This is a genomic window from Clostridium sp. OS1-26 (genome assembly GCF_030915445.1).
Taxonomy (GTDB): Bacteria; Bacillota; Clostridia; order Clostridiales; family Clostridiaceae; genus Clostridium_AM.
Window position 1 is genome coordinate 4,380,656 of the sequence record NZ_CP133264.1, and the last position, 461,373, is coordinate 4,842,028.

427 protein-coding genes, 27 pseudogenes, 7 riboswitches and 6 other annotated features (1 of these 467 running past the window's edge) are annotated in these 461,373 nt (G+C 31.4%); of the genes and pseudogenes, 151 read left to right on the forward strand and 303 right to left on the reverse strand.

What is annotated here, in order from left to right; genetic code table 11:
* From RCG18_RS21675 to RCG18_RS21790, 25 genes and pseudogenes are all read left to right on the forward strand, one after another.
* On the forward strand, positions 1 to 9 hold the final stretch of the coding sequence (locus RCG18_RS21675) for an HNH endonuclease (protein WP_308042076.1). It extends 141 nt beyond the left edge of the window; 9 of the gene's 150 nt are visible here — the last part of the coding sequence; its start codon lies beyond the left edge, outside the window; the stop codon is at positions 7 to 9.
* A 28-nt stretch (positions 10 to 37) separates the two neighbouring features.
* Entirely contained in the window at positions 38 to 577 is a 540-nt protein-coding gene (locus tag RCG18_RS21680; RefSeq protein WP_308038082.1) for an SMI1/KNR4 family protein, read from the forward strand.
* A gap of 422 nt (positions 578 to 999) precedes the next feature.
* Positions 1,000 to 1,890 (forward strand): RHS repeat-associated core domain-containing protein, encoded by an 891-nt coding sequence (locus RCG18_RS21685; protein WP_374118954.1) that lies wholly within the window; start codon positions 1,000 to 1,002, stop codon positions 1,888 to 1,890.
* A 21-nt stretch (positions 1,891 to 1,911) separates the two neighbouring features.
* Entirely contained in the window at positions 1,912 to 2,358 is a 447-nt protein-coding gene (locus tag RCG18_RS21690) for an SMI1/KNR4 family protein (protein ID WP_308038083.1), read from the forward strand.
* Positions 2,359 to 2,656: 298 nt separating this feature from the next.
* Complete coding sequence (locus RCG18_RS21695; RefSeq protein WP_308038084.1) at positions 2,657 to 2,827, forward strand: hypothetical protein; 171 nt, start codon at positions 2,657 to 2,659, stop codon at positions 2,825 to 2,827.
* Positions 2,820 to 3,443, forward strand: coding sequence for a hypothetical protein (locus tag RCG18_RS21700; RefSeq protein ID WP_308038085.1), 624 nt, complete (start codon positions 2,820 to 2,822; stop codon positions 3,441 to 3,443). Before RCG18_RS21695 ends, RCG18_RS21700 begins: the two co-directional genes overlap by 8 nt.
* A 538-nt stretch (positions 3,444 to 3,981) precedes the next feature.
* Complete coding sequence (locus RCG18_RS21705; RefSeq protein ID WP_308038086.1) at positions 3,982 to 4,146, forward strand: hypothetical protein; 165 nt, start codon at positions 3,982 to 3,984, stop codon at positions 4,144 to 4,146.
* 51 nt (positions 4,147 to 4,197) lie between these two features.
* A complete protein-coding gene (locus RCG18_RS21710) occupies positions 4,198 to 5,511 on the forward strand; it encodes a tetratricopeptide repeat protein (RefSeq protein ID WP_308038087.1) in 1,314 nt (437 codons plus the stop codon).
* 218 nt (positions 5,512 to 5,729) lie between these two features.
* A pseudogene (locus tag RCG18_RS21715) lies at positions 5,730 to 5,990 on the forward strand (AHH domain-containing protein); the annotation flags it as partial.
* A 6-nt stretch (positions 5,991 to 5,996) separates the two neighbouring features.
* Positions 5,997 to 6,266 carry a hypothetical protein gene (locus tag RCG18_RS21720; protein ID WP_308038088.1) on the forward strand — a complete coding sequence of 90 codons (270 nt, stop codon included), beginning with the start codon at positions 5,997 to 5,999 and terminating at the stop codon, positions 6,264 to 6,266.
* A gap of 20 nt (positions 6,267 to 6,286) precedes the next feature.
* On the forward strand, positions 6,287 to 7,144 hold the full coding sequence (locus RCG18_RS21725) for a pentapeptide repeat-containing protein (protein WP_308038089.1): 858 nt from the start codon (positions 6,287 to 6,289) through the stop codon (positions 7,142 to 7,144).
* A gap of 312 nt (positions 7,145 to 7,456) precedes the next feature.
* A pseudogene (locus RCG18_RS21730) lies at positions 7,457 to 7,762 on the forward strand (hypothetical protein).
* Positions 7,759 to 8,193, forward strand: a complete 435-nt coding sequence (locus tag RCG18_RS21735) for an SMI1/KNR4 family protein (RefSeq protein ID WP_308038090.1) — start codon at positions 7,759 to 7,761, stop codon at positions 8,191 to 8,193. Before RCG18_RS21730 ends, RCG18_RS21735 begins: the two are co-directional and overlap by 4 nt.
* Positions 8,181 to 8,396: a hypothetical protein gene (locus RCG18_RS21740; protein ID WP_308038091.1), complete on the forward strand. Its 216-nt coding sequence runs from the start codon at positions 8,181 to 8,183 to the stop codon at positions 8,394 to 8,396. Before RCG18_RS21735 ends, RCG18_RS21740 begins: the two co-directional genes overlap by 13 nt.
* A gap of 484 nt (positions 8,397 to 8,880) precedes the next feature.
* Positions 8,881 to 9,066, forward strand: a complete 186-nt coding sequence (locus tag RCG18_RS21745) for a hypothetical protein (RefSeq protein ID WP_308038092.1) — start codon at positions 8,881 to 8,883, stop codon at positions 9,064 to 9,066.
* Between the two features lie 5 nt (positions 9,067 to 9,071).
* Positions 9,072 to 9,569, forward strand: a complete 498-nt coding sequence (locus RCG18_RS21750; protein WP_308038093.1) for a hypothetical protein — start codon at positions 9,072 to 9,074, stop codon at positions 9,567 to 9,569.
* 55 nt (positions 9,570 to 9,624) lie between these two features.
* The gene (locus RCG18_RS21755; RefSeq protein ID WP_308038094.1) at positions 9,625 to 9,864 is read left to right on the forward strand and encodes a hypothetical protein; all 240 of its coding nucleotides are present in this window, start codon (positions 9,625 to 9,627) and stop codon (positions 9,862 to 9,864) included.
* A 5-nt stretch (positions 9,865 to 9,869) separates the two neighbouring features.
* Positions 9,870 to 10,358, forward strand: a complete 489-nt coding sequence (locus RCG18_RS21760; RefSeq protein ID WP_308038095.1) for a hypothetical protein — start codon at positions 9,870 to 9,872, stop codon at positions 10,356 to 10,358.
* 151 nt (positions 10,359 to 10,509) lie between these two features.
* Positions 10,510 to 10,748: pseudogene (locus RCG18_RS29165) on the forward strand (RHS repeat-associated core domain-containing protein); the annotation flags it as partial.
* 18 nt (positions 10,749 to 10,766) lie between these two features.
* Complete coding sequence (locus RCG18_RS21765; protein ID WP_308038096.1) at positions 10,767 to 11,144, forward strand: hypothetical protein; 378 nt, start codon at positions 10,767 to 10,769, stop codon at positions 11,142 to 11,144.
* Between the two features lie 156 nt (positions 11,145 to 11,300).
* Positions 11,301 to 11,657 (forward strand): hypothetical protein, encoded by a 357-nt coding sequence (locus tag RCG18_RS21770; RefSeq protein WP_308038097.1) that lies wholly within the window; start codon positions 11,301 to 11,303, stop codon positions 11,655 to 11,657.
* Positions 11,658 to 11,792: 135 nt separating this feature from the next.
* On the forward strand, positions 11,793 to 11,960 hold the full coding sequence (locus RCG18_RS21775) for a hypothetical protein (protein WP_308038098.1): 168 nt from the start codon (positions 11,793 to 11,795) through the stop codon (positions 11,958 to 11,960).
* 623 nt (positions 11,961 to 12,583) lie between these two features.
* On the forward strand, positions 12,584 to 13,549 hold the full coding sequence (locus RCG18_RS21780; protein ID WP_308038099.1) for a DUF2167 domain-containing protein: 966 nt from the start codon (positions 12,584 to 12,586) through the stop codon (positions 13,547 to 13,549).
* A gap of 16 nt (positions 13,550 to 13,565) precedes the next feature.
* The gene (locus RCG18_RS21785) at positions 13,566 to 14,333 is read left to right on the forward strand and encodes a hypothetical protein (RefSeq protein ID WP_308038100.1); all 768 of its coding nucleotides are present in this window, start codon (positions 13,566 to 13,568) and stop codon (positions 14,331 to 14,333) included.
* Between the two features lie 81 nt (positions 14,334 to 14,414).
* The gene (locus RCG18_RS21790; protein WP_308038101.1) at positions 14,415 to 14,948 is read left to right on the forward strand and encodes a hypothetical protein; all 534 of its coding nucleotides are present in this window, start codon (positions 14,415 to 14,417) and stop codon (positions 14,946 to 14,948) included.
* 127 nt (positions 14,949 to 15,075) lie between these two features.
* On the opposite strand, the gene RCG18_RS21795 is transcribed toward RCG18_RS21790, so the two are convergent.
* Positions 15,076 to 15,450, reverse strand: coding sequence for a hypothetical protein (locus tag RCG18_RS21795; protein ID WP_308038102.1), 375 nt, complete (start codon positions 15,448 to 15,450; stop codon positions 15,076 to 15,078).
* Position 15,451: 1 nt separating this feature from the next.
* Positions 15,452 to 16,855: an AmmeMemoRadiSam system protein A gene (amrA, locus tag RCG18_RS21800; RefSeq protein WP_308038103.1), complete on the reverse strand. Its 1,404-nt coding sequence runs from the start codon at positions 16,853 to 16,855 to the stop codon at positions 15,452 to 15,454.
* A 250-nt stretch (positions 16,856 to 17,105) separates the two neighbouring features.
* Here amrA and RCG18_RS21805 point away from each other — a divergent pair, with 250 nt between their 5' ends.
* The 7 genes from RCG18_RS21805 to RCG18_RS21835 all read left to right on the forward strand — a co-directional run bounded on the left by RCG18_RS21805 (position 17,106) and on the right by RCG18_RS21835 (position 23,246).
* Positions 17,106 to 19,160 carry a methyl-accepting chemotaxis protein gene (locus RCG18_RS21805; RefSeq protein WP_308038104.1) on the forward strand — a complete coding sequence of 685 codons (2,055 nt, stop codon included), beginning with the start codon at positions 17,106 to 17,108 and terminating at the stop codon, positions 19,158 to 19,160.
* Between the two features lie 150 nt (positions 19,161 to 19,310).
* Entirely contained in the window at positions 19,311 to 19,679 is a 369-nt protein-coding gene (locus tag RCG18_RS21810) for a GntR family transcriptional regulator (protein WP_308038105.1), read from the forward strand.
* Positions 19,679 to 20,374, forward strand: a complete 696-nt coding sequence (locus RCG18_RS21815; RefSeq protein WP_308038106.1) for an ABC transporter ATP-binding protein — start codon at positions 19,679 to 19,681, stop codon at positions 20,372 to 20,374. The genes RCG18_RS21810 and RCG18_RS21815 overlap by 1 nt, the downstream gene beginning before the upstream one ends.
* Entirely contained in the window at positions 20,374 to 21,129 is a 756-nt protein-coding gene (locus RCG18_RS21820) for a hypothetical protein (RefSeq protein WP_308038107.1), read from the forward strand. The genes RCG18_RS21815 and RCG18_RS21820 overlap by 1 nt, the downstream gene beginning before the upstream one ends.
* A gap of 301 nt (positions 21,130 to 21,430) precedes the next feature.
* Positions 21,431 to 21,622, forward strand: coding sequence for a hypothetical protein (locus tag RCG18_RS21825; protein WP_308038108.1), 192 nt, complete (start codon positions 21,431 to 21,433; stop codon positions 21,620 to 21,622).
* Between the two features lie 317 nt (positions 21,623 to 21,939).
* The gene (locus tag RCG18_RS21830) at positions 21,940 to 22,791 is read left to right on the forward strand and encodes a DegV family protein (protein WP_308038109.1); all 852 of its coding nucleotides are present in this window, start codon (positions 21,940 to 21,942) and stop codon (positions 22,789 to 22,791) included.
* Positions 22,792 to 22,796: 5 nt separating this feature from the next.
* Positions 22,797 to 23,246, forward strand: a complete 450-nt coding sequence (locus RCG18_RS21835) for a PadR family transcriptional regulator (RefSeq protein ID WP_308038110.1) — start codon at positions 22,797 to 22,799, stop codon at positions 23,244 to 23,246.
* A gap of 72 nt (positions 23,247 to 23,318) precedes the next feature.
* Here the strand turns inward: RCG18_RS21835 and RCG18_RS21840 are convergent, their stop codons facing one another.
* Positions 23,319 to 24,035: a TerC family protein gene (locus RCG18_RS21840; protein WP_308038111.1), complete on the reverse strand. Its 717-nt coding sequence runs from the start codon at positions 24,033 to 24,035 to the stop codon at positions 23,319 to 23,321.
* A 213-nt stretch (positions 24,036 to 24,248) separates the two neighbouring features.
* Between RCG18_RS21840 and RCG18_RS21845 the strand changes: the two genes are divergently transcribed.
* The 5 genes from RCG18_RS21845 to RCG18_RS21865 all read left to right on the forward strand — a co-directional run bounded on the left by RCG18_RS21845 (position 24,249) and on the right by RCG18_RS21865 (position 28,250).
* Positions 24,249 to 25,313 carry an ABC transporter substrate-binding protein gene (locus RCG18_RS21845; RefSeq protein ID WP_308038112.1) on the forward strand — a complete coding sequence of 355 codons (1,065 nt, stop codon included), beginning with the start codon at positions 24,249 to 24,251 and terminating at the stop codon, positions 25,311 to 25,313.
* Positions 25,314 to 25,319: 6 nt separating this feature from the next.
* Positions 25,320 to 26,144, forward strand: a complete 825-nt coding sequence (locus tag RCG18_RS21850) for an ABC transporter permease (protein ID WP_308038113.1) — start codon at positions 25,320 to 25,322, stop codon at positions 26,142 to 26,144.
* Between the two features lie 14 nt (positions 26,145 to 26,158).
* Positions 26,159 to 26,962 (forward strand): ABC transporter ATP-binding protein, encoded by an 804-nt coding sequence (locus tag RCG18_RS21855; protein ID WP_308038114.1) that lies wholly within the window; start codon positions 26,159 to 26,161, stop codon positions 26,960 to 26,962.
* 281 nt (positions 26,963 to 27,243) lie between these two features.
* Positions 27,244 to 27,753 (forward strand): DUF2179 domain-containing protein, encoded by a 510-nt coding sequence (locus RCG18_RS21860; protein ID WP_374118960.1) that lies wholly within the window; start codon positions 27,244 to 27,246, stop codon positions 27,751 to 27,753.
* 125 nt (positions 27,754 to 27,878) lie between these two features.
* On the forward strand, positions 27,879 to 28,250 hold the full coding sequence (locus RCG18_RS21865; RefSeq protein ID WP_308038115.1) for a response regulator: 372 nt from the start codon (positions 27,879 to 27,881) through the stop codon (positions 28,248 to 28,250).
* A 12-nt stretch (positions 28,251 to 28,262) separates the two neighbouring features.
* Here RCG18_RS21865 and RCG18_RS21870 read toward each other — a convergent pair whose 3' ends face one another.
* Positions 28,263 to 28,940: a 5-methyltetrahydrofolate--homocysteine methyltransferase gene (locus tag RCG18_RS21870; protein WP_308038116.1), complete on the reverse strand. Its 678-nt coding sequence runs from the start codon at positions 28,938 to 28,940 to the stop codon at positions 28,263 to 28,265.
* A 309-nt stretch (positions 28,941 to 29,249) separates the two neighbouring features.
* Between RCG18_RS21870 and RCG18_RS21875 the strand changes: the two genes are divergently transcribed.
* Positions 29,250 to 30,188: an AEC family transporter gene (locus RCG18_RS21875; RefSeq protein WP_308042078.1), complete on the forward strand. Its 939-nt coding sequence runs from the start codon at positions 29,250 to 29,252 to the stop codon at positions 30,186 to 30,188.
* A gap of 69 nt (positions 30,189 to 30,257) precedes the next feature.
* On the opposite strand, the gene RCG18_RS21880 is transcribed toward RCG18_RS21875, so the two are convergent.
* The 4 genes from RCG18_RS21880 to RCG18_RS21895 all read right to left on the reverse strand — a co-directional run bounded on the left by RCG18_RS21880 (position 30,258) and on the right by RCG18_RS21895 (position 31,837).
* Positions 30,258 to 30,653 (reverse strand): hypothetical protein, encoded by a 396-nt coding sequence (locus tag RCG18_RS21880; RefSeq protein WP_308038117.1) that lies wholly within the window; start codon positions 30,651 to 30,653, stop codon positions 30,258 to 30,260.
* Positions 30,654 to 30,948: 295 nt separating this feature from the next.
* A complete protein-coding gene (locus tag RCG18_RS21885; RefSeq protein WP_308038118.1) occupies positions 30,949 to 31,101 on the reverse strand; it encodes a hypothetical protein in 153 nt (50 codons plus the stop codon).
* A 56-nt stretch (positions 31,102 to 31,157) separates the two neighbouring features.
* A complete protein-coding gene (locus RCG18_RS21890; RefSeq protein ID WP_308038119.1) occupies positions 31,158 to 31,529 on the reverse strand; it encodes a DUF421 domain-containing protein in 372 nt (123 codons plus the stop codon).
* A 17-nt stretch (positions 31,530 to 31,546) separates the two neighbouring features.
* Positions 31,547 to 31,837: a hypothetical protein gene (locus RCG18_RS21895; protein WP_308038120.1), complete on the reverse strand. Its 291-nt coding sequence runs from the start codon at positions 31,835 to 31,837 to the stop codon at positions 31,547 to 31,549.
* Positions 31,838 to 32,083: 246 nt separating this feature from the next.
* Here RCG18_RS21895 and RCG18_RS21900 point away from each other — a divergent pair, with 246 nt between their 5' ends.
* On the forward strand, positions 32,084 to 32,719 hold the full coding sequence (locus RCG18_RS21900) for a DTW domain-containing protein (RefSeq protein ID WP_308038121.1): 636 nt from the start codon (positions 32,084 to 32,086) through the stop codon (positions 32,717 to 32,719).
* A 31-nt stretch (positions 32,720 to 32,750) separates the two neighbouring features.
* On the opposite strand, the gene RCG18_RS21905 is transcribed toward RCG18_RS21900, so the two are convergent.
* On the reverse strand, positions 32,751 to 33,482 hold the full coding sequence (locus RCG18_RS21905; protein WP_308038122.1) for a DUF4163 domain-containing protein: 732 nt from the start codon (positions 33,480 to 33,482) through the stop codon (positions 32,751 to 32,753).
* 343 nt (positions 33,483 to 33,825) lie between these two features.
* Between RCG18_RS21905 and RCG18_RS21910 the strand changes: the two genes are divergently transcribed.
* The 10 genes from RCG18_RS21910 (at position 33,826) to def (ending at position 43,698) form a co-directional block, all read left to right on the forward strand.
* Positions 33,826 to 34,464 (forward strand): DUF2238 domain-containing protein, encoded by a 639-nt coding sequence (locus RCG18_RS21910; protein ID WP_308038123.1) that lies wholly within the window; start codon positions 33,826 to 33,828, stop codon positions 34,462 to 34,464.
* Positions 34,465 to 34,881: 417 nt separating this feature from the next.
* Positions 34,882 to 36,141: a beta-N-acetylhexosaminidase gene (nagZ, locus tag RCG18_RS21915; protein WP_308038124.1), complete on the forward strand. Its 1,260-nt coding sequence runs from the start codon at positions 34,882 to 34,884 to the stop codon at positions 36,139 to 36,141.
* Between the two features lie 261 nt (positions 36,142 to 36,402).
* Positions 36,403 to 37,002 (forward strand): peroxiredoxin, encoded by a 600-nt coding sequence (locus RCG18_RS21920; RefSeq protein ID WP_374119160.1) that lies wholly within the window; start codon positions 36,403 to 36,405, stop codon positions 37,000 to 37,002.
* 227 nt (positions 37,003 to 37,229) lie between these two features.
* Complete coding sequence (locus tag RCG18_RS21925) at positions 37,230 to 37,433, forward strand: hypothetical protein (RefSeq protein ID WP_308038126.1); 204 nt, start codon at positions 37,230 to 37,232, stop codon at positions 37,431 to 37,433.
* 168 nt (positions 37,434 to 37,601) lie between these two features.
* Positions 37,602 to 38,912 carry a hypothetical protein gene (locus tag RCG18_RS21930; RefSeq protein ID WP_308038127.1) on the forward strand — a complete coding sequence of 437 codons (1,311 nt, stop codon included), beginning with the start codon at positions 37,602 to 37,604 and terminating at the stop codon, positions 38,910 to 38,912.
* A gap of 42 nt (positions 38,913 to 38,954) precedes the next feature.
* Entirely contained in the window at positions 38,955 to 39,671 is a 717-nt protein-coding gene (locus RCG18_RS21935) for a zinc dependent phospholipase C family protein (protein WP_308038128.1), read from the forward strand.
* Between the two features lie 119 nt (positions 39,672 to 39,790).
* Entirely contained in the window at positions 39,791 to 40,348 is a 558-nt protein-coding gene (locus RCG18_RS21940) for a class I SAM-dependent methyltransferase (protein ID WP_374119161.1), read from the forward strand.
* A gap of 171 nt (positions 40,349 to 40,519) precedes the next feature.
* Positions 40,520 to 42,229 carry a DUF4080 domain-containing protein gene (locus RCG18_RS21945; protein ID WP_308038130.1) on the forward strand — a complete coding sequence of 570 codons (1,710 nt, stop codon included), beginning with the start codon at positions 40,520 to 40,522 and terminating at the stop codon, positions 42,227 to 42,229.
* Positions 42,230 to 42,274: 45 nt separating this feature from the next.
* Entirely contained in the window at positions 42,275 to 42,976 is a 702-nt protein-coding gene (locus tag RCG18_RS21950; RefSeq protein WP_308038131.1) for a TVP38/TMEM64 family protein, read from the forward strand.
* 248 nt (positions 42,977 to 43,224) lie between these two features.
* Entirely contained in the window at positions 43,225 to 43,698 is a 474-nt protein-coding gene (gene def / locus RCG18_RS21955) for a peptide deformylase (protein ID WP_308038132.1), read from the forward strand.
* 65 nt (positions 43,699 to 43,763) lie between these two features.
* Here the strand turns inward: def and RCG18_RS21960 are convergent, their stop codons facing one another.
* Positions 43,764 to 43,967, reverse strand: a complete 204-nt coding sequence (locus tag RCG18_RS21960) for a hypothetical protein (protein ID WP_308038133.1) — start codon at positions 43,965 to 43,967, stop codon at positions 43,764 to 43,766.
* Between the two features lie 365 nt (positions 43,968 to 44,332).
* Here RCG18_RS21960 and helD point away from each other — a divergent pair, with 365 nt between their 5' ends.
* From helD to RCG18_RS22000, 8 genes are all read left to right on the forward strand, one after another.
* Positions 44,333 to 46,624 carry an RNA polymerase recycling motor HelD gene (gene helD, locus RCG18_RS21965; RefSeq protein ID WP_308038134.1) on the forward strand — a complete coding sequence of 764 codons (2,292 nt, stop codon included), beginning with the start codon at positions 44,333 to 44,335 and terminating at the stop codon, positions 46,622 to 46,624.
* A 235-nt stretch (positions 46,625 to 46,859) separates the two neighbouring features.
* Positions 46,860 to 48,473, forward strand: a complete 1,614-nt coding sequence (locus RCG18_RS21970; protein ID WP_308038135.1) for a response regulator — start codon at positions 46,860 to 46,862, stop codon at positions 48,471 to 48,473.
* Between the two features lie 11 nt (positions 48,474 to 48,484).
* Positions 48,485 to 50,248, forward strand: coding sequence for a sensor histidine kinase (locus tag RCG18_RS21975; RefSeq protein ID WP_308038136.1), 1,764 nt, complete (start codon positions 48,485 to 48,487; stop codon positions 50,246 to 50,248).
* Positions 50,249 to 50,267: 19 nt separating this feature from the next.
* A complete protein-coding gene (locus tag RCG18_RS21980; protein WP_308038137.1) occupies positions 50,268 to 51,290 on the forward strand; it encodes a substrate-binding domain-containing protein in 1,023 nt (340 codons plus the stop codon).
* 116 nt (positions 51,291 to 51,406) lie between these two features.
* The gene (locus RCG18_RS21985) at positions 51,407 to 52,447 is read left to right on the forward strand and encodes a galactose ABC transporter substrate-binding protein (protein ID WP_308038138.1); all 1,041 of its coding nucleotides are present in this window, start codon (positions 51,407 to 51,409) and stop codon (positions 52,445 to 52,447) included.
* A gap of 88 nt (positions 52,448 to 52,535) precedes the next feature.
* Positions 52,536 to 54,053 (forward strand): sugar ABC transporter ATP-binding protein, encoded by a 1,518-nt coding sequence (locus RCG18_RS21990; protein WP_308038139.1) that lies wholly within the window; start codon positions 52,536 to 52,538, stop codon positions 54,051 to 54,053.
* Positions 54,054 to 54,069: 16 nt separating this feature from the next.
* Positions 54,070 to 55,074 carry a galactose/methyl galactoside ABC transporter permease MglC gene (mglC, locus tag RCG18_RS21995; protein ID WP_308038140.1) on the forward strand — a complete coding sequence of 335 codons (1,005 nt, stop codon included), beginning with the start codon at positions 54,070 to 54,072 and terminating at the stop codon, positions 55,072 to 55,074.
* Positions 55,075 to 55,313: 239 nt separating this feature from the next.
* Positions 55,314 to 56,486: an FprA family A-type flavoprotein gene (locus RCG18_RS22000; RefSeq protein WP_308038141.1), complete on the forward strand. Its 1,173-nt coding sequence runs from the start codon at positions 55,314 to 55,316 to the stop codon at positions 56,484 to 56,486.
* A gap of 64 nt (positions 56,487 to 56,550) precedes the next feature.
* Here the strand turns inward: RCG18_RS22000 and RCG18_RS22005 are convergent, their stop codons facing one another.
* Both RCG18_RS22005 and RCG18_RS29170 read right to left on the reverse strand, forming a co-directional pair.
* The gene (locus RCG18_RS22005) at positions 56,551 to 57,171 is read right to left on the reverse strand and encodes an arginase (protein ID WP_374119162.1); all 621 of its coding nucleotides are present in this window, start codon (positions 57,169 to 57,171) and stop codon (positions 56,551 to 56,553) included.
* Between the two features lie 62 nt (positions 57,172 to 57,233).
* Positions 57,234 to 57,452, reverse strand: coding sequence for an arginase family protein (locus tag RCG18_RS29170; protein ID WP_374118963.1), 219 nt, complete (start codon positions 57,450 to 57,452; stop codon positions 57,234 to 57,236).
* A gap of 745 nt (positions 57,453 to 58,197) precedes the next feature.
* On the opposite strand from RCG18_RS29170, the gene RCG18_RS22010 reads away from it, so the two are divergent.
* Positions 58,198 to 58,596: a hypothetical protein gene (locus RCG18_RS22010; protein ID WP_308038142.1), complete on the forward strand. Its 399-nt coding sequence runs from the start codon at positions 58,198 to 58,200 to the stop codon at positions 58,594 to 58,596.
* A 117-nt stretch (positions 58,597 to 58,713) separates the two neighbouring features.
* Here RCG18_RS22010 and RCG18_RS22015 read toward each other — a convergent pair whose 3' ends face one another.
* Complete coding sequence (locus tag RCG18_RS22015; RefSeq protein ID WP_308038143.1) at positions 58,714 to 58,893, reverse strand: aspartyl-phosphate phosphatase Spo0E family protein; 180 nt, start codon at positions 58,891 to 58,893, stop codon at positions 58,714 to 58,716.
* 615 nt (positions 58,894 to 59,508) lie between these two features.
* Here RCG18_RS22015 and glpX point away from each other — a divergent pair.
* The 10 genes and pseudogenes from glpX (at position 59,509) to RCG18_RS22065 (ending at position 67,667) form a co-directional block, all read left to right on the forward strand.
* Positions 59,509 to 60,483 (forward strand): class II fructose-bisphosphatase, encoded by a 975-nt coding sequence (glpX, locus tag RCG18_RS22020; protein WP_308038144.1) that lies wholly within the window; start codon positions 59,509 to 59,511, stop codon positions 60,481 to 60,483.
* Between the two features lie 180 nt (positions 60,484 to 60,663).
* Positions 60,664 to 61,338 carry a TIGR04283 family arsenosugar biosynthesis glycosyltransferase gene (locus RCG18_RS22025; protein WP_308042079.1) on the forward strand — a complete coding sequence of 225 codons (675 nt, stop codon included), beginning with the start codon at positions 60,664 to 60,666 and terminating at the stop codon, positions 61,336 to 61,338.
* Positions 61,338 to 62,039, forward strand: coding sequence for a TIGR04282 family arsenosugar biosynthesis glycosyltransferase (locus RCG18_RS22030; protein ID WP_308038145.1), 702 nt, complete (start codon positions 61,338 to 61,340; stop codon positions 62,037 to 62,039). The genes RCG18_RS22025 and RCG18_RS22030 overlap by 1 nt, the downstream gene beginning before the upstream one ends.
* Positions 62,040 to 62,116: 77 nt before the next feature.
* Positions 62,117 to 63,120, forward strand: a pseudogene (locus RCG18_RS22035) (phosphotransferase).
* 21 nt (positions 63,121 to 63,141) lie between these two features.
* On the forward strand, positions 63,142 to 64,290 hold the full coding sequence (locus tag RCG18_RS22040; RefSeq protein WP_308042080.1) for a (Fe-S)-binding protein: 1,149 nt from the start codon (positions 63,142 to 63,144) through the stop codon (positions 64,288 to 64,290).
* 13 nt (positions 64,291 to 64,303) lie between these two features.
* Positions 64,304 to 64,957: a TVP38/TMEM64 family protein gene (locus RCG18_RS22045; protein WP_374119163.1), complete on the forward strand. Its 654-nt coding sequence runs from the start codon at positions 64,304 to 64,306 to the stop codon at positions 64,955 to 64,957.
* A gap of 181 nt (positions 64,958 to 65,138) precedes the next feature.
* Positions 65,139 to 65,876: a phosphatase PAP2 family protein gene (locus tag RCG18_RS22050; protein WP_308038147.1), complete on the forward strand. Its 738-nt coding sequence runs from the start codon at positions 65,139 to 65,141 to the stop codon at positions 65,874 to 65,876.
* A 121-nt stretch (positions 65,877 to 65,997) separates the two neighbouring features.
* Positions 65,998 to 66,186, forward strand: coding sequence for a DUF896 domain-containing protein (locus tag RCG18_RS22055; protein ID WP_308038148.1), 189 nt, complete (start codon positions 65,998 to 66,000; stop codon positions 66,184 to 66,186).
* 13 nt (positions 66,187 to 66,199) lie between these two features.
* Entirely contained in the window at positions 66,200 to 67,141 is a 942-nt protein-coding gene (gene hprK / locus RCG18_RS22060) for an HPr(Ser) kinase/phosphatase (RefSeq protein WP_308038149.1), read from the forward strand.
* Positions 67,119 to 67,667: a 5-formyltetrahydrofolate cyclo-ligase gene (locus RCG18_RS22065; RefSeq protein ID WP_308038150.1), complete on the forward strand. Its 549-nt coding sequence runs from the start codon at positions 67,119 to 67,121 to the stop codon at positions 67,665 to 67,667. Before hprK ends, RCG18_RS22065 begins: the two co-directional genes overlap by 23 nt.
* Before the next feature lie 89 nt (positions 67,668 to 67,756).
* On the opposite strand, the gene RCG18_RS22070 is transcribed toward RCG18_RS22065, so the two are convergent.
* The 6 genes from RCG18_RS22070 to RCG18_RS22095 form a co-directional block, all read right to left on the reverse strand.
* Positions 67,757 to 68,596: a PHP domain-containing protein gene (locus tag RCG18_RS22070; protein WP_308038151.1), complete on the reverse strand. Its 840-nt coding sequence runs from the start codon at positions 68,594 to 68,596 to the stop codon at positions 67,757 to 67,759.
* Between the two features lie 38 nt (positions 68,597 to 68,634).
* Entirely contained in the window at positions 68,635 to 69,690 is a 1,056-nt protein-coding gene (locus RCG18_RS22075) for an NAD(P)H-dependent oxidoreductase (protein ID WP_308038152.1), read from the reverse strand.
* A 96-nt stretch (positions 69,691 to 69,786) separates the two neighbouring features.
* On the reverse strand, positions 69,787 to 71,052 hold the full coding sequence (locus RCG18_RS22080; RefSeq protein WP_308038154.1) for a lactate dehydrogenase: 1,266 nt from the start codon (positions 71,050 to 71,052) through the stop codon (positions 69,787 to 69,789).
* Positions 71,053 to 71,088: 36 nt separating this feature from the next.
* Positions 71,089 to 75,951, reverse strand: a complete 4,863-nt coding sequence (locus tag RCG18_RS22085; protein ID WP_308038155.1) for a cytidyltransferase — start codon at positions 75,949 to 75,951, stop codon at positions 71,089 to 71,091.
* A 391-nt stretch (positions 75,952 to 76,342) separates the two neighbouring features.
* Positions 76,343 to 76,777: a spore coat protein gene (locus tag RCG18_RS22090; RefSeq protein WP_308038156.1), complete on the reverse strand. Its 435-nt coding sequence runs from the start codon at positions 76,775 to 76,777 to the stop codon at positions 76,343 to 76,345.
* A 14-nt stretch (positions 76,778 to 76,791) separates the two neighbouring features.
* Positions 76,792 to 77,163: a hypothetical protein gene (locus RCG18_RS22095; protein WP_308038157.1), complete on the reverse strand. Its 372-nt coding sequence runs from the start codon at positions 77,161 to 77,163 to the stop codon at positions 76,792 to 76,794.
* Positions 77,164 to 77,498: 335 nt separating this feature from the next.
* On the opposite strand from RCG18_RS22095, the gene lepB reads away from it, so the two are divergent.
* The 15 genes and pseudogenes from lepB to asrC all read left to right on the forward strand — a co-directional run bounded on the left by lepB (position 77,499) and on the right by asrC (position 91,498).
* Positions 77,499 to 78,026 carry a signal peptidase I gene (lepB, locus tag RCG18_RS22100; protein ID WP_308038158.1) on the forward strand — a complete coding sequence of 176 codons (528 nt, stop codon included), beginning with the start codon at positions 77,499 to 77,501 and terminating at the stop codon, positions 78,024 to 78,026.
* A 376-nt stretch (positions 78,027 to 78,402) separates the two neighbouring features.
* Positions 78,403 to 78,600 carry an alpha/beta-type small acid-soluble spore protein gene (locus RCG18_RS22105; protein WP_178907624.1) on the forward strand — a complete coding sequence of 66 codons (198 nt, stop codon included), beginning with the start codon at positions 78,403 to 78,405 and terminating at the stop codon, positions 78,598 to 78,600.
* 293 nt (positions 78,601 to 78,893) lie between these two features.
* Positions 78,894 to 79,148: a hypothetical protein gene (locus tag RCG18_RS22110; RefSeq protein ID WP_308038159.1), complete on the forward strand. Its 255-nt coding sequence runs from the start codon at positions 78,894 to 78,896 to the stop codon at positions 79,146 to 79,148.
* 218 nt (positions 79,149 to 79,366) lie between these two features.
* Positions 79,367 to 79,546 (forward strand): hypothetical protein, encoded by a 180-nt coding sequence (locus tag RCG18_RS22115; RefSeq protein WP_308038160.1) that lies wholly within the window; start codon positions 79,367 to 79,369, stop codon positions 79,544 to 79,546.
* A gap of 421 nt (positions 79,547 to 79,967) precedes the next feature.
* Positions 79,968 to 81,485, forward strand: coding sequence for a glutamate/gamma-aminobutyrate family transporter YjeM (gene yjeM, locus RCG18_RS22120; protein ID WP_308038161.1), 1,518 nt, complete (start codon positions 79,968 to 79,970; stop codon positions 81,483 to 81,485).
* 193 nt (positions 81,486 to 81,678) lie between these two features.
* Positions 81,679 to 83,190 carry a S24 family peptidase gene (locus RCG18_RS22125; RefSeq protein ID WP_308038162.1) on the forward strand — a complete coding sequence of 504 codons (1,512 nt, stop codon included), beginning with the start codon at positions 81,679 to 81,681 and terminating at the stop codon, positions 83,188 to 83,190.
* Between the two features lie 226 nt (positions 83,191 to 83,416).
* Positions 83,417 to 83,716, forward strand: a complete 300-nt coding sequence (locus tag RCG18_RS22130; RefSeq protein WP_308038163.1) for an ATP-dependent Clp protease adaptor ClpS — start codon at positions 83,417 to 83,419, stop codon at positions 83,714 to 83,716.
* A gap of 2 nt (positions 83,717 to 83,718) precedes the next feature.
* A pseudogene (gene clpA / locus RCG18_RS22135) lies at positions 83,719 to 85,966 on the forward strand (ATP-dependent Clp protease ATP-binding subunit ClpA).
* A gap of 77 nt (positions 85,967 to 86,043) precedes the next feature.
* A complete protein-coding gene (locus RCG18_RS22140) occupies positions 86,044 to 86,733 on the forward strand; it encodes a Crp/Fnr family transcriptional regulator (RefSeq protein ID WP_308038164.1) in 690 nt (229 codons plus the stop codon).
* A 170-nt stretch (positions 86,734 to 86,903) separates the two neighbouring features.
* A complete protein-coding gene (locus RCG18_RS22145) occupies positions 86,904 to 87,236 on the forward strand; it encodes a L,D-transpeptidase (RefSeq protein ID WP_308038165.1) in 333 nt (110 codons plus the stop codon).
* Between the two features lie 140 nt (positions 87,237 to 87,376).
* Positions 87,377 to 87,766, forward strand: a complete 390-nt coding sequence (locus tag RCG18_RS22150) for a hypothetical protein (protein ID WP_308038166.1) — start codon at positions 87,377 to 87,379, stop codon at positions 87,764 to 87,766.
* A gap of 156 nt (positions 87,767 to 87,922) precedes the next feature.
* Positions 87,923 to 88,699, forward strand: coding sequence for a formate/nitrite transporter family protein (locus RCG18_RS22155; RefSeq protein ID WP_308042081.1), 777 nt, complete (start codon positions 87,923 to 87,925; stop codon positions 88,697 to 88,699).
* Between the two features lie 44 nt (positions 88,700 to 88,743).
* Positions 88,744 to 89,745 (forward strand): anaerobic sulfite reductase subunit AsrA, encoded by a 1,002-nt coding sequence (gene asrA / locus RCG18_RS22160; RefSeq protein ID WP_308038167.1) that lies wholly within the window; start codon positions 88,744 to 88,746, stop codon positions 89,743 to 89,745.
* Positions 89,746 to 90,537 (forward strand): anaerobic sulfite reductase subunit AsrB, encoded by a 792-nt coding sequence (gene asrB / locus RCG18_RS22165; RefSeq protein WP_308038168.1) that lies wholly within the window; start codon positions 89,746 to 89,748, stop codon positions 90,535 to 90,537. It abuts the gene before it with no gap.
* A 13-nt stretch (positions 90,538 to 90,550) separates the two neighbouring features.
* Positions 90,551 to 91,498 carry a sulfite reductase subunit C gene (gene asrC, locus RCG18_RS22170; RefSeq protein WP_308038169.1) on the forward strand — a complete coding sequence of 316 codons (948 nt, stop codon included), beginning with the start codon at positions 90,551 to 90,553 and terminating at the stop codon, positions 91,496 to 91,498.
* Between the two features lie 159 nt (positions 91,499 to 91,657).
* Here the strand turns inward: asrC and RCG18_RS22175 are convergent, their stop codons facing one another.
* Positions 91,658 to 92,119, reverse strand: a complete 462-nt coding sequence (locus RCG18_RS22175; RefSeq protein WP_308038170.1) for a ribonuclease H-like YkuK family protein — start codon at positions 92,117 to 92,119, stop codon at positions 91,658 to 91,660.
* A 430-nt stretch (positions 92,120 to 92,549) separates the two neighbouring features.
* Positions 92,550 to 92,861, reverse strand: coding sequence for a hypothetical protein (locus RCG18_RS22180; protein WP_308038171.1), 312 nt, complete (start codon positions 92,859 to 92,861; stop codon positions 92,550 to 92,552).
* A 310-nt stretch (positions 92,862 to 93,171) separates the two neighbouring features.
* Between RCG18_RS22180 and RCG18_RS22185 the strand changes: the two genes are divergently transcribed.
* Entirely contained in the window at positions 93,172 to 93,939 is a 768-nt protein-coding gene (locus tag RCG18_RS22185) for an epoxyqueuosine reductase (RefSeq protein WP_308038172.1), read from the forward strand.
* 206 nt (positions 93,940 to 94,145) lie between these two features.
* On the opposite strand, the gene RCG18_RS22190 is transcribed toward RCG18_RS22185, so the two are convergent.
* The 3 genes and pseudogenes from RCG18_RS22190 to RCG18_RS22200 form a co-directional block, all read right to left on the reverse strand.
* On the reverse strand, positions 94,146 to 95,108 hold the full coding sequence (locus tag RCG18_RS22190) for an acyl-CoA dehydratase activase (RefSeq protein ID WP_308038173.1): 963 nt from the start codon (positions 95,106 to 95,108) through the stop codon (positions 94,146 to 94,148).
* Positions 95,089 to 96,185: pseudogene (locus RCG18_RS22195) on the reverse strand (2-hydroxyglutaryl-CoA dehydratase). Before RCG18_RS22195 ends, RCG18_RS22190 begins: the two are co-directional and overlap by 20 nt.
* Positions 96,157 to 97,080: an acyl-CoA dehydratase activase-related protein gene (locus RCG18_RS22200; protein ID WP_308038174.1), complete on the reverse strand. Its 924-nt coding sequence runs from the start codon at positions 97,078 to 97,080 to the stop codon at positions 96,157 to 96,159. Before RCG18_RS22200 ends, RCG18_RS22195 begins: the two are co-directional and overlap by 29 nt.
* A 235-nt stretch (positions 97,081 to 97,315) precedes the next feature.
* Between RCG18_RS22200 and RCG18_RS22205 the strand changes: the two genes are divergently transcribed.
* Entirely contained in the window at positions 97,316 to 97,789 is a 474-nt protein-coding gene (locus RCG18_RS22205; protein ID WP_308038175.1) for a hypothetical protein, read from the forward strand.
* A gap of 720 nt (positions 97,790 to 98,509) precedes the next feature.
* Positions 98,510 to 99,499 (forward strand): tyrosine recombinase XerC, encoded by a 990-nt coding sequence (locus RCG18_RS22210; RefSeq protein ID WP_308038176.1) that lies wholly within the window; start codon positions 98,510 to 98,512, stop codon positions 99,497 to 99,499.
* A gap of 133 nt (positions 99,500 to 99,632) precedes the next feature.
* Here the strand turns inward: RCG18_RS22210 and RCG18_RS22215 are convergent, their stop codons facing one another.
* The 6 genes and pseudogenes from RCG18_RS22215 to RCG18_RS22240 all read right to left on the reverse strand — a co-directional run bounded on the left by RCG18_RS22215 (position 99,633) and on the right by RCG18_RS22240 (position 105,607).
* A complete protein-coding gene (locus tag RCG18_RS22215) occupies positions 99,633 to 99,869 on the reverse strand; it encodes a hypothetical protein (RefSeq protein WP_308038177.1) in 237 nt (78 codons plus the stop codon).
* Position 99,870: 1 nt separating this feature from the next.
* Positions 99,871 to 100,374: a peptide deformylase gene (locus RCG18_RS22220; protein ID WP_308038178.1), complete on the reverse strand. Its 504-nt coding sequence runs from the start codon at positions 100,372 to 100,374 to the stop codon at positions 99,871 to 99,873.
* A 143-nt stretch (positions 100,375 to 100,517) separates the two neighbouring features.
* Entirely contained in the window at positions 100,518 to 101,465 is a 948-nt protein-coding gene (locus tag RCG18_RS22225; RefSeq protein WP_308038179.1) for a D-aminoacyl-tRNA deacylase, read from the reverse strand.
* A gap of 426 nt (positions 101,466 to 101,891) precedes the next feature.
* On the reverse strand, positions 101,892 to 101,951 hold the full coding sequence (locus RCG18_RS22230) for a hypothetical protein (RefSeq protein ID WP_308042082.1): 60 nt from the start codon (positions 101,949 to 101,951) through the stop codon (positions 101,892 to 101,894).
* A complete protein-coding gene (locus RCG18_RS22235) occupies positions 101,942 to 103,630 on the reverse strand; it encodes a sigma 54-interacting transcriptional regulator (RefSeq protein ID WP_308038180.1) in 1,689 nt (562 codons plus the stop codon). Before RCG18_RS22235 ends, RCG18_RS22230 begins: the two co-directional genes overlap by 10 nt.
* A gap of 103 nt (positions 103,631 to 103,733) precedes the next feature.
* A pseudogene (locus tag RCG18_RS22240) lies at positions 103,734 to 105,607 on the reverse strand (type IA DNA topoisomerase).
* Between the two features lie 197 nt (positions 105,608 to 105,804).
* Between RCG18_RS22240 and gpmA the strand changes: the two are divergent.
* A complete protein-coding gene (gpmA, locus tag RCG18_RS22245; protein ID WP_308038181.1) occupies positions 105,805 to 106,554 on the forward strand; it encodes a 2,3-diphosphoglycerate-dependent phosphoglycerate mutase in 750 nt (249 codons plus the stop codon).
* A gap of 72 nt (positions 106,555 to 106,626) precedes the next feature.
* Here gpmA and RCG18_RS22250 read toward each other — a convergent pair whose 3' ends face one another.
* The 11 genes from RCG18_RS22250 to RCG18_RS22300 form a co-directional block, all read right to left on the reverse strand.
* Complete coding sequence (locus tag RCG18_RS22250) at positions 106,627 to 108,042, reverse strand: FAD-linked oxidase C-terminal domain-containing protein (RefSeq protein ID WP_308038182.1); 1,416 nt, start codon at positions 108,040 to 108,042, stop codon at positions 106,627 to 106,629.
* A 90-nt stretch (positions 108,043 to 108,132) separates the two neighbouring features.
* Positions 108,133 to 109,332 carry an electron transfer flavoprotein subunit alpha gene (locus tag RCG18_RS22255; protein ID WP_308038183.1) on the reverse strand — a complete coding sequence of 400 codons (1,200 nt, stop codon included), beginning with the start codon at positions 109,330 to 109,332 and terminating at the stop codon, positions 108,133 to 108,135.
* 100 nt (positions 109,333 to 109,432) lie between these two features.
* Positions 109,433 to 110,221 (reverse strand): electron transfer flavoprotein subunit beta/FixA family protein, encoded by a 789-nt coding sequence (locus RCG18_RS22260; protein WP_308038184.1) that lies wholly within the window; start codon positions 110,219 to 110,221, stop codon positions 109,433 to 109,435.
* 38 nt (positions 110,222 to 110,259) lie between these two features.
* On the reverse strand, positions 110,260 to 111,534 hold the full coding sequence (larA, locus tag RCG18_RS22265) for a nickel-dependent lactate racemase (protein ID WP_308038185.1): 1,275 nt from the start codon (positions 111,532 to 111,534) through the stop codon (positions 110,260 to 110,262).
* An 84-nt stretch (positions 111,535 to 111,618) separates the two neighbouring features.
* Positions 111,619 to 113,127: an L-lactate permease gene (locus RCG18_RS22270; protein WP_308038186.1), complete on the reverse strand. Its 1,509-nt coding sequence runs from the start codon at positions 113,125 to 113,127 to the stop codon at positions 111,619 to 111,621.
* A 600-nt stretch (positions 113,128 to 113,727) separates the two neighbouring features.
* Positions 113,728 to 114,423: a FadR/GntR family transcriptional regulator gene (locus tag RCG18_RS22275; RefSeq protein WP_308042083.1), complete on the reverse strand. Its 696-nt coding sequence runs from the start codon at positions 114,421 to 114,423 to the stop codon at positions 113,728 to 113,730.
* Between the two features lie 51 nt (positions 114,424 to 114,474).
* Positions 114,475 to 115,146, reverse strand: coding sequence for a ribonuclease H-like domain-containing protein (locus RCG18_RS22280; protein ID WP_374118965.1), 672 nt, complete (start codon positions 115,144 to 115,146; stop codon positions 114,475 to 114,477).
* Positions 115,147 to 115,238: 92 nt separating this feature from the next.
* Entirely contained in the window at positions 115,239 to 115,991 is a 753-nt protein-coding gene (locus RCG18_RS22285) for an HAD-IB family hydrolase (protein ID WP_308038187.1), read from the reverse strand.
* Positions 115,992 to 116,209: 218 nt separating this feature from the next.
* Positions 116,210 to 116,854 (reverse strand): methionine ABC transporter permease, encoded by a 645-nt coding sequence (locus tag RCG18_RS22290; RefSeq protein ID WP_308038188.1) that lies wholly within the window; start codon positions 116,852 to 116,854, stop codon positions 116,210 to 116,212.
* The gene (locus tag RCG18_RS22295; protein ID WP_308038189.1) at positions 116,855 to 117,811 is read right to left on the reverse strand and encodes a methionine ABC transporter ATP-binding protein; all 957 of its coding nucleotides are present in this window, start codon (positions 117,809 to 117,811) and stop codon (positions 116,855 to 116,857) included.
* A gap of 98 nt (positions 117,812 to 117,909) precedes the next feature.
* A riboswitch (SAM riboswitch) is annotated at positions 117,910 to 118,018 on the reverse strand.
* A 110-nt stretch (positions 118,019 to 118,128) separates the two neighbouring features.
* Complete coding sequence (locus tag RCG18_RS22300; protein ID WP_308038190.1) at positions 118,129 to 118,530, reverse strand: PilZ domain-containing protein; 402 nt, start codon at positions 118,528 to 118,530, stop codon at positions 118,129 to 118,131.
* 258 nt (positions 118,531 to 118,788) lie between these two features.
* Here RCG18_RS22300 and RCG18_RS22305 point away from each other — a divergent pair, with 258 nt between their 5' ends.
* From RCG18_RS22305 to RCG18_RS22315, 3 genes are read left to right on the forward strand one after another with little or no spacing between them, the layout of a single operon-like run.
* Positions 118,789 to 119,016: a ferrous iron transport protein A gene (locus tag RCG18_RS22305; RefSeq protein WP_178907587.1), complete on the forward strand. Its 228-nt coding sequence runs from the start codon at positions 118,789 to 118,791 to the stop codon at positions 119,014 to 119,016.
* Between the two features lie 26 nt (positions 119,017 to 119,042).
* The gene (gene feoB, locus RCG18_RS22310; protein WP_308038191.1) at positions 119,043 to 120,803 is read left to right on the forward strand and encodes a ferrous iron transport protein B; all 1,761 of its coding nucleotides are present in this window, start codon (positions 119,043 to 119,045) and stop codon (positions 120,801 to 120,803) included.
* Between the two features lie 30 nt (positions 120,804 to 120,833).
* Entirely contained in the window at positions 120,834 to 120,983 is a 150-nt protein-coding gene (locus RCG18_RS22315) for a FeoB-associated Cys-rich membrane protein (RefSeq protein ID WP_374118966.1), read from the forward strand.
* A gap of 91 nt (positions 120,984 to 121,074) precedes the next feature.
* Here RCG18_RS22315 and RCG18_RS22320 read toward each other — a convergent pair whose 3' ends face one another.
* The 14 genes and pseudogenes from RCG18_RS22320 to RCG18_RS22385 form a co-directional block, all read right to left on the reverse strand.
* Entirely contained in the window at positions 121,075 to 121,455 is a 381-nt protein-coding gene (locus tag RCG18_RS22320) for a CBS domain-containing protein (protein WP_308038192.1), read from the reverse strand.
* A gap of 71 nt (positions 121,456 to 121,526) precedes the next feature.
* On the reverse strand, positions 121,527 to 122,324 hold the full coding sequence (locus RCG18_RS22325; protein WP_308038193.1) for a ribonuclease H-like domain-containing protein: 798 nt from the start codon (positions 122,322 to 122,324) through the stop codon (positions 121,527 to 121,529).
* Between the two features lie 168 nt (positions 122,325 to 122,492).
* The gene (gene argS, locus RCG18_RS22330; protein ID WP_308038194.1) at positions 122,493 to 124,184 is read right to left on the reverse strand and encodes an arginine--tRNA ligase; all 1,692 of its coding nucleotides are present in this window, start codon (positions 124,182 to 124,184) and stop codon (positions 122,493 to 122,495) included.
* Between the two features lie 147 nt (positions 124,185 to 124,331).
* Positions 124,332 to 124,555: a binding site (T-box leader), on the reverse strand.
* A gap of 73 nt (positions 124,556 to 124,628) precedes the next feature.
* Positions 124,629 to 126,653, reverse strand: a complete 2,025-nt coding sequence (locus RCG18_RS22335) for a methyl-accepting chemotaxis protein (protein WP_308038195.1) — start codon at positions 126,651 to 126,653, stop codon at positions 124,629 to 124,631.
* A 222-nt stretch (positions 126,654 to 126,875) separates the two neighbouring features.
* The gene (locus tag RCG18_RS22340; RefSeq protein ID WP_308038196.1) at positions 126,876 to 128,510 is read right to left on the reverse strand and encodes a thioredoxin domain-containing protein; all 1,635 of its coding nucleotides are present in this window, start codon (positions 128,508 to 128,510) and stop codon (positions 126,876 to 126,878) included.
* 37 nt (positions 128,511 to 128,547) lie between these two features.
* Positions 128,548 to 128,712: a DUF255 domain-containing protein gene (locus tag RCG18_RS22345; RefSeq protein WP_308038197.1), complete on the reverse strand. Its 165-nt coding sequence runs from the start codon at positions 128,710 to 128,712 to the stop codon at positions 128,548 to 128,550.
* A gap of 90 nt (positions 128,713 to 128,802) precedes the next feature.
* Positions 128,803 to 128,958, reverse strand: coding sequence for a hypothetical protein (locus tag RCG18_RS22350; RefSeq protein ID WP_308038198.1), 156 nt, complete (start codon positions 128,956 to 128,958; stop codon positions 128,803 to 128,805).
* 114 nt (positions 128,959 to 129,072) lie between these two features.
* Positions 129,073 to 129,231: pseudogene (locus RCG18_RS22355) on the reverse strand (RNA polymerase sigma factor); the annotation flags it as partial.
* Between the two features lie 298 nt (positions 129,232 to 129,529).
* Positions 129,530 to 130,204 carry an HD domain-containing protein gene (locus RCG18_RS22360; protein WP_308038199.1) on the reverse strand — a complete coding sequence of 225 codons (675 nt, stop codon included), beginning with the start codon at positions 130,202 to 130,204 and terminating at the stop codon, positions 129,530 to 129,532.
* A gap of 811 nt (positions 130,205 to 131,015) precedes the next feature.
* Complete coding sequence (locus RCG18_RS22365; RefSeq protein ID WP_308038200.1) at positions 131,016 to 131,969, reverse strand: MerR family transcriptional regulator; 954 nt, start codon at positions 131,967 to 131,969, stop codon at positions 131,016 to 131,018.
* Between the two features lie 370 nt (positions 131,970 to 132,339).
* The gene (locus RCG18_RS22370) at positions 132,340 to 132,882 is read right to left on the reverse strand and encodes an HAD-IIIA family hydrolase (protein WP_308038201.1); all 543 of its coding nucleotides are present in this window, start codon (positions 132,880 to 132,882) and stop codon (positions 132,340 to 132,342) included.
* Positions 132,883 to 132,932: 50 nt separating this feature from the next.
* Complete coding sequence (locus tag RCG18_RS22375) at positions 132,933 to 133,370, reverse strand: GNAT family N-acetyltransferase (RefSeq protein WP_308038202.1); 438 nt, start codon at positions 133,368 to 133,370, stop codon at positions 132,933 to 132,935.
* A gap of 428 nt (positions 133,371 to 133,798) precedes the next feature.
* Complete coding sequence (locus RCG18_RS22380) at positions 133,799 to 134,953, reverse strand: amidohydrolase (protein ID WP_308038203.1); 1,155 nt, start codon at positions 134,951 to 134,953, stop codon at positions 133,799 to 133,801.
* Positions 134,954 to 135,390: 437 nt separating this feature from the next.
* Entirely contained in the window at positions 135,391 to 137,172 is a 1,782-nt protein-coding gene (locus RCG18_RS22385) for a stage V sporulation protein D (RefSeq protein WP_308038204.1), read from the reverse strand.
* A 255-nt stretch (positions 137,173 to 137,427) separates the two neighbouring features.
* Here RCG18_RS22385 and RCG18_RS22390 point away from each other — a divergent pair, with 255 nt between their 5' ends.
* The gene (locus tag RCG18_RS22390; RefSeq protein ID WP_308038205.1) at positions 137,428 to 138,324 is read left to right on the forward strand and encodes a multicopper oxidase domain-containing protein; all 897 of its coding nucleotides are present in this window, start codon (positions 137,428 to 137,430) and stop codon (positions 138,322 to 138,324) included.
* A gap of 141 nt (positions 138,325 to 138,465) precedes the next feature.
* On the opposite strand, the gene RCG18_RS22395 is transcribed toward RCG18_RS22390, so the two are convergent.
* From RCG18_RS22395 to RCG18_RS22425, 7 genes are all read right to left on the reverse strand, one after another.
* Complete coding sequence (locus tag RCG18_RS22395) at positions 138,466 to 138,837, reverse strand: hypothetical protein (protein ID WP_308038206.1); 372 nt, start codon at positions 138,835 to 138,837, stop codon at positions 138,466 to 138,468.
* Positions 138,838 to 138,950: 113 nt separating this feature from the next.
* Positions 138,951 to 139,997 (reverse strand): NlpC/P60 family protein, encoded by a 1,047-nt coding sequence (locus RCG18_RS22400; protein WP_308038207.1) that lies wholly within the window; start codon positions 139,995 to 139,997, stop codon positions 138,951 to 138,953.
* A gap of 404 nt (positions 139,998 to 140,401) precedes the next feature.
* Positions 140,402 to 140,695 carry a 4Fe-4S dicluster domain-containing protein gene (locus tag RCG18_RS22405; RefSeq protein WP_308038208.1) on the reverse strand — a complete coding sequence of 98 codons (294 nt, stop codon included), beginning with the start codon at positions 140,693 to 140,695 and terminating at the stop codon, positions 140,402 to 140,404.
* Positions 140,695 to 141,657 carry an FAD-dependent oxidoreductase gene (locus RCG18_RS22410; RefSeq protein ID WP_308038209.1) on the reverse strand — a complete coding sequence of 321 codons (963 nt, stop codon included), beginning with the start codon at positions 141,655 to 141,657 and terminating at the stop codon, positions 140,695 to 140,697. The genes RCG18_RS22405 and RCG18_RS22410 overlap by 1 nt, the downstream gene beginning before the upstream one ends.
* Positions 141,636 to 141,989, reverse strand: coding sequence for an FAD-dependent oxidoreductase (locus tag RCG18_RS22415; protein ID WP_308038210.1), 354 nt, complete (start codon positions 141,987 to 141,989; stop codon positions 141,636 to 141,638). Before RCG18_RS22415 ends, RCG18_RS22410 begins: the two co-directional genes overlap by 22 nt.
* Before the next feature lie 3 nt (positions 141,990 to 141,992).
* Positions 141,993 to 143,282, reverse strand: a complete 1,290-nt coding sequence (locus tag RCG18_RS22420) for an FAD-binding protein (protein ID WP_308038211.1) — start codon at positions 143,280 to 143,282, stop codon at positions 141,993 to 141,995.
* On the reverse strand, positions 143,270 to 144,079 hold the full coding sequence (locus RCG18_RS22425) for an electron transfer flavoprotein subunit beta/FixA family protein (RefSeq protein ID WP_308038212.1): 810 nt from the start codon (positions 144,077 to 144,079) through the stop codon (positions 143,270 to 143,272). The genes RCG18_RS22420 and RCG18_RS22425 overlap by 13 nt, the downstream gene beginning before the upstream one ends.
* Before the next feature lie 418 nt (positions 144,080 to 144,497).
* Here RCG18_RS22425 and RCG18_RS22430 point away from each other — a divergent pair, with 418 nt between their 5' ends.
* Positions 144,498 to 145,112, forward strand: coding sequence for a hypothetical protein (locus RCG18_RS22430; protein WP_308038214.1), 615 nt, complete (start codon positions 144,498 to 144,500; stop codon positions 145,110 to 145,112).
* Between the two features lie 320 nt (positions 145,113 to 145,432).
* Here RCG18_RS22430 and RCG18_RS22440 read toward each other — a convergent pair whose 3' ends face one another.
* The 14 genes from RCG18_RS22440 to RCG18_RS22500 all read right to left on the reverse strand — a co-directional run bounded on the left by RCG18_RS22440 (position 145,433) and on the right by RCG18_RS22500 (position 159,667).
* The gene (locus RCG18_RS22440) at positions 145,433 to 146,914 is read right to left on the reverse strand and encodes a multicopper oxidase domain-containing protein (RefSeq protein ID WP_308038215.1); all 1,482 of its coding nucleotides are present in this window, start codon (positions 146,912 to 146,914) and stop codon (positions 145,433 to 145,435) included.
* A 154-nt stretch (positions 146,915 to 147,068) separates the two neighbouring features.
* Positions 147,069 to 147,188 (reverse strand): response regulator, encoded by a 120-nt coding sequence (locus RCG18_RS29175; protein ID WP_374119164.1) that lies wholly within the window; start codon positions 147,186 to 147,188, stop codon positions 147,069 to 147,071.
* Between the two features lie 227 nt (positions 147,189 to 147,415).
* Positions 147,416 to 148,312 (reverse strand): prenyltransferase, encoded by an 897-nt coding sequence (locus RCG18_RS22445; protein ID WP_308038216.1) that lies wholly within the window; start codon positions 148,310 to 148,312, stop codon positions 147,416 to 147,418.
* A gap of 35 nt (positions 148,313 to 148,347) precedes the next feature.
* A complete protein-coding gene (locus RCG18_RS22450; RefSeq protein WP_308038217.1) occupies positions 148,348 to 148,725 on the reverse strand; it encodes a PaaI family thioesterase in 378 nt (125 codons plus the stop codon).
* A gap of 1 nt (position 148,726) precedes the next feature.
* On the reverse strand, positions 148,727 to 149,836 hold the full coding sequence (gene menC, locus RCG18_RS22455; protein ID WP_308038218.1) for an o-succinylbenzoate synthase: 1,110 nt from the start codon (positions 149,834 to 149,836) through the stop codon (positions 148,727 to 148,729).
* 40 nt (positions 149,837 to 149,876) lie between these two features.
* Positions 149,877 to 151,208: an o-succinylbenzoate--CoA ligase gene (menE, locus tag RCG18_RS22460; RefSeq protein ID WP_308038220.1), complete on the reverse strand. Its 1,332-nt coding sequence runs from the start codon at positions 151,206 to 151,208 to the stop codon at positions 149,877 to 149,879.
* A gap of 32 nt (positions 151,209 to 151,240) precedes the next feature.
* Complete coding sequence (menB, locus tag RCG18_RS22465) at positions 151,241 to 152,083, reverse strand: 1,4-dihydroxy-2-naphthoyl-CoA synthase (protein WP_308038221.1); 843 nt, start codon at positions 152,081 to 152,083, stop codon at positions 151,241 to 151,243.
* A gap of 87 nt (positions 152,084 to 152,170) precedes the next feature.
* Positions 152,171 to 153,019: a 2-succinyl-6-hydroxy-2,4-cyclohexadiene-1-carboxylate synthase gene (gene menH / locus RCG18_RS22470; protein WP_308038222.1), complete on the reverse strand. Its 849-nt coding sequence runs from the start codon at positions 153,017 to 153,019 to the stop codon at positions 152,171 to 152,173.
* Between the two features lie 9 nt (positions 153,020 to 153,028).
* The gene (gene menD, locus RCG18_RS22475; RefSeq protein ID WP_308038223.1) at positions 153,029 to 154,678 is read right to left on the reverse strand and encodes a 2-succinyl-5-enolpyruvyl-6-hydroxy-3-cyclohexene-1-carboxylic-acid synthase; all 1,650 of its coding nucleotides are present in this window, start codon (positions 154,676 to 154,678) and stop codon (positions 153,029 to 153,031) included.
* A 15-nt stretch (positions 154,679 to 154,693) separates the two neighbouring features.
* The gene (locus RCG18_RS22480; RefSeq protein ID WP_308038224.1) at positions 154,694 to 155,839 is read right to left on the reverse strand and encodes an isochorismate synthase; all 1,146 of its coding nucleotides are present in this window, start codon (positions 155,837 to 155,839) and stop codon (positions 154,694 to 154,696) included.
* Between the two features lie 459 nt (positions 155,840 to 156,298).
* A complete protein-coding gene (locus tag RCG18_RS22485) occupies positions 156,299 to 156,433 on the reverse strand; it encodes a FeoB-associated Cys-rich membrane protein (RefSeq protein ID WP_374118967.1) in 135 nt (44 codons plus the stop codon).
* Between the two features lie 24 nt (positions 156,434 to 156,457).
* Positions 156,458 to 157,837, reverse strand: coding sequence for a HAMP domain-containing sensor histidine kinase (locus RCG18_RS22490; protein ID WP_308038225.1), 1,380 nt, complete (start codon positions 157,835 to 157,837; stop codon positions 156,458 to 156,460).
* A complete protein-coding gene (locus tag RCG18_RS22495; RefSeq protein WP_308038226.1) occupies positions 157,837 to 158,520 on the reverse strand; it encodes a response regulator transcription factor in 684 nt (227 codons plus the stop codon). The genes RCG18_RS22490 and RCG18_RS22495 overlap by 1 nt, the downstream gene beginning before the upstream one ends.
* A gap of 31 nt (positions 158,521 to 158,551) precedes the next feature.
* On the reverse strand, positions 158,552 to 159,667 hold the full coding sequence (locus RCG18_RS22500) for a trypsin-like peptidase domain-containing protein (RefSeq protein WP_308038227.1): 1,116 nt from the start codon (positions 159,665 to 159,667) through the stop codon (positions 158,552 to 158,554).
* A gap of 284 nt (positions 159,668 to 159,951) precedes the next feature.
* On the opposite strand from RCG18_RS22500, the gene RCG18_RS22505 reads away from it, so the two are divergent.
* From RCG18_RS22505 to RCG18_RS22540, 8 genes and pseudogenes are all read left to right on the forward strand, one after another.
* Entirely contained in the window at positions 159,952 to 160,572 is a 621-nt protein-coding gene (locus tag RCG18_RS22505) for a type II CAAX endopeptidase family protein (RefSeq protein ID WP_308038228.1), read from the forward strand.
* A gap of 144 nt (positions 160,573 to 160,716) precedes the next feature.
* A complete protein-coding gene (locus RCG18_RS22510; protein ID WP_308038229.1) occupies positions 160,717 to 161,004 on the forward strand; it encodes a hypothetical protein in 288 nt (95 codons plus the stop codon).
* A gap of 114 nt (positions 161,005 to 161,118) precedes the next feature.
* Positions 161,119 to 161,822 (forward strand): annotated as a pseudogene (gene ubiE / locus RCG18_RS22515) (bifunctional demethylmenaquinone methyltransferase/2-methoxy-6-polyprenyl-1,4-benzoquinol methylase UbiE).
* A 107-nt stretch (positions 161,823 to 161,929) separates the two neighbouring features.
* Positions 161,930 to 162,085 carry a hypothetical protein gene (locus RCG18_RS22520; RefSeq protein WP_308038230.1) on the forward strand — a complete coding sequence of 52 codons (156 nt, stop codon included), beginning with the start codon at positions 161,930 to 161,932 and terminating at the stop codon, positions 162,083 to 162,085.
* Between the two features lie 204 nt (positions 162,086 to 162,289).
* A complete protein-coding gene (locus RCG18_RS22525) occupies positions 162,290 to 163,114 on the forward strand; it encodes a polyprenyl synthetase family protein (protein ID WP_308038231.1) in 825 nt (274 codons plus the stop codon).
* Between the two features lie 74 nt (positions 163,115 to 163,188).
* The gene (locus RCG18_RS22530) at positions 163,189 to 163,704 is read left to right on the forward strand and encodes a TQO small subunit DoxD (protein WP_308042087.1); all 516 of its coding nucleotides are present in this window, start codon (positions 163,189 to 163,191) and stop codon (positions 163,702 to 163,704) included.
* A gap of 64 nt (positions 163,705 to 163,768) precedes the next feature.
* Positions 163,769 to 164,308, forward strand: coding sequence for a FixH family protein (locus tag RCG18_RS22535; protein ID WP_308038232.1), 540 nt, complete (start codon positions 163,769 to 163,771; stop codon positions 164,306 to 164,308).
* 18 nt (positions 164,309 to 164,326) lie between these two features.
* Positions 164,327 to 165,721: a 4Fe-4S binding protein gene (locus RCG18_RS22540; RefSeq protein WP_308038233.1), complete on the forward strand. Its 1,395-nt coding sequence runs from the start codon at positions 164,327 to 164,329 to the stop codon at positions 165,719 to 165,721.
* A gap of 241 nt (positions 165,722 to 165,962) precedes the next feature.
* On the opposite strand, the pseudogene RCG18_RS22545 reads toward RCG18_RS22540, so the two are convergent.
* The 12 genes and pseudogenes from RCG18_RS22545 to RCG18_RS22600 form a co-directional block, all read right to left on the reverse strand.
* Positions 165,963 to 167,653: pseudogene (locus RCG18_RS22545) on the reverse strand ([FeFe] hydrogenase, group A).
* Between the two features lie 2 nt (positions 167,654 to 167,655).
* Positions 167,656 to 169,527: an NADH-quinone oxidoreductase subunit NuoF gene (locus tag RCG18_RS22550; protein ID WP_308038235.1), complete on the reverse strand. Its 1,872-nt coding sequence runs from the start codon at positions 169,525 to 169,527 to the stop codon at positions 167,656 to 167,658.
* On the reverse strand, positions 169,517 to 169,987 hold the full coding sequence (locus RCG18_RS22555; protein ID WP_308042088.1) for an NAD(P)H-dependent oxidoreductase subunit E: 471 nt from the start codon (positions 169,985 to 169,987) through the stop codon (positions 169,517 to 169,519). Before RCG18_RS22555 ends, RCG18_RS22550 begins: the two co-directional genes overlap by 11 nt.
* A 470-nt stretch (positions 169,988 to 170,457) precedes the next feature.
* The gene (locus RCG18_RS22560; RefSeq protein ID WP_308038236.1) at positions 170,458 to 170,667 is read right to left on the reverse strand and encodes a hypothetical protein; all 210 of its coding nucleotides are present in this window, start codon (positions 170,665 to 170,667) and stop codon (positions 170,458 to 170,460) included.
* 346 nt (positions 170,668 to 171,013) lie between these two features.
* Complete coding sequence (locus RCG18_RS22565) at positions 171,014 to 171,517, reverse strand: GGDEF domain-containing protein (RefSeq protein ID WP_308042089.1); 504 nt, start codon at positions 171,515 to 171,517, stop codon at positions 171,014 to 171,016.
* A gap of 272 nt (positions 171,518 to 171,789) precedes the next feature.
* On the reverse strand, positions 171,790 to 173,487 hold the full coding sequence (locus RCG18_RS22570; protein ID WP_308038237.1) for a methyl-accepting chemotaxis protein: 1,698 nt from the start codon (positions 173,485 to 173,487) through the stop codon (positions 171,790 to 171,792).
* A gap of 354 nt (positions 173,488 to 173,841) precedes the next feature.
* Positions 173,842 to 174,342 (reverse strand): hypothetical protein, encoded by a 501-nt coding sequence (locus RCG18_RS22575; RefSeq protein ID WP_308038238.1) that lies wholly within the window; start codon positions 174,340 to 174,342, stop codon positions 173,842 to 173,844.
* 158 nt (positions 174,343 to 174,500) lie between these two features.
* A complete protein-coding gene (locus tag RCG18_RS22580; RefSeq protein ID WP_308038239.1) occupies positions 174,501 to 176,162 on the reverse strand; it encodes a transporter in 1,662 nt (553 codons plus the stop codon).
* On the reverse strand, positions 176,155 to 176,880 hold the full coding sequence (locus RCG18_RS22585) for an ABC transporter ATP-binding protein (RefSeq protein WP_308038240.1): 726 nt from the start codon (positions 176,878 to 176,880) through the stop codon (positions 176,155 to 176,157). The genes RCG18_RS22580 and RCG18_RS22585 overlap by 8 nt, the downstream gene beginning before the upstream one ends.
* Before the next feature lie 351 nt (positions 176,881 to 177,231).
* A complete protein-coding gene (locus RCG18_RS22590; protein ID WP_308038241.1) occupies positions 177,232 to 178,335 on the reverse strand; it encodes an IS4 family transposase in 1,104 nt (367 codons plus the stop codon).
* Between the two features lie 154 nt (positions 178,336 to 178,489).
* Positions 178,490 to 180,928, reverse strand: coding sequence for a VIT and VWA domain-containing protein (locus RCG18_RS22595; RefSeq protein ID WP_308038242.1), 2,439 nt, complete (start codon positions 180,926 to 180,928; stop codon positions 178,490 to 178,492).
* A 126-nt stretch (positions 180,929 to 181,054) separates the two neighbouring features.
* Complete coding sequence (locus RCG18_RS22600; protein WP_308038243.1) at positions 181,055 to 181,483, reverse strand: bacteriohemerythrin; 429 nt, start codon at positions 181,481 to 181,483, stop codon at positions 181,055 to 181,057.
* Positions 181,484 to 181,719: 236 nt separating this feature from the next.
* Between RCG18_RS22600 and RCG18_RS22605 the strand changes: the two genes are divergently transcribed.
* Positions 181,720 to 182,178: a peroxiredoxin gene (locus tag RCG18_RS22605; RefSeq protein ID WP_308038244.1), complete on the forward strand. Its 459-nt coding sequence runs from the start codon at positions 181,720 to 181,722 to the stop codon at positions 182,176 to 182,178.
* 56 nt (positions 182,179 to 182,234) lie between these two features.
* On the opposite strand, the gene RCG18_RS22610 is transcribed toward RCG18_RS22605, so the two are convergent.
* The 11 genes and pseudogenes from RCG18_RS22610 to RCG18_RS22660 form a co-directional block, all read right to left on the reverse strand.
* On the reverse strand, positions 182,235 to 185,387 hold the full coding sequence (locus RCG18_RS22610) for an AAA family ATPase (protein ID WP_308038245.1): 3,153 nt from the start codon (positions 185,385 to 185,387) through the stop codon (positions 182,235 to 182,237).
* Between the two features lies 1 nt (position 185,388).
* Positions 185,389 to 186,546 carry an exonuclease SbcCD subunit D gene (locus tag RCG18_RS22615; protein ID WP_308038247.1) on the reverse strand — a complete coding sequence of 386 codons (1,158 nt, stop codon included), beginning with the start codon at positions 186,544 to 186,546 and terminating at the stop codon, positions 185,389 to 185,391.
* Between the two features lie 21 nt (positions 186,547 to 186,567).
* Positions 186,568 to 186,726 carry a hypothetical protein gene (locus RCG18_RS22620; protein WP_308038248.1) on the reverse strand — a complete coding sequence of 53 codons (159 nt, stop codon included), beginning with the start codon at positions 186,724 to 186,726 and terminating at the stop codon, positions 186,568 to 186,570.
* A 170-nt stretch (positions 186,727 to 186,896) separates the two neighbouring features.
* Positions 186,897 to 187,586: a DUF3786 domain-containing protein gene (locus tag RCG18_RS22625; RefSeq protein ID WP_308038249.1), complete on the reverse strand. Its 690-nt coding sequence runs from the start codon at positions 187,584 to 187,586 to the stop codon at positions 186,897 to 186,899.
* Positions 187,587 to 187,699: 113 nt separating this feature from the next.
* A complete protein-coding gene (locus RCG18_RS22630; protein ID WP_308038250.1) occupies positions 187,700 to 188,065 on the reverse strand; it encodes a DUF4363 family protein in 366 nt (121 codons plus the stop codon).
* Between the two features lie 16 nt (positions 188,066 to 188,081).
* Entirely contained in the window at positions 188,082 to 188,792 is a 711-nt protein-coding gene (locus RCG18_RS22635) for a DUF421 domain-containing protein (RefSeq protein ID WP_308038251.1), read from the reverse strand.
* Positions 188,793 to 188,923: 131 nt separating this feature from the next.
* Positions 188,924 to 189,127, reverse strand: a complete 204-nt coding sequence (locus tag RCG18_RS22640; RefSeq protein WP_308038252.1) for a DUF1657 domain-containing protein — start codon at positions 189,125 to 189,127, stop codon at positions 188,924 to 188,926.
* A gap of 23 nt (positions 189,128 to 189,150) precedes the next feature.
* The gene (spoVAD, locus tag RCG18_RS22645; RefSeq protein ID WP_308038253.1) at positions 189,151 to 190,152 is read right to left on the reverse strand and encodes a stage V sporulation protein AD; all 1,002 of its coding nucleotides are present in this window, start codon (positions 190,150 to 190,152) and stop codon (positions 189,151 to 189,153) included.
* Positions 190,153 to 190,598, reverse strand: a pseudogene (spoVAC, locus tag RCG18_RS22650) (stage V sporulation protein AC).
* A 44-nt stretch (positions 190,599 to 190,642) separates the two neighbouring features.
* The gene (locus RCG18_RS22655) at positions 190,643 to 191,503 is read right to left on the reverse strand and encodes a DUF421 domain-containing protein (protein ID WP_308038254.1); all 861 of its coding nucleotides are present in this window, start codon (positions 191,501 to 191,503) and stop codon (positions 190,643 to 190,645) included.
* A gap of 13 nt (positions 191,504 to 191,516) precedes the next feature.
* Positions 191,517 to 191,723 (reverse strand): DUF1657 domain-containing protein, encoded by a 207-nt coding sequence (locus tag RCG18_RS22660; RefSeq protein WP_308038255.1) that lies wholly within the window; start codon positions 191,721 to 191,723, stop codon positions 191,517 to 191,519.
* Positions 191,724 to 191,967: 244 nt separating this feature from the next.
* On the opposite strand from RCG18_RS22660, the gene RCG18_RS22665 reads away from it, so the two are divergent.
* Entirely contained in the window at positions 191,968 to 192,243 is a 276-nt protein-coding gene (locus RCG18_RS22665) for a DUF1657 domain-containing protein (RefSeq protein ID WP_308038256.1), read from the forward strand.
* A 92-nt stretch (positions 192,244 to 192,335) separates the two neighbouring features.
* On the opposite strand, the gene RCG18_RS22670 is transcribed toward RCG18_RS22665, so the two are convergent.
* From RCG18_RS22670 to recQ, 4 genes are all read right to left on the reverse strand, one after another.
* On the reverse strand, positions 192,336 to 193,145 hold the full coding sequence (locus RCG18_RS22670; RefSeq protein WP_308038257.1) for a DUF166 family protein: 810 nt from the start codon (positions 193,143 to 193,145) through the stop codon (positions 192,336 to 192,338).
* 90 nt (positions 193,146 to 193,235) lie between these two features.
* On the reverse strand, positions 193,236 to 194,573 hold the full coding sequence (locus tag RCG18_RS22675) for an MATE family efflux transporter (RefSeq protein WP_308038258.1): 1,338 nt from the start codon (positions 194,571 to 194,573) through the stop codon (positions 193,236 to 193,238).
* Positions 194,574 to 194,984: 411 nt separating this feature from the next.
* The gene (locus RCG18_RS22680) at positions 194,985 to 195,110 is read right to left on the reverse strand and encodes an HRDC domain-containing protein (RefSeq protein WP_308038259.1); all 126 of its coding nucleotides are present in this window, start codon (positions 195,108 to 195,110) and stop codon (positions 194,985 to 194,987) included.
* A 52-nt stretch (positions 195,111 to 195,162) separates the two neighbouring features.
* On the reverse strand, positions 195,163 to 196,761 hold the full coding sequence (gene recQ, locus RCG18_RS22685; RefSeq protein WP_308038260.1) for a DNA helicase RecQ: 1,599 nt from the start codon (positions 196,759 to 196,761) through the stop codon (positions 195,163 to 195,165).
* 306 nt (positions 196,762 to 197,067) lie between these two features.
* On the opposite strand from recQ, the gene RCG18_RS22690 reads away from it, so the two are divergent.
* The 3 genes and pseudogenes from RCG18_RS22690 to crcB (RCG18_RS22700) all read left to right on the forward strand — a co-directional run bounded on the left by RCG18_RS22690 (position 197,068) and on the right by crcB (RCG18_RS22700) (position 198,525).
* On the forward strand, positions 197,068 to 197,574 hold the full coding sequence (locus tag RCG18_RS22690; protein WP_308038261.1) for a hypothetical protein: 507 nt from the start codon (positions 197,068 to 197,070) through the stop codon (positions 197,572 to 197,574).
* Between the two features lie 39 nt (positions 197,575 to 197,613).
* Positions 197,614 to 197,672, forward strand: a riboswitch (Fluoride riboswitch).
* Positions 197,673 to 197,728: 56 nt separating this feature from the next.
* Positions 197,729 to 198,141: pseudogene (crcB, locus tag RCG18_RS22695) on the forward strand (fluoride efflux transporter CrcB).
* A 27-nt stretch (positions 198,142 to 198,168) separates the two neighbouring features.
* Positions 198,169 to 198,525: a fluoride efflux transporter CrcB gene (gene crcB, locus RCG18_RS22700; RefSeq protein WP_308038262.1), complete on the forward strand. Its 357-nt coding sequence runs from the start codon at positions 198,169 to 198,171 to the stop codon at positions 198,523 to 198,525.
* A gap of 71 nt (positions 198,526 to 198,596) precedes the next feature.
* Here crcB (RCG18_RS22700) and RCG18_RS22705 read toward each other — a convergent pair whose 3' ends face one another.
* The 3 genes from RCG18_RS22705 to RCG18_RS22715 all read right to left on the reverse strand — a co-directional run bounded on the left by RCG18_RS22705 (position 198,597) and on the right by RCG18_RS22715 (position 202,062).
* Positions 198,597 to 199,799, reverse strand: coding sequence for an MFS transporter (locus RCG18_RS22705; protein WP_308038263.1), 1,203 nt, complete (start codon positions 199,797 to 199,799; stop codon positions 198,597 to 198,599).
* 246 nt (positions 199,800 to 200,045) lie between these two features.
* On the reverse strand, positions 200,046 to 200,864 hold the full coding sequence (locus tag RCG18_RS22710) for a purine-nucleoside phosphorylase (protein ID WP_308038264.1): 819 nt from the start codon (positions 200,862 to 200,864) through the stop codon (positions 200,046 to 200,048).
* 25 nt (positions 200,865 to 200,889) lie between these two features.
* Positions 200,890 to 202,062 (reverse strand): phosphopentomutase, encoded by a 1,173-nt coding sequence (locus tag RCG18_RS22715; protein WP_308038265.1) that lies wholly within the window; start codon positions 202,060 to 202,062, stop codon positions 200,890 to 200,892.
* Between the two features lie 768 nt (positions 202,063 to 202,830).
* Here RCG18_RS22715 and RCG18_RS22720 point away from each other — a divergent pair.
* Both RCG18_RS22720 and RCG18_RS22725 read left to right on the forward strand, forming a co-directional pair.
* Positions 202,831 to 203,697, forward strand: coding sequence for a cation diffusion facilitator family transporter (locus tag RCG18_RS22720; RefSeq protein WP_308038266.1), 867 nt, complete (start codon positions 202,831 to 202,833; stop codon positions 203,695 to 203,697).
* A pseudogene (locus RCG18_RS22725) lies at positions 203,690 to 203,800 on the forward strand (asparagine synthase); the annotation flags it as partial. The gene RCG18_RS22720 and the pseudogene RCG18_RS22725, both read left to right, overlap by 8 nt.
* 64 nt (positions 203,801 to 203,864) lie before the next feature.
* On the opposite strand, the gene RCG18_RS22730 reads toward RCG18_RS22725, so the two are convergent.
* The 29 genes and pseudogenes from RCG18_RS22730 to RCG18_RS22870 all read right to left on the reverse strand — a co-directional run bounded on the left by RCG18_RS22730 (position 203,865) and on the right by RCG18_RS22870 (position 230,788).
* Positions 203,865 to 204,179: a phage integrase N-terminal SAM-like domain-containing protein gene (locus RCG18_RS22730; protein ID WP_308038267.1), complete on the reverse strand. Its 315-nt coding sequence runs from the start codon at positions 204,177 to 204,179 to the stop codon at positions 203,865 to 203,867.
* A 204-nt stretch (positions 204,180 to 204,383) separates the two neighbouring features.
* Positions 204,384 to 204,674 carry an ethanolamine utilization microcompartment protein EutM gene (eutM, locus tag RCG18_RS22735; protein ID WP_308038268.1) on the reverse strand — a complete coding sequence of 97 codons (291 nt, stop codon included), beginning with the start codon at positions 204,672 to 204,674 and terminating at the stop codon, positions 204,384 to 204,386.
* Between the two features lie 74 nt (positions 204,675 to 204,748).
* Complete coding sequence (locus RCG18_RS22740; protein WP_308038269.1) at positions 204,749 to 205,399, reverse strand: phosphate propanoyltransferase; 651 nt, start codon at positions 205,397 to 205,399, stop codon at positions 204,749 to 204,751.
* Positions 205,399 to 206,991 (reverse strand): acetaldehyde dehydrogenase (acetylating), encoded by a 1,593-nt coding sequence (locus RCG18_RS22745; RefSeq protein WP_308038270.1) that lies wholly within the window; start codon positions 206,989 to 206,991, stop codon positions 205,399 to 205,401. Before RCG18_RS22745 ends, RCG18_RS22740 begins: the two co-directional genes overlap by 1 nt.
* 34 nt (positions 206,992 to 207,025) lie before the next feature.
* Positions 207,026 to 207,736, reverse strand: a complete 711-nt coding sequence (locus tag RCG18_RS22750; protein WP_308038271.1) for a BMC domain-containing protein — start codon at positions 207,734 to 207,736, stop codon at positions 207,026 to 207,028.
* 190 nt (positions 207,737 to 207,926) lie between these two features.
* On the reverse strand, positions 207,927 to 208,598 hold the full coding sequence (locus RCG18_RS22755) for a cupin domain-containing protein (RefSeq protein WP_308038272.1): 672 nt from the start codon (positions 208,596 to 208,598) through the stop codon (positions 207,927 to 207,929).
* Between the two features lie 97 nt (positions 208,599 to 208,695).
* Entirely contained in the window at positions 208,696 to 209,244 is a 549-nt protein-coding gene (locus RCG18_RS22760) for a BMC domain-containing protein (RefSeq protein WP_308038273.1), read from the reverse strand.
* A 1-nt stretch (position 209,245) separates the two neighbouring features.
* Positions 209,246 to 210,574: a 4Fe-4S dicluster domain-containing protein gene (locus RCG18_RS22765; protein ID WP_308038274.1), complete on the reverse strand. Its 1,329-nt coding sequence runs from the start codon at positions 210,572 to 210,574 to the stop codon at positions 209,246 to 209,248.
* A gap of 62 nt (positions 210,575 to 210,636) precedes the next feature.
* The gene (locus RCG18_RS22770) at positions 210,637 to 210,900 is read right to left on the reverse strand and encodes a EutN/CcmL family microcompartment protein (protein WP_308038275.1); all 264 of its coding nucleotides are present in this window, start codon (positions 210,898 to 210,900) and stop codon (positions 210,637 to 210,639) included.
* Positions 210,897 to 211,199 (reverse strand): BMC domain-containing protein, encoded by a 303-nt coding sequence (locus tag RCG18_RS22775; protein WP_211140968.1) that lies wholly within the window; start codon positions 211,197 to 211,199, stop codon positions 210,897 to 210,899. The genes RCG18_RS22770 and RCG18_RS22775 overlap by 4 nt, the downstream gene beginning before the upstream one ends.
* 18 nt (positions 211,200 to 211,217) lie before the next feature.
* Positions 211,218 to 212,063 carry an ethanolamine utilization protein EutJ gene (eutJ, locus tag RCG18_RS22780; RefSeq protein WP_211140969.1) on the reverse strand — a complete coding sequence of 282 codons (846 nt, stop codon included), beginning with the start codon at positions 212,061 to 212,063 and terminating at the stop codon, positions 211,218 to 211,220.
* A complete protein-coding gene (locus tag RCG18_RS22785) occupies positions 212,045 to 212,731 on the reverse strand; it encodes a cobalamin adenosyltransferase (protein WP_308038276.1) in 687 nt (228 codons plus the stop codon). Before RCG18_RS22785 ends, eutJ begins: the two co-directional genes overlap by 19 nt.
* A 6-nt stretch (positions 212,732 to 212,737) precedes the next feature.
* Complete coding sequence (locus tag RCG18_RS22790) at positions 212,738 to 213,184, reverse strand: EutP/PduV family microcompartment system protein (RefSeq protein ID WP_308038277.1); 447 nt, start codon at positions 213,182 to 213,184, stop codon at positions 212,738 to 212,740.
* Positions 213,181 to 213,534 carry a BMC domain-containing protein gene (locus RCG18_RS22795; protein ID WP_308038278.1) on the reverse strand — a complete coding sequence of 118 codons (354 nt, stop codon included), beginning with the start codon at positions 213,532 to 213,534 and terminating at the stop codon, positions 213,181 to 213,183. The genes RCG18_RS22790 and RCG18_RS22795 overlap by 4 nt, the downstream gene beginning before the upstream one ends.
* A 162-nt stretch (positions 213,535 to 213,696) precedes the next feature.
* A complete protein-coding gene (gene cutD, locus RCG18_RS22800) occupies positions 213,697 to 214,650 on the reverse strand; it encodes a choline TMA-lyase-activating enzyme (protein ID WP_308038279.1) in 954 nt (317 codons plus the stop codon).
* Positions 214,651 to 214,771: 121 nt separating this feature from the next.
* A complete protein-coding gene (gene cutC / locus RCG18_RS22805; RefSeq protein ID WP_308038280.1) occupies positions 214,772 to 217,312 on the reverse strand; it encodes a choline trimethylamine-lyase in 2,541 nt (846 codons plus the stop codon).
* 105 nt (positions 217,313 to 217,417) lie between these two features.
* A pseudogene (locus tag RCG18_RS22810) lies at positions 217,418 to 218,886 on the reverse strand (acetaldehyde dehydrogenase (acetylating)).
* Positions 218,887 to 218,918: 32 nt separating this feature from the next.
* Entirely contained in the window at positions 218,919 to 219,227 is a 309-nt protein-coding gene (locus RCG18_RS22815) for a BMC domain-containing protein (RefSeq protein ID WP_211140976.1), read from the reverse strand.
* 25 nt (positions 219,228 to 219,252) lie between these two features.
* Positions 219,253 to 219,549, reverse strand: a complete 297-nt coding sequence (locus RCG18_RS22820) for a BMC domain-containing protein (protein WP_308038281.1) — start codon at positions 219,547 to 219,549, stop codon at positions 219,253 to 219,255.
* Positions 219,550 to 219,611: 62 nt separating this feature from the next.
* Positions 219,612 to 219,878, reverse strand: a complete 267-nt coding sequence (locus RCG18_RS22825) for a hypothetical protein (RefSeq protein WP_308038282.1) — start codon at positions 219,876 to 219,878, stop codon at positions 219,612 to 219,614.
* A complete protein-coding gene (locus RCG18_RS22830; RefSeq protein ID WP_374118970.1) occupies positions 219,865 to 220,866 on the reverse strand; it encodes a hypothetical protein in 1,002 nt (333 codons plus the stop codon). Before RCG18_RS22830 ends, RCG18_RS22825 begins: the two co-directional genes overlap by 14 nt.
* Positions 220,867 to 221,495: 629 nt before the next feature.
* On the reverse strand, positions 221,496 to 222,326 hold the full coding sequence (locus RCG18_RS22835; protein WP_308038284.1) for a MerR family transcriptional regulator: 831 nt from the start codon (positions 222,324 to 222,326) through the stop codon (positions 221,496 to 221,498).
* Positions 222,327 to 222,443: 117 nt separating this feature from the next.
* Positions 222,444 to 223,585, reverse strand: a pseudogene (locus tag RCG18_RS22840) (1-propanol dehydrogenase PduQ).
* Positions 223,586 to 223,836: 251 nt separating this feature from the next.
* The gene (locus RCG18_RS22845; RefSeq protein ID WP_308038285.1) at positions 223,837 to 224,922 is read right to left on the reverse strand and encodes a uroporphyrinogen decarboxylase family protein; all 1,086 of its coding nucleotides are present in this window, start codon (positions 224,920 to 224,922) and stop codon (positions 223,837 to 223,839) included.
* 3 nt (positions 224,923 to 224,925) lie between these two features.
* On the reverse strand, positions 224,926 to 225,633 hold the full coding sequence (locus RCG18_RS22850) for a corrinoid protein (RefSeq protein WP_308038286.1): 708 nt from the start codon (positions 225,631 to 225,633) through the stop codon (positions 224,926 to 224,928).
* Positions 225,634 to 225,750: 117 nt separating this feature from the next.
* Complete coding sequence (locus RCG18_RS22855; protein WP_308038288.1) at positions 225,751 to 227,475, reverse strand: ASKHA domain-containing protein; 1,725 nt, start codon at positions 227,473 to 227,475, stop codon at positions 225,751 to 225,753.
* Between the two features lie 249 nt (positions 227,476 to 227,724).
* Positions 227,725 to 228,872: pseudogene (locus tag RCG18_RS22860) on the reverse strand (double-cubane-cluster-containing anaerobic reductase).
* A gap of 232 nt (positions 228,873 to 229,104) precedes the next feature.
* Positions 229,105 to 229,398 (reverse strand): DUF2325 domain-containing protein, encoded by a 294-nt coding sequence (locus tag RCG18_RS22865; protein WP_308038289.1) that lies wholly within the window; start codon positions 229,396 to 229,398, stop codon positions 229,105 to 229,107.
* A 247-nt stretch (positions 229,399 to 229,645) separates the two neighbouring features.
* The gene (locus RCG18_RS22870) at positions 229,646 to 230,788 is read right to left on the reverse strand and encodes an aldo/keto reductase (RefSeq protein ID WP_308038291.1); all 1,143 of its coding nucleotides are present in this window, start codon (positions 230,786 to 230,788) and stop codon (positions 229,646 to 229,648) included.
* 229 nt (positions 230,789 to 231,017) lie between these two features.
* On the opposite strand from RCG18_RS22870, the gene RCG18_RS22875 reads away from it, so the two are divergent.
* Positions 231,018 to 231,785, forward strand: a complete 768-nt coding sequence (locus tag RCG18_RS22875) for a 3'-5' exonuclease (RefSeq protein ID WP_308038292.1) — start codon at positions 231,018 to 231,020, stop codon at positions 231,783 to 231,785.
* A gap of 44 nt (positions 231,786 to 231,829) precedes the next feature.
* A riboswitch (SAM riboswitch) is annotated at positions 231,830 to 231,936 on the reverse strand.
* A 60-nt stretch (positions 231,937 to 231,996) separates the two neighbouring features.
* Here the strand turns inward: RCG18_RS22875 and infC are convergent.
* From infC to RCG18_RS22915, 8 genes and pseudogenes are all read right to left on the reverse strand, one after another.
* On the reverse strand, positions 231,997 to 232,503 hold the full coding sequence (infC, locus tag RCG18_RS22880) for a translation initiation factor IF-3 (protein WP_308042091.1): 507 nt from the start codon (positions 232,501 to 232,503) through the stop codon (positions 231,997 to 231,999).
* 284 nt (positions 232,504 to 232,787) lie between these two features.
* Positions 232,788 to 234,788 (reverse strand): ABC transporter ATP-binding protein, encoded by a 2,001-nt coding sequence (locus RCG18_RS22885; protein ID WP_308038294.1) that lies wholly within the window; start codon positions 234,786 to 234,788, stop codon positions 232,788 to 232,790.
* An 84-nt stretch (positions 234,789 to 234,872) separates the two neighbouring features.
* Entirely contained in the window at positions 234,873 to 236,600 is a 1,728-nt protein-coding gene (locus tag RCG18_RS22890) for an ABC transporter ATP-binding protein (RefSeq protein WP_308042092.1), read from the reverse strand.
* Positions 236,601 to 236,630: 30 nt separating this feature from the next.
* Positions 236,631 to 237,083, reverse strand: a complete 453-nt coding sequence (locus RCG18_RS22895; protein WP_308038295.1) for a MarR family transcriptional regulator — start codon at positions 237,081 to 237,083, stop codon at positions 236,631 to 236,633.
* Positions 237,084 to 237,477: 394 nt separating this feature from the next.
* Positions 237,478 to 238,200: an EcsC family protein gene (locus RCG18_RS22900; RefSeq protein ID WP_308038296.1), complete on the reverse strand. Its 723-nt coding sequence runs from the start codon at positions 238,198 to 238,200 to the stop codon at positions 237,478 to 237,480.
* 243 nt (positions 238,201 to 238,443) lie between these two features.
* Positions 238,444 to 239,058 (reverse strand): annotated as a pseudogene (locus RCG18_RS22905) (ABC-2 transporter permease); the annotation flags it as partial.
* A gap of 27 nt (positions 239,059 to 239,085) precedes the next feature.
* Positions 239,086 to 239,952 carry an ABC transporter ATP-binding protein gene (locus RCG18_RS22910; protein ID WP_308038297.1) on the reverse strand — a complete coding sequence of 289 codons (867 nt, stop codon included), beginning with the start codon at positions 239,950 to 239,952 and terminating at the stop codon, positions 239,086 to 239,088.
* A gap of 3 nt (positions 239,953 to 239,955) precedes the next feature.
* A complete protein-coding gene (locus RCG18_RS22915) occupies positions 239,956 to 240,330 on the reverse strand; it encodes a GntR family transcriptional regulator (RefSeq protein WP_211140992.1) in 375 nt (124 codons plus the stop codon).
* A gap of 274 nt (positions 240,331 to 240,604) precedes the next feature.
* On the opposite strand from RCG18_RS22915, the gene nudC reads away from it, so the two are divergent.
* On the forward strand, positions 240,605 to 241,390 hold the full coding sequence (gene nudC, locus RCG18_RS22920; RefSeq protein WP_308038298.1) for an NAD(+) diphosphatase: 786 nt from the start codon (positions 240,605 to 240,607) through the stop codon (positions 241,388 to 241,390).
* 408 nt (positions 241,391 to 241,798) lie between these two features.
* On the opposite strand, the gene RCG18_RS22925 is transcribed toward nudC, so the two are convergent.
* The 3 genes from RCG18_RS22925 to hisS form a co-directional block, all read right to left on the reverse strand.
* Positions 241,799 to 244,276: an ABC transporter substrate-binding protein gene (locus RCG18_RS22925; protein WP_308038299.1), complete on the reverse strand. Its 2,478-nt coding sequence runs from the start codon at positions 244,274 to 244,276 to the stop codon at positions 241,799 to 241,801.
* A 259-nt stretch (positions 244,277 to 244,535) separates the two neighbouring features.
* Complete coding sequence (locus RCG18_RS22930; protein ID WP_308038300.1) at positions 244,536 to 245,840, reverse strand: hemolysin family protein; 1,305 nt, start codon at positions 245,838 to 245,840, stop codon at positions 244,536 to 244,538.
* Positions 245,841 to 246,089: 249 nt separating this feature from the next.
* On the reverse strand, positions 246,090 to 247,406 hold the full coding sequence (gene hisS, locus RCG18_RS22935) for a histidine--tRNA ligase (protein WP_308038301.1): 1,317 nt from the start codon (positions 247,404 to 247,406) through the stop codon (positions 246,090 to 246,092).
* A 439-nt stretch (positions 247,407 to 247,845) separates the two neighbouring features.
* Between hisS and RCG18_RS22940 the strand changes: the two genes are divergently transcribed.
* On the forward strand, positions 247,846 to 248,637 hold the full coding sequence (locus RCG18_RS22940) for a Cof-type HAD-IIB family hydrolase (protein WP_308038302.1): 792 nt from the start codon (positions 247,846 to 247,848) through the stop codon (positions 248,635 to 248,637).
* Between the two features lie 91 nt (positions 248,638 to 248,728).
* Here the strand turns inward: RCG18_RS22940 and RCG18_RS22945 are convergent, their stop codons facing one another.
* On the reverse strand, positions 248,729 to 249,595 hold the full coding sequence (locus RCG18_RS22945; RefSeq protein WP_308038303.1) for a LysR family transcriptional regulator: 867 nt from the start codon (positions 249,593 to 249,595) through the stop codon (positions 248,729 to 248,731).
* A 133-nt stretch (positions 249,596 to 249,728) separates the two neighbouring features.
* On the opposite strand from RCG18_RS22945, the gene RCG18_RS22950 reads away from it, so the two are divergent.
* Positions 249,729 to 250,565: a sulfite exporter TauE/SafE family protein gene (locus RCG18_RS22950; protein ID WP_308038304.1), complete on the forward strand. Its 837-nt coding sequence runs from the start codon at positions 249,729 to 249,731 to the stop codon at positions 250,563 to 250,565.
* Positions 250,565 to 250,924: a DUF1634 domain-containing protein gene (locus RCG18_RS22955; protein ID WP_308038305.1), complete on the forward strand. Its 360-nt coding sequence runs from the start codon at positions 250,565 to 250,567 to the stop codon at positions 250,922 to 250,924. The genes RCG18_RS22950 and RCG18_RS22955 overlap by 1 nt, the downstream gene beginning before the upstream one ends.
* A 197-nt stretch (positions 250,925 to 251,121) precedes the next feature.
* Here RCG18_RS22955 and RCG18_RS22960 read toward each other — a convergent pair whose 3' ends face one another.
* The 4 genes from RCG18_RS22960 to RCG18_RS22975 all read right to left on the reverse strand — a co-directional run bounded on the left by RCG18_RS22960 (position 251,122) and on the right by RCG18_RS22975 (position 256,521).
* Entirely contained in the window at positions 251,122 to 252,363 is a 1,242-nt protein-coding gene (locus RCG18_RS22960) for a HAMP domain-containing sensor histidine kinase (RefSeq protein ID WP_308038306.1), read from the reverse strand.
* Between the two features lie 6 nt (positions 252,364 to 252,369).
* Positions 252,370 to 253,065, reverse strand: a complete 696-nt coding sequence (locus RCG18_RS22965; RefSeq protein WP_308038307.1) for a response regulator transcription factor — start codon at positions 253,063 to 253,065, stop codon at positions 252,370 to 252,372.
* A 201-nt stretch (positions 253,066 to 253,266) separates the two neighbouring features.
* Positions 253,267 to 255,771, reverse strand: a complete 2,505-nt coding sequence (locus RCG18_RS22970) for an ABC transporter permease (RefSeq protein WP_308038308.1) — start codon at positions 255,769 to 255,771, stop codon at positions 253,267 to 253,269.
* A gap of 54 nt (positions 255,772 to 255,825) precedes the next feature.
* Entirely contained in the window at positions 255,826 to 256,521 is a 696-nt protein-coding gene (locus RCG18_RS22975; RefSeq protein ID WP_308038309.1) for an ABC transporter ATP-binding protein, read from the reverse strand.
* Between the two features lie 666 nt (positions 256,522 to 257,187).
* Between RCG18_RS22975 and RCG18_RS22980 the strand changes: the two genes are divergently transcribed.
* Positions 257,188 to 257,652, forward strand: coding sequence for an aminoacyl-tRNA deacylase (locus RCG18_RS22980; RefSeq protein WP_374118971.1), 465 nt, complete (start codon positions 257,188 to 257,190; stop codon positions 257,650 to 257,652).
* A gap of 117 nt (positions 257,653 to 257,769) precedes the next feature.
* Here RCG18_RS22980 and RCG18_RS22985 read toward each other — a convergent pair whose 3' ends face one another.
* Positions 257,770 to 257,934: a hypothetical protein gene (locus RCG18_RS22985; protein ID WP_308038311.1), complete on the reverse strand. Its 165-nt coding sequence runs from the start codon at positions 257,932 to 257,934 to the stop codon at positions 257,770 to 257,772.
* A 176-nt stretch (positions 257,935 to 258,110) separates the two neighbouring features.
* Here RCG18_RS22985 and RCG18_RS22990 point away from each other — a divergent pair, with 176 nt between their 5' ends.
* Complete coding sequence (locus RCG18_RS22990; RefSeq protein WP_308038312.1) at positions 258,111 to 258,554, forward strand: hypothetical protein; 444 nt, start codon at positions 258,111 to 258,113, stop codon at positions 258,552 to 258,554.
* A 990-nt stretch (positions 258,555 to 259,544) separates the two neighbouring features.
* Complete coding sequence (locus RCG18_RS22995) at positions 259,545 to 260,219, forward strand: DedA family protein (RefSeq protein WP_308038314.1); 675 nt, start codon at positions 259,545 to 259,547, stop codon at positions 260,217 to 260,219.
* 123 nt (positions 260,220 to 260,342) lie between these two features.
* Here RCG18_RS22995 and RCG18_RS23000 read toward each other — a convergent pair whose 3' ends face one another.
* The 10 genes from RCG18_RS23000 to RCG18_RS23045 form a co-directional block, all read right to left on the reverse strand.
* On the reverse strand, positions 260,343 to 261,026 hold the full coding sequence (locus tag RCG18_RS23000; RefSeq protein ID WP_308038315.1) for a GGDEF domain-containing protein: 684 nt from the start codon (positions 261,024 to 261,026) through the stop codon (positions 260,343 to 260,345).
* 184 nt (positions 261,027 to 261,210) lie between these two features.
* The gene (locus RCG18_RS23005) at positions 261,211 to 263,064 is read right to left on the reverse strand and encodes an EAL domain-containing protein (protein WP_308038316.1); all 1,854 of its coding nucleotides are present in this window, start codon (positions 263,062 to 263,064) and stop codon (positions 261,211 to 261,213) included.
* Positions 263,065 to 263,346: 282 nt separating this feature from the next.
* On the reverse strand, positions 263,347 to 264,459 hold the full coding sequence (locus RCG18_RS23010) for a DUF5009 domain-containing protein (protein WP_308038317.1): 1,113 nt from the start codon (positions 264,457 to 264,459) through the stop codon (positions 263,347 to 263,349).
* Positions 264,460 to 264,534: 75 nt separating this feature from the next.
* Positions 264,535 to 264,945 carry a 3-hydroxyacyl-ACP dehydratase FabZ family protein gene (locus RCG18_RS23015; RefSeq protein WP_308038318.1) on the reverse strand — a complete coding sequence of 137 codons (411 nt, stop codon included), beginning with the start codon at positions 264,943 to 264,945 and terminating at the stop codon, positions 264,535 to 264,537.
* Positions 264,946 to 265,076: 131 nt separating this feature from the next.
* A complete protein-coding gene (locus tag RCG18_RS23020; protein WP_308042093.1) occupies positions 265,077 to 266,192 on the reverse strand; it encodes a M20/M25/M40 family metallo-hydrolase in 1,116 nt (371 codons plus the stop codon).
* A gap of 185 nt (positions 266,193 to 266,377) precedes the next feature.
* Positions 266,378 to 267,544, reverse strand: coding sequence for an ABC transporter permease (locus tag RCG18_RS23025; RefSeq protein WP_308038319.1), 1,167 nt, complete (start codon positions 267,542 to 267,544; stop codon positions 266,378 to 266,380).
* A 12-nt stretch (positions 267,545 to 267,556) separates the two neighbouring features.
* Positions 267,557 to 268,219, reverse strand: coding sequence for an ABC transporter ATP-binding protein (locus tag RCG18_RS23030; protein ID WP_308038320.1), 663 nt, complete (start codon positions 268,217 to 268,219; stop codon positions 267,557 to 267,559).
* 40 nt (positions 268,220 to 268,259) lie between these two features.
* Positions 268,260 to 269,204 (reverse strand): efflux RND transporter periplasmic adaptor subunit, encoded by a 945-nt coding sequence (locus RCG18_RS23035; RefSeq protein ID WP_308038321.1) that lies wholly within the window; start codon positions 269,202 to 269,204, stop codon positions 268,260 to 268,262.
* Positions 269,205 to 269,383: 179 nt separating this feature from the next.
* Positions 269,384 to 270,676: a HAMP domain-containing sensor histidine kinase gene (locus RCG18_RS23040; RefSeq protein WP_308038322.1), complete on the reverse strand. Its 1,293-nt coding sequence runs from the start codon at positions 270,674 to 270,676 to the stop codon at positions 269,384 to 269,386.
* A complete protein-coding gene (locus RCG18_RS23045; protein WP_308038323.1) occupies positions 270,669 to 271,355 on the reverse strand; it encodes a response regulator transcription factor in 687 nt (228 codons plus the stop codon). The genes RCG18_RS23040 and RCG18_RS23045 overlap by 8 nt, the downstream gene beginning before the upstream one ends.
* A 286-nt stretch (positions 271,356 to 271,641) precedes the next feature.
* On the opposite strand from RCG18_RS23045, the gene RCG18_RS23050 reads away from it, so the two are divergent.
* From RCG18_RS23050 to RCG18_RS23060, 3 genes are all read left to right on the forward strand, one after another.
* Positions 271,642 to 271,989, forward strand: a complete 348-nt coding sequence (locus RCG18_RS23050; protein WP_308038324.1) for an EAL domain-containing protein — start codon at positions 271,642 to 271,644, stop codon at positions 271,987 to 271,989.
* Positions 271,990 to 272,029: 40 nt separating this feature from the next.
* Positions 272,030 to 272,344 carry an EAL domain-containing protein gene (locus RCG18_RS23055; protein ID WP_308042094.1) on the forward strand — a complete coding sequence of 105 codons (315 nt, stop codon included), beginning with the start codon at positions 272,030 to 272,032 and terminating at the stop codon, positions 272,342 to 272,344.
* 134 nt (positions 272,345 to 272,478) lie between these two features.
* Complete coding sequence (locus RCG18_RS23060; RefSeq protein WP_308038326.1) at positions 272,479 to 273,300, forward strand: CAP domain-containing protein; 822 nt, start codon at positions 272,479 to 272,481, stop codon at positions 273,298 to 273,300.
* Between the two features lie 105 nt (positions 273,301 to 273,405).
* On the opposite strand, the gene aspS is transcribed toward RCG18_RS23060, so the two are convergent.
* The 3 genes from aspS to RCG18_RS23075 all read right to left on the reverse strand — a co-directional run bounded on the left by aspS (position 273,406) and on the right by RCG18_RS23075 (position 276,887).
* Positions 273,406 to 274,695, reverse strand: coding sequence for an aspartate--tRNA(Asn) ligase (gene aspS / locus RCG18_RS23065; protein WP_308038327.1), 1,290 nt, complete (start codon positions 274,693 to 274,695; stop codon positions 273,406 to 273,408).
* Between the two features lie 238 nt (positions 274,696 to 274,933).
* Positions 274,934 to 275,150 (reverse strand) — a binding site (T-box leader).
* Positions 275,151 to 275,565: 415 nt separating this feature from the next.
* The gene (locus tag RCG18_RS23070; RefSeq protein ID WP_308038328.1) at positions 275,566 to 276,201 is read right to left on the reverse strand and encodes a LysE family translocator; all 636 of its coding nucleotides are present in this window, start codon (positions 276,199 to 276,201) and stop codon (positions 275,566 to 275,568) included.
* A 17-nt stretch (positions 276,202 to 276,218) separates the two neighbouring features.
* The gene (locus RCG18_RS23075; protein WP_308038330.1) at positions 276,219 to 276,887 is read right to left on the reverse strand and encodes a class I SAM-dependent methyltransferase; all 669 of its coding nucleotides are present in this window, start codon (positions 276,885 to 276,887) and stop codon (positions 276,219 to 276,221) included.
* A 256-nt stretch (positions 276,888 to 277,143) separates the two neighbouring features.
* On the opposite strand from RCG18_RS23075, the gene RCG18_RS23080 reads away from it, so the two are divergent.
* Entirely contained in the window at positions 277,144 to 277,623 is a 480-nt protein-coding gene (locus RCG18_RS23080; RefSeq protein ID WP_308038331.1) for a YbaK/EbsC family protein, read from the forward strand.
* A 55-nt stretch (positions 277,624 to 277,678) separates the two neighbouring features.
* Here the strand turns inward: RCG18_RS23080 and RCG18_RS23085 are convergent, their stop codons facing one another.
* The 5 genes from RCG18_RS23085 to fabF all read right to left on the reverse strand — a co-directional run bounded on the left by RCG18_RS23085 (position 277,679) and on the right by fabF (position 282,867).
* A complete protein-coding gene (locus RCG18_RS23085; RefSeq protein ID WP_308038332.1) occupies positions 277,679 to 278,212 on the reverse strand; it encodes a GNAT family protein in 534 nt (177 codons plus the stop codon).
* Positions 278,213 to 278,306: 94 nt separating this feature from the next.
* The gene (locus tag RCG18_RS23090) at positions 278,307 to 278,630 is read right to left on the reverse strand and encodes a methylated-DNA--[protein]-cysteine S-methyltransferase (protein WP_308038333.1); all 324 of its coding nucleotides are present in this window, start codon (positions 278,628 to 278,630) and stop codon (positions 278,307 to 278,309) included.
* A 582-nt stretch (positions 278,631 to 279,212) separates the two neighbouring features.
* The gene (locus tag RCG18_RS23095) at positions 279,213 to 279,464 is read right to left on the reverse strand and encodes an ATP-binding cassette domain-containing protein (RefSeq protein WP_308038334.1); all 252 of its coding nucleotides are present in this window, start codon (positions 279,462 to 279,464) and stop codon (positions 279,213 to 279,215) included.
* A gap of 16 nt (positions 279,465 to 279,480) precedes the next feature.
* Positions 279,481 to 281,136: a glutamine--tRNA ligase/YqeY domain fusion protein gene (locus RCG18_RS23100; RefSeq protein ID WP_308038335.1), complete on the reverse strand. Its 1,656-nt coding sequence runs from the start codon at positions 281,134 to 281,136 to the stop codon at positions 279,481 to 279,483.
* Positions 281,137 to 281,319: 183 nt separating this feature from the next.
* Positions 281,320 to 281,581, reverse strand: a binding site (T-box leader).
* 35 nt (positions 281,582 to 281,616) lie between these two features.
* Positions 281,617 to 282,867 carry a beta-ketoacyl-ACP synthase II gene (gene fabF / locus RCG18_RS23105; RefSeq protein WP_308038336.1) on the reverse strand — a complete coding sequence of 417 codons (1,251 nt, stop codon included), beginning with the start codon at positions 282,865 to 282,867 and terminating at the stop codon, positions 281,617 to 281,619.
* Positions 282,868 to 283,132: 265 nt separating this feature from the next.
* Between fabF and RCG18_RS23110 the strand changes: the two genes are divergently transcribed.
* A complete protein-coding gene (locus RCG18_RS23110; protein ID WP_308038337.1) occupies positions 283,133 to 284,041 on the forward strand; it encodes a helix-turn-helix domain-containing protein in 909 nt (302 codons plus the stop codon).
* 117 nt (positions 284,042 to 284,158) lie between these two features.
* On the opposite strand, the gene RCG18_RS23115 is transcribed toward RCG18_RS23110, so the two are convergent.
* From RCG18_RS23115 to RCG18_RS23130, 4 genes are all read right to left on the reverse strand, one after another.
* Positions 284,159 to 285,019, reverse strand: coding sequence for a GGDEF domain-containing protein (locus RCG18_RS23115; protein WP_308038338.1), 861 nt, complete (start codon positions 285,017 to 285,019; stop codon positions 284,159 to 284,161).
* Positions 285,016 to 285,366, reverse strand: a complete 351-nt coding sequence (locus tag RCG18_RS23120) for a hypothetical protein (RefSeq protein ID WP_308038339.1) — start codon at positions 285,364 to 285,366, stop codon at positions 285,016 to 285,018. The genes RCG18_RS23115 and RCG18_RS23120 overlap by 4 nt, the downstream gene beginning before the upstream one ends.
* A 193-nt stretch (positions 285,367 to 285,559) precedes the next feature.
* Complete coding sequence (locus RCG18_RS23125; RefSeq protein WP_308038340.1) at positions 285,560 to 286,246, reverse strand: HD-GYP domain-containing protein; 687 nt, start codon at positions 286,244 to 286,246, stop codon at positions 285,560 to 285,562.
* Between the two features lie 94 nt (positions 286,247 to 286,340).
* A riboswitch (cyclic di-GMP riboswitch) is annotated at positions 286,341 to 286,428 on the reverse strand.
* A gap of 131 nt (positions 286,429 to 286,559) precedes the next feature.
* Complete coding sequence (locus RCG18_RS23130; protein ID WP_308038341.1) at positions 286,560 to 287,072, reverse strand: DUF3267 domain-containing protein; 513 nt, start codon at positions 287,070 to 287,072, stop codon at positions 286,560 to 286,562.
* A gap of 215 nt (positions 287,073 to 287,287) precedes the next feature.
* Between RCG18_RS23130 and RCG18_RS23135 the strand changes: the two genes are divergently transcribed.
* On the forward strand, positions 287,288 to 287,944 hold the full coding sequence (locus RCG18_RS23135) for a 3D domain-containing protein (protein ID WP_308038342.1): 657 nt from the start codon (positions 287,288 to 287,290) through the stop codon (positions 287,942 to 287,944).
* 345 nt (positions 287,945 to 288,289) lie between these two features.
* Here the strand turns inward: RCG18_RS23135 and mnmA are convergent.
* Together mnmA and nifS are read right to left on the reverse strand one after the other, a co-directional pair.
* A pseudogene (gene mnmA / locus RCG18_RS23140) lies at positions 288,290 to 289,365 on the reverse strand (tRNA 2-thiouridine(34) synthase MnmA).
* Between the two features lie 24 nt (positions 289,366 to 289,389).
* The gene (gene nifS, locus RCG18_RS23145) at positions 289,390 to 290,541 is read right to left on the reverse strand and encodes a cysteine desulfurase NifS (RefSeq protein ID WP_308038343.1); all 1,152 of its coding nucleotides are present in this window, start codon (positions 290,539 to 290,541) and stop codon (positions 289,390 to 289,392) included.
* A 438-nt stretch (positions 290,542 to 290,979) separates the two neighbouring features.
* Here nifS and RCG18_RS23150 point away from each other — a divergent pair, with 438 nt between their 5' ends.
* Positions 290,980 to 291,708, forward strand: a complete 729-nt coding sequence (locus tag RCG18_RS23150; protein ID WP_308038344.1) for a hypothetical protein — start codon at positions 290,980 to 290,982, stop codon at positions 291,706 to 291,708.
* An 86-nt stretch (positions 291,709 to 291,794) separates the two neighbouring features.
* On the opposite strand, the gene RCG18_RS23155 is transcribed toward RCG18_RS23150, so the two are convergent.
* The 3 genes from RCG18_RS23155 to RCG18_RS23165 all read right to left on the reverse strand — a co-directional run bounded on the left by RCG18_RS23155 (position 291,795) and on the right by RCG18_RS23165 (position 296,034).
* A complete protein-coding gene (locus RCG18_RS23155; RefSeq protein ID WP_308038345.1) occupies positions 291,795 to 293,090 on the reverse strand; it encodes an APC family permease in 1,296 nt (431 codons plus the stop codon).
* A gap of 2 nt (positions 293,091 to 293,092) precedes the next feature.
* Entirely contained in the window at positions 293,093 to 293,821 is a 729-nt protein-coding gene (locus RCG18_RS23160; protein ID WP_308038346.1) for a gamma-glutamyl-gamma-aminobutyrate hydrolase family protein, read from the reverse strand.
* Positions 293,822 to 294,006: 185 nt separating this feature from the next.
* Positions 294,007 to 296,034, reverse strand: coding sequence for a sigma 54-interacting transcriptional regulator (locus RCG18_RS23165; RefSeq protein ID WP_308038347.1), 2,028 nt, complete (start codon positions 296,032 to 296,034; stop codon positions 294,007 to 294,009).
* Positions 296,035 to 296,189: 155 nt separating this feature from the next.
* On the opposite strand from RCG18_RS23165, the gene RCG18_RS23170 reads away from it, so the two are divergent.
* The gene (locus RCG18_RS23170; RefSeq protein ID WP_308038348.1) at positions 296,190 to 297,260 is read left to right on the forward strand and encodes a M20/M25/M40 family metallo-hydrolase; all 1,071 of its coding nucleotides are present in this window, start codon (positions 296,190 to 296,192) and stop codon (positions 297,258 to 297,260) included.
* A gap of 77 nt (positions 297,261 to 297,337) precedes the next feature.
* Here RCG18_RS23170 and RCG18_RS23175 read toward each other — a convergent pair whose 3' ends face one another.
* The 11 genes and pseudogenes from RCG18_RS23175 to RCG18_RS23225 all read right to left on the reverse strand — a co-directional run bounded on the left by RCG18_RS23175 (position 297,338) and on the right by RCG18_RS23225 (position 310,106).
* Entirely contained in the window at positions 297,338 to 297,781 is a 444-nt protein-coding gene (locus RCG18_RS23175; RefSeq protein WP_308038350.1) for a threonine/serine exporter family protein, read from the reverse strand.
* Entirely contained in the window at positions 297,778 to 298,536 is a 759-nt protein-coding gene (locus RCG18_RS23180) for a threonine/serine exporter family protein (RefSeq protein WP_308038351.1), read from the reverse strand. The genes RCG18_RS23175 and RCG18_RS23180 overlap by 4 nt, the downstream gene beginning before the upstream one ends.
* A 327-nt stretch (positions 298,537 to 298,863) precedes the next feature.
* Positions 298,864 to 300,314, reverse strand: a pseudogene (gene gcvPB / locus RCG18_RS23185) (aminomethyl-transferring glycine dehydrogenase subunit GcvPB).
* Positions 300,314 to 301,657 (reverse strand): aminomethyl-transferring glycine dehydrogenase subunit GcvPA, encoded by a 1,344-nt coding sequence (gene gcvPA / locus RCG18_RS23190; protein ID WP_308038352.1) that lies wholly within the window; start codon positions 301,655 to 301,657, stop codon positions 300,314 to 300,316. The pseudogene gcvPB and the gene gcvPA overlap by 1 nt, the downstream one beginning before the upstream one ends.
* A gap of 1 nt (position 301,658) precedes the next feature.
* On the reverse strand, positions 301,659 to 302,042 hold the full coding sequence (gene gcvH, locus RCG18_RS23195; RefSeq protein ID WP_308038353.1) for a glycine cleavage system protein GcvH: 384 nt from the start codon (positions 302,040 to 302,042) through the stop codon (positions 301,659 to 301,661).
* A gap of 38 nt (positions 302,043 to 302,080) precedes the next feature.
* Positions 302,081 to 303,187, reverse strand: coding sequence for a glycine cleavage system aminomethyltransferase GcvT (gene gcvT / locus RCG18_RS23200; RefSeq protein ID WP_308038354.1), 1,107 nt, complete (start codon positions 303,185 to 303,187; stop codon positions 302,081 to 302,083).
* A 70-nt stretch (positions 303,188 to 303,257) separates the two neighbouring features.
* Positions 303,258 to 303,355, reverse strand: a riboswitch (glycine riboswitch).
* 389 nt (positions 303,356 to 303,744) lie between these two features.
* Positions 303,745 to 304,434: a PilZ domain-containing protein gene (locus RCG18_RS23205; protein WP_308038355.1), complete on the reverse strand. Its 690-nt coding sequence runs from the start codon at positions 304,432 to 304,434 to the stop codon at positions 303,745 to 303,747.
* Positions 304,435 to 304,502: 68 nt separating this feature from the next.
* Complete coding sequence (gene purF, locus RCG18_RS23210; RefSeq protein WP_308038358.1) at positions 304,503 to 305,849, reverse strand: amidophosphoribosyltransferase; 1,347 nt, start codon at positions 305,847 to 305,849, stop codon at positions 304,503 to 304,505.
* A 131-nt stretch (positions 305,850 to 305,980) separates the two neighbouring features.
* A riboswitch (TPP riboswitch) is annotated at positions 305,981 to 306,092 on the reverse strand.
* Positions 306,093 to 306,197: 105 nt separating this feature from the next.
* Positions 306,198 to 308,357, reverse strand: a complete 2,160-nt coding sequence (locus tag RCG18_RS23215) for a DEAD/DEAH box helicase (RefSeq protein ID WP_308038359.1) — start codon at positions 308,355 to 308,357, stop codon at positions 306,198 to 306,200.
* Positions 308,354 to 309,331 (reverse strand): SNF2 helicase associated domain-containing protein, encoded by a 978-nt coding sequence (locus RCG18_RS23220; protein ID WP_308038360.1) that lies wholly within the window; start codon positions 309,329 to 309,331, stop codon positions 308,354 to 308,356. Before RCG18_RS23220 ends, RCG18_RS23215 begins: the two co-directional genes overlap by 4 nt.
* A gap of 220 nt (positions 309,332 to 309,551) precedes the next feature.
* Entirely contained in the window at positions 309,552 to 310,106 is a 555-nt protein-coding gene (locus RCG18_RS23225; protein WP_308038361.1) for a methyltransferase domain-containing protein, read from the reverse strand.
* A 767-nt stretch (positions 310,107 to 310,873) separates the two neighbouring features.
* On the opposite strand from RCG18_RS23225, the gene RCG18_RS23230 reads away from it, so the two are divergent.
* From RCG18_RS23230 to RCG18_RS23240, 3 genes are all read left to right on the forward strand, one after another.
* Positions 310,874 to 311,962, forward strand: coding sequence for a Xaa-Pro peptidase family protein (locus tag RCG18_RS23230; RefSeq protein WP_308038363.1), 1,089 nt, complete (start codon positions 310,874 to 310,876; stop codon positions 311,960 to 311,962).
* Positions 311,963 to 311,979: 17 nt separating this feature from the next.
* Entirely contained in the window at positions 311,980 to 312,861 is an 882-nt protein-coding gene (gene pepI, locus RCG18_RS23235; protein ID WP_308038364.1) for a proline iminopeptidase, read from the forward strand.
* Positions 312,862 to 313,427: 566 nt separating this feature from the next.
* Entirely contained in the window at positions 313,428 to 314,786 is a 1,359-nt protein-coding gene (locus RCG18_RS23240) for a peptide MFS transporter (protein WP_308038365.1), read from the forward strand.
* A 154-nt stretch (positions 314,787 to 314,940) separates the two neighbouring features.
* On the opposite strand, the gene RCG18_RS23245 is transcribed toward RCG18_RS23240, so the two are convergent.
* The 19 genes and pseudogenes from RCG18_RS23245 to RCG18_RS23335 all read right to left on the reverse strand — a co-directional run bounded on the left by RCG18_RS23245 (position 314,941) and on the right by RCG18_RS23335 (position 334,338).
* A complete protein-coding gene (locus RCG18_RS23245; RefSeq protein WP_308038366.1) occupies positions 314,941 to 315,249 on the reverse strand; it encodes a hypothetical protein in 309 nt (102 codons plus the stop codon).
* 219 nt (positions 315,250 to 315,468) lie between these two features.
* Positions 315,469 to 316,361: pseudogene (locus RCG18_RS23250) on the reverse strand (radical SAM protein).
* Positions 316,362 to 316,420: 59 nt separating this feature from the next.
* Complete coding sequence (locus RCG18_RS23255; RefSeq protein ID WP_308038367.1) at positions 316,421 to 317,332, reverse strand: YafY family protein; 912 nt, start codon at positions 317,330 to 317,332, stop codon at positions 316,421 to 316,423.
* 102 nt (positions 317,333 to 317,434) lie between these two features.
* A pseudogene (locus RCG18_RS23260) lies at positions 317,435 to 318,698 on the reverse strand (PTS ascorbate transporter subunit IIC).
* A 316-nt stretch (positions 318,699 to 319,014) separates the two neighbouring features.
* Positions 319,015 to 319,299 (reverse strand): PTS sugar transporter subunit IIB, encoded by a 285-nt coding sequence (locus RCG18_RS23265; RefSeq protein ID WP_308038368.1) that lies wholly within the window; start codon positions 319,297 to 319,299, stop codon positions 319,015 to 319,017.
* Positions 319,300 to 319,356: 57 nt separating this feature from the next.
* Complete coding sequence (locus RCG18_RS23270) at positions 319,357 to 319,812, reverse strand: PTS sugar transporter subunit IIA (RefSeq protein ID WP_308038369.1); 456 nt, start codon at positions 319,810 to 319,812, stop codon at positions 319,357 to 319,359.
* Between the two features lie 248 nt (positions 319,813 to 320,060).
* A complete protein-coding gene (locus RCG18_RS23275; RefSeq protein ID WP_308038370.1) occupies positions 320,061 to 321,005 on the reverse strand; it encodes a transketolase C-terminal domain-containing protein in 945 nt (314 codons plus the stop codon).
* 11 nt (positions 321,006 to 321,016) lie between these two features.
* Positions 321,017 to 321,838 (reverse strand): transketolase, encoded by an 822-nt coding sequence (locus RCG18_RS23280; RefSeq protein WP_308038371.1) that lies wholly within the window; start codon positions 321,836 to 321,838, stop codon positions 321,017 to 321,019.
* 33 nt (positions 321,839 to 321,871) lie between these two features.
* The gene (locus RCG18_RS23285) at positions 321,872 to 322,321 is read right to left on the reverse strand and encodes a PTS sugar transporter subunit IIA (RefSeq protein WP_308038372.1); all 450 of its coding nucleotides are present in this window, start codon (positions 322,319 to 322,321) and stop codon (positions 321,872 to 321,874) included.
* 308 nt (positions 322,322 to 322,629) lie between these two features.
* Entirely contained in the window at positions 322,630 to 324,771 is a 2,142-nt protein-coding gene (locus tag RCG18_RS23290; RefSeq protein ID WP_308038373.1) for a BglG family transcription antiterminator, read from the reverse strand.
* Positions 324,772 to 325,175: 404 nt separating this feature from the next.
* The gene (locus RCG18_RS23295) at positions 325,176 to 325,748 is read right to left on the reverse strand and encodes a xanthine phosphoribosyltransferase (RefSeq protein WP_308038374.1); all 573 of its coding nucleotides are present in this window, start codon (positions 325,746 to 325,748) and stop codon (positions 325,176 to 325,178) included.
* Positions 325,732 to 327,075, reverse strand: coding sequence for a nucleobase:cation symporter-2 family protein (locus RCG18_RS23300; protein WP_308042095.1), 1,344 nt, complete (start codon positions 327,073 to 327,075; stop codon positions 325,732 to 325,734). The genes RCG18_RS23295 and RCG18_RS23300 overlap by 17 nt, the downstream gene beginning before the upstream one ends.
* A 203-nt stretch (positions 327,076 to 327,278) precedes the next feature.
* Positions 327,279 to 327,380: riboswitch (purine riboswitch) on the reverse strand.
* Between the two features lie 79 nt (positions 327,381 to 327,459).
* Positions 327,460 to 328,317, reverse strand: a complete 858-nt coding sequence (locus RCG18_RS23305; protein ID WP_308038376.1) for a YitT family protein — start codon at positions 328,315 to 328,317, stop codon at positions 327,460 to 327,462.
* 160 nt (positions 328,318 to 328,477) lie between these two features.
* Positions 328,478 to 328,762 (reverse strand): metalloregulator ArsR/SmtB family transcription factor, encoded by a 285-nt coding sequence (locus tag RCG18_RS23310; protein WP_308038377.1) that lies wholly within the window; start codon positions 328,760 to 328,762, stop codon positions 328,478 to 328,480.
* A gap of 98 nt (positions 328,763 to 328,860) precedes the next feature.
* Positions 328,861 to 329,340, reverse strand: a complete 480-nt coding sequence (locus tag RCG18_RS23315; protein ID WP_308042096.1) for a PTS glucose transporter subunit IIA — start codon at positions 329,338 to 329,340, stop codon at positions 328,861 to 328,863.
* A 112-nt stretch (positions 329,341 to 329,452) separates the two neighbouring features.
* Positions 329,453 to 330,649, reverse strand: coding sequence for an N-acetylglucosamine-6-phosphate deacetylase (gene nagA / locus RCG18_RS23320; RefSeq protein WP_308038378.1), 1,197 nt, complete (start codon positions 330,647 to 330,649; stop codon positions 329,453 to 329,455).
* 11 nt (positions 330,650 to 330,660) lie between these two features.
* On the reverse strand, positions 330,661 to 331,989 hold the full coding sequence (locus RCG18_RS23325; protein ID WP_308038379.1) for a 6-phospho-alpha-glucosidase: 1,329 nt from the start codon (positions 331,987 to 331,989) through the stop codon (positions 330,661 to 330,663).
* 5 nt (positions 331,990 to 331,994) lie between these two features.
* Positions 331,995 to 332,750 carry a MurR/RpiR family transcriptional regulator gene (locus tag RCG18_RS23330; protein ID WP_308038380.1) on the reverse strand — a complete coding sequence of 252 codons (756 nt, stop codon included), beginning with the start codon at positions 332,748 to 332,750 and terminating at the stop codon, positions 331,995 to 331,997.
* 7 nt (positions 332,751 to 332,757) lie between these two features.
* Entirely contained in the window at positions 332,758 to 334,338 is a 1,581-nt protein-coding gene (locus RCG18_RS23335; protein ID WP_308038381.1) for a PTS transporter subunit EIIC, read from the reverse strand.
* Positions 334,339 to 334,915: 577 nt separating this feature from the next.
* Here RCG18_RS23335 and RCG18_RS23340 point away from each other — a divergent pair.
* On the forward strand, positions 334,916 to 335,521 hold the full coding sequence (locus RCG18_RS23340; RefSeq protein ID WP_308038382.1) for a hypothetical protein: 606 nt from the start codon (positions 334,916 to 334,918) through the stop codon (positions 335,519 to 335,521).
* 58 nt (positions 335,522 to 335,579) lie between these two features.
* Here RCG18_RS23340 and RCG18_RS23345 read toward each other — a convergent pair whose 3' ends face one another.
* The 3 genes from RCG18_RS23345 to RCG18_RS23355 all read right to left on the reverse strand — a co-directional run bounded on the left by RCG18_RS23345 (position 335,580) and on the right by RCG18_RS23355 (position 337,989).
* Entirely contained in the window at positions 335,580 to 336,203 is a 624-nt protein-coding gene (locus RCG18_RS23345; protein ID WP_308038383.1) for an MtnX-like HAD-IB family phosphatase, read from the reverse strand.
* A gap of 183 nt (positions 336,204 to 336,386) precedes the next feature.
* Positions 336,387 to 337,541 carry an amidohydrolase gene (locus RCG18_RS23350; RefSeq protein WP_308038385.1) on the reverse strand — a complete coding sequence of 385 codons (1,155 nt, stop codon included), beginning with the start codon at positions 337,539 to 337,541 and terminating at the stop codon, positions 336,387 to 336,389.
* A 10-nt stretch (positions 337,542 to 337,551) separates the two neighbouring features.
* The gene (locus RCG18_RS23355; protein ID WP_308038386.1) at positions 337,552 to 337,989 is read right to left on the reverse strand and encodes a DMT family transporter; all 438 of its coding nucleotides are present in this window, start codon (positions 337,987 to 337,989) and stop codon (positions 337,552 to 337,554) included.
* A 194-nt stretch (positions 337,990 to 338,183) separates the two neighbouring features.
* Between RCG18_RS23355 and RCG18_RS23360 the strand changes: the two genes are divergently transcribed.
* The 4 genes from RCG18_RS23360 (at position 338,184) to RCG18_RS23375 (ending at position 341,661) form a co-directional block, all read left to right on the forward strand.
* Positions 338,184 to 338,603 (forward strand): HutP family protein, encoded by a 420-nt coding sequence (locus tag RCG18_RS23360; protein WP_308038387.1) that lies wholly within the window; start codon positions 338,184 to 338,186, stop codon positions 338,601 to 338,603.
* 376 nt (positions 338,604 to 338,979) lie between these two features.
* Positions 338,980 to 339,990 carry an ABC transporter substrate-binding protein gene (locus RCG18_RS23365; RefSeq protein WP_308038388.1) on the forward strand — a complete coding sequence of 337 codons (1,011 nt, stop codon included), beginning with the start codon at positions 338,980 to 338,982 and terminating at the stop codon, positions 339,988 to 339,990.
* On the forward strand, positions 339,990 to 340,901 hold the full coding sequence (locus tag RCG18_RS23370; protein ID WP_308038389.1) for an ABC transporter permease: 912 nt from the start codon (positions 339,990 to 339,992) through the stop codon (positions 340,899 to 340,901). The genes RCG18_RS23365 and RCG18_RS23370 overlap by 1 nt, the downstream gene beginning before the upstream one ends.
* Complete coding sequence (locus tag RCG18_RS23375) at positions 340,867 to 341,661, forward strand: ATP-binding cassette domain-containing protein (RefSeq protein ID WP_308038390.1); 795 nt, start codon at positions 340,867 to 340,869, stop codon at positions 341,659 to 341,661. Before RCG18_RS23370 ends, RCG18_RS23375 begins: the two co-directional genes overlap by 35 nt.
* A gap of 96 nt (positions 341,662 to 341,757) precedes the next feature.
* Here RCG18_RS23375 and RCG18_RS23380 read toward each other — a convergent pair whose 3' ends face one another.
* The 7 genes from RCG18_RS23380 to RCG18_RS23410 form a co-directional block, all read right to left on the reverse strand.
* Positions 341,758 to 342,189: a hypothetical protein gene (locus RCG18_RS23380; RefSeq protein ID WP_308038391.1), complete on the reverse strand. Its 432-nt coding sequence runs from the start codon at positions 342,187 to 342,189 to the stop codon at positions 341,758 to 341,760.
* 115 nt (positions 342,190 to 342,304) lie between these two features.
* On the reverse strand, positions 342,305 to 343,090 hold the full coding sequence (locus RCG18_RS23385; protein ID WP_308042097.1) for a tetratricopeptide repeat protein: 786 nt from the start codon (positions 343,088 to 343,090) through the stop codon (positions 342,305 to 342,307).
* A 225-nt stretch (positions 343,091 to 343,315) separates the two neighbouring features.
* A complete protein-coding gene (locus RCG18_RS23390) occupies positions 343,316 to 344,092 on the reverse strand; it encodes a tetratricopeptide repeat protein (RefSeq protein ID WP_308038392.1) in 777 nt (258 codons plus the stop codon).
* Positions 344,093 to 344,153: 61 nt separating this feature from the next.
* Positions 344,154 to 344,957 carry a 4-hydroxy-tetrahydrodipicolinate reductase gene (gene dapB, locus RCG18_RS23395; RefSeq protein ID WP_308038393.1) on the reverse strand — a complete coding sequence of 268 codons (804 nt, stop codon included), beginning with the start codon at positions 344,955 to 344,957 and terminating at the stop codon, positions 344,154 to 344,156.
* A gap of 86 nt (positions 344,958 to 345,043) precedes the next feature.
* Positions 345,044 to 346,708: a biosynthetic-type acetolactate synthase large subunit gene (gene ilvB / locus RCG18_RS23400; protein ID WP_308038394.1), complete on the reverse strand. Its 1,665-nt coding sequence runs from the start codon at positions 346,706 to 346,708 to the stop codon at positions 345,044 to 345,046.
* Positions 346,709 to 346,738: 30 nt separating this feature from the next.
* Positions 346,739 to 347,740, reverse strand: a complete 1,002-nt coding sequence (ilvC, locus tag RCG18_RS23405; protein WP_308038395.1) for a ketol-acid reductoisomerase — start codon at positions 347,738 to 347,740, stop codon at positions 346,739 to 346,741.
* A gap of 130 nt (positions 347,741 to 347,870) precedes the next feature.
* Positions 347,871 to 349,067: a PLP-dependent aminotransferase family protein gene (locus RCG18_RS23410; protein ID WP_308038396.1), complete on the reverse strand. Its 1,197-nt coding sequence runs from the start codon at positions 349,065 to 349,067 to the stop codon at positions 347,871 to 347,873.
* An 84-nt stretch (positions 349,068 to 349,151) separates the two neighbouring features.
* Positions 349,152 to 349,350, reverse strand: a binding site (T-box leader).
* 388 nt (positions 349,351 to 349,738) lie between these two features.
* Positions 349,739 to 349,933, forward strand: a binding site (T-box leader).
* A gap of 47 nt (positions 349,934 to 349,980) precedes the next feature.
* On the opposite strand from RCG18_RS23410, the gene ilvD (RCG18_RS23415) reads away from it, so the two are divergent.
* Positions 349,981 to 351,666 carry a dihydroxy-acid dehydratase gene (gene ilvD, locus RCG18_RS23415; protein WP_308038397.1) on the forward strand — a complete coding sequence of 562 codons (1,686 nt, stop codon included), beginning with the start codon at positions 349,981 to 349,983 and terminating at the stop codon, positions 351,664 to 351,666.
* A 141-nt stretch (positions 351,667 to 351,807) separates the two neighbouring features.
* On the opposite strand, the gene RCG18_RS23420 is transcribed toward ilvD (RCG18_RS23415), so the two are convergent.
* From RCG18_RS23420 to RCG18_RS23445, 6 genes are all read right to left on the reverse strand, one after another.
* The gene (locus RCG18_RS23420; protein ID WP_308038398.1) at positions 351,808 to 352,359 is read right to left on the reverse strand and encodes a rhodanese-like domain-containing protein; all 552 of its coding nucleotides are present in this window, start codon (positions 352,357 to 352,359) and stop codon (positions 351,808 to 351,810) included.
* Positions 352,360 to 352,612: 253 nt separating this feature from the next.
* On the reverse strand, positions 352,613 to 353,518 hold the full coding sequence (locus RCG18_RS23425) for a RelA/SpoT domain-containing protein (protein WP_308038399.1): 906 nt from the start codon (positions 353,516 to 353,518) through the stop codon (positions 352,613 to 352,615).
* Positions 353,519 to 353,637: 119 nt separating this feature from the next.
* Positions 353,638 to 354,018, reverse strand: a complete 381-nt coding sequence (locus RCG18_RS23430) for a helix-turn-helix domain-containing protein (protein WP_308038400.1) — start codon at positions 354,016 to 354,018, stop codon at positions 353,638 to 353,640.
* Entirely contained in the window at positions 354,011 to 355,786 is a 1,776-nt protein-coding gene (locus RCG18_RS23435; protein WP_308038401.1) for a HAMP domain-containing sensor histidine kinase, read from the reverse strand. The genes RCG18_RS23430 and RCG18_RS23435 overlap by 8 nt, the downstream gene beginning before the upstream one ends.
* A complete protein-coding gene (locus tag RCG18_RS23440; protein ID WP_308038402.1) occupies positions 355,764 to 356,471 on the reverse strand; it encodes a response regulator transcription factor in 708 nt (235 codons plus the stop codon). The genes RCG18_RS23435 and RCG18_RS23440 overlap by 23 nt, the downstream gene beginning before the upstream one ends.
* 221 nt (positions 356,472 to 356,692) lie before the next feature.
* On the reverse strand, positions 356,693 to 357,613 hold the full coding sequence (locus tag RCG18_RS23445) for a DMT family transporter (protein ID WP_308038403.1): 921 nt from the start codon (positions 357,611 to 357,613) through the stop codon (positions 356,693 to 356,695).
* A 640-nt stretch (positions 357,614 to 358,253) separates the two neighbouring features.
* Between RCG18_RS23445 and RCG18_RS23450 the strand changes: the two genes are divergently transcribed.
* Positions 358,254 to 359,480 (forward strand): S8 family peptidase, encoded by a 1,227-nt coding sequence (locus RCG18_RS23450; protein ID WP_308038404.1) that lies wholly within the window; start codon positions 358,254 to 358,256, stop codon positions 359,478 to 359,480.
* Between the two features lie 159 nt (positions 359,481 to 359,639).
* On the opposite strand, the gene RCG18_RS23455 is transcribed toward RCG18_RS23450, so the two are convergent.
* Together RCG18_RS23455 and RCG18_RS23460 are read right to left on the reverse strand one after the other, a co-directional pair.
* Entirely contained in the window at positions 359,640 to 360,128 is a 489-nt protein-coding gene (locus tag RCG18_RS23455) for a prolyl-tRNA synthetase associated domain-containing protein (protein WP_308038405.1), read from the reverse strand.
* Between the two features lie 428 nt (positions 360,129 to 360,556).
* On the reverse strand, positions 360,557 to 361,189 hold the full coding sequence (locus RCG18_RS23460; protein ID WP_308038406.1) for a flavodoxin family protein: 633 nt from the start codon (positions 361,187 to 361,189) through the stop codon (positions 360,557 to 360,559).
* A gap of 304 nt (positions 361,190 to 361,493) precedes the next feature.
* On the opposite strand from RCG18_RS23460, the gene RCG18_RS23465 reads away from it, so the two are divergent.
* Positions 361,494 to 361,829 (forward strand): helix-turn-helix domain-containing protein, encoded by a 336-nt coding sequence (locus RCG18_RS23465; protein WP_308038407.1) that lies wholly within the window; start codon positions 361,494 to 361,496, stop codon positions 361,827 to 361,829.
* Between the two features lie 113 nt (positions 361,830 to 361,942).
* Here RCG18_RS23465 and nadE read toward each other — a convergent pair whose 3' ends face one another.
* The 5 genes from nadE to RCG18_RS23490 are packed head-to-tail and all read right to left on the reverse strand — an operon-like array spanning position 361,943 to position 366,475.
* Entirely contained in the window at positions 361,943 to 362,677 is a 735-nt protein-coding gene (nadE, locus tag RCG18_RS23470; protein ID WP_308038408.1) for an NAD(+) synthase, read from the reverse strand.
* 55 nt (positions 362,678 to 362,732) lie between these two features.
* The gene (locus RCG18_RS23475; protein WP_308038409.1) at positions 362,733 to 364,202 is read right to left on the reverse strand and encodes a nicotinate phosphoribosyltransferase; all 1,470 of its coding nucleotides are present in this window, start codon (positions 364,200 to 364,202) and stop codon (positions 362,733 to 362,735) included.
* A gap of 2 nt (positions 364,203 to 364,204) precedes the next feature.
* On the reverse strand, positions 364,205 to 364,753 hold the full coding sequence (locus tag RCG18_RS23480; RefSeq protein WP_308038410.1) for an isochorismatase family cysteine hydrolase: 549 nt from the start codon (positions 364,751 to 364,753) through the stop codon (positions 364,205 to 364,207).
* 12 nt (positions 364,754 to 364,765) lie between these two features.
* Positions 364,766 to 365,563, reverse strand: coding sequence for a ribose-phosphate pyrophosphokinase (locus RCG18_RS23485; protein ID WP_308038411.1), 798 nt, complete (start codon positions 365,561 to 365,563; stop codon positions 364,766 to 364,768).
* 21 nt (positions 365,564 to 365,584) lie between these two features.
* The gene (locus tag RCG18_RS23490) at positions 365,585 to 366,475 is read right to left on the reverse strand and encodes an NUDIX domain-containing protein (protein ID WP_308038412.1); all 891 of its coding nucleotides are present in this window, start codon (positions 366,473 to 366,475) and stop codon (positions 365,585 to 365,587) included.
* 658 nt (positions 366,476 to 367,133) lie between these two features.
* Between RCG18_RS23490 and RCG18_RS23495 the strand changes: the two genes are divergently transcribed.
* On the forward strand, positions 367,134 to 368,417 hold the full coding sequence (locus RCG18_RS23495; RefSeq protein ID WP_308038413.1) for a glycoside hydrolase family 18 protein: 1,284 nt from the start codon (positions 367,134 to 367,136) through the stop codon (positions 368,415 to 368,417).
* Between the two features lie 193 nt (positions 368,418 to 368,610).
* Here the strand turns inward: RCG18_RS23495 and RCG18_RS23500 are convergent, their stop codons facing one another.
* Entirely contained in the window at positions 368,611 to 369,048 is a 438-nt protein-coding gene (locus tag RCG18_RS23500; protein WP_308038414.1) for a hypothetical protein, read from the reverse strand.
* 175 nt (positions 369,049 to 369,223) lie between these two features.
* Entirely contained in the window at positions 369,224 to 369,826 is a 603-nt protein-coding gene (locus tag RCG18_RS23505) for an FMN-dependent NADH-azoreductase (protein ID WP_308038415.1), read from the reverse strand.
* A gap of 214 nt (positions 369,827 to 370,040) precedes the next feature.
* Between RCG18_RS23505 and RCG18_RS23510 the strand changes: the two genes are divergently transcribed.
* On the forward strand, positions 370,041 to 370,433 hold the full coding sequence (locus RCG18_RS23510; RefSeq protein WP_308038416.1) for a helix-turn-helix domain-containing protein: 393 nt from the start codon (positions 370,041 to 370,043) through the stop codon (positions 370,431 to 370,433).
* A 25-nt stretch (positions 370,434 to 370,458) separates the two neighbouring features.
* Here the strand turns inward: RCG18_RS23510 and RCG18_RS23515 are convergent, their stop codons facing one another.
* Positions 370,459 to 370,620 carry a hypothetical protein gene (locus RCG18_RS23515; RefSeq protein ID WP_308038417.1) on the reverse strand — a complete coding sequence of 54 codons (162 nt, stop codon included), beginning with the start codon at positions 370,618 to 370,620 and terminating at the stop codon, positions 370,459 to 370,461.
* Between the two features lie 254 nt (positions 370,621 to 370,874).
* On the opposite strand from RCG18_RS23515, the pseudogene RCG18_RS23520 reads away from it, so the two are divergent.
* The 3 genes and pseudogenes from RCG18_RS23520 to RCG18_RS23530 all read left to right on the forward strand — a co-directional run bounded on the left by RCG18_RS23520 (position 370,875) and on the right by RCG18_RS23530 (position 374,314).
* Positions 370,875 to 372,067, forward strand: a pseudogene (locus RCG18_RS23520) (phosphoenolpyruvate hydrolase family protein).
* A gap of 138 nt (positions 372,068 to 372,205) precedes the next feature.
* Complete coding sequence (locus RCG18_RS23525) at positions 372,206 to 373,414, forward strand: Tm-1-like ATP-binding domain-containing protein (protein WP_308042098.1); 1,209 nt, start codon at positions 372,206 to 372,208, stop codon at positions 373,412 to 373,414.
* A 69-nt stretch (positions 373,415 to 373,483) separates the two neighbouring features.
* Positions 373,484 to 374,314 (forward strand): phosphoenolpyruvate hydrolase family protein, encoded by an 831-nt coding sequence (locus RCG18_RS23530; RefSeq protein ID WP_308038418.1) that lies wholly within the window; start codon positions 373,484 to 373,486, stop codon positions 374,312 to 374,314.
* 244 nt (positions 374,315 to 374,558) lie between these two features.
* Here the strand turns inward: RCG18_RS23530 and RCG18_RS23535 are convergent, their stop codons facing one another.
* The 9 genes and pseudogenes from RCG18_RS23535 to RCG18_RS23575 form a co-directional block, all read right to left on the reverse strand.
* Complete coding sequence (locus tag RCG18_RS23535) at positions 374,559 to 375,152, reverse strand: hydrolase (RefSeq protein WP_308038419.1); 594 nt, start codon at positions 375,150 to 375,152, stop codon at positions 374,559 to 374,561.
* A gap of 47 nt (positions 375,153 to 375,199) precedes the next feature.
* A complete protein-coding gene (locus RCG18_RS23540; protein ID WP_308038420.1) occupies positions 375,200 to 376,384 on the reverse strand; it encodes a multidrug efflux MFS transporter in 1,185 nt (394 codons plus the stop codon).
* A gap of 103 nt (positions 376,385 to 376,487) precedes the next feature.
* Positions 376,488 to 377,318 carry an AraC family transcriptional regulator gene (locus RCG18_RS23545; protein ID WP_308038421.1) on the reverse strand — a complete coding sequence of 277 codons (831 nt, stop codon included), beginning with the start codon at positions 377,316 to 377,318 and terminating at the stop codon, positions 376,488 to 376,490.
* 159 nt (positions 377,319 to 377,477) lie between these two features.
* Positions 377,478 to 378,878, reverse strand: a complete 1,401-nt coding sequence (locus tag RCG18_RS23550; protein WP_308042099.1) for a peptidoglycan binding domain-containing protein — start codon at positions 378,876 to 378,878, stop codon at positions 377,478 to 377,480.
* A 58-nt stretch (positions 378,879 to 378,936) separates the two neighbouring features.
* On the reverse strand, positions 378,937 to 379,110 hold the full coding sequence (locus RCG18_RS23555; protein ID WP_308038422.1) for a hypothetical protein: 174 nt from the start codon (positions 379,108 to 379,110) through the stop codon (positions 378,937 to 378,939).
* A 140-nt stretch (positions 379,111 to 379,250) separates the two neighbouring features.
* Positions 379,251 to 380,345 carry an alpha/beta hydrolase gene (locus tag RCG18_RS23560; protein ID WP_308038424.1) on the reverse strand — a complete coding sequence of 365 codons (1,095 nt, stop codon included), beginning with the start codon at positions 380,343 to 380,345 and terminating at the stop codon, positions 379,251 to 379,253.
* Positions 380,346 to 380,610: 265 nt separating this feature from the next.
* Positions 380,611 to 380,823 (reverse strand): hypothetical protein, encoded by a 213-nt coding sequence (locus RCG18_RS23565; protein ID WP_308038425.1) that lies wholly within the window; start codon positions 380,821 to 380,823, stop codon positions 380,611 to 380,613.
* 43 nt (positions 380,824 to 380,866) lie between these two features.
* Positions 380,867 to 383,490: pseudogene (ppsA, locus tag RCG18_RS23570) on the reverse strand (phosphoenolpyruvate synthase).
* Complete coding sequence (locus RCG18_RS23575) at positions 383,487 to 384,101, reverse strand: TetR/AcrR family transcriptional regulator (protein WP_308038426.1); 615 nt, start codon at positions 384,099 to 384,101, stop codon at positions 383,487 to 383,489. The pseudogene ppsA (RCG18_RS23570) and the gene RCG18_RS23575 overlap by 4 nt, the downstream one beginning before the upstream one ends.
* 387 nt (positions 384,102 to 384,488) lie before the next feature.
* On the opposite strand from RCG18_RS23575, the gene RCG18_RS23580 reads away from it, so the two are divergent.
* Entirely contained in the window at positions 384,489 to 385,559 is a 1,071-nt protein-coding gene (locus tag RCG18_RS23580; RefSeq protein WP_308038427.1) for a diguanylate cyclase, read from the forward strand.
* A gap of 104 nt (positions 385,560 to 385,663) precedes the next feature.
* Here RCG18_RS23580 and RCG18_RS23585 read toward each other — a convergent pair whose 3' ends face one another.
* The 10 genes from RCG18_RS23585 to RCG18_RS23630 form a co-directional block, all read right to left on the reverse strand.
* Entirely contained in the window at positions 385,664 to 386,464 is an 801-nt protein-coding gene (locus RCG18_RS23585) for a helix-turn-helix domain-containing protein (protein WP_308038428.1), read from the reverse strand.
* A 159-nt stretch (positions 386,465 to 386,623) separates the two neighbouring features.
* Complete coding sequence (ilvD, locus tag RCG18_RS23590; protein ID WP_308038430.1) at positions 386,624 to 388,276, reverse strand: dihydroxy-acid dehydratase; 1,653 nt, start codon at positions 388,274 to 388,276, stop codon at positions 386,624 to 386,626.
* Positions 388,277 to 388,298: 22 nt separating this feature from the next.
* The gene (locus RCG18_RS23595; RefSeq protein ID WP_308038431.1) at positions 388,299 to 388,511 is read right to left on the reverse strand and encodes a tautomerase family protein; all 213 of its coding nucleotides are present in this window, start codon (positions 388,509 to 388,511) and stop codon (positions 388,299 to 388,301) included.
* Positions 388,512 to 388,534: 23 nt separating this feature from the next.
* Positions 388,535 to 389,521, reverse strand: a complete 987-nt coding sequence (locus RCG18_RS23600; protein ID WP_308038432.1) for an ornithine cyclodeaminase family protein — start codon at positions 389,519 to 389,521, stop codon at positions 388,535 to 388,537.
* Between the two features lie 784 nt (positions 389,522 to 390,305).
* Positions 390,306 to 390,830: a hypothetical protein gene (locus RCG18_RS23605; protein WP_308038433.1), complete on the reverse strand. Its 525-nt coding sequence runs from the start codon at positions 390,828 to 390,830 to the stop codon at positions 390,306 to 390,308.
* The gene (locus RCG18_RS23610) at positions 390,827 to 391,570 is read right to left on the reverse strand and encodes an ATP-binding cassette domain-containing protein (RefSeq protein WP_308038434.1); all 744 of its coding nucleotides are present in this window, start codon (positions 391,568 to 391,570) and stop codon (positions 390,827 to 390,829) included. The genes RCG18_RS23605 and RCG18_RS23610 overlap by 4 nt, the downstream gene beginning before the upstream one ends.
* Before the next feature lie 121 nt (positions 391,571 to 391,691).
* Entirely contained in the window at positions 391,692 to 392,957 is a 1,266-nt protein-coding gene (locus RCG18_RS23615; protein ID WP_308038435.1) for a glycosyltransferase family 39 protein, read from the reverse strand.
* A 74-nt stretch (positions 392,958 to 393,031) separates the two neighbouring features.
* Positions 393,032 to 393,922 carry a permease-like cell division protein FtsX gene (gene ftsX, locus RCG18_RS23620; RefSeq protein ID WP_308038436.1) on the reverse strand — a complete coding sequence of 297 codons (891 nt, stop codon included), beginning with the start codon at positions 393,920 to 393,922 and terminating at the stop codon, positions 393,032 to 393,034.
* Entirely contained in the window at positions 393,923 to 395,926 is a 2,004-nt protein-coding gene (locus RCG18_RS23625) for an FtsX-like permease family protein (RefSeq protein ID WP_308038437.1), read from the reverse strand.
* Positions 395,916 to 396,686, reverse strand: coding sequence for an ABC transporter ATP-binding protein (locus RCG18_RS23630; RefSeq protein WP_308038438.1), 771 nt, complete (start codon positions 396,684 to 396,686; stop codon positions 395,916 to 395,918). The genes RCG18_RS23625 and RCG18_RS23630 overlap by 11 nt, the downstream gene beginning before the upstream one ends.
* Before the next feature lie 316 nt (positions 396,687 to 397,002).
* Here RCG18_RS23630 and RCG18_RS23635 point away from each other — a divergent pair, with 316 nt between their 5' ends.
* Both RCG18_RS23635 and RCG18_RS23640 read left to right on the forward strand, forming a co-directional pair.
* Positions 397,003 to 397,320, forward strand: coding sequence for a hypothetical protein (locus RCG18_RS23635; protein WP_308038439.1), 318 nt, complete (start codon positions 397,003 to 397,005; stop codon positions 397,318 to 397,320).
* A 347-nt stretch (positions 397,321 to 397,667) separates the two neighbouring features.
* Complete coding sequence (locus RCG18_RS23640; protein ID WP_308038440.1) at positions 397,668 to 398,129, forward strand: GNAT family N-acetyltransferase; 462 nt, start codon at positions 397,668 to 397,670, stop codon at positions 398,127 to 398,129.
* Between the two features lie 70 nt (positions 398,130 to 398,199).
* On the opposite strand, the gene RCG18_RS23645 is transcribed toward RCG18_RS23640, so the two are convergent.
* The 20 genes and pseudogenes from RCG18_RS23645 to RCG18_RS23740 form a co-directional block, all read right to left on the reverse strand.
* Positions 398,200 to 399,072: a sulfite exporter TauE/SafE family protein gene (locus RCG18_RS23645; RefSeq protein ID WP_308038441.1), complete on the reverse strand. Its 873-nt coding sequence runs from the start codon at positions 399,070 to 399,072 to the stop codon at positions 398,200 to 398,202.
* Positions 399,073 to 399,371: 299 nt separating this feature from the next.
* Positions 399,372 to 400,382 carry a sensor histidine kinase gene (locus tag RCG18_RS23650; RefSeq protein WP_308038442.1) on the reverse strand — a complete coding sequence of 337 codons (1,011 nt, stop codon included), beginning with the start codon at positions 400,380 to 400,382 and terminating at the stop codon, positions 399,372 to 399,374.
* Positions 400,379 to 401,047, reverse strand: a complete 669-nt coding sequence (locus tag RCG18_RS23655; protein WP_308038443.1) for a response regulator transcription factor — start codon at positions 401,045 to 401,047, stop codon at positions 400,379 to 400,381. The genes RCG18_RS23650 and RCG18_RS23655 overlap by 4 nt, the downstream gene beginning before the upstream one ends.
* A gap of 245 nt (positions 401,048 to 401,292) precedes the next feature.
* Positions 401,293 to 402,825, reverse strand: coding sequence for an ATP-binding protein (locus RCG18_RS23660; RefSeq protein WP_308038444.1), 1,533 nt, complete (start codon positions 402,823 to 402,825; stop codon positions 401,293 to 401,295).
* The gene (locus RCG18_RS23665; protein WP_308038445.1) at positions 402,822 to 403,505 is read right to left on the reverse strand and encodes a response regulator transcription factor; all 684 of its coding nucleotides are present in this window, start codon (positions 403,503 to 403,505) and stop codon (positions 402,822 to 402,824) included. Before RCG18_RS23665 ends, RCG18_RS23660 begins: the two co-directional genes overlap by 4 nt.
* Before the next feature lie 507 nt (positions 403,506 to 404,012).
* Complete coding sequence (locus RCG18_RS23670; protein ID WP_308038446.1) at positions 404,013 to 404,975, reverse strand: D-2-hydroxyacid dehydrogenase; 963 nt, start codon at positions 404,973 to 404,975, stop codon at positions 404,013 to 404,015.
* 199 nt (positions 404,976 to 405,174) lie between these two features.
* A complete protein-coding gene (locus RCG18_RS23675; protein WP_308038447.1) occupies positions 405,175 to 406,014 on the reverse strand; it encodes an AraC family transcriptional regulator in 840 nt (279 codons plus the stop codon).
* A 499-nt stretch (positions 406,015 to 406,513) separates the two neighbouring features.
* Positions 406,514 to 408,175, reverse strand: a complete 1,662-nt coding sequence (gltX, locus tag RCG18_RS23680; RefSeq protein ID WP_308038448.1) for a glutamate--tRNA ligase — start codon at positions 408,173 to 408,175, stop codon at positions 406,514 to 406,516.
* A gap of 50 nt (positions 408,176 to 408,225) precedes the next feature.
* Positions 408,226 to 408,444 (reverse strand) — a binding site (T-box leader).
* Positions 408,445 to 408,634: 190 nt separating this feature from the next.
* A complete protein-coding gene (locus RCG18_RS23685; protein ID WP_308038449.1) occupies positions 408,635 to 408,976 on the reverse strand; it encodes a hydrogenase maturation nickel metallochaperone HypA in 342 nt (113 codons plus the stop codon).
* Between the two features lie 81 nt (positions 408,977 to 409,057).
* Complete coding sequence (locus RCG18_RS23690; protein ID WP_308038450.1) at positions 409,058 to 411,760, reverse strand: FAD-dependent oxidoreductase; 2,703 nt, start codon at positions 411,758 to 411,760, stop codon at positions 409,058 to 409,060.
* 35 nt (positions 411,761 to 411,795) lie between these two features.
* A complete protein-coding gene (gene hypB, locus RCG18_RS23695; protein WP_308038451.1) occupies positions 411,796 to 412,467 on the reverse strand; it encodes a hydrogenase nickel incorporation protein HypB in 672 nt (223 codons plus the stop codon).
* Between the two features lie 102 nt (positions 412,468 to 412,569).
* Positions 412,570 to 413,586, reverse strand: coding sequence for a DUF5692 family protein (locus RCG18_RS23700; RefSeq protein WP_308038452.1), 1,017 nt, complete (start codon positions 413,584 to 413,586; stop codon positions 412,570 to 412,572).
* 125 nt (positions 413,587 to 413,711) lie between these two features.
* Entirely contained in the window at positions 413,712 to 414,287 is a 576-nt protein-coding gene (locus RCG18_RS23705) for a TetR-like C-terminal domain-containing protein (RefSeq protein ID WP_308038453.1), read from the reverse strand.
* Between the two features lie 47 nt (positions 414,288 to 414,334).
* On the reverse strand, positions 414,335 to 415,081 hold the full coding sequence (larB, locus tag RCG18_RS23710; protein WP_308038454.1) for a nickel pincer cofactor biosynthesis protein LarB: 747 nt from the start codon (positions 415,079 to 415,081) through the stop codon (positions 414,335 to 414,337).
* Between the two features lie 83 nt (positions 415,082 to 415,164).
* Complete coding sequence (gene larE / locus RCG18_RS23715) at positions 415,165 to 415,977, reverse strand: ATP-dependent sacrificial sulfur transferase LarE (RefSeq protein ID WP_308038455.1); 813 nt, start codon at positions 415,975 to 415,977, stop codon at positions 415,165 to 415,167.
* Positions 415,973 to 416,860, reverse strand: a pseudogene (locus RCG18_RS23720) (LarC family nickel insertion protein); the annotation flags it as partial. The pseudogene RCG18_RS23720 and the gene larE, both read right to left, overlap by 5 nt.
* A 122-nt stretch (positions 416,861 to 416,982) precedes the next feature.
* Positions 416,983 to 417,369, reverse strand: a complete 387-nt coding sequence (locus RCG18_RS23725; protein ID WP_308038456.1) for a MerR family transcriptional regulator — start codon at positions 417,367 to 417,369, stop codon at positions 416,983 to 416,985.
* Between the two features lie 19 nt (positions 417,370 to 417,388).
* Positions 417,389 to 418,543 carry an aldo/keto reductase gene (locus RCG18_RS23730; RefSeq protein ID WP_308038457.1) on the reverse strand — a complete coding sequence of 385 codons (1,155 nt, stop codon included), beginning with the start codon at positions 418,541 to 418,543 and terminating at the stop codon, positions 417,389 to 417,391.
* A 79-nt stretch (positions 418,544 to 418,622) separates the two neighbouring features.
* The gene (locus RCG18_RS23735) at positions 418,623 to 419,762 is read right to left on the reverse strand and encodes an aldo/keto reductase (protein ID WP_308038458.1); all 1,140 of its coding nucleotides are present in this window, start codon (positions 419,760 to 419,762) and stop codon (positions 418,623 to 418,625) included.
* A 165-nt stretch (positions 419,763 to 419,927) separates the two neighbouring features.
* A complete protein-coding gene (locus RCG18_RS23740; protein WP_308038459.1) occupies positions 419,928 to 420,053 on the reverse strand; it encodes a hypothetical protein in 126 nt (41 codons plus the stop codon).
* Positions 420,054 to 420,100: 47 nt separating this feature from the next.
* Between RCG18_RS23740 and RCG18_RS23745 the strand changes: the two genes are divergently transcribed.
* The gene (locus tag RCG18_RS23745; RefSeq protein ID WP_308038460.1) at positions 420,101 to 420,628 is read left to right on the forward strand and encodes a hypothetical protein; all 528 of its coding nucleotides are present in this window, start codon (positions 420,101 to 420,103) and stop codon (positions 420,626 to 420,628) included.
* Positions 420,629 to 420,691: 63 nt separating this feature from the next.
* Here the strand turns inward: RCG18_RS23745 and abc-f are convergent.
* The 4 genes and pseudogenes from abc-f to RCG18_RS23765 all read right to left on the reverse strand — a co-directional run.
* A pseudogene (abc-f, locus tag RCG18_RS23750) lies at positions 420,692 to 421,987 on the reverse strand (ribosomal protection-like ABC-F family protein); the annotation flags it as partial.
* Between the two features lie 50 nt (positions 421,988 to 422,037).
* Complete coding sequence (locus RCG18_RS23755; protein WP_308038462.1) at positions 422,038 to 422,331, reverse strand: ATP-binding cassette domain-containing protein; 294 nt, start codon at positions 422,329 to 422,331, stop codon at positions 422,038 to 422,040.
* 114 nt (positions 422,332 to 422,445) lie between these two features.
* Positions 422,446 to 422,727, reverse strand: a complete 282-nt coding sequence (locus tag RCG18_RS23760) for a CD3324 family protein (protein WP_308038463.1) — start codon at positions 422,725 to 422,727, stop codon at positions 422,446 to 422,448.
* Between the two features lie 221 nt (positions 422,728 to 422,948).
* Positions 422,949 to 423,518, reverse strand: coding sequence for a CD3072 family TudS-related putative desulfidase (locus RCG18_RS23765; protein WP_308038464.1), 570 nt, complete (start codon positions 423,516 to 423,518; stop codon positions 422,949 to 422,951).
* 194 nt (positions 423,519 to 423,712) lie between these two features.
* Between RCG18_RS23765 and RCG18_RS23770 the strand changes: the two genes are divergently transcribed.
* Positions 423,713 to 424,282 carry a CD3073 family putative ECF transporter S component gene (locus RCG18_RS23770; RefSeq protein WP_308038465.1) on the forward strand — a complete coding sequence of 190 codons (570 nt, stop codon included), beginning with the start codon at positions 423,713 to 423,715 and terminating at the stop codon, positions 424,280 to 424,282.
* Between the two features lie 107 nt (positions 424,283 to 424,389).
* Here the strand turns inward: RCG18_RS23770 and RCG18_RS23775 are convergent, their stop codons facing one another.
* The 5 genes from RCG18_RS23775 to RCG18_RS23795 all read right to left on the reverse strand — a co-directional run bounded on the left by RCG18_RS23775 (position 424,390) and on the right by RCG18_RS23795 (position 433,186).
* Entirely contained in the window at positions 424,390 to 425,115 is a 726-nt protein-coding gene (locus RCG18_RS23775; protein ID WP_308038466.1) for a DUF1287 domain-containing protein, read from the reverse strand.
* 40 nt (positions 425,116 to 425,155) lie between these two features.
* Positions 425,156 to 427,531, reverse strand: a complete 2,376-nt coding sequence (locus tag RCG18_RS23780) for a cell wall-binding repeat-containing protein (RefSeq protein WP_308038467.1) — start codon at positions 427,529 to 427,531, stop codon at positions 425,156 to 425,158.
* A gap of 295 nt (positions 427,532 to 427,826) precedes the next feature.
* The gene (locus RCG18_RS23785) at positions 427,827 to 429,221 is read right to left on the reverse strand and encodes an amino acid permease (protein ID WP_308038468.1); all 1,395 of its coding nucleotides are present in this window, start codon (positions 429,219 to 429,221) and stop codon (positions 427,827 to 427,829) included.
* A 691-nt stretch (positions 429,222 to 429,912) separates the two neighbouring features.
* Entirely contained in the window at positions 429,913 to 432,912 is a 3,000-nt protein-coding gene (locus RCG18_RS23790; RefSeq protein ID WP_308038469.1) for a helicase C-terminal domain-containing protein, read from the reverse strand.
* 64 nt (positions 432,913 to 432,976) lie between these two features.
* The gene (locus tag RCG18_RS23795) at positions 432,977 to 433,186 is read right to left on the reverse strand and encodes a hypothetical protein (RefSeq protein WP_308038470.1); all 210 of its coding nucleotides are present in this window, start codon (positions 433,184 to 433,186) and stop codon (positions 432,977 to 432,979) included.
* Between the two features lie 158 nt (positions 433,187 to 433,344).
* Between RCG18_RS23795 and RCG18_RS23800 the strand changes: the two genes are divergently transcribed.
* Positions 433,345 to 435,552 carry a multicopper oxidase gene (locus tag RCG18_RS23800; protein ID WP_308038471.1) on the forward strand — a complete coding sequence of 736 codons (2,208 nt, stop codon included), beginning with the start codon at positions 433,345 to 433,347 and terminating at the stop codon, positions 435,550 to 435,552.
* A 284-nt stretch (positions 435,553 to 435,836) separates the two neighbouring features.
* Here the strand turns inward: RCG18_RS23800 and RCG18_RS23805 are convergent, their stop codons facing one another.
* The 4 genes from RCG18_RS23805 to RCG18_RS23820 form a co-directional block, all read right to left on the reverse strand.
* Complete coding sequence (locus tag RCG18_RS23805) at positions 435,837 to 436,289, reverse strand: GNAT family N-acetyltransferase (protein WP_308038472.1); 453 nt, start codon at positions 436,287 to 436,289, stop codon at positions 435,837 to 435,839.
* A gap of 294 nt (positions 436,290 to 436,583) precedes the next feature.
* Complete coding sequence (locus tag RCG18_RS23810; RefSeq protein ID WP_308038473.1) at positions 436,584 to 437,120, reverse strand: flavodoxin family protein; 537 nt, start codon at positions 437,118 to 437,120, stop codon at positions 436,584 to 436,586.
* A gap of 133 nt (positions 437,121 to 437,253) precedes the next feature.
* On the reverse strand, positions 437,254 to 438,165 hold the full coding sequence (locus RCG18_RS23815) for a PhzF family isomerase (protein WP_308038474.1): 912 nt from the start codon (positions 438,163 to 438,165) through the stop codon (positions 437,254 to 437,256).
* A gap of 142 nt (positions 438,166 to 438,307) precedes the next feature.
* Positions 438,308 to 439,786: a PLP-dependent aminotransferase family protein gene (locus RCG18_RS23820; protein ID WP_308038475.1), complete on the reverse strand. Its 1,479-nt coding sequence runs from the start codon at positions 439,784 to 439,786 to the stop codon at positions 438,308 to 438,310.
* 220 nt (positions 439,787 to 440,006) lie between these two features.
* Here RCG18_RS23820 and RCG18_RS23825 point away from each other — a divergent pair, with 220 nt between their 5' ends.
* The 3 genes from RCG18_RS23825 to RCG18_RS23835 all read left to right on the forward strand — a co-directional run bounded on the left by RCG18_RS23825 (position 440,007) and on the right by RCG18_RS23835 (position 442,976).
* On the forward strand, positions 440,007 to 440,396 hold the full coding sequence (locus tag RCG18_RS23825; protein WP_308038476.1) for a RidA family protein: 390 nt from the start codon (positions 440,007 to 440,009) through the stop codon (positions 440,394 to 440,396).
* 85 nt (positions 440,397 to 440,481) lie between these two features.
* Positions 440,482 to 440,739 carry a zinc ribbon domain-containing protein gene (locus tag RCG18_RS23830; RefSeq protein WP_308038477.1) on the forward strand — a complete coding sequence of 86 codons (258 nt, stop codon included), beginning with the start codon at positions 440,482 to 440,484 and terminating at the stop codon, positions 440,737 to 440,739.
* Between the two features lie 878 nt (positions 440,740 to 441,617).
* A complete protein-coding gene (locus RCG18_RS23835; protein WP_308038478.1) occupies positions 441,618 to 442,976 on the forward strand; it encodes an FAD-binding oxidoreductase in 1,359 nt (452 codons plus the stop codon).
* A gap of 418 nt (positions 442,977 to 443,394) precedes the next feature.
* Here the strand turns inward: RCG18_RS23835 and RCG18_RS23840 are convergent, their stop codons facing one another.
* From RCG18_RS23840 to RCG18_RS23875, 8 genes are all read right to left on the reverse strand, one after another.
* On the reverse strand, positions 443,395 to 443,985 hold the full coding sequence (locus tag RCG18_RS23840) for a TetR/AcrR family transcriptional regulator (protein ID WP_308038479.1): 591 nt from the start codon (positions 443,983 to 443,985) through the stop codon (positions 443,395 to 443,397).
* 367 nt (positions 443,986 to 444,352) lie between these two features.
* Positions 444,353 to 446,047 (reverse strand): oleate hydratase, encoded by a 1,695-nt coding sequence (locus tag RCG18_RS23845; protein ID WP_308038480.1) that lies wholly within the window; start codon positions 446,045 to 446,047, stop codon positions 444,353 to 444,355.
* A gap of 185 nt (positions 446,048 to 446,232) precedes the next feature.
* The gene (locus RCG18_RS23850; RefSeq protein ID WP_308038482.1) at positions 446,233 to 446,832 is read right to left on the reverse strand and encodes a TetR-like C-terminal domain-containing protein; all 600 of its coding nucleotides are present in this window, start codon (positions 446,830 to 446,832) and stop codon (positions 446,233 to 446,235) included.
* A gap of 130 nt (positions 446,833 to 446,962) precedes the next feature.
* On the reverse strand, positions 446,963 to 447,649 hold the full coding sequence (locus RCG18_RS23855) for an MATE family efflux transporter (RefSeq protein WP_308038483.1): 687 nt from the start codon (positions 447,647 to 447,649) through the stop codon (positions 446,963 to 446,965).
* 125 nt (positions 447,650 to 447,774) lie between these two features.
* Complete coding sequence (locus RCG18_RS23860) at positions 447,775 to 448,365, reverse strand: MATE family efflux transporter (RefSeq protein ID WP_308038484.1); 591 nt, start codon at positions 448,363 to 448,365, stop codon at positions 447,775 to 447,777.
* A gap of 256 nt (positions 448,366 to 448,621) precedes the next feature.
* A complete protein-coding gene (locus RCG18_RS23865) occupies positions 448,622 to 449,041 on the reverse strand; it encodes a hypothetical protein (protein WP_308038485.1) in 420 nt (139 codons plus the stop codon).
* A 574-nt stretch (positions 449,042 to 449,615) separates the two neighbouring features.
* Positions 449,616 to 450,485, reverse strand: a complete 870-nt coding sequence (locus tag RCG18_RS23870) for a PhzF family phenazine biosynthesis protein (protein ID WP_308038486.1) — start codon at positions 450,483 to 450,485, stop codon at positions 449,616 to 449,618.
* A 30-nt stretch (positions 450,486 to 450,515) separates the two neighbouring features.
* Complete coding sequence (locus RCG18_RS23875) at positions 450,516 to 451,562, reverse strand: ornithine cyclodeaminase family protein (RefSeq protein ID WP_308038487.1); 1,047 nt, start codon at positions 451,560 to 451,562, stop codon at positions 450,516 to 450,518.
* A 140-nt stretch (positions 451,563 to 451,702) separates the two neighbouring features.
* On the opposite strand from RCG18_RS23875, the gene RCG18_RS23880 reads away from it, so the two are divergent.
* Together RCG18_RS23880 and RCG18_RS23885 are read left to right on the forward strand one after the other, a co-directional pair.
* Entirely contained in the window at positions 451,703 to 452,632 is a 930-nt protein-coding gene (locus RCG18_RS23880) for a PLP-dependent aminotransferase family protein (protein WP_308038488.1), read from the forward strand.
* Entirely contained in the window at positions 452,566 to 453,153 is a 588-nt protein-coding gene (locus RCG18_RS23885) for a PLP-dependent aminotransferase family protein (RefSeq protein ID WP_308038489.1), read from the forward strand. The genes RCG18_RS23880 and RCG18_RS23885 overlap by 67 nt, the downstream gene beginning before the upstream one ends.
* Positions 453,154 to 453,566: 413 nt before the next feature.
* Here RCG18_RS23885 and RCG18_RS23890 read toward each other — a convergent pair whose 3' ends face one another.
* Positions 453,567 to 454,199 (reverse strand): hypothetical protein, encoded by a 633-nt coding sequence (locus tag RCG18_RS23890; RefSeq protein WP_308038491.1) that lies wholly within the window; start codon positions 454,197 to 454,199, stop codon positions 453,567 to 453,569.
* Positions 454,200 to 454,453: 254 nt separating this feature from the next.
* Between RCG18_RS23890 and RCG18_RS29180 the strand changes: the two are divergent.
* Positions 454,454 to 454,534: pseudogene (locus RCG18_RS29180) on the forward strand (IS3 family transposase); the annotation flags it as partial.
* A 108-nt stretch (positions 454,535 to 454,642) separates the two neighbouring features.
* Here RCG18_RS29180 and RCG18_RS23895 read toward each other — a convergent pair.
* The 7 genes and pseudogenes from RCG18_RS23895 to RCG18_RS23925 all read right to left on the reverse strand — a co-directional run bounded on the left by RCG18_RS23895 (position 454,643) and on the right by RCG18_RS23925 (position 461,288).
* Positions 454,643 to 455,518, reverse strand: a complete 876-nt coding sequence (locus RCG18_RS23895) for an AraC family transcriptional regulator (protein ID WP_308038492.1) — start codon at positions 455,516 to 455,518, stop codon at positions 454,643 to 454,645.
* Positions 455,519 to 455,630: 112 nt separating this feature from the next.
* Complete coding sequence (locus tag RCG18_RS23900; RefSeq protein ID WP_308038493.1) at positions 455,631 to 455,813, reverse strand: hypothetical protein; 183 nt, start codon at positions 455,811 to 455,813, stop codon at positions 455,631 to 455,633.
* A gap of 165 nt (positions 455,814 to 455,978) precedes the next feature.
* Positions 455,979 to 456,569, reverse strand: coding sequence for a TetR/AcrR family transcriptional regulator (locus tag RCG18_RS23905; protein ID WP_308038494.1), 591 nt, complete (start codon positions 456,567 to 456,569; stop codon positions 455,979 to 455,981).
* A 50-nt stretch (positions 456,570 to 456,619) separates the two neighbouring features.
* A complete protein-coding gene (locus RCG18_RS23910; RefSeq protein ID WP_308038495.1) occupies positions 456,620 to 457,006 on the reverse strand; it encodes a VOC family protein in 387 nt (128 codons plus the stop codon).
* A gap of 269 nt (positions 457,007 to 457,275) precedes the next feature.
* A pseudogene (locus RCG18_RS23915) lies at positions 457,276 to 457,614 on the reverse strand (DUF4256 domain-containing protein); the annotation flags it as partial.
* Between the two features lie 15 nt (positions 457,615 to 457,629).
* Complete coding sequence (gene ppsA, locus RCG18_RS23920; protein ID WP_308038496.1) at positions 457,630 to 460,242, reverse strand: phosphoenolpyruvate synthase; 2,613 nt, start codon at positions 460,240 to 460,242, stop codon at positions 457,630 to 457,632.
* 416 nt (positions 460,243 to 460,658) lie between these two features.
* The gene (locus RCG18_RS23925) at positions 460,659 to 461,288 is read right to left on the reverse strand and encodes a TetR/AcrR family transcriptional regulator C-terminal domain-containing protein (RefSeq protein ID WP_308038497.1); all 630 of its coding nucleotides are present in this window, start codon (positions 461,286 to 461,288) and stop codon (positions 460,659 to 460,661) included.
* Positions 461,289 to 461,373: the final 85 nt, after the last annotated feature.

Consider the following 461,373-nt stretch of genomic DNA (forward strand, 5'->3'; position numbering starts at 1 on the left):
AATAGATAAATATAATAATATATATGGAGATGATTAAATGAATGAAAGAATTAATTGGAAGATTTATGATGAACAGCCACTAGATCGATCAGTGATTGAGAATGCTGAAAAAAAAATAGGATTCAATTTTCCAGAGGAATATAGAGAATGTGTAATAAAATATCATGGGGCAAGACCAGTTCAAAATTTATTTGACGTTGAAAATATGCAAAGGGTTTTTGGTAAATTTTTTGGTTATGATGAGAGTGATAGTTGTTCGTTATTAAATTACTATTTTGATGAAACAGATGAGCAGTGTGGAATAATTCCTCCAGATGTAATACCTTTTGCAGATGATCCAAGTGGAAATTATATATGTTTTGATTATGGGGAGAACCGAGAAAGTCCTAAAATAGTATTTCTAAATCAAGATGATTGTGTATCATTAGAGATAATTGATGGTGATTGGCGAGAATCTGGGATAGATATTGATGAATATAAATCAGAAAAAGAGGCTATACAAGCATTGCAACGTAAAACTTTACAATTTGTAGCAAATTCTTTTGAAGAGTTTTTGGATATATTATATGAAGAATAAAGAGGAGATTATAATATGAACATAAAGTATGATGTTTTAGGATTTCCGATATTTAATGGAACTAATATTAAATTTATAATGTAAAGAACCAATTAAAAGAATTCCATGATAAAAATGGAATAAACTACTTTACTTATGATAAACAAGGCAATACAATAAAAGAAGAAACAAAAACTGGAAATAATATCTTTGAATACAATACTCTAAATCAACAAATTAAAGCTATAACTAAAGATGGAAATACTTTAGTAAGTAGATATGACACAGAAGGCTTAAGAGCAGAGATTGAAGAAAATGAAAAGTTAACTAAATTTATATTCCATAAGGATAATGTTTTAGTTGAAACTGATAAGGACTTTAATGTAGTTTCTAGATTTACTAGGGGATATGAGGTTGTTTCTGCTGATGTTATAGATGAAAATGTGGATTTAGGACAAAATGAAAATTCAAATTCACAACTTGAATCTAAATATAATAGATATTTCTATTCTGTTGATGAACAAGGAAGTACAGTATTTATAACTGATACTCACCAAAATATTAGAAATGAATATTATTACGATGCATTTGGTAATATTCTTGATTCCAAAGAAAAAGTTCATAATAGAATAACTTATACAGGTCAACAGTTTGATGGTATTACAGGTCAGTATTATTTAAGGGCTAGATTCTATAATCCTGTTATTGGTAGGTTTACTCAAGAGGATATTTATAGAGGCGATGGCTTAAATTTATATGCTTATTGTGCTAACAATCCTATTATTTATTATGATCCTAGTGGCTATGCAATTTGCCCAGAAAATAAGCAAAGAATATTTGATGAGTATAAGGATTTAAGAAATCAAGGTCTTTCTGCAACAGAAGCATATAATAAGATGAAGGCTAAGGGGGTAAGTAAAGCTAGTAGTAATAAAATTTTTTCATCAAACAAGATAGAATGGACAGCAACTAGGCCAAAAGGAACTCAACAGACTTATGAAATATATCAAAGGAATGATATAGATTGGGATATGATTAAAACTAGTGGGGATAAGAATTTTATTGGAAAGACAAATGCGGAAGCTGCAATAAGTAGAGGTCTTGCACCACAACTATCAGATGGGAACTTTGCGACATTGCATCATATAGGGCAAGATTCAAGAGGAGCATTAGCTGAAGCAAGTACTAGGTATCATGGTGTTGGTAAGTATGGTCAGGATATATTGCACAGTCAATATGGAAGAAGCATTCCTAACCCTAATTTTCCAATAGATAGAAGTAAATTTGGAGTTGATACTAGAGAATACTGGAAGTGGCGTGTAGGGAATAAATAGAAATGATGGAGGAATTGTATCATGGAAAGAATTAAAGAATTAAAGGAAAGATATTTAAACTTACAACAAAGTGATGGTGTTAACAATGCAGTATTATCTGAAATTGAAAAGACACTTAGTATAAAATTGCCAAGTGATTTTTGTGAAATTGCATCATTTTATAGTGGAGGGCATTTAGGTGGAATCAGTAATTATTCTTTCTCAAATAATAATGGTAGTACCAATATAATCGAAGAAACTATTAGGTTAAGAGATACTATAAATTTACCATTAAGGTATATAGTATTAGCAGAACCACCTGAAAGTATTATTGTAATGGACACTGAAAATATACCTTCAATAATTTGGTGCGATGCTGTAGAAGCTACAAAATTAAATGATAAATCATTCATATCAAAGCCTAATGAATGGAATAGTTATACTGAATATTTTGCTCAATTAATAGAAGATGAAGAAGATGATATTTAAAAGTAAATGCATAATTTTAGAATTACTAGCTGCATTAAATTTAAGTAGGCTGGTTCATCATTTTTTTAGTAGTTAACATATACAAGGAACTGATAGAGGATTTCGTAATACCTTTAGGAGTCAGTAAAACAAGGATAGAAGAGATGTGTAGCAAGCGTCTAATAAGAAAGTGGATGGAAAGCATTTAAAAAGTGTGAGATAATCTTCTAAAATAAGTTTTAAAGTCTTTAAAGTTAACTTGAAAAACCTTAAAAGGAGGTTTTAGATGGATACTCAAAAAGCAACTCAATAGCATAGAATGAGCCAATGGATTAAAATCATACGTGAATGCCACAACAGTGGAGGAAATGTAGCTTCCTGGTGCAGAAATAATGGCATAATTAATGAAACAGGAGTTGTTTCAAAAACAGGTACACAAACTAGAAAATTGTATCCATTTGATATTTTGGGAGGAAATAACAATGATTAATGTAGTTGATAAAAAATACAGTGAATTATGTGAATTGTTGGATAAAATAGATTTTAATAAAAAAAGAAATATGGCTATATATGGTATGTCTAGAACAGTTAAGTTAGTAGATATATTTCAGAAAACAGTTGATTTTAAAGAATTAACAATATTAGAACAGGTTTTATATCAAATATGTGAAGCAATAAAAAATAATGAATTTATTGATTTGAGTAAATATTGCGATTTATGCGAAAAACTCATTGAAACTTCAAATGAACAAAAAGAGTATAAAGATTTGTCAGAAATTGAGCAACTTTTATGTGATAGATCTTATATGTTCCTTGAATATTGGTTTTATTTTTTACAAATTAATTTTATTGCTGAAGAGACAGAAGAGAACGACTATGCAAGATTCATTCTTTTTCCAGCAGAAATTCTAAAAGAAGTACTGTCATCTTTAAATAATGAAAAAACATATGATGATATTCAAATGATAATTAACAACAATAAACAAATAAATAATGAATTGGAATTAATCGATGATGAATTAGCAAATACAGATAGTGAGTATGATGATTTTGAAAGGCATGTTAATGACTATATAAATTATAACATTATAAGAGACTTAGTGTAGGATAATTAATAGTTGGGAGCAAAATATATTCTGAACTTATGTCTCTAAATTAAATGGTGGTTATACAAATGGACATTTTTAATTAATAATATATATGTATAGAAGATAAATAATAAACCAACTTACATGTGCGACATGGGGACGGTTCTCTTGTTGCAAATCAATATTTTGTGACGAGGGGACATGCTTGTTGGCAGCACTTAAGGTGAACTTTTGATAGAGGGTGCCAAGAGTCAGAAGTAAAAGTGGAAGCTGAAGGAATATGGCTTATCTGTAAGGCAAATAGAGAGTAACAGGCATAATAGGGAAGATGTTGATGACAACAACTCCATCCCCTTGCGACCTCTTGCATTTTAGACACGATTGAATAAAGAAATTAAATTATTTTTTAATTAGGTCTTAATGGAGATATATTCTCTGCTGGGATCTTTTCTTTTTCAGCTACCAAAACAGTCCAGATAAATATAAACTAAACATTGTAAATCAAAGATTCAACTACAATCCAGATGGAACATTGAATAATGCTTACGCCGGAAATATGAGGTATAATTGCACATATAATAAGGAAGGAATTTTAGAATCTAAAAGTGCATCTGGAAAAACTTTAAGTGGATATGAATTAAAAGCAGATAACAAAATTAAAACCAAAAATGGAAATGGTATAACTACTCGGTGTCATGGTAAAGGTAAAAGCATGAGTTAATTAAAAGATGATGTTTTAATTAAGACAATATTAAATATAGGAGATAAGTATATGGATAGATTATTAAATGAAATAAATGAGTATACAGAAAAAATAAATCTAAATCCTACTAATAAGCAATTATATTTGGATAGAGCTGTTTTGTATAATAAAGTGGATAAATTTGAGTTAGCAATGAATGATTATGATGAAATAATAAAGATAGACTCAAAAGATGATTACGCATATTATGAAAGAGCGTGTGAATGGTACAATTGGAAAATTTATTATCTAGATGAGGTACCAAATGCTAAAGAAATTAAAAAAAATGCAATTGAATATTTAAGAAGGGCATTAAGTATTAAAGAAAATCCACAATATTATTATCGTATTGCAGAAATAGAGTTTAATCTTTTAAATGAAGAAGAAAAAGCTCTAGAAATGTGTAAGAAAGCTATAATATTAAAAGGGAAAACTTTAGAGTTTTGCAGGTTGCTAGGGGAAATACATAATGAGATGGGTCATTATAGGGAGGCAATTGAAAGTTTAAGTGAAGCAATAAAGGTACAAGAAGACTCAGATGCATACTTTTTTAGAGGCATAGCCTATTGCAATCTAGCAATAGAGATTGCGAATTCAAGTAAAGGATCGATGGAAGAGGTAGCAGATTTATATGAAAACGCAATAGATGATTATGATGAGGCTATAGAGTTAGATCCTAACAATGTTATTCTATATTTTAAAAGAGCTGAATTAGGATATGAGATATTTAGTGAAAGAGAAGAAGTAATTGAATATTATGAAAAAATAGTAGAATTAGAGCCTGAAAATGAGGACGCATATGTGAGAATGGCAGAAATATATGCTGAATTAGGTAATAGTAAAAAACAAGAGAAATATTATAAAGATGTATTAAATATTAATTCTAATAATTTAAAAGCAAATGTAGGATTAGCAGATTATTATTATGAACAAAATAAATATAAAAACGCACTAGCATATATAAATTTAGCAATTGAATTAAATTCTGATGAAGAATGGTTAAGGTTAGCACAAGGTGAATGTTATTGTGAATTAAAACAATATGATAAGGCACTACAAGTATATAATAATATACTTGAAAACAGCGAAAATGAGTCAGTTTATGATTATAGAGGAGATGTATATTTTTCATTAAAGCAATATGATAAATCAATTTCTGACTATCTAAAATTTATTGAATTAAAGCCAGAATCCAAAGGAGTATATTATAGGTTAGGGTTAGCTTATAAGGAAAATGGTGATTATAATAAAGCAATAGAAAGTCTTAATAAGGCAATAAAATTGTTACCTAACAATAAAGAACTATTAGATTTAATAGATGAAATAAAAAAGTTATCAAACTAGATTTACTTTAAATTGCACTTTATTAAGTAGGCAGATGAAAAATAAAAATTATAAAACTAAGGTCTAATTTCTATATTTAATTGGAGTCAGACCTTTTAATTAAATTTATTTTTCAAAATAATAAATTACCATTACCAACAGGTGAATCATCATCTGATAATTTAGCATAGGGGAGTTGATGAATCAAAAATTAGAGATTCAAAGACAAAAAGGGATCACATCAAGCACAACATTTAATTCCACAAGATGTTTTTGATAAGTCAAAGTTTTTACAAAATATAGGCTTTAAGGTAGATCATCATCAAAATGGTATATGGGATGTAAATAAAGATACTGATGAAGTAAATCTATATAATTTATTAAATGATAGTGATGTCTCACAAAGTACTATGGAAAGATATACTAGTGATGATACTCATCATCATGGATATCATAGATTGTATTCAAAAGAGGTAAGCAAAAAAGTTAAAGATATTTAACTCCAAATGAATGAATATAAAAATTCATTAGAAGCTAGTGGGGAATATACACCTGATCAAATAGAAAGAATGTATATGAGAAAATCTAGACAAGAAGTACACAATTTAACAGAAAATTTAAGAACTATAAATAAAAACGGAATAGATCTGTATGCTAATCATTGGAGCAATGAGGTTAATTGGAGCACATTCAGAAATAATAAACAAGAAAGATATGGAGAGTATTTTGATGGTAAGTTGGGTAGTTGTGGAGGTAAAGGAACAAGCATAAGGTAGGAATTAGGAGGGAAAATATAATGGAAATACTTCAGTTAGAAGAATTTAATGAATTGTTGATTAATAGTGAAGAAAGAAGTATAGAAAATAAAAAAATATGTAATGTAATGAAAAATAAAGAAGAAATTAATAATATGGAATTCTTAAAAAGTATTTTGGAACAGAATGAATGGAAAGAATGCAGTCTAACAGAGCTACGATTTGAGGAATGTAAATTAGTAAATATGGATTTAAGTAAAAGTTCTTTAAATTGGGTTAGGTGGAGAGATAGCATTATAAATAATGTTAAATTTGAACAATGTAAACTAGGAATAAATGATCAAAGTGAAAGTAAGGCTATATTTGAAAAGTGTAGTTTTAGAAAAGCTGTTTGCAATGGTGGGATGTCTTTTAGATATTCAAAGTTTTTAGAATGTGATTTTAGCTTTACAGTTTTAGAAAATGTAGAATTTACAGGCGCTAAATTTGAGAAAGTAATATTTAATAAGGCATCTATTGAAGAATGTGGGTTAGATTTGGCTAATTTTATAGAATGTAACTTTGAGGAGTGTTGTATTGAAAATTCTTCTTTAGAACAATCAAAATTATTGGATTGCAAAATGAAAAAGATAAAAATTCAACATATGGAGATATGTGAATGTGAATTAAACAATTCAAGTTTGGATGATTCTATTTTATGTGGAAATGAATTTTCAGAATGTAGTTTTCAGAATGTTAGTTTTAAAAATGCAGATTTACAGGAATGTGAGTTTACAGATTGTGATTTTCAAGGTGCAGATTTTACCAATGCAAAGTTTAAAGAGGTAAGATTTGAAGGATGTAATTTCAATGGAGCTATATTAACAGAAGAGCAAAAAAGGCAAATTGAAATATATTAGTTGGTAATAAGGTAAAGTGAAATATTATACTTATTATGAATAGTAACAACTTGGATTATTTAATTTTAGAAATGTCCATCTGTGCAAGTGAGAGTATAATTCATAGATATAAATTGAGTAAAAAATAGAAAGCAGATGAAAATAAATTCTTCATCTGTTTTTCTTACGTGAAAAAATAGCGATTTTAACCAGTTAAACGCAATGGCAAAGGCAGTATTAAGTTTGGAACAGATGGACAACCGATAAAATATGGAATACCATATAAGGTAACTATGAGCAAAGGATATAAACACACAAAAGAAGATGGTTTAAATAGAAGTACCTCATCCAATACAAGATGAGTGGGCAAGGCAATGGAAAAAGGCAACAGGGGAAAAATATAGTAGTCTTAAAGCACCAACAATATTATTAAGAGCTGGGAAAGGAGAAATACATTCTAAAATTTCAGTATTACAAAACGAAAGAAGGAGTATTGGCTGATTTAATACAAATATTGTACATGAATTTAGTATGGGATATAAAGAACTGATAAAAGCAGGTGTAAAGCCTAAAGATGCTAAAAAAGCCATAAGAGAAGCTTATAGATATTTTGATAGTATAGGAGGATTTAAAAAATGATTAAATTAAATAATTCAAAATATGTATTGAATAAACCAGCAAGAATAGATGAGATTGAAAAAGTAGAAATTGTATTAGAATATAAATTACCCAAAGTATATAAAACTTTATTACTGATGTCTAATGGGTTATCAGTAGACAATGGAATAGAAATTTTTGATACAGATCTTCTTGTAGAAATGAATACAGAATATCAAGTTAGTAAATATGCAAATGGATATGTAGCTATTGCAAGCAATGGAGGAGGAAAGTTTATTTTAATGCCTGCTGATGAAAGTGCTTTAGTAGTTTTGCAAGTAGAGTCCGGAGCATTAAATCCTAAATACTCAACTTTAGTTGATGAAAGCTTTATTGAATGGATAAATGATGGGGCAAAAATATTGATTGGGAAGAAGATGATGATGAATATGAGCATGAGTTGGGAAGATTAATACTAATTGAACCTCCTAAAAATGGGGCTAGGGATTTAAGAACAATTGAAGAAACTTTTGATATAACTAATAGGGCTTTTGAAATATTAAAAGGATATAAGAATGTGCCATTTGTATTAGCAGAAAATATTCAGCTAGATACAGTAGAAGAAAAAATCAAGTCACTTGGGGAATTAGGAAAATTATTAAAAATTGAAAGATAATAAATAAACCATATTTATATATCTTATTATTTACAGCCACTATGATTAATTTCAAGTGACTTTTTATAATAAAGAATTTAACTAATATAAAGATAAAATTATACATATGTGAATATATAATATTTTTGAGTACAATGCTCTAAATCAACAAGTAAAAGCTATAACTAAAGATGGAAATACTTTAGTTAATAGATATGACACAGAAGGATTAAGAGCAGAAATTGAAGAAAATGAAAAGTTAATTAAATTTATATTCCATAAGGATAATGCTTTAGTTGAAACAGATAAAGATTATAATGTAATTTCTAGATTTACTAGGGGTTATGAGGTTGTTGCTGCTGATATTGTAGAATTAGGTGATGGTTTAGAATCTAACTTAAATAGACACTACTATACTGTTGATGAGCAAGGCAGTACTATATTTATTACTGATCAAAATCAAAGTGTTCGAAATGAATATTATTATGATGCTTTTGGAAATATTTTGGACAGTAAAGAGGAAGTCCATAATAGGATAAGTTATACTAAACAACAGTTTGACGGACTCGACGAATTCGAAAATTTAGAAATGATAGATGGATTTACAAATAGAAGAATAGGTCAAAATTTAGAGGTGCAAATGCAAGATATTGCAGAAGGAACAAGAATTAAAATTATTATTGAAAGGTGATAGAAATGAAAGATAATATTCAAATAAAATTAAACAAATTACAAGAAGTATTGGATACAGATATTTCACTTTTAGTATTATTATCGTTAGAAAAGAAGGAAGAGGATGATAGCCTAATTAATGAGATTGGTAAAATTGATGAAAATTTAGCTATTATATATCAATATAGTGATATAAGATTTGGGGATGTTGAATTTTGGACGGAAGAAGAGTTGTTTGATGAAAAGCAATTTAATAAATTATTTTATGGGGTTCATAATCCAGATGAGTGGATTTGTATTGGAGAAGTACAACCATACCCTTTGTTAATTAATAAGAGAACAAGAAATGTAAGTTGTGTTATAAGTGAACCAGGGCTAGAGTGTGAAATGAAGGAATATGGAACTTTTGAACAATTTATGGATGAATTTGTATTAGGTGAAAAGTATTTAGAATTAGGCACAGATGAAGAATGGTATGACTTTATGAAACAACATAATATAATAATAGAATATTTTATTTGATTAGCAAATCAGAGCCTAGCGTAATCCAAATGTTACAATGGAGTATAAGCAATATATGAGAGATGCCTTAGTAGAAAAATATAAAGATAATTCTAAAGAGTTAAAAAAACTAATCAAAGAATTAGATAATATGTATCCTGATCATGTTTGGGAGTTGCAATTAAACGGCCCTGATAAATGGGGAAATTTAAAAATGGCTGATATATATACTAATAGAAAAATTGTTATAAACTTAGGAGCACAAATGAGAAGTGTACCTAAAAATGGAAGAGTAAAAATAAATGTAGAAAGGTGATAAATATGAATCAAGAAATAATTAAAAAACTTGAAATGATACAAGAAATTTTGGATAAGGATATTTCATATATTGTATTAGCACTAGTAGAAAAAAAGAATGATAATGAATGTACAAAAGTTGTTAAATCAATAGAAAGCATAGAAGAATTTTTATGGATAAAAAGTCAGTATGAATATATAAGATTTGGTGATGTTTTATTTTGGGTAGATGACAAAAAATTCAAAGAACATCAGAACGATATTATTATGTATGGAGTTCCCAATAAGAATCAATATATATGTATAGGACAAGTAGAGCCATATCCAATATTAATTAATAAAGAAAATGGAAATGTATATTGTGTAACTAGTGAATTGGGTGAGAAATGTCTTATAAAGCAATATAACAAATTTGAAGATTTTTTTAATCAATATGTAATTGGAGAGAAGTATCTAGAACTTGGAAGTAGTGAAAGATGGTATAATTTTATGAAACAACATAAGATAATATAACTATAAGCATCAAAGATTTGCAGTACAAAGTTACAAATATTAAATAATAAATCTAGTAGTGAGCAATTGGTGCTTTCTACTAGATTTTTAAATTTAATATTTTAGTAAGAAGTGCTTTTTATTTATGAGTAGGTACTGTTACTTCATTTAGAATGAATATTCTTACGATGCTTTTGGAAATGTGCTAGATAGTAGAGAAGAAGTCCATAGTAGAATAACTTATGCTGGTCAGCAGTTGATGGTATAACTAAGTAGTATTATTTAAGAGCTAGATTCTATAATTCTGTTATTGGCAGGTTTACACAAGAGGGTATTTATAGAGGTGATGGATTAAATCTTTATGCTTATTGCGTAAATAATCCAGTTAGGTATTATGACCCTAGTAGATATGTATTTTTAAATAATTTATTGTATGACTCTCTGGAAGATATCGCAATATGTACAAAGAAAGCACCGGGTGAAGAAGCAACGTATGGTTATTGGACAAGAGAAAGAGGCAATTCTAATTTTGTATTCACAAATACTGATAATAAGCCTTTTTATAAGAGTGTAGAAACATTAATGAACGCACATAATGCGACTTGTGTTCCATATAAAGGTGGGCAAGTAGATTTTGATCATTTTGTTGTATTTACAGTAGATGTAGAAGTTTCATCTAAAAGATCAATAACTCATCCAAATACTAATAAGGAAATTGCTAGAACGATTGTTGAACATAGTGGAGATTATAGTAAGATGTATAGTAAAAATGTAATGGGAATTGCCAGCGGTTTGCAAAGGTCTTAAGAGATGGCGAAAAGTATTATTGAAACAGCTAATAGATATGCTAATAGTGATATATTATCAGAAGATGAAAAAATTGAATATATAAATAAGTTATTAAAAGGCAAACAAAAAGAGTTTGGGTAAACTATTCATGAAGAAAATTTAGTAAAAGGAGATATGTACAATGGCAAAAAAACATTTAATAATGAAGTATACGGAAAAATGATTTATAAAGAGAATTTTTGGGAAATTAAGGAGCCGGTAAAGTTTAAAATATGTAATAGAGATATACAAATTAAATCGGAGGTTGGAATTTATAATATTATATATGAAGAATTTAATATGGGATTAATGAGTGAAAAAATAGAACAATTTCATAGAAATAATCCTGAATTACTTAATGCTGATGAAGCAGAAAAAATAAAAAATGAGCAAAAAGAATTTTATAAAAAGCATCTAATAGATAATATTGATAAAATTTGTGATAACATTGAAGAAGCTGCTTTGCGTAAAGTTGATTCAATGAATATTTAAAATAACATAACCATATAAATACCATGATTTTTGTGAATTATTGGTATTTGCATGACTTTTATTATATTAAAAATTAATTAGTTTCTATCAGAACAATATAATAAGAAAAAAAGCAAATCCTTTCAAAATGCTAACATGACATATGATGAGCTTATAGGAATAATTTTAAAGTTTGATGATGAACCAAAGAAAGACCAAAAGACAGAGAAGAAACAAGAGAAGTTGCTGGTAAGCTTTTTTGTATTTTTTTGCAAATTTATATCAAAAGTTGCTATTCGGTATCAAAATTACACTATTGAGTAAGGAAAAAAATAAAACTGAAAAAAATATGATATAATTTTGTCAAAAAGAGGCAAATGGTTTGTTAGGAGAGTTAGCGATGAAATAATAATATTTTATGAAGATTTACAAAAAAAGATGGAAGTATAGGCTTATACCAATGGTTATTTTAATGCTTATCGCTGTTGGCATGTTGTGCACGACATGGGTTACATATTAATCAATATGAGTGTATTTTATACAATATTGTTGAAAATGTATAAAATATGTGATAAAATGGAACCCAAGGCAGAATTTAATTAAATTTAAAAAAATATTAAATATATCAAAGGCCAAAGGTGTGTGCATAATTTAAATATCTAATCTATAGAATTAGTTATATAAATGCCCCTATATTCATAAGGATTTTATGAAAATAGAGGTTTGTTTATTGTGCAAAAAAGGGGGGGATATAGAAGTCAGCATAAAAAAGCAAATACCAATGGTTCCATATTCCGTAAGTGCTTTTACCTATAATAAAAAGGGAAAAATACTTATATATAGTTTAAAAAATATTTTGCCTTTAAAAATGATCTGTCAGAAGTTGATTTCTTTGATGGATTGAAGTAAGAAAGAACTTTAAATTATTAATAACGGGGGGACGCTTTATGTATAAAAAATTATCGTACTTATTATTAATATTAATTTCAATTGTATTTAATACACATCATGTATATGCAAATAATACTGCTAAACCAGATATAAAATGGATAGAAGGACCTAAGACTGTGGATGTTGGAAGCGATTTAGCAAAGCTAGATTTGCCTGATGAATATGTTTTTGCAAATGGAGAAGATGCAAAAAAATTGATGAAACAAATGGATAATTCCGTTACAGGAAGAGAACAAGGAATAGTTTTTTCAAAAGATACTAAACAAAACTGGTTTGTTTTATTTGAATTTGATCCAATAGGATATGTAAGGGACAATGATGCTAAAAAAATAAATGCAGATAAATTATTAGAAGAGATAAAAAAAGGAACAGAAAAAGACAATGAGAAAAGAAAACAAAAAGGTACTCCTACGCTAGATATAATTGGGTGGGATGAAAAACCACACTATGATGATAAGAGTCATAATTTAGTTTGGTCAGTTTTGAGTAACAGTGAAGGTGAAAAAATAGTAAATTATAATGTAAGAATTCTTGGACGTGGTGGAGTAACTGAAGTTACTTTAGTTGCAGGTAAAGATGAAATGGAAAAGGTAAAACCTCAATTAGATACTATAATTAGCAAATACTCTTATAAAGAGGGTAAAAAATATACGGACTATATAAAGGGAGATAAAGTTTCTGAATTGGGTCTGACAGCACTAATTGCAGGTGGTGCTGGAGCAGCGGCAGCAAAGACAGGGTTGCTTGCTAAACTATTGCTCATATTTAAGAAGATATGGATAGTAGTTATATTAGGCATAGGTGGACTTTTTAAGAAAATAATCAGCAAATTTAAAAAGAAATCTTCTGGTATTGAAGAAAATACTTCAAATATAGATGCTAATAATTTAATTAATTCTAATATGGAAACAGCAGAAGAAATATCTGCAACATCAAGTGATTTGGAAAAGAAAAAGGATTAAAAGAGAGGGCTATAAAATGAATCAAGATTTTAATAATAATTTAGCAAACACAGAAATAGAACCAAGCAATAAAAGAAGCAAAAGAAGGACAAGATTAACAACTATTGCTGGTATCCTTGTTATAATTGCAATGAGTATATATGGATTTAAAATAATAGAAGATCAGAAAGAAGAAGCAGCTCAAAAATATATAATGTCAATATCTCAAAAGTTAATAGATAACACTGCTGTTAAAACAAATCCTGCAGAAAAAAAGGACTATGGAAAGCTTGCTCCATTAGTAAACATTGCAAATGAGGATGTTGATAAAATTATTTCATTAGATAAGAACCTTAAAAAAGAATTAGATTCAAATATGTTTAAAAATAGCATGAGTACCAATGAATTTATAGGAAGTCCAGCTGCGATAGAGCAATCAAGAAAAAAAATAAGCAGTTTAAACAGTTCACTTGCTAAATATGAAACAGGTGTAAAAGAGAATAAAACTAATATTGATAAGAAACTAGGACAGTATAAGGGAATAGATACTGAATTTGAAAAAAAATTAATAAATGATTACAACGCTCTAAGAAAAGAAAATTATGATAAGGATATGAAAGAATTAAATTCAGCAAAATCTCTTGTAGCAGCAATGGATAAATATCTGGAATTTTTACAATCAAAAGAAGGCCAATATGTTATTTCAGGTGGTGTAATCAATTTCTATAGCCAAAGCGATGTAGAAGAGTGTAATAAATTAGCAGGTAATGTAACAGAATTAAGCAAACAATTTAAAACTAAATAAAAACCGAATAATAGGAATGACACTTTGTCTTGTAAATTGATAAGTTACATGCTTAAAAATTAAGAAGGAGAATGCTTTTTTATGACAGATTTACAACAGGTATTAACAAAATTTTGTATAGATAAATGTACAAAAAGTGCAATGAAGAGAAAAGCTAAAATAGATGAAAGTGGCAATTTAGTACTAAAAGAATCAAAAATAATAATTATTTTATCGATTATATTATTTATTATGATGTTACTTTCCATGGTTTTAGCTATATTAATAGATATGGATAGTGAAGCAAGAGATGCGATACTAGTATTTGGAGGGGTTTTTATTATTCCATTCATAGTTTTATTTATATACTTAGGGGTTTCAAAGAAAATTGTTACCCAAGATAGTGTAATTAGCTGTGGACTTTTAGGGAAAAAGCATATGAAATTTACTTTAATAGACAGTGTACAATATAAAAGAAACGGTAATAGATTGATTTTAAATGGAAATGGTAAGAAAATGATGATACCAATTATGCTAGATGGATTCAATGATTTTTTTGAAATTCTACAAAAAAAAGTTGGTGAAGAAAAATGTAGAGTTGCCAAGGTAGCGATAGATGCACTAATGCTAAAGTAATATTTTTAAAATAAAGATGGATGAACAAGGTTTCTTACGTTACCGCATAATTAAATGAGAATATAATAAAACCCTATGCCGCGCATAGGGTTTTTAAACAATCTTTTAAAGTATTTAAACAGCTACTTTAAAGAGTTATGTTAATATCGTACCCGCATACAGGGCAATTTTTAGCGTTTAACAACACCTCTGTATCAAACAAAGTACGTCTAATTAAAAGTTTACCACATTTAGGACAATAAGTATTTTTATCAGCCTCCTGAACATTTCCTATGTATACGTAATTAAGGTACTGTTTTGCTATATCTCTGCATAGATTCATTCTTTCTAAAGAAGTGGCTGGAGCTTCGAATTTATATGAAGGAAAATATCTTGATAAATGAAGAGGAATGTTAGGATTTAAATCTGCTATCCATTTGCATAATTTGCTAACTTCGTCTTCCGAATCGTTATAGCCTTCTATTAAAAGAGTAGTTATTTCAAGGTGACATTTGTTATGCATCTTATTTATGTCTTATAACCTCAAAACGTTCAATGCTGTAGTTTTCCAATGGATTTATACCTGCTTTTTTAAAAGTTATGTCTATTTGTTCATCAACAGTATCTACACCGCTTAAATCAGGTAATAAAAGTCCTGTTTTTCTTCCACTTCGAACAATAACACCATATTTTTTAGGATCTAGAGTCTCACGGGAAGCTTCTTCAGGAGGCATTAATACATCTACTGAATAGATTATATCATCCAGCTCTTCTTCTTCTACTGGTGAAAACCTAGGGTCTCTTTCGCCAGCTTCTATTGCATTTCTGATTATTTCCTCAGCAGTATTTTCATAAGCTGGGAAAATAGTTCCTATGCAGCCTCTAAGTTCACCATCTTTTTTTAGTGAGACAAACACACCTCTCTGTTCATTTAACATATCCTCTGTTACATAACCTGGCATATCTATTGTTTCACCGGTTTTAACGTGATGCTCAAGCGTTTCCCGTGCAAGTTTAACATATTTATCTTCATTGTCTCTTATTTTTTTCATAGAGTTTTTTCTTTTATCTATAATTTTTTCTAAGTAATTTTTATCCTCTACCTCATCTGTATTAAACCTCATAACTCCATAGCCTATGCCAAAAGGACCTTCATAAGACAGTATTTCACCACTGATCTTTCTTCCTTCCATGGTACCAAGTAAAATATCAAAAGATCTTAAACCGCATTCTCCAGCGGATTCAATCATATCTTTATCCATATAAAATACTCCCATTACATCTCCAGATTTAAGAAGTTCTAATATTTTTTCATCAAAGACTTTTCCATCTGGACTATAACCATAAGGAGCTTTATCATTGAGTTTATGGGATAAGTCACCAGAGGCTATTACCACAACATTAGTGTTAGATAGTTCAACAGCCTGCTTTATTGATATGCCAAATTTATACAAATCAGTTTCTGATAGAAGGCCATAAGTAATATGAACTAATTTATAATTGCTATATTCTTTATTTACAAAATATAGGGGTACCATTGCTCCATGGTCAAGTTCATGGCTGATATTGTATCTTCCTGCAATATCCTCATTTATAGCAATTGTAGGTACACCCATTCCATGAGCATAATTTTTTATATTTTCAGTTAAATTTAGATCTATTGTTATATCGAATTCTACATCTGGTGCATTAAAATTTCCGAAATCACCGGAAATGTGGTTGCTATCTGTTAATGCTATGGCATCTCTGAACATAGGACCATGGGGAGTTATAATTATTATCGTTTCAGGTTCTAATTTGCTTATTTCCTTTGCAACATTAAAGCATGCATCTATAGTTGAAGATGCATCTAACTCTTCTCCTTTACCAACTTCAGATACTAATATAGGTGGATGAGGCATAATAAAATGTCCTAATATTTTACCCATTATAAACCCTCCTGATAAATTAAATTTATTACAAATGAAGAACTTGTTGAAAACTATATTCTCACCTAAAGTTTAACACTTAAAATAAATTTAATACAAATTTTTAATATAAAAAATTCTGAAAAGTTAAGGAAAAGAATTATGATAAACAGAGTGCTCAGTTTTAATTGGATAAACATGAGAAAAAGGCGATAAAATTAATTTATAATTGTGCCATAATATATAAGCCTGTGTTATAATTATCTTACAAATGAAATTATATAAAAAATTAAATTCATTATTACATTCGGAAAAAGGAGAGAGCAACAATGGCAAAAAAAGAAGTATTAAGGGCGTCATTGTAGGTTTACTGTGTGCTTCTGCAGTTATACCACTTTTGATTGTCGGAATATTTAGTTATACTTCGCAAACGAAAACCTTTAAAGAGGATTTACATGTTTTACTTAAAAGTAATTTGTCAGAAATAATCAGTGTCATAGACAAGGAAACTAAGGGTAATATGGAAATGGTGGAGATGCTTGCTGCAAATCCAGATGCACAATCTATAATAAGAGATCCTCAGAGTGCTCAGAAGCTTTCAGTTACTTTAGATGGAATTGTTCAATCTCACAAAAGTATATGTAATGCATATATAGGAACTGTTAATGGAGTTTTCATGGTAATGCCAAAACAGGACATCCCTGCTGGGTTTGATCCAAGACAGAGGCCATGGTATAAGGATGCTATTAATAAACAAGGACAAGTTATACTTACAGATCCTTATGAAGATAGCTTAAAGAAGGGTACCTTTATGGTGACCTTTGCTAAGACGGTAAAAGACTCTTCAAGTGGGGAAATGGCAGGAGTATCAGCAATAGACATAAAACTTGATGATATTTCAAAAATGGTACAGGAAAAGAAAGTAGGAGAAAAAGGTTATATTGTTCTATTTGATAAGAATGGAACAATTATAGGAAGCAAAGATAAGAGCATTTTGAATAAGACTTCTAAGGAATTAAATTGGATACCAAAGGTTATATCAAATAAAGAGGACATGTATGAAGATACTATAAATGGGACAAGTTATCTTATATGTACAACTAAAGATAATTCAACTGGATGGATAGCTGCTGCATTTATACCAAAAATGGAGCTTACAAGTAGAGTTAACAGCGCAAGAAATATGATATTATTAATTTCGTTAGCATCTTTAATAGCTGCACTATTCATAGGTAATTTAATAGCTGGATTGATATCGAAGCCTGTAGTTAGCTTAGAGAAGACACTAGAAAAGATGAAAGATGGAGACTTTACAGAGAATATAAATAATAATATAGCTATCTATGAAATAGATAAAATTACTAAAGGAATTAATACCGTAAAAGATGAAATGGTGTTAATATTAAGCAGCATACATAAAGCATCAGATGATATAAAATCATCTTCAGGTACATTAAAAACCATAACTGAACAGTCTAATGCTGCTGGAGAAGAAATAGCTAAAGTAGTTCAGGAAATAGCTAGCGGTGCTGGAAAACAAGCAGAAGCTATGGAAGAAAGTCAAAATTTGATTGTTCAACTTGAAAGTGAAGTAGAAGAATCTATTGTTAGAGCACAAAATATGGTAGAAATATCAAAGGGAGTTAAAAAATCTACTGAAAATGGAACGAAGATAATTAAAGACTTAAGTGATAAGTTTGTTTTAACCTCGAAGTCTAGTAGGGAAGTTTCAGAGAAAATTAAAAATCTAGCTGAAAAATCTAATGAGATAAGTACTATCACTGAAACAATCACTGCCATAACGGAGCAAACTAACCTTTTAGCATTAAATGCAAGCATAGAGGCTGCAAGAGCTGGGGAGTTTGGAAAGGGATTTGCTGTAGTAGCTGGTGAAGTTAGAAAACTTGCAGAGCAATCAGCTGAATCTGCACTTCAGATAAATAAAGTAACTAATGAAATAAAGACGAGTATTTCAGATCTTTTATTAAAGGTTGAATATTCGATGTCACTAGATAAGGCTACTGGAGAAAGTGTTAATGTTACTGAAAAGGCATTTGATCATATTGCTGAATCTATTATAACATTAGAGGATAGCATTAAAATTGTAGATAAATCATTAAATGAAATAAATAATCATAAAGATTTAGTTATATCAAAAATACAGGAAGTTTCATCTGTATCTCAAGAAATAGCAGCTACTACGGAAGAGGTTAGTGCATCTACAGAAGAGCAATCCGCAGGACTTGAAGAGATAGTTGCAGCATCAGATATTTTAGAAGGTTTTTCTAGTGATTTAAATGTATTAGTTAAAAAATTTAAAATTTAAATTAATAAAAAGGTTTTGGGTAGATCCTAAAACCTTTTTATTTATATATAATTTGAAAATAATATATAAATCTATTGACATACATATTGTTTTAGTGTACTATTCATATAGAACACTAAAACAATACAACAATTAAATGGAGGTGTGAAGATGAGTCTAAACTTTGATCAAAAGGTTCCTATATATGTACAGATAATGAATTTGATTAAAAGGGACATAGTTACAAAAAGACTGAAACCAGGAGATAAGCTATCTTCTGTAAGGGATATGGCTGCAGAACTGAAGGTAAACCCCAATACTCTTCAAAGGGCTTATCAAGAGCTTGAAAGAGAAGGAATAACTTATACACAGAGAGGGATGGGGACTTTTGTTATGGAGGATGAAGGTATGATTAATGAATTAAAAAAAGAAATGTCCAAAGAGATTATAGATAATTTTTTAATGGGGATGAAAAATATCGGATTTAGCTCAGAGGAAATTTTAAAGATAGTTGAGGAGAAAGTTAAGGAGGATATGTAATGGATACTATATTAAAGGCTGTAAAGCTTGAAAAAGGTTACTTTAATAAAAAAGCTCTAGATGGATTGGATTTAGAAATAAAAAAAGGAAAAATTGTTGGACTTTTGGGGCCTAACGGGAGTGGTAAAACAACATTTTTAAAAATTGCTGCAGGACTTTTAAGGCCTACCGGCGGTGAAATACTGATAGATAACCATAAACCTGGTGTGCATACCAAATCAATAGTGTCATATTTACCAGATAAAGATTATCTATTTAAATGGATGAAAATAAAAGATGCTATACAATTCTTTAAAGACTTCTATGAGGATTTCGATGAAAAAAAAGCAAAAGAGTTGTTAGAATTTATGAATCTGGATATCAACAGCAAAATTCCTACATTGTCAAAAGGTATGAGCGAAAAGTTATATTTAACTTTAGTACTTTCAAGAAAAGCAAAGCTTTATATATTAGATGAACCTTTAGGAGGAGTAGATCCTACAACAAGAGAAAAAATACTTGATGCTATACTAAATAATTATAGTGAAGATAGTTCGATAATTATAACTACTCATTTGGTAAATGATATCGAAAGGTTATTTGACGACGTTGCATTTATTTCTGAGGGAAAGATTGTATTAAGTGGTAGCGCTGAAGAACTTAGAAATGAAAAGGAGATGTCTATAGACCAGTTATATAGGGAGGTATTTAAATAATGTTTAATTTGGTGAAATATGAATTAAAGGGATACTATAAGGATTTTATTATAATACTTGGTGCAATAGCTGCTCTCAATATACTTCTATTCACTAGAATAAATACATGGCCTGAAGGATCAATTACAGTTCTTTCATTATTAATAAGTTTTGCGGCGGCAGTAATAGTATTTATCTGGAATATAAGGTTATTCAGTAGAGATCTATATGAAGATAGTGGATATTTATTATTTTCACTTCCTCAATCTGGATATTCTATTTTAGGAGCAAAGCTTATAACATCTATAGTTCAAGGATTGATAGTATGGGCGGTAGCATTCCTCTTCAATTATATAAGTATTCAAGGTCATAGCAGCTTTAGTATTAATTTGGGGCTGATTATGAGAAATATAAGTCCAAAGTTTATCACAGAAAGCATTTTAAGCAGCTTATTTGAATATGTATATTTCCTCACTACAATCTATTTTTCAATAGCTTTAAGCAAGGTAGCGATTAAAAAGAAGAAGGTAGGAAAATTGGGCGGATTTATAATATTTATTATTATTTCAATTATAGTGGCTAAGATCACACAAATAGTAATTGGAATTTTTCCTCAAACTTTCAATTTAAATATACTGACAGCTCAATCACAATTATCAATGTATGGAGCACACGTTATTCCAGTAAATATAGCAGCAATGATTCTGAATGTTATACTATTCGTATTAATGTTTATAGCAACAGCGTATATTTTAGAGAATAAAATAGATTTCTAGTATAAATTATTGGAGTAAAGAGGAGATTACTTAAAGTTTATAATTTGTTTATAATTAGTTTATAAAAAGTAGAGGAATATCTTTTAAAATAGAATTATTGAAAGGCTTAAACTCTTTAAAAAGAATAGCTTTGAATTGTAATCATTTTGTAACCATTCTTCATCAATATTTAACTTTTGAAAAGGTAATTTCTATTATAATTAAAATGAGAATAAGGGTAGTAAATATTAAAGTATAGGTTAATTAACTATTAACTTGGTTATTAGAAAAGGAACATTTATGGTATAGAGGGGGGAAACTAGTGGAAGGTAATAATAAAGAAGAAAAAGGTACGGAATGTTTAGGAATGGCAATGGGGTTATGTACAGGTCTATTGGTAGGAGTTGTATTAGCTATGGTCACAAAAGATGCTAAAAGTATGATTATTATGATGACTTCCGCTGGTGGTATAATTGGGTATTTTATAGATGAATTTATAAGAGGGTATAAATAGATGAAAAGAACAGTGAGCTGCGAAAGCATCACTGTTCTTTATTGCATATTAAGCAAAAAAGGTAGAAGTATTTTAATTATGATATAACTAAATGAAAAACAACATAATATGCGGAATTGAATAAAGTTTAGAATTAAAACAGAAAATAAGATTAAAATATTATTAGTATATCAATACTGATGATTATCAATATAGATGATTATCAGTATTGATAATCATCTATATAATGGTATAATTGTTTATGTAAGGATTGTTTAAACTAAATAATATATAAATTGAATTTCATGATTAAATTAGAATTAGAGGAGGAAAAAGCTTTGAGCAAAATAGCTTTAATTACGGACACAACGAGCGATCTTAATGAGGAAATAATAAGAAAGTATAATATAAATGTACTTCCTTTCAGAATTATATACAAAGACAGAGAATATAAGGACAAGATTGAGATAACTCCTGAGCAAGTATATGAGAATTTAGATAAGGAAGTCCCTACATCATCCATGCCAGCCTTAGAGGATATGGAAAACCTATTCGAATCCTTAGAAAAAGAAGGATATACTCATGCTATAGCTATAGTATTATCTTCAGGATTATCGGGAGTTTATAATGGTATAAAGATAGCAAGTGAAAATCATCCTAATATTATCACGCACATATTTGATTCAAAATCAATATCATGGGGTGAAGGAGTAGTAGTGGAGGAATGCGGGAAGCTTATTGAGCAGGGAAAAAGCTTTGAAGAAATAGTTGAGGCTTTGCCTTCTATAAGAAAACGAGTTCATCTTTTCTTCGTAGTTGGAACATTAGAGTATCTAAAGAGAGGCGGTAGGATAGGAAAGGTTTCAGGAACTATTGGAGAACTTTTAAATATAAAACCTATTGTTTCAGTAGACATAAATGATGGAAAGTATTATACTCATGAAAAGGTCAGAGGAAGAAAACAATCTTTGAATAAAATTATGGAGCTTGTAAAGGCAATTTTAGACGAAAAGAAATGTAGATTTTATGCCTTACATGGATATGCCTTAGAAGATTCACAAAAGGCTTTTAATGAAATCTCAAAGCATCCAAATGTAACAGAAGCAATATTCGGAGGATGCATAAGCCCAGTATCAGGAGTTCATAGTGGCCCTGGTCTTGTAGGTTTAGTTTTGTTTGAGGAAGAGTAATACTTATGGGCAAATTTGGCATAGACGAAAGCATTAAAGAAGAAGAAAAAAGGCTTTATGCGGAATATAAAAGAAAACTGCTGGAGTTAAAAAAGGTTAAAAAAGAGAATGAAGCTGTAGGGCAGGTGTTTACAAAAGGATTATTACCAATTTATGTACTTTATGTGCTAAGTTTAGGTGCTACCAATGGAAATGATATTTCTCATAAAGTAGGTGAGAGAACTAAAGGAAGATGGATTCCAAGTACCGGAGGAATATATCCTATTTTAAAAAAGTTAGAAAAAGAAAAAATGGTAGTTGGGAAATGGGATGATTCAAAAAAGAAAATTCAAAAGATATATACTATAACTGAATTAGGTACTGAGGAACTCCAAAAACGAAAAGAACTTTTAAAGGAAAAAATTGAAGAGGCTTTAGAGGTGTTTAAAATAGTATACAAAGATTTGTACGAATAAAAAACTTACACTCTTTATCTTATAACTATAGTTTTTGGATAAAGAGTGTAGGTTTTTTATTCGTATTAAAAGCTATATTTTAAACTTTTTTTCTCTGTAATCTTTAAAACTGTAGGTTGTAGGCTTCTTAGACATACAGAAGCCATAAATAATTGTAAGTAGTGCTGCGCCATAAGGGAGAATTATATTTATCATACTAAAATTAAGTACAAAATTATGCAACAACTTGTCCTCTAAAAGCATTCTAAAAGAGGTATGAGCAAGAACTGCTCCTCCTATGTAAGTAACCATAGGATGCTTGTTCATTAGTTTTGCTACATATTGGCTTCCGAAAAATATAATTGGTATATTAAGTAGAAGTCCAAATATAATTAGCATAATATTTCCATGTGCAGCACCTGCAATTGCAAGTACGTTATCCAAACTCATAGTAACATCTGCTATGATAATGCTCCATATAGCACCCATAAATTTATTAGAAGAGTTTACACTACAATCTTCTTCTTCACAATCTGGTCTAATAAAATTCCATGTTATCTTTATAAGCAACAGTCCTCCTACTAACCTTATAGGAAGCCACTCTATCATTAAGATATAGGTTATAAGTGATGCGAATATAATTCTAAGTAAAACAGCAGCAAATACTCCTATAGCTGAAGCTTTCTTTGCAAGATGTGGAGGAAGTTTTCGAGTTGCAAGAGCAATTACCCCTATGTTATCTCCACTCAGAACTATATCTAAAAGTGTAATCTGAGCTGCGCCTATTAATGAAGGAATTAAACTATCCATATTATTCCCTCCTTATATAATTTGCTTTCATATATTATTCTAGCACACAAAATAAACTAAGCCAAATGGCAAGTTATCCTTATAATAAGTATATTATTATATTTTACTTTATATAACCTGGTTAGTAACACTTTATTAAGCCGTAGAATATATTAAAATAAGTTCTTAGTTTTTTATCAACTTAAAGAAAACCAATAATAGGAGTGGTTACTTTTGAAAAGGTTAAAAAAATTTCTATCCTTTTTCGTAACGGCACTGATGACAGTTTCTATTGCTGCTTGCGGTAATACTACTAATAAGTCAGATACGGGTGATGGAAATAAAGAACAGGTGGTTAAGGTAGCTTTTGATGATGCTCCGTCAGAGGCTGGGATAATACTGGCGGATAAACTAGGTTTTTTTGAAAAACAGGGAATAAAAATTCAATATGTAAAATTTAACTCTGGTGCAGACGAGCTCTCAGCGGTTGTATCAAATCAAGTTGATGTAAGCAGAGGAATAATAAACGCAGCTTTATTCAATGCATCGAATCAAGGTATAGGCATCAAATTGGTAGCAGATGGAGGACATAATGTTCCAGGTAAAGGGTATTTTCAAATTGCACTAAAAAAAGGATTAGGAGCAAAATATAAGACCTATCAGGATATGAAAGGAATGAGAATAGCTATTGCTTCCGTTGGTTCAATTAATGAGCTCTTTGTACAAAAAGCATTAGAAAAGGGTGGCTTGACAAAAAACGATGTCAAATTTGTAATAGTTGACTCTTTCCCAGATATGCTTACTGCTGTAGCAAATAATAATGCAGATGCTACAATGCAGATTGAACCATTAATTACTAAAGGTGTGGATGAAGGAATACTTGAGTGGTGGAAAGATCCAGATGAATATGCAAAAGGAGAAGAAATATCGGTACTTATGTATAGTCCTAATTTCTGCAAAGATAAAGAATTAGGAAACAAATTTATATTAGCTTATCTTCAAGGGGTTAGAGCTTACAATGATGCATTAGTGTACGGCGATAAAGATAGAGCTAAAATTGTAGATATTTTAACTAAAAATACCTTTGTAGACAAAGCAGATATTTTCCTAAGAATGAAACCACCTGGATTAGATTCTAATGGATATGTATTAAAACAAGGTGTTATAAATGACCAAAAGTGGTATATGCAAAGTGGTATTGTAAAAAAAGAAGCTGATGTAAATAAGTTGATTGACAATAGCTATGTAGAAAACGCTTTAAAACAGATAGGCGAATATAAATACACCAAGGGGGACTGATAAAGAATGCAAATTGTAGATGAAAAAATAGTTAGATTTGAAACAGAAAAAAAGCAGGAAAACAAAAGCAAGCTTAGTAATAAATCAAAAAATAGAATTTTAACTGTATTATCTCCACTTGGTTTACTGGTTATTTGGGAGATTCTTGTTAGGACACATGCACTTGACAGTAGATTTTTTCCGGCTCCTACGACAATTTTAGGTGCATTATGGGAAATGATAAAAACCGGTATACTTTTTTCAGATTTGAAAATAAGTTTATATAGAATCTTTGGTGGATTTTTGCTCGGAACAATACCTGGTCTCATTATTGGTCTGACTATGGGGTTGTTCCCTATAGTGAAGATTATACTGGACCCAATTGTTGCGGCGACTTATCCAATACCGAAACTAGCGTTGATGCCATTAATTATGATATTACTTGGATTAACAGAATTTGAAAAAATGGTGGTAATAGCTCTTGGAACTTTCTTTTTAGTTTTAATGAATACAGTTGCGGGAGTAGTTAATTTAGATAAGATATATATGGATGTGGCGAAAAACTACGGTGCAAGTAAAAAAGATTATTATTTGACTGTTGCACTTCCAGGTGCACTTCCTATGATATTTACTGGATTAAAGCTTGGTATGGGAATGGCGTTACTATTAATAGTTGCAGCAGAAATGAACGGAGCATCTGAAGGAATAGGATATCGTATATGGGAATCTTATTCAATATTTAATATCCCAGAGATGTTTGTCTCTTTTATCATGATGTCTCTTCTTGGATATATTTTTACAGTGGTTCTTGATGAAATAGAGAGAATAATAATTCCTTGGAAACAAGATTAAAGAGGATGATAAGTATGAATGGAATAAATTCATTGAGAAGCAAAACATATGATGATAAAGTGAAAATAAAAATGGAGAATTTAACTAAGAAGTTTAAAGTAAAAAAGGATGAAGTAGTTGCATTTCAAAATGTGGACTTAAAAATAAGTGAAGGAGAATTCTGGTGTTTCGTTGGTCCTAGTGGATGCGGGAAGACAACTCTGCTTAGAGTACTTGCAGGGCTTGAAATGCCAACATCAGGTGTATTAGAGATCGCTCACAATAATAAAAGTAACCCACTAAATTCTATGGTTTTTCAAGAACATGCGGTTTTCCCATGGATGAACGTTTGGGATAATATAGCCTATGGCTTAAAAAATAGAAGATTGCCATCAAATAAAATTAAGGAAGTAGTAGATGAATTCATAATAAAAACTGGGCTAGAGAAATTTACAAAGGCATTTCCGCATCAATTATCTGGCGGCATGAAACAGAGAGTAAGTATTGCTAGGGCTTTTGCCAATGATCCGGAGATACTGCTTATGGATGAGCCTTTTGCATCCTTAGATGAGCAAAATCGCATTATTTTACAACAAGAATTGCTTCAAATATGGGAAAGCAATAGAAAAACTGTTGTATTTATTACTCATAGCATAGATGAAGCAATTTTTTTATCTGACCATATTATGCTTATGTCTGGACATCCCGGCGGAGTAAAAGATGTATTTGAGGTAAATATACCTAGACCTAGGGATATGTCAGAAATGAGAAAAAAGCCAGAGTTTAATGAACTTTTTATAAAGATATGGTCACAGCTGAAAGATGAAGTAAAAAGGTAGAAAAGTCAATACTTAAGGGGACGTATTATATTCGCCCCCTTATTTAATTTCGCAAGAAAATCATGTATTAATAGTTAAGGTATTGAATAATATTTTAAATATACATTAATATTAAGAAATTCTTTATTTTGTTTATTGCAGAAAAGCTATATTTATGTTATAAACTATTAGTGGGTATTTAAATAAATAAAATTTTATTAAAGTAATGTCTTCATATTTTGAAGTCTTAATTTATAGAACTTTAGATAACGTATACATATTATCAAATTGGGGGGATGATTATGCTAATCTATATGTTTATTTTTTTTGCTAAAATTATTGAAGTTTCACTTATGACTATAAGAACTGTTCTTATAACAAGAGGAGAAAAACTTTATGGCTCACTGATAGGATTTATTGAAGTATCTATATGGCTTTATGTAATAGGCAAGGTGCTTGTAAATATTGATAAAGATCCTATTAAGATGGTAGTATATGCATTAGGTTTTACTTGTGGAAACTATATTGGATGTATACTGGAGGAAAAACTTGCATTAGGAATAGTAACTATAAATTTAATTTCCTCTGAAGAAGATGGTAAAAAGTTAGCAGAGCTGCTAAGGGATCAGCAGGTTGGTGTTACTGTGGTAGAAGCTGAAGGATTAAAAGAAGATAAAAAGATGCTTATAGCCCATGTTAAAAGAAAGAGAAAGAATGAAATTTTAAGAATTATAGAAAACTCTGATATAAAAGCTGTAATTTCAATAGTTGATACTAAAACTGTGTACGGAGGCTATGGAATTAAAAAATAATTTTAAAACAATTATAAAGTTTGTTAAAGTTTTACACGAAAACTATAATTAGTAATTTAACATAAGAATAATTAGTTTTAAAATTACTTTTATTTGAAACTATGATAAAGGAGAAATATCTTAACATGGGAGTATTAATAGTTGATGATTCCAAATTTATGAGGAATATAATAATAGGAATATTTAATAAGCATAATATAGAAATCGCAGGGGAAGCGGGAAATGGTAAGGAAGCAATAATTAAATATCAAAGTTTAATACCAGATGTAGTTACAATGGATCTAACTATGGCTGAAATGAATGGTTTAGAAGCTGTAAAGGAAATAATGAAAATAGATTCTAAAGCATATATAATTGTGTGTTCAGCTATGGGGCAGCAGGCAATTGTAAGGGAAGCAATTGATGCAGGGGCTAGAGGATTTATAGTAAAGCCTTTTGATGAAGATGATTTAGTAATTGAAGTAAAAAAAGCATTAAAAGCAAGAAATAAAAAATAAGAAGGCTGCGTATTATGCGCAGTCTTCATCATTAAAAAGCGGTTTTTGTGCTTTAAAATTTAAATTTCTCATTTTACAAAAAACATTATGACAATGTTCACAACTATGGTCTTTTTCATTGTATGCTATTTGTGAGTCAGCACCATATATATAAGACATTGATTTTGCAGGATACAACATACAATCATTAACAACTCTTATACTATGAATATCATCGTTTTTAAACATATCTACAATTTCTTTTTGATATTCTAAATCAATTTCACCGTCACCAGGAGCAATTTTACAGGTAAGCCCTAACCCAAGATCATGTGAATCTGCACATATTTCATTAAATAAGTCAGAACTCACGTGAAATAAGTATGAGCTTGCCATAGTATCTAATAGAATTGCTTCAAAAAATTTTCCTTCTTCGAAAAGACTTTCAACTTTTTTGCAAGATTCATCTCCTATTGTTACGAGACAAGATACTATATTATTGCATTTCTTTAAAGAATCTAAATCTAAGTTATTCGGTTTTTTATCTATTTTATACATTCCTAAAGGAGTAGAATTTTCTATAAGGTAGTAGAATAAATCATCATACATTTTGCTTAATTCCTCGTACGGAGGTGTCTGGCAGTAAGATTGAACTGTTTCTATAATCTTCTCTTTATTTAATTTTATTTTGAAATCAGATACTATTTTCATTGGCCCCACCTCGTATTTATACAAAATTTTATTTATAAATATATTATAATAGAACTTAAAGAAAATTGCAAGTTATATAGCTAATTATTTCAAAAAATATTAAAAAGTATTGGATTAAAAGCCATTTTTAGTGCCAATAAGGTTCAAAATGGACCTTATCTTGCAAAAATCATGATTTTAAAAGCTCTATGCCAATTGTAAAAATTCATAAGTATTCATAGTTGTAAAAGATTTTTGTATACAAAAATCTTTTATTTAGTTAGAAGATGTGCAATAATAGTTAGGGGGATTAATAAGGAGATGATAGACATGGTTATAGTAAATGCACTAGGAAGTGTTCTAAGTATTGTGGCTATGATTACTGTAGGATATATATTAACCTCAAAAGGTTGGTTGGATGAAAAAACATCAAAGGTCTTTTCAAAATTAGTATGTAATATATCCCTCCCGTGCCTTATGATATCTGATTTGATGGGAAACTTTGATAGAAACAAATTAAATAATTTAGGTAAAGGTTTGATTATTCCTTTCCTTTCCATAGCATTATGCTATTTGTTAGCAATAATTGTATCTAAAATTATTAAAGTTGATAAACATAAAGTTGGAACTTTTAGATCTATGTTTTTTGTATCTAATTCTATATTCATAGGGCTTCCTGTAAATCTTGCATTATTTGGATCCAAAAGTATTCCGTATGTTTTACTCTATTATATTGCTAACACCAGCTTTTTCTGGACAATTGGAGCTTATGGCATAAGTACGGATGGACAGTCTAAAAAAAGTAGTATATTTTCGAAAGAAACCTTTAAAAGAATAGTATCCCCACCGTTAATGGGCTTTGTGGTAGCCATAATGCTTATAATGTTAAATATTCAGATTCCAAAGTTCATTATGGATACTTGTAAATATTTTGGTAATTTAACAACACCTTTATCTATGCTATTTATTGGTATAACAATATACTCTGTAGATATAAGCGAAATAAAAATGGATATAGATATGATAGCTATACTTTTTGGAAGATTTCTTATATCACCTATATTGGTCTTTATTATGGCTCATTACTTCCCAATACCGGAGCTCATGAAGAAAGTTTTTGTTGTACAAGCTGCTATGCCTGTAATGACTAATACAGCAATAGTTGCAAGAACTTATGGTGCCGATCATAAATATGCAACAGTAATGACAGTAGTAACTACTGTATCAAGTTTAATATTTATACCAATATATATGGCACTATTAGGATAGTGCCAATTTTAAAAAGCTAATTCTAATTAAACTCATGGAAGAGTATAATTAGAATTAGCTTTTTCATGTTTATATATTTATTTGAATATTGTTAGAAATTACACTTTTAATTTTATTCTTTATGTACTGATTTCTATAAATAATGTCAGAATTGAATTTGCATTTATTAACTATTGCCATAAAGGTTATACTTTTATTTGATCTTAACAAACTAGCAACAGCTCTATCTATTTTTTGATTTATAACGTGTATTTCTTTATAATGTACCATTTTATGCAACATATAATTTCTTAACTCAGGATACTGTCTTATGACAAAACGTGTTATACCTGATTTTTCTGCAACCACGGCAAATACCAATCTTTCTTTATTATAAATCATATTTTGTATGACATTATCGATATCATTTTTATACTCATCTATATCTTTATAAAAGGTTTTCGTAGTATTTAAACAGTTTTCCATGTTTAATCTCCTTATTCGACGATATTTACACTATAATAATATAACATTATAGTAATATTGTAAATTTATATATTTTTGAAAATAGACATTTATGTCTAATTATGACAATTTACATATGTTATATCATATTAAAAAGGCTGGTAAGCCAGCCTTTTCAATATGATTCATTTCATTTTAGTTTGGAGTTTAATAAGATGATTTAATATATGCGACCTTTGTTCTGGAGTTAGCCTATCCATATATATAATACAGCGGAAGCATTTTCTATTGAGTTTATTTTTATATATAAATAGTTTTATTTTTCATCAACAATATTCTTGGCAGTTGAAGTCCATTGGTTATCGTTAGCAGTTTTATCTTTTTTATTTGTAGAGTTTGACTCTTCAAGAGATTTTTCTGGTAATGAAGTCCATTGGTTATCAGTGCTAGTTTTAGATTTTTTATCCATTATAAAATCCTCCTTTCATCTGCAACTATATTTTTGGCTAAATAAAGCAATTAATTCTATGAAATATTTTCATAATATATTTTGCCATTGGAAGATAATGCAGCAAAAGCCACTTTATTTATATTTCTAATTCCTTTTTTGTTTAGTTCATTATAGAGCCAATTCTCATCTTTATGAAGGTTTATTAGACTTTTTTTTATAATTTTACCGTCTAAAATGAGTTCAATTGCTAAACTTTCATAGCTAACCGGCATGCTAATATCCCGATGGGTTAGTGGACGGTTTTGTGGTTTTAGCTGAATACTTAGCTTACCGCTAGGTTCAAGGATAGCTAGTTTAACCTGATTTATATCAAAGATCTTTTCTTGTCTCAATTGCTGACTTAGATATTCATAAGAGAAATTTAAGCTGGCTAAATTATTTTCCAAAACCTTTCCATTTTTAATTAAAATAGTTGGCTCACCAGCAAAAAACTACGGATACACTTGTATTTAAAAGATAAATAAGATATTGCCATTACTATTAGTGGTATAAGTATCATACAAAGAATAAAATTTAAAATATGCACCTTTAAATTAAAAGCTAGGTTGCCTGCTACTGTTCCAAGAGTAGCTGCAGCAACATAATCAAAATATGTTAGTTTAGATAAAGTTCTTTTATTTAAAAATCTGGTAGAGCCTAGAAGCATTATTAGAGCTAAAAATACTCTCAAAATTATTTCAAAAGGTTCAAACAAGGAATGTCACCTCCAAAGCTGTGTTCTGTTTGTAAGGTATATGTAATTTACAAAGCATAAATTTTGTTCATGTTTCTATTATCTACTAGAAACTTAAATTTAATTCTTTCGCTAGTATGATTGTTTTCAGAATTACACTCAAATAATTCCATATATATTTATTTTTACTATAAAGGCTGTATTTTTAGATTTTTTAATGGTAACATGTAGGTTATAATTTATTTATGTTTGCAGGAGGAACTATAATTGAAGTCAGAATATGAAGTAAAGAGAGTAACAAAATTGTATGACAGCTGTGATAAGTGTGGTCTTCCAACAATAAATTGTATATGTAATAAAGTAACTAAGATAAAGTCTCAATCAAAAATTTTAGTTTTATCAACAGAAAGAGAATTTTATAGACCATCGAATACCGCAAGACTATTGAAGTTAATAAATCCAGATTCCACTGAAATTTTTCTTTGGGAGAGAACAAAAATTCCAGAAAGATTGATTGAATACATAAATGATGATAGGTATTCAACTTTTTTATTATTTCCAGCAGAAGATGAGGAATCAAAGAAAAGAAAAATAAAATATCTTGATACTGATAAAATTCCTGCTTTTATTATTATAGATGGAACATGGAAAGAGGCCAGAAAAATATTTAGAAAAAGTAACTATTTAAAAGAGCTGCCTATAATATCATTAGAGCTAAATTATAAATCTGAGTTCGATATAAGAAAAGGAGCTGATGAAGGGAATCTATGTACAGCAGAAACCGCTATAGAAGTACTTAGATTAAACGGAGAAACTGAAAATTCCTTGGCCATTAAAGATTTATATAAATTATTTTTAAGAAGCTTTAAAGCAGGCATAGGCGGACACAAACTAAGAGAATAAACTGGTAAATTTTTAAAGAGGAGGGAGTTTTCTACCCCCTCAAAAGTTGTGGTTTTAATATATTGCTTAACTCAGAGAATGGGATTCGCATAACTGGTATTTCCGATGCTACTGGAGCAATTTCATTAAATCTAAAGAATATAACTAAGTTATTATTATCTAAGTAATATGGTTGATCTTCTGCAATGCTCTTAAATTGTTTGGCGGAACCTGAAGGGTATAGTTGTTTATTTTCATTAATCTTTTGAATGATTAGTTTATTTAGTGTATCTTTGTAGTTTACACCTTGCTTAAATAAGCTTTTAAGAGGCATGGATTCTCCAGAGGTAAGATCATAATTATAAGTAGTTCTTATATGACTACTTCTCCCGTCAATATACTGCTGATAAATTATTGAAGTGCTTAAAATATTATTTTTATTATAGGTTACTAAATAAGTATTTGAAATCTCAAAAGGGGTAAAAGGTTTGCCTTGTTTTATCAAATTCTTACTATATTCATTTGCAGCAGCCTCCATCTGACTTTTAAATTCTAATATATCACTTTTTATATTGTCATTTATATGTTGAAGAACCCTAGGATTAATTTTACCTTGAAATACAGGTATTTGAAGGGACTCGTGTATATTGCTGGTTTCACTTGAGATATTCTTAGTGCTTACTGTTAAAGCATTTTCATTAGATGCAGTACGACTACTCACATAACAAGAACTATATTCTTGAAAAGGACAAAATGCATGATATGGCTTAAAAGGGCATAGCATAGTATATACCTCCTTCATATTCTATAGGGGTAAAGAATTGGAAATTAGCTTATATTCTTATATATAAGTTAACTTTCCAGCTAGTTTCCCTACACTTATTAGAATATGTTAGTATATTCAAAAAGTTACACTTATAGGATGATAGGAACCGTTTAGTTCTAGTAGGATCATATGCAGATTTATAGTATAACGTTGATATTGAATCAAAAGCAATATATGGATATAAAGACTATTGTTTTAATTTATATTACACATATAAATTCAGTAGTTGAGTACACTATCTATCTATAAGGACTTAATATAAAAGGCTATATAGAATAATATAGATTTGGAGTGTAAAAGCATGAATAGCTATAAAGAAAATAATAAATTGAACAGAGCACACATTATTTTACTAATAATATTTTTTGTAGCACTAATTTTATCTGCTATTAAGCCTAAAAGTTATTTTACATGGATTTTAGAGGCTTTTCCAATATTTATAGGAATTTTAATATTAATATTTACTTATAAAAAGTTCCAATTTACAACTTTTGTTTATGCACTCATTTTAATTCAAATAATCTTAATACTAATTGGAGCACATTACACTTATGGTGATGTACCATTGTTTAATTGGATAAAGAAAGCATATGGCTTAAATAGAAACCATTATGATAGGTTTGGACACTTTTTTCAAGGTTTTATAACTGCGTTTATTGTAAGAGAACTATTTATAAGAAAGCTGAAGCTTAAGAAAGGTATAATATTATCTATTTTAGTTGTTTGTATTTGCTTATCAATAAGTGCTTTTTATGAATTAATGGAATGGGGAATAGCTTTAATAGTAGGAGAAAGAGCTAATGATTTTTTAGGATTCCAAGGTGATATATGGGATACACAATGGGATATGTTTTGGGCGCTAATAGGTTCTATAATCTCTGTATCTAATTTTTATAAAATTCATGACAGGTATATAGATAGACTAGAAAAGCATTACTAGGGAAAACTCTGTTATCAATTAGGACGTTGAAAATCAGTTTCAATAATAAATTAATTAATAAATCTATTATTTTTGCAATAAAGGTTATGTTTTCATATTTGAAACGTAACCTTTTCTTATAATGCAAATTAATACTTTAATATAATTTTCAAATTAAAAATATAAAAGGTTTTAGAAATTCTATGTAGAATATTTAAATAACGTATGTTTATAATAATGCAACGTTTTAACTATTAATTCATTATCATGTTGTACTTTGCCGATTGCTACAGTGTTTATGGTTTGTATTTATAAATTTCAGTACGATAATGAATAATAAAACAGTTGACTTTGGGAAAACATGGTAATAAAATATGCTTATGAATCACTGCTTCGAAAAAACTATTACATTATGAATTCAGCACTGGAGGAAAGCAAATGTATAAAAAGTTTATATCCTATATGGTTCTATTGTTTGCTATATCATTTTTATCGGTATATATATTAATGAATTATACAATAGTTCAAAATGGCAATAGAAATACTATTTTAGATAGAATACTCCCAAAGCAAAAAGAGCAAGAGCGAGATACAAATCAAGAATTTGACCCATTAAAGGAACAAATTAATGCAATGACTTTAGATGAGAAGATCGGTCAGATGTTGATGGTTGGAGTAGATGGATATACTTTAGACAGCAATTCAAGAAAGATGATTGAGGAATATAAAGTTGGTGGATTTATTATACTAGGACAAAATGTTCAAAGTACTAATCAATTATTAAATCTTGTGAATTCCCTTAAAGCAGCTAATTTGAAAAATAAAATACCTATATTTGTATCTGTTGATGAAGAAGGTGGAAGAGTAGATCGAATGCCACAAGAATTAAGAAGATATCCAACTAATAGAGAAGTTGGCCAAATTAATAATAGCAATTTATCCTATAGTATAGGAAATGTGATGGCGGAAGAACTTAAATCCTTTGGTTTTAATATGAACTTTGCTCCGGTACTGGATATAAATAGTAATCCTAACAACTCGGTAATAGGAAACAGATCCTTTGGTTCAACATCCAAGATTGTAGGTAAGTTAGGAGTCGAAACAATGAAAGGCCTTCAATCAGGAAACGTTATATCAGTGGTAAAACACTTTCCAGGGCATGGAGACACATCAGTAGACTCTCATATTGAGTTACCTACAGTGTCTAATGATTTAAATAGACTTAAAAACTTTGAGTTTATTCCATTTGATGAGGCCATAAAAAATAAAGCTGATGCAGTAATGGTATCACATATTTTATTATCTAAAATAGATTCTTCAAATCCAGCTTCATTTTCAAAGGCTGTAATTACTGATATATTAAGAAAGCAGTTAAACTTTAATGGAGTAGTAATTACAGATGACATGGCAATGGGAGCAATAGTTAAAAATTATAATATAGGAGAAGTATCGGTGAAGTCTGTGGAAGCAGGAAGTGATATAATTTTAGTATCACATAGTTATGAGAATGAAGTTATGGTTATAAATGCCCTAAGGAATGCAGTGGGAAATGGGGTTATCACAAAAGAGAGAATTGATGAGAGCGTGTATAGAATATTAAAACTAAAGCAGAAATATGAATTAAAGGATAAAGCCATAAACTCGATAGATGTTGATAAAATAAATGAGAAAATTAATACAGTTTTAAATAATTACTAGTTAAGCATAATTATTTATGTTTAATCAGTAATTTATTAAGTTTAAAAAGTAACTGCTAGCAATTATTCGTAAGCTGGTAGTTACTTTTTAATTTACTATAAAAAAGTTCAAATAATAATTGTTTTACATACAAATAATAACACAGTAGACATTAAATAAATAATATTAGCTTACTATAAAGTAAAAATCCAAAAAAGATAAAAGGAGTGAAATTAAATGGCAGATAACTATTCCATAGCATTAGGATCTCCTGATGAGAAAATAAATCCATTTCATCCTGCATGGAATAAATATGGAGGATATTTTAGTCTAAATGATTTTGCTTTAGATTTTACATTAGAAGCCATAGTAAATAATCAGAAGAGCAAAGTGGCACTATCTGATTATAAAGGAAAATGGGTAATACTTTTCTTTTATAGCTCAAATTTTTCTTTTGTGTGACCTACTGAATTAGCGGCAGTTGCTGAACAACATGACAAATTTATAAATTTAAATTCAGAGGTTTTGGCTATAAGCACAGATAGCATCCTTTCTCATAAGATGTTTATTCAAACTTCACCTTCAGCAAGTAAGATAAACTATCCATTACTATCCGATAGAAATTTTGAGATATCCAAAAAATTTGGAGTTTTCGATGAAAATGGCGGTTATGCTTATAGGGCTACATTTATAATAGATACAGTGGGTGCAATAAAAAGCTATTTAGTATATCCGGATTCAGTAGGAAGAAATATTGACGAATTGCTAAGGCTTTTAGAAGGTCTTCAGTATAATCAAAAGACTAACTTAGGAGTACAGAGTGGATGGAAGCCTGGAGATGTAGGAATAGAAGTTGGATGGGAACATATTGGCAAGTATTAGTGATATTCATCGTTAAGTCAAAGACTTAGGATGCATATCCATAAAACATTAATAGTAAAATATTACCTGGGTAATGTTGTAATTAATTAATTAAATAGATTAAAAATTTTTAAGAAATTGCTGTAAAAACGTGATTAATTTACTTTATTAATTTTTTTAATTAAGTTACAATAGAAGTGGATTTAAGTAAGGTTTTGAAATCTAACAGAAAGAAAGGTGTTTATACTATGAAGTCTAATAAATTATTTCTAGATAATGAAAAAAACGAAGAGCAAGAGAAGCAAAGTTGGATTTCAAGAATAGCAAATGGCAAAAAAGCTACTAAAAAAACTAGCTACGGGCACTGTAATGCCTATTCTTCTGTAGTTTGCTTAAAATGTGATAAGTGCTGGGGATATAACAATAAGAGTTATCAGCAGTCAAATGAATAATAATTTTTCTTTGGTAATACAGAGAGATAAGAAGCAAGAGGATAAATATAACCTCTTGCTTTTTTATCTTATTTTCAAATTTTTAAAATACTGCACTCATAATATACATATACAACAAACTTTTAAAATATATATATCATAAAGAAATTGTAATTAAGGAGATGCAGTATGAAAAAAATTTTAAGTGTACTTATACCCTGTGCTATTGTTTTCTTAGCAGTTCTTTTGCTTAAAAAATATTATTATAATCAGCCAATAACCCAAAACATAATTGTTAAGAATGAAAACTTAAATTACAAAACGAGATATAAGGGATTAAAAGATGCCGTAGATTTTGCTATTGATCAAAATGGAAATTATTACATAGCTTATAGGGACAAGATTCAACTTATTAAAAATAGTGGACAAAGCTACGATGTTTTAAAAAAAACTGACTTTAATATATCTAGCATAGAGTATTTTGGAAATAAGCTATATTTTTCATCAGATACAAAACTATATTGTTATGATTTATTAAGCAAAAACTTGACAGAAGCAATAAAAGATCTTCCAAACTACGGAGATTATAGGAATAGTTTGATAAAAATTAAGGGAGATTATATGTATATAACAATTGGTGCTGTAACTAATTCAGGTGTAGTAGGAGAGGACAACAAATGGATAAAAGATGCCCCTTATATTCATGATATAACTCCTAAGGATATAACATTAAAAGGGTTAGATTTTGGCAAAGATAAAACAGGTGCATTTCAAAGTTACAGAACAAAAAGTATAAAGGGACAGATAATACCTGAGCACTTTCCAGGAAATGCATCCGTTATAATATATAATTTAAAAACTGGTAATAGTGAGACTTTTGCTTGGGGAATAAGAAATATAACAGGAATGGATTTCACAAATGAAGGAAAATTAATAGCAGCAGTAGGAGGAATAGAAAATAGAGGCTCTAGGCCAATTAAAGGCGATTGCGACTATTTGTATGAAATAAAAAAGGGTGTGTGGTATGGATGGCCGGACTACAGTGGAGGGGATCCTGTAACTTCGCCCAGATTTAAAGGAGGGGTAAATGGTCTCCAATTTATTCTTGAAAATCATCCGACAACAAATCCGCCAGCACCTATATATCAACATAAAAATTTAAGTTCTATGAACTCTGTTGCTATAGATTGTGCTGGTGTACTAGGAGAAAAAAATTGTATATATTTTTACGATAAGTTAAATAATGAATTATATGGATTTAATGGAACAGGATCTATAAAAGAAGAAGCGAAATTTAATGAAAGTACTAAAATTTCAAGCTTAAAATTTTCAGGAAAGAGCTTATTAGTTCTTGACGGAAGTTCTGGTTATTTATATAGTATAGAAAAAGGGATAGTTAACAAGGGTTTGAATATAAGTAATGAGTTTTATGCATATCTTTTATGCATAACTGTAGTTGGAATAGTAGCTGCTTTAAAATTAATGAAAAGTTCGAACTAAGGAAAATTATAAAGTAAAATTTACGAGGAGATAGATGTAAAAATGAGGAGAAAATTAGAACATACCTATGGAAAAACATTAAGAGGACTATTTTTCGCAGTAAATCCTCTTAAAAAGAAAATATTGAAAACTCATTGTACTGTTCATAAATTCATAATAATGCAGGCTGTTGAAATACTTAAAAATGATGGGTATGAAAAGCAGTATGATTTCTTTAAGCAGCATATAAATGCTTTAAATACTGGTGTAGCTTGGGCTGATCAGGATTTTAAAAGCTCCAATCATTTTTATCATGTAAGCAAAGGAAAAGGTTTATATGGTTTTTCAGATGCTTTAACAGAATGTAGAAACTATTATAATAAATCTATGGCTTATATGAATACAGGAGATGTTAATAGAGCTTTATTTTATTTTGGAGCCTCCTGTCATCTGGTTCAGGATGCCACAGTGCCACAACATGTAAATAATAAACTCTTAAAAAGTCATAGAAAGTTTGAATTATGGATTATAAGTAGACTTCTTACTGATTATTCTTTTATAGCTAAAGAAGGAGCTGTAATTTATGATACTATAGAAGAATTCATAAAAAATAATGCTATCATGGCAAACAGCACCTATATGAAAAATATATCTATTGAATCTCGTGATGAAAAGTACGGTAAAATAGCAACAATGATATTAAAAGAAGCTCAGCGCACTACTGCTGGTTTCATGGTTAGATATTATAATGAATTAAAAAATAATGAAATTCTTCCTTAAAATGGAGGAATTTCTTTTTTTATGAAGAAAATATATATTTATATATTCATGCTATTTTAAACAAAAGTATTAATAATAGAGGTAGGTGATACGTATTGAAAAAAGACATATTCATAAATATGGAGAGAGAGACATTTAGAGGGAATATATTAGATATTGGCCTAGAAAACCATGGTATATTTTATAATATATATAAGCAATATAATGATGATGTAAATGTAGAGTATCTTAGTGGAAAAGAAGGGAAGGAGAAGATAAGTGAAGATTTTTATGACAACTGTATACTATTCTTTTCTTTCAGCAGTATATGGTTTAAGAAAAGAAAGAAAAACTTTATATCTGATATACACAGATATTTAAATAAAGATGGGATGTTATATATATGGGATATTGATAAAGGCTATGGAAAACTGTTTAATGGGCGTTTAAAGGTTGTTATACCCGAAAGTAGAATGAGACAAATAAATGTGAAAGAGTTAAATATATTTAAAAATATTTCAAAGAAGAATACAATTAAGTTACTAGAAGGCTACTTTGATATACTAGATTCTAAATCTTCCGATGGCATATATTATATAAAGGCAAAGAAAAAAGTCCAATTAAAAAAGAAGGATAGTGACAAAACTACCGAAGAAGGTATTGATGTGAAAAATGAGAGTAGTGTTAACAGTGCTTAATTCTCAAGAGATACTTCAAGAAAATAATCATTGCATCTTTGACTTGTTATTTTCTTTCAGATGCCTAAAATAATTGATTTAAAGGCTTTCAATAATGTATACTATATAAAGTGCTTAAGGAACAATAATATTTCTAGAAAGCAAGGAAGGAAATCGAAAGGAAGTGCAGGAATGAAAGTAGTATTAACAGCGCTTGATTCAAAATTTATCCATAGTAATTTAGCGGTAAGGTATTTGAAAGCCTATACAAAAGATTTAAATTATGAGTGTGTTATAAAAGAATTTACTGTGAATGATAGGTTAGAAAAATTATTAGAAGAAATTATATCAGAACATCCCGATGTATTGGCTTTTTCTTGTTATATATGGAATATAGAAATGGTTAAGGCACTGGCAAGATTAGTGAAGCTTGTAAATCCTAAAATAGAAATACTCTATGGAGGACCTGAGGTTTCTTATGATAGTGAAAGCTTTTTAAGTGAAAATCCTGGTGAATATGTAATATGTGGAGAAGGTGAAGAAACATATTATGAATTCATAAACTGGCTGCTTTGGAAAAAGGAAAACAAAATATCTGAAGAGAAAGCAAATGATAAACTGAAAACCATAAAAGGATTAAGTTTTAAAATAGGTGAAAAGGTGCAATTTAATGGCGAAAGATCTCTAATGGATATAAGCAGAATAGTTTTCCCATATACATTAGAGGATAATCTTGAAAATAGAATAGTATATTTTGAATCTTCTCGTGGGTGTCCATTTAAGTGTAAATACTGCTTATCTTCAACAATACATAATGTTAGATTTTTGAATGTAGATAGAGTAAAGAAAGAGTTAAAATTCTTAGTAGATAAGGGAGCTAAGCTTATTAAATTTGTTGATAGAACTTTTAATTGCAATGCTAAATTTGCCACTGAAATATGGGAGTTTTTAATAAGCTTAGACACAGAGGCGACTTTTCATTTCGAAATTTCAGCAGATATACTAACGAGCGAGCAAATAAAGCTTTTAGCGACAGCACCAAAGGGAAGAATTCAGTTTGAGGTAGGAGTTCAGACTACAAATAATGAAGTTCTTAGAAATATAAATAGGTATGTAAATTTTGAGGATATAAAAGAAAAGGTTGATGAATTAGAAAAAATCAGAAATATAAAGCAACATCTTGATTTAATTGCAGGGCTTCCTGGAGAGGATTTTTATTCTTTTAAAAAGTCCTTTAATGATGTTTATTCTATTAATCCTGAAGAAATTCAGCTTGGATTTTTAAAGCTTCTAAAAGGATCAGACATGAGAGCTGAGGCTAAAAAATGGGGAATGGTATATTCACCTTACCCGCCTTATGAAATTTTAAGCACAAAAGATATAAGCTATGAAGAGCTGCTTATTTTAAAAAAAGTTGAAGAAGTAGTAGATAAATATTATAATTCTAGAAAATTCGATAATATATTAAAATACTTTATGCCTAAGTTTGCAAATGCTTTTGATTTTTATCAATCATTAGGGGAGTTCCTTCATAGTAAAGGATATTTAAATAGGAATATATCATCTGCAGATTATTATAAGGTATTCGTTGAATTCAATGAGGAAAAGTTCAATGAGAGCACTGAAAATCTAAAGGAAATAATAAAATATGACTATCTTAAATTTAATAAAAAGAAATGGATACCTGAATTTCTAAATAGAGAAAGAATTAAGGAAGAAGAGCGAAAAATTAAGGAATTAATCAAAAATGGAGAAATTAAAGCATCAGATAGTTATCATGCTGAAAAGTTTTTTATTGATGTAGAGTTGTTTATAAAAACTGGTGAACTAAGAGAAATTGAATGTTATGTGATATTTGATCCGAAAAATAATAATGAATTTAAGCAGATAACTAAGATATAGTCTTCTAATCTTGTATTTTTTCTATTCAATAATGAGGAGGCTGAAATGAAAAATATTTTTAAAGGAACTAAGGGAAAAATCATCTCTATTTTAATTATTATATGTTTATACTTTTTCATACCATTTATTAGAACTAATGTAAACCAGGCAATTTCTGTATTAAAAACTGTTGATGTTAACGCAGCTAGGGAATACATCCTTAGTTTTGGTATATGGGCTCCAGTGGTTTCCTTTTTATTAATGATACTACAATCAGTAGTTGCACCACTTCCAGCATTTATTATAACTTTTGCCAATGCAGGGCTTTTTGGATGGGTTAAGGGAGCAATATTATCATGGTCAAGCGCTATGGCTGGAGCCGCATTATGCTATTATATTGCAAGACTTTTAGGGAGAGATGTAGTGGAAAAACTTACAAGTAGAACGGCTTTAGAAAAGATTGATGAGTTTTTTGAAAGATACGGTAAATATGCAGTTTTAATTGCTAGGTTATTACCATTTATATCCTTTGATATAGTTAGCTATGCTGCAGGTTTGACATCTATGAGCTTTTGGTCATTTTTTATAGCTACTGGTGTTGGACAATTGCCAGCTACCATTGTTTATTCTTATATAGGCGGTATGTTGACAGGTACAGTAAAAACTTTTGTAATTGGTCTTTTAATGTTATTCGCTCTTAGTACCCTAATTGTTTTAATTAAAAAAATGTGGAATGATAAGAAAAAGAGTAATAAGATTAATATTTAATAAAAGCTTGAAAAATTCAGGAAAGTTATTTTCCTGGATTTTTTATATCCTTAACAAACCTCTTTAATATTCTTATTTCTATAAGAAAAGCATTTGTAATCTAACCTTGCTATGTTGTTGTGCTTGATGAATAAATAAAATGAATGTATAATTAATGGGTAAATATAGTTTAAAAGGAGGTAGTTTTAAAACCTGAGTTGCAAAATAATTTAGCTTTATAGACAATAAACAGGTTTTAAGAAATATTTATGGCAGTTAGAGAAATAATACAATTTGGAGATAAAACATTAACACGAGTAAGTAGAAGAATTGGAAAAATAGATGAAGAGGTATTAAGTCTTGCACAGGATTTAAAAGATACTTTATACAGTACCGATGGTGTAGGACTAGCTGCTCCTCAGATAGGCGTATTAAAGAGAGCTATACTTATAGATCTTAGGGATGGAAGTGAGCCTATAATACTATTAAATCCTAAAATAATTAAGAAGATAGGAAGAATAGAGGACATAGAGGGCTGTTTAAGTTATCCAGGATATGAGGGACCAGTAGTAAGACCTAGAAGAGTAATAGTTACAGGGGTAACGCTAAAGGGAGAAGAAGTAGAGTATACTGCTGATGGGTTCTTAGCAAGAGCCTTCTGTCATGAAATTGATCACTTAGATGGAATTATATATACAGACAAATGTAAGAAAGTATACAAAATCGAAGAAGCAGAAGAATAATTATAGGGCTGCAAGGCCGAAAGTTAACTTTCGGCCAAGTAACCCTATATTTTTTTATTCTCATACTAAAGGTATTTAACGGAAATACCTTTAGAACCGAGTACTGTTCCTACAAATGGAAGTTTTAGCTTTCTGTAAATTAATATATCTTCTTCTAATATAAGTCCTTTTTCTATGAATATATTTATACCTTCATACTCATAGCAATCGTAATTTTTAGTAGGTTCAAAACCTTTCAGAACCTCAATCCAGAGGCTTTTAATTGGCATTTCGCATCATCCACCAGATGCAGAAATAAGTTTAACTACAATACTTCCTTCCTTTTGCTTTGCATATTCAAGAGCTTTTTCCTCAATTGTAATCATAAAAACACCTCCATACCTATCTGGGGTATAACTGAATTCTAGTACATATACTATACTTTGTCAATATAAAAACTACATATAGATCTATAAATGTAAGTTATTTAAAAGATAGATGAATATATTTTAAATATGTGAGGTATGGTTATCATAATATAGGATAATCATGCCTTATTTATTTAAAATATAACTGCAGGTTATTTGGCAGAATTGACATATTTTTAGCTTAATTATACAATAAGGTTTTGATACAAGATTGGAGGGATTGTATTGTGTCTTTAAACTGTGAACAAATGGATCTAGAAAGAAGAGCCCTTAAAGAAACTAGAGAATGGATTAATGAAGAAATTGAAAAAATTCAACAGGATGATAAACAATTAAGAAGTAAAATAGATGATTTAAGAAAAGAATCAAAAGGGAAATATAGTGAGGAGCTGGAAACTAAAGAAAAACTTTATGCAATAACTCATAAAAATCTTCAAAAATATCACGAATCGCAAGATCAACCTTACTTTGGAAGGATAGACTTTAGGGAATATAGACGAGAAAAAGAAGCTTTTTACATAGGAAAGTTTGGATTAGGAGACTTAGAAAATGGAGAAGAGAAGGTAATAGATTGGAGATCGCCTATAGCAGATCTATATTATAGTGGTACCTTTGGAGAATCCTTCTATAGAGCGCCTATGGGAGTAATAAGTGGGGACCTCAGTCTGAAAAGAAAGTTTCTTGTAAAGAATTGTGAACTGATAGATGCCTTTGATGAAGGGATAAATGAAATAATTTTGAAGTCCTCCAACGAAGAAGGAAATGCATTAATAGATGAGTATTTGAGAATAAATTTGGAACAAAGTGTAAGCAGCAAATTGAAAGATGTTGTAGCTACAATACAGAAGGAGCAAAATGATATTATAAGAGCTGAAAAAAATAATGCTCTTATAGTTCAGGGTTCTGCTGGCTCAGGAAAAACTACAGTAGCACTACATCGACTAGCATATTTATTATATAAGTATAAGGAGAAACTTAGTGGTGAGGATATACTAGTCATAGCGCCAAATAAGTTATTTCTAGATTACATATCTGATGTGCTGCCTGACCTTGGGGTGGATAACGTAAAGCAGAATACTTTTGAAGGGATTGCTCTTGATGTGTTAGGAATAAAAAGCAAGGTATATTCTAAAGATAAAAAGCTTTCAGAAATACTCGAAGGAAAGAATGAGGAGGATTCCAAACTCATTATAAACAGCAGTAAATTAAGAGGTACCATTGACTTTAAAGGATTGATAGATAGATATATAGGATATATGGAAGCGAAGGATTTAGAAATAGAAGATATAAAAGTTGAACATTATACTTTATTCGAAAAGGAAGAAATACAGAGACTTTATGCAAAAGATATGATGCATTTGTCATTGAATAAGAGAAAAGATGAAATAAAGAGATATTTTAACTTAAAAATAGATGAGAAAATAAAGGCTATTCTTGATAAAATTGATTTTTCATATGAGTACCAAATATCTAGAGTAAAAAGAACTATGGAAGACAGTGCAGATAGACGAAAGAAACTTATCAAATTATACGATGAGAGAGATAATAAAAAAGATGAAATAAAAATAAAATCAAGAAAAGGCTTTGATGATTATTTTAACGAGTGGAAGCAAGTAGATACAAGAAAAATATATATAAATTTTTTAAATAATGAAGATGTTTTTAAAGAAGTATCAGCTGGAAAAATACCTGAAGCTTTAGCAAATAACATGAGAGAGGAACTAAACAACAATTATGAAAAAGGAATAATTGATAGTGACGATTTAGCTGCTATGCTGTACCTAAAAATTAAAATAGAAGGTGTCCCAGAAAAATTTAAATATAAGCACATAGTTATTGATGAAGCTCAAGATTACAGTATTTTTCAGATTACTGTACTAAAAGAGCTAGTGGAGAATAAATCTTTGACTATTGTTGGAGATGTAGGGCAAGGAATTTATTACTATAAAGGTATTGAGAATTGGGAAAAGCTCATAAATGAAGTCTTCAACGCTGAAGCTGCATACGTCCAGCTTACACAAAGTTATCGATCAACTGTAGAAATAATGGAGTTTGCAAATAAAGTGCTTTCAAAACAAAAAAACAAAATCAAACCTGCAATACCTGTGTTACGGCATGGTAAGGTTCCAGAAGTTATAGAATTTAAAACTAACAAAGAATTTTGTGAAAATATAGATGAGATAGTTAAGGAAGTAGAAAGTATTAATAAAAACAGCGTTGCAATCATAGGCAGAACTTATGAAGAGTGCAAGAAGATTAAGGAACATATGAAGAAATACAGCAAATTTGACTGGGATTTAATTAAAGATACGGATAAAAACTTGAAGCTTAAGAAAATAATAATACCATCTTATATGACTAAAGGACTAGAGTTTGATTGCAGTATACTGTATAATTGCAATGAAGAGAATTATAGTGATAAGGAATTAGACAAAAAGATATTATATGTAGCTTTAACGAGAGCTCTTCACTTAGAATACGTATTTTACAATGGTAAAAAGTCAAAACTAATAGAATAACATAGGCATATTGTTCATTAAAAGATACTTTTTCATACTAATTTAATAGAGAAGCCAATAGTTTAAAGAGCTGCAGGACAAATTAAGGTTTAAACTTTAATTTATTCTACAGCTTAAATACTATTTGAAGTATAATTTTATTAGGATAAATTATCCAAAGAAGTCACCGGATAAATATTTTATGACAAAGACATTGTTATCTTTTATATTGGTTAATAGCAAGGGAGATGTTATTATGTATAAAATCATACTTGTAGATGATGAGGAAGAGGTTAGACGCGGTGTACTTAATAAAATTCAATGGAATAGATATGGTTTTGAAATTATAGGAGAAGCTGAGAATGGGAAAGAGGCTCTTGAAATAGTAGAAAAAAGTACCCCAGATCTTGTAATTACAGACATAAGAATGCCTTTTATGGATGGAATGAAGCTTACTCAAATTCTCTATGAGAGATTTCCTACGATAAAAACTATAATACTAACAGGCTTTGACGAGTTTGAATATGCAAAAACGGCTATAAAATTAAATGTTATTGAATACGTTTTAAAGCCGATATCTTCAGAGGATATTATAGAGCTACTTATTAATGTGAAAGAGAAATTAGATAGAGAGTTTGAGGAGAAAAAGAATATTAAACTGTTAAAGGAGATCTATATTAAAAGTCTACCTATCCTAAGGGAAAAATTTTTAAGTTCCATTATACGAGGCAACATTAACATTGATGAAATCAGAGAAAAAGAAAAAAAATACAATATCAATCTCCAGGGAGAAGCTTTTCTTATCTCAATAATAGCAATCGATTACAACATAGAAAATATCAACAATAAGGATAAGGAGATTCTTATATTTCAAGTACTAAAGCTAATTGAAGAAATAATAAATAAGCATTCTATAGGATTAGCTTTTATTGAAGATGATAATATAATTATTTTAAATATATCACAAGACAGCGGCAAAAAACTAATACTGGAGAAGGCTGGTAAAGTACTTGAAGAAATAAGACAGTCTATAGTTAAATATCTAAACTTAAGTGTGACAATTGGAATTGGTACAAGCTGTGAAGATATAAGTGGAGTGAGTCTTTCTTATAAAAATGCGATTGCTGCTCTAGGCTATAGAATTATTCTAGGAAATAATAGGCTTATTTTTATTGAAGATGTAGAGCCTAAAAGAGAAAATGAAATAATATTTGATAGATTAAAGGAGAGACAATTAGAAGGTTCTGTAAAAACTGGAACAAAGGAAGAGATTTGTTCTGCAGTAGATAATATTTTCAGAGTCATAGAGGCTTCAAATACGTGTATTGAATATTATCAAATATATCTAATACAAATTGTAACTACAATTATCAAGATTGCTAAGGATTCTAATGTGAATATGAAAGACATTTTTGGAGAGAATTTTAACTTCTTCATAGAATTATATAAATTTGCTACATTGGCTGAAGTAGAGGAATGGATTAAGAAGATTTCAATAAAGATTTCAGAGTATATTATCAAAGGTAGAGAGGATTCAAGTAAATTTCTTGTAGATAGAGCTAAGGAATATATAGAAGAAAGATTCCAGGATTCTGAATTAAATATAAATACAATATGTAATTATTTACATATAAGTCAGGCTTATTTTAGCTATATATTTAAAAAAGACACACAAACTACTTTTGTAAGTTATCTGACACAGATAAGAATGACAAAGGCAAAAGAATTACTAAGAAACACTAATATGAAAACCTTTGTTATAGCTGAAAAAGTTGGGTTTTCCGAGCCAAATTACTTTAGCTATTGTTTTAAGAAAAACTTAGGAAAATCACCATCAGAGTATCGTAATAGTTTCAATAAAACAAAGTAAGGAGAGTTGATATGCTTGAATTCATTAAAGAACCAGTAAGGACGTTAATTAAATTTATAAGGAGAAGCAGTATTCAACTTATCATTACAGTTTCCTTTACTTTTGTTACTATTATGGCCATGCTATTTGTAGGTATAGCTTTATTTAATAGATTTTCTTCGGATTCAGAGCAGAACGCTAAAACAAGTACTAAGCAAATAGCTGATGAAATAAGTGTCAATATGGATTACTATTTAAAAAATATGATATATATATCCTCCTTACTTGAAAGCAATATAAAAAAGGATGAAGACCTGCCTAGTTCCCGAATTCTAAATCAGATGGAGATTATTTCGAGCACAAGAGATGATATTGTTGGACTAGCAGTTTTTACAGATAAGGGGGATATAGCAGCTAAGTTACCTAATTTTGAGGTAAAAGGAAGAGCAAATATAAAAAATCAAAGCTGGTTTAAAGAAGCGATAAATAATCCTGATAAAGTTAACATTTCACTACCCCATGTCCATAATATATTTTACGGAAATCACAGTTGGGTAGTTTCACTAAGTAAGTGTGTAAAATACAAGAGGGGCGATGAGGAAGCTACAGGAGTACTTTTGGTGGACATGAACTTTAGATCTCTTGACCAGATTTGCCAGCAGACAAAGTTAGGCAATATGGGATATATATATATTATTGATGATAAGGGAAATATTGTTTACCATCCTCAGCAACAGTTAATATATATGGGCTTGAAGCAGGAAAATATAAAAAATGTGCTAGATGAACCTTCTGGCACTTTTATTGAAGCCTTTGATAATAAACAAAGACTTGTAACTGTAAAAACAGTTAGAATTACAGGTTGGAAGATAGTTGGCATATATTATATGGATCAAGTAGCAGCCACTAAGAAAAATTTAGGTACATATGCATTTTTAATAATAATATTAGGTATTCTTTTTGTTATAGCTATTTCAACTTCACTTTCTGCAAAAATATCCAAGCCTATCAAGGAATTAGAAAAATGTATGAAGCTCGTAGAGGAAGGTAGATTTGATGTAGAAATAAATGTTGAAGGAGAGTATGAGGTTGTCCGGTTATCAAAGGCCTTTAATCTAATGGTATTAAAGATTACAAATCTAATGGAGCAAATAGTAAAAGAACAGGAAGGAAAGAGAAAAAGTGAGTTAAATGCACTACAGGCTCAGATTAATCCGCATTTTTTATATAATACACTAGATTCTGTGGTTTGGATGATAGAAAATGAAAAAAATCAAGAAGCGGTTACAATGATAACAGCTCTTGCTAGATTATTTAGAATTAGTATTAGTAAAGGAAAAAACATTATAACTATAAAAGAAGAACTAGAACATGCTAAAAACTATTTAATAATACAAAAGGTAAGGTATAAAAATAAATTCCAATTCAAAATAGAAGTACAGGAAGAAGTACTTAACTATAGCACTATTAAGCTTATTCTTCAACCAATTATTGAAAATTCCATTTATCATGGAATTGAGTGTTCTGTGGATGAGGGCGAAATATTTATTTATGCAGGTATAGAGGATAATAAATTGTTATTAATGGTTAAGGATACTGGATTAGGTATGAGTGAAGAGTTAGTAGAAAACATTTTAGTAACTGAACATAGAGAGAGTAGAGGTTCAGGAGTTGGAATAAAGAATGTAGATGAAAGAATAAAGCTTTGTTATGGTAAAGAGTATGGATTAAAAATAGAAAGTGAGCTGGAGGTAGGAACTACAGTAAAGATTTATCTGCCATTATATATAGAATAGCTAAGGGAGTGGCAATAAAATGAAATTTGTTAAGAAATTAGTTGTTGTCTGCATAGCATTTGTTTTAATTTTTTGTTTAGTGATCTATTATCCTAATTTAACCTTTAGTGATGTACAAAAAAATGAAAAAATTCTTGTGGTAGGTGGAATGGCTACTGGTGATTATTGGGGTACCGTAAAAATGGGAGCAAAAGCAGCGGCAGAGGAGTGTAATGTAACATTCAATTACTTAGCTCCTAAGGATGAAAGTGATATTCAGGGCCAAATAAATTTAATTGAGGATGCTTTAAATAAGGGTATAAGTGCATTAGTAGTAGCTCCAAATGATTATGAAAAGTTGTCTAAAGTTATTGAAAAAGCCTATAGTAAAAGGATTCCTGTAATTGTAATGAATTCAAGAGTTAATACAAATAAATTCGATTATTATATTTCCGCTGACAACATAGATGGAGGCAGAAAGGCTGGAGATATGTTAGTAAGTATTCTAGGCACAAGATTTAAAGTGGGGATTATGAGTTCTATTGAAGGTGCAGACTCATTAATGGAGAGAGAAAAAGGTCTTTTAGATTTATTCTCTCAATATAAGGAAGTTAAAGTGGTAGCAAAGGGGTACTGCCTTTCAAATTCTGCAGCGACAAAAGAGTTAACTAAAAAAATGCTAAGTGAACATAAGGATTTAGATGCCATAGTGGCTTTAAACTCTAATGCAGCTGAGGGAGTTGCCGAGACTCTTAGTGAAATGAATTTAGAAGGAAGCATAAAGGTTATTGCCTTTGACAGTACACTCAGGGAAATTGATTATCTAGAAAAGGGCATAATTTCTGCAATTATCATTCATGATCCATTTACTATGGGCTATTTAAGTGTAATGTATGCAATCAATGACATTAATAAAATGGAGCTTTCAAATGTAAAGTATACAATTGATATTTTAAATAAAAAGGACAATCCAAATGAAATTAAGATAAAATCCAAAATAATAGATGGCACAAATATGTACTTTCAAGAAAATGAAAAATTTCTATTCCCTGTTGTAAAATAATTATTGCATAGAATTTTTATATATTTGTATAGAATTTTGTATTAATTTTATGTAAATTTTATACTAATATAAACTTATAGAAAACCTTTACAATAAAAATTAAGGGGGATAATTAAATGAAAAAAATTCTTACATTAGTGCTTTTTGCTTCACTAACAGTAGGTTCATTGGCTGGATGTGGATCAAGCAGCCAAAGTACTGGGGGATCTAGCTCAAGCGCAGATACAAAACCTAGTATAGGCTGTGCAATTTACAAATTTGATGACACATTTATGACTGGTGTACGTAACGCAATCACTGATTCTCTAAAAGACAAAGCTAATTTAGAAATGGTTGATAGCCAAAACTCACAGTCTACTCAAAATGATAAAGTTGACTTATTTATAACAAAAAAGGCTAAGAGCATGATAATTAATCCAGTTGATAGAACTGCTGCTGGAGTAATTATAGATAAGGCTAAGAATGCTAATATTCCTGTTGTATTCATGAACCGTGAGCCATTACCAGAAGATATGAAAAAATGGGATAAGGTTTATTATGTAGGAGCAAAGGCTGAGCAATCAGGTACAATGCAAGGTCAAATTATAGCAAAATACTTTAAAGATCATCCAGAAGCAGATAAAAATCATGACGGAGTTATTCAATATGTAATGCTAAAAGGAGAACCTGGACATCAAGATGCAGAACTAAGAACAAAATACTCAATTGAGGCCGTGCAATCTGCTGGATTAAAGGTACAAAAATTAGCAGAAGATACAGGTATGTGGGATCGTGTAAAGGGACAAGAAAAAATGGCTGCATTCCTTGCAGCTAATGGAGATAAGATTGAAGCTGTATTTGCAAACAACGATGATATGGCACTAGGTGCAATAGAAGCGTTAAAGGCTGCTGGATATTTCAAGGATAACAAATATATGCCTGTAGTAGGTGTTGATGCAACTGCACCAGGAGTTCAAGCTATTCAAGATGGCACAATGCTAGGAACTGTTTTAAACGATGCTAAAAATCAAGGAGCTGCTTCAGCTAAGTTAGCAGAGGTTCTTGCTAAAGGTGAGACTCCAAGCAAAGACAATATTGGATTTGAAATTAAAGATGGTAAATATGTTTGGATAGATTACAAAACAATTACTAAAGATAATATCAAAGATGCTAAATAGCCTTTCAATTTATTGATTATGTAGGGGATGCGGTTTTAAAAATTCTCATCCCCTACTATTTTTAAAAGGTTATTAAGGAGGTCACTAAATGGGTCAAAGTGAATTTTTACTTGAAATGAACAATATAGTAAAAGAGTTCCCAGGTGTTAAAGCTCTAGATAGAGTTACTCTAAAGATAAGACCAGGTAGTGTACATGCACTTATGGGAGAAAATGGTGCAGGAAAATCTACTTTGATGAAATGTTTATTTGGTATATATAAACATGATGCAGGAGAAATACTTTTAAATGGTGAACAAATACAAAACGATAGCTCAAAGGATGCACTAGACCGCGGCATTGCTATGATTCATCAAGAGCTTCATCCCGTTAAATATCGTAATGTAATGGAAAATATGTGGCTTGGTCGGTTTCCTTTAAAAAACTATGGAATAGTAAAATTGGTTGATGAGAAGAAGATGTATAATGATACAAAAGAACTATTTAAAAGTTTAAACTTAGATATAGATCCAAAGGTTAAGGTAGAAAATTTATCAGTTTCAATAGTTCAGCAAATGGAAATTGCAAAAGCTGTATCTTATAATGCTAAGATTATTATAATGGATGAGCCAACCTCTTCTCTAACTGAAATTGAGGTAGAGTATCTATTCAAAGTTATAAGAGACTTAAAAGCTAAAGGGGTTTCTATAATTTATATTTCCCATAAGATGGAGGAAATTCTTCAGATTTCTGATGAAGTAACAATAATGAGAGATGGAACCTTAGTAGGTACATGGGAAGCTGAAGAACTTACAACTGATTTAATTATAAAGAAAATGGTAGGAAGGGATCTTACTAACAGATTCCCAGTAAGGGAAAATGAACCAAGTGAGGTAATTTTAAAAGTTGAGGGGTTAACTTCTCCTTTTAAGAAATGCTTTAAAGATATTTCCTTTGAACTTAGAAAAGGTGAAATACTTGGTATTGGAGGTCTTGTAGGAGCACAAAGAACGGAGCTTGTAGAAGCTATTTTTGGACTTCGCAGCGTAGAATCCGGTAAAATCTTTATAAATGGTAAACAGGTCAAAATAAATTCTGCAATTGATGCGAAAAAATATAAAATTGCACTTCTAACAGAAGAAAGAAGAGTAACAGGAATATTCCCATTGTTATCAGTGCTAGAAAATACAGTAATAGCAAACATAGACAAATATGTAAATAAATTTGGATTGTTAGATGAGGATAAAAGAAAAGAAGATACTAAAAAGAGTATAGAGATGTTAAAGATAAAAACACCTTCGGCAAAATCTCTCATACAGAATTTATCTGGTGGTAATCAGCAAAAGGTATTACTTGCTAAGTGGCTTCTTACAGATCCAGATATATTAATACTTGATGAGCCTACAAGAGGTATAGATGTAGGTGCAAAATATGAAATTTATACTATTATTTCACAACTTGCAAAGGAAGGAAAAAGTATTATCATGATTTCCTCCGAAATGCCAGAACTTTTAGGAATGTCTGATAGAGTTATGGTAATGTGTGAAGGACATTTATCAGGAATAATAGATGGCAAATCTGCAACAGAAGAAGTAGTAATGCAGCTTGCTGCAAAATACATGCTTTAGACTGGGGAGGTTAAAAATGGAGAATGTTAATATGAATAAGACAAAAGATTTTCTAAAACAAAATGCAATTTACGTGGTTTTTGTGGTTTTAATTGTTGCTATTGCATTAAAGGATCCTCGCTTTATTTCCGTAAGTTGTTTCCGTGATATTTTAATTCAAAGTTCTACTAGAATTATTATTGCACTAGGTGCAGCTTTTGTAATATTAATGGGTGGTGCAGATCTTTCAGCAGGTAAAGTTGTTGGTTTAACAGCAGTACTTTCTGCTTCTATGCTTCAATTACCTGATTACTCAAGACGGTTCTTTCCTAATTTACCACAATTGCCTTTATTAGTGCCAATCCTTCTAGCTATAGCCGCTGGATTATTAGTTGGGTTGCTAAATGGATATATTGTTTCTAGATTTAATGTTCCAGCATTCATAGCAACCTTAGGCACAATGGTTATGGTTTATGGTGCAAACTCAATATATTTCAACCTTCCTCCTAACAATTCTCAGCCTATAGGAGGGCTAAGAGGAGATTTTTCAAAACTTGGTACGGGATCATTTTTAGGAATACCTTATATATTTATAATTGCAATGGTAATGACTCTGATAATATATATTGTATTAAACAAGACTAGACTTGGTAAAAACCTTTATGCTATTGGTGGTAACAAGGAAGCTGCTATAGTCTCCGGTATTAATGTAAAAAGATGTATGCTTTACTTATATGTTATTGCTGGAGGGCTTTATGGGTTAGCTGGAGTTCTTGAAGCAGCAAGAACTGGAGGAGCTACAAATAACTATGGTAATATGTACGAGCTTGATGCAATAGCTGCCTGCGTAGTTGGAGGATGGTCTGTTTCAGGAGGAGTAGGAACAGTTCCAGGTGTTGTAATAGGGGTTCTTATATTTAGCGTTATAAACTATGGATTAACCTTTATAGGAGTAAGTCCTTACTGGCAGCAAATAATCAAAGGAATTATAATTGTTTCGGCGGTTGCTGTAGACATAAGAAAATATATTAGCAAGAGATAATGGAACTTAGTTATTAAAAAGAAAGTTCGAAATGGCAAGATAACAAAAAAGTAGCTTGCCATTTCGAGCTTTTTTCCATTTCCTTTAGGTATTGAACAAGTTTAAGTAATATTATCACCATTTATGGATTGGCTATCAATAATAATTAGTATTTGATTTTTATAATTGTTATGATAAAATAGTAGAAAAGAGCAATTTAGGAATAATATATTTAATGCATACATATTAGGAGGTATATAATGAACGTTGAAAAATTAAAAGATAATGTTTATTGGGTTGGAGTAGCTGATCCAAAACTTAGAGTTTTTGATATCATAATGGAGACAAAAAAAGGAACAACTTATAATTCATATTTAATTGATGATGAAAAAGTAGCAATAATCGATATTGTTAAAGATGGATTTTTTGATAAATATATTTCTAATATAAAGAGTGTTATAGGAGATAGAAAAGTTGATTACATAGTTGTTCAGCATACAGAGCTAGATCACAGTGGATCAATTGTTAATTTAATTAAAGAATATCCAGATGCAACAGTTGTGGCTTCAAGAGCAGCTTTAATTTATTTAAAAGACATAATAAATGCAGATTTTAAGAGCATGGAAGCACCAAAAGAATTAAGTCTTGGGAAAACTAATCTAAAGTTTATTGTTGCTCCAAATCTTCATTGGCCTGATACAATGTTTACTTATGCAGAAAACAAGGAAATGTTATTTACTTGTGATTTCTTAGGATGCCATTATTGCCCAGAAAAGTGTATAGTAGATGAATGTGTTGGTGACTATTTTGAAGAAATGAAATATTATTTTGATGTTATAATGGGACCATTTAAAAAATTTGTTTTAGCAGGTCTTGATAAAATAAAAGATCTAAAATATGACATGATTGCTACAAGCCATGGTCCAGTGCATGTAACTGATATAGAGAAGTATGTTAACCTATATAGAGAATGGGCTACTGAAGAGGCAATAGCTGAAAAGAATGTTCAAGTATTCTATATTTCTGCTTATGGAAACACAAAAAAAGTAGCTGAGTATATGGCTGAAAAGATAAACTCTAAGGGAGTTAAAGCAGAAGCTCATGAAATAACATCAATGGATTTACCACAGTTAGTAACATTGGTTGAAAAGTCCAGTGGTATATTAATAGGATCACCAACAATAAATCAGGATGCTGTTAAACCAGCTTGGGATTTATTATCTGTAGTATGTGCTATTACTAATAGAGGAAAAGCAGCTGGAGCTTTTGGTTCTTACGGATGGAGTGGAGAAGGAGTACCAATGCTTACTAGTAGATTAAAATCTTTAAAGTTTAAAGTTGTAGAAGAAGGCTTTAAATTTAAATTCGTACCAAGTCAAGAAGAACTGAAAAAAGCTGATGAGTTTGTTGATAAATTTTTAGAATTAATGTAAAAAGACATATATGCAGGTAGGCTTAATTATAGCTTACCTGCATATATGTCTTTTATTGAATAATTTACTTCAAAAACCCAAATGTCCATGATAACAAATCTATGCATAAATCAGCAGTTGTATCACCTTTATCTAAAAGAGGATTTAGTTCAACAAAATCCATTGATTTAACAAGCTTTGTTTCCATAAGATATTTTAGTATATATTTAACTTCTACTACATTCATTCCTTCTCTAACAGGAGTGCCTGTACCTGGAACATAGTTAGGATCTAAACAATCAATGTCAAAGCTTAGATGAACTGCTTTTATGCCTCTTTCAGCAAGCTTTGAATGTACAATCTCCATTATTCTTTCAACACCTATCTGCTGTATATCTTCTGTAGAAAAGACTGTAAGATTGTGTTTTTTAATTAATTCCTTTTCACCTAAATCTAAATCTCTTGCACCAATAATAAATATATTCTCAGGTTTTACTTTGCAGCCTTTGTCATATAAATCTACTAGTTCCTCAAATCCTAGGCCCATAGCTGCAGCTAATGGCATACCATGAATATTACCTGTTGGTGAAGTCTCATGAGTGTTTATATCTCCATGAGCGTCAATCCATATAACAGCAACTTCATCATAGAATTTGCTGGCACCAGATATACTTCCAAGCCCTATAGAATGGTCTCCGCCTATTATAAGAGGAAAAGATCCTGCACAAAGGGAACTGTAAACTTGATGAGCTAAGTTTTTATTTACGTCTACTTATAGGCTTTTAAATATTTCAGTGTTGCATGAGAATTATACTTTTTTTCCTCTGGTATATTTTCAACGTAAATATCCCCACAGTCATATACGGTATGATTGTTTTCTGTCAAAACAGACACTATATTTTTTTCTCTAAGTTTTTTTGGCCCAAAGTCAGCACCCTTTTTGTCTGAACCAAAAAAAATTGGTACGCCGATTAAGCTAATGTTCATTGTAATTACCTCCATATATGAATTATCTTGTACGATACTTGATTATATACCAATTTGAAAAAATAAAAAGTAGTTTTTAAAAACACAGTATTTTCTAAAAATTCTAATATATTATATTTATTCATTTTGTTGAATGATAATTACTATAAAAATACCTCATAATGGTAAAAAAATTAAATGGGTGCTTTGTTCTTAGTGAAAAATGAAAAACTACTTTAAATTTAAAGTTCCCAAATTGAATTAAAATTATATAGTATATCAAGTGTTTTTAAAGACCAGTATAAGTAAAATATTGAATCGAAGAAAAAAACTGCAAATAAAAATTATTTTTTTTAAGCATATTATTATGGATAATTTAGTACTAAATATGCATTAAAATTTTTTATAAATTATATTGTATTATATAAAAATATTGGTAAATTCGATACTGTTGTGTTAAAATAGTTACATTATTTTAATTCAAATATTGTTTAATCTTTGAATTAATAACATAAAATATGAAAATAATAATGTAGGGGTTATACCATAATAATTATATTAATGAAACTCCTTCGCCTTTCAGCGAATGAGTAAGCGATCATCACAAAATCGACACGCTGTGTAAGTGACTATCACCAAATCAGCACTCTGTGTAAGCGATCATCTCAAAATCATAGATTTTGGATGCCTGCTTAAGATTTTGTGATGATCGCTTAAATGATATAGCTTACTGCAGAAATCTAAAAAATTGAGGAGATGAATATCAATGAACAAAGAAAAAATTATTGAATTTTTAGAAGCAAATAGTCTAAATGATATAGAGGAGATCAAATATGATGGCAATGCAGCTGTTATAAGATTTTGTTTTGACTTTGATGATGCAGAACTAGAAGCGGCTAAGGCATATGCTAACGATGAAAGCGAAGATGAGGAAGAAGGAGAAGTATGGTATAATGATTTCTTTCTACCATATCTAAATGAATTGGCTATAGACAACGTAGGAGACATAATTGAAGACTTAATGGAAGAAGAAGATATAGAAGCACAGTTTGTATCCTATGAGGTAGATATGGAAAATTATGATTACAACGAATTTATAGCAGTATTTTATGAAAGCGGAGCTGAAATTGATATAGATGAAGTTTTAGCTGAACTAGAAAAATAATGCTCTTAAAAACAAGAAAGCTAGCATGACTATCATGCTAGTTTTTTATTTAAACTAAGTATTTTAGATTGCTGTTATTAAAATTGTTAGATTCATTTACAGAAAAAGCTGCTGTGGCTATATCATATCTTTACGCTTCTGATATTTCAAAATTAGCTCGTCCAATTTTTGGCTGCATTCAACTACATTTTTATCTGTAAGATCATTCCTATTCATTAGTATATAGAGAGTTTCTTTTAATTTATTTATCTCCACATCTAATGTTTTTAAATCCTTTAAACTCCCACGAATGTTCATTCTCATTACCCCATATTTATACATTATTTTTGGTACTCTTATATTTTAGCAGATTATATAAATATAGTCATATCTTTTATTAGCCAAGGATATACATTTTGTAACAAAAATAAACAAGGAGCCTGTAGATAAGATGTGGATTACTATGTGGACTACATGTGGAGAGCCTGTGAGGTAAATGTGGAAAAAAGGAAAAATATGTCTTGATGCGTTGGTACACCAACCTGTGTTAAAAAATGGAATTTAAAAAATAATGTCTAAAGTTTTTTGCTTTGAGCTATATTTTATAATATCAATTTAATACACTACATAAATAATATATTTTCTCCTGCTTAAAAATATACCTAAAATGATAACTTTATAAACAACATAGGATTAAGACTGAAAGTTAAATTACAGCAATAAGAATATATTTTTAACATTATATTATGTTAAATGATTACAATGCTATATTAAAGCTTGTCTTATTGTATAAATGTGATATAATATTTAACTGTAAGTTGAATATTATATATACTTTATCTGAATAGTATATATTAGTTGGCATAATATTGAGTAGAATTAGTGTCATTAGACATTGTAATAATATATATATTTATTAGGAGGTATAACGGTATGCTTAATGCAGATATAGCAATGGGATTAGCAAGAGTTACAGAAGCAGCAGCGCTTTGTTCAGCAAAGTTTATGGGAAGAGGGGACAAGATAGCAGCAGACCAAGCAGCAGTAGATGGAATGGAAAAAGCTTTTGGAATGATGCCTGTTAGAGGAACAGTTGTCATTGGAGAAGGTGAATTAGACGAAGCTCCTATGCTTTATATAGGGCAAGAAGTTGGTATAGGGGAAGAAAACATGCCTGAGATGGACATAGCTGTGGACCCTTTAGACGGAACAACATTAATAGCTAAGGGACTTCCAAACGCAGTAGCAGTTGTTGCAATGGGGCCAAAGGGAAGTTTATTTCACGCACCAGATATGTATATGAAAAAGATAGCTGTAGGACCTGGTGCTAAAGGTGCAATAGATATAAATAAATCTCCAAAAGAAAATATAATAAATGTAGCTAAAGCGTTAAATAAAGATGTTACAGAGCTTACTGTTATTGTTCAAGAAAGAGAAAGACATAATTATATTGTAGATGCTGCAAGAGAAGTGGGCGCAAGAGTTAAGTTGTTCGGAGAAGGAGATGTAGCCGCAGCCATTGCTTGTGGTTTTGAAAATACAGGAATAGATATTTTCATGGGTACAGGTGGTGCTCCAGAAGGAGTTATTGCCGCTGCAGCTATAAAGTGTCTAGGTGGAGAAATGCAAGCAAAATTAGAGCCACATTCTGATGAAGAAAAAGAAAGATGTAGATCTATGGGCATTGATGATATAGATAGAGTTTTACTTATTAATGATTTAGTAAAACATGATGATGTATATTTTGCAGCTACTGGTATAACAGATTGTGATCTTTTAAGGGGAGTTATATACTCAAAAAATGACTGGGCAACAACACATACTGTTGTTATGAGATCTAAGACAGGAACAATAAGATTTGTAGAAGCTCATCATGATTTAAACAGAAGTAGTTTAATTGTTAAATAATATATAGAAAACCTGCCAGGCATACAATGCTTAGGCAGGTTTTTATTTCAATCTATAAATAATAATAATAAAATCCAGGTAAACTATTTTAAATTATAATACAAATAACATGTTTAAAATAAAAATTATATAATAGAAGATGTAAAAATGTATTGTAAAATAAATTTTATTGGTGATAATATGGTTTCAATAATAATTCCAGTACTAAATGAGGAAAAAAGTATACAAAAATTACTGAAAAGTATAGAAGATTTACAGGGTGAAAAAGAAGTAATAGTTGTGGATGGAAACAGCACGGATAATACTGTTCATATAGCATCAAAGTATGCAAAGGTTGTGAAAAGTGAAAAAGGACGAGCAAATCAAATGAATGCAGGGGCTAAAGAGGCTAATGGAGATATTTTATGGTTTGTTCATTCGGATTCAATATTACATAAAGATTCTATACTCCTAATAGAGAAGTCTATTGAAAATGGCAGCATCGGTGGAGGTTTCTCCATTTATTTTTATGATTTTAATACATTATTTATGAAGTATATATCTATAACTTCAAATATAAGAGCAAAGTATTTCAAGATACTATATGGAGATCAAGGAATATTTGTAAAAAAGGATATTTTTCAAGCAATAGATGGATATCTTAGAATAGAGCTTATGGAAGATATAGAGTTATCCTTAAAGCTTAAGAAAATAGGAAATATAGAATTATTGAAGTGTGCTATAGGAACTTCTGGAAGAAGATTTAAAAGCGGAGGGCAGATTAGGACACATTTATTAATGCACAAAATTAGATTCTTATATATATGCGGAGTACCGCCTTATAAATTAATTAAAATTTACAGGGAGGCTAGGTAATGAATGCACTTATATTAATGACAAGAATACCTATTCCGGGAAAAACTAAAACCAGACTTATGGGATTACTTACAGGAGAGGAATGTGCCAGAATTCATTATAGCTTTCTGCAAGATTTATTCTCTGTGTGTGACTTGTTAAAGCATGAGTTAGATATTTATATTACATATACCCCAGAAGGGAATTTTTCAATTATAAAAAATATTATTCCAGAATACATGGAAGTTTTTCCTCAACAAGGTGAAGATTTAGGAGGAAGAATGAAGCATGCAATAAACAAGCTTCTTAGGAACTACAATAAAGTTATTTTGATAGGTACTGATATACCGGAACTTCAACCTCATCATATAAAAGAAGCCTTTAATATATTAGATAATAAAGATATATGTTTTGGACCTACAGTGGATGGCGGATACTATCTTGTTGGTATGAAGAAAGCTCATGACGAAATATTTAATAACAACATTTCTTGGGGGAAAAAATCTGTTCTAGAAGGTACCATAGATATTGCGAATAGAAGGGGACTGAAAGTAGGATTATCTTCAAAATGTAGAGATATAGACACCAAAGATGATTTGAAAATTTTCATAAACAAGATAAAAGATGAAAAAGTCATTTGGGATTCATATCCACATAATACTGTAAGCTTTATAAATTCTCTAGAGGAAGATAGAATCAATAATTTGCAAATAAGCACCTAAAATTCCAATCTAGCTTAAAGTTTTAGAATTAGATAGATTAAGTATTTGTAGGTAAATTAGACATAGGAGGTACATACATGCTCAAGGATGAACTACAAAATAAGATAATTGATTATATAAACCAAAGGCATATTACTAAACATTTAAATATGCAAAAGAATTTTAAGGTAGAGTTTTTAGCACAAGGAGAGTATAACATAAATTATACTATTGAGGATGGGCTACATAAGTATGTATTTAGAGTTAATACCGGCAGTCAATTAGATCTTGAAAATCAGATTAGTTACGAATATAACGCATTAAAGAGATTAGAGATTAGTGGCGTAACTCCTAAAACGTACTTTGTTAGTGATAACAAAGATTTTTTTGAGTATGGAATCTTAATTATGGAATTTTTAAAGGGTAATCCATTAGATTATAAAAAAGATTTGTATAAAGCTTCAGAAATATTTTCTAAAATACATTCTATAAATATAAATGAAGATGATTACAAAAGTTTTGTGGTGGAAAACAATATCTTTGAAGATAGAATAAAAGAAGGAAAAAGGTTATTGGATAGTTTTTTGAAATGTGATCATGTTCAAATTGAACAAAAGAACTTCTTTTATAAATTTCTGCAATGGCTTGAAGACAATAAATATAAAGAACTATATTTTATTGAAAATAAATGGCATGTTATCAATAATACTGAAGTTAATTCACATAACTTTATTATTGGAGATGAAAGAAATTACTTGATTGATTGGGAAAAGCCTGTTATAAGTGATCCATGTCAGGATTTAACACAGTTTTTGGTAGAGACTACTACCTTGTGGAAAACAGATTACGTACTATCTAAGGATGAAAAGAAAAATTCTTTAGAATTTACGAAGAAAGGCTTCAAAATGGAAAAAAGGATATAAGAGAAAGGGTAGAGCTTTATACACCTTATCTTTATTTTAGAGCTTTATCTTGGTGTGCCTATGCATGGATAGAGTATCAGAAGCCTGATAAAGATATTAAAAATATGGACACGTTAAAGAAAATAGAGCAATACCTTGAATTGGACTTTATGAAAAAGCTCCTAAGTAGATGGTTTTAAAGGAGGAAATAATAACCTTTGATGAAAAAAAATATATTTAATATAGACAATGAAAGCACAGTAGAAGATATAAAACAGCTAATGGAAGATTGCATAAATTGTAAGCTGTGTACGAAAGAATGTGAATTTCTAAAAGAATTTTCAGATAGCCCTAAGAAGCTTTTAAAGGGCATATTAAGTAATAAAAGCGTAGATACTCTAATTCCTTATTCCTGTAATATGTGCGGAATTTGCAGCAAGGTATGTCCTAAAGGCTTAAAACTTAATGATGTTTTTATGAAAATGAGAAAAGATATAGCTATCAAAAACAATGGTATGTCAACCTTAAAAGGTCATAGAGCTGTTCATATGCATCAAAAATTAAGTTTTACAAAAGCTTTCAGCGGATTAGTAACAGATGAGAACTCAAAAGAAGTTAAAAGAATATTTATGCCTGGCTGTAGCCTTAGTGCCTATAATCCAGAACTTGTTCATAAAACTTATAATTATTTAAAGAAAAAGCTTCCTGGTACAGCATTGCTTATCGAATGTTGTGGCAAACCTACAGAGTCCCTTGGTGAGGATGAACTATTTAAAGTAAGATATAAAAGGCTTTTAGACACCATAGAAAAAACCGATGCTGAAGAGGTAATTACAGCCTGTCAATCCTGTTACGTGACATTTTCAAAGTATGGACTAAATCAAAAAATTAAATCATTATGGACAGTATTTAAAGAAATTGATTTGCCTAAAAGTTCGATTAGCATTGGGGAGCATAGTGATATAACCTTTACAATTCACGATTCATGTCCTACTAGAGATGTACCAGATATTCATGATTCAATAAGATGGATAATGAATAGATTAAATTATAAGATTGAAGAAATGAAATATATAAAAGAAAGAACTAGATGCTGTGGCATAGGAGGAATGGTTTTGCCTGTAAATCCTAAAGTGTCACTTAAGGCCATAAAAAAAGTTGCAGATGAAGCTAATACAGACTATATTGTAACTTACTGCGCAAGCTGTAGGGAAGCAATGCTAAAGGGAGAAAAAAAATCACTTCATGTATTAGATTTAATTTTTGGCAGCACTTGGACATGCAAAGATGAAGTGCCGAAAACAGCTAATACTATAACAAGTTGGTGTAATAGGTATAAAGTTAAAGCAAGGGGGAATGGTAGTGAGTAAAGGTAAAAGCATTATGATAAAAATATTAGTGATGATTCTTATAATATTCTTTATAGCTATTTGCTATAAGTGTGGAATATTCAGAAATTATGATTCTAATAGTATAAAAAACTATATTAATTCTTTTGGTATACTTGCTCCAATTATTTATATAATAATGTTTACATTGGTGCCTTTAACGTTTTTTCCTGATTCTATCTTAGCAATATCGGGAGGAATGGCTTTTGGATTATTTTATGGAACAGTATATACTATTATCGGGGCAGTATTTGGAGCTACACTATCCTTCTACATAGCTAGGTTTTTGGGTAGAGATTTTGTAAACAAGCTGGTACATGGTAAAGGCAAGTGGTTTGAAGATGGCGTTGAAAAAAGAGGTTTTTTTATAGTATTGATGCTAAGGCTCATACCTTTAGTACCTTTTGACGTTATAAGCTATGGATCAGGATTGTCAAAAATAAAATTTAAGGACTTTTTATTTGGAACTATAATTGGTATTATTCCTGGTGTACTTATATTTACAAACCTAGGAGACAAGTGCATAGATACATCTTCTTCGGGATTTATCATATCTATAGCGTTGCTGATATTACTGTTTGTATTTTCTTATATCATGAAGAAAAAAATATCTTTTAAAAATCTCCAGGAAAACATTGTTAAGGAATAATTATTATAAAGATGAAGGGTATTAATAAAACACCCTTCTTTTTTATTACATTTGATTATATATGTTGAAGTAATAAATTTATTAGTTATAATAAATATATGAATTTAAAATGTAATATACAAGTGACAATAAGATTTTAAATTTTAATATATTAGTATTTTAGTATTAAGGAGGAATAATAATGGCAGAAACTAATTCCAACAAAGCATCAAAAACAACATATATATCAAAAGAGAAGTCAGTGCTGTTCGTTTATTTTGTAGCAGCTCTATCTTTAGTGCTATTGGTAACTTGCCTAGAGGTAGTTGGAGACAGCATTAAAAGTGGACATGGACTTTGGGATGCAAAAGCTATAAACTATGTTTATTCAATAAGAAATGCTTATTTAAGCAAGATTTTTATTATTATAACCAGTACAGGTAATCCTTTAACAGTTACTGTAATTACAGTGGTAATAAGTTCTTTTCTTTATTTTTTTCAAAGAAAAAGAGAAGCGGTTTTTTATATAGTTAATATTTTAGGAGTGTGGGTGCTAAATGAGAGCATTAAAGCTATTGTGAGAAGAGCAAGGCCTAGTGTAGTGAAGTTGGTGTATGCTTCAGGATACAGTTTCCCAAGCGGCCACTCAATGGTTTTTATGACCTGTTCTCTTATTCTAGCATTTTTTATATTAAATTATGCTAAAAATAAGCTTTTTGCATATGCTTCAAGTATCTTTATAATTATGTATGGGGTTATGGTAGGTTTAAGTAGGATTTACTTAGGAGTTCATTACTTAAGCGATGTTCTGGCTGGCTGGACCTTTGCAGCTGTATGGACTTTAACAAGTGTGATCATATATATAAAGATAAGTGTTAAAGAAGAGATCAATTTTAATGTAGACAATATTAATAATAATTACATGGAAAGTGAAAGATAAATATCAAAGTTAGTTTATATTTTTAAAGGAAATCCTTTATATGTTAAATATATTTAGGTATAATGTATTAGAAACAGTTATTAGGTAAAATATGATTATAGTTAGATTAGGAGTGAACATAATGAAAATAGAAGAAGTAATAGAAAGAATAAATTTTTTATATAAAAAGAGCCAAAATGAAGGGTTAACTGAAGAAGAAAAGATCGAGCAGAAAAAACTAAGACAGCACTATATAGATAATGTGAAGAGAAATTTTAGAGCTCAATTAGATGGTATTGAGAAAGTTCCATCTAAAGACAAACTAAATTAAGGAGAGAGCGCAGATGTCTGTAACAGTAAAGGATCTTATAAATGATTTAAAATTGGAAGTTATAAATTACGGAGAAAACAATAATGAAATAACTGTTAGTGATATTAATAGGCCTGGACTGCAATTTGCAGGTTTTTATAACTATTACGCTAACGAGAGAGTGCAAATAGTGGGAAAGACAGAATGGAGCTTCCTAGACGCTATGCAGCCTGATTTAAGACGAAAAAGACTTAGAAAGTATTTTGAGTTTGATATTCCATGCATTATAGTAACCAGAGACTTAGAACCTCATTCTGAATTTATGGAAAGCGCAATTCAACATAAAAGATGGGTTTTGAAAAGTGATAATATAACAACAAGATGTATAAGTAGGATTATGAATTATTTAGATGGTAAACTAGCACCAGATACAAGATTACATGGTGTATTGGTAGATGTGTACGGCATAGGAATGCTTATTACAGGAGAGAGTGGAATAGGAAAAAGTGAAACTGCACTGGAACTAATTAAAAGAGGACATAGACTGGTAGCAGATGATGCTGTTGATATAAAAGAAATAGATGGAGTTTTACATGGTACTTCACCATATATAACTTCAGGCATGATAGAAGTAAGAGGTATGGGAATAATTGATATACCAGCACTTTATGGTTTAAGTTCTATTTTGAAAAGTAAAACAATAAATATTGTCATATATTTGGAACAGTGGAAAGAAGATGAAAATTATGATAGACTAGGAATAGATAAAGAATATGTAAATATTCTTAATGTGCCTGTAAGAAAATTAACGGTTCCAATAAGACCAGGAAGAAACCTTGCTGTAATTATTGAAGCAGCTGCAGCAAATTATAGATATAGTTTTATAACTAATGTTACTCCAGTAGATATTATAGGCCAAAGAATGATAGAGGAAAAGGAAAGAAGGGAGCATAATGGAGAGCAAAAAGGACATTAGGAGAATTATTAAAGACAAGCGGTCTTCTATAACTACAGAGAAAAGAGAAAAATTAAATCAAACCATATATGAGAAGGCTATAAATAGCGAATATTACAAAAATGCAAAAACTATATTTATATTTATTAGCTTTAATGATGAAGTTGATACCCTTAGCATTATTAAAAAGTCTTTAGAAGATGGTAAAATAGTATGTGTACCTAAGGTAATATCAAAACAAGATGGTATGATAGCCATTAGAATTAATAATTTTGAAGATATGGCTTTAAGCAGTTATGGTATATTAGAACCTAAAGATACAACTAATATCATAAAAGAAAACTTAGTAGACTTAACTTTTGTTCCAGGTCTTGCTTTTGATAGAAAGGGTGGAAGAGTTGGCTATGGCGGAGGTTTCTATGATAGATTTTTGAAGAATATGAGGAAAGATTCAAAGAAAATCGGGTTGGCATACAGTTTTCAAGTAATAGATGAAGTTCCAATGGAAGAGCATGATTTATTTATAGATGGAATAATTACTGATTAAGCGAAAAGGAGTTTCCGTTTAAGGTATCTGAAAGAAAATAATTTGAAGATGACTAAAATTAAAAGACTTGCTTAAACAAGTCTTTTAATTTAAATGCTGTTAAGTTTTTCTAAAAACATTTCAATACCTTTTTCATCTAAAAATACTTCACCAACAGTAGAGGCGTGCTTTGAATCATTGTTAACAATTCCATGAAAATCTGAACCAGCAGTAATTATTTTATTATATTTATTTGCATAATCTAATAATCTCTCGTTATCTTCTTTAGTATTAATTGGGTATATAGCTTCAATACCGTGAAAGGGAAGAACTAAAAGATCTTCTAAGTTTATTTTTTTTATTAATACTGGGTGTGCCAATACAATTAAGGCATTCATAGATTGCAGAAGTTTTATGCCTTCTTCAGTGCTTAATTTTTTGTTTGGAATGTAGGCTGGGCTATCATCGCCAATAAAATTTTGAAATATATCATCCCAACTATAATCATATCCCTCTTCCAATATAGCTTTGGCAATATGAGGTCGTGCAACTATGCCGTGAGCATCCTCTAACATTTTTTCATAATCAAGACTTATGTTAAAAATATGCTTCAAATTCTCAACTATCTTTTTAGCTCTAAATATCCTGTAATCATTCATTTCCTTAAGAAAGTCTTTAAAATTATCATTTATTTTATTAACATCACTAAAGTATCCTAAGATGTGTACATTTTTACCATTATGCAATGTAGAAAGTTCCACGCCAGGTATGACCTTTATTCCTACGCTCTCGCCATATTCTACCGCTTCTTCTATACCAGCAATTGTATCATGGTCTGTTATAGCTATAATATCTACACTTTCTTGTTTTGCCAAGTTGAGTAGTTCTATGGAAGATAACTTACCATCAGAGTTTTTGGTGTGTAGATGAAAATCACCTTTTTTATACAATTAAAATCACCTTCTTGTTAAAATATACTGCAGTTCTATTATATCCCCTCAGCTATACGTTTTGCAAAAGTTTTTGCTTTATCCTCAATGCCCTCAATTTTAAATATGGAATTAGGGTCATTAGCTGTCTCAGTAATTATAGCATAAGGAGGAAGCCTAAATCCTTTATTAATATTTAAAGCTCCAATGAGTTGCTTAGCTACAGAGTCGCTGCCAGAGTTTCCTGACACAATAACGCCGAAGGTTGACTTATCATGAAAGCCAGTTTTATGGTATAAAACTGTAAGCCTGTTTATTGTAGCTGTTAGGTTTGCTGCAATTGCGTCATTATAATTTGGACACAGCCATATTATTGAATCCGCTTTTTCAATAGCAGGAAGTACATTTTCTGTTATAAATCCTCCATAAAAACATCTGTTCTTTTTGCCATAGTGAAGGCATAGGGTATATGAACATCCTTTACAATCTAATACCTTGCCATTTTCAATTTGAATCTCATTTATTGCAAAATCATTTAACCTCCTAGAAGCCATATGCCATAGTTCAAGTGTGTTTGAAGCTTTGTGTGGTGAAGAATATAATACTGTAATGTTTTTTCCCGTTCTATCAAGAGAAGTGTTTGCATAGTCTAAAAGTCTTTTACCAAGATTATTACATAGATGAATGCATATATCCTTAAGCGGAATTTGAAGAGTTTTTTGCCAAGTTAAAAAGTTTCTTAAGCTTTTGGTGGCTTCAACTAAAGGGTGTCCTATAAAGCCGCATCCGAGGTTATTAGCCATGAAAACTATGTCTTGAGCGGCTCCTTTAGTACCAAGCTCACTTGAACTATGAACAAGTAAGGAAGCTATTGAACCATGAAAAATGTCATTGTCTTTATTCTTTAGTGATTCGAAAAATCTAAGCATTGGTAAGTCAAAGCCTGTAAATCCTAACTCCAGTGCAAATAATATTTTTTTATTCTTTAGGCACACATGATTTTCAAACTCTTTTATATATATGACAGAATCAAAGTTTCTACTAAAACCTTCTATCATAAGTTGAAGCTGCTTTGATAAATCTTCATTTGGAGCTATAACATACAGATTTTTCATACCATCACCCCGCAATATATTTAATTTATTGTATGGGGAAACTAACTAGAAAATTAACATATCCCTCTGTATAAGGCAACTTTCTAGTTAGAAACCCTATAGTAGAGAATTGTAGGTTTCTAATAGTTTTTGATAAAGACTATCATGCATATTTTTATAGGTCTCCAATTCTATGCCTCCGGGAAGCAGTCTATTTTTGCATCCCATAAAAGCACCTCCTATAAAAGTAGCACTATAATGCCAATCTCCCTTTATCGTAGCTATAAGAGAAAATGCTCCAGAAGACAAAGCAGGAGCTACATAAGGCTTAAAGCCTATAGATCGAACCTCTAAGTTTGCTTTTCTTGTTTTAGTTGTTAGGTATTCTGATAGCTCTTCATTATATTTATCTATACTATCTGCTATTATAAGTCCTTCGCCGTGAGGACCAAAGGCTCTACCATATTCTAAATAATGACTGCAATCAGATTTTTGTTTGGCATAATAGCATGCTCTGGCATTCATTACACCAAGCCCATAACCTCTAATCTGCTCTGGCGTCAGAGAAGGGTGCTGGTCGGAGGTATATTTAATGCCTTCTTCAAAAACTGTTTTGCAAAGTAAGTCTACAGGGTCAGAAACTACAGCAAATATACCTTTAAAGTTGTTTTTAGCAGCCATATTTGTATAGTAGCCAATAATTTTCGAGTTACCTTGAAATTGCATAAGTCGCACATCTGAAGTTTCATTACCAACCTCAGGTACGTAGGCGGATACGCAAAATACAAACATATCACAGTTAAATAAATCTTCTTCTCCCACAGCATATACGGTAGGATAATTATTAGTATAATCCGGTGGCAGAATTTGATTACACTCATACTCCCACCTTTTTACTTTATTTTCATCCTTATCATATATATTTATATGAGATATACAATCGCCTCCTAAAAGTCTAAGTCCAGTAATCAGTGTTCCGCCTACATCACCTAGACCAACAACTGTGAGGATCCATTTTTTAAATTTTTTTGGATTGCTGCATATAGAAAAAGAAGAATCCAAAGCCTCCTGCCAATCCTTATAAGCGGTATTTATGGAAGTAATTTTTCTATTATATATATATTCTATTATCCACTGAGGAATATTTAAGTTATAATCAGTTACATCTTTTAACAGTTCCAAGTTTTCTTCTTCTATAAATAGATTACTTGTAGATGTTACACAATAGGTTCTTCTAGATTTATATGGATTAATATGATTTAGAGAAAATATTCTTCCGCTAAAATTCTTAGCAGATTCCTCCGTAATTTCCTCCAGATTATACTTCTTGTTTGAAATCAATAGGTTGTTTTTTAATGTGTAGTAAAATAAGTCTTTAGTCATATGGAAATCTAGTCCTTTCATCAAATTTATTTAGTATTATTTAAATGCGTGGCTAAGTCTTAACAAAAGTTCAAGATCATTTTTTAAATAGCTGGATGCATTTAGATTTAAGTTATATCCCATATTTTCTCCGTGTTCAGGACATCTAGGTATTGTAAGTACTTGGCCTAAGGAGCCCAAAGTTAAGTTTTTTTCTTGCATTGAATGAAATTCACTTTCTAATACTTCCAGTATGTTTATAGAGTTTTCTATACAAGTTTTAGATAAATCATATATATCCGCTTTTGAAGCTTTTCTGATAAAAGCAGGATAAGTATATGGTAAAATTAAATTTATAGATGGCAGAAGGTTTCTCTCAGGGTAAACACCTCGCCATAATGCATCTCCTCCTATGAAGGGATATAGAGAATTCTCATTAAACCATATTTTAAGTCTTGGTATAAAATACACGCTATCAACCTGCCTGTTCTGCATATCCATTAAATCTTTTCCTCTTCCAGACAAAACTCCAACAATAATCTTTTGTACTTTTACATCCTCATTTTTAAAAATAGGATCCAAAGCCTTTATTCTATATCCTTTATGAAGCAGATCATCTACTAGTATAACTGAGCGGTTAAAAGATTTCATCATTTTTACTTGAGTTTTTAGATCGAGGTAGTGAGGGAATTCTCCAATAATAAACCTTCTCATATCAGGGTAAAATAGCTTCTCTGTATGCAGTGATTTTGTCACTGTATTTGGTATAACATATCTTCTTAATATATCTCCATAAGGTACACACATGGATGGGCCTAGCTTTTTAGGAAGAACTGTTTGGGTTGGTACACCATTTTCTTTGCATATTTTTCTTATCATATTTTGATATACAAAGTTAACATCAAAAGGGATAAGCAGTTCTCCAGGATAAAGCTTTATAATGGCTTCCTGTAATTTTTTTCGCGAAGCAGATAATACATTTCTTACTCTAGGATTGCTTCTAAAAGGCTCTTTTATTATATTTTGTATGTCAAGATTTAGTATACAAGGAGTACTCATATTAACTGCAAAAACAGGGTTATTATCATCGCAAAATGGAACTTTAATGAAGCCATTTAGTTTAAGTAAATCATATATGCTGTCAGAGCAAAATTTACTGCTGAATATATTTTTATATATACCATACTCATAATCTCTTGAAATGCATGCTGTCAAAGTTTCCGTAAGCAATATTTGTTCAAGTTCATTATTTTTATCATAATTTTTTATATATAGACCATCTATTAGCATTATTCTTCCTACGCTATTTTCACGTATATACTGTGATACCTCAGAGTTTCTAAATTCATCGTACAAAGTAGCAGAACGAATCCAGTGAAAAACAGAAAAACCTAAAATTTGGTTGGTGTTGGTGTTTTTTAATAACATTATTCTAGCAGAAGGTTTTGAAGCTACAGATATAAGCTTTTCCTTAAATTCCTCATCTGACTCTGGTATACTTTCGCATATTGTATTTATGAAATCAGTAGAAAAAATATCAATAATCTCTGTATCGAGCCAAGGAGATTTTATTAATGATTTATCTTGAGCTTCTCTTTGATAAAATCCATTATCGTAAATATATTGTTGTGCTAAGGGGTCTACAAGACTAGAAATATCTCTATTTTCATCTATATAGCTTCTTATTTGTGTAGAGCTAAGCTCTGAATATTTAGATGATAATGTAAGAACTATAACATCTTTTTCTATATTTTTTACTGCACTGCTGAATTTTTTACTTTTGCCTCTCTCAAAAATTATGTGGGCAAAAGTATGGATAGAATTCTCTGTTTTAGGCAATTTATAGCTTGATGCATTTAAAAGAACATCGCTTCCTATAGCAATGTATACCTCAGAGCCTGAAAAATTTTCCCTTAGGTTTTTTAGGCCATCTGGATTTGCTATATTTGTTGGAAGAATATCAGGATAAATATATATATTAAGTTCATCTGAAATAGACATATTAACTAAGTTTCTTCTCAGGAGACTAGGAAGTGTTTTTTTAGACCAAGAGAACTCATCAATGGCTAGATACACTTCGAAGTCTAAATCCCTTATATACTTTGCTATTTCTTTATGGCTAAGAGAGAATGGATCGAAAGTTCCAGGGAAAAATGCAATTTTTTCTGGAAGAGGTATATCTATATTTCCATGAAAAAAGTTAAAATCTGATATAAACCTATATATATGATTTAAACTTGCTGATCTTGTTAAAAATAAAAGTTCAGCATTTTCGTTACTTGTAATTAATGTAAGCACTTTTTTAGCTATAAGTTTAAATATATCAGCCTTTTTCTTTAAGCCAAGATATGGAGCTCCAAAAATATCTTTACCTATAACACTAAAGGCTGCCTGCTTAACCTGGGGATCATAATTTCCTAGACCATTAAGGAGAATTCCGAACATTTTATTTAATCTTTTATAATAAGAATTTTCATTTTCCTCAAATCTATCTTTATAAAGGTCATAGTATGAAATAGTTATTCCTATTGTCTTTAGTATTAGTGATTTAAGATTAATATTAGATGATTTAATCTTTACTATGGAATCATTAATTACTTCATCTAATTCTTTAGGTTGAAGCCATAGAATCGCTTGGCCAGCATATCTTGGTATATATTCAGTGAATTTATTTCCCTCAATTTCAAGTGCACGGAATAATTCTACAGCCACTTCGTTTCGTTCTGCTAAGGTTAGATAAGGCATAATCATTAAAACTGCGCTTCCAGCTCTATTTCTAACACTTTCTATAGCACTTACTTTTAGAAGATTACAAAAATGTATAGCCGTATGAAGTCCAGTAGCTTGAGAGTTATTTAATACATGATCTAAAAGTAATTCTACTTGATTTCTTTTCCTAATCCAGTCAGTGGCAGTTTTTAGGTTACTCAAGAATATATCTGTTACAGTGTTTTTATTTAATTGACAATGTGACTTAAAGTATTCTACATTCTTTTTTATATTTAAAGCCTTATTTATTTTATAAAGTAAAAGATTTTCAGCAGGAACTTTGCTTTTTTTAGTTATGTTTAAGAAATATTGTCTTAACTTTTGTATAAATGGATGTTCTGCTGGAAGCTCATGAATTAAACGCAGCATGGTTTCTAATGCTTCAAGTCTGGTAACACTAATTCTCTTTGTTAATCTTGAAAATACATAGTGATAAACTATATCAATATCATCCTCATATGCATCGAAAGGTATATATTTAGCTGTTTCTAGTAAAAATAAATCGCAATCGCTGCTTTTATATCTTTCGTCTTTATAAAAGTTAAATATAACTTCTTTATAGCTTTTATAATAGGATTTTTTTCTACAATTTACGAATAGGGAATTCACCATTATACTTATACTGTATCCTATATTGAATCTATGAGAAGGTATGACCTTATGCCCTGGAGAAAGCATTAATTCAAAGTATTCCTTTAGCAGGTCAACACTGCAAATGGAACTAGCCTCCAATTTTACGTTCTCAGGAATTTCCTTTCTGTACTCTTCATCAAAAATAGCAATGAGGCTCCCTATTAACTCAGCACAGTGCCTCCGTATATCGTCCTCAGGATGAACGAGGTTTTCATATAAAAATTTAATAGTTTGAAGTTTTTGTTTTTGAGTAAGATATGTGGAATATTCCTGAAATATTCTTACATATTCTCTTAAGTTTTTCCAATCCTTTTCGCTTCTTGCCATTTCTAATAAGGCATCAAGTGAGTATTCATCACGAAGGTGATACATTAAGTTTATATTATGACTTATAGAAAGATATTTTAGATTCTGCACAATTTCGTTTCCTTGAAGCAGGGTATAGTGTTGTTTTGGAATTTTTGTTAAAATAAACTTTGATTTAGGATTAGTATCTATGCCTAAATTAATAAGAAAATCTTCAAAGTCTTTTAATTTAGAATAAACTCTTTTATATCTTTTACTTTTCTCATTAGTAACATTTTCAAGTTTGCTTAAGATAACATGAAAAGAGTCCTCAAGAGAGTAAACCTTCATTTTAGCTTTGCCATTTATATATTCATCTTTTATTCTAAAATCAGAGTATATAAGAAGCAGAGATTCAATAGATAAATTTTCAAGCTCTAAGTCCCAGGTAGAGTGGTTAATAGCTATGTTTCTTATATAATTTATCCCATATCTTTTAAACCATTGGTCTGTATAGTAATAGTGGAGTCTAGGAACCCGCTTTAATTCTATTCCTTTGCATCCATACTTTCCTATGTCGTGTCCTCCAGCAGCGCCTGAAACCCTACCTAAGTCTACTGGCGTTCCAATGGATTTTAATTGACGTGCAATAAATAATGCGAGATAATGAACTCCACATACATGATCCAGTGTAGTAAAACCGGTTATTTCTCCGTTTATTTTCATCATTTCATAAGAGTAATTGTCATTAAAAGCTCTAACAAATCTTCTATACTCCTCTGGGTGTTCAAGTTCGTTTTCTTCTTGCAAAGTTAAAAAGTTCATGGCATATAAGCTTTGCCAGGTTCTATCTGAAGAATCTTTTTGAACCTCACAGATTACACGAAAAATTCTTAAAAATGTTTCACAGGATGAAATTAACTCATCTAGTAATTCTACAGAGACAGTTTCAGGAAAGTTTTTGTATAGAGTATATTGATGTATATAACCAAGCCAATCAGATGGAGCTTTTTCTTTTGCTAACTCATTAAGAAGAGGTAAGCACAATTCAAGAGTTTTTTTTGCAGTAAAATCCTTTGTTTCTATAAGGCTTTTCAAATCATCAGAAAAATTCTTATTTCTAAAATATTTATCTATTAAATATTTATCTATACTGAATTTTTGCAGCCATTTTGAACTGGTAAGTCTTCTTATAATTCTATTGTAAATTTCAACAAATGGTATGCTGTTCATTTTTTCCTCCTTTCAGTGGTCACACTGGGTAATTTTGCTCGTTTCCCTTCGGGAACTGGGTAACTTAAGATGTTCGCTTCCGCTCACAAGTTACCCGTTAAAGCCCATATAGGACTTTAACCTCCTTAATACATTGTTTACAGAAAATTATATACTTTTAATATGCTTTTTTAAAGACGTTAAAGTGAAATTTTTCGAAATATGATTAAATGAAGAAGAAATTTAAAATAGTCTTGGCCAATTGCAAGACTATTTGTGTAAGATTTACCTAAATTTAAAATTATGCTATTTACCGTTAAAAGGTGTATAATGTATGAAAACACATATAAATATTAACAGTACAGAAGAGGTCGCTAATAAGCGAAACACTCAGTTTAAATATCTATAGGGATTATTGTGATAAATTTTTCGATTGTTCAACATCTTGTTGAAGTTGTTGCTGTGGAGTTGAAAAGGCATTGTACCATTGTTTGTTGACTGCCATGTCTGAGAGTTTATAATGTTCATTCAATGAATTCGTAAGCTGTGAACCTAATAATTCTCTAAGCTGAGGATTGGATATTTCAGTGATTACTGAAGCGAGGCTGAGAATATCAGACTTGGACATAGTTAACAACTCTAAAGCTATTTCCTTATCTCTAGCACTATTATTTGAGTTGTACTCATTATTATTGTTTTGGTTATTATTATTATTATTATTATTGTTATTATTATTTTGGTTATTATTATTATTATTGTTATTGTTACAGCTGTTATTATTGCTGTTGTTATTATTATTTTGAGTATTACTTGACATAATATTGCAAGCAGTGTCTATCCATGACATTATTATATTACCTCCTATCCAGGGCTATTTTGACCGGAAGCACCACTACTTTGGTTATTCTGATTGCTTTGGTTATTCTGATTGTTTTGGTTATTTGGATTGTTTTGGCCATTTTGACTACTTTGTTGATTATTCTGTTGGTTATTTTGATTATTGTTATTATTGTTTTGATTACCGCTTAAATTGCACTGATTGTTAATAAAGTTTTGCATTTGTTGAAGAGCTGACTTTTTAGAATTTAAACATTGTTGCATGTAATTTTTCAACTCATTATCGTTTACCATTGACATACTTGCTTCAGTTCTTTTTAAACTTACAATTTCGCTATTCATTAATTCATGTAGCTCTAACATTTCATGTGGAGCCAAGCCTAGATTATTTTGCATAAATTGTCACCTCTCTTACTTATTTTATTTTTCTCTATATTATTTACTTATATCCATGGGAAAAATAGCATAATTATCTATAAAGTACTATATAAAAAATCAAGTGTAGAGAAGGATAAATGAGAGATATATAAATCAATAATAAAATAATTTTTTTAACGAAGGAGAGTTATGAGAATAGATGATACGTTAAAATCACAAATTGCTGATATTGAACTCTTACAGTCTCGTAGTTTTAGTTTTTATTAAAATTTAATAAATAATTTAAAATTTAATAAAAGATTTTAAATAAAATTATGGTAAAATTAATTAAATAACTTAAAGGAGATGAGCAGATGAATAACCAATTAATGAAAGAAATAAAAGAATATGCAATTTCTATTATTGCAGCATTGTTTATAGCTTTGATATTTCACAGCTATGTATTTGCAAGAGCAACTGTTGAAGGACCTTCAATGCAGCCTACTCTTCACAATAAAGATATATTATTTTTAGAAAAAATAAGTACAGAAACATCTAATGTCAAGCGAGGTCAGATAGTTGTTTTTGATTCTAAGGATGCAGAAGGAAATTATTACATAAAAAGAGTAATAGGTATAGCTGGTGATGTTGTTGAAATAAAAAATGGGCATGTGTACCTTAATGGAAATGTATTAGATGAGAACTATCTTCCTGCAAATGATATAACAGAACCATTATCAACTAAGTCTAAATATACTGTTCCGAGTGGATGTGTATTTGTATTGGGAGATAACAGAACTAATAGTATTGATAGTAGAATATTAGGACCTATAAATTTAAAGGACCTAAAAGGACATGCGGTAATAAGAGTGTTCCCTTTTGATTCTATGAAGGTGTTCTAATAGCTTATATCATCTAATATAATTTGATAATATAAATTTGATATTAAAGAAGTTAGAGTTTGAGAGCACTCCTAGTTTTAATTAGGAGTGCTCTATTTTTAAGTAAATATTATAAAGGAATTTTATTATAGCTACACAAAAATAATTTTAACCATATTTTTAAAAAATATACCATTATACTTGAAGCTTGTTCATAAATTATTAAATGAGAAAAATCGACATAAAATTATAAAATATGAATTTATGAACCATAAATAGCAATTAATAGAGTTTTTGTATGTAATTTAATAGATTAATAATTTAAAAATCGCACAAACTTATAGTACAATCAAATAAATTACAGAAAATAAAATATATTTTAAGGAGGAATAAATTTATGGCAAGTAGAGGTAATAGAGTATTAGTTCCACAAGCTAAACAAGGATTAGATCAATTTAAAATGGAGTCAGCTAGAGAAGTTGGAGTAAACTTAAAAGAAGGCTATAATGGAGATCTTACTTCAAGAGAAGCTGGATCAGTAGGCGGAAACATGGTTAAGAAAATGGTAGAAGCTTACGAACAAGGTTTAAAATAGAACATAGCTAAAGTTAACTGCCAGGTAGACATATTCTACCTGGCTTTTTCTGTAGAGTTCAAAGGTAGACAGTTAACTTACACCCCGGGCTATGTTTTCAAGCTTCAGTCCGTTAAGAACTTTTATTTAGTTAGTAGTCTTACAATTTGCACTAAATACTTTGTAACAGTTAAACTACATAATAAATATAATAAAATATATAAAAAACTTTTTTAATTTATTGTCATAATATTAAAAAAATCTTAATATTTTTATAACTAAATAATGTTAATATATTTATGAGGTGAAGTGCAGTGAGTGTACAAATATATCAAAACCCAGATTTTAAGATTTATAAAGCGGGAGATGGTTATATAGTTCACAACAGGCATAAAAATTTTAAGGAAGGGCACACTCATGTGAGAAATTATAATATTTGTATGGTTATGATTAAGTTAATAGAAAGAAAGGAGATGCCCAAAAGTAAAGATAAGTATTTTATTCAAAGCCTCATAAGGATAAGCAATGATAGGAAGTATATAAGCAAAATAATGGAATGTGTACAATAGCCTTAGGTTTCTTTAGATATCATTATTATATATTAAATCCATGATTGTCAATAATTTAAATATAATACATTTCAATATTAATTTATTGCACCAACAGGGACAATAGACGGTTTAGCCACAGGGATTACGGTGGTAGCAGCTATGAGGAGAGGAAATTCTCCTCACAGGCATATTATCATCTCTTTTTGAATATTAAAAAATAGGAGGGAGATGGTATAATGTTAAATACCGTAGTATGTAAAAAAGAAGGATGCAAAGGAAATAGGTTTAAGATTAGTGTACAAAGGCTAAAAGTGCTTATGATATGTACAGAATGCAAAGTAGTAGAGAAACTTAATCGAGGAAATGAACTCAGTTTTTCCTACTATATGCTCGAAGTGCACTGGAGAGATTTTTAAAGTATGTAGAAATAATGAAGATAATAATATGTATTTTGAATGTACAAATTGTGGTCATAAATTTATTTATGTTCCATAACAGTAAGTTTATTCAATTAAGCAGAGAACCAAAATCAAAGATTTTGATATGGTCGCTTACACAGCGTGTACTCCTTTGAGAAATTGAAAAGGAGTTTCCATTTTAAAAATAAGCTATAAGGAAACTAATTTTAGGACTAGTAAGCCTATATAAATAATTTGTTAAAATTTACAAACCTCGAAGAAAGGCCATTCTTCGAGGTTTATTTTTTACTCTATATAATAGTATTTTATATAATAGTCTGGGAATATTATTGATATACAATAGATTATTGATACATTCATGTAAATAATAGTCGGGTTTGAAAATCAAAAATTTATGGTATAAATAAGGAGGGTAAAAATGGCTTCAAATGTAGATTCAACAAAAAAATTAACGCTAGTATCATTAGTATTAATGATCTTTACCTCTGTATATGGGTTTAATAATATACCAAGATCATTCTACAAAATGGGTTATGCTGCTATTCCATGGTATATTTTATCAGGAATAACATTTTTCATTCCTTTTGCACTAATGATGGCTGAGTTTGGGGCAGCCTTTAAGAGTGAAAGAGGTGGAATTTACTCATGGATGGAAAAATCTATTGGACCTAAATTTGCATTTATGGGAACCTTTATGTGGTATGCTTCTTATATTATTTGGATGGTAAATGTTGCATCAGGTGTATGGGTTCCTATATCAAATGCAATATTCGGAAAAGATACAACAAAGTCTTGGTCATTATTTGGATTATCTGGGCCTAAAACCTTAGGAATATTGGGAATATTATGGATCATATTTGTAACTTATGTATCCACTAAAGGTTTAGATAAAATCAAAAGAATAACATCATTAGGTGGAACAGCTGTTGCAGCACTAAATATTGTTTTATTAGTTGGCGCTTTGTTAGTTTTATTTGGGAATAAGGGACAATTAGCTCAGCCTATTCAAGGATTAAGTGCATTTACACAATCACCAAATCCAAAGTTTGTTGGAAATACAATTGTTTCTTTAGCATTTATAGTTTATGCTATATTTGCCTATGGTGGTATAGAGGTTGTTGGTGGATTAGTTGATCAAACTGAAAATGCAGAAAGGACTTTCCCTAAAGGAGTTGTTATATCAGCAGTTATTATATCAATAGGGTATTCGTTAGGAATATTTATGGTTGGTATATTCACTAACTGGGCAAAAGTTATGAATACACAAGGTGTTCACTTAGGTAATGCAGGTTACGTAGTAATGGCTAATTTAGGATATGCACTTGGAACTGCATTTGGAACAAGTGAAGCTACGGCTGTAGCTATGGGTGCATGGATAGCAAGATTTGTTGGACTTTCAATGTTCTTAGCTTTATCAGGAGCATTCTTTACACTAACATATTCTCCGCTAAAACAAATAATAGAAGGTACTCCTGCTAGGCTATGGCCTGGAAAAATGGGGGAATTAAAAGGTGGAATGCCACTAAATGCTATGTGGATTCAAGCTACTATAGTTTGTATAATGATATTTTTAGTATCATTTGGCGGAGATTCAATGTCAAAGTTTTTTGACATATTAGTTGCAATGACTAACGTAGCAATGACTCTTCCATATATGTTTATAGCAATTGCCTTTCCTCCATTTAAGAAAAATGAACGGATTGAAAAGCCATTTGCAGTATTTAAAACTTACAATAGCGCCTTTATATGGACAGTAGTGGTTGTTTTTACTGTAGGATTTGCTAATGTATTTTCAATAATAGAACCAGCTATAGATGGTGACATGAAAACTACAATTTGGAGTATAGCTGGACCAGTATTCTTCTCAGTGGTTGCCTGGCTTATGTATAGCAGTTACGAAAGAAACAACAAAGAAGATAGAAGAAAAAATGCATAATATAATTAAAGGAGGTTGTTTGGTTATTCAACAACCTCCTTTAATATTTTACTCTAATTTTTCTTGTTTTTCTCAATGCTTACTAAATATAAATGTGGAAACTGAATTATTCATGAAATATTTTATAACTATTATAGTAATAGTTGAGTTATAATATATGTATTGATTTATATTTCTGTTTGGAGGTGAAAAGGTGAAATTAGATGCAGTTCAGAGAAGAATAATATTAAACAAACAATTAGGTTATAGTTTACTAAAAGGAAATGTTTCATCTGGAAAGACCACAGCAGCAATACATAGAGCTATATACTTAAAGAACCAATATTGTTTGTTTGAGGACGATGCAGTCTTAATAGTATCAGATAAAGATATAAATGTTGATATTGCTAAAAAAATATATGATAAAGTAGAGGACAACAATAAATTAGAATATATAACGCTATTCTCTAATCAGGAGGACAAACTAAGTTTTTACAGTATTGAAAACATTATATGTAAATACTTTAATAATAGTGAAAAGAGCAAACATACAATCATTAAAGAGGAAGATAAAATAGTTATAATAAATAAATGTATAAAAACTATAAAGGAACATTATAAAAATGTAAAAATATTAAATTCGAAGTTTAGTAGTTTTCTTGTAGATGAAATAAGATGGATAAAGTGTTGTAATTACAGTACTATTGAAGCATATCAAAGTGCTGATAGAGCAGGAAGAAAGGTTAGGAAGGGTGAAGGACCTTCAAGGCTTTTAAAAAATTCCAAATCAAGAGAAGCTATTTTTAACCTTATGATTTCATATAATAAGATTTTAGAAGAGAATCATTTACTAGATTTTGAAGAAAGAGACCTAATAGCTCTAGAACATATTAAAAATTCGAATAGTAAATTTACTCATATAATAGTAGATGAATTTCAAAATTTTACGAAAGTACAGTTTGAAATCCTAAAGTCATTATTAAATAATCAAGACTATGGTAGTATGCTTTTGGTAAATAATCAGGATAACAATTCTAACCCTAATGGTTGGTTTGTTAAAGGAAGGAAACTCAATAGTATTGGAATAGATACAAAAATAAAAACTTATTCTCTTAAAAATACATATACAGATAGTTTGGAGCTGGAAGAAAAAATGAATGATTTAGAAAGATTGAATACAGAAGAAAAGAGTAACCATTATGATAATGCTCTTTCTATTGAAACTTTTGAATATCATGATATACGACATAATAGAAAATATGATTTTGTTAGAGATATAAATGATATATCAGATGTAATTGTAAAGAATGAAGATAGAGAAGATGAATATACAAAAGACGAATTAAAAGAGCTAGCGGTTTATAACGATATTGCAGCAGGAGAACCTATACTAATAAATCCAGATATAGAGGATAAATTTTATATACCTAAATTTTGGCTAAAGGGTGTAAATGAATGTTTTATACTTAAGGTTAAAGGTGACAGTATGATAAATGCTAATATTGACGATAATGATTATGTAGTAATAAGAAAACAATACGCTGCGCAAAATAATGATATTGTTGCTGTTGATATTGATGGAAGTGCTACGTTAAAAAGGCTTTCAATAGGCAAAGGTGGAATTAAACTAATGCCTGAAAATAGCAAATACAATCCAATCCCTATAACTGATGATGGTACAAATATAATAGGCATTGCAGTTGGAATTATAAAATATAAACAGTAGAAAATAAAGCAGGATTGGCAATTGGCAATCCCGTTTTTATTTACTTCATATGATTTATTATATAAATTACTTTTGATGGTAAAAATATTAGGGAGGCCTTAAGCAAGTGTTGGACTTAAGTACGGTGTAACTTTAATAACGTGTTCATTATAAAGCCATGTTAACTTTAAATCACATGTGTTAAAATAACCTTAAGCATAATATTTATACTAATGGAGTTGTTAAAATGTCACAAAAATCTATTTTAAAAGAAGAAACAAAGATTAGAATAAAAAAACCTAAGATGTATAAAGTACTCGTTCACAATGATGACTACACCACCATGGAGTTTGTGATAGAAGTGCTTGTCAAAGTTTTTAAAAAACAAGTAGTTGAAGCTACAAAAATTATGTATGATGTACATAAAGTTGGGATAGGAGTTGCTGGTGTATATGCATATGATATAGCTGCAACTAAGACAGTACAAGCCATAAATATGGCAGAAGAGAGTGGGTTCCCACTAAAATTTAGTATGGAAGAGGAATAACTATGAGATTAGATGGAATATTAAATGAAGTTATTGCTGCTGCTTATAATGAGGCAAAATATTCAAAGCATGAATATTTTACACCTGAGCATATCTTATATGCATCACTCTTTTTGAAGAGGGAAGGAATATGATAGAAGGCATCGGGGGAAGTATAGGAGATTTAAAAAGTGATCTAGTTAAATATTTTAATGAAAATATTGATTTTATAGATGAAGGTGAACCGCTGGAGACTATTGGAGTTCAAAATATAATATCTTCTGCAGGGGAACATGTTTTAGCAGCAGACAAAGATATCATTAAGCTTGGAGATATTTTTATATCCATATATGATGAATCAGAGAGTTTTGCTAGTTATTTTTTGAAAAAGCAGGGTATAAGAAGATTAGATATTTTAAATTATATAACTCACGGAATATCCGAACTTGACTTTGAAGTGGTGGAAGATGATAGTGAAGAGTTTGATATGCTATTAGATGAAGAAAAAGTAAACAGTAAATCAATACTATCTGAGTTTACCGTTGAGCTTACAGAAAAAGCAGAACAGGGGAAATTCGATTCTTTGATTGGTAGAGAGGATATATTAGATAGAACTATCCAAGTTTTATCACGAAGACTTAAAAATAATCCTATACACGTAGGAGATCCAGGAGTAGGAAAAACTGCAATAACAAAAGGATTATCAAAATTAATAGCAGAAAATAAAGTGCCTAAATTACTTCAAAACAGTAAAGTATACTCCATTGATTTAGGTGCTATGCTTGCTGGAACAAAATATAGAGGCGATTTTGAAGAGAGAATCAAAAAAGTACTTAAAAGTATTGAGAAGGAAGAAAAACCTATTGTTTATATAGATGAGATTCATACAATAATAGGAGCTGGAGCTGTTTCAGGAGGCTCCCTAGACGCTTCTAATATTCTTAAGCCTTTTTTAACTGAGGGAAAAATAAGATTTATTGGATCTACAACATATGATGAATATAAAAAAGTTTTTGAAAAAGATAAAGCATTATCTAGAAGGTTTCAAAAGATTGAGGTGTCAGAGCCATCTATAGAAGAAACTCATAGAATTTTATATGGAATTAAGGAAAACTATGAAGAATTTCATAATGTTAAATATACAAAGGAAGCTTTAACAGCAGCGGTAGAGCTTTCCGCAAAATATATCAATGATAGATACCTTCCAGATAAGGCCATTGATGTCATTGATGAGGTAGGCGCTTATATTAGACTTCATTCAGAAAATGAAGGTACAGTTACTATTAACTCTAATGATATAGAAAAAATTATTTCTTTTATAGCTAAGATACCTGAGCAAAGCGTTTCTTCCAACGAATTAGAATTAATTAAAGGTTTAGAGAGAAACTTAAAGGGAAAAATATTTGGTCAAGATAAGGCTATAGAAACTATTGTAAGTGCTATTAAAAGATCACGAGCTGGATTTAATGATGATAATAAGCCAGTTGCAAACTTATTATTTGTTGGCCCTACAGGAGTAGGGAAAACTGAAATTTGTAAGCAGCTATCAAATTCATTAAATATTCCATTAATAAGGTTTGACATGAGTGAATATCAAGAAAAACATACCGTTGCAAGACTCATTGGAGCGCCTCCAGGATATGTAGGATATGAGGAAGGAGGCCTTTTAACAGATTCTATAAGAAAAACTCCATATTGTGTACTTCTTTTAGATGAAATTGAAAAGGTTCATCCAGATGTTTTAAATATTTTACTTCAATTGATGGATTATGCTACATTAACAGATAGCTCTGGTAGAAAAACAGATTTTAGAAATGTAATACTAATCATGACTTCTAATGCAGGGGCTTCTTCTATTGGAAAATCCCTTATGGGCTTTGGAAATAGAAAAGTACACTTGGATGCTATTGATGCAGAAGTGCAGAAGGTATTTTCACCTGAATTTAGAAACAGATTGGATGAAATAATTCTATTTAATAAAATGGATGAAGATATGGCTAAGTTGGTAGCTAAAAAAGCCATAGGTGAATTTGAAGAAAAATTAAAAGTTAAAAATATAGCAATTAATGTGACAGAAGATTGTTATACATGGCTTGCCCAAAAGGACTTAATTCGGAATATGGCGCAAGAGAAATAAACAGAGTAGTACAACAGGAGATTAAGCCTTACTTTGTAGATAAAATATTATTTGAAGAAATATCACAAAATGATAAAATAATTGTAGATGTTAAGGATGAAAAAATTATAATCTTTAATGAAGACCAAAAATAATGATATTAAGCTTGATAAATACTGCATACTACATTGGTAGTGTGCAGATTTTTCCGTAATTCAAAGGAGACATCATTATGAGTAAAGTTACATATGATGATTTCAATCAGTTAACTATATTTAATGATTTAGATGAAACAATCAAGAACGAGCTAAGGTTGAAATCCTCAAAAATAAAATTGAAAAAAGGACAAATGCTATTTTCAGAAAGAGATGACACTGATAAGGTATATATAGTTTTAAGTGGAAAAGTAACCATGTTTAGAAATTCAGAAGAAGGTCAAAAAAGAGTAATTTATATTCTTAGTAGAGGAGAATTTATAAATGAAGTTATTTTTGATAATGTATCTGCATCGATAAATTGTGAGGCCTTTGAGGATAGTTGCATAGTTTATTTAAATAAAAATGATCTTTTGGAAATAATGTCTAAGGACTTTAATTTATCTCAAATTATAATTAACTCAATGTCAAAAAAAATTAGAAGGCTTTATAGACAGCTCAAGAATACTGTACCAATAAAAATGGATAAGAAGGTAGCGGCAAAGCTCTGGAAACTTTGTAGAGACTATGGGATGCAGACTGAAGATGGAGTTTTAATAAACCTAAATATAAGTATCACCTATCTGGCAGATATGTTAGGCAGTACAAGAGAAACAATTTCAAGGTGTATAAATAATTTCGAGAAAATAGGATTGATAAAATTCTTAGGCAAAAAAATAATTGTAAGAGATCCAGAAGAGTTGTCTTTGTACTTTAAGGGAAGATAAAAAATATACATTTAAGTCAATATTAAAAATAGCTTATGGAAAAACCAACATAATCCTAGTGTAAAAAAACATATAGGGGTGCTGGTTTTTGAGGCTATTTTTATTTTTCCTATACAATTTATTATTAATGCATACATCGACGAATAAATTGTATTAAGGGAGGTGTTTTCATGTATCGTATTGAGATTAGTACAAGAAGACGGGTATTAAAATTATTCAAAAACAATGTTTTAATAAAACAGTATCCAGTTGCTGTTGGTAAACCTGCTACTCCGACTCCTTTAGGTCATTGGAAAATTGTTATGAAGGGCTTATGGGGAAAACAGTTTGGTGGGCATTTCATGAGGCTTAATATTCCTTTTGGAATCTATGGTATTCATGGAACTGATATTCCTTGGTCAATATCAAAAGCAATCAGTCATGGGTGCGTTCGTATGAATAGTAGTGACGCAAAGGAACTATACGATACTGTTCCCATTGGAACACAAGTAGATATTTACTAATGATTATTTTCTATATAGTATTTTAAGGATAGATAAAAAAATATACACACAATAAATACCAATTCAATATAATGCTAATATGAAGAAAAATAAAAATACGCATATTACAATTATATTAAATTGGAGGGGAACACGCTTTTATGAAAGTATTAGTTAATTTTTATTTGTTATCAGAAGATGTAGATGATAGTTATGAAGATTTAGTAGAGGGAATTGAAGCTGACAATCCAATATATTTATCATTACAAACAGGGGATGTAGTTGTACTTCCTGGTAATAATGATCTAGAGTTTGTTATAAGTAAAATAGTTAAAAATCTATCCAATCAACAGATGGATGTATATGTATCTAAATTGAAAGGTGCTGAAGAAATATTTGATGAATTAGAATCCTTTGCAAGTAAAACTCTTCAAACGATGTTTGGTTCAATAAAAGCAAGCATCGATGATATTGGCAAAGATAAAGCTGAAGACAAAAAAGGCATATACTTAAAGGAGATTAAGTTTAAGGAACTTGATGAAAATAATTAATACAAATTAGAACTTGAAGAGCTGTCTTTGTTTATGATAGCTCTTTTTATATTTAAATCCTTTAGTGAATTATTTAATAATTGTGATAATTATCACATTATTTTTTTAACAAACGTGTTATGTTAAATATATAACGAATAAGAAAGGGTGTTAATGGTGTTTAAAGAAGAAATTAATAAAATAGGCGAGGCATCTATTAAAAAAGCTAATTTCCTTAAAAATAGCAAAAGTAGATATATAATTGCATCTGCTTTAGCTGGAATGTTTGTTGGCTTTGGAATCTTATTAATTTTCACTATTGGAGGCATATTGTCCTCGGTAAATTCACCAGCCACTAAAATAGTCATGGGAGTTTCTTTTGCTATTGCCTTAAGCCTTGTTATTATGGCAGGATCAGAGCTATTTACAGGAAACAATATGGTAATGACTATTGGCGTTCTAGAGAAGAAAGTTACATGGAAGTCTTTGTTTAGTGTATGGTTCTTTAGTTATGTTGGAAATTTCATAGGAGCAATTATATTAGCTGCATTATTCGTATATTCAGGACTTTCTAAAGGAGCAACTGCAGATTTTATAATTAAAGCCTCTGCAGCAAAAATGTCAGCTCCATTTGTAGAACTTATAATAAGAGGTATTTTATGTAATATCCTTGTTTGTTTAGCTGTATGGTGTTCCTTCAAGTTAAAAGAGGAAACAGCAAAACTTATTATGATTTTCTGGTGTTTGTTTGCATTTATAACTTCAGGTTTTGAACACAGCGTTGCTAACATGACACTTTTATCAATATCAGTAATGATACCTCATAAGGCTGTAGTATCCTTAAGTGGATTAGCATATAATCTAACAGCGGTAACATTAGGCAATATCATTGGCGGAATGATATTTGTAGCATTTGCATACTGGTATGTTTCTAATGATAAGTGTAAATTATAAAAGATTAAAGATAATATGGCTGTATAAGCATAAGGAGGGTTAACATGGGTTTTACAATGAACCACAGTAAGTTTAATGATTTTCTAGAAAAAATAGGTCAAGAATACAAAATGTATGCACCAGTACTTCTAGAAGGAAAAGGAACATTTTCAGATACTGATGCAATAAGATATGCTCAAGTTACAAGTATTGAACAAATAGTTTTTAATGAAAAATCACAGTTCTCACCAAAAGAAATTATTCTTCCGATTACTCAAACCTTATTCTATTTTACAGAAGACAGTGTAACAGAACCCAAAGTAGATGATAAAAAAATTCTAATCTTTTTAAGAAGCTGTGATATACATGCTATAAAAAGATTAGATCAAGTTTATTTAAATAATGGCTATGAGGACTCATATTATAAGAAACTAAGAGAGAAAGTAAAGTTTGTGCTTATGGAATGTAAAAATAGTTTTGAAAACTGTTTTTGTGTGAGTATGGGCAGTAATACAACAGATGAATACAATTTATTTGTAAGAGAAAGTAATGGAGAAGTATCTATAGAATGTAAGGATGAAAGCTTCAACGAATATTTTAAAGGAATGGAAGAAACTCCTGTAAAACCAACATTTATAGATTCTAATGAGACAAAAGTAAATATACCAGAGAATTTAGACCAAAGAGTGTTCAATTGGGAAGGATGGAAGGAATATTCATCAAGATGTATAGCTTGTGGAAGATGTAACACTGTATGTGGAACATGTACATGCTTTACTATGCAGGATATATTCTACAAAGATAACAAGAATACTGGTGAAAGAAGAAGAGTGTGGGCATCTTGTCAGGTAGATGGATACACAGATATGGCAGGGGGACATAGCTTTAGAAAAGACAAAGGCGACAGAATGAGATTTAAAGTGATGCATAAGGTCTATGATTTTAATAAAAGATTTGGCTATCATATGTGTGTAGGTTGTGGAAGATGTGATGACATTTGTCCTGAATATATATCTTTTTCAAATTGTGTCAATAAATTAAATAAGGCAATGGAAGAGGTGGAGTAAATGGAGAATATATATTTGCCAACACTTAGTAAAATAATTAGCATAACTTCTCATACGGATATAGATTATACTTTTAGAATGGAGTATAGAGGTGAAGTAAAGCCAGGACAATTCTTTGAAGTTTCTGTACCTAAATATGGAGAAGCACCTATATCTGTATGTGGTATCGGTGATGGGTACGTGGATTTAACTATAAGACGTGTAGGTGTAGTTACTGATGTAATTCATACATTTTTTCCAGGAGATAAGCTTTTTATAAGAGGACCTTATGGAAATGGATTTGATATAAATGAATATAAGGACAAAGAACTTATTATAGCTGCTGGAGGAACTGGACTTGCTCCTGTCAAAGGTATAATAGATTATTTTAATGAGCACATAAATGAAGTGAAGAAATTTAATGTTCTTATGGGATTTAAATCTCCAAAAGATATATTATTCAAAGACGATATACAAAGATGGAGTAAAAATATTAACACTACTTTAACTGTAGACAATGGAGAAGAAGGTTATACAGGAAATGTAGGTTTAATAACTAACTATGTAAAGGATTTAAAGATCGACAGTATAGAAAGTGCACAGGTTATAGTAGTTGGACCACCTATAATGATGAAGTTTACTGTAGCGGAATTTATCAAAAAAGGAATAAAAGAAGAAAATATCTGGGTGTCATACGAAAGAAAAATGTGTTGTGGTGTTGGAAAATGTGGGCATTGCAAGATAGATGACACATATATCTGTTTAGAAGGTCCAGTATTTAATTATGTTGCAGCTAAGAATTTGATTGATTAAAGGGGAGAGCGTTATGGATATCAATACAAAAGTTCTTAAAAAGAATGCCTTTAGAGTAACAAAAGAAAGAGGAAAAACCGCTATAAGGATAAGAGTTCCTGGTGGTCATATGGAGGCAAAGCATTTTGAAATTCTTCAAAAAGTAGCAGAGAAATTTGGAAATGGAACAGTGCATATAACTACAAGGCAAGGATTTGAGATACCAGGGATAGATATGAAGCATATCCCAGAGATAAATAAAATAATTCAACCAGTTATAGAAGGATTAGAAATAAATCAGATTAATCCTAAAACAGGGTATCCAGCATCAGGTACAAGAAATGTATCTGCATGTGTAGGGAATAGAGTTTGTCCTTTTGGTAATTACAATACTACTGCTTTTGCAAAGAGAATAGAGAGGGCTATATTCCCTAATGACTTTCATGTAAAAGTAGCTCTTACTGGATGTCCAAATGACTGTATAAAGTCTAGAATGCATGACTTTGGAATTATTGGGATGACAGAGCCTCAATATGATAGTTATAGATGTATAGGTTGTAAGGCTTGTGTAACTAACTGTGAAAAGAGAGCCACAGGAGCATTAAGCTTTGAGAATTTCAAAGTGATAAGAGATCATGATAAATGTATAGGCTGTGGAGAATGTATTGGAAAGTGTCCGACTGGAGCTTGGACGAGAAGTAAAGAAAAATACTACAAGTTAGTAATAATGGGCAGAACAGGAAAGAAAAATCCAAGACTTGCTCAAGATTTTATTAAATGGGTAGATGAAGAAAGTATTATAAAAATAATTCTTAACACTTATGATTATATAAGAGAATATATAGATAAAGAGGCGCCAGGAGGAAAGGAACATATAGGTTATATTGTTGATAGAACAGGTTTCCAAGAATTTAAGAAATGGGCCTTAAAAGATGTAAATTTAGGACCTAAAGCAGAATTAAACGAGACTATTTATTGGTAATTTATATTAAATAGCGGCAAGCAGCCTTCTGAAGACGCTTTAGGAGGCTGTTTATTCATAAAATAATAAGAAAAAATGTATTAGGCATTATGTAATGGCAAAATTAAATGGCAGCAAGCTATCGATAACTAAGCTGCCATTTAGTAATTTTTTAAATAGTTATTTTGAGTACTTATTTGCAATACTAGAGGCTGCATATGAATATGGTTTTACATTACAATCAAATCCACAACTTTTAACCCAACCTAGTATCTCTGGTATCATTTTTGATGTTAAACCATCTTCACCTATATCAACATGAATACTCATATCACATTTAAAATCTTCCTTATCAAATTTTTCTGATAATCTTTGAGCAATCTCAATACTCAAGCTGGTTTCATAAAAAATTTTTTGCTGTAAATTTGATATTTTATCTACATGCTTAATATCGTAAAAGAATATACCTCCATTTCCAACTTTCCAAACTGCCACTACAACCACAACCTTAGTTACATCAAAATTTTGAGAATCTGTTCCTATAGATATTTTGTATTTACTGTTCCTATCGTTTTGAATATAATTTTTAATAATTTGACTCATTGCTTTAAAAGATACATCTCCATATGTGATACTTTTCATAAAATATCTCCCTTCAGATTTATTTTTAAAGCTGTATCGTAATAGTATATATTAAATGCTATTATATTTATTATATTGTGTGTTTGTTAATTTTGATTTATGATACTATATATAATTTCTTAAGTAAGTGTTAAATTTACACAGACATATTATTGAATAACTGACAAATTAGATGTTTAAAGGTTTTTATAGTAACATATTAAATATTATGTAAATTAAAAAATATAAAATAACTTACAAACAAGAAATTTATGAAAGATAAGAATTTAGTAATACATCAACATAAGTATATAGCGCTAATATTCTTCAATGCTCATAGAAGCTTAAGCAAAGAATTGTTTTAAGATTACATGAAATATTAAGAGATAGGGTAAAAGCATACTAAATAATTGTTCATTAGTATGCTTTTTATGAAGTAAAAGCGTATTAGTTATCCAAAAAAGTCAGGTTCCTCTTTATGATCAGCTCTTATAGCTTTCTGTAAAATAGTAAGATTAATTCTCTGATTGTCATTAAAAAATGGGCAAGGATAGCGAGCTCCACATTGTTCGCACTCCAAATATTCTTTTGAACAGGTTTGTTCTCTGTTATCAAATAAAAAAGGTAGTGCAGATTCATTTTTGCTATTTGAAACTGTATCTGGTGTATTTAATTTATAAGTATAGACATAAGTGGCTTCACGCTTTATATCAAAGTGAGTACTATTACATTTTGGACATACTAAAGATTCGTCAATATTCAATCGACAACACCCTTTCTCAATAATTACTATATGAAATTTTAAGCAGATTCTATTTTTATTATTACGTAGTGTAATTTAAATTATTCATAGTTTTCTGATGACTAGTCGCTCTAATACTTCCCCATACTATTGTTTATCCTATTCCTTTTCAAGATAGCTCTATATAAACTCGTAATGTAATTAATTTTTATATTTCAAATGATAGAAAATTCATTAGTAATATGTAATAATAATTTATAACAGTATATAGATAAAAAAATTAAAGGTAAGCTATAAGGTCAAATATATTATAAAAGGGTGGGGGATATAGGTGAAAAAATACATTGAAGAGCTTATAAAAAATTATGTCAACAATTATGGAAACATAAAATCTGTTAAAACTAAATATAGAGAGCCTCTAGTGGCTTTTGCAAGTGCAGATGATGAAGAGTTTGCTAAGTTGAAACATATAGTATCTCCTTCACATATGCTTCCAAAGGATTTCTTAGAAGATGCAAAAACGGTTGTTTGTTACTTTATACCTTTTGATGAATCCATAGTGCAAAGTAATATAGAAGGTAAGGAGAGCTCTGAAGCTTGGGCAGTTGCTTTTGTTGAAACGAACGAAATGATGGGTAATTTAAACAACTATATTAAGAATAACCTAGAACAAAATGGGTATCACTGCAGTGCAGTTCCATTAGCCTATAATTTTGATAGAGATAAATTAATAAGTGATTGGTCTCAAAGACACGTAGCTTTTATTGCGGGATTGGGAACTTTCGGTTTGAATAATATGCTTATTACGGAAAAAGGCTGCTGCGGAAGGTTTGCAAGTGTAGTTACAAATCTAAGTTTAGAGCCTTCAGATAAAAAATTAAAGGAACATTGCTTATATAAAGCTAATAATACATGTAAGAAATGTGTAAAGAGATGTGTAAACGATGCGTTGAAAGAGGATAGTTTTGATAGAAAGAAATGCAATGAAATGTGCTTACATAATGATAAACTTTACCCAGATGTTGGCTTTTCAGATGTCTGCGGGAAGTGTTTGGTAGGTGTTCCTTGTTCTTTTATAAGTCCTATAAAGGATAAGTAGAATTATGGAGTTGAAAGGTCAGTGGCGATAGACATCGGATAAATTCTCATGAATGAAAGCCATGCATATAAAGAAGTTTATTTTCCTATTTATGCATGGCCGGTATTCTTATATAAGATTTTTATACATTTTGCAACAGTCTCAATTTGAGTTCTAAAATTTTATAATAATTTTTTAAAATTCGTAGAAAAGCGTTTAAGTACGTTTTATACAGCTAATACGCTGCCACTCCATTTACCACATCTATCACCAAAGTAGCCTACAACTGTTTCACTTCCTAATATTTTTACTACTTCACATCCATTGGTGCAACCTTTACATTCAAAGCTTCTTGAGACGAACTCCATATCAGCCAAATCAAATCCTTTAAACTTAGTTTTTTCACCAGTCTTTTCTAAATGCTCTCTTGCTAAAATTGACACTCCTATTGAACCCATGACTTTATAGTTTTTTGGAACTGTAACTTCACAGCCTAGCGCTTCTTCAAAAGAGGCTTTCATGCCTATATTTGCAGCTACTCCTCCTTGAAAGAAAATTTCAGATTTAATTTCTTTTCCTTTAGCTACGTTATTAAGATAATTTCTAACTAAAGCATCGCAAAGACCTTTAATGATATCTTTTTCGCTATATCCAAGCTGTTGTTTATGTATCATATCAGACTCTGCAAAAACAGCACATCTTCCTGCTATTCTTACGGGATTATTAGATTGAAGGGCATAGTCTCCGAATTCCTCAATGGCAATATCTAGTCTTTCTGCCTGCCTATCAAGAAATGAACCAGTTCCTGCGGCACACACAGTGTTCATTGCAAAATCTGTTACAATTCCATTGTTTAAAATTATTATTTTTGAATCTTGGCCTCCAATTTCAATAATAGTTCTCAGGTTTTTATTAGTTTGAAGGGAGGCCACTGCATGAGCTGTTATTTCATTTTTAACCACATCACCGCCAATTAAAAATGATGCAATGTTTCTTCCGCTGCCAGTTGTTCCAACAGCTTTTATTTGTTTTGCGTCGTATTTGTTTTTTAAGAATTTAAATCCTTCCTGAATAGCGTTAATTGGTCTACCTTTAGTTCTCAAATATAGTGATTCTACAACATTCATATCATTGTCTACAAGCACAATGTCGGTACTGACAGAACCGACATCAACTCCCATATAATACATTTCCTTTTCTCCTTTCAAGCAAATCTAAGAATGCCTCTATTCTAGTTATATATCCCGCCTCGCCAGTCATCTCATCTACAACTAGAGTCAGTATTGGAAAATCTTTATCTCTAGATATAGTTGGAAGTATAGCTTTTGAAACAATTTCAGGCATACATCCCATAGGGAATATCTGAATTGCTCCATCAAAATTTTGCTCCTTTGCCAGCACGGCTTCTCCAATGCATTCTCTTGCGTGGCCACCAATATATAATGGAAGATATTCCTTTGAGGCTCTTCGAATATCCAAAGAATTTAAGTTTAGCTTAGTTAAAGACATATTTTTAACCCACCAACTAGGAGTAAGATGTCTTTTTGTTGAAATTCCGTAGTCCATTAATTTATCTTCAATGTATAGACTAGAGAAAGGTTCGATGACAGTATATATTTCACCTATAATCGCAATCTTAATAGGATTTTTTTCCTTGTCAATATGTACAGTTTCTAGTAAGTTTTTATACTTTTTCAGGTGTTCGAACATTTGTTCTGGCGTGTTTTGTTTTATTGCTTCAGTTTTACACTGATTTAAAAGCATCTTACACTGCCCTTTATTTATTTCGTATCCAGCAAGATAGTGAGCTGTACTTTCTATTTCGTCTATTAAATTTATAATTTTTACTGCATAATACACAGCTTTAAGTTGATCTTTTTTGATTTACTACTGTTCTTGGAAATTGAACTTATCCGATTAAAAAGCTCTTTCAAACCTATGTCTCTAGGGTTATCAAGTACAATAAATTCCAGATCATGACCTAACTTTTTTAATAAATTCATCTGAAGCTCACAGTATTCCCCAAACCTGCAGGGCCCGCAGCTTCCTACAAATATTATAGTATCTGCACCTTGCTTAATACTTTCAATATAATTGCCTATCATTATTTTAAAAGGCAAGCATATTTCCTCAGGAGAATATAGCGATCCTACTTCCAAGGCAGATTTATTGCTTAAGGGAGGTATAACGTATTCTACCCCTAAGCCATCAAATAAAGCTTTTGCAGCAAAGTAAGTGTTACCAAGATGAGGAAAGGTTATTTTCATATGTAATACATCTCCTTTCAAGCATATCAGAAAAGGCTTCTAATCTTGTATCAAAGCCTGCTTCGCCAGTATGTTCATCGATTTTTAAGATTAGCAGTGGAAAATCATCTAGTTTATCTTTTATAAGTTCTATAACTACAGAGTCTATTCCACAAGCAAAGGAAGATATATACACTATTCCATTTATTTTATTATTCTCAGCTAAATAAGTGGAAAAACCATAAGAGTTTTTAGCAAAAGTCCAAAAAGGTCTTTTGAAAAGCAAATTAACTTGATCTTGTATATAATTGCTTTCTATATTCTCTTCGGTTATAACACCTATACCTAAATTATTAAGTTTTTTAATTACATTCATATTTATAAACTTATCATAAACGTTATAGGGATGGCCTACTAAAGCTACATTTAATTTAAAATTGTCGTTTTTTATACCGCCTTTATGGAGTTTTTGAGCTTTTAAAGCAGCCTCATATGCCTTACCTATTTTTAAATAGTTTTTAGTAAATATATTACCAGTATCCCTAACCCAGCTTCTCAAACTTTTCTTAGAGAATGCATAAATGGGGGAGGTGATAGTCTGAGGCATATTAGGTATATTATTTGTCACCATTTCTGGAAGACCACAAAATTTAGGGCAAATATATTCATTTGCATTTATTTGCATGATTCTTGGAATAAAGATTATGTCACATTTATCTTTAATATATGCAACATGGCCATGAAAAACCTTTACAGGTAAGCAAGCTTCATCTATGCAATATTTTACTCCCATATCCAATATCTCTTTATTTGTTTCTGGAGAGGTGACAACTTCTGCTCCGAGTTCTGTAAAAAAGGTTTCCATGAAGGGGTGGTACTTATAATATAATAATCCTTTAGGTATTCCAACTTTCATTTAAAATTCTCCTTTAATACAAATAAAAATTAAATAATATAGTCACATTTGTATATTTTACCTTATTAAATAAATATTATTCATTTTTTTAAAATTTGTTTATAATATAGGCAACATATTAATTATTATGTAAACTACAAAATAAATTATTTAAAAATTATTAAGAATGTATGGTAAAATATACTTAATAGGTGTATTTATAAATAAATTATTAAATCTATTAGGAGGTAATAAAATGAGTTATACGATAAAGGATGTTTTAGATAAGTTAATTGATATAGAGAAGGAGATGTCAAAGCTATACTTTAATATTTCAAATACAGACATCAAGAATTATGATACTTTCAAGATATTATGTAAGGTAATGGCAAGAGAGGAAGGGAGGCACGTTGCGTATTTTGAGCAGATGAAAAACAACATTACTGATACGGATAACGTAGAAATAGACATTTTTACTTATGATAAAATATCTCAAGCTATTGCTCAATTCAAAAGTAAGATAGACACACCCGATTTAAAAAACATTAAAGAATTAATAGAGTTTATGGTAAACTTTGAAAAGGAAAATGCAGCACTACTTATAAACTTAAGAGGAAAACTGGTTAAAAATTCTGGTGACACCGAAAAAGAAAGTTATAAAATATTAACTACTTTAATAGAGGAAGAAAATAAACATGTTAAATCTCTTTTGCCATATTGTAATAAGTAATTGAGGTATATAATATTAATAATTGTAAGAGACTATTGCTGCTATTGAGTCTATAAAATAGAAATGCGTTGTATTAAAAAAATAATTTTTAAAAATCTTCAATTGTACAAAAATACGATTGAAGATTTTTTATTTTGTATTTTTATAAATAAATGTATATTATTTTACGACATTAATAAGTATAAAAGTCACCATAAAATTACATTTTATTCCTACTAACCTACTGTGTGGGGAAGAGTAGGGGAAATAGGTGAAAATTGAATCCACAAAGTTATCACCAGATGTGTTGAATTGATGATTTGATAAATATCCACTGATTTGACATAAAATGTATTTTTAAAAATGAAAGTTGAGAAATGGTAAAATGAATCAAAAACAGCATAAAAATAATTTTTATGCTAATTGAGAATATTATCAATTGAAATTTAGATGTAGAAATATAAGAAGCGAATTTTACAATTATATACAAAGAATTTAGTGTATAATTGTATTAAATATAGATTTTAATATATAATGATAATTGTTAATTTTAAATTACAGTTTATATAAATGTTGATACATCTAAAGTTAAGAGATTTTTAGATTATAAATATTTTTATTGATATATATAATAAATTATTATATATTAGCAGGATTTTTACGCTATTTTGTAGAATACTATATTCGCTAAATACACATTTAGCGAAGTTGAGTCAAAAAATAGAGGGGGAATGGACCAAAATGCATTACGACTTAAATCATATTTATGACCCAGATATTCCTGAGTGTTTAAATGACTTTTTAAATTACTTAGGCACCATTCGTGGTAAATCTAAAAATACTATAGATGGATATAAAGTTGATCTCATTATGTTTTTTAGATTTCTAAAACTGTATAGAGGAAGAGTTGCAAACAATCAAGACTTTGAAACTATACAAATAAATGATGTAGATGATAACTTCATCAGAAGAATAAAACTCAGCGATTTATTCGCATTTATATCCTTTGCAGAGAATTATAGAAACAACGGCAGCTATGCTAGAGCTAGAAAAGTAGCAACATTAAAATCTTTCTTTAAATATCTCCACGGCAAAGCAAAAATTATAGATGAAAACCCGGCTTTGGAGTTGGAATCACCTAAGATAAGTAAGAGAAATCCTATTTACCTTACATTAGAAGAAAGTAAAGCTCTTTTAAATTCTATAGATGGAAAATACAGAGAAAGAGATTACTGCATAATAACATTATTTTTAAATTGCGGTCTAAGACTTTCGGAATTATGTGGTATAGATATTTCTAGAATCAAAGGAGATACTTTAACAGTCATAGGAAAAGGCAATAAAGAAAGAACTGTATATTTAAATAGCGCCTGCATGAAGGCTATACGTAACTATTTAATGGTTAGAAATCAAGATTGCGATAAGATTAAGGATAAGGATGCTCTTTTTATAAGTAAAAATAACGTTAGAATAAATAAAAGATCTGTAGAATTAATGCTTAAAAAATACCTTGGAAAAGCAGATTTAGATACAGATAAATATACTCCTCATAAATTAAGGCATACCGCTGCCACACTTATGTATAAGTACGGAAATGTAGATATAAGAAGTCTTCAAAAGATTCTAGGTCATGAGAATGTATCTACTACACAGATTTATACTCACGTTGATGATGAAAAACTAAGGGAAGCAGTTCGCTCTAACCCGCTTAGCGAGGAAGATGATCTTTAAAGTTAAGTAAATTTATTAAAAATGTTTTATTAAAAATGTTTTATTAAAAATGTAATGAGTAAAATCCAGCAGGAAGCTTCTTAAGGCTTTCTGCTGGATTATTTTTTAAATACATATAGAGATTTTTTAATACTTACTTATGTTTGTTTGGATTTTTCATAATTAAAATTGCAATGCTTAAAATTAACACACTAGCGCCTGTTAGAGCTAAAATAACAATCAAGTACGACGGAACGTATCTAGCGTAAGATTGTATGCCAGTAATTGCTGTAGCAGCAAGAAAACAACCAAATATATTAAGCATTACAAGCCTAAGACGTTGTATCTTACATAAATTGTTGCTTTCTTCCCCCATTCTTCTAACCTCCATATTAAAAGCATCCTGACTTATTTTTATTTATTCTAAAGGATTTATTGTCAATTGCTCTCTGTACCGCTAATATGCCATCTAAATGATCGTATTCATGCTGTATTAATTCCGCTAAGTCCCCTTCAAATTCTATGCTGCAATCAGCCCAGTCTAAGTCTTTATAATAAACTCTACATTTTTTATATCTATATAACCTTACTTCTAATCCAGGATAACTCATGCAGTCATCCCACATTTCAAATTTTTCGCCCTCGAAAAATTCAAGTCTTGGATTTATAAAAGCAATAGAATTGCTGTCAAAATTCATATAAATTATTCTATACAGCTCATTTATCTGCGGTGCCGCTATTGCCCTTCCAAAACCATATTTTTCTCTAAAATTCATCATTGTATCATGTAAATCTTCAACTATTTGTTTTGCTTTGTCAATTTCATCTTTCGAAACTTCTTTACATACCTCATAGAGGTTTTCATTACCTAATAATAATATTTCCTTCACAGCCATTGTTCTTCCCCCTTCATTTTATCAGTTTATAACATCTAAAATACTGATAAAAATTCTCATTTATACACTTATGCTTTATTTTCTTATAGCTTTTGTGTTTATATTTATTATACATAGCATTTTAGCCCTTTTCTACAAAATTATTAATCATATAACTCTATAATAGGCGATTCTTTTATATTGTTAAGCTGCTTATGCTTAAATACAGGTACATTTAGCACTTCCGCAATACGTCTACATTGCTCTCTATAAGGAGCCTTTAGCTTTTCTTGATAGACGATTCCGTCAATTCCTCCGATAATAGAATTAATACATTCTTCTAATTTCTTATAGCCTTCTCCTTCACTATACTTGCCATTTACAAGCCATGAACTCGGAAGAATATGAGTTGCAGAGACTGGATACTGTCTATTTAGTACTGCATTAGTGATTGATTCTTCAAAATGAATTCCTCCAAGATATAAAACTGTGGGAAATTTAACATCACTATCAAATACTTTAACTAGTGATAATGTAATTACATCTGCAGCCTTCTCGTTTGCCCAACTTTCTGGCGTACTGCCAATTTCAACATCTACTAAAGGAACCTTGAATTCAATTATTTTCTGTGGTAATCCATTGTATATCATCCCTGACCAATGTGTAGCCTCCATTGTCACTCTAAAATCCTCTAATCCTAATTCCCTTCTATTTTCTTCTAATTTGTGTGCTAAATTAGTTGTATATATTGGATGTGTCATCCCAAAGTAGCCAGATTCGACATCTCCTGTAGTATGCAAACACAGAACCTTGTCTGGAGCTTTTTGGCCTCCATGCCAATTAACAACGCCTGCAAAATCAAATTTAGAAAAATACTCGTTCATTATTGGTAAATAGTAATCATAATCATGACTGATAACTTTATGTGTTCTTACATAGTTAAATACATTCCCTTTAGAATCTATATATTCCATAACGGGATATCCATCAACCATGATCTTGGTTGGCTTTAAGCCAAATATTCTCATAGAATTTTCAAATACCCTTGGCGCCACACTATCATTCTCAAAATCATAGCAAAAAAAATATACAGCCTTTTTTGTTAACAACATACTTTCCCTCCTCTTAAAACTCTTCCTTTGCACTGTATTAGATAATTTAGATATCTCTAACCATCCTAAGCTCCTCCTTTGCTCCAAATTGTATTTTGCCATATATAGATGGTCTACTTTTATATATCTTATATTATTTATAGCAAAATTTATGCCATTTTTACTTATTTAAATAAAAAATGTTATTACACCCTTTACACAGCTTTCTATATTTTTGGAGCTAGATTGCAAAGAGTTAAGATTATCAAAGATGATAATTTAAGTTCTTTGTAATCATCAAATATTGTTACTAAATCTTATTTTTTTATTTACTGACAAGCAGCTGCAAGTGATTAATAACAGGAATAATAGATAGAATTTTTTTATGCAAAAAGCATGATTATCAAAAATGATAGGTTTATCATTTTTGATAATCATGCTCTTCATTTATAATTTTATATTATATTTCTTTAATTTGCGGTACAAGGTGGCAATACCTATTCCCATTTTCTCAGCAATATCTTTTTTGATTCACCGCTAGAACCATAAATCTCAATTGCCTTTTTAAATAGTTCTTTTTCCATGTGATCAATATCGCAATAATCATATTTTAAGATTTTGGTCACATTTTTAATCTTTGCAGGCAGCAAATCATCATCAATATGCCCATCTTCCCCCATCATATTGATTACATATTCTATTGTATTCTGAAGCTCCCTTACGTTTCCAGGCCAATTATATTTTTCTATAGAACTCCAGAAACTCTTTGAAATTGTAACTACCTTTTTGCTGAATAACCTTGGGAACTTATCGATAAAACAGTTCGTTAATAATTTTATATCACTCTTCCTCCTTCTAAGAGGTGGAAGAAAAATAGGAATTACATTTAATCTATAGTATAAATCTTCTCTAAAAGTATTGTTTTTAACCATGTCTTCTAAATTTTTATTGGTAGCGGCAATCACTCTTGCATTGATACTTATCAACTTATTAGAGCCAAGCCTAACAACTTCTCTTTGTTCCAATACTCTTAACAGTTTAACTTGTATGTATAATGGCATATCACCTATTTCATCTAAAAAAATAGTTCCATTATTCGCTTGCTCAAACTTGCCTATTTTACCCTTAGGATCCGCTCCTGTAAAAGCACCTCTTACATAACCAAACAATTCGCTCTCTAACAGGTTTCCTGGGATTGCAGCACAGTTAACAGCAATAAAAGGACCTTCAGATCTTTCACTTTCATTATGAAGTGCTCTTGCATAAAGCTCTTTACCGGTGCCACTTTCACCTGTTATTAGTACTGTTGATATAGATGAAGCAATCCTCTTTATTTTTTGATTTAATATTTGTATTTCTTTTGATTCTCCAATAATACTGCTTAAACCAATTTTTTCTTTTGTTGTAGTTAATGTAAGTGCCTTTTGGTGAGCAACTTCTGGATCCTTGAATATAAAAATCTCATTATAGTCAGGATTGTTTATATGATATGCTTTTCCTATTGCATCAGCAAAACAATCGTCAATTTGCACTGTATATTCCATTAAGTCTAATACCGTAGTTCCTGAAGGTTTTAACTGGATATTAATATTTTTAATTTTATCAAGATCAACTTCTAATATTTTTTTACCTGTTTTATTTATCCTTGTTATTTTTCTATTTTCATTAAGAACTATAATACCTTCCTCTACATTATCAATGATTTCATTTAAAAATCCTATAACTTCTAAATTTCTTTCATTCTCTTCAGCCTCGAGAGCTTTTGAGGAAATTAAATCTGAAATTTGGTCGAGAAAGTTAATAAAAGTATCATAGTTCTCCAATATGTGATTTCTTTGCGATTCGGTAGTACAGACGAATGCTATGATACCGATGACTTTTTCATTCAGCTTAATTGGCGCATTCATATGAAAAGTCTCAACGCAATTTAATCTTTCGGGACAATTCTTGCAAATCTCATTTTCCTTTGGATTATTAATAATTTTCTTTTCTCCGGTTTCAATAACCATCTTAGCAATATGGCCTTCGTCAGACATATTAAGGTTATTTTTTTCCTTATATCGTCCTGTTCCAGCTACTCTTATTAAATTCAAATCTACAATTACAACATCCACTTTAAGTATTTGAGATAGTACAGTAACATACTTATTAGCCGTATCTTGAATTTTCCATAAAATATTACTCATCACTATCACCACCTTCTTATACTATTTTATTATAATAGCAGATGCATCTAAGTTATAATCTTATGCTTCACTACTATAGATAGATAATATAGTAATTATTTGATTACTTTTTACTTTCATTAATATTCGGCCTTGTATCACATATCAATTCAGCTTTAATTCTCTTTATTTTAACTACCCCTTCTTTGGTAAAGGTAAATATCTCATTTAAAAAATCTCTTTTATTAAAAGTTCCCTTTTCAACATCATATAATTTCTTCTCTAATCTTCCCGTATAATCCGTATCCATTAATTCCTTTAAAGGGAAGTTTTCAATAAGCTTTATCCCCTTTTCTGTAATTAATAATGATTTTCCTTTTGTAGTTATATAATCAGCATACTTTAACTTGTTTATAGTTTCCGCTCTTGTGGCTGCAGTCCCTATAGAGTATCCATAAAGTATGGAGGAATCTTCTTCGTTATCATCCTCATCACTGCTATTAGAATTTTTTCCGCAAGTTTCCATGGCTTTTAAAATAGTTTTTTCTGTATGATGTGCAGGCGGCTTACTCTTTTTGACACTACCTTAATTTCTATCATCTTAACTACATCATTTTTATTAACTGGAGGTAGTAACTCATCTTTTTTATCTTCATCATAAAGTTTAAGCCATCCCTTAACTCTCAGTATTTTTCCTTTAGTTGAGAATAGCCTTTCATAATTATCTCCTTGCACACTAGTTATTATCTCTGTATTCTCATATTCTGCTGAAGGCATAAATTGAGATATGAATCTGTTTTTTATTGAATTATATACGATTCTTTCGTCTTCTGTTAAATTTTTAGGAATAATATAAGTTGGTATAATAGCACTATGGCTTTCTACTTTTTCATTGTTAAATACCTTCTTAGAAGTATTAAATACTACTTCGTCTTTAAAAGGCAAATCTTTTTTTAGCGTTTCTAATACATTTTTAGCTTTATCTTTTATGCTTTCTTCTAGCGCTGTACTTTCTGTTCTTGGATACGTGATATGTTTCTTTTCATATAAGCTCTGCGCTACTTTTAATACTTTATCTGCAGTAAAGCCCTTATATTTGCTTGTTACATATCCCTGCAAATTACTTAGATTAAATAAACTTGGTGCATTCTCCTTCTTAACTTCTACTGTTTTTTCTTTTATAATACCGTCTTTCCCCTGTATTTCATCTTTAAGTCTTTCTACACTTTGCTTATTGGGGAACTTATCCTTTTTACCATGAAAGAACTTACCTTTATATGTGCCCGCTTCACCTTTGAAGGTTGCATTTAACTCGAAAAATTCTTCCATCTTGAAATTCTTTATTTGCATCTCTCTATCATATATCATCTTAAGGGTGGGCATTAATACTCTTCCAATGTTTAAAAGATTGCCTTTTCCTCTTGTATATTTCATTGTAGCAATAGAGGTAAAGTTAATTCCTATAACCCAATCTGCCAGCTGTCTACTTACTCCTGCATCTTGTAAAGGCTTCATTTCCGAATTTTCTTTAAGATTATTTAGTCCCTTGTTGATTTCAGTTGGTGTCCATTCATTAATTAATATTCTATGTATAGGTTTAGTAACTTTTAGATAGTCAAATATGAGAAGTGCTATAAGTTCCCCTTCTCTATCAAAGTCTGTAGCTGATACTATATCTGTAACATCCTGTCTATTAACAAGGCTTCTTATTATTTCAAGTTGTTTTTTTGCACCAGGGTCTATTACATTTTTGTTTTTGCCATCATTTTTTATTTTATATTTGAATTCTTCTGGTATATAAGGAAAATTTTCAAAGCTCCATAATGCTAACTTAGGATCATAATCCTTACAATCGTAAAGTGTTAGCAAATGACCAAAGGCCCATGTTATTATATAATTCTCCCCTTCTATATATCCATCTTTTTTCATTTTACACTTAAGCGCTTCTGCAATATTTCTAGCTACTGAAGGCTTTTCTGCTAATATTAATTTTTTCATTTAACTCACCTGTAATTATTTTTTATGTTGTTCTTATTAAAGTAATTATAACTGATAATTATACTATGTATAATACTGTTAAAAATTAAAAAACTAAGTAATAGGTCTTCTAAACTTGTAACAAAGTAATATTATACTACTTTTTTCATGCTAAATAAATACAATCTTTAGTACATACTGATAAGGAAGGTGTAATTATGATAAAACTAGTTTTGCTAAGGCACGGTCAAAGTATATGGAATAAGGAAAATAGATTTACCGGATGGACAGATGTAGATTTAACAGAAGATGGGCTAAAAGAAGCAAGAAAAGCTGGAAAGATACTAGCTGAAAATGGATTTACCTTTGACATAGCATATACCTCTGTATTAAAAAGAGCAATTAGAACCTTGTGGATTTTACTTGATGAAATGGATTTAATGTGGATACCGGTATATAAGTGCTGGCAGTTAAATGAGAGGCATTATGGTGCACTTCAAGGCCTTGATAAAAAAGAAACCGCTGAAAAATACGGAGAAGAACAAGTACATAGGTGGAGACGATTTGTGTATGTGAGCCCTCCTCCTTTAGATAAGGGAGATAAAAGGTATGCTGGATTTGAAAGTAAGTATAAAGCCTTAAAGGACTCTCAAATTCCACTTACAGAGAATCTTAACGACACGGAAGAAAGAGTAATGCAGTATTGGCATAGTACTATTGCACCACAAATTAAATCTGGCAAAAATATAATTATATCTGCACATGGTAATACTTTAAGAGCACTAGTTAGATATTTAGATGATATTCCTGGCGACGGAATTTCAAGCCTGAATATTCCTACAGGAGTTCCTCTAGTTTATGAATTAGATAATGATTTAAAGCCTATAAGACATTACTATTTAGAAATAGAAGGAAAACTTCCTAAAGGTTCTATTCCAAAGAATATCCAAGGTATTCCCCATTCCTAGTGAAAAATGATAAAGAACCCAGAGCTTAAAAGTTCCGAGTTCTTTATCTATGATAAATTATAGGCGAGTATACTATTGACACACTTTACCTGGATTTAATATATTTTTAGGATCGAAGGCTAACTTGATATTTCTCATGAGCTCCATATAGTCATTACCGTATTGTTCAAATAAATATGGTCTCTTAGCATATCCTATTCCGTGCTCTCCTGATACCAACCCGTTAAGTTCAACAGACTTTTTATACATACACTCAAAGACTTCGCTAAGTTTCTTTTCCCATTCTTCTTGTGATAATTCATCTCTTAGAACATATACATGTAGATTACCGTCTCCAGCATGTCCGAAGCTTCTTATTCTTATATTAAACTGTTCTTGAAGCTCGTCTGTATATTTAACAAACTCCGCTACTCTGTTTCTTGGAACAACAACGTCACATTCATCCATTTCTGTTGTTGTAGCTTTAACTGCTTCAAGGAAGGCTCCTCTTGCTGACCATACTGCTTCTTTTCTTTCATCTGTATCTGTTATATATACATCTAAAGCTCCTTCCTCTAAACAGATTTGAGCAACTCTGTCATAATCTCTTTCTATGTCTTCTTTGCTATTTCCATCAAAAGTTAATAGCAGGTATGCATCAGATGAATTATCCGGAAATTTCTTTCCAAGGAATTCTTCAGCGGCTAATATAACTTCTCTTTGCATAAATTCTATAGCTGTTGGTATTGATTTTGATTTAATAATCTTTGGTACTGTATTTATTGCTTTTTCGAGGTTAGGGAATGGTATCAATAAACTTATTGCTTTCTTAGGAAGTGGTAATAGCTTTAGGATGGCTTTTGTCACTATTCCTAATGTGCCTTCTGAACCGCATATTAAATCCTTTATGCTGTAACCAGAACTATTTTTAACAACTTTGCCGCCAACTTCGATTACCTTTCCATTTGGAAGAACTACTTCAAGCCCTCTTACGTAATCCCTTGTAACCCCATATTTAACCGCTCTCATACCACCGGCATTAGTATTAATATTTCCACCTATTGTAGCAGATTTCTCACCTGGATCTGGTGGGTAAAATAAATCATGCTCCTCTACATATTTGCCTATTTCCATTAGCAAAACGCCTGGTTCTACTGTTAAAGTTAGATTTTCTTCATCGATTTCAAGTATATTGTTCATCTTAGTTAAGTTTATCATTATTCCACCATGAAGTGGAACAGAAGCTCCAACTAATCCAGTACCTGAACCTCTAGCAACCACTGGAAGATTATTCTCATAAGCATAAGCCATTATTTTTGAAACTTCTTCTGTATTCTGTACCTCTACTACAGTATCCGGCATCTTGCTAATTCCACCTAATTCATCGTGGCTAAAATCTTCATTTATATTTTCACCTATAAATACTCTATCTTCACCTAATAGTTCAATTAGAAATTTTATATCCTTTTCATCAAGCTTTTTATATTGGTTCGCACAATTACATGCCATTTTGCTTACCTCCAAATCTTTTCTATCATTATGAATTTATTTTTATTCTAATACTTGCTAACTCCTGTATTATGATTTATCATAGATCAACTAGATTAGACCTTTTCCTTCTTTAATGTTATTTATGAGTCTTGGCACTATTTCATATAAATCCCCTACTATTCCATAGTGAGCTACATTGAATATAGAAGCTTTAGGATCTTTGTTTATAGCGACTATACAATCTGAATTATTCATACCTGCAGCAAATTGAACTGCTCCTGATATCCCACAGGTTATTATTAATTTTGGCTTTACTGTTCTACCGCTTAACCCTATTTGTTTTTTAGCATCTGCATATCCGGCTTCAATTAAAGGCCTTGTTACTGCTACTTGAGCTCCAAGTAAATCAGCAAGTTCTTTTATCATTTCTAAATCTTTTTCTGATTTTACTCCTCTTCCTGCTGCAACTATTACATCAGCTTCGGATATGCTTGATTCTAATTCTTTATTTGTTATTTTTAATACACTAATATTTGAAGCAAGCTTTGATTTGCTCATCTCTGCAACAGTTATTTTTCCAGATGTTTCTGCTGATCTTTCTGGGGCATCCATAACCTTATATCTCACTGTAGCAAGCTGTGGTCTGTTATTTGGGTTTATAATTTGTGCCATAATGTTACCGCCAAAGGCTGGTCTTATTTGTACTAAATCAGTATTTTCTTTCATATCAAGTATTGTACAATCAGCGGTAAGTCCTGTCTTAAATCTTGCAGCTACTCTTGGTGCAAGGGATCTCCCTACTGTTGTTGCTCCCACTAGCAATGTAGATGGTTTTACTTTGTTTATAAAATCTTCCATTGCTGCAGTATATGGTTCTATTCTGAAGTCTTTTAATTCTTCATAATCATATACAAATACTTCATCTACTCCATAATGTAGAAGTTCCTGTGCCTTATCTTTAATATCATGTCCAACAAATACTGCATATACTGGATAGTTTACTTTTGATGCTAATTCTCTTCCCTTTCCAATTAATTCATAAGTTACAGAGTGAATGTTACCTTCCACGTGGTCAACATATACTGCTACACCCTTCCAAAGACTTTTGTCTATTTGAGGGATCTCCTCTTCTACAAATTCCATCACTCCTGCTGGACCCTTTTTAACACATAGCTTACACATCTTACATCCAGCATTTACTTCTATCTTTCCGTCCTTTTCTTCAATTGCACCAAATGGACATACTTTTACTAAATCTTCTATAATTGAAGGAGTTAACTTCTCCGCATTTACTATTAATTTACCCACTTTTATTCCTCCCAACTTGTACTATGGTTAATTATTAACATTTAATTTGATTTATGTGGCTAGACATCAGTCCAGTTTGAAAATATTATTACTGATTATATTATATAAACTTTAATTCTTTAAGCTTTGCAGTTAATTTATCTGCAAGTTCTTCTCCGTTTCCATTCCACATTTCTTTATCTGTATTTACTGCTGGTGGAAATATTCTTTCGACTTGTGTTGGAGATCCATTTAATCCATACATCTTTTCATTCTGATCTTCAAAATCCTTTAAACTAAGCATTTTTACTTCTCTATCTTTTGTAGCTAGTTTTTTTCTGTATGATGGCAGCCTTGGCTGAAATATATCTTTTTCTACTGTTAGTAAGCAAGGAAACTTTACTTCTGCTACTTCTATTGTATTTGGCATATCCATTTCTACTATTAATGAATCAGTATTTAATTTCTCTATTTTCAATACATTTGCTATATGTGGTATTCCAAGGTATTCTGCCATTTCTGGTCCTACTTGAGCTGTGTCACCATCTGTTGTTTGTTTTCCGCAAAGTATTAAATCTATATTTCCCATCTGTTTTACGCCTTGAGAGATAGTATATGATGTAGCTAAAACATCTGCTCCTGCAAATTTTCTGTCTGAAAGAAGAACTCCTTCATCTGCACCCATCATATATGCTTCTTTTATAACTTCTGCAGCTTGAGGTGGCCCCATGCTTATTACTTTTACAGTTCCGCCAACCTGTTCTCTTATTCTTAGTGCTGTTTCCAGAGCATATAAGTCATATGGATTCATCTTTGAATCTACTCCATCTCTTTTCAATACTCCTGTCACTGGGTCCACTTCTACTTTTGTAGTTCCTGGCACTTGTTTAATACATACTAATATATCCATTTTTATACCTCCATAAACTTATATTAAAGTTTTCATAGTTATCTAACTATAACTGATACACCATCAGGTATTACAGCTACTTTTGCATCTTTACCTTTTATGTCATAGGCCTTATTTAATGCTTCTTCAAAGGAAAAAGCATGTTCCATATGCATATTCTTTATCATTATCGGATCACACATATCCGTAACCATTATAACTGTATACTTATTAAGCATTCTAGCTAGAATCTGAAACTCCCATTGATCTGGTACCGTTTCATTTCTTGGCACTTTGGCTATTCTATCTAACAATTCTGCTGGTGATTTTGCATCTGCTAAATTATCATAGAAAGATTGGCCTCCATGTCCATCATTACAGGCAGCAACCATAATAATTACTCCGCCTTCTTTGCAAGTAGCTTCAGCAGCTGTCATTCCTTTAACCGCTTGGTAAATATTTTGATCCAGCGGATATCCGCCGTTAGTTGAAACTACTATATCTGCATTAACCTTATCTATTTTTGAAAGTTCTAATACAAAATTACATCCTTGTTCATGTGCACGTTCTCTATGTCCAGCAAAGGCATTTATTACTTTCTTTTCGCTATCTACTACCACATTTAGTATAAATGCAAGCTGTGCTTTTTCTGCTGCATATAGCATGTCTTTGTGAATAGGGTTATTTTCAAGTATTCCTGTTCTAGCATGTGGGCTTGCTATAAATTCTGAGCAGTGGTTTGCCATTACAGTTTTTGCTGATGCAATGCCAGGTAATACACTTTTTCTACCACCGGAGAACCCTGCAAAGAAGTGAGCTTCAATAAATCCTTCTGCAATAAGCAATTCTGTTTCTGCCGCTAGCTTATTTATTATAAGCTCTCCACCAGAAGGTAAAACTCCTATCTTTACTAAACTGCTATTGTCCGTTGAATCATGTATTATAATTTGCTCTTTTTCTACTATTTCCTCACCAAATTTATTTATAAGCTCATCTTTTGTAGTTGCTCTGTGGAATCCAGTTGCTATGAGTATTTTTATATCAATATTAGGGTTAGCTTTTCTTATTCTTCTGAGCAGTATGGGCATTGTTACTTTACTTGGTACTGGTCTTGTATGATCGCTAGTTATGATAACCATGTTATTTTTATCTTTAACTAGCTCCTCAAGTTTAGAACTATATATAGGATTGTCTAAAGCATTTTCAACAATTTGCTGCTGGGTTAATTCTGTTTTATATTTCTCTGCCTTTGACTCTAAAATCCCAACCAAGTTTTTATCATTAACTTCTACCTCCCACATTTGTTTGTGATAAGGTATTTTGATTTTTGCCATATGATTTACCTCCTTATTATGATGAACGAATTTACATAATATTAATTAAGTTAAATTATTATCTCTTATACTAATAATTAATTGTTAAAACCCAAATATAGGACCTGCAAAGTACGCTATAATACCTAGAACGATTACATATACTATGCAGAATTTAAGTGTTGCATTTAATATTTTGCCCTCGGCACCTGTAAGTCCTGTAGCCGCTGTAGCAACTGCAATACTTTGTGGTGATATCATTTTACCTGCTGTAGCTCCACCTGTATTTGCTGCTGCCAGCCAATAAGAGTTCAATCCTAAAGACTTAGCTGCTTCTACCTGAAGCGGTCCAAACAATATATTAGCAGAGGTATCACTACCGGTTACAAAAGTCCCAAGAGCTCCTATTATAGGTGATATTACTGGATACGCATGTCCTGTAACTGCAACTAAAACTACTGCTATAGATTTAATCATCCCACTGTAGCTCATAACTTTTGCCAATGATACTATTGCTACTATTGTGATAGCTGACTTAGTCATCTGTTTAGCCGTTTTTCCAAGGATTTTTAATATTTCACTGAATTTAGCACCTTGTATTAATCCTCCCATAATTCCTGCTATAATAATTAGTGATCCAGGATTGTTAATCCAAACAAAGGTATACGAGTGATATATTTTAACTACGGTACTTATTTTAGATAAATTTTTACTTATTCCTGGGAACAATGAACTTGTAAATATTATAACTATAAATACTAGTATAAATGGAACCCATGCCATAAATCCTTCTCTGAAAGATATTTGATCAATATCTTTAGCTGCTTTATCCTTATGGAAGATTTTAGCCCAACCTATAGTTACAGCTAAACATACTACGGAACCAAGTATTGCTGGAAGTTCAGCGCCAATATATTTAGCCGCTAACACTTCTGGTATAGCGAAAGATAGTCCAGATATTAATGCTATTCCCCAAACTCCTTTGATTGCTTTAACACTTTTACCAGTAAGCATTACTAACACAACTGGTACAATAACAATTAACAATGATAACTGTAAGCCTACTGCATAACTTAGCATATTAGGATCCAAATTTGTAAGTTTAGCGAGAGTTGATACTGGAAGCCCTATAGCGCCAAAAGCTGTTGGCGTTGTATTTGCTATTAAACATATGATTGCAGCAAATATGGGATCAAATCCAAGTGCCGCCATAATACTAGCAGGAATTGCAACTGCTGTCCCGAAACCTGCAATAGCTTCAAGGAATCCACCAAATCCCCATGCAAGTATAAGAACCAAGATTCGCTGGTCAGTTGTAATACCAGTCATCATATTTTTTATTAAATCCATACTTTTTGTATATATGGATAAGTTGTAGATAAATACTGCTGCAATTATTACTACAATTATAGGCCAAATAGCGTTAGCTGCTCCTTCCACTCCTGCCTTTATAGCGTCTACTGCAGGCATTTTCCATACTGCAATTGCTAATAACAGGGTTATCCCTAAAGTGATTGGTGTTGCTTTATGACCTGGTGTCTTTAATACTCCTAGTGAAACCATAAGCCAAACTATAGGTATTAACGCAATAAAAAACAGTAAATACATATTCATTTTTATCCCCCAATAGAAATAGGTAATATGGTATGACCATTGATTGATTCGATTCTAGCATAATATTCAGACTATTTCTATAATAGTTATTTCGTTAACACCATCTCGAAAATTGGGGAGATTTCTGTAAACGTTATACTAACAGTGTTTATATTTAATTATTTATAGTAAAAATTTTTTTAAAATTTTAAAAAAATTCTCTGAAGCTATTAAGTGAGGTTATTAAATTAACAGATATGTTAAAAATACTATTAACTAAATAATTAAAGCTCCAGATTTTTAAAGGGATAAAACTTATCTTTGATACTGTATATTTAATTGAATTCACGTTAGAAAACATTGGTGGTAGTATGGTATTACCACTAATGTTATAATATCATATTATTTATTATATTTCTATAATTGTTATCAAAATAACAATTATTTCGAATTGTTAAAATATATTTTAGCATAAAAATATTCTATATAAATTACAATTGATCATTTAAAAGAAAATAATAAGTAAAATAGACTAGAATACTAACTAGTTATTTTCTTTCAGATGGCTTAAATAAAAGGATATCAGTTTTTTAATAATAAACTGATATCCTTTTAAAAGCTTTAAAAATCCTTATAGTATTCATTTGCAAAATCCAAATGCTTTTTCATGGCTTCTGCCGCTTTCTTTGAATTATGAGCTCTAAGAGCTTCATATATATCCTCATGTTGCTTAGACAATACTTCTCTATTATTTTCATCAACAAGTATTCTTTTTCTTGCTTCTTTTATGAATGAATCCATTAGAGAAGATATGGCATTTAAAATGTTAACAATTAAAAAATTTCTAGAAGCTTGTGCTATTTCATAGTGAAACTTTTTATCTATTTTAACATTGTCGCTTTCATTATTAGAACCTTTAAATGCTTTTATTAATATTTCTATACTATCTAGTCCTTCATCTGAAATTCTTTGAGCTGCGAGTGCTGCAGTCTCAACTTCAAGTATTTTTCTAATCTCTATAATTTCAGCAGGAGTGCTTTCCTGAAGCATAAACATTATTGATAAAGGTTCAAACAAGCTATTCTCTACATTATTTCGTATATAATTGCCTTCGCCCTGTCTACATTCTATTAATCCTATAATTTGAAGTGCTCTTAAGGCTTCTCTTATAGAAGTTCTGCTCACTTGAAGGTGTTCAACTAACTCCCTTTCAGAAGGCAATTTATCTCCTTTTTTAAGATTGCCATCTACAATCATACTTTTAATTTGCTCTATTACTTGCTCATAAACCTTTGTACTTTTTATTGGTTTAAACAATTTAATCAAACCCCTTATCTCCATACAAAATTAATCATATATAGTATATAATTATTCCCTAATTGCCACTAGTTCAGTGTCGAAAGTATTATTCCAATTAGTATATATATGAAATAAGCTTACAACGTCCTGTTCATTATACAAGAGAATTTTTTCTTTTTTCTCTTCAGGCATTCTAATTATATAGTCATTATCTTTTATAATTTTACTAAAAGTCTTAGCTAGATTAGATCCACTTATTACTTCTGTATCTCTAAAGATATTAAATTGTCTTTCTAAAGATTTTAATCCTATAGAAGTATTATTTTCTTTTTCATATTGTTTTTGCAGGTCAATTTGGGTAAACTTTTCTTCAATAGCCAAGTCAACGTTATATTTTTGGAATAGATAATTAATTACTGTAAAATCGTTATTACCTGAAAAAGTGACAATATATTTTTTATTATATTTGGTTCTCATTAGATTAAAATAGTCCTTTGCAAGAAATAATATGCTTTTTACATCCATTTTATTTTCTATCATATATTGAGTTACTTCTAACTTATGCTTTTGTTCATCATAATAACAACAACCAAAAACACCTACACAAATTGGTTTTTTATAAATATAATGCTCTAGGTCAAAAAAAATGGCCTCCTTGTACAGATGGCTATCTCCATCTATAACTAAAGAATTTTCTTCAGTTAGTTTTTCAACCTCTATGCTATTATGTCTTTCTATCACTATACCACTCTTTTCTAAATTAATTGTGCAAATTACTATGTTGTTATATTATATCACTTTTTCATATAAAGTTACATATAATATACTTTAAATTAGAATATGTCAATGCAATCTGCATTAAGATTATATACTACATCTTTTCTTTCAACTATAATTTGTACTCTTTTCTTAATTTCTTCGTCATTTAAAACCTTCTTTAAAATTTCTCGAGTAGGATTTACGCATACAGGATACTTAACCATCTGCATCATTGAAAAATCTCCTGCTGTGTCACCGTATGCATAACTTTGAGATATATCGATATTATATTTTTTTATTAACTCATCAATAGCGTTTCTCTTACTTTCACTATCCCACATTGGAAGAACCTCACCAGTATATACTTCATCTTTATCCATCAAGTATATTGCTCCCTTGTAATCATCAAAACCGTGTTTTATGGCCATTTCTCTAACAAGTTCTGCAGGGCTTCCAGAAACGGTTATAACTTTATGACCTCTTTCTTTATGCCATTTTATTCTATCTCTAGTGAAGGTATAAACCCTATCTCCTTTTTGAGATACCACATTTCGTGCTATGAATTCTATTTGTGATTTGTGAAGACCTTTTATTGCTTCTATATATATATCTGCCATCTTTAACAAATAATTATCATAGTTTCCTTGTCGTTTATCCCATTTTTCATACTCAGGCTTTACTTCTTTATACCATCTGTCTGAAGGTATTATCTCATATTTTACAAGTTTTTTAAAAACTTCAGCAATTAATCCTTCTCTATACAAAGTGCCATCAATATCAAAAAAGCTGCTATATTCATGTTTTTCTCCTCCTTTTAGTCGAAACACTGGGTAATTTGCTTGTTTCCCTAAAAATAACCATATATAATATTATTAAAATCAATATATGCTAATATAGTATAATGTTACACCTAAAAATAGATTATTCCAACTACAATTTTTTTAATTAAAATTTGCCTAAAATAAGCCTCAGATAAAATTATTATTCTATCTGAAGCTTATTTTATACAATAACTACTGATATATCGCCTAATATAAGTTTTCTTCTATTTTATAAGTTTTTTATAGAGTATATTTCCTAAGCTTTGAAAAGCTTGAACCAAAAATATAAGCATTATTACAGTATAAATCATAACATCTGTTTTAAATCTATAATAACCATAATTTACAGCAACAGCACCTAGTCCACCACCGCCAACGGCACCAGCCATAGCGGAATAGCCTACGACACTTATTACAGTTAATGTTATTCCAAGTACTATAGATGGCATAGCTTCCTTAAGCATAACTTTGAAGATTATCTGAAGGTTGCTGGCCCCAAAAGATTTTGCGGCTTCTATTACTCCAGAGTCTACTTCCTTCAAAGAAGACTCTATTACTCTAGCAGCAAAAGGCGCTGCAGCAATTGTTAGTGGAACTATAGCCGCGGTTGTTCCAATTGATTTACCAACTACAAGTTTAGTAAATGGAAATATTGCAATCATTAATATTATAAAAGGAAATGACCTTAATAAATTTATAACAGCATCAAGAACTTTATGAACATTCTTATTGGGTTTTAACCCGACCTCTTGTGTTAAGATTAACAAAACTGCAGGTATAAATCCTAAAATTACTGCCAACACAGTAGAAACACAGACCATATATAAAGTTTCTGCTAAAGCAGGAAATAATATTTCATTAAATAACATTTATTCTACCTCCCAATTTATAGATTTTGAATTTAAGTAGTCACAGATCTTCGTCTTATCATTTTCATCAATATTTATTACTAAGCTTCCGAGTATATCATCTCTAAACCTTTCTAATTTTCCCCATATTATTGAAAAATCTATGTCTAGAGCTCTTGCCATAGATGTTATTATACTTTGCTCACTGATTTCTTTTGGAAAGAATATTCTTATGTTTAGTCCTGAAACAGGAAGAGTTTTATCTTCACCTAGCAATTTCTTTAAGTTGGCATCTGGCCTTAAAAATAAATCTTCTACATCTCCTACAGTTTTTACTTCACCAGCATCCATAATAGCAATTTTACTGCATACTTCTTTTATTACTTCCATCTGATGAGTTACAATGACTATTGTAATATTTAACTTTTCATTTATAGTTTTTAAAAGTTGTAGTATAGATTTTGTAGTACTTGGGTCAAGAGCTGAAGTTGCTTCATCGCAAAGCAAAACTTTAGGGTTTAGAGCTAGTGCTCTTGCTATTGCTACTCTTTGTTTCTGTCCTCCACTTAATTCCCTGGGCATATTGTTCATTTTGTCTTCAAGACCAACTAGATTTAATAATTTCTCAACTCTATTTTTCATCTCAACTTTGTCCACACCCCAAACTTCTAATGGAAGTGCCACATTGTCAAAGACACTTTTCCTATTTAATAAGTTAAAATTTTGAAAAATCATGCCTAAATTTTTTCTAAAAACTCTAAGCTCTTTTTCTCCAAGATTCTTAACTTCTTTATCCATTACTTTTATACTTCCAGTATCATAAGACTCTAATCCATTTATACATCTTAGCAATGTCGATTTACCTGCACCACTATGACCTATAATTCCAAATATCTCCCCCTCTTCTATATTTAAAGTTACATCTTCTAATACCATTTTTTCAGAAAAACTTTTGCTAACTCCACTAATTTTTATCACTACTTTTCCTCCTTTAAACAATGATCACTTCATAAAAATATTAATGGGTAAAAAAATAAAAGCCCGAGGAAAACCTCGAGCTTAAAATTCGTAGATTCCTCTCATCTCCCAGCCTTCGCTGCAGGAATTAGCACCGTTGTATTACAAAAAAGTAACACCGGTTGCTGGGCTTCATAGGGCCAGTCCCTCCACCACTCTTGATAAGTTAGATAATGTATTTTATTTTACTTTAATCATTATAACAGCATAAAAATTCAATGTCAACATTATTTGCTAGTTAACTTAAGAGTTACTACTATTGCAAATATGAGTATATTTTAATGGTTTTCTACATATTTTTCTATAATGTTAATTTGATTCATATCTAATGAAATAAATTCACAGCCTATATAATAAAAGGATTCTTTAATAGTAATTCTTTTCACTTCCGCAAGACACCAAAAAGATGGATTATCTTCTATCTTTAAAGTAAAATTAATAAAATCTCCTATTTGTAAGGCTATCTTACTTTCAATTAAAATACCAGTTTTTGATAGATTAATAGTTCTCATAATTGGTCCTTCAAATTTATATTGCTCATAAACACTTTTATTATTTACCGTAGGATAGTATATATCTGTGTAAAATTCTGCTCTGTTAGCAAATCTTTTTTCTGGTTTTTTGTCTGAGCTTTTATATATATAATCTCCATTTTTATGTACTGTGTTTTTAAAAACCATTGTATACCTCTTCTATATAAGTTTGTACGTTACAGTATATATATTATACCATTGTTTATACCTTATATCTTCAATTTCTAACTATTTATTTAAAATATTTTTTAATAAAAATTAAATTTTATCTGAAAAATACAACTTTATCAGAGGAGTATGATAATGACTTAAAGATATATTCTAGTTATTATTGACATAAGCTTTTAAAGATGATATTATTAATCTATAATAATTGATAATGATTTTCATTACGAGGTGGTAGAAATGAGTATTTGTGATTTAAGACCTGGACAAAAAGCTTTAATTGAAAATATAAGTGGAGATGAAAAACTAGCTAAGAGACTTCTTGCTTTAGGATGTATAGAAGGAACAGAAGTTGCATTAAAGACTGTTGCACCTTTTGGAGATCCTTTAATTATAAACTTAAGAGGATTTGATTTAGCAATACGTAAACAAGATGCTAAAAATATATTTATAACAAATTCCCGTTAAATAACACTTTTGAAGGAGGTTTTTAAATGATAACAGCAGCTTTGCTTGGCAACCCTAACGTGGGTAAAACTTCTCTTTTTAATCTTCTCACTGGTTCAAACCAATATGTAGGAAACTGGGCTGGAGTAACAGTAGAAAAGAAAGAAGGTTTCATTAATAACAATGTTAAAATAATAGACCTGCCTGGCATTTATGCCATGGACACATATTCTAATGAAGAGAAAGTTGCGAAAAACTATTTACTTGATGGAAATGCAGACGTAATCATAAATATAGTTGATGCATCTAACCTAGAAAGAAATTTATATTTAACTACTCAACTTAAAGAATTTGATAAACCTATAATTTTAGTTCTTAATATGGTAGATGTAGCTGAGTCTAAAGGCATTAAAATAGATTATTCTTGTCTAGCTAAAGAACTAAACGTTAAGATTTTACCTATTGTAGCTTCCAAAGGCAAAGGTATAGATGAGTTGAAAAATTTGCTGAATGGTGGCGATTTTTTACAACTTCCAACTGATAATGGTTATCAATTTCAGCATGAAAAAGAAGCATATAACTACATAAGTAGTATTCTAAATAAGTGTTTATCTTATAACAAAACGGAGTCTGTTTCAGTAACTGAAAGAATAGACAAAATTGTGCTTAATAAATTTTTAGCCTACCCTATCTTCTTTGGAATATTAGCATTAATTTTTCAATTCACCTTCAGTTGGGTGGGACAACCTATAGCGGATATGCTTAGCGGTTTTCTAGATGATGCTATAATTCCTTTTTTACATCAAGCATTATCTAGTACTAGCCCTTGGTTCAGTTCATTGTTAATAGATGGCATTGTTGGAGGAGTAGGTTCTGTAATAGTATTTCTACCTGTTATCCTTGCTCTTTTTCTCGGAATATCATTTCTTGAAGATAGTGGATATATGGCGAGAGCAGCTTTTATAATGGATAAATTAATGAGAAAAGCTGGATTATCAGGAAAGGCATTTATTCCGCTAATAGTCAGTTTTGGGTGTTCGGTGCCTGGAATAATGTCTGCTAGGACTCTTGAAAGTGAAAAAGATAGAAAGCTTACTGCACTTTTAGCACCGCTTATGTCCTGTAATGCAAGACTTCCAGTGTACGCCATGTTTACTTCCGTATTCTTTGGAGGAAAAGAAACTCTTGTAGTGTTATCACTTTATGTTTTAGGAATATTTTTATCTTTTATAATAGGTATAATATTTAAAAATACTTTATTTAAAAAGGAAGAAGAACCTTTCATAATAGAACTTCCTGAGTATAAAATGCCCGAGTTTAAACATGTTATGCTTCATACATGGGATAAAGGAAAAGGATTCTTGAAAAAAGCTGGAGGTATAATATTTGCAATATCCGTAATAATTTGGTTTTTATCTAATTTTAATTTACATGGAATGACTGAAATGAATAATAGTATTTTAGCTTCTATTGGTAGAACTATAGCACCATTATTTGGACCTTTAGGCTTTGGTACTTGGCAAAATTCAGTTTCTTTACTTACAGGACTTATGGCTAAGGAAGTAGTTTTAAGCAGCATGGGTGTTATTTATGGAGGAAATCTACAAACTTCCTTGGTGCACGGATTTACCCCTGTATCTGCTTATGCATTTTTAGTTTTTGTATTGCTATATACTCCATGTATTTCAGCTATTGCAACCATGAAAAAAGAATACGGTAAGAAGATGGCTGCATTTTCGTTAACTTATCAATTTGTACTTGCATGGATTGTATCCTTTATAGTATTTAGAATAGGTTCTTTATTATAAGATTAAATATTAATTGTGGAGGTGTTGGAATTGGCAGTAGAAATTATAGTTACCTCTATTATAGTTATAGCTGCAGTTTGCATATTCTATAGAAACTTAAAGAAAAAAGGTTCAGGTAGTTGTGATTGTGGCTCCTGCAGCAGTCACTGCCCTAATTATAAAAATTCAAGTAAACAATAGAAATAAAAAATCTGTCTTATTATGATTAAGACAGATTTTTTTATATTGTATTTAATAATCTTTGAAAATTAATATATTAGACAAGTCATAATTATTTACCATAGGTTTCAATAAAGTAGTCAACTATATTTTCAATAGTAGCTAAGCCTAATATAGTATTGTTGTCCACTATTGGTATAGCAATTATGTCATTTTTTCTTAATCTCTCTGCAATAGCAATAACGTCTTCATCTTTTGCTGCAGTTATGACCTTTTTAGTCATGACCCATTCTACTGGACAAGTATCATAATGTCCCTGATCCATTAAAAATCTATATATATCCGCTTTTACTATCATTCCTACCAATAATCCGCTCTCATCTACTACCGGTGCACCATTGATATTGTTATCATTCATTATCTCTAGTGCCTTAACCAAAGTATCATTTGGGCTTAATTTAATAATGTCGTAAGTTATTATTTTACTTAACATAAATATCCCCCTTTATATAATTAAAATTATAAATCATAAAATATATAGGATATAATAAAGAAAATTGGACTTTAATAACTGTTATTTATTATATTGCTTAACTCGTTACAATCTCTACAACCTTTTAATATTTGATCTATGGTTCTAGATGCGGCTTTTTTTGACACTCTTTCTAAATCTATATCCAGTAAAATATTATTTTTATTCAATAGACTTTTCAAATATCTTAGTTGTTTCTCAGTAATTACATTTTCTCTAATTAGGTTTTTGTTATTTTCAATATTAAAAATAAACTCATGAATTTTAGGTAAACTTAAAACATCTTCATAATTATGAAGCATAATTATATTTTTTAATCTATCTTCCCCTGTTAATAAAAACTCCTTGTATAAATCTACACTTATTCCGCCATCTATTTGATCTTCTCTCTTTATTCCTATATATTTTTCTACACCTTTTAAATTACATCTCTCTATTCCAAGCTGTTTATAATAAGGCCTGATGATTCTATATAAATCAACGTGATTTTTAGGAGTATTAAGGGCTACATTGTGTTTTTCAATTCTTTTTCCTATAAATGGTTCGTCAAATGCAATTCCGTTATAAGAACACCAAGTATTGTACTTTTGTAAATCTGTTAAAAAATTATACAGTATCTCTTCTTCGTCTTCCAAAGATTCAGCATAATATTGCTTTATACAAAAATTCTTCTCATCATTAAATTTACCAAATGATATTAGTATTATATTATCGTCATCTTTATCAAAACCTGTAGTTTCTATATCAAAATATGCTATACCACTCATGCCGTAGTCACTGAATATATTTTTGTTTATCTTCAGCGACTCATTATACTCTTTAACTAACATTATAATCCTCCAAACTATTGCTACTACATACCACAACTTTAAAATGGAATCATTAATTTTATCATATAACTAAATTAACTTATAATATCTATTATATAATAATGTAGTATATTTGAAAACTATATAAAAGGCAATGGATAAAAATCCATTGCCTTTTATATATAAATATTACATTTTTTCTACTACTTGTATTCCAAGCAAACCTAAACCATTTTTTAACACTTGGCAAGTTGCTTCCACTAACTTTAATCTAGCGTTCTTTGTAGCTTCATCTTCTGCGTTCATAATGCTGTGAGCATTATAGAACTTGTTAAATCCTTTAGCAACCTCTATTAAATATCTTGTTACTATAAAAGGCTCTAATCTATCTATAGAATTTAGTATAGCTTTATTAAAACCTTCAAGAGACTTTGCAAGTTCAAATTCTTCACCAGAATTTAATTTGCTATAGTCTATTTCTACATTAACCTCTCCTGCTCTTCTAAGTATGCTCTTTCCTCTTGCATAACTGTACTGTACATATGGACCAGTCTCACCATCGAAGCTTAATATTTCACTCCAGTCAAATACTATATCTTTTTCCCTGCTGTTCTTTAAATATGCAAATATTACTGCACCTATGCCTACTTTTTTTGCTACATCTTCCTTATTCTCAAGATCAGGATTTTTTTCATTTATTATTTGTAATGTTTTTTCAATAGATTCATTTAATAAATCCTCTAGTAATACAACATCACCTTTTCTTGTAGATAGTTTCTTGTCTGCGAATCTAACTAATCCATAAGCTACATGATTGCAATCCTCTGCCCAATCATTTCCCATAAGCTTTAATGTAGTAAATACTTGATTAAAATGAAGAGACTGACCTGCTCCAACCACATATATGCTCTTATCGAAATTATAAGTTTTCTTTCTATAAATTGCTGCAGCTAAATCACGGGTAGCATATATAGTAGCTCCATCTGCTTTTTTTATAATACATGGAGGCATATTATATTTATCTAACATTACAACTTTTGCGCCATTACTCTCTACTAATATTCCTTTTTCATCAATCTTATCTATTACAGCATCCATTTTATCAGAATAGAAACTTTCTCCAGCATAAGAATCAAATTCTATTCCAAGCATATCGTATACTCTTTCGAATTCCTTTAAGCTTAAATCTTTAAACTTTTGCCACAGTTTTACTTCTTCTTCACATCCGTCTTCTAATTTCTTAAAGTACATTCTACCTTCATCATTTAAAGATGGATCTTTTTCTGCCTCGTCATGGAATTTAACATAAATTCTTAACAATTCACTTATAGGTTCCTTTTCCAAAGCTTCTTCATCACACCATCTTTTATATGCTGATATAAGCTTTCCAAACTGAGTTCCCCAATCACCAAGATGGTTTATTCTAACACAATTATATCCTTGTGAATTTAACATTTCATATAAAGATCTACCTATAGCCGTGCCAAATAAATGACCTACATGAAAAGGCTTTGCAATATTAACTGATGAATATTCAACACATATATTTTTCCCACGGCCTAAGTCTGATGAACCATAACTATCTTTTTCTGTTAATATCTTTTCTATTGCATTTTTTGTAAAGTCAAATTTATCAACAAAAAAGTTTAAATAAGGACCTAAGTTATCTATTTTTTCAAATCCTTCATTATTTAATTTTTCTTTTAGCTCTTGAGCAATCATATTAGGTGCTTTTCTCAAAGCTTTAGATAACTGAAAGCAAGGAAAAGCATAGTCACCCATTTCAGATTTCGGTGGTATTTCTATAAGTCTTTCAATAGTATCTAACTCTAAATCAACATTTTCTTTTATTCTTTCTGCAACTAGCTTTTTATAATCCATATTGCAACCTCCCTATTATTTTTTATATTAAATTATATAAAATGAATCTCCTTCTCTTATCGTCGAATGAGTACTCACTGAGTAAGCGATCATATCAAAATCGGAGATTTTATATGGCTGCTTAAATTAAAAACCCGTCTCTATTAAAATAGAGACGGGTATATATCCGCGGTACCACTCTTATTGAACTGGCATTTGCCAAATCCACTCAAAACTTTAACGCAGTTAACGACTTACTTGTGATTTGAAATCAAACCTTTTTCATAAGCTTCTCCAAGATTCTCTTCCTATTTAGCTTTCCTACAGGCTTTCACCATCCCTGTTCGCTTTTTAGAACTTACTAAAAGTACTCTTCTCTTCAACGAAATTACTATATAAATTACAACTCATTATATTACCATATTTTAATATTTGTCAAGACTTTTTTGTTATATGATATATTCTTTATATTTTAAATATTTTTATACTATCTTCTAACTCTAATGCCATTTGAGTTAGCTGTTGAACACTTTCTGTAACCTGTTGAAGTACAGCTGTTTGCTCTTCCGTTGAAGCTGCAACCTCTTCTGTATTAGCAGCTGTATTTGTTGTAACTGCTTGAATTTCGTTAATGTTATCATCCATCCTATCAATATTATCTTTAGAATTAATAATCATTTCATTAACTCTTTGTAAATTAGTTCTTGTTTCATCAAAGGATTTTATAATTTCATTTAATGAGTCTCCCACAGTTTTTACAATCGACTGCCCCTTCTCAGATTCTCTGTTACCTTCCTCTATTGCAATCAGCGCCTTATCGGTTTTCTGTTGTGTAGAAATAATTAAATCCTTAATATTATTTGATGATCTCATAGATTCTTCTGCTAGCTTTCTAACTTCCTCTGCAACAACGGCAAACCCCTTTCCAGCTTCTCCTGCTCGAGCAGCTTCAATTGAAGCATTAAGAGCTAAAAGATTAGTTTGATCTGCAATTCCATCAATTATTTGTACAATATTACCTATTTGTTTTGATGTTTCTTGAAGTTCTGATATCACCTTTGAGGAATAGTTTACACTATTTTTTATTATTCCAATTTGATTGACCATATTGTCCATTTTTTCTCTTCCATCTGATGCAAGTCTACTTGTATCATCTGAGAACTTCATTACATTTGTAACTTGATCTTTTATTGTTGATATATTACTAACTACATTTTTCATGCTTTGAGATACATCTTCAGCAGCTCTTACTTGCTTTTCAGCTCCATCTGCAACTTCTTGTGTCGAGTTTGAGATTTCTTCTGAAACTTCAGCTACCTGTTCAGTAGATGACAATAATGATTTTGATGATATTGCAAGATTTTGTGACACTTCATTAATTTTAGCAGTTATAGCTCTAAGATTTTCAATCATATTATTAAAGCTTATACCAAGTACTCCGATTTCATCATTAGTTCTTATTTGAATATTTTTACTTAGATCACCTTGAGATACATTTTCTGCTGCTTTTGTTAAATCATTTAAAGGATTTAAATTTCTTCTTATTATTCCTCTAAGTATTAATCCGCTTACTAAAACTGTAAAGATGGATACTAATGCAAAACTTATTAATATATTATTTAAAGCAGCATATTGATTCTTAAGTGAAAGACCAATGTTTACGGCTTTTATTATTTTCCCGTTAGCATCTTTTATAGGAATTAAAACATCATAGACATCCTCTCCTTTATAGTTATATATAGAAGAATATGTTTTACCTTCCTTTATCGCAGCTTTGCTTCCAGCATCAGTTAATGTTATTCCAATTCTACTTTTATCACTATGGGCTGTAGCTTTTAAATTTGGATCAATTGTCAAAGCATAAACTATATTTGATTTTTTACTTAGCCTGTCCACTAACGTTTGATCATCTACTTCTTTACCTAATTTTGCAACTTCATTTGCAATTACCCCAACTTGAACAAGTCCACCATTCTTTAACGCAACTGCTCCATACTTATAATAGTTCTGATCAGAACTGCTACTACTTTTTCTTATTTTTTCAATAAGTTCACCTTGTGATCCTTTTAGAACAGCCTGTACAGGATGATCAGTAGGATATTTATAATTAATGCTTGATGGTAGATTAGAATATAATATTACTCCATCTGCATTAACAATATTTATCTCTTGTACATTTATGGACTTTGCAATCTCAGTAAGATATTCGTTAGAAAAATTACCATTATGTCCTACTAAGTAGGCTGTTGTTGAAATTTTTTCACCTAACAATTTGTCTACTTGATTAAGTATAGCATTGTTAGTTTGCATTTCAGCACTTATTTCCTCTGTCAAAAGCATCCCATCTTCTTTAACTTGACTTAGAAATTTTTTACTTATGACGTTATATGAGACGACAGCAAGTATAATTGTAGATAACAGTACTACTAACAAGGAGCTTACTGTTATTCTAAATTTTAGAGAGTTTTTATTTTTTATAATATTACTCAATAACTCCACTCCATTCTATATTTTGATATTTATTTCATTACGATTAAATTTTACATTAATTTTTTATAAACTTCAATAATTCCTTGTTAAATTTTGCATAAAATCTAGCAAAAAAATACTTTTTGTCGCTAAACTACGCAAAATAGGAGATATTTGCAGTAATCATCTGCAAATATATCCTACAAATTACATATAATACCAATATTTTCAATTGAATGAATATTATATCTCTTCAAACTGATTGAAACTGTTCATGTATGCTGTTATAAAATGAGTATATGCAATTGAGTTTCTTTTTACTGTTGTGCCAAATGTTTTAAATTGTATCTCAGCAAATTGTTTAAACTTAGTATCATCAGTGATATCATAAAGCCTTAACATATTGAATGTAGCTACGGAATTTCCAGAAGGAATAGCACCATCATAAAGTTCTTTAGGTCTTACTATAAGCTCTTCGCTATCTAATCCATATAAGTATAAACCACCTTGCTTTTCATCCCAGAAAAGTTTTATCATTTGATCATGCAAATAAAGAGATTTTTCTTGATATTTAGGCTGAGGATTAGCTTTGTATAGTTCTATAAGCCCCCATATTATAAATGCATAATCTTCTAGTACTGCTGCATATGCGGATTCTCCTTCGCGGTACCTGCTAAGAAGTCTTCCATCATCTCGAATAAGTTTTTTTAATACAAAATCAGCTGCTCGCTCAGATATTTCAATATATTTTTGATTGTTAAAAATTCTTCCACCATAAGCAAAGGCTGCAATAGCTAAGCCATTCCATGATGTTAACGTTTTGTCATCTTTAAAAGGATGTATTCTTTTTTCTCTGTAATCATATAGTTTAATCCTTATTTTTTCCAGTTGTTCTTTTAGATTTTCGTTTATCTCTATTTTTTCTATATCCGTACTTATTAAATTAGGTATGTTTTTCTCTTCGAAATTTCCTTTTTCGGTTATTCCATATAGTTCACAATAAGTTTTCCCATCCTGCTTTCCAAGTACTTTTTCTATTTCTTCTATATCCCATACATAAAACTTGCCTTCTACCCCTTCTGAGTCTGCATCCTCTGCTGAATAAAATCCACCCTCCGGTGATATCATATTGTTTATCATATAAGTATATATTTTCTCTGCAATTTTCTTATACAATTCTTTTCTTGTGATTTCATAAGTTTTTGTATAAATCAAGGATAAAAGTGCATTATCATAAAGCATCTTTTCAAAATGAGGAACTAACCACTTTTCATCAGTAGAATATCTGGAAAATCCAAATCCTATATGATCAAAAATTCCTCCCTTATACATATGTTTTAAGGTTTCCTCAACCATGGTTAGAGCATTTTTATCTTCAGTTTTAATGTAATACTCTAATAAAAAGTACATATTATGTGGTGTTGGGAATTTAGGTACTCTACTAAAACCACCATATCTTTTATCAAAAAACTGTTTTAAAGACTGTATGGTTTCCTTTATAACACTTTCATCGATTTTATCATTTTCATCAATTTCAATTTCAGTTTGTATATTTATCTGATCAATCATTTCAAGACTATAGTCTATCAGTCTCTTTTTCTCTTTACTCCACATATCATATATAGAATCCAATAGTTCTATCAATCCTGGTCGGCCATATTTGCTTTCTTTTGGAAAATAAGTTCCAGCAAAGAAAGGTTTTTTATCTGGAGTCATTATTATAGTAAGTGGCCATCCACCACTTCCTGTATAAGCCTGACAAAATGCCATATATATACTATCGATATCGGGTCTTTCTTCTCTATCTACTTTTATAGAAATAAAGTTTTCATTTAATACTTTTGCTACATCTTCATCTTCAAAAGATTCACGCTCCATAACGTGGCACCAATGACAAGTATTTTTCGTGAACCACTCAGCTATACCCAATAGATAAGAAGACAGGCTTATTTTCAGCTTGTGCCTTTATAAATGCTTCCTCACTCCATGCGTACCAATCAACAGGGTTGTATGCGTGTTGTAACAGATATGATGATTTTTCATTTATTAATCTATTGGGTACTTTTGTTGAATTGTTCATAACACCACCTCCTTATATAATTTTTATAAATAGTATAACCAAGAGTAACTGCTTTAAGTCCCTAAACAAAAAAAGGATAGGACTAATCTCCTACTCTTTTCTTTCATCTATTTCTCTTAGTATTCTCACCATTGTTTCAGCACACTTTTTTATAGCTTCTGGTGACGGCATATTCGCTCTTACTGTTATTTTAAATTTCTTTCCGTTTATAATCTTTTCTTTCACTGTTACATCTGTATATTCCATTTCAATATCAGTTCTGGTCTAATTAAAAGATGTAATACAAATTAAAGACTAAGTATGATTAAACTGAGGCCCTATGTCCATTGATTTTTCATACAGTAGAAGTCAGATTGGGCCCATTTTACATTCGCCTTTAAACTTGTCTATGCTTTTCAAAGCTTTGAAAAATGTTTCCTGAGTTAGTTCCTCTGCCAAAATTTTATTACGAGATAGTGACAAGGCGTATTTATAGACATCAGTAAAATATTGAGAGTATATAACTTCAAAATCAGTCACAGTTTCACCTCGCTTTCATATATAAGACTCTTGAAACTAAATATCGTTGCAATCTTTTCAAAAAAAATTAAGCGTGCTGTTTGACACGCTTACTTAAATCAAAATAAATTGTTCAGATTAGATCCTCTTAGCCTTGAATAAAAGTTAATTATATTACTTTCTACTCTATATATGGCGCTTCATAAGAATAATATGTATTAGCATATCTCTACTTGATTGTACACATCTTCGATCTTTTTAAATAAATGCGGTTGAATTAATGGATATGTTAGGTTTTCTGGTATTGTATCAAATAATTTTATTTCATACCATCTATTTCTAATTTTAATCTATTAAAATACATCTCCATAAAATCAAGCCTTTCTTTTCCAATTTCTTTTGCTTTTTGAGTATATAATTTATCTGGAATTTTTTTAAATTTTACTTCGTATTCAATAAAAGGTGTATGTTTTGAAACATCTTTTATTCTTCCATTTTCAACAGTGTTAGATTTGAGGTAATCATTTAATGACTCATTTACTGTTAGTCTTTGCCCAAATTGTCCTGCTAACATAAAAGTACGAGCAATTCCAATTGTGCCTATAACATCCAGTTTATCTGAATCAAAGAGTATTTTTGCTTCTATTGAATTAGGTTCATTTCCAGTTCTGAATCTATGTGCTATAATACAGTGCTTTATCTTCTCGATTTTATCTTCTTCATATTCTAAATCTCTTAATATATCCTCTACAATTACACTGCCTAAAACAGCATGGTCAATTTCCCCTGTTTTATCTTGGCTCTCTTCAACCCTCGCAATATCATGTAGTAATGCTGATGGAATAAGGATTTCTAAATCAGCATCTTTCTCATATTTTGCAAGTAATAAACAAAGATTATAAACTCTAAATACATGGTCTAAATTATGTGCTGAACAAGTTAATTTATCTTGAACAATTTCTATAATCTTTCTATGTTTGGTTTCTGTATTCATATATCTTCCTCCTATTTATAAAATTTCCATAAATACAAGATACCAAACATGTGTTCCTTTGTCAAATTACTCAATTTTATATCTACTTGATACTTAATACTCTACTTTGTAACAAATAATCAATTTTCAACATTATTCTTTAACAGAGCCTTAAATTATTCTGCTTTGAAAAAATAGAGAGCCTATCTGTAAAAAATAGGCTCCTGACCTCTAATGAATAATTCGTTGATATTATTTCTATCAAACGCTATATAACAGGTAGATATATTAATATGACATGCTATTAAACACTGATATTCACTTTTTACATTAAAAACAACCCATTTAAATCTTTGTTTAGAGCGTTCTAGTTAACTTTTATTTATTAACACCTCTACATCAAAATTCATCATTACAACCATTTAAACTCACTCTAAACTCGTTAAATCGCTATTTTATATAAATTCAAATTCACAAAATTCAATTACCATCCATAATTTTATATATAAAAAAAGTACCCACAATATTAATTGAAAGTACTATCTTTTATTTTTAAATAGGATAACTTATTCACATCATTTAACAAAAATTCTTTCAATGACATGTATCAACTGTATCTGACCAATATATTTTTATATTAGGATTAATGCAGCATACTTATTTGCTATTTAATAGCTTGTTCATCTATATAAGTAGTTTTTCTATGATACGACAATAATTATAAATAAGGTATATATTAATTTTTTAATGTATTAACTTAATTTTTGAATAATGCGGTGTTAAGATAAATTATTAACTTTTTCAATTGTGATATTAAATAAAAAAGTGTATTCTAATTTTCTTGATTAAATGCTTGTATTAATTCATTTGATGTATATCCTAGTTTATCTTTTACTACTTTATTAACATCAGACAATATCTTAGTTGTATTTTCTTTGTACTTTTTATAATCTTCATTAAGTATACATAGATATTCCTCAAAATCTTTTTGAATTGGGTAAACTATCTTGTTTAGTTGTTTTGCCAATTCAATACCTTTAGTAAATTTATCTTTAGCTTCTTCATTTTCTTTTAAAGACTTTATTAATTGAATTTGATCATTTATCATGCTATCCTTAACGTTGTCATAACAATTTAATGAATTTTTAATTTGATCATTCATCATCTTTTTTAATCCATCTAACTCATCAGTACCTGATTTATTAATTTTTTCTATTATTAAAGTATCTTCATCTATTTCATCTGCAGAATCTAAAAATTCCACAAGTCTTAACCATATTTTCTTTTTTTCATCATTATCAATTGTAATCCTTAAAAATGGTTCATACATAGCAACAATAAACTGTCCAAAGTTTCCTGGAAATATTCTAAGTAAGTTCTCTGATATAAATTCTTTTTTACCATCTCTAGATAACTCTAATGTTTCTCTTAGTTTTCTAATTTGCTCTCCTGATGCTTTGTAATTACCTAAATTATTTTCTATAAGACTTGTAATGATCAATTTACTTTTTTCCAAGTGATTTATATTTTCATTTATTTTTGTTAGAGACTCCATTAAAATTTCTTGAAAACTTTTTTTACCTGCAATCACATCTTTTATATCTAAAATTGGTATGTCTAAAGCTCTCAGTGCTCCAATTAAATTCAGCTTAACAATATCATCATCTGAATATTCCCTATAATTATTTTCACATCTTTTTAAAGGGCTAATTAACCCCTCACTCTCATAGTATTTAATCGCCTTCTTTGTTAAACCAGTTTTCTCTGATGCAATCTTAATATTCATATTGTATGCCTCCCATAAAATTTATAAACTTTTAATTCTTTAATTTTATACTAATGGTGTCTGTAGGGTGCATGTCAATACCTTTTTTTAATATCTAACTTAGAATAAAATCATTTTAAATCACAAAAATTACTCACTTCATTATTCGATTTTCAAAGATCCCCATTCATATTTCTAATTTTAATAGTTATGTCGCATTTTTTTCAGTATGCACATATATATCTTAAAACTACGTTACATGCACATACTCTTTGCAATGCGACACAAAAACACCATAGAATTCAACTTTGAATAATACAGTGTTTTGACAAATTGTTCGTTTTTTAGTTGTTACACAAATAAAAGCATTCTATAGTAGAAGAATGGTATTTTACAATTTTTCTTTGCTTGATGACAATAACCACAGCACTGCATCCAAAACGTTTTCTGCTATATAATCTGGTTGTACATTTGACCATTTACTTCTATATTTCCCCAAGGATTCGGTACCTGCACCCGTCTTAACTAGTATTTTCTTTGTTCCAGCATTATCACCTGCCACCATATCGCTCCACCTATCTCCAATTACAACACATTTTTTTAGGTCAATATTATATTCGGTTGAAGCTTTTATTAACAGTTCATGACTTGGTTTTCTGCAAGAACACTCATCTTCCGGGATGTGTGGACATATATACACCTTATCAAATCCAAATTCAAACAACTCTTTCTCAAAATTGTGCACAGTACTTTCTCCTTTGGAAATTCCTGGTTGATTAGTAAATGCAAATACCTTTATACTTAAACTTTTTAGAAGTTTTATTGCTTCTTCTGTGAATGGATATAACTTAAACTCACCCGGGTAAATTACTGAACAGTCTCCTCCAATGGTTCCATCTCTATCAATAAATACTGCATGTATAATAGTATCCATTTTTTATTCTCCCTTCTCCTTTGTAGCAATATCTTAAGATAATATTTTTACTATAGGTATTTTTTAAATCCTTGAACAACATCTTTAGAATATCCAATTGATTCATAAAATCTATGCGCATCTTTTCTTTTAAAAGCTGAAATGATCATAGTAAAGTTGCAGTTTCTTTTACGTGCAAACTCTTCTATGAAACTCATTAGTTGCTTTCCTATTCCCATTTTTCTACAACTACTTTTCACAATAACATTTTCAATAACTATAAATGGTCTGCACTCACCACCTAAGTCCTTACAAATAATTCCAAACAATGAACCAACTAAATTCCCGTTATCATTCTTTGCCCCAATTAATAAATAATCTTTATTTGAATTAATCCAGTCAAAGTTCTTTCTAAATTTTTGTGAATTTGTTTTTCTTTCTAAGAGTTCCTCGTATAAGCTTAACAAATCATCTAAATCATTATATGTTATCTTCACTATAGTAATCATATTTCCTCCACTGCTTTCTTCTAGATTTAATTTTTATATACATCTGTATTATAATCTAAATTTTTTCAATGTTTATTGCCTTTACTGCTATAAATATTGGGAAAAGTGCTTTTATTTAATATACAAAGTAACAAGACATTGATCTGCAGTGGTTTTTAGGGTATTAAACATTAAATTGCACATTTATAATTAAATTATGTATTTAAAATTAATTCATTAAAACTAATCAAAATAAATAGAAATAAAATTATCATTCAACACCGAATTATTCTATTAAATACGTCACATATTATATTTTAACAAAGTAAGTTAATACCTCAATGATTTGTATAATCCAATTACAATAACAGTAGATAAGATATAAAATACTGTTAGATTATACAATTATAATGCCTCCCGCTTAAAAAGAGAGAGGCACTAGACTATTTCTATCTCTTATATGCTACTTCACCATCAATTAGAACTAACTGGGATTTAGTTTGAATATCAAATGGATGCTTATCAAATACAACAATATCTGCATCTTTCCCTTCTTCTAACGACCCGACTCTATCCTCTATCCCAAGTATTTCTGCTGGATTTAATGTTATAGCTTTTAATGCAGCTTCTTCTGGTAAGCCTGCCCTAACCGCTAGTGCAGCGCATAGTGGAAGATAATGAACTGGAATAACAGGATGATCTGTCATAAGTGCTATTTTTACACCGGAACTATGAAGAACTACTGGTGTATCAAAAGTTAGTTCTTTAAGTTCTATTTTAGGTCTGCAACCCAGTGTTGGTCCAACTATAGCTGAATAACCTTCCTCTGATAATTCATCTGCTATTAGGTGCCCCTCAGTACAGTGATCTAATGTCAATTTCAAATTAAATTCTTTTGCTATTCTTATAGATGTAAATATATCATCTGCTCTGTGAGCATGAGCCTTCATTACTATCTCTCCCTTTAAAAGGGGAAGTAAAGCTTCAAGCTTCATATCAAAATTTGGAGCTTTTCCTTCTTTTACTGCATTTTCTTTGCTTTCCATATAATACTTAGCTCTAAATAACCAATCTCTTAATATAGCAGCTGTAGTCATTCTCGTTGTTGGTACTTCATTTTTCTCATTGTGACATCTCTTAGGATTTTCTCCAAAAGCTACTTTCATAGCTACTGGTGCTTTAACAATCATCTTATCTATTCTTTTTCCTTTTGTCTTTATTACCGCGAATTGACCGCCTATTACATTTGCGCTTCCTGGGCCAGTACATACTGTTGTAACACCATTTTCATAAGCTTCTTTAAAAGAAAAATCCATTGGATTTATCGCGTCAATTGCTCTATACTCTGGACCAACTACTTCTCTCATTTCATTTACATCATCACCTTCAAATCCCATACAATCTTCACAAATACCTATATGACAATGAGCATCAATAATTCCCGGCATTATGTATCCGCCCTTTGCATCATAAATACTACAGTCTGATGGAACCTTTAAATTTACGCCAACCTTTACAATTTTATTGTTCTTTATTAATACCTCTCCATTTTCAATAGATTCTCCTGAAATAGTTAGCACTGTTCCATTTTTAATTAATAACATTTTAACTCCCCCTAGAAAACTTAATTTTAGATAAATATATGACAACGTTATACTGCAATTTCTCCCTTCTATAAAGATGTTATTCTACAGTATTATTTTATATGCCTGGTACTTAATTGAATTCATCTCCTTTTTAGTTTTCATATATTAAAGCATTAATTTAATTAAAAGGTTTGTTAATTTGGCTTTTTTACTTTCACATTCACTTTATACATTAAGATAATTTTCCTGTTTAATATATTTTTTATAAAAAATAATTGCATTAGCTTTTAGCGTTTTGTTTTTGGGAATAGCTTTAATACTAGAAAATATAAAAACTGGAACTGAAAAAGATTATAACTTTTTCAGTTCCAAAAACGATCCTTATTTCTATTTTTAGGTTTCATCTGTATTAATTACTTTTTATAATAAACTTAAAATTTTGACCTAGTTTCAGCCTATTTACCTAACACATTTTCTTCTCCTTTGATTGCAATATAATTAAATATTTGGCTAAACAAATCTCTTGCTACAGGCGCAGAAACCTCTCCAGCATAATAGTTTGAGCCATCTGGTTGATCTACACTTACTAAAAGAGTTATTTTTGGATTCTCAGCTGGAGCCATACCAGCAAAGGAAGACATATATTTTCCTGGAGCGTATTTACCGGTTTCAGCATCTGCTACTTGTGCAGTACCTGTTTTTCCAGCAATATCAAGCCCCTGTACAAATGCATTTTGTCCCACACCTTCAGTAACAACCTTTACCAAATCCTGTCTTAAAGTTGATGATAGATTTGCATCAAAAACATTTCTTTTACCATAATCGCTATATTTTTTATCTATAAACATTTTATTATTATCATCAAAGTGAACAATATCTTTCATAACGTGCGGCCTTATCCATGTTCCTCCATTAGCAACAGCACTAAAAGCCGCCATATATTGGACCTGAGTAACTGCAACTCCTTGTCCAAAAGCCAAAGTTGCCAAATCTACATCATTTGTCTTGTTTGCATTTCTTAAAACACCTGAAGATTCTCCAGGTAAGTCTATACCGGTTTTTTTACCAAAACCCATCTTTTGCGCAAAAGATATGAGTTTCTCCTTGCCTAACTTAAGTCCTAATTCTACAAATCCTACATTGCAAGAATTCTTTATTATATCTACAAAGTTTTGCTTACCATGACCATCTAAGTTCCAACAGTGAATCACTGTATTACCAATCTTTATACTTCCATTATCTATATATGTATCATTTAGTCCAGTGTCACTTTCTAGTGCTGAAGCAGCAGTTATAACTTTAAAAATAGACCCTGGTTCAAAGTTATCTTGAACAGAGGCATTTTTCCAAAGTTTTTGAACGTCTTTAGAATTACTTGAAATATTTGATGGATTATTGATGTCAAGACTTGGTTTACTTGCCATTGCTAATATTTCTCCATTTTTGGGGTTCATAACTATAATATTCACTGCTCTAGCTTTGTTGTTTTCTAATGCTTTCTGCGCAGCTTTTTCAACATAATCCTGAATTGTTTCATCTACTGTTAGAACAACATCTTTACCATCTATAGGTTGTACATACTCAGGATTATCATACGGCAATGGGTTATTCTTTACATCTTTTTCGTAAATAATATTACCTGAAGTTCCTGAAAGTTCTTTATTATAGCTTGATTCAACTCCTGAAACACCTTTACCATCAGAGTTTACATATCCTAATACATTTGATAAAAAATTGCCGTTAATATAATACCTTTTCGTATCTGGAGACACAATTATCCCTCTAATATTTAAAGCTTTAATTTTATCTACTTCAGATTTATCTACTTCTCTCTTTAGCACAGCAGAACTAGCTGGCAAACCACTAGGTAGAGTTGAATTTAGTATCTTAGCGATACCTTCTTGTTTCATATTAAGTATTGGTGCAAGTTTATTGGCCAGTTCATCAGAAGTCATAGTATTATTTTCTAACGTTTGTCTTATAGTTTTTAAATCTAAGTCTATTCGGTAAACATCCACACTTATAGCTAACTCATTTGCGTTTCTATCAAGTATTCTTCCTCGTTTCGCATTAATTTGTATTTCACTTTTTTGTTGTTCATCAGCAATAGCCTTATATTTTGGAGATATTGCTACCATTACATAAAAAAGTCGTCCAACAAGTGCTAGAAATACTGTACATATAAATATCAAAACAACTATAAACCTATGTTTTTTAATAAAAATTCTTTTCTTCATCTTATTGCCTCTTTAATAATTTTAATTTGACCTTGTCTCTAATTTTAGATTATACTTAATAAATATTAAAAAATTATTAAACATCTTTATATTATATACAATTATTATGTAGATTTTATGAAGATAATGTACAGACTAGCAAAAAAGAACTTAATTAGTTAACTATATGCTGAAATTATTTATAATTTCTGAACACCTCTAAATATTAATACATATATTATTAGTGTTATTGCTATATTTAGGAGAAATATTGAAATGGTTATCACTCCAGATGTTCCTTCTCTTCCTTTTATAATGAGAAAAGGAGTAAAATATTTTGAGTTAGTTGCTGAACCTGTTGAAAGAGAGTTGCTACCAAGCTTATTCATAAAAGGATGGGGATATAATGGCAGCATACCAGGTCCTACTATTCAAGTATATCCTGGTGATTATGTCAACATTAGAGTTTATAATAAGCTTCCTGAAGGCACAAGTGTACATTGGCATGGTTTAGATGTTCCTGTTACCATGGACGGAGTTTCAGATGTTGAACCTACTCCTAAAATTGAACCTGGATGCTATTTTGACTATAGATTTAAAATAACTAATCCTCCAGGAACTCATATGTATCATACCCATGAGAATTCTCCAAAACAACAAATGATGGGTCTTACAGGTGGATTCATTATTTTAGATCCAAAGGAAGAACGCAATAAAGAAATTAGTAGAGATTATTTTATACTTCTTCAAGAATTCAAAATTCCTAATTTACCTATGAAAGTAGTAAAAACAGGTGTCTATGATATTGATCCGCACAGTCATGAGTTCAACTTTTCTACAATGAATGGAAGGTGTTTCCCATTTGTTACACCATTGAATGTGCGATGTGGAGAAAGAATACGAATCAGATTGGCTAACTCGATGGAAAAATCCCATCCAATTCACATTCATGGTCATCAATTTTCCGTGACTGCTTCTGATGGTAATATGATAAAGCCTCAAAATAGGATGACTAAAAATACTATTCATGTATCCTCTGGTGAAACCTGGGATATAGAATTTATAGCTAATAATCCTGGAATTTGGCCTTTCCACTGTCATATACCTCATCACATGTCTAATAATGGAACTGCTCCTTCTGGAGGTATGTTTACAACAATCGTTTACTGCTAAATTAAAAATCAAATAAAATTATATTATCTATTATCCTCTTCTACAATGCTAATAGTATCTAATAATTAATAAAATTTACTTAAAATATAATAAAAGATGAAATTAGTATCTCTCACTAAATTTCATCTTTTATTATATGTGCTACCTTCCCATCATAGATCTATGCATATTTACCATGTCTTGTCTACTAACAGACTTCATCATATTTGCCATTGGAGCATATCCATTGTTTCTCATTATATCTGTCATATTCTTATAATCTTCATCAGTTAAGTTGTTCATAAAGTTATTCATAGAATCAAAATCTTTATTTTCCATAGCTTTTGCTGCGTCACTAAAGCCATTTTCTCTCATAATCTTTGTCATATTGCTGAAATTACTTGTATTTTGATAATTTAAATTCTCATTTGCTTTATTTGAACTTATATCATCTCTTCCTTGGGCATAAACTACTGAAATTCCTCCTATAGCTAATACTGCTGTTGCCATTAAAATTATTAATCTCTTTTTCATAAAAATCTCTCCTTTTTATTTTTCTTCTTTATGCTTTTATTATAAAGTTTAATTATGTAGAAAATATGGAGAAACTCATTTTTAAAAATACTATACACCCACAAATCTTCATATTATTTAACTCTGCGAGCTGTTATGTAATCACTTCTATCAACTGGTGAAATCTTAACTACATCTCCAGTATGAGGAGCATGTATCATTGCACCGTTACCCACGTACATTCCCATATGAGTAGGGTCACCACCTTTGCCAAAGAAAACTAAGTCTCCTGGCTGTAATTGATCTTTTGATACACCTACTCCATCATTTATCTGATCATATGTAGTCCTTCCTACAGAAATTCCAAAGTGTCTATATACATACTGAGTAAAGCCTGAACAATCAAACCCGCTTGGTGTAGTCCCACCCCATAAATACGGCGTTCCTAGAAAATTCGAAGCATATGCTACAACATTATCATTGCTTATAGGTGAGGCTCCCCTAGATAGAGTTACTTTAGGTGCTGCATTCCTTATATTAGCAACTTGGTTCATAGCTACACTCACTGAGGCTTGTTCAGCTACTGCATATTGTCTTTGCTGCTGTTTAGCTTGTTCTATTAAATTTTTTTGATCATTTTTATTTTTATTAAGTTCGCTTAGCTTCTTTTCATTTTCTGTTTTTAACGCTAACAATTTTTTATTTTCTGTTTTTAGATTATCCACTTTATCCGCAATACTCTTTTGTTTTACCTTATAGTTTGAGATAACCTTATTATCAAAACTTACTATGCTTTTAACCATGTCAACTCTTGAAATTAAATCTCCAAATCCGTTAGATTCTAAAAGAATACCTAAATATCCACTAGATCCATTTATGTAAAGTGCCCTCATTCTCCTGTTAAACAATTCTTTTTCTTTTTTCATATCATTTTCAGCTGTCTTTAATTCATTTTCTGAATTCTTGATATCCTTTTCTTTTGTTAGTATTTGTTTTTTATTATCACTGATTTTATCCATTATACCTTCTATTTGGTTGTCCAAGTTTTCTATATTTCTTTCAAGTTCTTGAACCTTTGAGTATGAGTTGTTAGTGTCTGATGCCGGTTGTGCAAAAACCACACTGTTAACTGTTACTGTAAGTGATAATACCATCAAAAGCTGCTTTAAATTTTTATTCAATACTACCTCTCCTAACTTTAATACTTATTTAACATAAATTCATAAATTGATGCATTCATACTGAATAATATATTTTAGTAAATTAACACAATATCTATATCAGATATTTTGCCAAAATGCCTAAAGATATAGAATATCACAATTTATTTTAGAGTATATAGCCCTTTGCATTATACAAGATTTTTATGAAGATTTTATGTAGATTTTTTATTGAGATGAAACTTCTTGTAATTTTCTATTCTAGTGATTCATTAAACTACAGCCATATAATTAATAGATATATAAATAATTTTTTAATTAATATAGACCTCTTAACTACTCATTACAGACTATAATTAAAATAAAAAATCTGAAATGTATTTATCACATCTCAGATTTTTATTTTTATATAACTCATAGTTCTTTTATGCCAATCTAAACTGTATACCAAAACCGCCCCTTGGAAAGTTCCAATCAATGTTATCATGTGAACACGCTATACGGCAAGCCCCACATTCAAGACAACCTTCATACCCAACAGTAAGGTGTCCATCCTTAAATTCATAAACACGAGCTGGGCAAATGAACGTGCAGGTCTTTTCCTTACATGTCTCACATATCTTCTGATCTTTTATATCCAAGTGTGAAACATTATCTACATTATAGGTATTCAAAAATAATTTATCATCAATATTAACTTTTACTTTTGTATTTTCCATTACTTCATCGCCCTCCATATCTTAAATCCATCCATACCCATACTTAATATAGACTTCCCGCCAGCCATATGTTTAATAGCCAACTTTTGTTTTTCCCATTTTGATAGTCCGTCTACTGTAAACATTTCACTCATAATTTTATTAGTCGCTGGTATATAGTGGTTAAAGAAATGTGGATTTTCTTCCATAGTTGTAGATGCATTTTTGTATTTTTTTAGATCTTTCATAACATAACTTTCTTTAAGTAGTTCCTTATAACGTGAAAGGGTTTGTTCATTAAATTTACCTAGCTTCTTGGCATGTATAATAGTTTCAGCAGCAAAACGTCCAGAAGTCATTCCTAAATTTGATCCCTCTCTATGAATGCCATTTACAAACTGTGCTGCATCACCAACTACTAGAACACCATCTCCTATTAATTTAGGTATACTATTATATCCTCCTTCTGGAATTAAGTGTGCATAATACTCACTTGCTTCACTTCCTGCAATTAGAGGTTTTATAACAGGATGCTGCTTTATATACTCTAATAGTTCATAAGGTTTAACATTCCTCTCACTTATCTGAGAAAGCAGAGCTCCACAACCAATAGATATATGATCCTTATTTGTATAGATAAATGCTGTGCCTACCATGCCTAAAGTTCCATCGCCAAACATCTCTATAGTTGCTCCCATACCTTTGTCCAAATTGAATCTTTCTTCAATTTTATCTGAAGGCAGCTTTAGTTCCTCCATAACCGCAAGAGCCACTTGATCTTTACGCCACTCTTTATGAAAGCCAAGACTTTTAGCTAATAATGAGTTAACACCATCCGCAAGAACAACTACATCGGCGTAAATATCTCCGTCCGGTCTATCCGTTCTAACTCCAATGACTTTGCTATTTTCTATAATACATTCTTTTACAACAGTTTCATTAATGATTAGTGCACCAGCTTCTATACACTTTTTGAAAACCACTGATCAAACTTGCCTCTGAAAACTGTAAAATTGTTATACGGAGGCTTTGACCATTCCATTCCTTTATAACCGGTTTTTGCTACAGATTCTTTACCTAATAACCAAAAATTTTGCTCAACAATAGGACGTTCAAGAGGTGCTTCCTTCCAAAACTCTGGAATGATTTCATCCATCATGTGTTGGTATAATACCCCTCCCATAACATTCTTTGAGCCAGGATATTTGCCTTTTTCAATTACAATAACATTAAGACCTTCTTTTGCCATTATATATGCTGCCGCAAGTCCAGAAACACCTGCACCTACAACAATGACATCAAATTTTTCAGCCAATCTTTAAACCTCCTCCGTAACTGCACATAAATCTTTAGCTTTTGCTTGTGAAATATCTCCGAGTGCTTCCCTAAAACTACTAATTAGCTTAGGTAATACTTCAAAAACATCTCCCTGAATTCCATAGGTAGCTAACTTCATCATTTCACAGTCTGAATCTGTATTTATAGAAACTATAGTTTCTGCTCCCTGTATTCCAATGGTATGCTGTATTGCACCAGAAATTCCTATAGCAAAATAAAGCTTAGGAGATACTGTTTGACCAGTTTGCCCAACTTGACGTTTATGATCCACTAAACCTTTCTCAACAGCACCACGGCTTCCTGCAACTACACCTCCAATGACTTTTGCTAACTCCTCCAGCAATTTAAATCCTTCTTGATTCTGCACACCTCTTCCACCACAAATTATTATTTTAGCATCCTCAAGTTTTGCAGTTTCTAACTGTTCCTTAACAATCTCAAGCACCCAAGTTTTAAGAGATTTTTCTTCAATTTTAAAAGTTTCTCTAACTATACAGCCAGTTCTATTTGCTTTAAATTCTGGCATCTGCATAACTCTTGGACGAACAGTAGCCATTTGAGGACGGTGATTTTCACATACTATAGTGGCCATTATATTTCCTCCAAAGGCAGGTCTACTTGCAAGTAATACTTTCTTATCGGAATCAATATCCAGTTGAGTACAGTCGGCTGTAAGTCCAGTTTTCATTGCAGTTGCAACGGCACCAGCTAAATCTCTTCCAGTAGTTGTTGCTCCCATTAACAATATTTCTGGTTTATACTTATCTATTAAATAACAGAAAGCTCTGTTATAGGTTTCAGCTCTATAGAAATGGAATACTGGATCATCTATAACATACACGCCATCTGCACCATGTGCAAATAATTCAGGTATTATAGATTCAATTTTATCTCCTAATAAAACTGCACATACTTTTACATTCAACTTTAAAGCAAGTTTTTTTGCTTCACCAATTAGTTCAAGCGTAACAGATGCTAATTTACCTTCTAATTGTTCTGCAAAAACCCATACATCGCCTATAGGTTCTTCAGTACTTGAAGCTTTATTATTTTCTTTAGGCTCTTTCTGTAAATCATTTTTAACTTGCTTCTTATCCCCCAGAATACTCAATGCAGAAACTGGACACACAGACACACATTTTCCACATTCAATACACTTTTCTTTACCAGCTACTAGTTTACCTTCTCCATTAATCTCCAAAGCATCAAATGGACAACTTGGGATACAGGATTCACATCCAATACAGGAACCTGCAATTATAACTGCCATCTAGCAATTCCCCCTTTCAACTTATCAGTAAGTAGCTTCACTACGTCATCGACGTTACCTTTTAGTAATTCTCCACCAGATCTTTGAGGAGGCGGAAATATACGTCGAACTGAAGTTGGAGAACCTTTAAGTCCTAACTGATTCATATCTGCATTAAAGGCATTAATTCCCCAAACTGTTGATTTATAACGAGCTGCTCTAATCATGTTTGGTAATGAAGAATAACTTAAATCATTTATATCTTTTTCTACTGTAATTAAGCATGGAAGTTTTGATTCAACAACTTCATATCCATTATCAATTTTTCTGTGTACCATAACAGTATTATTTTTTAAATTTAAATGTTTTATATTTTCAACATAGGTTAACTGCGGTATTCCAAGTCTAGATGCAATGCCTGGTCCAACCTGAGCAGTATCTCCATCTATAGCCTGCTTTCCACAAAACACTAAGTCAATAGGCTCCTTTTTCATTATTTTTTTTATTCCCATTGCGAGTATATAACTTGTAGATAAGGTGTCAGAACCAGCAAAAGCTCTATCTGAAAGAAGATACCCTTCATCAGCTCCCATTTCAATACACTTTTTAATTACTTCTTCTGCTTGAGGTGGTCCCATTGAAATAATAGAAACCTTACCGCCAAACTTATTTTTAATCTTCACAGCTTCCTCTACTGCATGTGCATCATAAGGGTTAATAATTGTAGGTGCACTTGATCTATCTAATGTATTTGTTTTGGGGTCCATTTTAATTTCTGTAGTATCTGGTACTTGTTTTACACAAACTAAAATATGCAAGTATACAACAACTCCTTCTCTTCTAACACTTTTTTAATTTCAACTTATACTGAAGTATAAAATTTACACCAACTATTTACAGCTTTATTATATAAATCTGATATGAAGATAAAATGAAGATTTACTTAATTTTAAAAATTAAATAAATCTTCATTTTATCTTCATAAGTGACTTATTTTTTAATCATGTCTTTCTTTATAAAATCTTCATATCACTTTACTATACTAGACTCATAATGAATTTTAAAAATATTAAATAGTAATTCTATTTATTTTAGATAGCTTAAATTACGATTATCCTTATGCAACTTACATTTAACACTATAAAACTTTTAAACCAATATCAATTTGGGAGGGAAAATTTATATGAAAATCCTTCTACTTTTTTCTCTAGCAGACTGTCAAACGCTTTTCCTGATGTGAAAGGACTTAAATGGTTTAATAATCCTAAAGAAGCAGTAGAAAGACTGAAAATTTTCTTAAAAGATCCGATTTCCTTTAGGGCTGACGGCAGACATTGTTGCGAACTAATTTGTGCTCTCCATGGAGATAATTATTTTAGTATTCAAGACTTTGAGGTTATAAATGACTCTAAAATTTTAATTGGATTCGATGAACTGGAGATAGATAAAATTGCAGTTTTCTCGACTGCTTCATATGAAAGGAATTTTATTTATATAGAGGCAAAGCCAGAGGAACCAACAGGACTTTATAGAATAACACATGAAGAAATAACTAAAAAAATCAATAAGTCTGTATATATGTCAGAAGAATATGCACTGCTTGATGGTGCAATAATCACAAAAGCTGAATATGATGAGGGGACTGCAGTTATAAATGGAAACCTAGTAGATGCAACCAATTCACAATTAAGGATACGTTATTTAAGTAAATATAATTTTATAATTTCATCCATAAATTCTCTGTATAACTTAAATGACTATAATAAGATATCTGAAAAATATTTAGATGGAATATCAATTGGGACTCATACTCTTAATGAATTTATAAGTGAATTAAATAAACTTAGTTAAGCTCAATTAATAATATAAACTTTAAGATTACGTACTTATTTAACGCATCATCTAGTTTAGTCAAAATAATATTTTTTTCTATTTCTTCTTGACTATATTTGTCTTATTGAAAATTTATTTTCTATCTAATGCTCCCGCTTTCCACGCATACCATAAACCAATTACTAAAATTACAATAAATTAAATTTTACTCATCGGCATAAGCTTTTTTCTTCCATTTGCTTAGCAAGTAGTTTACTTTGTTACACAATAAAATCACAACCTGACCTTTATAAGTCAGGCTGTGATTTTTTATAGAATTATTTCTCTATGATATTTATCTACTCTACTTCAAATTGTCCCATCATACCTGCATCTTCATGCTCCAGAACATGACAATGATACATAAACAGTCCCTTTTTAGTAAACTTAACAATTATCCTAACATTTTCATTAGGATGCACTAGCACAGTATCCTTCCAGCCTCTTTCATTTGCAGGTGGTTCCTGTCCATTTCTAGATAACACTTGGAATTGTACTCCATGAATATGGAAAGGATGGCTCATTCCCCCCATCATATCTTTTGGATTTGTAATTTCCCATATTTCAGTATCATCAAGTTTAACTTTCTCATCAATTCTATTCATATCCATCTTCTTTCCATTAATGGAAACCATGTTTCCCATGCCTTCAAGATTAAATTTTCTTACTGTTTTAGCAGAGGATTCAGGTAGTTTTGTTATATCCGTTAAATGCTGTGGAATTTTAGTAGTATCTTCCCCATCCTCTTTTACATTAAAATTTAATATATTAAAATTTCCACCAGTTAGAGATACCGTTGTTCCTTTTTCATATTTTGAAAAGTCCACTATTATTTCCGCTCTCTCTCCTGGACCTAATTCTAACTTATTCATTTTTACTGGTGTTCCTAGAAAACCTCCATCTGATGCAATCTGTTCAAATTCATCACCATTACTTAACTGAAGTGAATATATTCGTGCATTAGAACCATTTACGAGTCTAAATCTCATTTTAACTCTTTTTACATCTAAATATGGTTTTATTGCTCCATTAACTAATATTGTATTCCCTAAAGCACCATCCATCATCTGTGCTCCACCATAGGAAAGATTTCCCTTACTGTCAAACATCCTATCTTGTATAATTAAAGGTATATCATTCACTCCATAGTCTTTAGGTATATTTAAGCTTTTAGACACCTCATCCTCTACATATAATAGTCCTGCAAGGCCCCTATACACTTGTTCACCAGTTTTACCATCTAAGTGTGGATGAAACCATAAAGTTGAAGCTGGTTGATTAACTGTAAAGTCAACATTCCATTTGCCTCCTGACGGTATAGGCTGGTGAGGCCCCCCATCAATTTTGCCATCTATATTCAGTCCATGCCAATGAACAGTAGTAGACTCTTTTAAATTATTATTTACATAGATATTAACTTCTTCTCCTTTATTTACACGAATGACTGGTCCAAGAAAGTTCCCATTATATCCATAGGTCTCTGTGCTATTTCCATTTATAAAAGCTGTAGTACCTTGCTGTGCAGTAAGCGTAAAATCTGCTACCCTAGAATCAGGATTTTTATCTTCCAACAGCTTTGGAATAGGTAGCATAGTGCTCTGCTCCTGTGTATTTGAATTGTTATTTGATTTCATTGGATCCATTCCTTCCATATGACTAGCCATAGAGCTGTTCATACCAACTTTAATTCCTATAGTTTTTGTTATGACTGTATATCCAACTGCTCCTACTATACTCACAACAACTGCTATATAAACCCATTTTAATCTTTTCTTGTTCATATTTACTCCTCCAATATATACATATAATCATTATATTATTATTATATAATAATTTTTATTAATTAAATTATATAATTAGATTATGAAGAAAATATGAAGATAGCAAAAAACGAAGCATAGTAATCATTACAATGGGAATCTTAAGATTTTTTCTCTAACTTCTTAGTACTTCCATCCCATCTGCTTTTGGCATCTTAAGGTCTAGTAATATTAAATCTAAATCATTATTTAGGATTATATCAATAGCTTCTAAACCATCAGATGCTGTACTTATTTATAAAAAGCAATATAAAACCCCTTTGTGTTGTGGTTTCTCATAAAATCCATTAAAACACAAAGAGGTTTCTTATTTTATTATTAAATTTTAACCTGACCAACTTGCCGTAAGTCATACATTCGCAGCTCTAAAATTCAGATGGGGTAAAAGAATCTCCATCTGAATTTTAGAGCTTGCTTCAATCCTACGTCTTTACTAGAGTAGTTTTTTCTTAAAAACTACCATTAACCTATCTTAAATATAATTGATATTAATAGTCCAATAATCACCGCTAAGTGATACTTTATTCCAATCTGCCCTATTAGTCCCATTGTCCTGCCTTTTGTGTAAATACTTTTACCATAGGATAAAAAATTAGGAATTGACTTATAGGGAAACAATAAAATTACAGCTACTACCACTACAATAGGATAAATGCCCATTACCAGTAAAATAAATGTCAATATTAGTAGCATAGTTACATTAAAAGCCCAAAGCTTTTCAGAATTTTTGATTCCTATCAGTATAGGTAATGTCTTTCTACCAACTTTTCTATCTTCTTCTATATCACTCAAATTATTAGACAGTAATATGGTACCAATAAATACTGCAGTAGGAACTGCTACAAACAAAGTATTTAGATTAAATATACCAGAATGAATATAAATCACAGTTGTTGTTATACCAATACCCATGGTTATTCCAGATACAACTTCACCTATTGGGGTATATGAAATAGGTAAAGGTCCACAAGCATATAAAATTGAAATAATTTCACCAATAACAGCAACAATTAAAATGTAATAGCTTGTTTGGCTGGCTATATAAATACCAATTATAAATGCAATCAATTGATATATGAATATAATAAACAAAACTTGTTTAGGAGTAGTTTCTCCACTCACTAAAGCTTTTTCTTTTTTCTTCTCTTTACTATCCGCTCCACGTTTAAAATCAAAATAATCATTGATCATATTAGTTGCACTTTGAATCAATATCATGGCAACAGATAATAATATAAGATAAATAATATTTAACTTTCCAAAAGCATACCTTGAATAAATTGAACCTAAAATTACAGGAACAATTCCTGCAACAAGAGTTTTTATATCCATAAGCTTTATTATTGTCTGAAAATTCATTTTCCACCTCTAATTACTCAAGCAACTATGTTTAGCTAGTCTTTATTTAACTTGATAATAGCATTTGTAACTGTTACATATGAAATCAATACATTATTTTCATCAAACATTTCAATACTCCAAACATGCGATGTGCTTCCCTTATGCATAAGTTTTCCTTTTGCTATAATGTAACCCTCTATTTTCTTAGATTTCATATGATTTGCAGTGATGCTTTGACCTACTGCTGTTTGCTCCTTGCCTATTTTTTCATTTGAAGCATAACCTGCAATAGTTTCTCCAAAGGCTATTGTGGCGCCTCCATGCAAATAACCAAAGGTTTGATCGTGAAATTGTGTTAAGTTCATTTTAGCTTCAAGATTATTATCATATACATGAATATATTCAATATTTAAACACTCTATTAAATTCATACTAATCACCATCTATTTTAATATAGTCAATTGTAAAGCTCTTTAATGTATTTTCATCAATCTCTACCCCTAAACCACAGCCTTTTGGTATTTTAATTATTCCCTTTTCAGCTATGATTTCTGGTTTAATTATATCTTCTTTAAAGTAACGATTTGTTGATGATAAATCTCCAGGGATATATGTATCTTTTAAACTTGCTAAATGAACATGCAGTATTTTAGAAATACCACTTTCAAGCATACTTCCTATCCAATACTGAATATTATTTTTTCTGCATAAATCAATCATTTGCTTTGCATAATAAATTCCACCAATGCGGCCTATTTTTATATTTAATACTTTAAAAGCTTCTAATTCAATTGCTGTTTTTAACTCATCAATTGTTTGAATGCTTTCATCTAAACATATAGGCGTTTGCATTTCTTTTTGAAGCTTTTGATATACTAAAAAGTCTACTGAATCTAACGGTTCTTCTATACAAAGTAATTCCAGTGCATCTAATCTACTTAACTCTTTAATTTGCTCAATACCATAACTTTTGTTTGCATCTACCAATAATTTAATATTAGGATACTTTTCTCTAATAGCCTCTAACTTTACAAACCCATCACCTAGTTTAATTTTTATTTTAAAACGAGTATATCCTTCTTTTTGGTATTGATCAATTGCTTTGATAAGATTGGGAATATCTTGATCTCCTAATACAACTCCTGCATATATCTTATTGTTAGTTTCTTCATTAAATACAATATCCATAATAGATTGTTTCTGTCGTTTAGCATACAAATCTACCAAGGCATTTTCTAATCCGGCAAGTGCCATTGGATATGATAAATCTATCCATTTGTGTATATCAAATGGGTGATTAATATTTTTATGAATTATCTTTGGAATATACGTATTTATTAACATAAATTTAGAGTCTATCAACGTTTCATTTGTGTAAAATGGTTCATTAAATGCAACTACTTCACCATAACCTTTAGTTCCAAGTTCATCAATCGCTTTAATTATAATTGTCTCTCGATGTTTTAAGCTAGTCTGTGATGTTTTAAATGTGAAATTTAAAGGCATTTTAACATGGAAAAGTTCTATTCTTTCTATCCTCATATAGCCAACCTCTTATTTATAGGATTCCATAATGGAACTCCTACAAATTCTTTTTTAATATTTTGCCTGATGCATTTTTAGGAAGCTCCTCCAAGTAGATAATCTTTTGTGGAATCTTATATTTTGCTAGTTTGTTTGAAAGATACTCTAATATTGTATTTTTATCTAATGAAGATACCACATATAGAACAGGAATTTGTCCCCACCTCTCATCTTTCTTACCAACAACTGCACATTCATGTATTTTAGGATGTGCATATAAAACATTTTCAATTTCTTTAGGATAAATATTTTCACCACCAGATATAATTATATTTTTGCGGCGGTCAAGTATATATAAAAATCCATCTTCATCTATATAACCTACATCTTCTGTATTAAAATAACCAGAAATTTTTTCTTTTCCTATATATCCGTCCATTAACATAGGACTTTTAATTAAAACTTCACCTATGCCTTTTTCATCAGGGTTCTCAATTCTAATATCCACTTTCTCAAGTGGCAATCCTACTGAATCAATTTTATCTGGATACTCTAATACTGAAAATGTTACAGATTGGCTTGTAGTCTCCGTCATTCCATAGGTCTTATATATAGGAATACTTTTTATTATACTTTTTTCTACTAGTGCATTAGGAATGAATTCACCACCTACTAATACTACACGTAAATTATGCTTATCAATTCTATCAATAATTCTATTTAACATAGTTGGTACAATGGACATCATATTAATTCTATTGTTTCCAATTAGCTCTATTACTTGTTCTTCATCAAATTTTTCTAATATAGTGATGCTCGTTCCATTGTATAAACTTCGTATTAATATAGATAATCCACCAATATGGTACATTGGCAATACAACAAGCCAGTTATCTTCATCTGTTACTCCTAGACTTTTTTGTGATGCTACTACATGAGAGTAAAGCTGTTTCCATCTAAGGGGAACTGATTTGAATTCACCGGTTGTAGCACTTGTATTCATGATAGCAGCAATTTTTTCTTTATCAAATTCTTCTACTAGCTTTATATCTTTCTTTTCATTTTTATAAACTTCACTAAATGATATAAACTTACAATCATAAGAAAATACAACTTTAATGTTTAATGTTTTTAATTGTTTTGTTATTTCTTCATCTGTCAAACGTGTATTAAGCATCAATACTTCTTTTTGCAAAAATTGAAGTGCTAAAAAGAAAAGTGCCATATCAACTAAGTTGTTTGAATAAATGGCAACCCTTCTCTCATTCTTTACATATAGATACAATCTTTTAGCTAAATCTATTACACTCTCATAAACCTCTCTAAAGGTTAAATCGTTAATAAACTTTTTATTAGGTATTTCAATGTTCCACTTTTTAAGCCAATTCATTTTTACCACCTTAATTAAACGTATTTCTTATTTTATGGATATTTCGGAAATTGGTCAAAATCAGGCTCTCTCTTTTCCTTAAAGGCATCTCGACCTTCTTTTGCTTCATCTGTTGTATAGAATAACAATGTAGCATCTCCAGCTAATTGCTGCAAGCCAGCTAATCCATCTGTATCTGCATTAAAGGATGCTTTTAAAAGACGTATTGCAGTAGGCGAATGTTGCAAGATTTCTTTTGCCCATTTTACTGTTTCTTCTTCTAATTTATCAAATGGTACAACTGTGTTTACTAATCCCATATCAAGAGCTTCTTTTGCAGTGTATTGGCGACATAAAAACCAAATTTCACGTGCTTTTTTATGACCAACAATGCGAGCTAAATATCCAGCACCATATCCACCATCAAAAGAGCCTACTTTAGGCCCTGTTTGACCGAATTTAGCATTTTCAGATGCAATTGTTAAATCACACACTATATGCAATACATGTCCTCCACCAATTGCATATCCATTTACCATAGCAATAACTGGCTTCGGTGTAACACGAATTAATCGCTGCAAATCTAAAACATTCAAACGTGGAATCTGATCATCTCCTACATAACCTCCATGTCCGCGTACTTTTTGATCCCCTCCAGAACAAAACGCTTCTTTATCTTGACCTTGCCCATGATTTGCACCCGTCAAAATAATGACACCTATTTTGTTATCTTCACGAGCTATTGTAAAAGCATCAATTAATTCCATTATTGTTTTAGGACGAAATGCATTACGTACTTCTGGACGATTAATTGTAATCTTTGCAATTCCATCATATGTTTCATAAATAACATCTTCATAATTACGATTTAGTTTTTCCCAAGAAAACTTATTCATGTTATTACCCCTCCCAAAATTTTACTAATTTATACTTTTCCATAATTTTTATATTTTATAAAACTATTTATCCGATAGCTATCTGCTCTAATACTTCCATCTCCAAAGTGGGAGTAAAGAGCAGCTACGCCCCTGGATTCGTTCAACTAAGAATTTACTTAAAACTTCAATAAATGCATTTATATCTTCGATATGAGTATTGTGCCCCACACCCTCTATTATCTTGTGCCTTATATTAGAATTGAGTTTTGTAAATTCATTACCTATTTGATTGTATTTTCTATCATATTCTCCACTGATGTATAGTACAGGCACCGGCAGATTGAATATTTGATTTTTCAAGCATGGGAATTTTCCTTGTCCAGTGCATAACAATGTGTTAGAAAGTGCATGAGCTGCATTTAACAAACGTCTTTTAACTATCTCATCTATAATAGATTTTGGTAATCTTCTTTGTGATTCAAAAATATTCAAACTTGACCAATATTCATTAAACCATTCTATTCCATTTTCTTTTATTTTTTTCGCTAGTTCTAAATCACTTTTGCGTCTTTTTAATCTGTTTACCGAATCGCATTCACCGTAGGATGCACTTTCCAAAATAAGCTTATCAATTTCATTGGTATAAGCTAATGTATAAGCTAATGCAATCCTTCCTCCCATTGAGTAACCTAACATGGAATATTTTTTTAAGCCTAATTGATAAATGAGCTTATTTAAATGTTTGATTATTATCTCTAATTTATAACACTCACTTGTCAATGGTTTATCACTTTTTCCATGTCCGATAATATCTATTAATATCAGTTGATACCCATCTAATTTTAGTAGATTCCATGTGCTTAAATTTTCAGAAAAACCATGTAAGCAAATAATTGGTTTGCCCTCACCTTTTATCTGAAGGTGATACTTGATATTTTCAATTTCAATAAACATAATAACACCCTATAATGTTGTATATTTATCGTGTATTTTTTTACTTAACTCTGAATCAATTTTTACTTCAATTAACTTAACTCCTTCTAAAGTTAATGCTTCTTTAAATACCTCTTCAAAAGCTTGATAATCCATTGCTTCATAATATGTTAAGTCATACAAAGTTTTTATACCCTCAAAGTTCATTCCATGTGGCGTTAAGAATAAATAGTCAAAACATTTCTCTTTACTTTGTGGTAAATATCTAAAGATTCCACCGCCATCATTATTCAATAATATAATAATTAAATTTAATTTATGTGTTTTTCCAACTAGCAATCCATTTAAATCATAGTAAAATGACAAATCACCAGTTAATAAAATCGTTGGTTTATCTGATGTGGATACACCTAGTGCAGTTGAAACAATGCCATCAATTCCATTTGCACCTCTATTACACAATACTTTGATGTTTTGATTGCGTGCTTCAAAAAAGTAATCTATATCACGAATCGACATACTATTAGAAACAACTAATCGACTTTCCTCTGGCAGCATATTTTGTACTATTTGAATTAGTTTACCTTCAAATAAGTTTATTTCATCTTTAGCACCATTTAATTGTTTGCGCATTTGTTTTTGATAGTTTAACCACTTATATAAATATTCTGTGTTACTATTTTCTATACAAATAGATTTAGCAAACAACCTTGGCGATGAAACAACATATTTTTTCGTAGAGAGAGATGGATTACGATATTGAAATACCTCATCTATCTGTAAATATAAAATGTCCTGATGCATAGACAAAAATTGCTGCAAACGCTTCGACACAGGAACTTGCCCAAAGTGAATGATAAATTCAGGCTTTAATTCTTTTTTAATAGTATCATTTTTTAAGAATGCATCATAACTATCAATAATAATATCTTTTGAGTAATTTCGTAAATTTGAAATTGGATCAGCTAATACAGGTGCTTTTAATCTTTCTCCTAATTCTAATACTTCTTTATGATAGTCTGAGTAAGCATCTCCACCGCAAATGATAATTCCATTCTTATTTTTTAAAATTGAAGCATCAAATAAAAAACAATTTTCTCCTCTTATATATTCAAATTTGTCTTTTTGGCGTCCTATAGTAAAGTCCAATTTATCTAAATCTGGAATTAAAGGATCACGAATAGGTACGTTAATATGGACTACACCATATTCTTTTGACATAGCACTTGCATATGCTTTTTGCATCACTACACGTACATAGCGATACATATTTTCACTTTCTTCAGGTAGTGCTAATTCTTCATAATATTTTGTATAATCACCAAATATTTTATTTTGATCAATTGTCTGAGGTGCACCAACCTGACGCAATTCATGCGGACGATCAACTGTTAAAACAATTAAAGGTACTCGTGAATACTTTGCTTCAACAATTGCAGGTAAATAATTTGCAACTGCAGAGCCTGAAGTACACACTAGTACAACAGGTCTTTCGCATTCTTTGGCAATACCTAGAGCAAAGAAAGCTGCTGAACGCTCATCAATATTTATAAAAGTTTTAAAATCCTGTTCACAAAATAATAAAGCTAAAGGGGTAGATCGTGAACCTGGACTAATTACAACTTCTCGTAAACCTAATTGATACAATTCATCAACTAAAGCAGCAATATAATTTGTCATTCATTTCACCTTTCTCTATAAACTTTCAATTATGGTTCTTAATTTGTTTTTAGTTTCAATATACTCAATTTCACAATTTGATTTATCTACTATACCACAGCCCGTGTACGCAAAAGCTACATTTTCTTGGATAAGTGTAGATCGTATCCCTGCCACAAAAATACCATCTCCATTTCCATTTATTATACCAATCGGAGCAGCATATAATCCTCTTTCATGTTTTTCATATCTTCTAATTAACTCTAGCGCTTTATTTACAGGATTTCCACCTAATGCAGGGGTAGGATGTAATCGCATTACCCATTCTAATAATGTACTGTTTTTATCCTTTACATGGATACCTGAGTGCAAGTGATGTAAATTTTTAAGAGTCAAAATTCTTGTTTCATCTACTATTACTTCAGAGATAAATTTTTTCATTACATCAACTATTGAATCAATAACAATTTGATGTTCATAACGATTTTTAGCATCACCTAACAGCATATTTTTTTGTAATTCATCATTTTTGTCAGATCGTAAAATTGTACCTGCCAAAGCATAACTTAAAATATTATCTTTTTCCTTTTGAACCAAAATCTCTGGTGTTGCTCCTAAGAAAGTTTTACCTTCTTTAGAATAAGTAAATACAAAGCTATTCGGGTTCTTTTCTAAAAGATTTTGTAAAATACTTTCTACATTTATTAAAGTATCACATTCAATTTTAACTTCTCTTGAAATAACAACTTTATTTACTTCCTGTGTTGATATTGCATTATTCACACTATCAAACAATTGTTTCCAACCTTCATAATCTTCTGCTGCATATTTGTAAGAATGTTTGCAAATTTTTACTTCTGCATTTTCTATTTCAACTAAATCTTTTAAGTAATAAAGTGCCTGTTTTCCATCTTTTTGAACAAAATAATATTCAAATGCAATAGTCTCATTTCCAATCCCTGCCCACTTTTCATCTTTGATTGAATCAAAAAATGTCATTGAGGAAAATGTATATAAATAATCCTTTGAACTTTCTCCTGTAGAAAAAGTTTTTAAGCGTTTAGCACCAAGAATAAACTCCTTTTTTAGTGGATTATAAAATAGAAAACATTCTTCAGTTTTAAAATGCTTTAAAAATGAAAGTGGGTTGTCTAATTTGATTTGTTTTTTCTGATATTTCAAATTACACACCTCCAATTATATAAGTCTTTAGTTCTTTCATGGATTAATTATAAAGTCATACTATGAAGATATTATGAAGATATCCCTACATTTACATAAGCATTTATGGATTAATTATATCTTTTAGTATAGGTTGCCCAAAATTAAGATATCGCAATTAAGGCTACTGACTTATCTTTCAGTAGCCTTGGCCATTTTTTCAATTTCATATTTTGATTTTAAATTTATTTTTTTAGTTAAATCTTACTCCCCCTTTTCAAGTTCAACAAATATATACAGTAGACTATTAATTGGCTTTCTGATTCGATAAAAGGATTCAGATTCATTTATTAAGATGTTGGTTTATTTTCGCTGGAAAAGAATTTTTGCAATCTTCCAAAACTGCCTTTGGCATGTTATTTGTTGCTTCATTTTTCGCAACATTTTCATGCATACCTTGTGTAGAAAATCCATAGACTTCTATTTTGTTTTACAAGATTTTGAACTACAGTTACCACAACCGCAGCTACCGGAAGATTTCTTCTTAATATTTTTATGCAATATATATATTGCAACAACAGCAATAACTCCAGTAATAATTATTTCAATAGTCATTATTACTACCTCCTGTTTATTATTTTATAAATTTTTTATATTGCTAAATCTTATAATAAAGCTAGTCCCTTCGTTGACTTCACTTTCAACATCAATAGATGCTGAATGAAGAATTAAAACATCCTTTACTATAGTCAATCCTATTCCACTACCTTCAATTTTATTTCTACTCTTATCGCCTCTATAAAGTCTTTCAAATATAAAAGGTAAGTCTTCTTTGCTAATTCCAATTCCGTTATCTCTTATACTAACAATGATATCCTCCTTCCTCCTAGCTAAGTCAACCCAAATCTTTCCTCCATAATTTGAGAATTTTGCTGCATTAGATAGGAGGTTAATAAATACCTGTTTTAATTTATCTATATCACCAACTATAGTATAATCTTCATCTGGCATTGCATTATAGATTAGATCTATACTTTTCTCCTTTAATGCAACTGAGAAGTCATCACACACAGAATGTAGTAACTTATCTATAGAAACTTCATCTTTGTTAATAGAAACTGTTTCTGACTCAAACTCCTTTAGAGTATCTAAATTACTTAAAAGTTTTCCAAACCTAATAACCTCATCATTCAAGCCTATCAACTGTTCTGTGGTTACAGGAAAAATTCCATCAATCATGGCCTCTAAATTATTTTGAAGAATATTCAGTGGAGTTCTTATTTCATGAGATATATCAGAAACTAACCTTTTTCTTAATGAGTCCTGTTGCTTAAGTTTTTCTCCCAAAGTATTTATGCTATTCTTAAGCTTTTCAATTTCTAATATATTTGTATCTACATAGGTCCTGGGATTGTAATCCCCATTAGATAATTTTACTGATACATCGGATACCTCTCTAATAGGTACTGAAAACTGTTTTGAAATATAGAGACTAATAATTATTACAATAAAAAGACTTAAAAAAATGCTAGCAACAATCCCCTTATTAATGGACAACTTAAAATTTATATCCTCAGCAGATACTAAAACTGAAGAATATTGTCCTATCTCCACATAACCAACATTATTACCGTTATATTTGATTGGAAAACTTGTTGTACTGTAAATTCCATTATTACTGTTACTACTTATGGTCTTAAAATGCTCTTCTTCTTTTACATCGTTTGGATCCATCATCCAAACTAATTTTTTATTTGAATCCAAAAGTGTTATACAATAATTGCTCATATATGCCTCATGTTTCATTTCGCTTCCTGAATCCGTTGTCCACTTTTTATCTCTCTTATAAACTTCTTCAAAATACTGTACAATTCTATCATTTCGTTTATTCTGAATGTCCACCATATACGTATTAAACTTATTATTTATTATAGTATTTACAAATATTGCAGTTAAAAGTATGGCTAGTATAGAACAAAATAAAATTATAATACTTAATTTCTTTCTTATACTATACATCAACTCTCACCACCAAATTTATAGCCTATTCTAGGCACAGTTAAAATATACTTAGGTTTTTTACTATCTTCCTCCACTTTCTTTCTTATATTTTTAATATGAACATCTACTGTTCTATCAAAACCTTCGAAGTCCATGCCAAACACCCTATCGATTAATTGTTCCCTAGTAAAAACCTTTCCTTTATTCGTTGCAAGAACGTATAAAATGTCAAATTCATTAGGGGTTAGAGCTATTTCTTCTCCCTTAACTCGTACAATTCTACTGTCTTTGTCGATTTGAAGATTTCCATTATCTAAAGATAAAGCTGAGCTAGCATTTACCTCTAGCCTTCTAAATAAAGCGTTAACCCTTGCAACTAATTCTCTTGGACTAAAAGGCTTAACTAAATACTCATCAGCTCCAGTATTAAGTCCCTCTATTCTATCTTCTAACGAAGACTTAGCAGTAATCATAAATATGTGTACATCAGATTTATTTCTTATAATCTTACATATTTCTTCTCCTTGAATATCAGGCAGCATCAGATCTAGTATAACTAAATTAAATTCTATTGAATCAAATAATTCTAAACCCTTTAACCCGGTAGTTGAAGTATATACTCCGTAACCTTCCTTTTCTAAATATGCCTTTTGAACATTAGATATTTTTTCTTCATCCTCTATTATTAAAATATTATTCACTCTACTCACCTCAACTTAATATTGTTATAATTTAATTAGACTTAGCAGATTCTAACCTAACTTTTATATCCTTTTCGTTATCACCTGTACTTTTAACTCTCAAAGTTACTGTGTTTCCCACACCTGCAGTATAAAGTTCAGTTTTAAAGCTAATCATAGTATTAGTTTGCTTACCATTAACAGATAAAATCACATCGCCTTTTCTAATCCCCTGCTTGTATGCTGGTCCCCCTATTATTGACTCATAAACATAAATTCCATTATCCACTTTAATATTTGTTGTAAATCCTGCCATTTGTTTGTCAACACCTTGGATTCCTATAATTGGTGTAACGAAACTTCCTTTTTCTTCGATACTCTTTAAAATTGGCTTTGCTAGATTTATAGGAATAGCAAAACCCATGCCTTCAGCGCTTGTAACTTTAACAGTATTCATTCCTATTACTTCACCATTTATATTAATAAGTGGTCCTCCACTATTCCCTGGATTTATGGAGGCATCTGTCTGCAATAAGTCCTCCATAAACACGCCTCCTTCTTCTCCTATGGTTCTATTCATTGCACTGATAATTCCTGATGTAACAGTTCTTTGGAATGTAAGCCCAAGTGGATTTCCTATAGCTACTGCAGTATCCCCTACACTTAAAGCATCTGAATCGCCAAGTGGTGCTGCTACAAGTTTATTAGCACTAATTTTTACTACAGCCATATCAAGATTTTCATCTGCCCATACTACTTTACCTTTAACTTCTCTTCCATCATATAATGAAACTAAAATCTCATCTGTTTTTTTACTAGCTACATGATTATTAGTTAATATATAACCCCTCTCATCTACTATAATTCCTGATCCAACACCTGATTCTCCCTGTTTGTATATTCCTGAGTTTGTTGTTGATGTAATTCCAACTACTGCCGACATGAGTTTTTTAGCCACAACACTTATGGTTGAAGTTCCGGTCTTTTGACTGCTAATTTGTCCTTCTCCTTGTTCTTGCCTTACTTGCGTTGTTTTAGAAATTTGAGTACTAGTAGATGTATCTACATTGTAGATTCCAAATACTAAACCCGCCCCTACTAAAACTCCTAATAAAGAAGATATAAAATATCCGAATTGCCCTTTGTTTTTATCTTTATTATTATCCATTTTAATCGCTCCTTTTAACCTACACCAGATTCTTAAAATTATTTTAATATTATTTTCATATAATAACTCAATTTTATAAAGATTTTATGTAGATTATAGTGCTATAAGAATTTTAATACCCTTCGATTTAGATGCATTTTATAAAGTTTTCTATGTAAAATCTTTATAAAATCTTCACATTCTTAATTTATAGTGTATATAAATCAAAATTTGATTCTGCAACTTTGCAGGAACGCTTTAATTTTAATAGCAACAAATCTTAATATCTATAAGGAGGCATTTTCTTGAATAATAAAAATTATAAATACTTAGCTTTTACATTATTTTCAGCAGCAATCTTATGGTACTTAATGTTTGTTATAAAACTTTTTAACTTTTGGATAGAAATGAGTTTATCAATATTATTCTTAGTATTAATGGCATTTTTTGCTGACAGAAATATCTTTCATTTTGGAAAACTAAAGCCTAGATATATTCTAGTTGGAATAATATCAGCATTAGTCTTGTATGGAATATTTTATGTAGGAAATATTATATCAGGATATTTATTTCCATTCAAAGACGCTCAAATTTTATCAGTTTATAGTAATAAATCAAATGCTAATCTAACATTAATAGTCCTGTTACTGCTTTTTATAATTGCTCCAGGAGAGGAGATATACTGGAGAGGATTTATGCAAAATGCTTTAAGTAAAAAACTAGGTCATACTAAAGGGTACTTAATATCTGTTTTATTATATTCAGCTACACATATCGTTACCGGTAACTTTATGCTAATTGTAGCAGCTTTAGTATGTGGATTATTTTGGGGATGGCTTTATAAAAAAGAAAAGAGCCTTATCCCTGTACTTATATCCCATGCTATTTGGGATTTAACGATATTCGTCTTGTTTCCACTGATGTAATATATAGTTTTATATAACAATCTATAATAATGATAAACTTTTATAGGTTTTGAATTTCTTCATAACTTCTTTATATACACAATGTATAATTCAATTAAAATATAATTATTTTTAAATTAATAAAAGCATTTTGGAGGGATAAGTATGAATTGTCATGAAGATAAAAAACAAAACCAAGGAAATCACAAGCATAGTCCATTAAAGCATATGTTGCATATGATTGTCTGCTGTGGATTACCTATAATCATTATAGGATTACTGCCAGTTATAACAAGATTTAGCCCTAGTGCTGGTAATGTGATTGGTAGAATAGCACCATTTATATGTCCAATAATGATGATTTTTATGATACCAATGATGATGAGTAATAATAAAAATGGAAGTTGCTGTGATACTAAAAAATCTAATACTGATAGTAAGGAAGTAATATAGATTTATAGAAATAGAACTATGGAGGAGAGGCTCAACAACACTAATGAGTTCTCTCCTTAAATAATAACTCATAAAAATATTATAAATTCACTTATGAAAAGAGGGACACTGCATATGATAAATAATACTTTAGATGTACAAAATATTTTCTCCTCTATTGCGGAAAGCTATGATAAATTGAATTCAATTCTAACTTTTAATATAGATAAAATGTGGAGAAAGAAAGCCATAAGAGTGTGTGATCTAAAAGCTGATAACAAAGTTTTGGATTTATGTTGCGGTACAGGACAGATGATTAATTATGCCTGTAAAAAAGTAGGAAAAAACACTGAAGTTGTAGGACTTGATTTCAATCAAGAAATGATTGATGTTGGATATAAAAGACTTAATCAAAGCATAAATGATCATAAGTTTAGATTAATAAAGGGCGACGTTTTAAAATTGCCTTTTGAAGATAATAGTTTTCACTGTGTGACAATCGCCTTTGGTCTTAGAAATATTAAGGATAAAAATAAAGCATTGTCGGAAATGTATAGAATTTTAATGCCTGGTGGAAAGCTTGTTTGTTTAGAATTGTCTAACCCAGAAATACCCATTTTTAGGGAGCTGCATTCTGCGTATCTGAATTTTGTTCTACCTACTATTGGCTATATAGGCACAAAAGACAAAGGAGCATATATATATCTTAAAGATTCTGTAAGAAACTTTATGTCAAAAAGAAACTAAAGCTTTGCTTTGATGATGCTGGTTTTGTAAATACTGGTTATATATCTTTAACCGGTGGAATTACATCGATTCACTATGGAGTAAAAAGATAAAATATCTTACTTATAATTTTGGAATTAATTTCTTCATAATTTCTTTATATCTTAAAAATATAATTGATATATAGAAAATATTAAGGGTTTATGAGAGGAGGATTATAATGAGTATATTTAAATGCCTTTTCAGTAAAAAATTCAGAGAGGAATATTCAAGACAGTTGGTATACAAACTTAATTATATAGATGATCAGATTGAAAAAATATACACTAATATTAAATCAGAAGAATCAAAAAAGCTTCATAAATATCTAAGTTAAAAATCCATCTTTTACGTTAAATAAAAAGACTCGTATTTAGTTATTAATATTATAGCTGAATACGGGTCTTTGCTATTACAGTACATTTTTAATTTTAAATTATATCTTCATATTTTCTTCATAGCAAATCTTTATAATAACAAATATGGTGTTAAATTTGAAAATCATTTATTTAATTAAAATTCATACATAGGAGGTGAAAAAATGAGATTTAATGAAATTTTAGTTCCGATAATAAAAGAAATTGATCAACTTGAATTAGAATTGGAAAATATCGCTACAAAATTAGATGATAGTAGTTTAAATGATATTTTTGCCTACTTTTTTTCAATTCCAGGTAAACGTCTAAGGCCTATGTTAACATTTTTATCTGCAGGCGCAATAAATAACCAACTTACTCCATCTATAAATCATAGATTAGTTCAGTTAGCAGTGGGTATAGAACTTATTCACAACGCTAGTTTAATCCATGATGATATCATAGATGGTGATTTAGAAAGACGTGGCCAAAAAACTTTAAACAATACTTTCGGAAGTAAAATAGCAATTCTAACTGGTGATGCATTGTATTCAAGAGCCTTTACTATTTTCTCTGATACCCTACCAAAAGAATTTTCACAGACAATAGGAAGAGTTACAGAAGCAATGTCTATATCTGAAATATTGAATGCTAAAAATCCTTTTCCAGATCGTGAGACATACCTAAAAATAATTGCAGGAAAGACAGCAGTCTTCATGAGTGCTTGTTGTAGTCTCGGCGCTGCTATAGTGGGCGCAGGTGAAGAAGAATCAAGTATGCTTTCCAAATACGGCAAAAACCTTGGTATGGCATATCAAATACTAGATGATTATATCGACGGAGACCCTGTTGCAATGAAAAATGTAACTATTGAAGAAGGTTTTCAATTTGCATATGCTGCTAAATCTTCTATTGAAACTTTAAAGGACTCAATATATAAGAGAAATTTAATTATGCTAGTAGACTATGTTTTAGACTTCTACAGTCCTAATGTGCAAAATGCATTATAGTTATGACATTAATATTACTTATTCATATCGCAATAAATAAGATTCAAAGTTAGGTGACAGGAGTGTGTATAAATATGAAAATTTTTCAAGACAAAAGATTTGCCATTCTATGGACAATCCTTAGAATTTGGCTTGGTTATGAATGGATATCTGCAGGCATTGAAAAGATATCTAATCCAACCTGGGTTGGCAGTAAAGCTGGAGTAGCAATCACAGGTTTTCTAAAAGGAGCACTTGCTAAGGCAACTGGAGATCATCCTTTAGTGCAAGGTTGGTACGCTAACTTCATTCAAAGTGTTGCTCTGCCTAATGCAAAAGTTTTTAGTTATTTAGTCACCTATGGTGAGTTATTAGTAGGTATTTCTCTAATTCTAGGCGCCTTAACAATCGTTGGCCTGCTTGCCGGAGCTTTTATGAACTTAAACTATATGTTAGCTGGAACAACTAGTACAAACCCCAACTTGTATACTGTAGCAATTTTACTTATGGCGGCTGGAGCAAATGCTTACTTATTTGGCCTTGATAGATTTATCTTGCCTAAATTAAGTAAGCTTTTCAATAAAAACTCTACTATAAAGGCAGTGAGGTAAGATTATTACTACTGCCAATTTCAAAAGACAAAATATTAAACTATAGCAAAGGAAGGATATAAAAATGAAAAGAAGATTACTAAAAAACTTAACAATTATCTCAGCATTAGTTTTAACTTTATCTACATCAGTATTAGCTGATGGCAGTGGAAAAAAGATAGAACAACGAGTTGATGGAGTTAAAGCAACTCTTATTTTAAGTGGTGACAAGGCTAAAACAGGTGAAAATGAGTTAACCTTAAAACTAGCCGATGAGAAAGACAAACCAATAGATAAAGCTGATGTCAAAGTGTCCGCAGAAATGGCTAAGAATGATATGGGTGACATGAATATGGGCGAATCTAAACCCGAAGTTATTCAATTTGAAAAAGGTCATGAAGAAGGCGAATATGTTGGAAAGATAAAGTTTAGTAATAAAGGTCACTGGAAAGTTAAAACAGACTTTACAGTAGATAATGCACAAAAGATGGTTGATTTTGATGTAGATGTAATAAGTTCTGGACCTAACTGGTTTGTTGTAGGTGGTTTTTTGGTAGTAACTACTTTAATTATAGTAACTGCTGGAGTAACAAAGAAAAAGAATAAGAAAATTGCAAAAGCATAGAAAGTGAGGTAATGTTTTATGACAGAAAAAAAGACATCTTTAATCGATGAAGAGAAAACATCCTCGTCAAATGATATAAATCTCTTAGATAACAAAAAGTTTTCAAGCCTTATGAAAAGCAAATGGTATCCTGGCGTTTTTCAATGGCCAGTAGCAATAATATTTGCATTTATAGTTTATGAACTCCTATTTGGTTCTACTAGTGCCCATGATAACTTTGGTACTGCTGCTACATGGGTATTATGGTGGCCTCTTCTGCCAATTATAATGTTATTATTAGGTAGATTCTGGTGTACTATTTGTCCTTTTGGAACACTTAATGACTTAGTTCAAAAATTTGTTGGTAATAACCGCCCTGTACCTAAGTTTCTAAAAAAATATGGGATTTGGATTATTGATGCAATATTTCTTTTAATCACATGGAGTGATCATATTTTTGGTGTTGTTGAATCACCAAGAGGCTCTGGTAATCTACTATTGCTAATTACCCTTGGTGTAATCGCTTCTGGGGCTATATTTGAACGTAGAACCTGGTGTAGATATGTCTGCTTTTTAGGCGGGTTATCTGCTAACTATTCTAGATCAGGTATGATGGAACTTAGAGCTACTCCTGAAAAGTGTGCTAAATGTAATGTTGCTGCTTGTTATAAAGGAAATGATAAAGTAGCAGGTTGTCCTATGTTTGAGTTTCCAAGAATTATGGATACTAATGCAGAGTGTAACTTCTGCGGAAATTGCGTAAAGAGTTGTCCAAATAATTCTATTAGAATATCAAGACGTGTACCTACTAGAGAATTATGGTTTATTCGTAAACCTAAACTGGAAGAATCATTTCTTGCTGTTGTTATTATGGGTATCGTATTTGTACAAAATATCACTATGCTTAGTATATGGGAGCCTATTTTAAATTGGCTTGAAAAAACTACTGGTACTGATAGCTACTACGTAACCTTTACTATAACATTTATTATAGCAATGTTGATTCCTATAGCAATGTTATCATTAACAGGATTGATTGCTAAAAAATTTAATGGAGATTCTGTTAAACAAAACTTTGCTAAATTTGGATATGCCATCATCCCATTAGACATGGCTGCTCATATAGCTCATAACCTATTTCACTTGCTAGCAGAGGGTAAATCAATACTGTTTACTTTCATGGCACTATTTGGGCAGGAAATGCATGGTTCCACTGCTATTTTAGATACTGTCACAATACAAGTTCTTCAGTATGCTTTAATTGTCCTTGGTGCTATTGGTTCAATATATACTGCATACAGAATTTCTAAAAGCAATTATGGAGGCAAGAATAGTAAGTCTCAAGGATCTTCTATAGTATATGGAGTGTTAATTCTAGTATTAGCTATTATAAACATAATACTATTCATGCTCCCAATGGCAATGCGTATGTAAGTATATTTAGATTGTCGTATATGGTATAATTGTCATAATTTAATGAGCAAAGTTATGATGTTATTACCTCAATTCATAGAAAAATTCAATATTGCTTATAGCGTACCAATTTGCGGGGTTGTAATTGAAATTAAAAAATATTGGCTTCTAAACAGCAATGGGCATAGCTTTCTTCGCTATGCCCTAATTGTGTTTATCTCAATCTAACTTATCAGTAATTAAAACCTTCACTATTTTAGGTCTAATCATGTGCTAATGTATTATGAAGAATTTTAGTGTTATCTTTTAAAATTCCATCATATAAAGATTTAATCATAGGATTTTCTTCTGAACGCTTTATATGTGTAATACTATCTACATTATATAAGCCACTACTTCTTAATTTTTTTAGTGCTGATGAGCAGTGATTAGGCTGACCACCGCCTCCTATGCACCCTCCTGGACAGGCCATTACTTCAACAAAATGATAAGTTTTTTCTCCATTTTTTATTTTCTTTATTAAATCTTGTGCGTTTTTTAAACCATGCACTACTGCAATATTCACATTTTGGCCATCGATCTCTACAGTGGCTTCCTTTATACCATCCATTCCTCTAACTCCAACAAAAGTAAGCTCTTTCAAGCTTTTAGACTTATTTTCTTTTAAAGAATGTCTAAGTACGGCTTCTGCAACTCCGCCTGTTACTCCAAAAATTATACCTGAACCACTAGCAAATCCAAAAGGCATATCCATAGATTCACGTTCAATTTCATTAAATACTATTCCTGCTTCTTTTATCATTGAAGCTAACTCTTGAGTAGTAATTACTATGTCAACTGTTGGCTTACCATTTATCTTAAACTCTTCTCTATTCGCTTCAAACTTTTTAGCCGTACAAGGCATCACTGAAACAATTATAGTTTCTCTAGTATCCTCCTTCAACCCACCATAATATTCTTTTACTACAGAACCAAACATTTGTTGCGGAGAAAGACAACTTGATACATTTTTTCTTAATTCAGGATATCTATCTTCTACATGCTTTACCCAAGCAGGACAGCAAGATGTGAATAGAGGTAAGTTCTCCCCTTTGACAATCTTTCCATAAACTCTTTACTTTCTTCTATAACAGTCAAGTCTGCACTAAAGGCAGTATCATAAACTTCATCAAAGCCAAGCTTTCTAAGTGCTGCAGCAATTTTCCCTGTAACAATTTCCCCTGGATTAAGTCCGAATTCTTCTCCCAATGCGATTCTAACCGCTGGCGCAATCTGTGCTACAACTCTTTTATTTTTATCAAATATAGCTTTCCAGACATCACTAGTTTCATCCTTTATGATTAAAGCTCCAGTAGGACAAACTGATGCACATTGTCCACAATTTACACAATCAACCTCTGCAAGAGGTTTATCGAAAGCAGTTGTCACCTTTATTTTTGATCCTCTATGAGCAAATGCTAGTATACCTACTCCTTGGACTTCTTCACACATTCTTACACAGTCACCGCAATTAATGCATTTGTTAGGGTTTCTAATTATAGATTTACTACTTTCATCTAATGGAAAAACTTCGCTTGTTTCATTAAATCTTACTTTCTTAATTCCTAATTTAATTGCTAGTTCTTGAAGTTTGCATTTACCATTTTTTTCACATACAGTACAATCTCTATCATGGTCTGCCAATATCAACTCAATTATCATTTTTCTGTGTCTTTGTAACTTAGGAGTATTTGTGTATATTTCCATACCTGCTTTAGGTGGTGTAGAACAAGAAGTTATTACTCCTCCCCACTTATCTTCTACTATACACATTCTGCAAGCACCATAAATACTTAATTCTGAATGATAGCAAAAAGTCGGCAAATCAATTCCTGCTTTTCTTATTACTTCAAGTATGTTTTTCTCTCCTTTTAGTTCTACTTTTTGTCCATCTATAATCATAAACTCTTGCATAACTACGCCTCCTTAATAGCATGGAATGGACATGATTCTATACACGCACCACATTTTATGCACTTATTTTGATTTATAGTAAATGGTTGTTTTACAACTCCTTCTATAGCTTTAACCGGGCATGTTTTGGAGCACTTAGTACATCCTTTGCATAATTCTTTATCTATATTTATAATTGCTAAAGCTTTACAATTTCCTGTAGGACATTTTTTGTCAACCACATGCGCCAAATATTCATCTTTAAAATATTTTAGTGTACTTAGTACAGGACTTGCCGCTGTTTTTCCAAGACCACATAAAGCTGTTTCTGTTATGGTTTCTCCTAATTCAACAAGAATTTCAAGATCTTCTAAAGTACCTTTTCCCTGAACTATTTTCTCTAATATTTGAAGCATTCGTTTAGTACCCTCTCTACAAGGTACACACTTTCCGCAGGATTCATTCTGAGTAAAGTTCATGAAAAATCTAGCTACTTCAACCATGCAGGTATCTTCGTCCATAACTACTAACCCACCTGATCCGATCATGGCACCAAATTTTTTAAGAGAATCAAAATCTAGTGGTACATCTAAATGTTCTTCTGTCATGCATCCACCTGATGGACCTCCAATTTGAACAGCTTTAAATTTTTTACCGCCTTTTATTCCTCCACCAGTTTCAAATATAATTTCTCTTAAAGTTGAGCCCATTGGAACCTCTATAAGTCCCGTATTCTCAACATTGCCTGTTAATGCAAAAGCTTTTGTTCCTGGGCTTTTTTCTGGTCCTATGGATTTAAACCATTCGCTACCTTTTAAAATTATTTGTGGTACATTTGCATAAGTTTCTACATTATTAAGTACAGTAGGTTTTCCCCAAAGGCCTTGTTCTACCGTTCTTGGAGGTTTTACCCTTGGCATCCCTCTTTCGCCCTCAATGGAGGCTGTTAAAGCACTTCCTTCTCCACATACGAAAGCTCCTGCCCCTTGATTTACATATATATCAAAATCAAAACCCGTATTTAATATGTTCTTTCCAAGCATTCCATATTCTCTAGCTAAATTTATTGCATTTTTTAGCCGCTTTACTGCTAAAGGATATTCTGCTCTCACATATATATATCCTTCTTTAGCTCCTGTGGCAATCCCTGCTATAACCATTCCTTCAATTACTCTATGAGGATCACCTTCCATAATACTTCTGTCCATAAATGCTCCTGGATCTCCTTCATCACCATTACAAACCACATATTTCATATCAGTATTCTGTGATAAAACTTGAGTCCATTTTCTACCCGTTGGATATCCTCCGCCTCCACGACCTCTTAAGTTAGATTCTGATATTATGTTGCATATTTCTTCTTGCTTCATTCCCTGTATGCATTTGCCCATAGCTAGGTAGCCATCTCTTCCTATGTAACTGATTATTGATTCAGCATCTATATGTCCACAATTTTCAAGTACTACTCTTGTTTGCTTCTTATAAAAAGGTATTTCTTCTTGCTTTTTGTATACCTTTTCATCTTTGCTATACATAAGTCTTTCTACTGGCTCTTCATTAATAATTGTTTTTTCAATTATTTCTTCACAATCTTCAAGCTTTACCTTTATATAAAGATATTGATAAGGCTCTATTCTTACAAGTGGTCCCATTTCACAAAATCCGTGACATCCACTCTTATGAACAGATACGCCTTTTTCTTCCTTATCCAATTCTACTTCTATATTTAAATTTCTAACTTTTAGTAATTCTTTTAACCTTTCATATATTTCTATCGATCCACTTGCTACACAACCTGTACCAGCGCATACAAGTATTTTATATTTTATACTATTTACTTTTTCTTTGCACTTATTGGAGAAATCTATAAATTCATCATAATTTTTAATTTTCATTTTTAGTCTCCTCCTTAAGATTTTTTAATAATTCTAAAGCTGATTCAGGAGTCATTTTCCCATGGACAGTATCATTTATTGTTATAGCAGGGGCTAGTCCACAGGCTCCAAGGCAAGAAACAGTTTCCACTGTGAACATTAAGTCATCTGTTGTATGTTTCTTGTCATTCAAACCTAATTCTTTTCTCAAAGCATTAAGTATTGGTATAGATTTTTTAACATGACAAGCTGTCCCATCGCATATCTTTATTAAATACTTACCTTTAGGTTCCATAGAAAAGTTTTCATAAAATGTTGCCACACTATAAACTTTAGCTGGACTTATATCCATAGCTTCTGATACATAGAGTAAAACTTCCTCAGGTAAATATCTAAACTCTTTCTGTATTTCTTGCAAAACTGCAATAATAGAGGATTTTTTTCTATCATAAGTATTAATTATCTTATCAACAACTTCCATTTCAAAATTGCAATTACACAAATTAACCTCTCCTTTAACGTCTTAATAGTTGAATATTATAGTTAAATTATTCACATAATTATCTTAACATCAGATTAATAACATGTCAAATATTAGTTTTATTAAATTATAATACTAATATAAATCAAACATAATACTATAATTTGTAAATTGATATGTCAGATGTATGCAAGCCTCAAACTATCTATGCTTTATTAATTTGTAAATTTCTATAGTTTTTCATAATCGTTAATTTATTTGCTATTTTTTTAACAAATATGAATTTAAATTTTAATATTTCTTAATTATATAAAAACAACATTTTGTTTATTTAGAAATAAAACTTTGAAATATCTAAACAATTTGCAAGTTTTAAATTATTTTTTTGCATAAATATATTATAAAATAATATATTTGGATTGCTTATAAGTTAATTAGTAAAAGAAGATAATTATCCAGTTTATATTCTATTACCAAATATTTAACATTAAATGATTTTCAAATAGATCCTTCTTTTTACACTCGTTAATATTTGCTATGACAGCAGTATCTTTTACATTTAAAATATCTCTTTCTTCTGAAATCATAGGGATATTATTTCTTTTTATATTAATTATGTTCAAGTCCTTTTTTCTACAAATAGCATATTTCCCTTCAAATTTTATTATTGAAACTTTCATTAATATCTCCTCCATTCTCACGATTTAATTATATACAGCAATTATCATGCCAAACGAATAATCTTGAAAAATTAATACTTATTGCAGTTGAGTATTAAAATGATACAAAATTTTATTTCAAAATGGAATTAATTCAACTGATTTATCAAAACGAAACTAAAAAATATATTTTTCGTGAACTAATTCAGATATACTCAAAAAAGCTATCGGGTATAACCTGATAGCTTTTTTCTTACAGAAAATTCATTTTAATTTTTACATCATCTTTATCACGATTCCACACTGTTGACTCAATTATTGTCTTGTATTAAATGTTAATTATCAAGTACGCTTCTTTTTATCTACATTATAAATCAACACAGGCATCTAAAAATGCTATAGAATTTTTATTAGTCTTTGCCTTATATAACGCTTTATCAGCTAAATCTATAAATGCATTTATATCCATTTTATTTTCAACTGAAGTAATTCCTATACTAGCAGTAACTTTAAAAAGGATATTATTATAAAAAAAATCATGACTATGTATAGCCCTTCTAATCCTATCTGCAATATTCAATGCATCTTTCGTACTAACTCCAGGAAGAGTTATAACAAATTCATCGCCACCCCATCTAGTGGCTATATCGGTATCTCGAATATTATGTTTTAAAATATTTGAAAGCTGTTTTAAAATTTCATCCCCTGCAATATGACCATATGTATCATTGATATTTTTAAAGTTATCTAAATCGATTATTAGCAGAGAAATATATGACTGCTTTTTTGCAGATTTTCCATTGAATCGGATATACTCGCATAAAAAAATTCTCTGTTGTTTAATTGAGTTAAAGTATCTATATACATAGATTTATGAAAAGAATGTGTTATTTTTCCAAGCTTAAGTATAAAGATAATATCAATACATCCTGATGATAACCATATTAGCAACATTAAATAATTTGGTAAGCATAATGCAGCTATATATCCCATTATATGTAAAAATAGTATGAATACTGACGCTATGATGGGAAAAAACTTAATAAAAAGTTTATTCATTAGTAACACCTCCAGTAATACATACGTAGGCTGTGTTAATTATTGGGGGGTATGCTAATTATATTATAAATGCTTTAAAAAATCCTATACTTTGAACTTTTTAACCATATTACTTAAATTTTTTACTAGCTCTACCTGATCCTTGGAAGCCTCAGCCACTTTATCTATACCTACTGCAGTTTCATTTATATTATTTAATATTTCATCAGAATTTGCTGCTGATTCTTCAGCTGTTGCAGAAACATTTTGGATAGCATTACTTACTTCTTCTATGGCTGCAAGTACAACTTTTGAAGAGCTTGATATTTCTTCTGTTACATTATTTACGAAGGCAGAATCTTTTTCATACTGTATGCCTGTTTCTACCAAGAGCTCATAATCTGATTTTACTTGATTATTTATAAATGCTAATACTTTTTCAGCACTATTTGAAAGATTTGAGAAGGCATCCTCTACTCCGCTTACCACTTCTTGTATTTTCGACGCTGTGTTAGAGGATTGTTCTGCGAGCTTTCTCACCTCATCTGCAACAACAGCAAAGCCTTTTCCCTGTTCTCCAGCCCTTGCAGCTTCTATTGCAGCATTCAATGACAATAAATTTGTTTGGGATGCAATATTGGCAATAGCTTGTGACATGTCTCTAATCTCAGTAACAACTTTTCCAGCCTCAATAGCTTGCTCAATATCTGATAAATTATCATCATTTACATTATTTGCAGCTATAATGGCACTTTCTCCTTTGTTTTTTACAGAAATTGCTCTCTCTTGAATTTCCACAGCAGATTTGGTGCCATCATTTGCCTTGTCAGTTAGATTGTTTGTATTGAATTCAATTTCTTGAGAAGATGCATTGATCTCTTCTATAGTAGCGCTTAAATCCTCTGAAGCTCTTGCCACCTGTTCTGCAGACTCAAATATGTTTTTAATTTTAATGGAGATCTCCTCACTAGTATACATTAAGTGTTGTGAGGAACTAACAACTTTATCTGTTGTATTTGTTACTTCTTTAATTAGAATTTGTAAATTCCCCACCATTTTATTATATGCACCTGCTATTTGCCCTATTTCATCTTTGCTATCTATATTTAATCTTAATGTTAAATCACCTTCATTATTAGCAAGTTCTTCAAGTTTGTCAGAAACCTTTGATAGTCCAAAAATCTTTTTTGACATTATAATAAACACAACTAGTATAAAGGTAGTAAGAATTATGATTAAAATATTAGTAAAAATCATAGCAATATTTAGTGTTTTTTTAGCTAACTCAGTTTCATTTTGTAGTCTAGTATTCATTTGCTTTTGGAATTCATTTATAGGATCTGTAATAATTTTTTTGTTAGAATCATAATTATTATCAAACATTAGTACCCTTGCTTTTTGAAAGTCACCAGCAGCTACTGCTTTCATAGCAGCATCTTCTGTTGCGATTAAGGCGTCTGAGTTCTTCTTTGCCTTTTCTATTAGTTCCAATTCATCATTTGGAGTATTTAATTCCTTTAATCTTTGAACAACTTTATCACGAGTTTTAGTTTCATTAACCTCTTTCCAATAATTATCATAGTGTATCTTTTCGCCAAATTGAACATATCTTCTTGCCTCATTTGTTAAATAATCTGATGCATTTACTAAATCAATTCCTAATTGTTTAGATTCCTCCTGTCTTGATACAGCTTCACGCTCCTTTTTAAAGCAGACATTTAAGTAGTAAACACTGCTTCCTAATAAAACTGATAAAATTAAAAAAATTGCCGCAGATAATTTCAAAAATTTGGATATTTTCATTTTGATTCCTCCTAGAGTAAATTTAGAAATGATTTATGGTAATTTAATTCTACAAATTTCCTCCTTATTATTTTTATTTTAATTAATTTTCGTCGGGTTGTCCCTAAAATTTATATGCTTTTTCCAAAATTAAATATTTTATTATTATGTAATTTAAAAATTATTAAGAACTTATCTGATATCTATCTTTGCTCTAAAAATAGATCCGCCCAACAAATAAAAGTCCATTCATCAAATAGCAAGTGCTAGTTAATGAATGAACTTAATATATAGTAAAGCTATAATTATACTTTATCTTTGTATGCTAATTTTGTATCAAGGACTTTAGGTATACTAAATAAATAACATTTCAAGCTAAGAATATTGATTGTTTTGATTTTTTCCTTTTCCTTGCTGATTTTGTTGTCCCTGTTGGCCTTGTTGCCCTTGTTGATTTTGTTGTGTCATTTGCTTTAATTGATTTTGAGCACCATCTATTAATTGAGTCATTTGGTTAAGAGCAGTATTTGCTTGAATTTGTTGATTAGCTTCAGATAATGCATTCATTGCTTGTTGTATAGAACCTTGTAATTGTTGCTGTGATTGTTGCTGTTGTTGCTGAGCTTGGTTTCTAAAGCTTTGCATTTGATTTGAAAGTTGCGTAGATACATTTTGAGTTACCTGTGATTGACCTTGTGATTGAGTTTGCGATACTGTATTATTGTTAGATAGAACTCCTAAATTAGATTTTATTTCACTTAGTGTGTGCTGCATAGAATCCTGTTGACTCCTAAGTGTATCTAACTCTCTGGATATTTCAACGTCTGTTTTTGCTTCTTTTAAGCCTTTTAATATTTCTTTATTTTTTTCATCCATATTTAAAATCCTCCTAAGCAAAACTTTTGATACATCTATATATTTTCCTTAGTGATTAAATATATGTTATTATAATTTGTGCAAAAGTTGAAAAATCTGCATAACTAAACGCTGAACTTATTAAGCAAGTGTTTAGTTACGCAGATTTTACTATAATCTTAGACCTCGATATTCTTAAATAAATTTACACCCTTTGTTAGGATAATTTTATATAGTATGAAATCTATTATTAAGAATAAAATAAACATTATAGTTGTAATATAAAATGCTTTTTCACTAAATTTAATAATAGGTATTGCTGATATTGCAGCCCCAAGTACGCCAACTATAAGACTTAAAAATCCATTGAAATTTTGTTTAACAGCTTTAACTTCACTATCCCAATTTAATTTTGGGTAATTTAAATCAATTAGTAGCCCAGCCATAGAAGAAAATAAGAGTCCAGGAATAGACACAATCAGTGACATTACTACTAGATATAATGGAGCTTTGATTAGTACAATAGCCATTAAAAGCATAATAATAATGGATACTACCCCCATAATCATACCAGATAGTATTTTTGCAGCAAACTGTGTAGTGTAGTCCACCGGAATATATTTACTTATAAAAATATTTTGACCTTCTCTCGATATAGCTGTAGCAGTTATTAGGTTACTTGCTCCTAAGAAGACTCCCACTGCAAGAGCCATCCCAACAATAATTGCTGAAATACTAGGATCTCTTATAATTTCTGTAACCTTTTCTAGCTCTTTAAATAATTGAGGCTGAGTTACCATTGGTATCAATAAAAATACAGGCCATAAAAAATTCATAATTATACAATTCATAAAATAAACTGGAGTTCTAAATAAAATTTTCAGTTCTCTTATAGTCAATGCTATCAATGGAGAGTGTCTTTCACTAAATTTACTTAATTGTTCTGAATTTAGCTCTTTTCTTTTAGAGTATGTTTCAGAAATTCCGACAATTCCCTTAAAATATAGTTTTTCACCTAAAACTAATAGTACTAAGACTACAATTAAGGTTAGTATAATATATAAAAGTAAGTTTAAAAAGCCCTGAGTAGTGCTGCTGAACACTAAAGCTTTTGCTGCTATACTAGAACCTGGAAATAACTTATTAGATACTTGAACTAAAGAGTTATTGCCCGAAGCTATCATTTTAATCATTTGGTCAGGATTGTTTGAAGATACTCCAAATTTTTGCATGAATATATTTATGCCAATAGCTATAAACATAACTCCAATTCCACCTATGATTTTTAACTTATCTTTATGCTTTCCAAGGTTTGTAAAGCTCATAATTATCATATTTAAAACCGATACTATTCCTAAAGGCGCAAGTGGCAGTATTAAAAATATTATGATACCATATGCATAATATATAAATGAAGCGGAACTTTTCACTCCATATACAATTAGTATAGGCAAAAACAATACCAGTTCTGTTAAGTATTCATATAGTAATGCTACCGTAAATTTAGCTCCTAATATTTGCGAAGGTTTTAGTGGCAAAGGAAGAAGATTTTCTATATCCTTTGTGAAATACAATACATTTAATGAATAGAAGATTCCAAAAAAGAATACAAATACACTTACAAAGGAGATTCCAAGTGCTAAAATTAGTCCTTCTTGATTTATTCTTGATAAAAGATTATACCCAGTACTAATAGAGTTTACAATTATACCTATCGTTGGAGCAAAAGCGGCTGCTATTATAATCCATAGTGCAATAGTTTTGACCTTCTTCTTTTTATCACTGCTTAGATTAATATTATTTTTTAAAAGTATCTTAGTTAAAATAATATATTTACTCATTTTCAGTCATCTCCAAGAATATATTTTCAAGTGATTGGTCCTGTTTAAATTTCTCCCTCAGTTCATTAAAGGTACCACAAAATAGTATTTTACCTTTATTTATAATGGCAAATCTATCACATAACTTTTCTGCTACTTCTAAAACATGAGTTGAGAAAAAAACGGAGTTTCCCTTATCGGCATGTTCTCTCATCATCTCTTTTAATACATATGATGATTTAGGATCTAACCCAGTCATTGGTTCGTCTAGTATCCATACAGATGGATTGTGTATCAGAGCACCCATTAAAACTATTTTTTGTCTCATGCCATGAGAGTAGCTTTGAATATAATCATCTAGAGCCTTACTAAGTTCAAATCGTTCTGAAAGATTTTTAATTCTTTCAATTCTTTCACCTTTATCAACTTCGTAAATATCTGCCATAAAATTTAAATACTCTATACCTTTTAATCTCAAAAACATATCAGGGCTATCTGGTACAAAACCAAATTGCATTTTAGCCTTTAAGGCATTTTCCTTGATATTGATATCATTAATCCTAATATCTCCACTATCAGCATTAATAATTCCAGTTATCATCTTTATAGTTGTCGTTTTTCCTGCACCATTAGGACCAAGAAAGCCAAATATTTCACCATCAGGTATTACTAAGTTAATATTATTTACTGCTTTAGTTTTAGAATTATAGCTTTTATTAACATTTGTTAGTTCTATCATATTTTACCTCCTAATACTACTTTAAAATCTCTTATTCTATTTTATCCAAATAAATTATTGCTTATTTTATATTCTGTTATATATAATATATAACAATTATAACAAAAGTGCAACTTTATTATTGATTAGTTATTTTTTTGAAGATGCCTAAATAAAAAAGCTTACGTTAAACGTTCAGTTGTTGCATTCAGGTAATAACTGATCACTTGACAAAAAACATTAGCAACTAATGGATGATAAAATTCCACTAGTTGCTTCTTATATTTTAAAAATCTTTAATTGGTTCTATTTTACATTGAAGATGAGTAGTACTTCCCCCTCCCCAAAATGCTAATTTAATTTTTTTAAGCGTCAGCTTGTGCGAAAGTACTTAGTTAGGCTATCATCAATAACTTCGAGCAAATTCGAACGAACAATACGCGTTAGCGTGAGCATAGAGTATTTTGCTACATTAATACTACAGCATAGGTATATAAGCATATAGGCAATAAGAGCAGAAAATAACTGTATTTTTATCGCATTTTCATTATAACCAATATACTTCTTTATTCTAAGATTCTGCTTAATCCATTTAAAGAACAGCTCTATTTCCCACCTGTGTTTATATATACTTATTATATCTTCTGTAGATAGATCAAAGATATTTGTTACAAATGTGACTGGTTCTCCATTTTCATCAAAGGTCATTATTTCTCTATAGTTACTAAATGTTAAATTCCCTCCGGGAGTAGATCCTAGGACAACTTCTGTATCATAGATATCTTTTAGTGGCTTTGAGTCAATGATTCTTTCTTCCATAATAATTACATTCTTTATACCTCTAGTAACAAACTTAATTCCTTGTTCTGTAAGTCTATCATACCATCTATAATCATAATAACCCCTATCAAATACATAGATGCATTCCTTATCCTCAAATAGACCATCAATACATTTTCTATCATTCACCTGACCTTTAACGATATTTATTTTTTCTGGATACTTACCATTAAACAAGGTGCTGACCTTTATTCCAGCTCTTTCATTATCCATCTGTAAATGCGGAGCAAGCTTTAGAGCTACCAAGATAACTGTTGAATCAATTATTTTAATTGGTGCAATATCCTTAAGCAGCCTAACGGCTCCAAACCTTCGTTTGGCCTTTTTAACTAGATGATAGAATATATCCTCAAAAATTCTATAGTCTCTTGAGGTGTTTTTTCGGGAAAATTGAGAAACACTCGGCACATTTATAAGGCTTTTTGTTTTTCTATTTGATGACAATTCAGACTCTAATTCTCTTAAGCTTTTACAGTTCTTTATGTTAAGATATAGCATTGAATTTATGTGAGATCTTGTATCAAAATGTTGACTTCTATAATCACCATTATACTTTTCGATAGTACGAGTAACAAAATCCCCTCCAATTTCCGCTATTAATTTATGAAAAACTAATTTATTATTATTCTTGAGCATAAAATAAAAACCTCCTTGTGTTTGGTTTCTCGTCAAAACCATTAAAACACAAAGAGGTCTATTTTTTTAGTATTAGATTTTACCAATGCGCACTTGTCAACAAGCATTTTTTACTTTGATGCAACGCTTGAACGTTAAACGTAAGCTTTTTTATTTATAAAGTTTTTAATCCTTTTAAAACTGCTAACTTAGCCATATTAAAGATAGAGTTTCTTTCGTCATCAATTACTATTTTTTCATTTATAGAACTTCCATCTTCACTTATATTAAATAAAGATATAACATTTTTCTTAAAGGAGTATTCAATAAGATTATTTACCAATATCTTATCTTCTTCTCTTTCATTTAAAATCTTGTATAAATAATTTATAGTATACATAGCCTTTTCGATATTTCTTCCCTTAGATATATTTTTATCTATACATCTATTTAAAGCTAGTATTGTCATTTTTGCAATTACACTACTTACATTAACGTTCATATCCATATAACTGTTGGTTAAGAACTCTATTGATTTATTTAACTGATTGAAGTAAATATCTATATCTTCGTCTCCTATTGTAAAGGCAAGTAATACCATGGCAGTTGTTTCTATCTTATCTTCTGTACTACTATCTTCATAATCAACAAAGGCTCCATCTGCAAACTGATTTTTTGCAATAACTCTCAAAAGCTTTTCATGTGGATATTTTCTATCAAGATATTCATTATCATTCATGATCTTATTATGATCTTCCAATAAATCTTCACGAGTCTTGTATATGAATCCAACTACATCAGTGTCCTCTATATCGAATTTTTCTAGTTCATCTGCTAATGTACTTTCATTAACCTTTAAAGGAATAATATTTCTTAACTCTATACCAAGTACAGGCTCATCTCTGAGTTCCATGAAAATAAAAGTGGTTTCTTGGCTTAAGAGTCCATTGTTTTTAGACAACTCTACTACTTTTTTTCTCATGGCTTCTTTTCTTTCACCACGTTCTACTTTCATGTTAAACTCAATGGACTTTATTCTCTTTCTAGCCCATACTTTTTTAAGCAAGGCAGCATTCTCTTCTGTATTAAAATTATCTAAGTTTATCTTTTGAATATAATCTTTATTTCCAACTTTTCCTTTAATAGTTACTTCTCCACCTACTTCTCCTATTACATTAGCAAAAATTGAAAAAGGTTCTCTATCATACATATATTCTATGGTTCTAGGATAAGTAGAGGCAATTTTTAAGCTTCCCCAATCAATTTCTATGTCGTCTACCTCTGGGTTTTGAATCCTTCTAAATTGTCTTAAGACAATATCTTCAATTCTTTTACCATTATTTATAAATTCTGCTTTACCAAAGCTTTCATGCGCAAGTTTGTTTAAAAAGTAATTGTTTGCCGCTGAATCTATTCCAAAGCTAAATATTCTGTTATCATCCAAATGTTCTCTTACATAAGATAATATTTCTTCTTCTTCTTCAACTTGATCATCGGTAAATATTAATATGGTGTTGTGACCGCCTTCATTTTCTAAGGCATATTTTAATCCTTCAAAAATATCTGCATCGCTTTCGATTGACAAATTATCTATCCATCTTGAAGCACTTCTTAATGTATCAGCGTTAAAGTCCGCCATACCTTCTTCTGAGAAGTATTTTAAGCTATCACCCATAGCTACGATATCAAATTTGTCTCCTTTAGAAAGGTTACGTATGCAAAGCTGGAGAGCATCTTTAGCTTGTTCTAACTTCTCACCTTCCATTGTATCGGAAATGTCTATTAAAAATACATAATTTTCCTCAACATCTTCTTCAAAATGATCAAGTTTTGGAAGCATTCTTATATAGACTATTCCTCTATCTTCACCCTTTTCTTTATACTCATAAATCATACCATCCGCTTCTAAATGTTCTTGTTCTTTCATGTATAGTATAAAATCTTTATCCATAGATTCATATTCTTCATTTAAAGTAATTTTAGCTATAGTATCGCCGTCTCTTTCAACATCTATTTTATGATAAGGACTATTAAAATCTAGTTTACATAAAGATTCAATTAAAATATTAGTTTTTAATTCAAAATCATTTTCTTCATATTTTTTACCTAAAAATTTATCTAGCACATTATTTTTAAAGCTATTTATTTTTGAATCTGTATTTAGATTCTTTTGTTCAAAAACTGCAGGAATAACAAGTTTATAAGTATTATCTTTATATTCTAGCTCATTTATGTATGATAGTTTTATACTTACTGTTTCTCCAGATATAATCTTTCCTATACTTATTTTAAATTGATGCTGCTTAAATTCTTCTAAAAGGAAAGTATTATCCCCTCTTAACTTAGCATTTTCATAAATTTTAATTGATTTATCTTTCTCTTCTACCACAGCCTTTAATGTTCTGCCACCTATTTCTGCTTCAAAGCCTGAAATTATAGCTCTTTTAGGTATTGGGAAGAAATAAACCCCTTCTATATCATTTTTTCCACCGTTTTCATAAACTTGATGTATTGATACTTCTGCATATGAACCGCATATGTTTCCGTTTATGCTTACTTTCTTTAGTATTATGCCTTCATTGTTTCCTTTGATTTCTTTTATACCATAAGCCATTTTTAAAACCACCTTTATATTACTTTAAAAAATCACACTCAATTTTATGATTTCCATAATAAAACATATTATACATAGTAATTCCAGCTAAGTTTAAAGATAATTATATTTAAAGTTATTATAATATTATCTCGCAAAATCTATTCCATTCTTTAAGTTTTCAAAATAATCTCTTACTTTTAAGTCCTGGGCAAGTATATGCCCTTCTATCCAAACATAGACAAAATCCAGTAAGTTAATTATAGCTTTTTGTTGATCATCATCTACATGGTTTAAATTTATATTTTCAATTTTTTCAATAAAGTCTTCATGTATTTTTTTATGATTATCAAAATCAGGATACTCATATAGTCTCATAATTTTTTCTTCATCTGCAAAATGATAAACTGTATATTCCTTAAGTTCATCTATAAGATCCAGTATCCTATCATAATAATCCACATATCGTTTGTGCAGAGCTAAATCATAAATAGACTGTCCAATTTCAAAAAGTTTTTTATGTTCGTCATCAATTATTTGTATATTGCAGCTATATTTTTTCTTCCATTCGAACACATCTTCACTCTCCTTCTTCTCTAATTGTCTTCAAGTTAATAGGTACTAATTCCTTTTCTTAATAATAGCATATATTACCTATTTTTATAATATGCATAATTACTTTTTTTAATTTTTAATAGATAATTTTACTATTTAATCGTTATTATAAGTAGAGTATTTTCCTATATATGTTGAATATTAATAATAATTATTATATAATATTCTTAATTATTATATTTTACGAGGTGAATATTATGAATATAGAAGAAGGAATAAAAGCTCCAGATTTCACTTTACCAGGTTCTGATAAAAAAGAACATAAGTTAAGTGATTATTTAGGGAAAAATGTAGTATTATATTTCTACCCTAAGGATAATACTGCAGGATGTACAAAACAAGCTTGTGCATTTAGAGATAACTTTGTAACTATAAGCAATTTAAATTCAGTAGTCATAGGCATTAGCAGAGATTCTTTAAATTCTCATGATAAATTTATTGAAAAGATAAATATTCCATACGTATTGCTTTCTGACTCCAATGAAGATGTATGTAAATTATATGAGGTTTTAAAAGAAAAGAATATGTATGGTAAAAAAAGTATTGGAATTGAAAGAAGTACTTTTATCATTGACAAAGATGGATTTATTAAAAAGATATTCAGGAAAGTAAAGGTAGATGGACATATTGAGAAAGTATTAGAACAACTAAAATAAAAACATTATATTTAAAATTAGAGCAAGTAATCTTTATTAGACCACTTGCCCTGATTTTATCTAACATTAAACTTTGTAGTACTTCCCTCTGCACTAGGTATTATTTCTAGCCTAGAATCAATTCTTTCTTTAAGTTCAGGTACGTGAGAAATTATTCCTACAAGTCTTCCGTAATTTTGAAGATCTATTAAACACTGTATAGCATTGTCGAGAGATTCAGGATCTAGAGTTCCAAAGCCCTCATCAATAAAGATTGTATCAATACTTATACCGCCAGCATAACACTGAACTACATCTGCAAGACCTAGAGCCAGTGCAAGTGAAGCTTTAAAGCTTTCACCACCAGATAGTGTCTTTACATGGCGATATTTACCTGTATAATTATCAAAAACTTGAAGTTCCAATCCACTCTGAGTAAGTCCCTTCCCCTTTTCTTTTATTCTATCAAGTTCATATCTATATTCAGTCATTTTACCAAGTCTTAAATTTGCTTTTTCAATTATTTCATCAAAAAATGCTGCTAGAACATATCTTTCAAAAGTCATTCTTTCAATATTGTTACCTTTTGCTACTTCCGCTAAATCCCCAATTATACTGTACTCTTTTTCTTTTTCCTTAATCTGTTCACTCAATTCATTAATTCTAAGTAGAGAACTTTTATTTCTCATTATTTTAGCGTGAAGCTCTGTTTTTTCTTTTTCTAATACTTCCATCTGATCCTTTATATTTTTGTCTTTTTCTAGAAGTGTACTTATATCTATAATACTTAAACCTTCTAAATCTTTTAAGGATTTTTCATATCTATCCTTTACAGATCTTAATTGCTCATTAAACTCATTTATTTTTTTATTTAAATTCTCAACTTCTTCCTCATTTAGTTTTGAAGTTTTATAATCTTCTAAGTTTTTGAAACCAGATTTCATAATCTCTTCATTTAGCTTGCTTTCAGCTTCCTTCAGCGAAGCTTCAGCTTCATTAAGTGATTTAATTAGCCCTTCATTTTCTGTTAAAAGCTTTTCGTGCTGTAACTTGCATTCATTATACAAATTCTGCGCATCTTTTAGGGCTTTACACATAATTTCATAACGAGATTCTGAGTCCTCAATAACCTTTTTTAACGCTCTTTCAGAACGAAGATTTTCTGGAATCTCAACTGTAAGTTGATTTAATATCCCTTTTTTTCTCTCAACTTCGGATAACTTTTGGGTATACTCATCATTTAATTTTTCTAATTTCTTTTCTTCAGCTTGAAGCAAAGTTTTCTTTTCATTTAGGCTTTTTAAAATAACCTCTTCTTGATTTTTTTCTTTATCAAGTTTTTTTACTTCTATGTATAGTTTTTCTTTAAGACTCTCAAATTCTAGCAATTTATTATTTATAAAATCTGTTAAATCATCTTTCGATAATTCTAGTATATTTTCTTCTATTAGAAGATTAAGCTCATCTTTTAACCTGTTAATAATATTTAAAAGTGACCTTCCATTAACGTCAGTTTCTCTAAAGCATGCATCACTTTTGTCAAGTTTCTTTTTTGCTTCCTCTAAAAGTTTCTTATATTCCTTAAGCTCATCTTCTGTTGGGACATCATGTTCAAGCTTTGCAAGTTTCGGATGATGTGTAGACCCACAAACTGGGCAAGGATCTCCAGTATTCAGTCCTAGAGCTAACACCCCGGCCTGACCATCTCTAAATATCTGTTCCATATCTCTAAATTTCTTTTCATATTCTTCATATAGTTTTTTGTCTTCATTGACTTCTTTCTTGTATTTTAAGTATTCATTTCTAAAGGAAATAAGTTTCTTATTTTCAGAATGTAAATCAGATATTTTGTTATATACTTGGTTAGTTTTTTCAAGTTCAGCATTAAGTTTGATATAATCTGAAGATGCCTTTCTAACAACTTCTAATTTGTTAGAAAGGAGTTCTATATCTTTTTTAATTTTTTCAACTAATTGCTTTTTTTCATTCTTTTTATTATTAACATCCTTTAACTGTAGTTCTATTAAATTTAAGAATGCATTTTCATCTTCAAATGTTTTAACTTTTTCTCTATATCCTTTTAACATAGAAGTATATTCTAAAAGCTTTATTTTTTCTTCTTCTTTGGAATTTTCGACTTTTAGAGCTTCTTCAGCTTTACTCAAAGCTTGACTAGCAATTTCTATTGAGCTTTGATTAAGTTCTAATTCTCTTTTTTTAATTGCTAAATCTTTATGTCTTTCTATATAGTTTCCTTCCACTGCGTCTATTTGTGCAGCTTTTCTAGCTTTTATAAGCCTTTCTTTTTCTAAGTCCATTATGGGTTGTTGGCTTTCTAATTTGTCTTTTATTTTTTCAAGCTCTTCTTTTTCTTCGAATTTTTTATTATTCTCTTTTGCCTCAAAAATTTTCTTTTGGTTTTTCTCTAGCTCATTCAAACTTTCTTTTGCTGACTTTTCTAAAGCCGACCTTTTCTCAATATCTTCTTCAATAAAACTTTCTAAAGAAGCAACAATTTCAGTTATATTTCTATTTTCATTTTGTATCAATTCCATAAGTAAAGTGTTATTGTCAAACTGTATAGTACTTATATTTTCATTTTGTTTATTATTTAAATCCTTAATTATGTTTTTAATTTCTCTAGCTCTATCATTCAACTTTATTTCAACTAATTTATAGGCTTCCGTTCCAAATATTTTCTGAAGTATTTTTTCTCTGTCTTTACTTTCTGATACTAAAAGCTTTCTAAATTCACCTTGAGGTATCATCATAATCTGCTTAAATTGAGCATAGTTAATCCCCATAATCTCATTTATTTTGTCATTTACATTGCTTACACCAGATATAACCTTTACCTGTTCATCTGAATATATTATTTTCATTTCAGCGTCAGTTTTCTGCTCTGTAGTTCCTTCACCTCTTGATTTTCTCTTTTCCTGCTTTGGCATTCTCTTTATATAATACTTATTTCCTTTAAGTTCAAATTCTAATTCTACAGAAGTTAAAGTATCAACATCTGCAAATTGACTTCTTAAGCTTTCACCATCTCTATCTTCACCACTGGCTTCACCATAGATTGCATAGCTTATACCATCAAATATTGTGGTTTTACCAGCACCGGTAGGTCCAGTAATCAAAAAAATGTTTTTATCATTTAATATTGTAAAGTCTATTTCTTCATTTTTGGCATAGGGTCCAAAAGCAGTCATTGTCAACTTCAAAGGTCTCAAATTATTCGCCCCTTTCACCTTTTTGTACTTCTTTTAACACCTTAGCTATTACTTTGGCTTTATCTTCGTCAAATTCTTTTCTAGTAATCCCAGTATAAAACTCTTGAAAAAGTTCAAACATATCTCTTTTGCTTCGGTGTTCTGCTGAAAATTGCTCTACAGCTTCCGGATTCTTATTAAAAGAATTTCGAGTAAGCTTCAAAACATTAGGGTACACTGTTCTAATTTTACTCATAGGTTCAATAAGCTCACCATCATCCGTTAAATCAACTTGAATATAATCTTGAACATTTGTATTTTTGTACACTTCTGGTTTTAACAACTCTTCCAAGTTTCCTCGTATTATCCTCATATCTCTAATTGGAGTAAGTTTTCGTAAGTTTATTTTAACATTTCCTTCATCATCTATATCTACTATAGTTATAGATTTATTATGGCGTACTTCTGAGAAAGAATATTTCATAAGAGATCCAGAGTACCTTATACTATCACTTCCAACTTTCTGTGGTCCATGAAGATGGCCAAGTGCTGTATAATTAAACTCTTTAAAATGTTCTAAATGTATATAGTCTGTCCCTCCTATAGAAAGAGGTCTTTCTGAATCACTTGTTTCACCGCCAATTACGAATCCATGAGCTACAAGTACATTTCTTTCTTTTTTATTCATATTTTCTTTTATAGAATTCACTATTACTTTCATTGCATCATCATGAGTATGAATGTTCTCGTCCTCAAATAAATCACGAACTATTACAGGATCTGCATATGGAACCAAATAAAAGTTAACAGGTCCTACCTCATCATGAATAGATACCTTTTGTATATTCTTTTTAAGTCTTCCTTCAATGTATAGACCTTTATTCATTAATATTCTACTAGCAAAACCAACTCTATCAGGACTATCATGATTTCCCGCTATAGCCATTATAGGTACTTTTAAATCTATTAATATTCTAGAAAACATTTGATCTAAGAGTTCTACTGCTTCCACAGGAGGAACTGACCTGTCATACAAATCTCCAGCAATAACAATAACATGCGGTTTTTCTTCCTCTATAACCTTTATAAATTCATTTAAAATGTAGCGTTGATCCTCTGTCATATGAACTTGATGCACTATTTTTCCAATGTGCCAGTCTCCTGTATGAATTATCTTCATGTAAGCACCCTCCCAAGTAAATCACATATATGAAATTTCTAAATTGTACTTTTCAATTATTTCTTTAATGCAGCAATCTTTTAGTAACTTGTCTTCAATTTCTTTTATTATGTCTTCTGATAATTCGGTATCATCTAATTCTATTAAAATGAACCCCTTTTTTAATATTATCATATACACACTTCCTTTAATAATTTTTATTATACTTTAGATTATAGTAAAATAAAAAGAAAAAAATTTCCTTTTAGATAATTCTATGTATCAATTTAGAAATAAGTGTATCGAATTTAAAAAATCCAATCATTACCAAAAACATTAAGGTACTAATTAGATTCTTTTTATGATAATATTTAGTTTATTTCGTATCCATCTTTTGTTTTTTTCTGATATAATCCAACCCACTCAGGTATCTTTCCTTTATTTTTAAGAAGTTCTATAGCAACATCTCCAACTACTGCCAGATCTTCTGCATTAAAGTAATATTCTGTATTTTTATCAAATAATATATTTGCATCAGCCGGCAATTCATCATCCCCCTGCCAAACAATAAATGTAATATACACATTATTTATAAACTCAAATTTACAACACAAATCTCCTCTGTCTAATATTTGTGCACCTATAGCTTTAGAACCTTCTATAAAAATTTCCTGTTTATCTGAAAAAACTCTAGCCAGCTTGAGTATAGTCCTATTATAAAAATTTTTATAATAAACTAATCCACCCGGTATTTCTTTATATGTTATATCCTTATTAAAAGGAGGAACTGCCCTGGAATTTATAAGATATCTTAATATTAAGATTTTTATCGCATAGGCTTTAATTTCCTCTCCACTCTCACTATCATATAGCTTCCCTGAAGGATGATTCACAATATAATTCTTCCCCATGATTTTAATTTTAAAACACCTTTTTTCTCTGTCATAGGGAATAGTAGATTGATTTGAAATATCTACTGGATCTGCCTTAGAAAATATGTTTTGTATGTATTCGTAAGGAACTCCTCCCTGTCTATCATCTTTTAAATCTTTATTTAACATTAATTAATCCCCCTTAATGCAAAAATATATAGTATTAAACCCATTATAGAAATTATACTATAAAAAAGGAAAGATTTGATAGCTAAAGTTATTATAAATTGATGATTTCCTTACTACTTTCCTAACTCTCGCCAGTTCTCGTATATTTCTCCTAATTCCGCCAAAGCTCCGGCTTGATCTTTTCCCATAATAATTCCACGGAGTCTTGCCAAATTAATATTAATATTATAAATTTCGTCTCTTTCAACACTAAACTGAATTCTTGGTACTATTTTCCCCCATGCAGTCACTAGCTTTTGTCTATCTTCCTCAGCACGATTCCAGTTTTCTTCTTTTACGTCTTCTACAATTATTGAAATATACTTTGATACATCTTCTCCTTCTCTCATAGGCTTTTTAAGAATTTGCCCTGTTGTCATGATTAGCACAAAGAAACCTAAGATAACAATTGGTATACCATATGCAATTATTTTTTTCATAAATACACCTCCTATCCTACTGTTTAGTAGATTTTGTATTTCCAAAGTCTTTGTACAAGTCTATATATAAACTATTACTTTTATCGATAGCAGCCATAAACACATCTTCAACATCATTTATTCCTTTTTTTCTTAACTCATCTGTTAACCATTCCTTATCTTTATTTATAACTTTTAGATTCTTTGGTATAATAGTTCCATCATATATAAGTGTTATTGTTAATCCTCCAGGCCCTGTATAAAGATTCATATCCTTTGGAGTAACAGGGATATATTCAGGTTTCTTTAGTACAGAAAGCTGCCCATCTTTTTCTAAAACTGCAAATTGTACCTCTTTTAAATCAAATACATCTTTTCCCCTAAGTTGTTCTAATAAATCAGATAAACGAAATCTCATTTTTTTCATTGCATCTTCCATTATTTTTCCATTCATTACTACAATAGTAGGTTCTCCATCAATATAGCTTGAAACAGTTTTAGACTTTAATGTAGCCAGCTGCATTGTAAAGCAAATCACCGCCCAAGTTAAAAGACCTACCCAGTGTGCCCAAGCACTACTGGTTAAATCAGTGGTTAAAGTGGATGCTGTAGATCCGATCGTGATTCCTAGTACATAATCAAAGAAAGTAAGCTGACTAATCTGCTGCTTTCCAAGTATTCTGGCAAAAATTAATAAAGTGAAAAATCCAATTATTCCTCTTACTAAAACTATTAACGCTTCACTCAAATTAATCACCTCAATATTCTATTAAAACTATTATTTATTATATAAGAACAATATAAGTTCTAGTTATATATGTTATAAAAAGCTGAAAGAATTATACTTCCAGCTTCTCATGTAAAATTGTCATTTTTATTTTATTGTTTATATGTTGGCTCTTGCTCTTCAATATATTGCTGCCTACCTTGTAAAGTTTGAAGTGCATCATCTAAATTTTTTGCTATATTTTGAAAATCTGTTTTTGCTTGTTGGTCTTCAGTTTCTAGTGCAAATGTTTTCATTGTAGCTGCTGCACTTTGAATACCTGCTATTGCTTGTTGCATTTGAGTTCCTACTGTCATATTATCACCTCCCTTCAAAGGTTTTATATTTCTATAGATACTGCATGAGCAACACCTGGAATACTTTCCTTTTGCTGGAATGTCATTGGCGACATTAACGCACCCGTTGCTACAATTAAAATTTTTTTAAGTTCACCTTTTCTCATTCGATTTAAAAGATGACCATAAGTTACTGTGGAGGAACAACCACATCCACTTCCACCTGATAACACTGGTTGATCCTGCTTATAAATTAAAAGCCCACAATCTGTAAGTATCTCTGGAGGAATATTCATTCCATGTTTATTTAAAAGTTCTCCTGCAATTCGATGACCAAGAGCGCCTAAATCGCCAGTAGCTATCATATCGTAATAAGAGGGGCTTATGCTTAAATCCCTAAAATGGGCTTCAATCGTATCTACTGCAGCTGGTGCCATTGCTTCCCCCATATTAAAAGGGTCAGAAATCCCCATATCTATAACACGACCTATAGTAGCAGAAGTAACTTTAGGTCCTTCTCCTTTGCTTGCTATTATTGCTGCTCCAGAGCCTGTTACAGTCCATTGGGCTGTAGGTGGTTTTTGCCCACCGTATTCCGTTGGATATCTATATTGCTTTTCTGATGCTGCATTATGACTGGTTGCTGCAGCTAATACGTAATCCGCTGCCTTGCTGCTTATCAATAAAGAAGCTAATGCTAATCCTTCCATAGAGCTAGAACAAGCGCCGTAAATTCCTAAATAGGGAATGGAAAGAGTACGTGCTGCAAAACTGCTGGTTACAATCTGGTTTAATAAATCTCCACTGAGAAAAAAATCAATATCTTCTTTTTTTACTTTTGCTTTTTCAATGGCTATTTCACATGCCTGCTCTAATAGTTTTTTCTCTGCTTTTTCAAAGCTATCCTGTCCTAACCAAATATCTTCATGTAGAATATCAAAGTCTTCTGCTATAGCACCTTTTGCTTCAAAAGGCCCTCCGACGGCAGCAGAAGCTATAATAACTGGTTTAGATTCAAAAATCCAAGATTGATGCCCTTTTCTCATTTACATCGCTCCTAACCACTGAAGTGTAATTTTTATAATTGCAACTACAAAAGCAGAAAAAACACCATATACAATTACTGAGCCAGCTATTTTAAACATATTACCTCCTACGCCAAGGACATATCCTTCAGTTCTATGTTCAATGGCAGCAGAAGCCATTGAGTTGGCAAATCCAGTAACGGGTATGGCAGTACCTGCCCCTGCCCATTGCCCAATGTGGTCGTATACACCTAGACCAGTGAGTACTACTGAAATAATAATTAATGTTGCTGAAGTCGGGTCGCCTGCTGTCTTTTCCGTAAACCCCAAGTATGTAATAAATAACCATTGCAGTAACTGTCCAAAGGTGCATATAAGTCCTCCTACAAAAAAGCTTTGGCGCAATTTTTAAATACTGGACGCTTTGGCTCCATTACTTTAGCAAACTCTTGATATTCTTGCTGCATTGGAGTTAATTTCTTCTTTTTTTATTGGACATATTTATCACCTTCTAACGTAATAAAAAAGATTCTAATTTTTTCATCACAGCTTTTAATTTCTCTGCATCCTGCTGGTACATCTGTTTAGCTGCTTGATCTTGTGTCTCAAGTGCAAAAGACATTAAATCTGCCTGACATTTCTCTATATTAGCATAAAGAAGCTCTTTTACTTGAGATTGTGGCAGTTGCAGTGCGTCATCAAAGAGATCCAAGTACAAATCTCCTGATGCATCTACCTGACCAATAAAAACATTATCTAAAGATACTCCCGCATTTTGTAGTTGACTTTCAAGCCATCTATGATTTAATCCCATATTGCTTAAAGGTTCATTGAGAATGTTACCATCTAAAATTACTGTTTGTGGGGCTACTTGTGGGGCTACTTTTTTTCCCATATCATGTGGAGTAATTGGTTTTTTATCTGGTTTTAAAATAACATTAATATCTCCAGTAGACTCCATAATTGCAAACTCTACATCTGCTAGATTAAATACGTTTCTAGAACGTAATTTTCTTAAGAGCTCTTCCCCTGTCATTCTTTCTTTTCCTAAGTTTTCTTCCATTACTTTCCCATCTTTTATTAGCAGAGTTTCTACACCATAAATTAAGTTATGCAGCTGCCTGCTTTTCATTGATGCAAAATCTAAAACTATAGTTAATAATGCCCATACTAACATAGCAATAATACCGAAAATAAAATTTTTAATAATGTTTACTGAAAGCAATGCTGCTAAAATTGAAACCACTGTATAGTTAACAAATTGAAAAGCTGTTATATTGGACAGATTTTTTTTACCTATCAATCTCACTAAAATTAAAGTAAGAAAAAATAAAACCACAGATCTTATTAAAATTACTAGCCATTCTACCATGTCATATCGCCCCTTACTTGCCTTTATATTGAGGTTCTTCAAATTCTAAAGTTTTTAACCTATTTTCTAAATCTTGAATAACTGATCCTGTTGTTGTAAGAGCCTCTTTATATGCAGCTTTAGCTTCTTCTTTTTGAGATTGAACAGAGTAAATTCTTAGCGTTCCCTGTATCCCTTTTAAATTAGCTAAAGTTTGTTTTACCTTAGAGCCAATGGTCATTACTGTGAACCTCCTCTTTAAATAATTATTTAATTTTTACTTTTTTTCTTCACAATCTTTATTGTTTCAATTATTTTTTATTTCATTCATTATAATAACTTATATTTTTTATTTTAAAGTAAACTTAGTTATGCAAAAGACTTGAATATCTTTCCTGCTAGTTTCTGTATACATTTCAAATAGAATACTAATAATATTAAATGTTAGTTTAATATTAGCTATACTATGGTAGGAGGTATAATAAATGACAGTAGTAAATAAATTAAATCAAACTCTAGAAATGTTAAAATCCTGCGAATCAAATTGTAATACTTTTTCAATGGATACAGATGATTTAAATGCAAAACAACTTTATACAAAACTAGGAGAGCAGCTTAAACAGTGTACAGATATGCTGCAAAGCAGAATAAGCTATGTAATGGATCAAGAGCCACAATATCAGACTCAAAATCAACAGAACCAAGTGAATCAGCAAGCTAGTGCTATGGAAAACATGGAAAAACAACCACCAGAGTTATAGTAAAAGTGTAAGCTGTGTTTTTTTACACTGATAGCTAAAATCTTAAAAAAGTAAAAATAAAAAACCCCATTAATACTGGGGTTTTTAGTCTGCTATTCAACTCTAATTATTTCTGCATTTTCTAGGGCGCTATAGTGAGTATAACCCCCAATATGAAGTATTGTATCACCTAATTCAGGGTCTATATGCATTCCCCCTAAGCAAGGATAGCTATGCCAATATTTTGCTACTGACTTCTTAGCTTCTTCGCCTAACTTTGTACCTACAAGATGTTTTGCTATATTATATCCATTGCCACAGGGTGCCGAAATTACTACATCCGCCCTAACTATTATGTCATCATTATTTACAAAGAGTTTAAATTTAGGTTTTCCAATTTTAAACTCATCAATAAAATCGTTAACTAATTGGAATTTACCGTAAGTTAAAGTGCAGAATGGTTTAGGAAAGGCATATTCAAGCCCATACTTTTTACACTCATCTATTACTAGTTCCCTTGTCCACTTTGATACCCAATCCTTATCTTCACAAGGCACAATTATAGCTTTCCCTCCACTTTCCTTTATAATTTTAGGAAGTTCCGTTAGTATATCTTGATGAACTCCAATAATTATAGCTATGTCATGTTCTTCAAATTTATTTGGAAGATATTTTAGTGGTTCATCTTCAAATAACTTATAAAAATCGGGTACCTTAACTATTTGTGAAATAATATCTTGAAAATTTAAATTGTACTTAGCTCTACACCAAACGCAAGACTTTCCACATACAGTACATACATCCCTTTCATCTCTTAAGTGAGGTATAAATTTTGCATTAGCAAATCTTGTGTCAATCTTAACATAAAAATCATTTTCAACCTTTTTATCACTCTTCTCCGAGCAAATCACTAATAATTTCATGTTCCCCCTCCTCAATTAACCTTTAACTAATTATAGTAAAAGTTAACCAAAAAGTCAGTAACACAGGTTACTGCATTGTTAAATATTTATCTAGTTCAACCTATTTAACTTTTTTTCAAAGTATATGAACATTAATATTGCATCTACTGTCCACTGGATAACCGTAATCCACCAAACATAAATAATGGATAATTTTAATATTCGTATAAAGTAGAAGATTAGTGGTACTCTTATTAACCAACTTGTGAGAAGAGACACAATAAAAGGACTTTTAGCATCGCCAGCACCTTTTAACGCTCCAGCAAATACTAATGATAAAGCTATTGATGGCTGTTCAAAAGCACCTATAAATAAGCACAATGATGCTAAATATACAACTTTCCGCTCATCTTCATTTACAAATAAATCCACTAAAAAACCAGGCATTAATAGAAAAACTATTCCAAATACACCCATCATAATCACAGCACCAAATGCACAGGCATAGCCGTATTCCTTTGCTTTTTTGTAATTTCTTTCTCCAATTTTCATCCCTACTAAAGTTGTTGCAGCGGTGCCAAACCCCATGCCTGGCATAAAAGACATAGATTCAACTATATTTGCTATTTGATTTGCAGCAAAAGGAATAGTGCCAGCACGCATTATAATAAAGGTACCTAACAACCTGCTTGTACTAAATGCTGCTTCTTCCATAGAGGAAGGTATAGCTAAAAATAGCAAGTTCTTAACTTTACCTGTATGTAGTTTTATCATATATCTTAGTCTTATTTTAACTTCAGATTTAATAAGTAAATATAATAGTAAAAATATAAAACCAAAAAATTGAGAAATAACCGAAGCAACTGCAGCTCCTATCACTCCCATTTTAGGAGCTGCAATTCCAAATATTAATACCAAATCAAAGACAACCTTTAAAGAAGCAACGATAAGGGAGGCTACAAATGGCGTATATGTATTACCATATCCTCTTAATATTGAACTTATAATATTCATCAACATATTGAAAAATATTGCAACTATAGTGATCTTAGTATAAGTATTGCTTAAAGCTAATACTCCTCCTCTTGCTCCAGCTATTTGCAATATTTCTTTGCTGAAGATAAATAGTCCATAACATAGTATAAAGGAAAGAAAAATTCCTATTATAAATCCTATAGATGCATATTCTTCTGCTTCTTTTTTATCTCGCGCCCCCATGCTTCTAGAAACGAATGAAGTTATTCCAATGGAAAGGCCTATAGTAATAAATATTACAACACAGGTATTTAGAATCTCATTACTTATTCCAACGGCACTTACTGCCTTGTTTCCACCATAATTGCCGATAATCATCGTATCAAACATGGACATTAATGTGTAAACTGCCGCTTCAGCAATAGCTGGGATTGATATATTTAATACCTCTTTTACAACATTTTTACTTAACATATTATTTCCGCCTTTTAATGCATTTAAGATTTTGAATCTTATATCCTTAAATATATTAATTTAATGGCGGTTTTAATATAGAAATTTTTTAACAGAGGACTTTTTGCCAATCTTTTTTTACTTTATAGGGAAACAAACTAGAAAATTGACTTACACAAAGGGATATGTTTCCAAAGCTGAAGGTAGATTTAAAAACTTTTATATGAAACTCCTCCTCCTTACGTCAGAGGAGTACTCACTGAGTAAGCGACCATATCAAAATCGAAGATTTTGTATGTCTGCTTAACCGATTCGCACAAAACCTACGATTTTGGCTCTCTGCTTAACGGACTGAAACTTGGAAACATAGCCCGGAGTGTAAGTCAATTTTTGGCCTTGTAACCCTATATAGATATCCACAAAACGTTATTACTATTTATTGTCTACATAACTTTTAATTGACTGTAAAAATTCCTCTCCATATTTTTTGAGTTTAGTTTCACCTACTCCTTTTATGTTAAGCATAGCTTCTTCATCTAGGGGACAATATTCACTCATCTCTCGTAAAGTACTATCTGAAAATACAATATAAGGTGGAACATTCTCTCTCTCAGGAAATACTTTTTCTTAATGATTTTAGCACTACAAATAATGAGTTATCTTCTACTGCTATTTTCTTTCGTTTTTGTGTCTTATGATATACCTTTTGTTCACCCTTAAGCACACCTACAGCTTTTTCTTTTAATCTAACTACAGGGAACTGACTTTCTGTAAGACCTAAGTAGTCATCCGCAATTAGTACATTTATTAGGTCCTTTATTTCCTTTAAAGTGTATCCTTTCATTATTCCAAAAGTAGATAGCTTGTTAAATCCAAATTCAGAAACTTTCTGATCTTTTGAACCTTTAAGCACTTGAGATACAAGTACAGTTCCAAACCTCTGCTTCATTCTAGCTACACAGGAAAAGATCTTTTGAGCATCAATAGTTATATCTGAAAGTTCCGTTTCATCTTTACAGTTGCAGCAGTTATCGCAGCAATCTTGAACATTTTCTTCTTCAAAATATTCAAGAATATATTTTCTTAAACATTTTGTAGTATGGCAATAATCAACCATATGCTGAAGTCTTCTGTATTCCATTAATCTTCTTTCTTCTAAAGAGGTGCTTTGTTCGATTAAAAATTTCTGTAGCATTATATCTTGAGCTCCAAATAATAAAATACATTGACTTGCTTCGCCATCTCTTCCAGCACGTCCTGCCTCTTGATAATATGCCTCCATATTTTTAGGTATGCTATAGTGTATTACATATCTAACATTTGATTTATCAATACCCATACCAAAAGCATTAGTTGCAACTATAATATTTACGTTATCATATATAAAGTCTTCTTGAGCCTTGCTCCTTTCAGAGTCATTTAATCCTGCATGATATTTGCTTACTGCATAGCCTTTACCTTTTAGTAACTCATATATGCTGTCAACTTCCTTTCTTGTTGCTGCATATATTATACCTACTTGATCTTTATTATCTTCTATATATTTTATCAAATAATCTTTTTTATTTTCTCCTCTAACTACAGAAAAGAATAGGTTTTTACGGTCAAAGCCTGTAGTATAAACCTTTGAATTTTTAAGCCCTAGAAGTTTTACAACATCATCTTTTACCTCTTTAGTTGCTGTAGCTGTAAAAGCTGAAATAACAGGCCTGTCTGTTAAGCTCTTAATTAGAGGTTGTATAGTTCTATAACTTGGTCTAAAATCATGCCCCCACTGTGATACACAGTGAGACTCATCTATTGCTATCATTGATATATTTATTGTTCTAAGCAGCTGACAAAAGTTCTCTGATTCCAACCTTTCCGGCGATATATATAATAACTTTGCATAGCCACTTAGAGCCAGCAAAATTCTCTGCTCCATCTCGTTATTATCTAATGTACTATTTATGTAAGTTGCCTTAACACCAGCACTATTTAAAGAATCTACCTGATCCTTCATAAGGGATATTAAAGGTGATATTACAATAGTAATACCTGGGAGAAGAAGTGCAGGTATTTGATAGCATATGGATTTGCCTGCTCCTGTAGGCATTATGGCAAAAGTATCTTCACCCTTTAATATACTTTCTATAACCTTTTCCTGACCTTTCCTAAAACTACTATATCCGTAATATTTCTTAAGTAATTTTCTAGCTTCATCTAGCATTAAGTTAAGACCTCCTGAATTTACTCAACCTATATTATAACATTTAAATGATATCATAAATAAACAATAAATTTTAATTTTAATTTAATATATATTTCATTTTTATACTTCATAATTTATGTTAGAATATATTAATAATAATTATACTCATAAGCAGGCACCCAAAATCTGTGATTTTGAGATGATCGCTTACTCAGCGAGTACTCATTCGACGATAGGAGAAGGAGTTTCATATTTAAAGCAACATATTTTTTTAATTAAAACATATGATTTATATTAAATACTGCAATAAAGGAGATACTCAACATGAATTTAAGCATTAAAAAATCTATAGCAATCATCATCTTAGTTTCTTTAATTCCCATATGCTCAGCCTATTCAAAATCTGTAGGATTTTTTTTATTTAATTCTAAATTATTAAAAAATCATGACTCTAAAGTACAACAGTACATGCCACAAATAACAACTAAAGAAAATTTAATTATAAAAAATACAAATAATAATGAAGAATTAATATATGAAATCAAAAGTAAAAAGAATGATTTAGATATGGCTATAAAATCCTTAAGGGTTAAAGATTATAATGTGTCCTTGCAGTTAAGCGAAGAAATTAAGCAGTATGTCAGCAAGGGACAAACTTTAGATCAAAATATCAATAGCATGAAAAAAAATATAAAAACAGATGGAAACAAACATGACTACGCGTCACTTATAAATGATATGGACAGTGTAATTAACCTACAAAACGCTAAATATAATTTTCTGAAAGAAGCAAATCTAAGTTTGGATTTAGCGTTGGAGTCTTTAAAATAAAACTCATAAAGCTTGTATTTATAGTATAAAGTATAGTATAATACTTTTGGTGATGGAGCTCACCTTTAATCGCGGAAGCTAATGGCTCCTACTTTAATTCTGAATTAAAGTAGGAGTTTTTTGTTATACTAAGCATGAAGAGGAGATGTATAAAGTGAGAAAATATATTTTTATAGGATTAGGAGGTTTTTTGGGGCTATTTTAAGACTTTATATAAAAACTGTTCCAATACAAAATTATAAAGAAATTGTTCCCCTTAATATACTTTTTATTAATGTAATAGGAAGTTTTCTTCTTGCATTAATAACTACAACTGCATTAGAAGTTTGGGAAATAAATTCAGACATAAGGCTTGGAATTTGCACTGGCTTTTTAGGTGCATACACTACTTTTTCAACTATGTGTAAAGAAGCTGTAACACTTTTAGATAAGGGCTATTATTTTTCCGCTGTAACCTATCTTACAAATTCGGTATTTCTTGGCATAGCTGCAGCCTATCTAGGTGTAGTAGTTGCAAGAGAGTTTGTATATAAATTAATAACTAAAAAAGCTTATAAGTATGAGTAAAATAGGTACTATTAAGAGGTGTTAATTATGGAATTTTTATTAGTTGGAACTGGAGGAATATTGGGAAGTATAACAAGATATTCTCTAGGGAAATTTATATCTACTCACTGTAAAAGGCAATTTCCGCTGGGAACTGCTTTCATAAATATAAGTGGAGCATTGCTACTTGGAATATTAAGCAGTGCTGGCGCAAGTAAAAATATGTATATATTTTTAGGAGATGGTTTTCTCGGAGCTTATACTACATTTTCTACATTTATGTATGAAGGCTTTAATCTGTTTGAAAGTAATAAAAAACTTAATGCATTTATCTATATATTAATGTCAATTGTAATAGGTGTTGTTGGATATAAAATAGGCTTTAAGCTTGGATTATTGCTTTAAATAAGGCATCTAAAAGAAAATAACAAGTCAAAGATGCCTAATAGGAGTAAAGTGAATTTATCACCTTACTCCTACTCTTTTAGTGTTTCTTCTAGCATTTTTTCGTCCTTCTGTAAAGTCATAGAAACTACAACTATAATAAGCGCAAAAATAGCCATGCTAAAATATAAAATTTTAAAGGTTGCAGAATAATCAAATCCTCTAACCGCATAAAGTTCAATAAGTCTTCCCCATAAAAGGGATACTAGGAATCCACCTGAGAATCTTATTGCTGTATATAGCGACATTTTCCTAGAAACATTTCTATGAATTGATTTTGCAAGAAAAATATTTAAAGTTGAGAAAGCTATTCCTACAAATAGGGCTGTAAGAGCTAAGAATAATATAGATATTCCTAGTGATAAATGCATTGCGATTCCAACGGCGGATACTATAAATATGATATATACACAATTTCTTATTGCCTTAAATGAAAGTTTTCTAAGTAAAATTACTGGTAGTATAGTTCCAACTACACCTAATATTTGCTCCAAGGATAGCACTCTTCCAGTACTTCCGATAGCTTTAAAGCTTTCCATATAGTAAGCTAAATAAACCTGAATAGATCCAAAAATAGCTTGTGCTGAAAATATCATCAATACTAAGCTAATATATATCTTTTTATTATCCTTAGGTACATCTTCACTAATAGAATTTTCTTCAACCTTTTCGTGAGCATTTTTAATACTTATTAGGATGAAAAACCATACTATTATTCCAATAGTGATTGGTATTAAAAATAGCTTTATCGGTTCATTAATAAAGCTTCCTGTTATCATTGCGGCAACAAGTCCACCAGCTGCAGCTCCAATCTCTAAAATGGTTGAACTTTTCTTTTGATCCTCGCTACTTAAAGCAACTTTACTCATTGATAATACTAATGGAAAAAATGCTGCCTCTCCTAAAGCTTCAATAAATCTTCCAAATACAAATAAAGGATATTTTATTATAGTTATTGAAAGTATTTCTACGGAAATTCCAAGTATCCATAAGAATACAAATGTTAATAGCAACGGTTTTGTTCCAGTTTTCTTTATAAGAGAGCCTACTACTGGAGAAAACAAAATCATCACTAAGTATCCTATGTTTGGTAACCATGAAACCTGACTTATTGTAACACCAAATATCTTTTGAAGAGTAGGCAATATTGGGAAAAACATAACTACACCGAATATTGATAAAAATGGTACAATGAAATCTGCTATAAAAATACTATTTCTCTCTCTTGAATTCATTTTTCCTCCTCATTTATAACTGTACATTAATATATTCAATATAATTACTGATTATTATATAAACAGAGTTCTTGACATCAGATGGAGTTTTAACTCCACCTGATGCTTAGAAATCGTTATCCAGGGACGTAGCCGCTCTTTACTCCCGCTTGGAGAAGCGGGAGTATTAGAGCGGGTAGTCATCGGATAAAGCTTTTAAAATGGCCACTTTACATTATTAACCAAAGTGACCATTTTAAATAATGATTATACTTCTCTTACGATATTTTTCATAAGGTTGATGAACTTTTCTCTTGCTATTTCTGAAGTTTCCATTACTTCAGTGTGACTCAAAGGTTGCTCTAATATTCCTGCTGCCATATTTGTAAGACAGGAAACACCTATAACCTTTATTCCGCTGTGGTTTGCTATAATTACCTCTGGAACAGTTGACATACCAACTGCATCTGCACCTAAAATACGTGCCATTCTTACTTCAGCAGGTGTTTCATAAGTAGGTCCACTAAACCAAGCATATACTCCCTCTTGAACTGGTATATTTAACTTTTCAGCTATACCCTTAACCTTATTTCTTAAATCTTTATTATATGCATTTGACATATCAGGGAAACGAGGACCAAATTCATCTAAGTTTTTGCCTATTAATGGATTAGTTCCTGATAGGTTGAGATGATCCTTTATAATCATTAGATCTCCAGGCTTAAAATCTGTATTTGCAGCACCAGCAGCATTTGTAACAATTAAAGTTTCAATGCCTAGTGCCTTCATAACACGAACTGGAAATATAACTTCTTGTATATCATATCCCTCATAGTAATGGAATCTTCCCTGCATAGCTACCACTGTTTTTCCTTCTAAAGTTCCCACAACTAAACGACCAGCGTGTCCTTGAACAGTTGATACTGGAAAGTGAGGTAATTCACTATAAGGATAAAATTCTGGATTCTCTATTTGATCTGCAATTGCGCCAAGACCTGACCCTAAAATAAGGCCTATTTGCGGCTTATATTTTGTTTTTTCTAAAATAAAATTTGCTGCTTCTTTAATTTTTAATTCATAACTCATGTCATCTACTCCTTAATATTAAATTTTATTTTAAAATTTCTTTTAAAAAACTTTCTCCATTTTTAATTTTTCCTAAAGAAAAAATTTCAGCAATAGTTTGCCCAATATCAGCAAAGCTACTTCTTGTACCAAGGTTAGTATTGGATCTTAAAGCTTTACCATAAGCTATAAAAGGTACATACTCTCTCGTATGGTCTGTTCCTGGTGTAGTAGGATCACAACCGTGATCAGCAGTGATCATCAAAATATCTGAATCTCTCATTTCTTTAAGTATTTCTGGAAGTCTTGAGTCAAAAGCCTCTAAGCCTTTCCCATAAGCTTCTGGATCATTACGATGTCCCCACTTCATATCAAAGTCAACTAGATTTGTAAATATCAATCCTCTTTTATTTTGCTTCATATAATTTAAGGTTTGATCTACTCCATCCATATTATCTTTTGTATGAATTGCTTCTGTAATACCTTTACCACAGAATATATCTTCTATTTTTCCCACGGCCATTACATGCAAATCATTATTTTTTAGAACATCAAGCAGAGTATCATGTGGCGGTATTAATGAAAAGTCCCTTCTATTGGCAGTTCTTGAAAAGCTACCTGGTTGTCCAATAAATGGCCTAGCAATTACTCTAGCCACTGCATGTTCACCTTTAAGCATTTTTCTTGCTGTTTCGCACATTTTATACAACTCATCAAGAGGTACAATATCTTCATGGGCAGCAATCTGGAATACACTATCTGCTGATGTATAAACTATAGGATAGCCAGTCTTCATATGTTCTTCACCAAGCTCGTCTAATATTGCAGTTCCTGAGGCAGGCTTATTACCTATCATTTTTCTTCCAATGGCACTTTCAAAGGCTTCAACAATTTCTCTTGGAAATCCATTGGGATATGTTGGAAAAGGTTGTTTTGATACTACACCTGCCATCTCCCAATGCCCTGTTGTTGTATCCTTTCCGTTTGATGCTTCAGCTAAGCGAGCATAACAACCTAATGAACTTTCTGCCTTATTAACTCCTTTTATATTATCAATATTTCCAAGTCCTAGTTTTTCTAAGTTAGGAAGTTTTAATCCTCCTAGTACCTTTGATACATTTCCAATTGTATTACAGCCAATATCACCATATTTATCAGCATCATACATTTCACCCATGCCAACACTGTCTAGCACTATCCATATAACTCTATCTACCATATCTCTTACTGATTTTTAAATTAATTATATTATTTTAAAAATCAGTATTTCACCTCCTTATTTTTTAAAATTTTACTATATATAATTTTAAATCATACATGTTGTTCATACGTAATATGTGAAATCGCTTTCACAATGCTTATTATAAAATGTGAATTTAAGTAAATTCACATTTGGCTTTATATCTTTATATATTAACTTTTTTATTTTCATTGCTAAATTGTATCAAAATGAATTAACAATTTATTTAACTTGTTAAAGCTATCAGTATTATTTTATATTCAAAATATGTTAGCGCTTACATACTAAATATACAACATATTATGCCAAAGTTCAATATGTTGTTTTAAAAAATTTTCTAACTTAACAATATAATAATTATGAATGATTTTAGTTAAGTTAAATAAACTATATTGGTGTTTTTAATTAAGTACTTATACTGACATCTATCATATAATAACAAGAACAAATTTATAGAAAAATCATATAATTAATATTAGCTGATAATTAATATTATATGCTATTGATATACAAAGTTAATTATTCTTAATTATCATTTGATAATTAAATTCTCAGTAATTTCTTAGATAAATAAGCTAATTTGTTGCCTGCATAAGCTTAGAATTTATCACATATTTATCAATTGAACATATTATATTATTATAATAAATGTATTTTTATAAAACTAAAACTGTTATCAAAGATTCTCAATAATTAGATATTATTAAACATAACTAGGAATACTGAACTTTAGGAGGCAATAATTAAATGGACAAAGAAAAAGCTGCTTATTTATCTATTATATCAAATTCTTTACTTATTATATTTAAGCTCACTGCCGGTATACTTATAGGCTCTATAAGTGTTATATCAGAAGCTATTCACTCTTCAATTGACTTGTTAGCTAGCTTTATAGCGTTTTTTTCTATAAGAAAAGCATCAAAAATAGAAGATGATGAGCATCCTTTTGGATATGGTAAATATGAAAATGTATCTGGATTTGCGGAAGCCATTTTGATATTTTTCGCTGCTGCCTTTATTATTATAGAAGCAATAAAGAAAATTATAGATGGGTCATCAATAGATAGTGTTGGATTAGGCTTGGTGGTAATGTTTATTTCATCTATAGTTAACCTCTTAATATCTACTAAGTTAATAAATGTAGCAAGAAAAACCGATTCTATTGCACTAGAAGCTGATGCACTACATCTTTTAACGGATGTAATAACAACTGCAGGAGTATTTTTAGGCCTTCTTGTAGTTAAGTTAACGGGGCTAAAAATTATAGATTCCTTAACTGCAATATTTGTAGCTTTCTTGATTATAAAAACTTCTATTGATTTAACTAGAAAGTCTCTAAAAGACTTAGTGGATAGCAGACTTCCAGATGAAGATATAAATAAAATATTAGAAATCATTACTTCACATGATGAAATTAAAGGTTATCATAGACTAAGGACAAGAAAAAGCGGTCCGAAAAAAGAGATTGACATTCATTTAAAGCTTAATGAAAGTTACTCATTGACTCAGGCTCATAATATATGCAGTCATATAGAAAGAGATATAAAACATGTTTTTCCAAACAGTTATGTTCTCATACATCCTGAGCCATTCTCTGTTATAAAAAACATATAAATCTCCTTGGTTTGGCCAGCTTATGAGAGATTTTCAGTTGTTAGCTTATTTGATTCAGTTTAACCCCTCGCTTAAGGAGTATAAGGTTAAGATAGAGATGTAATTGAAGGTAAAAGCATGTAGTTTAAAGCAAAGACTACATGCTTTTCTTTATTCGAATGGACATTTTAGCAATTAATAATACGTTTATTATATTTTTTTCTTACAATATAATTCCTAGGCGGATTTTTATGATAGAAAAACCTACTAAGCATAGCTAATGCACAGAGTTTAACATTTATAGTCTGCGCTGTTTGCTTCTCTACGAGCACTAAATAGTCTTTGTACTCTTTACTCATTTCCCTATCCAATTTCGAAATTTCTTCATTTTTGCCGCTATAGTACCAATTTATAAATTGTTCAACACATCTTGAATATGTCTTAACTGTACTTAAACTTTTATGCTCCTTGTATAGCAGATACTTTTCAAATTCCTCTATCATATATACACACATCTCCTTTGCTATTACTTAAACTTCTAAAATATTTTTAACTTCCTATAAGATATAAAAATGGGGCTGTCTCACTAAGGAATTAAAATACAACATAGTGCTTTTCAAATTTAAAATTAACACAATATATTGTAGTATTTATTCTTAATGGGACAGCCTCATTTTTATAAAAATTTTGATTGTTTAATTAAAATCTTATTTTGCAACTTCTTTATTTGATGGAAGAATTACTTCAACCTCTGAATGTGGTCTTGGTATAACGTGAACTGATATTAATTCTCCAACACGTTGTGCAGCAGCAGCACCAGCATCTGTAGCAGCTTTAACAGCTCCAACATCGCCTCTAACCATAACAGTTACAAGTCCGCCTCCAACATATTCTTTACCTATTAAATATACGTTTGCTGCCTTAACCATAGCATCTGCTGCCTCTACAGCTCCTACTAATCCTTTAGTTTCGATCATTCCTAATGCATCATATTTCATTTTAAAATCCTCCTAAATATCTTTTATTTTTATATTTTAATTTTTAATTATAAACTTTTATTTTTATTAGTTTTTTATTTTACTATTGTTATTTTTGATTTTGAGTTAATGCCCATTGCATTAGCTTCTTCGATATCAAGATGGCATTCAAGCTTTGATTCATCATTAGCTCTAATAGCTACATTGCTATATATTCCACCTCTTAAATCATCAAACTTTATTGATACTACCTCTCCATCATGTACTCCTAAATTTTTAGCATCTTCAGGTGTCATGTGAATATGTCTTTGTGCAACTACTAATCCTTCTTCAATTTGAACAGAACCTTTTGGTCCAACTAATGTAACTCCAGCTGTTCTGCTTAAATCTCCAGACAATCTTACATGTGGAACTGTTCCAAGTTTAACGCAGTCTCCAGCTAATACTTCAACTTGAGTCTTACTTCTTACAGGTCCAAGAATTCTAACTTTTTCAATTGCACCTTTTGGTCCACAAATTGTTACAGTTTCCTTGCAAGCGTATTGTCCAGGTTGAGATAGATCTTTAAGTTTCACAGGCTGATAGCCCTTACCAAATAGAGCTTCTAAATCCTTTTCTGAAAGATGTAAATGTCTATTAGAAACCCCTACTGGAATCTCAGATAAATTTACCTGAGATACAGTATTTGCTCCATTAGCTTTTACAGCTTCTAGTAAAAGCTTTAATACTGCTTCATAATTTTCCATTAGTTTGCCCCCTTAATAGCGGCAACTATTTGGTTAACTAAGTCTGCAATTTCATCATTTTTTAAACCTTCATTGCTAGCGCAAGTATTAGTGTTTTTACCACAGTCATTAGCCTTAGTTAAAGCTGCTGCAGCCGCTGCAATTTGAGCTGGGCTCATGTTCATAAATGAGTTTTGAGCTCCAATATAACATTCAGTAGTTTTTGCACAGTTTGTGGCTGGAGTATTCGCCGCTAATGCTGCACAATCTTTTATACCATAAGCAACTCTCTTAATGTTTACAAGGTGTTCTGGAGTAACGTTCTCAGATACTGAGCTTCCTCCCCATGTACCGCAGCCTAAAGTGAAGGAAGGGTTAAGTCCTGTGCTTGCACCTGTTCCACCTTGAGTACCACCAGTATTAACAAGAATACGTGAAGCTGGCTTTTTAGCAAACTTCATAACTATATCTCTATCTTCAGTATGAAGACTCATTGTGTGACCAATTCCATTTTGAAGTAATGCAATACTTAACTCACATGCTTCATGCCAATCTTTTACTGTATAGAAGCCAAGAACTGTTGTAAGTTTTTCGAAGGATAATGGATTACCTTCTCCTACTCCATTTTGTCTTCCTATAAGTACTCTTGTTCCTTCTGGAATACTAATTCCTGCAGCACTTGCAATAACTTGTGGGCTTCTTCCAACAAACTTAGCGTTCATAGCATGTCCATTTTTGAATAACAATCTACAAACTTTATCAGTTTCTTCTTTTGTCATGAAGTATCCACCCTGCTTTTTGAACTCTTCAATAACTCTAGCTTCGTTGCATTCTTCACAGATTATTGATTGCTCTGAAGCACAGATTGTACCATTATCGAAAGTCTTACTTGCCATAATGTTTCTAACAGCTTTTTCTACATCAGCAGTTCTTTCTATGTATGCTGGAGAGTTTCCTGCACCAACACCAAGAGCTGGCTTTCCTGAACTGTAAGCAGCTTTAACCATTCCTGGACCACCTGTAGCTATTATTATAGCAACTTCATTGCTCTTCATTAGTTCATTTGTAGCTCCAATTGTTGGAATACTTACTGCAGTTATAATGTTCTCTGGTGCACCAGCGGCAACAGCTGCATCATGCATCAACTGAGCTGCTTTAATTGTACATTTTGCAGCAGATGGATGTGGTGAGAACACTATAGCGTTACGGGACTTAATTGAAATCATAGCTTTGAAAATCGTAGTAGAAGTTGGGTTTGTTGAAGGTACTATACCCATAACTAAACCAACTGGTTCAGCAAGCTCTATAAGCTTATTTACTTCGTCTTCTTTAATTACATCGATAGTTTTCATATCTTTAATTGAATCATATAGTATTGTAGATGCTAACTGATTTTTGAAAGTCTTATCTTCAACTTTACCAAAACCTGTTTCTTCAACTGCCATTTGAGCTAAACAAACAGCGTTTTCTTCTGCAACTCTAACCATATTACGTAAAATTTTATCAATTTGCTCTTCAGTATAATCAGCAATTTTATTAGCTGCTACTTTTCCAAGCCTAGCAAGATTTCTAGCTTCCTGTATTGAGCGTAAATCCTTATCAAAGTTTTCCATTGTTTCATACTTCCTTTCGTAGCCTTAACAATAGCTATTTTTTCTCATAATATAGTTTAAATTTAGCAATTAATAAATTTTTATCTGCCTTTGAAATTGCTCTGCCTGTAATTACAAAATCTTTGTATTCACGAGCTAGATTTCTAAGTTTAACAACTTTTAACTTAGATAACATGAAAAGAGCTTCCTCTATACCATTTTTGCTTACTAACTCATCTACATCATCTTTATGTAGATTATCTAAATTTACCCTATGAATTTTATCTGAATCTAAAGTATCTTGATCTTTTTCAATATTATCTTCAGCTTTTTCTACATCTTCTACTTCTGCATCTTTTGTTTCTTCTACATCTTGTTCATCTATGCTGCCTTCATTTTCTATGTTTTTTGCTTCCTCTATATCATCTAGGCTGTCTTCATTTTCTACATCTTTATTATCTATATCTTCACTAGATACTGAGTCCTCTGGGCTTTTAGGTCCAATTATACTTTCCAATTCCTGATGAGGACGTGGAATTACATGCTGTGAAACTAAAAATTCTTCATGGAGTTTTTTAACAGCTGCTGCTCCAGCTTCTATAGATGCTTGTACTGCACCTACATCACCTGTTATTGAAATTGTAACAAGACCGCCACCTACATAGGTTTTTTCAATAATACTTACATCTGCTGATTTCACCATCGTATCAGCTGCCTCAATAGCCGCAAGTAATCCTTTTGTTTCTATTAAACCAAGCGCTTGCATAGGTTTATCCTCCTAGTCTTCTATGAAGTTAAGACTTGAATCAGGTGCGGTTTCAACCTCATCTGATTCTTAGTCGAACGAATCCAGGGGCGTAGCCGCTCTTTACTCCCTCTTGGAGAAAAGCAGATATCCCAAATTCTCCGATTTGGTGATAGTCGCTTTCACAGAGTGCGAGGAAATATTAGAGCGGTTAGTTATCGGATAAAAGATCCGCCCAGTTTGCTGGATAAGTTGCATAGAACACCCTAGCTTTATCTGGTGAACCCCAAACTACTTTAGAACCAGATGGTACAAATAACACATCGCCAGCATGAGCTGTATATGTCTTCCCATTGATTTCTACTGTTAAAGTTCCCTCAATAACATAGTCAAGTTCTTCGTAAGTTAACTCCCAATCAAACTTTGAATTTTCAATAATTAAAAATCCAGCACTCATTTTTGATTCTTCTTTACTCACTAGTTCTTGAAAATAAACTTTGTTATCTGGATTACCAGTATCAAATACATCCATTTTCACTGAGTTTCCTCTAACAACTTTAAGTCCACTAGAATCCTTATCAGCTTCATATGGAAGACTCTTTCCTTTTAAGCATTCAAGCATTTGCTCTAAAAGACCTTTGTCCATCATTGCTTTAAAGATGTTAATCATCATTTCGCTGTCCATTCCCTCTATGCTTAGAGGTTTTTTAGCATCAACCTGCTGTACTTTAGGTTCTAAAGCTTTTGTAGTAAATACTATTCCGTTGTTTTTTGCAAGGTCTTGAGCTGATGGCGTAATTATTTCGCTACCATCTACACAAAATACTTTTTCTCCCTTTAATATTAATGCTTCAATATCTTTTGCACATATTAATTTTTTCAATTTATCACTTCCTTTCATTATATAAATGAAACTCCTTCTCTTTTCGTCGAATGAGTAAGCGATTCACTGCAAATCAAAGATTTGAGTTCTCTGCTTATTAGAACAGAGATTCTATCAATCTGTCGGACACCGAAGGTATAACTTCAGCATTTACCAGCAGACCTTTTTGTTCTGCAATAGCCTTTCCTGCTTCAACACCGGTTTGAACTGCAGCCACATCTCCAGTAAAGGTGAAAAACGACTTACCGCCCAGCCCTGTTCCTAAGCGAAGTTCTAAAGGCTGTAATTCAGCAGCTTTCATAATTGCATCAGCAGCAATAACCATAGTTGCTAAGGAGAAAAACTCTATAATTCCTAAAGCCTGAATTCTATCTGGCATTGTTGCACCTGTTATTGCTGGGAATACTTCAGGACTGACATTTGGTATAATAATAGAATCAATCAAGAATTCTTCTGCCAACCTTTCACCAACACTGACTGAATCCTGAACCGCTGCAACATCACCTTGAATGATAGCAATATATTTACCTGGACAAACAGAGCTAGCTGCTACTATTTCCACATCAGCGGTTTTTACCATCTGATCTGCTGCATATATACCACGTGCAATACTTGTAAATTCAACCATTCCTATTGCTTTCGCCATATCAGTCCCTCCTTATAGTAATAAAATCATTTCCACTTTCCGCAACAGTTCCTGAAATGCTTGCGTGAATTGCAGCACCCAAACTTTCTTCAGGAATTTTCCCTATTATCTGTCCCAACTCCACATGATCACCAGCATTAACAACAGTCACTGCAGGTGCTCCTACATGCTGTCTCCTTGCAATATGCACCAATTCAGGCTTTATTTCAACTTCCATCATAGGAGCTGGCTCATCAAAATCATGCAAACCTAGTCTAGCTATAAGGCGCTTACTTGGAACCAACCTATATTCACGATTTTTGCTGGCAGTGAACTCTGACTTCATCGGTTTATACCTTATATTCTGTTCTGCCAATCTCCCTTTAAAATAGAGATTTGCAGATTTAGGATAAAGCCCTGCTGGACATGAAAACAATTCACATAAATTACATTGACAGCATAGCTGTGCACTCTTCTGCTCTTCAACATCTGTTAATGCATAATTTAAAGCTCTCATCATCTTGTGAGGCTGCACATTATGTCCAATAAGATAACGAGGACACATATCTGTACACATACGGCACTGTTCACAGGAAGCTCTATTTACTCTTCTTGTCTGTTCTATATTCATAGATTTCCTACGAATAAGAAAATGCTGTTTTTTCAAAATTACAAATCCCTTATTTTTCTTTGTAATATACCCATCTATACTACTCATCACAGGTCCCATCATAGGTCCGCCATCAATAACTGCATAGTTATCAAAATTTTCTATTCCGCTAAGCTTTAACACATCTATAATAGGTGTTCCTATCGGTACCTTTACGGTCAATCGTTTAGGAATATCTCCTGCAATTGTGATATATTTTTCTGTAACCGGCTCTCCCTTGGAAGCATGGTAAATATTTAATGCCGTTTCTGAATTCACTACTACGCATCCAACCTGGATTGGAATACCTGCTTCAGGAACAACTCTGCCTGTAAGTTCATAAACCAGAACCTGTTCATCACCTGCTGGATAAATATCTGGAAGCTCTTTTACTTCAACAAAATCGCCTACCCGCAGTGCCTCAATCCTTTCTTTCAGAATTGAAATCACTTTTTTATGCTTTCCTTTAATACCTATGAGAGCTTTTCTAGCTCCAACTAATATTCCCGCTGCTTCAAATCCTTTAATTATTTCATCTGGAAACAACTCCATCAACTGCTGATCCACCCGCAGCAAAGGTTCACACTCAGCTCCATTAAGAAGTATATATTCCGATTTTGATGTTAGCTTTGCATGTGTAGGAAACCCTGCACCACCTGCACCAATAACGCCGGCTTCTCTCACCATTTCAAGAAGATTCATTTTTACCTCCCTTGCAGTTCTCTATGATCCATAGGAATTATTAATTCTTATGAATACAGAACTTATCCAAAATTACAATCTGCATCAATTATTCCAACAACAACTGCATCTACAGGAATATCGTCATTTCCTAACATTCTTCGAGCAGAAGATCCAGTAGTAACTATAACTCTATCACCGATACCAGCACTAATGTTATCCACAACAATAAATCTTCTTCCTGAATCTGTTCCACCAATTTCCTCTGCAAGCATAAATTTAAGCCCATTAAGTGTTTCTGCTTTTCTAGTTGCCCATACAGTATCAATAAGTCTTGCTGCTATCATATTGCTTTTACCTCTTTCATTTTTAATTTAATCTCATTTAATGCAGCTTCAACGGATGCTGTGTCACCAAAAATCCCAATTAGAACCATATGCTGAGGGCATAATCCTCTAATATCTTCAACGGTAACTCCAACAGCTTTCTCAGCAATATCTGCAGCATAAATCATATCAATAAGTTTGCCTTGTACAAGTCCTATTGCATCACTGCTGTCTAAGTCCGTTTTACAATTTCCACCCATTCTTCTTCTAAGAATATCTTTAGTGCTTGGGGAAGGTGATTTTATAATTCTAAAATCCACTTTTAAACTCCCTCCTTATTACTCTATAATATCCTGAGTACAGCTTAATGCTATTCCAAGTGGTGTGGCAAACATAGGATTCTTAGGTTTATGAGTATATACTCCTGTCTGTTTTCCAATAATTTCTTCAATTCCCGTAAGGCAGCAAGTACCACCTACTAAGGAAATTTCTTTCACATCATAATCCTTAATATTATAATTAATAATTGATGCTACCTTTTCCACTACTGGTTTTAATATTGGTAAAATTTCTTTATGGTTCTTGTTATCTCTTTTGAATTTATCTGCCTCATTGAAAGGCATTCCATATGCACCTGAAAGAACTAATGAAAAATGAGTTCCACCTGTAGGTTCGTCAACGACATGTATAACTTTTCCGTCTTTTAAAATTGATATTCCTGTTGTTCCACCGCCAACATCTACCACTGCACCATTTTTAATTTTAAGTACATTATTAGCAGCAGTAGGTTCATCTAAAAGACATGTAAGTTCAAATCCCGCAGCCTGAACTACATTTTTAATTGCTCCAGAATCTAAGGCGTCTGTTCCTGGTGGAATTGCAGCAGCAGCATAAAGAAGTTCAGTATTAAGTTTTTCCTCAATTTCCTGTTTAAGCTCTCTAACAATCCTAACTGCTCCAATATAGTCAACAACCATACCATCACGCACTACATCTGCATACCTATATGCGCCTGCAACAGGCTCATAGTTTTCATCTAAAACTGCCAGTACCACACATGCAGTACCTAGGTCTACACCTGTATAATAAACAGAAGATTTATTAAGAATTGGTTTTTCTACAACTTCTTCAAACTTCTGAATCATTCTATCGCAATATTCAAAAGTTAAATTTTTCTCTGACATTCTTTTCCTCCCACTGCTGAACAAATCAATTGAGACAGCGAATTAATTATTGAATTAAGATTTTCATCAATTTTATTTTTTAAACTGTCATCATCATTTTGGTAAGTATCCATTATTTCAAACTGTAATTCCCTCAAAGCACAGCGAAGTGTATGCAATTTTAATATATCAGTGCCTTTTTCAAGCTGCATATGGAATTCTGTTATTTCAAAACAATCTTGGAGTTCAGTTGTAAAATTTAATGAATTTATGCCTGTACACTCTTTACAATAAATAGGTTCAAGAGTACCCATTCCACTCACAACATTTCTAATATTTGATATTTTTCTGCCCAAAGTTATAATATTTTGTGCTAGAACAATATCTCCTTTTAATATCTCACTACTAGTAACAAGGAATGCTGCCTCTATAGATTTCAATTTACAACAAAGCTTCTTTTTTAAAATTAAGTTACTGTTTTCCTCTTCTTTTATGCTTTCTACCGCCTTTACAGTTTTTGTCTGATTCTTTTCTTTTGGTTTTGAATCATCAGTAATTTTTATCCTTTTATCAGACAAATATTGAGCTGCTCCAGGTGTAAGCCGCTGTCCCTGTTGTAATTTGTAGGTATTAAAAGGTTCTTTTCTATATAAATCTCTTAAATACTCTTCGGTAATAAATTTGATCATCGACCTTTACTCCTTACCTTTTTCAAATAAATACTTCTTTAAGGCATCAATTCCTGTTCCCACTTTAAAACTAATATGAAAATATGGTTCCGTTACTCCTATATTCTTTAACTGTCTCAAAGATTTCTCTTCATTTTCAGGCATTAAATCACACTTTGTTATCACTCCAATTACAGGACATCTAAAAGATTTTGCAAATCCATAAGAGTATATTTCTGTACAATTGGATTGATCAATCAATATAAGTACATGAGATGCATCCTGGGATGCTGCAATTATATGTTTATACATCCATGTATTCTCTAAATAGGAGCCTGGAACATCAATGGTATTTTTACCATAAATTAAATCTGGTGTTCGCCTTAATGGACCATCATAATCATTTAATGCATTAACTAATGTAGTTTTACCACATCTTGAAGGTCCAATTACCATTATGCGTTTTTTTCTCATGTTCTTGTAATGGGAGCAGGAGTAAATCCAAGCATACTCTTTAGCGTATCATTTACTGCGCAAAGTGCTGTTTCAACACTTTGAACATCACCATTTATTACAACAGAACCTGTAAACCGATCAAGGAATCCGATTTGTACATCAGAAGCCTTTGTAGCAATATCTGCTGCAATAATAGCACTTTCATAGGGAGAAAGAGTTAAAATGCCTATTGCTCCCCTTTCATCAATTCCAAGACGTTCATATATATCAGGCATTGGCGATGCAATAACATGAGCTATAGTAATCTGTTTCCCTGGAACTGACTCTTGTATAATACGCTGTATATTTCTATCAGAAAAATCTCCCATAAACCTTACCTTCCATCTTAATTATCTATTTGAAAATTATTTAATGAAACTCCTTCTCCTTTGTCGAATGAGTACACGCTGTGTAAGCGACTATCACCAAATCAAAGATTTGAGATATCTGCTTAACCCATTCACACAAAATCATAGATTTTGGTTCTCTGCTTAATGACGAATTACTTTTGCAGATAAATCGTATTTTTTAATCCAGCTTTCTATTCTATCTAAATCTTCATCTGTTAAGCTTGGATCATTTTTTATAGGATATTCCATTCCTAATTGGTTGTATTTATTTACACCCATTTTATGATATGGAAGTAGATCAATTCCCTTAAAGTTTCTGTAATCTTTATATGTCTTTAAAAATTCCATTGTTCTCTCAATGTCTTCTTGGTGATCATTTAAGCCTTTAAGTAATGGCATACGAATTTTTACATTATATTTGCGGCGAAGTAATTCTTTAAGATTATCTAAAATCAATTCGTTTCTCACACCAGTTAACTGAAAATGTCTATCTGAATCAATATGCTTAATGTCAAATAGGAATAAATCTGTGAACTCCGCGACCTTAAGTACTGATTCCAGTTTTGCGTAACCACATGTTTCAATTGCAGTGTTTATCCCCTCTTGCTTACATGCCATCAATAAACTGCTTGCTGCTTCAGGCTGCATTAAAACTTCACCGCCACCTAATGTAACTCCACCACCAGAAATTTCATAAAAAGTTCTATCTTCTTCTACGATTTTTAAAAGTTCAGAGATGGTCTTTACTTCTCCAACTATCGATATAGCAGATTTAAGGCAGGCATCCTTACACTTACCGCATCCAATACAACCAATATCATGGTTAACCTCATGCTTTAAGGTTTCCTTGGAGATAGTGTGTATCCCTGCAGGGCACACAGAAACACATGCCCCGCAGTCAACACATAAATTACTTTTAAGCATAACCCTATGTTTTTTAATTAATCCCTCAGGATTTGCACACCATTTACATCTAAGAGGGCAACCCTGAAAAAATATTAAAGTTCTTACTCCATCTCCATCATACATATTGTATTTTTGTATATTAAAAATCGTCGCTTTTCGTTCGATTATACCTAAAGTTCCATTACTCATATTCTTCATTCTCCAATTTTATTTACCTTGATTTTTAATATATGTCCTTAAATGAAACTCCTTCTCCTTTCAGTCGAATGAGTAAGCAATTCACTGCAAATCAAAGATTTGAGTTCTCTGCTTAGAAGTGTGTAAGCACAGTTCTGCTTATGATTTCATCTTGAACATCTTTACATAACTCAACAAAGAATGCACTATATCCAGCAACACGAACTATTAAATCACGATATTGTTCTGGATGCTTTTGAGCTTCAAGTAGAGTATTGTTATCTAAATAGTTGAACTGCATTTCTCCAAGCTGAAGTGCACATGCACTACGTAATAATGTAATGATTCCTTGTTCACCTTCTGGTGTATCAAGAAGCCCAGCTATTAACTTAAAGTTATGAACCATACCTATATTCATATCTTCACAAGACATTTTAGAAACAGACTTAATTATAGCAGTAGGTCCTTTATAATCTGATCCCTGCGATGGACTTATACCATCTGATAAAGGTAACCATGCGTTACGTCCATTTGCAGAAGCTCCAGTTAACTGTCCAAATGGAGTGTTGTTTGAGATTGATAAAGTACCATGGCTAAGTACTGAATATAATGTCTTATATTTACGGTGCTCTTGTTCAGTAAAGTTGATTAAATCAGCAGCAATTAAATCTGCATAATCATCATCATTACCATACTTAGGTGCTTCTAAACAATCTTTTCTTAGTTTTTCATATCCAACAAAATCAGCTTTTAAAGCTTCGTTCATTTCTTCTAGAGTGTATTTCTTATCTTCAAATACTAACTTCTTTATAGCTGCCATAGAATCTGTATAAGTAGCAAGACCGCTCCATACTACTCCAGGTCCGAAGTTATACATAGCTCCACCTGCTTCTACTCCTCTACCTTTTTCCATACAGCCTTCATACATCATAGACATAAGTGGCTTTGGTGCAAGATCTCTGTGAACACGTTGAGAAATTACTGTAGCAACACTTGTCCATTTAGTAATATATTTAATTTGCTCTTTAACAGCTGATTCAAACTGCTCGTAAGTTTTAAAGCTGCTTAAATCTCCCATGTCAGGACATACTTGCTTGCCATACCATAGTGGCACACCATGGTTAAGCACAAGTTCTATACATATAGGCCATTGAGTGTATCCTGTAGAAGTCCATTGATATAATCTTCCTGACTTCTGAGGCTCAACACAGCCCATTAAGCAGTAATCTCTTGCATCTTCTATAGAGACACCTTTAGCTAACATCATTTTTATATGAACATCGTCAAAGTGACATGCTGGGAATCCCATACCTGCACGAATAACTTCAACTATCTTTTTAAGATATTTCTGTGGTGATCCTTTGTGTATACGACATGCTAAAGATGGTTGATATATTTTAACATGACGAACTGCATCCATTAAAAGGTATGTTAATTCGTTTGTAGCATCTCGACCTTCTCTAGTAACACCACCTAAGCACATATTAACGAATGGTTGGTAACCTGCGAAGAATTTAGAACCACCTTCACTTGTTATCCACATCATTTCAGACATTTTTATAAGCATACAACCTGCTAATTCAAAAGCTTCAAAATCAGTCATACGTCCAGCTTCTAAATCATTTTTGTAGAATTCATACATGTATTGGTCAACACGTCCTATGGACATACCTGTTTGATTTTCTTCAACTACAAGTAAGGATTCTATAGTCCAAACTGCTTGTATTGCTTCCCAGAAAGTACTTGGCTTATGTGCTGGTACTCTAGCATTTACTTCAGAAATCTTTAGTAACTCAGCCTTACGCTTAGGATTAGTTTCCTTTGCAGCAAGCTCAGCTGCGTAGTCTGACATACGTTTAGCGTATATCATAACACCCTCAGCGGTATCTATTAATGACTTATAGAAGTAGATTTTATCTATATCTTCTGGATTTTCATAGCTAAGGTGAGTCAATTTTTCTTCTGATTCTCTCTTTATATCAAGCATACCTTTTTTCATTAATATAACGTCATATCCTGGGTTAGAGTCTCCTCCGCCATTTACTGCGTGATATGAACAATCCGAAACAAAGGATTCACCTGAAAGTTCCCATACTCCAGCTTCGCGGTACTGATCTTCGCAGAACTCATCAACAGATTTTCCCTTCCAAAATGGGAATAACTCTTCACGCATAACTCTCTTATCTTCTTCTGATATATAGAATGGGTCCTGTGGACGATTTCCTATTGTATCAATTTCATCTACCATCCATCTCCAAGCTATATCAGGAGAAAATGCTCCTGCACGAGGCTGTCCATTTGGTGCTCCAACGATAAGTTCGTTGTCTTGAATTAAAAGTGGTGCAGTTTCGCAGCAGTGTTTAAAACATTTACCACGTAAAACTGATTTAGGAATACCAGGGTTTTCTTTAGCTATTTCAGTAATAGCTCTTGCACGATGAGTTGTTATAGTTGGAACATGTTTTAAATAAGTTTCCTTTAACTTAACTAAACGTTCTGTTATTCCATCAGGAATTTGACCATTATTGTCAACTACAACATGTGTATGAGCTGGTTCTTCTTTCACTATTTCTTTAGAAACTTTTTCAAACATTTTCATTAAACCAGCACGTTCTTCTTCAGACAAGTTTCTAGTAGCTTCCATAAATTTATTTGAAAAATCACGAATATCCAATTTATTACCTCACATTCTTTAACTTATTTTTTAAATGAAACTCCTTCTCCTTATTAGTCGAATGAGTAAGCGATTCACTACAAATCAAAGATTTGAGTTCTCTGCTCATTTTAAGTCCTTCATAATTTTCCTTAAGACATTCTCTAATAACTTAAGGTTATCTTCATCTTTTGCATTTAATTTATTTCCTTCAGTGTTTATAGTTTTAGTAAGTTCCTCTACCCTGCGAACTCCATATCCAACTTTGCGCAGATAAATTAAGTTCATAGGCGAAACGTTATCCGAAGTCATTCCATCCCCTGCAGAACCACTGCCTAAAGTCATTGAAGGAAATAAGTTTGTAGTTGCTCCCATACTTCCAAAAGTTCCTGGAGTGTTAACAAGCACTCTTCCAACAGGTTTTTTTAGTGCAAATTGACGAATTACTTCCTCATCCTTTGAATGTATGATGAGTGTATGTCCCTGTCTCTCACTAAGCAATAATTCTATACACTTTTCACAAGCATGCATCCAGTCCTCTTCTATATAAAAAGCTAGTACAGGACAAAGCTTTTCTCTTGAGTAAGGATTGTTTTGAAAAACAAATTTCTGCTTGGAGATAAGGACCTTTGTATCTTCTGGAACAGTAAAGCCAGCATTTTTAGCCAGAAACTGTGGTGATTTTCCAATCATCTCTAAGTCTGGGCTTCCATCTTTATAAAAGAATATAGATGCTAACTTTTCCGCTTCCTCTTCTGTCATAAAATATGCACCGTTCTTTTGAAGCTCTTCTTTTACTTCCGCTACGATACAACTGTCAACAACAATTGATTGTTCAGCGGCAGATACAACTCCATAATCAAAATTCTTGCTGTCAATAATATCTTTTGCAGCTTGTTTTATATCCGCTGTACGTTCTATAAAGGCTGGACCGTTTCCATTGCCTCCATAAATTACTGGTTTTCCAGATTTATAAGCTGCTCTTAGCATTTCGGGAACTCCTGTATTCATTATGAGAGAAGTATCTTTATGATTCATAAGTTCTAATGAACCGCTTTTAGTTACTGTATGTAGATACGCAAGCGTACCTTCTGGAAGTCCTGCTCTCTCCGCAGCTCTAATCAAAATATCAATTGTTTTAAAAATTGTATTTTTAGCTCTTGGATGAGGTGAAAATATAATCGCATTTCCTGATTTAATTGAAATTAATGCCTTATATATAGTTGTAGAAACAGGACTAGTTGATGGGCAAAAGGCTATAATAACACCCATTGGCACTCCAACATCCATTGTACTGTTCACTTTATCTTCATTAATGATACCTACACATTTCATATCCTTAAGTCTACTTTTCAGATACTTGCATACAAAGTGATTCTTGATATACTTATCTTCCCACTTTCCATATTCAGTTTCTTCATTAGACATTTTTGCAAGTTCCATTAAATGCTTTTCAATCTCTTCAGCCATAGCTTCAACTATCTCATCAAGTTTTTCTTGTGGGAAGGTTGCTAGTTTTTTTGCGCCTCACGAGCATTTTCAACAAGAATTCTGGCTTCCTGCATGGAGAGTAAATCGTTATCAATAATATTCACTTTTCTCTCCTCCTTTTAGGAAAATTTACGTTTTATTCTGTTACAAGATTTGTAATAGCATATCTTTTTATTATTTTTTCAAGATCTGGGTGTGGGCTTGGAATAACTATGGAACTATAAAGATTTCCACCTTCCATTCCTTCAACTGCTGCAACACCAGCTTCTACAGCTGCTTTACAAGCACCAACATCTCCTTTAACTAATACAGATATATATCCTGATGCAACATTTTCATATCCTATAAGTTCAACATTTGCTGCTTTGCACATAGCATCTGCTGCTTCTAAAGCAAAAACCAAACCAAAAGTTTCAATTAACCCTAAAGCTTCATATCTTGCCATATGTATATCCTTTCCCTTCTATCTTTTATAAATCAATATCGTGTACTGAAACAATATCTCCAACTGCTCTAATAGGACGCGGCATAACATTATGAGCTGTTAATTTACCAATAGCTGCCGCTGCCTCAGCACCTGCTTCTACAGCAGCTCTTACTGCACCTACATCACCTTTTACCATAATAGTTACAAGCGTTGAACCAACATTTTCATATGAAATTAATTCCACATTAGCTGCTTTAAGCATTTTGTCTGCAGCCTCAAGCGCAGGAACTAATCCTATTGTTTCTACAAGACCTAAAGCCTCATTTCCATAATATCTCACTTTTAAGTCCTCCTTCCCTATTCTCATCTCATATACATTTTTAATAAACTTTACTACCTATTTTAGTCTTTAATATATTTGTTTATAGTAGCAGCACCTTCTTCATGTGCATGGTAGTAAACCTTTAACTCTTTATTTTCATCTAATTCAAATCTTGTTTCTTCAATAAGGCCATTTGCTTCAGCTGTCATTAAAGCTGTTATCACTGCTTTTTTATTTAAAGCCTTAAAGCTGCCATACTCTCCCTTTAAAGCATTTATAACGTCATCCACACAAGCTTCATCAACTTTTGTAAAATATTTTAAAATTGCATAATTAAGCGGCTTCATTTGCTCCTACCCCCTTCTTTCTGAATAAATCCAATGGATTCATAGCTATTACAAGAATTCCGAACATCATTGTTACAGCAGCAATCCAAACGATTGGAGGTAATGCCCATCCATCCATACCACTTATTACTCCAAGAACTATCCAGCAGCAAAACGGACCCCAGAAGGAGAATGTACCATTACAAGCCATACCAAGTGCAGCACCACACATACTGTTACCGTTATACCAGCTCATGTAGGAAACAAAAGCACAGAGACCACTTAAGACAAACCATATCATTGCAGGTCCACTTGTAAATGCTTGAACAGCTAAACCAGCTGAAGATTTAATTCCACCACCAAATATCATTCCAAATACAGGTACTAATATTATTAAATTTGAAAGTCCTGATGTTGCTTGACGGATTGTGATACCGATTTCTGAGTCGATCATAGATGTACCATATCCAGCCACACAACCTTCAAATCCCCATCCAAGTGCTGCAATAAATGCGATACAAAGTCCAAAGAACATTCCCTTAGGGGCATCTCCACTAATACTAGTGCTGCCAATCATGAAACTAGATAAAACACAGATACCAATACCAAGCATCATACGCTTGTTTAATTCTTGTTTAAATAATATTCTTCCTAGAATAGCACCAATAGCTGGGCAAAGAGCAGTAATTGGAATAACAATTGAACCAGCCATTTTTAAAGCTACAACATAAGCTGTACTTGAAATTGGTCCTCCGATAAGAGCAGCTAATATCATTACTGCACCTGGCTTAGTTTTAAGGCATCTAAAGAAATCTCCAAGCTTACCTTTAACAGTTGCATAACCCATTGCCCAAATAGCACTACAAGTATCGTTTACAGCACTACCAAGAGCACCAAGCACATATGTAATAACTAACGCTGATAAACCTGCTGTATTAGCACCATACCAGTCACCCCAAACTCCTTTTGTCATCCCTAGTGTCAAAAATGCTGAGTAGAATCCGTACATAAGACCTGAAAAAAGAGCAATTGTAATACCTTTTCTTAAGAAATCCGATGATAATTTGTTTTTGCACGAATTGCTTCTAAGTTTACCTTTTGGGAAACTTCTTTCATGAAATAAAACCCCTTTCGCTTATATGCTTAATACTTTTTGAATTAAATAGAAATTTATAACTGAATATATTTTAGAATTGTTATAATTTGGGAACATTTTATTTTTAAACTATTGAAAACTTTTCATTTTATATCTTGTAGGTATGTTACTCTTAAATAAATTATAGGCTGTTCCCTATAGGGTAAAGTCAATATATATTTACAAAAATATTTGTATATAATTTAAAAACTTATAATTGTTTGAAATTTTATAATTTTAGATATAATTCAAACTTCATAAAATTAGGTATATCAGTTCTTCAGACGATAAATACAAAAATATATCAATACCAATAATATTTTTTTCATTCAATATCATTATAATATTTTTACATTAAAGTAAATATAATCCTCATATTATTCGTTTATACTTTCCCCTAGGGGCAACGTTTTCAATGCCAAAATGTTAACATAAAAAGTGCATGAAAGTTTCAACATTAAAATGTTGGAACCTTCATGCACTTTTTATGCATCATTATAACCTTAATTTTCTCTCTTGACTTTAATCAAAACTTCCGTTACAAATTTATCTACATTTTTAGTTGTCCAATAATCTGTTACATATCTTTCATAGGACTCTTCAGAACATATATAACCATATTTTTCCGTCCATGCCTGTATTTTTTTATATGTTTCATTAATTGTTTCATGAGCTCCTATATGATAACAAGCAGCTACTATACAGCCACCAAATTCAATACTTTCTTCCTCTTTACACTTTAAAATCGTCTCCTGCATTATTTTCATCTTACTACATTTTCCATTAATTTTATCTTCGAAAGACGGAAAACATATAATTACAGGACCTGTTATTGCATTATTTATTCTATCAATGTAATTGTTAAACTCTATATTAATTATAGAATCCATATAATCATATTTAAAATCTTGATCTAAAAAGGTTAAGGTACGATTATCTATATATTTTATAGCAACATTGCTAACATTATTTTCAATTACCATCTGTGCTTCAACTATAAGGTCATGCCAATCTTTAACGGATCTTATTTTTAAATTTATTTCCCTCTCAAGTTCTTTTAATTCATCAATCTTTTTTCTAAAGCTTTTATCAAAAAAATCATAAGTTGTTCCTTCTAAGAACTCTCTCATTTCCTCTAGCTTAAATCCACTCTGTTTGTAATATTTTATTATTGGCACAGATAATAAATTTTTCTTGCCATAATATCTGTAACCGCTTTCATCTGCTACTTTATCAGGAGATAATATACCCATTTTGTCATAATATCTTAGTGCTTTTTTTGTTATTTTGCATATTTCTCCGACTTTTCCTATTGAATACAATTCATTTCCCATCTAAATCCCCCTTATTTTGTGATATTTTTAATTATATTTTAATTCAACTAATTTTTCAATATTTTCGAAAAAATATAAAAAAACCACCCATAAATGGGTGGTATAAAATACAATCTTTTATCCCAAAACTTTATCCAAAAGTTTTAATAAATCTTCTCTTGTCGCTTCTCTAGGATTCGCTGTTGTACATATATCATTAAGAGCCGCGTTAACAATTTCTTCTCTTGATGCTTGAGCCAAATTCATATCGGCACCTTGTTCTTTAAATGTTGTTGGAATCGTCAATGTCTTTTTAAGTTCAATAATGCTTTTTATTAGATTATTAACACCAATATGTACATTTGGTGCATGTAACTTCAATAGTTTTGCAAGTCTTTGATATTTTTTAGCTGCTATGTCATATTCAGTACTAAAGGCCGATTTGTTCAAATTAGCATTATACTCAATGACATAAGGAAGTATAATAGCATTACTTCTTCCATGAGAAATATGTAATTTCCCACCAACAGCATGAGCTATACTATGAGTAATTCCAAGTCCAGCTGCATTAAAGGCCATACCAGCAAGGCATGACGCATTGTGAAGTTTTTCTCTTGCTACTATATCGTTTCCATCAGCATAAGCCTGTGGTAAAAATCTAAAAGCTAAAGTGAAAGCTTTTTCTGCAAGAGCATCTGAAAAATCAGTGGCATTCTTTGAAACATAGGCCTCTATAGCATGTGTAATTACATCCATTCCTGTATCAGCAGTTATAGCCTTCGGTACAGTTTTTACCAGTTCAGGATCCAAAATAGCAACTGTTGGAAGAAGAGATTTATCTGCAAGAGCATATTTTAATCCCTCTTGTTTATTTGTAATTACTGCATATTCAGTTACCTCAGAGCCTGTACCACTTGTAGTAGGTATAGCGTAGAAATCCTCTATAGAAGACACTCCCCCAGTAACTTTTTTGCATATTCTCTCATAGCCTTAGCTCCATCAATTGATGAACCTCCACCAAGAGCTATCATAACTTGTATATTACAACTTTGTAACTTTTGAATACCAGCAGCAATAATCTCTACAGATGGATCAGGTACAATATCGCTGTATATAGCTACTTCACAATCAACAAGTTTTTCTTGTATTTTTGCAGCCACACCTGAAGTTTCCATAAATTTATCACATACAATTAATACTCTTTTATTTTTAATCTCCTTTAGTCTATCTAAAGAACCTTCTCCAAAATAGACATTTGTGTTAATACTAAATTCTTTCATATACATAATCTCCTATTTTAAAATGAAACTCCTTCTCCTTTGTCGAATGAGTAAGCGATTCGCACAAAATCAGAGATTTTGGCTCTCTGCTTAAAAGTAATTAAGATATGAATGAATTAGTTATTCTTTAATTTAAATATAAAATTAACCCCAAATTATAACAGTTAAAATAAATCTATTATAAACTTTACTTAATGTATTATACCATATTGAATTAATAATACAATACTATTCCAACAGATTGATAAAAATTATACAAAAAAATTTAAAGTATTCTTTAATTCTTCAATATCAACAGGATAACCAATTTCTCTAGCTGTATCCATCATAATTTGTATATTTTGCAGTGGTGTCTCTACTGGAAGACTACATCCAGACATTATAGCATACCCTTTTGGGCTATCATACCCTTGTAGCACACAATTAATAACTGCATCTCTGATTTCCTTATGAGTACCAGCATACATAACATTAGATGGATCTACATTACCAAGTATCCGCATTTTATCTCCTAATGCTGCTTTAGCTTCAGCCAAGTTTACCATATTGTCCATACTAAAACCAGCTACGCCTGAGGACGCTAATTTACCTATTGCCGGCCAAATTTTTTCTGTCTTTCCGCATATATGAAGCACTGTTCCTTTCCCTCTTGATTGAATGAATTCAATTAGTCTTTTCAAATAAGGAAAACAGAAAGTTTCAAAATGTTTTGGATTTATTATAGTACAGGATGCTAATGGTTCTGATATAGTAGGAGTCAAGCCTAAATCAATAATTACTTTTGCATATTCAATACAGCTTTGAAGGGAAATTTCACAAAGCTTATGTATGGCTTCTGGATTTTTAAAAAATAGCTTTGTCATCTTTTCTATTCCTATTAAAAAGAAGGCATTTGAAAAAGGTCCTACAACACCAGCAGAACAGGGCACTTCTTTTCCGAGTGCATCGACTAAATATTTCATAGCATCTACAAAAACAGGAAGTCTCCCATCTTTAAATGGATCTGCCACTTTAAGTTTACTTATATCTTCAATATTATCTATTGCAGGTCTTGCTAAATCTGCTGTATTATCTTCTGGAAGATGAACTTCTGCTCCCATAGCTTCTGCCCAAACATATAAGTCTGTAAATACTCTAACTCCATCCATGCCAAATCGTCTATATGCTGAAATTTGTGCATCTGCAATAGTTTTTCCATTTGTATTAAACTCTGAAATCTTGCATCCATGAATGCGAGCTACTCCATTCGCTATATTAGGATTGCAAGGGAGTCTGTCTACTAATTGTCCCTTGCTTAATGCAACAGCCCTTTCTATGGGTGTCATTTGATCTATCATCTTTTATGCCCCCTGTACTAAAGTGCTGTCATTATCCTTAGCTGTTTTATCTCCCTTTGATATTGTAATTACTAAATCTTTAGCAAATTTTGCAGCTTTTGAAGCATCTGTGGTATATCCATCAGCACCTATTTTAGTAGCAAAACTCTGAGAAATAGGACCTCCACCAATCATAACTTTAATCTTATCTTTTAATCCTTCTTCTTTTAGGATATTTATAACTTCAGCCATTCCTTCCATTGTAGTTGTCATAAGGGTAGAAAGAACAATAACATCTGCTTTAACTTCCTTAGCTTTATTAACAAATTCTCTAGGAGGCACATCTCTACCCATATCTATAACATCAAAACCTTCAGTTTCCATCATTATTTTAACCAAATTTTTTCCTATATCATGTGTATCTCCTTGAACAACACCAATTACAACCTTATGTTTATCATTAATATCCCTTTTTTCAAGATGAGGTCTTAAAACATCTAGTCCAGCATACATAGCATCTGAACACATTAATAATTCTGGAATATAGTATTCTTCTTCCTCATAAAGCACACCAGCTCTATTCATTCCATCTGCTAAACCTTTATCAATTGCATCATAAGCACTAATTCCATTTTCAATGGACATTTTTGCAACCTCAACAACCTTTTCCTCTTCCATTTCAACAACTGAATCAGATAATTCTTTAATTAAATTTTCTTTTAAATCACTCATGTTTATATCTCCTTTTTAATTTAATTTTTTATAAGTTTAAAGTAATTCAGTACTCCATATTATTGAATTTTTCATCTTTAATGGATAATAACGCTATTAAAAATTTATATTACTGCACTAAAAATTAAGTGCACTTATGAAGCTATCTTGAAAATCTTCTCTAGTAGAGAGTTCTACAACCTCTACATTTTTCTTTATCTTGCTCATCTCTTTAAGCTTCTCCTTGTTAACTAGTGCAATTCTTGCACCTTCAATAGAGGAATTTCCTACAAAAGTAATTTCGCCCTTAAATCCCTTTGGAATAAGTCCTATAGTTTTTATGCTTTCAGGGTTTATATGATATCCAAAGGCTCCCGCTATTACCACTTCATCTATATTTTCTATACTTGTATTTATTTGCTTAAGAAGCATGGTTACCCCAGCAGCAATAGCTCCTTTAGCTAATTGCACTTCTCTAATATCTTTTTGCGATATGTAAACATCATCAGTAATATAAAATTTTTTATCCCTCAGTCTATCTTTAATTTTTTCCGGTAAGTCTTTATTGAATCTTCCTGTTGATAAAATGATATTATGTTTAACTAAGCCTGCAATTATGTCAATAAGCCCACTTCCACAAATACCTTTTGCACTAGTATTTCCTATGGTTGAATAACTCATATTTAAGTCATCATCTATATCGAAAGTATCTAGAGAACCTTCCTCAGCCCTCATACCACAAGATATATTCATACCTTCAAGGGCAGGCCCTGCAGCAGTTGAAGATGCCGCCATCTTACCGTCACATATAGTAACTATTTCACCATTTGTACCAATATCTATGAATATAGAAGGTTGACTCTTACTTTGAAAATCTATGGCTACTATTCCAGCCATTATATCAGCGCCAACATAAGAAGATAATGAAGGAAGCATTGTTAAGATTCCTACTGAATTAACCTCTATTTCCAATTGTTTAGCGTGAAAATTAAGCTTATCCAAAAAAACTGATCTATAAGGAACTGTAGCTATGGCGTCTGGTATAACCCCTAAAAAAAGATGGAGCATAGTAGTATTAGCTGATATTACAACTCTGTATATGTCATCTGTACAGTATTTATCTTCTACAAGGTCTTCTATTATTACATTTATTTTTTTTCTTATGCAGTTACTTAATGTATTTATTCCATTTTCAATTGTCATGCAATAGGTTATCCTTGATATAACATCTGCTCCAAACTCCGTTTGTGGATTTAAGGCTGAAACTTTATTTAAAACTTCTCCATTCTCCATATTTACAAGATAAGCTGAAAGCCCTGTAGTTCCTATGTCTACAGCAACTCCTAGAAGACAATCTATTTTTTCTCTTATGTCAATAATAGTATCTTTATGTAAAATTCCATAGAATTCTTTAATTTCATTCCTTTCAAGTAAACCAATCTTTTTTAGCACATTGATATTTTTAAATTTATATTCAACTGTATCTTTATAAGGAATAAAATTTTTCTCATCTATATTAGGCAGCTTAATTTTTTTCATGCTGCTGTCAATTTCAACATCAATAGAAAAACCCCTATTAATTGTCTTTAAATTTTTATCTTCGTTCAAAAGCTCAATATTCACATCGCCTTTTACTCTTGCAATACAAGCAAGCCTCATGTTCTCTTCATTAGTATGCCTAAGTTCATCCTGAGTTTTAGGATATAATTCTCCAAAAGCTCTAACTTTACACTTACCACATTTTCCCACAGAATTGCATGGTGTTTCTATTTTAAGCCCTGCTTTTCTTATAGAATCTATAAGTTTAGTACCTTCCTCTACTTCTATAGATATATCTTCGTTAACAAATCTAATCTGCGGCATCTTTATTCTCCTTTGCTGAGTAAATTTACAATTCCAAACTAAATGTAGTGAAAACCTTATCCAAAAGGAAAATACTAAAAAAGCCTGCATACCTATTGTATTAGCATAAAAAGGTATAATACAACAATTATCACTAAATTGAATAAGAGTCTTCACTATAATTTAATTTATTTATAGTTATATGTAATTTAAAAGGAGCTTATGACCATTAATGTCACTTGCTCCACAAAGAACACCTTCTAACAAGAATTATAGCATTTCTATAAAGGCAGCTATTCTGGTTTTGATTTGACCTACATCTGTTTGGGAATAATCTGTTTCTATACTCATGTAAGGCAAATTTTTATTTTCATTGACAAATCTTTTTATATTATAGGATTCTACACTATATGTATGGCAAGCTTGAAGTATAACATCTATAACACCATCAACTTTATAATCCTCAATCAACTCCGATAGAAGATTTATTCTGTTATCATTTGGAGTCATGCATGAGCATCCTATGTTTAAGTATTTATCTGCTAAAGCATCAATAGGATCAATATTCTCATCTACCAACCTGCTTATTTCTTTTACTCCTGTACAATTTTCGTAGCAAACAACGACTCCACCATTTTCTTCAATAGCATTTACAATTTTTTCTGTTGCATCTCCCATAGGACATCCAGTAATAAGTATTCTTTTGCATTTGGCGAAACTTTTCTTTCTCCATCCTCATATTTAGCTTTAGCTTCTTTTACAAGCTGATTAAGCTCTGTTATTTCGACTTCTTTGTCCCACTTAAATGACGCTCCATTTAAAACCCTCAACATTTCTAATCCTGTTATAGGTGGAGGACACATTTTCCCTAGTTCATAAAATTCTTTTAACGCTAGTCTCTCTTTATTTCGAATCTTAATTGCTTCCTTTATTTTTTCTTCAGTTATCTCCACATTAAAATCTTTTTCTAGCTTATCTTTTAGTTTAAAAATTTCATTTTTCCAAAGTCTATAGCTGTCTTCTCCCTTAGATGTTTGAGGCAATTGCATTACGTGAATATTTTTAATTTCCCCTAAATATTCATACATTTTCTTTTTACCATCACATGTAGTTTCACCAACGATTAAATCTGAAAAATAAAAATAAGGGCACTTATCAGTGATGGCAAAGCCATAACTAGACTTTATTAGTGGACACAAATTTCTTGGTAGATGCTTTTCTGCATCAGCTATTGTTTCATCACTTTTAGCACAAAGTGATACTGCTACAGCACCAGAGGCAGTTATGATCTCCCAAGGTGTATAAGTACAGAAAGTTCCTACAACCTTTCTTCCTTCATCTTTTAAATTTTTAATTGTTATGAATCCTTTTTTTCTTGATTCACTGAAGTCATCAAATATCTTAGGTAAATCGTTCATAAATAACAGTCTCCCATCCCGTTTATTTCTATATAACACATTTTAACACAAATTCATTACTAAAATTATTTGTATTACTTATAGATTCTGAGATTCTTATTAGAAAATATTATACTTACTATTTATAAAATCAGAAATAATAAAAGATTAAACTAAAAGTAGTTAACTTGGCATTTAGTTTAGTCTAATTTATTAATAAACTATTTAATAACATTATTGCTAGCAAAATTATTTAAATTTCTAAAAAATTATTTATTTCTTGTTCCATATAGGACCATGATCTTTTGGTAAATATCATCTTTGTTTTAACATCTTTTAACTTTTCTTTTGTATTTTTCATAATACAGTGACTTATATAATCTACCAATACTATAACTAAATCAGCTCTATCTATTCTTAGCAGAATATCTCCTCTTCTATCGCCACCTTTTCTACCACTTATATGCTCAATATTCTTAAAACCCTTCTCATATAACTTACAGGGAATACTTCCAAGGTTATCTCCTCCAATAATTAAAGCACTCACACTATCACCCTACCCTTACATTATTTTTCATTTTAAAATAATTTTTTATATTAATAACAAATTATACAATTAATATTGATAACAATTCTCAATATCAATTGTATCACATTTTTTATTGTTTTTAAATAACAAATATTCTTAAAAGTTCTTACTTTGCAAACAAGCAGCAAAAGCAAGAATAAGTATCATATAAAATAAACCATAACATCTTTGCTTCTGCAAATTTGTCATGGTTTATAAAATATTATTATACAGTTATATCATTAGTACCCTTCTCTTCCCATGATGCAATTTCCTCTAACCTCTTAATAATATGAAGATGTTGAGTACACTCACCCTCGCATTTGCCACATTTTATACAGTCTGCTGCAAACTTTTTGCCATTCATGGTATAATTCCAGTATTCTAAACCGTAAATAGACTTTATCATTTCTTCATCGCTTTTCTTGAACATTTGTTTTTCATTATAGAAAAGCATATACCCCGGTATGTTTATTTCCATTGGACAAACCTTGCAATAGCCACAGCCAGTACAAATCTCATTCATATTTTTGCCTAGTTTACTTTTTAGAATATTAGTATCTTCTTCTGTAAATGGTTTTCCCTCATCTGCAATTCTGCAAGCTTCATCAATATCCTGTTTATTTCCAAAACCTATCAATGAAATAGTAATTTGCGGGCTTGTGATATTAAATCTTAATGCCAATTCGGTAGCTGTCTCTCCTTCTGAAGTCAAAAATGATAATTCTTTTTCATGGTTTGGAATAGAACCTCCACTAAGTGGGTTCATAGCTACTACTCCATATCCATTTTTATTTGCATGCATAACTCCATTCCATCTATAAGAAAAGTTTAATATATTTATGCCCATTGTAACTCCATCAAATTTGTTTTCATTCAATATTTCTGTTACTTGATCTCCTGGTTGGTGTGATGAAAAAACAATATGATCTATTAAACCTGCTTCCTTACATTTTAAGAGGCCTTCATATTGACCGCCTGGTCTCATTGCTAGTTCATAGTGTTCCATTTTTCTAATACACCATATGTGGTAAAAATGAATCTTAGGGACTCCTAGCCTTTCCAAGGATTTTTTGACTCCCTCTATAGCTTTTTCAGCAGTATCAAAAACTGTAGGTCTTCCTTTAGTGGAAACATAAAAGTCTGTTTTTCCCTCTTTAATCATTTGCCTAAAGGCTATTCCCAATATATCTTCACTTCTTCCATCGCAATATCCCGGTGCAGTATCAAAATAATTAATTCCTTTACTATAGGCATATTTAATTAATTCAGCATTTTCTTCATTACTTTTGCTTAAATCAAATCTAAGTCCTCCAAATCCAACTACGGAAACATTCTTATCAGTTGTACCATACTTAGTATATTTCATTTGTTTTCCCCCTTTATTAAATCAAACAATAATTAAAAAACTATAAGCTCCAGCCTCGGAACTCTATACTAATGATAAGTATACATTATATTTTATTCAGGCACAACAAAGAGAAAATATAGATAGCGAAGTCAGAAACACTAGTATTTTTTTATAATAATCAAAGGTATACTATAGATATATAATTTGTTACATATTAAATTTCGAAATGTACTTGAAAGGGAATATTATGAATTACATAGTATTTGATTTAGAATTTAATCAGGAATATAGTCCTGTAAAAACAAATAAAAATACAAAATGCCCCTTTGAAATAATTCAGATTGGTGCAGTAAAACTTGATAGAGAGCTTAAAACAATCGCTACTTTAGATATTCTGGTTAAGCCTGAAATATATCCTATTCTTAATCCTTTTGTTCAAGAAATGACTAGTATAACAATTGATCAATTAAGTAAGGCTAAACCATTTACAGAGGTTTATAAAGAGTTTCTTGAATTTGTAAGAGGACAGGATAATGCCTTATGCACATGGGGAATAGTTGATATAAAAGAATTATTTAGAAATTTAGAGTATTATGATTTAAATACATTCTTAATTCCAAGAAATTATATAAATCTTCAATTATACGCTTCTAGATACCTGGGTTGTCCTAAAGGAATCAGTATAGGATTAAAAAAAGCGGTAGAATTGTTAGAAATTTCTTTTGATGATGGATTTCATAATGCTTATTATGATGCCTATTATACATCAGAAATTTATAAAAAAATCTATAATAAAAATATTAAAACTAATATATATAAATCTCATAAAGATATAAAATTAGATCGACATGAGAATTCAAAAAAGAAAATTGATACTTATAAATTAATAAAACAATTTGAAAAAATGTTTAATAGAGAAATGACCCTAGAAGAGCAGAAGATAATTAAGTTAGCCTACATGATGGGAAAAACAAATCAATTTCAAATTAAAAATGGAGAAAACGAGGTCAAATAAAAATCTTCTTGCAGATACCCTGCAAGAAGATTAAGTTTACTTCTAACTTATCATTTTTATGTACTACACCTTCTGTAATTAGCACCTTAAAGCAAAATCTCTAGGTTGCTGGACACTATCAGGCCAGTCCCTTAATCTCTTTTGATAAGAAAGTTTTATACTTTATTGTACACATAGCAAGAAACTCGCTAATTATTATCAATATAATTTATTATTTTTTCGGAGCTAAAATCAAAATCATATTGTTTCCCTCTAATTTAGCTGGTTTCTCAATTGTACCAACATCTCCTATCTTAGAGACAAACATATCAAAAACTTCTTTTCCTACATGAGTGTAATTGTTTTGTCTTCCTCTAAATCTAATTGATACTTTAACTTTATTCTCATTTTGTAGGAATTTTTTAGCGTTATTAGCCTTAACATCTATATCATGTTCTTCAATATTAGGACTCAATCTTATTTCTTTAATATCAATAGTTTTTTGTTTCTTTCTATTTTCCTTTTCTTTTTTACTTTGTTCATAAAGGAATTTATTATAATCCATTATTTTACACACTGGTGGATTAACTGCTGGAGAAATCATTACTAAATCCAGATTTCTTTCTATAGCCATCTTTAATGCTTCGCTAGTAGAAATTATTTGAGTATCCTCTTCTCCCACCAATCTTATCTCTTTTGCTCTAATATTTTCATTTAAATTTGCATTTCTATTTATAATGCAACACCTCCAAATTTTTGTTTTATACGCATATCTTTATATATAGTTATTATTTACGATACTATATATTCCTACTCTTTCAATTTAAACATTTATATAGTTTAATTTATCATAATGCTTATTTATTGCTATGTGTACTTGTTTAATCCTACCATTATCTTATAATAAAGTCTATCTTTTTCGAGTTTAATTGCAGAAATATATTATAATTTATTTAAAATAAAAAACTGCACAGAAAAATCTGCAGCAGTTTTCTATTTATATATTAATGACATTAATTACAGTTAAATAGCCTGTTCGTCTAGATTTTTACCTGTGAATTGACTATTGTAAAGATCAGCATAAAAGCCTTCTTTATCAAGGAGTTCATTATGGTTGCCTTGTTCAATAATCCTACCATTGTTCATTACAAGTATTAAATCTGCATCTCTTATTGTAGATAATCTATGAGCTATAACAAAGCTGGTCCTTCCCTTCATAAGGTTAGTCATAGCCTTCTGTATCTGAACCTCAGTTCTTGTGTCAACACTACTTGTTGCCTCATCGAGAATTAGTATTGCAGGGTCAGCGAGTATAGCACGAGCAATAGTTAAAAGCTGCTTTTGACCTTGTGATATATTAGATGCTTCCTCATTTAGCACTGTATTGTATCCTTCTGGAAGAGTTCTAATAAAGTGGTCAGCATGAGCAGCCTTTGCTGCTTTGATGATATCCTCATCTGTTGCACCTCTGCGTCCATAAGCAATGTTATCTCTTATAGTACCATTAAAAAGCCATGTATCTTGAAGTACCATACCGAACATAGTACGCAAATCTCCCCGTTTTAAATCCTTAACATCTACACCATCAATAGTAATTTTTCCATCGTTTATTTCATAAAAACGCATTAATAGGTTTATTAATGTAGTTTTACCTGCTCCAGTTGGGCCTACTATTGCTATTGTCTCTCCTTCTTTTACATCTATATTCATATCTTCTATAAGAGTAACATTTTCTTTGTAACCGAATTTAACATTTTCAAACCTAACCTCACCCTTTACTGGTGTTATTACCTTTGTGCTATTATTATCTAAATCTCTTTCTAGTATCTGATTATTTTTAAAGTCAACAATTTTAGCATCCTCTCTGTCTGGAATTTCTTCAACTTCATCTAATAGTTCAAATACACGCTCAGCTGCTGCTATAGTAGACTGAAGAATATTAGCTATATTTGCAGTTTGAACAATCGGTTGCCCGAATTGTCTTGCGTACTGAATAAATGCCTGGATGTCACCAATTTCAATTTTCTTTTTAGTAACAAAAATTCCTCCAACAACACAAACGAGAACATAGCCTATATTGTTAATAAAGTTCATTAAAGGCATAATTATACCAGAAATAAACTGAGCCTTCCATCCTACATTGTACAGTCTTTCATTAATGCTGTTAAACTCATTTATCGATTTTTCTTCATGACCAAAAGCTTTAACTATTTTATGTCCAGTATACATCTCTTCTACATGGCCATTCAGCTCTCCAATAGTTTTCTGTTGTTCTACAAAATATTTTTGTGAACGCTTTGCTATAGTTGTTGTAACAATTATGGATAGAGGCAATGTTATAAGGGTAACAAGTGTCAACGTTACGCTTATTGATAACATCATTACAATGATACCTACTATAGTTACAACTGAAGTGATAAGTTGAGTCAAACTCTGCTGCAAGGTAGTTGATATTGTATCAACATCATTTGTAACACGACTTAATATTTCTCCATGTGTACGTGAATCAAAATATTTAAGAGGTAAACGTGCAAGCTTATTGTTTAAGTCGTTACGCATATTAAATACAGTTTTCTGCGCAACACCAGCCATGATGTACTGTTGAATATAACTAAATGCTGCACTGATAACATATAAACCAATTAGATAAAGTATTATTTGCCCAATATAATTAAAGTCAACACTTGGAACTCCCTGTTGCTTTAATTGAAGTAATAGCTGGGGATTTGCACCTTTTTTTACTGCTGAAGCTGCTGCATTCAACTTTTCATAGTACATATATTTATTCATTAAGCCTTCAAATAGCTTAGTTGTAGCTTTTCCCATTATCTTAGGACTAACAATGCTAAAAATAGTACTTAAAATAGCTGTTATAAACACTACAATAAGATTTATCTTATGTGGCGCTAGGTATTTTATAAGCCTTTTCATCGTTCCCTTAAAGTTTTTGGCTTTTTCTGCTGGCATTCCCATAGCCATACCGCCACCCATAGGACCTCTTCCAGCTTTTCTTTTTTCACCCATAATAATATCCTCCTTCTATGCATAAGGCCAACTAACTTTTAATAGCTTATTATTTTGCTTTAAAAAGTCTAGTGAATATTTGCTTTATGCTAATTCCTCCTCTGATAATTGTGAAGATACTATCTCTCGATATATCTCGCAATCATTTAATAGAGTTTTATGTGTGCCGATTCCTGCAATTCTACCTTCATCTAACACTATAATTCTATCAGCATCTATTACAGTGCTGACTCTTTGAGCAACAATAATTGCTGTTGAATCCTTTATTTCTGGTTTTAAAGCTGCTCTAAGCTTTGCATCAGTTTTAAAATCTAGTGCTGAAAAGCTGTCGTCAAATATAAATATCTCCGGTCTTCTAACAAGTGCACGAGCAATGGCCAGACGCTGCTTTTGCCCTCCAGAAACATTATTACCACCTTGAGCAATCATTGAATCATATCCATCTTTCATATTAGACACAAATTCCGATGCTTGAGCAATTTCTGCTGCATGCCTAATCTCCATGTCATTTGCATCCTCTTTTCCATATTTGATATTGTCAGATATGGTTCCAGTAAACAATACAGCCTTTTGTGGAACAAAACCAATTTTTTTTCTAAGGTTTTCTTGGGACATTTCTCTAATATCCATTCCGTCAACTAAAATACTGCCATTATCAATATCATAGAAGCGAGGTATAAGACTTATTAGTGTGGATTTTCCAGAACCAGTTCCGCCAATAATAGCAGTTATTTCACCAGGTTTTACACTAAAAGAAATATTGCTTATCGCTGGCTGCTCTGCACCGGGGTAACTAAAGGTAACATCCTTAAATTCTATATATCCTCTCTCTTTTTCAGTATTTTTTGCCTCTATAGGGTCATTAATTTCAGGCTTCATATCAAGCACTTCGTTAATTCTTACTGCTGAAGCCTCAGCACGAGGTATCATAACAAACATCATAGAAACCATAATTAAAGAAAACATTATCTGCATAGCATATTGAATAAATGCCATCATATCTCCTACCTGCATTTTTCCGCTATCAATGCGTATTCCACCAAACCAGACTATTGCAACACTTGTAAGGTTCATTATTATTATCATAGCAGGCATTAAAACCGCCATTATTTTATTAACTTTAATAGCAGTATTAGTTAAATCAGAATTAGCTTCAGTAAATCGTATCTTTTCATCATCAATACGATTAAAGGCACGTATTACTCTTATTCCGATAAGATTCTCACGTACAACAAGATTTAACTTATCTAATTTTACCTGCATTGCTTTAAATAATGGAACTCCCTTTGTTGCAACTATCGCAATTATACCTGCAAGAACAGGAATAACTACTACGAGGATAAGTGACAACTCTGCATCTTTTGACACAGCCATAATAATACCACCTATACACATCAGTGGCGCACTAATCATCATACGCAATATTAATATTGTTACTTGTTGTACTTGCATAATGTCATTTGTAGTTCTTGTGATAAGTGACGCTGTACCTACTTTATCGAATTCATTTAAAGAAAAACTTTCTACCCTTGAAAAAACTTTCTTTCTAATGTCTCGGCCAAACTTTGTTGCAACTTTTGATGACAAAAAACTTGCCCAAATTGTACAAACACCACTGACTGCTGCTACAATCAGCATAAATCCACCGATTCTCATTATATAGTTAGTATCTCCCTTGACAATACCAGTGTTAACTATATCTGACATTAATGTAGGGAGGTATAATTCTGCAATGGATTGAAAGAATAAAAGAACTAAAATACCTGTTACAACCGTTGCATATGGCTTTAAAAATCTAAATAATTTAAACATCATTATCATCTCCAATTACTAAAACTATAGTTATATTTCAGTTTTCCTATCGCATACTTTCATAAGATTATCTCTGACTTGCATTAACAATCTACGAAGTAATATTTCTTCCTCTGAGGTAAAATTACTAAAGCAATCCGAATTTATAATCTTCATAACTTCTTTTACTTCTTCGCAAACTTTTTTCCCCTTTTCTGTAATATAAACTCGCGAAATTCGCTGATCAGTAACATCTGCTTTTCGTTCTAAAAGCCCTGCCTTCTCCATCCTATTTAACATGACTGTAGCTGTAGCTGGCTTAATGTTAAGCTCATTTGCCAACTCTTTCTGACTCTGTCCATCTTTCTTATATAATGTAAATAGCATACCTGGTTGACCAGGGTACACCCCTACTTTATCAAGCAATGTATGAGTACGATGATAGTGAAGTTTTATTACTTGAGCAAAAACATGATATAATGAATCATTTTGATAACATTCCATTAAGTCACCTCCAATTTATTTAGTCGTCTAACTGTATTTTATAATATCACTATTCTTTACATCAGTCAATAAACTTAGCAAATCACTCGTATAGTAAGTTATGCCAGAAAACGTTATCTTCATTATTTATTTACAATTTTAGTTTGTTGCCTAATTACATTATTGAATTATTATAACTATATTGCTGTAATATTATTTGCCATATTATTATATTTATCCGATATCATATCATTACTTATGGATATTTTAAGAGCAATTTTTTACTTGCGTATTAATAATAGTCTATGATGTTATGTTAGAGTCAACATTTAAGCTTAAATTTTAATAATGGTATTAAAATTAGTAGAGGGTATGTATTATAATGCATATAGAACATTATGATACATACCCTTTATTAATTGTTTTTGAAAATTCTCATTCTATAAGCATTAATTGCCGTTTCACCAAGCTTATCTAATAATTGATAGTTTGCATAAGCCCCAATCACAGCTCCAATTCCCGGAACTAACTGCAACATTTTTGCTAAGTCGATATAGTCTCTATATTCCTGCTGAAAAGTTCTCCAATCAAAGTAATTTACATCTTCCGGAAGGTATTTGACATAGTTTTCCCAGTCTGCAATCTCTAAATAAACTCGTGCTCTTCTCTCAGGACTTGAAAAAGCTAACTGGAATATATATAAAATATATAATCTTTCTTTGTAATTTGCTGCATTAAAACCATATAAGCTTGCTATCTCAAATAAAAATTTTATTTTTATGCTTAAAAGTATTGGAAAGTCTGCTAATCCTAGGAGCAATCCCCCTGCTCCTGTGCCAGCGCCACTAACAACAGCAGCTTTTCTATAAGAATTTAATTTTTCCTTAACCAATCTTTCTCTTTTTTCTAAAGATACATTCATTAGTGGCAACTTTGTTGTAAATTCAGAACCTAGAAGTACTACTTTCACCGTATTTTTTATTGCTTCTGTAATTACTATATTTGCTTTATCTGGTATTAGGTTATTGACCTTGTTTTGCAGCCCTTTAGTTACTTTGCTTGTAAATGATGGTTTCTTTAACATCTTTTTCTGCCATAATTTTAGTTCATCTATAGCTTGCTCTGTGTAATTATTCATACCTACTCCTTAAAAATGTTTAATTTACTATAATTTGTCGCCAAAATAAGTAAGAGAGATGAGATAAAGTATAATAATGTTCTATATACATTACTTGTAATAGAAACTTTTGAAGCAGATATAAAAGTTATTCCGCTTAAACAGTAAAGTAAAATATTAATGTATTTTGTAGTTCTCATTTCACTACTCCTAATCTTCCTTTATAATATTTAGCAAGATAACATATTTACATTCTTTAGTTCTCTAAAATTCCCTGCTCTCATATAGCTTAACAGATAGTAATAAGGAACCTAGAATCATGATTATTATAGTACCTAAAAGGTATACTAATATCTGCATATCAGATTTACTAGTAAAGAAATTTATTATAGTATTTATAAATATATTACTTTGAATTTTACTTATTATTTTTGTAAATGCTGCTCCCAGGAAGAAAACAAGAAAAAACATTACAAAGATAACAACTCTAGATTTTGTATATCCAACTTTAAAGAGAATAGGAATATATATACCATTTAAAAGAGTTATAGCAAAAAGTGCACCAATTATTTCTTCAAAAGTAACAGAATGTATTGTAATAGGAGATCCTAATAACCTTACTACAATTGCTGTAAGGAAATATGCAGCTACCCCTACTCCAAAGTATATAAAAACAGAAAGATATTTCGCCAATACAATATTTCTTCTTTTTATAGGTAGACTGTTTAACATAATATCTGATTTATTCTTCTCTTCCAGTGAAAATCCTGTTATGACGAGCATATAACTGACAATCGCCATTGCTGAAACAAAACCTGCTTCTTTGAGGAACACTATTAAAAATATCATATATACAAAGGTAAATAACACTGTCTTTTTTGTATTAAAATATCTTTTATTATAAGATTAAACATTTAATTCCCTCCTTGTACAATACAACATGACATCTTCTAGAGATGGTTTTTCTATGATGATACCATCCTTAATAAATTTGTTTATACTGCTTCGATTTTTTGCTAATCCCTCAAAACCAAATTGATTTTCTTTTATACCAACGAAATTTTTTCTCGTATCTTCATTTAAAAACTCTTTCTTTCCTTTTACAAGGCCATAACAATCTATAATTTCATCTTTAGTTGTGCTAAATAAGATTTCACCATCGTTAATTAAAGTGACATAATCAGCTATTTTATCTAAATCTGATGTAATGTGTGTTGAAAAAAATATACCTTTATTTTCATCTTGCATTAAATAAGAAAATATGTCCAGAAGCTCATTTCGTATCAATGGGTCTAACCCCGAAGTTGGCTCATCCATAATAATAAGTTCCGCTTGATGCGAAAGTGCAATTGCTAGAGAGAATTTCATTTTCATTCCTTTTGATAGTTCTTTTATCTTTTTTTTAGGTGATAGAGTAAATTCTTTTAAATATTTATTAAAACATTCATTACTCCAGTTTTTATATAGAGGAGCAATGATTCTCTTCATTTCAGAAATAGTTAACTCCTCATAAAAGTAATTTTCATCATAGACAAAGCCAATTCTATTTTTAATTTCATTTTCATTTTTGACATTGTCTAATCCAAAAACTTTTATCTCTCCAGCATCCTTCTTTAGCAGATTCATTATTAGCTTAATGGTGGTACTTTTACCTGCTCCATTAGGACCAATAAATCCCATAATAAACCCCTTTTCAAGAGTGAAACTGATATTTTTAAGAGAAAAATCCTTAAAATCTTTTTTCAAATTTTTTATTTCTAAAATTGGTGCCATTTATTAAACCTCCTCATAGAAAAGCTTAAGCATTTCTTTCATTTCTTCTAATGATAAATTTATACTTTTTCCTGCAGTAATCGCTTCCAAAAGTTTTTCTTCCACCATCTTCAATCTAGTTTCTCGCATAAGCTCCTTATTTTGTGCAGCTACATAAGTGCCTTTGCCAGGTATTGTTACAATATACCCATCTTTTTCAAGTTCGTCATAAGCTCTTTTTGTTGTAATTACACTAATTTGAAGTTCTTTTGCTAAGTTTCTAATTGATGGAAGGCCCTCAGCCTCTGAAAGCTCACCTTTTAAAATTGACTGCTTTATTTGTGTAACGATTTGTGCATATATGGGCTCCTGTGATGAATTAGAAATAATTATATTCATTATTTTATACCAACCCTCCAGTCAATGTATACTGTATATATACATTATATACAGTCAAACATCTAATGTCAACACTTACCAAAGTTTTTGTAGACTTTTCTATTGTATGAAGTAAGTGAGTTCATACAATAGTCTTAGCAGTTTATTGTTTTGTGCGTTGATTTAGTGTGAAAATATTTGAATGATTGACCACTAGATAAATAAATAATGAAAATAATAATAAATTTATGGTATTATTAACATAATAAATTAAATGCAAAAGGTGTGACTAAAGATGAAACGATTTTATTTTATATTTAATAGCGATGAACTGCTGGTTAAAATTAAAGACAAGCACATATCCTTCATCAATGATGATGATATGAATTTCCTAAAAATTAGTTTAATAAATTCAAACAGTTTTGTATCAGAAGATAACAATGAATACATATTTGGAGAATTAGATAAACAAATAAATGTTATTGAGCCATTTCAGTTTATTAAAATTCGCTCACTTATAGCATTACTTGACATTCCTCTATTTAATTTGGCTTCTAGAGCCCTTCACTTACTTAACTGGAATAGAACTTATAAGTATTGTAATAAATGCGGCTCTCCCCTTATGGATAAAGATGATGAAAGAGCAAAAGTCTGCCCTAGCTGTGGTCTAATAGTTTATCCAAGAATATCGCCAGCAATAATAACTGCTGTTGTCAAGGATAACAAATTACTGCTAGCTCATAACGTTAACTTTAATAAAGATGTCTACAGCGTTATAGCTGGATTTGTAGAACCTGGGGAATCCTTTGAAGCTTGTGTTGCTAGAGAAGTTTTTGAGGAAATCGGAATACAAGTTAAGAATGTAAAATATTTTGGTAGCCAACCTTGGCCTTTCCCAGATTCTTTGATGGTAGCATTTACATGTGAATATAGCAGCGGTGAAATAAAAGTAGACGGAATAGAGATCAGCGATGCAGATTGGTATAGTGTAGAAGAGCTTCCTAAAATACCGACTAAGGGAAGTATAGCTCGCAATTTAATAGAATGGTTTGTAGATAATTATAGGAATACAAAACAATAAACAACTTAATTACTAATAAATAATTTCTAAAAAGAATATCCCTACATAGTTAAAAAGAGCACATACTAATATAGAGAAACTAACCAAAAAATTGACTTATACAGAGGGATATGCTTCTAAAGCTGAAGTAGATTTAAAAACTTTGTGCCAGTCTTAGTGAAGGGTTTTAAGAGAACCTTAGAACTTTAGAGTTGTTTGAGCACAGCGAGTTCTCAAAAGTTCTTAGGTTGTCTTGAAACACGCACTCTGTGTAAGCGACTATCACCAAATCAAAGATTTGGGATATCTGCTTAAGCTTTAGACTGGCTAAAAGTTTTTAACGTGCTGAAGCTTGGAAGCATATCCCGGCGTATAAGTCAATTTTCGGCCTTAAAAACCTATAGTATGTACTCTTTTAATTTTGAGTAACTATTTTTCTATTATTATATCTTCATATCTAACTATTCCAAGAGGACTAATTCTTACACCAATTACGCCTTCTCTTGAAGCATGTCCGAGCTGTGGATGATATAAGAATATCCAAGGTGAATCATCAACTATGATTTGCTGCAGCTCTTTATATACCTGAACCCTCTTATCAGGATTAATAATTTCTTTAGCCTTTTCCATCATTTCTGTAACCTTTGGATTATTATATCCAGTGAAGTCTGTAAAGTTAGAAGGATTAAACATAGGTTGAAGAAAATTATCCATATCTCCAGTATCTGATATCCATCTACTTAAAAACAAATCACTTCCATTTATTGATTCTGGGTTAAGATATTTATCAGGACTTACCTTTTCCAAAGTACATTCAATCCCTACTTCTTTTAAATCATTTATAATTGATTGTGTTATTTTATAAAAAATTGTCTCATCACTTTCATCTCTAATTAAGATTCTAAACTTTGAGTTTCCTATTAAAACACGCTTTCTATCTAAAATTTCTCTTGCTAACCTTTGATTATAGGCAAAACCTGATAAGTAGTTATTGTCAACCATATTGGGAGGCATAGGTCCTTTAGCTTCCTCTCCAAGACCGCCTAATATTTCATCTATAATTTTCTTTTTATTAATCGCTAAATTAAAGGCCTTCCTAATTTCATTGTCTTTTGCAAATATGGAATTTGATCGCAGATTAAAGCCAGCATAATAAGTTCCCATTACGCTTTTATATTTTATATCTAAGCCTTTAACTTTTGACAATTCTTCCATCTGTTTTTTATTGTCTATTGTAACAAAGTCACATTCATTATCGATAAAGCTTTCTATGGACTTTATTCCTTCAAATCTTACAATGATTTTATCCACATATGGAGAACCACCAAAATAATTATTAAAAGCAGTTAACACACATCTATCCTTTTCAATACTTTCTAAAATATATGGACCACAGCCAGTGAATTTTCCTTTCTCAACATCTTCTTTAGCAAGTATAGAGCAAACATATTGTCCAAGATTAAGTAAAAATCCAGTGTATGGTCTTGTGAGTTTGAGTGAAACTCTATGCTTATCAAGTATTTTTATACCCTTAACTTCTTGCGCGATTCCTTCATTATATTCTTTTGCACCATCAATTTGTTCTAAGAACCAACTGTTTGGAGACTTTAGGGATGGCCTTAATAATCTCTCATATGTATATTTAATATCCTCTGCTGTTATTTCTCTACCATTATGAAACTTAGCACCTTTTCTTAGGTTAAATATCCATGTTAAGTTGTCCTCTTCAACATACCAGCTTTTTGCGACTCCAGGAGTAATTTCTCCGGTAGAGCTTATTAGCAGCAATCCACCATGTACATTATATAGAATTTGTCCACTCTGAGTATCAATTGCAAGCTGTGGATCATAGTCTAATGGAGACTCACTTAAAAATGTTGTAAGCACTAACTCAGCTTTTTCATCTGTTTCAATCTTGTCTAAAAGCTTTGTAGATATGCTTTGGAGATCTTTTGAAACATTTGAAAGAATACTTAGTGAGGTTTTAGTATATTGAGTATTTAGTGATGCAGTTTCTACCATGCACATAACCTTCTCAGAGGTTCTATCCATTTCTTCTGTAGAAGATATTATGTTTTCAAGGCTTTCAGTCTGTTTAGAGACTGCTGCATTAATCTCCTCTGCTACCTCGCTAGTAGTACTTACAGCATTTATTATGTTATTAAATACTTCTTTAGTATTTTTTCCAATATCACTTCCCTCTAATACTTTCTCCATGCTTTTATTCATAGCGCCTATAGTTTCATCTATACTACTATTTATTTCATTAATAGTAGTTGATATATGTCCAGCTGATTCTGCACTTCTCTGAGCAAGATTTTTAACTTCTTGAGCAACTACTGCAAACCCTCTTCCAGCTTCTCCAGCTCTAGCTGCTTCAATAGATGCATTTAAGGATAAAAGATTTGTATGATTTGCTATATCTTTAATAATTGCAAGCATTTCATTTATATGAGCTGCTTTTAAACTTAAATCGTTTACTACTCTTTTAGCATTTTGAACGGACAGTTCAATTTCATTCATAGCTGATATAGAGCTGTCTACTGCATCGCTACCTTCTCTAGCTATTTCCATTGTCTGTTCTGCTATACGTTTTGAGTTCTCAGTACTTGCAAAAACTTCCTCAGCTAATGCTGAGTAATTACTTATTTCATTTACAACTTTTTCAATAGATTCTTTTTGTATTTCGGCATTTTTAGCAATATCTTGTGTTAACGATATTAAGTTTTCAGCTGCAAAACCAGTTTCTTCAATCTTATCATTTATCCTTGTTACTATGCATTTTTGATTATGTTTTAAAAGACTTAATTCATTTTTATTTTGCATGTTATGCAAAATTTCATTTTTAAGTGGCCTATAAACAGCTTCCTTATCTAAGTTTTCTTTACTTTTTTTCCATCTAAACATTAACTTCACCTCATTTGACTATTACAACTACTTTATTCTACAGTATTTTAGCATATTTTTCAAAACATTTCCTCTACATTTCGTTTATTGACATTTTTCTCAATAAAAGCTACTTATAAAAATAAATTTGCTAATTTTTTCCCTGCATTTTTCAAAATTTAATTGTGTCTTAATTGCTTGAATAATTACTTTTAAACAAAAAGATGCTGGTTTAACCCAGCATCCAATGTTCAAACAATACTTATTGATATTATATTTATTATCCTATATAAACTTTAAGTTCTTCTATTCTTTTTTCATTTACCTTCTCAATTTTAAACTTTAAGTTATCATATTCAACAGTACTATCATCATCATCTTTAGGTATAGTTCCTAAAAGTGTTACTACAAATCCTCCGATAGTATCTATATCATCTGAAGGTAAATTGATATTTAAACTTTCATTAACTTCATCTATTGGTATTAATCCATTAACTAAATAGGTATTTGAATCAATTTTCTTAATGTAATCTGTATTTTCATCATACTCATCAAATATATTCCCCATAATTTCTTCAATTAAGTCTTCTATTGTTAAAATACCTGAAAATCCTCCATATTCATCAATCAATATGGCCATATGATTATTTGTACTCTGTAACTCTCTAAATAAAGCGTCTATATTCTTAGTTTCTGGAACAAAATGAGGCGGTCTCAGAAGAGTTTTTATATTTATATTTTCAATATCTTTATTTTTTAATTGAATAAATAGATCTTTCATATATAAAACACCAATAATATTATCAATGTCATCTTCATATATAGGTATTCTTGAATATTGTTCTTCTGATATCTGATTTAAGAGTTCGTCAATTGGAGTATCTAACTCTAAAGCAAATACATTTATTCTTGGAGTCATTATTTCCTTAGCTAAAGTATCATCGAATTTAAAAATGCTATCTATCATGTCCTTTTCAATTTCATTAATAACTCCATTCTCTTCTCCAACCTTAATCATTGATCGTATTTCTTCTTCTGATACTTTTTCTTCAAGGTTGTCTAAATTCATGCCAAATATTTTAACTAGTATATTTGTTGATGCTGTGAGCATTTTTACAAATGGAGAAGAGATTTTAGATATAAATAATATTGGTTTAATTGAAAACATAGCTATTTGTTCTGATTTTTGTAATGCAATTCTTTTTGGAAATAGTTCTCCAAAAACCAAAGTAACATATGACAGTAGCACTGTTATAACAACAACAGATATTTCGTCACTTCCTGGTATACTAAACTTATTTAGTACATTTGAAAGATGCTTAGATATCTTTGTTGCTGCAGCTGCACTGGCTAAAAAGCCTGCCAAGGTGATTCCAACCTGAATTGTAGCTAAAAATTTACTAGGCTCATTTAAAAGTTTTAGCAAATACTTTGCTTTTACATTACCTTCTTCAGCAAGATGATTAACTTTATTCTTGTTTAAAGAAACTATAGCCATCTCTGAAGCTGAAAAAAAAGCATTAATTAGAACTAAAACTAAGATAAATAATAACTCTAGTAAAATACTACTCGGACCATTGTCCATTAATTATTCCCCCTAACACAAATAAGAAATATAGAGTAAATTATAACATAAATTCGTCTGATATTAAAATATCGTAGACAATCAAATGCTACGTATAATCTCATTTATTCGCTTTAACAGACAAATACATAATATTATATAAGGAATTTATATCTTTTATTCTTGAAATATCTTAAAATCTTTAAATTTTGGAAGGATTTATAGAAGTTAAAATAAAACTGGCACATAACACATGCCAGTTTTTTAGATTTACAGTTTTACTTTATTAATTATTTCTTCTACGGATAAACTAGATTGTTCCCCAGTATTCATGTCTTTTAGCGTTAATATTTTGCTGCTAACTTCTTCCTCACCAATTATTATAACAAACGGTATTCTTAGCTTATTGGCATATGAAAGTTTTTTATTAAATTTATTATTTTCTAAATAAACTTCTGAAATAATATTATTTTCTCTTAATTGTTTAACAACTTCTACTGAGTACCCCATAGTTTCCCCCATAGGAACAACTAGCACCTTTGTTAAGGATGAGGATGCATTTTCTTTTAGGATTCCCAGTTCTCTTAGTTGAGAGAACAATCTAGTTAACCCTATAGATATTCCAACACCTTGAAGTTTTTGATTAGTGTAATGCCCTGCTAGATCCTCGTAACGCCCACCAGAGCATATTGATCCGATATTAGGGTAATCATCAAGCATTGTTTCATAAACTGTTCCAGTGTAATATTCTAGTCCCCTCGCTATTTTTAAATCTATAATATAATTTTTTTCTGGAACTCCAAAACACCCAATATAATGAATAACCTTAGATAGTTCATCTATACCAACCTTAAAGTCTTCATTTTCAATATTTAGCTCTGTTAGTGAATTTAATATTTCTTGATTACTTCCCTTTATATCAATAAAATTAACTATTTTATCAACAGCAGCTTCATCTAATCCTAACTCCTTCAGTTCCTTACAAACTGCCTCCATACCTACTTTATCTACCTTATCAATGATTCTTAATACCTCTACACCATTTGAAATTCCAAGGTAACTAAAAAATCCATTTAAGATTTTTCTATTATTTATACGTATTTTAAAAGAACTTAATCCAATTTCTGTGAATATTGAATATATTATGCTTGGAATCTCTGCATCATTAATTATGCTTAATTCTCCATTGTTAATGATATCTATGTCGCATTGATAAAATTCGCGGTAACGTCCTTTCTGATTTCTTTCACCTCTAAATACCTTACCTATTTGATATCTGCGGAATGGAAAAGTTAAATCAGACATATGCTGAGCAGAATATCTAGCAAAAGGAACTGTTAAGTCAAATCTCAATGATATATCATTGCTTCCTTTAGTAAATCTATAAATTTGCTTATCAGTTTCTTGCCCTCCCTTAGCTAATAATATTTCTGTTTTTTCTATTATAGGAGTATCCATAGGTATAAAACCGCTTTTTTCATAATTATTCCTAATAATATCCATAATATTATTAAATACAATTTGATCCGCTGGTAGTAACTCCATGAATCCTGGTAAAGTTGATGGTTTAATAAACTGTTTTTCCATTTTCATTCCTCCTGAATTATTTTCTATTTTATTTACATAAAAAACCCATGCAGGCTTTGTACCTACATGGGTAATAATTTACTAAATTAACTACCATCACCATAGATACAACTGCTATAAATTCAAGCAGACCTACATCTATGGTTATTTTCCATGACGTAAGTCTCTACTAATGATGGTGATGAGTTGTTTTAAACATTATAATTAAGCTTTGCATAATTTTTTCTCCTAAATATATAATATTTATAATTATAATATATCACATTAAATTATTAAAGTACAATATTCCTTTTTTATTATTATATGCATTATTTATTATAACTTTCTTTTTTATATTGAAATACAGCAAATTTCGATGATTTACTATTAAAACATATATTTTTTTAAAATGTCATAATATAATAAAGCTCTACACTATAGGAGAAAGAGGTTGATCTATATGATAAAGCTTATAGCAAGTGATATGGATGGTACATTATTAAATGAACATGATAAATTAAATGAAGAATTTTTTCATATAATAGAGAAGCTTAAGGAAAGAAATATAATATTCGTTGCCGCAAGCGGCAGGCAATACTACAATCTTGAAAATAAGTTTTCCAGAGTTAAGAATGATATAATATATGCCGCTGAAAATGGAAGCTTTGTAGTTTATGAAGGTGAAGAGATCTATTCTAGTATATTAGATAAAAATAGAGTCAAAGAGCTCATAAAAATTGGAAGAGAACTCGACTGCTGCGAAATAATATTATGTGGTAAAAAATCAGCATATATTGAGAAAAATTATAAAGAATTTATAGAGGAAGTTGAAAGATATTATTTAAAATATAAAATAGTTGATGATCTCGATGAGGTTGACGATGATATTTTAAAGTTTACACTATGCGATTTTAAAGGATCTGCTGAAAATTCAAACAACGTATTTGAACCAATTTGGGGAAAGTCACTTCAAATTACTGTATCCGGACAAATTTGGCTTGACATTATTAATAGAGATGTACATAAGGGTGTAGCTATTAAATACATTCAAGAAAAATTAAATATAACCGCTGAAGAAACAATGGTTTTTGGTGATTATTTTAATGATGTAGAAATGTTTAAATCCGCTTATTACAGTTATGCAATGGATAATGCACCAGAAGAGGTTAAAAAACATGCTAGATTTATTGCTAAAAGCAATAGAGAAAATGGAGTATTGGAAGTTATAAAAAATGAGGTTTTAAACAAGTAGTAAATAAGTTGATTGCTGAATGCTTATTATATTTTAATATAACATAAAACCTATCAGATACATTTAATAGGTTTTATGTTTATTCTATATGTTACACCTCAAAAAATTCTAAAAAATGCTTAGCTGCAGTTGATAAATATCTATCTTTTCTCCATATTGCTGCTATACTTGTTTCTAAAGATGGTTCACTAATATCTTTATAATTTAAATTTGTGTTCTTAACAAGCTCCAATGCAGTCTTAGGTACAATGGCTATACCAATGCCAGATTGAGCCCATAATAATGTGGTTCTCGCATCATCGTTTTTACAAATTATTTTTGCTTCAAATCCTATCTTAAGACAAGACTCAGATATTATCTTTTCAAACCTTCTATATATAATTAATGGTTTGTCTATTAAATCAGTAAGAGATATAACTTTGTCTTCTTCAAGCCAATTACAGTCTTTCGCATATACTGCTATCATAGGTTCTTTTGATAGAAATCTCACTTCAAATTCATCTGTATTAAAAGGGGTCCTCACAATTCCAATTTCTATTACACCATTATTTAATATCTCTAATATTCTAAAAGTGTTTCCTTCCCATACCTCAAAACTTACACCAGGATACTCACTATGAAAGCTTTTTATTCTCTCTGGAAGAAGTGTAGCTCCAGAAGAAGATACTGTACCTATAGACAACGTTCCTTTTAGCCCAGTACCAAAATCCTTTAATTCTTTAACTGTAGACTGCGCTAGTTCTAGCATTTGTTCAGCTCTATTGCGTAATATTTTACCAGCATCTGTTAGTTGAATTTTACGACTCCCTCTTTCAACAAGCTTAACGCCTAACTCTTCCTCAAGCAGCTTTAGATGGTAACTAAGGGGTGGTTGAGCAATATTTAATCTTTTTGCAGCTCCTGTTATTTGCCCTTCTTCAGCTATTGCCAAAAAATATTTAAGTTGCTTTATATCCATAAAAAATCATCACCTCTGATATACAATTTTTATATCGAACAGATACATATTTAATATTTTTAATATGTATTTTTACCTGTTATAATAATACTTGAAATTTCTAATTTGTTCAAACTATAAAGGAGATGATGTTTTGTCATTAGTAGCATTAAAAATTTTAATAATATCTGTTATAGCTGGAGTAGTAGGTTCCGTACTTGGTCTTGGTGGTGGTACTGTAATTACTCCTGCACTCACACTATTATTCGGAGTTGATATAAAACACGCTATTGGAGCAAGTATTATTTCAGTAATTGCCACCTCTAGCGGATCAGCTATAGCATATATAAAAGATAAAATAACTAATATAAGAGTGGGAATGTTTCTTGAAATAGCCACCACTACTGGAGCTATAACAGGAGCTTTCTTGGGAGGCGTAATAAATCCCAACTACCTTTATGTTCTCTTTGGAATATTATTATTATACTCTGCTTTTGCAATGCTAAAAAAAGGCAAAGATGAATTGCCTCAGAATGTATCAGTTCACCCATTAGCAAAAAAATTTAAGTTAAATGGAGAATACTATGATAAAGCTTTGGAAAAAAATGTTGCTTATAATGTAGATGGCGTACCAGCTGGTTTTAGCGTTATGTATGGTGCTGGAGTTATTTCAGGTCTTCTCGGTATAGGCAGCGGTAGTTTTAAAGTTATGGCTATGGACTTATGTATGAAGCTTCCTTTGAAAGTGTCTAGTGCAACCAGTAATTTTATGATGGGAGTAACTGCTGCCGCTAGTGCTGGTGTGTATTTTCTTAAAGGTGATATAGATCCTAAGATTGCTGCTCCTGTTGCTCTTGGAGTTCTTGCAGGTGCTACAATAGGAGCTAGAATTATGCAGCAACTAAAAAGCAAAACAATTAGAAAAATATTTATACCTTTTCTAGCTTATGTAGCAATACAAATGATTTACAAAGGAATGGGAGGACACTAATGAAAGAAAATAATATTGAAGAAGTAGAAATTATAATAAGTAAATCTTTAAGGATAGGAGTTTTACTGAGTTCATCAGTAATATTAATAGGACTGTTGATGTTTTTAATATCTGGACACAGTGGATATCCAGAAAATTTCTATCCAACTACGCTTTCTGCTGTGGTATTAGGTTGTTTGTCTTTTAGACCCTATGCTATTATACTTTTAGGATTAATGATTTTAATAGCAATTCCAGTATTTCGCGTTGGTGTTTCAATTATTGTTTTTTTAAAAGAAAAGGATTATTTATATGTAAAAATTACCACTGTGGTTTTTGTAATATTAATCATAAGCTTTTTAATGGGCAAAGTCGGGTAAAAATAAATCTTGAATTAGCTTAAGGATAAATATTGAATAAACATAAGGACATATAAAAAAGGCTTGCAATAAGATTTGTTATGAATTTTTTAAGTAGGTATATTTAAAAAGAATGTTTAAATATCTACCTATTAATCATCTTATCTAATGCAAGCCTTTTTAATATCGAAAGTTATAGCATTAAACAATTTATATGTTTAATATTTTAGAAATGTGACGATAAATTTTGTTCCTTTTCCTACTTTACTTTGTGCTTCAATTGTTCCATTATGCGCTTCAATTATTGATTTTGCTAAAGCTAATCCAATTCCTACAGAGTCACTTTTTCTTGAGGTCTTTGCTTTATAAAATCTTTTGAAAATATGAGGTAAGTCCTTATCATCAATTCCTTCGCCAGTATCTGTTATAATTATTCTTCTATAAATAGGGTTTTCCGCTAATTCTATGATTATTTCTCCTCCTTGAGCAGTATGTTCTACGCCATTTTTAATAATATTTATTAAAGCTTCTTCAATCCATAATTTATCATGCTTGAAAACTACCTCAGAAATTTCCTTGAAAACTATTTTAATATTATTTTGCAGCGCCTTGCTTTCAAGTGCATCTATTGAATCTTGTATAGTCTCATTTAAGCTTTGCTTTTCCTTTACAAACTCTATAGCTTTTGCATCAAGCTTAGCAAGCTTAAGCATACTTTTGATTAACCAATTCATTCTACTAAGCTGATTTTGATTATTTAATAAAAAAGTTTCTCTTTGTTCCTTTGATAGATCTTTACTCAGCAAGATGTCATTATAAACGATCATTGATGACAGAGGAGTTTTTAGCTGATGCGATATATCAGACAATAGGTCAACTAAAAATTGCTTTTCATTTTTAAGGGCATCTATATTATTTCTAATAATTTCTCTCATAGAATTAAAGGAACTTGCTAGCTTAGAGAAGTCTCCTTCTTTATTTTCATTAATTGCTAAGTCATAATCCCCCTCAATTACTTTCTTAGCTCCAATAGTTAACTTTCTTATTTTTTTATAAAAGAATATATATTGAAAATAATTAAACATGAAAAATATTGAGGACATAAGTATAAACAAAAAAATAATACTGTAATTGTTTTTTTTGATAGTCTTGTTAACGTAAGGAAAAATTTCACTTTCTAAATCTTTATTTACACCATATTGATTTAAGATTACCTTACCTTTATCAGCCTCTTCTTGAGATACTTCTCGCGTAATAATAGGTATAATTTCTTTTTCAAGTTCTGGATTTTTATTTATTATTCTTATAGTAATAGCTCCTAAGCTTTTTATGTAGTCATCTTTTAAGTCATCATGATGTAATTTTAGTATAAAAGATTCTAAACACAAAAATATAATCATTAAAAATAGAAGAATAGAAGAGCTTAATTTTAATTCAGGATTAATAAAATATTTTTTCATACATATTTACTCCTTAACAACATCCTTATCCCACTTATATCCTAATCCTCTTAGCGTCACTATATATTCTGGCTCCTTGGAACTATCTTCTATTTTTTCTCTTATTCTTTTAATATAAACAGACAATGTGTTTTCATCGAAAAAAGACTCTGCTCCTTCTGTTAGCCCCTTTAATATTTCATCTCTTTTAATTAATGCCTTTGGCTTATTCATAAATATCAATAGAAGTCTATATTCCTGGGCTGTTAGAACAATTTCTTTATCTTTTTTCTTTACTATTGCCTTTGAATTATCAACTACTATATTTCCACTTATAAGTCTGTCTCCTGAAGGTGATACTTTAGAACTTCTTCTTAGTGATACTTTAATTCTTGATAAAAGCTCTCTAACTCTAAAAGGCTTTGTTATGTAATCATCTCCACCTATTTCGAGACCTAACACTATATTGACTTCATCATCACATGCAGTTAAAAATATTATTGGAATATCACTTTTAGTTCTTATAGACTTACATAGTTCATACCCATTTCCATCTGGCAAATTAACATCTAATAATATTAAATCAAACTGACTTAGCTGAAGTAAATTTTCTGCTTCCGATATCGTTGATGCTCTACAAAGCTCATAGCCTTCATCTTTTAATGTAAATTCTATACCAAGTGCTAGAGATTCATCGTCTTCTACTAGCAATAATTTGTACATACACTTCACCTCTTTTAATTTTTAAGAAACATAATTAATTTAATAATACTTGATTTATATACTAAATTGAATATATAAATATGTAATCCTTAAGTTCTTACCCTATCTTTTAGATAATGCTAAAAATAATGTCATGAACTATGCAGTCCATGACATTAATATCTGATACTCTCACAAATTTCTTTAACCCTTTATATTACATTAAAAATCTTCCCTAATAGCTTCAATTAAGTTTTCTTTTCTGATTCTCGAAAGTGGCGATAGTACTGAAAGATAGCCAATCACTATAGCTGCTATACCTGCAGTAGCTACTGCACTCCAGGGAAATTTCCATGCAAACTCTCTCACTCCACCTAAACCTCTATACATTGAAAATGATAAGGCGCATGCTATTATTGATCCGTATATAGTACCAACTATACCATACATGAATCCTTCTAAAACTATCATTTTCTTTAATCCTTTTTGAGTTAAACCAATAGATTTTAATGCAGCAAATTCTCTTTTTCTTAATATAATATTTGTCGTTATTGTGTTTATTATATTAACACTTCCTATCAAAGATACAACTACAACAAATCCGTATATTAATATCTTTACCATTAGTATTGAGGTCTTTGTTTTTCTATTTTGTTCTATATTATCAATTACTCTTAATGAAGAATTTGATTTTATTGCGGTTTCTATTTCTGTTTTTGCTGCTTCTTCATTCTTAACATCTTTGATTATAATATTTAAACCTACCGGTTCAATACTATTCTTATTAGTTAACTTTTTAGCAACTTCTTCAGTTGTAATAAGCTTTAACCCCTCTTGTGATCCCCAGAAATTAAAAGGTTCATTTTCAACTATCGCCATTACCTTAACCTTTTTAGTTTTTGCTTTGTCAAATTCAATTTTTTTATTGTTATCTCCTGCGATTTCGTTATATTGAAGATCTATTTCATCTCCTACTTTTATATTAGCAACTGGCCCTACATGCTTCTTTTGTGTTTTATCATTGAATATTGTATTTTTGCTAATTAAAATTACTCCATTTTCTCTGTTTAGTTTTTCTACATCAATATCACCAGAAGTTAAATATTTTTTAGAAGCTTCTAAAGCCCCTTGATCATAAACTGTTGTATAGCCATTTAAAATAGTTTTTTGATTGTCACTTGAATTAGTCTTATTATATACTTTACCCATATCTTGAATTTCTTTAATTTCTTTACTCTTATCTATAGCTATATCAAAATGATATGCATCATAAGCCTTATATATCTTATCTATATCATTTACACTTTTGAGATTATCTGTTACTTTTTCGTTTATATAGGCCTCTTCCTTTGTAGCTTGTGAATTTCTTATAACTGAGAAGTGAATATTTTTTGATTCATTAGCATCTTTTCCTATAGTTAATGTCATATCCATGAAAGACTTAAAGGTAATAAATAATACAATACTTATCACTATTGAGAAAACAGTTACTCTATATCTCTTTTTATTTCTTTTTATGTTTTTAACTGCTAGCGCTGCTTCAAAACCAAATACTTTTCCGATAACTCTATTTTTTCTTCTTTTTATTTTTTCTTTTGTTATCGCTGTCCTACTGCTTATAGCTACCAATGGTGATATCCTGCCAGCGAAAATTGCTGGTATCAATGCTGACAAATATATTGATATTAGGCCAACACCCCCACTTATAGCCATAATATTAGGATCTATTACTGGTTTCATAGGAAAAATCGATTCTCCACCAATTAATTTGAAAGCAAAGCTTATTCCATATATAGCTATAATACCACATACTAACCCCAAAGGAACACCTATGGCAGCTAAAACTGTTGCCTCTTTTAATACAATTTTTCTTATTTGTTTTGGCGTTCCTCCTACAGCCCTTAGAAGGCCAAATTGCTTTATTCTTTCCACAACGCTTATTTGAAATGAATTATATATAACTGCTATAGTCGATATTACTACTATTCCAATGATTATACCTAGTGTAGCATATAATCCCCCCATCCCCGAACCTTTATCTCCAGCACCTTGCATCATAAGAAGATAAGTATTTTCTCCAACTTTATCTTTTTTAGTTAATCCTTTTAGTTCATTTACTGCCTTTTTTAAATTTACTTTTGGACTTATTTCCACTAGCAGCATAGACTTTGACTCATCAATTTTATTATTTTTAGTTAATAAAACTCCTTTATTTTCAATTTGATTTCCTATACTGTCTTCCAATATACCTACAAGAGTATATTCTTTTTCATTAACCTTTATTTTATCACCTATTTTACCATTTTTATCAATACGACTTAATGCCCATTTTTCTATTGCCACTTGATTCTCATTTTCTGGAAACTTACCTTGTTTCACTTTATAAGGAAGAAGTTCTAAAGCCTTATCTGTAGCTATTATAACATCAGTGGTTAATTTTCCTTCTAATTTAGTTTCTTCACCTACTGTATAAAATCCACTTCTTGAAACCTTTGGATTATTTGTTATTTTAGAAATTAAACTTTTGTTTGCTTCTTTAAAGGCTAATTGCCATGACCCATAGGAATTTTTAGCGTCATCTATTTGTGCATTTTGTATTCCTTTAAAGAAAAGCCCAATTGAAGATATCAATGCAACTGACAGTATAATTCCTATGATGGTAAGTAAAGTTCTTTTCTTATTAGTCTTTAAATATTTGCCCGTAAGCTGTCCATAATTAGTTATCATTGGGTTACCTCCTAGTATTCTTTAATTCCACATCCTGATATTAATTTACCTTGCCTATGCACCATACTTATTTCTTAGATATTTGTCTGAAACAATTTCACCATCTTCTATGGTAATTACTCTATCAGCCATGGTCGCTATATTAATATCATGCGTAATAAGTATTAATGTCTGGTTATACTTTCTAGCTGTAAATTTCAATAATTCAATTACCTCTTTTGAGTTCTTACTATCAAGGTTTCCCGTTGGTTCGTCCGCAAGTATTATTGAAGGTTTATTTAATAGTGCCCTTCCAATTGACACTCTTTGCTGTTGCCCACCTGACAGCTCGGAGGGAAGATGATTTTTTCTTTCCTTAAGTCCTAATATTTCAATAATTTCTTCCAAATAGCTTTTATCCACTTTATCATTATCTAATAGTGCTGGAAGAGCTATGTTTTCCTCAACATCTAAAACCGGAATTAGGTTAAAAAATTGAAATATAAATCCTATCTTTCTTCTTCTAAATATTGCAAGCTTTTCTTCTTTATAGTTATAAATGCTTTCGCCGTCAATTATAACCTTTCCCTTTGTCGGTCTATCTAAGCCTCCAAGCAAGTGAAGTAATGTACTTTTACCTGAACCAGAAGCCCCTACAATTGCCACAAACTCTCCTTTATTTACTGATAGATTTATATCTTTAAGCGCTTCAACTATATTTTCACCTTTTCCATAAGTTTTGTTTAAGTTTTCAACCTTTAGAATTTCCATATATATCTCTCCTCTGTTTTTATTATCACCATGCTTAAATTATATATCACTACATTCTATTACTCCATGTCATCTAACTTACAAGAAAGAAGTTTCCCTTACAATTTAGTAAGAAAATTAAAAGTTGAGAATGAAGATATTAAAACAATAAAACAAACTATATTAAAATCTGAGAATACTTTTAAAAAATATGCTAGAAATGAATCTAAAAAAGGTCACTTCAGAGTGCGTGGACACCCTTATAAGGGTGATCTGTGTATAATACATAAAAACTTTTTCAGTAATAATTCAAGGAAAGAATTTAAAAATAAGCAACTCTATAGAAATTCAATTTTATGGTTTATAAATTCTTTGTATTTGTCCATAATTTAAATAGAGTAAAAATTATCGAAATGATATTTTGAAAAGTTCTAAAAGTTATATAAGAATAGATGTACCTATAACTGTCGCTTGTATTTTTATTGTAGGAGTTATTTGTGGAATATTATTTTAAACGAAAATAGAACAACCTGCATCTTAAGTAAATACAGACTCTTTTCCTTTAATAAAATTCCTTTATTTGTATTGCTAAAAACTATATAATTATATTGATACATAAAGTCATATTCGTAATTTATTTCAAAATATTATTGTAAATATATTTAAAATCGAAATGGAGTGATAAAATTGAAAGAATTTGAAGAAAAATTGAAAGAATATATAGTAGAGAATAACATAGATGCAGAACAATATATTTATGAGAATACCTGCCACTCTGTACAAGAGGCCGCATCTGCCGCTAATGCATCTCCAAAAGATATTGTAAAAAGTATATGTTTAATGGATAACGATGGTAATCTTATTGTTGCTATTGTTAAAGGGGAAGATAGGGTAAGTACATCAAGGGTAGCAAAAGCATTAAATATAGAACTTCCCAAAACTGCAACTCCTGAAGAAATACTCGATAAAACTGGATACATATGTGGAGGAGTGCCGTCATTTGGCTATGAAGCTATATTTTTAATTGACCCAAAAGTTATGGAAAATGAGCTCGTTTATACTGGTGGAGGCTCACCTTATTCATTAACAAAAATTTCAACAAAAGTACTACATCAGATAAATAAAGGCCAAATAGTTAGAGTAAGAAAATGATTTTTTCTTTATAGTATTCTTATTTTATAAATTTAAACAAGCCTACATCCACTTTCAGATACAAGCTCATATGCTATAATAAAATTCATTTATTTTGGACATGAAAAAAGAGAGCAATTACTCTCTTGAGTTCTCTTTATCAGATTTTATACCTTTATTTCCCAATTCCTTTTCTGCGGCTGGGAGAATACCTAATCCACCAATACCGAAGGCCGTCATATTATTTAACTGTTTCACTATTTCGTTTTCTTTATTATTAATTTTTTTGTCCTTATGTTCCATATTATCACCTCAGTTATTATAATAACCACTGGTACGATTTAATATTCTACATAAACAGAGCCCGTTCAGAAAAGGAGATGCTTTCATTACCTCTCACCTTCTTTTTAAACTTTTGTAACCTTATTTTGCATTCTGCATATTATGTATTGTGTGTAAAAATTTTATGGAGGCTTATTATGTATAGAAACGAAAATCAGGACTTTGACCAAAGCCTTGATCAAAACCTTGATCAAAATTCAAATTTAGATGATACTCGTTGGCAGAACAAAGGGCATCACAAAGAACATCACCATGGACATCATCATGGACATCATCATGGACATCATCATTTTAAAATGTGTTGTCCTATGATGTGCTGCTGCCCTATGATGTGCTGCTTTCCTATGATGCATGGACAGCAAATGATGCCTACTCAAATGATGCCAACACAGGTTTCTCCTGCTCAAATGATGCCTACTCAGACAATGCCATATAGCATGGACCATAAAGGAAAATGTAAATGTGGAGATCATATGATGTATAGAGATGATGACATCAATAATGATAACATCAATGACGATGAATTCAGACAATATTATACAAGTCCTTACTATTATCCATACTATCCATATTATCTATAGATAAAATTAATAATAACTATATATCTAGATTAATTAAACATAACTGCGGCTTAGGCTGCAGTTTATTTTTATCCGATGACTACCCGCTCTAATACTCCCTCGCACTCTGTGAAAGCGACTATCACCAAATCACAGATTTGGGATATCTGCTTTTCTAAAAGAGGGAGTAAAGAGCGGCTACATCCCTGGATTCGTTCAGCTAAGAATCAGATGGGGTTAAAACCCCATCTGATTCAAGTTTCACTTTATCTAATTTCTTTAAAATAATAAGTACTGACATCTCTGCCAGTACTACAACATGGAGGTAATTAATGTATTTTATTCTAATCGATTTCATTATATGACTGATTTATTATAATGTTACATTTGAAAATAAATAAGCACCAGTATTTCTACCAATGCTTAAAATGAATAAATTATTTGTATTTAAAACTAACACTTTTTACTATTGCTATCCTTTGTTAATATTACTGCCGCTACTAAAACAATTATATCGACGCCTAATATAATAAGATTCATACAATAGACTCCCTTCTTTCAATACTTATTAATTATATTGTAGGAATATATTGTTACATCTATGTGTCATTCCTGTTACATAATCATGTAGTTATTTAACAATCTGCAAATTAATAAGCACCGGTATTTCTACCAGTGCTTTAGCAAATAGGAATTTGTAAAAAGGGATATATAACGTCTCCTAAAAGTGTGCATGACTTAGGATAACAATTATTATTATAATTACTAATTGTTACACCAATATGTCATTACTATTAAATAACCATATACTTTTTTAACAACTTGTAAAAATCACTTCCATTCATTGTAATTGCTGAAACTTTGAATAAACAATTTCTTAATATAAATCTAAGTATTTTTTAATCTGATTTTAATCTTATATAGATAACATAGAATATGACAAAGATAGATTAAATTGAAACTTACTAAGCTTTTTAGTGTTTAGTTATGTTTTAACGAAGGGAGAGAAATATGAGTATTATAGGAGCTTTCATTAATGTAATACTACATCTTGATAAATATTTAAATGTAATATTACAAAACTACGGAATGTGGACATATGCTATTATATTTTTAATTATATTTTGTGAAACTGGATTGGTTATTACTCCATTCTTACCTGGAGATTCAATTCTTTTCGCTACAGGAGCCATTGCCTCTATGGGTGCACTTGATATTTTTACTTTATTTATTATTTTTTATATCGCTGCAGTAGTTGGTGATACTTTAAATTATCGTATAGGAAAAAAGATTGGAAAGAAGATTTTAGAGAAGGAAGATATAAAGTATGTAAATAAAGAGTATCTAAATAAAGCTCATAGATTTTATGAAAGAAATGGGTCACTGACTATAGTATTAGGAAGATTTATCCCCATAATAAGAACCTTCGTACCATTTGTAGCTGGGGTTGGAGAAATGAACTACACTAATTTTATAGTTTACAACATGGCAGGAGGGTTTGTATGGGTATCAATATTTTTATGGGGAGGATTTTTCTTTGGAAATTTACCTTTTATAAAGAATAATTTTTCTTATGTATTGGTAGCTATAATAGTAATATCACTTATCCCAGCAGCAGTTACACTTATTCAAGAAAAGAGAAACGTGGGTAACAACGAAGATGATAGCATTAATACAGAAATTTGATAGCACTCTTAAGATTTTATTTAGAAGAGCCTGCATAATTAGATGCAGGCTCTTGTTATAATAAAATTCCTTTATTACTAAAATGAGATTTTCTACTAAAAAAGAGATGTTGTTTTCGTAAACTTATAAGTAATTCAAATTTATAACAGTATTTTTAGTCTGCTTTGCCTTGTAAAGCGCGCAGTCAGCTAAATCTACAAAAGTGTCTATACTTAACTCTTCTTTTATAGATGCGATCCCGATGCTAATTGTAATTTTAATTACAATGCTATTAAAACAAAACATATGCTCTTCTATAATTTGTCTAATTCTTTCTGCCGTATTGTACGCATATTCCTGACTGGTTTCTGGAAGAATTATAGCAAATTCATCTCCTCCCCATCTAATTATGCTATCTCCTTTTCTAATGTTGTGAGATAGAACATTTGCTAACTGAGTTACAAGCTTATCACCAATAACATGACCATAAGTGTCATTAATAACTTTGAAGTTGTCCATGTCTATCATAAGAAGGGAAACCACTGACTTTTTCTTCTTTAACTTTTCCAGTTCCTCATTCATTTTTAAATAAAAAAAACCTCTATTGTTTACTTTTGTTAGCGCATCTTCGTATACTCCTTTGTAAAGCCTTTGAATTAACTTACCACATCGAAATGCAAAAGCCATATCAATTAAAGCTACAGAAGACCATATGAAAAAATAGTGGTGTTTTTCTAAATTTATGGTTAATAAATAGCCTATAACGTGTACTACCAATACAGATATAGTTATAATGTATGGCACGAATTTTATAAAAAACCTATCCATGATAAAGCACTCCTAATTTGGAATTTTAGTTAAATATTAATATGAAAACCTTTTATACATTTATTATAACATATTTATTGTAACTTTTATCTGCTATTTTTATAAAAATATTCAATTTATTGGAATGTAAAAAAGCTGCTTTTAGCAGCCCTTATAATTACTAGCAACTAGAGATATTACACTCTCACATATCCTCTAAAAAAATTGGTTTTCCTAAATAATATCCTTGTCCAGAATCTATACCCATGCTAAGCAGCATACGCCATATAGTTTCATTTTCAACGAACTCCGCAATTGTTTGTTTTCCTAAGGCATGAGCAACTGCATTCATCGCTTGTACAAGTGCAATCTTTGTAGTATCTGAATCCAAATTACGTATAAAGGAACCATCAATTTTTAGATAATCTACAGGTAAAATGTTAAGGTATGTAAAGGATGAAAAGCCTACCCCAAAATCGTCTAGTGCAAATTTACAGCCTAAAGTTTTTAGTCTATTAACCCATCTATTAGCTTTTTCCAAATTTTTAATGGCCGCAGTTTCCGTAATTTCAAAGCCTATTCGACTTGGATCTAGATTATAATAATTTATTCTGGATTCAATCCATTCTAAAAGATACTCATTTCCTAGACTAGTACCAGATAAATTTATAAAAATACTTAAGTTTTTTTCTTTTGTTAATATTTTAAATGAATTATCAACTACCCACATATCAATTGACTGCATTAAACCGTACTTCTCTGCAACTGAAATAAATAATGAAGGTAAAATTTCACTTCCATCTTCATCTAACATTCTTAATAAAACTTCATAATGTAACAATACATTATTAGTTTTATAAATTGGCTGAAATCTTAATGTAAACTTGTTGTTTTTCAGAGCATTTTGAATAAAATTAAGAATCTTATTATTTTGAAGAATTTTGTTTCTATCTTCAGTACTTTTTAAAATTATTACACGATTTTTCCCCTCTTCTTTTGCTGCATATAGTGCAGCATCCGCAGATGAAAATAAACTTTCTAACTGTATGATCTCATCTACTTTAGTAATTCCTATACTCGCAGTTATCTTAACAGAGTAATCTGATTCTTCTATATAAAACTCTTCAGCATTTAGGCTTTTTAATAACTTATTTGCAAAATCTTCAGCTAGCTCTATTGGAGTATTAGGAAGAAAAATAGCAAATTCATCTCCTCCAATTCTTGCAAAAAAATCATTTTCATCTAACTTATTCTTAATAAAATTAGCCGTTTTAATTAGTATTGTATCCCCTGCAGCATGGCCATAAGAATCATTTATAACTTTAAAATTATCAATATCTATAATTAGGAGCGCATTTTTTTCATGCTTAATTTTACTATAAGTTTTGCTTAGGAACTCCTTTAGGTAATATCGATTAGGAATATTAGTGAGATAGTCATGTCTTGAAATATATTCAAGCTTTTCTTCCATACATTTACGGTCACTTATATCACGAATAATACTTAATAGAATCCTTTTTCCTTTTATTGTTACAACTTGAGAATTTACATGTACACTAAAAACAGTGCCATCCTTTTTCTTATGTAGAGTTTCAAATAGAACTCCATGCTTCTTAGCTTCAGCTAACTGTTCCATAATTAAGAATTTATTATTTATTTCTCGTAAATCATATATACACATATTAAACAGTTCATTGCGGCTATATCCATATGAGTTAATTGCAGCTTCATTAGCATCAATAATTTTACCATTAAGATCTAAAATAAATATTATATCTCTGGCTTTTTCAAACAAAATTTTATATTTTTCTAATGCTTCATAATCAAGCTTTTTTCTCCAAACCTTTAGATTCAAAATATCCTTTTTACATAATACTTGTTCTACAATACTTATATCAGAAATATTCCCTCTAGATATTTGGATTTCTTTAACTCTCTTACTTTCATCTGATACAAGTACATCATTAGACATGTATCGACATATAAAACCATATTGCAATTCTACATTTTTTTTATATTTGCTATCATCTTCAATTTGTAAACTTGTTGTATCAATCATGATAATCCTCCAAATATAAATTGTATCAAGTAATATAGAATATGAAAATAAATTAATATAAACAATAAAGTGGTAATATAATCTACATTTTTACATATTTTTGATTATATTTTAACTTAATTTTAACTTGGTTTCCATATTATTGTCCAGTGGTATTTTTTGGAGTACATTCATTTAATACAACTTTATTTATAATTTAACTAATACGAAACTCCTTCTTCTATAGTCGCTTAAGATAAAAGTCTTATTTAAGTATCACTAAAATAAGACTCTAACTATAACCTATATCCTTATATATTTATTTTTTGAATACATCCTATTCATAATCCACATCCAAAGAACTACATACAGTATTGAAAAATATAAAGAATCAAGCCATTCACCAGCCCAAGGTGTTATAAATTTAAAAGTAATCCAAGGGCAGAAACCTAGCGGTTCTTTAAATTGACTATCATATATAGGTACTCTCCAGAGAGTTTTTCGTATAAGTTCTGAAACTAAATAAACAAAAATAGGGCTACTTCCCAATGCAATAAAAGGCCTAAATAGATTTTCTTTTTTATAAACATCACAAATAAGATATAATAAAGCTATGCTTAAAGCTGCTGCTCCAGCTGTTATTAATATAAATGAACTAGACCATATTGCTTTATTAAAAGGAAATATTTTATTAAATAGAAAAGAACCAAATAAAGATGCTGCTCCGAGAATTCCTATATTTAAAACTCTGTTGTAATCACTTTTACTCTTACATACTAAAAAATAGCCAATTGTACATCCAAAGGTTCCAGAAGAAATTGATGCTACTGTACTTAAAATCCCCTCTGGATCCCAAGTTTTTAAGGCTAAATGTCCAGTTAAAAATCTAGAGTCAATTCTTTGTACTAAGTTTCCTTCCATTTCAAATCCATAGGGCTTTAATATTAGATAATACCCTAGAATTATTATCAATGAAACAGCAATTAATAAACTAACAACATGACTATCTTTCTTTGTATTACATTTTATTGATATGTATATTAGGGTAGAAAATAGATATACTATACCTATTCTTTGCAAAACTCCTGGAATTCTAATTAACGTAAAATCGAATAATGGAAATCCATTTAAAAATATACCTAACATTATTAAAATAAAGCTTCTTATAAAAACTTTTAAAATCACGTATTTTCTATTATTACTCGCAGACAACCTTCTATTCATGACAATAGGGATAGTCATACCTGTAATTAATATAAAAAAAGGAAATCCAAAATCAGCAAAAGTCAGGCCATTCCATGGAACATGCCTTAATTGAATATAGTTTCTGTCTCCATTGCCCGGATTATTGCATAAAACCATTATGGCTACTGCAAAGCCTCTCAGTACGTCTATAGCTTTAATTCTTGAAATCAAATCACCACCCCCTCATTCATTCAAATCTTCCTCAGTTTCTTTCTACAGCAAGTATATATTTTTTAACAATCTATATTAGAGTTTTGCACACATCCAAGTAGCTTCTACAGCAATTTTATCTTTACAATAGACAGTTCCTGATTGCTTTATAACTCTGTTTGATATCTTTATATTTTTAACTATCATTTCAATGGTGTTTCCAACTTCAACAGCGCTAAAAAATTTAGCATTCTCTATAGATGCAAGCCCGTACAACTCATCATCACCGTTATTCAGTTTTTTTACACCTGCACCACCACATTGTGCCATAGCTTCAATCAATATCATATTTGGGACTATCTTTTCTTTAGTATGATTTTCTTGAAAAAATACAAAGGATTCATCAAAAGTCTTTACACCTGTAATTTCATCTTTGGTAACATTGGTAATCTCATCAACAAACAAAAAAGGATATCTATGAGGGATCAAAGATTCGATTTCTTTCATAAAGTAAATTCTCCTTATCTATTTTATATATGACCATACATTATTATAACATATATTACTAATTTGTACATTTTTAGTAGCTCGACTAATAAATAAAAACCACTTAGCATGGGTAAGTGGTTTTTACTGAATTATGCTTCTTTTACTATTTCAACTACCATTTTAGCTGAGCTTATTAAATCTTCTATTGCGATGTATTCTTCTAAAGTATGAGCTTTTTTCATACCAATACCTAAGTTAACAGCTTTTATACCATTCGCATTTAATATATTTGTGTCGCTTCCACCACCAGTTGACGTAACTTTAGCTTCCATTCCCATATTGGAAAAGACTTTCTTTAGCATATTAACTATTTCATCATTTTCATCCACACTAAAAGCACCGTACATTCTTTCAGTTTCTATTTCTATTTCTGCACCAAAATCATCAGCAGCTTTTTTAAATGTATCTACCATGTGCTTTGTTTGAGCGTCTAATTTACTATTATCTAAACTTCTAGATTCTGCTAATATATCAAGTTCTGGCATAACTATATTAGTAGCAACTCCACCTTTAATAGTACCTATATTAGCAGTAGTCTCTTCATCAATTCTTAATAATTTCATATTTTCTATAGCTCTTGATGCAACCATAATTGCACTTATACCGTCTTCTGGCACTAAACCCGCATGAGCTGGCTTACCTTTAATTTTAACTGATATTTTATCTTGAGCTGGAGCTTTAACTATTATTTCTCCTGGAGCTCCGCCACTGTCTAGTACAAATGCAAAATCTGGGTTAATTTTAGAATAATCTAAATACTTAGCTCCAAATAGTCCCCCTTCTTCCCATATTGAGAATACTATTTGTATATCACCATGTTCAATGTTATTTTCTTTTATTATTTTTACAGCTTCTAATATAGCTGCGATTCCACCCTTGTCGTCAGAACCTAATACTGTAGTTCCATCACTTTTTATTATTCCATTAGCTTCATCTATAATAGGCTTTATACCTTCTCCTGGACTAACTGTATCCATATGTGAACTAAATAATACAGTTTTTCCTGGTTTATTTCCTTTTAATGTAGCTATAACGTTTCCAGTTTCACCGCCAGCTTTAACTCCTGCATCGTCTACATATACATCGAAGCCTAAGTTCTTTAGCTTGTCCACTAAAACTTTGGCTACAGCACCTTCCTTAGAACTTGGACTGTCTATTTGTATAAGTTCTAAGAATTCCTCAACTAATCTTTGCTTATTTACCATCATATGTACCTCCTAAAAGATTTTTTTCTTGCGTCCATTCTAATTATATCATTTATTTTCAAAATGTAAATTTTTTAGTTATATTTCTATATTTTTGATTACGTCACTTATAGGGCTATAAATGTAGAAATGTAAATAAAAAAATGAGTAACCTAAAAATATATTTAAGTTACTCATTTTTTTATTTATTCAAATCTTAATGCATCAATAGGCTTAAGGTTAGAAGCTTTATAAGCTGGGAATATACCAAAGATAACTCCTACCGCTAGAGAGAATGAAAATGCTACAATAACTATTGGTATTGAAAAAGTCATTGACATTCCGAGTGCTGATACAGCCCATCCTATACCTAGTCCAAATACTACACCTGATACTCCACCTAAAGAGCTTAACACTAATGCTTCAATAAGGAATTGTACTAATATATCCTTTCTTGTTCCACCTAAAGCCTTTCTAATTCCTATCTCCTTTGTACGCTCTGATACAGACACAAGCATAACATTCATTACTCCTATGCCGCCTACAATTAATGATATAGCAGCTATACCGCCTAACAAGTATGTCATAGTGCTTGATATTGAACTCATTGTGTCTAGTAATTGTTTCTGACTCATAACTCTATTGTTGTTATCAGTTGATTTAAAGAAGCTAGTAAGATAACTATTTACCTCGTTAGTTACGGAATCAACATTTTTTTCATCCGAGGATTTTATATAAATAGTTTGAACATTTCTTGTTCCAGCAAGACTTATTGCCGTAGTGGATGGTATAACTATCATATCATCTGTATTGCTTCCCATGGAACTTCCCTGTGATTTTAATACACCTACAACTTGATATGTGTTTCCTTTTATATCAATATCTTTTCCTACTGGATCTGTAAATCCATAAAGTTGCTCGGCTATATCTGATCCTAAAACAGCAACTTTATTTCTATAATCTACATCTAAATCCGCAATAAATCTACCTTCTGCAATGGTCATATTTCTTATATCAAGAAAATTGCTAGTAGTACCAGTTACTGATGTATCTTGAGAGGTTTTATCAACTTTAACAGTTGTGCTAGTAGAAATAACTGGAGCAACCTTATCTATTCCTTGTATTTGCTCAATTTCTTTTACATTATCAAGGGTAAACTGTTTACTACCATTACTTGATGTATTTGCTGCGATAAGATTTGTTCCAAGTGATTGAACTTGAGAAGTTATTTGCTTTGTCGATCCACTCCCCATACCTACTAATACAATTACTGAAGAAATCCCAATGATAATGCCTATCATAGTAAGGGCAGATCGTAATTTATTGCTTTTTATATTTTTTATAGCTAGTTTTATTGTTTGAAAAAATCTCATTTAATCCCCTCCCTATGCATAAAGCTTACCATCTTCTATAGTAACAACTCTTTCCGCCTGCTCTGCGACCTTATGGTCATGCGTTATTAATATTATAGTTTGTCCTTGTTTATGAAGCTCTTTTATAAGCTCCATAATCTCTTTACTGGTTTTACTATCTAATGCTCCGGTAGGTTCATCAGCCAAAAGAATTTTTGGATTTCCAACTAATGCCCTTGCAATAGCCACTCTCTGTTGCTGTCCTCCCGAGAGCTGATTTGGCCTATGATGTTCTCTTCCTTTAAGACCTACTTTTTCAATATACTCCATAGCAAGCTTTCTACATTCTTTTTCATTCATTCCCCTATATAAAAGAGGCACTTCTACATTTTCTACTGCATTCAATTTAGATAACAAATTAAAATTTTGAAATATGAAGCCTATTTGCTTATTTCTGATTCTAGCTAATTCTAATTCATTTGCTTTAACTATATTTACATTGTCAAAGACATAGCTTCCAGTATCAGCCACATCTAAGCATCCTAATATATTCATTAATGTAGATTTACCAGACCCAGATGGTCCTATAATAGAAACAAATTCATTTTCTTTTATATTTAAATTTATGTTATCTAAAGCTTTTACAACAGTATCACCCATGGTATAATCCTTAGATAAGTTATTAATTTCTATCATTAAAATTCTCCTTTCTCTGTTAATTGAAAGCACCCAAGTTCTATTTACCCTGACTATTGCCTTGTCCACCTGATGTTCTATTGCTTCTCGCTCCTCCACCTTGCATCATTTGGAAGCCGCCCATGCCTCTCATCTTTGAGGAATTATTGTTAGAACTTTGAACTTGTGGTAATTCAACTTCTTGGCCAGTCACTAGCCCGTTAGTTATCTCTACCATTCTTCCATTGCTAATACCAAGCTCAACCTTTTGTAATGTTGGTGTCGTATTATCTTTAAACACTAATACATATTTTCCGCCTTTAATATCTTTAACAGCTTCTACTGGTACGGCTAATACATTCTCTTTAGATGCAGTTACTATTGTAGCTTCTGTGGACATACCTACTTTTATATCATGTATATCATCAAAGGCTATTGTTACATCGAAGTTTGAGACTCCATTAGAATATGTGCCTTGTTGACTAATATCCTTAACAACTCCAGTAAACTTAATATCTGGATAAGCATTAACTTTTATATCTGCCTTTTGTCCAACTGTTAAACCTAACAAATCAGTCTCATCTACTGATATTTTTGTAAATAAGTTCTTATTGTCAAATATAGTCATAAGCTGCTGTGATGCATTTACACTATCACCTGAAGCAACACTTATATCGCTAATAACTCCATCGTAAGGTGCCACTATAGAATCACTTCCATTTACAAAAGTTATCAGCTGCTGTCCTTTTGTTACTACTTGATTTTTACTTACAAGTACTGATTGTATTGTATCTCTGCTGGATGCTTTAAGTGTATCAGTTGATGATGATTGAACACTTCCTGATCCTGAAACTGATTTCTGAATATTTTGTACGGAAACTTTTGCTTGAACAATCTGAGAAGTTTTATTTTGCGCTGCTGCCTTAGCATTGATGCTTTTATAAACTCCAAATCCTCCAAATCCTAATACAGCTATTAACATTATACTAATAGTTACTTTTTTCATAATTACCTACCCTTTCTATATAATCAATTTTAATGTCTCTCGTCATGGGTACTATTATGATACTGAATTCTTAACTTATCCTTAACTATAATATTGAATTTTTATCCATTATCAGACTGCAAGCAAATTATGAGCTTACTTTATATTTAAAATATAAAAAAGAGAACCTTCAAGTTCTCTTAATTAACTGGCAGTGTTACTTTAATTATTGTTCCTTTAGGATGGTTTGGAGAAGCTTTTATTAAGCCGCCATGATTATTTGCTATCCATTTGGCAATAGATAACCCCAACCCCGTTCCTCCTGTTTGTTTTGTTCTGCTCTTATCCCCACGATAGAATCTTTCAAATATCAATTTACTTTCTTCTTCTTTTATGCCTATACCAGTATCTGATACACTTATAATACATCTAAATTCCTCATTTTTAAGATTAACTTCAATAGTATCTCCACTATTTGTATATTTTAAGGCATTATCTAAAAGTATAACCATAAGCTGAGATATTCTTTCTTCATCGCAATTTACAATTAAAGCTTTGGCTAAATTTAATTTCATATGTTTATCTTCTAAATCTGCAATTTCTACATAGGGTTCAGTTATTTTATTTATTAAAATACTAATGTTTACAGGTTTCTTTTCGATTTCCAGTGTATTGGAATCAGATCGTGCAAGTGTAAGTAAATCAGATGTAAGTTTTGATAATCTTCTTGTTTCTGAGAGTGCTATACCTAAATGATTTGCATTACTAACTATAGTAGAGTTAGGATATTTAAGAATTAATTCTAATTGAGCTTGAATTACTGTTAAAGGAGTTCTAAGTTCATGGGAAGCATCTTCAACAAATTGCCGCTGCTTTTTCCAAGCATCAACTATAGGTATCATGGTTCTTTGTGCTAAGAATGTTCCTGCTCCTATGGCAACTAAGAATAGTATGATACCACCAATAATTATGATTTTTAAGAGGTTATCTAGAAGTTCCTTTTCTGAATTTGTGTTTCTTAATAGTTGAACCATGATAGTCTTATTATTTACTTGAACACTGAAGGCTATTGTTCTAAAATGAAAATCATTAAATTTAATATCATATAATTTATCTGTTATAGTTGGTTTGATATTTTCTAAATTTTTTTGATAAAACATTGATAATTGAGAATGAAAAAGAATATTTCCTTTTTCGTCTCTTAAAATAGGTATTATACGTGGATCAAGAGGTGGTATATTATGGGGACCTGGTTGTGTAGTTTGACTAGATTCTAAAGCTGGAATCATTGAAGATTCTAGCTTAGGAAGCTCCAAACTAACTTTAGCCAAATTATTTTCTATCATTTTCTTAGAAATTAACAGTGATCTATCTACACCTCTATATAAATTTGTTTTAGCATAAAAATATATAATCATATTAAATACAATAAAAAGTATAAAAAATATTGTTGTATTTAATAGTGTTAGTTTAAGTCTCTGTTTCTTAAACATTTTCATCCTCATAAGTTTTTAGCATATATCCAACTCCACGTATAGTTTTAATACATTTATCATAATTATAGTTAGATAGTATTTTCCTAAGTTTATGCATATATACCTCAACTATGTTTATGGTGGTATCTGATTCAAATCCCCATACTCTATCAAATATTTGCTCTTTTGTTAGAATAGTTTCTTTATTGTTAATTAGATATTCTAGAAGATCAAACAACTTAACTTGAAGGTTTATTTTTTCGCATTTTATAGACAACTCTCTATTCTTAATGTTAAGTTCAATTTCTTTATACTTTAAAATGTTTTCTGCTGCCATTGAGCCTGATCTCCTTAGTAGGGCTTCAATTCTTGCTTTTAATTCTTGTATATGAAAAGGTTTGACTATATAATCGTCAGCACCTATTTTTAAACCCTTTATTTTATCTTCTAAAGAGTCCTTAGCTGTAAGAAATAGAACTGGTGTATTAATATTCTCTTTTCTTAATATTTTTAACACCTCATAACCATCTAATAAAGGAATCATTATATCAAGTATTATTGCATCATATATGTTTTGTCTAGCCATATATAATCCCTCTTCTCCATTATAAGAGGCATCTACCTGATAGTTACTTTCTAGACTATTTTTAATTGATTGTAATATTAATTCATCATCTTCTATAATAAGTAATTTCATATGCAACTCCCTTATAATTTATTAAATTTGTTATCTTTATTATGTTGTGTTTAATTATTTATTTAAATACAAATTAATAAAAAATTAGAAATGAAGTTACTTAAAATTAATAGTAATTATATTTCTACATCCCTTATTTTTCTATTTAAAGTATATATTTATCTCAACTTACTTAAATATACACTATTTGACATAATAAGCCAGGCCATGTTATGATTTTAATAATGAATATTATTTTACTAAATATTAAATTAATTCTTATATAATTTGAGGGGACGTGATTATAGTGGGCTTCTTTTTAGATAAAAGGATTGATATAACTAACCTTACATGCTGGTATCAACCAATATATGAGATAAATACCATGAAGGCATTGGGATTTGAAGCATTAGTAAGAAGTAAGCTATATCGCAATTTTAGTGCTGTTGATCTTTTTCATCAAGCGGAAATACAAAGAACACTTACAATACTTGATTATCAATTAATTTTGAAGGCTCAACAACTATTTAGATATAAGAATACTCACTCACTATTCATAAATATATTTCCATCAACTTTACTGGATAAAAAGTTTATTTCATGGTGGAAGGAATTCTCATCACTTGCTCCACAAATAGTTTTAGAATTATCCTGAGGAAGAACCTATAACTGACTGGGAAAATTTAAAGTCTGTAATAAAAGTACTAAAAAAGGATAAAGTAAAAATAGCTGTAGATGATATGGGCGAAGGATATTCATTTTTAAAGCATTGGCTGCAACTTGAGCCTAATTATATAAAATTAGATAGATGTCATATGACAAATTTGATTGATAACAAAGCAAAACGGAAAAATTTAGAAGACTTAGTAAAACTAATTGGACCATCGATAGAAATAATTGCTGAGGGAATTGAACAAATTGGATGTCTCGAAATAATTAAAAATGCAGGTATTCGATATGCTCAGGGTTATGCTCTTGGCAGACCTACACCCTTTGATAATTTTTATTAATTATATAAGAAGGTGTGAGTTAAAAGCTCATACCTTCTTAATTTTTTATAATTATAATTTTGCTAATAATATTCATTAGACTTACAAATACTAATGCTGTAAATTTTATTATTTAAGTCTAAGGAGTGAATTTAATGAAAAAGAAAAGCATTATTTCTATTCTAGTTGTTATGTCAATTTTTACAGTCTCATGCACACAAAAGCAACAGTCAGCACAGCAACCTACTGCAGGTGTAGAATCCTCATATTCTAAAACAGGTGATGTTGAAAAAGTAAAAATTACCGCTGACCAAGCAAATATAAGATCTGGCTGTTCTGGTGATGCTCCAGTTGTTCAGGCATCAAGTAAAGATAACACCTTTAATGTAGTTAGTCAGGTTCAAGATTGGTTTGCAGTAAAACTCCCAGATAACAAAGTTGGCTTTGTTCCAAAAGACCAATGTAAGGCAATAGCGCCTGAAAACAAAGCAGTTCAAGCAACACCTGAGACTGCTGGAACAACTACTCAAGGAACAACAGCACAAACAGCACCAAAAACACCAACTGCACAGACAAACGCTACTACATTAACAGATGCAGAACAGCAGATGCTAAAGTTAGTAAACGATGCTCGAGTTCAAAATAATTTACAACCTTTAAAAGTTGATATGCAGTTATGTAATATTGCGAGAATTAAATCTCAAGATATGATAGACAATAATTATTTCAGTCACAACTCACCAAAATACGGTAGTCCTTTCGATATGATGAAATCCTTTGGAGTAGGTTTTGTTCAAGCAGGAGAGAATATCGCAGGTAATCAAAACGTTCAAAATGCAGAAAATGCATTAATGAATTCTCCGGGCCATAGAAAAAACATATTAAGTCCAGATTTCACTCATATAGGTTTAGGAATTAGAGCTGGTGGTCCTTATGGAAGCATGTTTACACAAGAGTTTATAAGCAAACCTCAATAATAAAAAAATAATAGCGGATATGTTTTCTGCTATTATTTTTTATATAATATAACTTATCAAAGAAACAGATGAACTAACTCATAAATTTCCACTTATTAAATCTAGTTAAGGTGTTAATCTACTTCTATCTCTAGGAAATGCTGATGTTTCTCTGATATTATTTATTCCTAAAAGTAAAGCTAAAAGCCTTTCGAGACCTATCGCCAATCCCCCATGAGGTGGCACTCCATATTTAAACACATTTACATAACTCGAAAAATTTTCATGGTTTAATCCTTTAATTTTAAAGCTTTCAACTAGCATATCATAATCATGTATTCTTTGGCCTCCAGAAGTTATTTCTGTTCCCTTGAATATAAGGTCAAAGGATCTAGTACCATTTATGCCTTTAGGCATTGTATACATAGGTCTCTTTTTTCTACTGTAGTTTGTAACAAAAATAAAATCCGAATTATATTTTTCCTTTGCATACTCACTTAAAAGCCTCTCTCCTTCTGGATCTAAGTCATTGTCAGTTACAATTTTGTTGTAGTTTTCTTTTAAAACCCTTGCCGCATCTTCAAATTCTACCCTTGGTATAGAAGCTAATATTTTAGGAATATCTAAATTTAACAGTTTAAAATATCTATTTCCTTCTAACTCTAGTTTATTTAGAATGTGCTTTAACATTTCTTCCTCTATATCCATAATATCCTGCTCATCTTCAATAAATGCCACTTCAAGATCCATGCTAGTAAATTGGTTTAAATGTCTGGCTGTATCATGTTCTTCAGCTCTGAAAAAATTCCCTATTTCGAAGACCCTCTCATAACCTGAAGCTACCATCATTTGTTTATAAAATTGGGGGCTTTGCGCAAGGTATGCATCTCTTCCAAAGTAATTTAACTTAAAGAGAGCAGTTCCTCCTTCAGCTCCTTCCGCTACAATTTTTGGGGTAAATATTTCTATAAAGCCTTCTCTTGATAAAAATTCTCTAAAACCTTCCACTATAATATGCTGTATTCTAAATATAGCATTCTTTTTTTCATGTCTAAGACTTAAAATTCTATTATTGAGCATTGTATCAAGAGAAATATTTAACTCCTCACCATTTATTTCAATAGGCAGATCTTCTTCTACTTTGCTTAACACCTTGAGAGATTCTACTGCTAATTCAAAATTATTTAGGGAGTTTTTCCCCTCTTTAACTGTACCGCTTACTTCCAGCACACTTTCACATTTTAATCCATGTATAATTGGCTCTTTATTGTCAACCACACATTGAACCATCCCACTTCTATCTCTTAAAATTATAAAAGTAATACCTTTAAGTCTTCTTACTCTATGAACCCATCCTTTAATTATTACATTCTTATTCAAGTTTTCTTCTAGACTCCTAATTAATGTTCTTTTCATAATAATCTCTCCTTTTATTTATTTAATAGCTTAATTTTATTGATTTTTTAGTAATAAAAAAATCTTCACTCCTTTTAGGAGCGAAGATTTAAATTCACGGTACCATCCTAATTTATCTCGTTTTAATCAATAAGCAGTTTAATAAAGGAATATTAAGTAGTTCAAGAAATTTAGTAAAATTTCTTTAAAACTAATAATACTTTTGTTGACACATAAAATACAAAAACCCCACTCCTAGTGTAGGAGTGAGGTTAAATTCACGGTGCCATCCTGCTTAATCTTAGCAAAATAAAGATATCTTTAGACCCTTTAACGGCGGCAACCGATTTATTCTACTTAATTTCAAATAAACTTCTCAGAGGTGTCTTTCACTAATACCGTTCCTTTGAGGCTCACACCAACCCTCACTCGCTTTGAGGACAAATATTAATTACTTTTCTCTTCATAGAATTTTTTTATAACATTTCGTCTAACATATCACATTTTTTATATTATGTCAATTTTTTTGTGTTTATTTTTATATTTTTTACTAGTCAATCTTCCTTTAAACACATAAATTCTACAGATATCCAACTTCGATAATTGACTTAATAAAGGTATTCATAGAGGTACGTCTGACAGTACATTTAATGATTTTATGTTAGCTCTTGGCGAAGCTGCTTTAAAATATCTACAATCTTAAATACTGTTTGAGCATAGCGAGTTTATTTAAGATTGTTGAGGTTCTTAGCAGCAAGCTCTAGAGATAACTAAAATTATTAACAGTACAGAAGAGGTACCCCTATGAATACCGCTAATAAGTCAAGCATCCAGGTTGGATATCTATATAGCAATTTATGAATCTCTGTATAATATAAAAAATAGATTTATCTAATTCGATAGTTTTGCTCGTAATAAATTTAATCCCAATCCAACAAATATAATTCCTGATATCTTATTTAATGAATTAGCTAATCCTATCTTTTTACTTATTTTCCCAGTTAAATATGATGAAAATATTGCCAAAATTATACACCATATAGTTCCAGTAATAATAAATGTACATCCAAGCAATAAAAAAGGTAAAGCTCCATAGGTGTTATTAGGATTAATAAATTGAGGTAAAAAGGCTAGAAAAAATAACGCTACTTTAGGATTCAATACATTAGTTATAATTCCTTGAAAATATATATTTTTAAAACTACTTTTTTCATTATCACCATTATGAATAAGTAATGATGATTTTGACATAAATGAACGAATACCAAGATAAACTAAATAGGCTGCTCCCAGATATTTAATAATGTTAAAAGCAATAACTGATTTTGCTAATATAACTGAGAGTCCTAAAGCCGCTAGTATGGTATGTACAATGCACCCGGTTGAAATTCCTAAAGCAGACATTATGCCTGCCTTCTTGCCATTGGACATGCTATTTCCCAATATATACATAGTATCTGCACCCGGAGTCAAATTTAGTATTATTCCCGTAATTATAAAAACACTAAAATTTACAATACCAAACATAATAAATCCCCCTTACTTTACTTTTTCCACACTAGCGAATATCTCCAAAATAAATGTCTTTTCAATTTTGCATTAGGCATTATTTCCCTGGTAATTTTTTCAATATTCCTTATTGTCATATATCTATCATGTTTTGCATGTTCATTCCAAGCTTTAATTTCTTCTTCTGATTTCTTCACTTTTCCTGTTTTTATTAGCATAGTGATTATATTTATCGGTATAGCTGCTATTGATATTAAGTAATCCGTTAGTTTTTCTTCTTTGTAAAGATCAAGTATCATAAATACTCCATTTGGTTTTAGAGCTTCTCTTATTTTTAATAGCATTTCATCAAATTGAAGATGATGAAAAGTAGCGATTGAAACTATACAATCGTATTTTTCTTGCCCTAAATCGAATTCTGATACATCTTTAACTTGATAATCAATATTATTATATTTTCGAGATTGCTGTTCTGCCACTCTAATCATTTCTGGCGATAAATCTATTCCTTCAACTATATAAAATTTTTTAGCTAATAATCTAGTAAATTCACCTGTTCCACAGCCAATGTCTAATGCTTTTTCACATTCTTTAGGTACGAATTTTAGTAAAAAATTATGATATTGTTTATTATGCTCCCAATTTGAGGGCTTTGTATTTGCAATCCTATTAAAGTCATCGATTATAGCATCTTTGCCATCCATAATACTATTCCCCTATCTCTACTAAATAAATATAAGCTTACTTGGTCGAAAGTTAGTTTATATATTTAAATTATAATATATATCTATTAACAAAAATACAATAGATTTTTTATTTAAAATAATATATTATCTCCAATCAACAATTCCATCTTACCTTTTGTTACAATGATATATTCCTCCACACCTACATATTGTATGTTATAACATACTGATGTACAATATATTATATCATGTTATTTATAGAGGAGGTATTCTTATGTCATCAGATCTTAGCAAAAGCGCTGAAAAGGTGCAAAATATACTAAACCAATTTGGATTTGAACTTAATGTTGTTGAATTATCAGAATCGACTCGTACTGCACAGGAGGCAGCTGATACAATCGGTTGCCAAGTGAGTCAAATAGCTAAATCATTAATATTTAAATGCAAAAACTCACAAAAACCACTTTTAATTATTGCAAGTGGCACAAATAGAGTTAATGAAAAAGTAATTAAACAATATATTGGAGAAAAACTTGAAAAAGCAGATGCTGATTTTGTTCTTGAACATACAGGGTTTGCAATAGGCGGCATACCTCCAATTGGTCATAAAAATTCTATTACAACATTAATTGATGAGGATTTAATGCAATATGAAGAAATATGGGCTGCTGCTGGAACTCCTCATGCAGTTTTTAAACTTAATCCAAAAATTTTAACTGAAATAACAAAAGGAAATACTGTCTCAATAAAATAACAATAAAGCAGCCCACAAGGTATGTCATATCTTGTGGACTGCTTTTTGGTATAAACTAGTCAATTAATAACCCCATTGCAAGTGAATCATAGAACTCACCATTAATTAAATAGTCTCTTTTCAAAACCCCTTCTTCTAAAAATCCTATTTTTTTATATAAATTAATACCTGCCTTATTATCAGTTCTAACCCTTAAATTTATTTTTCTAATTATCCCTGAATTCTTACTCCAATTGACTAAATATCTAATAAGTTCTTCACCAATACTATTTCCCCAATATTCTTTGAGAACACTTACTCCAAATTCACCAACATGAGCATTTCTTTGTCTTGGCCCACCTGAAAAGTTTAAATTCCCGATTACTTTTCCATTAACTTCTGCTATTATGAATAACGAATTATCTTTCTTCAAAGTGTTTTTTATAAATTCTTCTTCCTGCTCAACTGTTATTCCAAATTCGCCTAATCCAAAAGTTAAAAAGTCTGATTCTCCTCCTATTATGTTTAGGTACTTTATTAGCGCTTTAGAATCAGACTGATTGGCTTTTCTAATAATAACCTTCTCTTGGTTGACTATAATTTCTTTCATTAGTAATTCCCCCTAAATGATTTTTATATGTAGACTTTGCTCTCGTATACTCTTCGCTTGTCCATTTTAAATAGCATTTTTGGCGTCTATTTCTCTAGGAGCTATTATCAGGTCCACCCCATATATGTTTTTTCATATTGATGCATCCCCTTTTATTAAAAGTTATTCCCTCTGAACTTAGTATAGCTCTTTGAACTTCTGGTGAGCCAAATACGTATCCTGGTGACATTTCTCCAAGCCTATTAACTACTCTATGACATGGTAAATTAAGCTGTTTAGGTGCTGCTCTCATTGCCCAGCCAACTATTCTTGCACCTCTCGGTTCGCCCAATAATAAAGATATCTGTCCATATGTAGCAACCTTACCTTCCGGTATCTGGGAAACTAATTCATAAACTTTTGAAAAAAAGTTCTTCAATGATTTCCCTCCTCTCTATCAGCAATTCGTAAACATATATTTTATATTTTATTATATATGGTCTATTTATCCAACACCATATTCATCAAATTTTAAACCTAATTTATCATTAAGCATGTATCCAAAATCTTAGGTCGATATCCCAAATCTATGATTTGGTGATAGTCACTTACACAGTGTGCTGATTTTGAGATGATTACTTATACAGAGCGCTGATTTGGAGCTGATCGTTTATTCCTGCGAAGTAAAGAACAGAGATATGTTAATAAAAAAATAAGCTGGCAAAATATAGCCAGCTTTAGTATATGAACTGTATAAGAGAAATACCTTACTAGGTACATTCTACATTATAACCATATAACATAAAATTAAACATATTATTTAAAATATTTTTAACTATTCAAATTTCTTTTTTTATTAATTAGCTCTTTAAATCGATTATCTAATTGATTATAGGCTGAAGTACCTTGGGAAACTTTCGTCAACTCACCAAGTACATATGCAATTTCCTTTTCAATTAACATTTTCTGTTCTCTAATATTGTTTTGATTTTTTCAGCGCTATTCCAAATGAAGTTCACTTTCATATCTTCTTTTCATCTCTATAAAAGCTATTCTGTTTAAGATATCCAATTTCAATATCCTCCTTATACCAAAGAACACTTCCTTGCTCAGGTTTAAGGCTACCGTAAATTATATTTCCTAAGGTACTTTTGCCTGCTCCATTTAATTCTACCATACCTATTCTATCACCTAAAGCAATATTAAAATTTACATTATTTAAAATAGTTACTTCACCAAATTCTTTATTTATTTCTTGTAAACTTAGCATCATTGCCATAAATTAAGCTTTAGCCCTTATATGAACTCTTTAATGATACGATTTTATTAAATACTAATTTATTTTCATTAGACAATTTAAAATCCTTTATAAAATAACCATGTCTTATAAATTGAAATCTTCCTTCATATCCTAACTCCGTAACCGCTGATTCAACAAAGGCATTTGTCTTTATTTCAAGTGAGTTTGAATTTAATGTTTCAAAAAGGTTATCTCCTGAAGGCACTTCTCTAAAGAGATCAGAAAATATTCTAATATTGCAAGGAACAGCATAATCAGCATTTACCCAATGAATAGTACCTTTTACCTTTCTTTCCGTAAAACCGCTTCCACTTTTAGTTTTAGGATCATAGGTACATCTTAATTCTATTACAGTTCCCTTTTCATCTTTTATTACTTCATTGCATTTTATAAAATATGCATATTTAAGTCTAACTTCTCCACCTAATAACAATCGGTTATATTTTTTAGGAGGATTTTCATTAAAATCTTCTCTATCAATATAAATATTCTTAGTAAAGGGTATCCTTCTAATTCCTAATTCTTCCTTTTCACTATTATTCTCAGCATCTAAATATTCAACATAATTATCTGGTAAGTTTGTAATCACTACTTTAATGGGATCAAGTACTGCCATGATTGAAGGCACCTTAGATTTTAAATCTTGTCTTAAAGAATGTTCTAACATTGCTATATCTACAACGCTCTCACTTTTCGATACTCCTATTTCACCTAAAAAATTATGAATAGATTCTTTTGTATATCCTCTTCTTCTTAAGCCTTTTATCGTTGGCATCCTAGGATCATCCCATCCTTCTACTACTTTGCTTGCTACAAGCATCTTTAAATATCTTTTGCTTGTAACAACTCCACTTAAACTCATTCTTCCAAATTCTATTTGTCTTGGTATAAAACTCTCTAAATCTAATTCTCTTAGAACCCATTCATATAATGGTCTGTGATCTTTAAACTCTACGGAGCACAAAGAGTGTGAAATTCCTTCTATATAATCTTGAATTGGATGGGCATAATCATACATTGGATAAATACACCACTTCTCTCCTGTTCTATAATGTGGTGTATAACATATTCTATAAATAACCGGATCCCTCATATTCATATTTGGGCTTTCCATATCTATCTTTGCTCTTAGCACTTTTTCTCCTTCTTTAAAACATCCCTCTTTCATTTTCTTAAATAACTCTAAGTTTTCTTCAACACTTCTGTTTCTGAAAGGGCTATCCTTTCCTTTTTCAGTTAAGGTTCCTCTATATTCTCTTATTTCACCGCTACTTAAATCGCAAACATATGCCTTTCCCTTTTTAATAAGATATTTTGCATATTCATATATTTGATCATTATAATCTGATCCATAAAATGCTTTATCATCATAATTGAATCCTAACCATTTCATGTCTTCTATAATTGATTCTACAAATTCAATATTTTCCTTTTGCGGATTTGTATCATCAAATCTTAAATTAAACTTTCCTTTATATTTTTTAGCTAAAGAGTAACTTATATTTATTGCATAAGCACTTCCAATATGAAGGTATCCATTTGGTTCTGGCGGAAAACGAGTGTGAATTTCTTTATATATTCCCTCTTCTAAATCTATTTTAACCAGTCTATCTATAAAATTTAAATTTTCTTTATCATTGTACATATCGCAGCCTCCTAAAAATTAATTTTATATTTTATCTAGGCATATGATACGCTGATAAATTTGAAGAGGAATAAATTCTCTTAAACGAAATAGTTTACTTGCCCCATTTAATCACATCCTTTCAGTTTCTTTCAAAAATTACATATATAAAATAAAAAACTCTCATCCATAAAACTTAATAGTCTTAAGGACGAGAGTTAAACTTTCGTGGTGCCACCTTTATTCATTGATATGTTGCCATATCAATCTTTTCGAGTACGGTATCATCATTCATACTTATACTCTAGTTCTTTAACGTGAACATACGTCATGATATCACTTTTTATATAAAGATCCACATGAAGCTCCGAGGCTTGGTTCAACATATCCTTCTTTGCCCCTTTTCAGCTAACGGAGCTCTCTGCAAAAGAATATATATGCTTACTCTTCTCATCATAGCAATTGATTATATTATTAAACATTTTATACAATAATATTAATTTAGTCAACATTTTTAGAATTAAAAGCTTTTAAAACCAATGAAGCATTATGTCCACCAAATCCAAAAGAATTTGATAAAGCATAATTAAACTCAGCATTTTTACCCTCATTAGGTACATAGTACAGATCGCATTCTGGATCTGGAGTTTTATAGTTTATGGTTGGTGGTAAAAATTTATCCTCAAGTGCAAATGCTGTTATGATAGCTTCTATAGAACCTGATGCCCCTAACAAGTGCCCTGTCATTGATTTGGTTGAACTAATGGCAAGTTTATACGCATGTTCACCAAATACAGACTTCACAGCAGCAGTTTCGGTTTTATCATTTGGTTTTGTTGAAGTTCCGTGTGCATTTATATATCCAATATCAGAAGGTTTTATATCAGCATCTTTAATTGCAAGTTGCATACACCTTGCAGCACCTTCTCCACCTTCTGAAGGTGCAGTTATATGATATGCGTCATTTGTACAACCATAACCAACTATTTCAGCAATAATATTTGCTCCTCTGTTTAAAGCATGCCCAAGTTCTTCGAGTATAAGTACACCAGCACCTTCTCCTAGTACAAATCCATTTCTTTCTAAGTCAAAAGGCCTAGAAGCGGTATAAGGGTCTTCATTTGTTGTTATAGCTTTACTAGCATTAAATCCCGCTAAAGTTAATCTCGTAATAGATGCCTCTGATCCTCCAGCAATCATGATATCAGCATCATTACGTGCTATTACCTTAAAGGCATCACCTATTGAGTTAGTAGAAGAAGCACAAGCTGAAACAGAACATTCATTGAAACCTTTAGCCCCATATTTTATGGCTATAATTCCTGATGCCATATTAGGTATCATCATAGGAACAAAGAACGGACTAACCTTCCGATAACCTTTTTCAATAAGTTCACTATGTTGTTTTTCCATAGTTTCAATTCCACCTATCCCTGTTCCTATTATTACACCTACTCGCTCCTTATCTATTTTATCAAAATCCAACTTTGAGTCTTCAATAGCCATTTGAGCAGATGCTAGTGCAAATTGAGCAAACCTATCCATTCTTCTGATTTCTTTTTTATCAATAAATATAGATGGATCAAAATTCTTTATTTCCCCACCAACTTTAGTTGGTAGATCAGAAACATCAATTCGTTCAATTTTACTAATTCCACACTTTCCAGTTTTTATTGACTGCCAAAGTTTATCTGCTCCAATTCCAAGAGATGAAACTGCTCCCATCCCTGTGATAACTACACGTCTTTTCATATAAAAAATCCTCCTAATTTTACATTATAAAACTTCATGTACTATGGCATAAAATATAAGTAAAGGTCCTGCGTTGTAGACTAAATTACACCGCTGCACTTTACCACCACATTTGCATAGTATTTACTTTAGTAATTGTAATGGATATAATGAATTAAAATAAATAAATATTACCTTTAAAAATAATTTTAATAGATTTAGTAAATTAAAATGAACAAATATTGCTTTTAAAATATAAAACTATCGTTAGAAAAGGATTTAAGATATGATAAACTTAAAAGAAGCTATCGTTTCAAGTATAGATTACATTGAAGATAACCTATATAATAAGATTTCCTTAGATGATATATCTTTTCATGCAGGAGTATCTAAATATCATCTTCATAGAATTTTTAAATCTTTGACAGGTGAATCTATTATTGAATACGTTCAATCAAGAAAGCTGACATCAAGCATTAATGAACTTGTAAATACTAATATGAGAGTTATAGATATTGCTCTAAATTATGGTTTTGACTACGAACAATCTTACATTAGAGCTTTTAAAAAGAAATTCGGATATACACCATTAAAAGTGAGATCAGATCAAAATTCGTTAAGTGTAATAATTAAAGAAAAAATTAATACTAATGATATTTTATCTGTCGATAACTCAATTACTTACAATCCACATTTTATATTTAAACAAAAGTTTAATTTAGTTGGTATCAAACATAAAATATTAAGTAAGTCTGGTATTAAAACCGCAAATGCTTATGGAAGGGATTTCTTTTACAAGCATAAAGACAAAATTGTTAATGCTATAAATCCTCAGTTATACTTTGGATATACAGATTGGAGTGGAAATGATAATGGTTTTATTTACTATATTCCAGCTGTACAAGTACCCGACTCTACTAACCTACCAGAAGGAATGACGTACATTTCCATACCAGCTCATAAGTATGTAGTTTTCCGCTTTGTTGGATTTTTTCGACCAGATGATATTAATGGAAGACATGTAGGAAGGTTACTGGTTCAATTATATTCTAAATGGATTTTTAGGTCAGGTTATAAGTTTGCTGATACCTTTAGATTTGAGTATATTGACACATCTATTTCAAAGGATAACTATTGTGAGTTATATGTGTATCAGCCTATAGAAGATATACATAATGTTACAACCTCACATTAAAATGAGCATGTATAGATTTGATGTATATCTATACATGCCTTAATAATTTAAAAATAAAAAAGCTAGATAGCTTATCCAACTTTTCATATTACCATATAATATAAGTTTAAAATACAGCTACGCAGATTCATGTATGCTATCTGTATTAGCAACAATTAAATTTTCTTCATTGTTTTTAGCTTTTGTAGAAGCTAAGCTGGCCGCATTTATCATCTTATATACAAGTGAAATTATGTTATCGTTTATAAGTTTATTTTCTTTTGCCACAGATACTCCAACTGAAATAGTAACATCTATATTATCAATAAAGGGACTTGAAGAAACTATTTTTATCAAATATTTTGCTAGATTAATAGATTGATCTATGGAATAAGGAGTTAAAACAATAAATTCATCTCCTGCAAATCTTGAAAAAAAAGTATCTTTAGGGATATTGTCCTTTAAAATTTTGCTTAATTCCTTTAATACTATATCTCCCTTAATATGTCCATATTTTTTATTGATATATCCAAAGTTATTTAAATCAATAAAAATAATAACAGGAGCTATTCCTTCCTTTATTAGCTTTAGAGTCTTATAATATATGTAATCACTCTTGTATAAACCTGTTAAAAGGTCTATATGCTTGCCTAACTCCTTATAAAGTTGGTTTTTTATTAACATTCCTAACAACCTATTATCATCTCTAACTAATAAAACATCTTCTCCGCTTTTATCAAATATCTCTTTTGCCTTCCATATATATGTATTGCTGTTTATATATGTAATAGAGCTTGTCATAGCATCAGCCACAATTCTATTAGGATGTGCTTTAAATAAATTTTTATATGTTAACACGCCAACAGTTTTATCGTTTTCTACAACCAAAAAATAGTGGCAATCACTATCCAAAATCAAATCTTGAATTTTTTGAATACTGTCACATGCATTTATAGTTATATAATTTGAAGATATTATATCCGATATGGTTCTTATCATATATCTATAGACCTGCTAACCTGAAGTACGATATTCACTTGTACTTTTATTATCATAGAAGGTGTAGCAATTCTTCCTCCCTCTTCTAAAACTAATGGTATTAATTTTTCCTTAGGTAGAATATTGAGTAAAGATTTTCTAATTACAACAGCCTCAATTGCATCGTGATCAATTCTAATAATGTCATACTGATCTGGAGACAGAGCATCTGCCATTCTTCTTGCACCTTCTGGTCCTATTGGAGCTTTTTTACCAACAATCAAAACATCTTGCATCGGAGGCATTTCAAATTCTGATAACCTCATAGATATTTCTGCTTTTTTTGTGCTTTCAATATAACCACTCATAGCATACACTCCTCTTAATCACTAGATATTATTTAACTGCAACTTTTAATATTAATTATTTTACATTTATTCTAAATTTTTTATTCACATAATGGTATTATAGTATTTTATATGCTACATTACAAGGCAAAATATGGAATAAAAGTCATTATGGTGTAACTTCCCTTGTCAATAATGGAAGAGTTTATATTCTTTACCTTTCTATTAGATTATCAATAGATAAAGTATCCGTAAATATATCTACTAATTCAGGATTAAATTGCTTTCCCTTCTCGCCAATTAATATTTCTACAGCTGAATTTTGTGAAATAGATTTTCTATATATCCGGTCTGATGTTAAAGCATCAAAAGTATCTGCAATTGCAATAATTTGAGAAGCAAGTGGAATTTCATCATCTTCTAGGCCATCAGGATAACCATTTCCATCCCATCTTTCATGATGGCTTCTTATTATATTGCTTAAATCTTCAAAGTACTCAATGTTCATTGTAATTTTTTCTCCAATAATCGAATGTTTTTTAATTTCTTCATATTCTTCTACAGTTAGCTTATCTGGCTTATTTAATATTGAATCATCTATACCTATTTTCCCTACATCATGTAATATAGATGCTAAATGAATTTTCAACTTTTCTTCCTCTGATATATGAAGTTCCTCACAAATTATATTGGTGTAGAATGCCACATTTTTTGAGTGTTCCCACGTATAAAAATCTTTTTCATAAAGCAAACTTGCTAATATTTCTGCTTCCATAATATATACACCTATAATAGGACTTACATATTGCAATATATGTTCTTCTTTCCCAAAAGAAGATTCATCCTCTGCACCATAAATGCTACAGGCACCTTCTTTAAAGCTTATAAAATTATCTTTCATAACATTACCTCACCTATGAAATATTAAAGACACCTAACATAGTTGTAGGTGCCTCATAGATTATGTCATATATAAGTACAACATAAAATTATATTTCGGCAACCTGGCAATCATAGGATTAATATTCCCTTAGACCCATAGCTTTGCGACCTTACTTTTCAATAAGTGTGCTATTGTCGATATAAACTATATATTAAAAATTAGTATCAATAAATGTATTATTTCGCTATATTATAGTATATATTGGAGTTATTTGTATAATTTTGAAAACTACATTTTAATTATAATATATATATTATGCTATTACAATAGTTTACCTAACAACATCAAAGCCATATTCTCTATCTATTATTTTGCTATCATAATTATATCTGCATAAAACAAAAGCCATATATAGATCTCCTATGCTTCCTATTAAATTAAAAAAATAGACTAAACCACCAATCCAAGGTGAAAATAGCATAGAAGCAATAGATATTATTACTACTGGAGATAAAAGTACTATTAAAAACTTATTCCTATCAATAGGCATATTGGATACCTCTTGTGTATATGCATAAATTATTTTAAATCCATATTTTACTTTGCCACCAAAGAGCTTAAATGTTATACCATGAATTAATTCATGGATCATGCATATTGGTATCATTGTAAATGCGACTATAATATAAAAATTAAATAATAGATTATTTGTTGGATAGCTTATTATACCTCTTGATAAAAATTTATTTAATATTATATCTAGTACTCCTCCCATAGACTCAGTAATCATTATAGCTACAAGTAAACATATTAAATGAGTTTTCCATGTAATTTTAAATGACACGATATCACCTCATTATAATATTTTACACAAACTATATTTTTATACATTATTTTCTTAAAGATTCTAGTCATCTCAATGATTCTATTCAATTATTAAATTCTTATGTAGCTGTCAAAAACATACTATTCACAATTTTGTCATGAAAAATTTGGTTATATTTTCAAAAACTTGTCCATACTAATATAATAAAATAACATATAGAGAGGATGTTTTAATTGAGTACGAATGTTAAGAAAGTAATGCTAACAATTCTTATAATAATTGATATTATTGCTATAAGATATGCAAATGTATATAGCAAAGATAGCTTTGCTAATCAAATATATAATAATATTAAAAGCAATCAAGTTGCGTCCATAGATGCATTAAAAAATATTAATACTAAAAATATAGATCAATATAAACAAACAGAAATAAAGCGAGAACCTAAACAAGAAGTTAAAAATCAACCAGAGCAAATTTCTGTTAATAAGGATAGTAATTCTCAATCTGAACAAAATAAAATTACTGAAGATAATAATAGGCAGTCTGATTTAAATAAAGATGAAGAAAAAAATGATGAGAAAAATAAGGAGAATAATCCTTCAGATAAAAAACAGCTTTCACGCGGGAGTAGCCTAGGAGTAAATAGTTTAGGATATGAAACAGATATTACTTTAACTTTCTATACAAGCTTAGCAGAAGAAAACGGTGGCTATGCTGATATTACTTGTACAGGTGGAAAGCTTACTCCAGGAATGGTTGCAAATAACGTACTGCCTCTTGGAACAGAGATTTATACAAGTGAATTTGGTACCTTAACTGTATCCGACAGAGGTGGAAACAATTTTAATACTATACATAGACTTGATGTATTCATTTCCAGGAAATGAAGGAGAAAGTGACTGGGAATATAAGAAAAGGGTAAATGATATGGGTAAAGTAAAAATTAAGGGCTATATAGCAAAGCGCTAGGTCTACATATAAGCAGACATACAAAATCTTAAGTAGATATCCCAAATCTACGATTTGGTGATAGTCACTTACACAGCGTGCTGATTTTGATATGATCGGTTAAGCAGAGAACTCAAATCTCTGATTTGAAGTGAATCGCTTACACAGCGTGTGCTCATTCGACAATAGGAGAAGGAGTTTCATATAATTATAGAAATAAAAGGTATTCATAGTTGTCTCTTTACGAAAAAGATAGAACTATGAATACCTCTAAAGCTGGATATCTATATAATTTCGTCTATAATTCCTCCGCCAACTAAGCATTCTTTATCATAGAATACTACAGATTGGCCTTTTGTTATGGCACGTTGTTTATTTTCAAATTTAACCTTTACTCTGCCATCTTCAAGTGGAGTTATCCATGCTTTTCCTGGCTTAGCAGAGTATCTTATTTTAGCCTCAACCTCCATAGTGTCTTCTAATTTATCAAAAGGAATAAAGTTTATATCCTTAGCTATTAACTCTGTCTTAAATATATCCTCCTCACTACCAAGAACAACAGTATTGGTAAGTGGGTTTATATCAGTTACGAATACAGGTGTGCCAAGTGCTATACCAAGGCCTTTTCTTTGGCCTATTGTGTAGTACACTATACCCTTATGCTTTCCTAAAATATTTCCTTGTTTATCTACAAAATATCCTTCTCTGACTTTACCTGGAACCTGCTTTTTTATATAAGAACCATGGTCATTGTCAGGGATAAAGCATATTTCTTCACTGTCTTTTTTATTATGAACAAGCAATCCTATTTCTTTAGCAATCTCTCTTATTTTATCTTTCTTATATAATCCACATGGCATTAATGTATGAGCTAACTGGAACTGAGTTAGATTATATAGCGCATAAGTCTGGTCTTTTCTATCATCTTCAGATCTTCTAAGCAAATATCTGTCCTCTACTTTTTCTATAGTTGCATAATGTCCTGTAGCAACATACTCAGCACCTAAGTCCATAGCTTTTTAAGTAGTGCATCAAATTTAATATACTTATTACATGCAACACATGGATTTGGAGTTCTTCCTTCCATATATTCATCGATAAAATAATCTATAACATTCTTTTTAAATATATCCTTAAAGTTCATAACGTAAAAAGGAATATCTAATTTGTAAGCAACTCTTCTAGCGTCCTCTACTGCGCTTAATGAGCAGCAACCTCCTTCTGCAGCTTCATATTCCTCATCTTCCTGCCAAACCTGCATAGTTACACCTATGACGTCATATCCTTGCTCTTTTAAAAGATATGCTGTAACGGAGCTATCTACCCCTCCGCTCATTCCTACTACAACTTTTTTCTTCATGTTAATCACCTATTTTCTAAAATATTACATACGATTTTTTCTGATTCTTTCTATAATGCTTGGTATTACTTCAAGCAAATAATCTATTTCTTCCTCTGTTGTTCTTGAACCCATTGTTAATCTTAGTGCTCCTTTAGCCATTTCTTTTGACAATCCTATAGAAAGCAGTACTTGCGAAGGCTCTATAGCACCTGCTGAACAAGCACTTCCACTGGAAGCACACACACCTAAACTATCAAGAGACATAAGAAGCACATCACCTTCTATACCTTCAAAGCTTATATTTACGTTGCCTGGTAATCTTTTGTTTCCCACTGCTCCATTTAACTTTGTACCAGGTACTTTTAATAGTCCCTCTATAAGCTTATCTCTAAGACCTTCTAACCTCTTGCTTTCATTTTTCATATTTTCAACTGCCAATTCTACAGCTCTTCCCATACCTACGATACCTGCAACATTCTCTGTACCTGCTCTTCTGGCTCTTTCTTGAGCACCACCATGTATTAAGTTATGAATTTTTATGCCTTTTTTCACATAAAGGGCTCCCATTCCTTTAGGACCATAGAATTTGTGCGATGCCATTGATAATAGATCTATTTTCATATCTTTTACATCAATCGGAACATTTCCTACTGCCTGTACTGCATCACTGTGAAAAATAATTCCTTTTTCTCTGCATATCTCCCCTATTTCCTTGATAGGTTCAATAGTTCCTATTTCATTATTTGCAAACATTATTGACACAAGTATAGTCTTATCTGTTATAGCATTCTTTAAATCATCTATTTTAACTATCCCCTGCTCGTTAACAGGTAAATAAGTAACTTCAAAGCCCTGATCTTCTAAGTATTCGCAAGTATGCAACACGGCGTGATGTTCAATACAACTAGTAATTATATGATTTCCTTTGTCTCTATTTGCAAAAGCAATTCCTTTAATTGCCCAATTATCTGCTTCAGAACCTCCACTTGTGAAATAAATCTCATCACCTCTAGAGTTTATGGCACTAGCAATTCTATCTCTAGCTATATCGACTGCAGCTTTTGTCTTTCTTGATATATGATAAATTGAAGATGGATTACCAAAATATTGTGTAAGATATGGATTCATTTCTTCTAGAACCTCTGGCTTAATAAAGGTTGTAGCAGCGTAATCCATATAGATTTCTCTTTCCATTTTTATCGCTCCTCATAAATAATATAAGCTACTAAAATTCTGAGTAATTTACTATGATATAATTATTCTATTTTTAAATGCAACATTTGTCAATATTTTAGAGTTACAACTTATAGTAAAAATAATTTTTACATATCGCATATCATGAAAAGTTAATTGTTAATAGAAATATAAACAAAAGTTCAGTTAGATATCTATGTATAATTAGTATAGAATTGTTTACTGGCAGGAGTCATAGCAACTTTAGAATATAAAACACCTCTTATTTAAATGCGTGCCATTAGTGGAAGATACTATATAAGCATAAAAACTCTGATATCGGATAACCTAAATATTGATATCTTATATTAGTAAAATATATTTTTAATTAAATTTATTTTACCTTTCCGTGGATATTTTATACCTATTCTCAAAGATGAAACCTTAGGAGGTAGCACTATGAAAAAAGTAGTAAGCATTGTTACAGCGGCACTAATAACATGTTCTTTAAGTGCATGTGGTAATAGAAATACTTCCTTTAGAAATCCGGGAATCAATCAAGGTGGCGCAAATATAGGTTTAAATCAAGGCAGTAATCCAGGAACTACCACAAGCTATAGAGATGGTGTTTATATTGGTGAAGGTAACAAAACTGCAACGGGAAATCAAACAGCTGTAGTTACAATTACTGGAGGTAGAATTTCTAATGTTGTCCTTAAAACTCTTGATGCCAAAGGCAGAGAAATAAATACTAACAGACAAACTTCTACAGGAAATGCTGGAACTGCTATTGGTTCCAATATGGGTGGTACTACCAGCGGAACTCCTGGTGAAACCACTAGCGGTACCAAAGACATTGTTAATGGAGGAACCACTGGAGGAGCTAAAGGTGGAGCTACCAGTGGAGCAATAAATGGTACTGGAGGCGGACGTGCAAATGGAACTGCATCGGGAAATCTGGTGACTGGCGGCACAACTGGCGGAGCTACTGATGGAACTACTATTAACGGCACAACTGCAGGTGGAAACACTGTAAATAACTATGAAAGAGTTAGAAGGGATTTGGCATCTTCCATAGTTCAAAACCAAACAACTAATGTTACTATTGGTGATGTTGGAAGTGAAAAAAGTGCAGTCGACAACTGGAAATTAGCTGTTGTTAGAGCTCTTGATAGAGCAAAGAAATAAGATAAAAAATGACACCAGTACAATGCTGGTGCCATTTTTTATCTTATTCCTATCACCAGAATATATCTAGCAATAGCTATGTTATTTTAACAAACTTCTTTGTTTTCTATTGAATTATTTCTTTTTCTCATTATAAAGTATAGTGGTATTCCTATAACTAATGCTCCAAGTCCCCACATTATCTGATCTTTAGTTGCTTGAGTTAACAACCATAAGCTAACTACTACAGATAAAATAGGCAATACTGGGCCAAAAGGTATTCTAAATGTACTTTTTAAATCATTTCTTTTTCTAAATATAATTACAGAAAGACATGTTGGTATATACTGAGCAAATCTTGAAATTACACTTATTGCTGCAAGCTGAGTAAAGCTTCCTGATATTACGATTGGAATTGCAAGTATTACAGTCACTATTATAGCAATATAAGGTGTATCAAATTTACTTTTCTTTGCAATTACTTTAGGTAATAGTCCGTCATCAGCTAAAGCAACTCCTGACCTTGGAGTGATAAAAGATGCGGCAATATTTATACCCCCTATGGAAACTAGTGTTCCGGCAGTAACAAGCATTCCTCCAAAGCCCCCAAAGAAAGTATTAGCTGCATCTGCAACTGGAGTAGTACTTGAAGCAAGTTTTGGTCCTAAAGTACCTACTGATACTGTTTGAGTTAATATGTATATAATTGATACTAAAACCATAGTTATAATAATTGCTATTGGAACATTTTTCTCAGGATTATCCATATCTTCAGCAGCTACTGCTATAGATTCAAAGCCAGTGAAAGCATAGAATATTAATATTGCAGCAGACCCAAAGGTTGCTGAGGTAATATTACTAGGAAACATAGGTGTGAAATTTGAACCCTTTATACAAAATATACCTATAGCTACAAAGAAGATTAATGGTACTAATTTTCCTATAGTTATTATGTTATTCAAATACTTAGTTGCACTTACACCTAAAATATTTACACATCCTAAGCCTACAAGTATTAAGATAGCTATCATATTTTTAGTAGAAGTATTAGCCGCTGCTGGCCAAATTTTTGCTAAAGCTGTTGGGAATCCAACTGCCATTGTAGCCCATGCTATAATACCTACTGCCCACTTCATAATTCCAACTTCAAAGCCAATAAATTCTCCAAAGGCTTCTTTTGCATAAACATATGGACCTCCATTTTTATTAAACATACCTGCAACTTCTGCAAAACATAAGGCCATTGACAAAACTAATATCATATCAAACAGATATACCCATATACTTCCTGGTCCCATGAGCTTCATTGCCTTACCTGGAAGTAAGAATATGCCTGAACCTATTACTCCATTGATTCCGAGTAGAACTATACTCCAAAGTCCTAGCTTTTTATTGTTGTCCATTATTAATCCTCCTTAGTACATTGTTTTATTAACGTTTTAAATAAGTCAAGCATTTTTGAATCTTTTTTAGCCATCATTTCTGGGTGCCATTGCACAGCAATTACAAAACCCTCTTCTTTTTCTATTGCTTCTATAACTCCATCCTTTGCCCTTGCTGAAACCTTAAATCCGGTGGCAACTTCTTTAATTGCTTGGTGATGGAAGCTGTTTGTTAAAGCACTTTCACCTAATATATCATATAATTTTGTTTCTTTTATTACTTCAACAGTATGGCTAGCTACATCTGGTCTTGAATTCTGTTGATGTTTTATGTAGCTTCCTTCTATTTTGGATGTGTCTTGATATATTGTTCCTCCTAGTGCTGCATTTAGTATTTGAAGTCCTCTGCATATTCCAAGTATTGGTTTATTTAACTCTAATGCAGCTTTGATAACTTTAATATCATAGTCATCTCTTTCTGGACATAAGAATCCTTGCTCTGGTATTGGTTCTTCGCCATATATTAAAGGATTTACATCATATCCTCCTGAAATTATTAAAGCATCCATATTAGCTATCTGACCTTTAATAGTCTCATAATCCGATATTAGCGGAAGTATAAATGGTGTACCTCCAGCCATAGTAACAGTTTGTACATAATCGTTATTTACATATGCTCTTTCGTAGCCTGGAAACATTCCTCCCTGATCGATTAATAAATTTCCTATAATTCCTATTAGTGGCTTATTCATATCTGTCCCTCCAATGTAACTTCTTCGCAAATATATATAGCAATTTGCGTGCCAAATGAATTTTAATTATAAATATACTTTTAAGTGTCAGTTAATTCTCATATTTAATTTTCTCTTTGTTAATAATTAAATAAAAGTAGAGGAAATTTAAATAATTCCCTCTACTTTATTGGTTAAATAGGTTATTAGTTTATCCTATTTCTTATCCATTTTATAAAATTTCTTCCCTTAATAGTGAGTTCACTACCTCTTCTACCTAAGCTGGATGTAATTATTCCTAAGTCATTCAAAATTGTTAAAATTCTTCTTACTTCTGCTTCCGTTATGCTTCTACATCTATTTTTTAAGGCTTCCTCTATATTTTTTCTTCCTACACCCATGTTATTTGAATTTTTTTCTTCAATAATTTCTAATATCTCTAAGGCATTTTCCACATTGCATTTATCATTCAAATAGTCGTACTCCCGCTTATAATCTATATTGCAATTTAAAATATAAAAAGGAATATTTTCTATTTTGATTTCTTCATCACTCATAAGCTCAATATAATCTGCAGCATTTTTAAGTTCCCTTATATTTCCGGGCCAAGTGTAATTTAATAATAAATCTACTACATCTTTCGAAAGCTTTAGATTCTTTTTCCCATTTAAGGAACTCTCTAAAATTAATATTATATCTTCTTTTCGCTCTCTAAGTGGAGGAATATTTATTGGCAGCACATTTAATCTATAAAATAAATCCTCTCTAAATTTACCCTCGTTTATCATCTGCATTAAATTTCTATGGGTAGCAGCAATTATTCTTACATTAATGTCTATAACGCTTTGAGAACCTATTCTCATAACTTGTCTTTCTTGAATTACTCTAAGCATTCTAGTTTGGAGAGATAATGGCATATCTCCTATCTCATCTAAAAATATGGTACCGTTATGAGCCTGCTCAAATAATCCTGCCTTTCCTTCTTTTAATGCCCCAGTAAAGGACCCTCCTTCATACCCGAATAATTCACTTTCAAGTAAGCTCTCAGGTAAAGCGGCACAGTTTATTGCAACAAAAGGCTGTTTTGACCTATTTGATGCATTATGGATAGATTGAGCTAAAACCTCTTTGCCAGTACCGCTTTCCCCTGTAATTAATGCTGTAAGATCCGAAGAAGCAATTTTTTTTGCCAAGCTTATACACTCTTTCATTCTAACTGAATTAGTGAGTATATCATTAAAATCATACTTAGCTATAAGTCCCTTATTTCTAAGCTTCTTACTCAAATTTTGTTCCAACTGCTTAATATAAGTTACTTCTTGAATGTTGAAACAGTAGCCAATGTTTTGCCCTAAGGACTTTACAATTTGTTTATTAACATTAATATATCTTCCTTTTAGCTCTAATATTTCATCCTTAATAATCTCTTTTGTAAATGTATTTACAACTTCTTTATCTAAAACATCACCAATTTTTTTACCTTTTATATCTTCTCTTATATAAAAAATGTTCTTAAAAGCATTGTTATAGAAAGATATATTTTCTTCATTGTCTATAAGCAAAAATCCTTCCTTTGAAGAATTAATTATGATGTCCAACTCTTCATTTGCAACGTAAAGCTGCCTATAATTTTCTTTTATACCATTATTTAAGTTTATAATACTTTCAGAATAGTTTATAACTCTTTCGCTTAATCTTTTATCCTCTATATTGAGTTTATTTATTATTTTTATAAAAGTAGTAGTATCTATACACCTATTTCCAACATTTATTATAGTCTCTATATGCTTAGGCACATGCTCTCCTTCATCTGGAGTTATAGCTATATTAATATCTTCATAAATCTTATTAGGTTCGTAAGCTATAAGTTCCAAATTACTTATTCCTATCTGATAGAGTAGTGAAACTGTTTCTAAAGTAGTTTCTTTGCTATCGTTGATTACTAATGCTTTAGTATTTTTAGGAAGAGTAAATAATTTATATATTTCACTATCCCTTAAGGTTCTTTCTATTATTATGGTATTCTTTTTGTTTTGCACATATTTTTCACATTCTAGAGCCTTTTCTTTTATCATAAAAAGCACTATATCATCCTTAATTATGGAGTCATCTTTTAAATCATCTATATAATAATTATTTATTTTTACAAATCCTTTAAAAATACTTTGTAAATTATTTTTTAAAAATTTTGCTAGTCTAGAATTGCTATTTGTTACAACAGCTATTGTTTTCATTAGTTTGTTACCTCCAAATTATTATATATACAAAACTTTAACTAATAATTAATAATTTATCAATAAAAATTTATATTGTATTCTTAATTGTATTCTTATTGGTATGTTTTTTGCTGTATTATATTTGGCAGAAATACAACTAGGAGGTTATTTTTATGGACTGTATAGAAATTACAAAAGAGCTTATTAAAATTGATAGTTCAAATTTAGAAGGTGCAAACAAAGCTATAGATTTCTGTGAGGATATATTATTATCCCAGAGATTAAAAACAGAAATAATCGAAAATAATGGGTTTAAAACTTTAATATGTACTATTGGAAGTGGTGATAAAAAAATAATACTTAACGGTCATTTAGACATTGTACCTGGAAAGGCTGAACAATTCGTTCCCTATATAGAAGATAGAAACCTTTTTGGAAGAGGTAGTGCCGATATGAAAGCTGGAGCTGCCGCTATGCTTACTACAATGTTAAAGCTTAAGAACGAAGATTTGAATTGTAAGCTGCAGCTTCAATTGGTTACAGATGAAGAAACAGGTGGCTTTAACTGTTCAAAGCATTTAGTTGACAATGGTTTTAGAGGAGATTTTGTAATCTGTGGTGAGCCTACTCAATTAGGTATAGGAGTACAAGCAAAAGGTATACTGCAGGTATACTTGGAGTTTTTGGGAAAATCCGCTCATGGAAGTAGGCCTTGGCAGGGAACTAACGCTATAATAAAAGCTTATGAGGCCTTTAACGCTATTTTAGAATTGCCTTTTGCAAAAGAGAAATCAGAGCTCTATAACTGCCCTTCTATTAATCTATCAAAAATGGAAGGCGGAGATGTTTATAATAAAGTACCTGCTTACTGCAAAATGTGTCTTGATATAAGATTTCTTCCTGGACAAGATCCTCAGGAAATAATAAGACAAATTGAAGAAGTAGCTGGCGTTAAAGTAAATATTCACTCCATAGGTGATGCTGTAAAAACAAAAGTTGATGACTTATACGTAGTAAAATTAAGTGAATCAATAACTAAAATAACCAATAATAATGCTGAAATATTTGGTCAGCATGGCTCTGCAGACACTAGATTTTATTCAAAATATGATATACCAGCTGTAGAATTTGGACCTACAGGTCAAAACTGGCATGGTGATGATGAATTTATAAGAGTAGATTCGGTTTATACATATGAACAAATGCTTATAGATTTTATACTAAATATTAGCAGTGGCTTATAAACAGAATTGCAAACAGTAAGCTTTTAATTCAATAAAAAGGCTGTATACTTTATATTTTAAGAATACAGCCTTTAAAACTATTGTTCTAATTTTTTTGACATCATTAATTTAGAAACAAAACGAAATGTTGTTGCTGAAAGCATTATGCCAAATGCAATTGCTCCTGCTACAGCTACTGTTTGCATGCCCTTTGAATATGCTGCAGAATAATTTTGTTCTACTATGTAATTTATAGTATTAAATGCTGTTATACCAGGCACAAGTGGAAATATTCCCGGTATTGAAAACTGCACAGCGGGAGTTCTAAGCTTTCTTGCCATTAATTCACTGTATACACCTACAACAAAAGATCCTGCAAAGGATGCAGAAACCGGACTAACTGTATACTTATATACTGCAAGATAAGTTGCCCAACCAATAGCTCCACAAAAGCCAGTCCATATTATCTTTTTTCTGTCAATATTGAAAAGAATAACAGGAAATATACTACCAAAAAACGCTAATACTATTTGTTTTATCATAATTTCACACCTACTCCTATAGCTAATGCTGCACCAATCCCTACACCTATAGCAATTATAATAAGCATTGCCTCACCAAATTTAGCCATACCCGATTCAAAGTCACCATAAATTACATCTTTAACACCATTAGTAAGTGCTACACCAGGCAATAATATCATTATTGCACCAGTTATAACATTTCCTTTGCTTACAAAAGGTAATAGCTTTTGAGCAATTATGCTTGACCCTCCTATAATAAACCCAGAAAGAAAAAATTCGAAAAACTGAAAGAATCCAACTTTAGATATTTTCTCTAACATATAGTAAATCCCTATACTTACTACTGCGGAAACAATAGAATCATATATTGTTCCGTTAAAGAAGAATGAATAGACAAAAGATGTCATGCTTGCAGCAAAAAGTCTTACTGGAAAGCTGAAATAGGGTGCTTCTTCTATATCTTTTAATACCTGCTTAGCTTCTTCATAAGTCATAGGTTTATGCTGAAGATTTCTTGAAAAAGAATTAATAAGCTCTATTCTATATAAGTCCACTCGCCTTGTCCTAATTTTTTTCAGTGAAGTTATCTTTTCATCATTGCCGTCTAAAAGAGATATTAATACGCCTTTGGCTGTTACCATACATTCACATTCTAGATTGTAAGAACTACATATTCTTTCGATTGTTTCTTCAACTCTATAAGCTTCTGCACCATTACTTAAAAGTATTTGCCCCGTAGAAAGCGCAATCTCTAAAACTTGTTTAGCTTCCATATTATACTCCTTTATGATTCATTAAATTATTTATCCGATCGCTACCATTGCTAACACCCCCATCTTCTATCAAAGTGGGGGATAAGCACTGCTACGCGCCTGGATAAGCTCTTCTAAGGTTCAGATAGAGAAAGTCATCCTTATAAGCAAACTCCATCTGAACCTAAGAATCACTTGATAGCCATTAATATTATATCATTTTTTGTGGTAATTTCTATTAAGTTATAGTAAAATTTAATACCATAAAAAATACCATAAAAAACCTAAGAACTCTTAGAGTTTTCCATGGTATTTTTTTAAATTTAATCTGGGGGTTGGGTAATTATATTATCTGCTCCATTTTAATACTGGATACCTTGCCGCTTTAACTTCATCTAGCCTCTTAATCTCAGTACAATTTGGTGCGGATTTTACAAGCTCAGGATTTTCCTTTGATTCTTCAGCAATTTTAATCATTGCATTTATAAACTCATCAAGGGTCTCAAGCTTTTCTGTCTCTGTAGGTTCTATCATTATAGCTTCATGCACAATTAGTGGAAAGTAAATTGTTGGAGGATGATATCCATAATCAAGCAGTCTCTTTGCTATATCCAAGGTTGACACATTATCATTATCCTTTAATCCAGCTAAAACAAATTCATGTTTACATATATCGTCTATAGGTAGTTCATAATGGTCTTTTAATTTAGCTCTTATATAGTTTGCATTTAGAACTGCCAGTTCACTTACTTCTTTTAATCCTTCCGCACCCATAGTTAAGAGATATGAAAATGCTCTAACCATAATACCAAAGTTTCCATAGAAACTTTTTACCTTTCCTATTGAGTAAGGCCTATCATAATCTAAATGATATTTATCATCTTTTTTGATATTACTGGTTTTGGTAAGAATTCTACTAAGTCTTTTCTGACACCTATTGGACCACTTCCTGGTCCTCCTCCACCGTGAGGAGTTGAGAATGTTTTGTGTAAATTCAAATGACATACATCAAATCCCATATCTCCTGGTCTTGTTCGCCCCATAATAGCATTCATATTAGCGCCATCATAATACAATAAGCCACCTGCTTCATGAACAAGTTTAGCTATTTCTACAATGTTTTTTTCAAACAATCCTAAGGTGCTTGGATTAGTAAGCATCAATCCTGCTACCTCATCATTCAAAACATCCTTTAGCTTTTCAATGTCCACAGCTCCACTTGAATCAGATTGAACTTCTATTACGTTAAATCCTGCCACTGATGCCGAAGCTGGATTTGTACCATGAGCTGAATCCGGTACTATTATTTTTGTTCTTTTAAAATCTCCTCTTTTTTCATGATAAGCCTTGATAACCATAAGTCCTGACAGTTCTCCATGTGCCCCTGCAGCTGGTTGAAGGGATACACCTTCAAGACCAGTTACTTCTGCTAGCTTTTCACTAAGTTCGTACATTAGCTTTAAAGCTCCCTGCACAGTGTCTTCTGGTTGGTATGGATGGAGATTTAAAAACTTAGGAATCGAAGCCATATCTTCATTGATTTTAGGATTGTATTTCATAGTGCAGGAACCTAAAGGATAAAATCCTGAGTCAACGCCATAGTTTTTATTTGAAAGCAATGTAAAATGCCTAACTACATCTACCTCACTAACCTCTGGAAGCTCTGGCTCTTTGCTGCTTAGTAATTCTTCAGGAATTAATTTTTCAATATTTATTTCAGGTACATCGCAGCCAGGAAGAGAATATGCCTTTCTTCCTTCTTTGGATAGTTCAAAAATAATCTTATTATATTCTTTCATTATTTAATCCCCTCCAATACACATGCCAATTTGTCGATTTCGCTCTTTGTTCTTTTCTCAGTTACACAAAGAAGCATTGAATTTTTGTGGTGAGGGTATTCCTTTTCTAATTGATATCCACCAAGAATTTTGTTTTCTAATAAAATATTATTTATACCTTGTACAGAATTATTTGATGTTACTACAAACTCTTTAAAGAATGGTTTATTAAATACTGCAGTGTATTTTCCATTCTTTGTTATTTGTTCAAAAGCATAATGAGATTTTTGCATGCTTTGCATAGCTACTTCTCTTATACCCTTTTTGCCAAGAGTTGTTAAGTATATTAGAGCAGTTAAAGCATTAAGTGCTTGATTTGAACATATATTTGATGAAGCTTTGTCTCTTCTTATGTGTTGCTCTCTTGCCTGTAATGTTAAAACAAATCCTCTTTTACCTTCTTTGTCTGTTGTTTGACCTACTATTCTACCTGGCATCTTTCTTAAATACTTGTTTGTCGTCGCTAAGAAACCTAAATAAGGTCCTCCATAATTTAAACTATTCCCTAAGGATTGGCCCTCACCTACCACTATGTCTGCACCATATTCTCCTGGACCTTTTAAAACTCCGAGAGATATAGGGTCACAGCTTACAACAAGTAAGGATTTGTTTTGGTGAACAAGTTTTTCTACTTCTGTTAATTCTTCAATTATTCCAAAGAAATTTGGAGTTTGAATAATCACAGCTGCTATATCTTTATTTAGCTCAGCTTTAAGTCTTTCTACATCAGTAACACCATCAATTTCTTCTATTTCAATTAAATTTAAATTTTTAAATCTTAAATAAGTTTTTAATACTTTTCTTGTTTCTGGATGAACAGTCTTTGAAACAAGAACAGTCTTTCTTCTTGTCGAATCTGCAGCCATTTGAGCTGCTTCCGCACAAGCAGTTGCTCCATCATACATTGAAGCGTTAGCAGCTTCCATCCCTGTAAGATTTGCTATCATTGTTTGATATTCAAATATTGCTTGTAGAGTTCCTTGACTTATTTCTGCTTGATAAGGAGTGTATGCTGTATAAAACTCTGATCTTGATACTATGTGCTTGATAAGTGAAGGTATATAATGATCATAAGCCCCTGCACCTAAAAAGCATACTAAATCATTACAGCTTTTATTTAAATCAGCTAAACTATTAAAATAAGATTGAACTTCTAACTCTGACATACCCTTGTTCATATTTAAGCTTCTACCTAAACGAACATCCTTTGGAATATCTGCAAATAATTCATCTATAGAGTTTACCCCTATTGCTTTTAGCATTAGTTCTTTATCTTCCGCTGTTAGCGGTAAATATGGATGCATACTATTCCCCCTTATCGCATAACTTTTCGTATTGGTCAGCCTTTAATAGCCCATCAAGTTCTGATTTATCTGATAGTTCTACAACTATCATCCAGCTGCCGTAAGCATCTTCGTTAACTAGCTCTGGACTGTCAACTAGCTTTTCATTTATTTCAACTACCTTTCCTCCAACAGGAATATAAAGATCTGAAGCCGCTTTTACTGATTCAACAACTCCAAAAGCTTCATCCTTGGAAAACTCTGTGTCAACCTCTGGTAGTTCTACAAATACTATTTCTCCTAATGAGTTCTGAGCAAAATCTGATATTCCTATATAAGCCTTATTTCCCTCAACTTTCATCCATTCATGATCCTTACTGTACAATAATTCATTTAAAATTTTCATATAAATATCCCCCTCATATTAAATATTTTTAATATTGATTACTTATTGTAATTTTTTTTATAAAATCTTTTATCAATTACTACAGCTTCAATAAGCTTGTTTCTAACTTGAATAAAGATGGTACTTCCTAGTTCAGAATACTTTAAATCAATTAAGGCTAAACCTATATTTTTCTTAATAGATGGTGAAAGATATCCAGTTGTAACAATTCCTATCTTCTCCTCTCCTGCAAAAACATCGTATCCATGTCTTGGAATAGCCTTACCTTTCATTTCAAAACCTACTATTTTTCTTTTTAAACCTTCCTTTTTTTGCTTTGCAAGAGCATCCTTACCTATAAAATTTTCCTTGTTCAATTTAACAAAGAATCCTAATCCAGCTTCAAGTGGTGTGATATATTCTGACAATTCATTTCCATAGAGCGGTAAATTAACTTCAAATCTCAAAGTATCTCTAGCGCCAAGTCCTATTGGCTTCAATCCATCCTCTTTTCCAGCATCCAATATCCTATCCCACAAGTCTATTACACTTTCAACATCTGTGTAAATTTCAAAGCCATCTTCCCCAGTATAACCAGTTCTGGAAACTAGGCATTTTATTCCCCCGATTAAAATGCCTCTTTTACAGAAGAAAAATTTAATATCTCCTAAATCTGTATCTGTAAGCTTTTGAAGTATTGCTTGAGCCTTCGGTCCTTGAATTGCAAGTTGAACAATTGATGATGAGATATTTGTTATATCTACATCAAATCCATTTTTATTTTTTAACATCCACTCGAAATCCTTTTCAATATTTCCAGCATTTATTACTAAAAAGAAATGATTTTCATTAAATCTATAAACTATTAGATCGTCAACAACTCCTCCATCTTGGTAACACATAAGAGCATATAAAATTTGATTATCTTCTAATATAGATGTATCGTTTGTTATTAAATTTTGTACGAATTTAAGAGCGTCTTCCCCAACAATTTCTACTTCTCCCATATGAGAAACATCAAATAACCCAGCAGCTGAGCGCACTGCTTCATGCTCAGCTATTATTCCTTCGTATTGCACCGGCAAAGCCCAACCAGCAAAATCTATAATTTTACCCCCATATTTTTCGTAAGAATTAAATAATGGAGTTTTCTTTAAATTTTCCATACTATAATACCCCCCTATAATTTTTTGTACAACAAATAAAAAGGACATGAAGGCAAACTTTAAGTTAACCCACATGTCCTCTGTTTTTTTACCTGAGAGTTTCGATATGTATTCATATCTTACACCGTTGGTTCTGCTATTTAAAACAGTCTTTTCAGAGTTTCGTCCTACAACGTTATTTTTACCTGAGAGTTTCTAATATAGCCGTGGTACTATATCATTGCTCCTTCGGTTAACAAATGTTATCTCACACTGTAGTCATCCGAAAAATATTAAGTTTTATTTTCAAGTTAATTATATTGCTTACTGTAATTATTTTCAATAATAGTTAAAAAATTAACCGAACATAATTGCTAATATTCAAATTATTTCTATATATGCTTTTTATAGTGAGATTTTTTTAATAATATATCAATTGTTTTAGTAAATATTAGTATATTAATAAGTTACTCATTTAATAAATATCAAACTATCGTTAAAAAGCTAATAGTAAATTATTTTCATTTACGTTTAATATTATTTAATATTTTATAGAAATATTCCTTATATGCAGTAAATTATTCTGTACCGTTTTTTCTATTTTTAGCTCTTAAATAAATTTCATTTTCAAAGATAAACTCTATTATTTTTTCTCTTTCTTTTTCTGTTATAATATCGAAATAAATTCCATAGAGATAAATAGTTCCGTCAGGGTCTGAAATAACTTCTTTTCTTGTTATCTTACTGAGAAGAGATAACCTGTAATTTACATTCATAGCTACTATTATTTGACTTCCAATGTCTAAACTACTAGAACACTGCAGTTTTAATCCTCCACCGCTTATATCAGTTATAATGCCAGCTTTGAATTTATTTCTTGCAAGTATTTCAGTTGGTATATCTGATATTGAGTAATAATGAATACCTGCAGCTAAAGGTAGGTATGAAATTTTCAAGTTAATTGGAATTCTATGGTACATTCTTCTATCAATAAGCCTTATTATCTTGGGAGGACTTAGTACGAGATGTATATATTCTTCATTGCTTTTTATTCCCAAAACAGTTGATTTACAAAGAAACAGCTCGTTTTCTTGTAGTACTATAAGTTCTACCTGTTTATTTACTGGAAAAATAAAGTGCTCATAATAATCAACGCTTACAAGAATACATTCCCTGTAAAGGGTTTTTATAAGCCCTGTACAGCTTCTACTTTCGTGCATCAGCTGAAGCACTTTATTACAACAATTCAAGTCAACAAATTTATCCACGATCTAGCCACATCCCCTTAACAGTATAAATATGTAGTTTATATTATACAGCAAAAATGGAAATATTTCTATTTCATAAAGCATTGAAGACAAATATCTTCCTTCTTTCCAATAGATTTCAGTAAACCTTCGATACTCAGATATTGTAAACTGTCAGCACCAATGATATCTTTTATTTCATCTATACTGTATCTAGAACCGACTAACTCGTGACTATTGGAGGTATTGATTCCCCAAAAGCATGAATATTTTATAATAGGAGAAGCAGCTCTAAAATGTATCTCTTTTGCGCCTGCAATCCTTAATAATTGCACAATTCGTTTACTTGTAGTTCCTCGTACAATAGAGTCATCCACTACTATTACTCTTTTATTTTTAACGGAGTCTTTTATTACATTTAGTTTAAGTTCCAGGTTAGCTTGCCTTATTTTTTTAGATGGTTCAATAAAAGTTCTTCCTACATATTCATTTTTTTCAAATCCTACATCATAGGGAATACTAGATGACTTTGCAAATCCAATGGCAGATAAAATTCCAGAATGAGGGACTCCTATAACTATATCTGCTTCAGTAGGGCATTCATCCCAAAGAGCTCTTCCTGCATTAATTCTTGATTGATAGACACTCACACTATCTATTACGCTATCTGACCTAGCAAAATATATGTACTCGAAAGCACAAATTGAATGTTTAAACTTTTTACAATAATTTCTTGATTTCATTCCAGTAGAATCTATTGTAACAATTTCTCCAGGATGTACATCTCTTATTAAGTCAGCTTTAATAGAATCCAGGGCACAACTTTCAGAGGATAGGACAAAGGAGTTATTCAGTGTTCCTATGCAAAGTGGTCTGATTCCTTTTGTATCTCTGAATCCAAATAGCTTTTCTCCAGTATAAAGCAATACTGAATATCCCCCATCTATTTGTTTCATAACTTCTAATATTGCATCTTCTAGAGTTTCACATTTGCTGTTCTCTATTAATTTTAATATTATCTCTGAATCTGTTGTGGTATTAAATCTCGCACCTTTTGCCTCTAAATTAGCTCGCAGTTCTTTAGCATTAGTCAAATTCCCGTTGTGGGCAATTGCAATACTTCCATTTATTATGGGCTGTACGTTTATTATATTACTATCTCCACAAGTTGAATATCGTACATGTCCTATTGCTGAATTACCTGTAATCCCTCTAAAATTTTCTTTATTAAAGACATTAGAAACAAGTCCCATACCCTTATAACAACTTATATTGTCACTATTAGCGACAGCTATACCACAGCTTTCTTGCCCTCTATGCTGCAGAGCATTAAGTGCATTATATAGCAAAGAAGATATATCAAGGATTTCACCACCTAAAATTCCAAATACACCACACTCATCTTCAATTTTATCTATTAGTTTACTGTTATTCATACCTACACTTCCTATCTTTTAAATAATATGGTCATTTATCTAATTCCAAAAACATAGGTTTTCAATGTATTTTTTCAAATAAAAAAACACAAATCCATAGGATATGTGTTTTTAAGCTAACATCTTTTTAAATACATTACGAAAACAACTTCCTACGCTGGCATTATCCAGTTCAGGTATTTAGGGTCAAAGAATTAAAGTTCTTACTCTCAGTTGGCCACTCCAACTCCCCTGTGTTCTTTTATTCACTTTTATTATCTAATAGTACCATAGAAAATCTTTTTATTCAATTTATATTCTGTTTATCTATGCTGCATTTTCTAATTCTTTCTCCTGTTGAGGTTTTGCTCACTCTCTATCAAAAAGCTTCATTAACTCTTCTTTTGATAATTTATTTATAATATCACTATTTTTAAGTTCTCCTGTAATTATGTTATCAATCAATTCTTTCTTATGTTCTTGCAGCAAAATAATTTTTTCTTCTATTGTTCCTCTAGCAACTAACTTAACTACTTCTACTACATTCCTTTGACCTATTCTGTGGGCTCTGTCTGTAGCTTGATTTTCCACTGCCGGATTCCACCATGGATCAAAATGAATGACTAAGCTTGCTGAAGTTAAATTAAGTCCAGTTCCCCCTGCCTTTAATGAAATTAAAAATACTTTTATCTTATCACTATTATTAAACTCATTTACTAATCTAATTCTTTCTTTAGACTCAGTAGAGCCATCTAAATAGAAGTACTGAATACCTTTTTCATTTAAGGATTCGCTTATTTTTTTCAGAGCAGAAGTAAATTGAGAAAATAATAGCAGTTTTCCGCCAGAGACTATCTGTTCTTCTATTAATGACATTGCAACTTTGATTTTTCCACTTCCACCTTTATATTCGTCAAATATAAGAGATGGATCTAAACAAATTTGTCTTAGTTTTGTTAAATAAGAAAAAACTTCTATTTTACCGTCAAAATTATTTTTTATTTTCCCTCGGACCTCTTTTATATAGGAACTGTATATCGCCTTTTGAGCTGCCGGCATTTCAACCAATATCTTTTTTTCTATTTTATCTGGCAAATCCTTTATGACTTCTTTTTTAGTTCTTCTTAAAATAAAAGGCTTTATTAGCAACTTAAGGTTATCTAAATCACAGCCGCAGTCAGAAATAAACTTTTCATCAAAAGTTTCCTTAGAGTATAAATACCCTGGCATTATGAAATCAAATATTGACCAAAGTTCAGTTAAATTATTTTCAATGGGAGTTCCAGTAAGTGCAAATTTCACCTTTGCTTTAATTTCTTTAATTGCTCTTGTACTTTGAGTTGTTGGATTTTTTATATTTTGTGCCTCATCTATAATGCAATAGTCAAATTGAATATCACTGTATTTTTCAATACTATTTCTTAAAGTTCCATAGGTAGTTAAAATTACCTCATACTCTTCTAATTTATCTAGTACCTTTTCCTGTTCTTTAATACTTCCATGTGCAATTCCAACTTTTAACCTAGGAGCAAATCTATCTATCTCATCCTTCCAATTATAAATCAGTGATGTCGGAGTAATTATTAAAGATTTTTTATTTTCTTCTGATGTAAGAAAGGCTATCGTCTGAACTGTTTTACCCAGACCCATCTCGTCTGCTAAAATACCACCAAATTCTAATTCACTTAAACTTTTAAACCATTTAAATCCACTTACTTGATATTCTCTCAATATTGCTTTCAGATTCTTTGGTAAAGCTATTTCGCTAGCATTTATCTCAATTAGCTTCTTTTCTATATCTTTTATTAGATTAATACCTTTACCAAGTTTATAATTCTTATTATTTAGGCTTTCCCATATATATAAAGCCTTACTTTTTTCTATTTTTATTGAATCTTTTTCTATATTTTTATCATTATCCAAGGTCTCAATTAAATTAAAGAAGCCTATCATACCATCATCTTCAAAACCAATAAATCTATTATCTTTAGTTTTATAGAATCTATTATTAGACTTATAACTTTCATATATATTATTCAGCTCTGTTCTATCAATGTCTCCAATATTATAATTAAATTTTAAGTACCCATTTTCTTCATACAAATCTATTTCAATAAAAGATGAATTAAATATTTTTACATCTTCCATACCCTTTCCGAGCATAACAGTACCTAATGATTGTATACTATTTTCTCTTGTGCTCAAAAGGTTAAAAATATCATCATCCTCGCCAATAAATATAAGTTTGTCTTTTCTTTTAATAAACTTATAATATTCTAGTTTCATAAGAGCTTTTTCTTCCTTATTGTAATCCCTTATAAAATGTATTTTGTTACTGCTGCTCTTTAATATATTAACTTTTTCATTATAATAAATTGCATATACTTCACAATAGATATTGGATTCCTCTTTATAAATTAAAAATTCAAATCTTAGAGAATTAACTCCAAATCTCTTCACATCTTCTCCAATTATAATATTATTTGAAATGCTGCTTATCAGAGAGATAATTGCATTATAATTTTTCATGGTTTTATTATATAGAATTTCACCTTCTTTTGAAATTTATCATATAAAGGGCTATATAGTTCAATTTGATTTTTCGAAGGTAAATAAAGTTGCTCATTAAAAAAGTATACATCTTTATTTTTACTTAAAGAGACTGGAAGTTTTTTATGTGTTGTTAACGCAAAATGTTGATTTTTCTCTTTTAATATAAAACTAACAGGTAAATCTCTCTTAAGAACATCTACTTTATACTCTATTCCATTGTACTTAAATAAAATTTTATTTCCGCCAACACATTCTAAAAATGCTCGTAAATCCTCAGGTTGTATTGTTAAATTTCTTCTCGTATCTGATATTCCTTTATTTGAAGAAACATATTCTTTAATAAAATCTATTACTTTTATATCATTAGTACAAATAGTATGCTGTGAAGGATTATATGTAAACTGATTATTGAAAAAGATAGTTTCACCGTTATTTAAAGAAAAGATAAAATTCTTCAAATCTGTAATTAAATATTTATGTTCACGTCCTAATCTAAATTCTAATTCATAATTAGTTATACCTTTCCAAGACTTGCAAGTTATCTTTACATCAATGCCTGCTTCAACTTTTGTCTTCTTATCTTCAGGTAATTTTCTATATGAATTATCTTCTTTACCTTTTTTCTTATGAAGTAAACTTAGAAACTTATATCCTGTGGCAGTTAAATGCTCACACATAAATAGATTTTTATTTATAGAAATCTCCTTAAAATCATTACAAGTACAATTTACACTATCTAATTTTTTATTTGATAAATTTATTTTTATATATGTTTTATATTTATTGTAATTAAGATTATTTAGCACATCTCCATATATATGATATATATTATCTATTTTTTTACCCTTAATATTAGATACTAATCCATCTCTAAATACCTTTTCACCACTTTTTCTCATTAGATTAGAAGATGTTTTGAAAATTATTTGTTCTAATTCCTTTAAATTCATTTTCTCACCACTCTTTCATATATAAGTCTCTAATATCTTTAATCATATAATTTCTATAATAGATAATTATTATATCATAATCAGCAGAAATAAATACCAAAAACTGCACTAGATTTCTCCACTGCAGTATAGTTATTTATTACATTTAGCTCTGTGAGTGAACATAGAAACATACTTGAATTTTCACTTAAAAATCTCTAAAACTTAAATAATTGTGGAATTAGGATTCGAATATGACACAATAAAAGTTCTCTCCTAATGAAAATTTTTTTATAGTTTTTAGTTCATTGTTATTACAAAGTTCTTCAACGTAATTTTCTGACAGCCTATGATCGATTGGAGGTCCCATTGGTGTTTTTCTCTTATGAAACTCTATTATCATGAGCTTTCCTTTTCTTTTTAAAACTCGCTTTATCTCATTTAACATATATTCCTTATCTTCTATCTCATGTAATACAGTTACCATTATAGCCATATCACAGATGTTACTGCCTAGCGGAAGTTGGTTGGAGTTAACTTTCTTAATTATAAGATTTTTAGTATTTTGCTCATCCATTCTATTTTTTAGCAATTCAATCATACTATCTGATATTTCAAGAGCATAAATATCGTTACTGCTAATTTTCGCGGCTGTAAAAGAAAATATACCCGTACCAGCACCAATATCGCATAGTACCATATTCTCTTTAAATCCTGTTTTTATTAATGTATCCTTTGGATTAAGTTCTGCTATTCTTATTGGATTTTCAAATTTATTAATTTTACTATCATTCATCTAAACCATCTCCTTCTACCTAACACTCACCTTTTATTTAAAAATTATGGTATATACTAGTTAATCAACTCATACCCATTAGGGGTATGTTTTTATATTATATTAATTTATTCTGTTTGTCAAACAAAAGGAATCAAGAGAATAATAAAACTCATCATTAATTAAAAACTCTCTTTTTGCTATTCTTTATCCTGAAAACCAAGTTTCTTTTATAAACAGGATTCTTGGCTTCAGGCGGAGGTTAAATGCCTAAATGGCATTTAACGGGCAGACTTGCCCAGTGGTCGTAGACAAACTCCATCTGAAGCTTAGAAGCCGTTATCCAGGGTCGTAGCGCCACTTGTCCCCAACTTTAAGAAAAGCATAAAGCCCAATGATTTGGTGCGAATCGCTTTCACAGAGTGCGTTGGGGTGTTAGTGGCGGTAGACATCGGATAAATACCTCCTGTATTATCATTTCTGACTCTTAAATCAATTTTTCTAATTATTCTTCAACTTTCAATATTAATTAAATATTTTTATTAAACTGAATTTTTTACAGTTACACTTAAATTTTTGCTGTAAAACTATATGAAAAAACTTGAAATTAATATATAATAGAAATATACCCTAAATATTAAATATATTCTTAATTTTAAATTTTTCAACTAAGCACTCCAAAGAAAATGGAAGATGAAAAATTACAGAATAGTTATCAAAGCAATCATTGTTTACAATGACTAAAAATATTACATTATTATTTAATAACTTAATTAGGAGGAATAACTATGGATACAAAAAAACTAAACAGAATACTAAAATCAATGGAAGAGCATGAGATTCCACAAATGATTATCTCTGATCCAACAGCTATTTTTTATTTAACAGGAAAATGGATTCATCCAGGAGAAAGATTATTAGCATTATACTTAAATGTTAATGGAAATCACAAAATCCTTATTAATGAATTGTTCCCACAAGAAGAAGATCTTGGCGTAGAAATCGTATGGTATAACGATATTCAGGATGGAGTTGAAATCTTATCTAAATTTGTAGAAAAAGATAAGGTTATGGGTATCGATAAAGTATGGCCATCTAAATTCTTATTAAGATTACAAGAACTCGGTGGAGGAAGCAAATTTGTAAACGGTTCATTAATCGTTGATTATGTAAGAATGGTTAAAGGCGAAGAAGAAATAGCCATTCTAAGAGAATCTTCAAGATTAAATGACCTTGTAATTGATGAATTAATTCCATGGGTAGGAAAAGGTTTATCTGAAAAAGAATTAAATGCTAAGGTTCGCGAAATTTACAAAAAACATGGTATTAATGAAGTATCTTTCGATCCAATTACAGCATATGCTAAGGGAGCAGCAGATCCACACCATGTAACAGATGATACAAAAGGAAAATATGGAGACTGCGTTATCCTTGATATCGGAGGATTCTACAAGAACTACGCATCTGATATGACAAGAACTGTATTTATCGGTGAAATTTCCGAAAGACAGAAAGAAATCTATGATATCGTTGTAGAAGCAAACTTAAGAGGTATCGCTGCTGCAAAACCTGGAAACAGAATGTGTGACGTAGATTTAGCTGCAAGAAACTACATTGAAGAAAAAGGATACGGAAAATATTTCACACACAGAACTGGACATTCCTGTGGTTTAGAAGACCACGAATTCGGTGATGTTTCTTCCGTAAATGAAGATATCATCAAACCGGGACAATGCTTCTCTATTGAACCAGGAATTTATCTTCCAGAAGAAGGAATAGGCGTTCGTATTGAAGACCTTGTTATTACAACTGAAGACGGCTGTGAAGTATTAAATAAATATACAAAAGATGTAATTATTGTTCCTGAATCCAAATAGACAGAAGGAGATTAATTATGAAAATTACTGAAGGTTATATGCCATATCTAGAATATAAAACTTACTATCGTATAGTGGGTGAATGTACAGGAAATAAAAAGCCATTGCTTTTATTACACGGCGGACCAGGTTCTACACATAATTATTTCGAAGTACTTGATAAAGTGGCAGAAGATGGACGTGCGGTTATTATGTATGACCAATTGGGATGTGGATTATCCGCAACACCTTCCCGTCCTGACTTGTGGTGTGCGAAGACATGGATTGAAGAATTAATCCAGTTACGTAAACACTTAGGCTTAGACGAAATTCACTTATTAGGACAATCCTGGGGAGGAATGCAGGCAATTCAATATGCTTGCGAGTACAAACCAGAAGGAATCAAGAGCTATATCTTATCCAGCACTTTACCATCTGCTGCATTATGGGAAAAAGAACAACGTCGAAGAGTTGCATATCTTCCGCAGGAAATGCAGGATGCCATTGCTAAAGCAGAAAAAACTGGAGATTATTCATCAAAAGAATATAAGGAGGCAGAGGCAGAATTTATGCTTCGTCACTGTGCAGGCGAAGTTGGACCAGATTCACCAGAATGCCTAAGACGTCCAAAGATTGCTGGAACAGAAGCTTATGTAACTGCATGGGGTCAGAATGAATTCAGCCCATCTGGTACATTAAAAGACTTTGATTTTATGAAAGAGATTGAAGATATTCAAGAACCTTGTTTAATCACCAGCGGTTTACTTGATCTTTGCTCACCACTTATTGCCAAAACAATGTATGATAAGATTCCGAATTCAGAATGGGAATTATTTGAATTCAGTCGCCATTCGCCATTCGTAGAGGAAAATGAGAAATATATAGAAGTACTTAATAAATGGTTAAATAAAAACGACTAATCTATCACAGTGATATAACTCTTATTGTGATACAACCTCTTAGCAACAAAAACTAGAACAGTTTTTGTTGCTAATGTTTTATATTCCAAAATAGCTTATATTCTTCTTTGCTATCTTTATCACTGTCTCAACGGGTTCAATTTCTTTAAATTCATTTTCTCACCACTCTTTCATATATAAGTCTTTAATATCTTTAATCATATAATTTTTGTAATATATTAATTTAGAATTCAAATACAACATATTAAAATATGAAAAGTATGAATGAACTTTCAATATTAATTAAAAATTTTTAATAAATTAAAAATTTTATAGTTACACTTGAATTTTCACTGTAAAACTATACAAAAAAAACTTAAATTAATATATAATAGAAATATATTCCAAATTATAAATGTATTCTCGCTTTAAATTTTTCAACTAAATACTTCAAAAGAAAAGAATTAAATCACCAGTTACCAACCTATGGTATTTGAAACTATTGCACATCGTCTTAACAAAGATGAGAACACATAGTTTTTTAAATACACATCTAATATTTAAAATTTTTATAGGAGGGATGGAAAATGGAAAGTACAAACAGAAGACCATTTGGCTTTTATGTATGCTCACTAGCCTTCTCATTGGAAAGGTTTGCATTCTACTCAGCAAAATGGTTAATTGTAGCATTTGTAGCTGCTAAAGTAGTAGACGGAGGACTTGGTCTTACTGCCGGAGATGCAGCAAAAATGTCTGCAAACCTAGTTGCATTTACTTATCTTGCACCATTAATCGGGGCATATGTTTCTGACCGTATCATAGGTGCTAGATACCTTGTTCCTGTCGGAATGATTTTCATGGGAGCAGGTTACTTAGTAGGATGGCAGGCTTCAAGCGCTGCTATGATTAATTTAATGATTGCTTTGGTTTCTATAGGTACAGGTTTATTCAAGTGTCAGACAAATGCTATTACAGGTAGACTTTTTGATGACCCAAGACAATTAGATAGTGCATTCTCTACTCAATACTCTTTCGTTAACTTCGGTTCTTTCTTTGGTACAACAATTATCGGTGTACTTGCTGTAACTAAAGGATACGCCTTCTGTTTCTTAATTTGTGCAATTATGATGTTTATTGATGCTGCTTGGTTCATCTTTGGATGGAGATTCTTAGGAGAAACAGGTAAAAAACCATTCAAGATTGATGAACACAAAGAAGTAAAAGAAAAGAAACAAACAGAAGAAAAGAAACCTCTTACAACAATGGAAAAAAAGAGAGTTGCAGCCATTGTTTTAATATCTGTATTTTCCGTAATCTTCTGGGTGTTCTGGTACTTGGCATATATGCCTGTGTACTTATACTGGGATGGAGACAATGCAGCTGCTAACTGGATGATAGGTAGCTTTAAAGTTCCATCAGTTTGGTTTGACTCATTAAATGCATTTATGTGTATCACATTAGGACCGATTCTTGGCGGATTGTGGACAAAATTAGCTAAGAGGCCTCAAGGTGACTTAAGTATGTTTAAGAAAACTGCTTTAGGTATGCTATTATTAGGTTTATCTTATGTAATTTTTGCAATGGCAGATGTTACAAGAGGCAGCAATCTTGCACCTCTAGGTTGGATTATTGCATTTGGTATAGTTTTATCTCTTGGTGAAATGGTATTTTCACCACTTGGAAACTCTTTTATTAGTAAATTCGCTCCACCTAGATTATTATCACAAATGATGAGTGTTTGGGTACTTGCTGTCTTCTTTGCAGGAAAATCTTACGGATGGTTATATGAATTTACATTAAAATTTAAATTTTCAACTGTATACTTTGTAATTGCAGGTATTGCTATTGCAGCTGGTATTATTCTTTGGTCATTAGATAAAACTTTAAACGGTTTAGTTTTAAAAGATGAAGAATTACAAAATAAAGGTGGAGAATTGCAGGTATAGTTACTAAAGAAGCCTTTATTTACAATGAATAAGGATGCTTCATTAGTATTTAGTAGCTTAATTTAAGAGGAAATATAGAATAAAAGAGCTTAGATCACTCTAAACTCTTTTATTTTATATATTTTCCCTTATTGTTCTAACACTAAGAAGTTAATTAAGTTGAACTCTTAGTATTAGAATATGTTTGCCCATAACTTACGTTTTTTGTAGCAGAACTCAAAGCATCGACTGCTTGACTGCTAAGTTCAATTGTATCCGTTCCATTTGATTGAATATTTTTTGAACTAGTACTTGAATCTTTACTGTCTTTATGATGGTGGTGGTGATGATGGCTTCCTTTAACTTTCGTAGTATCATCATTTCCTTGTGTAGATTGAGTATTTGTCGTTGACGTCGTTGAATAGACACTTGGTGAATAAGAATTAATCTGATTAATACTCATATTTATCATACCTTTCGTCATAATTTATTTACAATTATAACTTTAAACCATAAATGTTACATTCACGTGACAAAAATATTAAAAATAATTAAGGATACCATTTAATGGTTAATCCCGAAATCACAATCTAACTTCTTCACTGTTAACTCTGATAATATTTCTAACTTACTAGGTAATGCTCCAATATTGTATTATATGTGAGTTTATTTCATGTATGTTGAAACATATGAAGCACTCAATTTAAAACCAGCTTATTTGCTTATCATAATATCCATTCTTATAAGTTGATACTATATCCTGCATCTTATAAAGCAGTCCTAATCTCTCACATTCACTTTTAAATATTGTCCAGAGCCTTTTGCATTAGGAGAAGAATATTCATACCTACTTCCAAATACTGTATTATACTTTTTAACCAAGTCATCATTTTGAAATATTTCTGACAACTTATCATAAAAATAATCTCTTTGATTTTGTCTAAGAGTTACTCCCATACCATAAGCTAAGATAAACCTTGCGCCGCATTCATAGGCCTTTCTTACTATATTTATGATATTCTCTTCATTATCGTTAATGAATGGTAAAATAGGCATAAGTAATACTCCTGTAAATATACCATTATCTGAAAGCTTTTTTATTGCTTTAAATCTTTCAGAGGATACACAGACATTTGGCTCGATTTTTTTACAAAACTCATCATCATAGGTAGTAATAGTTATCTTAATAAGCACTGGGGAATGCTCCTTAATTTTTTTCAAAATATCAACATCTCTTGTAATAAGATTACTTTTAGTAGCTATTGATATTCCAAAACTAAAAGCATTTATTTGTTCAAGTGCATTCCTTGTCAGCATTAAATCCTTTTCAAAAGGATTGTAGGGATCGCTCATTGCACCTGTTCCAACGACTCCAGTTCTTCTCTTGCCTTTCAATTCTTTTCTAATAAGTTCTATTGAATTTTCCTTTGCCCTTACCCTATCAAAATTCTCTATACCATAGCATTCGCTTCTGGAATCGCAATAAATACAGCCATGGCAGCATCCCTTATAAATATTCATATTGTAATTGATACCAAACCATGAGTTTTCCTTAGCATACTGTGAGATTATTGTTTTTGCAGGAATATAGTCCATTTTTTCCTCCTTTTTGTTATTTGTATCCATAATATCAAATAATATATGACATCTATATGTCATATATTATATTTTTTAAACATATTTTTAAGTCTTTTTTTAACTTCTTCTACTACATATTCAGGTTCAATAACTTCCACACTATCCCCATAAGATAATATGTGAGAGTATACCCACTCATCATAGGGAAATTCTGCTGTTACTAAATAAGAGCCCTCTGATTCTTGTAAAATTTGATTTTCGTTATAATAATCAATAATACGATAAAGCATATTGGAGCCGAATCTAAGTTTTAGTGTAACCGTATTGAACTTATGACCACTTTTAGTTTTCTTAAAATGCTTGCTAATTTCTTTTCTTTCAAAATTTTCATCTATAACCTTTACTTCGCTCATACGTGTAATCTTAAATACTCTGGAGCATTCTTTTGTACAGCAAAAACCTAATAGATACCAAGCCTGCCCTTTAAAGATAATTTTATAAGGCTTTACTACTCGGTCACTTTTAATATTTTTAGAATTTACATATTTAAACTCTAAAATTTTTTGTTTTAATATGGCAGTCTTAATTTCCTCAAATCTTCTATCAATGTCGCCATTGCTGCCCCAGTGTGTAAAATCAACATCTACCCAATCTATAGAGTTATTATTTCCAAATATACTTTTAAGTTTTTCTATAGTATTATCTATCTGCAGTTGCCCCGTTGCTCCTAGAGTCTTAAGTGCAAAAATTATATTTCCTCTTTCATCCTCAGATAAAATAGTTTTATTTAAAGTATAGTTCTCCAAAAGAGAAATTCCTCCACCTTTTCCTTTACTCATATATACTGGTATACCAGCACTAGATAGCTCATCTATATCTCTATAAATTGTGCGTTGCGATACGCCAAATCTTTCTGAAAGCTCCTTGGCTGTTACTGTTTCTCTGTTGAGAAGTATAATTATTATCTCCATTAATCTATTAATTTTCATGTTTATCACCATTTTTATTATATCAAAAATAATATGACATAAAATAGTCATATAAAAAATAACCCAATTCAAGCTTCTTGTTCTTGAATTGGATTATTTTAACTAATGAATAAATATTTTTAATAAGTTTCCAAGTAATATACCAACTACACCGAAGTCTGTGTCACTAAAGGTTGTATTTGCATATCCTAAATTTCCAAGTGTAGGCATAAGCAGAACCGGTAAAAAGGTTATTAATAATCCATGAGCAAAGGCTCCAATAATTGCTCCCTTCTTTCCTCCTGTAGCATTACCAAATACACCTGCTGTAGAACCACAAAAGAAATGTGGAACAACGCCTGGAAGTATTACCGGTGCTTTTAATGCTATCAATATGAACATACCAACGACGCCACCAAGAAAACTGGATAAGAAACCTATAAGTACTGCATTGGGAGCATATGGATAAACAACTGGACAGTCTAGTGCTGGTTTTGCATTAGGTACTACTGTCATTGCTATTCCTCTAAAAGCTGGCACTATTTCACCAAGTATCAATCTAACACCTGAAAGTATTACATATACTCCACCAGCAAAAGTTATTGCCTGTATAATTGAGAATACAATAAAGTTTTGTCCTCCACTAAGCTTTGTTTCTACAAAAGTACTCCCTGCCGCTAAAGCAACTATTATATATAAAACACCCATAGTTAAACTTATTGCTACTGATGTATCTCTTAAGAAGGTTAATCCTTTGAGGAAAATTCATCTCTTCTGTTGACTTCGAATTTTTACCTACAAGCTTACCAACATATGCTGAAAGCACATATCCTACTGTTCCAAAGTGTCCAAAAGCCACGTCATCTTGTCCAGTAATTTTTCTCATTGTTGGTTGAGCTATAGCTGGGAAAAGTGCCATTATAAACCCTAGTATAATTGAGCCTACTATAACAAGAGCTACTCCTTTCATTCCGCCAGCAACCAGTATTGCTGCTATCATACATGCCATATATAGAGTGTGATGTCCTGTTAAGAATATATATTTTAACTTTGTAAATCTAGCTATTAATATGTTAGCAACCATACCAAAAGCCATAATAAGCGCTGTCTGAGTACCATAAGTTTTTAAAGCAAGTGCAACTATAGCTTCATTGTTTGGTACTATACCCTTAAAGCCAAAGCCTTGTTGAAACATCGTACCAAAGCTGCTTAACGATCCTACAACTATTGTAGCTCCACCACCTAGAACCAAAAATCCCATAATAGTCTTGATTGTACCTTTTACAACTTCTGAAGCTGGTTTTTTCTGCGTCAATAGTCCGATCATTGCCACAACTCCTACTAGTATAGCAGGAACACTTAGTATATCAAGAATAACCTTTAACATATAAAATCCTCCTTTTAGTGGGAACACTGGGTAATCTTGCTCGTTTCCCTTCGGGTACTGGGTAACTTAAGATTTTCGCTTTCGCTCACAAGTTACCCGTAAAAGTTCATTTAGAACTTTTACCTAGCAAAATTACCCGTTAAAGTCCATTTAGGACTTTAACCTCCTTATATTAACTACTTGTACAATTTAACTGTAATGCTATGCTAAAAAAGACAATAGGATGCCCGGGAATGCTTTCCTTAGCATCCCTTTTACCTGATTTTTTTAATTTTCAAGCTCTTGAATTATTTAATAATATTAATTATTAATATTATTAAATCACATTCATTTTAGTTAAAGTTTCAATTAATTTAGTCTTAAGTTCATTCATATCTATCATGCTATTAAGTGAAATTACTTCGCCTTCAAGAGAAGTTAACTGAGCAGCTATATCTCTAGTTCCAACATATACATCTGCTTTTGTTCCCTTTGCAGATCCTAAATCTGAATGGTCTACCTCTACATTATTAACGTTTAATTCCTTTAAAACTTTTTTGATGTTCATCTCCATCATAAAACTACTTCCAAGTCCACTTCCACAACATACTAAAATTTTCATTTTCGTTTCCCCCTTATGATTTAAAAATTATTTATTATATGAATTATTACAGACAGTTTATTGTTTATTGGAATATTTGTTTACTATTTTAATTACCTCTTCTGATTTTTCTGCTTTCATCACATTCTTTAAGTCCTCACTATTCATAAGCAACTCCATGAGCTGTGCTAGTGCTTTAAGGTGAGTTTTGTTATCCATTGCTGCTAAGGTAATTATAAGTTTTACAGGGTCGTTTAAATTACTGCCAAAATTAACAGGATTTTTTAATGTTATAAGACTTAATGAAAGTTTCTTAACCCCATTTTCAGGTCTTGCGTGAGAAAGAACAATACCTGGCGCTATTACCATATAAGGTCCAAGCTCCTTAAAGCTATTTATTATGGCATCTTCATAGCTCTTGGCTACATATTCCTTATCAATGAGGAGAGCAGTTCCAGCTTTAATAGCATCTTTCCAATCATTACATTCTATATTAAGTTTTATAACATCCTCATTTAACAATTTGTTCAACATGATGCTTACCTTCTTTCAAGAGTATGTTTCTCTGATTTGTTTTATGATTTTATTATAAATAAGTTCAAGAATATTTTGAATAGGTTTTCATTCCATTCTTTTTCTAATCAATTCGGAAAAAATAAACTTTATTTTATTGTAGATTTGACCTTTTTCTTTTCTTGATATATGCTATACTTAATTTATCTATAACTTGAATAAAGTTTAAAATTTCGAACTCTCCTTTAACACATCTTCGAAAAAATGAACTATTTATTTTTCTTATTTATTGTCTCTCTTGCAGCAGAAGCTATATCCTCCCATGTCATATGATATTTTTTCATAAGGAAATCTATTTTTCCAACCTCTCCACAGTGATCCTGAGTTCCAATTCCTTTTAGAGATACTGGACATTCCTCAATTAAGACCTCAGATACTGCGCTTTTAAGACCTCCAATTACATTGTGATTTTCGCAGGTAACCACAGCTCTAGTTTTCTTTGCAGAATTTATTACCGCTTCCTTATCTATTGGTTTTATTGTATGAATATTAATTACTTCTGCCTCTATTTCTTCTTCTTTAAGCTTATCCGCTGCCTTTAAAGCTTCTTCTACCATTATTCCTGTAGCAAACAAAGTAACATCTTTTCCTTCTTTTAATATATCCGCCTTAAATAGATCAAACTCATAATCATCTTTAAATATAACTGGAGCTACTTTTCTAAATAATCTTATATATACTGGGCCATAATGCTCAACTATCTTAGGAAGGGCTTTTGCAAGCTGTACTCCATCTACAGGTTCAAATATTACCATATCAGGTATACTTCTAAGTATGCCAATATCATCTAAGCTCATATGTGTTCCACCATTTAGCTGTGCTGCAATTCCTGGATCTCCTCCAAGTATCTTAACGTTTCTTTTAGCATAAGCTATGGAAACACATATCTGATCACATATTCTTCTAGTAGCAAAGGCCGTAAAGGTACTTATAAAAGGTATAAAACCATAGGCTGACATTCCTGCTGCCATTGCTGCCATGTTTTGTTCAGCTATGCCCACATCGAAAGCTCTTTCTGGATACTTATCTCTAAGAGGCAAAGTTCCCATAGCATTTGCTAAATCTGCGTCCATTACAACTATTTTCTCATTTTTATCCATCAACTTTTCTAATTCATCACATAATATTTTTCTCATTTCTACATTTTCATACATTGAAATCCCTCCTACCTTAATTCCTCTAACGCTGCAATTCTCTGCTCTTCTGTAACATTCATACTGTGATTTTTGAATCCCATTGCCTCTATAAAGGAAACTCCTTTACCTTTAATAGTGTTTAGTATTATCATAGTAGGTTTGTCCTGAGACTTTTTTGCTTCCTCGATAGCTTCATAAATTTTAGCTACTTTGTGACCATCTACTGTTATGACATTCCATCCGAAAGCTTCCCATTTTCTATCTATTGGTGCTATATCCATAACCTCTTCAACAGCACCATCTATCTGAAGTTTGTTATAGTCAATAAAAGCTATCAGGTTGTTTAATTGAAAGTGAGCTGCACTCATCGCCGCTTCCCAAACCTCGCCCTCCTGACTTTCTCCATCTCCAACAATACAATATATATAAGCATTATCCTTCTTTATTTTTGATGCCTTAGCCATACCAACTGCACAGGATATCCCCTGCCCCAAGGAACCTACAGTCATGTCTATTCCCTTTGTTTTGTTCATGTCACAGTGGCTTGGAAGCTTTGTCTCAGCTTTATTTAAGGTATTAAGCTCGCTTATGTCAAAGTATCCTCTATCTGCTAATATTGCATATACTGCTGGACCAGCATGACCTTTAGACAACACAAATCGGTCTCTGCCCTCAAGATCAGGGTTTTTAGGGTCTATATTCATTACTTTGTTGTATAGTACAACAAGAGCTTCAACTACAGAAAGGCTTCCTCCAACATGTCCAACGCCTAGTTTTCCTATCTCATTAATTATAAGACTGCGTATGTAATGACTTTTTTCCTCCAAAAACTGTATCTCGTTTTTTTCCATACTTCTTCCTCCCTATATAATTTTTAAACTTGCTTATTTAGAATATTTATTTATAATTTTAATGACTTGCTTTTTATTCTCAGCTTCTAATATAGAATTTAAATCCTCAGTATTCATAAATAATTCCATAAGTTGTGCCAGTGCTTTGAGATGAGCTTCATTATCTTTAGCCGCTAATGTAATCACAAGCTTTACTGGATCATTTAACTCGCTACCGAAGCTAATGGGATCTTTTAATGTTATAAGACTTAACGAAAGTTTTTTAACTCCATTTTCAGGTCTTGCATGAGAAAGAACAATCCCTGGTGCTATTACCATATAAGGTCCAAGCTCTTTAAAGTTATTTATTATGGCATCTTCATAGCTCTTGGCTACATATTCCTTATCAATAAGGAGAGCAGTTCCAGCTTTAATAGCATCTTTCCAGTCATTACATTCTATATTAAGTTTTATAACATCCTCATTTAACAATTTGTTCAACATTTATATTACCTTCTTTCAAGAATGCATTTTAAGTTCAATTTCTGATTTCCTTTATGTTTTAATTATAAAAGAGTTAAAATCTATTTTGAATAGGTTTACTGTCCTTTCATTTTCTAATCAATAAGGAAAAAATAAACTTTATTTTCAAATCAGCGTTATCATTCTTGCACCCTGGTTTCTATGCATTTTGATTAATTTATATTTTTGATAAAGTTTAAAATTAATAAATCCAAAAGTTAAGGGATTATAAGTAGGTTTACAAATTTAAGTAAACTTACTTACAATCCCAATCAATATATTGTTTAAGCTTATTTATTAGAATATTTATTTATTATCTTAATAACCTGCTCTTTGTTGGTAGCTTTTAATATAGAATTCAAATCTTTACTGTTCATAAACAACTCCATAAGCTGGTTAAGTGCTTTAAGATGAGATTCATTATCTCTAGCAGCCAGCGTAATTACAAGCTTTACTGGATCATTTAACTCACTGCCAAATTTAACAGGATATTTTATCGTCATTAAACTCATTGACAGCTTATTTACACCATTTTCAGGTTTCGCGTGGGAGAGAACAATACCTGGAGCCACCACCATATAAGGTCCGAGCTCTTTTAAATTGTTTATTACAGCTTCTTCATAGCACTTATTTACATAGTTTTTATCAATAAGGGGAATCATCCCTGCTTTAATTGCCTCTTCCCAGTTTCTACACTCAGAATTTAAATTGATAACATCAAAGGTTATTAAGTCATTTAACATCAAAGTAAATTTTCCTTCTGAAAACTGCTTTCTATTCCTTTTTAATTCGTACATAAATTCATATTGTAATTGCTGCTTATCATTTATATCGCAATATTTTTCAACAATTCCTATGAGTCTATTAACAAGCTGCATCTCTATATCATAATTTTCTTCCTTCTTATATTTTATATGAAGGTACTTACCTAACTTCTCATAATCCTTTTTAAGCATCAACGGACTTATCTTTATATAAGAATCCTTGTCAATGTCAGGTATATCCACAGTACTTATAATAAAATCAAAATCTTTATCTTTTATATGATTAACCATTCTACTAGCTACAGTGTCAACTATTTCTACATCAAATTCATCTAAAATTTGAGAAGAAACCATTTTGGCAGTTCCAAGTCCTGTTCCACAAACTAAGATAATTTTTACTTTTCTCTTTTCATTTTCCTTTACGTTGCTTAAAGCAGCTCCAAAGTGAAGCGCTATATAGGAAATTTCATGTTCATCTACTTTACTTCCTATATAATTCTCTAAATATCTCGCTACAAGTCTAGTGTTTGAAAACAACTCGCTATAATTTAACCTTATTTCATCATAAAGAGGATTTATTAATTTTAGCTTAAACTTTATTCTATATATACTTGGCCTTAAATGTAGAACCAAACCTTCAATAATCTTATCCTTTTGAATTCCAAAACTTACGTTGTAAATTTTCTCAATTTCTTCAGTCATTGCTCTAGAAACATTATAAAGATCATCTGGTTCATATTCGCTTACATTATATAATTCACCAGTTTTAAGCACCTTCGCTCCAAGAAGATGAAGTGTAATATAGTTTGTCTCTTCTTCAGGTACTTTTATATTATAATGCTGCTCAATCTTGATTGTAATACTTTTAGCAACTTCATATTCTATACCAACCTTTAAATTTTCTAAGTTTATTTCAGGGATATAGATATTTTTTTTAAGCTCAATCCTTTTAATCATTATAGAAATATGTGTAATAAGATTCCCATAGGCATCATCACTAAATTCCTTGTTAAGTTCAACTTCGGCATTTCTTATCAGACTGTCTATGAAATCAATGTCTAAATCTGAAAATAAAGTATCAAATTGAAGATTATTTATCTTTGATTGAGCTGTTCTACGATTGATATAATTTACTATATCTTCTGTAGAAATTGTTTCTGAAGTAAGCTCTATAATAGCTTTTCTTTTATCAACTTCATTACCATCTACCAGAATTCCAACTTTAGGCTTTCTAATAAGTCGAAGATTTCTCTCATTAAGCCACTTTTCTATTAGATCCATTTCCTTTAGAACAGTATTTTTTGATATGCATAGCTTGCTTTGAAAATAGGAAAGATTAACAGGCTTACTTTCCTGCAGCATCTTCATTACAATAAATTCAAAGCGCTCATTCTTTGAATAAACATATTTATAAGGAGTGTATTCTCCAATAAAAGAATCAAGAAATTCATTAAGACCAGGCTGGCTTATAAGCCTTATTCCCTTAATATGCTGTTTATCCAAATACTTAAATCCGTTTTTAATCATAAATTGCTCAATTTTGTCTATTTTATATCTTATAGCTCTATCCGTTAACTTATATATTTCTGCAAGTTCTTGAATCCTAACAAAATCATCTTTTTTTCTTAAATATTGAAGAATTTCTATACAATTTTTATTAAGCTCCATAATACCATTCCTCTGCTTCTGTGATTGCTACTTATTTTTTAATCTCTTGATAAAACTTTGTTGTAAATACAATTTATTGTTATAATTATAAAGCACTTATTATTAGTTTAGAATAACTTTTCTGTCTTTTATTTTTCTAAGTATATAGGAAAAATTGAACTATATACTTAGAAAAATTAAACTATTCTACCTTGTCCACTTACTCTATTAATTTCTATAAAATCTACTAACATTCATCTCTGAGAATTAGAGGCCGTTATCTAGTAGCGGTAGATATCGGATAAATTCATTTAATCATTATAATTACATAAAAACCGCATTGGATTTATCCAATACGGTCGTATACATTCTTTATTTATATAGAAACTAGCTAGAAAGTTAACTTTTCGGCTAATACTCTATAATTATTCTACAAATTCGATTAAATCCTCACCTAATTTAGCAATACGTGCTAAGGAATAAACGTCATATCCTTTATCCTCTAAAACCTTACGTCCAGGTTGAAATGACTTTTCAATGACTATTCCTATTCCTGCAACTTGAGCTCCTGCTTCTTCAACTAAGCGTGAAGCACCTAATGCAGCTTCACCATTTGCTAAGAAATCGTCAATAATTAGTATTCGGTCCTCTCCAGTTATATATTTTTTAGATAAAGTTAGCTCATAATCCATTGCTTTTGTAAATGAATGTACAGTTGTTTGATAAACATCACCATTTAATATTTTTGATGATTGCTTTTTTAATGTCACCATTGGTAAGTTCATTTGCATTGCAGTCATAACTGCTGGAGCAATTCCTGAGCTTTCAATTGTAAATATTTTAGTAATTCCATGCTCTTTAAAATAATTTTTAAAATAAGTACCCATTTCATACATTAAATTTGGGTCTACCTGATGATTTAGAAAGGAATCAACCTTTAATACAGTTTCAGACAATGCATGTCCATCTCTTAAAATACGATTATGCAGTTCTTTCATTTATATCACCTACTTCATTAGACTTTTCATTTTTTTCTCTTAGTAATACATTTAATACTAATGCTGTAATTGTTCCTGTTGAAATTCCTGATGAAAAAATCATTTTTAAACCTTCTGGCAATTTAGCAATGACATCCGGACGGAATGTAACCCCTAATCCTAAGCCAATTGATGTAGCAATAATTAGTAAATTACGATTGTTGAGCTTTACACGACTTAAAGTCTCAATTCCAGCTGCAGCTACCGTTCCAAACATAACAATTCCTACTCCACCAAGCACTGGCTGTGGCATTATATTAATTAATGCTGCAAACTTAGGGAATAAACCTAAAATAATTAGTAATGCTCCCGCCATCATAGTCACATAACGACTAGCCACCTTTGTCAATGGTATAAGGCCGATATTTTGGCTAAATGACGTATTTGGCATAGCACCAAACACACCAGCTAACATACTTCCTATACCATCAGATAATACTCCAGTACCAATGCGTTTTTCATCAGACTCAATTCCTGAAACTCCATTTATAGCTTTCAAACATCCAACTGTTCCTATAACTGTAACAAAGTATGCAGGTATAAATGGTAACAAAACTTTTAAGTTAAAGTTTATTCCATATCCAAAGGCTTTAGGTAGTGATAGCCAGCTTGCTTGCCCTACAGATGAAAAGTCAATCATTCCAAGTGGAATGCAAAGAATATACCCAACAACCATTCCGATTAAAACTGATGCGCTACTGACTAATCCCTTACCATAGTGGTTTAATAACAATGTAACTATCATTATAGCTAAAGCAATGGCAATATTTTTTAGACTACCATAACTAGCACTTCCTACGCCACCAGCTGCCCAATCTATTGAAACTGGTAGTAAAGTTAATCCAATTAAGGATACCACTGTTCCCGTTACGATTGGTGGAAACAGCTTCATTAAAGGTTTAACAAAAAAGCTTAATAAAATTACTATAATTGCACCTAAAATTGTTGCTCCAAAAATACCTGGCAATCCAAACTTTGCTCCAACAGCAATAGCTGGTGCAACAAATGTAAAGTCAGTTCCCATAATACAGGCAACTCGTGCTCCAACTGGTCCAACTCCCTTTGATTGAATAAAGGTAGCAACCCCTGCCATTAAGATCGCGCTGCTGATTAGTGCTGTTGATGTTTTAGCATCAAAACCTAGTGCTGCAGAAATAACGATTGGAACAACAATAATTCCACCAAAAGCAGCAAAAATATGCTGAAATCCTAATAAAATTTGTGTTAATAATCTCGGTTTGTCCTCAACTCCATAGATTAACTCAATGTCATTTTGATTCTTTTTCATATTTTCCATCTTAATCTCCCTCTATGTTTTTAAAAATGCTTGCCTATCATACATAGAGCATCGTAGAACAAACTGCAGCACGGTTTAAAATAATAACATATTCATCCGAACCTATGCATTTTTAATTAAATGTGTAATAAAAAACACCTCAATATAACTTGAGGTGTTGAGTTTAAAACCAATAGATATAAAATATACCTATGTGTTAAAACACATTACCTCGTAGTCTGCTAATTTACGGCTAGCAGGTAGAAACTTTCGGACCATATTACCGACGATATACGAGCTTTTTGTATGATATATCAGCATTATAACACATTTTTCGATATAAAAATATTTTTTTAATATTATTAATTATTAGTAATTTTTAGTTTGAGTAAAAATTTAATGTATAGCTTTCTTTTTATACTTCTTACCTGATGCCTCAACACTTCCAATAGTAACTAAAGCATCATCATCAAATCCATTAACAATTGATTTCAGTTTGGCAATTTCAAGCCTTGATACAACAACATATATTACATTTGTCGAATACCCCTTATAGCCGCCTTTTCCTTGAAGTAAAGTGACTCCTCTACCAAGTCTATCCACAAGCGCTTCGGATATATCTTTGTGCTTTTCTGATATAATAGTAACTGCTTTTGATTCATCTAGACCTTCCACAGTAATATCAATTACTTTAAAGGCAATAAAATATGCTATTAAAGAGTACATCGCTCTGTCCCATCCGAAAATGAATCCAGAAGTACCTAATATAAATAGATTAAAGAACATAACAATTTCTCCAATTGAAAAGCTCGTTCTTCTATCTAATATTATCGCCACAATTTCAGTCCCGTCTAAGGACCCTCCACTTCTAATTATTATTCCAACACCTGCACCTAAAATAATGCCTCCGAAAACTGAGGCTAGAAGAATATCATGTGTGATACCTTGAATAGGGTGAAGAATACTTACCCCTATAGATAAACATAGAACAGCAAATAATGTTGATACGGTAAAAGTTTTTCCGATTTGCTTATACCCTATGATAAAGAATGGTATATTTAACAAGAAAATGAATATACCTAAAGGAATTTTTGTTATATGACTCGCCATTATAGATATTCCTGTTATTCCACCATCGATTAGATTATTGGGAATTAGAAATATTTCAAGACCGATGGATGCTAGGGTAGCCCCTAACATTATTAATAAAACCCGCAAAATGAATACAAATTTGTTACGATATTTTTTTATCATCTAACATCCCCCTTTGGATATAATTTAGTATGGTTATCTTATTTCTATATTTCTATAAATATAGAAATATCATATAAATATTTAGCTATAAATAGCTTTACAAATTTTAATGAAAAGATATTTATAGCTAAGTTTACTTACAACTAATATAATTATTATTTTAATAGTCAATAACTGCTGGTGCATAGTGCTTTAAAGCTTCTTTTTGTATTTGATATATGTGATATACTCCTACTTTTTTCAGTTTAAGCAGGCCGCATTCTGTAAGAAGCTTTAGATGATGCGAAAGTGTTGAGCCAGCAATTAAATTTAAACTTTTAGATATCTCAGTACAGCTAAGCTCATCTTGTTTTGCCATTAACCTTATTATTTTAATGCGCGTAGGCTCACCTAACGCTTTATAAACTTTTGCTATATGATCAATTTCATTATTATATGGTATCATGATACATTTTACCTCTTATAATTTTAATATTAATACATTTCGATAACCATCGAAATAATTATATCATTAATTAATAATATAGTCAAATATGCTAAAATTTATTTTAACTTATATGTTAGAATTATATCATCACTTTTTGATACATTCTCTCCAACCTTGCATTGCATATTTTTTATCACGTCTACATTAGTTATTACTATTGGAGTTATAAGTGAAACTCCCTTTTCTAATATCAATTCTCTATCTACTTTTATTATTGGAGTTCCTCTAACAACCTTAGTTCCTGGCTCGATTAATCTTTCAAGCCCTTCTCCATTCAATTTGACAGTGTCTATCCCTATGTGCACAAGGAGTTCCACACCATTACTTAAAACCATAGAAAAGGCATGGTTAGTCGGAAAAATAGAAACTATCTCTCCATCTTGAGGGGCATATACTGTATCTCCAATACTATCGATTGCAACACCATCCCCAACCATTTTTTCTGAGAATATTTGATCTGGAACTTCTTTTAAATCTATGACTCTTCCAGCAATTGGGCAATATAATGATAAATCTTTTTTAAATATATTAAACATATTTAGCATCTGAATCACTAGATTCAGATAATTCACTTCCTTCCATTATTAAAATTGATGATATAAAAGAAAGAATTTAAAACCATCTTTTATATCATCATTCTAAGTTGTACTATGAGCTGATGTTTTGCAATTTTCCTCTTACATAAACATCAAATATATTCCACTCTTCATCGATTATAATTAAATCTGCATCTTTACCTTTTTCTATACTTCCTTTGTATGTATACGCTCCTATATATTTCGCAGGATTCTCACAAGCCATCTTTACAATATCTGATATTGAGGCATTTACATTTTTAACAACATTCTTAATAGATTCAATATAGCTCAATTCTAGACATCTAATCCTGCTATAATCATTCTTGTATATGCATTCTTCTATACCATCATCATACTTTACTACAATTTTATCCTTATAAGGCATATATTTACACTCACGTATATAATGATAAAAGGGGGATCTAATATGAGCTAATCCTATACAATCTGTTGCTAAAATTATTCTATCTTTACTCTTAATCTTATATAAAATTTTAAAAGCCTCCGGTTTTACCGTTGTTCCAGTTTGTTTTGCAAATTCCACATACATGTCATCAAAATACATAGCGGCACCAACAGCACCCAACTTTCTATGATGAAAGCCGCTCATACCACTAAACATATGAGTAAAACCACTTACACCATAACTTTTAAGTTCTGCAATATCTTCAAACTCAGCTCCACTGTGCCCAATAGAGATTTGAATCCCATTTTCTTTAGCATACTTAATAAAGGCTTTAGATCCTGGCAACTCTGGAGCCATAGTTATTAATTTTATATTTTCTAATCCTCCTATTTTTATAAAGTCATTTAAAATCTCTATAGAAGGTTCTATACAAAATTCTTCTTTTTGCATCCCTCTGTATTCACTATTGATAAAAGGCCCCTCTAAATGAAAGCCTAAAACCTCAGCTCCGTTATTAGGATTCCAACTATCAATAAATTTTTTTCCTTCGCCTAATTGGCTGGATATTTTATTTATAGAATCCGTGCCTGTTGTTGCTAAATATGATGTAACCCCAACCTTCACTAATTCTTTGGACATATTTTTTAGTGAATCTTTAGTACCTTCAAATAGGAATGATCCTGTAGCCCATCCATGAAGATGTATGTCAATAAAGCCTGGTATTATAACCTTCTCATTATAATTAATTATCTCTTTGGAATCTGCATTGTCAAAAACACCTATAATTTTACCATTTTCAATTTTTAAATACCCATTCTGGAATCCATAAGGAGTATAAATGTTTTCAGAATATAAATACATACAATCACCCTTTATTTTAAATACCAATAGTCTTTATTTATTTCCATCAAATCATCTAATACAGCTTTTGCCTTTACCGGGTTAATAACAGTACGATTAAGAGTTAATGCCTGTAATGCTTTTTGATAATTTGATTCTAAGCAAGCTTCTACAGTTAACTTTTCGTATGCATATTGGCCTTCAATTAACCCCTTATAAAATGTATCAATTTCTCCAACCTTATATGAAACTACGCCATCCTTTGTTAACTCTCCAGCAATTTCAACCATAGCATCACTTGGCAAGTTAGATATTATATCTTCATTTCTCACCATAATAACGAAGACTTTTTTTAGATCATATGCTATAGATTCAGCTACCTCAACCATCATGTTTCCGTGCACTGCTCCAACCAATAGTGGAAGTCCCTCAACAGAGTTTTGTTCCCTTGCTTTACTGCAAAGCTCTAATACTTCTCTTTCTCTTCCACTTAATGCTTCATCAGCTCTTGTATAATTTGGATCACTATCTTTAGATATCTCATCAGGGAATAAATAGTACTGTAAATAAGTATTTGGTAAATACTCAGGGAAAAATGACATTATTCTATTAACATTTTTATAGGTTTTTAACCATGACGGCTCTCTTTGCTCCGCATTATATGGCTTAAACTCATTACCTTGTAGGTAACTCTTAAGCTTTGGCAACAAGTCCTCCCCTGTCTGTTTATAATAAAGCTTTGTAAACCACCCAAAATGATTTAGACCAAAGTATCTTGCTTCTATATCATACATATCTACATCTAGTATTTTTGCAAAGGATTTAATCATTGAATATGGTTGATCGCATATATTTAATATTCTTTTATCCTCTGGGAATACCTTGTCCAATGCCACAGCAACAATAGCTGCTGGATTAGTATAATTTAGTATCCAAGCATTTGGTGCATATTCTCTAACTTTTTTCACCATGTGAATCATAGCATTTATAGATCTCATTCCATATGCAAAGCCTCCTGGGCCACAGGTTTCTTGTCCAACTAAATCGTATTTTAGAGGAATCTTTTCATCGTGACTTCTCATTTCGAAGTTACCTGCACGCATATTACAAAATACATAATCGGCATCTATGTAAGCTTTATCTTCATCATCAGTAAATATTAGTTCAACACCATCATAGTATTTTTCCATAGTTAATCTGATATAATCTTCCATAGCATTTATACGTTTTTTATCTATATCAAACAATATTAATTTCTTTAGAGGAAATCTCTCTTTATAATTTATTAAGCTTCCTATTAACGCCGGAATTCTTGTACTTCCACATCCTACTATAGTTACAACTTGATTATTACGTTCCACAAATATTACTTCCTTCCATATGAATTTATATATGATATCAACAGCTGCACAGTTGTATGCAGACCTAATCTTGATATCAAATCTTCGTTTTTTGTTTCTACCTTATCAGAAAAACAGAATATCTTATAATTTGCGATTTTCTGCAGAGTATTATTATAAAAAGAAGTAATTGCAATAATATCGATATTTTTAGCTCTAGCAATTTTTGCAATACTTTTTATCTTTTCAGTCTCTCCAGATAAGGATATGAGAATTAAAATTTCATCCTGTACTAATCTTTCACCGATAACATCAATTAAATTTAAATCATCAATAAATATTGATTTAATTCTCATCATTGATAATCTTGAACTAAGCAAGTCGCCAATAGGTTTTGACGCTCCTCTAGCTATAACATACACAGACTTTGCATTTATAATTTTTTCTGCAATGCTTCTCATGCTGTCTTCATTTTGTAAGGATAAAGTTTTGGTAATTTCATCATATATATTATTTACAATATCACGATAAGACAAATTTTCATTTTTTCTATTTTTATTGACTACATATTCCTTTATGTAATATCTTAAGTGAGCAAACCCATCAAAGCCCAACTTTTTAGATAAGTTTATAATGGATGTTTTTGATATAAATAATCTTTCTGCTAATTCATTTGCAGTTAATCGTATTACTTGTTCTGGGTTGTTTGTAATATATTCAACTACCTTCTTTTCCAAACCAGTTAGTTCATCATAATTTTCTATTAGCTTGCTTAGTTCCATTTAATAATCACCCTATCTTTTTATTAGTACCCATTACTTCATCTTCCACAGCATTCTTAACAAATTCCACGTGCGGTCCAAAAACTACATGTATATGGTTTTTACCTGGAAAAGAGAATCCTGATGTTCCAGAAGATTTAAGAACCTCTTTAACTACTAATGCGCTGTCCTTTAAATCAACTCTAAGCCTTGTAACACAGTTATCAATATTTACAATGTTTTCTTTGCCACCTAATCCTTCAACGACAATTTTTGCTATCTCATTATACTTTTTCTCTTTCAATAAATTATTATCAGTCATTTCTTCACTTTCTCTTCCAGGGGTAGCAATATTGAATTTCTTTATTGCCCATGTAAAAACAAAATAGTATATAATAGCTAGTGGAATTCCGACTATAATAATATTATACCATCCTGTCTTCTCATACATTAAACCAAATATAGCAAAATCGAATATTGTAGCTCTAATATATCCTACTGCTGTTCCCATTATATATAAGAAAACACATCCAATACCTTGTATTACTACATGAAATATAAATAACAGTGGAGATACAAACATAAATGCAAATTCTATTGGCTCAGTAACGTTACCTAAAAATGCTGTTAGCACCATTGTTATAATTGCACCTTTTACATACTTTCTATTTTGTGGAAAAGCAGACTTATACATTGCAAGTCCAATAGCTGGCACTGCAAATAAAGTATTAATAGCCTGACTTTCTGCCATAAATCTAGTTAATTTAGGCATTAAACTCCACGCAGGATCTGAAGGACCTAAATTAAACAAAACTTCATTAAGAGCTGGTAATATTCCTATATAATCTTTACCATGAATTGTATAAACTCCTCCAGCTGGGGTAAAACGTATTAATGCATTCCAAACATGATGCAATCCTAGTGGTATTAACAACCTGTTCATAGCTCCTGAGAGGAATGTTCCAAAGTAATCTGATAACAGATACTTAGATAAATATATTAATCCAGCAGTTACTTGCTGCCAGAAAAATGGTATAATCAATCCCACAACAGTGGTTATGCCAATTGTGATGATTGGTACAGATTTTTTACCTGCGAAAAAAGCAAATGCAACAGGCAGCTCGAGATTATAAAAACGGTCTGTAACCTTAGCAGCAATTAATCCACAGATTATTCCACCTAAGGCTTCCAAACGTAAAGTTTGCATTCCCAATACCATACCTTGTCCATAATTAGCCATCACATCCGCTTTTACTAAATGTCCTGTTACAGTAAGCCAAACATTAATGCTGATGTTTAAAATTAAATACGATATTACTGAAGAAAAGACGGCAATTCCTTTTTCTTTTTTTGCTACACCGTAAGAAACGCCCATAGCAAACAATAATGGTATATTGCTAAAAATAACATTTGCTATGTCACGCAAACTTTTTAAAGCTATATTTATTTGTGGATTGCCAAGTATAGGTATTTTAGCTATCATATAGCTTTGAACTAATGCACCAGTTATTCCCAAAACCATACCAACTGGAGCCATAACAGCTATTGGCAGCAACAGCGACCTACCAAAGAGCTGAATTCCATCATTGATTTTTTTCATCCTAGACATCTTACTATTTCACCTCTTTTAAAATTTAATAGTTAGTTAAAAGGTTTACAATTACAATACTTATATTACACAGTTCTACAATGTCTTACAATAGAATCAAGGCTTTTACTACCATATAAGCATTTTTTTACTTCGGTAAATTTTTGTGACCAAAGTAAAAATACCTATTTAAGCTGAATTTATTTTATGGCAAAGTATTTTTGTTTCTAGTATAAAATTGCCTACAAATTAAAGAATATATACTGTATCTTCACATTAAAGAAAAGAGGTGAATAAGTATGCGTAAAAAGTCAAACTTAGTATTAATGAGCATTTTTTTACAATACTATTATGCTTATTTAATTTAAATTCTCGACCTACTTTTAATCCAATTACAAATACCGATAGTGTACGCCTTGTTAGTGATACGAAGAATACTGAAGAGATACCAAAACACTTTCGTAAAACTACAAACTCATTAAAATTTGAGGATGGCAAACCCTTAAATCTAAAAGGACTATCTAGCTTAAATGCATCCGGCAGTTCCTAATTCTCAACAAACAATATTAAACTTCTTAAAGAATCTATAGGAACGAATATGCCTATAGTTGTAGTCGATTTGAGGCAGGAGTCTCATGGCTTTATTGATGATACACCAGTAAGTTGGTTAGGCCCTAAAAACAAAGCAAACTTAGGATTATCAAAGGAGCAGGTTTTAAAAGATGAAAAAGCTAAGCTACAAGCTATACAATTAGGTAAATCAGTAACTATTGGAGATAAATCTATAATCCCTACAAAAGTTCAAGACGAGAGTGAATTAGTAAAGAGTGTAGGTATGTCCTATATGCGCATACCGATTACTGATACTATGAGACCTACTGATGAAATGGTAGATTATTTTATAGAATTTGTTAACTCACTGCCTGATAATACATGGCTTCATTTCCACTGTAAGGAAGGTATTGGGAGAACAACTACTTTTATGACAATGTATGATATAATGAGAGATGCTAAACAGGTTAGCCTTGAGAACATCATGAATAGACAGGTTCTATTAGGTGGTAAAAACCTGCTTTATGCTGAAAAAAATCTAACGGGTAACTCCGCACAAAGATCTGAATTTATTAAAAATTTTTATAATTATTCAGTACAAAATAATGATAATTTTAAAACTAGTTGGTCAAGATGGCTTAAATCTCAGTGAAACTAATATATATCTCATTTAGAGAAAAAAATTTGGGGTATATTTAATAACCCCAAATTTATATGTGCTTTATTACATCATAAAAGGTATTGAAATCATAGTAAGGTATATTTTGTTCTTCACAGTGCTGCTTTAAAAATGACTTAGCAAATATCTTATCAGCATATACACAGGCGCACCTATCAGAATGTCCATCACCAACATAGTAAACTTCATAGCCTTCATCTTTCAATTTATCAACTACCTTCTTTTTGCAGTTTCCACAAAGATCACATGCCTTATCTGCATTTAAGAAAGATAACCTCCAGCCTTTGTCATAAACCGCACTATTACAAGATAGCTCTAAGTCTTCTAAACCATTTCGTTTTAGTATTTCTTTTATATAAATATCATAACCATCTGATGTTATTACTACTTTATAAGAATTCTTCTTTGTTATATCGATAAATTCTTTAAAACCAGGATTTATTTCAAACTTACTGGCAAAGGATCTTATTTCTTCATCATTATAATTGATTAAATCCCACTGTTTTTGGCCGCATTCAGATGTTCCTATTTCTTTCTTAATCCAGCGATCACCTATTTCCCTCCAGCCATCTCCAGCAAATTTTTGTATTATAGAGAAACCTACATCCTTTACTGTTATTGTTCCATCAAAGTCAACCACAAATGCTTTTTTCAAGTTTCTTTACCCCCAAAAGTGTAATATTATACTTCTACTATTTTACCATTATAATATATAATTTATCCTATAACAATTATCTTCTATACTACCTGTAATTTGTAATATAAAAATTTTGCGACATAATATCCTATAGGAAAAGTAACTTTCAGCCTAGTACCCTGTATAGGGACTTATGTCGTATTATTTTCTATATACTACTTTTCCATCAATGATTGTATATAAAGTATCCGTATACACATCCATAGGATTTCCGTTATATATTGCTATATCTGCATCTTTTCCTTTTTCTATACTTCCCACTCTATCACTTATGCCAAGTATCTCTGCCGCATTTATAGTTATAGTTTTTAAAGCTTCTTCTATACTTAATCCTGACTTTACAGCTAATCCAGCACATATCGGCAAACACTCGATTGGAATAACTGGATGATCTGTCATTATTGCTGACTTGACTCCTGCATTATTTAATAATTTTGCAGTAGTATAATTTCTGTTTTTTGTTTCTACTTTACTTCTAAAGGTCATAATTGGCCCAAAGATTGTAGGAACACCAGAATCTTTAATTTGTTTTATAATAATATGACCTTCAGTGCAGTGATCGAGCGTAAGTAAAACATCAAACTCTTTAGCTATTCTAACGGCAGTAAGCATATCATCTGTTCTATGTGCATGGGCCTTTAGCGGTATTTTTCTATCTAATACTGGCATTAATGCTTCCATCTTTATATCTATATCAAAGTTATCACCTTTAGTTAATGCTGCATTTTTCTTATTTTTATAGTTTACTGCTTTTGTTAAGGTCTCCCTAAGAAGTGCAGCAGTTCCCATTCTGGTCATAGGCATTTTATTTTTTCCTTTATAAATTCTTTTTGGATTCTCACCAAAGGCTATTTTTACTGCTGCTGGTTCTAATACCACCATTTCATCAATAGAAACTCCTTTAGTTTTTATAATTGCAAATTGTCCTCCAATTACGTTAGCACTGCCTGGACCACTCATAACTGTTGTTATTCCAGCTTTCACAGCTTCATCAAAAGCTGGATCAAAAGGATTTATTCCGTCTATTGCCCTTAATTGTGGAGTTATAGGGTCTGTTGATTCATTTAAATCATTTCCCTCAAATCCTATATCCTCTTCAAGCATCCCCAAGTGACAATGTGCATCAATTAGCCCAGGTAAAACCCACTTGTTTTCTGCGTCTATTACCTCTGCACCCTGTGGCTCATTAATATTTTCGCTAATTTCAGCAATTTTTCCATCCTTAATAAGTATAGATCCCTTTTCATAGTTATCACCTGTCATCGTAACTATTTTACCATTCTTAATTAAAAGCATATTTTCCCTCCTATCTAACTACAATTTTAACTCCTATAAGTATAAGTATTATTCCAAATAGCCTAACAAAATCAATTGGCGATTTTGTAACACCAAATAGTCCAAAATGACTTAGTACAGCGCCAGTAATTACATGTAGAGAAACAAATATAGACAATGCTGATGCTGCTCCTAATATTGGCACGACCTTTATACTTAGGAACACAATTACTATACCAAAGGCTCCCCCTATCCAGTATAATGGAGATACATTTTTGATATTTGCGTACTCTTTAAAATTACCTGAAACTAAAATTATTGTAAGCATGATAACTGTACTTGTAAGAACGCTGTGAAAAGCTGCTATCTTCGGTGTAATAGCCTTTCCAAGCACAGCATTGATAGCAGGCTGCGTTCCAAGACAAATCCCCACTATTACAGCCATAATAATACCGTAAGTCTTTTCCATTTTATCCCCCTCTTAAGTATACATGATTCCAATGTTGAAAAGTCAATTTACTTTATTTAATTAAATTTTCAGTATTGAAATCACACACAAAATAATAAAAAATTATCTATATATACAAGATTATACATTATGTACTCTAAAATGTTAAATGTATGCTATAATGTTATAATAAATAAAGTATAGGAGGAATTTAAATGAACCGTCAAAGCACTGATGTTGCTAAAGCATCTGTAAAAATGGCAATATCCTCAAGATCTAATGAAGAAAAACTGACATTAGCCTTTAAAGAAAAAGGTATTCTTACTACTGCTGTAGATATAGGCGGTGACTTTACAAATTCAACAGTTAAAATTATTGAACGTGCATTAGTTGCTTCCCATAGGTGTAATATAATTAAAGACTGCCATGTTCACGATGGAGCTGTAGCCGGTGCTACAAAAGAAGCTCTTGAGCAAATATCACGGAAAGCCACAGGCCTTAACGTTGGAGGGAAAATAGGAATAGCACGAGCTGGAGAACATATTAGCGTATGTATTTTCATGAGCATAGGGCTTCTTCATTTAAACGAGGTCGTTATAGGACTTGGTCATCGTTCAATACCTGACATTTACTAATTGGCAAATTTAAATTGCCAATTAGTGAATGTCACTTTTCTTTCTTTTTATCTTTTCAGCTGCAAATATTATTCTTTTTTAAATATGTACTAGTAAATTGACCGTCAAAATATTGAATTTTGCCAATTCTGACTGATATGTTGACTTTATTTATAATCTATTATATGATTATTCTCAATAACTTAATTTGGAATTTTAAATAATTGACAAATTTAGAACATCAAAATTAACAGTTTTTCTATAATTTACTGTTGATATTTATAACTTTCACATTATTATTTGACATTTGAGAGTCGTCTAAGCGTAGTATGGTAGATATTAAAAGTAAAAAATTACTTTTAAATTTTATAACTTAATATTTTAGGAGGATGGTAGTATGGTAGGAAAAAAATTATTATCTTGTCTATTGGGAGGTCTTGTTTTAGGCACGTCTATTTTGACAGGCTGTTCTTCAGCTGCTTCAAGTAGCACTAGCAATTCCAAGAAGGTTTTAAATATTGGAATAAGCCAGCTAGTAGAGCATCCCGCTTTAGATTCAGCTCGTAAAGGGTTTGTAGATGCATTGGCATCTAAAGGATTTAAAGATGGTGAAAAAATCAAAATAGATTTTCAAAATGCTCAAGGTGACATCCCAACTGCACAAACAATAGCAAGTAATTTTGTTTCAAATAAAAAAGACTTAATACTTGCTATAGCAACTCCTGCAGCACAGGCTGCATACAACAGTACTAAAGAAATACCTATTTTAATGACAGCAGTAACTGACCCTGTTAAATCTGGGCTTGTAAAATCAATGAATAAGCCGGATACAAATGTCACAGGGACTAGTGATGCCCTTCCCTTAGATAAACAATTTGAGCTTATCAAAAAAATAGTTCCTAACTGTAAAAAGATGGGTATACTTTATAGCACTAGTGAAGCAAATTCAGAAATCCAAGTTAAAGCGGCTAAAGAAGAAGCTGCAAAAATGAATTTAGAAGTTATAGCTACAGGTGTTACTAGCTCCAATGATATGCCACAAGGATTAAATGACCTGCTTTCAAAGGTAGATGTTTTATACACACCTACAGATAATCTTATAGCTTCATCAATGTCTTTAATCAGCTCTAAGTGTTTAGAAAAGAAAATACCGGTTATAAGTGCTGAAAAGGCTCATGTTGATTCTGGTGCTTTGGCAACAGAAGGTATAGATTATTACAAACTTGGTTTTCAAACAGGTCTGATGGCAGCTGATATATTAGATGGCAAAAAACCACAAGATATGCCAGTTCAGACTTTAAAAGAAACAAAACTCATAATAAACGAAGATACTGCTAAGAAACTAAATATCGCCATACCTGATGATTTAAAAGCAAAGGCAGAAATAGTTAAGGGTGGTGCTAAGTAGTGACTGGCTTTTTAATAAATATACTTGAACAAGGTTTAATATTTGGTATAGTATCCATAGGAGTTTATATAACTTATAAAATATTAGATTTCCCAGACTTATCAGTTGATGGTACTTTTGCTCTTGGAGCTGCTGTAACTGCTGCTGCATTAGTAAAAGGAGTAAATCCATTTTTATCACTGATTATAGCTTTTATAGCTGGTCTTGCAGCTGGATCAATAACAGGCTTGCTGCATGTAAAGCTTAAAATAACTAATCTTCTTTCAGGTATTTTAGTTATGATAGGCCTTTACTCTATTAATCTTAGAATAATGGGAAAAGCAAATGTTCCACTATTCACACAGAAAACTATCTTTTCAAATAGTTTTTTACCAGTGATCATAATTGCTTTAATAGCATTTTTAATAAAAATACTGCTTGATATGTTTTTAAAAACAAAGTTAGGATTCATACTAAAAACTACTGGAGATAATCCACAAATGGTTACTTCTCTTGGAGTGGATATGGATAAGATGAAAATACTAGGCTTAATGCTATCTAATGCCATTGTAGCTTTGGCCGGTTCAATAATGGCTCAATACCAAAAATTTTCTGATGCAAATATGGGCACAGGAATTATTATCGTTGGTCTTGCAGCGGTTATAATAGGAACCTCTATTTTAAAAAAATCAGCCTTTATATCAGCAACCACTACAGTAATTTTAGGATCAATACTATACAAAGCAAGCGTATCAGCGGCATTGAAGCTGGGTTTCCCTCCTACAGATTTAAAACTTATTACCTGTCTCATAGTTATAATTGTATTAACTTTGAATGGGAAGAGATTTAATTTAAGTCTAAAAAGAACTAAAGGTTTTAGTTTAGGAGGTGTAAATATTGCTTCAAATAAAGAATCTGCAAAAGGTTTTTAATAAAGATACTGTTAATGAACAAGTTGTATTTAGAGATTTATCACTTAACATAAATAAAGGAGACTTTGTCACCATAATAGGCAGTAATGGTGCTGGAAAGTCAACGCTTTTAAATCTAATAAGTGGTTCTTTACCAATAGACAATGGTTCTATAATTTTAGAAGGCAAGGAAATATCTGCATTCCCAGAGTATAAGAGAACAAAATTTATAGGTAGAGTATTTCAAAACCCTACATTAGGGACATCACCTTCTATGACTATATTGGAGAACTTATCTATGGCTTACAACAAAGGAAAAGCTTTTAATCTTACGGCCTGTGTTAATAAGAAAAATATAGGTTTCTTTAAGGAAATGTTATCTGAACTTTCCTTGGGCCTTGAAAATATAATAGATACTAAGGTAGGATTACTATCTGGTGGGCAAAGACAGGCTTTATCCTTACTTATATCAACAATGTCTAATCCTAAGCTGCTTTTACTTGATGAGCATACTGCAGCATTAGACCCAAGAACATCTGAAAATATTATAGAAATGACTAAAAAAACTGTAATAGGAAAAAATATAACTACGCTTATGGTTACACACAATTTATCCCATGCAATAAACACGGGAAACAGACTAATAATGCTTCATCGAGGTGAGGTTATTGTAGATGTTTCAGATAAAGAAAAAGCAAATCTAACTATTCCTAAACTTTTAGATTTGTTTAAAAATAAAAATTGTGAAGATTTCATAAGTGATACATTAGCTCTTTCTTAAAACTTTTTATAAAATGTTTTCTCTATATTTTAAGATCTATACAAAAGAACCATAGGTTATGCTTACCTATGGTCCTTTTACTTTTATTATATTGCTCTACTCCAGTAATTCCTTTACATCCTTATATACCAAGCTATTAGATATACCACCATAATACCTTACAATATCGTCAATTACTGTAATAGGAGGTTCAAATCCTCTATTTATTATATCCTTTATCCTTTCAAATTCTCCTTCAAGTTTAATTTTATCTAGATCTATAAATTCAATTATAGTTTGATCCTTTACATCGCTTTCTTCAATAAACTTTTTTAGTTCATTATATAAATCTCCTACAGTTTTTGAAGCATTTGTTTTGCATCCACCACCGCATCCACTGTGAGAATTTTTACTACTGGAACAACCACTGCATGAACTTTTTTTACTAGAGCAGCCAGAACAGCCATTACCTTTATTACTGCATCCACATCCACTTGATATAGGTTGCTCCTTAACTCCAAATATTTGTACCTTTATTATATTATTCATTATGTTAAAATCCCTTTCTACATATATAACTACCTTATATTAAGGATTATATCACTTTTATTTGTTAAATCAACAATATACAAATAAAATTAAAGAGAGCTGATTTTAATATGTTTTATATATTAAAACAAAGTTTGCCTCCACACTTTTTACACTCTGCTTTGATTGTACTTCCGCATTCTTTTAATTTACATATCAGTGCTAAATTGTAATACACTTCATTATTATAAGGATTCAATTTTATAACTTTCATATAGTCTTTTATTGCCTTTTCATATTGGCATTGATAATAAAATGCAACTCCTCTGCCGTTATATGCATCTTCATATTCATCATTGACCTCTATAGCATCGCTATAGTCTTTGATTGCTCTATCATAATCCTTCATAATGTAATGTACAATTCCCCTATTATAAAAGGCTTCTTCATCAAGAGGATTTAAATCTATTGCTTTATTAAAATCCTTTATCGCCATAAAAAAATTATCCTGCATTTTATAGGATAAAGCTCTGTTAAAATATGCATTTTGATTTAAGGGGTCCAATTCTATGACTTTGCTATAGTCTTCTATCGCTTTTTCATAATCATTCATTTCATAATAAACAATGGCTCTATTATTATATGAATTCTTATCTTCTATATTTAGTTCTATAGCTTTTGTGAGATCCTTTATTGCCATATCATATTGTTTTAAATCCGCATAAACACCTGCTCTGTTAAAATAAGCATCCTGATATTGAGGATTTAGTTTTATAGCAATTGTATAAAATTTAATTTTATCAGATTGATTTATTTCATAATAGGCTCTATAGAAGAATTCTTCTGCTTTCTCTATTTTAATTTTACTATCAATATTTTTTCTTTTGATTTCATTTAATTTAATTATATTATTAATATTAATCCCCCCTTATAACAACCTATTTATTAATATATGATATAATCATAAAAATTGCTTTTAAAAATTTTGTATAATTTCCAAAAACTTAGGCGAAACTCTATTTTAATATGCAATAATGATTGTTGTAAATATAATATTTTAATATAGATGAGTCAGCTTTCAGCCTTTTCTATCTATATAGCTGTTTTAACATTATATATCTACTATAAAAGTAAGGGTTCCACCCTTTTAGTTGGAACCCTTACTTTTTAAATCTAATTCAATACATTTTTTATAATCTGAACATATGGTATTGCACATATTTTTCTGTTTACATACAAGAGCCATGTTATAATACACTTCCGGATTATTAGGATTTAGCTTAATAACCTTAATGTAATCATCAATAGCTTTTTCATATTTACCCATCTGGTAAAACACAACTCCCCTATTATTATAGGCACTTTCATATTCATCATTTATCTCTATTGCTTTGCTATAGTCTGCTATTGCTCTGTCAAAATCATTTAAAGCATAGTATATAATTCCTCTATTATAATACGCCTCTTCATCTTCTGGCTCCAAACTAATTACTTTAGTGAAATCCCTTATTGTATTTTCGTAATCATTCTGCATTTTATGTGCCAAGCCTCTGTTAAAATAAGCATTTTCATCAACAGGATCTAGCTCTATTATCTTATTATAATCTTGTATTGCCTTATCGTATTCTTTTATTTCATAATAAACAACAGCTCTGCCATTATGAGCATCTTTATTGTTCGGATTTAACTCAATTGCTTTCGTAAAATCCTTTATTGCCATATCATATTGTTTTAATCCCTTAAAAACTATGGCACGGTTATAGTAAGCATTTTCATGTTTAGGTTCATTACTTATAGCCATTGTATAGAACTTAATCTTTTCATCTGTATATATTGAATAAAATGCTCTATTATAGAATTCTTCAGCTAATTCTTTTGTGTTTCTTCTTTTATATCCCTTAAGTTCAATTACCTTGCTATTCATTATAATCATCCCCTCTAAATCGCTTACTAATTATTATATGAATATTGCAAAACTATGATTATTATTCATTTATTCCTAAAACATCTTTTACTGTGTATAGCCCTGGACCTTTATCCTGTAAATATAAAGCTGCATTACAAGCACCATTTGCAAAGCAGTCCCAATTATGTGCGTGGTGAGTGATTTCTAATCTTTCTCCCATAAGTCCAAACATAACCGTATGACTACTAGAGATATCACCTGCCCTAAGGGAATGATATCCTATAGTACCTTCTTTTCTAGATCCCTTGCCTTCTCTTCCATGTACTGCAACTTCCTTAAGTTTTTTTCCTAAAGCTTCTGCTATTACTTCACCCATTTCTTTTGATGTTCCACTTGGAGCGTCCATCTTATACCTGTCGTGCATTTCAATTATTTCTATATCAGACATACTGCCTATAGCTTCTGCAGCAGTACTCAAAAGCTTATACATAAGGTTCACCACCATGGAAGTATTTGCTGCAAATAAGACAGGTATAGACTTTGAGATTTCTATAATTCTATTATATTGATCTTCTGAAAAACCTGTAGTGCCGCATACTACTGCTTTATTATACTTTAATGCGATTTCTAAAACTTCCATTGAACACTCAGTAGTTGTAAAATCAATTATCGCATCACATTTATCAATTATATCCTCTAGGCTATCTACAACCAATGCCCCAATTTCTTCACCGACTCCTGCAGCTAGTCCTGCATCTTTTCCTATATAATCTCTTCCATGTGGAGCTACTGCACCAACAATAGTCATATTCTCCATCTCTTTAGCCAATTTAATTATTGTCTTTCCCATCTTACCTTTTGGTCCTATTACTATTATGTTCATATTCCCACTCTCCTACCCATCAATAAATTAAATATTTAGATAATTATACCACAAATTACGAGAATAGGAGTATTACTAATTTTCATCTATCCAATACTTTGAGCTATAGCTGCCCCTGGAGGTACAATAGGATATACTTTTTCATCTCTATTTATTTCACATTCAACTATAACAGGTTCATTTAAGCTAAGTGCATAACTCAATACCTCTTCAATCTCATTGTTATTTTCTATCTTCATAGTCTTAATCCCATAGGCATATCCTAATTTTATAAAATCAACATCTGGGCCTAATTGTGTATGACAAAACCTGCCTTGATAGAACATATCCTGCCATTGATGCACCATACCTAAGGCATGATTATTTAAAACTAGCTGTACTACAGGCAGTCTATACTTTGCTATGGTAGCTAGTTCTGTAGAATTCATCTTAAAACTACCATCTCCTGCTACATTAATTACTTTTTTATCGGGATTACCTACAGAGGCTCCTATGGCAGCCCCAAGGCCGAACCCCATAGTACCGAGTCCTCCTGAAGATATGAATGTCCTAGGTTTGGTAAATTTGAAATATTGAGCTGTCCAGATTTGATTTTGACCTACTTCTGTAGTTAAAATACAGTTCCCTTCTGTGAGATGAAATAATTTTTCCATGATGAGCTTTGGACTTACATGAAGACTTGTATTTGATTTTCCAACACTGAGTTTCTTCCAGCTATTAACTTGGTCAAGCCAATCTACATTGTCTTTTTGACAAGCTTTCTCTGTTAAAACCTTTAAAACCTCTTTTACATCTCCTTTTAAAGCCACATCAATGTTTACATTTTTCCCAAACTCTTTAGGGTCAATATCAATATGAATTATTTTAGCATCTGGCGCAAAAGCTTCTACTTTGCTAATTACACGATCACTAAAACGTGCGCCTACTGCAATGAGCAGATCACATTCAGTAACAGCATAATTTGAACACTTACTTCCATGCATACCTACCATCCCCATATAGTTTTCATGAACTCCAGAAAAAGCTCCCATTCCCATTAGTGAACAAGTTACTGGTGCATTTATTTTTTCTGCAAAGGACATAAGTTCATCCTGTGCACCAGATATAACTACTCCCCCACCAGCATAAATTACAGGTCTCATGCTACTGCTTATAAGTTCTTCTGCTCTTCTAAATTCTTCTTCATTATGCTTTAAGTTTATTCTTTTTCCTTTTGGCTTTTCAACTTCAGCATATTCATAGTCAATTTCTGCTATTTGTATATCCTTTGGAATATCTACAACAACAGGGCCTGGTCTTCCTTCTCTTGCTATATTAAAAGCTTCCCTTATAGTACTAACGAACTTATCTGCCTCTGTAACAATATAGCTTTTCTTTGTTATAGATGTTGTTATATCCACAATGTTTACTTCCTGAAAAGAGTCCTTTCCAAGTAAACTCTGAGGTACCTGCCCTGTAAATACCACTAGCGGAACTGAATCTCTATAAGCTGTTGCAATACCTGTAACTGTATTAGTAGCTCCTGGACCTGAAGTTGCAAGGACAACTCCTACTTTTCCTGTAGATCTTGAATATCCATCAGCAGCATGAGTAGCCCCCTGCTCATGTGCTGTTAGTATATGAGTTATTTCTTCAGTGTTATACAGGGCATCATAAATTGGTAATACTGCTCCACCTGGATAACCAAATATTGTGTCTATGCCCTGCTCTTTTAAACATTCTAATAGTACTTCTGCGCCCTTCAATTTCATAATGATACCCCCTTTTAAAGTTTGGAAAATCTATTTACTTTCAATCCATGACATCATAGCTCTAAGTTCTTTACCTACTTTTTCTATAGGATGATTTTGTTCTTTTCTCCTCTTTGCATAAAAGTATGGTCTATTAGCTTGGTTTTCTAATATCCAATTTCTCGCAAAGGTTCCATCTTGAATTTCGCTAAGGACTTTTTTCATTTCCTTTCTTGTATCTTCAGTTACTATTCTACTTCCAACACTATAGTCTCCATATTCTGCTGTATCGCTTATAGAATATCTCATGTAGCTTAAACCACCTTGGCTCATCAAATCTACAATAAGTTTCATTTCATGTAGACATTCAAAATATGCATTTTCTGGTGAGTAGCCAGCTTCTATTAATGTTTCAAATCCAGCTTTTATAAGCTCAGTCACACCTCCACAGAGAACTACTTGTTCACCAAATAAATCTGTTTCAGTTTCATCTTTAAAGGTTGTCTGTAGAACTCCAGCTCTAGTTCCTCCTATTCCCTTTGCGTATGCTAGTGCATAATCACAAGCTTTCCCACTATAATCCTGATATACTGCAAATAAGCAAGGAACTCCTTTCCCTCCAACATATTCACTTCTAACAGTATGACCTGGCCCTTTTGGTGCCACCATAAATACATCTACATCAGCAGGTGGAACTATTTGATTAAAATGAATATTAAATCCATGAGCAAACATCAGTGCTTTTCCTGCAGACAAGTTTTCTTCTACACTTTCTTTATATACTTTACTTTGTTTCTCATCAGGTATTAAAAGTATTACTAAATCTGATTCCTTAACGGCGTCAGCTACTTCTAAAACCTTAAATCCAGCTTCTTTTGCAAGTTCCCAAGACTTGCTTCCTTCATACAATCCTACTACTACATCTACACCACTTTCTTTTAAATTCAACGCATGAGCATGTCCCTGGCTGCCATATCCAACAACTGCAACTTTTTTCCCTTCTAATAAACCTAAATCTGCATCCTTATCATAATAAACTTTTAATCTTTCCATTTTTATTCCTCCTAAAATTTTAGTTATATTAATTAAATTTTCAAATGTTATTGAGCTCAATAATGTGCTATTTTATTTATATAAACTTGAATTTATGTGATATTTTAACTATTGAAAGTTAAAAAATTTTTTATTGGTAGCTTTTTAAAACCTCACCAAGTCTTTTTATTCCTTCTACAATCTGATCATCTTTCATGCTTGAGAAGTTCAACCTAAAATTATTTCTACAATTGCCATTTGGGTAGAAGGCTATTCCAGGAACAAAACCTACTCTCATTTCCATTGCCTTTTTCAAAACATCTGATGCATCTAAGTTTTCTGGAAGCGTTACCCATAGGAAAAGTCCTCCATTAGGGTGAGTGAATGAACAGTTTGATGGAAACTCTTCTTGAATAGCTTTTAACATTAAATCTCTTCTTTTCTTATAAACAGCAGTTATTTTATTTACATTTTCTTTTAAATCATACATCTTCATATACAATGCTGTTTCTTTTTGAGACATAGTATTTGTCTGCAAATCTACAGATTGTTTAACAAGTAAATATTGATCTAAAAATTCCTTACTTGTGCATACCCAACCAATTCTTAATCCTGGACAGAATACCTTTGAAAATGTTCCATGATATATCACTCTGTCATCTGTATCAAAACTCTTAATTGCTGGAAGCCTGTCTCCTTCAAAAATTAGATTCCCGTAAGGGTTATCTTCTAGAATAAGTACATCATACTTTTGTGCTAATTCAACCATCTTTTTTCTTCTTTCAACTGGCAGCGTTATACCTGTTGGATTTTGAAAATCTGGTACAGTATATATAAATTTAGCATTGGGATTATTCTTTAAGGCTTCTTCAAGCTCTTCCATTACCATACCTTCATTATCCATTTCCACTTCAACAAATTTTGGTCCATAGGCTTGGAAGGCAGTTATTGCACCTAAGTAACTAGGACTTTCACATATAACTACATCTCCCTCATCTAAAAATATTCTTCCTGAAAATTCTAATGCTTGCTGTGATCCACAGGTTATCATTATGTTGTCTGCTGTAGTATTTACACCAGCCTCTGCCATAATTTGTTCCGCAATAATTTCTCTAAGATCCTTAACACCATTCGTCGAGCTGTATTGAAGAGCATTATGCCCATCTTCATCAAGTAGCTTTTGAGTAACCTTTTTCATCTCTTCGATTGGAAAAAGCTCTCCATCAGGGAGCCCACCAGCAAAGGATATTACCTCTGGCATTTCTGTAAGTTTCATGATCATTGCAATTACTTTATCTGCTTCACTGCATCCACCACTACTAAGTCTCTTTGCAAATTTATTTTTCATAACAACACCCCTTAACATAGTATTTAGTATTATAAAATATAGTATTATTCACATCTAAAAAAGAATAAAAAAAATCAAACCTCTGCCTGGGGCGAGAAGTTTGACCGCGGTACCACCCAAATTTTTTACTTTATCAGATAACGACTTTTGCCGGCACAACTTACTTTTAATTCAGTCTGCAACTCTAGGGTGATTTTCAATAGTTTCCGATTTGTGAGCTTTCACCTACCCTCACTCTCTTTAAAATCTTTCACCACTTACTCGTCCCTATCATAGTTTTTGGTTTATATAATTATTAAAGTCTATTGAACAAAATGTTTATTCATTCACCATTTGTGAAAATCATAATATTAATTCTTTCACTTGTCAATATATTTTTTAATTTTTATTTTTTCATTTTTTCTCTTCTTTTCTTTTGCTACATTATAATGCATTTACGAATTTTATGTTTTAAAGCTTTGTATTATGCCATTTTAATAAAATTTAATGTAATTTATTGATTATTTGTAACAAAACGTTTTCATGCAACTTTTAAATCAGCTGAAACACAACCTTCACTCTATGCAATGTTCGACATCAAATAATTCATTTTTCTAAACAAGCTTTAATAAAAAATTTATATTTATTCATTGACACAAAATTCAAATTATAGTATATTAATTGACAATACTAAAAAAATTATGACAGGGAAGAGTAAACAAAACCATGCTTTAAAGAGAGTGGGATAAGGTGAAAGCCCATAAGCTAACGTTGTTGAAAATCACCCTTGAGTTGCTAAGCTGAATTTTATTAAGCTTAGCCGGCAGAAGCCGTTATTTAAATTAAGTTATAATTTGGGTGGTACCGCGACAGACCTCGCCCCATTGTGGGGAAGGTCTGTTTTTTATTTCATAAATTTTAGGGGGTTATATACATGACAAAGTTGAATTGGAGAAGTAAAGAGGTTACAGAAGGAGTTGCTCGTGCTCCCCATCGTTCATTATTTTACGCAATGGGATATTTACCAGAGGATTTAGAAAAACCTTTAGTTGGAATAGTAAATGCCCATAATGAGATAATACCAGGGCATTTTCATCTAAATGAAATAGTTCAAGCAGTTAAGCTTGGAGTAAGTGCTGGTGGTGGAACACCAATAGAATTCCCAGCAATAGGCATTTGTGACGGCATTTCCATGAATCACAGCGGTATGAAATATCCTTTAGCAAGTAGAGAACTAATAGCAGATTCTATAGAAGTTATGACTATGGCTCATAAATTTGATGCTTTAGTACTGGTTGGAAACTGTGATAAAGTAGTGCCTGGAATGCTTATGGCTGCAGCAAGGCTTAATGTACCTGCCATTTATATAAGCGGCGGTCCAATGCTTACAGGTAATCATAAGGGAAAGACGCTAGACTTAGTGAGTACATTCGAAGGTGTTGGTGCATATGCGGAAGGAAAAATAAACTCTGATGAACTTGCACAAATTGAAAATTCTTCTTGCCCAACCTGTGGAAGCTGTTCCGGTCTTTTCACTGCCAACACCATGAACTGCTTGGCAGAAGCTTTAGGTATGGCTCTTCCAGGCAATGGCACTATACCTGCACCTTACGGCAGTAGAAAGCAATTGGCTAAAAGAGCAGGTATGCAAATAGTTGAACTTATAAAAAGCAATATAAGACCAAGAGACATATTAACTTTGAAAGCTTTCAAAAATGCAATAGCTCTTGATATGGCTATTGGTGGGTCAAGCAATACTACTCTTCATCTTCTAGCCATTGCTGATGAAGCAAAAATAAATCTTAATTTAAAGGAATTTGACACTATCAGCAGAGAAGTTCCTAACATAACAAAGCTCAGTCCTTCTGGAAAGCATAGTATAGAAGACTTAAACAATGCTGGTGGGATTTCTGCAGTGCTTAAATTGCTTAAGGATGCAGAATTGATTGAGGCAGATACTATCACAGTTACAGGAAAGACTTTAGGTGAAAATATCGCTGATGCTGAAGTTTTAGATTCAACTGTAATAAAACCGCTAGGCAATCCTTACTATAAAGAAGGTGGAATAGCAATACTTAAAGGGAACTTAGCACCAGATGGAGCTGTTATAAAACAATCTGCTGTTGAGCCAGAAATGCTTTATCATCGTGGTCCTGCAAGGGTATTTAATTCTGAAGAAGATGCTTTTACCGCAATCATGAATAGACAGATAAAATCTGGAGATGTTGTTGTAATTAGATATGAAGGTCCTAAGGGATGTCCTGGAATGAGAGAAATGCTTAGCCCTACCTCTGCAATAATTGGAATGGGACTCGAAAAATCTGTAGCTTTACTTACAGATGGCCGATTCTCAGGAGGCACTAGAGGACCCTGTATAGGTCATATATCTCCAGAAGCCTATGAAGGAGGACCAATTGCAGTATTAGAAGATGGAGATATCATAGAAATAGATTTGCCTAATAGGTTTATAAAGGTTGAACTGTCTGATGAAGAACTTAAACAAAGATTCTATAATTGGACTGCACCCCCTATAAAAGCGGACAAAGGAACCTATTTATATCGCTACAGCAAGTTAGTCACTTCAGCAAGTACTGGTGCAGTTCTTAAAAAAGATTTTTAAAATAAATTAGCTTCCCCGTAGTTGTGTACCCCTCTCATTTATATAACAAGCTGTTACTCTTTGATAGGGATACATAACTACTTAATTTTGTATTAGAATTTAGTCATCTTTGGCTTGTTATTTTCTTTCAGATGCCTTACTTTATTTTTCTTCTGCGTATTTTGCATCTCTCCATGCAACTATTCCACCTGGATATCTATACACATTTTTATATCCTGATTCTTTTGCTATTTTAGCTCCAACATCACTTCTCTCACATGCAACAAAACCACAATATATTACAACTGGTTTATTTTTATCAGCTGGAAGTAATTTAACAAAAGCTTCTTTTTGTTCTGGTTTAACATCTTTTATTCCTGTCTTAGGTAATTCTGCATTAACAGCACCTGGAATATGTCCATCTTTAAAGTTACTCGCAGGCATTGTATCAACAATGACCATATCTTTTTTGCTGTCTATCCATGACTTTAATTCTTCTGAGCCTACAATTTGATACTTACCTTCTTCTGATGTTTTAACAAGCCTCATTGCAGCCTTTTCAATATTTATTTCATTTCCGTCTACTGCTGTTCCAGCTTTCTTAGTAGCAGTTGTTTGTTGTGCTGCTTGTTGTCCACTATTTGATGAACAACCAGCAAGTAGTGAAACCGCTAGTATACTACTTATAAGTATAATTAATCCCTTTTTTTTCATAATTAAACCTCCTATGTACAAATCAACTTAATTTTAGCAAAATTATACATTATTTTTAACAATTATTAAAATTTAAAATATTCTCATTTATATCTATAATTTATTTAAATTTGACTATCTTTTTTGCAATTTTATTATTAGTAAATCTCTTTTGCATTCTTACAACCAATAAAAATAAATTCAAAATTTACTACTTAATAATTAAAGGGTATGTATTCCGCTAAAGTAATACATACCCTTTAATTATTAAAACTTAAGGTTCCTTTGGCACTGCTTCAAAAGATTTTGTCAAATTGTCTTTCAATATTATATTATCCAAACTTGATAATATTGATTGCTTATCTTTCTCATCTAATTGAGCCTTCTGTTCAATCATATCTATTAATTCTTTTATCTGATTATTTTTTTGTTCTATTATATTTTCGTATTTTTCTTCCATCTCAGTCCAATTCTTATTCAATAGGTTTATTAGTGAAGCCATTTCATCGGAGCTACCTGCTATACGATTAAATAATAAAAGATTTAGCTCTAACACTTCTGGAATTTGGCTATGAGAATATCTAAGCTGGTGGTCTATTTCGCCATATCCCTCTTCAAATATTGTTCTCACTTGAATCTCTGCTATAACCTGCTGATTTGTTGGAAAAAACTCTATTAAATAGTGAACAGATCGATAGCCAGATTTTCTAGATTTGATTTGGATATCTAACTCCTCAAATCTTTTAGTATCGTCACCCTCTCTAACATTAGCAGTTATTTCAATAACCTTCCACGTTCTTAATATAAAATTATGAATATCTTCCCAATCATCTTTAAAAATGTGTATTGCCCTTATACCTATAAGGTCATTTATTTCATTTTTATAATTATCTACAGTAAATTGAAAATCTGAACCATATTTTTCTTTTCTATCTGGAGTCTTTCTAATAATTTTTTCAATTAATCGTTCTCCATCCTTTACTCTAGCTTTTACTGAGTGTATTTTCTCATGCGTTCTTAAAGTATTTGCAATAAAATTAGCTTGAGTTTCATAGCTGTCCTTAAATTTATTAAAGTCAACATATATTTTATCCAAAACATTCCAGTCAATTCCATTTTCTATAATAGTATTCTCTGAAATATGGTATCTCTTCGAAAATTTTTCCTTAATTAGTTCCATACTTTGTCCTCCTGATATAATGAAATCCTTATAATATAATATTACCACATATACTATAATAAGGTGAAAAGATTCTGAGATGTAAATTAACTATTTAATATGGAACTAATTATCGTAGGTTATTCTAGAGTTTTATTTCCGCTCAACATATATTCATCTACAGCCTTTTTGCTAAATCGTATTTCATCATTCATTTTTATACAGGGAAATTTTGAATCTGGATTATCAATAATAGATTTATAGATTAATTTAATATCTACTTTTAAATAATTCGCTAGCTCTGTAGGTGTCATTATATCCTTTTGCTGTTCTTTTAAAGCTAGCATATCATTTGAAATTTTGTTGCTTATTGTATTAGTATTACTCATAATTAAATCCGTTTTATGCTCTATTTCATTAAATCTGCTATATTGAGTATATAAAAAATATACTGTAATTAAATTCAATGCTAGTAAAACTGCCAATAAGACTCCCAAACCATATTTTAAATATTTACTCATTTATTATCCCCCTTTGCTGCAATTTCAGAACTATAAATACTTTAAATAGGTCTCCCTCTTTTTCTATATACATTTTACCGCCGTGCAGCTCTACAATGCTTTTTGAAATTGCAAGACCTAATCCAGAGCCTTCAACCTCTGAATTTCTTGATTCGTCGCCTCTCTTAAAACGTTCAAATATTTCTTCAACATCAAAATTCATTTCATAGGCTGCTATATTTTTAAAGGATATAATCACTTCATTAGCTTTATTTTCAATATTTATATATACTCTAGTATTTTCCATTGAATATTTTAAAGCATTATAAACAACATTTTCAATTACTCTTGATATTTGTTTTCCATCTAGATTTAATACAACTTCACTTGCAAAGCTTTTTAATTTAAAATCAATATGTTTTTCTTCATAACAATTGGAGCACTCTCCCAGTACTTGATAAATTAAATCTACAATATCTACTTTTTCTTTATCTAGCTCCAACTTTCCGCTGTTAATTTTAGAAACTTCAAATAAATCATCAATAAGAACTTTTAATTTTTTAGCCTTAGAATCTAGAATTTTAATATAGTCTTCTTTTTCCTCTTCTGTTGAATCCTCTCTTTTTAAAAGATCCACATAAGTTATTATTGATGTCAAAGGTGTTTTTAAATCATGGGATACATTTGATATTAATTCCGATTTTAGACGCTCATTTTTTACATGTTCCTCTAATGCCTTCTTATAACCTATTTTTATTGAATTAATATTTTCCGCCAAATTAGAGAGATCTATATTACCTTTCGTATCTAGATATAAATCAAAATTGCCTTTAGCAATTTCTTTTGTACCCTTTGAGATTACTCTAAAATATTTTACATCCTTAATCAGTGTTAACAAACAACCTAAAATATAAGCTATATAGAGTATTATAAATCCAATGCATTTATAATAGCTCATATAATCTATCAAAAATGCAAATATAACCATTAGCATAATAGCTATAGAAGATAAGGTAATAGTCTTTTCACAAACTCCCCAGTTGTAATACAATTCCTTGGTTTTTAGTATTATAAAATACAAACGTGATTTTTTAAGTTCTCTTTTTGCACTTTCTTTTCCAACAGTTTTTACCCATTCTACCTTTCTTATAATAAATACTGTAGTAACAATTAACCAAACAAAGACAAAGATAAGTTCTATTAGGGCTTTATAACTAGGTCCTAGCACAGTAGCCCATGTGTCTACTTTCGCATTAATTCCTGTTTTATCGTACCAGTAATATTCAGTAAAATTTTTTCCTGACTTCAGAAATTCTCTGCGATCTAAATCCTTCTCGATAATAGGCGCATAATTCACTTCATTATCTGCTTTATAGTAATAGTATGAATTTTGTTTTATATATTCATTAAAGGGATCTTTTAAGTCTGCAACCTTATGAAGGTTTGTATATACTTTTCCATTTTTATTGTTTATTAGTGCAAACTTTACTTTGAAATCTTTAAAGTCCCTTTCTATATCACTTTGTTTAATTTCTCCATTTTTTAATTTTTCTAAGTAATCTGTAGTACAGTATAGCTTTTGACTTAATGGAAAAGAATCTTCCATTAAATGCTGTTTTAATACAGTTTCATTATTTGTTAATCTCATTAGCCCATTATTTTCAATCAAATCTATACTAAATATTCCCGCCAAAATTGTTAAAATCACCATTATAATTATCTGTCTTAACAAACTTCCAATAAGAATACTTTTAAGATTTTTCAATTTATTTGTCAATTTTGTATCCAATACCCCACACCACCTTTATGTATTTTGGTTCTTTAGGATTTATTTCAAGCTTTTCTCTAATTCTCCTTATATGCACTGTCACAGTGTTTTCACTTTTATAAAAAGGTTCATTCCATGCGTTTTCATATATTTGTTTAATAGATAAAACTCTACCAGCATTTTCTGCAAATAGCAGTACTATCTTAAATTCTAAGGGAGTCAACTTGATTTCTTCTCCATCTACTTTTACAATATTAGAGGCTTTGTTTATGTTTAATCCTCTTATTTCTATTTCATCCTCATTTGGAGCTTGTAAGTCAACATTGGCATCCCCCAGTAGAAGAAATCTTCTAAGCTGTGATTTCACTCTAGCTACTAGCTCTAAGGGATTAAAAGGTTTAGTTATATAATCATCAGCGCCAATATTTAATCCTAATATTTTGTCTGCATCTTCACTTTTTGCTGACAGCATTATTACTGGTATGTTTTTGTTTTCTCTTATCTTTAAACAGGTTCTTATACCGTCGAGCTTAGGCATCATTATATCTAGTATTATTAGATGTATATTTTCCTTTTCCAATATATCCAATGCTTCCAACCCATCCCCTGCTTTAAGCACATCTATATCACTGCCTTTTAAATAAATTTCGATAGCATCTCTTATTTCTTTTTCATCATCTACTATTAATACCTTTTGCTTATCCATAATGTCCTCCATATTGAAAGTTTTTCTTTTTTCAGTATTCGTGTAAACATATACTTTTTCCTCCTTTTTTAACTTAAGGCATCTGAAATCCTTCGATAAGCTTATCTATAGGTATAATTTTACAAGGTAAAAATTACGAAATAGTTTACAAAATTATTAAGAATTTCTTACAAATTAAAAGCCGCACTGTATTATCAGTGCGGCATCTATCTATAGATCGCTTATACACTCTCACTATCTGAAGATGTAGAGTAACTATTTATTTTAAATTTTTTAAAAAAGTTCAACTTTGTTTCCTCTATAATAATACCTATAAAAATAACTACGCTACCTACTATCATTCGAAGAGTCATTGTTTCATTTAAGAGAAATACAGCAAAAATTCCTCCAAATGAAGATTCTAATGTAAATATAAGAGCAGTACTGGTAGAGGAAATATATTTCTGCGCAATGTTTTGCACTAAAAATGGTATAACAGTAGTTGCAATAATAAGATATGCTATGGACTTTGACATTTTTGGCGTCACATTTATTGTATAGGATTCAAATATTCCTGTTAGTATAACAAACAATAACGCTGTCACAGCAAACTGTATTATTGTTGAGATTATAGGATCAGAATCTTCCTTAAAATATTCTATAGCCATCATATGACATGCAAAAGATATTGAGCAAAAAATGGATATTACGTCCCCTTTGTTTATATTAAGTGATCCATCTAAGGTTAATAACCCAATACCTATTGTTGCTATAAAGGCACCAATAATCTCATAGTTGTCTGGAACTCTTTTATTTATAGCCCAAGCTAAAAAAGGAACTACTATTACATATGCGCCAACCAAAAAAGATTGTTTTGACGCAGTGGTATATATTATGCCTGTTATCAACGTAAAAAAGGCAATAAATAGAAACATTCCAATTATTAATCCTTGATATATATATTTTTTTCTTATATTTTTTAATCTTTTACAAAACATAAGAGCCAAAATAATCGTTGACCATACAAACCTCAAAGTCATTAATTGAAATGGCTTTATACTATTTAGGCTATCCTTTACAATTGCATAGCTCGTACCCCAAAACATTGTCACAAAGGCTAGTGACAACGTAGAAACAACAGCTTTTTTATCATATTTTGACATTCACTTCACCCGCTTTATAATTTATAGTAAAAATTGCATGATATAAACAGGATTCTTGGCTTCAGGTGGAGTTTTGTCTACGACCACTGGGCAATTTGCCCGTTAAATGCCATTTAGGCATTTAACCTCCATCTTAAGCTTAGAAGCCGTTATCCAGGGTCGTAGCGCCACTTATCCCCAACTTTAAGAAAAGCAGAGAACCCAAATCTTTGATTTGGTGTGAATCGCTTTCACAGAGTGCAAGCAGAGAACCCAAATGTTAAGCAGGCATCCAAAATCTATGGTTTTGAGATGATCGCTTTCACAGCGTGCTGATTTGGTGTGAATCGCTTTCACAGAGTGCGTTAGGGTATTAGTGGCGGTAGACATCGGATAAATCTCCTACTAAATTATAACTAATATTTTCTAATAGGGGAATACTTTTAGTAATAATTATCTAAGACTCAAAGGTCGAAACTGCTATAATTATGTTTCTAATTTTTTAAGTGTATAGTTAAAGCGAATATATAGTATTAATCCAATTGTTCGAATTATTTCTAAAACATCATTTTTGTCACAAAACTGTTACAATAATGTATTATAATTAAGAATAAATTCTATTAATATTTAAAAATAAGAATTAATTGGAGGGATATTATTTATGAAGCCTACAAAAATTATAGTATTAGCAGCACTTTCCGTTTTAATAGTTGGGACAGAGTTCTTAACTTCAGAATCTAAAATAGTAACCAGCAATATTAGTAGTACAAGTAACAAAGAAATAGTACAAGCATTACATAATAAAGCAACCCCTAATTCAATCTATTCTAAAAATTATAAAGTAATACTCCCTGGATATAATAGCAGGCAGCTACAAGACAAACAGACTAAAGGTAAAACCGTTAAGAGAATTCAATTACCTCAACCTGTAGGAATAGTTACTCCAATAGGTAAAACTCCTGTAAATAGAAATGCAACTGTTACCGACATAACCTTAAATACCGACACACCTGTAAATGATCCAGGCTATAAGTATGAGTGGGCAATTACAGCCACAGAAGCCAATAAGGCATGGACTTTAGTAAATCAGAAAAGACAAGTTAAGGTTGCTGTATTGGATACAGGAGTAGATTATACACATGTTGACCTAAAAAATAGAGTTCTAACAGATTTAGGATATAACTTTATTGATAATAGTAAAAATGTATTAGATGATAATGGCCATGGAACTCATATATCAGGAATTATTGCAGCAGAAGCTAATAATAAACAAGGCATAGTAGGTATAGCAGGAACACTAGACGTTAAAATTATACCAGTAAAGGTTTTAGATAAAAATGGAGAAGGTGACTCAGATAAAATTGCTAAAGGAATTATATATGCAGCAGATAAAGGAGCAGATATTATAAATTTAAGCTTTGGCACTAAAGGTACCTGTGAAGAAATTGATAGTGCTATAAAGTATGCTAAGGAAAAGGGAGCATTTGTTGTAGTTGCTGCTGGAAATGATAACTCGAATGCTGATTTATATACACCAGCTGGAGATGAGCAAGATGCTTATACAGTATCAGCAATAACTCGACAGTATAAAAAAGCTAATTTTTCTAACTATGGAAGTTCAATTGATATTGCTGCACCAGGAGTAAAAATTATAAGCACTGTACCAAATGGTTACGCAGCTTGGGATGGTACAAGTATGGCTGCTCCAGTAGTATCAGGGGTTGCTGCACTAGTTAAAGCAGAAAATCCAAACCTAACACCAGATCAAATAGCTGAAATTTTAGATGATACTGCAACTGATATATTATCTAAAGGTAAAGACTTGCAATCTGGATATGGAATAGTCAATGCTTATAAAGCAGTACTCAAAGCAAAATCTGCTTCTTAAAAAACCATAGACTATAATTCTGCTATTTAATTATTTTTAAGCCCCCACTTGCTTTAGCTAAGTAGGGGCTTAAAAGTATTCATTTTCTATTGGCTAAAAATATACTATTTTAATAGGATTTTAGATTCTATATCTTAATATCTAACTATTTAATAAAAATTAAATAGTTAGATATTTAATTTTATTTCCATTCTGATCTACTACTTTCTTCAAATCCTCAAAGGAAATCCAAACTGTTGCAGTATTATCATTAGGGTGAACACCTAACTTTGTTTTTCCTACTAAATCATTATCAAATACTACTTCTACAGAGCCTTCTTCATCATTTATTACTCCAAGTGGTGTTACTTCTCCTTTTTGAAGTTTCAAATATTTATCAAGTCTTTCTGCTGATGCAAAACTAAGTCTTGTGCTTCCAAGCTGCTTTTGAATATCTTTTAAATCAGCTTTCTTGTCTTTATCTAAAACTACAAGGAAATGTCTTTTACCCTTTTCATCTCTAAGAAATAAATTCTTGCATACATCTCCCTGTTCAGTAATGCTTAAAGCATCCATCTCCTCTATTGTAAAAACAGCAGGATGATTTACTACCTCATATTTAATATTTAACTCATTTAACTTTTCAAAAACTTTTTCTTGTGCGCTCATTAATATTTACCTCCTAATTTAAATTCACTCTTTAGTTTTTCCACTATTATCTAAAGATAACAAATCCTCTTCAACAATTCAATAATTTTATCTAAAAATCCTTATTAAATGATATAGTAGCAAAGCTTCTGTTTAACAAAGTCACAAAACATATCAATAAAAATATTCGACATTTCTGAAAAAAAACCTTCTTTATTATCCTTAATCATAAAAAAGACCGCCATTGCTTTGGCGATCTCTTTATAAACAGGATTCTTGGCTTCAGGTGGAGTTTTAAACTCCATCTAAAGCTTAGAAGCCGTTATCCAGAGTTGTAGCGCCACTTATCCCCAACTTTAAGAAAAGCAGAGAACCCAAATCTTTGATTTGGTGTGAATCGCTTTCACAGAGTGCGTTGGGGTGTTAGTGGCGTTAGACATCGGATAAATTTAACGAATAAAGTTTGTGAATACTTTACCTTCTTTTTCAGGTTCTTCAATTTTTCCTTTTCCATATTCAACCAATTTCATAAGCCAAGCCATATTTTTACCAAGGACTCTCATTATTTGTGTACCTTCTTCATCTTCTTTAGCTTCTCCTGGAGCTGTTCCATGTATTACATTCCAATAGTTTGAAGTTGGCATAAGCATTTCAGAATAATTAATGTAATTATTTAATTGTCCAAAAGTAGGAATACCTCCTGAACGTCTCACAGCAACAACTGCAGCTCCCACCTTATGTCTTAGCATAGATTGGTTTACAGTTGTAACATAAAAAGCTCTATCCAAGAATGATTTCATTGTTCCTCCTATAGCTGAATAATGAACTGGAGAGCCTAGTATTATACCATCTGCCTCTTTCATTTTTTGAATCCATTCATTCACTTCATCCTTAATCACGCATTTTTCGTCTTGATTTCTTACGCAGCCATTACAAGCAAGACAGCCTCTTATAGCCTTATTACCTACATGAATAATCTCAACTTCTATGCCTTCTTTTTCTAGTTCCTCAGCAACCATTTTTATTCCATGGAATGTATTCCCTTTCTCTTTAGGGCTTCCATTAAATGCAACTACTTTCATTTAGTTCATCTCTCCTTTATATATCTAGTGACAAGATTATAAAAATCCTTTCACTGACTTATTTTTACTTTAAATACCTTTATTGTTCCACACTAAATATAGTATATTTAACACAACTCTTTGCAACAAGTAGGCACTTTAAGGTTAGCTAACTTACTTTAAAGTAGGAATTGTGATTTATTCTATACCTTTAAAAATAAATCAATAAAATATTTTTCTGCACTGCTTATAAATTCTATTTTTAATTTTTCTTTTTTATATTATAATCATGTATGAAATATATGTTAAAGTAGGTGATCTTATTTTGATAGAACATAAAGGCAAGTCATACATATGTGCTCTAGATTTGGGATTTGAAATAATAAGAGGTAAATGGAAAGCTGTAATACTTTGTCACTTATCTGATGGTCCAAAGAGATTTCTGGAGTTACAAAGAATTACTTTTGGTGTAAGTCAAAAAGTATTAAGCGAATCTCTAAAACAACTTGAAGTTGATGGAATAATAATTAAACATGTATACGCAGAAATACCTCCAAGAGTTGAATACTCATTAACCGAAAAAGGCCAGGAATTAGTTCCTGCATTGAAAATAATTGAAGAGTGGTCCAAAAATCACTTTTCTGATATATTGAGTAAATAAGAAAATAGTTCTAGATAATTACATAATATTTCCTCAAAATGATTTAAGGAAGCACTATATAAATGCTTCCCTTAATTATAGACATCTAAAAAATAACGAGTCAACTTATGATTTTATGCTCTCTCGTACTTTGGTGGCAAGTTCCTCTTGTGCTTGTTATACTCATGCCTCAATCTAATTTTCTCATCTGTTTCTTTATCCCCACAGCTCCCATTTTCTATATATTCATTAATTTGTTTATATGAAAAGCCTAACTTCTCTTCATCAGATTTTCCACTCAACCCATCACTTGGAGTTTTATGAACCAATTCATAAGGTAAGCCTAAAAAGTCTCCCACTGCTACAACCTCTTCAGTAGTTAGGTCTCCTATAGGATTAAAGTCGAAAGCATTATCTCCCCATTTTGTTGTATATCCTACAAAGCCTTCTGACTTATTTCCGGTACCACATACCCTATAATTCATGCTAGTTCCAACTGCATACAAGGTAGTCATTCGGAGTCTCGGAGGAATATTGATTTTAGCGTCAATAGATAACTTTTCATCTGCAATCCCCTCTAATAATCCATTGTAGGCCTTTTCTATATTAACTATTTTATAATTAATTCCAAGAATATCTACAATCTTTAAGCTATCAGATATATCCTTCTGCTCTCCATTTGGCATCAGAACACCAAATACTCTTTCTTTTCCTAAAGCTTCAGCTAATAATTTGGCTGTTACAGAACTATCCTTTCCACCGCTAATTCCAATGATAGCTCCTTTAGCACTAGGTTGATTCTTAAAGTATTCTCTAATCCAATTTATGATATTTTCACATTCCTTTTCTGCATTAAAATCTTTTCTCATTTTTATACCTCCAATTAAAAGGAAAAATAATTTTCTATCTTATTCTAAAATGTTACTAGAAGCTCCCGTGAAGCCTATTTCTTATTTCAGATAATGAGTAATCTTTTGCCAGCTTACCATCCTTAAATACAACTTCTAATAGGTTATCCTTACATTTTTCTTGCTCTTTTAAAGTTAATTCATCTTTATATAAAATATCTTGCCCCTCTCTATATACATAACACATTCCCTTTTGTGACTTTTTAAAATTATCTTTATCTGTTTTTGGTGCCTTAAATATGAACTTTTCTTCACCATCTATTACTGCATGAGTAGCCTTTAAAGCAAATCCAAAAGTATCTCTAGTATTGTATTGATAGGTGTATGAACCTATCCCAAAGACACAGTTATTTACTGCAAAGCCCTTTTCCTCTAATCCTCTACAAATCTGTTCGCATCTTTCTACAGTTATACTGTCTCCATAAATTGCCCCTATTTTACTGTTTAGAACCTTATATCCTTTTGAATTGATTTCTCCACCAAATATATTCCATAGCAATTCAACAGTTCCCTTATATTCCTCGCTGTCTTTTGCTGCATCCTTATCACCACAAATTATTTTTACCGGATCTCCACTATCGCCTCTAATGACAATTTTGCCATCTCTATTTAATATATCTTCTTTCAATCTTGGAATTATATTCGTTATAACATTCCAATAGTCATAGGTGTCAGATACTATGCTCAAAACTCCCCTTGGAAATACCTCAGTAATCAATCTCTTATAAGCCGCAAATTCATCTTCGCCGTAACTGCACATTACACTGTGTTCTGTAGAAGGAGTTCCAAGTCCAACTAGTTCCTCTTCTATATTGCAGTTATAATATTCCTCTAAATAGCTAATGGCAGGTATTGTTGCAGTTCCTAGAAAGGAAAGTAAATGTGCTGCACCACTAAGTTCTGCACTTTCTATAGAACTAAAACCTCTCATACTAAAATCTCCACAAGCTTTTCTTATATCTCCACTTTCTACAGTAAGATCAAAATACTTTTCTATTACTTCTCTGTACCTATATGCAATAGTGGCACTTGTCATTGGCTGCCATATATTACAACTCATAAAGGTTTCTAAATAATTCACAAGCCAAGCAAAATCCTCATGGGTATTTGTAATTTCAATCATTGGAGTTTTAATATTTACCTTTAGTCCCTCTGACACAGCTTTAATTTGTATTGGTAAATATCCTAAGTCGTGCAAAGCTTCAATATGCTTTGTATCCGCTGCTATATTTCCCATAGTTTTAGAAATGATTCTTTTATATTCAGAAATCACTTCTTCTTTATCCTTATAGAAGAAGTTTTCATTAAAGTATTGAATCAAATACTTCTTTATAAAAGGCTGCAGTCCAAACATAACAATCTTATTCATATTTTCTTTTCTAGACATTCTAGGAGTCCAGTAACTCACTAATTTAGTCATTCCCTTTGCATAGCACATATGATGAATTGTTTTATAAAAATCCGTTAATAAAAATGGGCTTATCATTATTAGTTCCCCCTGTTGATTACTTTTACCTGAAGACCTTCCATTACATCTAATGCCTTTTCATGTAGTGAATCATCAAAGCTAGCACAAAGACTGGCATCCACTATAATATCAGCATTTCTGTATTGGGATTGGAATATTACCACATTGCTAATTACGCATATATTGGTGACAACTCCAACTAATTCAATTTCTTTAATATCTTCTCCTATTTCACTGGCTAGTCGAAGCATATCTTTGTTGGATATTCCAAAGCCTTCTTTTTCATAATGCAGTGTATTTTCTAAAGTTGAGAAATCCTTTATTTTCTCGTACAGCTTATGGCCATTAGTATCTTTGATACAATGGGAAACGGGCAAATTTTTACCTTCCCTAGTTTGTAAATAATCTTCGTAATGAGTATCATAGGTAAACAGTACCTTATCCCCATTTTGTAGATATCTCTTAACTTTATCATATATACCTTGTTCTAATGTTTTTGCTTTTTCAAATCCAAGTGTTCCATCTACAAAGTCCTTTTGGTAATCAATAACTACTAATAGTTTTTTCATAATGAATCCCCCTTAAATTTCGTAGACCTTAATTTTTTCATGCCTTCTATTTAAAATGCTATTGGTTGTATATATCCCTGTTATTAAATCATCCTTTAATAAATCCCCTTGAAAAACTGTATTTTCACAGTGAGTGACTGCTAGGTATATTTCTGTTGCCCCCATATCCTTTAGCTTAGAAGCTGTCAGCATAAAAGTGCCACCCTTTGAACATAAATCATCCACTATGATAGCTTTAAAGCTTTTTCTTTCCATATGCCCATTAATCTGTAACTTCTTTATACGTCCTGTTCTAAAATCACGCTCTTTGCTAGCAGTTAGAGTTTTTTCATAGCATATTTCTTTTCCATATCTCTTTGCTGCACCTGCATCTGGATAAACTAAATATACCTCTTCTTTTCCATCATTCAATTCTTTTAATAGCTTCTCTGCTAAAATTTTAGACATATCCACTACCTTAACTCTATCTAATAATGCAGTAGATACCTCTGAATGTGGCTCATAAATAGTTACACTCTCAAAATCTAAATTATTAATCACCTTACACAAATGCTTTAGTGTAAAAATCATTATACCCTCTGTTCTGTCCATTCTGCTGTAAGGCATATAAGGAAGAATTAAATTACATTTTACTTTTAGTTCATCTAAATGACTTTTCAAAAATATCAAGTGAGTTATATCCTCATCATTTTCAAAATTAACTCTAATCTCATTATTATCATCTCTTAACTGTAAGCTTTTACTATCAATTAAGGATTCACCATTAGGAAATTTCTTAAATTCTATTCTCTCATCATTAAAATAAATCATTTTATACCATCCTCTTCATTTTTAAAAATTATGCTCCCAGTTTTCATTAAACTTAAACACCTTAGCTGGTCTAAAGGGTTTACCCTCTATCTTTTCATCAGTTTCTATAATCATTTCTCCCATTTTTCTTCTGAAGTTTAAAATTTCTCTCCCCATTATTGCTTCATAGACATTCTGCAGCTCCTTTACAGTAAATACTCTTGGCAAAAGGTTAAAAGCAATTGGCGTATACTCCACTTTATTTCTTAATCTATCTATTCCATAATCTAATATCTTATAGTGGTCAAAAGCCAGTTTCTCTGTAGAGTTATCTAATAACCTATAAGCTGTTTCTTTCCTTCTAAAAATGTCCCTTCCAATTTTCTCTGTTACTTCATAATTCATTATTATTTTTTCATCAATGGATTTAAGAGATATAAGATGTTTGTTTTCTATATACTGTTCATGCTTTTCAGAACTAATAAGAGTTTTATCTATCCAAAACCATTCACTTTTCTTTTGTAAATCTGCTTCATTAAACCTTATACTGCTCTTTTCAACTAAAGCAATGTTTCCTACACTAATAATCCTTGTTCTTTTGTCCCTATCAACATCTCCAAAAGTGTATAGCTGTTCAGTATAAACATTGTCTATACCTGTCTTCTCCTTAAGCTTCCTTTTAGCCCCCTCATCTAGACTTTCTTCTATATCAACAAAACCACCTGGAAGCGCCCACTTTTCTTTATATGGATAGTCATCTCTTTTAATTAAAATAACCTGTAGTCCTTTTTTAGGAACCTTTCTAAGATTATCCTCTTCCCTATCAGCAGTTGTAAATATTATGATATCGTTTGTAATACTCAGCTTTTTATAATCATTTTCATTATAATTCTTCAAGAATTCCTCTTCATTGTCTATAAAATGTTTATTCAAAATACTTCGCCTCTACTTATTATAGTTTAGATATTATCAATTTGATATTATGTATTTATAATACCTCTTATTCCACTATATGTCAATACATATCTTAAATTTTCTTATTTTAATAATTAAGCCTTTCTTGAATATAATGTTTATGGTTTACTTTTTTATTAGTTAACATAATATTAGAATTGTCAACTTAAATTTGATACTATGTAATAAAACAATTCCATAATTAACCTTGTATTATATTACTATATATACATAAAATAACTCTAAATGTATTATGAGGTGATTAATTTGAATTTTTTTAATATTTTTAGTTCATATAATTTCCATCACCATTTAATATTGTTTATATTGGGTATTACATATTTAATTGTTAAATCAACATTTACCTTATGGGTATTCTTTAAAGTCTTTAAATCTAGACTTAAGCGTTAAATTTCAATTATATTTTACTAACTTGTGATTTTATATTTGCCCACCATCTCAGTTTTATTAGTTGGCTTACTTTTCCCTTTTGTACAAGTTTAAATTAGGACGTAAAAATATCGTAAGCTTCATTATTATTTTTAAAAAGTTGTACGAGATTAATTGATATATTTAGTACACTTCTCCTTCTATCTCATATAATGATATTGGATAAGTTTTATAAGAAGGAGATATTATGCAAATTCATGTTGTTCAACCAGGACAGTCAATATTTGGAATAGCTCAGGCATATAATTCCACAGTTTCAGCAATTGTTGCAGCTAATGAAATTCCAAACCCTAATCAATTAGTGGTAGGGCAGGCATTGGTAATTCCTATTGTAGGAAGCTTCTATTGGGTACAACCGGGAGATAGTTTGTACAGCATTGCGCGCAGTTTTGGAATAAACTATCAAACACTTGCACAGGTTAATGGAATTTCAGCTACTCAGCCACTGCAAATTGGATTAAGATTGTATATTCCTCCACGACCTAAAAGAGATGCAGAAATAAATGCATATGTTGAACCAATAGCTGGAAAGGTAGCCCCTGAATTAGAGCAGGCAGCTCGAAGTGCAGCACCATTTCTGACATACCTAGCACCATTTAGCTTCCAGATTCAGAGAGATGGAACATTGAAAGCTCCTCCATTAAATAATTTTCCAGCCATAGCCAAAGCGAATAATGCAGCCTTAATGCTGGTAGTTACTAACCTTGAAAACGGGCAATTCAGCACGGAGCTCGGGAGAATCATTTTGACAGATACAGAAGTACAAAATCGTCTGCTTAATAACATCGTCGCAACAGCAAAACAATATGGTTTTAGCGATATACATTTTGATCTGGAGTTTTTGCCTCCTGAATTAAGGGAAAACTATAATAACTTTTTGAGGAAGGCAAAAGCAAGGCTCTCTTCAGAAGGTTTGATGATGTCTACAGCTTTGGCACCAAAAACAAGCTCCACTCAGGCAGGCTTATTGTATCAAGCCCATGACTATAGAGCTCATGGTGAAATTGCAGATTTTGTTGTCTTAATGACTTATGAATGGGGCTACAGCGGCGGCCCTCCAATGCCTGTGTCTCCACTGCCTCAAGTTAGGCAAGTTATTGAATATGCTTTAACAGAAATGCCTTCTTCTAAAATTATGATGGGCCAAAACTTATATGGATATGATTGGACACTTCCTTTTGTACCTGGAACTACTGCAAAGGCTGTCAGCCCTCAGCGTGCCATTGAAATAGCGGCAGAAAATAATGTGCCAATTAGATATGACTATACAGCACAAGCTCCTTTTTTCAATTATACCGATAGCCAAGGAAAACAGCATATAGTATGGTTTGAAGATGCGCGATCAATTCAAGCGAAGTTTGATCTTGTAAAAGAGCTTAATTTACGAGGAGTTAGTTATTGGAAATTAGGTCTTCCTTTCCCACAAAACTGGCTTTTGATAGAAGATAATTTTAACGTAGTAAAACGATGAAGTGAAAACTTGAATCAGATGGGATTTCAAAACTCATCTGATTTTGTGTGAATCGCTTTCACAGAGGGCGATGGGGTATTAAAACGGGTAGTCATCGGATAAATTATAGAAATTATCTTGTGATATAAAACTTTTCAAATTACCCAAACATAATACTTTTGTTAATATCATGTTTGGGTAATTTAACCAACTTCTACAATTGATTCAATTGTTTAATTTCTTGTTGAATTAAGTTAGCAAAACTAGGGTTTTGTTTAGCAACATTAAAAATATATGTTAGTATGTTACCTGGATAATAAACCGTTTCTTTTAAAAATATACTTTCAAGAGATCTTCTAGCTAATGAAACAGCACAATTTTCATTATGCCTTTCATTACACTCTTTACATAACTTACATATAGATGCTATACATCTTGCCATCATTGCATTATCATAAGGTTTCATATCTTCTTTTGGAATAAGTTGCACTCCATCTCTAACCACTGTCAATCCGTTTTTTTTAATCGAATTTACTACACTTAGAGCAAATCCAATATTGCATTTAGCTTTAATACAATTTACTGTATCATAGTCTTTACAGTCAAAACATATTTGCTGTAAATTGCTAATTGTATTATTAATGTAATCCATACCTTTCCCCTTCCCTTATATTACTAATAATTTTACTTCCCTTAACTATTAATCAAGCACTCAATGCTGCTATGTAATGCACTTTTATTTATTTTTTGTAACAATTACTACTAAAAGAATGGATAGCTTAGATTTGACTATCCATTCTTTTAGTAATTAACTCTTAGGATAAGTGCTAAAAGTTTTTCACTTTTTCTTCAGCCTTTTCAATTGCATTTTTTACAATTGCTTCTACATCTTCACCAATAACATCTAACTTGTCTGCTGATATTGTAGTAAAGTCAGTTATTCCAAGGAAAGCAAAGATTGTTCTTAAATATCTATCTCCCATTTCATACGCTGCAGCTGGCCCCTCTGAATATCCGCCACCTCTTGCAACAATATGAACTGCTTTTTTCCCTTGACATAGACCAACTGGTCCCTCTGCAGTATACTTAAATGTAATTCCTGTAACACTTATATAATCAATATATGCTTTTAGTATTGCTGGAAAGCTTAAGTTCCACATTGGTGCTGCAATTATATATTTATCTGCTTCAGCAAATTGATACGCATATTTTAAAATTGGATGTTCTTTGCCTTCACCAGGTGCTGGTCTATGAAGGCTGATACCCTCTTCTGTTAGAAATCCTATGCCCTCTTTGTATAGATCTAAAGTTATAATTTTATCATTAGGATTAAGTTCCCTATACTGTTCAACAAAGTTATCTGAAATTTTAAAAGTTCTTGATGATCCTTCTGATTTTGTATTTGCTTTAATATATAATACTTTACTCACAGTAATTTACCTCACTTTAAATTTAATTTAATGTTTAATATCTTTCGTGATTATTATTTTTCTATACATACAAATAAATGCATTTATTTATGATAGCTATCTTTCATTAATTTTCTATGATATTATAATATTATTTAATTCATCTTTTATCAAGTATGCACTTTTTTGTCATACTGTGACAAAAAAGTCATCACTAATTAGTGGGGGTTTTAAAATGGAGCAGTTAACAAATAGGCATGAAGAATGCTATATGAAGGAGAAGTGCCTTCAATATGAACAGTGTCCAATGGTCCTAATTCAGGACATGATTTCTGGAAAATGGAAAATACTGATTTTATGGTATTTAAGTTATTCAAAACTTAGATTCAGCGATATTCAGAGAAAACTACCTAATGTTGCTCAAAAAGTACTTTCACGCCAGTTAAAAAGTTTAGAAGAAGATAATCTTATACACAGGAAGGTGTACCCTGTTGTACCACCTAAAGTCGAATACAGCCTAACAGATGTTGGTAGAAAATTAATTCCTATCTTAGAGATGATGCACAAATTTGGAGCTGAATGTTTAGAGGAAGATCTTGAAAAGCAAAATAGGGATATGACTAAATAGCCATATCCCTAATCAAAAATCTTTTCTACAATGACTTCCCCAGTTCTTCTACTTTCATAAGTGCATCCGTTGCTTCAATAGCACCTTTTTCATTAACCTTTTGAACTGCCAGCACTCCTTTGTCTTCCCACTTCATATAGTGAGCAATCTCTCTATATGTTGCTATTATCCCATCGAATACATTCATCCCCTCATCGGCCCCGCATACAAGCAGAAAACTTTCTTTTCCAACCTATTTCCCCCTCTAATACTGTTAAAGCTTTTTTTATTACATCATACATACCTGCTATAGAATTTATTTAATTTACAAAGCCTCCTTAACGAGAATAAATAATTAAAAAATTTAGGTAATTATTTGATTTTATTATCTACTATCCATATAATGTAATTATCTTCCTATAGAAAATAATTAATTACAAACAATATAAGGGGTCTAAAAATATGGAGAGAGAAAAGATATTAGAGAATATAAAAATACAAATCAAAAATGGAAATCATATTATTGGTGTAGCAACAGGTACAGGTATGACAGCAAAGTATGCTGAAAAAGGTGGAGCTGATTTTCTTTTAATGCTAAATTCCGGTAGGTTTCGACAAATGGGAAGAAGTTCATTAGCAGGTTTTCTGCCATTTTGCAATAGCAATGATATGGTAATGGATTTTTCTGCAAGAGAGATAATACCCTTAGTAAAAGATATACCTATTATTTTTGGATTTAATGCAACTGACCCTACAAAAGATATAGAAAGCTACATAGATAAAATAAAAGATATGGGCTTTTCAGGTATTAATAACTACCCCACAGTTGGACTTATAGATAGTCAATTTGGTGAGGCTCTCGAAGAAGCTGGATATCATTATTTGATTGAAGTGGAAGCTATAAGAGTTGCCCATGTAAAAAATATGTTCACAGTTGCCTTTGTATTTAACGAGGTGCAAGCAGAACAAATGATTGATGCTGGTGCTGACGCCATTTGCGTACATTTAGGCCTAACAGGTGGGGGGCTATTAGGGGCAAAAAAGTATTTTCACTTGAAGCTGCAAAGGTAAAAATGGAAAAGATATTTAATAGATGCAATGAGTTAAAACCAGATGTGATTAAATTAATATATGGTGGTCCTGTAAAGACACCAATTGATGTTCAGTACATGTATAGTAATACTGAAGATTTGATGGGATATATAGGTGGATCAGCCTTTGAGAGAATTCCATCTGAAAAATCTATTACAAATATAACAAAAGCTTTTAAAGTATCAGCACAACTTGATGAAGATGATTTATTGCTTAAGATGCTAGATGGAATTACAAAACACTATAACTATGTTGAATTTGTGAAGGAATATGTTGCTCAAAATTATATGAATGATATTTCATTCTTAGATTTAGCTAAGGTAGCCCATGTATCTAGAGGTTACTTAAGTAGCCTTTTTAAAAAAGAGGTAGGTTGTAGTTTTCCAGAGTATCTAGTTAAATTCCGTATAAATAAAGCAGCAGAAATCCTAAATAAAGAAAATATACAGTTATCAGAGTTAGCAGAATTAGTTGGTTATCAAGATTATGCGCAGTTTAGTAAGATGTTTAAAAAGTATAAAGGGTGTTCTCCAAAACAATATAAATCTAAAAATATAACATAAACACAAAAACATAGTACATAACAACGTTTACATTGAGAAGTGAAGAAAGTATGATTAACTTATGATTTTGTTATGAGAACGTTCTCCAATCCATTTATATAACTAGGTAAAACTAAATTTATTGAGGAGGTTATGAAATTGAAGACAATCGCTATTGCAGGAACATTCGATACGAAAGGTGCTGAATATTCATATGTAAAGGAATTGATTGAAAGTTTGGGTTTAGGTACTTTCACCATTCACACTGGTGTGTTTGAGCCAACCTTTAAACCAGACGTGTCAAACAGTGAAGTAGCTGAGGCAGCAGGCACAGATATAAGAACTCTAGTTTCTAAAAAAGATAGAGCATTAGCAACAGAAGTATTATCAAAGGGAATGGAAAAATTACTGCCTGAATTATATAAGCAAGGTAAATTTGATGGTATTATCTCCTTTGGTGGTAGTGGCGGAACTTCACTAGTAACACCAGCTATGAGGGCGCTGCCTATTGGTGTTCCAAAAGTTATGGTATCAACAGTAGCTTCTGGAAATACTTCTCAATACGTAGGCACAAGTGATATTATTATGATGCCTTCTGTAGTAGATGTTGCAGGGCTTAACTCAATTTCAACAAAGATTTTTTCAAATGCAGTATTTGCAATTGCAGGTATGGTTAAATTTGAAGACACAAAAGTAATGGATAAAAAACCATTGATTGCTACAACTATGTTTGGAGTAACAACGCCCTGTGTTACGGCAGCTAGAGAATATCTTGAAGCTAGAGGGTATGAAGTACTTGTGTTCCATGCAACAGGTATAGGTGGACAATCTATGGAGGCACTTATTGATGCTGGCTTTATTGAAGGTGTGCTAGATCTTACTACAACAGAATGGGCAGACGAAATTATTGGCGGGGTTTTGAATGCAGGACCACATCGTTTAGAGGCGGCAGCTAAAAACCATATTCCTCAGGTTGTATCAGTTGGTGCACTTGATATGTGTAACTTTGGCCCTTATGATACAGTGCCAATAAAATTTGAAGGCCGCAATTTATATAAGCATAACCCTACTGTAACACTCATGAGAACAAACATTGAGGAAAATGAAGCAATCGGTAAAAAGCTTGTTGAAAAATTAAATATGGCAAAAGAAAAAACTGCTTTATTTTTACCTCTAAAAGGCATATCGGCAATAGACATAGAAGGCCAACCATTCTATGGCGTAGAAGAAGATAAAGTGTTATTTGACATCTTAAGAAATGGTATAAACAAAAATGTTGTAGAAGTAGTTGAAATGGATTGTGCTATTAATGATGTAAAGTTTGCTGAAGCAGCAGCACAAAAATTAATAGATTTAATGAATAAATAAGACCATAGATATATTATAAATCAATAAAAAACTATGAACAAAAATATAAATTTATAGGAGGGTTTATAAATGAATACAATGACAAGAAAAGAAATCATAGAGAAATTTAAGGAAGAAGTTAAAAACGGAAAGATACTATTAGGCGTAGGTGCTGGTACAGGTATTACCGCTAAAAGTAGTGAAGCTGGTGGAGCTGATATGCTTATCATCTATAATTCCGGAAGATATAGAATGGCAGGCCGTGGTTCGTTAGCTGGATTATTATCTTATGGAGATGCAAATCAAATTGTAGTTGAAATGGGTTCTGAAGTACTGCCTGTTGTAAAACACACTCCAGTACTAGCTGGTGTATGTGGAACTGATCCTTTTAGAGTTATGGATGTATATTTAAAACAGTTAAAAGAACTAGGATTTAATGGAGTTCAAAACTTTCCGACAGTAGGTTTAATTGATGGTGTATTCAGACAAAATTTAGAAGAAACAGGCATGGGATATGACTTAGAAGTAGAAATGATTAGAAAAGCGCATGAATTGGACATGCTTACAACTCCTTATGTATTTGATCCAGAACAAGCAAAAGCAATGGCAGCCGCTGGAGCTGATATCCTAGTAGCACATATGGGCTTGACTACAAAAGGTACAATTGGAGCAAAAACAGCTCTTACCTTAGATGATTGTGTGAAGAAGATTGAAGCCATTATTAAAGCTGGTAAAGAAGTTAACCCAGATATTATGGTAATCTGCCACGGAGGACCTATTGCAGAACCAGAAGATGCTGCATATGTAATTGAAAGAACAAAAGGAATAGATGGATTCTTTGGTGCATCTAGTATTGAAAGATTTGCTGCTGAGAGAGGTATTAAAGAGCAGACTGCATCATTCAAATCAATAACAAAATAAGTATAATAACAATCAAATATTCTATTAGGTACAAGATACTTATAAAGCAAAGTATCTTGTGCCTAATTTTCATTCTAAAATATGAAACTCCTTCTCCATGCTGTCGAATGAGTAAGCGATCATATCAAAATCAGCACTCTGTGTAAGCGACTATCTCAAAATCATAGATTTTGGATATCTGCTTAAGATTTTGTATGCCTGCTTATGTTTTTTTATTTATTAGTAAGTTTTATTGTATCTAATTTTATCTTAATGCTGAAGCTACTTCCTCACTTGTTCGAATCTGACCTATCCTAGGAAAGATATATTTACAAACATAATCATGTTCTTCCTTCATTGATGCAGTCATTGCATCTTCCACAAAAATTTGATTATAGCCATGTTGATAAGCTTCTCTTGCTGTAGTATCTACACCAATTCCAGTAGAGATACCGCATAATACAATAGTATCGATTCCACGACGTCGTAACTGTAAATCAAGGTCAGTGCCATAGAATGCTCCCCATTGTCTTTTAGTGATGGTATGAGCAGTTTTAATATTTGCTAATTCAGGCACAAAGCTATCCCAACCTTTTGGGAATTGCATTGGATTAGTATTTGAATCTGTTTTTGGCTTTGGCATATCTTTTCCATCTGTAGAAGAAACTCTTACAAGAGCCACAAATCCACCCTTCTCTATGAATGCATTAATTAATTTACTTGTATTCTGAACAACCTGCGCACCTGTATGAGGAGAAAGTTCTCTGTTTACAATTCCATTCTGCAAGTCTATGACTACAAGTGCTGTTCTTTCTGCTTTAATAAATTCGGTTACATTTGTTAATTTTAAATCTTCCATTTTTTTACTCTCCTATTCATTTTGCTATATATATTATGATTATTAATTTAAGCTAGCTTTTTATATACTGAAGAATAAACCCATAATGCATTTATCAGTAACAATGTACTTGTAATAAAAAATACATATCTAATACCCAAATAGGCAGATATTTGTCCACCTAAAATTGAACCTCCAAATACACCTAGATACGATGCCGACATGTTAAAACCGAAAACTCTACCTGTAAGAGAATCTGGTGTAATTCTCTTAATTAAGGCATTAACAGAAGGAAGCAATCCTGCTGTTGCTAATCCTAATAAAAAACGAAGCGCCATCAACTGCCAAGGATTTCTTACAAAGGCTTGTGGTATAAAAATTACTCCTGCTACTAAAAGTGCAACTAACATAACCTTATGTGGTCCAATTTTATCAGAAATTTTCCCCAGTCTTGGGGCAGCAATTATACTTGCCATCCCTGAAGCTGAGAATACCATTCCAGCAAGCAGTGCGACATGGTTAGTATTGTTAGACAGTTGGGTAACATATATTGTTATGATTGGCTCTATAGAGTATAATGCCAAGGTTAATACAAAAGATGTAACAAACATTGTGATTATTAAACTTCTGTTTGGAATAAGGCTCCATATCTCTTTAGTACCAAGAACCTTTTTCTCTTGACGATTAAAAGTTTCCTTTACAAATAAAACAGTTGTAATGAATGCAATGAGCAGCAGCGCACCTGTTATAAAAAATACATTTTGTAATCCAAGGTTTTCTCCTATATAACCACCAATCATTGGTCCAAGCAGAGAGCCTGCAATAGACGCTGTAGAAAGTGTACCTAAAGCCCATCCTGCATGTTCCTTATCTGTCTGAGTTGCAATCAATGTAGTGCAAGCGGTGCTATAGCCTGTTATAACTCCCTGCAGCAATCTTAATCCTATCAGTTGATATACATTGCGTGCAAAACCCATGCTAAATACAACTAATGCCATACCAAGGCTTGCTCGCAGAAGCATTGGCTTTCGTCCAAACTTATCAGCAGCCCGCCCCCAAATTGGCGAAAAGACAGCTGAAATTATAAAGGTAACACCAAAAGCAATTCCTGAGAATTGTTCAATTAAAGCTGTACTATGAACTCCAAGGTGTTTTATATACAGCGGCAATACTGGAGCAATCTGACTCATGCCTACACTTGTTACAAACATTCCAAACCAGCAAACTATTAAATTTCTTTTCCATACTTTCATGAATATAAGCCTTCCTTCTGCTATGCTTTAATTGTTGTAAAAAAGTACTTAACAATACTATCCTCATTTTAACCTACAGATTGGCTTTATACCATGCACTATATTAAACCACATGGACATTTTTGCTATAGAATTCTGAGGGACTTATCCCTTCAATTCTTTTAAATATTCTGCTAAAATAAAATTCATCAGTAAATCCAAGTTCCTGTGCCACTTCTTTTATTTTTTTATCCCCTTCAATTATAAGCTCTTTAGCTTTATCAATCTTCATCTTATTAAAGAAACCAATTACAGAATATCCTGTAGTAGCCTTGAAAGTTCTTGATAGGTACGTAGGTGAGAGCTGTACCATCTCTGATAACTCAGTCAAAGTCAGCCTATTATTTATATTCTTATGCATGTATTTAATAATTTTTTCTATTTTTAAGGATATTGAGTAATTCTGATTTTGCTTTTTTATACTCTGGAAGATTTCAAAAATTAATTGCTGAAGTAAAGCCTTAGTAATAAGTTCATAACCAGGCAGCTTTATATTCCAGCTATTAACTAATTTTTCAAATACATTACTGACATGATAGTAGTCCTTTAATTCTTGTACAGAATAAAGCGGGAGCATTTCAGTTTCGTTTCTAATATTCCATTTGTTATCATTAAAGACCACATTTATATAGCTGAAATGCACTGACATAAAGCAAATGGGATCATCACTATCTGCCTCTATACAATGCAATACGTCAGGACAAATGTAGAACATCATCCCTTCCTTTATCTGATATCTTTTATTTTTAACTACAACATTCCCTTTTCCTCCGGTAACGAGTATTAGTTCATGATGTTGAAGTGTTCTAGTGATTTTTGATGAATATTTCCGAGAATCATTAAATTGCCTCATATTGCAATAATGAATGTGAAAAAAAAGATTACTTATATTCATTTTATCCTCCTTAGCTCAGGTTAAAGAACAATAAAAATTAATAGTGCAACAAGTTGTTGCACTATTAAAATAAATCCTATTTTATCATATTAGTTAAATATAAATCCAGCACTTTATTTCTAAGGAAGTCTATCTTTTTTAATTCTATCAAATTATAGACTACTCAGTATAACAAACAATAGGAGTTCCTGGTACAATATTATCATATATTGCATTTGCTAAACTATATGGTGAATTTATGCACCCATGAGAACCACTTTTCATATAAATATCTTTTCCAAACTCTGTTCTCCATGTTGCATCATGAATACCTATATTCCCATTAAAAGGCATCCAAAAATCAACTGGTGCACTATAATTTTCTCCCTTTAATGTAGCATTTCTTTCTTTATAATTTAATACATATGTACCTGAAGGGGTTCCAAAATTTTGGCTTATATCTCCAGTAACAACATCTCCTTCTGTAACAAGAGCACCATTCTTATAAAACCATAAATGTTGTTTTGTAAAATTGATTTCTACGTATGTATTTCCAATATCATTATTATCACGAGATACTGCCTTTTGTGAATATATTGGTTCTTTCGTTACATCTTTACCTTTTTTTATAGCTTCAATTAAACTCTTCACTTCTTCAGGCTTATTAATAATCCACCCATAGTTACCACCATATACTTGTACTACTTTTCCTGATGATGTAGTGAAAGTTCTTGTTTTTCCAAATGTATTATACTTAGCAGCTAATGAATATACATACTTTCCAATCTGCTCCTCGTTAAATGCAACCTTCATATTTTCATCTACATAAAGCCATTTATTTATAGTTGAACCATCTACCACTTCTTTATTATCACCAAATGTATGTGTAATCTTCAAACTTGTATACTTATTAAGAAGATCTATAGCTTCTTTAGCCTCTTTAGATTTTGAAGTATACTTTGGTTTTTCATAACAATTAGCCTCATTCAAATTTAATATGTTTTTTTGTTTTAAAATTGCATTTTCTACATTTTCGTATACAGCATCTTTCTTTATCTTGTTTCCATTAACTTCATCTATCATCTTATACCCATTGCTTGAATACTCAAAAGAAACATTTTTAGGCTCAGTTATCTTCTTACTGCTAAAGAAATTCTCCTTGTTTAATTTTTCTTTTAACAGTTCTTTGTCAAAAGTTATTAGGCCATCTATTTGCATCTGATTTTTACTAAAAAGTGAGGTAATCCACTTAAATGGATTTTGTTTGTTTTTAAGCTCTTTGATTCTATCCTTTTCATTACATGCTAAACCAATTTCTTTTCCATTAATTTTACTCTTAACTCCATCTCGTCCTTCAACTTCCAATGAATATGTAGAAATAACTGATGATATTTTTTCTTCTGCCCCATTTATAGTTTTAAATGAAATATCAATTCCATTAATTTGAGTGCTCGAATAAAAATGGTTCATAAAAAATACTGACATTCCTAAATAAATAAAAATTAAAGCGCTTACCCCTATTATAATGCCTTTTTTATTGTTCATAAGTTCATTCCTTTGTTTTCTTCTCTGTTTTCTCATAATAAATATCATTCCTTCGGTTATGGTTAATATACAAAATTTCATAAAAATCTTGATTTTATTTTAATTTTGCATTTCTTAATAAATTATCTTTACTTTCCCTATATGTATTTAGCACATCAAAAAGCTCTTCTAACACTTCCTTATATTTATTTTTGTAATCTTGAGTAAATGGAGTATCCCCTTCACCTATGTTTCTTTCATCCATTATCATATCATAATATTTATTCACTTTGCACCTTTACTTTTTTCTATTTTGAATCATACTATTCACTTACTAGCTTTACTCCTTGAAATGCTCTGTTTAAATTCTAAATTCTTTTTTTGCGACAAATATCTCTTTATTAATAACAAAAATCAAAGAATACCTACTTAGTTACATTCCTTGATTTTAAAAACGTTTCGAAATCTATAATTGAAATCAAGACTTATCTTTCTGAAACTCTTTTGAAGATATAAAGAAATTTCATTTAAAGCTTTCTCTCCTTCTCTTGAAATCTTATCCATTGTAAGAAAACCATGTATACAACCTTTATATCTAGTAACAACTACCTCATCACCGGCTTTTTTTAACTTTTCAGCATATGCTTCTCCTTCATCTCGTAAGGGATCAATTTCAGCTGTTATTATAAGTGCATGAGGTAATCCCCTAAAATCTTTAGCTAACAATGGAGATGCATAAGGGCTTTTTCTATCTTCTTTTTTCGGTATGTACAGTGATATATATTTCTCCATATCTTCTCTTGAAATATTAAAATCATTGGACAACTGAGACCAAGACTTACTATTCAATTCAGATATGTTTGTAGATGGATATATTAATACCTGACAAGTTACATGTGGTCCACCTTTATCCCGTATCATTTGAGAAACTGCAGCTGCAAGATTCCCTCCAGAGCTATCTCCTGCAACAGCTATATGTTTTGCATCACCATTAATACTCTCTGCATTTTTATAAGTCCACTGTATTAAATTATATACGTCATTTATTCCAGCGGGGAAAGGATTTTCTGGTGCAAGTCGGTAATCTACTGATACTACTATTGCTTTTGTATTTTTTGAAAGCTTTCTGCAAACATTATCACTCGCATCTAGATTTCCCGCAATCCAAAAACCACCGTGTAAATAAATAATTATAGGAAGCTTACTACCGCCTTCAGGCGTATATATACGTACAGGTATCTTAGTTGAGGATATATCTATGTTGACATTTTTTATATTAGAAAAAGGTATAGGTTTAGCACTCCACATAATGGAATCCTTATTTAAAGTTTCACGTATTTCATTTATTGGCTTTCCTTTAATTGTATTAGGATTAAAGTATTTATGAGCCTTCAAAATTACACCAACCTTCATATTAACTTTACCATAACTTGTTGTTGTTAAGTTTTTAATAAGTAAGAAAGCTCCTATAATAAAAGCTAGGACTATGACAGCAAATACCCAAATGCTTTTCTTCTTTTTCATTTAGCCAACCTCCTATATTATGCTGAATTTAATTACTAAAAACATAAATCCTAGTATGTATTTTATGCCACCGCCATTTTATTATACTAAGATCTGCCTTAATAGAAACAGCGAAATATAGCAAATACCTAATAATTATAGCTATTTGTAATTCAACGTAAAAACGCCGTAAAATTCATTCTGAATAATGCAGCGTTTGTATAAATTGTTCGTTTTTTCAATTGTAACTCTAAATAAGAAAATTGAAACTTAACATAGAATTCAACTATTTTTTATCCCATTTTGGTAACATCAATTCTATATGTCCACAATTAGGACATTTAGCCATGCGCTTACCCATTGAATGGAATGTAAAAACATACTTTAAAACACTTACTTTAAAACTCGCACCACATTTAGGGCATATAAAATGAGTTTTCAATGCTCTAAATACAGCAAATATCAAAACTACAACGACAATTATCGACCCGATTCGCATATGTTTTCACCTCTTTTACCATTGCATATTTTAAACTTGCCCACTACAGAATTTCTACATACCCTTCTTTTCCATTGATCCTTATTCTTTGTCCATCTTTAATCAATTTTGTAGCATTCTCAACACTTACCACTGCTGGCAGGCCGTATTCTCTTGCAACAACTGCTCCATGGGTCATCATCCCGCCTACTTCAGTAACTAAACCTTTAATTGATACAAAAAGAGGAGTCCAACTAGGATCAGTAAAGGTTGTAACCAAAATATCTCCTTCTTCAATATTTGCATCCTCCATTTTCAAAATAACTCTTGCACGGCCTTCTACTACACCTGAAGAAACAGGTACTCCCGCTAAGGCTCCTTGAGGTATCTTATCTGTATTATACTCACCTGCTATAATCTCTCCCTCGGAGGTTATGACACGAGGAGGTGTGAGCTTTTCGAAAATTTCGTATTCCTCTTTTCTCTTAGTTATCATGTTGTAATCTAATCGGTTTGTTCTAATAACATTCCTAAGCTCATCAATGGTTAGGTAATATATATCTTCCCTACTTTTTATTATGCTCTTCTGAACTAGAATATCTGCTTCTTCCAAAAGTGCCTGTTTTATAATCCAGTTAAACCATATGAGAATATACTTATTAAATTCACGGTAACCAGCATAATTGCGTAAAACGCTGATTGCTTTCTTTGTCTTCTTTGCCTTCCTTTTCCCACTAGGCAATTTCTCAAGACGACTTAAGATTTCCTTCTCCTTCTGCTTTGCCTCTTTCAGACCCTGTTCAAATTTTATACTGTGTGCACCAGGTCCAAAAGCTTTTATATTGCTTAAAATTGCTGAAACAAGTATAGTAGGATTTTCATTCCAGCGTGTTCTAGTTATATCAATTTCCGCTGAACAACGCATACCATATTTCTTAAGAAATGTTTTAATTGAATTACTAACAGCTAGACCACCTTCCAGCTTAGTTAAATCCTCAAAAAAGTCTCTTCCTTTGGTTTTTGAAAATATTCAATTACTGCTGGATACTGCCTTACCACATCAGCAACATCCAGAAGCTCAAGACCCATTTCAGATGTGACATTATTAGATACTGATTGAGCTAAAGTATCAGCTACATTCTTCTCACCTAGCCATTTTTCAATATTTTTGTTTATCCAATAAGAAGCATAGGCACCTGCAAAAACCACACCATAGCTGTTAAAAATAGTATTCTTTATTCGCTCCATGCTACTCAAAATAAAATTAAACAATTCATCTCCTGAGACTTTTGTAATATTCTGCCCTAGTTCTAGCAGTAGAGCCCTATTGCTGTTCATCAAGCTTTCAACTATAACCGGATCATTTTCCCTATAGTCTTTTATTGTAAGCCTTAACCATTTCAAGTACATTGATTTTGCACCCATAGCTGTCTTTCCCTTATACAAAGTTTTGATAAAATTCTTTCGTTTCGATAGGTTAATAAGTGCATTTTTCATTAGAACATCCACCGTATCGAAACCTTTTATAAAAGTCTTCCTGCTAAGAGGTGAAGAAATCTCATGGGACACATCAATATATAACCTCCCACCCATCTCACTCATACCAGAGTTAATCATCTGTTTAAATAGATCCTGGAAGAAGGATAATCCTAGTGGTCTCATGGCTTCAGTCATCATCTGCCTGTGTCCAAAGGAGATGTACACATGATTCTTTCCATCATTAGTTTCTGGTGGTATAGGATATAATGTTGTGATAGGTCGGCTCTGAACAATATAGAAAGTATCTCCATAAAGACACCATTCTATATCTTGTGGTCGTCCAAAGTAGGCTTCTATCTTTCTGCCCATACTCTCTAGCTTTAAAATACTATCATCTAAAAGGGTCTGCATGTCCTGCTTTGAAGCCTCTAGTTCTTTCTCCTCTGTGCCTCCCTTTTCAAGTGCATAGATTGCCAGCTTCTTCTTGGATATCTTTTTATCAATTATTCTGCCTTCCCGAACTTTATAGATATCTGGATTCACTAGACCTGATACAAGGGCTTCCCCAAGTCCAAAACTTGCATCGATGGATACAATCTTTCTGTTAGATGTTATAGGATCTGCAGTAAACATTATCCCTGAAGCCTTCGGGAAAACCATCTTCTGTATTACTACAGATAGATAGACCTTGCGGTGGTCAAAGTTATTTTGTATACGGTAAATCACTGCTCTATCTGTATACAGTGATGCCCAACACTTTTTGATATGCTTCAGTATGGCATCTTTCCCTACAATGTTTAGATAGGTATCCTGCTGTCCTGCAAAGGAAGCCAGAGGTAAATCCTCTGCTGTAGCACTTGAACGCACTGCGTAGGCATTTTTTTCACCAAGCTTTGAAACATATTGTGAAACCTCTTCTACAATATCCTTTGAAATAGCTATCCCTTCGATAATCTCGCGAATTTGTTTACTGAGTTCACCAATTTTTCCTCTGTCATCCACCTTTAAAAGGGATAATTGATCAAGCAACTTATTAAATTCCGAACTGTTCTCAACAATTTTTTTATATGCTTTAGTAGTTATGCAAAAGCCATCTGGGACACGTATCCCCTCAATTTTGGACAGTTCTCCCAGATTGGCACCTTTGCCGCCGACTACCAGTAGCTTTGATTTATCAATCTCTTGAAAACCTAGCATATATGAACTCATACATATTCCTCCTTATAAAAATTGTTTCTAAGTAAGTCCAAACACTCCTCAAACTCTTTGAGAAAGGCTTCATAATCAACTTCTGTTTTATCCGATACTTGATTTATATATCCATCAGTAAGCCAAATAAGCATTTTCATAACGAGCTTTGGATCAACGCTCTCCTTAAACCTTGAATAGTCTATACCATCAAAAGCAATTTTATTTCTAAAACCTTCACCCTTTGCTAAAATGGATTCTTTATCTTTTTTTACCTCCTCATCCGTTTCAAAATATGCACTTGTCAAAAAGGATGGTATTGCAGGGTGTCTTTTCATAACTGCAAGTTCGATATTAGATGAAAGTTTAATCCTTTCAAAGAAATCAGTGACTGTATAATCAAACTTTTCTTCAACTTCCTTCATAATAATATTGCCACATAACTCAATTAGATAAAAATATAAGGCTTTTTTTGTACCAAAGTAATGAAACACCATAGCTTTCGAAATTCCCGCCGCTGAAGCTATATCATTTACTGAGGTTTTCTTATAACCATTGGTGCCAAAACATTTAAGCGCAGCATCTATAATTGTCTTTTGTTTATCTTCAGGTAAGTTAAAAAATTTCTCCATAAGTTTCACCTCTCAAAGTTTATCAACCGAATCGGTTGATGATGATACAATTATATTACTATAAACCGATTCGGTCAATAGTGTTTTCAACAATATTTTAAACAAAAAATCAAGGGATAACTGCTTAGTACATCCCTTGATTTTAAAAACGTTTCAAGATCTATAATTAAAATCAAGACTTATCTTGCCTAAACTCTTTTTGAAGATATAGATTTCTAATCCGAAAGTTAACTTATACGCCGGGATATGTTAACTTTCTAGTTAGTTTCTCTATACTATGCTTTTTCTTATATATGTAAAGACTCATTACAAGCATAATTGTCAAATAGTAGTACCAATTGTCGTAAATATGTTATAATTTTCATATATATTTTTAGAGGTGGTTTTATGATTAATTCCCTATTTGTTAATGCTTCTATTCTTATATCTTTTTTATATTTAGGAAGTCAATTATTAAAAAATAAAAAGATTAATCCTAAATCAGATTTAAAAACTAAAATATTAGTAGGCATATTATCCGGTCTAAGTGGCTGTGTATTAATGTTTAATGGAATTGATTTGTCACATAATATGATTATGGATTTTAGAATAATTGCATTGATACTATCTTCAATTTGCTGTGGGCCTATATCATCATTAATAACAACACTAATTATTGCGACATTTAGAATCAGTTATTTTGGAATAAACAATGCTTCATTAGTAGCATCCTTTAATCTAACAATATTATTTATAATTTTTAGTATTATATCTAAATCTAAAATAAACTTTTCAAGGAAATATATATCTATGGGTGTTGTCAATATATTTTCCTCAATAATATGGACTTTGATATTAGTGAAAGATACAAATGTTATTTTAAGTATTTTAGATAACTATATCCTTTCTACGATTATAGTATCTATTATAATTTATTTTGTTTTAATCCATATATCCAAAACTAATGAATTATATTTTAGACTTAAACAAGAATCTACTAAAGATTTTCTTACAGGCCTTAATAACGTAAGAGAATTTGACAAATTATTAAATAAATTTTCAGCTATTGCTATTGAAAAAAATGAAGATTTATCATTACTCATGATTGATATAGATTTTTTTAAAAGTGTAAATGATACTTTTGGACATGCCTCTGGTGATATGGTTTTAAAACAACTTAGTCATATTCTTATAAATTCTTGCAGATCTTTTGATATTATTTCAAGAAAAGGTGGGGAAGAATTTACAGTAATTTTATTAGATTGTAACTATGAACGCGCAATTGAACTTGCAGAAAAAATTAGAAAAACCGTAGAAGATCATTATTTTATTATTGATAAAAATAAAATAATTAAAATAACAATTTCTATAGGTGCAAGCTCTTATCCAAATAGAACAAATAACCTTAATGACCTTTTATATGAAGCCGACAATGCATTATATTTCGCAAAGCGTAATGGAAGAAATCAAGTTCATTAATTTTTTATAAAAAATTATAATTTCTTATACTACAAAAAAGACACTCATCAAAAATGAATGTCTTTAATTTTTGTAATGTTGACTATTATTTTTATCTACTTTAATTAAAAAATATCACGGATTTTTTCATAATCCTTACCTAATTCTCTCTGCATTACTTCTTGGAAAATACCAGCGCTTTTATAAAAATACATATCATGTCTTACACATTCAGCAGCAAGTGCTATCATAGGTTTACTTTCTGTCCAAATAACTTCTGCCATGCTGTTACTTAGAATCTGCCCAAAAACAACCTCTTTCATATCTGAAACAAGTGTAATCCACCTGCCCCCCATTTCTTTGCGCTTTTCATCTACCAAGCCATGCCTACAGTATTTCTTTAATGGAACCTGTGAATCTTCATTGTTACTAAAATAAATAATGCCCATTCGAATATCTTGTTTTTCTAGCTCCTGTATATCCTTTAACACATTTGGTAAATCTTCTTCCCATATCTGCATCAATAGTTCACTCTTTGTCTTTTTAATAATCTCTCTACATTTTGCAAATACATTAGAATTTTGACGGATATGCCATATGTAATCTAAATCAGTTTTTGCAGGGTATTCTTTTAATCGCTCTGTGAGATTATCTAGCACATCTTCCGTTTCATGTTTTACTCTTTGTGCGATTTCATCTATTGGAACTGCTGCGTATCTATTATTGTTTTCTTGCTCTGTATAAAGAATAAATCCCTTTGAAACTAATGATTCTAATATATTATAAATTTTGGATCTAGCCACTGATGATAACTTACTTGCCTCATACCCCGACGTACTTCCGTGCCGAAGTAATGCTAGATATACTTTTGCTTCTGCATCAGTTAAACCAATTTTATTTAACAAAATAATTTCATTATCTACCATGTCTATAACCTTCCCTGACTTTATTCTATATTTATGATACCATAATATACTAACATAAAACTCCAACCATAGAAATACTCTTTTAATTAGCACAAGAAGGAACTACCATAAGACTAATTAGGCCCTATAGCAGTTCCTTTTAATATAATAATCCATTCTTTACCAAGGCTGCATAGCTCCACCTTCTTCTGCTGGTCTGCAGTTCTTTGCATATAATGCGAGACAGCCTTTTTGTTCTTTAAGAGGTGGGCACACCCAATTTTTTCTTCTCTCTGCTAATTCTTCTTCTGATACTTCTAATGTTACCTCACCTTTAATTGTATCTACTACAATAACATCACCATTTTCTACAAGTGCAATGTTACCACCATCGTATGCTTCCGGTGATACGTGTCCTACAATTGCTCCGTAGTTGAATCCTGAGAATCTGGCATCTGTTACAAGTCCTACACTCTTATGCAAGCCATAGCCTACCAAAGCGTCTGTAGTAAGCATCATCTCTTTCATACCTGGAGAACCTTTACATCCTTCATAACGGATAACAATTACATCACCTGGCACAATTTCACCTTTTTCGATTGCTGCTAAGGATTCAAAGTCATTGCTGAATACTTTTGCTTTTCCTTTGAAGTATTTCATTTCTTTAGGCACCCCTGTTGGTCTTACTATAGCACCATTGGGAGAAAGATTACCACGTAAAACTTTAAGTCCAGGTTCGTTGTATAATGGATTCTCAAGACTTCTGATAATATCTGTACTTTCTACTTTTACCTTTGCTAAAATATCTTTCCATGCTTTCCCTGTAATAGTTGGAACATCTGTATAAAGTTTGCTTTCAATCATCTTCATAACAGCTATAACTCCGCCTGCATAGTGGAAATCTACTACTGTATATGGACCACTTGGGATAACACCTGTAATACATGGAATTTCTTTAGCATATCTTTCGAAGTCTTCCATTGTAATTTTGATACCAAGCTCATATGCAATACTTAAGATGTGTAATACCGCATTTGTTGATCCTGCAACTGCCATATCAAACATAATTGCATTTAACAATGTTTCTTTTGTAATTAAATCAGAAGGTTTACGGCCAGATTTTATCAATTCTACCATGTAAGCTCCTGCTTCTCTTGCTTTACGAATCTTTAAGTTATCAGATGCAGGAATTGTACCTGTTCCTGGAAGAACCAAGTTCATAACTTCTCCAAGCATTTGCATTGTATTAGCTGTTCCCATCGATGGACAAGCACCATAAGATGGACATACGTGTTCTTCCATATCCGCTAATTTTTCTTCGCTTTCACCGCCAAGTACCGCAACGTCAAGCTCTGCTTCTACAACTTTTTTGCCACAATAGTTACCAGGCTGCATGGAACCACCAGTAATAACCATTGCCGGGATATCCAACCTAGCCGCTGCTAAATACGTACCTGCGATAATATTGTCGCAAGATGCAATCATTGCCAAGCCATCGAAATGATGTACTTTTGTAACAAACTCAATGGACATTGCTACGATATCACGGCCAACTTGTTCATATTTTAATTCTTCTGCCCCGTTTGCTACATTACCACATGTTGCAGGGATTCCGAATTCTACAGGAATACCACCTGCAGCCCAAATTCCTTGTTTTACTGCTTCGGCAATTTGGCGAAGATGAGCACTACCTGGCGAACCTTCCATGAATGAGTTTGGTACTCCAATATGAGGTTTATGTTTAATGTCGCTGTCTGTATATCCAGCTGCTTTTAACATAACACGGCGATGCGCAGCTTTTGGTCCATTCCAATATCCCCTATTACTTTCCATTTTTCTCCCCCCTTATATCCTCCTAAAAATTTGGCTCAATGATTAAATCTTCTGATTTTACTTGTTCCACTACTTGCTTTTGCCAATCTTCCTGTGCAATATCTTCAAAAGATACTGATACATGTCCTTCCTTGCACCCAAGTTCCTCCACAGTCAATTTTTGTAGTTTCTTTGCAAAAGCTTCTTTTACTTCTAGGCTTCTTCCTGGATACATTTTTACTGAAATATGCGGCATAATATTCTCCCCCTTTTATTTTATTAACTCCATTTGGTTCCAATACCTTGTTCTATTGCTTTATCATAAATATACTTTGCAGTTATCAGGTCTTGTGTTCCGATTCCTACAGTTTTAAACACAATGATTTCATCATCATTTTCTCTTCCCACTACATTTCCCAGTATAACCTCTCCTAAATCACCTGTGAAATCATCTTTTGTAATTGTTCCATTTTCAAGCGGAATCAAGATATCTCCTGCTTCTGATAATACAGCTTCTTCAGAATCAAAGTAAATCTTGCTTGCTCTTGTTAATATTACTGGATCCATTTCCTGCATGTGATGCTGATAAGATCCAACGCAACTGATTGTTGCACCTTTTTTTACTTTACTTCCATCAAATACAGGCTTTGAAGAAGGAGTCACTGTAATAATCAAGTCAGCGTCTTCAATTGCTTCGTCAGAACTTTCTGCTGCTACAATCTTTGTTCCATACTCCTTTAATTCTTCCTGCATATTTGCTGCAAAGGCTTTTGTTCTTTCAAAATTTAAATCATATACTTTCACTTCTTCAAGATCACGAGCAACAATCATAGCCTCTAACTGTGTAGCTGCCTGTCCACCTGTTCCTATCAATGCACCTTTTTTAGCATCTTTTCTTGCTAATATATCAAATGCTGCCCCTGATGCGGCTCCTGTTCGAAGCTGAGTAACATATGTTCCATCTAAAATTGCATTTACAAATCCATTTGTTCCATCCACTAGCAACACCTGTGCTGGTGCTGATATAATTCCTTTATCAATATTTTTCGGAAAAATATTGATAATTTTCAAGGATGCGCAATCTAAATCTGATACATATGCTGGCATGAACAAGAATGTACCATCATGCTTTGGTGCAGGAATTTGGGTACGAAGTGGCACAATACTTTTCCCTTCTGTAAAAATACGAAAAGCATCTTTATCAGCTTTAATCGCATCTTTCATTGAAAATACTTTTTTAATGTCCTCTCTTGATAACAACAACATAATTATTTCTCCTTTTTGTTATAAATTTTAGCTTCTTAATAATGTAAAGTGAAAAACTATATTAGACTATTTATTTTTTGCAATATCTCTAAAGAAAGTAAAGGATGTATAAATCATTACTGCTACTACAATCCATGTCAACGTTTTCAATTTGTAATATAATATATTTCTCTTAGTATTATACAATTATATGCGTTGAGTATTTTAAGGCGGATATTATATGTATATCCCATTAGTAACTTTGCAACGTATCCCCCTATAGTAACTATTATACATTTAAAATCTCCTTTGTCAATCTACATATCTATAATTTAACAATTAAATTTTAGATTTTTAAGAATTTTGCAATTTAAATATTGTATTTTTATGTATTTTTAATTTTGGGATTATATTTTTGTGTACATTGTATATATTTTTACATCTCAACAGTATTATTTTATACACCAATCATTTCTACTAATTTTCTATTTTTGATAAATCTATATCAATTTATAGATGACATAAATACTATATTGTATATTCTTAAAGGTTTAATTCTAAGTTAATACCTGAAGAAAGAATGAAGCTTGAAGCAAAAAAAATTAAGCGGCCTTAGCCCAATGGAATTTGGGGGTTTAGCCACTTAAATCAATTTTTATTATTTTCACTATCTATTTGCCAGGAGCAGTTCATTTGTTAAAAACCATAAAAATGATGAGTGTGTCAGTTACCATTTTAGTGTATTTATTTGAACGTTGAAATATTAGCCCGTACAGGAAGCCAAATAACACACTGAAGCTAAGCATCATAAACATAATAAGTGCCGCCATAGGAGATCTATACGATATAAAACTTGATAAACTGCAGAAGCTGCTAAAATTAATAACAATACAAAGGCGGGCATAAATAAAAAGAAGCTATTAAAATAAGTATATGCATCAAAGCTGTACTCCATTTTTATAACAACATAAGGAAAATACATTAATGCTGTAATAGTAACACTAATAATGGCTATAATACCTATGGCTAACATTCTTACCATATTAAGCATCAGGGGCGGCACAATACTATTTGTTAATACTCCAATTTGGTGTTTGTTCACACGATAAAATTCTATCAAGGTTAGTAGTGCAAATAAAACTCCACTGATTACTGCACCAACTATACAAGGTTTTACAATCAAATCATAAGCCGTGGTTTGGGCAAGCATATTTCCCTTTAGATTGTACCCCACTATTGGAGAAATCATGGTGAGTAAAATAATTATATAAACAACTTTTAAATGAAGTATACGATTTAATTCTACTCTAAGATAAGAAAATAAATTCATTGTTCTATCCCCTCTTTTCCCTTAATCAGATACATATAAGCCTCCTCAAGGGTAGGTTTTTCGGCATGATTATAAGCCGACGCAATCAATTGCTCCGGTGTGCCATTAAATAAAATTTGACCATACTTAATAACAATCAATTGATCACAGGCAAGTTGCACATCCTCAATTATGTTGGTGGATAGCAAAACAATCTTGTCCTGTGCAGTTTGAGAAAGCAAGTTACGAAAATTAATACATTCCTCTAAATCAAGGGTCGCAGTGGGTTCGTCGAAAATCAGTAGTTCTGGACTACCCATAAGGGCCTGAGCAATTCCTATACGCTGTCTTTCTCCACTGGATAAAGTAGAAATGGCAGCTTCCTGTTTATCCGTCAGATTTGTTTTTTTAATAACTTCCTTAATAATCTTCCTGCTATTTTCTATTCCTTTAAGTGCTGCTATGTAATCAAGAAACTGCCATAGTGTAAGTTCATCATAAAGCCCAAAGGACTGCGGCAAATATCCTAAGCTCTCTTTTAGCCTTTTTTTCATCTTAGGCAAAGGTACATCATCCACAAGAATTTGCCCACTAGTCGGCGAAAGCTCTCCTATCAGCAGCTTTATAAATGTTGTTTTTCCCGCTCCCGTAGGACCCAAGACTCCAATGATACCAGGACCTTCTATTTCTACGGAAACATCATGTAATACTTTTTTATTCTTTGCGTATGTAATATCTAAATTTTCAATAGAAATCTTCATAAATACTATTATCCTTTCTTACATTTATAGAGAATCATAGCCGTCACTTAATTTATACACAGGCATGTGTTCTTCAGTTTTATTAGCATATACCTATGTATAAACTAAGTGTCTTATGTGATTATCTATAGCAAGGGTTAAAGCGTTTTTTATATTTGTGTATTGATAGCTTTATAAAAGAATAAAAGCAATATATCATTATAAATATTTCTGGAAAGGCGTATCTTCCTTGTCCTTCTGTTACAAAATATACACCTGTAAACATATAAAACAATATTACATTATACAAAGTATATTTGCTTAAAAGCTGCGTTTTTCTTTTCCACATATGTCCTAAAGTTACCGCACTGTAAATTAATATGTATATTATGGCTAGCGCAAAAATTATGCTTCTAATATCATTAGTAACAGTAAATATAATAGCTTTGGCAGAATCACTTACTCGGCTTCCATAAGTGCTGTAAAGTACATCATCACCCCAAAAATATACATTAAACAACCTTTTAAAACCTAATTCTATAAACTGTATTGGATGAGATTTTATCCATGCTTTGGCTGCTTTACTTAACATCTTATTTTTTTGCGTCATATTAGCTTGCTTGTATTCTTCTGTTTTTACAATAGAATTTTCTACATTTTCTACTGGCATCCATCTTCCCATTTTATTTTGAGAATTATTATTTATATATAAAACAATTCCTCCATTGTTAGATACATAAGTAAACTGACCTACAAGCTTTGAGTTTCTATATATCCATGGTGATATAATAATAGTAGAAACTATCAAGACTATTAATGAATTTTTTATAGAGAGGATAACTTTTTTCTCTATTAATAATTCTACTAAAAATATAGCAAAGAAATATGCAATAAAAAAAGGTTTTATCAATGTATTCAGTCCTGTAAGTATCCCTATATATATGTACTTATATTTAATATCACTAAAATATATAAAAGTACTAAAAATAAGTATAGTAGTAAATAGCAGTTCTGTGGCTACCAAGCTGTTATAAAATATATTATTAGGCATAAAAACAAATACTGTAAATATTATTTTTCTATCCCTTTCTTTTAAATTTACTCTTTTTATAACAGCATAAAATAACACATAGCTTGCGAAGGTTAAAATCAAATTAAGAAGCTTTGCTTTAAATAAACTTGCTCCAAAAAGTTTAAAAACTCCTCCAAGCAGCATGCAATATCCTACTGATGTATAAGTATCTCCCCAAGGAAGGCCATTTGCTATCTCTACTGATAATCTGTAATAATAGTCAAAATCTGAAAAGGGTTTGGTATCTATAAGTAATACCCACAGTATGCATAAAACCATTCCTAAGGCCATTATAATTTTATAATAATTGTCATTCTTTAAAATACATTTTTTCATATTCAATCAGTCCTTCCTAAAATTGCTTAACTTCGTTATAAATGTTAGTTTGATCAAATTTAATATGCCTTCTTTTAAACTACTAAGAACTTTTTTATAACCAAAACACTTCCTGCAGCACATAGAATTACTCCGATAAGCATAAAGCTCCATAACATAGTTGTTATTATAAAAGACGGATCTACAACACTAATGAACATTGTTGCCAAATAAGGAGCTACTTGTCTATATATAAAACTATATAAGAAGTAAATTGCTATTACTGCGGACACTGCTCCTAAAATTCCAACTATCATTCCCTCAAAAATAAATGGCCATCTAATAAACCCATCTGTTGCACCAACATATTGCATTATACTAATTTCATTACGTCTTGGATATATAGCAAGTTTTATTGTATTTTTGATTAAAAAAAATGATACTACCACAAGTATAAGGAAAATTATCGCTCCGCCCCATTGAATTACTCTAGTAAGTACTAAAATTCTTCTTGGGATACTTTGTCCACCGTTAATTTCATTTATACCTTGTAATCCATTAATTTGGGAAATTATTTTAGGTATATCATCTGGTACATTCACTTTAATTGTATATGATGCTGATTGGGAAGTATCATTTTCAAAATCAGCTAATAAGTCTTTGTTTCTATTATCTAATTTCTTTTTCATATTTACTGAAGCTTGTTTTTTGCTTTCAAAATTAATATCAGTTACACCCTTTGTCGCTTTTATTTTATTATATATATTTTGCTGGTCTGCAATCTTTATATCATCCTTTAGAGTCACCCATACTTCAAATTGGGAGTAAATACTGATAATCCCCATTTTAACATTCAATATGAACAACAAAAACATACCTAAAACAAATAATGTTGATATTACTGTAGCAATAGAATCAAGACTAGCAGCAGCATTTCTTCTAAGACTTTTTAAAGCATCTTTTAAAATAGATTTTTTTATGATCAATTATTTCACCATCTTCCTAGCTCCAATATAAGTAATCCAGAAATATCCTCCATAGATTATGATGAAAATAAATGTGGTTATTAAAATCTGTACTGTAACGTTAACAGCTCCAAAATAATTTACTATTACTTTAGCTATCATTAATCCAACAATAGAATGAATTAGTGCTAGAAATAACGGCACTACAAAATAAATTGCTGTTTGCATAAATATTGTTTTATTCAGCATATCCTCATCTACACCCATCTTTTTAAGAAGCTTGTATCTTTCAATGTTATCTGCTGAATGAGATAACTGTTGAAGAGACAATATTACTGCTGATATTATTAAAAAAATTAATCCTATATAAAGAGCTAAATAAGAAACCATTCCTGCCATTCCAAAAACATTTGCTTCTATTTTCTTCCTGGTATTACATATGCAGGTTATTTCATCTTTTTTATTATCATCTAGTGCCTTTACAACTTTTAAAAATTCCTTCTCCGTCTTAGCTTTGTCTCCATTAAAATTAAGATTTAAGTAGCCCAAACCTGACGTTAACCCATAGGATAGCTCATCTCTTACTATAAAGGTGCAAAAATTTTTTTTATCAGGAAGATAATCTATAGTAAGATACATAAAAGGTTTCTTTGAAGGTATTAATTCTTGTCCACCCACTTTAATTTTTGTTTTTTTATCCATTGCCTTTTGAATAGAAGGTAATAGTTCCTTTATATCTCCAAAGGCTGCATATTCTCCCTTATTTAAAGTTATACCTTCCTTTTTATAGAATTTCATAAGACTATTAAAATCAGAAAGCTTCATTATTTTTATTACACTATCTCTTGCAACCTCCACATTTGAGTTGTTTTTCTCTCCTTCCTCCTTACCAAGATAAGTTTTAATACCTAAATTCTCTGCTTGATTTTTGTTATAATAATCATAATAAGTGACATAATCTTCTGTATAATAACTTAAATTTATGTTTTTATTTAAAAACTCATTTATTGGCAATTTACCAATATAAAATATAGCAGCATCATAGGGTGGCAAATCATCTATATTTTTATTTAAAGTTTTACTAATGCTAAACCCACCAGCAAGCATACATATTGATATAAATATCATTAAACATACAAAAGACATAGATACAAAGGTAGTGTTTATCCTGCTGTTTATCTGCCTTAATATAAACATATTTAATTCTTTTAAATATACTCTTTTACTATTTTGAACTAACCTTAACAAAAATCCAGATAAAGAGAAGAAAAATAAGAAGGTTCCAATTACGGCCAAAGTTATAGGTATAACAATGGTTTTATCTGCAAATATTATTCTTAAACTGCTGCTTAAGATTATAAAGTAAGCAGCTGCTATTAAAATAATGCTTATAATAAATATTATCATTGAAGTTTTTAAGCTCTTTACTTTTACCTTTTCATTTTTTCTTCCATCTGTTAACAAGTCAATAAGCTCCAGCCTTGTTATTGATATAGTATTAAATAAAAATACAATCAGATATATCACTACAAAGTAAACTATAGTTTTTACAAATGCTCTATTTGAAAATGTAAATCTAAAGCTTGTAAGCTCCACATGAAATAGCTTTGCTGTAAAAATGGACATCCCTTGAGATAAAAATACTCCTAGAAGTAACCCTAATCCTAAAGAAAATATTCCAATTAAAATAGTTTCAGTTAGTAATATATTTGATATTTCTTTATTTTCCATGCCTAAGGTTAAATATATACCAAATTCTTTTTTTCTCCGTTTTATAATATAGCTGTTAGCGTATATTATTAGAAATCCAAGTATGCATGATATAAATATAGATATTACAGCCATTAGCTCATCTATTTTCTGGAAGTTGCGAGCTTCATATTCACTAAGCTTCATCATAATCTTTTGGGAGCCAATAGAATTAAAGGCATAAAAAATACATACTCCAAATACTAAAGTTAAAAAGTATATGGTATAGTCTTTTAAACTTCTTTCCATATTTCTTTTGGCAAGCTTAATATACATTTCTTTGGTCACCTCCAAGAAGAGATACAACTTCTATAATTCTATTAAAAAATTCTCCTCTGGAATCCTCTCCTCTTATGATTTCATTAAATATCTTACCGTCCTTAATGAATAGTATTCTTTTTGCATAACTAGCTGTAAAAGGGTCATGTGTTACCATTATTATTGTAGAGTTCCTGCTTCTATTTAGACTTTCTAAACTTTCAAGAAGGATTTTAGCAGACTTAGAATCCAAAGCTCCTGTTGGCTCATCTGCTAGTATTAAAGAAGGATTTGTTATAATTGCTCTAGCTGCTGCTATCCTCTGCTTTTCTCCTCCAGATAGTTCATAGGGATACTTGTTTAAAATAGCTGTTATATTAAGTGTTTCAGCAACTTCCTTTACTCTCTTATCAATATTTTCACTATCTATTTTCATTATACTAAGTGCTAAAGCTATGTTTTCATATGCTGTTAAGGTATCTAAGATATTGAAATCTTGAAATATAAAACCTAGTTCTTCCCTTCTAAATTTAGCTACTTCCTTTTTATTTAGTTCAGTGACGTCCTTATCACCTATATAAATATGTCCACTAGTTACCTTATCTATTGTTGAAATGCAATTCAATAGTGTTGTTTTACCGCTGCCGGAAGCCCCCATGATTCCTATGAACTCTCTCTCATCAACCTGAAAGCTTATGTTATTAATTGCTTTCGTTACAACACCACTGCTGCCATAATATTTTTCTATGTTTTGAACTTTTAATACTGTCTTACTCACAATTGCCTCCTCAGAACCATATTTTCTAGAAACTTAGATACCTTACATGTATATATTAGTATTTTTTATGGATTTAAACCATAGGGTAACATAACAGAAAACTAACATTTTTGTCACTTAAGCAGCGAACCCAAATCTACGATTTGGTGTGAGTCGCTTACTCCTTCGACGGTAGGAGAAGGAGTTTCATATAAAATATATGGGTATTAGACTGATAGTCATCAGATGAAAAAAAACAAATTTAAATAGAAAACTTGGCTAATATTAAAACGAAACTATATAATAGATTGTCTAATGAGTGTAAAAGTTATTACCGGTGATAACAGAATACTTTGTTTGGAGGATTAATATTATAGACATTGATGAATTAGCTAACAAGGCAAGAAATGGAGATGCAAATGCTAAATTTTCACTTCCAGAAAATATGAGTATAACTAACATGTACTTGGAAGATGAAAAAGGCAATAAGTATAATCGGAGAGGTGGAACGAGTTACTCTACTGATAATTTCTATGTATCATGTCCAGATTTTGAAAGCCCTTACTTTGATAAAATAGAGAAGCTATATTTGGTATTTGATACTACGGAAAATGGCAAGAATAAAAGCTTTAAGATAGAACTAAAAAAGCAGTAACTCATAGATTAAAAGGGTAATTCTTAGATTCACATAGAATTACCCTTCTATTCGCATAAAATTATTATTTACAAATAATAAAAACCAATGTATAATAAAGGATTAACAAATTTTCAATTTCTTCCTTTTGATACAATAATTATATTTTACATTAAAAATCATTGATGTGCAAGAAAATGTGATTAAATATAGGTGTGTGTTCATGTATATATGATAACCCTATAGCTTTGAATTAGGATGAAGTTAATTGTATTATACGGAATTTAGTAGTATTGTTAAAAGGTGATATAATATTTTTCGTAAAGACGTCTTTATACTATTTTAAACAGTTATAGGAGTGAATTTTTATGAACATATTATTTAGAAAAGCAGATATTGAAGATGCACATAGATTATTAGAAGTACAAAAAATGAGTTTTTATGATGATTATATAGAGTATGGAGAGTGTCCTGGATATGAACATTCCATAGAGGAAATGGAAAATATAATAAAGACTGCAATAACATATAAAATAATTTATAATAATACGATAATAGGTGACATTGTTGTGAGAAAACGTGAAAACAACAATTATTATTTGGGTGGGATATGTGTTATTCCAGAATATCAAAATTGGGGTATCGGTAAAAAAGCAATAATATATATAGAACAAGATAACCCTGATGCTGAATCTTGGGAGTTGGTAACTCCTTTTGATAGATATAGAAATCATCATTTTTATCAAAAAATGGGCTATAAAAAGATTGGAGAATATAGACATTCTGATAAATTAGTACTCTTTAATTTTAAGAAAATAATGCAACATTAATTTTTTAAAATCTAAAAAGGCGCTGTTCATAGCGATTTAAAAAATCGCTAATGCAACAGCCCTATTAAAATTAATTTTTATTTTTCATTGCCGATCTAAACATTATGATGGATGTAAATATAATTACGAATACTACCACCCATTTTAACATGGTAAGCGGTAGTTCCTTAACAATATACGCAGCGATTAGAACGCCTATAATACCAAAAAGATTTGTAGCCAAAGATACCTTTCTGTGATAAGCACCTTCCTTAACAAACTTTATGGCCGCTACAGGCTCAAGGAATGCACAGGAACCCATCATTATAGGAAAAGCTACCTTAGGGGACATTCCCAATGCAAAAACCAAAGCCATGCATGGTGCATAATTTCCTATTCCTATGCACATTAAAGCTCCCAGGATAAAGTTACCTATCAGACCTATTACAAGCTTAACTCCTGTAAGTGCTGTTGACGTTCCTCCTATAGGCATTATATTTAGTAATCCTGACAACATTACAAATGCAACAACTAGAAGGGCTATTCCCATTCCAATCTGAACCTTTTTTTTCGGTAGCTTGGCCACTATTCCCGCCCCGAAGTAGGAGCCTGCAGTAGCTGCTATGATCATTGTAATCAATGTAGTTATATCAACTTTAATAACAGTCATGAATATAAGCGCTTCTGTTACCACAGGAATGCAGTTGGCAACATTCAAGGTGCCTGGAATTATTCTGTCATCCACAAGCTTTAAAAATTTATAAACTGCAGTGGTAGGGGCAAAGCTTCCTATTCCCAAAGTATCAAAGAAATTTGCTATCAGACCTACTATTCCATAAACTAACAAGTTACCGCCTTCCTCAAGTCTTCCTTCTTTTTTTGTTTTCATGTAATCCTGAAAAAAAATAAATGCAAAAACTAAAGTAAAAGCCATAAGTATTCCTGAAACAATTTTAATGATCATGTTAATATCTCCTTTTAATTTGAATATAATAATACTTTATATTGTTATAATTATACAATATTTTAGGCAGATATTAAACAATTATTGTCAGGTTAATTCAGAAAAATGAAACCAAAATCAAAAATTTATTCATTTTTTTATTTTTAATTTCGGCAATATGCACCTTAATAGATTTTCCTGTGACGACTTTCAACGATATGATTCCAAAAAAATGAAATTAGTTAGAAACTGAGTTTTCAAGTTTTTAAAAGAGATAATCATACATTGTTATTAAATATTAAGAATAGGTTTAGGACTTTCTAAACTAAATGCATATTGTTTTTAGGGAATAGTATAGAAACGGTAGTCCCTATCCCCTCTTTAGAAGTTATGCTAATACCTAATCCCAAACTGTCACAAAGCTTTTTACTTAAATAAAGGCCAAATCCTGTGGATTCTCTAAGCTTTCTACCATTCTCGCCAGTGAAACCTTTGTTAAATATGTTTACTAGTGATTTTTCACTTATACCAATACCTGTATCACTTATATTTAAAATTACCTCTCCATTATTATTTTTACATTCAAATAGAATCTCACCCTCGGGTTTTTCTATATATTTAATAGAGTTGCTTACTATTTGATGTAAAATAAATTCAATCCACTTTTTATCGCAAAAAACAAATTCCTCGCATTCTATAATCTTCACCTTTATATGTCTATCAATAAGAGTATTAGAATTTCTAATAACTACATTATTAATACTTTCCTTGAGGTTTAGTCTTTTAATTATATAATCCCTGTCCACCTGGCTGCTTTTACTATAAAAAAGGGACTGATCTATATAGTTTTCCACTTTCTCTATTTCATTTAGAATATTAGAAGTTATACTAGATTTATTGTTATCAATGATCAATTTAATGGCTGATATAGGTGTCTTTATTTCATGTATCCACATTTCTATGTATTCTTTATATTCTTGTTTATCATTGATAAACTTCCCTATCTCATCATTCATAGCCTTATCAGTTTGAGTTATAATATTATGCAAAATTTTACTTTCTAAAAAATCTCCTTCGCAGATAAGCTCAGAAATCAGATATTTTTTATCTAATGAATCTAAATTTTCATATACTTTTTTATAATATTTACTTTTAGCAAGGTAATCATAAAAGTAAAAACCTATAAATGCTGCAAAGTTTAAAATAACTATAAAAATAATAGCATGCAAATCAACACTTAGAGTTTTTAAAATCATGGATGTGAATATTAATACAAGAACCTCAATTGCAATAAAAATAGACTTTTCCTTAAGATACTCTCCTATTCTCATGCTAAAATATACCCTTGTCCTCGCTTAGTTTGAATGTAGCCCACTGCACCAAGATCCTCCAGTTTTTTTCTAAGTCTATTCACATTAACAGTAAGTGTGTTGTCATCAACAAACTCTGCTTCTTGCCATAAACATTTCATAATTTCATCCCTGGAAACAATTTTTCCATTATTACTTATGAGAATATGCAGAATTTTACTTTCATTTTTGGTAAGCTCTATTTTATTGTTATTAAACGCAACCTCACTAGCAGCAATATTATAAATAATTCCTTCATATCTTAGAGAATTAACTTGTTCATTTCCATAGGTCCTCTTTAATACAGCAGAAATTCTAGCTAATAAAATTTGTAGGTTATAAGGTTTAGTTATAAAGTCATCCGCACCTAAATTTATGCTCATAAGTTCATCTAATTCATCATCTCTACTAGTAACTACTATAATTGGTACCTCTGAAACCTTCCTAATTTCTCTACATACATAATGACCATCAAAGTATGGTAAATTAATATCTAATAAAATAATAGATGGATTTTCCTTTATAGCTTCTTCTACTATATTTTTAAAATTTGTTGAGAAACAACTATTGTAACCATATCTATTAAGAAAAGTACAAAGTTCATCTCTTATTCTAGAATCGTCTTCTATAATAAATACCTTTTCCATAATACACCTCATCTGCAAATTAATATTGTCTAAAGTCGATATACTCTTCCTACTTACCATTTTATTTAAAACCTTACAATATTCTCTTATAGTATATCACTCATAGCAAGCTTTTTTAAATATTGAACTACATTTTTATCCGCAATATTAATAATCGCTCTCAAAACCCACTTGCTTAAGTCTTTGGTAAATAAGTATGTTTCTTAATTATATTAATTTATAGAGAAAGCACGAGGTTACTTGTACTATCTTTTAGGAAGTAGTATATTAAATTTTATAGTATTCCCTTCACATTCAGCCCATAACTTTCCATTATGAAGTTCTACAAGCTTTTTAGCAATTGCAAGACCTAATCCGGACCCCTCCTTCTCTGAGCTTCTAGATTTATCAAGCCTATACATTTTTTCAAAAATCAAATCCAACTCTTCTTTTTTTATGTGTTCACCAATATTTTCAAAAGAGATTAATACATCCTTACTGTTTTCCCTTATATAAACTTTGAAGTTGGTATTTGGAAAGCTATATTTTTGGGCATTTTTAACAACATTTTCTATTACTCTAACCATTTTTTCAATATCAATCTCGCAATATATCTCATTTGATTCACTTTCAAATTCAATATTTATATCCTTTTCTTTAAAGAATAACGTCTCTTCTCCAAGAATTTGATTTACCAATATTGCTATATTAAACTTTACCTTTTCTAAGGAAACATAATCATTTGCAATTTTAGTATATTCAAAAAGCTCCTCAATTAACTTTTTTAAAGCTATAGATTTTCCATAGGCTACATCTACATACTCACTTCTTTTTTCATCACTTTGAACCTTTTCATTCTTTAACAGCTCTAAGTATCCTATTATGGAGGTTAATGGCGTCTTTAAATCATGTGAAACAGAAACTATAAGGTTATTTTTCTCCTTCTCAATTTTCTTCTCTCTCTCATAATTATCCTTCAGCCTTTTAGACATTATATTTATACTATTTGCAAGCTCTGCAAACTCATCATTACCATTAATATCAATTTCGTCTGCATACTGAATTTCTGATATTCTCCTTAGTTTTAAGATCATGTAATTTAAATACTCTACCCACTTATTCACAGAAGCTAATATAATTAGAATAAAAGCTACGATTACTACAACAATAAAACCTAGAGAAATAGTATTATATATTCTAACAAATTTTTTAGGATTAATATTACCATAATTCAATAGATAGCTCTCCATAAATTTGCTTACAGTATAAAGAAGTAACATGCTTGCAATAAAAGTTATCCCTATTATAAAAATAAGCTTTAAACCAACTTTACTTATAAATAGTGCTTTATTTTTTATGATCTTAATTAAGATATAAAATAAAATTACAGCAATTATTACAAATACTAATAACAAGATTATAGTATATTGGTTAATTTCTATTAAATTATAATTTATATAAGCCAATTCTCGATATGCATTGCCTAAAAATACAATAATCGCACTTAATAAAAAGGGGATTCCTAATAAATAAAATAACTTAATATCTATTACTTTCATTAGTATATCAATTCTTTTTATCCTACAGAAATAAGAGTATATATAAATTATTACTATTGAAATCATAATAGGTACCAATAGTGCTTTAAGGTTTAAAAATCTTGCAGGATCTATTTTGACACTTCCAAGCACGCTTTCATATATATCTATGATTACAACTATCAGATTACTTATAGAAAAAATAATCAATTCAAGTTTTAATAATTTTAACAAAACATCGAATATTTTATTCTTGTTCATATTTTATATCCAACTCCCCAAACAGTTTTTATATATTGAGGAGACTTTGGATCAATTTCTATTTTTTGTCTTAAGTTTGTTATATGCACCACTACAGAGGTATCTGATACTGCAAAATTTTCCTTCCATACGGTTTCATAAAGCTTTTGAACAGAAAAGACTATTCCCTTATTTCTAGCTAAACACTCCAAAATATCAAATTCTTTTGAAGTCAGCTTAACATTCTCTCCTCTTACATTGACCTCATGAGTATCCGTATTGATAACTAAATCCTCTATTTCAATTATATTTCTACTAGTTGCTGTACTATTAAACTTTTTATATCTTCTCAACTGAGCCTTCACCCTAGCTAAAAGCTCCATAGAACCAAAAGGCTTTGAAATATAGTCATCTGCGCCAACGGCCAATCCCTGTATTTTATCAAGTTCCTCACCTTTAGCAGATAAGAATATTATTGGCATTACAAATTTTTCTCTAATTTTTATGCAGGTAGATACACCATCTAGCTTTGGCATCATTATATCTAATATTACTAAATCATAATTATACTGTTCTATTAGTTTTAGTGCTTCTTCGCCATTAGAAGCACTATCTACCTCATAGCCTTCATTTTTTAAATAGACCTCAATTAAATTTTTTATTGTTATATCATCATCAATAACTAATATTTTCTCTGTCATAATTTTTCTTCTCCCTTGATCTATAAAATTTATTCAAAATCCTTTAGGCTTCCATATTATAATACAATTATCAGTAGGACCCTATAATAGTTTCTACTTGTCTACTGATGCAATCAGAAAAATCACCATCACTACAGTGATTGAGTTCTTTCTTTCCATTAATTAAATCCTCTATTTAATTAAAAAGATCTGTAGATTCAGTATAGAATGTAATTACTAAGATTTTACTAAGGAAATTATTAAGAATTATTAATTTTATGCAATTGAAACTTGTTAAAAGCAAAAACCGTACCATTTCTGATACGGTCATATATATTCGTGGATTTTAACTGTGGAGACGAATCCTGAATAATGCAGTGTTTTAATAGATTATTTGATTTATAATTTTACTACCAGATAACTAAAAGATTATTCCGTTTCAGATATCTTTTTATAATGTCCACTTATTTTGCTATAAGGAATTAACACAATAAGTTAATCTGCTGACATGGCTAATTCTCAGGTCTTCTATTTGTTCTGTTCCCTGTAGCCAGTTTCAAAATCAACTATATTTTTTAATGGTTCCTGTTTCTTAAAATGTTCGAGATTTTCAATACTTATGTTAACAATTCTTCTCAAAGTTTCTGGAAGGTGAAAAAATCCTGATATATGCGGAGTAATAACAACTCCTGGTGCATCCCATAGTCTATGTTCAGAAGGTAATGGTTCTGGTTCTGTTACATCAAGGCCTGCTCCACTAATAATTCTATTTTCAAGGGCATCACACAAATCCTCAGTACATATGCAATTTCCTCTTCCTACATTAATAATAATCGCATCTTTCTTCATCAAGTTAAATTTATCCCTATTAAATAAATGGTGAGTATCCTTTGTTCCTGGAAGAGATAAAGCCACTATATCTGCTTTAGGTAAAAGAGCATCTAAGTCTTCCATTGTATATAATTCATCAATATATTCTGGCTTTTCTCCTTTAGTCCTTTTTATACCTATTGTATAACTTCCAAGTGCCTTCATTTTTCTGGCAAAATCTCCTCCAATATCACCAAGTCCCACAACTAGTGTAGTGCTTCCTTCTATTGAAGTAACATTTCCTTCATCCTTCCATATATGTTCCATCTGATTTCTATAGTATAGATTTAGCTTTTTCTTAATTTCAAGTACTAGCCCTAACATGTGTTCAGATATTGCAAGGCCATAGGCACCGGTGGCATTTGTAAGATATGCCCCTTCAGGAATTACACCAGCTTCACAGTATCCATCTGTACCTGCACTATTTAATTGCAGCCATTTAAGCTTTTTACTTCCCTTTATATATTGTGATGGAACATTCCCAATGATTATATCAGCACTTTTTACAAGTTCATCAGTAATTTCCTCAGTAGTTATAAAAATATACTCTGCATCTGGCATTTTTGACTGAAGTTTTTCTTTTTCTTCTTCATTTAATGGAATCACAACTAAAATTCTCATCTATTACCACTTCCTTTACTATATATTATACTATATAATTAATAATTTAATAAACTTTACTAAATCTCCTTCATGAACTCAATTTCTATGCTTGTGTTCTCAAGTGAGCTTTTTATCTTAATCAATACTTTTTAAACTTATAAATAATGCATGCTTCTTTCTCTTTTCTCTATTTTTTAATAACAGCAATCCAGATCTCTTAATGATTTTCCTGCATATAGCACTCAATAACTGGAAGATCATCTAACTCATATCCTGAATTAGGAAGCCATTCTCCGTAAAACTGTTTATAAACCCTCTGTGTTGCCTCTGGTAATTCTCCATTAGCTTCAAAAATTGCCCATGTTGCAGCAGGATAAGAAAATTCCTTCATTCCTTCAAGTACTGGAACATGTTTGCAATCTGGTACATCAACATGATTTGTTACTGCTACAATATATTCCATTTCCTCTGCTTCGCCCCATTGTCCACCTTGAGCAATTCCTAAAACTCCTGAAGGTCTATAGTCAGGAAATTTTTCAAAGAACATTTTCATAGTTCCATCCTTCCATGAGTTTTCCCAAATCTGCGGAATTACTTCAAATGCTGTTGATGTTTTTACTTTGTGTGATACTCCCATTACTCTAAATGCAGGCCATTGTTCAATTTGATAATTCATATGATTTTCTCCTTTTATTGTAATTTGAAAGGAGAGCTTAGGACAGGATTTCAATTGAACTGTTCCGTTCCTAACACTTGAAGGCAGTACTCCATGAAAATTTTTAAATGCCCTAGTAAATGAATCTTGAGATTCATATCCATACTTTAAAGAAATATCAATTATTCTTTCTGTACTATTTAATAAATCAAAGGCTGCCATGGTTAAACGTCTGCTTCTTATATATTCAGATAATGGCTTGTCTGCTATATATGAAAACATCCTTTGAAAATTATAAACAGAACATCCAGCAATTTTTGAAATAGCTTCATAGGATATTTCACCGGCAAGATTTTTCTCTATGTAGTTTATTGATTCATTCAATCTTTCAACCCAATCCAATCTTCTCACTCCCAATTCAATAATATCTTTTTTACAATGACCCTACTCGATATTTGATGCCGCATTTTGTAGCTTCATTCTTATTAATTTATTTTAACTTGCTATTCTGCATTATATATATTTTATACCAATTAAATAAAACTTACCACATTAAACCTTACATGGTAAGTTAATCAATTTAATTTCCTCATCCAATTTTAGTAAACTTCGCATTTACCTATCGTATGTTCCACCATCCATAGATCTACCTTTTTTGTATTAATCCTTGTATTATTCTTCTACTAAATCACTATCTTTAAATTACTTTACAATGCTTTCAGTTATTCTATTTGCTTTTTCCTTATTATATTTTTGTTAGTATATAACAAAAATTATGCACTTGAATTATTACATCTATTACCATAATATTATAGTAGCTTCTAAAATAAAAATCAATTTTGAAAGGAAGTACGATTTACAAATGAAAATAAAAAAAGTTTTAAACTTGCCTTTTATATACTTATACTTCTAAAAACTTTTCAAATCTTTCCTTTACTTTGTCTTGACCTAATATATTCATAATAGTGTAAATATCAGGTGTATTGCTTCTATGTGATAAAGCTGCTCTTACTGCACCTGCAACATCTGAAATCATACCTTTATATTGGTCTGGATTTGCTTTATATTCTTTTCTATTTGCACAGTATCCTAACTCTAAACCAATTGCTTTTAAATTTTCAAACCATTCCTCTTGGCTAGTAGCATTAACATTGTATTTATTCATGTATACTTTTATTATTTCTTTTGCTGATTCTAATGTTAATGTCTTTGGTAATTCAACTTGTTCAGCAGTTTCTTTGTAGAATAATTCATCAAAGAAATAGAAGACTTTTTCTTTTACTTCATCCCACTTAGCATAGTCTTTTCTTGGTTTTGAACCCTCTTTATCTATATTAAATATTTCTTTAGACATTTTTTCATTAGCTGTAACTAATTCATACATTTCTGTATCGAACCCTTTTACCCAAGCTACATAGTTAACGTAAACTACATCTGCTTTCATTTTGCAAATAACATTTTTACTTACATCATTTAATTTTACTATATCAAATAAAGCTCCTGATTTGCTCATTTTGTCTAAGTCTACTTGGAACTCATGATAATCAGCTGTAGGATTTTCTTCTCTCCACTCTTCAAAATTTGAGTTTATGATATTTAATAAATATTCGATAACTGAAATCGTTGGATATCCAACTTCATTATAATAAGAAACAGCAGCTTCAGCATCTTTTCTCTTTGATAATTTTCTCTTTGAACCATTATCATTTTTCATTATTGTTGGGATATGAGCATATTGTGGTCTTTCAAAACCTAATATACCAAACAATTGAACGTGTATAGGTAATGATGATAACCACTCTTCTCCTCTTATAACATGAGTAGTTCTCATTAAAGCATCGTCTACAGCATGTGCAAAATGGTATGTTGGTAATCCATCACCCTTGATTATAACGATATCTTGATTATTTTCTGGGAATGATATATCTCCTTTTATTAAATCATGGAACTCAACCCTAGTTTCTATGTTTCCTGGTGATTTTAATCTTAATATGTACTCTTCGCCTGCTTCTATTTTAGCTATAGCTTCTTCTGGAGTTAAATTTCTACACTTAGCATATTCTCCATAATATCCTGGTGTTATTTTTTCAGCTATTTGCTTTTCTCTTAAAGCTGTTAATTCCTCAGGAGTACAGAAACATGGATAAACCAATTCCTTAGCAACCAAATCCTTAGCAAAAGTCTTATATATTTCTGCTCTTTCACTTTGTCTATATGGACCATATTCACCCCTAGAAGTTTCTTGTCCTGTCATACCTTCATTAAAATCCATTCCAAAGTTATGCATTGTTTTAATTGTATCTTCAATTGCACCTTCAACTTCTCTTTTTTGATCTGTATCCTCTATTCTTAAATAGAAAATACCTTCACTTTGATTTGCTAATCTTTCATTTACTAAAGCTGCAAATACTCCTCCGATATGTTGAAACCCTGTTGGTGATGGCGCATATCTAGTAACCTTTGCACCTTCTTTTAAATTTCTTTTTGGATATTTTTTAATATAATATTCTGGTTTCTTATCAACATTAAGAAATATTATATTATCTAATTTTCCCAAACCCATTCTTCTACCTCCTAAAAGCTGTATAAATATAAAAAACTTTCATCCTAAAATCATAGGACGAAAGTTAATTCCGCGTTACCACCTAAATTGATTAAGTAAACTTAATCCACTCATTATCTCTATATGGGGAGAATACCCTAAACCTACTACACAATAAAGTTTTCAGTTTACGCTCCAGAGCTTCTTTCTATAGAATCAAATTAGGCTTCCACCATCCCTAACTCGCTTTAAATCAATCTCTATATACTCTTCTCTTTCAACGCAATTATTAACATTAGTCTTTACAAAATATAGTACTATTATACATATACCACTGATTATTGTAAATAGTATACTTCCTTTATATTTATAAATGCTTATTTAAATAATGATTTCATTTACTTATTGTAGTCGAGTATGGAACGCCCTCTCGAAATTTCCCCTGCACCAGTTCACTGTATCTAACCTAATGACATCTTTTTAACACGCAATGATTTCCTTAATCATAAATTCTTTTCCACATAATAACTCCCAGTGTCTATTTCCGCAGTTTGGGCATGTGTTATTATTCGCAATGAGATTAAAAACTTTATTACACTTTCCGCAAATAGCATTGCCTGGTAATATCTCAATTTTTAATTTCGTATCCTTCAGCAATGTACCATCCACTGCAGCTGGATAACAGGCTTCAATATATCTTGGAATTATCGATGAAAGCTCACCAATTTGGAGAACCAATGTATCAATTTTTGTTAATGAATTTTTTCTTGAGAAATTTTCGACAGTTTCAATGACTTCAATCAAAACTCCCAATTCATGCAAATGAACTCACCTCTCTTGACAAAGTATAAAGAACGGGAGAACTGTCGCTCTCTCGTCTTTTACTTCGTATAATTATATTAATTATTCTGTCTTGCCTTTTTCTCCGAAGAAAACTGATTTCAAGGATTTTTTTACCTTTTTGACTACAATTCTTCCTTTCCGTTTGATGGCATATTTTATAATAGTGGATTTCATTTCTTTCAACTCTACTCCAGCACTATCATATTTCCTTACCAATGAAATCGCGTCAAATTTACACTTAGTAGTACAAACTCCACATCCTACACATTGATAATCATCCACAACCACAGCTCCACAACCAAGGCAGCGCCCTGTTTCCTTCTTTACTTGTTCTTCTGTAAATGTAGTACGCAAATCCTTAAAGCTTTGTTTTGATTTGTTGTTTCCATCTACATGAGGTGCTCTTTGTCTAGGTAGGCGGTCATAGCCGTCAAGGTTTAAGTTTTTCTTATCAAGAGGATGGTATTCTCTCTCACGACTTATTGTCAAATTATCTCCATGTACATAACGATGAATTGAAATCGCGCCTTGCTTACCTAAAGCAATGGCATCAATAGCAAACTTAGGACCTGTTACCACATCTCCGCCAGCAAATACATCTAACTCTTCTGTTTTGAAAGTAAGAGGATCAGCTTTTACTGTCTTATTTGGATTTAATTCTATTTTAGAGTCTTTTAATAATCCACCCATATCGATTCCCTGACCTACTGAAATCAGGACATTGTTTGCCTTAACGATCTTAGTTTCATTTTCATCGAATCCAGGATTAAACTTTCCATTTTCATCGAAGACAGAAAGGCATTTTTTAAATTCTACACCTACAACACGTCCATTTTCTTGAAGTATTCGCTTTGGCCCCCAGGAATTGTTGATGGTAATACCCTCTAGCAGTGCTTCATCAATTTCTTCCTCAAGGGCAGGCATTTCTTCCCGGTTTTCCAAACAATACATATCTATTTGTAAATCACCAATTCTCTCAGCAGTCCTGGCAACGTCAATAGCAACATTTCCTCCACCAATGACGATAACTTCTCCCTCTATTTTTAAATCCTCACCTAGGTTTACTTTACGTAAGAAGTCTACACCAGTCATTACGCCTTTGGCTTCTTCACTCTCTAATCCCAGTTTTTTGCCAGATTGAGCACCAATTGCTATATAAAATGCTTTGTAGCCAAGTCTTCTGAGTTCATGAAGGGTAACATCCTTGCCAATCTCAACACCTGTTTTAAATTCCACTCCTAATTCTTTTAAAACTTCAATTTCGGAATTTATTATTTCTTTTCCTAATCTAAAGGATGGAATTCCAAGTGTTAACATACCACCAAGCACCTTCTGCTTTTCAAACACTGTTACTTGGTATCCATCAACAGCTAGGAAATAAGCACAAGAAAGTCCCGCAGGTCCTGCACCCACTACAGCAATTTTTTCTGGCCTTTGCGCTTTCTTTTCAGGTACAAAGCGTTGATCAGAATTTAAATCCTGGTCTGCAATAAATTTTTTGATATCATCAACGGCAATCGGCTCATCCACACTTGATCTTGTGCAAGCAGATTCACAATTTCTTGGACAAATACGTCCGCAGATTGCTGGGAATGGATTTTCTTTCTTAATAAGCTCTAGTGCTTCACTATACCTTCCTTGAGCTGCCATCTTAATATACCCTTGAACAGCTATGTGAGCTGGGCATTCAGATTTACAGGGACTTGTTCCGCTTTCAGCAACAACTTTTCTATGTCGATAATCAGGATTCCATTTGTCTGGTCCCCACTCCGTATCATATGGCGTTTCTCTTTCTTTCAAAGTGACAGGGTTTTTGTTGGTACATAAATTTTCGCCTAATGTTAATGCATTGACCTGGCAATTTTCCACACATTCTCCGCAAGCAACGCATTTATCCCGATCCACTTGTGCTACATAGTTTGACCGAACAAAATCAGGGCTTCTAAAAAGATTTGCATTTCTTAAGGCTAAGCAAGAACAACCACAGCAATTACAAATGGCGAGGGTTTTTCCCGGTCCGTTTGCATTCGGTATCTGATGTACCATACCTTCTTTTTCTGCTTGTTTAACAATGGCAAAGGCCTCTTTCCTGGTAATGCGTCTGCCTCTTCCTGTACGAATATAAAAATCAGCAGCGGGACCAAGCTGAATACACATCTCTTCAATTGTATGTCCACATCCTTCGCCCATGGTTCTTCTGACTACACGACATGCACAATCTGTAGCAGAGAAAGTGTCATGTTTATTTAGAAGGTCTGCAATTTCCTCATAAGAAGCCCTTCTGGTATCGCCCTCGATGGCACTTTGTATGGGAATAACTCGCATTATCCCTAGCCCTGGAGGAACATTTCCTGCCAACATCCCACCTACTTTTCTTGTATATTCTTCAAAGCACTCAGCAATTACTGGATACTTATTAACATTTTCCTTATTCACAACCATGTATTCCATGACACCAGGAACAAAGAGTTCAAGAAAATATTTGTTAACACCATTTTCTGGTTCTAATTTAATAACACCATCAACCGCCAATTGGAATAGAATCCGCTCTACTTCCTCCACAGGTTTACCACAGAGAGCAGCAACTTCTTCTACGCTTTTAGGTTTGCGAAACTCCAGGCAAAGTGCCACTTCTGCCATTTCATTCGTAACAACCGGCTCCATAATTCTATATTCTGGGTCTTTTGGCGTTACTTTTACTAACCCACCAGTAATCCCACCAGCAATCTTATTCGCCAGTTCGAGTACTTTTTGTTTTACCATATTTACTCCCCTCCAAATAAAGTTTAATTATGGTACTATTCTTCATTCCAATTTTTAACCTCCGTACGTATCCACTTAACCCATGCATCAATTCCTTCGCCAGTTTTAGCAGAGATTGGAATAACCTTAATATTAGGGTTTAATTTTTTTACACGTTCTTTAACCGCCTCAAAATCAAAATCAAAAGTACCTATTGCATCGATCTTGTTAATTAATAAAACATCAACAATAGAAAACATTAAAGGATATTTCAGAGGTTTATCATCTCCCTCTGGTATACTTAAAATCATGGCATTTTTTGATGCACCAGTGTCAAATTCCGCTGGACAAACCAAGTTTCCTACATTTTCTAAGATGACAAAATCAACACCTTCTGTTCCCAGTCCCAGTAGACCTTGTTTTGTCATATCTGCATCAAGATGACACATCCCACCTGTGTGCAATTGGATTACCTTAGCCCCGGTCTGAGCAACAATATGAGCATCGACATCTGAGTCGATATCCGCTTCTAAAACGCCAATATTCAGTTCATCTTTCAAAGCTTCAATAGTTCTTAAAACAGTTGTTGTTTTACCGGAACCTGGTGATGACATCAGATTCAATAAAAAGGTCTTATCTTTTTTTAATTCTCCCCTAAGCAAATCTGCTCGTCGATCATTATTCTCAAAAACACTTTGCTTAATCTCAAGAACTTTAAATGTATCCATATAATTCCCCTCCATTTGATCCTAAGTTTTATTTTTACTTGTATTTATTCTAAGGATAATAAACAAAAGCCAATTTCCCTAATTATGGCTATAAATTCTGATTTAATGATAAAAAACATTATCCTGTTGTAATGATCTTTGTTCTGCAAGTGCTTTGACTTCCTTATATCCTTTCAAATCTGTGTAAAGCTCGCTAAGATAAGGATTTCTCTTCGTTTTAACTACTTTGTAAATCATATAAACAAGTACTGCTATATTTGCAGCTAATGCTGCGAAACTAAATGCAAATAATGGCACCGTATTGTAGGATGACGAAACCGCAAAGGCACCCTTATCAATGAATGATGGGAATGTCTGTGCAAACATACACCATATGGCCAGAGTTTGTGCACGATGCTGCAGCCACGCTCCTTTTCCCACAGTAAATGCACAAAGGGTTGGAGCTAATAGTAAAGCAAAACCGCAATACCAAGCATGACCTGGCAGGCAATTATATGTGTAAGCAAAATTCCATAAATCATAAGCTATTATCCAAAACCACAGCATATCAGGCCACAGCATATCTTTGCTGCCATCTTTAGCAGTACATTTTTTTATGCAAATTCCAAACCATCCGGTTATAGTTATGATGTTTAGGATACCTGCTATACCATTCATGAAATTCCAGGGACCACCAAGCACATACATAGCTTCGTCTACTAAATTCCCTCCCGTTGGATATTGGATACCAACCTGGAAATCGCGAAGTACTGCCTCGATAATGTTGATAGTAAGGATAAGTGGTGGGAAACATAAAGCCCATTTTTTATCAGATAATCTCCATTCTTTACCTGTGAATTTATTTTTCCATTTAACATGTCTGATGCACCAAAAACCTATGCATCCAGCTGTAGAAGAATACACCTTTGCCAAATGGAACCAGTCTGTATAAGTTGTGTCACTTAATACCGTAAACCATAATATTGATAGTATTATCGGTAAAATAACAAAACAGAAAAAACCAACATATTTCCATCTGCGCGCTATTTCATTAAAGCCAAAGAGTGCAGCAAAAACAATTACCCAAACACCCCATACACTTAGTGCTGATGCGCCATTGGTGTAATTAAAAATAAACATGTCGTAACCTCCTTAATATAAACAGTTAGTGTTCTATTAAATTCATTTTACAATTTCTGTAAAACAATCTTCAATAGACAAAAAAGAAAGTGTCTATTTTGAACACCTTCTTCTTTCTGCGAAAATTATTTTTTTATTTCTTCTTTTACAAAGGCAGCCACAGAGCGAGGAATACTTCCTGTTATCATGATCAAAAGCTTTTTAAGTATAATTTCTGGTTCCTCTTTCATTCCTTCACTTACCCAGTCTATCATCAACCCATTAAACACATGTCTATAAAAATTAACGATGAACTTTTGATCTTTCTCCTTTAATTTTACTCCCATTTTTTCAACACACTCTTCAACCACATCGTCCAGCAACCTGTTGGAAAGATTTGTAAAGTAGGTATTGGCTTCAGTCCAATAAGAAGATTTATATACATGTAAAATCATTTTCGAATTTTTCTTCAGATAATTCATTGTAGCCAGGAACCCACCACCCCAGTTTTCAAAGGTTCTATTTTGCGCAATTTCTATTGATAATTCCTCAAAAAATATGAATTTAAAAACGTCCATAATATCAGTAAAGTGATTATAAAAAGTCTGCCTGTTTAGATCACAATGTTCGCAAATTCCCTTCACTGTAATTTTATCTATATATTTCTTGTTTAATAATTGTTTAAATGAGTCAATTATTGCAGATTTAGCATTCTGTCTCATAATCTTCTCCTCTAATACAAAAATATTAATTTCTCTCTATCCGAACCTTATAACTTGTTAATTATACTAGCATTATATGCTGCACCAAATCCATTATCTATATTTACTACACTTACACCACTAGCACAACTATTTAACATGGACAATAAAGCTGCAACTCCTCCAAAGTTTGCTCCATAACCAACGCTTGTCGGAACTGCTATCACAGGTTTGTCCACAAGACCACCTATAACACTAGCTAGTGCCCCTTCCATTCCTGCAATCACTATAACTACTTTTGCACCTCTAATAACATCTAATCTTGAAAAAATCCTGTGTATACCTGCAACACCTACATCAATTATTTTTTCAACTCTATTACCTAGTATTTTAGCGGTTTCAAAAGCTTCTTCTACCACTGGTAAATCAGAAGTACCTGCTGAGACAATTGCAATATAGTTCTCTGTGGGAGTCTGTTCCTTCTTCATAATAGTTATTGTTCTTCCAAGCTTATTATATTCCGCTTCATCACATATTTCTTTTACTGCATTATACATTTCTTCTGTAGCTCTGGTTCCTAATATATTATTATTCTTCGTAAGCATAAATTTAATTATATCTCTAACTTGCTCTACTGTTTTTCCTTCACAATATATTACTTCTGGATATCCCACTCTAATCTCTCTGTGATTATCTATTCTAGCAAACCCTAAATCTTTAAAAGGTAAATCTTTTAATTTTTCAAGAGCTTCTTCTATATTTATTCTATCGTCTTTAACGAGCTCTAATAGATTTTTGATTTCTTCTTTATTCATTAGCTTTATAATCCTCCTAAGATTCTTTCACTAACTTTTCTATACTTCTGAATTTCCTTTTAATTATGTTAATATTAATTCTCTTAATTAGCATTTTGGGAAATAGTTTCATTGAAGCTACCTACTCTATATCCTTGTAAGTCTAATGTTACATATTTAAATCCACATTCTTTTATCTTTTCAGCAATAGTGTCTAAAAATTCTTCATCAAATAATTTACTTCTGTCAGACTTAGCTACTTCAACTCTTGCTAAATCTCCATGGCACCTTACCCTAACAGCTCTAAACCCTATGCTCATCATATATTTCTCTGCATTTTCAATCTTCTCGAAATCCTCTACCTTTAGTTCATTTCCATAAGGTATTCTAGTCAAAAGGCAAGCATATGGTGGTTTATCCCAAGTATTAAGTCCCAATTCTTTAGAAAAAGCTCTTATTTCTGCTTTAGTTAATTTGCATTCTAAAAGTGGACTTTTTACTTCCAATTCCTTTAAGGCTTTAAGACCTGGCCTATAATCACTTATATCATCAAAGTTAGTTCCATCAATTACATGATCATATCCTTGTTCTTTAGCAATAGATAATATCATACTAAACACTGCAGTTTTGCAAAGATAACATCTATCTTCTGGATTAAATTTAATTGAATCAATAATTGGTGCTTCTATAATTTCATGCTGTACACCTAACTCTTTTACCAGTTCTTTAGCTTCTGCTATTTCCCACTTTGGAATATATGGTGATAAGATTGTCACCGCCTTTACATTATCACCAAGAGCTTCTTTTGATACTCTAAGTAAAAAAGTACTGTCTACTCCTCCGGAAAATGCTAATACTACTTTTCCTAAACCTTTAAGGTATTTTACTAACTCATTATATTTATCATTATTAATCATTTATATTTCCTGCCTCTCCCAAATAAACTCTTAATACATTTGGAATTTCTAAATCTTTATGACCTATTCCGTAACCTATCTTCTTAATTGAAAAATCAAGCTTTTGAGTAAATTCCTGAGCATTTGTTGCCAGTATTGCAGCCCCAGTAGGAGTGGTTGTTTCAAACTGCACTATACCAGTTTTTATAGGAATATTCTTTAATATTTCTACCGTCGCTGGAGCTGGAACTGGCATTAGTCCATGAGCACATTTAACAAATCCACCTCCAACTTGAACAGGTGATGCAATAATTTTATCAACTTTTAAATAATCTAAACAAATAGCCGCTCCCACCATATCTATAATTGAATCGATAGCTCCTACCTCATGAAAATGTACTTCATATAAGTCTTTTCCATGAACCTTTGCTTCTGCTTCTGCTACTTTCATAAACATATCTAAGCTTAGCTTTTTAACTTTATCACTTAAATCACTTGAATTTATTATTTCCTCTATATCCTTCAAGTTTCTATGATGATGCTCTTGATTGTGAACATGCCATCCGTGACTATGTTCATGATTATGATTATTTTCACCATGATGGTGCTCTTCATCGCTATGATGATGAGAGTGTTCATGAGTATGTTCATGGCTATGCTCATGTGAAGCTTGCTCTGAACTATGTTCCTTATCATTTAATTTGTCTTTTAATATGACATCTACTCTAGTTCCTGTTATTCCAAGTTTGGCAGATCTTTCAATTTCTATTTCATACTCAGAATTTAAGTTCATTTTCGAAAGTTCCTGCATTAAATATTCCTTAGGAACCCCTAAATCTATTAGCGCTGCTATATTCATATCACCACTTATTCCACAGAAACAATCATAATATAAAATCTTCATGTCTATCTCTCCCTCTAACCATTTGAATTTTAGCTTATATCTTGTCAAAAACATCTAGAAACTTTAATGATAATCCAGACAATCTTGGAGAAATCGCCATTTGATTCTCTATTTATCAATTATTAGTTATCCGTTCTTTTTAATTGTCCTTCTTTTATCAATACTCTTTCTTCATATCCATCAATTTTCTTATCCAACCGTTCCAAGGTTTGCTGCATTTCTTTAATTTTTTCAGCAAGCTGACTACGTTGTTCTATCAAAAGTTCTTTTCTAGCCTTGATTGTAGAAGTTCCTTGCTGGAACATACTTACATACTCTACTAAGACTTCAATAGAAAGTCCTGCACTACGCATACATTTTATAAAATTAACCCAATTACAATCTTCTTCTGTATAGTCCCTGATTCCGCTTGCATTTCGATTCACTGATGGAATTAAACCAATTCGCTCATAATATCGCAGCGTATCTGCTGAAAGGTTAAATCTTTTACTTACTTCCGCAATCGTCATAGAAAAGCACCTCCTTTGTTTAATTACCAAACAGTTTAACTGCCTGTTTCATCTTATTAATAATATCTACACCAAATGGACAGTTTTTCATACATAGCCCACACTCTATGCACTCACTTCCGTGCTGTTCTAATAAGTCATAATGATTCTTTAATGTTTCAGGAATCTCTTCTTGAATTAACGCTAAATCTAAATATTTATTTACTGATGCAATATCTATCTTTTTTGAGCATGGGGCACAATGCCCACAATACATACAATGTCCGCTAAATGAACTTCTTGGAGCATTTGCAAGAACTTCACTATAATCTTTTTCTTTATTGCTTGCAGTGGCATAAGCAGTCGCTGCAAGTACTTGATCTGTATTAGATACTCCAACCATTACGGAAGCAACTGCCGGTCTAGTTAAACAGTAATGTAAACATTGCACTGGTGTCAGTGCTTTTTCAAAAGGCGATTGTTTGCTACTTAATAACACTCCAGCAGCATATCCTTTCATAACAGTTAAAGCAACGCCCTCATTTTCACAGGTTCTGTATAACCTATCACGTTTTGGATCAATACCTTCATAAGTCCTGTCTTTAAAAGTGCTTTCTTCAAATAGTTCGTATACATCCTCAGTAGCTGGTAACATATCATAAGCAGCATTGATGCTAAATAAAATTACATCAATTATTCCTGTTTCCACTGCTTTAAAGGCAATGTCTGTATTATGTGTTGATATTCCTAAGGATTTAATAATTCCTTTTTCTTTTAGTCCTTTTGCATATTTAATTATTTCTCCATTAAAAATGTTATCAAAATCTTTTTGATCATCAACATAATGAATCATCCCTACATCCACATAGTCTAGCTGCATTCTAGCTAAAAAATCTTCAAATGCATCAACAACTTCATTAAAATCCCTAGTACGTCTATATTGTCCCCTATCCCAAGTGGAACATAAATGTCCTTCAATAATAAAACTGCTTCTAGGATATTTACTTAACGCTTTACCAACATTACTTCTAACTTCAGGATTTGAATTATATATATCAATAAAATTAATACCTTCTTTAATTGCACAATCAATAATTGCTTCGCAATCTTCATAACTTTTATTTTCAAATCCTTCACCGCCAATACCAATGGCACTTACTTTAATTCCTGTTCTTCCTAAAATTCGATATTCCAAATTACACACCCCCTAACTAAGCATATCACTTTGAGTTAGCTCCAAGTCAAGATGTTTTTCTCTGAATTAAAAATAATTTCTATCTGCGGGGAGGAAGTTCTGTTTCAAAGGTATCAGCCACATCCTTTAAACCTTTTGTGATCTCAATATGCTGTGGACAACTTCTTTCACACTGCTTACATCCGATACATTCTGATGCCTTACCACGTGTTTTTGTATAGTTATCGTAATATAGTCTTTGTATAGAAAACGCGGTCTTCAAAGATTGTTTTTCTGTATTGTATAATGCAAAATACTTCGGAATATCTATGTTTTTCGGACATTTCTCTACACAGTACTGGCAAGCTGTACATGGAATAGCAATTGCCTCGTTAATAATCTCCACAGCCTTTTTTACAATATCATATTCTTCCTGTACAAAAGGCTTAAACTCTTGCATATATCCTATGTTATCCAGTAACTGCTCCATGCTAGACATCCCACTTAATACCATCATAATTCCCTCATGGCTTGCAACATAACGAATAGCCCAGGATGGTATAGACATATTAGGATGATATTCTTTAAATAATTGCTCTGCTTTTTCAGGCACTTTCGCAAGGGTACCGCCTTTAACAGGTTCCATAACAATAACCGGTTTATTATGTTTTCTTGCTACTTCGTAGCATTTCCTTGATTGAATGCTCTCATTATCCCAATCCAAATAGTTAATCTGTAATTGAACAAACTCTACTTCCGGATGTGCTGTCAAAATTTCATCTAATAAATCCGCATTATCATGAAAAGAAAATCCAACCTGTCTAATTTTCCCTTCTTTTTTCTTTTCCTGAACAAATGCAAAACTATCAAATTTTTTTGCTGTCTCATAATTTGTTACACCAAGATTGTGAAGAAGATAGTAATCAAAATAATCTACACCACATTTTTCTAACTGCTCGTTAAAAATTCTTTCTTGATCCTCTTTTGTTTTTAAAAACATTGTTGGTAATTTTGTCGCTAAGGTGAAACTATCTCTATTATGTCGTTTTACTAAAGCCTCTCTAATAGCTATCTCACTCTTACCCATATGATACATATAAGCTGTATCAAAATAAGTAAAGCCTCTTTCTAAAAAAGTATCTACCATTTTATTTAATGTATCCATATCAATGCTTTCTGGATCATCCTGACTCTTTACTGGTAAACGCATAAATCCAAATCCTAATTTTTTCTTTTCCATATCTATATTTCCCCCTTGATTTTTACTTATTTTCTGGAATAATTTTGTTAATGCAGACAAGTGCGTTCACTCCTGCTATATAAACTCTACCACTTGGAGTTAACTCCAAGTCAAGTACTTTTTCAGATACTACTAAATTGACCGATATCTTATTAGAAAAACATTTTATTCTCCTGCTACTCCGCTATCCTTAAACTGCTTTACAAATATAGTTGGTATGTATTTTGAAGATTTTGCATATAATTTTGAAGTACTAAAGACTTTGCATAAGTATTGTCTATGTCTTTCCATAATTCTAGAACCTTATTAATAATAACCTATATTAGAAAGGAGTTATTATGTCAAACATCATTGAAGAAGTTAAAGGCATGTATAAAATCATTAAGCTAAGAAATTTTCGTAATACACCAGGTGTAACTTTTGATTTATTTCCTATGGATATGGTTTCAAAGATTGATTCTATTGATAGAGTAATCCATAAAAAAGCAGCAGTTTCACCTGGTCCAGTAGGAGATGTGGATCACCCATGGTATATGCACCAACATCAAGATGACAATTTAATAGTTCTTCATGGTCGTAGAGAAGTTGACATTTATACTAAAGAACATGGTAAAGTAGAACACTTTACTGTAACTCCTGATAAAATATTAAAAAATGGAGAACTTATTTATGAAGGCGGCGCAATTTTAGTTTGGTCAAAAGGAGTTTTTCACCGAATAGTAAGTGGTGAAGAAGGCTCAGCCTCACTAAACATTGCTGTGCATTATGACGGATTTGATATAAAGACAAATTTTAGCGTTTATGATTTAAATGTGGAAACTGGTGAATATAAAGTTATCAGAAATGGATTTGAAGATCAAAAGTAATAAATTGTTACTCTATTGAATTTATAAAGCAAAGGAAGTGAGGGAAAATTAACTTTCACTTCCTTATTTGTTTTGAAGCATACTTAGTTGTTTAACTATTTCAAAGTATTCTTTGTCTAATTTTTCTTTTTCATCAGGTGTTGCTGATAATATTTTTTCTACTATTTGTATTCTTTTTAGCTCAAGTAATGTTTTTTCTGCTGGAACAACATTTTTTCTATTTAACTTATAGCTATTATAATCCTTTAAGCTACCATCAAAATATTTTATTTTCTGTTCGGATAGTTCGAAAATATTAGTAGCCAATGTATTTATAAATCTTTTGTCATGGGATACAAAAATTACTGTTCCCTCATAGTATTTCAATACACGTTCCAATACTTCTACTGATGGAACATCTAAATAGTTAGTAGGTTCATCAAGAATAAGGACATTAACCTCTGAAACTAATAGTTTTGCCAGAGATAATCTGATTTTTTCTCCACCACTCAAAACAGAAACAGTTTTATTTATATCATAATCGTTAAATAGCAAGTTTGCCAAAGTATTTCTAACAACACTTTCTGTTTGAATACTACTTTCCATAACAGTCTTTAAAATAGTCTTTTTTTCACTCAAATTTTCAAATTCTTGATAAACAAATCCAATCTTGACTTTAGGTACAATTTGAATAGAAGGAAATCTCTTTTCAATAAGTTTTAATAAAGTAGTTTTCCCACTTCCGTTTTCCCCAATTATAGCTATTTTTTCTCCATTTTTTATCATAAATGAGGTATCTTTAAAAATTGTCTTATTAGAATATGAAAATGACAAGTTATCTGATCTTATGATAATTCTATTTTTAGGTGGATTAGTTAAGCTAAAATTTAATTTTATTTGTGCTTGCTTAATTGGTTTCTCTTTTACTTCTAAATGTTCTAATCTTGATTGAATAGCTTTAGCTGATTTCTGCATACTTTTTTGCCTGCCATCATTTGACCTACTTGTGGCTACATAATTTCTTGTTTTATATTCTGAATTGCTAATCTTTTTTGGCTTTTTTGTTATTTTTGCTGCTTTTTCTTTCTTGTTTACATAAGCTTCTTCTAACCTTTTTTTCTCTATTATATAATTTAAATATTCACTTTTTTGAGTTTCAAGTTCTAATTCTTTTTGTGTTTTATAATCATCAAAATTCCCTTGGTAATCGTATAATGTGTTATTTCTAATTTCTATGATACGATTGCACACTTGATTGAGTAATTCCGTATCATGGGTAATCAACACAAAAGAATCTATATTAGATAACTTATTTTTTAATAATTCAATTCCATTTAAATCAAGATTAGAGGTAGGTTCATCTAATAAAATCAAATGTACCGATTTGCTAAGTGCTTCTGCAAGTCGTAAACGAGTTTTCTCGCCACCACTTACAAAGTTATCATCCTCTTTTTTTGAACCTCAAATTCTTTTAATAATTTTCTTTCTGCTGTGTTATTAAAGGTATCAAATTGTTTGAAATAAGAAATTTCTCCATATTTTTTTACTATGCCAGTATCTATATCAGTATCACCTGAAATTATTTTCAGCAGAGTAGTTTTTCCACTTCCATTTAGTCCTATAAGACCAATACGGTCGTTTTTATTGATTACTAATTTAGAGAAATGAACCAATATATTTTCCCCAAAGCTTTTCTGTATGTTTTCCATTTCAAGAATCACCATCTTGCACCTCCCATTATGTGAATATCTGTATCTAATTTTAACAAGTTGTTTTACTTGTTACTACAACATAAATGTTTATAAAAAAAGCGTGTTGTACGCACAACACACTTTTTACTAATAAGAATTTTCTTTATTTTTTTTTCTAAGTATTCGCCTTATACTTTCTTCAACTAAGAAATATTTTTCAGAAAGCTCAAGAACAGAAAATCCCTTTTTATAATCTTCATAAATTTGTTCGTTTCGTTTGTTCAATATTTCTTTTGTATTTGTATTTTCTCCCCAAGATTTTTTATTATATGTTTCCTTAGGAATATATATTATTTCACCTTGAACATAGTTCTGGATTTGCTTTAATATTTCTATTGGCAATACTTCGTCAGCTTTAACATAGCCCATTTGCATACCTCCTAAATAATAAATTGTTTAGGACTTGCAAAGGCTATATACAATATTTAATTATATAGTGCAATAGCCTTTGCTATGCACGAAATGTTCCTACTCCCATAACTCTTAACCTACCTTTCAACGATTTATGTGTATTATATCACAAATAAACCAATTTTTGAAAGAGAGAAACATAGTATGCAAACTCCTTATCGATTGCCTTTTGATGGAGCTTATTTTATCTCTATGTTACCTAACAACTCTGTTATATTCTTCATGGTTATATCTTCATTTTCTTCATCCATATCTATAATATTTATTTTTATATTTTTCTTAATCAGCATCTGTTCTATTTCTTCCATAAAGACACCTGACTTATTTATAGTCTTTAAATCGTTTATCTTTTTTTCAATATCTTCCTTACCCATAAATTCTCCTCCCCATACAGGTGAAGAGCATGTTAAATTATGTCCGCAACTGGGGCTGCCTTTTACAGCTATCAGTGTCTCTATTTTGTATCCATTACTAATATAATCTTCTATTTGTTCTAGTATTGGCTCAAATAACTTTCTACAATGTTTTCTATAATATGGATTTTCAAATTGTTCTTTAACATGTCCCCATCTTTTTATACCGTACATGGTAAGTTCGGGACATGGAAGTTGAATTATTCCATAATCATTGTCCATTAAATATTTTATTAATCTATTGGATATGTTGCCAAATTCACATAATCCTTCTACTTTTGAGTTAACATTTAATATACAGTGACTTAAAATTACAATATTTTTTGTTCTTTTCATAAGCTTCATCCCCTTTACCAAATATCATACAACATCTAGGATAGTTTAGTTTCAAAAATTAAAAACTTTTCTATCATTTTTCTAAATAGACTAATCTAGTATTATAAATAATATCTATTTTAATTTTCAAAATTATTATATTATACTTTACTAAATGCAATAATTATACACCGATGTAAAACGGAGGTAAAAACATGAAAAATAAAAAAACCTTTGCTCTTATACTTTGTGCATTTGCAGCTGCAATAAATATTGTATTAGGAACATTAGTTGGACAACTAAAAATCCCTCTAATTTTTCTTGACACAATAGGCACAATCTTTGCTGCAGTATATTTTGGTCCTTGGTATGGTGCTGCTGTTGGTGCAGCGTCTAATATTATTACAGGAATGATTTTTAGTCCTAAGGATATTCCGTTTTTCTTAGTAAACGTAGTTGTCGGATTATTAGTAGGCTACATAGCTAAAAAATATGGCTACGGCATAATCACAGCTGTGGTAACAGGACTTATTCTTTCAGTTGTCTGCCCACTAATAGGTTCTCCTATTGCTGTTTGGCTATATGGAGGGGTTACAGGTTCTGGAAATGACTTTTTAGTATTCTGGCTTAGAAAATCTGGTGCAGATATTTTCACTTCAGCCTTTATTCCAAGAATTACAGGAAATATTATAGACAAGGTTATATCATCAGTTTTGGTTTGGGCTTTGATAAAAAAACTTCCTGCTGAATACAGGCCAAAAATAGATAATAATTTGTCTGCTTAATTCTACTCCTATACCTTTAGGTAGAGTAAATTTGCTGCGCTCATAAAATTCCTGAAGGCCCTTGGCGTACCTTAGGTACGCCTTGCTAACCATTAAACTTTGAGACTTTATTTTGGAAATCTAAAATGACCTGTTATTTTTGGCATCCAGTACATAATTTCATCACCTTCTCTAGCATAAGGCGGTGCATTATGTATTATATACGGAACCCCATCTGCTCTCCTTTTATCAGAAACTATAGCTATGTGCTCACTGTGATCAAAGGTTATGATATCCCCCGGCTGCCATTCCTTTAAATTCTCTATATCATTAGGTTTTAATTCAATAGTAAGACTAGTTGCATATTTTTTAAAATATACATAAAGATTAGGCACTCTTCTAAAATCTATATTAGGATCTGGTTTTCCCTCAACTCTCTTATAATCACTAGTATGATTTCTTATATCCTCATCTACCATATCTTTTAGATTATACCCTGCATCTTTAAAGGCTCTCCATACTAAGTCAGTACATACTCCTTCATTCTCCGGAGGATATCCACCTACATAATAGTCCCCTTTATATTTTACTTTCTTATTTGCTTCTTTTCTTGCTCCAAGAACTATATCTTCCTGATCTTTTATACCATCTTTGTCTTTATCTGAATTTATTAATACTATTTTTTTCTTTAACTTTTCGTCAATTGTTTCACTCTTCTTTTCACTAGCTGTATTTTTAATTTGTATATTTGTTATATTTTTACTGTACAAGGCATTTTTCTGTGTAAAAAATTTAAAACCTATAGTAATTAAACATATCAAAGCTAAAAATATTACAAAAAACTTTTTTCTCATTTTTACCCCCTTGTCCCTTTTATTGACTTTTGAATGCAAGTTATTTTATCTCTGCAGAATATGATTTCCCTTCTCCAGTAATGAATATATAGTTAGTTGGGATGATTTTTTCATTATCTTTTACTGTAATCGTTGATTTTTTTGATGGAGCTATATACTTATATGTCTTGCCACCATCTGATGTCATCATTATTGTTTTTACATTATTATTACTTATATCCATAACATTACCATTGTATTTTAGTATATATTCATTTTTGTCTCCAGAACTCGCAACAAGCTCACCATCAAGCTTAACAGGAGCTCCATAACCAGCTCCATTCTCCTTTTCACGAATAATATAAGCCACATTTCCCGATCTTGCCCAAGCCTCTTTAAATTGATCAAGTTTATACTTTACTCTAACTCCCTCATTATTAGCGGCAGCTGAGTCATTGATTACTATATAGTCAGTTCCATTTTCTTTTGTAAAGCCGCATACAACAATCAGATGACCATTAGTTGATTCTATTGGTGCACCATCTACAACAGGCAAATTTCCCTTTACATCTGCACTATTTTTATACTGCACGCTAACTGCAACAGGATGTCCATAATAAATCTCTCTCTTTAAGCCTTCTATTGTTGAATAATCAACATAAGTCTTATACCCAAAGCTTGAGGCATAAGCAGTATTGAAGGGCCAATTTCCAAAGCCGTCATATTTATAGTCATATACACCCCAAGCAGATTGTTCAGGTAATATATTTGTTCCATAATAATTTAATATCATAGCAATACTGGTTGCACTACATATAGAATTAGCTATTGAAGGCTCTCTGACCATCTGAGAAAATTGTGGTACATCAAGGACTTTCAAGTTAGATAAATCTGGGTTATCAGAAAATACTTTATTAACCCCTTGACCAGGAAGAGTATTCCTTATTGTCCCTGATATTAAACGAACTGAAGGAGTTACTCCTGATTTATTAGTATTTAATGTTATTCTATATTGAATTTTACTAGCAGTTTCCCCACTACCACCCTTTATAGTCAAAGTATCCGTATCAACATAAGCTGCTGTTTCATCAGTAACACCTGTACCAGAGGCTCTTTTTATAAATGTCCCCCAGCTTCCCCAGGAAAGCCAGTTTGACCACTTTTCACTCCATACTCCATTAGCGTCCAAAGTTTTTACAAACACCCTTGCTTCAACTTGAATTGAAGTTCCCTCGGGAGTATCACTATCCCAGGAAGGTACAAAATAATTAAATTGACTTGTACCTATTATATTTGATGTGTAAACACCCTTTAGCTTATCCGATTTAAGTACTATTGCTCCATCACCTATATTGTTAGAAATTTCAACATCCTCTAAGCTAGCAGCATTATCGGCAAAATCACTTGATGTTGAATAAACAAAAAGATTTCCATCATTAATATTTGTTTCAGTACCATTTGTTGCATTCGTATTTCCTGTAACAATATTAACAGCATTATCACTTAATACTCCAATTCCACCTAATGCATTTATATTACTTACATTATTATTGTTAATAAAACTATTTACATCCATTTGATTACTGTCTCCTACCAATATTATTGGGTTTCCATTCTTACCTGCTAACGCTGAACCAGAAAGAGCATCTGCAAATCCTTTATCACTAGCTATGTAAACTTTATTTAATTCTAACTGTGCCTTATAGCTACTTATTAAAGCCAAATTTCTCTCATATTTGGTTAGTTGATTATAAGTTTTAGTAGGATTTAATGTACTTACTACACCGCTGGCTAATACATCCTGTCCACCTATAACATTTACTTCTCCATTATTAGTTTTTATTTGACTATTTACATAGTTTTTAACTGTATCAGGAACATTGTTTTGTTCTACTAATATTATAGGATATTGTAGCTTAGCTGCAATTGGAGCCGCTGAAAGTGCATCCTCATAATGTTCTCCATTTACAACAAACACTCCTTTAGAAGTACCTAATTCTTTTGCTACTTTAACAGAAGTTTCATATCTATCTTGTCCCCATATTCGTTTTACATTAATCCCCATGCTTTTAAGCTTATTTTCTACATTGGAATTTACAACTCCTAAACCACCGATAATAAACACATTTTTAACACCTAGGTCTTGTATTTTTTCTTTTGTAGAATCAGTTAAATTAGTGGCATCAGTTAAAAGAATAGGTGCATTATACTTTTTAGCTAAAGGTGAAGAAGTTATTGCATCAGGAAAGTTTTGACTATTTACTAAAATAGCATAATCCGATTGTATCCATCCTTGGGAAACTATAGCATTGCTTGTTCCATATCTATCTTGTCCTGCTAACCTGTCAATATTAATATTATTTTTTGCAAATACACTGCCAGAAGCAAACAAACTTGTCCCTAAAATACATGACATGATTAATAATTTACTTTTCATTTCTCGTCCTCCTTATAGCTTGCTAAGAGCGCAATCCCATGGTCAGGGAATGCGCTCTTATTCATTTATCCAGTGATACAAAAATTCATTAAAAATAATATACAATATATTAGAAGTATAAACAAATTTCAACAATTTTACAATCCTTTATAGACAATTCCACTTACTTGTAGTTACTGAAGTAAAAATGGCTGTTTCAAAACTAAATAATTAGTTTTGAAACAGCCCGTATCTTTTAACTTAATAATTATTATTAGTATTTTTATTTAATACAGTTGCATAGTAACCAAACAGCTTAACTAAGCAGTTTAGTAGCTTTCTTTTTATTTAATCCACTTCCATACCAAGCAGCAACTAGAACCACTATCCATGCAACTCCAACTATAGCTGGAATTCTTGTATCTTCACCCATGCACATAGAAACAAATACGCCAACTAGGAATATCATAGTGATGATGCCTGAAGCTGGATAAAGTACTGTTTTGAACCTCAATTTTTTAACCTGTTCAGGTGTAAGACTCTTTCTGAATTTAATCTGAGTGTAAACAATCATGAACCAAGCAAATATACCTGCAAATGTTCCTACACTTGTAACATAAGTGAATGCTTTACCAGGAGCAACATAGTTTAATATAACTCCAATTAACATAAATGCTACTGAAGCAAGTATTGCATTCTTAGGTACGTTAGTTTTGCTAAGCTTTGAGAAGAACTTAGGTGCTTGTCCTTGCAGTGAAAGGTTGTATAGCATACGACCAGTTGTGAATATACCTGAGTTACATGATGATGACGCTGCTGTAAGTACAACGAAGTTTATGATACCAGCGGCTGCAGCTATACCAAGTTTGGAGAATGTAAGAACAAACGGACTTCCTGTTGTTCCTATGCTGTCCCAAGCATAAAGTGACATTATAACAAACAATGCACCAATATAGAATATCATTATTCTCACGAAAACGCTGTTTATAGCTTTAGGGATTACTTTTTCAGGATTTTTTGCTTCTCCAGCTGTAACACCGATAAGCTCAACTCCTACGAAAGCAAAGGAAACCATAGTCAATGTTGATATAGGACCCATGATTCCTTTAGGGAAGAAACCACCGTGAGCAGTAAGGTTTGAAATACCAATTGGTACCCCTTTATTTCCCAATCCAAACGCTATCATAGCTATACCTATTGCAATCATAGCAATTATTGTAACAACTTTTATAAGTGCAAACCAGAATTCGATTTCTCCGAATGCTTTAGCTGCAGTTAAGTTTACAACAGTAAGTAAACAAACAGCAATAAGCGCTGACACCCACTGTGGTACGTTTGGAAACCAGAAGTTTATGTAAATACCTACTGCTGTAACTTCTGCCATACAAGTTACAACCCACATTATCCAGTATGTCCAACCTGTTAGATATCCTGCAAGAGGACTTACGTAGTCGTTTGCATATGCACTAAAAGAACCTGCAACTGGATGTTCAACTGCCATTTCCCCAAGGGCACGCATGATAAAAAATATGATTATTCCTGCAACGGCATATGTAAGTAATATAGCTGGACCTGCGGCCTTAATAGCTGTTGCTGATCCTAGGAACAAACCAACTCCGATAGCTCCACCGATTGCCATCATTTTAATGTGTCTTTCTTCAAGGCCACGTTCTAGGCTTTCGCCTGTTTGAGTTTGAACTTCGTTACTCATTTCACTACCCCTTCCCTTATAAAAAAATTAAATGCTTTTGAAACCCTAAACCTGTTAGGATTTGAGGCTTTTCAAGCTATATCAAAAAGGATTTCCAACACTCACTATTGAATATATATTGTGAAGTATCCTTTATGAACGAATTAAAACTTATATCAAAGAAAGCAATTCTACTTTTCACGATATTCAATTTTAAATTAATTGTCTGTTTTTTTATGCTTTGATTTTAAAATTATGCAATTTCAAAAATATTCTTTCTTCATTTTATATAATTATTTCAATATTGTCAATAATCACACGAATGATAAGGAGAAAATTAACTTTTATACAATTATGTCGAAAATCTATATGCTGTGATAAAAAATATGTAAAAAAATCAGGTACAAGAATCATTCAATTCTTGTACCTGATTTTTTAAACTGCATTAGATTTATTTATAACATCCATAGCATTCTTTACTTCTGCTTTTGTGATTTTCATTAAGACGTATATCGCTAAAGTTGCACTTTAGTTAAAGAATTCAGACGCTTATATAGAATTCAATAATAATTAATGTATCAAACAATTTTTACATAAAATTATTATTTTCATATTACTAAAGCTCGATTAATATTAATTAATTTAATAAAAATTTCCCAACAACATTAAATTTTATTAAAATAGTTTTAAAATTTAAACACTTATACTACAATCAGTGCATGAAAATAATATCTTTAAAATACTGAGTTATTTTAATTCTGTTTGCTTCATTCAACTTTAATGCTTCGCCATTAATATAAATGTTTACTCCATTAACTAAATAAATATTTACATCGTACTTCAAATTTCTTTTGCTATACTCTAAGGACATAAATGCATTTATAAACTCCTCAATTTCCTTCAGTGTCATAGTCTTCTGAAACATCTTTTCCTCTGAAATAGCATTCTTTAAAGTATGCTTAACTTCCTTCATTATCTTATAGAGGTTTATCTGTTTCCACCTTGCCACCCTCATCTTTAAATCTCTAAAGATTTCATCTCCATCTTTTCTTATAATAGGGACTCCATGAAGCTGATTTTCAAGCTTTTTTACTGTGGAGTTATTGCTTTCAAATTTACTCATAATAAATAAGGCACCATAATCATATTCGGTTCTTATAATTCTTCCATAAATCTGCTTCAAATCTATAGATACAATTGGAAAATTCACCTTTGCATAAGCCTGCCAATAGTTTTTTCCTCTTTCAACTTGATTTTCTATTAAAGACTTATAAAAGGGCTCCTTACTGTTGATATTAGGCACTTTATCTAAAATTACAGTGGTCATGGTGTCTCCAGGAATATCTATTCCTTCAAAATATCCCTTTGAACCTAGTAAAATATATCTTTCCTCCCTGGATCTCAATTTTTCTATATCTTTTTTGCCCTCTACAACGCTTATCCCTAAAGCCTTTAAATTTTCTGAAGCCTCTTCTTTAAAAGCCTCAAGTCTTTTCCTGCTGGTAAAGAGAATAATAATATTACCTTCAACATTAGATAAAAGCTCTATAATAAACTTTTTCATTTCTTCTGAAAAAGTATCTGTATTATTAGGATCAATATTCTCTATAGCATATATTGCACTCTTACCTTTATAGTCAAACACAGGTTTTATAGGAGGAACCTCTACTATTTCTTTATTTTGAGACTTTGCAATATTTATTCCCAGGGTGTTTTTTAAACTATTGTAGCCATTATCTGTACTTAGAGTTGCAGACACAAAAAGGCAGCTCTTAGCTCCGCTTAGAACTTTTTCATAAAAAGCACCAGATACATCTAAAGGTATACTGGATATCTTCCACCACTTAAAAAATTTATCTACTTCAAAGTAAAAACAATAGCCTTCTTCACTTTGAAGTATTACATCCTCTAAGAGCCTGCTATAGCTATTTATAACTTCTACTTTTTCTATTAGTATTTTAAGCCGTTTATCCTTTTCAAGGTTAGATATTTCCTTTAAAACAGAAGTCGCTTTCTCTAAGTTTATATTTAAGTTGCTTAAATTCTCCTTAAGATATTCTAAGTATTTTATTATGGTTGCTAGCTTAGGATTGCTTTTATCTAAATGCTCCTTGATATTGTAATCCTTGCTTATGCCACTTTCCGATACATAGTTTTCAAAGGCAGCTTTGATATTTGCAATTTGATTTATACACTGCTCTATCCATGATTCTATCTCGCTTAAAGGCAAAGTATCCTTTTTAGTTCTTCTTGATAAATAATATAGATACCCACTTTTTTCTGCGCTGTTATATATCTCTTTTATATATCTTTCAAACTCATGAGAAACCAAAGTACTTTCAAAAGCATCATAGGATTCCTGAGTGAGATTGTGAGCTTCGTCCACCACAATATTTTCAAGAGGAACGATACTTTTATAGGGCCACTTTAATAATAAGGAATGATTAACAACAATAAGCTGAGACTCCTTTAATGCCTCAACCTTTGATGCGTAATAGCACCGATCTTTATATTTACAGACTCCTACATCGCAAAGTTCTGAGTCACAATTGCACTGATTTATCAAGAAATCTAAATTAAACTTTTCTCTTATAATAGAGCTTATTTCTTCTAGATCTCCAATGCCCTTTTCTAGTATGAGCCTTTTTAAATAAACATAACCAATAAGAGTTTTCATATTATTGGGATATTCTATATCCCCAAACCTGTCAAAGCAGAGATAATTATTTTTTCCCTTTATTAAAGTATAGCTTACATCTCTTTTTATATTTAATGCTTCTAAAAGATTAGGTATGTCCTTTTCTACCAGCTGATTTTGTAATCCCTTTGTATTAGTAGATATAATAACTTTTTCTTCTTTAATATATGTATATATGGAAGATGGAAGCAAATAAGCCATGCTTTTTCCTAGTCCTGTTGGTGCTTCCATTATTGTAATCCTGCCTTTTTCCAGTCCTTCTTTTATAAATTTTGATGCATCCCTCTGCTGCGGCCTTAAGGTATAGCTCCTTCCATTTCTCCTCCAAATCTCTTCATGCTCAAAAAGCTTTTCATAATCTTTCAGTGCAAAAACAGGATATGGCTCAGCAACTTTCTTTTGGGGTTCAATAGGTTCATTTTCTATGAAGTATTTTACATTCTCCATATTTACCTTTGTAAGATGCTTATACCAGTTCCATGCTTCTAGTTCCGTAATGCTCATAGGCAGCGAGTAACCATTTTCATAGTAAAAGCTGCTTATTGCATAATTAAGCATCATTATTATATCTTCTGCATAACTAAGAGCTCTACAATTCTCCTCTTTGTAATTATGAATAAACTTCTTTAATAAATATTGAAGATTAAACTCTGTAAGCTCTGGAAAAAGGATGGCAAGAAGTTCTACTAAATCTAAAAATTCATTATCTATGTTAAGATAACTTCCTTCAAAGGCTTTATTATGACATACTAATGGAAGGTCTTCAATAAAGAGTAATAGTTTCTTAATTCCATCTTTTAACTGCAGTGCACTGTCTAGTTCTTTTTGTGTAATTCCTCTCAAAAGATCAGAAATGCTTAGTGCTATTAATCTATTTGGATTAACTAAAGTGCTGAAGTTTGTAACAACATTATCTTTTATTTTAACAGCACAGATTTTTATAATTTTGTCATCAGTACCAGTGGTCTCTATATCTAAAAATATTACGTTATTTAATATACTGTAGGGTTTCATATATTCTCCTTAGTAAGTAGTTAACTGTTTTATGCTTGTAACATTTGCATAAAGTCTAAGGGTATTATAACATATATGTTTCTTCAATATTAACTTTTAAGATTAATAAAAGCTCGCCAAAATACTCTTTTAACGCATCTTTTGAATATACTTCTTCTTTTAGCCTTCTACTAATTAAACCAAGAGTATTTGCCTCCGATATTATAGAAAATAAATTCATTTTGACATTTGAGAATGATATAAAATGATTGTAACCGTATGATTTGGCAAACATATATTATACCAACAGAAAGGTAATTCTTTTTGAACAAAAGAGTTATCAGATAAAGTTATATCTTCTTTTGCTGCAAAATATGAACAAGCCTAGTACAAATATAACAGAGCTATAGACGAATATCCTTTCATAATTTTATAGAAAAGGAGATTATAGATATGATAAAACCATTAGATCCAAGCTCTATTCCTAAATATGTAAATCAATTGTTTATTCCTCCAGTATATAAGCCTGTAATTGTAAAAGATCCGGTTACAGGTGAGGAGATAAGCTATAATTATACTATTAGTATGACTCAATTTAAGCAGCAGATACTTCCGCCTACATTCCCTAAAACAACTGTGTGGGGTTATGAAGGTAATGTTGAGGATCCAAATACAGGTAAAGCTTATTGCTGCCGTAGTTCACCAGGACCTACTTTTAAAGCAGTTCGAGGAATTCCAAGTAATGTACAGTGGGTAAATAATATCACTGAACCAAATCCCTTTGCAGTGGACCCAACCATACATTGGGCGAATCCAAATGATATGCCAACGCCAACACTGCCATTTTTACCTTTTCCACGAGGATATCTTTTAGCACAGAGTCCAGTTCCTCTTGTTACGCACTTACATGGCGGAGAGGTTCAATCTGATTCTGATGGTGGTCCGAATACTTGGTTTACGGCTGGGGAGGAAAAAACGGGGCCAGAATTTTCAAAGACTCGTTATACCTATCCCAACAAACAAGAACCAACTACACTTTGGTATCATGACCATGCACTGGGAACTACACGTCTCAATGTTTATGCTGGTCTTGCCGGATTTTATTTAATAGAAGATCCAAACAATAAAATATCTCCGCTTCTTCCAAGCGGCCCATATGAAATTCCAATTGTAATTCAAGATCGCTCATTCAATGAAGATGGTTCATTACTATTTCCAAGCAATGGTGTAGATCCTAATGTTCATCCTTATTGGAGACCAGCCTTTGTAGGTAATACTATTATGGTCAATGGAAGAGCATGGCCCAATTTAAATGTAGAGCGTAGACAGTACAGATTTAGAATTCTAAACGGATCGAATAACAGAACCTACAATTTAAAGCTTTCAAACAATCAGGAATTTATTCAAATTGGTTCTGATGGAGGCTTCCTTCCTTTCCCAGTAACGTTAACTGAACTATTACTCTCATCGGGAGAGCGTGCCGACATTTTGATAGATTTTTCTATGTTACAGCCTGAAACAACTATTATTCTCAATAATAATGCTAATGATCCTTATCCTAATGGTAAGGCGCCTGATAAAGATACTGTAGGACAAATTATGCAGTTTACTGTTCTTGGTACACCTGTGGTTCCGCCAACTAAGCTTCCGGCTGAATTGAATAAAATTCCTATCTTGGTCCCAGACGTACCAAAGAAAATCTTAACTCTAAATGTGGTTGGGGGAGCAACCGCTCCAACTGAATTACTATTAGATGGGCAGATGTGGGATGCTCCAGTTTCAGAATTGCCTATTGTTGGATCAACAGTAGAATGGGAAATTGTTAACCTTACAAATGGTGCTCATCCTATCCACGTACACTTAATACAATTTCAAATTGAAAATCGTCAAAACTTTGATAATACAAAATACAGCCAAGAATGGATTAAGCTTAATGGGGAGCCACCTCTGCAGCATCCAACAATTTCACTGTCTGTAGAACCTTTCCTAACAGGTAATCCAATTGACCCTGCTTTGAATGAACGTGGATGGAAAGATACTGTCATCGCACTCCCAGGAAAAGTTACTAGACTTAAACTTCGATTTGCACCTCAAGATGCAAATCCTAAAATAGTTAAACCAGGAGTTAATTTATTTCCATTTGATCCTACTTCAGGTCCTGGATATGTGTGGCATTGTCATATCTTAGATCATGAAGATAATGAAATGATGAGACCACTTAAAGTTACCTCTTCCCCTAACCCTGTAGCCAACCCTCAGACTTGTTCTCAGGTTATAGTGGAAGGAAGTACCCAATTGGTTCCTCCTGCACTGAAAGATGCTCCTATTATTCATAGTAATACTGTTTATGCAAATGTTGAAGATGTGTGCCCTGAGAATGTTGTTATCAGCGGCTTTATCCGTAGAACTATCAGCTATACAGCTGCTTTAGATAATGGATTTGAAGAGAAAAAAGAAATTATAGATGATATTCCTTTCCAATGTTTAATCTACCGTGAAGATGCTAATGAAGGCGATGAGTTTACTATTACTGGCGTAACCATATTATGTGAAGTTTTTGCTCATACCAGAAATTTTGGAACACAGCCTCTTACTGGTAATCCATTGGCTTATAATTTTGTAGAAAAGGATATTATAAAAGTTTGTATCAGAAAAAATTAAAATTATGAATAAATTCAATTTACTGGAGCTAGAGTCTGGAATAATCTATTCATGCAGTACTTCTGCCTGCTGCAATTCCCAGGCTCTTATCTCTCCGTGATATACAGTATTTATTACAAGAAACATAAGGTATTACATAATAAAAAGACCGATAGATAAACTACCGGCCCTTATATTTAGGGGAATCACAAAATATACTCACATATTAGATTATACCCACATTAAACTAAATTAAACACTTTATATGATAGAAAGTTATAATTTAATAAAACTACATATCGTGATTACTTTTCTAATACACTTGTATCTTCATATTTCATTAAATAATAAGGTTCGTTTTCTATAACTTCTTCCTCGATTGTCCACCCTTGAGATAAATAAAAATTTGAAGCATTTACATTTGCTCTTACGCACTTTAATGTTAATGGTAATCCAACTTCTTTTACAGACTGATCTATCAATGCTTTGCCTATTCCACGCCTTTTAAAATTTGATGAAACAAATAAATTGTGAATAAATTTATCTTCTTCCCAAATTGAAACAAACCCAGCAATGTCATTGCCTATTTTTGCTGTTAATATTAACTCCCCTTCCGTGCTACTATCAAAATCTTCTAGCTTTATACTGTCATATTCCATCCAATTAAAATTTTCCTGTCTTGTTTTTAAAAAAATCTTGCGCAGCTCATCATAGTCCTCTTTTTGAGCCTTTTGTATAGAGATATTATTTTTACTCATTATATCTCCTCCTCTCATGATATGAAGTGGAAACTTGAATCAGATGGGGTTTCAAAACCCCACCTGATTCTTAGTTGAACGAATCCAGGGACGTAGCCGCTATTTACTCCCTCTTTGAGAAAAGCAGATATCCCAAATCTGTGATTTGGTGATAGTCGCTTTCACAGAGTGCGAGGGAGTATTAGAGCGGGTAGTCATCGGATAAAACATTTTACAATACATAACGAACATGGCCTTATGTATTAATATAATTATACAAGCTATCGTAGCATAAATAAAGGATTTTATGTAAAATTATATACCTGCTCCTAAGCTCCTTGCCATTGTTGAGTATTGGCTATTTTCTACATCTTTTCTGGTATTTGCTCCTAAAGCGAGGACCATACCGCCTTCTTGCCAGTGAAGATAATTACATATAGCATGAAAATTTGCTTTCAAAGTATCCATTGCCCAATCATCCTTATCATTGCCAGCAGCAATTAAAAAAAGCTTTTTTGATGTCTCATGTAATATAGGATTAACAGAAAAAAATCGGTCAATAGCACCCTTGAGTTGTGCTGTTATACCAAAATAGTAGAGTGGTGTTACTAAAACAACTGCATCAGCTGTCAATAGATGTGGATAAATTTTTGACATATCATCATCATATACACATCTTCCTTCGTTCTTGCGACAGTGATAGCAACCTATACATGGATGAATATCTAATTTAGCTGTTTCAAAACGAACTACTTCATGACCTACTTCCTTTGCACCAATACAAAACTCATCAGCAAGGAATGCTGTAGTTCCCTGTGAATGTGGACTTCCTGTTAAAACCAATACCTTCATTTCAATACCTCCTAATGTGTATATAATTTTATTTAGCAATTTCTTAAAACTCTGACTTAACTCAATTATACGAAACAACAGACACCCCTATATATTAATCTCTATCTCAGTAACAGTTATAATACAGACTTTTTTAATCATTTAATGACAATTCAGATTTAAATATTATAACAGCATTTCCAGAGACTTTAACTTCTACAGGCTCTTCATTTTCTATCTTTACTTCAACTTCAATAACACCTGGTCGCTTTATAGCTTCACCCTGCTTAGCCTTGAATTTAAATAAAGAATTATTGTGCTTAATAAGATTATGATGAACAAGGTATGCACATAAAGGACCATTTGCATTGCCAGTTACAGGATCTTCATTAATGCCTATTGCAGGTGCAAACATTCTGCCATGTATTAAAATATCACTATCTTGTGAATTAACCGTAAAAACATAATATCCATTACATTTAATAACCTTACTCAGCTTAGAGAGTCTGCCAAAATCCGGCTGTATTGTGTTTAAAGTTTCATTGCTTTTTATACCAACCATAACTTTAGAATGACCTGTTGAAACAATCTGTATTTCATAGTCTTCCAATAAATCACTCTTTGTTATATTAAGTGCTGCTAGAAGTTCTTTTTTATTTACGCCATCAATAATAGTACCAAACTCAATTTTCCCCTGGGTCATAACAATTTTATAATCCCCATTTTCTTTTACTATATCAACTGGCAAAATTCCAGCACCTGTTTTATGATAAACTTTTGAAGTATCGAGTCCATTTTCAATAGCACGTGCATAATGGGCAGCAATAGTAGCATGTCCACAGATTGGTACTTCACTTGTTGGAGTGAAAAAACGTGTATGAACATCATATTCATGGCTATTTGAAGAGAAAATAAAGGCTGTCTCAGAATTATTAAGTTCCCTAGCTATTTTCTGCATTTCATAATCAGTTAATCCATCTGCATTTGTTATTACTCCTGCTGGATTTCCTGTGAATTTTTCCTTTGTAAATGAATCAATTTGGTATAAATTATATTTTCTTGTCATGATTTTCCCCCTCTAAAGATGTTATAAACTTATAGATTAGAATTCATTTTTTTAATTCGAGGAAATTAATATCCATTTATTATATAATTAATTATAGTCTTATTGGAATATACATACCAGTACGCACTTTTTACTTAGATACTTACTCTTTGGAAAGTGGAGTAAAAGTTGTATTTAGAAGTTCCATAAGCTTACACAGTTCTATTATAGTATTTTCAAGATCTTCTAAATAAGTAAAACATATTCTAAGATGATTGAATTCCACTTCATTAGGATAACATACAGTTCCAGGTAAAAAGAAAATATTCTTTGTTGTTATACAGTGATACAATAGTTTCTCTACATTGAAACTTTCAGGAAGAGTAATCCAAATATTTATTCCGCCTTCAGGTATAGTCCATTTTGTTCCTGAAGGTGCATAATTCTTTAATAAATTAATTACTCTATCACGTCTTTTTAACAATTCTTTATTTAGATTTTCTATATAATATGTGACTTTATTTGACTGAATAAAGTCTAAAATTGTCTTTTGACTTAGCATAGATGTTCCAAGATCATGATTAGCTTTAGCGGTTATAAGTCTTGAAAGTATTGATCCCTCTGATACAATAGCTGCTAATCTGTATGCAGGTCCAAGGATTTTACTAAGCCCTTTTATATAAATTACATGTCCATCAGTATCAATAGATTTTATTGACCTAACTTTTTCTTTTTTATATGAAATTTCACTCCAAGGATCATCCTCAACTATAATACTGTTGTTATATTTAGCTATATCAAGAAGTTCTCTCTTTCGTTTAAGACTCATACTATATCCAGTTGGGTTATGAAAATTTGGCATAGTATAAATAATTTTCGGTGAGTAATTATCACATAAGTTCATTAATATATCAGTTCTCATACCTTCATTGTCAACAGGTACAGTTAAAATTACTGCTCCTCTACTTTTAAATAGATCTATAGCACCGGGATAAGTAGGAGCTTCCATAACTACTATGTCCCCAGGTCCAATAAATGTACCTGATATAAGACTTATTCCTTGCTGAGAACCAGTAGTAATTAAAATGTTTTCAGCTGTAGTAATTATTTCTTTTGATTTTAAGTATTCACTTAATACACTTCTAAATTCATAATCACCCTGAACTGGAGGATATTGAGCAAGAAACTTAAGATTATTTTGGTTTAAATTTAATGAGTCTCTCAAAATTGCTGCTGTAGGTAATAGTTTATAATTTAGTGATGCAATTGACAGGTTACGGCAATCATTTGCATAGGTTAAATTAGAAGAATATTTAAATTGAGATCTAGATAAATAGTCAGGAATAGCCATTTGCCATTGAAAATCATTTTGCTTTGATAAATTACTAAGCTTCTCAATATTAGTTCTTTGATTAACATAGGTTCCTTTACCTTGTATTGTGGTTGTCAAGCCATTTTCCTCTAGCTCATTATAAACTTTAATTATAGTCATTGGACTAACATTTAATTCTTTTGACAAGCTTCTAATGGAAGGTAATTGCTCACCATCTTTTATAAGTCCAGATAAAATTCTATCTGAAAAAAAATTAAATAATTGCTTAGCTATAGTGATTACGCCATTTCTATCAATCTTAATGTTCATAGGAAATTCCTCCAAATATGTTATACACAGTTATACTATAGTTTTTATTGAAAGTGATAGAATATATTATATCTAAACTCAATTTCAAATACTAGAATAATTACAATTTACAATGAGCTTACAGAAAAAGAACTGTTACACTAACTATTTGACTGTTACACATATAACTGTTTTATAATTATGCTATAAGTTATTTTAAAATATTTGAAGGAGTGATTGTATGAAAAAATTTAGAAATCCTGAAAATGTACATGGACCTGTTGCAGCTTATACACATCAAATAGAGGTTTCTGGTCAGAATCGTTGGTTGGTTATGTCAGGACAGCTTGGAAAAGACGAGAATGGAGTTCTTCCAGATGATCCGATAGAGCAATTAGAAATTGCTATGGATAATATTATTCGAAACTTACATGCAGCTAATATGGATGTTACGGATTTGGTGAAAATAGTATTTTATATGGTCGGAAACCTTGACAATGCGAAGCGACGTGAAGCTATTTCAAAAATACTAAAAGATCATAACCCTTGCATGACAATGCTATATGTAGTCTCTTTAGCTGATCCATCATTTAAAGTGGAAATTGACGCATGGGCATGTTCTGATAATTAACTCGGATATAATAATAGGAAATACTTGTATATTAAAGGCGAACTGTTGATTGAGTATTTATATACTATGCGAAAGGGATGATAAAATGACAAAAGTAACAATGTGTCAAAGTTGTGGTTTACCGTTTAACGAAGAACATGCACATTTCATAGCAACAGAACCAGACGGAAGTAGAAGCATTTACTGCACAAATTGCTATAAAGACGGAAAATTTATTGACCCCAATATATCTATGGGAGAAATGATTGAGAAAATTGTACCTGTTTTGGGAAAAGCAATAGGCGAAGATGAAGCAAGAAAAGAACTGACAACTTTATTTCCAACTCTCAAGCGTTGGAAATAAGCATATAAATACCATTAAGAACATGATAAAACAGCATTAATATATGTGAATATTAATGCTGTTTTTGCGTTATTGCTTATGAGATTTTTTTGTTTTGCACCTCAAAACGGAAACCGTTTTTTAAAATTTGACCTCTTTTTGATGGATTTTATAGATTATTGAATTTAATCAAGAGGACTGCGATAACCATAGTCAACCCCAATAGTCAACGTGCCTTTGAGAAATCCCTCTCCCATTTTAGTAAACTTAGGCCACCCTCCTTGGACGCCGTGAGAATGTCTAAGAACGATATCATTTTCGTTTGTATATGAACTGAATCGTCTTAAATTGTATGGTGGCAAGGAATGAATTATGTTTGTTAACCCCTGAGGAAAAAATAGCTGAGTTGTAAGGAGTTATTTAGAATCATCAAGTATTTTCACATGAAATGGAAGGGACCTTCATCATCGGAACTGGTAAGTACACATTTATCTGTATGCTCGAAACTATAGCTTAAAGTACAAAATTTGTTGTACTGCTATGTCAGAATATTTTCATTAATCCACTGACAACAAGCATACCTTTCATCTTGAAACATTGATAAGATTCTCCTTCGGGTTTCATGATTATATACCATTATATGGATCTATCCTGAGGAAGGTGTAGGTTCAAGTGATGAGAGTTCAAAATTAACCTTATCAAATATAAATATTAGTCATGCAACAGACTTTATATTTTATCACAATATCTTTGAAATGCGACGTAAAAACTCCGTGAAATATATACACCGTTTTATTATATTAGTTTTGCTATTTTTTTTATTAGTACACTCTTATCCTTATTAACATAATATATATTGCAAATATTAAGCGTAACTAAAGAATAGAGGAGATGTTTGTATGAACTGTTGTAAGAAACCAGAGCTAACTGGACGTATAGTTTTACCAGGAGACCCGCAATACAACGCAGATCGCCAGGATTTTAATAGCTTCTTTAACAAGTTCCCTTTGGTAATTGTCTACGCTCAGGAAACGCAGGACGTAGTCAACGCCGTGCAATGGGCCCGTTATAGGGACGTACCAATCCGCATTCGTTCCGGTGGTCACAACTATGAAGCATTATCGGTCCTCGACGCAGGCATAGTAATTGACGTCAGTGAGATGAAAAAGGTTCTGAATGTGAACCATAAATGCAACACTGTCACGATACAGACTGGTCTACGGAACATGGAATTATACAATACACTTTGGTCAGAAGGTTTGGTAGTGCCAAGTGGTGTATGTCCAACTCCCGGCGTAGGCGGAGTTACTTTAGGTGGCGGCCACAGTATTTTATCACGACCTTGGGGGCTGACACTAGACAATCTATTGGAACTTGAGATGGTGGATGCTGACGGTCGTGTGATACACGCTAGTGCTAACCATAATCCTGATTTGTTTTGGGCCTATCGCGGAGGTGGAGGCGGAAACTTTGGTATCTGCACCTCTTTTCGTTTTCGGACACACCATATTGATACAGTAGGTTTTGCCGAAATCAGCTGGGATCTACAGGACCTAGAGCCGGTATTACGAATCTGGCAGAAATATACTACTCCTTGTGCTGACGAAAAGTTTACTCCTATTCTTTTAGTATCCTCGGGGCAGCAGTCTTCAATATTAATGCAGGGAGTCTTCCTCGGTTCTGCTAATGAGTTGAGTCAATTGTTACAGCCTTTGCTTCGAGCTGGTTCACCACAGAATATTACTATTGAAGATCTGCCTTGGATAGAGGCTGCTACTCGAATAGCTGCAACTCAACCAGCGACTCCACTGCCTTTCAAGAGTGTGGGTCCATATCTTTACAACTTGCTGCCAGATAAGGGGATTGCTACAATAAGGCATTTTATTAATGAACCACCAACTTCTCCAGTCACTTTATACTTCCACGGTCTTGGCGGGGCAGTTGCCAGAGTATCAAGCAAAGCTACAGCTTATTTTTGGCGTAGAGCTCTGTCAAATTTATCAATCTTTGCTACTTGGGACAAAGAGGAAGATGCTGCACTGGGTATTCGCTGGGTAGAGGATTTCCGCCGAGCTATGCTTCCATTTACCCGAGGTGTTTATGTTAATACCCAGGACCTATCAATCGAGAACTGGCCTGAGGAATACTACGGTAGCAACTTCCACCGATTGATTCAGGTGAAAGCCAAATACGACCCGCAGAATATCTTCAGATTCCCTCAGAGCATTCCGCCGTCCACTGAATGTTGCAAAAAATAATATAAAGAAAAATTATATATTAAGCATTAAGAATGACGTTAATTATTGGTAAATACTGGCTTATAGCAGTTTTGCTATGGGCCTTCTTGATATTTTAATTTTGAATGTATTGTTTTATATAATATAATCAAAAAACGATATATTCGTAATATTGTACAACTATGATCTAATTGATGTAGAATTATACCATTTACTCCATAAACTTTCATAGTTATATAGGAAAAATAAGAGTTTTTAGACACCGCATTATTCATTTATCAAAGAGCATCGTTTGCATTTCCATTTTTAATAGTTACGTCGTATTTTTTCACTATTCGTCACAAAACTAGGGAATATCATCTGTTCTAATCTGAAGTATAAATTACAATTTTGACGTAACTCAATTATATAAAATACTGAATATCTTCCTTTTTTAAAATTATGCTTTTAGTTCATCATAAAAACTAGCCCATAGACTTATTAAAGTCTTGCCTATATCCTCACTGTTTCCCCTAAAGCTGCTCTGCATCTCAACACCGCTGGAAGAGGTTATGAACATGTTTGCTATTTGTTCATAACTCATAGAGGAATTAATTTCGCCTTTTTCTCTTGCGGTGTGAATAATATTCTTCCAACTACTTAGTTGAACCTCTTTAGACTTTTGCAATCTTTCCTGAAAATCCGGAAAAAGCTTTATGGCATCAAAAATTAGAGAAATATAATTAAAACTTGGTACACTGCCTTCCTCATTTTGTTGCTTTAAATTTTCTGCATAATAATTAATATAATCAATGTAAAAATGATAAAGGGAGTCTTTACTAAATTGGTCATAGGGAACGTCTAAAACAGAAGAAAACGCATCATTGACCAATTCGAGAAAAAGTTGCTCTTTACTTGTAAAATAGTGATAAAAAGCACCTTTGGACAGCCCTGTCTTTTCTACAATCTCTTTAAGAGTAACTTCTTTAAAACTCTTTTGTAGAAAAAGTTTAAAGGTAACATCCAAAATATGTTCTCTTGTATTTTTCACACTGTTCCACCTTTCCTCTGAATTTTTTCGATTTGGTAAGAGGCATCATCTTAATCAACTAGCACTTTATGTTACTTTTCTGAAACGTGCAACAAGGAGCATCCCAGTTCGTTGTTTGTGCAAAACTTAGACTTTGAGCGAGCCACGGAATCCCCTGGCTCCATAGTAAGATTCCGTACGTGCCCAATTAAGGCATACGGCTCTTCATATTATTTACACAACCTTGCTCAGCCGCACCGGTTCTCCGTGTTAGTTATACCAGAGACTTTTCAAATTGTGCATATAATCGCCCAGGCTGGATTAACTAAAAGAAGAACCCCCATCATCTGAGGATTCTCCTTCTTTATTCTACGCTTGGATTAAGTATTTATAATAGTTTTCCAAGCTCCGTGTTCTTTAGCAATTCACCTAACGGTATATTTTTTAATGGAAGTTTATCAATGCCAAGGCAGGTCTTTGCTGCATTAATTAATACACGAATATCATACTGACTTGGATATACTGGATCAACTTCTTTTTCAAGATCTAGCAGTCCGTATACAGCCATCATCGCACTTCTTACAGAATATTCTACTGTGAATACACAGTCTTCAGGAATTTCTGCAAACTGTCCTAAGAAACCAAAATTCTTGCTTCCTGCTGGAATTACATTAGGTCTGTCCCCTGCAACACGAGGCATAAAATGTGAAGTAATGTAAGGCATCATGCTAGGGATTACATTGACTGTATGTGCTAGAATCTCAGGAATTCTGTCTTTTAAGCCCATATGATAAAGCAGCTCTTCAAACATTTCACGTCCTGTACATTCTGAGAAAGTCTTTTTAATATAGTCCCCTGGAACGTCCATATTCAATGCATATGCCCAAAGTACCTTTACATTATTCGGTTGACCTATAAAGTGTGGATGCTTTGGAACAACCCAACTCATAAACCAGCTTGAATCTTTTATTGTAACAAGTCCACCCATACCAGGCTTATCCCCTGTAAGCTTTAGGATATATGGGAATACAATATCATCATCCTTTAAGGTTATAGTAAAGGACATCCATTTTGTCTTATCAATATCACTGCAGAATTTTTCTGGATGACCAAAGTCTGGTGACTTCTTCGCCATTTTTTCCCATACGCTGAAACAGCCTTTATCCTCAGATCTATTTAAAATTGCAGCATGGTCAAGATCACCTTTTGTTGTATTCTCAGTCATGGAACCATTAGTAAATAATACTATATCATCGTTCTTTACATTAATGAGTTCATTCTTACCATCTTTAATATAGTGGATTGCTGTAGCTACTTTTTCATTATTTGAAAGATCAAAATCTATATCTGTAACCTTACATCCGGTTTCGAAGCATACATCATGCTCCTTAAGCCATGTAATAAGAGGAAGTATTAAAGAATCATATTGATTGTATTCAGTATGAAGAATACCTTGTAATTTATTCATACCACCAATTAAATGCATGAATCTTTCCATATAACGCTTAACTTCAACTACACTATGCCACTTTTCAAAAGCAAACATTGTTGCCCAGAAGTACCAGAAGTTTGTTTCGAAGAAGCTAGGTTCAAAATATTCTCCTATTGTAGTTGCTCCAAGTGCTTCTTCAGTCATCATATGAAGTTTTGCAAGTTCCATTGCATTCTTCTTTGATAATCCAAGGCTTGAGAAATCAGCCTTTTCTCCTTGGTTTTGTACTAATCTGCAATGAGATTCAATAGGCTCTTCTATATTAAGCTGACGGAATTCATCTAATACGCTTTTATTTTTATCATTCAAAGATGGGATGAAACTGTAAAGTTCCATAAAGCATTCAAAATGCTCTTCGATCTCTCTTCCGCCTCTTGCAGTATAACCTTTTTCCGCCATTCCTGCACCATCCATAGAGCCACCGAAAACTTCAAGTTGTTCAATTACGTGAATGTTTCTTCCTGGCATATGTCCGTCTCTTATTAAAAATGCTGCAGCAGCTAGTGAACCTATTCCCCCACCAATCAAATATGCTTTTCTTGTTTCAATATTCTTTGGTACAGCTGGATTGATTCTTTGATAATTATTCATATGAAATCCTTCCTTTCCTATAGTAAGGGATAGCCGAAGAATAACTTTTAAGCATCCCTAAATGATTTGACGTTGTCTGATATACTTATAATATTACTTATTTTAAGAACATTATTCAAATAACAAAAAAGCATCTGTGAAAAAATTTCACAGATGCAATAAAGTGTGTAAATTATAGAGGCACATCACGTATTATATATAGCTGAAGTTGTTTTTCTATCATTAACTTTCATAATTCTCAGTATGGTGCCACCCAGCATTCTTTCAACTCTGTCGGCAATATCTTCTTTCTTTTCTTTAAGACCAGTGCTCAGCCATTCCAAAAACTGTCCGGTTATTGCGTAAGAAAAAAATACTGCTGTTTCCTTCTTTATTTTTTCATCAACATCCATCTCTCTTGTTATATCCTTTATAACCCCTTCTAATACTTTAGTAAATGTCTTGCACAAAAACATCTCAAGATGTTCACGACCTAAAGATTTAGTTGTATTAATACAGATGGTTTTATTATCTATTGTATATTGGAGAACAAGAAAGAGCCCGGTCTTCCAGTTATTTAAGCTGCAGCATTGATCAAGCTCCTCAATAACTTCGTTCTCAAATATCCATCTGAGTAAATCATAAACATCATGAAAATGATTGTAAAAGGTATGTCTTGTAACTCCACATGTATCTGTGACCATCTTTACTGTTATTTTATTTATTGGAGTTTGTTTCATCAATTGCTTCAGAGAAAGAGCTAATGCATTTTTTGTAACATGTGATGTAGACATAGAATCAATCATTCCTTTCTTCGTGTTCAATGTACAAAGCTTGTAGAAGCTGTACTTTAAATGTGATAATCAAAAACCATACTACAATTACATAACGTTTAAACCTTAACCTTCAATAATTATTTCATTTGTAATGCCAATTCTATATATCCACACTCCCAACCCGCGGTACATTAAGCTTGCGAATCTGGCGTCTAGCATAGAGGAAAATGCCTACCTGTCCGATTCCCGCCAGCGCCCAAGTGACCGGGTAGCAGGCAAAAAGCATAACCTCTGTAGGATACCAGGTAAAAATTGTAGCCAGCCAAAGAATTCGCATAAGACAGGCACCTACTAGTGTGGAAATCATAGGCGATATAGAATAGCCCATGGCACGGGTCAGCCCTGGATATACGTTCATCATACCGCAGGTGAAGAATGCAACCATCATAATATTAATACGCAGCATGCCAAGCTTAATGACCTCTGAGTCGGAGGTGAAGATACCAAGCAGTTGCTTTTCAAAAATCACTGTCGCACCACCTAGGAGAATCCATGTGGCAAAGATTAATACTGTGCACACTTTTGCAATGGTGTCAATTCGATCATATTTCTTTGCCCCCATGTTCTGTCCAGTAAAAGAAATTGCTGCATTATAATAGGCATTCATTGTGGTGCCGATATAGTTTTCAACATTGCTTGCAGCTGCACTAGCGGCCACCATGGTGGATCCGAAGGAATTAACTGCTGACTGGATCAGCACATTGGAAATGGAGAACAATAATCCCTGCATTCCTGCTGGCAAACCAATCTTCACAATGTCCTTTAGCTTATGTTTATCAATACACATTTTACGTGGTATGAAACGTATAGCTCCCTCACATCTGTATAGACACATCATAATAAGCAGCACCGAGATATACTCAGAAATGACTGTGGCAGATGCCACGCCAGCTACTCCCATATGTAGTACAATTACAAAAAAAGATTAAATATAACGTGTAATGTACCGGCAATAATAAGATAGTACATTGGACGACGGCTATCACCTGTAGCACGCAAAATAGCTGCTGCAAAATTGTATACCATGTTAGCAGGCGTACTGATAAAGTAGATTTTCATATATACTACGGACAATCCGATAATATCCTCTGGGGTTCCCATCATCTTCAGCAAAGGCTTACAAAGTATGATGCCTATCACCATGACAATCAATCCACCAATAATGCTGATGGCAATAGATGTATGAACAGATCGACTTACAGCATCTGGCCGATCTGCACCACAATCCCGAGCCACAACGACGGTGGTACCTACGGATAAACCCATAAATAAGGTTATAATAAGATTAATGAGTGAAGCTGTGGCCCCCACTGCAGCCAATGCCTTGCTGCCTGAAAAATGCCCTACTACCACCATATCAGCAGTATTAAACAACAGTTGCAAGATATACATTGCCATAATGGGCAACGCAAAGATAAATATCTTTTTGAACAACGGGCCATTGCACATATCTATGTTACGATTTTGAGAACTCATGATGACATTCGCTTCCTTTACATTCATTGTTTTGAGCTAAATTTGTTTATCAAATGGATATACCTCGTATATAAAATGATCTCCTAATTTTCTCTTGTTTATTTTAATACAAGCTATTTGATAATACAATACCTGAACTAAATCATCCTATGTTTCTAATCTTTTGGTACATACTTCATTGTTTAATCAAATATCTTTATTTGTCATATAAAAATGCACCAGCATTTGCTGGTGCTAATAAAATAAAAATTTTAAAACATTTTTAAAAATGGTTAACCTACTCCTAATTCTGTATACGAGGTGTAAATCCAGTTATAATTAATGTTGACCATTCACTATCTTCATTATCAATCCACTGGCATTCCACATCTAAATATTTAAGCCATGCATTAAGTCCATAACTTTTCTTACTTACGTTAGGAGATTTTCTACCATGCTGTTCTTTTATAGCCTCTAGCAATTTAATTTGCTCATCCTTACCTAACTCTTTATTTACTAATTCTAGTACTACTTCTAGACATTCTGTATATGCTCTTCCATCCCCAAGATAAATTTCATCTGAATAAATTTGTCTTTCCTTATTTAAAACATCAATAATTTCATTAATTTCTTCTTTATTAGATAAGTAATACTTTGCTCTTCTTAAAGCTTCAATGTCTCCATCTAATTTGTTTATCTTCTTCTCTAAACTTTCTTTTATCATAAACATACTCTCTTTTCATATTTTAATTAGTCTTCATTAAATACCTTAATGAAGACTAATTAATTATACCAGCAATAATATATTATTGCTATTTATATTTGTATTTAAATTTCATTATTATTTAGATATAGATTTTTATACACAAAGTTATATAATAAAATTCATTCAAATGATACCAGCTTATTTTTTTACTATCTTCACCACTGTCTCAACGTGCGTTTTGATAGAAAGATGATACTGATACGCAGAAATAGTTAGTTTAGACCCCCTAATACCCCCTAATACCCCCTTTGATATAGGGGGTGTTTTTGTATGTAGCCCTAATGAATGCTTAAATAATATTATATTTAAACATAAATGCCCAAATCCAGCTTGTAAGTATAATTGTAAATTAACCAGAATGTGTTTACCGTAATATATTTTAAAATTATCTTAAAAATATAATTGTTAATAATATTAGTTGACAGGTTACCAAACATATTTAAATAAGGGAAAAATACCCGTACTAGACGTAACATAATACCTAATCCGGCTATCTTATTATACCAATCTATTAATAATTTATATCTTACAGTTATATTGCAACCTCTATTTCAGTCAAATTCAATGCTTTTCCACCAACCTTGACCTCAATAATTTCTTCTCCTTGAGTTGTTAATGCTACAACTATTTCCGAAGGTTTTTTCATAGAGTACCCCTGCTCGACTACGATATTGCCAGCATCATCAGATTTCATTTTACCATATTTATAAAGATAACATGAAAGTGCACCATTGGATGTACCAGTTGCAGACTCCTCTGGAATTCCATATAAAGGTGCCAAATTTCTGCAGTGAGCATTGGAACCCTTTAATGATTCAAGGGTGAAAATATGATAACCAATGGTATTATATTTACTGCTAATATTTGATACTTTTTCAAAATCCGGCTTTATGGAATTTAGTATATTCAAATTTTTAACTGGTACAAGAATATCCCTAAGACCTGTGGATACAATTTGCACTGGTAGATCCTCCAACATTTCATCTATCGTAATGTTCAAGGAATCTGTGATTTCTTCCTTGCTTATTATTTCATAATAGCTTGGAGTATTTTGGTCCATCATAATTGACAAGTCTTCCTTAACTTCTACTTTTAAAACTCCCGCCTTTGTTTCTTGAGAATATTTTCCTGGCTTAATAAAGCCTTGGCTTGAAAGTGTATAGAACGTTGCTATCGTTGCATGACCACAAAGATCAACCTCTTCATTAGGTGTAAAGAATCTAACCTTGAAGTCTGCAAGGTCTGACTTCATGACAAAGGCAGTCTCACTAAAACCAATGATACCTGCAATTTTTTTCATGTCCTCTTCTGCTAGATGATCAGCATTAAGCACCACTCCAGCAGGGTTCCCTCCCTCAATGGATTTTGCAAATGAATTTAATGTATAAACTTTTAACTTCATAATATGATCCCTCCAAATTTTATATAGATTTTATATTTGCACGATTGTCCCAACATTCATTTCTTCTGCTTTTGATACAATATATTTTGAAACTGCAAGATCCTGCAAGGCTATGCCAGTGCTATCAAAAATCGTAATTTCCTCATCACTTGTGCGACACTTCGCATTTCCCAGTATGAATTGTCCGATTTCAGTCAAATTGTTTTTGTCGATTATACCAGTCCTTACAGCACTTTGTGTTTCTCCCACTGTGGATGCTTGAGTGATATCATCTACATATACGGTAGCTCCCTCAAAGATTTTTTCATCTATTTCCTGTTTTCCCTCCATGTCTGCTCCCACACAGCTGAAATGTATGCCTGGTTTAATCCATTCCCTCAAAATCAGTGGTTTTCGCGAAGGCGTTATGGTAATTACTGCATCGGTTTCTTCCAAAGCTTTCACTGGATTTTCTACAGCCACGAACTGAACTAACTCAATTCTTTGTTTCCAGCTTGCATTATTCCCATCGTTGATGTCATTTATAATTTTTCCAAGTTCTGTCTTTATTGAATCCTGAAATATTCTTGCGCTTTCATATTTTACAGGGTCATATATATATACCTTGTTGATTGTCTGAACTTGAGATAGTGTGGCTGCTATTTGAAAAATCGCCTGAACTCCTGTACCTGCAAGCAGTAGTGTTTTTGAACCTTGTTTTGCCAGGTGTTTCACTCCTACTGAACCTGCAGCTCCAGTGCGCATTCCTGTCAAATAGCTTGCGTTGATCATTGCCTTAGGAAATCCATTCTTCAAATCAAATAACATGGTCAGCCCGGTTATAGCTGGAAGTCCTTGTTTTCTATTGTCGCCAAACCATGAAACAAGTTTTAAGCCAAACACATCTTCTTCATTAAGCATCCCCGATTTAATATCCATTTCTGCCCTACCCTCAAAAATCACTTCAGATACCATGGAGAATAGTCTGGCCTGATTGTTTGTTTTCAACGCATAAGCTTTTTCTACACATGCTACTGTATTCTTGATATCAAGAATGCTTCTAACATCATTATCACTCAGAATCCTTATTGGTACCATAGTTATCATTCTCCTTTAAAATATTTATATTTGTTACTATAATTATATTTGCAAAGCGATAAAAAGTCCCCAACCATTCTTGGTTGTTATTTAACCAACCAAATGATATAGTGAAAGTACTATGATGTTGGAGGAATATTATGTTGAATATCAATTGGAGACCTGATAGAAATAATCCTGCTCAATTGAGTATACAGATTATTAACTTCATAAAGGATAAAATAGCAAGTGGAGAATGGCCGGTAGGTTTCAAGCTGCCAAGCCAACGGTCACTTTCTGAAATTTTCAGTGTAAACAGGAGCACAGTAGTAGCTGCCCTTGAAGAACTGGCAGCTGAAGGGCTTATCAGCGGAAACTCTGGAGGTGGAACAAAAGTAATCAACAATACCTGGACGCTAATGTCCATTGAACATTCCCATAACTGGATTCCCTACATATCCTCAGGAGTGCATCAAACAAACCAAGAGATCATGCAGCAGATCAATCAGGCTGAATTCCAACCTGATATCATCCGAATGGGGTCTTGTGAACCTTCCCCTGAATTAATACCTAACAAAATGATTCAGGGAGTATTAAAAAAACTTTCTAAGTCTATGGGATCCTTGGGTTATGAAGAGCCAAAAGGAAATATCCATTTGAGAAAAGAGGTATGTACATACCTTAAAACAATAGGAATAGAGGCTGATCCTTCCTCAGTAATGATTACTTCCGGTGTTTTACAGGCACTACAGCTTATTTCCCTTGGACTTTTGCACGCAAGCTCAGTAGTATATGTAGAAAAGCCATCCTACCTATACTCTCTAAGAACCTTTCAATCCTTCGGAATGCAACTTTCGGGAATTAAGCTGGATGAAGAAGGTATCGATATAAAAGAATTGGTTCATCGACATACTCGAAGAAAAGGCGCAATGCTTTTTACAATACCTACTTTTCAAAATCCTACTGGGAGTGTCATGTCACTTGAAAGAAGAAAATGCTTGTTGATGCCTGTGATAGAAATCGCTTGCCCATTATTGAGGATGATGTATATAGGGAGCTTTGGTTTGATGAACCACCGCCACAGCCAATAAAGGCATTTGATAAAAATGGACTTGTATTATATATTGGTGGGCTATCGAAGAATCTAAGTCCTGGACTCAGGATTGGATGGATTGTTGGATCAGAAAAAGTGATTGAAAGACTAGCAGATATAAAAATGCAAACGGATTATGGAACCAGCTCACTCTCACAGAATGTAACCACAGAACTATTCTCAAGTGGTCTGTATTATCAGCATAACGATAGAATGAGGAAAAATGTAAAGCTCCGAAGAGATGTTGCTCTTGGAGCTTTAAAGAAGTATTTTACCGGCATCGGCACGTGGAATATTCCTGGGGGAGGGTATTTCATTTGGCTTAAGTTAAATGAAGGCATATCCATGCACCAGCTTTTTACAAAAGCCTTAAACCGAAAAATACTTGTTCATCCTGGAAATTTGTATGAGTTTCACTCTGATCAATATTTAAGAATATCTTATTCTTATGCATCCTTAAATGAAATTGATTATGGAATTAAAACGCTTTCAGAATTGGTAGCAGAACAAATTTTTTAAATTTTATTTGGAGATTAAAATATCGCAGATAATTATCATAATGTTATTTCAGATTCGTATACTTATAAGTCTCTCTACATCTACTTTCAATTTTATCTGTACCAAAAATGCAAACAATATAAATTACTGAGCAATCTTTTTTTATGCAATAATACCCAAATTTCTCTAGTTCTGCGTAATTATTAGACCCCCTAAAGCAAAATTCCCTCAAACTAATCAGTCTGAGGGAACATAAAACACACTTCAATATTTAGTTAAAATCCTTCAAAGCCTTTAATATCAGCCTATTTCTTCTCTATCCTTACCACGGTCTCAACATGCCTTGAGGAAATAAAAAAGATGCCGCTTGAAGCTGGTAGTCACTTGGCGATGATTACCCATTATGCCTCAAGCACTAAGTTCAGGAAATGCTCTTATTTTGTAATGCTGACGTCGATTTTACCAATTGATAGGTTGCCTGTGAGGGTAAGGTGTGCATTATCAAAAGTATGGTCAATGTTCAAACTGGTCGGATTGCTCTTATATTGACTAAGTAAATTAGCTGCAAGATAGGTCTCTATGCCAGTTTCATCGTTTGAGTCTATCAATGTTCCTATATAATCGTTCGCCAGCGCTTTAGCGGCCATTATAGCTGACGGACTGCCATGCAACAAAGCTTCCTTATCGATGCCTTGGAAATCCAATTTCTTCAGATCGACCTTTGCATCTATCATTTCCTTACCATTTTTTTGCTGTGTGACTGTCAATACTACTGCATTGTCCTTAGAGGTACTAGTTAGCACCTGGGTCTGATCAGCGCTGCTTGTTACCGTTGCGCTGTTAAATTTACCCGTATCTGAGAGAGATTTTTCAGCTTGTGAAATCGTATTGACCCTGATATCCCCTTTGCCTGTCGCTAACCATATCGTCTTATAGTTTGTTACTAAAAGAATTCCTGCCAAGATTACGAGGCAAAAAATAGTGAAAAAAAATATTTTGAAGGCCTTGCCATGCTTTTTCTTATTCTTTAGGCCATATGATAAATAAGAATTTTTGTAACTGCTCATTACCTATTATTCTCCTTTACCGGGCATTTTCTTCAGCCCATCAGATTTAAAATACTATTAATCACACTAGTATAAGTGATTGTGTTCATTATAACATAGATAAAAACAGATGTTATCTGAAATATATTGCCAAATGCTGTACATGATGAAATGATGAATGAAGAACAGAATGCCTCTTATTCCCACATCGATCTAAAATGTACCCTACAGAGTAGACAATATCAAATGTTCACCCTATAGGGGTTTTTATTTGTTATAATAAGCTTAGATATCAATGGAATTTAAGAAAGATGACTCCTGTAGAATACAGAAATCATCTAAATAAAGTAGCATAGAGTCTTTTTAGAAGTATCCTTGACAAAAGGTACATTTTAATCAGTCTGAGGAAACATAAAACACACTTCAATATTTACTTAAAAACCTTGAAACCCTTTGATATCAGCTTATTTCCTTTTAATAACCGGTATCCATACTTCACTTTTGAATTTTGGTGAAGTTATATCTTTATTCTCATTCCATAAAATTTCTGGTCCTTCTGCTATTTCATAATTTGAAGATGGAAACCATTCAGAATAAATACGTCCCCAGACATTTTGAAGTGTCTCTGGAAACGGCCCTACTGCTTCAAATACAGCCCATGTTGAAGCTGCAACTCTAAGTTCGGCTAGATCACTTGGGCATTCATTATTTGTTGCTACACCAATATAATGATCAAGCTCTCCCTTTTCTTCCATTCTACCTTCCGAAAAGTTTGTAGATGCACTAATCAATCCTATAGGTTCTACATTAGATAACTCCTTAAGTTTACTGATTTTTTCACCATCTAAGCTTTTCCACATTTCAGAAATCTCTAGATTTACCCCATTGAAAATAATATGCACCCTTTTCTTAATACCAACTATGCTAAATGCTTCTTTTTCTTCAATACGATAGTTCATTTCATCTCCTCCTTTTATTGATAATTGGAAGATCATTCTTGGATAAGCTTTTAGAGATTGACCATTGCTTCTGGCTTCAGAAGGAGTTATTCCATGTAACCCTTGAAAAGCCCTTGTAAAAGAGTCTGCTGAGCTATATCTATATTTTATGGCAACATCAATAACTCTCATATTACTATTATTTAGCTCAAATGCTGCAAGTGTAAGTCGTCTACGTCGAATGTACTCCGATAGCGTAACACCAGCAAGGAAAGAGAACATTCTTTGAAAATGATATTCTGAACACAAAGCTATCCTTGCAACTTCTTTCAAGTCAATATCATTCGTAAGATTTTCTTCAATATAACTAAGCGCTTCGTTCATTCTTTTAAGCGAATCCATTTTTATGACCTCCTCTCATCAATAGAATAGCAGAAATTGAAACTATCTATCCGACATTTCTTGCCCCGTTGTGTAGGGTTAATTCTTTTAAATATCAATCAGCATTTAAATATTATATTAGTTGATATAACCCATCCCCGGATGTTAGTTTTTCAAGATTATCAAATATCATTTTTTCGTCCAATTCCACCATTGAAGTTTTAACAAAAACTCTATTTTTCATCACTGAAACGCTTCTTAAAGCTAACACTTTTGCTTTCACTATTCCCACCGATTTTCTGACCGGATAATTCATAGATCAACCACAGAATTCCTGCCTTTTACATCCTCTTGAACTGGAAATATAAAGCAGCTTCCTTTAGAACAGAAAGTTTTATTAACGCAATCAATTGCATAGCTGTATCCGTATTATTTCTTATTATTTCATAAAACAAAATAGCCTCTGAATATACATTTAAAATTATGATTTTAGTTCATCATAAAAACTATTCCATAGACTTATTAAAGTCTTGCCTATATCTTCACTATTCCCCCTAAAGATGCTCTGCATCTCAACACCGCCGGAGGAGCTTATGAACATGTTCGCTATTTGTTCATCACTCATACTAGAATTAATTTCGCCTTTTTCTCTTGCAGTGTGAATAATATTCTTCCAACTACTTAGTTGAACCTCTTTAGACTTTTGCAATCTTTCCTGAAAATCCGGAAAAAGTTTTATGGCATCAAAAATTAGAGAAATATAATTAAAACTTGGTACACTGCCTTCCTCATTTTGTTGCTTTAAATTTTCTGCATAATAATTAATATAATCAATGTAAAAATGATAAAGAGAGTCTTTATTAAATTGGTTATAGGGAATGTCTAAAACAGAAGAAACCACATCATTGACCAATTCGAGAAAAAGTTGCTCTTTACTTGTAAAATAGTGATAAAAAGCACCTTTGGACAATCCTGTCTTTTCTACAATCTCTTTAAGAGTAACTTCTTTAAAACTCTTTTGTAGAAAAAGTTTTAAGGTAATATCCAAAATATGTTCTCTTGTATTTTTCACACTGTCCCACCTTTCCTCTTAATTTTTTCAATTTGGTAAGGGGCATTATCTTAATCAACTAGCACTTGATGAATTTGTATGAGGTTACCACAAGTATCATTAAATACAGCAATAATAGCTCCTACTGATTTTGTTGGCTTTATAGTAAACTCAACGCCCAGTTGCACCAACCTTTCATACTCCTTCTCGATATCTTCCACGGCAAAGGATGTTGCTGGTATGCCCTGATCAAAAATGCCTTTTTGATATGTCTCAGCAACAGGGTTATCATTGGGTTCAAGAAGCAGCTGTGTACCTTTCGGTTCGTCAGGTGATGTAACTGTTATCCAATTTACTTCAGGTATATGTACTTTCTTCACAAAACCCAATACCTCAGTGTAGAATTTAAGTGCTTTATTGGTGTCATCTACAAACACACTAGCTAATTCAATTTTCATATCATCTTCCTCCTTAATATATTGGTATTCTTTTCAAATCGTATTTAACAGAAATGTAATTATTATAAAGCTATTTCAAATACCGACCGTTCGGTATGTTTGAATAGTAACATTATGCTATACTGTTGTCAAGGATATTATTTCTTGTTTCAAATACATAATGACAGAGAAAAAGTGTGTCTACAGAAACATAAACACACTAATTATAACTATGTTACTTTTCTGAAACGTGCAACAAGGAGCCCTCCAGTTCGTTGTTTGTGCAAAATTTAGACTCTGAGCGAGCCACGGAATCCCCTGGCGCTATAGTAAGATTCCGCACCATTATGATATACGAAGACATTGCCGTAGCGGAAATCAGCAAAGATGGCACCGCCGAGTTTTCTAATCTCAGAAGGTGTTTTCAACCAGCTCGACGTCTTCATATCAAAATTCCCAAGTTTCTGCAGCTCGCGATATTGTTCTTCCGTTAGAAGTTCAATGCCAATGGCAGCTGCCATATCAATAGCACTATTTTCCGGTTTATGTGCTTTCCTTGACTCCAGAGCCTCACGGCCGTAACAAACACTTCTGCGGCCTTTAGGACTTTCCGCTGAACAATCATAAAAATCAGGTCATCCGTATCATAGGATTTCTACATACCCTTCTGTTCCATGAACGCGAATTTGCTGCCCATCTTTTATCAGTTTAGTAGCATTTTCTACTCCGACAACTGCTGGTAATCCATATTCACGTGCTATAACTGCTCCATGGGTCATCAGTCCACCAACTTCGGTGACTAGGCCTTTTATGGATACGAACAATGGTGTCCAGCTAGGGTCAGTAAAGGCGGTAACTAATATATCTCCTTCTTCTAGATCAGCATCTTCCATGTTTAAGATGACACGTGCTCTTCCCTCTACAACTCCAGACGAAACTGGGAGACCTGCAATAGCGCCCGCTGGGAGATTTTCTCGTTTGTACTCACCTGTAATAATTTCACCATCAGAGGTCATAACACGTGGTGGAGTTAGCTTTTCATTTAATTTGTGCTCATTTTTCCTTTTGCTTATAATCTCACAATCAAGTTTATTTGTGCGTATTACTTCGCGAAGTTCTTCAAAATTAAGGTAGTAAATATCTTCTTTTTCATGAATAACGCCCTCTTGCACGAGCCTTTCCGCTTCTTTCATTAAAGCTTGCTTATAAACAAAGTAGCGACTAACCATGCCGTATTTTGGATATTCGCGATAGCCAATAAAATTCCGAATTAAGTCAATTTTTCTTTTTGTTTCTTTGGCTTTTTGTTCACCATCCGGTAATTGTTTCAATCGTTCTAATAACTCTTGTTCTTTTTTCAAAGCCTCCTGTCGCCCTTGCTCAAATTTCCTTTTGCCAGCATTAGGCCCAAAGTTCTTGATGTTATTAAGAATCATGGGGACAAGTGTAATTGGCTTTTCGCTAAAGCGGGTTCTAGTTATATCGATTTCTCCACTGCATCGCATTCCATATTTGCTCAGATAAGACAAGATTTCATCTCGCGTTTCCTGTCCACCATGGAACTTAACTACTTCCTCCAAAAAGTTATCGTCTTTTACATGTTGTAAATACTCAACTACTTCTGGATAAGGACGAATCACATCTGCCACATCCATTAGTGCCAGACCCATTTCCGAAGTAATGTTGCTTGGTACAGATTGAGAAAGGGTATCTGCTGCGTTTTTTTCACCTAACCAATCGTTCATCTTTTCATTAATCCAAAGTGAAGCATTTATAGCAGCCATAAATACAGCTGTACTTTGTGGGTCAAATAAAATCCTCTTTAACTCATTTGTATCTTCTAGAATAAAATCAATTAAATCTGCTCCAGATTTCCTTTGAATTTTTTGTTTTAACTCTTCTATGGAGGCTTCACTCTTCTTAATCAAATCAGAAACGATTGTCGGGTTGCTTTCGATTTGCTCCTCTAAATTCGGGGTCGGCACACTTTTATTACTTTTACGATCACTCTTTTCCACTTTATCATTAGGTAAACATTTTATGAAATCTCGCTCTATTATGGTCTTAACTGCATCCTCTGTGAGCGGCTCGAGTTGTTTCATATTATTTAATAACATCTCTCTGCTATCTGGTGAAGCCAGCATTGGTGCCACATCAACAAACAACCTTCCACCAGCTTTAAACCAGCGGCCAAAAGATATTAATTCCTTTAAAGACATTCCGAGCGGCTTCAAGGGGTCGGTCATCATTTGTTGATGGCCGACAGATAAATAAACGTGCTTTTCATCATCATTAGCTTCAGGGATAGGGTATAAAGTAGTAATTGGTCGACTCTGGACAATATAAAATGTATCATGAGCCAAACACCATTCGATGTCTTGTGGGTAGCCAAAATGTTCTTCGATATTTCTTCCCATGTGCGCGAGGCTCAAAATCTGTTCATCCGCCAGCGCTTGCCCATTTTGTATTTCAGGCTCAATCTCCATTTCTTTCGTACCACCATCTTCCAAGGCATAGAAGCCTAGCTTCTTGGTGGATATCTTCTTATCCACAATCTTGCCGCTTTGTACTTTATAGTTATCAGCATTCACAAGTCCAGAGACCAGGGCCTCACCAAGTCCGAAGCTGGCATCAATGGATAACACCTTCCTATTAGAAGTTACAGGATCGGCAGTAAACAAAATTCCTGATACCTCTGGGAAGATCATCTTTTGGACAACCACAGACAGGTGGACCTTACGATGGTCGAAGCCATTTTGAAGGCGGTAAGTTACTGCCCTTTCAGTAAATAGCGATGCCCAGCACTTGCTTACATGCTTTAAGATTGCCTCCCTTCCGATAACGTTCAAATACGTATCTTGTTGGCCGGCAAAGGAAGCAGTCGGTAAATCCTCCGCCGTTGCGCTGGAACGCACAGCATAGGCATCCTTTTCACCAAACTTTGTGAGAAAAATTGCAATCTCTTCTTCTATATCCTTTGAAATAGCTATACTTTCGATGACCATGCGAATTTTCTTGCTAACTTCACTAACCTTTTCTCTGTCTTCCACTCTAAGCTGCGTTAATTCATCTAATAAACTGTTAAGTTCCTCATTATGTTCAGTTATCTTTTTATATGCTTCTGTAGTAACACAAAAACCATCCGGTACCAGTATTCCCTCTACTTTGGATAGTTCCCCCAGGTTGGCGCCTTTACCCCCAACTACGAAAAGCTTAGTTTTGTCAATTTCCTGAAAGCTAAGCACATATGAATTCATACACATTCTCCTTTCTCCTTTCAGTCGGAACCGATCGTAGTTTAACCTACTCTCTCCCACTCGCAAACTACTCGTTAAAGGTCATTCAGACCTTTAACCCCTTTTCTAGGTATAGGTGAATCAATTCTCTATGAAATGATATCTGTTCCTATAATACACACAATAAGCGCAAATTATAAGCCTGTTATTTAAAAATTTCATATGATATAATAAAAGTGGGAGAGTAGTTGATTTTTTAACAAAACAAATTGTTTACGTCCCTCGTGGGTTTTAGTAAGTACAGCGAATTTGCTACTTCTTTAGCTTTTTTATTTCTTCTTCTTTTCCTTTCTTCTCAGCAGTTTTTAATTCTGCTTTAAGATCATCTTCGTATATTTCTCTCTCTTCACTATCTAAATACATAATATCTAGCTTTTCTATTGCTTTTTATATTTTAAACCTTTAATAATGAGTTTTAGTCCGAATTCAAAAGTGTCTTGTACACCGTTTTCAACAATATTTATTACATCAGAAGTCAATGCATCAATATCTGTATCACCTTGAGATTCTTTAAACTTCTGAATAGATGCTGATTTTAATATTCCTCTCTTATTTCGTGTTTGTTCCTCAATTACACATCCTATAGTAAATTGGCTCATTGTCAGCATTGCCATCTGAGCTTCACTCTCAGAAAAACCTGCTCGCATGAGATATTCAATTTTAGGTGCTAATTTAATAAGATCATTATAAATAGGAATTGATCCAGCATGAAGCATTGCTCCATCTGGATAAGCTAATAGAGCATTTCTAAAGCTACATGCATTATCAATAAACCACTTTTCCCATTGTTTAGTATCTTGCGGTGTCTCAATTGTGTGATATCTAGTCATTATAGTAAATGCCATTTCACCAAGTAGTGTTGCCTTATCTTTTACATGCCAATAAAGTGACGCTGATTCAACTCCTAATCTCTGTGCTAAACGCCGAGTTGTAATAGCTTCTAATCCACCCTCTTTAAGAAGTTCAAGTGCCATCTCTATGACCTCTTCACGTTTTATCTTTGCCATATTTAAAAGTTCTCCTTATTCACGTTTTTAAAACCTATCAATGATATATTATATCTAACATCTTTCTTTTGCAATATATATATTG

Bases quoted from the DNA above. Each gene is read 5' to 3' on its own strand.
- RCG18_RS23510 (WP_308038416.1), top strand. From the start codon at position 370,041: ATGGAGCAGTTAACAAATAGGCATGAAGAATGCTATATGAAGGAGAAG.
- RCG18_RS22045 (WP_374119163.1), top strand. From the start codon at position 64,304: ATGATAAAAATATTAGTGATGATTCTTATAATATTCTTTATAGCTATT.
- RCG18_RS22785 (WP_308038276.1), bottom strand. From the start codon at position 212,731: ATGATCAAATTTATTACCGAAGAGTATTTAAGAGATTTATATAGAAAA.
- RCG18_RS22510 (WP_308038229.1), top strand. From the start codon at position 160,717: ATGAATTGTCATGAAGATAAAAAACAAAACCAAGGAAATCACAAGCAT.
- RCG18_RS22305 (WP_178907587.1), top strand. From the start codon at position 118,789: ATGAGTATTTGTGATTTAAGACCTGGACAAAAAGCTTTAATTGAAAAT.
- RCG18_RS23755 (WP_308038462.1), bottom strand. From the start codon at position 422,331: ATGGTGATTCTTGAAATGGAAAACATACAGAAAAGCTTTGGGGAAAAT.
- RCG18_RS22625 (WP_308038249.1), bottom strand. From the start codon at position 187,586: ATGTTAAATAAAGATTTAAAAGATGATAGACAGGGAGGAGTTCCTTAC.
- RCG18_RS23285 (WP_308038372.1), bottom strand. From the start codon at position 322,321: ATGTTGAACAAATTGTTAAATGAGGATGTTATAAAACTTAATATAGAA.
- RCG18_RS23045 (WP_308038323.1), bottom strand. From the start codon at position 271,355: ATGAAATTACTTATTATAGAAGATGATGAATTAATATTACAATCAATT.
- RCG18_RS23780 (WP_308038467.1), bottom strand. From the start codon at position 427,531: ATGAAAAGTAAATTATTAATCATGTCATGTATTTTAGGGACAAGTTTG.
- RCG18_RS23535 (WP_308038419.1), bottom strand. From the start codon at position 375,152: ATGGAAGATTTAAAATTAACAAATGTAACCGAATTTATTAAAGCAGAA.
- gcvPA (WP_308038352.1), bottom strand. From the start codon at position 301,657: ATGCATCCATATTTACCGCTAACAGCGGAAGATAAAGAACTAATGCTA.
- RCG18_RS21710 (WP_308038087.1), top strand. From the start codon at position 4,198: ATGGATAGATTATTAAATGAAATAAATGAGTATACAGAAAAAATAAAT.
- RCG18_RS21980 (WP_308038137.1), top strand. From the start codon at position 50,268: ATGAAATTTGTTAAGAAATTAGTTGTTGTCTGCATAGCATTTGTTTTA.
- RCG18_RS23220 (WP_308038360.1), bottom strand. From the start codon at position 309,331: ATGAATTTAAAGGAATTAGAACAAATAATTTTCAAAACATCTTCTAAT.
- RCG18_RS23245 (WP_308038366.1), bottom strand. From the start codon at position 315,249: ATGACGAAAGGTATGATAAATATGAGTATTAATCAGATTAATTCTTAT.
- RCG18_RS22190 (WP_308038173.1), bottom strand. From the start codon at position 95,108: ATGTATTATATGGGAGTTGATGTCGGTTCTGTCAGTACCGACATTGTG.
- RCG18_RS22590 (WP_308038241.1), bottom strand. From the start codon at position 178,335: ATGCTCAAGAATAATAATAAATTAGTTTTTCATAAATTAATAGCGGAA.
- RCG18_RS22960 (WP_308038306.1), bottom strand. From the start codon at position 252,363: ATGAAAAAATATTTTATTAATCCTGAATTAAAATTAAGCTCTTCTATT.
- RCG18_RS21905 (WP_308038122.1), bottom strand. From the start codon at position 33,482: ATGCTATGCCCTTTTAAGCCATATCATGCATTTTGTCCTTTTCAAGAA.
- RCG18_RS23480 (WP_308038410.1), bottom strand. From the start codon at position 364,753: ATGAAAAAACTATTAGTAGTTATTGATTACCAAAAGGACTTTGTAGAT.
- RCG18_RS22630 (WP_308038250.1), bottom strand. From the start codon at position 188,065: ATGAAAAAAATAATTGCATATGGTATACCAATTGTTATCTTAGGTTTC.
- RCG18_RS22915 (WP_211140992.1), bottom strand. From the start codon at position 240,330: ATGAATATAATTATTTCTAATTCATCACAGGAGCCCATATATGCACAA.
- RCG18_RS23625 (WP_308038437.1), bottom strand. From the start codon at position 395,926: ATGTATATTAAGCTTGCCAAAAGAAATATGGAAAGAAGTTTAAAAGAC.
- RCG18_RS22360 (WP_308038199.1), bottom strand. From the start codon at position 130,204: ATGAATACAGAAACCAAACATAGAAAGATTATAGAAATTGTTCAAGAT.
- RCG18_RS23015 (WP_308038318.1), bottom strand. From the start codon at position 264,945: ATGAAAGAAATCGAATCTTTGATCCCTCATAGATATCCTTTTTTGTTT.
- RCG18_RS23280 (WP_308038371.1), bottom strand. From the start codon at position 321,838: ATGGAAAAAAACGAGATACAGTTTTTGGAGGAAAAAAGTCATTACATA.
- RCG18_RS22075 (WP_308038152.1), bottom strand. From the start codon at position 69,690: ATGAAAAATCTGTATGTTATAGCTCCAAATGAAGATTTATCAAAGCAG.
- RCG18_RS23390 (WP_308038392.1), bottom strand. From the start codon at position 344,092: ATGAATAGCAAGGTAATTGAACTTAAGGGATATAAAAGAAGAAACACA.
- RCG18_RS22140 (WP_308038164.1), top strand. From the start codon at position 86,044: ATGAGTAAAGTTACATATGATGATTTCAATCAGTTAACTATATTTAAT.
- RCG18_RS22065 (WP_308038150.1), top strand. From the start codon at position 67,119: ATGGAGAGCAAAAAGGACATTAGGAGAATTATTAAAGACAAGCGGTCT.
- RCG18_RS21985 (WP_308038138.1), top strand. From the start codon at position 51,407: ATGAAAAAAATTCTTACATTAGTGCTTTTTGCTTCACTAACAGTAGGT.
- RCG18_RS23880 (WP_308038488.1), top strand. From the start codon at position 451,703: ATGTTGAATATCAATTGGAGACCTGATAGAAATAATCCTGCTCAATTG.
- RCG18_RS21805 (WP_308038104.1), top strand. From the start codon at position 17,106: ATGAAATTATATAAAAAATTAAATTCATTATTACATTCGGAAAAAGGA.
- RCG18_RS22175 (WP_308038170.1), bottom strand. From the start codon at position 92,119: ATGAAAAGTATCACATATGGAGATGTATCTTTTAAAGCAATGAGTCAA.
- RCG18_RS22350 (WP_308038198.1), bottom strand. From the start codon at position 128,958: ATGGAATATACAGATGTAACAGTGAAAGAAAAGATTATAAACGGAAAG.
- RCG18_RS22015 (WP_308038143.1), bottom strand. From the start codon at position 58,893: ATGAACATTCGTGGGAGTTTAAAGGATTTAAAAACATTAGATGTGGAG.
- RCG18_RS23420 (WP_308038398.1), bottom strand. From the start codon at position 352,359: ATGAAAAAAAAGGGATTAATTATACTTATAAGTAGTATACTAGCGGTT.
- RCG18_RS21885 (WP_308038118.1), bottom strand. From the start codon at position 31,101: ATGGATAAAAAATCTAAAACTAGCACTGATAACCAATGGACTTCATTA.
- RCG18_RS29170 (WP_374118963.1), bottom strand. From the start codon at position 57,452: ATGAACATTAGCTTAATCGGCGTACCAATTTTTTTTGGTTCAGACAAA.
- RCG18_RS21700 (WP_308038085.1), top strand. From the start codon at position 2,820: ATGATTAATGTAGTTGATAAAAAATACAGTGAATTATGTGAATTGTTG.
- RCG18_RS22010 (WP_308038142.1), top strand. From the start codon at position 58,198: ATGAACAAAGAAAAAATTATTGAATTTTTAGAAGCAAATAGTCTAAAT.
- RCG18_RS21790 (WP_308038101.1), top strand. From the start codon at position 14,415: ATGACAGATTTACAACAGGTATTAACAAAATTTTGTATAGATAAATGT.
- nagZ (WP_308038124.1), top strand. From the start codon at position 34,882: ATGTATAAAAAGTTTATATCCTATATGGTTCTATTGTTTGCTATATCA.
- RCG18_RS23120 (WP_308038339.1), bottom strand. From the start codon at position 285,366: ATGAGTGGTTATATTGAAAGCACAAAAAAAGCAGAAATATCTATGAGG.
- hypB (WP_308038451.1), bottom strand. From the start codon at position 412,467: ATGGATACATTTAAAGTTCTTGAGATTAAGCAAAGTGTTTTTGAGAAT.
- RCG18_RS22595 (WP_308038242.1), bottom strand. From the start codon at position 180,928: ATGGCTTATGGTATAAAAGAAATCAAAGGAAACAATGAAGGCATAATA.
- RCG18_RS23330 (WP_308038380.1), bottom strand. From the start codon at position 332,750: ATGGAACTAAGCAAGCTAATAGAAAATTATGATGAACTAACTGGTTTG.
- RCG18_RS22220 (WP_308038178.1), bottom strand. From the start codon at position 100,374: ATGGCTGTGAAGGAAATATTATTATTAGGTAATGAAAACCTCTATGAG.
- nudC (WP_308038298.1), top strand. From the start codon at position 240,605: ATGAAACGATTTTATTTTATATTTAATAGCGATGAACTGCTGGTTAAA.
- RCG18_RS22715 (WP_308038265.1), bottom strand. From the start codon at position 202,062: ATGGTAGATAGAGTTATATGGATAGTGCTAGACAGTGTTGGCATGGGT.
- lepB (WP_308038158.1), top strand. From the start codon at position 77,499: ATGAATAACCAATTAATGAAAGAAATAAAAGAATATGCAATTTCTATT.
- RCG18_RS23430 (WP_308038400.1), bottom strand. From the start codon at position 354,018: ATGAGTAAATATTTAAAATATGGTTTGGGAGTCTTATTGGCAGTTTTA.
- RCG18_RS22540 (WP_308038233.1), top strand. From the start codon at position 164,327: ATGACAGAAAAAAAGACATCTTTAATCGATGAAGAGAAAACATCCTCG.
- RCG18_RS22375 (WP_308038202.1), bottom strand. From the start codon at position 133,370: ATGATTACTATAGTGAAGATAACATATAATGATTTAGATGATTTGTTA.
- RCG18_RS23850 (WP_308038482.1), bottom strand. From the start codon at position 446,832: ATGATTGATTCTATGTCTACATCACATGTTACAAAAAATGCATTAGCT.
- RCG18_RS22825 (WP_308038282.1), bottom strand. From the start codon at position 219,878: ATGAAGCCGCTTAATTATGCAATTTTAAAATATTTTACAAAAGTTGAT.
- RCG18_RS21705 (WP_308038086.1), top strand. From the start codon at position 3,982: ATGAGGTATAATTGCACATATAATAAGGAAGGAATTTTAGAATCTAAA.
- RCG18_RS23545 (WP_308038421.1), bottom strand. From the start codon at position 377,318: ATGAATATAAGTAATCTTTTTTTTCACATTCATTATTGCAATATGAGG.
- RCG18_RS23665 (WP_308038445.1), bottom strand. From the start codon at position 403,505: ATGACAGAGAAAATATTAGTTATTGATGATGATATAACAATAAAAAAT.
- RCG18_RS22025 (WP_308042079.1), top strand. From the start codon at position 60,664: ATGGTTTCAATAATAATTCCAGTACTAAATGAGGAAAAAAGTATACAA.
- RCG18_RS22340 (WP_308038196.1), bottom strand. From the start codon at position 128,510: ATGGAGCGTGAATCTTTTGAAGATGAAGATGTAGCAAAAGTATTAAAT.
- pepI (WP_308038364.1), top strand. From the start codon at position 311,980: ATGAAAATTACTGAAGGTTATATGCCATATCTAGAATATAAAACTTAC.
- RCG18_RS23350 (WP_308038385.1), bottom strand. From the start codon at position 337,541: ATGCTTTTAATTAAGAATGGTAAAATAGTTACGATGACAGGTGATAAC.
- RCG18_RS22930 (WP_308038300.1), bottom strand. From the start codon at position 245,840: ATGGACAATGGTCCGAGTAGTATTTTACTAGAGTTATTATTTATCTTA.
- RCG18_RS22320 (WP_308038192.1), bottom strand. From the start codon at position 121,455: ATGTTAAGTAAAATAATAACTTACGACATTATTAAATTAAGCCCAAAT.
- RCG18_RS23690 (WP_308038450.1), bottom strand. From the start codon at position 411,760: ATGGTAAAACAAAAAGTACTCGAACTGGCGAATAAGATTGCTGGTGGG.
- RCG18_RS23515 (WP_308038417.1), bottom strand. From the start codon at position 370,620: ATGAATGTATTCGATGGGATAATAGCAACATATAGAGAGATTGCTCAC.
- RCG18_RS22670 (WP_308038257.1), bottom strand. From the start codon at position 193,145: ATGAAATTATTAGTGATTTGCTCGGAGAAGAGTGATAAAAAGGTTGAA.
- RCG18_RS23530 (WP_308038418.1), top strand. From the start codon at position 373,484: ATGAATACAATGACAAGAAAAGAAATCATAGAGAAATTTAAGGAAGAA.
- RCG18_RS23450 (WP_308038404.1), top strand. From the start codon at position 358,254: ATGAAGCCTACAAAAATTATAGTATTAGCAGCACTTTCCGTTTTAATA.
- mglC (WP_308038140.1), top strand. From the start codon at position 54,070: ATGGAGAATGTTAATATGAATAAGACAAAAGATTTTCTAAAACAAAAT.
- RCG18_RS22875 (WP_308038292.1), top strand. From the start codon at position 231,018: ATGAATTACATAGTATTTGATTTAGAATTTAATCAGGAATATAGTCCT.
- RCG18_RS22525 (WP_308038231.1), top strand. From the start codon at position 162,290: ATGAGATTTAATGAAATTTTAGTTCCGATAATAAAAGAAATTGATCAA.
- RCG18_RS23125 (WP_308038340.1), bottom strand. From the start codon at position 286,246: ATGAAAGATAATTTTATAAGCTTTAAAGAAGGTGCCTGTAGCATTTAT.
- RCG18_RS23160 (WP_308038346.1), bottom strand. From the start codon at position 293,821: ATGAATAAGCCACTAATAGGAATTATAGGAAATTTATTAATCGATCAG.
- RCG18_RS22115 (WP_308038160.1), top strand. From the start codon at position 79,367: ATGTTAAATACCGTAGTATGTAAAAAAGAAGGATGCAAAGGAAATAGG.
- RCG18_RS23855 (WP_308038483.1), bottom strand. From the start codon at position 447,649: ATGTGTATTGATAAACATAAGCTAAAGGACATTGTGAAGATTGGTTTG.
- RCG18_RS21880 (WP_308038117.1), bottom strand. From the start codon at position 30,653: ATGGAAAACTGTTTAAATACTACGAAAACCTTTTATAAAGATATAGAT.
- RCG18_RS23560 (WP_308038424.1), bottom strand. From the start codon at position 380,345: ATGAAAAAGAAGAAAAGCATTTGGGTATTTGCTGTCATAGTCCTAGCT.
- RCG18_RS22720 (WP_308038266.1), top strand. From the start codon at position 202,831: ATGGACAAAGAAAAAGCTGCTTATTTATCTATTATATCAAATTCTTTA.
- RCG18_RS22570 (WP_308038237.1), bottom strand. From the start codon at position 173,487: ATGAAAATATCCAAATTTTTGAAATTATCTGCGGCAATTTTTTTAATT.
- RCG18_RS22910 (WP_308038297.1), bottom strand. From the start codon at position 239,952: ATGGCACCAATTTTAGAAATAAAAAATTTGAAAAAAGATTTTAAGGAT.
- RCG18_RS23340 (WP_308038382.1), top strand. From the start codon at position 334,916: ATGCCTATAGTTGTAGTCGATTTGAGGCAGGAGTCTCATGGCTTTATT.
- RCG18_RS22090 (WP_308038156.1), bottom strand. From the start codon at position 76,777: ATGTCATGGATAGACACTGCTTGCAATATTATGTCAAGTAATACTCAA.
- RCG18_RS23825 (WP_308038476.1), top strand. From the start codon at position 440,007: ATGAAAAAATTTAGAAATCCTGAAAATGTACATGGACCTGTTGCAGCT.
- RCG18_RS21945 (WP_308038130.1), top strand. From the start codon at position 40,520: ATGAAAGTAGTATTAACAGCGCTTGATTCAAAATTTATCCATAGTAAT.
- menC (WP_308038218.1), bottom strand. From the start codon at position 149,836: ATGAGGATAGAAAGAATAGAACTTTTCCATGTTAAAATGCCTTTAAAT.
- RCG18_RS22835 (WP_308038284.1), bottom strand. From the start codon at position 222,326: ATGGGAAATGAATTGTATTCAATAGGAAAAGTCGGAGAAATATGCAAA.
- RCG18_RS22890 (WP_308042092.1), bottom strand. From the start codon at position 236,600: ATGTTTAAATTATTTAGATTTTTAAAGCCATATGCAACGGTTGTAACA.
- menD (WP_308038223.1), bottom strand. From the start codon at position 154,678: ATGACAAATTATATTGCTGCTTTAGTTGATGAATTGTATCAATTAGGT.
- RCG18_RS23440 (WP_308038402.1), bottom strand. From the start codon at position 356,471: ATGGATAAGCAAAAGGTATTAATAGTAGATGATGAAAAAGAAATAAGA.
- RCG18_RS23265 (WP_308038368.1), bottom strand. From the start codon at position 319,299: ATGAAAATTTTAGTATGTTGTGGAAGTGGACTTGGAAGTAGTTTTATG.
- RCG18_RS22675 (WP_308038258.1), bottom strand. From the start codon at position 194,573: ATGTTAAGTAAAAATGTTGTAAAAGAGGTATTAAATATATCAATCCCA.
- RCG18_RS22270 (WP_308038186.1), bottom strand. From the start codon at position 113,127: ATGAATATGTATTTACTGTTTTTTATTGCGTTAATACCTATAGTTTGG.
- RCG18_RS23230 (WP_308038363.1), top strand. From the start codon at position 310,874: ATGGATACAAAAAAACTAAACAGAATACTAAAATCAATGGAAGAGCAT.
- RCG18_RS23925 (WP_308038497.1), bottom strand. From the start codon at position 461,288: ATGGCAAAGATAAAACGTGAAGAGGTCATAGAGATGGCACTTGAACTT.
- ppsA (WP_308038496.1), bottom strand. From the start codon at position 460,242: ATGAATTCATATGTGCTTAGCTTTCAGGAAATTGACAAAACTAAGCTT.
- RCG18_RS23735 (WP_308038458.1), bottom strand. From the start codon at position 419,762: ATGGAAAAGAAAAAATTAGGATTTGGATTTATGCGTTTACCAGTAAAG.
- RCG18_RS21910 (WP_308038123.1), top strand. From the start codon at position 33,826: ATGAATAGCTATAAAGAAAATAATAAATTGAACAGAGCACACATTATT.
- RCG18_RS23760 (WP_308038463.1), bottom strand. From the start codon at position 422,727: ATGGGCTATGTTAAAGCTGACGAAGTATTGCCAATAGAAATATTAAAG.
- RCG18_RS21770 (WP_308038097.1), top strand. From the start codon at position 11,301: ATGTACAATGGCAAAAAAACATTTAATAATGAAGTATACGGAAAAATG.
- RCG18_RS23025 (WP_308038319.1), bottom strand. From the start codon at position 267,544: ATGAGATTTTTTCAAACAATAAAACTAGCTATAAAAAATATAAAAAGC.
- RCG18_RS23615 (WP_308038435.1), bottom strand. From the start codon at position 392,957: ATGAAAAAATGTATTTTAAAGAATGACAATTATTATAAAATTATAATG.
- yjeM (WP_308038161.1), top strand. From the start codon at position 79,968: ATGGCTTCAAATGTAGATTCAACAAAAAAATTAACGCTAGTATCATTA.
- RCG18_RS22225 (WP_308038179.1), bottom strand. From the start codon at position 101,465: ATGTTGTTAACAAAAAAGGCTGTATATTTTTTTTGCTATGATTTTGAG.
- RCG18_RS23500 (WP_308038414.1), bottom strand. From the start codon at position 369,048: ATGGATTACATTAATAATACAATTAGCAATTTACAGCAAATATGTTTT.
- RCG18_RS22395 (WP_308038206.1), bottom strand. From the start codon at position 138,837: ATGAAAAAGAGATTAATAATTTTAATGGCAACAGCAGTATTAGCTATA.
- amrA (WP_308038103.1), bottom strand. From the start codon at position 16,855: ATGGGTAAAATATTAGGACATTTTATTATGCCTCATCCACCTATATTA.
- RCG18_RS22815 (WP_211140976.1), bottom strand. From the start codon at position 219,227: ATGGCAAGATATGAAGCTTTAGGGTTAATTGAAACTTTTGGTTTGGTT.
- RCG18_RS22585 (WP_308038240.1), bottom strand. From the start codon at position 176,880: ATGATAGAACTAACAAATGTTAATAAAAGCTATAATTCTAAAACTAAA.
- eutJ (WP_211140969.1), bottom strand. From the start codon at position 212,063: ATGTCAGAGAAAAATTTAACTTTTGAATATTGCGATAGAATGATTCAG.
- RCG18_RS23300 (WP_308042095.1), bottom strand. From the start codon at position 327,075: ATGAAAAAGAATCAAAATGACATTGAGTTAATCTATGGAGTTGAGGAC.
- RCG18_RS22130 (WP_308038163.1), top strand. From the start codon at position 83,417: ATGTCACAAAAATCTATTTTAAAAGAAGAAACAAAGATTAGAATAAAA.
- RCG18_RS21930 (WP_308038127.1), top strand. From the start codon at position 37,602: ATGAAAAAAATTTTAAGTGTACTTATACCCTGTGCTATTGTTTTCTTA.
- RCG18_RS21940 (WP_374119161.1), top strand. From the start codon at position 39,791: ATGGAGAGAGAGACATTTAGAGGGAATATATTAGATATTGGCCTAGAA.
- RCG18_RS21960 (WP_308038133.1), bottom strand. From the start codon at position 43,967: ATGCCAATTAAAAGCCTCTGGATTGAGGTTCTGAAAGGTTTTGAACCT.
- RCG18_RS23655 (WP_308038443.1), bottom strand. From the start codon at position 401,047: ATGGAAAAGGTATTTATTATAGAAGACGATTCTAGAATAAGAGATGAA.
- RCG18_RS22500 (WP_308038227.1), bottom strand. From the start codon at position 159,667: ATGGATAATAATAAAGATAAAAACAAAGGGCAATTCGGATATTTTATA.
- RCG18_RS23115 (WP_308038338.1), bottom strand. From the start codon at position 285,019: ATGATAAGAACCATATCGGATATAATATCTTCAAATTATATAACTATA.
- RCG18_RS22235 (WP_308038180.1), bottom strand. From the start codon at position 103,630: ATGAGTAATATTTTATGGAAAATTCAAGATACGGCTAATAAGTATGTT.
- RCG18_RS22830 (WP_374118970.1), bottom strand. From the start codon at position 220,866: ATGTACGGATTCTACTCAGCATTTTTGACACTAGGGATGACAAAAGGA.
- RCG18_RS21775 (WP_308038098.1), top strand. From the start codon at position 11,793: ATGACATATGATGAGCTTATAGGAATAATTTTAAAGTTTGATGATGAA.
- RCG18_RS23875 (WP_308038487.1), bottom strand. From the start codon at position 451,562: ATGGTACCAATAAGGATTCTGAGTGATAATGATGTTAGAAGCATTCTT.
- RCG18_RS23900 (WP_308038493.1), bottom strand. From the start codon at position 455,813: ATGAATTATCCGGTCAGAAAATCGGTGGGAATAGTGAAAGCAAAAGTG.
- RCG18_RS21975 (WP_308038136.1), top strand. From the start codon at position 48,485: ATGCTTGAATTCATTAAAGAACCAGTAAGGACGTTAATTAAATTTATA.
- RCG18_RS22845 (WP_308038285.1), bottom strand. From the start codon at position 224,922: ATGATAGATCAAATGACACCCATAGAAAGGGCTGTTGCATTAAGCAAG.
- ilvB (WP_308038394.1), bottom strand. From the start codon at position 346,708: ATGAAATTGAAGGGCGCAGAAGTACTATTAGAATGTTTAAAAGAGCAG.
- RCG18_RS21750 (WP_308038093.1), top strand. From the start codon at position 9,072: ATGAAAGATAATATTCAAATAAAATTAAACAAATTACAAGAAGTATTG.
- RCG18_RS22145 (WP_308038165.1), top strand. From the start codon at position 86,904: ATGTATCGTATTGAGATTAGTACAAGAAGACGGGTATTAAAATTATTC.
- RCG18_RS23740 (WP_308038459.1), bottom strand. From the start codon at position 420,053: ATGGAAAGACATAGACAATACTTATGCAAAGTCTTTAGTACTTCAAAA.
- RCG18_RS22535 (WP_308038232.1), top strand. From the start codon at position 163,769: ATGAAAAGAAGATTACTAAAAAACTTAACAATTATCTCAGCATTAGTT.
- RCG18_RS23700 (WP_308038452.1), bottom strand. From the start codon at position 413,586: ATGTTTATTTTTAATTACACCAATGGCGCATCAGCACTAAGTGTATGG.
- RCG18_RS22390 (WP_308038205.1), top strand. From the start codon at position 137,428: ATGGTTATCACTCCAGATGTTCCTTCTCTTCCTTTTATAATGAGAAAA.
- RCG18_RS23670 (WP_308038446.1), bottom strand. From the start codon at position 404,975: ATGAGAATTTTAGTTGTGATTCCATTAAATGAAGAAGAAAAAGAAAAA.
- RCG18_RS22580 (WP_308038239.1), bottom strand. From the start codon at position 176,162: ATGAGTAAATATATTATTTTAACTAAGATACTTTTAAAAAATAATATT.
- RCG18_RS21840 (WP_308038111.1), bottom strand. From the start codon at position 24,035: ATGGATAGTTTAATTCCTTCATTAATAGGCGCAGCTCAGATTACACTT.
- RCG18_RS21680 (WP_308038082.1), top strand. From the start codon at position 38: ATGAATGAAAGAATTAATTGGAAGATTTATGATGAACAGCCACTAGAT.
- RCG18_RS23800 (WP_308038471.1), top strand. From the start codon at position 433,345: ATGATAAAACCATTAGATCCAAGCTCTATTCCTAAATATGTAAATCAA.
- RCG18_RS21810 (WP_308038105.1), top strand. From the start codon at position 19,311: ATGAGTCTAAACTTTGATCAAAAGGTTCCTATATATGTACAGATAATG.
- RCG18_RS23550 (WP_308042099.1), bottom strand. From the start codon at position 378,878: ATGAGAAAACAGAGAAGAAAACAAAGGAATGAACTTATGAACAATAAA.
- RCG18_RS23335 (WP_308038381.1), bottom strand. From the start codon at position 334,338: ATGTCTAGGATGAAAAAAATCAATGATGGAATTCAGCTCTTTGGTAGG.
- nagA (WP_308038378.1), bottom strand. From the start codon at position 330,649: ATGTATTTATATTCTGAAAACATTTATACTCCTTATGGATTCCAGAAT.
- RCG18_RS23895 (WP_308038492.1), bottom strand. From the start codon at position 455,518: ATGGATTCGCTTAAAAGAATGAACGAAGCGCTTAGTTATATTGAAGAA.
- RCG18_RS22210 (WP_308038176.1), top strand. From the start codon at position 98,510: ATGCATTACGACTTAAATCATATTTATGACCCAGATATTCCTGAGTGT.
- RCG18_RS22440 (WP_308038215.1), bottom strand. From the start codon at position 146,914: ATGAACAAGAAAAGATTAAAATGGGTTTATATAGCAGTTGTTGTGAGT.
- RCG18_RS22365 (WP_308038200.1), bottom strand. From the start codon at position 131,969: ATGAATATTAAGATTGCATCAGAGAAAACTGGTTTAACAAAGAAGGCG.
- RCG18_RS21720 (WP_308038088.1), top strand. From the start codon at position 5,997: ATGAATGAATATAAAAATTCATTAGAAGCTAGTGGGGAATATACACCT.
- RCG18_RS22205 (WP_308038175.1), top strand. From the start codon at position 97,316: ATGAGTTATACGATAAAGGATGTTTTAGATAAGTTAATTGATATAGAG.
- RCG18_RS23000 (WP_308038315.1), bottom strand. From the start codon at position 261,026: ATGGATAGGTTTTTTATAAAATTCGTGCCATACATTATAACTATATCT.
- RCG18_RS23460 (WP_308038406.1), bottom strand. From the start codon at position 361,189: ATGAAAGTAGTTGCATTTAATGGAAGCCCTAAAGAGAAAGGGAATACA.
- RCG18_RS22445 (WP_308038216.1), bottom strand. From the start codon at position 148,312: ATGAATTTTCAGACAATAATAAAGCTTATGGATATAAAAACTCTTGTT.
- RCG18_RS23150 (WP_308038344.1), top strand. From the start codon at position 290,980: ATGAAAAAAGTAGTAAGCATTGTTACAGCGGCACTAATAACATGTTCT.
- RCG18_RS22740 (WP_308038269.1), bottom strand. From the start codon at position 205,399: ATGGAAAATTATGAAGCAGTATTAAAGCTTTTACTAGAAGCTGTAAAA.
- asrA (WP_308038167.1), top strand. From the start codon at position 88,744: ATGGGTTTTACAATGAACCACAGTAAGTTTAATGATTTTCTAGAAAAA.
- RCG18_RS22530 (WP_308042087.1), top strand. From the start codon at position 163,189: ATGAAAATTTTTCAAGACAAAAGATTTGCCATTCTATGGACAATCCTT.
- ilvD (WP_308038397.1), top strand. From the start codon at position 349,981: ATGACAAAGTTGAATTGGAGAAGTAAAGAGGTTACAGAAGGAGTTGCT.
- RCG18_RS23820 (WP_308038475.1), bottom strand. From the start codon at position 439,786: ATGAACATTAAGATTGATAGAAATGGCGTAATCACTATAGCTAAGCAA.
- RCG18_RS22325 (WP_308038193.1), bottom strand. From the start codon at position 122,324: ATGTTAGTTAAAGAGTATAATGAGTCGCTGAAGATAAACAAAAATATA.
- RCG18_RS23255 (WP_308038367.1), bottom strand. From the start codon at position 317,332: ATGAAAATTAATAGATTAATGGAGATAATAATTATACTTCTCAACAGA.
- RCG18_RS21925 (WP_308038126.1), top strand. From the start codon at position 37,230: ATGAAGTCTAATAAATTATTTCTAGATAATGAAAAAAACGAAGAGCAA.
- RCG18_RS23295 (WP_308038374.1), bottom strand. From the start codon at position 325,748: ATGAAAGAACTGCATAATCGTATTTTAAGAGATGGACATGCATTGTCT.
- hisS (WP_308038301.1), bottom strand. From the start codon at position 247,406: ATGGAAAAACAGTTTATTAAACCATCAACTTTACCAGGATTCATGGAG.
- RCG18_RS23290 (WP_308038373.1), bottom strand. From the start codon at position 324,771: ATGGAGCTTAATAAAAATTGTATAGAAATTCTTCAATATTTAAGAAAA.
- RCG18_RS21795 (WP_308038102.1), bottom strand. From the start codon at position 15,450: ATGCATAACAAATGTCACCTTGAAATAACTACTCTTTTAATAGAAGGC.
- menE (WP_308038220.1), bottom strand. From the start codon at position 151,208: ATGAATTGGCTTAAAAAGTGGAACATTGAAATACCTAATAAAAAGTTT.
- RCG18_RS23870 (WP_308038486.1), bottom strand. From the start codon at position 450,485: ATGAAGTTAAAAGTTTATACATTAAATTCATTTGCAAAATCCATTGAG.
- RCG18_RS23910 (WP_308038495.1), bottom strand. From the start codon at position 457,006: ATGAAAATTGAATTAGCTAGTGTGTTTGTAGATGACACCAATAAAGCA.
- RCG18_RS23225 (WP_308038361.1), bottom strand. From the start codon at position 310,106: ATGAATGATAGTAAAATTAATAAATTTGAAAATCCAATAAGAATAGCA.
- ilvD (WP_308038430.1), bottom strand. From the start codon at position 388,276: ATGGAAAGTAATAGGGGATATTGGAATGGACCAAAAGCTGCGCATCGC.
- cutD (WP_308038279.1), bottom strand. From the start codon at position 214,650: ATGAGTAATGGAACTTTAGGTATAATCGAACGAAAAGCGACGATTTTT.
- RCG18_RS23175 (WP_308038350.1), bottom strand. From the start codon at position 297,781: ATGATAAAACAAATAGTATTAGCGTTTTTTGGTAGTATATTTCCTGTT.
- recQ (WP_308038260.1), bottom strand. From the start codon at position 196,761: ATGCTAGATGAAGCTAGAAAATTACTTAAGAAATATTACGGATATAGT.
- RCG18_RS23765 (WP_308038464.1), bottom strand. From the start codon at position 423,518: ATGAAAAGAACAAAAAATATTGTAATTTTAAGTCACTGTATATTAAAT.
- RCG18_RS22095 (WP_308038157.1), bottom strand. From the start codon at position 77,163: ATGCAAAATAATCTAGGCTTGGCTCCACATGAAATGTTAGAGCTACAT.
- asrC (WP_308038169.1), top strand. From the start codon at position 90,551: ATGGATATCAATACAAAAGTTCTTAAAAAGAATGCCTTTAGAGTAACA.
- RCG18_RS22655 (WP_308038254.1), bottom strand. From the start codon at position 191,503: ATGGTAGAATGGCTAGTAATTTTAATAAGATCTGTGGTTTTATTTTTT.
- RCG18_RS23640 (WP_308038440.1), top strand. From the start codon at position 397,668: ATGAACATATTATTTAGAAAAGCAGATATTGAAGATGCACATAGATTA.
- RCG18_RS22490 (WP_308038225.1), bottom strand. From the start codon at position 157,837: ATGTATAGTATAAGAAAGAAATTAAGTATTATAATTTTATTTTGTTCT.
- RCG18_RS23600 (WP_308038432.1), bottom strand. From the start codon at position 389,521: ATGTTGTTGTTATCAAGAGAGGACATTAAAAAAGTATTTTCAATGAAA.
- RCG18_RS22995 (WP_308038314.1), top strand. From the start codon at position 259,545: ATGAGTATTATAGGAGCTTTCATTAATGTAATACTACATCTTGATAAA.
- RCG18_RS22105 (WP_178907624.1), top strand. From the start codon at position 78,403: ATGGCAAGTAGAGGTAATAGAGTATTAGTTCCACAAGCTAAACAAGGA.
- RCG18_RS23540 (WP_308038420.1), bottom strand. From the start codon at position 376,384: ATGAAAGTATGGAAAAGAAATTTAATAGTTTGCTGGTTTGGAATGTTT.
- RCG18_RS23770 (WP_308038465.1), top strand. From the start codon at position 423,713: ATGAAAAATAAAAAAACCTTTGCTCTTATACTTTGTGCATTTGCAGCT.
- RCG18_RS21755 (WP_308038094.1), top strand. From the start codon at position 9,625: ATGAGAGATGCCTTAGTAGAAAAATATAAAGATAATTCTAAAGAGTTA.
- RCG18_RS21695 (WP_308038084.1), top strand. From the start codon at position 2,657: ATGAGCCAATGGATTAAAATCATACGTGAATGCCACAACAGTGGAGGA.
- RCG18_RS22990 (WP_308038312.1), top strand. From the start codon at position 258,111: ATGTATAGAAACGAAAATCAGGACTTTGACCAAAGCCTTGATCAAAAC.
- RCG18_RS23410 (WP_308038396.1), bottom strand. From the start codon at position 349,067: ATGAAAAATAAATTTGCAAAGAGACTTAGTAGTGGTGGATGCAGTGAA.
- RCG18_RS23215 (WP_308038359.1), bottom strand. From the start codon at position 308,357: ATGAAAAATTATAATGCAATTATCTCTCTGATAAGCAGCATTTCAAAT.
- RCG18_RS21865 (WP_308038115.1), top strand. From the start codon at position 27,879: ATGGGAGTATTAATAGTTGATGATTCCAAATTTATGAGGAATATAATA.
- RCG18_RS22975 (WP_308038309.1), bottom strand. From the start codon at position 256,521: ATGGAAATTCTAAAGGTTGAAAACTTAAACAAAACTTATGGAAAAGGT.
- RCG18_RS22605 (WP_308038244.1), top strand. From the start codon at position 181,720: ATGAATATAGAAGAAGGAATAAAAGCTCCAGATTTCACTTTACCAGGT.
- RCG18_RS22795 (WP_308038278.1), bottom strand. From the start codon at position 213,534: ATGGGAGATTTTTCTGATAGAAATATACAGCGTATTATACAAGAGTCA.
- RCG18_RS23170 (WP_308038348.1), top strand. From the start codon at position 296,190: ATGGACTGTATAGAAATTACAAAAGAGCTTATTAAAATTGATAGTTCA.
- RCG18_RS23445 (WP_308038403.1), bottom strand. From the start codon at position 357,613: ATGTCAAAATATGATAAAAAAGCTGTTGTTTCTACGTTGTCACTAGCC.
- RCG18_RS21690 (WP_308038083.1), top strand. From the start codon at position 1,912: ATGGAAAGAATTAAAGAATTAAAGGAAAGATATTTAAACTTACAACAA.
- RCG18_RS23080 (WP_308038331.1), top strand. From the start codon at position 277,144: ATGTCATCAGATCTTAGCAAAAGCGCTGAAAAGGTGCAAAATATACTA.
- RCG18_RS23310 (WP_308038377.1), bottom strand. From the start codon at position 328,762: ATGATACCATATAATAATGAAATTGATCATATAGCAAAAGTTTATAAA.
- RCG18_RS21860 (WP_374118960.1), top strand. From the start codon at position 27,244: ATGCTAATCTATATGTTTATTTTTTTTGCTAAAATTATTGAAGTTTCA.
- RCG18_RS23270 (WP_308038369.1), bottom strand. From the start codon at position 319,812: ATGTTGAACAAATTGTTAAATGAGGATGTTATAAAACTTAATATAGAA.
- RCG18_RS21990 (WP_308038139.1), top strand. From the start codon at position 52,536: ATGGGTCAAAGTGAATTTTTACTTGAAATGAACAATATAGTAAAAGAG.
- larE (WP_308038455.1), bottom strand. From the start codon at position 415,977: ATGATTAATAATGATAAATATAATGAGTTAGTAAAATACCTTAAAGGT.
- RCG18_RS22150 (WP_308038166.1), top strand. From the start codon at position 87,377: ATGAAAGTATTAGTTAATTTTTATTTGTTATCAGAAGATGTAGATGAT.
- RCG18_RS22705 (WP_308038263.1), bottom strand. From the start codon at position 199,799: ATGAATTCAAGAGAGAGAAATAGTATTTTTATAGCAGATTTCATTGTA.
- RCG18_RS22965 (WP_308038307.1), bottom strand. From the start codon at position 253,065: ATGTACAAATTATTGCTAGTAGAAGACGATGAATCTCTAGCACTTGGT.
- RCG18_RS22945 (WP_308038303.1), bottom strand. From the start codon at position 249,595: ATGGATATAAAGCAACTTAAATATTTTTTGGCAATAGCTGAAGAAGGG.
- RCG18_RS22575 (WP_308038238.1), bottom strand. From the start codon at position 174,342: ATGGATGAAAAAAATAAAGAAATATTAAAAGGCTTAAAAGAAGCAAAA.
- RCG18_RS23610 (WP_308038434.1), bottom strand. From the start codon at position 391,570: ATGAAGATTTCTATTGAAAATTTAGATATTACATACGCAAAGAATAAA.
- RCG18_RS23485 (WP_308038411.1), bottom strand. From the start codon at position 365,563: ATGATTTATTTTAATGATGAGAGAATAGAATTTAAGAAATTTCCTAAT.
- RCG18_RS22560 (WP_308038236.1), bottom strand. From the start codon at position 170,667: ATGAAAGTTTCAATAATAAAATTTGAAGGGAAATATGCTATTTGTAGA.
- RCG18_RS23355 (WP_308038386.1), bottom strand. From the start codon at position 337,989: ATGGAAAAGACTTACGGTATTATTATGGCTGTAATAGTGGGGATTTGT.
- RCG18_RS22745 (WP_308038270.1), bottom strand. From the start codon at position 206,991: ATGGAAAACTTTGATAAGGATTTACGCTCAATACAGGAAGCTAGAAAT.
- RCG18_RS23860 (WP_308038484.1), bottom strand. From the start codon at position 448,365: ATGAATGTAAAGGAAGCGAATGTCATCATGAGTTCTCAAAATCGTAAC.
- RCG18_RS22710 (WP_308038264.1), bottom strand. From the start codon at position 200,864: ATGAGTTATGAATTAAAAATTAAAGAAGCAGCAAATTTTATTTTAGAA.
- RCG18_RS21815 (WP_308038106.1), top strand. From the start codon at position 19,679: ATGGATACTATATTAAAGGCTGTAAAGCTTGAAAAAGGTTACTTTAAT.
- RCG18_RS23705 (WP_308038453.1), bottom strand. From the start codon at position 414,287: ATGAGACAGAATGCTAAATCTGCAATAATTGACTCATTTAAACAATTA.
- RCG18_RS21780 (WP_308038099.1), top strand. From the start codon at position 12,584: ATGTATAAAAAATTATCGTACTTATTATTAATATTAATTTCAATTGTA.
- RCG18_RS22450 (WP_308038217.1), bottom strand. From the start codon at position 148,725: ATGAATTTAATAGAGTGTTTAAATATTGAATATATTCATGTATATGAT.
- RCG18_RS23795 (WP_308038470.1), bottom strand. From the start codon at position 433,186: ATGTTTGCCAAATCATACGGTTACAATCATTTTATATCATTCTCAAAT.
- hprK (WP_308038149.1), top strand. From the start codon at position 66,200: ATGTCTGTAACAGTAAAGGATCTTATAAATGATTTAAAATTGGAAGTT.
- RCG18_RS23660 (WP_308038444.1), bottom strand. From the start codon at position 402,825: ATGAACAAGAATAAAATATTCGATGTTTTGTTAAAATTATTAAAACTT.
- RCG18_RS23835 (WP_308038478.1), top strand. From the start codon at position 441,618: ATGAACTGTTGTAAGAAACCAGAGCTAACTGGACGTATAGTTTTACCA.
- RCG18_RS21935 (WP_308038128.1), top strand. From the start codon at position 38,955: ATGAGGAGAAAATTAGAACATACCTATGGAAAAACATTAAGAGGACTA.
- RCG18_RS23475 (WP_308038409.1), bottom strand. From the start codon at position 364,202: ATGATAAGCCCATTTTTATTAACGGATTTTTATAAAACAATTCATCAT.
- RCG18_RS22050 (WP_308038147.1), top strand. From the start codon at position 65,139: ATGGCAGAAACTAATTCCAACAAAGCATCAAAAACAACATATATATCA.
- RCG18_RS23845 (WP_308038480.1), bottom strand. From the start codon at position 446,047: ATGAATAATTATCAAAGAATCAATCCAGCTGTACCAAAGAATATTGAA.
- RCG18_RS22405 (WP_308038208.1), bottom strand. From the start codon at position 140,695: ATGGAAAATACAAAAGTAAAAGTTAATATTGATGATAAATTATTTTTG.
- RCG18_RS23565 (WP_308038425.1), bottom strand. From the start codon at position 380,823: ATGCGAATCGGGTCGATAATTGTCGTTGTAGTTTTGATATTTGCTGTA.
- RCG18_RS23575 (WP_308038426.1), bottom strand. From the start codon at position 384,101: ATGGAGAAATTTTTTAACTTACCTGAAGATAAACAAAAGACAATTATA.
- gpmA (WP_308038181.1), top strand. From the start codon at position 105,805: ATGATAAAACTAGTTTTGCTAAGGCACGGTCAAAGTATATGGAATAAG.
- RCG18_RS23865 (WP_308038485.1), bottom strand. From the start codon at position 449,041: ATGATAAAAGAAAGTTTAGAGAAGAAGATAAACAAATTAGATGGAGAC.
- RCG18_RS23595 (WP_308038431.1), bottom strand. From the start codon at position 388,511: ATGCCGCATATTTCAGTAAAAATGTATCCAGGAAGAAGCCTAGAAGTA.
- RCG18_RS23830 (WP_308038477.1), top strand. From the start codon at position 440,482: ATGACAAAAGTAACAATGTGTCAAAGTTGTGGTTTACCGTTTAACGAA.
- RCG18_RS23810 (WP_308038473.1), bottom strand. From the start codon at position 437,120: ATGAAGGTATTGGTTTTAACAGGAAGTCCACATTCACAGGGAACTACA.
- eutM (WP_308038268.1), bottom strand. From the start codon at position 204,674: ATGAAATATGATGCATTAGGAATGATCGAAACTAAAGGATTAGTAGGA.
- RCG18_RS22790 (WP_308038277.1), bottom strand. From the start codon at position 213,184: ATGAGAAAAAAACGCATAATGGTAATTGGACCTTCAAGATGTGGTAAA.
- RCG18_RS22900 (WP_308038296.1), bottom strand. From the start codon at position 238,200: ATGAATAATTACACAGAGCAAGCTATAGATGAACTAAAATTATGGCAG.
- RCG18_RS23240 (WP_308038365.1), top strand. From the start codon at position 313,428: ATGGAAAGTACAAACAGAAGACCATTTGGCTTTTATGTATGCTCACTA.
- RCG18_RS23030 (WP_308038320.1), bottom strand. From the start codon at position 268,219: ATGATAGAAATTAATAACTTATCTAAGGATTATACCATGGGTGATACT.
- larB (WP_308038454.1), bottom strand. From the start codon at position 415,081: ATGAATAAAGAAGAAATCAAAAATCTATTAGAGCTCGTTAAAGACGAT.
- RCG18_RS23095 (WP_308038334.1), bottom strand. From the start codon at position 279,464: ATGATGCTAAGTTTACAAGAAATAAATAAAGAATTTGGTGAAGTAACT.
- RCG18_RS23585 (WP_308038428.1), bottom strand. From the start codon at position 386,464: ATGGTAGATAATGAAATTATTTTGTTAAATAAAATTGGTTTAACTGAT.
- RCG18_RS23315 (WP_308042096.1), bottom strand. From the start codon at position 329,340: ATGTTTAATATATTTAAAAAAGATTTATCATTATATTGCCCAATTGCT.
- RCG18_RS22970 (WP_308038308.1), bottom strand. From the start codon at position 255,771: ATGATAACTAATTATGGACAGCTTACGGGCAAATATTTAAAGACTAAT.
- RCG18_RS22420 (WP_308038211.1), bottom strand. From the start codon at position 143,282: ATGGCAGTTATAATTGCAGGTTCCTGTATTGGATGTGAATCCTGTATC.
- RCG18_RS22760 (WP_308038273.1), bottom strand. From the start codon at position 209,244: ATGGCGAAAGCAATAGGAATGGTTGAATTTACAAGTATTGCACGTGGT.
- RCG18_RS21855 (WP_308038114.1), top strand. From the start codon at position 26,159: ATGAATGGAATAAATTCATTGAGAAGCAAAACATATGATGATAAAGTG.
- RCG18_RS22955 (WP_308038305.1), top strand. From the start codon at position 250,565: ATGAAAGAAAATAATATTGAAGAAGTAGAAATTATAATAAGTAAATCT.
- menH (WP_308038222.1), bottom strand. From the start codon at position 153,019: ATGTTTATTGAAATTGAAAATATCAAGTATCACCTTCAGATAAAAGGT.
- argS (WP_308038194.1), bottom strand. From the start codon at position 124,184: ATGGATTATAAAAAGCTAGTTGCAGAAAGAATAAAAGAAAATGTTGAT.
- RCG18_RS23365 (WP_308038388.1), top strand. From the start codon at position 338,980: ATGGTAGGAAAAAAATTATTATCTTGTCTATTGGGAGGTCTTGTTTTA.
- RCG18_RS23890 (WP_308038491.1), bottom strand. From the start codon at position 454,199: ATGAGCAGTTACAAAAATTCTTATTTATCATATGGCCTAAAGAATAAG.
- larA (WP_308038185.1), bottom strand. From the start codon at position 111,534: ATGGCAAAAATCAAAATACCTTATCACAAACAAATGTGGGAGGTAGAA.
- RCG18_RS22260 (WP_308038184.1), bottom strand. From the start codon at position 110,221: ATGGATATATTAGTATGTATTAAACAAGTGCCAGGAACTACAAAAGTA.
- RCG18_RS23775 (WP_308038466.1), bottom strand. From the start codon at position 425,115: ATGAGAAAAAAGTTTTTTGTAATATTTTTAGCTTTGATATGTTTAATT.
- nadE (WP_308038408.1), bottom strand. From the start codon at position 362,677: ATGAGAAAAGATTTTAATGCAGAAAAGGAATGTGAAAATATCATAAAT.
- RCG18_RS22300 (WP_308038190.1), bottom strand. From the start codon at position 118,530: ATGGTTTTTAAAAACACAGTACATAAAAATGGAGATTATATATATAAA.
- RCG18_RS21870 (WP_308038116.1), bottom strand. From the start codon at position 28,940: ATGAAAATAGTATCTGATTTCAAAATAAAATTAAATAAAGAGAAGATT.
- RCG18_RS22895 (WP_308038295.1), bottom strand. From the start codon at position 237,083: ATGGAATGTTATCAAAATGATTCATTATATCATGTTTTTGCTCAAGTA.
- RCG18_RS23815 (WP_308038474.1), bottom strand. From the start codon at position 438,165: ATGACAAGAAAATATAATTTATACCAAATTGATTCATTTACAAAGGAA.
- RCG18_RS22485 (WP_374118967.1), bottom strand. From the start codon at position 156,433: ATGACTATTGAAATAATTATTACTGGAGTTATTGCTGTTGTTGCAATA.
- RCG18_RS23725 (WP_308038456.1), bottom strand. From the start codon at position 417,369: ATGACGATTGCGGAAGTAAGTAAAAGATTTAACCTTTCAGCAGATACG.
- RCG18_RS21950 (WP_308038131.1), top strand. From the start codon at position 42,275: ATGAAAAATATTTTTAAAGGAACTAAGGGAAAAATCATCTCTATTTTA.
- asrB (WP_308038168.1), top strand. From the start codon at position 89,746: ATGGAGAATATATATTTGCCAACACTTAGTAAAATAATTAGCATAACT.
- RCG18_RS22730 (WP_308038267.1), bottom strand. From the start codon at position 204,179: ATGATAGAGGAATTTGAAAAGTATCTGCTATACAAGGAGCATAAAAGT.
- RCG18_RS22000 (WP_308038141.1), top strand. From the start codon at position 55,314: ATGAACGTTGAAAAATTAAAAGATAATGTTTATTGGGTTGGAGTAGCT.
- RCG18_RS23805 (WP_308038472.1), bottom strand. From the start codon at position 436,289: ATGAGTAAAAATAATATCTCTATACAAAAGGCTCAAAAAGAGGACTAT.
- RCG18_RS23075 (WP_308038330.1), bottom strand. From the start codon at position 276,887: ATGGATGGCAAAGATGCTATAATCGATGACTTTAATAGGATTGCAAAT.
- RCG18_RS22030 (WP_308038145.1), top strand. From the start codon at position 61,338: ATGAATGCACTTATATTAATGACAAGAATACCTATTCCGGGAAAAACT.
- RCG18_RS22660 (WP_308038255.1), bottom strand. From the start codon at position 191,723: ATGACCATTGGCTCTAAGGTAAAACAAACTTTAGCTAATTTAAAAGGG.
- RCG18_RS22925 (WP_308038299.1), bottom strand. From the start codon at position 244,276: ATGTTTAGATGGAAAAAAAGTAAAGAAAACTTAGATAAGGAAGCTGTT.
- RCG18_RS23085 (WP_308038332.1), bottom strand. From the start codon at position 278,212: ATGAAAGAAATTATAGTCAACCAAGAGAAGGTTATTATTAGAAAAGCC.
- RCG18_RS23275 (WP_308038370.1), bottom strand. From the start codon at position 321,005: ATGTATGAAAATGTAGAAATGAGAAAAATATTATGTGATGAATTAGAA.
- nifS (WP_308038343.1), bottom strand. From the start codon at position 290,541: ATGGAAAGAGAAATCTATATGGATTACGCTGCTACAACCTTTATTAAG.
- RCG18_RS22765 (WP_308038274.1), bottom strand. From the start codon at position 210,574: ATGAATCTTCTTGAAATGGTGAGAGAAGCCGGCGTTATTGGTGCAGGT.
- RCG18_RS22885 (WP_308038294.1), bottom strand. From the start codon at position 234,788: ATGGGTGAAAAAAGAAAAGCTGGAAGAGGTCCTATGGGTGGCGGTATG.
- RCG18_RS21725 (WP_308038089.1), top strand. From the start codon at position 6,287: ATGGAAATACTTCAGTTAGAAGAATTTAATGAATTGTTGATTAATAGT.
- RCG18_RS23070 (WP_308038328.1), bottom strand. From the start codon at position 276,201: ATGTTTGGTATTGTAAATTTTAGTGTTTTTATAATTACGGGAATAATA.
- RCG18_RS23425 (WP_308038399.1), bottom strand. From the start codon at position 353,518: ATGGAACTAATTAAGGAAAAATTTTCGAAGAGATACCATATTTCAGAG.
- RCG18_RS23455 (WP_308038405.1), bottom strand. From the start codon at position 360,128: ATGAGCGCACAAGAAAAAGTTTTTGAAAAGTTAAATGAGTTAAATATT.
- RCG18_RS21875 (WP_308042078.1), top strand. From the start codon at position 29,250: ATGGTTATAGTAAATGCACTAGGAAGTGTTCTAAGTATTGTGGCTATG.
- RCG18_RS23380 (WP_308038391.1), bottom strand. From the start codon at position 342,189: ATGAATAATATAATAAAGGTACAAATATTTGGAGTTAAGGAGCAACCT.
- RCG18_RS22550 (WP_308038235.1), bottom strand. From the start codon at position 169,527: ATGAAAATTAAAAATTATGATGAATTTATAGATTTCTCCAATAAGTGC.
- RCG18_RS21760 (WP_308038095.1), top strand. From the start codon at position 9,870: ATGAATCAAGAAATAATTAAAAAACTTGAAATGATACAAGAAATTTTG.
- RCG18_RS22080 (WP_308038154.1), bottom strand. From the start codon at position 71,052: ATGACTAAAGACTTATTTTACTACACATTAAAAAACAACCTATTGATT.
- RCG18_RS22690 (WP_308038261.1), top strand. From the start codon at position 197,068: ATGAATTTAAGCATTAAAAAATCTATAGCAATCATCATCTTAGTTTCT.
- RCG18_RS23305 (WP_308038376.1), bottom strand. From the start codon at position 328,317: ATGATAAAAAAATATCGTAACAAATTTGTATTCATTTTGCGGGTTTTA.
- RCG18_RS21820 (WP_308038107.1), top strand. From the start codon at position 20,374: ATGTTTAATTTGGTGAAATATGAATTAAAGGGATACTATAAGGATTTT.
- RCG18_RS23040 (WP_308038322.1), bottom strand. From the start codon at position 270,676: ATGTTTAAGAAACAGAGACTTAAACTAACACTATTAAATACAACAATA.
- RCG18_RS23005 (WP_308038316.1), bottom strand. From the start codon at position 263,064: ATGATTGATACAACAAGTTTACAAATTGAAGATGATAGCAAATATAAA.
- RCG18_RS22850 (WP_308038286.1), bottom strand. From the start codon at position 225,633: ATGAGTGATTTAAAAGAAAATTTAATTAAAGAATTATCTGATTCAGTT.
- RCG18_RS22345 (WP_308038197.1), bottom strand. From the start codon at position 128,712: ATGAACAATTCAACAAAAGTACCCAATAGATTAATAAATGAAAAATCA.
- dapB (WP_308038393.1), bottom strand. From the start codon at position 344,957: ATGAACATAATAGTAATAGGACCAAAAGGTAAGATGGGAAAGACAATA.
- RCG18_RS22215 (WP_308038177.1), bottom strand. From the start codon at position 99,869: ATGGAGGTTAGAAGAATGGGGGAAGAAAGCAACAATTTATGTAAGATA.
- RCG18_RS22380 (WP_308038203.1), bottom strand. From the start codon at position 134,953: ATGTTATTAATTAAAAATGGAACAGTGCTAACTATTTCAGGAGAATCT.
- RCG18_RS22855 (WP_308038288.1), bottom strand. From the start codon at position 227,475: ATGCCGCAGATTAGATTTGTTAACGAAGATATATCTATAGAAGTAGAG.
- RCG18_RS22615 (WP_308038247.1), bottom strand. From the start codon at position 186,546: ATGAAGATAATTCATACAGGAGACTGGCACATTGGAAAAATAGTGCAT.
- RCG18_RS23645 (WP_308038441.1), bottom strand. From the start codon at position 399,072: ATGATCATTAAAATTGTTTCAGGAATACTTATGGCTTTTACTTTAGTT.
- purF (WP_308038358.1), bottom strand. From the start codon at position 305,849: ATGAATAACAGTAAACTAATAGATAAAATTGAAGATGAGTGTGGTGTA.
- RCG18_RS23605 (WP_308038433.1), bottom strand. From the start codon at position 390,830: ATGAATTTATTTTCTTATCTTAGAGTAGAATTAAATCGTATACTTCAT.
- crcB (WP_308038262.1), top strand. From the start codon at position 198,169: ATGGAATTTTTATTAGTTGGAACTGGAGGAATATTGGGAAGTATAACA.
- RCG18_RS22085 (WP_308038155.1), bottom strand. From the start codon at position 75,951: ATGAACAGCATACCATTTGTTGAAATTTACAATAGAATTATAAGAAGA.
- RCG18_RS22520 (WP_308038230.1), top strand. From the start codon at position 161,930: ATGAGTATATTTAAATGCCTTTTCAGTAAAAAATTCAGAGAGGAATAT.
- RCG18_RS23100 (WP_308038335.1), bottom strand. From the start codon at position 281,136: ATGTACAATGATAAAGAAAATTTAAATTTTATAGATAGACTGGTTAAA.
- RCG18_RS23495 (WP_308038413.1), top strand. From the start codon at position 367,134: ATGCAAATTCATGTTGTTCAACCAGGACAGTCAATATTTGGAATAGCT.
- RCG18_RS22770 (WP_308038275.1), bottom strand. From the start codon at position 210,900: ATGATAGCAGCAAGACTTATTGATACTGTATGGGCAACTAGAAAAGCA.
- RCG18_RS21785 (WP_308038100.1), top strand. From the start codon at position 13,566: ATGAATCAAGATTTTAATAATAATTTAGCAAACACAGAAATAGAACCA.
- RCG18_RS21850 (WP_308038113.1), top strand. From the start codon at position 25,320: ATGCAAATTGTAGATGAAAAAATAGTTAGATTTGAAACAGAAAAAAAG.
- glpX (WP_308038144.1), top strand. From the start codon at position 59,509: ATGCTTAATGCAGATATAGCAATGGGATTAGCAAGAGTTACAGAAGCA.
- RCG18_RS22940 (WP_308038302.1), top strand. From the start codon at position 247,846: ATGATAAAGCTTATAGCAAGTGATATGGATGGTACATTATTAAATGAA.
- RCG18_RS21970 (WP_308038135.1), top strand. From the start codon at position 46,860: ATGTATAAAATCATACTTGTAGATGATGAGGAAGAGGTTAGACGCGGT.
- RCG18_RS22040 (WP_308042080.1), top strand. From the start codon at position 63,142: ATGAAAAAAAATATATTTAATATAGACAATGAAAGCACAGTAGAAGAT.
- RCG18_RS23110 (WP_308038337.1), top strand. From the start codon at position 283,133: ATGATAAACTTAAAAGAAGCTATCGTTTCAAGTATAGATTACATTGAA.
- RCG18_RS21835 (WP_308038110.1), top strand. From the start codon at position 22,797: ATGGGCAAATTTGGCATAGACGAAAGCATTAAAGAAGAAGAAAAAAGG.
- RCG18_RS22985 (WP_308038311.1), bottom strand. From the start codon at position 257,934: ATGGAACATAAGGACAAAAAAATTAATAATAAAGAAAACGAAATAGTG.
- RCG18_RS23155 (WP_308038345.1), bottom strand. From the start codon at position 293,090: ATGGACAACAATAAAAAGCTAGGACTTTGGAGTATAGTTCTACTCGGA.
- gcvH (WP_308038353.1), bottom strand. From the start codon at position 302,042: ATGAAAATTTTAAATGAATTATTGTACAGTAAGGATCATGAATGGATG.
- RCG18_RS23035 (WP_308038321.1), bottom strand. From the start codon at position 269,204: ATGAAAAAAGTAACTATTAGTATAATGTTAATAGCTGTATTAGGATTT.
- RCG18_RS23745 (WP_308038460.1), top strand. From the start codon at position 420,101: ATGTCAAACATCATTGAAGAAGTTAAAGGCATGTATAAAATCATTAAG.
- RCG18_RS22200 (WP_308038174.1), bottom strand. From the start codon at position 97,080: ATGAAAGTTGGAATACCTAAAGGATTATTATATTATAAGTACCACCCC.
- RCG18_RS22870 (WP_308038291.1), bottom strand. From the start codon at position 230,788: ATGAAATATACTAAGTATGGTACAACTGATAAGAATGTTTCCGTAGTT.
- RCG18_RS23785 (WP_308038468.1), bottom strand. From the start codon at position 429,221: ATGAGTAACGAAGTTCAAACTCAAACAGGCGAAAGCCTAGAACGTGGC.
- gltX (WP_308038448.1), bottom strand. From the start codon at position 408,175: ATGGGTTTGGGAAAATTAGATAATATAATATTTCTTAATGTTGATAAG.
- RCG18_RS22370 (WP_308038201.1), bottom strand. From the start codon at position 132,882: ATGGATACTATTATACATGCAGTATTTATTGATAGAGATGGAACCATT.
- RCG18_RS22555 (WP_308042088.1), bottom strand. From the start codon at position 169,987: ATGGAAGTTGTTGATAAGATAATTAATACTTATGATAGAAAAAAATCC.
- RCG18_RS23360 (WP_308038387.1), top strand. From the start codon at position 338,184: ATGAACCGTCAAAGCACTGATGTTGCTAAAGCATCTGTAAAAATGGCA.
- RCG18_RS22385 (WP_308038204.1), bottom strand. From the start codon at position 137,172: ATGAAGAAAAGAATTTTTATTAAAAAACATAGGTTTATAGTTGTTTTG.
- RCG18_RS22665 (WP_308038256.1), top strand. From the start codon at position 191,968: ATGACAGTAGTAAATAAATTAAATCAAACTCTAGAAATGTTAAAATCC.
- feoB (WP_308038191.1), top strand. From the start codon at position 119,043: ATGATAACAGCAGCTTTGCTTGGCAACCCTAACGTGGGTAAAACTTCT.
- RCG18_RS22680 (WP_308038259.1), bottom strand. From the start codon at position 195,110: ATGAGTGAATATTGTCCCCTAGATGAAGAAGCTATGCTTAACATAAAA.
- RCG18_RS22640 (WP_308038252.1), bottom strand. From the start codon at position 189,127: ATGACAGTAGGAACTCAAATGCAACAAGCAATAGCAGGTATTCAAAGT.
- RCG18_RS22290 (WP_308038188.1), bottom strand. From the start codon at position 116,854: ATGTTATTTAATGAAATATTATTTCCTGCTTTAGCAGAAACTTTATAT.
- RCG18_RS23165 (WP_308038347.1), bottom strand. From the start codon at position 296,034: ATGAAAACAATAGCTGTTGTAACAAATAGCAATTCTAGACTAGCAAAA.
- RCG18_RS22055 (WP_308038148.1), top strand. From the start codon at position 65,998: ATGAAAATAGAAGAAGTAATAGAAAGAATAAATTTTTTATATAAAAAG.
- RCG18_RS22750 (WP_308038271.1), bottom strand. From the start codon at position 207,736: ATGCAAGCGCTTGGTTTAATAGAAACAAAAGGATTACTTGCGGCTATT.
- fabF (WP_308038336.1), bottom strand. From the start codon at position 282,867: ATGAAAAGACGTGTAGTTATCACAGGGATGGGAGCAGTTTCATCTCTT.
- RCG18_RS23020 (WP_308042093.1), bottom strand. From the start codon at position 266,192: ATGGTAAATAAGCAAAGATTAGTTGAGGAATTCTTAGAACTTATACAA.
- gcvT (WP_308038354.1), bottom strand. From the start codon at position 303,187: ATGGAAAATTTAAAGAAAACTCCATTATTTAATTCTTACGAAAAATAT.
- def (WP_308038132.1), top strand. From the start codon at position 43,225: ATGGCAGTTAGAGAAATAATACAATTTGGAGATAAAACATTAACACGA.
- RCG18_RS22250 (WP_308038182.1), bottom strand. From the start codon at position 108,042: ATGGCATGTAATTGTGCGAACCAATATAAAAAGCTTGATGAAAAGGAT.
- menB (WP_308038221.1), bottom strand. From the start codon at position 152,083: ATGAATAAGTTTTCTTGGGAAAAACTAAATCGTAATTATGAAGATGTT.
- spoVAD (WP_308038253.1), bottom strand. From the start codon at position 190,152: ATGAGAAAAGGGCATCAATCTTGGATTTTTGAATCTAAACCAGTTATT.
- aspS (WP_308038327.1), bottom strand. From the start codon at position 274,695: ATGAAAAGAACATTAATTAGGAGTCTAGAAGAAAACTTGAATAAGAAT.
- RCG18_RS23790 (WP_308038469.1), bottom strand. From the start codon at position 432,912: ATGAAACCCTACAGTATATTAAATAACGTAATATTTTTAGATATAGAG.
- RCG18_RS23060 (WP_308038326.1), top strand. From the start codon at position 272,479: ATGAAAAAGAAAAGCATTATTTCTATTCTAGTTGTTATGTCAATTTTT.
- RCG18_RS21735 (WP_308038090.1), top strand. From the start codon at position 7,759: ATGATTAAATTAAATAATTCAAAATATGTATTGAATAAACCAGCAAGA.
- RCG18_RS23650 (WP_308038442.1), bottom strand. From the start codon at position 400,382: ATGAGAATAGGAGAGTATCTTAAGGAAAAGTCTATTTTTATTGCAATT.
- RCG18_RS23580 (WP_308038427.1), top strand. From the start codon at position 384,489: ATGATTAATTCCCTATTTGTTAATGCTTCTATTCTTATATCTTTTTTA.
- ilvC (WP_308038395.1), bottom strand. From the start codon at position 347,740: ATGGAAAGATTAAAAGTTTATTATGATAAGGATGCAGATTTAGGTTTA.
- RCG18_RS23180 (WP_308038351.1), bottom strand. From the start codon at position 298,536: ATGGAAGCTAAACAAGTTTTAGAGATTGCGCTTTCTACGGGGCAAATA.